Raw genomic sequence first — 451,434 nt, 5'->3', positions numbered from 1 at the left:
TTGGAGCGCTGCGAGGAGAGGTTTTCGGTGAGTCCGATCTTGGAGAAGATTTCGAAAGCATCGAGCGACGCGATTTCGGACGCCGTCTTGCCCGAATAGGTGGCGAGCACGATGGCGACGAGGCCGCGCACGATATGTGCATCGGAATCGCCTTCGAATGTCATGACCGGATCGTCGGGATTGCCTGACGTATGCGTCACCAGCCATACTTGGCTGGCGCAGCCCATCACCTTGTTCTCGGAAGTCTTCTTCTCGTCTGCCAAATCAGGCAGCGCCTTGCCGAGTTCGATGACGTATCGGTAGCGGTCTTCCCAATCGTCCAGGAAGGAGAAGTCGTCGATGATCTGGTCGAGGGTCGCCATGCTGTCAGGCCTTTCACTGTTACTGGATGATATAGGTGAAACGACCGCAGATTTGAACCATTAAAAAGAAACGCCGTGAGGGATGGGCATCCTCACGGCGCAGCAAAGTGCTGAAATAAACAGGGCAGGCACGTCAGGCATGGGGCATCTCCGCGTCATGCGGACCACCGATGCAAGCTTGGGTACGGGCGGATGCCCGCGAAATTCGTCAGATCGCCGGTTTCGGCGTCGGCAGCGGGATCGCGCCAGGCGGAATGGTGCCAGCCGAGATAGTGCCAGTTACGACCTGTTCGGCCGAGGCGCCGTCATCGACCGGCGGGCGGTAGGGCTGCGGCAGGTGCGGCATCGGCTGGTTCAGTGCGGCCTGCGCCTCACGTACCATGTTGCCAACGGCATCCAGGGAGGGAGCGGCGACTGCCACAGTCGCCGGCGGCACAGCCGTCTTTGCGGAAGCCATTTTGGAGCTGTCATCCCTGAACTGGCTATCGAGCAGCTCATAAGCGACACGGGCGCCTTCGCGGGCCCGGTAGCCGAGAGCCGTCAGGGTTTCCCCACCCTTGCTGCAGACCTCGGGCTTTTCGGAGCACATGCCGGTCATATAGTCATAGGCGCCGCTTGCCGCGGTGAAGGCGTCGGAAAGCTGCAATTGCGGGTGGCCGGCATTGTCGGAGCTCTCCGAGCTGAAAACGGAGAGAGCGACGAGCACAAGGCCAAACCAGAATGATCCTTTGATCAGAAACCACATTGTCTTGCCCATCCTGTTTTCCCGTCCGGTCTTGTCGCCGAATCGGGCCGGTTGTCCGGTATGTCTGCACCTTACTGCCGAGTTGCGAATGCAGCTTTTCGAAACTCATTGGCATTTGCGGCAAATTTGTCTCAAATTTTAATGATCGGTATTTTCGGGGCATTTCAGTCAAATTCTACCAGATGTCGTTAAGCATGGTGGCAGCCGCCGCCTGCAATTGCTGGGTTTTTGCCCCGCCGCTCTGCCACAAGAGTTAACGCAATGCTGAAATATGAGGAAAATCCGTCGCTTACCTGCTATTAACCACAAAATTCAAAGAGCCACGCAGATGGCCCAAAACGGGACTTTTAGCATTTTTGGGCTGTGGAAGGCGACTTTGCCTTATCCTTTCCTTAAGCCGCGGGGGCCTATTGTCCGGGTCAATGAAAGGCCTTTTCGGGCAGGTATTGCGTGCGTGTATTGAGTGACATTGGCGGTCGGGCGACAGCCCTCGTGGACCGGGCAGCTGCAAGCTGGCTCTCCCGCACGAGCGGCGGCGAAGCTGTGCGCCAGAGTGAGCTCACCATTCTGCGCCGCCTGGTATTCCTCTCCTCTGCCGCTCTTGTCGCCGCTCCGGTCGGCCTCTCCATCGTCACCAGCCCCGCAGTTGCGCTGCCGGCCGGCGTTGCCACGGTCTGCGCCGCCTTTCTTTTTTCCGCCGTCGGCAGCATCGCGCTCGCCCGCCAGGCTATTCCCCAGCACGCAGCCGCAGCCAGTGCCGACGATCTCTTCCTTGAGATGAGCCCGGGCCTCGTACTCTTCCTCGACCCGCATGGCAGCGTGACGATGACGGGCGGCCGCGACAAGCGCGACTATCTCGCCTGGATGCGCGACCTGAAAGGCCGTGGCTTCTTCGAACAGGTGCATGTTTCCGATCGCATCCTTTTCCTCCAGGCGCTGGATGCGCTACGCCAGGGCGAGGAAAAGGCGATCGTCGATCTGAGATTGGAGCGTCCCTCCGTCTCGCGCGATAACAGGCAGTTCGCTTACCTGCGCATGGACATGACCGCGCGGCGTGATGTCGACGGCGTGCTTTCGGCCGTCATCGCCCAGCTGCATGATGTTTCGGTGGAACAGCGGCTTCGCGCCGAGGCGCAGACGCGCGCGGCCGATGCGGAATCGGCCAACGATGCCAAATCCCGTTTCCTTGCCGCTGTCAGCCACGAGCTGCGCACGCCGTTGAATGCCATCCTCGGCTTTTCGGATATCCTCATCGGCGAATATTTCGGCAAGTTCGAGAACGAGCGCCAACGTGAATATGTCGGCCTGATCCGTGATTCCGGCGCGCATCTGCTTTCCGTCGTCAACACGATGCTGGATATGAGCAAGATCGAGGCCGGCCGCTACGAGCTGATGCTCGAAGCTTTCGATATCGGCGCGTCGATCCGCTCCTGCGAATCGATGCTGGCCCTGCAAGCGAAAAGCAAGGGCGTGACGCTCACGAGCCGTGTCCAGCGTGGTATCGGTGAGGTCGTGGCCGATCAGCGCGCACTGCAGCAGATCCTCATCAATCTCGTCGGCAATGCTGTAAAATTCACCGAAGCCGGCGGCGTGGTGACCGTCGATGCGGCCATGCGCGACGGTATTCTCAAGCTGACGGTCAGCGATACCGGCATCGGCATTCCCGCCGACAGGCTCGCCACACTCGGCCAACCTTTCGTCCAGATCCAGAATGATTATACCCGCCGATTCGAGGGCACGGGTCTTGGCCTCTCGCTGGTCAAGGGCCTGGTCGCCCTGCATGGCGGTCATTTCGCCATCGCCAGCCAGCCGGGCGAAGGCACGATCATCACCATCGAGATCGCCGCGGATGGTTCCGGCGCCTGCACCGGCGAGGATACCGGCCAGACGGGGACCGTCGAGTTTCCGCCGCGGCTGAAGAGTGCGGTGGATGCCGCAGAACTGGGGGAGGGGCTCTTCGATGGCCGCGCGCAAGCGAAAATCGCCTAAGGGCAGGAAAGGGCGGCAGCAGCCGGGCCTTTTGATGACCGGTGTGGCGGCGCTCGGCGGTGTGGGCCTGCAGGGCGCGACCGCGCTGGGTGGTCTCGGTCTCCAAGGGGCTGGCGCCCTCGGCGGCGTCATCGGCCGCAACCCTTCCATTGCCGGCGGCACGATCGCTTTCGTCGTCATCTTCTCTTTCGTCGCCGCCAATGCGCTCTGGTATCAGCCGGGCGCGCACCCGCATCCGATCTTCCGCACGCGCGATCCGGGCGCGCCAACCGCTATCGGCTTTCGTCCTCAGGCCGAGCAGCAAGGCGATGTCACCACGTTCCGCATCGAGCGGCCGGACGATGCCACCGCGACGACCCAGACCACGCCGCCACCTGCTGTTGCCGGCCAGCAGCCGAACCAGCTCGTGATGGATATCCAGAAGGAGCTGATCCGCCGCGGTCTCTATAACGGCAATGCAGACGGCGTCATCGGCCCACGCACCAGTGCCGCCATCCTCTTCTTCGAGGAAACGGTCGGCATGGCGCAGAGCGGCGATCCGACGCCTGAAGTGCTTGCCGCGCTCAAAACCGATGCCGCCGGTCCCTCGACCGTCCCTCCCGAGAAGCCTCGGGAAGATGTGACGTCGAAGGCGACGGAGGAAGACCCGGTCGCAGCTGCCATCCGCAGCGCCGAAAAGACCGTCAAGACGGCGCCATCGGCGCCGAAGCAGGTTCCGTTATCGGGCGTTTCCAATGTCGATATGGTGCTGAAGATTCAGAAGGGCCTGGTCAACATGGCCTACGCCAATGTCGGCGTCGACGGCGTCGCCGGTGACCAGACTCGCGCCGCTATCCGGCACTTCCAGAAGCACTATAATCTTCCGGAAAATGGCGAGCCGAGCGAAGCCGTGCTGAAGAAGCTCAAGGAAATCGGCGCGCTCTGAGCAATACCGGACTGAAATCAGCCCTGCCGCGACAGGGCTGACGGCTGACCCGCCAGCCGAAGGAGCCGGTAGTCCACCGTCTGCACTCGCCCCTCGACATCGACCACCTCTTCGATTGGTCCGATATTAATGGCAGCCGAGGTCCGGTAGCGCTTCGGCGCAATGCCGGTCACGCGCTTGAACGCATTGCTGAAGGCGCTTTCGGAGGTATAGCCGAGTGAAAGCGCCAGCGAGGAGACGGGCATCGAGCCCTCGCGAAGCGCGCGCTCGGCAAGGCGCATGCGCCAGGCGGTAAGATAGGTGAGCGGGGCGACGCCCGCGATCGTCTTGAAGCGCAATGCGAAGCTGGTGCGCGACATGCCGGCGGATTTCGCGAGTTCTCCAAGCTGCCAGTTATGCGCCGGGTCCGAATGCATCAGCCGCAGCGCCGGCGCGATCTTCTCGTCGCCGAAGGCACGCAACCAGCCGACCGTCAGCGGCTCCGATGTCATGATATGGACGCGCAGCACCTGCACGAAGATGAGCTGCGAAAGCTGCGCCGAGGCAAGCAGTGCGCCCGGTTTGCCCGCGGCCATTTCCCGCACCAGCTGGTCCAGCAGCCAGCGCAACACGCCGGCCTCAGCAAGGGTCGCCCGCACATGGATGACCGGCGGCAGCATGTCGAGCAGCAACGCCATGCCGGTCGGTCCAAGTGCGATATGCCCGCCGATATAGAGGAAATCCTCGCCGACGCCATGCCGCGCCATGCCATTGACCTTCTTTCCCTTGAAGGTCGTGACGGCATCGGCGGGCTCCAACGCAAGATCGGTTGCCAGCATGAAGGAATGCTTGCCGTTGAGCAGAACGACGTCGCCGGCTTCGAGCAGGATAGGCTCGCTGCCATTGTCGAGCACCAGCCAGCAGCGGCCTTTGGCCACCGCGCTGATCTTGATGCGGTTCGGCTGCGGAAAGGCAATCGCCCAGAGGCCGCCGGCAATCAGGCCGCCGGCCATCAGGCAGCGGGCATCGAGCAGGCTGAGTATTTCGGAGAGGGGATCGCTTCTCATCTTTGTACGATGGCGCAAGAAATCGGGATTTACAAGCATTCAGAATCCCGTCTGCCGGACATAGATACTTCCCGACCAGAGCAATTCCAGCAGGCGTGCGCAGCAGTTCTTGCGTCTCGAATTGCATAAAAACAAAGAGATAGAGCATTACCGTCACCCGTAGGGACGGAATCCTCTGGAAAGGAGACATTTCATGTCCACTCCCCAAGCTCCCATTGGTTCACGTTTCGGCGCAGCGTCCACGGCGCAAGAGGTGATTGCCGGCCATGACCTCACCGGCAAGGTGGCGATCGTCACCGGCGGTTATGCCGGTCTCGGCCTCGAAACCGCCCGCGTACTGGCGGCGGCCGGCGCCAAGGTGATCGTGCCCGCCCGCAATATCGAGAAGGCGAGGGCCGCTGGCGAAAGCGTGCCCGGCCTGATATTCGCCTATATGGACCTGATGGATCCTGATACGATCGACGAGTTCGCCGATCGTTTTCTCGAAGACGACAAGCCGCTGCATTTCCTCATCAACAATGCCGCCGTCATGGCCAACCCGCTGACGCGCGACAATCGCGGTTATGAATCGCAATTCTCCACCAACCATCTCGGCCACTTCCAGCTCGCCGCTCGCCTCTGGCCGGCGCTGGTAAAGGCGGAGGGCGCCCGTGTTGTTGCGGTCTCCTCGCGCGGCCATGTCCGCTCTGGCGTCGATTTCGACGATCCGATGTTCGAGAACCGCGAATATCAGCCCTATGTCGCCTATGGCCAGTCGAAGACCGCCAATGCGCTATTTGCCGTTTCGCTGGACGCTTTGGGCGCAAGAGAGGGCGTGAGGGCCTTCTCGCTTCATCCGGGCGGCATCGTCACGACCGATCTCATCCGCCACCAATCGCGCGAATATCTGCTGGCGAGTGGTTATGTGGATGCCGATGGCAACCCGGTCATCGACCCTGAAAACAACAAGAAGACCATTGCCCAGGGTGCGGCAACGACTGTCTGGTGCGCTGTCAGCGATGAGCTAAACGGTATGGGCGGCGTCTATTGCGAGAACTGCGATATCGCCAGGGCAGTGCCTGCCGACTCCGAGGAACTGCTCGGCGTGCGCCCCTGGGCGACCGATCCCGAGCTTGCCGAGCGCCTCTGGCAGATGAGTGAAAGACTGACGGGTCTGACGCAGAGCTGAAGGCATCGGAACGGTCTAAGACCTAAGTATAAGCGCCGCTATTCTTAGCCAGTTGTTAACCATGTTGTTTGAAGCTTCCCTAATGTAGCTTGGGGGAGCTCGATCATGCAGGCGTTGAAGGCGGTAGGGGAGAATGCCGTAAGCCCGGCCTATGAGCCGGATGGACCGGATCGCGACGCGCTGCGCCATATCCTCTCGCGCCTTGCCGAAGAGGCCTCCACGCTCGGCGTCGACCTCGTCGATATAGCCGGCGCCATCCAGGACATGGCGGCGATGTCCGCCCGCCATGCCGCGGCCTTTGATGACGTTACCCGCACAGCCCTTTCCATCGCCGAGACCAACCGCTCCGTCGCCGTTTCGTTGCGCGAGACGGACAGGACCGCCACGCAAGCGCGCCACATGCTGAAGGAATCGGCCGATCGTCTGTCCGGCTCGGTCTCGGAAATCCGTCACATGGTCCAGTCCTCGGAAGAGATCAGCACGGAAATCTCCGGCTTCTCCCGCTCGCTGACCGACGTGGACAAGGTGGCCGCCGAAATCAGCACCATCGCCCGCCAGACCAACCTTCTGGCACTCAATGCGGCAATCGAGGCCGCCCGCGCCGGCGAGGCTGGCAAGGGCTTTGCCGTCGTCGCCTCTGAGATCCGCGCCTTGTCGCTGCAGACCTCCAAGGCGACAGGTTCCATCCAGGAAACGCTGGAGCAGCTTCGGCTCAAGATCGACCGTCTCTCGGCTGTCGGCGGGGGCGCGCGCAAGAGTGCTTCTGGCGTCAGCGAAAAGTCCGAAGCGATGCGCGGCGCCTTCGAAAGCATGGAGCATGTCATCACCCGCATCCTCGATTCATCCGCGGTCATGGCCAACACGACCGAGGCCGTGGATCGCGATTGTGCCGGCTTCGTCGCCAAGCTCGGCGAAATGTCGGCCGAGGTGCTTGATTCCAACGGCCGGCTCCAGCAGGCGGCAAAACGCGTCGACAGCGTCGTCGGTCTGTCGGAAACGTTGATCCAGCTGACCGCGAGCGCCGGCGTGGAAACCGCCGACCGCCACTGGATCGAACAGGCCCAATCCATCGCCGGCCAGATATCGCATGCTCTGGAGCGTGCCGTCGCTGAAGGTGTAATCGGCATGGAGAGCCTGTTCAACCGGCAGTACCGGCCGATATCAGGCACCGATCCGATGCAGATGATGGCCCCTTTCACCGAACTCACCGACCGCCTCCTGCCGCCGATCCAGGAGCCGGTTGCCGGCTCCGACCAGCGCATCGCCTTCTGCGCCGCCGTCGATGAAAACGGCTACCTGCCAACCCATAATCGCAAATTCTCCGAGCCGCAGCGGCCGGGCGATGTCGTCTGGAATACGGCCAACTGCCGCAATCGCCGCATCTTCAACGATCGCGTCGGACTTGCTGCCGGCAGAAGTACTGCGCCCTTCCTCGTCCAGACTTACCGGCGGGACATGGGCGGCGGCAACTTCGTCATGATGAAAGATATTTCCGCCCCAATCTCCGTCCGCGGCAGGCATTGGGGTGGTTTGCGGTTGGCGGTAAAAGTATAGCGTTGCCGCCATCTGCCATCCAGTCTATGTCCCGCCCATGAGATTGCGCGCCGATATCTACGTTTCCGCTCTCGTCCGCAGGGTTTTCTCCGCCGGCGATTTTGCTGCCGTGGAGAAGAAGGGTGCGGAGGAAGCCGGCGCGATCTTCATTCGCCAGCGCTTCCGCGACGGGCTCGAAACCCTCTATGCGCCGGCCCCGCAGAGCTTCTTCGATGAGGAGAGCAGCGGCGACCGCCTGTTCGAAGTCAGGCTGGAACGCGCGGAGCCGGACAGGGTGCGGGAGATGCTGGAGCGCGAGCGCAAGTTCGACCCCGATCTCTGGATCGTCGAGCTGGAGGCAGACGAGATCTCGGAGCTCATCCCGATGGCCGGCTGATGGCTTGCCTTGAATTTACGGCAATTCCCGCCTAGTTTACCGCCATCCGCAATACCAACAGGATGTGTGCTCAATGGATATGAACCTGATCGCAACGCCAATTCGCCTTGCCATCGGGGATTTCTATGCCTGCATCCATTACACTTTCCAATCTTTCGTGGTCCACGCCTGACGGCTGGCCGCTTTTTTCCAATATCGATCTGAGCTTCAACGCTGAGCGCGCCGGCCTCGTCGGTCGCAACGGCGTCGGCAAGACAACGCTTCTGAAGCTGGTCGCCGGCGAACTGCAGCCACAGACCGGCTCCGTTGCCGTATCCGGCACCATAGGCATACTGCGCCAGAGTGTGCAGGTCGGGCCGGATGAAACGGTCGCCGATCTCTTCGGTGCAACGCAGGCACTTGCCATTCTCCGCCGCGCTGAAGGCGGCGAAGCGAGCGGCGATGAACTCGCTTCCGCTGACTGGGCGCTCGAAGCGCGCATGGAAGCCGCACTGGAACGTGCCGGTCTCATCGCCGTGCCGCAGACGCTGCTGGCAGCGCTCTCCGGCGGCCAGCGCACCCGCGCGGCACTCGCCGCCCTGATCTTCGAAGATCCGGATTTCCTCATCCTCGACGAGCCGACCAACAATCTGGACCGGGATGGGCGAGAAGCGGTGATTTCGCTTCTCGGCGGCTGGCGCCACGGCGCCCTGATCGTCAGCCATGACCGCGAACTGCTGGAGACGATGGATGCCATTGTCGAGCTGACGACTTTGGGCGCCACCCGCTACGGCGGAAACTGGAGCGATTACCGCGCCCGCAAGGCGCTTGATCTTGCTGCCGCCGAACACGATCTGGCGGACGCCAAAAAACGTGTGGCGGAGGTCGCCCGCAGCGCGCAGGAAACGGCTGAGCGCAAGGCTCGCAAGGACAGCGCCGGCAAGAAGAAAGCGGCCAAGGGTGATATGCCGCGCATCGTTGCCGGCGGCCTGAAGCGGCAGGCGGAGAATACCAGTGGCGAGAATGCCCGCCTCGCCGAACGGCGTCACACGCAGGCGCTTGCGGATGCCGAGGAGGCGCGCAGGCGCATCGAGATCCTGCAGCCGCTCTCTGTCAAGCTGCCCTCGACCGGCCTGCCGCCAGGCAGATCGGTGCTGAGGATCGATGCCGTCACTGCCGGCTACGAGGCGGAGAAGCCCATCATCCGCAAACAGTCCTTTGAGGTCACCGGCCCCGAACGTATTGCCGTCACCGGCCCGAACGGCTCGGGCAAGACGACGTTGCTTGCGTTGATTTCAGGTGATCTCCAGCCGTGGGAAGGAACGGTCCGCGTGCTGACCTCCGTCTCGATGCTCGACCAGCGCGTCAGCCTGCTCGACCCCAAGACCTCGATCCGCGACAATTTCCGGCGGCTGAACCCGCAATCGGACGAGAATGCCTGCCGCGCAGCACTCGCCCGCTTCATGTTCCGGGCGGACGCGGCGCTGCAGATCGTCTCTACTTTGTCGGGAGGCCAGCTTTTGCGCGCCGGCCTAGCCTGCGTTCTCGGCGGTGCGACGCCGCCGTCGCTGCTGATCCTCGACGAGCCGACCAACCACCTCGACATCGATTCCATCGCTGCCGTCGAAGCAGGCCTCAGAGCCTATGACGGCGCGCTGCTGATTGTCAGCCATGACGAGGTGTTTCTGGAGATGGTCGGCATCACGCGTCGGCTCGAGTTGCCGGCGCGCTGAAGCCCTCACCAAAGATGCTCTGACTCGTTGAATCGACGCGTCAGGTTTTCCGATACCGTGGGTCGTAAACGCTTCTTTAGCGCGCCCGGTTGACGCTCTTGAGGTCGCGCAGCGGCGCCTGCCGGATGAATCGATAGGCGGGAGCCTGCGTCTGGGCTGCGGGAGCCGGCTCAGCAGCGGCCGGACGGTCCCGATTGTAGGTGTAGCTGTCGGCCCGCCGCCAGGCCTCGACGCGGGAATGGCACTCTTCCGGGTCCAACGCATCGAGGACGAGGAAGGCGCGGCTGACATTGTGCTGCACTTCGGCAAGATGTGGATAGAGTTTTTCCAGCACGAAGACGGAATCGAGGAAGTCCATGCCGAGGCTCGTCAAGGTGGTGGCGAGCTGCTGGCCCGAGAGATCGAGCATGATGCGCTCGGCAAGCCATCGGCTGGCCGACAGTGCATCGGCAAGTGCGGTGGCGAAATGCGTGGCTTCCCGTGAGCGGGCAAAGCGCACCAGCAGCGCCTCCTGGATATCGGACAGTGAGCGAAGGCCGAGCCGGTCCTCATCATTGCGGCCGAGATGGCCGGCAAGGCCGCGGATGCGCTCGCGCAGCGCCTCTTCATTGGCAAGACGCTGTGTTTCCTCCTGGTCCGCTTCGGTTGCAGCAGGCATCGGCGAAAGCGGCATGGCCGGCTGTTCGGCAGGTGTGGCGGCGGATGAGCGGGGCTCGGCCTGGCGCAGCGCCACCAGCGCATCGATCACCTTGGGTGACAGGGAATCACGGCTGACGATCGCCTTCACATGCGCAGCACCATGGGTGCGGGCAATAGTGATCAGCGTGTCGTCGCTGATTGCCTTGGAGGAGGTGAGGAAAGGAGCGGCGACTTCGATCGGCTGGTTGCCGATGAAGAGTGCGACTGCTGCCGGCATATTCGCGCACTGGGAAAGGGCGGCTACGGCCTGACGCCTTGCCTCTTCGGAAGAGGCCTGGAAAAGCGGCATGAAGAGTTCGGCAAACTGGCGCAGTTCGGAGCGTGTCGGATGCGACAGGTTCTCGAAACTGCTGACAGTCGCCATTAACACCACGTCCTTCTTCCTGATGGCCAAAGGGCCCTCTAGGTCTCGAAACCGGTCACGCACAAGCACACCCTGAAAACGCAGAACAAGCGGGAGACCGTGGACCGACAAACGCTGGCGGGACGCATGTCAGACATACGGTTATGAACAAATCCTACACCGGCACGGTTAATGGATGCTGAAGATTCTATTAAAATGCAACAGAAAAATACACGTTTCGCGTGTCGTTGATTGGTGAGCCGGCAAAATAAAATTGAACGCCCCGGAAGCGGGCCGATTTTCAGTTTTTAAAGATGTAGATAAATAGCCGGCAAATAATCTAAAGGACCTTACGGCCTCTGAGTGCAGACAGCAGTTTGTCGTGATCGTCGTGGCCCGACTGGTAAAGGTCGAGCGCGGTCGAAGCAGCGAACTGCGCTTCGACACTTCTGATGTCGATATGCTTTTCCGCGCACCACGCATCCAGCGCACCGCGCAGCACATCCAAATCTTCTGAGGTGAAGGCGGAGTTATACAGAAAGGACATGGCTGCTCTCCGCATTACGGCAAGAGCACGTATAATCTCCCAGGCGGCCATCGCCTTAAAACTCTTGGCCGATAGGATCAGGATACACCCATCCACCCTTGTCGCAATTAATATTTTTGTGACGCATATTTGCAACACCTGCGGACCAACGGACGCTTCAGCGGAGAAGAACTGTTAACTATGTGAATTATCTCTAATTTTATCGAGCGGCTTTCAGCCCGTCTTTTCTTTTCCGCGACTGAAACCAAACAACCATTCTGCGCGTTATCTCAACGTCGAGCAGACTGCTGAGAGCAGTGGCTGAATATTAGTAATCTGTTAACGGTCGTGTGTCTCAATTCGGACAGGAACGACGCGATTTGGGGAATACGGATCGTGGAAGCTCCGCAACATCACGGTATTTCGATCAGGTGCCGTGAGAAAGGCGCGAATGCCCTCGGTCCGGTTCATCCGGCGCTTGAGGACGCGCTGGCCCGCAGCATGGCGGGCAGGGTGAAATCCATCGCAAGTTCATCCGTCTCGGGCAGTGCATGGAGACGAGAATGGCAATTGTAGTCGCATTGGCGGACCGGTTGCGCGAGGCGCCGCGCCGCACGGGCAGGGAGCCCGGCGAAGCAAAAATCCTCTGGTTCACCGGCGTCCGTTACGAACGGATTGTCGAAACCCCGAAGAAAAATCCGGCGCATTCTGCGCCGCGCGTCAAGAATAAGTAACCGACGAAAACAACCTTAAAGTGTGTTGTCGCGATCTTCCAGATCCGCTCACCACTCTTTAAGTCCTTGTTTGACGCATGTCGTTATCGCAAAACTGCTGCACACTTTTGCGCGACATGCTTTAGCGGGCGTCGATCTCGTCGCAGCCCGCTTCTGTCAGGAAGGCGCGCGCAGCTTCGTCAAAGCTTGCCTGCGGCGCCAGCGTGCGCAGCACTGCATAGCCCTCGGGATGCGCCATCTCCACCATGATCGTCTGCTGCAGTTCTTGCGGCAGGTTCTTGCGGAGGTCCGTCAATTGGATCGGGCTTGCCGCGACAACATCGAGCGCACCGCCGACGGAGGTGCGGTCGTTCATACTGAAGACCTCGTTTGAGGCGCTGTCATAGATCGCCATCGACCAGAAGGGCACGTTGCCCTTGGCGGTGAAGTGCACCGGCGCCTCGCTCACATCGAAGGAGCAGACGGCGGTGCGCATGAAGGGATCGCCATTGGCAAGCCCTGCCTCGTCATAGCGCCCGGTCAACAGATAGAAATTGTTCGGATCGCCCTCCGCCTCCACACGCGTCGCCGCATCGCGACCCGTGAAGTGCGGCAGCGCGAGAATGATGACGAGGTGCAGAAGTGCTGCACCGAAAAGCCCGGCGAGGAGAGCGAAGAACACCCTAAGCATTGCCGCACCCGATCTTGGTGAGCTTCGGCATGGAGAGGTCGATCACCCCGGAGCTGCCGGCTGTCGGCGTGTCGAACAGCGTCAGTACCAGCCGGAACGTGCCGGCCTGCGGGAGCGCCAGCCAGTTGCCGGGCCGGGCATGTGATGAGATGTCGATGGTGAAGCTGCTGTCCGGCTGGCGCAGCACCGTCCATGAATTCAGCGCCGCCGGCAGGGACTGCTGCAGCGAGGCGGGGTTGCCGGCATTGTCGGCGGTAAACAGCGTCCACAGCCGCGCCGGCGGCGTCTGGCCGATGATGCGGTAGTGGCAGGCGGCATTCAGCCGCTCGCCGTTATCGTCGACACTTGCTGTAAAGGTCAGACCTTCGGCGCTGCCATAGAGCAGCTTTCCGGCGCGCGCGCGGTGCGATTTCGCATAGGGGTCGGCGTCGACGGTCTGGAGTTCCGGAAAGGCCTCCCACGCCCCGAGCTTGATCGCCCCAAATCCCTGCGTCGCATCCAGCGCATAAAGCGAAATCACAATGCCGCCGCCGAAGGCGACGATCAGCGTGATCAGGATGAAAAGGGGAAACCGAAACACCTTGCGCCCTTGAAGATCAAATCAGTTGAAAGGGTTACCACTGATTCTGGCAGGGTGGAATGCCGTGAGGCGATGTGTCCCCCAAGTCTTGGCAAACCGGATGTTGGTTTGACTAAAATAGCGGAAGCATCACTCTGCGCTCGCCACCTTCTGCACTTCAAGCGGTGCAGCATCCTTCAGCTTTTCGCCGATGCCCTTGAGAATGGTTGTCGATTGCACCGAGAGCATACGCGGGCGAATGAGGGTCGGGACGCCGTCCTTCGGCTTGCTAGCCTGGGCCTTGGCGACATCCTCTTCGGATGGCAGCGGGTTTTCGATGCCCGGAATGGCCCTCAGCGTGACGCCCTGATGGGCATAGTCCATGGCGCGCTTGAACGTCATGGCGGGCAGCGAACCGCCGGTCATGTTGTTGGTCGACGTGTAGTCGTCGTTCCCGAACCAGACGGCGCAGGTATAGTTGCCGGTAAAGCCCACGAACCAGGCATCGCGATAGGCCTGCGTCGTCCCCGTCTTGCCGGCGGTAACGACGCCGTTGTCGAGGGCTGCCTTTCGCGCTGTACCCACATAGGGCACCCGCGACAGCATCTGGTTCATGTAGCTGTCCGCCTGTTCGGAAAGCACCCGTTGGGCGGGTGGTTCGTCGCGATCGAAATCGTAGAGAACGTCGCCATCGTAATCGAGGATCTGCGTGATGCCATGACGGCGGGACTGGTAGCCGCCGGTCGGGAACACCGCATAGGCCGTTGCCTGATCAAGCACCGTCACCTCGGACGTGCCGATCGGGATCGTCACGTCGTCGCGGATCGGCGTTTCGACGCCCATGGCCTTGGCCATGGCGCGGATCGGCTGAATGCCGAGCTTTTCCTTGGCAAGGCGCACCGGAATGGTATTGATCGACTGGGCGACCGCGGTTTCCAGCGTGATACGCCCGGCATAGCGGTTTGCGTAATTGTGCGGGCTCCAGTTGCCCCAGGAGATGGGCGCGTCGATGATCGTCGTCTTCGGCGTCATCCCGCTCTCCATGGCCACCGAATAGGTATAGACCTTGAAGGAGGAGCCCGGCTGGCGCAGCGCCTTGGTGGCGCGGTTGAACTGGCTCTCGCCATAGTCGCGTCCACCGACCATGGCGCGCACGGCACCGCCGTTTTCGATCATCACCATCGCGCCCTGTTTGGCGTGATAGGCCTCGCCATATTCGCGCAGCGACGTCTCGACGGAATCGTCCGCCGCCTGCTGGATGCCCATGTCGATCGTGGTGCGCACGATCAGCGAGCGCTGATGGAAGCGCGGTGACAGGCGCTGCACCTCGTCGAAGGCCCAATCGAGGAAGAAGTCCGGCGATTCCACCTCGTTGCGGTCGACGACGGTGGCGGGATTACGCCGCGCCGCAATCACCTGTCCCTCGGTCATCAGCCCGCTCTGGACGAGGTTGGTCAGCACCTCGTTGGCGCGGGCACGCGCCGCCGGCAGGTTCACATGCGGGGCATATTTTGCCGGTGCTTTGAAGAGGCCGGCGAGCATGGCGGATTCGGCCAGATTCACGTCGGTGATGTTCTTGCCGAAATAGAATTGCGCCGCAGCCGCGGCCCCGAATGTGCCGCCGCCCATATAGGCGCGGTCGAGATAGGTCGCGAGGATCTCTTTCTTGGAGAGATTGGCTTCGAGCCACAGCGCCAGGAAAGCCTCGGTGATCTTGCGGTCGATCGAGCGCTCGTTGGAGAGGAACAGGTTCTTGGCGAGCTGCTGCGTCAGCGTCGAACCACCCTGGACGACTTCGCCGGCCTGGGCATTGGTGACCATGGCGCGAAAGAGGCCGACGACGTCGATGCCGAAATGGTCGAAGAAGCGGCGGTCTTCGGTCGCGAGGACGGATTTGATCAGCGAATCCGGCAGCTCGTCGATCGGCACGGAATTCTGATGGATCACGCCGCGATGGCCGATGACATTGCCGTAGCGGTCGAGAAAGGTGACGGCGAAATCGCCGCGGTTGCGCCAGTCTTCCTTGGTAGCTTCGAAAGCCGGCTGGGCGAGTGCCAGCATCAGCACCATGCCGACGGCGCCGAGCGTCAATCCTTCGCCGGCGAGTTCGAACACCGCGCGTTTCCAGCCGCGAACGCGGAAGCGGCGGAAGAAGATGGTGGTGTCTTCCCAGATTTCGGCGGCGCGGAAGCCAGCATTCCAGATGGTCGAGTCGATCCACGAATCGATACGCAGCAACAGGTGTCGGTTTTTCGACTGCTGCTTCTGAGGCTTCCTGCCTTGCCCTTTTTCGGGTTCGTCTGGCCCATTATCTGGGTTGTCCGGATCCTGCACGTCCTATATTCCCGCCTGAGCACGCTCGGCGACCGTGAACCCGGACGCCGAGCGGGGCCTGAAAGGGGCCACAACTCTCCGGATAGCCGGAGCAAGTTGAATGATTGGTTGATTTTGCGCACAAGAACAAGAGAGTTGAATGGTCGTCACGCGAATTTGCGGGCGGCTGTTGCAAGAAACGAGTGATGAACGATCTGCCCTTCTGGAAGCGCAAGACGCTTGCCGAAATGAATGCCGAAGAGTGGGAAAGCCTCTGCGACGGCTGCGGCCTCTGTTGCCTCAACAAGCTCGAGGAATGGGATAGCGGCGACGTCTATTTCACTTCGGTCCGCTGCAAGCTGCTCGACAGCGAGAGCTGTCAATGTTCCAGCTATCCGAACCGCTGGGATTTCGTGCCTGACTGCGTACAGCTCACCAAGGAGAATGTCTCCGAGATCGCATGGCTGCCGCCGACCTGCGGCTATCGCCTCGTCAATGAGGGCCGCGATCTCTACTGGTGGCACCCGCTGGTATCAGGGGATCCGGAAACCGTCCACGCTGCCGGCATCTCGGCCCGCGGCCGCACCATCAGCGAAAACGACGTAGATGTCGATGATTTCGAGGATTATGTCGTCGACTGGCCGCTGACGGTCGGAGAGGACGCCGAAAAAAACCGGGAAGCCCAGGAAAAGGCCGGCTGACCGCTACGGCCAGGTGCCATGGGGGATCTGGAACAGATGCCGGATGCGCGTCGTCAGCGTGGTCGGATGGCTGGCTTCAGCCGATACGCCCGCGCTGAAGTGATGTTTCTCGGATTCGATCCGCCGCGACAGCAGCAGACCCAGTTCTTCGGCAAGCGCCGGCCGCTCCTGCATGATCGCGGCGAGGTGATCCTTGGCGATCTCGTAGACCACGACCGATGTGAGCGCACGGATATTGGCCGGCTCCAGCGCCCCCATCAGCACACCGCGTTCCCCGAACAGGTCGCCCGGCGCAATTCTGGCAAGCTCGATAACCTCGCTGCCCTCGTGCCGCTCGACGATGGCAACGCCGCGCCGCACGATCATCAGGGAAGTCAGTGATGTATCCTGCGTCGCAATCAGGGCGTCCTTGCGGAAGTTCAGCCGCTTCATGTCAGCGGCAAGCGACTCCTTCTCGTCTTCCGTCAGCGTCGAGAAAAGCGGGATGGCATTGAGCAGGCGCCAGGCCGAGTTCGGATGTTTTCCGGCCTCTTCCTGCGGATCGGCAACGGGAATTGCCGGCGAACCCGCGGGTGCGGCAAGCTGCAGGCCTGCCGCCTTGGTATGGCGATAGACGAGATCGTAGACTTCGTTCCGGGCGGCGGTCGCTTCGCCCAGTCCGGAGACGCGGAAGGAGAGTTCGAATTCGATGGCGTTGCCGTCCAGCCCCGTGATGCTGACGACGGGGGCTGGGGATTTCAGGATGGCGTTGCTGCTGAGCAGCACCGTGCGCATCGTCTCTTCGATAGTCGCCGGTGGGATCGAGGGAACAACCCGGATCTTCAGCGAGACGCCATGGGCTTCTTCGGGGCTCGTCAGGTTCGTCAGCCGCGCCTTGGCAAGCGCGCTGTTGGGAACGATGACGAGGTCGTTGGTGCCGTTCAGAAGATGGGTCGAACGCCAGTTCGTCTCCACCACGCGGCCCTGCACGCCGTCGTCGAGGACGATCCAGTCGCCGACGCTGTAATGTCGGCCGAGATTGAGCGCGATGCCAGAGAAGACGTCGTTCAGCGTGCTCTGTAGCGCAAGGCCGAGCACGATGGCGAAGACGCCCGATGTCGCAATCAGAGGGCCGATCTGGGCGCCGAAGACATAGGTTACGACTGAAAGTGCTGCGCCGACATAGATGATGGCGACAATGAGGTCCTGCAGCAGACGCGCCTCGCGCGGCTTGCGCTCGAAGATCAGGAAGAGCCGCACCGAACTTGCCAGCACCATCGCCCCGCCGATCCACCAGACCGCCTTGGCGACCCCGACGAAAATGCGCCGGAAAAGATCCGTCGCTTTGCCCATGTCTGACGTATAGGGCGCAATCTCGTTCTCAATGAGCAGCAGCGTCAGCAGTGCAAAGAAGACGAAATTGGCGATCAGCCGGAAGGTCGGGTTTCGTCCGAAGATGAACCGTGCCACGGCGCTGAGCAGAACGAGAGCGATAAACTGATACAGCGGATCGTCCAGCATAGTCCATGACATGCATTGCATCCTGGTTGGGGCGTTCGACCCTATATCACGGATGAAGAAGTCCTGTCCTCTGACACGAATGGATAGGGTATCGCCACCGGTGACGTCGGCCGGCCGCAACCGCTGCTGCGACCGGCCGACGTGGCGGCTATTTCGCGGCGTATGCCTCGAGTGCCTGGACGAGCTTCAGTCCTGCTTCGGCGCGTGCGGCATTCGGATAGTTCCGGTTCGCCAGCATCGTCAGCCCGATATGCGCCTTCGGCACCAGCACGACATAAGCGCCGAAGCCGTTCGTCGATCCGGTCTTGTTCATCAGCACTGATGTCTGCGGCGCAAGCGGCTTCGCCCGCTGTTTGACCGGCTGGCTTTCCAAACTCATCTTGGCCGAGTTGCCGTCGAGGAGCTTCTTGAGCGCCACGGGCCAGGCATATTGCTCCCAGACCATGTCCTGCGTGTAATAGGCCGTATCGAAATAGCCCGTATGCGTCTTCTCGATCGCCGCCTTGAATTCAGGTGCCAGAGCATCCGGCTTCAAATTCAGCTCCAGCAGATGCACCATGTCGCGGGCTGTGGTCTTGATGCCGTAGGCTTCGTCGTCAAGGACGCCGGGTCCGACGCGGACCGGCTTGTTGGCTTTGGAATAACCGAAGGCGTAACGATCCATGGCACCAGGCGGAACCGCGATGAAGGTGCTCTTGAGACCGAGGGCAGGGAACAGCTCGCCTTCGGCCGCCTGCCTGTAAGTGCCGCCAAGACGCTCACCGGAGATCCGCCCGAGAAGGCCGATGCTGACATTGGAATAGGAGCGCATGGTGCCCGCCTTGTAGGCCGGCTTCCAGCTTTTCAGATAGGTCATCAGCCCGGCATCGTCAGTCACGCTGTCCGGCACCTGCAGCGGCAGGCCGCCGGACGTATGGGTGGCGAGATTGACCAAGGTGATCCTGTCGAAGGCGCTGCCCTTGAGCTCCGGCAGATAGGTCGAAACCGGCTGCTCCATCGACAACAGACCGCGCTGTTCGGCAAGTGCGGCAAGCGTGACATTAAAAATTTTGCTGACGGAGCCGAGCTCGAAAATCGTGTCGCTGGTGACGGGCGCTTTGGTCTCGCGCGAGGCTTCACCATAGGTGTAATAGAATTCCGAGCCATTGATCGTCACGCCGACGGCCAGTCCGGGGATGTCGTATTCCCTGATCACCGGCTGAAAAACGCGATCGACTATCTCCTGGAACGCGTTGTCCGTCATGTCTGCTGCATGGAGCGGGCTCGCCGACAAGGCGAGGGCGATGAGGCAGTGTCTCATATTCACGAGCGGTTCCTCTCTGTGCATCCGGCAATATGGCCGATACACGGTCGATAGCGTGGCCCTTTGTCCCTCCACAAACGATAAGAACTCGCAGGAGACCCTAGTTTAATTTGGGCTCGAGGGCGGCAAGAAAGAGCCGCAGTTCCCGCTCCACGTAATCGGCCACAGCTCCCTCGGACGAGAAGCCCCACCAGAGCAGCGATCCTTGCCATTGCGAGAGCATCAGCCGGGCAATGGTCTGCGCTTGCCTCTGTCCCTCGAAACGCTCGGCAAGCGCTGCCGTCAGCGCAGCACCCCAGGCCCCGCCACGGGCGCGCAGCACCGGATCGCGGAAATCCTCGCGCAGCAGAAGCAGGCCTTCTGCATAGGAGGCGGGATTATCGCCATAGTCTTGGGAAAGACCGGTCAGCAGCGCGATCGCCCCATCCGCGGTCTTCGGCAGCGTATCGGCGAGCCGCGCCGTTTCCGCATCCAGCCGGTCCCAGGCGTAGAGCAGGGCGGCGCGCAGCATGCCGGCTTTGGTAGCGAAGCGCTGCACCAGCGTCGAGCCGGAAAGGCCGCTCGCCTTCGAGACCGCCGCAAAGGTCGCCGCATCCGGCCCCTCGGACTGGATCACATCGAAAACCATCGAAAGCAGCTGTTCATCTGAAAGCGTACGCGGACGCGGCATGAAATTTCCTCTTGCGTTCGCCATATTTATGAACGAACGTTCGTTTATATACAAGTAGGTCGACGAGGCCGGTTAGTTATTTCTAGCGGGGAGGACAGTGAAGTGACAGCGAACTTGAAGGGAAAGGTGGCGCTTGTTGCCGGCGGAACGCGCGGTGCGGGCCGCGGCATTGCGGTGGAACTGGGCGCGGCAGGCGCGACCGTCTATGTGACTGGCCGCACGACCCGCACGCAGCAATCCGAATATGGCCGGCCTGAGACCATCGAGGAGACCGCCGAACTGGTGAGCGCGGCGGGTGGGCGCGGCATCGCCGTGCAGGTGGATCATCTGTTTCAGGAGCAGGTCGAAGCGCTGGTTGCCCGCATCCGCGCGGAGGAGGGCAGGCTCGATATCCTCGTCAACGATATCTGGGGCGGCGAGCATCTGACGGAGTGGAACAAGCCGGTCTGGGAACATTCCCTCGACAAGGGCCTGCGCATGCTGCGGCTTGCCATCGACACCCATTTCATCACCGCCCATTACGCGCTGGCGCTGATGATCGAGCGGCCGGGTGGATTGCTGGTGGAGGTGACCGATGGCACGGCAGAGTACAACGCCACACATTACAGACTCTGCCCCTATTACGATCTGGTGAAAACGGGCACGAACCGCATGGCCTGGGCGCACGCCAAGGATCTCGCACCCCATGGCGCGACCGCCGTCTCACTTTCGCCCGGCTGGATGCGCTCGGAAATGATGCTGGAAATCTATGGCGTGACGGAAGCCAATTGGCGCGACGGCACAAAAGTCCAACCGCATTTCGTCATCTCGGAAACGCCGCGTTTCACCGGGCGGGCGGTCACCGCACTCGCCGCCGATCCCGACCGCAACAGATGGAATGGTCAGTCGCTCTCAAGCTTCCAGCTGGCCGACGCCTACGGCTTCACCGATCTCGACGGCACGCGGCCGGACTGCTGGCGTTACCTCGCCGAGGTGCAGGAACCCGGCAAGCCGGCGGATGACACCGGATATCGCTGATCGGACGCTGCCGCCGAGGGATCGATCCCCATGCGAATCTGCTAGTCTCCTGGCGAAGAGGGAGCTCGCATGGCTTTGCGGATCGTTTCATTGAATGCCTGGGGCGGCAGCATCCACGCGCCGCTGATCGACTATCTGGCAAATGTGGACGCTGACGTCTTCTGCCTGCAGGAAGTGGTCCGGTCCGCAGCCGATACGCCGGGATGGCTGGAATATCGCGACGGCGGCGTCGTGCTGCCGCAGCGCGCCCATCTCTATGACGAGATCGCCGCCGTTTTCCCCGGCCATGACGGCTTCTTCTGCCCCTTCGCGCGGGGCGATCTCTTTCACGGTGAGGCGGTCTTCCCGACCGAATTCGGCATCGCCACCTTCGTGCGTAAGTCGCATGCGATAATCGGCCAGGCGGTGGACTTCATCCATGGCGGTTTCTCGTCCAATGGCTGGGGTGAACATCCGCGTTCGCGTAATGCCCATTGCATCCGCCTGTTCGATCATGCCGGCGGCTTTTCCCTCACCATCGCCCAGCTTCACGGCCTGCGCGATCCCGCCGGCAAGGGCGATATTCCGGCCCGGCATGCCCAGGCGGATGCACTCGTCGAGCTGATCGAACGCGTCTGGCCGGGTGATGAGCGCCTCGTCGTTTGCGGCGATTTCAACGTGCTGCCTGACAGCATAACCTTCGAAAAGCTTGGCCGTCTCGGCCTCAACGATCTCGTCACCGGCAGGGGTTTTACCGATACCCGCACCTCACTCTATCCGAAGGATGGGCGCTTTGCCGATTATATGCTGGTGACGCCGGAGGTGGTGGTGGAGCGCTTCGAGGTAGTGGAGCAGCCCGAGGTTTCCGATCACCGGGCTCTTCTGATCGAACTGGCCTAACGCAGCTTGAAGTGCTTCTCCAGGTCGGCGATCTGCTCGCTATTGAGCTGTCGCACCTTCATGCCGCGCGTGATGATCGAAAGCTTCGCCGCCTCTTCCAGCTCTTCGATCGCGAAGACGGCGGAATCGAGCGTGGTGGCCGAAACGATCGGCCCGTGGTTTTCCAGAAGCACCGCGCTGTGCTCACCGGCGATTTCGGCAATCAGCGGCTTCACATCGGTCGAGCCCGGCCGCGTATAGGGCACGACAGGCACCTTGCCGACGCGCATCACCACATAGGGCGTCAATGGCGGAATAGCGTCCTTGGGATCGGTGTCGGCAAGGCAGGAAAGGGCAGTCGCATAGGTAGAATGCAGATGTACCACCGCGCCCGTCTGCGGCCGCTTCTCATAGAAGGAGAAGTGCAGCGGCAGTTCCTTGGTCGGTGCATCGCCCGAGAGGTGATTGCCGTCGCTGTCGAGCTTCGACAGCCGCTCAGGATCGAGGAAGCCCAGGCAGGAATTGGTCGGTGTTGCGAGATAGAAGTCCGTGGTCTTTACAGAGATATTGCCCGAGGAGCCGGCCGTAAGCCCGCGCTCGAAAAGCGATTTTCCCCAGCGGACGATGGCTTCGCGCAACGCTGCCTCATTCATGGCCTGCAATCCTGTCCAGAGCCTTGGCGAAAAAGTCGGGCGAGCCGAAATTGCCGCTCTTCAGCGCGAGTCCGATCGGCCGCGCCGGCCGGCCGCGTTCGGACACCAGAACCGGCACGCCGGGATCGATCTCCGCACCAATGGTCATATGCTTGAGACCGAGTGCCTCAACGACCGCACCAGAGGTCTCCCCGCCGCCGACAACGATCTGGCACGTGCCGGAATCGGCGAGCCGCTTGGCAAGGCCGCCGAAGAAATCCTCAAGGATCTTTGCCGATTCCTCGCGGCCGAAGCGCTGCTGCACGAAGCTCACGACATCCGGCGAGGTGGTGGAGTAAACAATCGGATTGTCGGCCGCATTGGCAGTGACCCAGCTGGCTGCGCGCTCCACCGACATGGTGCCACGCACGATGGCTGCCGGATCGATCGAGAGGCCTGGATGGTTCTGCAGATGGCAAGCGACCTGGTTCTGCGAGGCGAGCGAACAGGAGCCGCAGAGGACGACGCCGAGGCCAGTAACGATGGGCACTTCGGCGGGAACACCGGAAAGCTTGCCGCGCTTGGCGAAATTGCGCACCAGCCCCTGCGCCAGTCCCGATCCGCCGGTCACCAGCGCATGGTCGGCGACGGCTTCACCGATGGTTATCAGATCGGCATCCTCGATGGCATCGACGACGACGAGGCGGTTGCCATCGGTCAGCTCGTCGCGCAGGCGGCTTCGAATGGCGCCGGAACCTTCGCGCACCGTATCGAGCGTGATGCTGCCGACACCGCCGCGCGTCTGGTACCGCAGCCAACGGCGGATATCGGGATCGGTCATCGGCGTCAGCGGATGGTTCTCCATTCCGGATTCGCTGAGCAGCTTGTCCTTGACGAAGAGATGGCCCATGAAGACCCGCCTTCCGGTCGCCGGAAAGGCCGGGCAGAAGACGGTGACATCGGCGCCCGTCAACCGCTGCAGGGCCTCGGCCACTGGGCCGATATTGCCTTCACGCGTGGAATCGAAGGTCGAGCAATACTTGAAGAAGATCTGCTCGCAACCCTGATCCAGCAGCCAGCGCGCCGCATCCATGGATTGCAACACCGCATCCTCGACTGGGATCGAGCGCGTCTTCAGCGCCACCACACCGGCTTCGCAATTCACCTTGCCGCGGCCGGGGCCGACGAACTGCATGGTCGACATGCCGCCGCGGGCAAGGGTATTGGCCAGATCGCTGGCGCCGGTGAAATCGTCGGCAATGGCTCCAAGCAGCATGTCAGGCAGGCTCCGGCAGTCTGTTGTTCAAAGGATGTCTCGGCTGTGAAACCGGACGAAAGAGTGCGGCTGGCATCGAAACTCTGCGCCGATCACAAGGATTTTCATTTGAAACGGTCCTCCGACCGATGAAGTGAACGCAAACCGAAAACGCGCCGCCGCCTGAGTCGGCAGGCACGGTGCCTTTGTAGTTAAGACCAGCCGGGCAAAGCTGTCACGCAATTTCGGGCGGAGGACGGACCTTGCTTCGAAATCGGTTTCGCGGCAACAAGCATGGCATGAGCATCCCGACAGACTATCCTTTCGACTTCGATCCCACCTACGGCATGACGCTTGCCGATCTGCGAGCGATCCGCCCGCCGGAGTCGCCTGAGGGATTCGATGCCTTCTGGCAGAAGCGCTATGCCAGGGCGTTGACAGTCAAGCCTGAGCCGCGCCTGAGCCCAAGCAAGGATACCCATCCGGACTGGCAGGTGAGCGATATCGTCTACACCTCCACGGATGATACCAGCATCGGCGGCTGGTTGCTCACGCCCCGCAAGGGCGAGGTCAAGCGTGGTCTCGTCGTCGGCCACGGTTATGGGGGCAGGGACCAACCTGAATTCGATATTCCGGTCGAGGAGACCGCGATCCTCTTTCCCTGCTTCCGCGGCATGTCGCGCAGCGCCCATCCGCCGATTTCACCCGACGCCCCCGGGCATGTGCTGCATGACATCGATGATCCCGACCATTACGTGATCGGCGGCTGCGTCGAGGATCTCTGGGTAGCGGTATCGGCGCTGCTCTCCCTTTATCCTTCACTCGACGGTCATATCGGCTATAGCGGCATCAGCTTCGGCGGCGGTATCGGAGCGCTCGGCATTCCCTTCGATAGCAGGATCAAGCGCGGCCATCTGACGGTACCGACCTTCGGAAACCGCAAGCTCTGGCTGACATTGCCGACGGTCGGCAGCGCCCATTCGGTACAGGAATACGCAAGGACCCACTCGGGTATTTTCGAAAAGCTGCGCCTTTACGATGCCGCAACGGCTGCGACCCGCATCAGCGTTCCGATGCTGGCCGCCGTGGCGCTTTTCGATCCGGCCGTTGCGCCGCCCTGTCAGTTCGCGGTCGCAAACGCTCTGCCGAAATCAAAATTTAATGAAATCTTCATCCTGGATGCCGGGCATTTCGACTATGCTGATAGTGCAGTGCAGCAAGCTGCGCTGCGCGAACGAGTCGGGCGGCTTTTCAGGGGTCTATGAACCGAGAATATCTGCGCTGGTACAGCGATCGGCTCCATCGTGACATGGAGCTTCTGGTGTTCGGGCATGCCGGCGCCAAAGTCTTGATGTTCCCAACGCGGGAAGGGCGCTTTTGGGAATATGAACATCTCGGAATCGTCGCCAGCCTCGCTGACAAGCTTGAGGCCGGCCATCTGCAACTCTTCTGTATCGAGGGTCTGGCGGGCGAGACCTTCTACGATTTCGGCCGTCACCCGGCCGATCGTATCCGTCGCCATATCGCTTTCGAGGAATATGTGCTGAACGAGGTTCTGCCGCTGATGGAGAGCCGCAACGGCCACGAATGCACCATCGTTCACGGCTGCAGTCTCGGCGCCTTCCAGGCAGCCAGCCTCGTTTTCCGCCACCCGCATCTCTTCCGCAAGCTGGTGGCCTTTTCCGGCCGCTACGACCTGACGATGAGGGTCGAATCCTTTTCCGATCTCTTCGACGGCTATTACGACGAGACGGTCTATTTCCACATGCCGACGCATTTTCTGCCGGGCCTTGCCTCTGACTGGAGGCTGGAAAAACTGCGGCAGGTCGAGATCGTGCTGACGATCGGCAACGAGGATCCGTTTCTCGATAACAATCGCCATCTCAGCCGCCTGCTCGCTGACAAGGGTGTCGGCCATCGGCTGCATTTCTGGGATGGCAGGGCGCATCGCGCCGGAGCCTGGCGCCGGATGGCGCCGCTTTATATCTAAACGCTGCCGGATGGCGCCACTCTATATCTGATTACTGCATCAGCGGCTTCTTGAGGAAACTGTTGCGGTCAGCGGATTTGATCCGCAGCCAGGCCTCACGGCCGTTCCGCAGCACACGCATGGGAATTTCCGCCCCCGCCGGACCGCTCTTCCAGACCTTGCGGTAGAAATCGGCAAGCCCGTCCACTTCGCTGTCGCGGATTTCCGAGATGACATCGCCCTGCTGCAGACCCGCCTGTGCCGCAGGACTACCCTTGGCAACGCTCATGACCACGACTTCGCCGTTGCTTTCAGCCGAAAAGGCGCCGAGCCAGGGGCGCGGCGGCCTGTCGATCTGGCCGCGGTTAAGCAGGTCGTCGAGGATTGGCGGAAGAAGGTTGATCGGCACGGCCATGTTGATATCGGCGACTTCTTCGTCCTGCACCATCTGCAGGCGCAGCGAACCGATGCCAAGCAGCTTGCCCTCGTCGCTTACGAGCGCAGCACCGCCCCAGGAGGGGTGGGCTGGCGCGATGAATATCGCCTCGTCGAGCAGATATTCCCAGTAGCCCGCAAATTCCTGTTTGGCGACGATGTTGGCCCGCACGAATTCGCCGAGACCGTCGGCAAGGATCACGGCATCGCCGACCGTCGTTTTGACCTTGTCGCCGATGTCGATGGCCGGCAGGTCGAGAGGCGCCAGCGACTGGATGAGGCCGAAGCCGGTTTCCTGGTCATAGGCCAGAGCATGGCCGGGTACGACCTTGCCGTCATGGCGCGTCAGCCAGATTTCGTCTGCTTCGGTGATCAGGTAGCCGATGGTGAGCACCAGCCCGTTTTCCCTGATGACGACGCCGCTTCCTTCCCGGCGGGTGCCCAGCGTGTTCGCGGTGAAGGCATCTTCGGGGATGGAGGCGCGAACGGCCACAACTGACCGCAAGATCCTGTCGATATTCATGGTTTCATCCTCGTAAGGCGGGCACAAAGGCTCGGAATGTAGCGAGGGTCGGCAAGGGCCGGACGCATACCATTCCTTCTATAGGTATGAAACGACAGTCGTTTCTGCAAGAGCTGTGGCCTGTGGTCTTTTACCCCGCTGCTTCCCGGCTGTATTGCCGCGGCGAGCGCGCCATCACCCGCTTGAAGGCGGTGCTGAAGGCGCTTTCGGAATCATAGCCGAGCGAAAGCGCAATCTTACCGATCGGTTCGCTGCTGTTGGAGAGCCGCTCGCCTGCCAGCATCATACGCCAGCGTGTGAGATAGTCCATCGGCGCGGCTCCGACCTTTTCCTTGAAGCGTTCGGCAAATGAAGAGCGTGACATGCCGGTCATCGCAGCAAGTTGCTGCAGCGTCCAGCGCCGCGCCGGCTCGGCATGCATGGCGCCGATCGCCATACCGATCTGCCGGTCGGCAAGTGCGAAGAGCCAGCCGGTACCCTCGGTATCCGGTGCAGAGAGATAGAGCCGAAGGATCTGCATCAGCATGATATGTGCCAGATGCTCGGTCATCAGGAAGCCGCCAGGATGCTGGCCGCGCAGTTCCCGCGCCATCTGGTCGATAGCAAAGCGCAGCACCGAAGCCTGATCCGAATGCTCGCTGACATGAACGACCGGCGGCAATATGCCGACGATCAGATTGGCGCCTGCGCCGGAAAAGCCGAAGCGGCTGCCGACGAGGAAGAAGGTGCCGCCGCCATTGCAGATCGCGACACCATCCTTCGCATGCGCATAGATGTCATTGGCGGGGATCGTCGGCAGGCTGCGGTCGCTCATCATCCGGAAGGGTCGGTTCTGCGTCAGCAGAAAACAATCGCCTTCCTCCAGCCGGATAGGCTCGACGCCATCAACCTCTAGCCAGCAGCCGCCCGAGAGAACGGCATTGAACTTGATGCCCTGCGGCGGCGGAAAATCGATCGCCCAGTCGGGTCCGGCATCGAGCCCGAGCGAGACGTAGCTCTTCGGCTTCAAAAGCGCCAGCACATCGGAGAGCGGATCCATGGAAACGGAACTCATGTGGAAATCCGGACGATCGCAAACATATCATGGACTTTAACGCATAGATCGTATGGCCGCCACCGCATTAGTCTCCGGGCGAAAGTAGAGAAGGAGACATCCATGGAAAACGCACAACACCCCATCGGTTCCGGTTTTGGCGCTCGCTCGACGGCCGATGACGTGCTCGCGGGCATCGACCTCACGGGCAGACTGGCAATCGTCACCGGCGGCCATTCCGGCCTCGGACTGGAGACGACGAAGGCGCTGTCGCGCGCCGGCGCGCATGTGCTGATCGGCGCGCGTCAGCCTGATGCCGCCGCAGCATCGCTTGCAAACATCGCCAATGTCGAAGTCGACAGGCTCGATCTCGCCGACCTCGAAAGCGTACGCCGCTTCGCCGAGCGCTTTGTCGCCTCTGGACGTAGGGCCGATATCATCATCAACAGCGCCGGCATCATGGCCTGCCCGGAAACGCGGGTAGGGCCGGGCTGGGAGGCGCAGTTCGCCACCAACCATCTCGGCCATTTCGCGCTCGTTAATCGCCTCTGGCTGGCGATAGCGAGGGGAGCCCGTGTAGTTGCCGTCTCCTCCGGTGCCCATGGCATCACGCCGATCCGATGGGACGATATCCAATTCGACAACGGCTATGACAGATGGCAGGCCTACGGGCAGGCAAAGACGGCAAATGCGCTCTTCGCCGTACATCTCGACCGCTTGGGCCGCGAGACCGGCGTGCGCGCCTTCTCGCTGCATCCCGGCAAGATCCTGACGCCGCTGCAGCGGCATCTGGAGAAGGACGACATGGTCGCCGCCGGCTGGATCGACGCTGAGGGCAATGCCATCGACCCGAGTTTCAAGACGCCCGAGCAGGGTGCCGCGACGCAGGTCTGGGCCGCAACCTCGCCGCAACTGGAAGGACTCGGCGGCCTCTATTGTGCCAATTGCGATATCGCATCCATCTCCGACGACGGGGCGGAGACCAGTGTGCGCGCCTACGCCGTCAATCCCGACGAGGCGGCCCGTCTCTGGGCGCTCTCGGCGGAACTGACCGGCGTCGACGCCTTCACGCGCTCTTAAGCGTGAATGCCGGGCGCCTCGTAGCCGGTGCGCTCGACATACTCGGTATAGCCACCGCCATACTGGTGGATGCCATCAGGCGTCAGTTCCAGCACGCGGTTGGACAATGCCGCAAGGAAGTGCCGGTCGTGCGAGACGAAGAGCATCGTGCCCTCGAAATCGGCGAGCGCCTTGATCAGCATTTCCTTGGTGTCGAGGTCGAGGTGGTTGGTTGGCTCGTCGAGCACGAGGAAGTTCGGCGGGTCGAACAGCATGTGGGCCATGACAAGGCGGGCCTTCTCGCCGCCGGACAGCACGCGGCAGCGCTTGTCGACATCGTCGCCCGAAAAGCCGAAGCAGCCGGCCAGCGCTCTGAGTGGCGCCTGGCCGGCAAGCGGGAAGGAATCTTCCAGCCATTCCAGTACCGTGCGCTCGCCGTCGAGTAGGTCCATGGCGTGCTGGGCGAAATAGCCGAGCTTGACGCTGGCGCCGAGCGCCACGCTGCCTGCATCCGGTTCAGCCATACCGGTCACCAGCTTCAGGAGCGTCGATTTGCCGGCGCCATTGATGCCCATGATGCACCAGCGCTCCTTGCGGCGGACCATGAAGTCCAGTCCTTCATAGATGGTGCGGCTGCCGTATTTCTTGTGCACGTTCTTGAGGTTGACGACATCTTCGCCCGAGCGCGGCGCCGGCTGGAATTCGAAGGCCACCGTCTGGCGGCGCTTCGGCGGTTCCACGCGCTCGATCTTTTCCAGCTTCTTGACGCGGCTCTGCACCTGCGAAGCATGGCTGGCGCGCGCCTTGAAGCGCTCGATGAACTTGATTTCCTTGGCAAGCATCGCCTGCTGGCGCTCGAATTGAGCCTGCTGCTGCTTTTCGTTCTGGGCCCGCTGCTGCTCGTAGAAGCCGTAATCGCCCGAATAGCTGTTGAGCGAGCCGGCATCGATCTCGATGATCTTGGTGACGATACGGTTCATGAACTCGCGGTCGTGCGAGGTCATCAGCAGTGCGCCCTCGTAGGTCTTCAGAAATTCTTCCAGCCAGATCAGGCTTTCGAGATCCAGATGGTTGCTCGGTTCGTCGAGCAGCATCACGTCCGGCCGCATCAGCAGGATGCGGCCGAGCGCCACGCGCATCTTCCAGCCGCCCGAAAGCGCGCCGACATCGCCGTCCATCATTTCCTGGCTGAAGCTCAGGCCGTCCAGAACCTCACGGGCGCGGCCTTCCAGCGCATAGCCGTCCAGTTCTTCGTAGCGTGCCTGCACCTCGCCATAGCGCTCGATGATCTCTTCCATCTCGTCCATGCGATCAGGATCGGACATGGCCGCTTCCAGCTCGCGCAGTTCGGCGGCGACGACGCTGACAGGGCCGGCGCCCTCCATCACCTCGGCAACCGCGCTGCGGCCGGACATTTCGCCGACATCCTGGTTGAAATAGCCGATGGTGACGTGCTTCTCGACAGAGACCTGGCCTTCATCCGGCAGCTCTTCGCCGTTGATCATGCGGAAAAGCGTCGTCTTGCCGGCACCGTTCGGGCCGACGAGACCGATCTTTTCACCGCGGTTGAGAGCGGCTGTGGCTTCGATGAAGAGGATGCGGTGGCTGTTCTGCTTGCTGATATTTTCGATACGGATCATGTCTTGCGCGGGAGCTAGGGAGAATTTTGGCGCCCTTATGCCACGGGTTTGCCGCCGTGTCGCAGGTTTTCCGCGTCATGAAGCTGTGATCTTTGCAGCCTGTGTCCATTCAGCACGACTGGAAATCGCGGGATGCTTCCTTATTATCCCCAAGGGGGAGGAGCCCATGGCCAACAAAACATCCAGCAAGCCGGCAAAACCGGCAGAGCCCAAGCTGCTATCCGGCGGCAATCCGCAGATCGCCAAAGGCGAGGGCGATGGCCCGGTGCAGGCCTATATCGCGGCCATGCCCGGCTGGAAAAGCGATGTCGGTCGCCGCCTCGACGCGTTGATTATGCAAACCGTTCCCGATGCCCATAAGGCCGTCAAATGGAACTCGCCGCTCTACGGCATGAAGGGCGACGGCTGGTTCCTCGGCATCCATTGCTTCAACAAATACATCAAGCTGGCCTTCTTTCGCGGCGGGGCCTTGCAGCCCATGCCGCCTGAAGAATCCAGGACCGCGGAAACGCGCTATTTCCACATCCATGAGAACGACCCGATCGACGAGGCGCAGCTCGCCGACTGGATCAGGCAGGCAAGCCTGCTGCCCGGCGAGAAAATGTAAGGAGAGAGACCATGAAGAAAGCGGCGACGACGAAAAAGGAACCGGAACCGAAGGAAATCTCTCCCTCCGAACGCATCGATGCCAAGATCAGGGAATTGGGCGACTGGCGGGGCGAAACGCTCGCCCGTGTCCGAGCGATCATCCGCGAAGCTGATCCGCAAGTGGAGGAGACGTGGAAATGGCGCGGCGTTCCGGTCTGGGAACACGCCGGTATCATCTGCACCGGCGAAACCTACAAGACCGTCGTCAAGCTCACCTTCGCCAAGGGCGCTTCCGTGGAAGATCCGTCCAACCTCTTCAACTCCAGCCTTGAGGGCAATACGCGCCGCGCGATCGATATTCATGAAGGGGAAAAAATCGACGAGGCAGCTCTGAGGGCGCTGGTGCAGGCCGCGGTGGCGCTGAACACGGCGGGCAAACCGGCATCGAAGAAAGCGAGCGCCTAGAGCAATTCCAGCAAAAGTGCGCAGCGGTTTTGCGTCCGGAATTGCGCGAAAACAAAGAGATGGAGCATTTCCGTGACTCGGAGAAAAACGGAGATGCTCCATTTCGGCGGGCGAAAGGGATCCGGGGGCCAACCGGTCATTGCCGATACCGCGGAGCGTCCTATGTGGAACCTTGCGAGCTCATTTTGATTGATAAGACGGAGGCTCTCTTGAAGGGTTACCTTCCCTATCTGGCCGGCGCATTGGCGGGAATGCTCGTCGCCATTCTCCTGTCCGGCCTTTTGACGCTGACAGGAACGCCACAGCTGATCCTTTTCGCCCTGCTGCCCGTAATCGGTGGTGCCGTCGCCGAGCGTGTTTCTCAGCGCCGTTCCGGCAATTCGTGATTGACCATGGGACGGCTCAAGGAAATCGTCATCGATTGCGATGTTCCCTCCCGCGTCGCCGGATTCTGGGCCGAAGCGCTCGATGGTTATGCGGTGCTGCCTTACGACGATGATGAAATCGCGCGTCTGGCAGCGCTCGGCCTGACACCCGAAACCGATCCGGTGGTGATGGTCGAAGGGCCTGGCACGCGCCTTTGCTTCCATCTTCGTAAGGGAGAGCGTCCGGCCCGCAACCGCGTTCATCTCGATATTGCCGCTGATGACCGCGAAAGGGAGGTCGCGCGCCTGTTATCCCTGGGCGCGACCTTCGTGCGTGAGACGGCAGACTACACCGTGCTGAACGATCCCGAAGGCAACAATTTCTGCGTCACCTCCGATTAACCTGCGTCAGACCGACTTCACCTCGCCGCCATCCATGCGCAGCGTCGTGCCGGTCATCCAGTGTGCCGCCGGCGAGACGAGGAAGGCCATGAGTTCGGCGATCTCTTCCGGCTCGCCGTAGCGGGCAATGCCGGCCTCCTTCGGAAATCTGGCCGTCGCCTCTTCCACCGTCATGTTATGCAGCGGCGCCCAGTGTTCCAGATAGCTGCGGCGGCGGCCGGTCATGACGGGGCCGGGCAGTACGCTGTTGACCTGTATGCCATCCTCGATGCCGCGGTCGGAAAAGGCCTTGGCGAGCGCAGATATCGCCGCATTGATCGTGCCGACGGCAGCATAGGCGGCCTTTGGAAAGACCGCCGAGTTACCGGACATCAGCACGACCGAGCCCTTCGTTTCCTTCAGCGCCGGCCAGGCGGCGATGGTTAGCCGTCGTGCCCCATGCAGCTTCAACGCCATGCCGTCATCCCACTGCCGGTCGGTCATCTCGAAGACGTCGATCTGCGGTACGGCGCCGGCAATGTTGAGCAGCGCATCGATCCGCCCGAAGGCGGCCAGCGTCTTGTCGACGACGGCCTGTGCCGCGGCCGGCTCGGCAAGGTCGGCATCGATGACGAGCGTCTTGGCACCCGCCGCTTCGACGGCCTTGGCAGTCTCTGCAAGATTGGCCTTGTTGCGGGCAACGAGCACAAGTTTCGAAAAATCCTCTGCGAGGCGGATGGCCGTTGCCTGGCCGATGCCCTGGCTGGCACCGGTAATGATGGCGACTTTATCGGACATGATGTCTCTCCTCTTTCGCGGACCTATCAGCCAAGGAAATCACGGATTGCAGCGGCAATTTCATCCGCATGCGTCTCGAGCGCGAAGTGGCCAGTGTCGAAGAATTTGATCACGGCATCAGGAATATCGCGGGCGAAGGCTTCTGCGCCCGGCGGAAGGAAGAAGGGGTCGTTCTTGCCCCAGACCGCGAGAAAGCGCGGCTTGTGGGTGCGGAAGTAATTCTGGAAGGTCGGGTAGAGTGCCACGTTGCTCTTGTAGTCGCCCATGAGATCGAGTTGCACATCTTCAGCACCCGGACGCGAGAGATAGAAATTGTCGAGCGAATAGCCGTCGGGCGAAACCGTGGTCGGATCGGCAACGCCATGCGTATATTGCCAGATCGTCGTCTCCGGACCCAGAAACGCCTTCAGCACAGCCCGGTTTTCTGCGCTCGCATCCTGCCAATAGGCCTGCACCGGGTTCCACGCATCGCTGAGGCCATCGACATAGGCGTTGCCATTCTGCGAAATGATGCCGGTGATCCGCTCCGGATGCTTGACCGCCAGGCGGAAACCGGTCGGCGCGCCATAGTCGAAGACATAGACGGCATAGCGATCGAAGCCGACGATCTCGGTGAAACGGTCGATCGTGTCTGCAATGCTGTCGAAGCTGTTGATCGCGGGATCGTCCGACTGGCCGAAGCCCGGAAGGTCGGGCGCGATGATATGGTGGCGATCGGCCAGCAGCGGGATCAGATCGCGGAACATGTGGCCGGAGGTCGGGAAGCCATGCAGCAGCAGGAGCTTCGGCGCGCCTTTGCGACCGGCCTCACGATAGGCGATCTTGATGCCGTCGACGGTGATGTTGCGGTAGCTGATCTTGGTCATGGTGATGTTTCCTTCAGTTGAGATGAATGGCGATATTTCCGGAGATATGTCGGTCGTTCAGGCTGCGGTCACAGCTGCCGCCGCCTCGCGGACGACCTGCAGCACCGCCTCAGGTGCCGTCACCATCGGCGTATGATCGACAGCGAAGGGCCGTTGCCTCGCCTGCATGCGCTCGGCCATGAAGCGCTGATTGGCGGCTGCAATCATCCGGTCGTCTTCGGCAACCAGGTACCAGGTAGGGCGATCCTTCCAGAGCGGCCGCCCGACCGTTACAGTGATGCAGGCAGGCGAGATCGGCCGCTGTACGGCGGAAAGCACCGCCAGTTCTTCATTCGTGGCATTCTGCGCATAGGCTGCGGCAAAGGCCTCGCGCGGATAATAGATCAGTCCATTCTCGTCGGGCGCTAGCTGCGGCGCCCGCGGATCGGGCTCAGTGCGATAGAAGACATCGGCGACCGTCTCTCCCTCGTCCGGGGCCAGCGCAGCAACATAGACCAGTGCCTTCACATTCTCGTTCCGCACACCGGCGATAACCGCTCCGGCATAGGCATGGCCAGCAAGAACGACCGGCCCGTCCACACGGGAAAGCGCCTGCTCAAGAGCTTTGACGTCATCGGCATAGGAGGTCAGCGGCAGCGGCGCGGCAGTCACCGCAAAACCCTCGGCGGCAAGCGGTGCAATGACCTTGGCCCAGCCGGAGCCGTCGGCCCAGGCGCCATGGACGAGCACGATATGCGTAGTCTGCCGATCTATCGACTGCGGTGACATCTGCTTTCTCCTTCTTTCAATGAGTAACTGTTTAAAATGATATAGAACGGTTACGCTTGAAGAAGGTAACTTGTCAACCGCATTTTGACAGGTTACATGTGAATCGCGTTTTTAAGTGAGCTGCCCTGCGGATTTGGCCGGCACAGGAATAGGACTTGCAATGGATAACCACTCTCCCGCCCTTTTTCTGGGCGATGCACTGGCACTGGATTTCCTGAATTCGGTGGCGACGCCCGTCGACACGCCCGTTGATTGGATAGAAGACGGGGAGGGATTGCTGCGCTGGCTCGAACAGGCAAAGCTGGTTCCGCGCGAAACGCTTGAAAGCATGCGCGCCCAGGCTTTGCCGGGCGAACTGGACAAGGTTGCCGATCAGGCGAGGAACCTGCGCGAATGGTTCCGGACTTTTGTCCGCGAGCACAAGGGAAAGCCGTTGAAGCCCGAGGCATTGGCCGAGCTGGAACCGCTGAACCGCCTGCTCGAGCGTGACGAAGGTTTCAGCCGCATCGTGGCGCGCCGGACGGATGAAGGCGAGGTTTTCGAATTCCAGCCGATGCGCAAGTGGCGCTCCCCGGAAGCATTGCTGCTACCAGTCGGCGAGGCGCTTGGCCGCTTCGTCTGTACCGAGGATTTTTCGAATGTGAAGGCTTGCGAGGGGCCGGTCTGCACCCTCCTATTTGCCGACCACACCCGCGGTCACCGCCGGCGCTGGTGCAGCATGGCGATGTGCGGCAACCGCGCCAAGCAGGCCGCGCATCGCCACCGCGTCAGGCAGGCGTAGCCGCCATCTCTTCGATGAGCCGGTCGAAGCCGATGCCGGTGCCGCTCTCTCTGGTATCGCCATCCTTGGCATCTCCAAAGACAGCCTGCTCCGTGAAGGTCATCAGCGTCGTGTCGCCACTCCGGGTAAACTCGACGGTCACCAACGAGGAGGAGATGCTCCGGCCTGCCGTCAGCATCGTATAGGCATAGACAATGCGTTCGCGCGGGCGGATTTCGAGATAGTAAGCGCGCATCGCCTGCTCGGTCCCATCAGGCATGCGCCATGTCATGCGCTCGCTCCCGCCGATCTCGAAGGCGAATTGATCCTCCATCACCCGCCAGTCGGGATGGCAGGCGGTCCATCGCCGCTTCAGCGCATGGTCCGACCAGAAGCGGAAGGCATGCGCCACGCTGCCGGGCAGGTCGCGCTCGATGACGAAGGTGCGGTGATTGACGCTGACACCCATCAGTGATCCTTTTCCTCAGGAGTTTCCGCCATCAGCAGAGCAAGGCGGTCGAAGGCGGCATGCATTTCGGCCTGACGCTGTTCGATCCACTGGTTGATGGCGCCGAACGCCTGCTGTTGCATGCGGTAGGTGCGTACGCGCCCCACCTTTTCCGAAATGACGATACCGCTTTCTTCCAGAATGCGCAGATGCTTCAGCACGGCCGGCAGGCCGACATCTGCGGGCTCGGCCAGTTCCGTGACGGAGGCCGGCCCCCTGGCAAGCTGCTCCACGAAGCCGCGCCGATAGGGATCGGCGAGCGCCTGAAACATCCGGTCGAATTCGGCTGGCGCCGTTTCTGCCATTCCATTGCCTCAAGATATCGCGGCTTCAAGATAACGCGCGGGCATCGCCTCCCGATAGGGAAACATCGAAAAATAGGGCTGCGCTTCGATAAGCACGCGTTTGACGGAAGGACGTTGTAACAGACGCTCCAGATAGGAGGAAAGCGCCTGCTGTTCCCCGGTGAACGGATGCACGATGGAAGCAAAGAACAGCCCCGGCAGAGCCGCACAATCGGCCATGGTGAAATCATCGCCCGTCGCCCAGAGCCTCTGCTGCATATGCGCCTCGATCATCCTGTAGGCCTGATCGAGCATTGCCCTTGCTTCGGCGACGCCGTGCGGATCATGGGTGTCTGCCGGCCGGATCCGGTCGGTGACGATCTTTTGCACCTGCACGTTGACATAGAGGTCGTAGAACCGGTCCCAGAGCCGCACCTGCAGCAGCGCCTCCGGATCATCAGGCAGAAGCCGCACCGGCCCCGGATAATGGGCCTGCAGGTATTCGACGATGATGCTCGTCTCCGGGACCGTATGTCCGGTCGCCTCATCATGCAGGATCGGAATCTTTCCGACCGGCCATTTGTCGAACAGGGCCGCGGCCGAATCCGCATCGGCAAAATTGACGATCTTGCTCTCGAACGCCGTTTCGTTCTCATAAAGCGCGATCAGCACCTTGTGGCAGAAGGAGGCAAGCGGATGCATGTAAAGGGTCAGCGTCATAAGGCACCTATAGTTTCCAGTTTTGGAAACTATATCTTTGACGAGGCTGCGGTGCAAGATGCTTTCCAATCATGGAAAGTTTTGGGGCTAAGCGTAAGTGACCCATCCCCTGAAGCTGAAGGCGGCGTAGAACAGACTGACATCTGAAAAGCCTGCCGCGCGCAGCATGGCCTCCTCTTCGTCGGGGGCGAGGATATGCAACCTTTCCCGTATCGCCTTGCGTGCATTCTCCTGCCGGGAAGGGGCTGTTCCGTCAGGCGCGCCATAGGCGATATGGCGATCGATCCACATCGATCGCTCCGGCTCGCCCTGCGGGAAACTCATGTGTGCAACAACAAACGGGGCGCCGGCTTTCAGTCGCCGGCGGATTTGCCGAAGTGTTTCAAGCCGTTGCTCGACGGGGATGTGGTGAAAGGTCAGCAGGCAAACGGCGGCATCGAAGGGACCTTCGGGCGCGATGTCGATCCTGCCTTCGTGAAAACCGATGCGACCGCCATGCTCTCCGGCGACCTGCCGCGCCAGTTGCAGCATGTCGGCGGAGGGATCGACGCCATCAAAAGTCCAGCCCGCGCGCGCTTCGGCAAAGGCCTTGAGTTCCAGTCCGCCGCCGGCGCCGAGCACGAGCACGCGGCCATTGTCGGGCGTCCGCTCCGCCATCAGCATCGTCGCCATCCGGTGCAGGCTTGAAAAGCCGGGAACCTGCCGCGGTGGGCCTTCGATATAGGATTTGACGGCATCGCCGGTAAAGGCAGATGCCGTCTTGGGAGGTGTGGGCAGGCTCGGGTAATCATGATCTCGCATCATGCAACTTTAATTATTACATGATGCCCGAGCTGTCAATTTTCGACCTATTTCGCAAACTTCCGTGCCCCGGCCACGCAGAGAATGACAGCGACGGTCACCGCAAGCATGGACCAGCTTACCGTCTCGCGCAGCAGTGTCGCGGCAAGCGCCAGGCCAAAGAAGGGCTGCAGAAGTTGCAACTGGCCAACGGCGGCAATACCGCCCTGTGCCAGGCCGCGATACCAGAAGATGAAGCCGATCAGCATGCTGAAGAGTGAGACATAGGCGAGCCCAAGCATGGCCGGCGCCTGGATCTCGGCAAAGTTCGGGGGCCGGTGGGCAATAGCTAGAACGATCATTACCGGCAACGACACCACCAAGGCCCAGGAAATCACCTGCCAGCCGCCGAGCCGGCGCGAAAGCCGAGCACCCTCGGCATAACCGAGCCCGCAGACGATGACTGCGGCCAGCATCAGCGCATCGCCAACAGGCGAGGCGGTCAGCCCCTGCGCCAGCGCAAAGCCCGCTACCAATGCGCTGCCGAGCAGCGAGAAGAGCCAGAAGGCCGGCTTCGGCCGTTCGCCACCCCTGATGACCCCGAAGATTGCGGTCGCCAGCGGCAGCAGGCCGATGAAGACAATGGAATGCGCCGAGGTCACATGCTGCAGCGCCAGCGCCGTCAACAGCGGAAAGCCGACGACAACGCCAAGCGCGATGACGATGAGCGAGATGAGATCGTGCCGCGAAGGCCATTTCTCACGGAAGATAATCAGCAGGCAAAGCGCCAGGATGCCGGCAATCGCCGCTCGCGCCACCGTCAGGAAAACCGGATCGAGCTGCATGACGGCCACGCGGGTGGCCGGCAGCGATCCGCTGAAGATGAGCACGCCGATAAAACCATTGATCCATCCGGTCGCTGTGCGATCCATGTAGGCGCTCCTTTGTTTGCCCCATGCTTATCGGCGGTTTGCGCTGGCGCTGCCAGCCACAGTTCGATACAGTTTGCGCAAACTGTTATGGTGAAGGAGCCAGTACGGATGGACGAGCAGATACAGGCAGGCAGCCGGGTCGGCATGGTCATGGCGACGATCCGCCAGCGCATTGCCGGCCGCAGCCTCACGCCCGGCGCCAAGCTGCCCTCGATCCGCAGCCTTTCGGGAAGCTTGAAAGTCTCGGCCTCGACCGTGGTCGATGCCTATGAGCGGCTGGTCGCCGAAGGCGCGATCCTCTCCCGCCCCGGTTCCGGCTTCTATGTCGCCAGCCAGACGGCACCGCTCTCACTCGCCGATATCGGCCCGAAGCTCGATCGCGCCGTCGATCCCTTCTGGGTATCGCGGCAATCGCTGGAGGCGCAGGAAAGCGACCTCAAACCCGGCTGCGGCTGGCTGCCGCCCGCATGGCTTCCCGAAGACGCGATCCGCCGGACATTGCGATCCCTGTCGCGCGCCGATGCCGCAAGCCTTTCCGATTACGGCTCGCCCCTCGGCCTCAAGCCGCTGCGCCAGCTGATTGCACGCCGCGCGGCCGAGCGCGGCATTGAGGCATCGCCGGATCAGGTCATGCTCACCGAATCCGGCACACAGGCGATCGATTTTCTTTGCCGTTTCCTCATCGAGCCGGGCGATACCGTGCTGGTCGACGATCCCTGTTACTTCAACTTCCATGCATTGCTCAGAGCCCACCGCGCCAAGGTCGTCAGCGTCCCCTATACGCCTTCAGGCCCCGATATCGAGCTCTTCGCCGCAGCGCTTACCGAGCATCGGCCGCACCTCTACATCACCAATTCGGCTATCCACAATCCAACCGGGGCCATGCTCTCGCCGGTCACGGCCCACCGGCTGCTCAAGCTTGCCGAGCAACACGGCCTCACCATCATCGAGGACGATATCTTCGCCGATTTCGAACTGACGCCGGCTCCGCGCCTTGCCGCCTTCGACGGCCTCGATCGCGTCATCCATATCGGCAGCTTTTCGAAAACGCTCTCAGCCGCCGCACGCTGCGGCTTCATTGCTGCGCGGCCGGAATGGATCGAAGGCCTGATCGACCTCAAGATCGCCACCTCCTTCGGCGGAGCCCGGTTGAATGCCGAACTGGTACTGAGCGTGCTCAGCGACGGCAGTTACCGCAAACATGCCGAGGGCCTGCGCAGCCGTCTTGCCAAGGCGATGTTCGAAGTGACGGCTCGCCTGAAGCCTCTGGGCATTCGCCCCTGGCTGGAGCCGCAGGCCGGCATGTTCCTCTGGTGCCATTTGCCGGATGGTCTGGATGCCGCGGCGGTCGCGCGCGCAGCACTCGCGCAGAATGTTGTCCTCGCCCCGGGCAACGCCTTCAGCCTGTCGCAATCTGCCACCGGCTTCATGCGCTTCAACGTCTCCCAGACGCTGGACAACAGGGTGTTTGATGTGCTGCGGGATGCACTTAAGCAGGCGTCCACTACTCGGCCTGCCACTCCATAAAGGCCTTGCCGATCACCTTGCCATCTTCTTCCCGCCGCAGTCGGCAGAAAGACCGCCGCCGGTCGGGCGAAAGCCCCATCAACTCCACCCGCACGGCTTCGCCGGCCCGGATATTGCCGGAAAAGAAGATCTCTCGCCGAGACACCTGCGAAAGCTCAGGAAACCATCGCCCGAAGGCACGATCGATGAGTGCCTGGAATTCCGCGAAGTAGAACAGCCCGGCTCCATTGAATTCCTGCGACGCATCCGGCTCGAAGCGAAAGCCGCGCAACGCCTTGACCGGATTGGCCGGCAGGCCGAAATGCGTTTTCAGCGTGCCGGCGCGCAGCAGGGCCGCCGTCCTTGCCAACGCACTATCCTCAACCACAGCCGCCACACTGGGCAGGGGAACACGGGCGATCGAGTAATTGTCGCCCTCCCGCATGCGGCAGACGAATGTGGAAATCAGCTCCACCTCGCCGATCAGGCCGCCGCGCACGAAAAGCCGGTGACGGGTCGAAACCTGTGTGCGCGAGACGGGCGAGAGCGAGGAGCGGATTGTCAGCACATCATTGGCCCGAACGGCACCGAAATTCGCATGTTGCAGCGATGTCGCGCAGATCGCGGCATAGGCCTCGCCGCCATCGGGCGTGCGGAAATCGGCATTCTCCATGCCGAGATGGCGCGCGAGCATCAGCCAGTGGCGGTGCCCGAGCTCTTTCATCGCCCAGGTTTCCGACAGGCCTGATGGCGTCAAGTGCGGCATGCCGACGAGCATATGCGGTGCGAGCGCCTGCTCCATCAGCTCGCGCGCTGACGGCTCGGATTCCGAAAATGTGGGCGGATGAAAATCGAGGATCGCGACATTCATGTTCAAGCGCTGGCCGCCTGTTTCAGGACCGGACGGGCGGCTTCCAGATGGCCGGCGAGGTGGTTTACCACATGCTCGGCATCCTTGCCGACGGCAAGGAAGCGGCCGGAACCCCAGGTCCAGAGCCAGGGCAGGCCGAGCACATAGACCCCGTCGATACCCGTCACGCCGCGCCGCTGCACCGGGTAGCCGGTGCCGTCGAAAATCGGCAGGCCGACATAGGACCAGTCGGGCGAAAAGCCGGTTGCCCAGATCACCGAAGTGACACCCTCCGCCCTGAGATCGAGTTCTACCGGTTCGCTTTCCGGCTCCCAGAGCGGTGTGTAGACGCTGGCCGGCGGCGCTTCGATACCCTTCTCGGCAATATGCCGGTCGATCAGCGCATTGATGCCGTTATAGACCCGGTCGGCATTGTCGAGATTGGCTTTGAGGTTCTCCTCGAACAGCATCCGTCCGCTGGATACGTTTTCCATGCGGCCATAGAGCGACATGCCCTCCAGCGCGAATTTGCGCAGGTCGATATCGCGCCCGCCGTCACGGCCGGTGAGATAATGATTGGTGTCGTGCTTCTTCTTGGTCATGCCGTCATGCTCGACGGTGATGTCGTACTGGCCGACATCGGCGAGCCAGTCGACCACATCGCGGCCACGATAAAAGCGGGCGCAGCGTGGCGCATTGCCGGTGACCATATGCACCTTGCGGCCGGCAAGATGCAGGTCTTCGGCGATCTGGCAGCCGGACTGGCCGGAACCGACGACGACAACGGCGCCATCAGGCAATTGCCCGGGATTTCGGTAGTCAGCCGTGTGGATCTGCAGGACATTGTCAGGCAGACGCTCGGCGGCGCGCGGAATGGCCGGCGCGCTGTAGAGGCTGGTGGCGATGATGACGCTGTCTGCGGTCAGCGCCCCTGCCGAAGTCGAGAGCCTGAAGAGGTCCCCGGCTTTTTCGAGAGAGGTGACAGTCGTGCCTTCGAGAACAGGTGCATTCACCTTTTTTACGAAGCGGTCGACATAGGCGATGATCTCGTCCTTGACCATGAAGCCATGCGGCTCATCGCCGTCATAGGGGTGGTCCGGCAGCTGGCACTGCCAGTTCGGCGTCACCAGGCAGAACGCATCCCAGCGCTCGTTCTTCCATTTATGCGCTACGGTCTTCTTCTCGAAGACGACATGGTCGATGCCGTGCTTCTTGAGATAGTGGCTGGCCGAAAGCCCGGCCTGGCCGCCGCCGATGACGACGGCGCTGTAATGCGGCTTGAGGGAAAAGGTCATGGGTCGGGTTCCTTTCAGAGAATGAAACTTTCGCAGCGCACGCGGGCATCGGCATCGGCAAGAAAGAGGGAGCTCGCCTCCTCGATGCGGGCAAGCTGGCCGCGGGCGAGCGAACAGGGATAGCCGTATTTCGCTTCAACCCGGTCGCTGGCGATGGTCAGCGCCTTGCGGCTGCGGTCGAGAAAATCGCGGATCGGATAGGTCTGGCCTTCCTCGAAGAAGTCCCGGATGACGAGGGAGGGAGAATAACAGGTCTCCTCGCGGCCATCGGGCCAGGCGATGACGAAGCGCATTTCAGGCATGGGCAGGCTCCTTCAATGTCTCGTAGGCTTGGAGATGGGCGGCAGCCGTGCGCTGCCAGCTGTGATGGGCGGCAAGATCAAGCCCGTGCGGGATAAGCCCGGCGCGCACCGGCGGCATAAGCGAGATCGCCATGGCTTCGGCAATCGAGGCGGAATTCTGCGGATCGCACCAGACGACATCCTCGGCGCCGAGATATTCGGTGAAAGGTGCGATGGAGGAGACGACGACGGGCACGCCACTCGCCATCGCTTCCAATACCACGAGGCCGAAGCCTTCCTTGACCGAGGCGAAGACCAGCGTATCTGCAAGCCGGTAAAGTGCCGGCATATCCTCGTCGGCAACGGTGCCGAGGATATGGACGGCGGCCGCATGCTCGCCGAGCGAGGCGAGCACCGCACGGAACTCGCGCTGATAGCCGTGATGATCGAGCAGCGAAGCACCACCGGCAATGACGAATTGCGCATCCGGGCGGATGGCGCGCACTTGGCCGAAGGCTTCCAGCATGGCGATCGTATTCTTGCGCGCCTCGATGCCGCCGACGGCAAGGAAGATCGGGCCGTCCGGCAGGGCGAGTTTGCCGCGCAGCGCGCTGGCGTCGATGGCGGGGGAGAAGCGCCCGGTATCGACGCCGTTGCCGACGACGGTGGAGCGGATGCCGCGCGTTTCCTCAAGCGTCTTGCGCCACATCGAACTGACGGTGAAGAACAGGTCGGCCCGCTCGATGGACCGATCCTGCAGCGCCATCAGCTTGGGATCTGCGAACTGGTCGATATGATGGACGGTGCGGACGAACGCGGGGATCAGCCCGCGCTCCTTCAAGGTTGCCAGCGCATTGCCGGAAATGCCGTCATGGGCGTGGTAGATATCGAATCCGCGGGCGGCGGGGTTTTCGAAGTGATTGATGTAATCGGCAATCCGTTGCTCGACCATGGCGGTCATCCCTCCCTTCTCCCCAGCGGGGGTCCGAAGGACGGGTTGAGACCCGTGGCTCAACCCCGGTTGGTGGCCCGAAGGGTCGGATGAGGGGGCCGCACCCGCAAATTCTGCATCTCGCTTGCCGCTCGTTGCGTCGCTCCGCTCCACCCCCTCATCTGTCCTGCGGACATCTCCCCGTTGGGGAGAAGGGGGAGCAACCTGCTTAACCGGTACCAACACCGCACCGCAGGCCGGCTCACGGAAAAATCCCGTCCCCTTGGCATCCGGCGCATGCAGCACGACGTCGTGGCCAAGAGCAGTCAAAGCCTCGGAAAGCTGCATGGCATGCACCACGCCGCCGCGCGGGTTGGTGGAATGGGAGAGCATGGCGATGCGCAACGGCCGGCTCATGCGGCATCCTCCTGCCGACTGAGCTGCAGCAGTGGCGTCTCGGCATAGTCGCGGATCACAATACGATCGGCGCCGTCCGTTATCGCCACTGCGTTGCCGGCTTTGACAGTGCCGATCACCGCCGCGCTGATCTTGCGGGAGGCAAAGTGCCGGATCACCGCATCGGCCTTTTCCGGTGCGGTGGAGATCAGGTAGCCGAAGCTTGGAAAGGTCGCGAGCCAGCGCTCGATCGCCACGCCATCCGGCAGCGGAATTGCGCGGACATCGATATCGATACCGACGCCGGAACATTCCGCCAGCATGATCGCCGTGCCGATAATGCCACCCTGGCTGATATCCTTGGCAGCGAGTGCGAGTCCGGCTTCTGCGATGTCGGGCAGGATCTCCAGATCGCCGCGCAGCCGCGCGGGCGGGGCATCGGTTGCCGCCTCCCAGTTGTTGAAAGGTTCGCGATAACGGCCGCGATGATCGATCGCCGCGATCAGCACATCCCCCGCTTGGGCATCGAAGCTGGTCAGCAGCTTCTTCGCCTTGCCGAGGATGGCGACCGAAAGCTGGCCGCGATCGGTGCGGATATTCGTATGGCCACCAACGATCGGCACGCCGAAGGCTCTGGCCGCCGCCCGCATCCCTTCGAGCACGGGTGCTGCCCCTGCCTCTCCATTCGCCCAGACGGCATCGACGACGGCGACCGGCCGGCCGCCCATCGCGGCGACATCGGAAATATTGACCATCACCCCGCACCAGCCGGCAAACCATGGGTCGGCTGCGACGAACTCGTTGATGAAGCCCTCGATGGCAAAGAGCAGGTATCCGTCGCCATCGGGCAAGGCGGCGCAATCGTCACCCACCGCCACCGGCTGGCCGGCCAGGCCGAGGCTTGCGGCAACTGAGCCGATATCCGCCTTGGCAGCAATGCCGGAGGAGGAGGAAAGCTTGGCGGCAAGCGCCTTGAAGTCGATCCGCTCGCCCATCACGCCGCCTTCCTGGCGAGCGCCACCAGCCCGGTTTCCGGCGTCGGGCAGGGCGGGTACCAGGCAAGGTCCGCCTTCATCCTGAGATGCGGCTTGCCGTAGACCTCGAATTCCTCGATCACGTCCCAGTGCAGCCGGCGGAAGAGCAGACCGTTCTGCACCTGCACATTGGCAAGGAACGTGTGGCAGCCCATCGCATTGGCGGAGGAGACGGCAAGCCGGATCAGCGTTGCGCCAAGCGCGCCGATCTTGCGGAAATCCTCGTGCACGGCGAGCCGCGACCCCCACCAGAGTCCCGGCTCCTCCTGATGGATGCGCACCGTGCCGACCAGCCGGTCGGCGGCAACCCCCATCATCGACAGCGCCACGATCGGGATCGCATGCTCGTCGATCACATCGCGGTCGTCGTTCTCGAAGATCTTCTGCTCCTCGCAGAAGACGGCGCGGCGCAGCGCATGTGCTTCCTGCCGCTCCCATTCCGAAGTGGAAAACTTCACCTGGAATTCGCTGGCGCGATAGGGCGAGAAGGGCTCCAGCATCATTTGGTCAGCATCCTTTCATAGGAGGAAAGGGCAGAGCAGGCGCCGCATTTGCCGCAGCCGGCCTTGATGTCGACGGCCTTCAAGCCGCTATCGACCAGCATTTTCGAGAGCGGGCCGAGGATCGAATGCATGAAATCAGGCTTCGGCGCCGGATGGCTTTCGAGCGGCGTTCCCGAAATCGGCACGAAGGGCACGACGAAGGGATAGACGCCGATCGCGACCAGCTTCTCGCAAATATCGAGGATCGCCTCGCGCGTGTCGCCAAGGCCGGCGAGGATATAGGTCGAGACCTGGCCGCGCCCGAAGACTTCGACTGCCGCCTTGAAGGAGGTCATGTATTTCGAAATCGGTACCTGCGCCTTGCCGGGCATGATGCGTTCGCGCAGCTCAGGCGTCACGACTTCCAGATGCATGCCGAGCGCATCGACGCCGGCTTCCTTCATGATCGAGAACCAGATGTCGTCTTCCGGCGGCTCGCACTGCGCCTGGATCGGCAGGTCGACGGCCGCCTTGATGGCACGGGCGCTGTCGGCAAGGATCGAAGCACCGCGATCCGGTCCCTTCGGCGTGCCCGTCGTCATCACCATATGCTTGACGCCATCGAGTTCGACAGCGGCCTTGGCGACTTCCGCCAGCTGCTCCGGCGTCTTGTGGGCAACGGTGCGGCCGGCCGCCAGCGACTGGCCGATGGCGCAGAACTGACAGGTCTTGGTGCGGCTTTGATAGCGGATGCAGGTCTGCAGCACCGTGGTCGCCAGCACATCCCGGCCATGCAGCACGGCAATCTGCGAGTAAGGAATGCCGTCGGCGGTGCTGCGCTCGTAGAAGCGCGGGCGCAGCGGGAAGGACACTTCGCCGAGCACGCGCCCGTCGCGGCTGATCCGGCTCTTGCCGGCCTCGTCGGGCTTCTCCACCAGATAGGGGCTCTCGAAGGCCGGCGCCGTGTGAACCGGCACCATCACGGTCATGCCATCGATGGTCAGCGCCTTGTGGTCGGATGGGCCGGCGCCGCCGCGGCGGCTCTCATGGCCGGCCTTGGGATCAACGAGCCTGGCTCCGAAGGACTGCAACTCGTTGATCAGCGTCTCGGTCGGCAGAAACGTCGTATTGTCCATCGCTCTTGGTCCCTGTGTTTGCTTCGAAGGAATGTGCGGAGCCGACCATCGGCTGGGTGGCGCGGCCGTCCATGACGAGATGCAGCAGCTCGGGGCGGGCATAGTGGCCGACCGAATCCATCATCCGCTTGCGCTTGGTGATCAGGCTCATGTCGAGATCGGCGATCAGGATGCCTTCGCCCTCAGTGATCGGCGGCGCCAGGTGCTTGCCCTCGGGCGAGATGATCGCAGTCATGCAGCCGCCGCGCAGCGCCTTCTGCAATCCTTGGTCGGGTGTGATGGAATTGATCTGCTCCTCGGTCAGCCATCCCGTGGCGTTGACGACGAAGCAGCCGCTTTCGAGCGCATGATGGCGGATCGTCACTTCCATCTGCTCGGCGAAGATTGGCCCGACCATCGAACCCGGAAACTGGGCGATGTGGATTTCCTCGTGCTGGGCCATCAGCGCATAGCGGGCGAGGGGATTGTAATGCTCCCAGCAGGCAAGGGCGCCGAGCCGCCCGATGCTGCTGTCGACCACCGTCAGCCCCGAGGCATCGCCCTGGCCCCAGATCATCCGCTCATGATAGGTCGGCGTGATCTTGCGGCGCTTGAGGATAAGCCTGCCGTCGGCATCGAAGAGGAGCTGGGTATTGTAGAGCGAGCCATGATCGCGCTCGTTGACGCCGAGCGCCACGACGACGCCATGTTCGCGGGCCGCCGCCGCAACGGCATCGGTTGCCGCACTCGGAACGGTGACAGCCTCTTCATAGAGGCGCAGATGCTCGCGGCCCGATAGAACCGGCGGCAGCACGAAGGAGAAATAGGGGTACCAGGGAACGAAGGTCTCCGGAAAGACGATGATCTCGGCACCCTTGGCAGCCGCCTCGGCAATTGTCTCCAGCACGCGCGCCAGCGTCTTTTCGCGCGAGGTCAGATCCGGCGCGATCTGCGCGGCTGCCGCCCGGACGGTCATTTTCTTTTCCATGGCGAAATCCTTCCTTGGTTTCCGCTTCTCCCCAGTGGGGGTCCGAAGGACGGGTTGAGACCAGTGGCTCAACCCCGGTCGATGTCCGTCGGGACAGATGAGGGGTGAGCGACGAAGGAGCGAACGTCTGAGCCACCGGCGAAGACGACATGTGCCGCGCGGCCCCTCATCCGGCCCTTCGGGCCACCTTCTCCCCGTCGGGGAGAAGGGTTCAGTCCCCAGGTCAGAGCGTCCAGGTATCGAGGATGAAGGCGCCGTCGCGGCGGTGGATGAGAATCATGTCCAGCACGTCGAGCGGACTGATCGGGCGGATGCCGGGGATCAGCGACTGCTCGCCATGGCCATAGAGCGCCTGCAGCGCGAAGCGGCAGGCATAGACCTTGCCGCCTTCTTCCATGAAACCCTTGATCTGATTGTTGAAGTTCAAATGGCCGGGGAAGGCTTCCGCGCCGAGCTTGGGAAAGCCGCGCTGCACCCCGAGCGTCACGCCGGGACCATAGAGCAGAACGGAGGTTTCGAAGCCCTTGCGCTTCAGGCGCTTGGCCTGCAGCAGGTTCACGAGGCCGATCGATCCTTCGAAGGCGACGGTGTGGAAGGTGATGAGGGCTTTCTCACCCTCCTTGGCCTGGACGTCTTCAAAGACCTTCTCTTCGTAATCGACGAGGAAGTCTCCATCTGCGTGGGCCGGTGCGGTAACTGCGGGCATGAATGGCTCCTGTGTTTGAAGTCAGGCCCCTCTCACGGGGTACAGCCATTGAATTGCAAGCACCATGCCAATTTGACTTTGCACAAATAGCAGTCAATTCGCGCCAAAAAGCATTCAATTATGCATTCAATTTTGAGGAGGATTGAATCTGACGCCAATTAGGCGGGCATTTATGTGCAAAAAATGAATGCAAGTAAGATCGAAATGAATGCAGTCAAGATACAATCAATATATCGATGCAGTGCGTAATCCCGATTATATCATGCTCGCATGCTGCATTCGGTCGTCCGGCGCGAGGAGGAGCGACGCCGTTTTTGCGTGACAGGCGAAATATGCAACAATATACGGTCAATGTCGACGAGAATCCCCGTCAGCGTCGATCACGAATTGCGGAAGATGAAATGAAAGACTGGCATCCCGATCTCACCCGCTCCTCGAGCCCCCGTTACATGGCAATTGCCGATCTGATCGAAATGGATCTGAGAAGCGGCGTGCTGGCGGTTGGAGACCGGCTGCCGCCGCAGCGCGAGCTCGCAAAGCGCCTCAGCATCGATTTCACCACGGTGGCGCGCGGTTATGTCGAGGCGCAGAAGCGCGGCCTGGTGGATTCGCATGTCGGCCGCGGCACCTTCGTCACCGGCGGGCAGGACCGCGAGCGCCGTGGCTTCGCCTCCGATGCAGCGCCCGATCCGCGCCGCGCCTCCGTCGTCGATTTCTCGATGAACCTGCCGCCGGAGCCGGATGATCAGGAGCTGATCGCCCGCATGCGCGAGGGCATGTCGGCGGTCGCGACCAATCTCATTCCGCTGCTGCGCTACCAGGGTTTTGGCGGTTCGGGCATGGACAAGGAGGCGGCTGCCGCCTGGCTCAGCCGTCGCGGTCTTGTGCCCTCGCAGGAGCGCATCTTCGTCACGCCCGGTGCCCACCCTGCGCTGTTGGCGATCTTCGGCCTGCTGGCAAAGCCCGGCGAGACCGTGCTGTCGGAAAACATCACCTATCCCGGCATGCGCTCGATCGCTGCCCAGCTGCGGCTCAATCTTTCCGGTCTGCCGATGGATGAAGAGGGCATCTTGCCCGATGCCTTTGCAGAAGCCTGCGAGCGCTTGAAGCCGAAGGCGCTTTATCTCAATCCAACCTTGCAGAACCCCCTGACGCTGACGATTCCGGAAAAGCGCCGCGAGGAAATTGCCGCTGTCGCTCGCAAATATCACGTGCCCGTTGTCGAGGACGACGCCTATGGCTTCATCCCGCTGCACGGCCCGCCGCCGCTGGCCGCAATCGCGCCTGATCTGACCTGGCATATCGGCGGCCTCGCCAAATGCATCGGCGCCGGCCTGCGGCTGGCCTATGTGGTCGCCCCGGACACCAAGGCGATCTGGCCCTTCGTCAGCGCCATGCGCGCCAACAATGTCATGGCCTCGCCGATATCAGTGGCGCTTGCGACCCGCTGGATCGAGGATGGCACGGCAGATACGATCCTGCGCTTCATTCGTGCGGAGGCGGGTGCCCGCCAACAGATGGTGGCGCATATCCTTCCCGAGGGCAGCTACAAGGCCGATCCGATCAGCTTCAACATCTGGCTGCCGCTCACCAACGGCTGGACCCGCTCCACCTTCGGCAGCCACATGCGCTCCTCGGGCATCGGCGTGGTGGCAAGCGACGCATTCACCGTGGAAGGTGCCGCCCCCGAAGCCGTGCGCGTCTGCCTCGGCGGGCCGATCGGCCGCGACAGGCTGAAAGTCGCGCTGGACTTCATGGCTCATGCGCTTGAAGGGCCGCCGGAAATGTCGGCTTCGTTCTTCTGAGTTGCGGCCTTTCTGAGTGCTGCCTCTTGCCGACTCATTCGAGCCGGCTGGCGGTGTCCCACAACATGCGCTCCCTCTTTTGCCGCGAGAGAGCCGAGCCGCTCGCGTCTCACCCTTTCATCTAGAAAACCCAGCCCAAAAAGCCTCTGCGTCATTCTGACGAATAGACTGGCAATCCGCTTTCAATGTAATTATATTGTATGCATACATTATGGGGCATTGAATGGATTTGTCGATGCCTCGCAACGCTGAAAGCGAGATCGCCATGGATACCGAATATCCTCCTCTCCCTCCGATGCAGACCGGCATCAGGGGCCGCTGCCCGCGCTGCGGACAGGGACATATGTTCAAGGGCTTCCTCACGCTGAAGAAGGAATGCGAAGTCTGCGGGCTCGACTATTCCTTCGCCGATCCGGCCGACGGCCCGGCCTTCTTCGTGATCTGCTTTGCCTGCGTGCCGAGCGTGCTGCTTGGTGTGTGGCTGGAAGTTGCCTTCTCCGCACCGCTCTGGGTGCAGTTGCTGGTCACCGGCCCCTTCATGTTCGCCACCTGTATTCCGCCATTGAGACCGCTGAAGGGATGGCTGGTCGCAAGCCAATATTTCTATAAGGCCGAAGAGGGCAAGCTCGCCTGATCTCGGAGAGCCGAGGATCGCGTACCTGTCAGGCGCACTGACGCCACCCTGTAAAAGGCCGTTCGGAACGTCGAGCGGCCTTTTTGCCGTCCGGGCGTCGTCGGATTTTCCCGAAGCCAAAATGCCGCAGGAACCCGATATTCAAGTCTGTTGCGTTTAATGTACTGATCAGTACAATATATAACGAAAGGTACATATCAATCAAGGAGACCCAATATGCCTGCACCGCTTCCTCCCTTCACCCATGAAACCGCAACCCAGAAGGTTCGCCTTGCCGAAGACGGCTGGAACAGCCGTGATCCGCAGCGCGTCTCACTCGTCTACACGCCCGACAGCCAGTGGCGGAACCGCGCCGAATTCGTGACCGGCCGTGCCGAGATCGTCGCGTTCCTGACACGCAAGTGGGCAAAGGAGCTGGACTATCGGCTGATCAAGGAACTCTGGGCTTTCACCGGTAGCCGCATCGCTGTGCGCTTTGCCTATGAATGGCATGATGACAGCGGCAACTGGTTCCGTTCCTATGGCAATGAGAACTGGGAATTCGATGCGGAGGGCTTGATGCAGCGCCGTTTCGCCTGCATCAACGATTTGCCGATCAAGGAATCGGATCGCAAGTTCCACTGGCCGCTCGGCCGGCGGCCCGATGAGCATCCGGGCCTTTCCGACCTCGGTCTTTGAGGCCTTAAGGTGACGTGTGAAGACCGTTTATGAACGTGCCGATGTTGTGCCGCTGCTCGCAGAGATCTTCCGCGAGTTCGGCTACGAGGGCACGACATTGAGCCGCATTACCGAGCGCACCGGCATCGGCAAGGGCAGCCTCTATCACTTCTTCCCAGGGGGCAAGGAGGAGATGGCGGCTGCCGTCCTTGCCGATGTCGACGGCTGGTTCGAACGCGCTATCTACGAGCCGTTACGACGTGACGATGCCAGCGCGGCGATCGATGCGATGTGGGCGAATGTGATGGATTACTTCCGCTCCGGCAGCCGCGTCTGCCTCGTCGGCGCCTTTGCGCTGGACGAGACGCGCCAGCGCTTTTCGCCTGTCATCCGGGATTATTTCGTCCGCTGGATCGAGGCGTTGCGCCAGGCGCTGGTTCGCGCCGGCTACGGCGGGGATGTCGCCCTTGCCGCGGCCGAGGAGGCCGTTTCCGGCATTCAGGGCGCGCTGGTGCTCTCGCGGGCGCTGGATGACAAGGATATGTTCCGCAGAACCCTGGACCGGCTAGCCGGCAGGCTGGCTGCGACGAAATATGGAGAATAGGCGGTGGCCGCTGCCTTGGCAGCAGCAAAAATGCCGGAAAAGCAGGGCGCAGCGGGTGAGGGGTTCAGGGCGGCCTCACCCGTCAGGATTGTGTTTAAGCGTCGTTCTGGGAGGGCAGGCGCGCCGGGCGCGGATTCTCGCGTTGCGTGCGTATCTGGCGCCACTCGTTTTCCATCTGGTCGACGACGTGCTGGGGGATCTTGGTCGGAGTTTCTGCGGTGGTCTGCATCATATGCCTCTCTTCCTCAGCAAGGATGTGCTTATGGATCGATGCATCGCACATCAAAAAACGGGTGTAAATCTACCTCGGTCACACTTGAAACGATTAAAAAAATTTCAATCGATTAAGCGGACGTTAATCACAGCAGGCCTCGGAGAAGCGTATAATGACAGTCTCACTCGATCGGCAATTCTTCTTCGGCACCGTACAGCACGCGCTGTTCAACGGCAGTCTAGCCCCTGCCCAGATCGAAGGCATGAATGCGATCCTCGACTACTGGGACGCGAATTTGGCTACCGCTGATCGGCGCTGGCTGGCCTATATATTGGCCACCGCCTTTCATGAGACTGCTTACACGATGCAGCCTGTGCGCGAGACGCTGGCGACGAGTGATTCGCGCGCCGTCGAAATCCTCGAGACCGCTTTCGCGTCGGGCCGGCTCTCCTGGGTGAAGTCGCCTTACTGGCGGCCGGATGAGGACGGTAAATGCTGGCTCGGCCGCGGGCTGGTGCAGCTCACCCACAAGAGAAACTACGAGGCGATGAGCGAAGTGACCGGCATCGATCTTGTCGCTCATCCCGACCGCGCCATGGAAATGACGCCGGCTGTGACGATCCTGATCGAAGGCATGCTATGCGGCAGCTTTACCAGCCATCGGCTTTGCGATCACCTCAATGAAGAGAAGGAAGACTGGGTCAACGCGCGCCGCATCGTCAACGGCACCGACAGGGCGGAAAAGCTTGCCGAGTATGGACGGGCCTTCCTCACGGCGATCCGCCCAGAGCACTGCAGTTCGTCGGGTTGCTGATTTCCATCTCCCGGCCAGCACACTATCGCGACGATGCAGCTGACATTGCTCTGCCATCAGTTTTCAGCGATAAAATGAATGCCGAGGTATTGTCGTGAAAGCTCTGAAGCAAAGTCGTGGGCCACTGTTTGTTCCGCTTCAGCTGCCTTGCGGTTTGACCCTTGGTAGTCGAATTGCAAAATCAGCGATGTCGGATTCACTAGGCGACGGAACCGGGCATCCAACCGCTGCGCAGATGAGGCTCTATCAACGTTGGGCCGAAGGTGGATTGGCCGTATCCATAATCGGAGAGGTCCAGCTTACCTCAGGCTACGCCGAGAACCCCGGCAACCTGGTGCTCAACGAAGCATCGGACCTCGAACGGTTCAAAAAACTTGCTCTGCACGGCAGCGAAAACGGCACCGGGCTTTGGCTGCAACTCGGCCATGCCGGAGCCCTTGCCTATGCACCGACAAGCATCCCGAAGGGTCCCAGTGCTTTCGACTTGCAAGGTCTGCGTTGTGCGGAAATCACATCAGAGGAACTGCGCCAACTGCCCTCGCAATTTGCAACGACAGCCCGGTTGGCGCAGCAGGCCGGGTTTGGCGGCGTGCAGATTCATGCGGCACATGGATTTCTGCTTAGCCAGTTTCTTTCGCCACTGTTCAACAGGCGCCGTGATGATTACGGAGGGGAGATCGCCAATCGTATGCGGATTCTGCTGGAAGCTGTCGAAGCAACCCGCCTCGCTGTCGGACCGACTTTCCCGATCGCCGTAAAGCTGAATTCCACAGACGAACTCGTAGGAGGGTTCGACGAGGATGACGCGCTCCAAGTGGTGGCAGCGCTGGACCGAACTTCGATCGACCTGATCGACATCAGCGGCGGGACTTACTTTCCCGGCGCAAAATCAGCCTCCGATAGGGCGGGCCGCGGCCCCTACTTCCTCGAATTCGCGAAACGCGCACGCGCCGTCACAGCCAAGCCTCTTATGTTGACGGGCGGTTTCAAGACACGCGGACAGGCTGAAGACGCCGTGGCATGCGGTGCGGTTGACATCGTGGGTCTTGCGCGCGCACTCGCCCTTGAGCCTTCTCTTCCCAATCTTTGGAAAGAAGACCAGAAATCGGAGCCGTCCTTTCCCAGGTTTCCGAATGCGCCGGAGGGTGGGGTGACCGCATGGTACACGATGCGGCTCGCCGAGATCGGTGTTGACAACGACCCGACGGGCTCCGGCGACCTGGAACAGGCCGTCCGCGATTATGCGGAACGGGACAAGCATCGAACAAAAGTCTGGTTGGCTCATTTTGCCAAGGAGGCAGTCGGAAGCGTCTGAAGCCGACGACGTCAGCCTTATTTCCAACCTCCGCCTGAGCGGTCGATCAGCCGGCATGTCAATGATAACAAGACCAATGGCCTCTCGCGCAGAATTCAAGGCGCGGACATACCTGCTAAAATCTGGCGGATATAGCGTATCGGTTCCCGACTAGTCGCGTTCCATCGTTGCGAGAATAGCCGTCGCCATCCGTTTCGCCTGGCGGCCGGGCTCCGCTGAGCGAACCACTTGAGCCACGGCCGTCGCTCCCTCATGGAGAATATTGATTTCGTCCGCCACGCGCCTTGGATCATGGAACCGTGCAGCATGAGCAAGTTCTTCGAAGTAGGCGAGCGCCAGACGCTTGTGCATGCTGGCGGCACGAAACACGGGATCGACGATATCCTTGTGTTCTCCCGCAGCAGCCATAAAGCTGCAGCCTCTGAAGTCCTTGTCCTTGAACCAGAGTTGTAGAAAATCGAACGTCAGCAAAATCCGCTCTACCGGATCACTTGCACGCTTTTCCACAAACTCGCGCATTTGACGGCGATCCTCCTCGTCGCGCCGCTCCAGCGCGGCGACGATCAGGTCCTCCTTAGTTTCGAAGTGCCGATACAACGTCGTTTTCGCGATGCCGCTTTCCGCGATAATCAAATCAACGCCTGTTGCCTGGTACCCTTTCTCGTTGAACAGACGGAGGGCCGTTTCGAGAAGATGGTCCCTGATCTCTGATCGCCGCATTTTCACTCCTAAAGAAAACTGATCTGTAGCGACAGTTAGGTGTTCCAGCAACCATTAGCAATGCGCACCGAAAAATTCCTTTAAACGCATCTTCCTGGAGGTTGAACTCACATTTCCTCTGCAGTGACGATCGCGCTTTCGTGATTTGGAAACGATACAGGTCTGTATTATTCCATTAACAGCGATACAGGTCGGTATCGTTTCTCTTGAGGGCGGGAAGCCTTTGAAGATCAATTCAATGGGAGAAGGAAATGACCCAAGCTATCAATCATATCGGCAAGCAGCCGAAGTCCAGGAGCGCCTTCGGCATTTTGCATCTGGCGGATACCTATGGCCACGTGGCGACAACCGCCGGCCTCTACGTTTCGATCACTGTAATTTATGCCTGGTTTGGCGGCATGAAATTTACAGCCTACGAGGCGCAAGGGCTGGTCGATCTGGTCAGTAACAGCCCTCTTGTAAGCTGGATGTATGCGATCTTCAGTGTTCGAGGCTTTTCGAGCTTTCTCGGCGTCCTGGAACTGAGTATCGGCGCACTGATCGCAGCAAGGTTTATTAGCCCGGTCTACTCGTTGCTGGGAGGCGTCCTGTCTTCCGGACTATTCGTCACCACCATCAGCTTCATGGTTACGACCCCTGGCGTGATTGTTCCCGAGCTCGGGTTCCCTGCCATTTCGGTCGCTCCTGGTCAATTCTTACTCAAGGATGTTGGGCTTCTGGCCCTATCGCTTTGGATTGCAATGGACTCCTTTCTCGCGATCCGGTCCGCCAGAGCTTAAATCCGAAAGCTCGGCAGTTAGCCTTTGGTGTGAACGCCCTGATCCGGCTCGGATCGGGGCGTTCGCCATTCACTGGAAGCGAAACTCGTGCCATTCTGCGAAGCGCGATCTTCTTTTCTGAACGGAGGATTGGTGCGGTGGACGGATTGCCCGGCGGTGCGGAGCCAGCAGGTTTCGAGACATGGGCGGGTTTCAGCGTTATCGGTGCGCTGAGCTTCGTACTCGGCTTCGCGACGAACTACGGTTCGATCTGCACCTTCATCGCTACGACCGAGTTGGTTTCCGAGCGCCGACCCGCACGATTTCTTGCTTTGGCCGAATGCGCGGTATGGGCTGCCGTCGGATATATTGTCCTCGATACGCTGCCGACCATGCATGCTGGATGGTCTCCTTTGCTTCCTATGGTCAGCGCAGCCATCCTCTTTGGCGTCGGCGTATATGTGAACGGTGCCTGCGTCTTTGGATCGGTTGGGCACTTTGGCAACGGGGACTTGGAGTTCGGCTTCACGTTCCTCGGTATTCTGATCATCCTCTCCCTCGACTTAGTGCTCGAACTCCGCCCGGAACCGATGCCAATCAGCGCCGCGCCGCCGCTTGCGCTGGGAGCTCTGCTAGTGGTTCTGCCCGCATTTCTATTTCTAAGACTGGGCGTCTCTTTCAAATCCGAGACGAACTTTCGGCGGCTAACGCTAGCAATGGGTACGATCGGCATAACTTCGGCCACCTTGTCAGAGTTTGCGCCCCGCTTCTCGATCACCACCTCGATTGGATCGATGCTTTCGATCCCAGTGACGAGTTCGCTCATTTTTGTCTGCATGTTCGGAGGCAGTCTCGTTTCGGCGAGAATTCGCCGACATCGTTTTTCGTTAACCTGGCCGACATGGGGAAGTGTGTCGCGAAGGATAACGGGCGGGATGCTGATGGGCTTTGGGGCGCTCCTTATCCCTGGTGGAAACGACACCCTGCTGCTCGTCGGCCTCCCGATGGGAGCGTGGCAGGCCTTTCTCGCTTACCTTCTTATGGTAGCGGCGCTTGCCGCGCTGATCGTTAGATTTGGTTCAGCAGCGCGATCTTGGTCGTAACATTCGGCTGGCCCGCGTGGCTCAAGCTCTGTTCGTCACTGACGCGGCATTGTGGCTCGGTTGAAGGCCTGGGCGGCGCGTGTTATCGCCCGGTTGCCAGCCCAGAGCCCAGGCTCAGAGAATTGCCACAGGAGTGTTCCGCGTGATCCGCCATATCGTCTTCTTCACCGTGCCGGAGGAAAACCGCGAAGCGGTGCGCAAGGGGCTCTCGATATTGACGGGCATTCCACATGCGCTGAAGTTGGAGATCGGCGAAAACGTCAAGACGGACCAGTGGGGCAACGCGGTCGATTTCGTCGTCTATGGCGAATTTGAAAGCGAGGAAGCGCTCGCGGCCTACAAGGCCCATCCCAACTATGACCTTTCCACTCGCACGGTGAAGCCGCTCCGCGATACCAGGGTTGCGGCAGATTTCGACAGCGCCAAGGCCGTCATCCGGCCCCTGCGGGACTGACGATGACGACTGCCTGCTTCAGGTGGCGATCTATCCCTTTGAAAATGAACAAGTATTTCCCGATGCTGGCCCATTTGGCCAAGATGTATCGGCTAAGTCATTGATTCTGTTTAAGTGACGTATCAATGGCAAAAAGTCTTTTAAAGAATCGGTCTCGGCAAAGGCTGCTTCTGATTTTGAAATTCCTTATGCGAAATTTTGAGGTTAAGTGGATCACTTATTCAGAATCAATGACTTAGCCCAAAAAATGCTGCACTAAAGGCTCATTCTGAAAATTCTTATTCAGTTTCAAGTAGATAGGGATGGATTGGAAGCGATACCGGTTGCAGATGAATCAATCTGTAAAGGGCCGGAAGCAGCTCTTGAGAAAAAAGCCGTAAATGATTCAGAAGCTTAACGGCTTGGCAGTTCCTGATGCTGTATGACAGGAGCCTCCTCTGCCGCAGGCACGGTACTGGTTCTCAGTTTTGTCGCCGCGGGTCAGGCCGGCTGTACGCCCGGCCTTGCGCTGCGCACCAATGCCATCAACATCAGCACGAAGACCAATGCGATGGCCGCAAGCACCGCGCAGGTGATGATCGTCGGACCGGCGCCGGCGCGATCAAGAATAGCGGTGAAGATGACGGGTGCGACGGCATTGGCAAGGTTCTGCGGCATCGACAGGCGCGCCGCCTGCAGCCCATATTCCTTGGCCGAGAAGAGGGCGAGCGGCAGCAGCGCGCGGGCGACTGCCAGCACGCCGGAGCCGAAACCGTAGAGCAGCACGAAGGTGACGAGCAACGGCGTCGATGGCGGCACGATGAAAAGCATCAGGAAACTGAACAGCATCAGGCTGACGCCCATGACCGATGTCAGGATCGGATTGCCGCGCTTGCCGAGCAGCATGTCGAGCGCGCGCGCCGAAATGCCGATGACGCCGCGGGCCGAGCCGAGTTGCAGCGCGAGGGCTGACGATGCGCCGGACTGGCGGAAGATTTCGAGCAGGGAGGGCGATACACCGAAGGTTATGAACGTGCCGAGCGTCGTCGAGATGGCAATCAGCAGGAAAGCCTTGCGCCGGTCGGCAGGCGTCAGCTCCACGGGCGGCGTTTCGGCGGCAGCGCCCTGTGTGTGGCTTGCAACCGGCTTCGGCAGGGCGAAGAGATGCAGCGGCAGGCAGACGAAGAATTGCAGACAGGCGCTGACGACGAAGGTGACGCGCCAGCCGAAACTCTCGTTGAGCAGCGTCAGGATCGGCCAGAAGATGGTGGCCGATAGGCCCGTGAACAGCATCAGGATGGCAATGACGCGTTTGCCGTTCGCACCCTCGCGTTCGACAACGGCGGTATAGCACGGCGCCGAGAGGCCGAGCGCGCCGCCAAGCCCGATGACGACCCAGGCAAGGCCATAGACGGCGATACTGGTGGCCGCGGCAAGCAGCAGCAGGCCGATCGCAAAGGTGAGCGACGAGGCGGCCAGCACTTTGGCGGCACCATAGCGGCCGAGCCAGCGCCCGGTGGCCGGACCGGCAAGGGCACTGATGACCATCATCACCGTCAGACCGGCAAAGATCACCTCATTCGGCAGCCCGAGCGATGGCGCGATGACGCGGCCCATGACGCCGAGCATATCGAAAGTCGTGCCCCAGCCGATAAGCTGGGTGACGGCGAGCACGCCAACCGTCTGCGCCGTACGAAGCGAAAGTGATTTTTGCATGGATTCGGAAATGGAATGGATGAAGGCGACCGAGCGATAGCAGTTTCAACCAGATGGTGAAAGGCTTGATCGAACAAATCCAGTACAGATTTGCCTTGTGTCGGGATTTACGCAGTGGCAGAAGGTGTTAGCGGCATCATTCAGAAATCAGATATATTTCGCGTAATAGTCGAGAATTGTTCTAAAAAACCTGCGTTATCGTGCATTCATTTGCCATTCAGGTCGCGTGAGTACATATTTGAGGCACGTTGGCATTACATTGAAAGCACAGCACATGGCCTCTCCTCTGAGCGTCGCAGCATTGGCCGCCGGCCTGGCGGTTTCGGCGCCCTCACCGGACGATACGCACACGCTTGTCCTGCGTGTGGCGGGCGATTGCAGCGCCGCAGCCCAGCAGGTCGTGGAAGAGACGGGCGGCCAGCTTCTTTCCGTGCAGCCGGTGGGCAATGCCTGCATCATCACCGTTCTCGTTCAGGGCAATGGCCAGCGTCCGCGCAAGGTGACGGTAAAGGTTCCGATGTAGGCGGAATCGGCTTATTCATGACATCAGTGATTTGCAGCGGATGAAGGCGAAACGATGCGCATTCTGGTAGTCGAAGATGACGTCAATCTGAACCGGCAGCTAAGCGACACGCTGAAAGAGGCGGGTTATGTCGTCGATCAGGCGTTCGATGGCGAGGAAGGCCATTTCCTCGGCGATACCGAACCCTATGACGCCATCATTCTTGATATCGGCCTGCCCGAACTGGACGGCGTGACCGTTCTGGAAAAATGGCGCGGCGCCGGCCGCACCGTGCCGGTGCTCATCCTGACCGCCCGTGACCGCTGGAGCGACAAGGTGGCCGGCATCGATGCGGGCGCCGACGACTATGTGACCAAGCCTTTCCATGTCGAGGAAGTGCTCGCCCGCATCCGCGCGCTGATCCGCCGCGCGGCCGGCCATGCCTCCTCGGAAATCGTCTGCGGCCCGGTGCGGCTCGATACCAAGACCTCCAAGGCGATCGTCAATGGCGTGGCACTGAAGCTCACCTCGCATGAGTACCGGCTGCTTGCCTATCTCATGCATCACATGGGCGAGGTAGTGTCGCGCACGGAACTGGTCGAACATATGTACGATCAGGATTTCGACCGCGATTCCAATACGATCGAGGTCTTCGTCGGCCGCCTGCGCAAGAAGATGGGCGTCGATCTGATCGAAACGGTGCGCGGTCTCGGCTACCGTATTCAAGCGCCGACCAATGCGAATTAAGTCGCTCACCGCACGCGTCCTGCTTCTGACCACGGTCTGGTCGACGGTGGCGCTGGTGGTGATCGGCCTGTTGATTTCGACACTCTACAGACGCAGCGCCGAGCGCGGCTTTCAGGACCTGCTGCGTGCGCAGCTCTATAATGTCATCAATTCCGTGACGATCGGCGATCAGGGCGCCCTGTCGGGCAGCCCGCAACTCGGCGACCTGCGCTTCGCCCAGCCGAAGACCGGCTGGTACTGGGTGGTCGAACCGCTCGGCACCTATACGACCGCGCCGCTCGTCTCGCCGTCGCTGGGGTCAGCGACCATTCCCGTGCTGTCGGTCGTGGAAGCGCCCTTCGACAAGAACTACGAGCGTTATTATCAGGTGACGGATGCCTCCGGGAACCGCGTGCAGGTGGCTGAAACCGAAGTGGTGCTCGACACTGACGGCCGCGCCGCCCGTTTCCGCGTGACCGGCAATGTCGATGTCGTTGAAGAGGACGTCCGCAACTTCTCCCACCGACTCTACCTGGCGCTCGCCGGCTTCGGCGTCGGCAGTCTCATCGTCAATGCGCTCGCCATTCTCTACGGCCTCAAGCCGCTGGATAAGGCGCGCGCCGCATTGGAGCGCATCCGCGCCGGCGAAAGCGAGCAGTTGAAGGGCGATTTCCCCCGCGAAATTCTGCCGCTTGCCAATGAGGTCAATGCACTGATCGACAGCAACCGCCGCATCGTCGAGCGGGCCCGCATGCAGGTCGGCAATCTCGCCCATTCCCTGAAAACGCCGATCGCCGTGCTGCTCAACGAGGCGCGTGTGCTGGAGCGGTCGCATGGCGATCTCGTGCGCAATCAGGCCGAGGCCATGCAGGGGCAGGTGCAATCCTATCTCAACCGCGCCCGTATTGCCGCCCAGCGCGAATCCGTGCTTGCGCGTACCGATGCCGAACCGGCGCTGGAGCGGCTGGTGCGCGTCATGCGCCGCCTGAATGTCGAGACCGAATTCGAGTTGATCGTCCAGCCGCCGCATCTGGCCGTCGCCATGGAGCAGCAGGATCTCGAGGAGACGGTCGGTAACCTCCTGGAAAACGCCGCGCGTTTTGCCAAGAGCAAGGTGCGCCTCTCGGCGGTCGAAGCCGGCGATGACGTGAAGGGAACGGAAGCCAGCGCCAGAAAACATTGGGTGGAGCTTGCCGTGGAGGATGACGGGCCGGGCCTGGAGCCTGACCAGATCCGCGAAGCGCTGAAGCGCGGCCGGCGGCTGGATGAGAGCAAGCCCGGAACCGGCCTTGGCCTCTCGATCGTCACCGAAATTTCCAACGAGTACCAGGGCCGCCTGGAACTCACGCGCGGGGAGTGGGGCGGACTGAAAGCCAAGCTTATCCTGCCAGGTGTGACAAAGGATGTTGCATGAGCAACTGCTTGATGTCACAAAGATACTGGCAAATGTATAGCATGCTTTGCCTTAATGCTGACACGGGGACGCTGCACTTCGATCGGCTCTTTTTGACACCCCTGATCGTGGTTCGATTGCAATGACTCTACGTTCGCAAGGCATGATCGTTTCTTCCCTTCTCGTCGCCGTTGCGCTCTCTGGCTGCACGACGACGAAGGGAGCCACAACACGTGGTCTTTTTGGCGGCAAGCCACCGGCTTCGGCTGCTTTCATCTCTGCCTTGCAGGGTGGCATCGTCGCGCGCACCGGCGTAGAACTCGATGACAGCGACAAGCAGCGGGCGCTGGAAGCCGAATACCGCGCGCTGGAAGGGGCCGCCGTCGGCCAGCCGGTCACCTGGACTGGCAGTGATGCTAAGGGCAGCGTCGTGGCAGCCGCCCCCTATCAGGTCGGTTCGCAGAACTGCCGCCAGTACACCCACACCGTCACGGTCGATGGCAAGGATACGCTGGCGCGCGGTGCGGCCTGTCGCAATGAAAACGGCACCTGGTCGCCGCTCGGCTGAGCTCGCTTTCCCGTTATCCTTGCGGCCAAAAGCCTCAAATCTTCGTCATTCCGGCATTGGCAGTTGGAATGAGCGCGCGCTTCAAGTAATTGGGCCAATATGCTGTTCTGGATTCTCGTGGCTGTCCTGACGGCGGCCGTTGCCGCCATTCTGCTTTACCCTCTTTTGCGTGGAGCGAAGGCGGCCGAGGATACGCGCGCCGGCGAGGCTGCCGTCTATCGCGACCAGTTGCGCGAACTCGACAGGGATCTCTCGGGCGGCCTGATTAGCGCTGACGAGGCCGATTACGCCCGCGCCGAGATCGGCCGCCGGCTGATCGCCGTTTCCAGCACCGTTACGGCCGAAGCCCGCAAGCCCGCAAGGCATCACCGCCTGACCGAAGCCTTCATCGTGCTGCTCCTGCCGGTCATCGGCCTCTGTCTTTACATGAATACCGGCAGCCCTGGCCTGCCGTCCCAGCCGCTGGAGGCACGGCTTGCCAACCCCGGCAATGACATGGCCGTTCTCGTCGCCAAGGCGGAGCGGCATCTGGCGCAGAACCCTGACGACGGCAAGGGCTGGGATGTGCTGGCGCCGATCTATTTCAGCACCATGCGCATTTCCGATGCCGAGACCGCCTATCGCAACGCCATCCGCCTGCTTGGCCCAAGCCCCGCGCGCCTCGATGGTCTTGCTGAGACGCTGATGGCGACCGCCGAAGGTGTGGTGACGGAAGATGCGCGCAAGGTGCTGGAGCAGTCGTTGGCGCTCGAGCCGAACAACCCGCGTGCACGCTTCTACATTGCGCTGAGCCTTGAGCAGGCGGGCCAACCGGATCAGGCGCGCACCGCCTTCGAGGCGTTGGCGAAACAATCGCCGGCCGATGCGCCCTGGCTGGCGCTGGTCAACGAGCATATCGCCAAAAACGGCGGCACGGCGGTTGCGCCTGCTGCCGAGCCTGCCGCACAGCCGCCCGCTCTGGGCGGCCCGACCGAGCAGGATGTGGCGACGGCCGAGACGATGAGCAGCGGCGACCGCCAGCAAATGATCCGGGGCATGGTGGAAAGCCTGGATGCCAAACTGTCGGCCGACCCTGATAATTTCGAGGGCTGGATGCGTCTCGTCCGCTCTTACGCCGTATTGAACGACAAGGATCGTGCGGCGGATGCCTTGAAGCGCGGGCTTGCCGCCTTCCCGGCATCGGGTGAGCAGGGCAGGCAGCTTTTGGCTTTGGCAAAAGAACTCGGCATCGCCACGGAAGGATCGGTTGAATGACGCGCAAGCAGAAACGCCTGGCGGTGATTGCCGGCGGCATGAGCTTCATCCTTGTCGCGGTGCTGCTCGTGATGTTCGCCTTCAGCCAGTCGGTTGCCTATTTCTATATGCCGGGCGATCTCGTCAGCAACCCGGTCGCACCGGGCACCCGCATCCGCCTCGGCGGCCTCGTCGGCGAGGGCAGCGTCCTGCGCGGTGAGGGTTCGGTGGTGCGCTTTGCGGTGACCGATCCGAGCGGTCAGATCGTCAATGTCCGCTACCAGGGCATATTGCCTGACCTGTTTCGCGAAGGGCAGGGGGTGGTGACCGAAGGAAGTTTCGAGACGGGCAGCAACGTCTTCACCGCCGATACCGTGCTTGCCAAGCATGACGAGACCTATATGCCGAAGGACGTGGCCGACAGGCTGAAGGCTCAGGGCCTCTGGGAAGAGGGCAAGGGAGCAGCACCGCAAGGTCAGCAAGCCAGAGCCCAGGAAACCAAGGCTGAGGAAACGAAGGCGACGCCATGATCATCGAGATCGGCCACTATGCGCTGGTTCTGGCGCTCGCAACCGCGATCGTCCTGTCGCTCGTACCGGTGATCGGTGCAAGGCGCGGCGATCAGGCGATGATGGATGTGGCGCCCTTGGGCTCCATCCTGCTCTTTGCCCTCGTCGCCTTCTCCTTCGGCGTGCTCACCTATGCCCATGTCGTTTCCGACTTCTCGGTGCAGAACGTCTGGGAGAATTCGCATTCACTGGTGCCGCTGATCTACAAATATTCCGGCGTCTGGGGCAATCACGAGGGATCGATGATGCTCTGGCTGCTGATCCTTGCGCTGTTCAGCGCCTTGGTCGCGATCTTCGGCCGCAATCTGCCCGATACGCTGAAGGCCAATGTGCTCTCCGTCCAGGCCTGGATCTCGGTCGCCTTCATCCTCTTCATCCTGTTGACCTCCAATCCCTTCGTCCGCCTCGATCCGGCCCCTGCCGAGGGCCGCGACCTGAACCCGGTGCTGCAGGATATCGGCCTCGCCATCCATCCGCCGCTGCTCTACCTCGGTTATGTCGGCTTCTCGGTCTGCTTCTCCTTTGCCGTTGCCGCCCTTCTCGACGGCCGCATCGATGCCGCCTGGGCGCGCTGGGTGCGGCCCTGGACGCTCGCAGCCTGGACCTTCCTGACACTTGGCATCGCCATGGGTTCCTACTGGGCCTATTACGAGCTCGGCTGGGGCGGCTGGTGGTTCTGGGATCCGGTGGAGAACGCCTCCTTCATGCCCTGGCTGGCCGGCACGGCACTCTTGCACTCGGCGCTCGTCATGGAAAAGCGCGAGGCGCTGAAGATCTGGACGGTGCTGCTTGCCATCCTCACCTTCTCGCTGTCGCTGATGGGCACCTTCCTGGTGCGCTCCGGTGTCCTGACCTCGGTCCATGCTTTCGCCAGCGACCCGAGCCGCGGCGTCTTCATTCTCTGCATTCTCCTGATCTTCATCGGCGGAGCGCTGTCGCTCTTTGCCTTCCGTGCGCCGCTGCTCTCGGCCGGCGGGCTGTTTGCGCCGATCTCGCGTGAGGGCGCGCTCGTCGTCAACAACCTGATCCTGACGGTTGCCTGCGGCACGGTTCTGACAGGCACGCTCTATCCGCTGGTCCTGGAAACCTTGACCGGCGACAAGATCTCCGTCGGCCCGCCCTTCTTCAACCTGACCTTCGGCCTGCTGATGGCGCCGCTCCTGATCGTCGTGCCCTTCGGGCCGCTGCTCGCCTGGAAGCGCGGCGATCTGCTCGGCGCAATGCAGCGGCTCTATGTCGTGGCCGCTCTCGCTTTCGTCGCGGCCCTGATCTTCTTCTATCTCCAGCATGGCGGCCCGGTCATGGCCGTGCTCGGCCTTGCCGCCGGCCTGTTCCTGATCCTGGGCGCGGCGGCCGATCTCTGGTATCGCGCCGGCATCGGCAAGGTGAAGGTCGATATCGCCTGGCGCCGGCTGACCGGCCTGCCGCGCTCGGCCTTCGGCACCGCACTTGCCCATGCCGGGCTTGGCGTGACCGTGCTCGGCATCGTTGCCGTCACCACGTTCCAGAGCGAGCATGTGGTCGAGATGAAGCAGGGCCAGTCGACGGATGCCGGCGGTTACAGCATCCTCTTCGACGGCATGCAGCCGGCAACCGGCCCGAACTATACCGAGGACCGCGGCCACTTCTCGATCCGCCGCGGCGGCGCAGAGGTTGCCGATGTCTGGTCGGCCAAGCGGCTCTATACCGCCCGGCAGATGCCGACGACCGAAGCCGGCATCCTGACCTTCGGCCTCAGCCAGCTCTATGTGTCGCTTGGCGATGCCACCCATGACGGCGGCATCGTCGTGCGCATCTGGTGGAAACCCTTCATCCTCTGCATCTGGGGCGGGACGCTGATCATGGCTTTCGGCGGCTTCGTCTCGCTGACCGACCGCCGCCTGCGTGTCGGTGCCCCGAGCAGGAAGGCGAAGGCAAAGCCAGCCAAGCCGGCAGCACCCGCCATGGAGCCGGCGGAATGATGGGCGCGCACTTTTCTCCCCCTTCGCCCCAGCGGGGAGAAGATGCCCGAAGGGCAGATGAGGGGGCCGAGTGGCGCAGCCGCGAGGAGCTTGAGCGCAAGCGAAAGGTGGCCGCTGCTGCGGAGCGTGGCCCCCTCATCCGCCCTGCCGGGCACCTTCTCCCCGAGGGGAGAAGGGGAGTGCGGCTTCTGCCTCGGCTCCTTATAATCCTGTTCGTTATCTTCGCGCCGCTCCCCGCCTTCGCCGTCAATCCGGACGAAATGCTCTCCGACCCGGCGCTGGAAGCCCGGGCGCGTACACTGTCGGCGGAACTGCGCTGCATGGTCTGTCAGAACCAGTCGATCGACGATTCCAATGCCGACCTCGCCAAGGACCTGCGCCTGCTGGTGCGCGAGCGCATCACCGACGGCGACAGCGACGATGAGGTGCTGAACTACATCGTCTCGCGCTACGGCGAGTTCGTGCTGCTGAAGCCGCGCTTCAGTGTCAGAACGCTGCTGCTCTGGGGTGCGCCCGTGCTGCTGATCCTCGCAGGCGGCATCGCGCTCATCGTCTTCGCCCGCAAGCGGGCCGGCAAACCCACCGGCAGCAAACTCACGGAAGATGAGAAGGCAAGGCTCGCCGAGCTGCTGGAAAAATAAGGAGCCATTCCGCCGCGACAAACGACGGCGGAATGGTTGATCCTCAAGCCTTCCGATACGGAAAGAGCGCCCGCACGGTGGGATCGCGCAGCCACAACCCACCCCACATGAACAGCCCGAGATAGATGCTGAACAGGATGTGACTGAAGAGCGGACTTCCGGCCCGGATCTGCGTCGCCATGGCACCCCCGAGCAGCCCCATCATCAGCACCGCACCGAAAACGCTCGTTTGCGGGATGAGGTAGAGCACGAGGCAGGTCAGCTCGATCAGGCCGATCATCAGCACATATCCATTAGGCCATCCGAGTTGGGTCATCGTTTCCTCGGCGATCGGCAGTCCCAGAAGCTTGGGGGCGATTGATGCGCCGAGCATGAAGAGCGCGAAAAGCCCGGTCAGTACGCGACCGGTCCAGATCATGGCCTTATCGTTCATCGCTGATCCCTAGGAATAGTATTGACCATCCAGGGCGTGCCGAAGCGATCGGTAAACATGCCGAAGCCCGGCGACCAAAAGGTCGCGTTGAAGGGCATGGTCACTTTACCGCCTTCCGAGAGCGCCTCGAAGACGCGCTTCGTTTCCGCCGCATCCTCGCTGTGATAGGTGGCGCTGAAGCCGCCCATGTCCTCCTGATATCCGGGAGGGGCGTCGCAGCCCATCAGGGACTGGTCGCCGACATCGAGCCAGGCATGCATGATCTTGTCCTTGTAGGACGGATCGATGGGCATGTCGCCGGGCGCTTCTGCGAATGTGAACATGCCGTTCAGCTTACCGCCGAGCACTTTGGCGTAGAATTCGAAGGCCTGCCGGCATTCGCCTTTGAAGACGAGATTCGTTACGAGTTTCATGGTCCTCACTCCCTTTGATTTCCCTGAGTTGCAATCCAGCTTTCCAGCCTGCCGAAGGTGCTCTCCCAGCCATGTCTGTGTCCGGCAAGGCTCTCTTCGGATTTCAGGTCCGCATGGATGAAATCCATCCGCGTGCGGCCGTCGGCCAGTTCCTCGAAGACGACGGTCACGAGTGTCACGACCGGTTCGCCATCCTCATGCGATCCCTCCCACTGGAAGGTGAAGGAGAGACGCGACGGCTCCTCGATTTCCCTGTAGACGCCGCTCTGCCACAGCAGGCTGCCATCCCCCGTATTCTTCAGGCATGCCCTGTATGCGCCGCCGACGCGCAGATCCTGCACAACGCTCACCGCCGGCCATTCGACAGGGCCGAGCCACGCGACGACCATTTCCGGCCGGGTCCAGGCGGCCCATAAGAGGCCACGCGGTGCATTGAATGTCCGCTGCATATGCAATGTGGGGCGCGATAGCTGATCGGCCATGATATTCCCCTATCGTGATTGAAAAATGTGGGGGTCGACGGTCAATTGCGGGGGCCGCTGTCGTCCGCTCTCTGGATCTTTTGAAGATAGCCATCCAGCCGGTCGAAGCTCGATTCCCAGAAGCGCCGGTATTGCTCCAGCCAGTCGGCAATACTCTTCATCGCCATCGGTTCGAGCCTGGCCGGCCGCCATTGCGCCTCCTTGCCGCGGCTGATGAGCCCCGCCTTTTCCAGCACCTTCAGATGTTTCGAAACCGCCGGAAGGCTCATGTCGAAGGGAGCGGCGAGTTCATTGACCGTAGCCTCGCCTTCGGCCAGCCGCGCGATGATCGCCCGGCGCGTGGGGTCTGCGAGGGCTGCGAAAGCTGCGCTCAGAGTGTCGGTCTGCATGATGGGCCTCGTATGTAACTATATGGTTAAATACAGGGCGCGATCTCGATTGTCAACCGATCGGTTAAATACGGTCTGGTGAATTAATCTCGCCCTTCGGCATGCAACCAAAAGAATATTGGTACATTACGAATTTTTCATGGGCTGGACAGTTCGTAGTAAGGTGCGGCGTCCTATATCTCGGTCCATCACTGGTCCGGCACCGCCGGAACGAGGGTCTGAAAAAAAGTGAAGGAGCTCTTATGCTGAAAAATTTCCGCGGACGTCCGTCCCTTAAAACGGTGCTTCAGGCATCCACCGTTGCAGGTCTGGCAGCCGCCGTGCTCGCAACCGGTATCCCTGTCGAGATATCCCGTTCCTATGCCGAGGCTGTCAATGTCCAGTCCCCCTCGGTTCCGAGCTTTGCAAATGTCGTTGACGCCGTTTCTCCGGCTGTCGTTTCCGTCCGTGTCGAAAGCCGCATCAAGCCGGCCTCCGATGATGGCGACGGCTTCTCCTTCGATTTCAACGGCCGCGGCTTTGACGATCTGCCCGACGCCCTGAAGCCATTCTTCCGTCAGTTCGGCGAACAGGGCCACCAGGGCCAGAACCAGCAGCGCCGCTTCGGCCAGCCGGGCGGCCCGGGCCGTCTGCGTCCGGTCGCTCAAGGGTCGGGCTTCTTCATTAGCGAAGACGGCTATATCGTCACCAACAACCACGTCGTTTCCGATGGCTCCGCCTTCGTCGCTGTCATGAACGACGGCACCGAGCTCGATGCCAAGCTGATCGGCAAGGACCCGCGCACCGACCTCGCCGTGCTGAAGGTCGATGGCAAAGGCCGCAAGTTCACCTACGTGAACTGGGCCGATGACAACAAGGTCCGCGTCGGTGACTGGGTCGTTGCCGTTGGCAACCCCTTCGGTCTCGGCGGCACGGTCACGGCCGGCATCGTTTCGGCCCGCGGCCGCGATATCGGCTCCGGCCCCTATGACGATTACCTGCAGGTCGATGCGGCCGTGAACCGCGGTAACTCGGGTGGCCCGACCTTCAACCTCAATGGCCAGGTCGTCGGCATCAACACCGCGATCTTCTCGCCGTCGGGCGGCAGCGTCGGCATCGCCTTCGCAATCCCGGCCTCCACCGCCAAGGACGTCGTCGCGGACCTGATGAAGGACGGTACGGTTTCGCGCGGTTACCTCGGCGTGCAGATCCAGCCGGTCACCAAGGATATCGCCGACTCTCTCGGTCTTTCCGAAGCAAGCGGCGCTCTTGTCGTCTCCGCTCAGGAAGGCACGCCCGGCCAGAAGGCCGGCATGAAGACGGGTGACGTCGTCACCGCCGTCAACGGCGAGCCGGTCAAGGATGCCCGCGATCTCAGCCGCCGCATCGGTGCGATGACGCCGGGCAGCAAGGTCGAACTTTCGGTATGGCGTTCCGGCAAGGCCCAGTCCGTAACCGTCGAGCTCGGCACGCTGCCGGCCGATCAGCAGGCTTCCGCTGGTGACGACAACGACCAGCAGGAGCAGGCCCAGCCGCCGGCTTCCGAGAAGGCGCTTGCCGATCTCGGCCTGACGGTCGGTCCGTCGGATGACGGCAAGGGCCTCGCCATCACCGGCATAGATCCGAATTCGGATGCTGCCGACAAGGGCATCAAGGAAGGCGAGACGATCACTTCGGTCAACAACCAGGAAGTCTCCAGCGCCGACGATGTCGTCCGCGTCATCAACCAGGCCAAGAAGGACGGCCGCACCCGCGCGCTGTTCCAGATCCAGTCGAAGGACGGCAGCCGCTTCGTCGCCCTTCCTATCAATGGCCAGGGCTGATCTTCTAGCCTTGGAAGACCGGAGCCGCGCAGGCGCAAATGCCGCGCGGCTCCAACCCTCAAGTCTGCCGAATTCTTCATAGCTGCCAAATTCTTCAAGTCTGCCGAATTCTTCAATTATGCCAAATTCTTCAATTACGAAGGACGCCCGCAATGACCTCCCCCCAACAGGAAGACGCTTTGAGCCTTGCCGAAAAGCAACCGGCGGGTAATGTCGGCCGCATGAAGATTCTCATCATCGAAGACGATCTCGAAGCGGCGGTTTATCTCACGAAAGCCTTTCGTGAGGCGGGGATCGTCGCCGACCATGCAAGCGACGGCGAAAGCGGTCTCTTCATGGGATCGGAAAATACCTACGACGTCATTGTCATCGACCGCATGCTGCCACGCCGCGATGGTCTCTCCGTCATCAGCGAGTTGCGCCGCAAGGGTATCCACACGCCCGTTCTTATTCTTTCTGCTCTCGGCCAGGTCGACGACCGCGTCACCGGCCTGCGCGCCGGCGGCGACGATTATCTGCCGAAGCCCTATGCTTTCAGCGAGTTGCTTGCCCGCGTCGAAGTGCTCGGCCGCCGCAAGGGCACGCCGGATCAGGATGTCGTCTATCGTGTCGGCGATCTCGAACTCGACCGCCTTTCCCATGAGGTCCGCCGCGGCGGCAAGGAAATCCCGCTGCAGCCGCGCGAATTCCGCCTGCTGGAATATCTCATGAAGAATGCCGGCCAGGTGGTGACCCGCACCATGCTGCTGGAGAATGTCTGGGATTACCACTTCGATCCGCAGACCAATGTCATCGACGTGCATGTCTCGCGCCTGCGCTCCAAGATCGAGAAAGACTTCAGCCAGCCGCTGTTGAAGACGATCCGAGGTGCGGGGTACATGATCAAGGATGAGGGATGAGCCGTTTCCGGGTTCTCTTCAAGTCCACTGCAGTCCGCCTTTCGGCACTTTATATCCTGCTCTTTGCCATCTGCGCCGCGACGCTCGTCTTCTATGTGACGGCGATGTCCGAGCGGCTGCTGACCGGCCAGATCCGCGATGCGGTCGCCCAGGAGGTGACTCAGGTCCAGCGCGCCTATGATGCCGGCGGCATGAACCTGCTTCTGCGCACGATGGAGCGCCGCGCCCGTCAGCCGGGCGCCAATCTCTATCTCATTGCAGGCCCCTCGGGCGATATCCTCGCCGGCAACGTCGCCTCCGTGCAGCCGGGCGTCTTCGAGGAGCAGGGCTGGACCTCGGTGCCCTTCATGTATCAGCGCTATACCGATAGCGGTGTGGTGCGGCATACGGCGATTGCCAACATCTTCGTTCTCGATAACGGCCTGCGGGTGCTGATCGGCCGCGACCTAGGCGAGCCGGAACGCTTCCGCGTGCTGGTGCGCCAGGCGCTGATGATCGCGCTCGCCATCATGGGTCTCGGCGCCATCATCATCTGGTTCGGCATCGGCCGCAACGCGCTGAAACGCATCGACCGCATGTCGGATGCCGGCAAGAAGATCATGGCCGGCGATCTCTCGCAGCGCCTGCCGGTCGCCGGCTCGGGCGACGAATTCGACCGACTTTCCGTTTCGCTGAACAACATGCTGGAACGCATCGAGAAGCTGAACGAGGGCTTGCGGCAGGTCTCCGACAATATAGCCCATGACCTGAAGACGCCGCTGACGCGCCTGCGCAACAAGGCCGCCGACGCGCTCGACATCGAGGACGGCGGGGTGCGCCGCAGCGCGCTGGAGGGCATCATCTCCGAATCCGACCAGCTCATCCGCACCTTCAATGCGCTTTTGATGATTTCCCGCGTGGAAGCCGGTTCCGTCGCCGCCGAAATGTCGCCGATCGAACTGTCAGCCATCGTCACCGACAGCGCCGAGCTCTATGAGCCCGTCGCCGACGAGGCAGGTATGGCGCTGACCTCCGAGATCGAATCCGGCATCGAGATCCAGGGCAATCGCGAACTGATCGGCCAGGCGATTTTCAATCTGCTCGATAACGCAATCAAATATTCCGCCGATACCGAAGGAGCAGGCTCCGTCTCGGTGAAGCTCGGCCGCTGCCCCGACGGCGTCTGCCTATCGGTCGCCGACCACGGCCCGGGCGTCCCGCCCGACCGGCGCGAGGACGTAGTGAAGCGCTTCGTGCGCCTGGATGAAAGCCGCTCCAAGCCGGGCACCGGCCTTGGCCTCTCGCTGGTCGAAGCAATCATGGAGCTTCATGGCGGCACGCTGGAACTGTCCGACACCGAGCCCGGCCATACCGAACGCCCCGGCCTCACCGTCAGTATGGTTTTCCCCGCTAAGGCAGCCTGATTTTCCTGATCATTTTCATATTGGCGCTTTCGTTTCGACACCCTAGTTTAAAGTCGCATTGCGGCATGGCAGGGAGAGCAAATGCTGACGAAATCGAACCACGGCTTGAAGGATGTCGCTGAAGGACTCCTGCGGCCGCTGAGCCAGACGGAACTGAAATCGGCGCTTGCCGACCTGCAGGATATCGGCAAGAGCGAGCCTGTCGTCGCCGAGATGCTGAAGGCCGAGGGGGCGCTCCGCGACTTTATCGCCGCTGTCCTGACGCTTTCTCCCTATCTGCGCGAAATCGCCAATCTCGATCCGGCAATCCTTGCCTCTGCCATCACCGACCCGCTGGAGCCGCAGATCGAGGCGTTGATTGCAGAAGCGCGCGCCTGCTGGAAACCGGACAGCGAAGGAAGTACGCCCGGCGAGAGCCAGGTGATGAGCAGGCTGCGCATCGTCAAGCGCAGGGTGGCCTTCCTCGTCGCCCTTGCCGATCTCGCCCGTATCTTCGACGGCCGCGCAACAACCGGCTGGCTCAGCGAACTTGCCGAGGCCTCGGTTACGGCCGCCATCGATCACCTGCTGCTGTCGACGCATAAAAGCGGCAAGCTCAAGCTGAAGAATGTCGCCGCTCCCAGCGAAGGCTCCGGCGTAATCGTTCTCGGCATGGGCAAGCTCGGTGCCTCGGAACTCAACTATTCCTCCGATATCGACCTCGTCGTCTTCTTCGACGAAGAGGCCGGCATCGTGCCCGATCCCGATGACGCGATCGAGATTTTCCCGCGCATGATGCGGCGGCTGGTGCGCATCCTGCAGGAGCGCACGGCGGATGGTTACGTCTTCCGCACCGATCTCAGGCTGCGGCCGGACCCCGGCTCCACGCCGCTCGCAATCCCCGTCGATGCCGCCATGATCTATTACGAGGGCAGGGGGCAGAACTGGGAGCGGGCCGCCTTCATCAAGGCTCGCCCGGTGGCCGGCGATCTGGCGGCGGGCGAGCAGTTCCTGCGCGGCCTCGTTCCCTTCGTCTTCCGTAAATATCTCGATTATGCGGCAATATCGGATATCCACTCCATCAAGCGGCAGATCCACGCCCATAAGGGCCATGGCGCCATCGCCGTGAAAGGCCACAACGTCAAGCTCGGCCGCGGCGGCATCCGCGAGATCGAATTCTTCGTGCAGACCCAGCAGCTGATCGCCGGCGGGCGCATGCCGGCTCTGCGTTCCCGCGTCACCGAGGAGACGCTAACTGAACTCACAAGGGCAAAATGGATCGACGCGGAAACCCGCGACGAGCTGACGGAGGCCTACTGGTTCCTGCGCGATGTCGAGCACCGCATCCAGATGGTGCGCGACGAGCAGACCCACCTCCTGCCGGAAACCGATGCCGAGCTGAAGCGCATCGCCTTCCTGATGGGTTTCAACGATACGCCGAGCTTTTCCGAGCGGCTGGTGGAGGTGCTGAAGGCGGTCGAGCGGCGTTATGCCGACCTCTTCGAGCAGGAAACCAAGCTCTCCGTCGGGACAGGCAATCTCGTCTTCACCGGCCAGGGCGACGATCCCGATACGCTGGAAACGCTGAGGAAACTCGGCTTCGAACGGCCATCGGATATTTCCCGCATCATCCGCACCTGGCATTACGGGCGGTACCGCGCCACGCAATCGGTCGAGGCGCGCGAGCGGCTGACGGAGCTGACGCCCGAGCTTCTGCGCGTCTTCGGCGAAAGCAAGCGGGCGGACGAGGCGCTGCTGCGCTTCGACAGCTTCATTTCCGGCCTGCCGTCGGGCATCCAGCTCTTCTCGCTGCTCGGCAGCAACCCGGCGCTGCTCTCCCTCATCGTGAACATCATGTCCTCGGCGCCGAAGCTCGCGGAAGTCATCGCCGCCCGCCCGCATGTCTTCGATGGCATGCTCGATCCCGGCCTGATGGCCGAGCTGCCGACGCGTGACTATCTCGGCGAGCGGCTGAAGGCCTCGCTTGTCCAGGCACGGCACTATGAGGAAGTGCTGGACCGGCTACGCATCTTCGCGTCAGAACAGCGCTTCCTGATCGGTATCCGCCTGCTGACTGGCGCAATCAACGGCGACATGGCCGCGCGCGCCTTCACCCATCTCGCCGATCTCATCATCGAAGCCGCCCTCGACGCGGTCATGAACGAGATCCGCGTCGCACACGGAAATTATCCTGGCGGGCGGATTGCGATTGCCGGCATGGGCAAGCTCGGCAGCTTCGAACTGACGGCAGGCTCCGATATCGACCTCATCCTGCTCTACGACTACGACGATGCCGCCATCGAATCCGACGGCGCAAAACCGCTCGATGCGACGCGATACTTCACCCGCATCACCCAGCGCCTGATTGCCGCCCTCTCGGCCCCCACGGCTGAAGGTGTTCTCTATGAAGTCGACATGCGGCTCCGTCCCTCCGGCAACAAGGGGCCGGTCGCCACCCGCATCAATTCCTTCGGCAAATACCAGCGCGAGGAGGCCTGGACCTGGGAGCATATGGCGCTGTCGCGCGCCCGGCTGATTTGCGGCGACCAAAGCCTTGTCGGTGAGGCGGAAAGCATCATTGCCGACGTACTCTCGGTAAAGCGCGATGTCGCCAAGGTGACCCATGACGTCGCCGAGATGCGCGAGTTGATCGAAAAGGAGAAGGCACCGGAGAATGGCTGGGATCTGAAACTGATTGCGGGCGGCGTGATCGATATCGAATTCATCGCCCAATATCTGGCCCTGATCGCGCCGGCAAAGGGCGTCGAGATCAAGATCAACGGCCTGACAACGGGTGCGGCCCTGAAGGTGCTGGGCGAGAAGCTGATGGGCGCGGCAGACCTTGATACCTGCCTTGAAGCTTTTACCCTCTATACCGAGCTTTCGCAGCTCATCCGCCTTTGCATCGATGGGATGTTCGATCCGAAGGAGGCGCCCGCGGGCCTGACCGAACTCGTCTGCCGGGCCGGAGATTGCCCTGACATCAAGACTTTGGAGGGTGAGGTGAAGCGGCTGTCCAAGGCTGTCCGCAAGGTCTTCCAGACAGTGGTAAAGGCCTGAGCCTTTCCGCGTCAGCCGTGATCGGGAATGCGCAGCGAGATGACCGTTCCGACCGACTCGCGCGAGCGGATCTTCATGCTGCCGCCGTGCAGGCTTGTCAGCGATCGGGAGATGGCGAGGCCGAGGCCGGAGCCGCCCTTGCTCTTGGCATATTGGCTCTGCACCTGCTCGAAGGGCTGGCCGATCTTGATGAGTGCTGCGCGCGGAATGCCGATGCCGGTATCGGCGATGGTGACCATGACGCCATTGGCGACGCGGCGGGTGCGAACCGCAATGCGCCCGCCTTCATTGGTGAATTTCACGGCGTTGGAGAGCAGGTTCAGCAGTACCTGTTTCATGGCGCGACGATCGGCCATCAGCGTCATGCCGGACGAGATGCGCTGCTCGATAACGATGTTCTTTTCAGCGGCCGGAATGGCGGTGAAGCGCAGGCTTTCCTCGATCAGCGGTGCAAGGTCGGTGAGCTCGCGCGACAGCAGCATATGGCCTGCCTCGATCTTCGACATGTCGAGAATATCGTTGATGACATTAAGGAGATGCTTGCCGCTGTCATGGATATCGCGGGCATATTCATTGTACTTGGCTGAACCGAGCGGCCCGAACATCTGGTTCTGCAGGATCTCCGAGAAGCCGAGGATGGCGTTGAGCGGCGTGCGCAGCTCATGCGACATGTTGGCGAGGAATTCCGACTTCGCCTTGTTGGCCGCTTCCGCGCGTTCCTTCTCCACCAGATAGTTGGAGTTGGCCGTCGAAAGCTCGGCCTTCTGTGTTTCCAGCGTCTGGCGCGAGGCCGAGAGATCGTTGATCGTTGCCATCAGCCGGCGCTCGGAATCGCGCAGGCGATCCTGGTGTCGCTTCAAGGGCGTGATGTCGGTGCCGACAGATACGCGGCCGCCGTCGCGGGTGCGCCGTTCGTTGATCTGCAGCCAGCGTTCGTCGGCAAGCTGCACTTCCGTCGTGCGCGAGTAGCCGGAGCCGTCTGCATCGGCGATACGCCGCTCGATGACGGGGCGTGCCGCAGCGGCATGGACGACCGTGCGCTCGGTGCCGGGCACCAGCACGCTGTCGGGAAGCCCGTAGGCCTGCTGGAAATGCGCGTTGCACATGACGAGCCGGTCGTTCTTGTCCCACAGTACGAAGGCCTCCGAGGTGCACTCGATTGCATCGGCCAGACGCTGGTCTGCTTCGGCGTAGCGCTGAGCAAGCCGATGCTGTTCGGTCACGTCCATGGCGATGCCGATCATGTGCACTCGGCCGGAATGGCCGCGGATCACCTGGGCGCGGGCGCGCATCCAGACGTAGTGACCGCTCGCATGGCGCATGCGGAAGATCTGGTCGACCTGGCCGGAATCGCCCTTGGCGACGGCGCGGGCGATCTCGTGCAACCCGTTATCCTCCGGGTGCATGAGCCGTGCCGCATCGGCAAAGCCCATCGTCTTGTCGGACCCGGCAAGCCCGAGCATGTCATACATCGAGCGCGACCAGAAGAATTCGCGATTGTGGAAATCGAAATCCCAGAGGCCGCAGCGGCCGCGCGACAGCGCCGTCTCGACCCTGAGATTGGATTCCAGGAAGATGTCGTCGGCATCGCGCGCCCGCTTCACCTGCATGTAATAGGCGTAGAGGATGACGAGCAGGATGGAGGAGATGCCGGCAAACAGCGTGACGTTGAGGGTCAGTTCCTCGCGCCAGAGACGGTTGATCTCTTTCAGCGACGTGGCGGAAACGATATAGCCGCCGGCTGTGCCCATCAGGGAGATCTCGGCGTAATGCAGCTCGCCGCCGATGCTCGTTTCAATGACATCAGTACGGTCGCCGAAGCGGCGGATCGCGGAGATCTCAGGGAAGAGGGCCGAGACATCGGCGCCGACATAGGCGGCACCGGCCGTCGTTGCCGCAAACACCTTGCCGCTCGCCTCCACCAGCAGCACGAAGGCGCCGTTTTCCAGCCGGTCTTGCGGCAGGAATTTCACAAGGCGCGCCTGCGCCTCTGCCGCGCTGCCGCCATCGAAGAGATCGGTCGCATCGGCAAAGACAGCGGCCGCGGTTGCAGCCGAAAGCGCCGTCGCATGCCGCGCAGAGGCCTCCATACGGCTATATTCGCTGACCATGCCGAAGAAATGCGAGGCGGCCACGACGGCAAGGAAGGCGACGATCAGAACGGGGATCGTGCGCTTCAGGAGAAGCTCTGCCTTCGGCAGGTGGCGCAGCAATGGCTCAGGAGTTTTTGCAGCATTTCCGGACAGGCTGTCGCGCCAGGCTTTGAGCCCGCCAAAATCGACACGCAGCCGTCCTTCGGCCGCGGTTGCCCGCCGCACGTCCATCATCTCTGAACCTGATCCCTCGTGTGATTCGCGCGCCGCTCGCTCGAACTACACCTAGAGAATCATGCGTGATTCGCCTTGTCCAGAGCCGATGGTAAAAATTTATTAACCATTTGTGATTGCTGGTTTTTCAGAGGGATTCGCTGATGGCGGCCTAGCTGTCCGTAGGGTGGAAGACAGCTAGGCGGCAAATCATCTGCGGGAAATCAGCCCTTGAGAGTGCGCTCGACGATGTCGCGTACATCGGTCGAAAGGCTGTCGGCCTTTTCGATTTCCATCAACGCCGAACGCGCGTGATCGGCGCGGGCCGATTCCAGCGAGCGCCAGGAACGCATGGAGGTCAGCAGGCGCGCAGCAAGCTGCGGGTTGCGCTGGTCGATGTCGAGGATCTGGCTGGCGAGGAAACGGTAGCCTTCACCATCAGCACGGCCGAAGCCGGTCGGGTTGCCGAAGGCGAACGTCCCGACCAGCGAGCGCATGCGGTTCGGGTTGGTGCGCTTGAAGAGCGGGTTTTCCATCAGCGCCTTGACGCGATCGAGCGCGCCCGGCCCGGGAATGCCGGCCTGGATCGCAAACCACTTGTCGACGACGAGCGCATTGTCCTGGAAACGGCTGCGGAACGTTTCGAGCGCGGCCTTCGCCTCTGCACTGTCGGGGAAGCGATGAGCGAGGATCGTCAGCGCATGGCTGAGATCGGTCATGTTGTTGGCGCCGTCGAAGGCGGCCTTGGCACGAGCCGGGCTGCTCTCGGCATAGGAGAGATAGGTAAGGGCGGTGTTGCGCAGCGCACGGCGGCCGGCGCTTTTGGCATCCGGGCTGAATTCGCCCGGTGTGGTCATCGCGTCGTAGAGGGCCGCGAAGGTCGCTTTGCCGGCTTCGGCAATCTGTTTCATGATCGCCTGACGGCCCGCATGAACGGCATCGGGATCGATATTGCTGCCGAGCTCGCGGGCGATGTCGGATTCGCTCGGCAAGGCGAGCGCCTGGGCGCGGAAGGCGGGCTCGAGGCTTTCATCGGCGGCCGCTGCAATCAGCGTATCGACGAAGGTCTGTTCGCAGACGATCGGCGCTCCCTCGCGGGCATCGCGGGCGGCCTTCAAGAGGTTCGGCAGTGCCAGATCGGTCAGCGCCTGCCAGCGGGCGAAATGATCCGTCTCGTAGCGGGCGAGCAGTGCCAGATCGGCCGGGCTCTGGTCGAAATGCAGGTTGATCGGTGCGGAGAAGCTGCGGTTGATCGAAACAACAGGACGCGAGGCAACGCCATGGAAGACGGCCGTCTGTGTCCGCGCCGTCAAATGCAGCACCTCGCCGGCATATTCGGCGCCATCGACGGAGGCAGGCTCGAACTTCGAACCGTCTTCGGCAAAGAGCGCCAGGCTCAGAGGAATATGCATCGGCTCCTTGGTCGGTTGACCGGGAGTGGCAGGCGTCATCTGTTCCAGCGACAGGCTGAAGCTCTTGGCGCCTGCGTCATAGCTGCCGGAGGCGGTGACCAGCGGCGTGCCGGCCTGGTGGTACCAGAGCGAAAACTGCGCGAGGTCGCGGCCGCTCGCATCTTCGAAGCATTTGACGAAATCCTCGATCGTGACGGCCTGGCCGTCATGGCGGTCGAAATAGAGGCCCATGCCCTTCTTGAAGGTCTCGCGGCCGAGCAGGGTCGCGATCATGCGTGTGACTTCGCTGCCCTTCTCGTACACCGTCGTGGTATAGAAGTTGTTGATCTCGCGATACTTGGTCGGGCGCACCGGATGGGCGAGCGGTCCGCCGTCTTCCGGGAACTGCTCGGACTTCAGGTGGCGCACCTCGGCGATGCGCTTGACCGGGCGCGAGCGCTGGTCCGACGAGAATTCGTGGTCGCGATAAACAGTCAGGCCTTCCTTGAGGCAGAGCTGGAACCAGTCGCGGCAGGTGATGCGGTTGCCGGTCCAGTTGTGGAAGTATTCATGCGCGATGATCGCTTCGATATTGGCGTAATCGGCATCGGTCGCCGTTTCAGGGTCGGCGAGCACGTATTTGTCGTTGAAGATGTTGAGGCCCTTGTTCTCCATGGCCCCCATGTTGAAGTCGGAGACGGCAACGATCATGAAGATGTCGAGATCGTATTCGCGACCGAACACTTCCTCGTCCCACTTCATCGACCGCTTCAGCGCGTCCATGGCATAGGCCGCGCGCGGCTCCTTGCCATGTTCGACATAGATCTTCAGCACGACCTCGCGGCCGGACATCGTGGTGAACGTGTCTTCGACGACGCCGAGATCGCCGGCGACCAGCGCGAAGAGATAGCTCGGCTTCGGATGCGGATCGAACCAGGCGGCGAAATGCTTGCCCGGGCCGTAACCTGCGCCGCCGAGGAAGTTGCCGTTCGACAGGAGCAGCGGATTGGCATCCTTGTCTGCGATGATGTTGACCGTATAGGGCGCCAGCACATCCGGCCGGTCGGGGAAATAGGTGATGCGGCGGAAGCCTTCGGCCTCGCACTGCGTGCAATAGATGCCGCTGGTGCGGTAAAGACCCATCAGCTGGGTATTGGCTTCCGGATTGATGATCGTGGTGACGGTCACTTCGAAAGGCACCGTTTCCGGCAGGTCGCGGATAACAAGGCTTTCGGGCGTTACCGTGTAGCGTTCCGGCGCCAGTTCGTTCTGGTCGAAGAGAAGGCTGGAAAGATTGAGCTCGTCGCCATCGAGGATGAGGGGCGCGGAAGGATCGACGCCTTCGCGGCGATGGAAAATCAGCCGCGCTTCCACCTTTGTTTCAGTCGGATCCAGTTCAAAAGTCAGGTCGACGCGTTCCAGCACGAAATCTGTTGGGCGGTAATCTGCCAGATTGATGACCTGACCGGTATCTGTTCGCATGTTGCCTGAAGACCCTTATTAGACAATGGCCGAATACAGAGGCGGGCGCGCTCTGCTGAAATTGGCGGCCATGATTACATTAAAGTCTGAACTAAAGTTAAAGCAATTTGGCTGTGAACGCGAAGTTCACAGCCAAATTATTATGGTCAAATTGTCGTGCATATGCAGCCGAAAGGGGAAGATTGCTATTTGAGATTGAGGGCGATCTTGATCTCGGCGTCGCTTTCCGTCTGCTGGATGACAACGCCATACCAGCCGAGCCCGTCATAATCCTCGTAGCCGAGCGTGCGCGCAAAGGCGACGATCGAGCCGTTATTATCGTAATAACTGCCCTTGGGCTGGCCCGTCTGGTTGGCGAGCGCGAAATGGGTGAAGAGCATGGCCGGATTGGTGCTGGCGATCACCCGGCTTGCGCCGTCGAGCAGCATGACGGTGGTCTTTTCCGCAAGCTGCGGCGGCAGGTTCGCTTCCTTCTCGACGATTGCCTGGCCCTGGTTCTGCCAGTCGAAATAGACGCCGAGCGTGCCCAGGAGTTTGCCGTCGAGCTTGCCGCCTTCACGGATGCCGGTCGCGTAGACAAGCGCATGCCGCTGGTCGTGCAGAACGCTCGGCTTGACTTCATCGACGATATAGTCGTCGCCGGACGCGCAGCTCGCCGCTGCCCGGAACCATGGATCGCCGGTAACGGATGAACCGGATATCTTACGCTGGAAGGTCGGGTTGGCGGACGCGATCACCCGGCCGGAGAGATCGGTCATGACAAGGTCGAGATAGACGGTATAAAAGCGGTTGATGGTGCCGAGCCGTTCGGCTGCGAAGGCGACCCGGTCCTTTTCCGGCTCCTGCAATGCCTGCCAGAGCGCCGGATCCGTCGCCCACCAGCGCACGTCGGCGGTGCGTTCGAAGAGGTTGCGCACGATGAGCTGAACCAATGTCTGCGCGAGATCGGTCAACCGCACGCCTTCCATCTCGGTGACGAGCGAATCCGCCATCGCACGGCTCAGCCCGATGCGTCCCAGCACATTGCTCTCGAACTTGCTGGTGATCTCGGTGGCGATCTGCGCCAGCCGCTGCACTTCATTGGCGACGACCGCAAAGCCCTTGCCGGTTTCGCCGGCGCGGGCCGCCTCGATCAACGCATTGATGGCAAGCAGCTTGATCTGCTTGACGATGCTGGTGTTGTCGGCGCTGAAGCGCTCCAGATCGGTGCTGATGCCATCGGTGACGACACGCATCGAGCGGGGCGTTGCGTTCTGCGACTGGGAAACGATCTCTGCGCTGAGCGGCTTCATCAAAAAGATCCTGAAAATAAGCTGACGCGACTGGCTGCGTACGAATGCGATTCTTTTGTATGATTAATTAACTGCGAACGATGCGGGGGCATGGTTTGCAACAGGTTAACGCAAAGGGTCCGGATGCGAACATTTTCGGGTGAATAAGCGTAAAACGAGAAGTTTTTTCATCAAAAAACGAAGTTGCACAGAAAAGCGGCAGGTTAAAAGCAGGCAAATACTTGCTGCCTGCAGCATCCGCCCGAGAATCAGAATCGATTTTCGGAAAGCCTGATGCGTAGATTCCAGGAGTTGGAGCGTGCGAATGCACGCACGGCGTTTGGTGCGCGCAGATTTTTTCCCACCGGTGCATTTCTTCGGTTACGATGAGAAAATCGTCCGCTGCGTTCGAGTCGAACGCGTCTCCCCCGCTCGGCATGCCCGCACAAGAGCCTGGATCATGGAATCGGTTCTCAGAAACCCGATGAGAGGCATTGCGCTGAAAGTCTCGTCGGTCGTGGTCTTCCTGGCCATGCAGACATTCATCAAGCTGGCAGGATCGGATATCCCGCCGGGGCAGGTGACTTTCTGCCGCTCCTTCTTTGCGCTGTTTCCGATCATGGCCTATCTCGGCTATCGGCATCAGCTGCGCTCGGCCTTCTACACCGCCAATCCGATCGGTCATCTGAAGCGCGGCACGCTCGGCATCATCTCGATGGGGCTCGGCTTCTACGGGCTTTTGCATCTGCCGCTGCCGGAGGCGATCGCGCTCGGTTATGCCACGCCCCTCGTTGCCGTCATTTTCGCTGCGGTTTTCCTGGGAGAGACGGTGCGCGTCTATCGCTGGAGCGCTGTCTGCTTCGGCATCATCGGTGTCGCCATCATCTCCTGGCCGAAGCTCACGCTGTTCCGGGACGGCGGCATGGCGGCCGAACAGGCGGTCGGCGCACTCTGCGTGCTGCTGTCGGCCGTGCTTGGCGGCATGGCGATGATCCAGGTTCGCCGCCTTGTCGAGGAAGAGAAGACGGCGACGATCGTGCTCTACTTCTCGATCACTGCTTCGGTCTTCTCTCTGGTGACTGTCCCCTTCGGCTGGCTTCTGCTCGACTGGTCCTCGGCTCTTTTCCTCATCGCTGCCGGTTTCTGCGGCGGTGTGGCACAGATCCTCCTGACCGAGAGTTACCGGCACGCGGATGTTTCCACCATCGCTCCCTTCGAATACAGCTCGATCCTGCTTGGCGGCATCGTCGCTTACTATGTCTTCGGCGACGTTCCGAGCAGTACGATGCTTTTCGGCACGATCATTGTCATTGCCGCCGGCATCTTCATCATCTACCGCGAGCATCAGCTTGGTCTCGAGCGCCGCGAAGCGCGAAAAGCCGGTGCGCCGCAATCCTGAGCGGCTGAAACTATATCACAAGGCGAATTTCATAGCGCGCTGATTGAAAAATCACGACACACACCCCTCAAAAGAGAATGGGATGGCGAAATCTTGGGATATCGCTTTTGGCAAAAATATGGTTATGAAAGTGAATTACTTTCATTTATTCAAAGCTGTGCATAATCGATAGGCCATGGATGCCGGGGGAGTTTCGGTATCGCTGCTCCGAACGCTGGCTTGCGAGCGAGGGTTGAGGAAAAGCATCATGGCGTTCACGGCAGAAGAACTGGCGCAGAACCCTTCTTTCGTAGTGAGCATTCGCTTCCTGGCCGGGCAAATGCGCGGCATGTTTGATGCGGGGCCGCGGCTGGCGCGCCTGCTGGCCTCGCATCAACGCTGGCTGCTGACGCAGACGGCCTATGCGCTGCATCTCGAATATGATCCGCGGGACGCGACCTCGGGTTTCACCGCCGTCCGGCTGACCGGCAAGATCACGGCGCACAAGATCGCCAGCCGCAACACGGTGCTTGCGTTCATCGAAGAGCTCTTCACCTACCGCTTCATCACCCACACACCCGGTGACGAACGCCGTCGTCCGCGCCATTTTGAGCCGGCCGAAGTCAGCCACCAGGCAATGTTCGGCTGGTTGCACTCCAACCTCGGCGCGCTCGATCTTATCGATGGTGGAAGCCGGGCGGCCTTCCTGCAGGAAAATCCCCTGCTTTTCCGCCAGATCCAGCCACGTGTCGCCTATAATTGCCTCGAAGATATCAACTGGCGCGAACCGCCTGAACAAGTGGCGCTGTTCCTCTGGACGGAAGCTGGCGGTATGGTCATCGATCATTTCATGTCCCGGCTCGATCTCGAAGGAACCGATCCGGCGCGGCTGTCGATCGGCAAGGTGGAAACCCGCCCGCTTGCCGGTGACTTCATGATGTCGCGCACGCATCTCCAGCGGCTGCTCGCAAAGGGCGCGCAGCGCGGCTGTCTCGGCTGGTACGACGAGCCGAAGAAATCGCAACTGTGGCTGTCGCGCGATTTCCTGAAGGAATATGTCGGCTGGCAGGCGATCAAGTTCGCCTATGTGGACGAAGCCTTCGAATCCGCAAGGGAAGGGTTCGAGAGCGCAGGCGGCTAACGCAATTCCAGCAAAAGTGTGCCGCGGTTTTTGCGTCCGGAATTGCGCGAAAATACCTTCAGAATGCGATGGCGGCAGCCGGGGTCTCGATCTCGGCTGAGGCGTCGCAAAGCTCGCGGCGATATTCGTGCGCGGCGCAGACGGCAGCACGGATATGCTCGAAAGAGTCGAGGTGACGCAGCAGTGAAATCAGAATTGTTGACATCGATCGTTACTTCTTGAAATGCGAAAAGGCAGGCGAACCGCCTGCCGGATCATCATTCCGGAATCTTCAATATTCCTGGAAATCCGAGAAGATCATTGTCGGACGCGACGTACGGCTGTTAATGCCGGTACCGCGGGCGATCATCTGTTCGTTTGTGGCAAAGCCGAAACGGCTGTAGCCCTGTGTGGTGCGAACCTGATCGCTTGCTTGGCGCAGGGTTTCAAACCCGCAATGTATAGGACGAAAACGCTTGCTCATGGCCTTGGTTCCTGTTCATTCCTCCCAAGACACGCCTTCTATATTGCAGTGCAGCATTGATTCTTCAATGCACCCTTGCAGGATGCAGCCATGCGTATATTGCATGGACAAATTCATAATATTTTCAAACTTGGCTAATTTGTAAGCAGAGAGAGCTCTTTAAGTCTAGCCTGGAAGGCCAATAGATCGCTCCAGGCAAGCCGCTTATTGACCGGCGCGGTTAACAGGTCTTGCGGATGCAGGCTGGCAATGGCCGGAATGACCTGATCTGCGACAGCGATCTCCTTCCACCGGCCGCGAAGCCCGTGGATCGTGTCATTTTCACCGAAGAAGAACCGCGCCGTGTAGTTGCCGAGCAGCAGAATGGCACGCGGTTCGGCAAGCGCGATCTGCCGCTCGATGAAGGGACGGCAAATCTCCGTCTCGGCCGCGGACGGCATGCGGTTGCCGGGCGGACGCCAGGGTATGATCTGCGTCAGGAGAATGGCTGACCGCTCGAGGCCGATCGAGGCCAGCATCCGGTCCAGCAACTGGCCCTGCCTGCCGGCAAAGGCCGCTCCCTCGCGCTCGTCATCGGCGCCTGGCGCCGGGCCGATCACCATGATGCCGCTTGCCGGATCGCCGCTTGCGAAAATGGTCGAGCGGGCGCTGTTTTTCAGATTGCAGCCATTGAAGGCTTCGAGCGCCGTCTTGAGTTCTGTAAGCGAGCGGGCGCTCTCGGCCGCGAACCGCGCCTGCTGCACTGCTTCACCGTCGGGAATTGCAGGCTGTGACCGCGAGGCAGGAGCCGAGGCTGCTGCGTTCTGCTGCGGCGCGGGCGGGGCGGGGCGGGAGGGCGCCTGCCTGTCCTGTGGTGCCTGTCTTTCCGGCTGCGGTTGCGCTGCCGGAGCCGCCGAACGGCGCGCAGCTTTCATCGCCTCGAACTCGGCGAAACGGTCGACCGGCTCGTCCTCCAGCAGCCAGTCCACACCTGCCTCCGCATGGAAATGCAGAAGTGCTGCAAGTTCGGCCGGACTCAGGTCGTTGGCGGAGATCATGGACAGACCCTAGCGGAGCGAAAACGGCAATGAAAGGGCGGGCAGAGTCACACGCGCCCTTTCGCCCGTTATTGCACAGTCCATTGGTCGATATCGTCGCGTTCGCCGATCAGCGCCAGACCGTGGGCGATCGAGAGCAGTTCGCCGCCGGTCTCGATCTTGTCCCGGTCGAAGCGCTCGTTGAAGATGCGCCGCACCGCCGGCACGAAGGATGTGCCGCCCGTCAGGAACACCTTGTCGATGCCGGATGCATCCGTATTGGTCTTTTCCAGCACCTCGTCGAGCGCGCCTTCGATGCGGGCGAGGTCGTCGACGATCCAGCTTTCGAAATCGCTGCGCTTGATCGTGCGGTGGCCGCCGCGCCCAAGCGGGGCAAAATCGAAGGGGGCTTCCTCCGCGGAGGAAAGCGCCATCTTCGTTGCCGAGACCGCCTGATAGAGCGGATAGCCTTCGTCATGGTCGATGAGATCGACAAAAGTTTCCAACTTCTCCGGTTCCAGCGCCGTGCGCACCAGCTTCTTCAGATCCTCGAATTCCCTGGAGGTCTTGAAGATTGACAGCTGGTTCCAGCGGCTGAAGCTCGCATAGTAGTTCGAGGGAACCTCAAGGATTTTGTCAAAGCTCTTGAAATGGCTGCCCTTGCCGATCAGCGGCGCGACGATATTGTCGATCATGCGCGCGTCGAAATGATCGCCGGCGACGCCGACACCGGAATGGCCGATCGGCGTTGCCGTCAGTTTGCCGGCCTTGGTCTCGAAGCGGATCAGCGAATAGTCCGTCGTACCGCCGCCAAAGTCGGCGACGAGCACGGTCGCATCGGCCTTCAGGTTCTGCGCGAAGTAGAAAGCGGCCGCGACCGGTTCGTAGACATAGTGAATTTCCGGAAAGCCGAAGCGCGTCAGCGCCTCGTTGTAGCGCTGCACCGCCAGCACCGGGTCCGGACTGGCGCCGGCAAAATGCACCGGGCGGCCGGCGATGATGCGGCCGGTATCATCGGGCCAGTTCTCGCCTGCGTAATGGCGAAGACGCCGGATGAAGATTTCCATCAGGTCTTCGAAGCTCTGCCGCTTGCCGAAGATGATCGTGCCCTGGAAGAGGGCGCTTGCAGCGAAGGTCTTGATCGACTGCAGGAAACGACAATCGCCGGGATTGTCGATGAACTGCTGGATCGCCGCGTGCCCGGCCTCCACCTTCAGCGCCGAAGCACCTAGCTGCGGATCCTTCATGAAGGAGAGCGCGGTGCGCATGCTGTCGGCCGTGCCGGCGCTGCTGGTAAGCGATATGGAATGCGTGTCTGCGCCGCCGTCTGCCAGCGCCAGAACAGTATTGGTCGTGCCGAAGTCAAGCCCGAGCGCCCGTGCCATGGCCGTGCTCCCTATCAAATATGTCGAAAATCATTGAACCGGGGCAGGTGCCCCGAAATGCGAAAGGGCGCCTTATTGTGCGCCCCAGGATGTTGTGAGAGGCGCGTGATCGCACAGGAGAGGCCGGAAGGCAACCCGTTCCTGTCAGTTTTGGAGTTGCGCGCGCGTCTCCTCGGCCATCTTGCTGATCCACTTGCGAAACATCTCCATGGCAGGCGTGACGGAGCGGGATTTGAGCCGCATCAGCCAGTAACTGCCCTTGGAAATCCAGATCGGGAAGGGCTGCTCCAACTCCCCCGCTGCAAGCTGGCGGGAGAACATCAAGGGCGGCGCCAGCGCCACGCCCGCACCCTGCAGCGCCGCCTCGATCATCAGCACGGAGGAATCGAAGACCATGCCCCGGATCGGCGGCGGTGTGACGCCCGCCGTCTCGAACCAACCAGGCCATTCGTCGGCGCGGTAGGAGCGCAGCAATGTCTGATGCGCGACATCTTCAGGGGCGGAAAGCTGGCGGGCGATGGAGGGAGTGCAGAGCACCGAAAGCGGCGCTTCGAACAGGGGTTCGGCCTCTATGTCGTGCCAGGCGCCGTTGCCGAACTTGATCGTATAGTCGAGCCCTTCGGCGGCAATATCGACGCGATTGTTGTTGGTCGAAAGCCTGAGATCGATGAAGGGATATTGCTCGCGGAAATCGGCAAGTCGCGGCAGGAGCCAGCCGACGGCGAGCGTGCCGACGGTGCCGAGCTTCAGCACCTCGCGCACATGGCCGCCCTCGAAACGTTCCAGCATGTCGGCCATGCGGTCGAAGGAATCCTGCAGGGCGGGCAGCAGTGCCAGTCCTTCCTCCGTGATCATCAGGCCACGGGGCAGGCGGCGAAACAGGCTGACGCCGAGCCGCTGCTCCAGGAGCTTGACCTGATGGCTGACGGCGGCTTGCGTGACACAGAGTTCGATCGCCGCCCGGGTGAAGGAGAGATGCCGCGCCGCCGCCTCGAAGGCGCGCAGCGAGTTCAGCGGCAAATATGGTCGAACCATGGCAATGGCCTAATCTGATTTATGCCTGACCGGAAATATCATCGTTTGATCGGGCCTTCCAGACCGGCCTAGAAAGCTGAGGTCGAACCATATGGAGAACGAAAGTGGCTTTCGAAAGACTTCTTCTTCTGGCATTTTCCATAAGTATTACAGCATTTTCCATGAATGTATCGCCGGCCGATGCCGCTGATCCGATCCGCTGCACCGTCATCATCGATGAGAAGACCGGCGAGACGATTTACCGTCAGGGCAATTGCGATCAGGGCTTCTACCCGCAATCGACCTTCAAACTGCCTTTGGCCATGATGGGCTATGATGCCGGCATTTTGGTCGACGAGCACAATCCGCTCTGGACATATGATCCGAAGCTCAAGCGACCGCAGCGCGAGCAGAAGGATACCGATCCGACCATCTGGGAGCGGGATTCCATCGTCTGGTTCTCACAGGCGCTGACCCGCAAGCTCGGCAAGCGCGCCTTTGCCGATTACGTCCAACGCTTCGGCTACGGCAACCAGGACGTTTCGGGTGGACCTGGCAATACGGATGGGCTGACCGAATCCTGGCTGATGTCGTCGCTCAAGATCTCCGCCGAGGATCAGGTGCGGTTCCTCCGCCGTTTCCGCACCGGCAGCCTGCCGATCTCGGAGCGTGCGCGGCAGATGACGGAGGCGATCGTCCCGCATTTCCAGGCTGCCGATGGTTGGGATATCCAGGGCAAGACGGGCGCCGGCTGGCTGCGCAACACGGCCGGCAAGACCAACTATGAACGCCCGCTCGGCTGGTTTGTCGGCTGGGCGACGAGGGGTGACCGGCGGCTGATCTTTGCAAGGCTCTATATCGCCAATCACCGCTACAGTGACAATCCCATCAGTTTCGAGACACGGGATTCACTGGTTACGGATTTGCCAAAGCTGGTCGAAGGCCGCTGATGCGAAAAGGGCACCGGAAGGCGCCCTTTTGTCTGTTTACTCCGCGGCCATCGCCTGCGTTTCCGCTGCCACATGCTCTTCCTTCTTCTCGCGGCTGAGCATGCGGTGGAGGAAATTCCCGAAGCGGTCCATCTCGACGAAGATGACAGGCGTGATGAACAGCGTCAGAAGCTGCGACACGATGAGGCCGCCGACGACGGCGATACCGAGCGGCTGGCGCAGTTCCGAGCTCGCACCCGTGCCGAGTGCGATCGGCAGGGCGCCGAGCAGGGCGCAGAAGGTCGTCATCATGATCGGGCGGAAGCGTCGCACGCAGGCTTCGTGGATCGCCGCCGTCGCCTTCTCTCCCGTCGTGCGCATGGTCTCCACCGCCACGTCGATCATCATGATCGCGTTCTTCTTGACGATGCCGATCAGCATCAGGAGGCCGATGAGCGCGATGATCGACAGGTCGAAGCCCATGATCTTCAGCGCCAGCAACGCTCCGAAGGCTGCGGCCGGCAGGCCGGAGAGGATCGTCAGCGGGTGGATGAAGCTTTCATAGAGCACGCCGAGCACGACATAGATGGTCAGCACGGCCGCCAGGATCAGATAGGGCGTATTGCCCTGCGACTGCTGGAAGATCTCTGCCGTACCGCCATAGGACGTGAAGACGTCGGCCGGCATGTCGAGGTCTTTCTTGATCTGGTCTATCCTCGCCGTCGCGTCGCTGAGCGATACGCCTTCCGGCAGGTTGAAGGAAACGGTGGTCGAGACGAGTTGGCCCGTCTGGTTGATGGTAACAGGTCCGACCGTGCGCTCGACATGCGCAAAGTTCGACAGCGGCACCAGGCTGCCATTGGAAGAAGCGACCCGGATTTCCGAGAGCTTCTGGTCGTCCCAGGGCTTGCTCGTGTCATATTCGACGATGACGTCGTAGCTGTCGCCCGTCGACTGGATCTCCGCGGCCGCAAAGCCGCTGAAGGATTCCTGCAGCGTCGTGCGCAGCGTGTCGTTGTCGATCCCGTAGGCTGCTGCCCGCTCGGTATCGATGACGATGCTCGCCTGCAGCGCATTGTTCTGCGCATCCGAGGTCACGTCCGTGAACAGGCGGTCGGCGCGCATCGCCTGCTGGATCTTGCCGGCCCATAGGTTGGTCTGGTCGGCGTTCAGCGCCTGGATGACCAGCTGATATTGGCTGGCGGTCTGGCGGCCGCCGAAGCGCAGGCTCTGGTTCGGCGTCACGAAGGCCTGCAGGCCGGGGATCTTGTTGATCGCCGTGCGCAGCTCGCGCAGCGTCTGGTCAAGCGGTTCACGCTGATCCTTGTCCTTGAGTTCGACGAACATCGAGCCGTTGTTCTGTGGCTTGTTGGGGTTGCCGCCGATGGTCGACATCACGTGGTTGACGGCCGGGTTCGCCTTGACGACGGCGGCCGCCTGCTGCTGCAGGGCCTCCATCGCCGAATAGGAAATATCCTGTCGCGCCTGCGTGCTGATCGTCAGCCGCCCGATATCTTCCTGCGGGAAGAAGCTCGTCGGCAGCGTCATGAAGAAATAGACGGTCAGCGCGACGGAAGCGAGGAAGATCCCGAGGATGAACGGCCGGTGGCGAAGGCACCATCCGACTGCATTGTCATAACCGCGCAGCGTCCGCTCGAAACCGGCATCGAAGATGCGGATGAGCAGTGGCGGACGGCTGTGGTTGCTGGAAAGACGCGAGCCGAGCATCGGCGTCACCGTCAGCGACACGATCGCCGAGGCGATGATGGCGATCGCCACCACCATGCCGAATTCGTTGAACACGCGGCCGACGACACCGCCCATCAAGAGGATCGGGATGAAGACCGCAATCAGCGACACCGACATGGAGATGATGGTGTAGCTGACTTCACCCGCACCCTTGATCGCCGCCTCCCGCACCGGCATGCCTTCCTCGACATGCCGCAGGATGTTTTCCAGCATGACGATCGCGTCGTCCACCACAAGGCCCACCGCGAGCGTCAAACCCAGCAGCGAGATATTGTCGATGCTGTAGCCCAGCACATACATCATGCCGAAGGTCGAGATCAGCGACAGCGGAACGGCAAGGCCCGGAATGATCGTAGCCGTTGCATGGCCGGTGAAGAGATAGATGACAAGAACGACGAGGCCGATCGTCAAGAGCAGCGTGAACTTCACGTCGGCGATGGCATCGCGGATCGGCTTTGCGGCATCGTTCATGATGACCGTGTTGACCGAGGGCGGGATTTCCGCGTGAAGCTGCGGCAGCTTGGCGTTGATCGCATCGACGACGTCGACCGTATTGGCGTCCGGCTGGCGCTGGATGGCGAGGATGATGCCGCGCTGGCCGTCATACCAGCTGCCCGTATATTGGTTCTCGACGCTGTCCTGGACATCGGCGATATCGCCGAGATGGACCGGCGCACCGTTCGGATTGGCGATGACCAGCGAACGGAATTGCTCGGCATTGGTGCGTTGCGTATTCGCCGTGATCGTCATGGCCTGCGAATTGTTCTGCAGCGTGCCCACTGGCTGTTGGCTGTTGGCGGCGGCAAGCGCCTTGTTGACGGTGTCGATGCCGATGCCGCGGGTGAGCAGCTTGTTGGGATCGACCTCGACGCGCACGGCATAGGTCTGCGCACCGAAGACGCTGACCTGGGCAACGCCTGGAAGCGTTGACAGCGACGGCGAAATGATGTCCTCGGCGATCTCGTCGAGCTTGCTGCGCGGCATGGTGTTGCTTTGCACCGAAAGCAGCATGATCGGCGCATCGGCCGGGTTGGTCTTCCGGTAGCTCGGCGGTGTCGTCATGTTGTCGGGTAGCTGCCGCGTCGCATGCGAAATGGCCGCCTGCACGTCGGCGGCGGCCGCATCGATATCGCGGTTCAGGTCGAATTGCAGCACGATACTGGTGCTGCCGAGCGAACTCGACGCGCTGATCTCGCTGATGCCGGGGATCGTCTCGAACTGCTTGATCAGCGGTGTGGCGACCGAAGTGGCCATCGTCTGCGGCGAGGCGCCGCTCAGCTGCGCCGAGACGTTGATGGTCGGGAAGTCGACCTGTGGCAGGGCCGCGACCGGCACGAGCCGGTAGCCCGCAAGACCCGCCAGAATGACGCCGATCGCAAGCAGCGTCGTTGCGACCGGGCGCTGAATACAGAAATTCGGGATCATTGCTCAGCCCTCACCGCGATCGTTTCGGCCTGCGGCTGCTGCTGAGGCGCGTCGGCGGAGGCGACATTGAGCGTCTTGTCGTCGAATTGCTCGCTGATGGCCTGCTGGTCGTTGAGTTGGCCCTGGCCTTCGACAACCACATGGTCACCCTCCGAAAGGCCTGACGCGATGGCCGTGAAACCGCCATTGGCGCGGGCGACGGTAACGGGCGTCAGGTGCGACTTGCCATCCTTGGCTACGAAGGCAAAGAAACCGTCCGGGCCGGGGCTGACGGCAACCGTCGGCACGACCACCTGTTGTTCGTCATTGTTGAAATGGACGACGATATTGACCGACTGGCCGGGCCAGAGGGCGCCTGAGGCGTTTTCGAACTTCGCCTTGGCAAGGATCGTGCCCGATGCCGTGTCGACTGTGTTGTCGTAGAAGCTGATCTCGCCTTTGCGCACTTGCCCTTTGGTGGAATTGGGCGCCGTGCTGACCTCGACCGGACCGGAGGCCAGCGCCTTTTTCAGGACACGCAGATAGCGCTCCTGCAGATGGAACTTCACATAGATCGGATCGTATTTGGCGATGGTGACGATGGCCGCACCGGCATTGACGAAGGCACCCTTGCTGAGGGTGATATCGCCGAGCCTGCCGTCGAAAGGCGCACGAATGTCGGTATGCTCGAGCGTGACCTGGTCCGAAGCGAGCGTGGCCTTGTCGGCTTCGACGGTTGCGGCGGCGGTATCGCGGGCTGCCTGGGCCTGATCGAGGCTCTGCTGGGTGCCGGCCTTCTGGTTGAAGAGGTCCTGTGCACGGGTCAGCGCCGTCTCGGATTCTGCGAGCGTCGCCGTATCGCGCACGATCATCGCATTGTCCTTGTCGACGGCTGCCTTGGCCGTCCGGTCGTCCAGTTTGGCGATCAGGTCGCCTTCCTTCACGGTAGCGCCGTCTTCGGCTTCGATGCTGACGACGAGGCCCTGTTCCTGTGCGGCGATGGTCGTATTATCCTCGGCATCGGCCCAGCCGGTCGCCGTCACGTCCATGGGCAGAGCCGCTTTCACGGCTGCCACGGTCTTGACCATGGTCGGACCGTTTGCACCGCGCCTGCGCCCGCCGCCCTGTTGTTGACCACCCTGCTGCGCGCCGCCGCTCTGGGCCTGATCGGCCTGCGCCCGCTGATAGCCGTTGTTTTGCCCGCCCTCAGGCTTGTTGATGAACTGTGACAGATAAGGAATATCGGAAGCATAGGGGATCTTGTCCCCGAACTGCCGGAAGCCAACCGCGGCCACGGCTATAATACTGACGGTGATCCAAAATTTCTTCATAAGCGAGACCGGTTTTGTTGGGCAGATTGCGTAATTTTCTGCGGTGATTGAGCCGCCTATATTGCGGCGCAAAAAAGACATAATCACCCCGGCGATGATCACTAAGCGGTTATAATGGCTTAAATTTTCGTAATGAACATCCTGTAATATTCAGGCTATTCTAATATATAATCGGGTGGGCAGCGCCGTCCGCTTTGGTGAGCTGCCAGCACAGGCTGTATTGGCGAAGATTATTTGATCCGAGTTGCAGGTCTTGTGCGCGGGATAGAACCTGGAAACGCAGAGGCAGAGAGCCATGGCCGAGTTGAATACCGGTGAATTTCGCTCACTCATTATTAATATTTTTCCGGAGCTTACGGCCTCCGTTTTCACGCTCGCGACGAAGGGCTGGGATTCGATAGCCATCGATGTGGATGACAGGCTGATCTTCAAGTTTCCGCGCGATCCGGCAGCGGAGAGGGCGCTGGTCAAAGAGGTGGCCCTTCTCGGCATTATCAGGCCGTCGCTGTCGATGGCGGTTCCCGATATGCGCATCCATGACGGCCCGCCGATCTTCTCAAGCCATGCCAAGATCCGCGGCGAACATCTCATCGCCGGCGATTACGAGGCCTTGCCGGAAGCGGCCCGCCAGCATCTCGGCGACGATCTTGCCCGCTTCTATGCCGAACTGCATGCTCTCGATGCCGACCGCCTGCGCGCGCTCGGCGCCGGACCGATCCTGCCATGGCAATCGCCTGACACGGTGCGGGAAAAGGCGCTGCCGCTGCTGTCATCAGAAATGGCAAGTTATGCAGAGAGGATTATCTGGGATTTCAAGGCCTTGCCGCCAGATCCTTACGGGATCATTTATGGCTTCTTCGACGGTCATGGCTGGAATATGGCGTTCGACCATGCTGAGGGCAGGCTGAACGGTCTCTATGATTTCGCCGATTCAGGCTTTGGCCCGCTGCATCAGGAATTCATCTATTCGAATTTCATCTCGCCCGATCTGACATCACGCATAGTCTCGGCCTACGAGACGCTGACCGGCCGCCGGCTCGACCGCCGACGCATCACGATCCTCACCGGCTTCCACCGCTTGTCAGAACTCGCAGAATTTGCAGACGATCCTGCCTATGCAGGCCAGATGATCGACAGCGTCAGAGCATGGGTCGCTGTTTCGGCCGATGCAGGATGACGCTGTTGCTCAGACGGAGCGCGCAGCACCCCCGTCGCAACGGATCAGCGAACCGGTGATGTAGCTCGCCGGCTGGCTGCAGAGGAAGGCCGCCGCTGCGGCGAATTCCTCGACCTTGCCATAGCGCCCGACCGGAATACGCGCTTCCTTCTCGGTGCGGATATCTTCGACGCTCTTTCCGGTCCGTTTGGCGGCAGCACCATCGAGATCGTCTAGCCGTGCGGTGAGAATGCTGCCGGGCAGAAGCATGTTGGTTGTGATGCCATGGCCGGCCACTTCCGATGCCAGCGTCTTGCTCCAGCCGGCAAGGGCAGGGCGCAGCGTATTCGACAGCGCTAGATTGGCGATCGGCTCGATCACCCCTGACGAGGCGATTGTCAGGATGCGGCCCCAGCCCTGCGCCTTCATGCCGGGCAGCAGAGCATTGGTGAGCGTGATGACACGCGCGACCATGGAGAGAAAGTAGGTTTCGAGCTTCTCGGGCGTCATGTCCTCGGTCGTGCCGGGCGTCGGGCCGCCGCTATTGTTGACGAGGATATCGAGCCCGCCGAATTTCTCCTGCACGGCACCCGTAACGGTCTGGACGAAATTGTCATCCGAAAGGTCGGCCCAGATCCAGTCGGCCTTGCCATTGCCTTGCGCATTGATCGCCTTGCAGTTGGTTTCCAGCTGCTCGCCGCTGCGCCCGCAGAGAAGAACATTTGCACCCTCCTGCGCCAGCGCCTTCGCAATGCCGAGCCCGAGGCCGCGTGAGGAAGCCAGTATGAGCGCGCGTTTGCCCTTGATGCCGAGATCCATGATTTCCTCCATTTCCTGTGCCCTTTCTATAGGGCGCAAGTCCGGTCAAAGAAAAGCACGAAGAGCGCTTTCGCGGTACTCCCTTAATTGACGTTAACGTAAGCGTTATATAATCTTCTGTGCGGAGGAACATCATTGTGCGAATTGGAGGATTGGCTGTCGCTTCCCGGCTCGACAATGTTTTCCGGTTTTGACAAGAGAATACCTCTAGAATGGGGATGAACGGCCTTGAGAAGGCCGAGCGGAGACGGATGGATGACCGAAATGACTGAGCTGCCGGAACGCGAGAGCATGGAATTCGACGTGGTGATCGTCGGGGCCGGTCCGGCCGGCCTTTCGGCCGCCATCCGCCTGAAACAGGTCAATCCGGAATTGTCGGTCGTCGTGTTGGAGAAGGGTTCCGAAGTCGGCGCGCATATCCTCTCTGGCGCCGTCGTCGATCCCATCGGCATCGACCGGCTGCTGCCCGGCTGGCGTCAGGAACCCGACCATCCCTTCAAGACCGAGGTCAAGGACGACCACTTCCTGCTGCTCGGCCCCGCCGGCTCCATCCGCCTGCCGAACATCATGATGCCGCCGCTGATGAGCAATCACGGCAATTACATCGTGTCGCTCGGAAATGTCTGTCGCTGGCTGGCGACGAAGGCCGAAGAACTCGGCGTCGAGATCTATCCGGGCTTTGCCGCGACCGAAGTGCTCTACAACGATGAGGGTGCGGTCATCGGCGTCGCCACCGGTGATATGGGCATCGAGAAGAACGGCGAACCCGGCCCGAACTATGCGCGCGGCATGGCGCTGATGGGCAAATATGTGCTTGTTGGAGAGGGCGTGCGCGGTTCGCTCGCCAAGCAGCTGATCGCCAAGTTCGACTTGCAGAAGGATCGCCAGCCGCAGAAATTCGGCATCGGCCTCAAGGAGCTCTGGCAGGTCAAGCCGGAGAACCACAAGCAGGGCCTCGTGCAGCACTCCTTCGGCTGGCCGCTCGGCATGTCGACCGGTGGCGGCTCGTTCCTCTATCACCTGGAAGACAATCTCGTGGCCGTCGGCTTCGTCGTCCACCTGAATTACAAGAACCCCTATCTCTACCCCTTCGAGGAATTCCAGCGCTTCAAGACGCATCCGGCCATCCGCAGCACCTTCGAGGGCGGCAAGCGCCTCTCCTATGGCGCTCGCGCCATCACCGAGGGCGGCTACCAGTCAGTGCCGAAGCTCTCCTTCCCCGGCGGCGCGCTGATCGGCTGTTCGGCGGGCTTCGTCAACGTGCCGCGCATCAAGGGCAGCCACAATGCCGTGCTCTCGGGCATGATGGCCGCCGACCGCATCGCCGCGGCGATTGCGTCAGGCCGCGCCAATGACGAGGTAGCCGAGATCGAGACCGACTGGCGCAAGAGCGATATCGGCAAGGATCTGAAGCGCGTGCGCAACGTCAAGCCGCTCTGGTCGAAGTTCGGCACGGCCCTCGGTGTCGCACTCGGCGGTCTCGATATGTGGACCAACCAGCTCTTCGGCTTCTCGTTTTTCGGCACGCTCGGTCACGGCAAGACCGATGCCGCCTCGCTGGAGCCGGCCTCCCAGCACAAGAAGATCGACTATCCGAAGCCGGATGGCGTCCTGACCTTCGATCGCCTGTCTTCCGTCTTCCTGTCGAATACCAACCACGAGGAGGACCAGCCGGTCCATCTGCAGGTGAAGGACATGGCGCTGCAGAAATCGTCCGAGCTCGGCATTTATGCCGGCCCGTCGACCCGCTACTGTCCGGCCGGGGTCTATGAATGGGTGGAAAAGGACGGCGAAGAAACCTTCGTCATCAACGCCCAGAACTGCGTCCACTGCAAGACCTGCGACATCAAGGATCCTAACCAGAACATCAACTGGGTCCCCCCGCAAGGCGGCGAGGGGCCGGTCTATCCGAATATGTAAGGTCGGGTGGTTTTCGGCGCCGTAAATCCGGCGCCGAAACGGCGATGAGAATTTGTCTGCGCTGTCGTGTAATTCTCAGGCAATCGTCGAGTAACGCGCTGCTTATACCTGATAACGCATTCGTTATCTCTGATTACCGCGTCGGTTTAGCATTTCATTAACCATAATCTCCTTAGCTTGCGATATCTTCTTGACGCGCTAAGGACACATTCATGACGATCTCGCGCCGGGGCTTCCTGATCGCTCTGCCCCTTTTTGCCGCCGGTTGCTCTTCGACCACTCTGAACAGCCAGACCAATTATGCCGCACTTCCGGATGAAGAATTTCCGCTGAAGCAAGTGCCGATCGACCAAATCAAGCCGGAGCTGCGCCGCACGGAAGTGGTCTATCAAAACGGTTATGCGCCGGGCACGATCGTCATCGATACGCCGGCGCGGCGCGCCTATTACATACTCGGTGACGGCAGGGCGATGCGTTACGGCGTCGGAGTCGGCCGTGAGGGTCTCGCCTTTGCCGGCAATGCCTATGTCGGCCGCAAGGCGGAATGGCCGAGCTGGACGCCGACGGAAAACATGCAGCGCCGCGAGGAGCGTTATCGCAGGCTCGCCGGCGGCATGCCGGGCGGCCCGAACAATCCGCTCGGTGCGCGCGCCATATATCTCTATCGCGGCGGCAACGATACGCATTTCCGCATTCACGGCACCAACCAGCCGCAATCGATCGGCCTTGCCATGTCGAGCGGCTGCATTCGCATGATGAACCACGATGTGATCGACCTCTACAGCCGCGTCGAAGTCGGCGCCAGGGTCGTCGTCATCCAGGCGACAGCCTGAAGCTTAGGACAAACTACAGGTATACAAAAAGCCGCCGCAGCGGATCGCTGTCGGCGGCTTTTGTTTTGGGCGAATGCTCAGCGGCGCTTGGCAGCGATGCCGGTCGAAAGCGCGACACCGATGCCGGTGATCACGGCGGCACTGATTTCGGCAAGGCCCATCTGCTCGCCGAGCAGGAAGCCGCCGCCGAGCGTGGCCAGCACCGGCGTCAGTGCTGTAAAGGCGGCAGCCTGCGTTCCGCCCAGGGTGCGCACCGCCGTGCCATAGGCGACCATGGCAACGAGACCGGAAAGAATGCCCTGGCTCAGAATCTGCAGGCCGATTTCCGGAAGCGGAGCCTGCGGCAGCGAGATGCCGAAGACCAGCGCAAGGGCAGCCATGATCAGGAAGGACCAGATGGCGATCAGCGCGCTGGCCTGGATGGCAGTCAGGCCCGAGCGGCGGAAGGCATGCGTATAGCCTGCCCAGAGAACGGCGCCTGATGGCAGCAGCACGAAGCTCGTCCAGGGCAGGGAAGCATCGGCAAGGCTGCGAACGAGCAGGATCAGCACACCGGCGACGATCGCCACCAGCCCGGCAATGCGTGTTGCATCCGGTCGTTCGCGAAACAGCAGAATCCCGATCAGTGCGGTGGCAAGCGGCATGGAGCCGCCGAGCAGGATACCTGACGAGGCCGCCGGTGTGGAGTGAATGGCAAGCGTGGTCACCAGGAAGAAGATCGCACCGCAGCCGGCGACCATGATCGCCAGCAGATGAAGCGGAACGCCCTTTGGCAAGAGCCCGGTGCGCAGCCAGACCGGTGAGAGAACGAGCGCCGGAATGCCGAAGCGGATGAGCCCGATATCGATCGAACCGAGCGGCGTTGCGGCGCTGTGGCGCGTCGCCAGAAACCATGTCGACCAGATCAGCACGGTCACTGTACCGGCGGCATAACCCAGGCCTTGCGAAGGCGATTTCTCGTTTGAAAATGCGATCGTGCTCATCGTCCGGTCCTTTCTTCCGTCCGGATGTCGTCCGGTTGAAAGAACATTAGCGCGAATGGCCGAGGCATGTCCTTGCTATCTATGGCTCAGAAAACGTGCTATGCGCAATGATCTGCCAATTCATGCCGATGGATTTCGCAATTATGCCAAATCTCGATAAATTCGATATTGCCATCCTGAAATGCCTGCAGGAGGACGCGCGCGCCACCAATGTCGAGATCGCCGAGAAGGTGAACCTCTCGCCGTCACCCTGTCTGCGCCGCATCCGCAATCTCGAAAAGCTCGGCGTCATCCGCCGCTACACAGCCGATATCGATCGCAAGGAAGTCGGACTCGGTCTTACCGTCTTCGTGGAATTCAAGGTCGCCCATCACAGCCGGGAGAATTCCGAGGCGCAGCAGGCGGCACTGCTTGCCATTCCCGAAATCGTCTCTTGCTTCCTGATTTCAGGCACAGCCGATTTCCTGGCGGAAGTCGTAGTCGAAGATCTCTCGGCCTATGAGCGGCTATTGACGGAGACGCTGCTGACCCTGCCGAATGTCACCGATATCCGTTCGAATTTCGCCATCCGAAGCATCAAGACGCATGGACCGCTGAAGCTGCCCGAGCGCAACTGATGCACCTCTCGACGAGGTGCCCAATAAGGTGATTGTTTTTGTAAACTTTACTTGAAAAATTCACTTCACTTCTGTAGCGGGTGTCTCATCCGGTGTGAGGGCCGGTGATCATTTCAGTATGAGGACATTTGCCGTGAGCGTTTTTGATATTCCGCTGTCGCGCCGCCAGTTCGGCCTGTTGTTCTCGGCTGGTGCGGTTGCTGCCGTACCGAGCCTTGCCTTTGCCGATGATGGCAAGCGCACGATCAAACACGAGCTCGGCACCACCGAAATCTCCGGCAAGCCGCAGCGTGTCGTCGCTCTCGAATTCTCCTTCGTGCAGGCGCTGAATGCGATCGATGTCGTGCCGGTTGGCATTACCGACGACAACCAGCCGAAGCGTATCGAACAGCTTCTCGGCAAGAAGATCGACTACGGCTCGGTCGGCACGCGGCTGGAGCCCAATCTGGAGCTCGTCGCTGCGCTGACGCCCGATCTCATCATTGCCGATGAACTGCGCCATTCGGCGATCTACGAACAATTGAGTGCCATCGCACCGACCATCGTGCTGAACAGCTGGGAAGGCAGCTACGAGGTGATCAAGTCTTCGGTCGTGACCATCGCAGATGCCTTGGGCGAAAAGGAGAAGGGTGAACAGGCGCTTGCCACGCATGAGGCCATCATTACCGGACTGGTCGCAAAGATCCCGGCCGGGGAGAAACGTCGCTTCCTGCTCGCCGTCGCCAATCCGGATTCCATGAGCCTGCATAGCTCCTCCTCCTTCACCGGCTCTGTTTTCAAGGCCATGGGTCTGACGCCGGCGATCGATTCCAGCGATGCGGTGGAAAGCGGGGCAGGGATCGAGCGCCTCGTTGCCATCAATCCGGACGTATTTTTGGTTGCGACCGATACCGGCGCGACCGTGTTCGACCAGTGGAAGAGCAACGCCGCCTTCAACAACATTGCTGCGGTGAAGACCGGCATGGTCTTTCAGGTCGACCGCAACCAGTTTTCCCGTTTCCGCGGGTTAACGACGGCAGAGATGATCGCTCGCGAAATCCTCGCCAAGGTCTATCAGGCCGGATAAGCGCTAATGACGGCAAAAGGCGGTGCAGCCATGCGGCATGAAACCGGCAGTCCCGTGCTGCTGGCATTCTGCCTGTTGCTGGCGCTCGCCATAGTTATTCTGGCCGGCATTTCCTTCGGCGTCTCCGGATTGCCGGTCGACCGCGCGCTTCATCTGCTCTTCGCACCCGATAGTTCGCCGGACAGCGCCCTGGTCTGGGACGTGCGCCTGCCGCGAGCAATGCTCGCCATGCTCGTCGGCGCAAATCTCGCCGTTGCCGGCGTGCTGATCCAGACGCTGACCCGCAATTCACTCGCTTCGCCCCAGACCTTCGGCATCAACGCAGGGGCCTCGCTGGTCATCGTTGTCAGCCTGATCGCCATGCCGGGCCTGAGTGCCGGCGGCACGGTATGGCCGGCCTTCATTGGTGCTGCCGCCGTAGGCCTCGCCATGTGGGCACTGTCGGTGTCCGGTGCGATGAACGAGATGAAGCTGGCACTTGCCGGCATTTCCATCCAGCTCGTCCTCGCTGCTCTCGTGCAGGCAATCCTGATTGCCAACAATGCCGGCCAGGATATCGTCTATTGGCTTGCCGGCTCGATCAATGGCGCGCAATGGAGCAAGGTCTGGATCATACTGCCTTTCACGCTTCTCGGTGGCGGAATCGCCCTGGTCGCCGGTCGTCATTTCGGCGTGCTGGCGCTCGATGAGACCACCGGGGTTTCGCTTGGCCAGAATGCCCGGCGCGTCGGTGGTCTTGCCGCCACTCTCATCGTCGTCCTCGCCGGTTCCGCCGTCGCCGTCAGCGGACCGATCGGCTTCATCGGCTTGCTGGTGCCGCATATCGTGCGGCGCCTCACCGGCAACGACCAGCTGACGGTGATTGTCCTGAGCGCCATCACCGGCCCCTTGCTGCTGACTGCCGCCGATCTCCTGGGCCGCGTCGCTGCTTTCCCGGCCGAAACCCCTGTCGGCATCGTAACGGCTCTGATCGGCGCGCCGGCTTTCGTCGCTATCCTCTGGCGGCAGAGGGCAAAATGACGAGTGTGGCCCTGCCATCGAAGAGCCTGCGTGCGGCAAGCGTCTGCCTCGTCGTCGCTATTCTCATCCTCGTCATTGCCGTGCTCGGCATGACGATCGGCGCTGTCACGCTGTCGGTCGGCCAGGTGCTGGATGGTATCGCCGGCGGCAAGAACGCCTTCATCGTCATGCAGTACCGCGCCCCGCGCGTCATCGTTTCCATCCTCGCCGGGGCCTCGCTCGGCATTGCCGGCACCTTTTTGCAAGGCGCGCTGCGCAATCCGCTCGCCTCGCCCGATGTCGTCGGCATCACCAAATGGGCCGGCCTCGGCGCCTTCCTCGCCGGCCTCTTCACCCCGCCTGCCTGGGCCGCCTGGGCCATTCCATCAGGCGTTATCGTTGGTGCGGTTGCCGGCGCATGCGTGCTGCTCGCGATTGGCCGCAGCTTCGGTGGCGGCATAGCGGCATTAGCGCTCGTGGGCGTCGCGCTCGGCATGCTGGCCCAGGCGCTGATGCAATATGTCATGGTGCTCGTCCCGACCCGCGCCGACCAGTCGATGGTCTGGCTTGCCGGCAGCGTCTATGGCTCGACGATGACCGATGTGGTCGCTCTCTCGCTCTGGCTCGGCGCCTGCCTGCCTTTCGTGCTGATCGCCGCCATCCGGCTCGATGCCGGCGGTTTCGGCGACGATACGTTGACGAGCCTCGGCATTTCGCCCGGTCTCTTGCGCGGTGGCCTCATCGTCGTCTCAGTGCTGCTCTGCGCCGGCAGCGTCGCCGCTGTCGGCAGCATGGGCTTCCTCGGCCTGCTATCGCCGCATGCCGCCCGCCTGCTCGTCGGTCCGCGTGCCCGGCATATGGTGCCAGTGAGCGCCCTGATCGGCGCCCTGACGCTGTCCGCTGCCGACCTGATCGGCCGGCTGGTGGCCCTGCCGAACGAGATCCCGGCGGGCATCGTCGCTGCCGTGATCGGCGGTCCCTATCTCATCTTCCTGCTGATCAAGGAGGCAGGCCGCCATGACTGATGCAGGCAAGACTGATGCCGCCCATTCGCGCCTGTCCGCTCAGGATCTGACGCTCGGCTATGCCGCCATCAAGGTGCTCGATCATGTCGACCTCGCCATTCCCGATGGAAAGATCACGGCGCTGATCGGCGCCAATGGCTCCGGTAAGTCGACGCTGCTGCGCGCACTCGGCCGCATCATCCAGCCGCTCGGCGGCACCGTGACGCTGGACGGCAAGGCGATCGCTTCCATGTCCGGCAAGGCGATTGCCCAGACACTGGCGCTCTTACCGCAAAGCCCGGTTTCACCCGATGGGCTGACGGTGCGCCAGCTCTGCCGCTTCGGCCGCCATCCGCACAAGGGCATGCTGTCGCGCACGACGCGTCATGACGAGCAGATCGTCGAGGCATCGCTGGCCGCAACCGGCCTGATCGATCTCGCCGAACGCCCGCTCGACCGCCTTTCCGGCGGCCAGCGCCAGCGTGCCTGGATCGCCATGGCGCTGGCGCAGGAAACGCCGATCCTGCTGCTCGACGAGCCGACCACTTATCTCGATATCGCCCATCAGCTGGAAGTTCTGGAACTGCTGAAGGAATTGAACGAGAAAAGTGGACGCACCATCGTCATGGTCGTCCACGATCTCAACCACGCCGCCCAATATGCCGACCACATTATCGCGGTCGCCGATGGCGGCATCCATGCGACGGGCAGCCCTGTCGATATTCTGAAGCCGGAGCTCATCCGCGCCGTCTTCGGCATCGATGCGGTCGTGATATCCCATCCCGTTGATGGGACGCCACTCTGCCTGCCCTTCGTCGAACGTTAGATCATCCCAGCAAAAACGCGCAACGGATCTGCGTTGAAGTAACGGGATGGAGCTGTTCTTACACAGAACGAACCAGATCATTGGCACAGTGCATAGGATGCATGAGTTGCATAGGGTTTTTTATAGATCGCGTGAGAAATGTCAGACGATGACCTGACAGGCATTGAATCTGACAATTCCTATAGAGCGTATAAAACTGCCTATGCGTTCCATGCATCCTATGCAGGTACGAAGGGCCGTGCCTGGAACTACATCAAAACAAAGCTCTGGATGCGGAGGATTTCAGGCCGATCGGCCTGAAATCTAGAGCAGCGTCCCGCTGAGGATCAGCAGCGCCACCGAGAAGTAGATGACGAGCCCGGTGACGTCGACCAGCGTGGCGACGAACGGAGCTGATGCCGTTGCCGGATCGAGCCGCAGTTTCTGCAGCAGGAAGGGCAGCATCGAACCCGACATGGAGCCGAAGGTGACGATGCCAACGAGTGCGGCAAACACCGTCAGGCCGACCAGCTGCCAGTGCGGGCCGTAATCATAGAGCCCGGCCGTCTGCCAGAAGATCACGCGCAGGAGGCCGACAAGCCCAAGGATGGCGCCGAGCACGATGCCCGTCGGCAGTTCGCGCAGCAGCACCCGCCACCAGTCGCTCAGCTTCAACTCGCCGACGGCGAGCGCCCGGATGATGAGCGAGGTTGCCTGCGAACCGGAATTGCCGCCGGAGCTCATGATCAGTGGAATGAAGAGCGTCAGCACGACGGCCTTTTCCAGCTCGCCTTCGAAATGCTGCATGGCGCTTGCCGTCAGCATTTCGCCGAGGAAGAGGGCGCAAAGCCAGCCCGCACGCTTGCGGATCATGCTGCCGAAGCCGATCTTCATATAGGGCTTGCCGAGCGCTTCCATACCGCCGAATTTCTGGGCGGCTTCCGTCGTATCCGCGATCATCGTGTCGATGACGTCATCGACGGTGACGATGCCGAGGATCTGGCCATGATCGTCGATCACCGGCAGCGCCAGCAGGTCGTGCTTGCGGATCAGCCGTGCGACATCCTCCTGCTTCATCAGCGCATTGGCCGAAACCGGCATGCCCTTCTGGGCAACGGACAGGATCGAGGCATCGGGCTCGCCGGTGATGAGGCGGCGCAGCGTAACGACATGCATCAGCGCGCCTGAATTGTGATCCAGCACATAGATGGCATAGACGGTTTCCCGCGAGCGTTCGACCTGCCGGACATGGTCCAGCGTCTGGGCGACAGTCCAGTCGTCGGGCACGCTGACGAATTCCGTCGTCATGATGCTGCCGGCAGTGCGCGGCGGATAGCCCATCAGATGCTGGATGGCGACGCGGACGGGTTCTTCCAGGCTGGAGAACAGGCGCACGCGATCATCGACGTCGAGTTCCAGCAGAACGTCGGCGACGCGGTCGTTCGACATGCCGTGCAGCAGCCGGGCCGAATCCGCACTGTCCATCAGCGCCAGAATGGCCGGCGCGTTGCGCAGTTCCGGACGGTCGAGAATGTTGACGGCATAGTCCTGCGGCATCCGAGAGAGGATGCGGCCGGCTTCAGCCGGTGCGAGCCCATTCAGCGATTCCACGCGCTCGGCAATGGTCGCAACACGGCTGTTATTCATGAAGGCACGGGCGGCATAGCCGGCCCGCAGGGGGAAGCGATTGATATTCATTGGCTCGCCTTTCCGTCGATCCGCCGTAGCGTCCGAACGGGCGAGCCTGGAGCGTCCAGGTCAGCGCACGACGGCCGCGTACGGCAAAGGCAATCGACTGCTACTGTCGCTTGGCATCGTGATGATGGCTCCGTTGATATCCGTGCACGGCATATGTCATGCACGTGTCGCACTAGGTGGTCTCGAATGCGGAAAAAGTCAAGCTGCTTAGATGTTTAACGCCAGAATGCCGCACCCTCTGCGCGGCATTATACGTCAGCATCCTTTACGCAATATTTCGAGCGTCGGAAAAGGCTGATTTTCGACCTCGAAAACCTCAGAATCCGGCGAGAACGACCTTGCCCTTCATCCTGCCGCTTTCGACCATGGCATGCGCCTTTTTCAGGTTCACGGCATTGATCGCACCCACGGTTTCCGACAGCGTCGTGCGGATCTTGCCGGCATCGACGAGTTCGGAAATCCTGTTGAGGATCTTGTGCTGCTCGATCATGTCAGGCGTGCCGAAGAGTGGGCGGGTGAACATCAGCTCCCAGTGAACCGAAGCGGCCTTCCGCTTGAAGGGGACGACATCGAAAGTCTTGGGATCATCGATCAGCGCGAAACGACCCTGCGGCGCGAGCGCCTCGACGATATCGGCAACATGCTTGTCCGTATTCGTGGTCGAGAAGATGAAACCCGGCGCTCCGATGCCGAGCGCTGCTATTTGCGGCGCAATGGGCTTGGAATGGTCGATCACGTGATGGGCGCCGAGTTCCTTCACCCAATCCTGTGTCTCCGGGCGTGAGGCGGTCGCTATTACGGCAAGGTCTGTCAGCGTGCGGGCGATCTGGATGGCGATCGAGCCGACGCCGCCCGCACCGCCGATGATAAGCACGGCAGGGGCCGCACCCGGAACGGGATCGGTGACGCGCAGCCGGTCGAACAAGGCTTCGTAAGCGGTGATGGATGTCAGCGGCAGGGCGGCGGCAGCGGCGAAGTCGAGAGTCTTCGGCTTCTTACCGACAATGCGCTCGTCGACGAGCTGGAATTCGGCATTGGAGCCGGGGCGATTGATGACGCCCGAATAGAAGACCTCGTCGCCCGGCTTGAACAGCGTGACATCCGAACCGACAACTTTGACGATGCCGGCCGCATCATAGCCGAGCACTTTCAGCTCATCGGCAGGCGGTGCCATGTTGGCCCGCACCTTCACGTCGACGGGATTGACGGAGACGGCCTTGATCTCGACGAGCAGGTCGTGGCCCTTGGCCTCCGGCGTCGGCAGCTCGACATCGATCAGCGAGGTTTCGGCGGCGATTGGCTGTGGGGTCTTGTAGGCGACGGCGCGCATCTTGGGAAACTCCTGTGTTCATTGCACGAGAGCTAGATGCGACCTATGTTCCGATAACGCAAGAATGCACAAATTCTGTACGTAGTACCAAAAAGGATACTGTAAATGTCGCTGCCGCGCGCCAAACTGGTCACGAATTTTCCCGGTTGCCCGGTCGAGGCGACGCTGAGTTATCTCGATGGAAAGTGGAAGGGCGTGATCCTTTTCCACCTGATGGACAAGACTTTACGCTTCAACGAGCTGAGACGCCATCTGCCAGCGATCACCCAGCGCATGCTGACGAAGCAGCTGCGGGAGCTCGAAAAATCCGGCCTGATCTCACGAACAGTTTACCCGGTCGTCCCCCCGCGCGTCGAATATGCGCTGACACCACTCGGCTCCACGCTGAAGCCTGTCATCCGGGTGCTCGCCGCCTGGGGCGATGAATTCGTCTTCTGCAGCCCGGAAGGGCGAGAACTGCGTATCTCGAAGGCGTTAAGCGCTCCGGCTGCGGAGCTCCAACCGTAGCGACGCGGCAAAGACGAAGAGGCCGAGGAAAGACAGGACGGCGCCGACATAGCCGGTCGCTGCAAAACCGTAGCCCCAGGCGATGACGAGACCGCCGAGCCATGCACCCAGCGCGTTGGCGATGTTGAAGGCCGAATGGTTGGAGGCGGCAGCCAGTGTCTGCGCATCGGCGGCGACATCCATCAGCCGCGTCTGCAGCGCCGGGCCTGCCGCAAAACCGCAGCCGACGAGGAAGACGCAGAGGCCGAGCATATAGGGGCTGGAGGCGGTCAGAGAGAACATCGTCAGCACGACGATATTATAGACCAGCGAACCGCCGATCGTGCCGAGCAGCGACTTGTCGGCAAGCCATGAGCCGATGACATTGCCGGCATTCATGCCGACGCCGAACAGCACGAGCATGAGCGCAACGGCCGTTTCCGGCAGCATCGCCACCTGTGTCGTGGTCGAAGCGATATAGCTGAACATGGCGAACATGCCGCCATAGCCGACCGCGGCGATGGCAAGCGTCAGCAGGATTTGCGGACGGCGGAAGGCGCTGAGTTCGCGCAGCGCGCTTGCCCCTTCCGAGACCTTGTCGTGCGGCACATAGAACCAGATGAGGGCAACCGTCACGAGGCCGATGATGCCGACTGTCAGGAAGGCTACCTGCCAGTCGAGCGCCTGGCCGAAGAAGGTCGTCAGCGGTGTGCCGAGCAGGGTCGCGACCGTCAGGCCAAGCATGACACGGCCGACGGCCCGCGCGCGGCGATGCACCGGCACCATGGAAGCGGCGACGAGCGCGGCGACACCGAAATAGGCACCGTGCGGCAGGCCGGTAATGAAGCGCAGCACTGTGAAGCTTTCGAAGCTCGGCGCAACGGCGCTCAGGATGTTGCCGACCGCAAAGAGCAGCATGAGGCAAAGCAGCAGCGTGCGCCGCGCCATCTTGGCGGCAAGCACGGCAATGACGGGGGCGCCGATGACGACGCCGAGCGCATAGGCGCTGATGACATAACCTGCCTGCGGGGTCGTGACCGAGAAAGTGTCGGCCACATTCGGCAGCAGGCCCATGATGGCGAATTCACCGGTACCGATGCCGAAGCCGCCGGCGGCAAGTGCGAGTTGGACCAGGGCAACGGTCATGGCCGAAGGAAGCGTTGCCTCCGGCCCAGAGTCGATGGAACCATCGATGGAATCGTTGACGGCAACCTGGCTCACGGGCGGTCCTTAGAGGATCTGTGCTTGGTGACGGCCGCTGGCGGGACACGCAGTGCCGGTCATTTGCAATTGGCGGGCAGAAATGGCGGGAGATGGAGATATGACCTCCAGTACCCCATCTATTGAACGGGAGGCCGGAAGCGTCGAGTGCTTTTTTTGCAGTGCAGCGTCCTGCTATCTGCATACGTCCATTGCAATATTTGCGTTTCGGCGATGTGGCGGGGCAAACCGTCCGGCTTGAAATCGCAGGTGCGCCAACCATTTCTTGAGGGCAGGATAGATAGGAACAGGCACTTCATGAAGCTCGTCGGCTTTTTCAATCGCGACGGCGGTACTTTCAGAACGACAGACATGCAGGCTTATGAGAAGCGCGCAGAGGAGGTCTTCCGCGACGCCGGGCATGATTTCGAAGCGATCGTCTTTTCCGGCAGCGAGATCGTTCCCGCCATGGAGCGTGCCGCACGCCGCGACGATATAGATGGCATCGTCGCCGGCGGCGGAGACGGCACCATTTCAGCAGCAGCATCGATCGCCTGGAAGAACGGTATGGCGCTCGGCGTCGTGCCGGCTGGCACCATGAATCTCTTCGCCCGCTCGCTGAAAGTACCGCTCGATATCTGGCAGGCGCTCGATGTGCTGGCTTTCGGCGAACTCGACAATGTCGATATCGCCAGCGCCAACGGAAGGCCGTTCATCCATCAGTTCTCCGCCGGCCTGCATGCGCGCATGGTGCGCTACCGCAACTCCTACAGCTATCGCTCCCGCCTCGGAAAGATAGGCGCCAGCACTCGCGCGGCCTTCGGCGTCGTCTTCAACCCGCCGGAATTCGAGGTCGAGGTCGAGGCGGCGGGCATGAAGGAGACCCGGCGCGTCTCGGCCATCTCCGTCTCCAACAATCCCTTCGGCGAAAACGCGCTGCTCTATGCCGACAATCTGCGCAGCGGCGAACTTGGTTTCTACACGGCAAAACCGCTGAAGCCGCTCGGCGTCGCACGGTTGGCGATCGACATGCTGCGCGGCAAGTTCCGCGAAAACGATGCGGTCATGGTCCTGCATCCGGCCGAGGTGCATTTGCACTTCCCGAAGCTGCGCGCCAAGGCGAACTGCGTGATGGATGGCGAGCTTCTGCCGCTGGAGCGTGATGTCACCGTCAAGCTGCATCCGGGCGAATTGAAGGTGCTGGTCAGGCAGGGATTGGCTGTCCAGGAAGGCGAGGGCGAGCGGCGCGAGCCGGCAGCCTGATGCTCAGAGCGAAGCGGCACGCCTGGCCCTGAAAGGAATGAGGGCGCTTTTGACGATATCCCGGTCCGCCTCGTCGCCGAATACACAGGTGCGATTGCGTCCTTTCTTCTTGGCGCAGTAAAGCGCCTCGTCGGCCGATGCGATGAGCTGGCGCCACCCGCTTGCACCGCACGCACCGGAGGTGACGCCGATGCTTACTGTGATAGAGAGATCAATACCGGTTTCAGCGTCACGGATGACATGCGCCTGAATGCGGCTGCGAAGTTCTTCGGCAAAATCCAGGGTGTTCGAAAGATCCGATGTGGAAACGAGAACGGCGAATTCCTCGCCGCCATAGCGCGCGACGATGTCAGTCGAGCGCATCGCGCCCTGCAGCAGGGTGGCGATTTCGATGAGCACGGCATCGCCGGTCAGATGGCCATAGTTATCGTTCACCGCCTTGAAGTGATCGATATCGATCAGCATCAGGCAGACATCTTCCCCGCGCTCCGAAGGGGCATTGCCGAAGCCTTCCAGCGCCCGGCGGTTCCAGACACCGGTCAGCCCATCCTTCTCGGCCTGCATCTTCAGGCGGGCCTCGTATTCGGCCCGTTCGTCCAGCTTGCCGCGCAGCAATTCCAGCGCCTCGAACAGGCTGCGCATCTCCGGTGCCTTGGAGATCGTCTCCAGGTCGGTCACGGGACTGCCGTCTGCGAGCGCAATGATCTGGCGTCGTGCCGTCAGCAGCGGACCGAGCATGTGAAGGCGGATGGAGCGGAAGAGCGTAAACAGCACCGCAAGAGCGGAGGCCGTGATCACAGCGATGACCGCCAGGCGATAGGAGGCGGCGTAGTGCTGGGTCCGGTAGCGCTTCACCACATCGTCTAGAAAGACCGTGCGCAGCCGTTCGAGCGGCTGCAGCGTCGGAACGTAGTCGCGCGTCAGGTCAACGGCGGAAACCGAATAGTCCCCCGAGATCTTGCCTTGCTCGATCAATATCTTAACAAGTTCGAGGCCAGATCCGAAAAAGATCGTATCGACATCCTTCATGAGCTGCTGGGACAGCGCATCGCGATCGCTGACGATTTTCTGGCCCTGCATCAGCTTGCGCAGCTCGAGAAGCCGGCCAATGGTGCGGCTTGCATCGGTGATATGACTGTCGCGCAGGGGCTGGCGCGTGGCAATCGGACCCATGATCTGCGAGGCAGCCCGGCCGCCATATTCACGCATGTCGCTGATCATCCGCCCTGTCAGGAATGGTGCAGTCAGTTCCGATCGCTGGGTGGTGAAGGCGGCGATGTGCCAGTCCACGACATGCTGGAATGTTTCGATCACCTCGATCATTTCGCGGATGGCGTTCTGCACATCGTCTGGGTCGCGGTCGGCGAGCGGTGTTGCGGCAACGCGGTCGACGGTTTGGCGAGCCCTGCGAAGCTGCGCTCGTGTCTCGGCGAGCGCCGCCTGGAGATCGGGAAGGGAGGAGGATACATCGACTTCGGGCGGCTCATCGAGCGCCTCGAGCGAGAGATCGCTGATGCGCCGGAAGACCTTCAAACGCTCTGTTGCGGGCGCGCTGCTATTTGGCTCGATCGCCATGATGTCGTTGGCCGGTCCGCGTTCCGCCGACATGCGGCTCGCCGCTTCCAGAACCTGGCGGAAGCGCTCTACAGCCAGCAGATTGTCATTGGTGGAGCGGTAGCTTTCATAAGTCGGAATGAGAGCGCTGGCTGTCAGAATGAGAGTCAGAAACGCCACGATGACGGTTGCAAACAGCAGCTTTCCCTCAAGAGTGATGCGGTTCATCAAACCGGATCCCTTTCAACGCGTCATCCAATCCGGCCCCGTTGCCGGCTTACTGAATATGCTGATACCGGGCATATATTACCGATTTCGAGTATAGGGCATCGATAATGCCAACAGGGTTAAGAAAAGCGTGAAGTGAAAGTTATGTGACGGGCTCTATTAACTAGAGGCGCGCCAGATAGGTGCGATAGTCGAAATCCGACACCGTGCGCAGGTGCGCTATTGCTTCCTTGTACTTCGTAGCGCCATACAACTTTCGATACTTGTCGCCGAAGATATTGGCGATGAAGGCCGACTGCCGGAAGGTCTCGACCGCCGTCAGGAAATCATGCGTTAGACGCTTCACGCCCTGTGGCGTATAGGCAGGCGTCGTTTCCTCGCCCGGATCGAGATCTCCGTCGATGCCGAGCAGCATGCCGCCGAGAATGGCCGCCAGCAGCAGATAGGGATTGGCATCCGCACCCGCCACGCGATGCTCGATGCGCGCCGCCGGCCCGTTGCTGTCAGGAATGCGGATTGCCGTGCCGCGATGCCCGCTGCCCCAGGTAAGGTCGGTCGGCGCGAAGGAACCCGGCTGGAAGCGGCGATAGGAATTGGCAAAGGGAGCGAAGATGAGCTGCGCCTCCTGCATGGTCTGCAGCAGGCCCGCGGTCACCGATTTCAAAAGCCTGGGTTCGCTGCCCTTCGCATCGAGAATATTGTTGCCATCCCTGTCGATGATGCTCGCATGCACATGCAGCCCTGATCCGGCATGGTCCGAATAGGGTTTGGCCATGCAGGTCGATTTCAGCCCGTGCTTGCGCGCCGCCTGCTCGGCAATCCGCTTCAGGTAGAGGCAGTCGTCAGCCGCAGCCAGCGCATCGGGCCGGTGCAACAGGTTCACCTCGAACTGGCCGGGCCCGAATTCCGCCGTCGTCGCCTCCGCCGGCAGGTTCATCGCCTTGGCATAGGCGCGCAGCGTCTGGAGATAGCTATCGAGTGCATCGACAGCGCTCATGTCATAGAGCTGGAAGCCGTTCGGATCGCCGCGATAGGTAAGGCTTGCAGGCGGGGAGGGAATGCCCGTCTCGCGCCAGTTCTCCTCGACCAGATAGAATTCCAGCTCGGTCGCCACCACAGGCGTCAGCCCGCGCTCGGCATAGCGTTCAAGCACGGAAGCGAGAATGCCGCGCGGATCCATGAAGCTGCGGCTGCCGTCGAACTCGTGCATGGTGGCCAGCACCTGCATGGATCCCTCGGGCGCCCAGGGCATCGGCGTCAGGCTGCGCTTATCGGGAATGACGTTGCCGTCGGGGTCGCCGATCGTCAGCGACAGGCCCGTAATATCGTCATTGTCGTCGCCCCAGATATCGAGCGACTGCGTGGAGGTCGGCAGGCGGACATCGCCGGCCCAGATCTTCTTTTCGGCCGAAAGCGGCAGTTGCTTGCCGCGCAGATCGCCATTCATACCGACAACCAGGATCTCGAAACGCGGATCGCCCTCTCCAGCCTCTTTGCCCTTGCTCGCCATGACCTTGAAAATCCTCTCGCAGAAGGCCAAGGTCGTAAACCATCACCGAAAGCCTTTCAATCCGAAGGTCCAATCATGTCCGATACTTATCCGCTGTCGAACCTCGCCGCGATCGATGCCGCCCATCACCTGCATCCCTTTTCCGACATGAAGAAACTGAATGCCGACGGCACGCGCATCATCCAGCGCGGCGAGGGCGTGCATATCTTCGATAGCCACGGCAAAAAGTATCTCGATGGCTTCGCCGGCCTCTGGTGCGTCAATATCGGCTATGGCCGCAAGGAAATTGCCGATGCCGTTGCCAAGCAGATGAACGAGCTTCCCTATTACAACACCTTCTTCGGCACGACCTCGTCGCCGACCACGCTGCTTGCCGAAAAGGTGACATCGAAAGCAGGGCCACGCTTCAACCACATCTTTTTCACCGGCTCAGGCTCGGAGGCGAACGACACCTGGTTCCGCATGGCTCGCGTCTATTGGGCAGCCGTCGGCAAGCCCCAGAAGAAGACGGTTATCGCCCGGCGCAATGGCTATCACGGCTCGACGGTCGCCGGCGCCAGCCTCGGCGGCATGAAATATATGCATGAGCAGGGCGATCTGCCGATCCCGGGCATCGTCCATATTGGCCAGCCCTACTGGTATGGGGAGGGAGGGGATCTTACGCCAGCCGAATTCGGGCTGAAGGTCGCCCGCGAGCTGGAAGCCAAGATCGATGAACTCGGTGAGGAGAACGTCGCCGCCTTCGTGGCCGAGCCGATCCAGGGGGCAGCCGGCGTCATCATCCCGCCGGAGACCTACTGGCCGGAGATCGACCGCATCTGCAAGGCACGCAACATCCTGCTCGTCACCGACGAGGTCATTTGCGGCTTCGGTCGCCTCGGTGAATGGTTCGGCCATCAATATTTCGGCGTCGAGCCGGATTTTGCACCGATTGCCAAGGGGCTCTCGTCGGGCTATCTGCCGATCGGCGGCGTGCTCGTCAGCGATCGCATTGCCGACGTGCTGATTAATGAGGTCGGCGATTTCAATCACGGCTTCACCTATTCCGGCCACCCGGTCTGTGCTGCCGCAGCCCTCGAAAACCTGCGCATCATCGAGGAGGAGAAGCTGGTCGAGCGCGTGCGCGACGACATCGGCCTCTATTTCGCCAAGAAATGGGGCGCCCTTGCCGAGCATGATTTCGTCGGCGAGGCTGAAAGCATCGGCCTGATGGGTGGCCTGCAGCTCGCCGCCGACAAGAAGACCCGCACCCGCTTCGAAAAGCCCGATCCGATCGGCTCACTGGTGCGCAATCATGCTCTCGCAAACGGCCTCGTTCTGCGCGCCACCGGCGACCGCATGCTGGCCTCACCGCCGCTCGTCATCCGTCACGAGGAAGTCGACGAGATGGCGCGCATCGCCAAACTCGCCCTGGATGCCGCCTGGAAGGAATTGCGCGCTTAAGCGCGAAGCGGCAGCAGAAATCCGCTGCCGTTTTTCGCCAGGTATGGTCTAGCCTCTCCAAACAGAAACAATCCGCTGGCTGGTGGGGTCAAGCTCGATATTTGCTCTGTCGCGCACATAGTCCTGCGTAAGCATGTCGCCCGTATGATATACGCGCAGCTTCATGCCTACCAAATCATGCGCTCCATGGTTCGTCGGTATTAGTTCTGCGAAACGAAGTGGAAACGGGAGATCGCCACCGCCAGCCTTCGTCACTGCACGCCAAGGAAATGGCCAGGGGAGAGGCAGGCCTTCTGCCATGGGAGCCATCTCCTGCTTCTCCTCGAGCGGCACCTCGATGTCGTTTTTGCGAGCATGGATGCGTACCCCTTTGAGCGGCTTGCCCTCGCCCCAGTAATTGTCGACGTCCAGCCGCGCGGTAGCCTCCGCTACTATCGGCAGTACGACCGGCAAGGAGATCCCCGTCGGAGGGGTTGCGTAAAAGTCAAAGTCCTGGACGCCGTCGCTCGGCGCGACGATGTAAAACCAGGGCGATAATTGTGCGTCCGTCCATCCGCTCGATGGAACCATGCCCACGACATGAATCACCAACGTGCTGGGCTTCTTGCCGAAGTAGATTGCTGTACCTGATACAACTTCCATAACTTGTTCCATAAGGTGCCTCCCGCGCTTGCCATTGAGCAAGCAACTCCTCTGAATTTTGCTAGGATTGGACTGGTATTTACTGCGCGTTTTACAACGAAAGCGCTGCCTGAACCTCTTGAGTACAGAGCCTCAAGACATTGTCACTTAAAATACATAATTTACACATTGCTAATATATTGGTTGAGCGAAGTCAACCAGATGTTGTGGGTGTAAAAAGTACAATTCTGTGTCTCGAGGCTACGCCAATATGCGGAGCCTGCTAATTTCTTCGGCGAGGCACAAAGAGTGTCATAGTGCCTATCTGGCGGGCCGCAACAATCCGGCTCTCAGGGGTAGGCGACAGCATAAGCGAATTGATAGGTGTCACCCGGCTGGCCATAGATATAAGGCAGGGCAACGATATGCGTCTCCGGCTGCTTCAAGCCGTTTTGCGCAATGACATCCTTGAAATAGTAATCCGGCCAGGCCGGCGGCGCCCCGCCCTTATCATCGCGCCAGACGAAAACGACGGGATGTTTCGCATCCAGCTGGAACTTCGGCTTGAAGTCCGGGTAGAAATAGGACTGTACCGGGACGTCAGGCATTTGCAGGCGCATATTGCCGTCGAGATGCGGATCATAGCCGACGATCAGCCCGGGCTCGCCGCCTATATCCCTGCGGATGGTCTCGGCAAAACTGTCATAGGGAATGTTCAGGCGCTGATAATCGCCGATGAGCGGCCCCCAATAGGCGCGCATGGCAAGCACGGCCAGCACCACACCCATGATGACACCACTGACAGCGAGCGATTTCCGCAAGGGCGCTCCTGCATCGACCTCGGCACTGTCGGCCTTCATGCAGATATAGAGCGGCAGGATGAGAAAGAGTGGCGTCAGCCATCGATCGGCGACGTTGTCGACGCCGGCAAGCAGGATCATCAGCGCAATGGCGCCGATCTCTATCAGCAGGATGCGTCCGGCAATTCGTGTCCAGCGGCTGGAAGCGCGCCGCATTGCCCGCAGCGATTTGGCGAAGAGCACCAGAAAAATGACGATCGAGACGCCGGCTATGCCGACCATCGCCGAGATGAAGCGGAAAAAGCCGGTCGCTACCTGCGCCAGAAAGCCTTCGCCCGCACCGGTCATCTTGTGCAGCGTGCGATCAACCGCAAGGTCGAAATGCTGCAGGAACCACAGCGCGTGCGGCAACACGATAGCGATCGACAGGACGATCGTCAGCGCAAGCCGCCAGTCGAAAATCCGCTTGCGGAAATCGGTGTCGATGAGGGCGGCGACCAGAGCGGCGGCAGGGAGAAGCGCGAAATTATATTTCGATATCACGCCAATGCCGGTCGCAATGCCGACGATGGCGTAGGAGATTGCCGAAGGCGTCCTCAGCGTGCGGAAAAAGCCGTAGAGGAACAGCGAGCCGGAAAAGATCGTCGCGACCGAATGCGTCAGATCCCGCTGCGCCTCGAAGACGATCTGCGGCACGGTGAGCAGGCCGAGCGTCGCCACCACCACCAATCCGCTGTTCTTCAGGATCAGCCGTGCCGTCAGCCAATAGAAGACGTAGGATAGGAACAGCATGCTGCATTTGAGGAGTGACAGCGAAAACATCGACACGCCTATGAGCGATGTCACGCCGTATTGCAGCCAGTTGTAGAAGGGCGGCTGCGAATTATAGCCGAAGGCGAACCACTGCGAGAGCAGCATCTGCTCCGCCTCGTCCAGCTCCAGCGCATTGGGAATACTGAGCCGCACGATCAGGTGGAGCAGAAAATAGGTTCCGAGCACCACCAGGATCAGGTGTGGCCGGCGGCTGAAAAGGCTCTTCACGTCAGCTTTCTCGGGAGAAGATCTGCCGCACGATATAATTCGGCGAAGCGTCGTCGCGATAGTAGGTTCGAGCGATCATCTCCGCCAGGATGCCGGTCGTGATCATCTGCACAGAAGACAGCAGCAGCACGACACCGACCATCAGCATCGGTCGCGTGCCGATATCGTTGCCCATGATGAACTTGTCGAAGCCGAGATAGATGAGGATCAGCGCTGCAAGGCCGCCGAGGCCGAGGCCGAGCGAGCCGAAGAAATGACCCGGACGCGCCTTGTAGCGCATGAAGAACATTACAGACAGCAGGTCGAGGATCACGCGGAAGGTGCGCGAGATGCCATATTTCGATGTGCCGTGCTGGCGTGCGTGATGGGTAACAGCCATTTCGCCGATCCGGGAGCTCGGCACCACTCCGGCAACCCAGGCCGGGATGAAGCGGTGCATCTCGCCCATCAGCTTCACCTGCTTGATGATCGAGGCACGGTAGATCTTCAGGCTGCAGCCATAGTCGTGCAGCTTGACGCCGGTGATGCGGCCGATGAGGTAATTCGCGCACCAGGAGGGGATTTTGCGCAGCAGCAGCCCGTCCTGGCGGTTCTTGCGCCAGCCGACGAGCAGATCGAGTTCGCGCCGTTCCAGCTCCGAGACCATCGAAGGGATATCCTTCGGATCGTTCTGCAGGTCGCCGTCCATGGTGGCGATCAGCCGGCCTTGCGCCGTATCGATGCCGGCCTGCATGGCGGCGGTCTGGCCGAAATTGCGTTGCAGCTCGACGATGCGCAGCGTCAGCCCTTCGCGGCTGACGAACTTGCGGGCATTGACGAGCGTCGCGTCCGTGCTGCCGTCGTCGACGAGGATCAGTTCCCAGCGATGCGGATAGTCGGCCATCGCCGCGACGATGCGCTCGACGAGCGGACCGATGCTTTCTTCCTCGTTGAAAACAGGAACGACCAGCGACAGCTCGAGCGGTTGCACCTGATCATTCGCACCGCGAATGGACTCTACCGTTGTCTGCAACTTTCATTTCTCCTAAAAGGCGCGGCAATGGAAGACCGATGAAAACCAGCCGCCGCAGCCAAACTTAGGAAGCCTGATACATGAAGACCCCGAGTGTTGAAAGCGGGCAATCCTGGTTTCTGCGCAATCGCATGAGCCTGCTGACGGTCGCAATCGTCGCAGCCTATGCACTTTTCATCGAATGGTTCTGGGGCTGGTCGGTCATACTGGAACAGTGGGCCGCCGTCGGTCCACGCCCGGTCATCGGCGCACTGATACTCCTGACCAGCACCTATTTCCTGCGTACATGGCGCATCTACGATTATTTTCCACGGGAGACGGCAGGCCGTTTCGCGACGCTCTTCCGCGTCACCCAGATCCATAACCTTCTGAACATCATGCTGCCTTTCCGCGCCGGTGAAACCAGCTTTCCGGTGCTGATGCGCACGGAATTCGGCATTCCCCTGACACGCGGCACCTCCGCCCTGCTGGTCATGCGGCTGTTGGACCTGCATGCACTGCTGGCCGCAGCCGGCCTCGGCTTTGCCGTGGCCGCTCCGAATGCAGCCCTTGCGTGGCTTGTCTGGGTCATCTTCCTGTTCCTGCCCGTCTTTGCCTTTGCAGCCCGCAAGCCGCTGCTGCGTCTCGGTGCAAAACTTCTGCCGCGCAAGGCGCAGGCGCTACTTCATGAAATCGAGAATGGACTGCCTTTCGATGCCGTCGCCTTTGGCCGCGCCTGGGCTATGACGATCGTCAACTGGCTGGTGAAGGTGCTGGTGCTCGCCTGGGCGCTTGGCCTCATGGGCGTGATGCCGATGGCCGCAAGCTTCGGCGGTGCGCTGGGCGGTGAGCTTTCCTCCGTCCTTCCGGTCCACGCGCCCGGTGGCGTCGGCACCTATCCCGCCGGGATTACTGCCGGTGCGGTCGCCTTCGGCGCATCGAGCGAACGCGCAGCACTGGATGCGCTGGCCCAGGCAAGCGTCAACGCCCACCTGCTCATCATCGTCTCGGCCTTGACCGGGACTGCCATCTCGCTTCCGCTCGGCCGTCGTGGTCAGGTTAGATCGTAAGCCGTTAGGTCTTAAGCTCCAGAATGCGCTTGCGCAGAAAGACCTGTTCCGGTTCCTGCCGGCAGAATGTCAGCGCCGTCTCGTAAGCTTCAATCGCTTCGGCCCTGCGTCCGAGCCGACGCAGGAAATCCGCCCGCGCCGAATGGGCGAGGTGATAGGTCGAAAGTTGCCCCTTGCCGATGACGGCGTCGACGAGCGCCAGCCCCTGTTCCGGTCCCTCGGACATGGCGACCGCCACCGCGCGGTTGAGCTCGGCAACATCAGAGGGATGGGCGGCAATCAGCAGGTCGTAATAGAAGGCAATGCGGCGCCAGTCCGTTTCCTCGACGCTGCCGGTCTTCGCGTGCTCCGCGGCGATAGCCGCCTGCACCGTATAGATGCCAATGTCAGGTACGCTCATCGCGCTAGCCAGCAGCGAAAGCCCCTCGGAAATCTTGTTCCGGTCCCAACGCGAACGATCCTGATCGGCAAGCAGCACCAGCATGCCGTCGCCATCCTGCCGGGTAGCACGGCGTGACTCCTGCAGGAGCAGCAGCGACAGCAGGCCGGAGACATCCGGATGCGGCAGCAGGGTCGCCAGCAGCCGCGCTAGTCGGATCGCCTCGGCCGTCAGGTCGGCGCGGACGATCGTGTTGCCTGACGATGCCGAATAGCCTTCGTTGAAGACGAGGTAGATGACGTGCAGCACCCGATCCAGACGCTCCGGCAGCTCCGCCCCGACAGGCACTTCATAGGGGATTTTTTCCGTCCTGATCCGGTTCTTGGCACGCACGATACGCTGCGCGACGGTCGGCGCCGGCACCAGGAAGGCATGCGCAATCTCTTCCGTCGTCAAGCCGCAGACCTCGCGCAATGCCATCGCGGCCTGTGCATCGGCGGCAAGCGCCGGATGGCAGCAGATGAAGATCAATCGCAGCATGTCGTCCTCGATCGGTTCCATGTCGCGGATCTCCATTTCCGTGCCATCGGGGTAGAGCCCGTCCTCGATGTGCTGTAGCGAGGCGTTGAAGCGGGCCCGCCGCCTGAGGTGGTCGATCGCCTTGAAGCGGCCGGTCGAGACCAGCCAGGCGACGGGATTGTTGGGCATGCCGTCGATCGGCCAGGTCCGCGCCGCCGCCGCAAAGGCGTCGTGCAGCGCCTCTTCCGCCCGGTCAAAATCGCCGAGCAGGCGGATCAGCGTCGCGAGCACGCGGCGCGAATGCTGCCGGTAGATATCCTCGATTACCTGTTCCCCGATCACCTGTTTCAAGGGCAATCCTCACTGCGGCAGGGTGAGCAGCCTCACCGGGCGCAATTCAATCGACCCGACCCGGACGCTTGGAATGCCTGCAACGACCTTGCGCGCCTCTTCGAGATCGGCCGCCTCGATGATGTAAATGCCGGCCAGATGTTCCTTGGTCTCGACATAAGGGCCGTCGGTCGAGGACAAAATGCCATGGCGCACTCTCATGACCGAGGCGCTTTCGGGACCTTCCAATGCATCGGAATGGATCATGATGCCTTTGCGCTGAAGCTCCTCGTCATACTGGAAATGCGCCCTCACGAGCTCGTCGCCCTCGGCCTGGCTGAGTGTGCCGTCCGTATCGGCGGGATTATAGATGAGGCAGACGAAGCGCATGGCTATCTTCCATCCTTGATCGAATAGCCCGGCCTGATTTCGATCGATGCATATTTGAGGATCGGGAAGGTGGAGATGATCGACTGCGCTTCCGCCATATCCCTGGCCTCGATCACCACGAAGCCGCCGAGATGCTCCTTGATTTCGGAGAAGGGACCGTCCGTCGCAGCAACGGTGCCGTTGCGAACCCTGAGCGTCACGGCCTGCTCAGGCTCATAGAGCGCTAGCGCGCTCAGCATATGGCCGCTCTCGCGCCATTGGTCGTCGCTGACGATGCATTCCTGCGTGACATCAGCCCATTCTTCCTCAGTAACGCGTTTGCTCTTTTCGGTATCGAACCAGATCTGACCTAGAAATTTCATGGCATGACTCCTCAGCCGAATTCGTGGATGGGGCGAACCTCGATCGCGCCGAGCTTCGCCAGCGGAATGCCGGCTGCAACCCGGATCGCATCATTGAGGTCCTTGGCGTCGATCAAAATGAAGCCTCCGAGCGCTTCCTTCGTCTCGATGAAGGGGCCATCGGTGACCGACATTTCGCCGCCGCGCACCCTGACAGTGACCGCCGATTGCGGCGACTGCAGCGCCTGGGCAACGATCATATGACCGCTGTCGGCAAGATCGCGGTCATAGGCGAGCGAATCCCGGCCGAGCTTGTTCTTCTCTTCCTGCGACAAGGCCGACAGCACCCTGCCGTCGAACCAAACCTGGCAAAGATACTTCATTGCTTATCCTCCATGCTGTGCTTTCACAGCCCTTAGAGCGCCGTGCGTCCATTCGGACGCACAAAGGACGCTCTAAATCTTTGAATCTACGCATCGGGCTTTCCGAAAATCTATCTCGATTTTCGGGCCGATGCTTAGAGACGAACAGCCTAGGCGCTTTTCGACAGGGAAGAAAAATATCTTTTAAGCGGTTTGCGTGTCGAAACATCGAGACGGCGCTCGACAAAGCTTCATCCGACAATATCGAGGAGATGGAGCAATGAGCATGCTTGAATTCGGAATAGCACATCTGATCGTCACACGCGGCGTACGCAAGATGCCGCCGCTGGAGAATGCCGACCTGATAAGGCTAATGGTGAGGGCGGTGATTGCGTTGGCGACATTTGCCGGCCTTATCGCAGCGCTGCAGATGTCAGCAGGCACCTGAAACATTGCGCAGCGCGGCCAACGGGACGGGCTGCGTCTGATATGTTACTGAAACGCCGTCTCAAAGAAGCTGCGCAGCTTGCGCGAATGCAGGGCTTCCGGCGGCATGGCGGCAAGCTTCTGGATTGCTCTTATGCCGATCTGCAGATGCTGGTTCACCTGCGTGCGGTAGAAGGCGGTCGCCATGCCCGGCAGCTTCAATTCGCCATGCAGCGGCTTGTCGGAAACGCAGAGCAGCGTCCCGTAAGGCACGCGGAAGCGGAAGCCGTTGGCGGCGATCGTTGCCGATTCCATGTCGAGTGCGATGGCGCGAGCCTGCGACAGGCGCTTCACCGGGCCTGCCTGGTCGCGCAGTTCCCAGTTGCGGTTATCGATCGTGCCGACCGTGCCGGTGCGCATGATGCGTTTCAGCTCGAAGCCTTCGTAACCTGTGATCTCGGCAACGGCAGCCTCGAGCGCCACCTGCACTTCGGCAAGTGCCGGGATCGGCACCCAGACCGGCAGGTCGTCATCCAGCACATGATCTTCGCGCATATAGGCATGCGCCAGAACATAGTCGCCGAGGCGCTGGCTGTTGCGCAGGCCGGCGCAGTGACCGAGCATCAGCCAGGCATGCGGGCGAAGCACGGCCACATGGTCGGTGATCGTCTTGGCGTTGGAAGGACCGACGCCGATATTGATCATCGTGATCCCGGCATGGCCCTTCTTCTTGAGGTGGTAGGCCGGCATCTGCGGCAGGCGGGAAAGCACGGCATCCGTTTCCGGAACGCTCGATCCTGCCAGCGTGACGATATTGCCGGGCTCCACGAAGGCCGTATAGCCTTCGCCGCCTTCTGCCATCAGTTTGCGTGCCCAGGAGCAGAACTCGTCGATATAGAACTGGTAGTTCGTAAACAGCACGAAGTTCTGGAAGTGCTCGGCACCGGTCGCCGTATAGTGCGACAGGCGGGCCAGCGAATAGTCGATGCGCTGTGCGGTAAAGGGTGCCAGCGGTGAGGGCTCGCCCGGTGGCGGCAGATACTCGCCGTTGGCGATCTCGTCATCCGTCGTGTTGAGGTCGGGCGTATCGAAGAGATCGCGTAGCGGAATATCGACGAAGGCCGCAGCCGACGCTTCCACATGCGCGCCCTCGCCGAAAGCGAAATGCAGCGGGATCGGCGTCGAGGATTCCGAGACGACGACAGGCACATTGTGGCTTTTCATCAGGAGCAGCAGCTGCTCCTTCAGATAATGTTTGAAAAGCTTCGGCCGGGTGACCGTCGTCGTATAGACGCCCGGTGCAGTCACATGACCATAGGAGAGGCGGGAGTCGACATGGCCGAAGCTCGCCGTCTCGATGCTGACCTGCGGGTAGAAAGCGCGGTAGCGGGAGGTAACCGGCGCCCCTTGCGCGAGCTTCGTGAAGCTGTCGATCAGGAACGATGTGTTGCGCTCATAGAGTTCCGTCAAAACTTCGACGGCTCTTGCCGGATCATCGAAGGCTTGCGGCTCGAAAGGGGGAGGGGACGAAATGTCGAAAGCGGACAGGGGATAGATTCGTTTGCTCATGAGGCATTATAGAGAGTCGTTTTTAACAAGCAAACGACGCTCAAAGGCTGAGACCCAGATTTTTCCCGGGTCTCAGCGGATGGCAGTGCAGTAACCGCCGCTGCTTTTCAGGCAGGTATAGTTCGCACCGAAATGCGACTGCTGCGCGCCGCCGCCGCCGGTGTGCACGACGACTGCCGAAAAAGAGATCGCGAAGATCGCCGCAAACAGCGTTATGATTGTAAACCGTCTCGCCAGAATGAACACGTCCACGTCCTTACCCCGATATGCGCCCTTCATGGTGCTGTTTTGCCATGATGTGGCTGAACGGGTGCTGAGATGGCGGTTCATTTTGCGTTCAGTTTCTGAGGCCGGCTAAGCTTCTCAGAACCTGCCTGAGCGTTTCAGAGACGGGTCTCAAAGGCGAGTCCATGTCTGCGTTTTGCAGAAGACCTGCATCACGCAGCCCTGCATTTTGAGCGAGCCGCCGGAGATGCTGCCCGAGCCGCTATAGGTCTTGTCGTCGGCAGGATCGGTGATCTCACCGCTATAGCTGCCGCCGGTGCCGGACAGTCTGCCGATCTTCTTGCCGGCATATTTGCCGGTCTTCAACGTGATGCAATATGCGCCGCCGCAGGGCGCAATCACCGCCGTATCGCCGGCGCGGGTCTTCCAGTTGCCGACGATCGGCTCATCCGCCTGTGCAAGGCCCGCAATAAGTACCAGTGCGCCGGCAAGAACGAGGGTACGGATCATCTCTTCCTCCATGAGATATGAAATGGCGCGAAAATAACTGACGCGAACGTAAAGGTAAATACGTTGTGGGAAGCGCCAAAAATCCGGCCTCCGGGCGAGGTTTTTTCTGCTGATGGCCAGATCGATGCTGATTTCATAGTGAACAAATCCTCAATTTCCAAATCTGAATTTTTCGTAAAAGGCGCTGGAAAATCCTTAATTCGCAGGGATTCCGATGTTTAACAAAAACCCAAGTTTACCAAGCATTTGCACTTTGTTTGCGTCAAATTAATCATGCATTTTAGGCGTTTTTTGAAAGCCGTTCGGCATAGTGAACCCATCAAACGAGCGGGGCAAACCCGCCGGACCGGAGAGGCCGCAAGCCGCAGAAGATGGCAAGGCCCAAAGGTAAAACAGGGTACGTCTTAACAGGCTAAACAGGGATAGAACCGATGGCACGCTTTGAAATGCACAATGCTGAAATGGCCACCATGGGTGGCGAAAACAACAGCGCCGATGTCTTCTGCGAAATGGGTCTGATGTATGCGACCGGTCGTGGTTGCCAGATCGATCTCGTCTCCGCTCACAAGTGGCTGAACATCGCCGCAATCAAGGGCAACGACCGCGCCGCCGAGCTGCGCGCCGATGTGGCCGCTTCTATGAGCAAGATGCAGCTTGCCGAAGCGCTCCGCGCCGCCCGCGAATGGATGACGATCCACTAAGGAACGTCTCCAATAGAAGTTCTACAAAATAACAACCTCAAAAGAGGGAACTGGCGGGGCGCTTTGGACGGGGCCGACGCCGGAGAAGGAAACCGCGACCGGCGCCCTCCCGCCGGCCGCGGTTTACCCGTTTGGGTTTCCCATTGTCAGGCGAGTTTTTTCAAGACCAGCGGGAGCGCCTCTTCAAGCCGCGCCATGTCGGCTTCCGGCCCGACGCTGACGCGTATGCAGCGGTTGAGCGGCGCGACACCCGGCATGCGAATGAAGACGCCGTGCTCCATCAATCCGTCGACGATGGCCCGTGCGTGAGCGCCGTCGCGCCCGGCATCCACAGCCACGAAATTGGTGGCTGATACCAGCGGCTGCAGGCCGTTCGCTCTGGCAATATCAGCGATCCTGTTGCGCGCGGCATGGATTTTCCCGATCACTTCGGAAAGATAGGCCTGATCCTTGAGGGCTGCGAGGGCTGCGACCGTCGCAAGCCGGTTCATCCCGAAATGGTTGCGGATCTTGTCGAAGGCCTGCGCCGTGCCCGGCGTCGAGATGACATAGCCGACGCGGGCGCCGGCAAGACCGTAGGCCTTGGAGAAGGTGCGGGTGCGCACGATGTTCGGCAGATCGATGAGCGACTCTATCGACGGCAGGGCGGAGGCTGGGCCGGTCTCGCTATAGGCTTCGTCGAGGATCATCAGGCAGGTTTCCGGCAGGGCGCGCGCAAAGGCGACAATCTTGTCGGCATCCCACCAGCTACCCATCGGATTGTCAGGGTTCGCGAAATAGACAAGCGGCGCGTTCTCACGCTTGACTGCATCAAGCAGCGCGTCGAGATCTTCCCGGTCGCCGGCATAGGGAGCCGTGACCAGCCGGCCGCCGAAACCGTTCACATGGAAGTTGAAGGTCGGATAGGCACCGAAGGAGGTCACGACGGTACCGCCGGGTTCGATCACCAGCCGTACGATCTGCCCGAGCAACTCGTCTATGCCGCCACCGACGGCGATATTGGCCGGAGTCACGCCGAGATGGGTGGCGAGCGCCTCCCGCAGCGCGTAGTTTTCCGGATCGTTGTATTTCCAGATGTCGCCGGCCTGCTCGCGCATGGCGGCAATGACCGAGGGAGCCGGGCCGAAACCGTTTTCATTGGCGCCGATGCGCGCTTCAACCTTCAGACCGCGCTGGCGCTCGATAGCCTCGGGGCCAACGAAAGGAACGGTGGAGGGCAGGGCGCTGGCAAGCGGCGTGAAGCGCGAGAAGGCAGACATGCGAGGGCAATTTCCCGGAACTATTGAAAAAGCCGCGCAACAATAGGCTCTCGCTTTGCCAAGGCAAGCAAGATTATTTCACGCTCGCGACGGCTCAGACGCGGCTGCCGTTCCGGCGCGCGTCGATCGCTTCCGTGTTGCCGATCATGAAGTCGGCGCGCACTACCTTGCGTAGAACGTCCGGCTCGATCAGGTTGATGAAACGAACGCCGATGCGCTCGTTATGGCGATAGACCTCGGCGCAGCCGATGCGATAGGCGAGCCCAAGAATATTCAGATAATAATGCTTGGGCAGGCCGGCCGTGGTCGACACGACGAAGGTCGCGCCGCCCTGGGAAATGTCGAGAATTTCGGCGCTGCGCATCGAAATCCCGGTCAGGCAGGGGCGAACGGCCACAATACGAGCCGGCCGCTTGACGTTGAACTCCTCCCAGCGAATATCGTAGACAGCCGACTTCACCGTGGCGAGGTGCGTTGCGCGGAGCATTTCCATTTCGCATTCTCCGTCAGGCAGTTCAAAATTTGAGGCAGTTCAAATTTCAGGCTGTTCAATAGCGAGGCTCACACGAATGTTTTTCACATTCGTCAAATATAAAACTACAATTTTAACGAGTTTGAAATTTGTGCGTTAGCGGCACATCTATTGTGCCCTCTTGGGAATAAACTTGTCGTCGCTCAGGCTAGGAATCTTGCCGCGCAATAACCCCCGGCAGCGCTAAGTGCCGTCAGAAAGGTTCCCCAGGCCATATCTACCAGGCTCATGGCGAGCGGCCAGTTCTTCAGTGTCGACAGATTAGTGATGTCGTACGTGCCGTAAGCCGCCAGTCCCAAAATGGCACCATAGAGAAGCGCCGTGCCGATCGATCCGCTGGAAAGCCCGGGCAAAACCGTAAGTATGACGACCGCAACCGTGAAGAGCAGATAGAAAAGCGCTGCGATGCCAAGGTTCGGCGAGGGAAGCATCAGTTCGCCCAACTGATCGCGATAGAAGGTGCGGGCGACGATGCCGAGCCATATGGCGTCAACAACGGCAAGGGTAAGAAGGCAACCGGCATAGGCGACAAGCGCTGTCTTCATCGTCTTTGGTCTCCGCTTTGTCCCTTCTACGCCATGGCCTGCCTTGCGGATCGCCGTTGATTCTCTTTGCTCAGATTTTTCCCGAACTCTTTCAATTGCCGGACGTTTTCTCCTAAGCATCTGCCCGAAAATCGGAATCGATTTTCGGTAAGCACGATGTGTAGATTCAAGAAGTTAGAGCGTCCTTTGTGCGTCCGAATGGACGCACGGCGCTCTAGGCGGTGCGCTGCTTCCAATAATGAAAGCGAGGAAACTGAAATGACAGATGTCAAAGTTCCCTGGGAATCCTGGGTCGTCGTGTGCGATGGGGCAAAAGCCCTGATCCTGCAGAATGCCGGTGACGCCGAGCTGATGAACCTCCAGGTCCGTGAAACTCTTACGCAGCCCAACCAGCCGACGCGCGAACTCGGCACCGACAAGCCGGGCCGCGCCTACGCCCCGGATGGGCTCAGCGGCAGCGCCATGGAAGAGACCAATTGGCAGGACCAGGCCGAAGCCGACTTCCTGAAGGAAGTTGCCGTAAAGCTTGACGAGCTCGTGCATGAGAAGGAGGCAAGCCGCATCGTTCTGGTGGCGCCTCCGCGCGCGCTCGGCACGCTGCGGCCCAATCTCAGCGCCGATGCGCAGGCAGCGATCTCGGCGGAAGTGGCGAAGGATTACACCAATCTTCCCGTCGACCAGATCGAGCGGCATCTCGCCGCCTGATCGCCACAAGCCATCGCTCTTTGAAACGCGGGTCACATGGCCCGCGTTCTTAGATTAGGGAATCAGAGGCTGGTTTCGAAGCTCAACCGCAGCACGTGATGCAGGAATTCGGGGTTCAGCAGCATGTTGAAGCTGATGGTCACGAACTCGTCTTCGCGCTTGACCACGGTCGCGCCGATCTCGTCATGGATGCCGAGGATTTCCAGGAAGAAATTCTGCGGCATTTCCAGGCTGGGGCTGACTTCCAGCAGCGCGCCGGCGAGCGTGATGGTGCGGATCAGGCAGCGGACTTGCGTGCCGGTGCTGAGGTGATGGCCGACAAAGATGATGTTGCCCGGCCGATCGAGGTTGAATTCTCTGTAAGCCTGTTCGGGCTTGGGATGTTCTGTATCGAGGTGCATCTGAAAGGCCATGTCAGCCTCCGCTTGTTGTATGATCGGACTTTAACGCAGGATTGCTCACATCTGCTGAACAATATCTTTAAAATTGAAAGCTTGTGCAAAATCTAACGGCATAACGCGTTTATCGTCGGCAATATTGTCCAGAATCTGCCCATTTTTTCACCGGATGTGTGCCGATCTTGACTTGGCATCCGTCGTCGCGCATAGAGAAACCGGTTCGAGGCACCGGCCGCTCGCGGATGAAGATCCATGGTGAAGCCCTCGCAATCATGGTCACAGCCACTGTGCATGCTGACTGACGGCAATGCGAGCCCCCCTGACAGTCGAATGGCATGCCTTTGAAAGGCTGACTCCATGACTCGTACCACCATGACTATAACCTATCCGCCGGTTGATGAACTGAAGGCCCAGGCAAAGCGCCTGCGCCAGGCCATGACCGAGCGCGGCAGCGAGATCACCCATGCTGCCGCTCTCGAGCTGATTGCCCGCCAATATGGCGCCCGCGACTGGAATACGCTCTCGGCCCTTGCTGCCAAGCCCAATGACAAGCCTGCGTCGCCGATCTTCGTCGGCGCCCATATCCGCGGGCGGTACTTGAACCAGCCTTTCACCGGCAAGGTTCTCGCATTGTCGGCTGTCCCGGGCAGCGAGTTCTACAGGATCACCATCCATTTCGATGAGCCCGTCGATGTCGTGACCTTCGAGAGCTTCTCGGCTTTCCGCCAGCGCGTCCATGCCCAGATCGACGAGAATGGCGTCTCGCCGCGCAAGACCTCGAACGGTCTGCCGCATCTCGTTCTCGATATCTGACAGCCTGATCGTTGCCCGCAACACCCGGATTCCGTCCATGACTTCAAATTCGCAAACAAATGCATTCCTGACTGGCTCGTTGCCTTCGGTCTTTGCCCGCACGGCGCTGCCAATCATCCTGATCACCACCATCAACGGCCTCTTTGCCGTGGTGGATGCCTATTTCCTTGGCGCCTATGTCGGGGCCGGCGCGCTCTCCGCCGTCACCCTGATCTTTCCCGGCCTGATGATGCTGGTGGCCCTGCAGTCGCTCGTCTCGAACGGCATGGCAAGCATCCTTGCCCGTGAACTCGGGGCCGGCAATCGCGATGCCGCCCGGCGCACCTTTGCGGCCGCCCATGTGCTGGCGATCGCCGTCGTGCTTGTCATCAACGCGATCTACTGGACCATCGGCTGGCGCATCGTCGACAATGCCGCCGCAGCCGACCTCGCCGTTGCCGAAAATGCCCGCACCTTCATCGGCATCATGGTCGGTGCCGCGCCCATCGCCTTCTTCCTGTCGCTCAATATCGATGCCCTACGCAGCGAAGGCCGGATCGGCTTCATGACCATGGTGATGCTCGCCGCCACGGCACTCAACATCGTCGCCAACTGGTTCTTCATGGCAATCCTGCAATGGGGTGTCGCCGGCTCGGCGCTGGGCTCCGTGCTGGCACAGGCGATCTGCCTTGTTGCCGTGCTGATCTACCGTTGGCGCAACGAACGCGCACTGCGCCCGGCAACCCGCTTTCCGCTTGCGGAGTGGCAGCCGATCCTGGCGCTCGGCGCCCCGATGAGCCTCGGCTTCATCGGCATCTCGCTCTGCTCGGCCGCCGTCATCTTCAATCTGTCGATCTGGGGCGAGGGCGATTATGTCGCGACCGTCGGCGCTTACGGCATCATCACCCGTGTCATGACGGTTGCCTACCTGCCGCTGCTCGGCCTCAACATCGCCTTCCAGACGATCTGCGGCAACAATTATGGCGCCGGCCTTTCCGAGCGTGTCGGCCGCAGCCTGCAGATCGCGCTGGTCGCGGCGCTCGTCTACTGCACCGGCGTCGAGATCACGGTCGAACTATTGGCAAGCCGCCTCGGCCATGTCTTCGTCGCCGACCCCGTCGTCATCGCCGAGGTCTCGCGCATTCTGCCCTGGACGGTCGGCGCCTATTTCCTGTTCGGCCAGATGATGGTGCTGTCGGGCTATTTCCAGGCGATCGGCGATGCCAGGCGCGCGGCGATCTTCGGCCTGTCGCGCGCCTATCTCTTCACGCTGCCGCTGACATTCCTGCTGCCGCATGCTTTCGGGGAGATGGGTATCTGGATGGTACCGGTCTTTGCGGAAGCCTGCATGTTCCTGCTGGCCTTCACGGTGCTTGCGCGCAATGCCAGGCGGCTCGGCTGGCGTTACGGGCTGTTGCCAGCCTGAGCGAAAAAGGCCGCGCCTCTGTGGGCGCGTCCTTGTTTTCAATCCTTGGCGGCTGCGGGCGCGGATGCCGTGGCAGCCTCCGCTTCCCCGAGCGCCTGCGCGCATTCCTCGCAGCAGACCTCGACGGTCTTGCCGCCGAGCTTGACGCTGATCGCGTCAGGTCCGAGTTCGCAGTCGCAGGCAGCGCATGTGGTCTTCTTCATCTTGTCATCCTCCGGTTGGCTCCCCGTCTGGGGCAGGATCATAAGACCACCGGTGGTCCTTTCGTCGCTGTCGAATTCTTTAGCGACTTTATGCCCGCAGCCGCGTGGCGCGCTGGAACTCCGCCGGCGTCTGGCCATAGGCCTGGCGGAAGGATGCGGTGAAATGGCTGTGGCTGGAAAAGCCGAGATCGAGGCCGAGCGCTGTCAGATCCTCATATTCGCCGAGAAGATCGAGCGCGCGGGCAAGGCGAAGCCGAAGCTGATAGCGGTAAAGCGGGGTTGCCTCCACCTGCTGGAAAACCTGCGTCAGATAGATAGGCGAAACGCCGACTTCCGTTGCGATCTCGGCAAGCGTCCAGCGCCGCGCGAGATCGGAGGAGAGCACGAGTTTTGCCCGGTCGACAAGCTTCTGCCGACCGGCACTCGCACCCGCCGCATGCGAGGTGCGCTCGCCGAGCGAACGGCGCACAAGCGTAAGCGCCAGCGTTTCCGCCTCCAATGTCTCGGCAACACCCCGGCGCAACCCGTGGCGAAGAAGCGCAACAAGCGCCTGCGCGCGCGGATCGATGCGCCGGCGCTGACGCTTGAAACCGAACAGCTCGCCGGCCTGCACCTGATCCCTGGGCGCAAGCTCGGCCAAAAGGGATTCGTCGATGGAAAGATCGATGCAGGCATCGCCGCCCTCGACAGGATGGCTGATGCGATAGCCTTGTCCGGCATTGAAGAAGAGCATCTGATTGGCTTCCGCCACCGTATCGGTGCGCCCGACATGACGCATGAAGACGCCGCGATAGGGATAGACGAGGCTCGTCTTGTGGGCGCATTCCTCGTCGCTCTTGTGGCGGCATTCCCCATTGCAGACGATGTCGCGGATCGCGACGGTTTTCGTCTTCAAGAGCAATGCGGTCGAAAATTGCGACATCGGTCGTTCCGGATTTTTGCGCGGCGAGCGGTGCCCGCTGCAGCACCCTATCACAATCCTTTGTTGCTCCAGTAGTGGCTCGAGATATGCACGTCGCTGTCGATCTGGCCTCGGGAAAGGCCGATATCCTTGAGCTGATCGTCGGACAACTCCATAACGGCACTGCGACTGCGCCGTTCGGCGAGCTTGCGTGCTATCAAGCGAAAACCAGTGACGAGACTTGCAAGAAGCCGGGACTGTCCGGTTTCCGTGCGTCGGGTGGTCTGGGCATAAATTGTAAGGCTAGAGCCGCGCATGGTGTTCCTCCATCCATTGCGTTTGAATGGAAGGATTGAACCATCTGCGCGGCTCGCCCGCTGTCAGATTATTTAGCGATCTGCAGCCGGATCAGGCTTTCAGCAGCCACTCATGTTCCGGCGCATTGTAGAACTTCCAGACACGCTTCGGTCCCGCCATGACATTGAGATAATAGAGGTCGTAGCCATGCGTCGCCGCACAGGGGTGGTAGCCCTTCGGCACCAGCGTCACGTCGCCGTCTTCGATGGCCATCGCCTCATCCAGTGAGCGGTCGTCCGTATAGACGCGCTGGAAGCCGAAGCCCTGGGGCGGGTTGAGGCGGTGATAATAGGTCTCTTCCAGCATGCTTTCATGCGGAAGATTGTCCTGATCATGCTTGTGCGGTGGATAGGACGAGGTGTGCCCGCCGGGCGTGATGACCTCGACGACGAGCAGCGAGTGCGCGGAACTGTCGTCTTCAGGCATGATATTGTTGACGTAGCGCACATTCGTGCCCTTGCCGCGCGTCAGCGGCGGATGCGTGCCGGGCGGAATGGCCTTCGCCTCATAGGTGCCGCCGCCGGGAGCAGAGCAGACGGCAAGCTCCAGATCCGTCTCGGCCGTCACCGACCATGCCGATTCCATCGGAATATAAAGAGCGTGCGGCGCGCCGTCGAAGGGGCTCATGCGCTCGCCGAGCGTGCCGAAATCCCTGGTGCCGGCCGAAGCCTTGCCCTTGCCGCTCACCCAGACGAGGCAGACCTCGCGTTCGCCGGTCTCGCCCGAGGCCGTCTCGCCGGGCTTCAGACGGTACATGTCGAAGCCGACATAGGTCCAGCCGGCGCTTTCTGGGGTCACGTGCGTGACGCGGCCGGTCTTGCCTGACGGTTTTACCTTGAGGTTTGGCATTGGTGTTTCTCCTCCTGAATTGGTGAGTGCGGCCCCCTCATCCGGCTGCCGCCACCTTCTCCCCGCTGGGGAGAAGGCATATGCCGCGCCCGCCTCTTTTTCCCTTCTCCCCCAGGGGAGAAGGTGCCCGAAGGGCGGATGAGGGGGCTCCGGGCTCCAGCAGTTTTGTAGTTACCCTTTCGGGAAACCTTCGGTCTCCACCGTATAACCAGCAGCCGTCATGACCCGCATCAGCTCGGCATGACCGATCTCGGCCATTTTCTGCGGCGGCGCCTTGCGCGGATCCTGCTCGGCTTCAACCACAAACCAGCCTTCATAACCATAATCGGCGAAACGCTTGACGATCGCGCCGAAATCGAGCGAACCGTCGCCCGGCACGGTAAAGGCGCCGAGCGCCACCGCGTCGAGGAAGGATTGCTTGCTGCGATCCAGGCCATCGACGACGGCCTTGCGGATATCTTTGACGTGCACATGGTTGATACGGGCGTGGTGATTGTCGATCGCGCGCAGCACGTCGCCGCCGGCAAAGGCCAGATGCCCGGCATCGAGCAGCAGCGGAATGCCCGCGCCCGAATTCTTCATGAAGGCATCGAGCTCCGGCTCGGTCTCGACGACAGCTGCCATATGATGGTGGTAGGAAAGCGGCATGCCCTGCTCGGCGCACCATTCGCCGAATTCGGTCACACGGCGCGCATAGGCCTTCATCTCGTCATCTCCAAGACGCGGCTTGGTCGCGAGCGGCTTGGAGCGATCACCCTGGATCGAGCGGCCGACTTCGCCATAGACGATGCAGGGGGCATTGACCGCTTTGAACAGCTCGATCATCGGCGCGATACGGTCCTTGTTGGCCGCAAGCTCCTCGTTGACCAGCGTGCCCGAAAACCAGCCGCCGCAGAGCGTCACGTCGGCGGCGCGCAGAATGGGCAGCATCTCTTGCGGATTGCTCGGGAAACGGCGGCCCTGCTCCATGCCGGTAAAGCCGGCGGTGCGGGACTGGCGCAGGCATTCCTCGAGAGAAACGTCGTCGCTGAGTTCGGGAAGGTCGTCATTCCACCATGCGATGGGCGACATGCCGAGTTTGGCCTTCATGAATGGTCTCCTTGGAAATGGCGCGGAGGAGCGCTGCCGCTCCTCCAGAAAATTGAGAATGATCTATCAGCCGACACGCTGGGCGGCGCGTGCCTTGACATAGGCCTCATGCGCCTTGTTGACCTCGCCGCGCGGGCTGACTTCCGGCACCGCCACATCCCACCAGTGACCACCGGCATCCGTCGTGATCAACGGGTCGGTATCGATGACGAAGACCGAGGTGCGGTCATTCTTCTTCGAATCGGCGATCGCCTGTTCCAGTTCGGCGATGGAGGAAACCTTGACCGCGATCGCTCCCATCGCTTCGGCATGCGCCCGGAAATCGATCTCGGGCATGATCTCGTGATAGGCGTCCTTCAAGAGATTGTTGAAGTTCGCGCCACCGGTGGCCATCTGCAGGCGGTTGATGCAGCCATAGCCGCGGTTATCGAGCAGAACGATGTTGAGTTTGAGACCCAGCATGACCGAGGTCGCAAGCTCGGAATTCATCATCATATAGGAGCCGTCGCCGACCATAACGACGACGTCCTTTTCCGGATGCGCCATCTTGGCGCCGAGACCGCCGGCGATTTCATAGCCCATGCAGGAGAAGCCGTATTCCATGTGGTAGCTGCCGGGAACAGTCGCCGGCCATAGCTTGTGCAACTCACCCGGCAGCCCGCCGGCGGCGCAAAGCAGCACCGTCTTCTCGCCGCCGATCGACCGGGCGACCGCGCCGATAACCTGCGCATCGGAGGGCAGGGCGGCATTGGTGGTGCCCATCGCCTTGGCGGCGGCTTCCATCCAGACGTTCTTTTCCTTCGTTGCCTTTTCGGCAAGGGCAGCCGGTGCCTTCCAGCCGGAGAGCTCAGCCGAGAGTGCCTTCAGTCCCTCGCGGGCATCGGCAACCAGCGGATGGCTGTCATGCTTGAGCGCATCATAGGCCGCGATATTCAGGCTGAGCAGCTTGAAGTTCTCATTCTTGAAGAGCGCCCAGGAGCCTGTCGTGAAATCCTGGCAACGCGTGCCGACGGCAATCACCAGGTCGGTTTCCTCGGCAATCGCATTGGCAGCCGAGGTGCCGGTCACGCCGACGGAGCCGAGCGCCAGCGGATGACGCTCATCGATTGCCGACTTGCCGGCCTGGGTGACGACGACGGGAACGCCATGCGCTTCCGCGAAAGCCACAAGCTCCCTGGTTGCCTGCGAATAGAGAATGCCGCCGCCCGCAACGATAACTGGCTTCTGCGAAGCCTTGATCAGCGCAATGGCATTGGCAAGCTCGTCGGCATCCGGCTGCGGACGGCGCACCGTCCAGACCTTTTCCTCAAACAGGCTCTCCGGATAATCGAAGGCCTCCGCCTGAACGTCCTGGCAGAGCGACAGCGTCACGGGGCCGCAATCGAGCGGATCGGTCAGGACCTGCATGGCGCGCTTCAGCGCGGTGATGATCTGTTCCGGCCGGGTGATACGGTCGAAATAGCGCGAGACCGGGCGGAAAGCATCATTGGCAGAGACCGTGCCGTCGCCGAAATCCTCGATCTGCTGCAGTACCGGATCGGGGGCGCGGTTGGCGAAGATATCGCCGGGCAGGAAGAGCACCGGGATGCGGTTGACATGCGCCACGCCTGCGGCCGTCATCATGTTCAGCGCGCCAGGGCCGATCGAGGTCGTGCAGGCCATGAAGCGCTGGCGGAAGCTCGCCTTGGCATAGGCGATGGCTGCGTGGGCCATGCCCTGTTCGTTATGGGCGCGATAGGTCGGCAGTTCATGGCGCACCTGATAGAGCGCTTCGCCCATGCCGGCGACATTGCCGTGGCCGAAGATCGCCCAGACGCCGCCGAAGATCGGCACTTTCTTGCCGTCGACGATGGTCATCTGCTTTTTGAGGAAATGCGCGACGGCCTGCGCCATCGTCAATCTTACCGTCTTGCCCATCGGGCGCCTCCCAAATTCACTCTACTTAATTGAGACCGCGCGTTTTCAGCCAAGCCTCTGTCAATTGCTTGAAGCGGCCGGCCATATCGGCGATCGCTTCCTCGTCGTTGATCTTGCCCGAAAGCCATCCGCGCGCGGCATCGGCAAAGATCGTGCGGCCAACCGCAAAGCCCTTGACCGAGGGTGCAGCCAATGTCGCCTCGAAACCCTTCACCAGTTCGTCGGCAGGAGCCTCGAGCCCCAAAAGCACGATACCGCGGCACCATGGATCATTTTTGGCAATGACGGCATCGATCTTTTTCCAGGCGCCGGTTGAGGCCTGCGGCTCCAGCTTCCACCAGTCCGGCTTGATGCCGAGCGCGTAGAGCTCTTCCAGTGCCGTCGACACCGTATCGTCGGTCAGCGGCCCGTTCTTGCTGGAGATGATCTCCACCAGCAGCTCGCGACCGACCTTGCGCGCGGCTTCGAAGAGCGTGCGCAGCTTCTCCTGCTGTTCCTTCTTCAACTCTGCCGGATCGTCGGGATGATAGAAGCACAGGCACTTGATGCAATGGTCGAGCGGCCATTCCACTAGCTGCGAGCCGATATCCTGGCTGAATTCGAAACGCAGCGGCTTGGAGCCCGGAAGCTCGACCGGCCGGCCAATCCAGGTGAAATCCTTCTTGGCCGCGTCGAAGAAGGCATCGCGACCGAAGCGCTCGTCGATCAGCATGCCGTAGCCCGTCCGGCCATCGGCAACGCGGGCAGCGGCTTCCACCGCCAGTCGCTTGAAGGCGACGATCTGCTTGTAATCGATGCTGAGCTCGTCGCAGACAGCGGTTAGCTGCGAACGATGGTCGATGGCGAGTGCCATCAGAAGCGGGATATCGCCCTTGCGGGTCGAGGCCCAATGGATGTGGTTGATCGCCTCGTCCTTGCGCAGCGCGCGATGTTTGCTGCCGTTCTTCAGGAAGAAGTCGAGTTCCGCCCAGGTCGGATATTCCGGCGAGCAGAGCAGGCGGGAAACGGCAAAGGCGCCGCAGGCATTCGCCCAGGTGGCGCAGGTCTTCAGCGGTTCATCCTTCAGCCAGCCACGCAGCAGGCCGGACATGAACGCATCGCCCGCGCCGAGCACGTTGAACACCTCGATCGGAAAGCCTTGGCCGACAATGCCGTCTTCCAGATTGTCGCTGATCGGGCCGTCATAGACGATACAGCCCATGGCCCCGCGCTTCAGAACGATGGTGGCAGGCGAGAGGCGTCTGATCTCCTTCAACGCACCGAGAACGTCATCGGCACCCGATGCAATCAGGATCTCTTCTTCCGTACCGACGATCAGATCGCAATCCGGCAGCGTCTCCTTCATCTTCGATGAGACGCGGTCCGATTTCACATAACGCTCGAAGCCCTCGGCATGGCCGGCAAGGCCCCAGAGGTTCGGCCGGTAGTCGATATCGAAAATCACCTTGCGGCCGTTCGCCTTGGCAAGGCGGATCGCCTTGCGCTGCGCGGCCTCCGTATTCGGGCGGGAGAAGTGCGTACCCGAGACGAGCACTGCGCGTGAGGACTTGATGAAATCTTCGTCGATATCGCCTTCGTCGAGCGCCATGTCGGCGCAGTCGGAACGATAGAAGATCATCGGCGAGACGCCCTCGGCCTCCACTGCCAGCAGCACAAGCGCCGTCAGCCGATCCTTGTCGGTCTTGATGCCTTTCGTCTCGACGCCTTCGCGCGCCGACTGTTCGATGATGAAGCGCCCCATCTGCTCGTCGCCGACGCGGGTGATCAATGCCGATTTCAGCCCGAGCCGCGCCGTGCCGATGGCGATATTGGCAGGGCAGCCGCCGACAGACTTGGCGAACGAGCCGATATCTTCCAGCCGCGAACCGATTTGCTGACCGTAAAGGTCGACGGACGAGCGGCCAATGGTGATCACGTCGAGTGTCGGCTCCGGCTGTGAGCCCGGATTCGATTGTACCATGATGTCCTCCCGCTAGATTTTTACGCGGCCTGGACCGTCCGCGAATTTTGAATAATGAAACATTGGTTCCGTCTCTTTGTCAATTCGGAATGTTTATTCCATTTTGGTCTTCACGGGTTTTGCGTGCTGTAATTTGCGTCGTCGCTCGGCAATGGCAACAGGCAGCGCCATGGTGAGCGCCATGGAGGCAGAGAGTGACCGGAAGCCGCCGAAATCGGCCTCTGCTACTTCGAACCAGTGCGTGGCGCAGGCAGCCAGCGGCGAGAAGGCCGAATCGGTGATCGCAATGACTGGCACGCCGCGATCGGCAAGTTCCTGGCTCTGATTGAGGCTGTCAGCCGCATAGGGCGAAAAGCTCGCCGCAATCGCGGCATCGCGCGGCGTGGCAAATTGCACCATCTCCGGATCGACACCGTTTGGCGAGGCGACGATCTGATGGCGGATGTTCAGCTTGGAAAAGGCGTAGGTCATGTGCGCCGTCAGCGGATAGGAGCGCCGCTTGGCGATAAGGTAGATGGTCTCCGCCGCAGCCAGAATATCGACCGCCTTGGCAAAAGTATCGGTCTGTACCGTCGCGGCAAGCCGGTTCACGGACTGGCTGGCCGCCGAAATGAAGCCGGAAAGCAGCGTCGCATCCTCGTCATCCCCGCCGGACTGTTCCAGCGTGACGAGGCGTTCCTCATAGCTCAGCGTCCGGTCGCGCAACCGCTCGCGAAAAATGCTCTGGAGATCGGAGAAGCCCTCATAGCCGAGGTGATGGGCGAGGCGCACCAGCGTGGACGGCTGCACATCCGATGCTGCTGCAATGCTCGCCGTCGTGCCGAAGGCGATTTCATCAGGGTTGCCGAGTGCAAAGGCGGCGACCTGCGCCAGGCGCTTCGGCATGTTCGCCTTGCGCTCGATGATCGTACTGCGCAAGCTTTCGAAATCGCGCGGCACACGCGCTCTCTGGGGATCACTATCCATGCTGACGGCTCGGGAGATGAAACAAATATTCCATATTTCGGAGCATAAACGATTTCAGTGAAGGCGCCTAATTGTTTTTAATAGGCTGAAAATCAAGGGTTTTGGACAGTTTCGAGAGGTCTAGGACGAAATGATGCACTAGGACCTGCTTGTCAAAATGATCCAAATATTCCAAAAATTCCCGCGGATTTGAGGAGGAGACCCTGAAATGAAGCCACTCGGCATCGGTTTGATCGGCACCGGTTATATGGGCAAGTGCCATGCGCTGGCATGGAATGCGGTGAAGACGGTCTTCGGCGATGTCGAGCGGCCGCGTCTCGTGCATCTTGCAGAGGCGAATGCAGAGCTCGCAAGTGCCCGCGCTGCCGAATTCGGCTTCGAGAAGGCGACGGCCGATTGGCGTGCGTTGATTGCCGATCCCGATGTCGATGTCGTCTCCGTCACTACGCCCAACCAGTTCCATGCCGAAATGGCGATCGCCGCCCTTGAGGCCGGCAAGCATGTCTGGTGTGAAAAGCCGATGGCGCCCGCTTATGCCGATGCCGAGCGCATGCTGCAGATCGCCAGACAATCCGGCAAGGTCGCCGTGCTCGGCTACAATTATATCCAGAACCCGATCATGCGGCATATCAAGGCGCTGATCGGCGAGGGCGCGATCGGCTCCGTCAATCATATCCGCGTCGAAATGGATGAGGATTTCATGGCGGATCCGGACGGACTCTTCTATTGGAAAAGTGAGTTATCGGCCGGTTACGGCGCACTCGACGATTTCGCCGTCCATCCGCTGTCGCTGCTCTGGTATCTCTTCGGCCATGTTGAGGCCGTCACCACGGATATGGTCAAACCCTATGCTGACCGTCCTCTGAAGGACGGCGGCCGCCGCGCGGTCGAGAATCACGATGCGGCCAATGTCTTGATGCGCCTCGGCGGCGGTATCTCTGCTGTGCTGATGGCAAACCGCGCCGCCTGGGGCCGCAAGGGCCGTATCGCGCTGCAGATCTACGGCTCGAAGGGTTCGATCCTCTATGATCAGGAGCGCATGAACGAATTTGAGCTCTATCAGGCCGAAGGACGAGGCTCCGAGCAGGGCTTCCGCAAAATACTGGCGGCACCCGCCCATCAGCCCTATGATCGCTTCATTCCGGCGCCCGGCCACGGCCTCGGCTTCAACGATCTCAAGATCATCGAATGCCGCGAACTGATCCGGGCAATTTCCGGAGAGCCGGCGTCTATCGTGACATTCGAAGACGGTCTCAGGATAGAGAAGTCGGTTCATGCCATGGCACAGTCCTTCCATGAGCGCCGCTGGATCGAGATCGGCTGAGGCAAAATCCTCGCTTCCGTTGACGGCGTTTGGGGCAGGGGATAGGCCTTGTCTCTGTTGAAGGACTGATATTCGGGAGTGGTATCGTGACGGACAGACTGGTGATCATCGGCGCGGGGCAGGCAGGCTTCGCATTGGCAGCCAAGCTGCGTGCGCTGAAGGATGAGCGTCCGATCACGCTGATTGGCGCCGAAGACGTGCTTCCTTACCAGCGCCCGCCGCTGTCGAAGAAATATCTGCTCGGTGAGATGGCCTTCGACCGCCTGCTGTTCCGTCCCGAGCACTGGTACCCAGACAATAATGTCGAGATCCGCCTGTCGACCTGGGCCGAGCAGATCAACCGCGAGACCAAGCAAGTCTTTCTCCAGGACGGCTCCGTCCTCGATTACGGCACCCTGGCACTCGTGACGGGATCAACGCCCCGCCGCCTGCCTGCAGCGATCGGCGGCGATCTGGAAGGCGTCTATGTCGCCCGCGACAAGCGCGATGCGGACCTGCTTGCCGGAGAAATGCGGCCCGGCCGCCGTGTGCTCATCATTGGCGGCGGCTACATTGGCCTTGAGGCTGCGGCCGTCGCCCGCCATCTCGGCCTGGAGGTCACCGTCATCGAAATGGCCGACCGGATTCTGCAGCGCGTCGCGGCGAAGGAAACCGCCGATATTATGCGCGCGATCCATAAGAGCCATGATGTGGCGATTCGTGAAAAGACCGGCCTGAAGCATCTGATCGGCAAGGATGGCCGTGTGACCGGTGCCGAACTTTCCGACGGCAGCACCATCGAAGTGGATTTCGTCATTGTCGGCATCGGCGTTGTGCCGACCGACCTTCTGGCGAAGGAGGCAGGGCTTGAGGTTGGCAATGGAATCATCGTCGACGAATTCGCCCGCACATCCGATCCGTCGATCTTTGCGGCCGGCGATTGCGCCAGCCTGCCCTGGCAGGGCGGCCGCATCCGGCTCGAATCGGTGCAGAACGCCGTCGATCAGGCGGACGCCGCCGCCGCCGTCATTGCCGGCGGCGATGAACCCTATGACCCGAAACCCTGGTTCTGGTCGGATCAGTACGATGTGAAGCTGCAGATTGCCGGGTTCAATATGGGCTATGATGACACGCTGCTGCGCCCCGGCGCCCGCGAAGGAGCGAGTTCCGTCTGGTATTTCCGCGAGGGCAGGCTGATTGCTGTCGATGCCATCAACGATGCAAAAGCCTATGTGACGGGCAAGAAGATGCTGGAATCAGGCATCAATCCGGATCGAGCGATCCTGGCCGATCCTGCGGCCGACCTGAAACAGCTCTTGGCATGAGCGATACGGCGGTTGATCGCCTCTGCGGTCGATTCAGTTTTGAACTGTCATCGTCGCATTTGCGATCTGCGTAAGGGCGTGTGAAAAACTTCAAAAAAAGCTTGATCGTACCGGTGAATACCCATATCAGGGCTCCCACCGGAGAGGTGGCCGAGTGGTCGAAGGCGCTCCCCTGCTAAGGGAGTATACCAGAAATGGTATCGTGGGTTCGAATCCCATCTTCTCCGCCATCTATCTTTTCATGAATGGAGTCAGATAGATGGCAGCGGGTATCAATCCAGCCATAACATTTGCCACGGCACGATTTTCGCTTGCCTCAATCGGGCCGGGTGACGGCCGTTGAATGCTGCACCCTGCGATATGGCGGACAAGTGTCGCCGGTTAGAACCGAAAATACAAAGTCACTCCTGACCGCGGACGGTAGCCGTAATAATCGCCGTAGCCGTAATAATCGCGATCGTAATATCGCGGGTATCTATAACCGTAGCGCGGATATCTGTAGCATCTGCCATAATATCTGCAGGAACGGTAGGCGTACCGGTGGTTCCAGTGGCGATCCGCACGCCAATGCCGATGGCCCCGATGTCTGACCTGCTCGACATTGCCGATCTGCACTTGCTCTGCTCTCGGCACGAGAATCGGAGCCGCGTTTAGCGGCGGGGCGAAAGATGCAGCCAGGACGACGGCTGCGAGTGCTGATAATAGCTTCCTCATCGACGTATCCTCTCAGGTTTTCAGCTTGAGCCATCAGGCGTGAACCTCCGATGAACGGCTTCATCGATCGAGCGGCCTGGAATCGCCGGCCAACCGACCGCCGTGTTGGAGGGCCAATTTCCGTCATTGATAATGTTATCGTCTTTTGCGCGCGGCTCCTGTTTCCACCGTCTATTTCCTTCGCTCGAAATTCTCCCTGTCGCATGCCTCGTTCCAGAATCGCGATGGTTGCCGGGCGAATCGCATACGGAATCAATCGCCTCTGTCGGCTAAAGCTGAAATCGGTTTCGATTTTCGCATTGGCGACTACGCACCAATCGTTAGCCGGTTATCTCAAAAAGCCGATTCTGGCGGGAAAATGGTGCCGATTTGGCACAGCGGGACGCGCTGCGCCTTTTATAAAGCCCAATAAATACCGGGAAAATAAGCACTTTCTTAATAAAGCTTAAACAAACGGCAGGCCCGTTGCCCAATTTGTGGCCTTTCAGCAACAGGGTTTCGGTAAGGCTTTCGTAAACCCCTCTCGAACACAAGTTGGTGATTGCGTGACAGCCGCCGTCTTGTATTTTCAGCCTCGGAAGCAAGGGCTTGACCGCCCGACTTCTTCAAACACCGGGGGTAGGGCAGGGAAACGCCGTAAGGCGTGATCTTACCTCCGATCGAAACTTGAATTGGAGGTCATTATGAACATCAAGAGCCTTCTTCTTGGCTCTGCTGCCGCTTTGGCAGTAGTTTCCGGCGCTCAGGCTGCTGACGCTATCGTTGCAGCCGAGCCGGAACCGGTTGAATACGTCCGCGTCTGCGACGCTTACGGCACCGGCTATTTCTACATCCCGGGCACGGAAACCTGCCTCAAGATCAACGGCTACATCCGTTTCCAGGTTGATGCTGGTCCGAGCGCTAGCTCGATCAGCGCCAGCGGCGGTGGTTTCGTTGATAACGACTCGAGCTGGGACGCCCGTACGCGTGGTCAGGTTCAGTTCACGGCCAAGAGCGACACCGAATACGGCCCGCTCACCGGCGTGATCGTTATCCAGGCGAACGCCGACAACGCTACGAACCAGAAGACGCAGCTTGACTCTGCTTACCTCGACATCGCTGGCTTCCGCGCTGGTCTGTTCTACTCCTGGTGGGACGATGGTCTCTCCGGCGAAACGGACGACATCGGCTCCCCGGTTACCCTGCATAACTCCATCCGTTATCAGTACGAAACCGGCGACTTCTACGCTGGCATCAGCGTCGACGAACTGGAAGATGGTCCGTTCTACAATGGCGAAGAACCTAACAACTTCGGTGTAGCTGTTGGCCTCGGTGGCAAGGCTGGTGCCTTCACCTACCAGATCACTGCTGGTTACGACACCGACAATGAAGAAGGCGCTGTTCGCGCTATGGGTACGGTTGCTGTTGGCCCGGGCACGCTTGGCCTCGCAGCTGTCTACTCCAGCGGCCCGAACGCCTACTACAACAAGTCTGAATGGGCTGTTGCAGCTGAATACGCCATCAAGGCTACTGACAAGCTGAAGATCACCCCCGGTGTTCAGTACTACGGCAACTACGGCGTAGTTAACGCCGCGACCGACGCTGACTTCTCGGACAACAATGCCTGGAAGGCTGGCGTAACGATCGATTACCAGATCGTCGACAACTTCTCTGCCAAGGTTTCGGTTCAGTACCTCGATCCGGAAAATGCTGATGACGTTACCTCGGGCTACTTCCGCCTGCAGCGTGCATTCTAATCTGATCTGACTTCGGTCATTCAGAGAAGCCCGGCTTTCGAGCCGGGCTTTTTCGTTTATGTCGGAAGGCCGATGCATATGGACAACCTGGAAGTCGCTGAAAACTGAACCGGAGAGCTGGGGCAGAATTAGCCGAGTTCCCTGATAAACATTCGGATCATCGCCGAAATGTCCCCGAGATGCAGAAGAGGCGCGTGGCCTTGGCCTTTCGCCGTGATCTCCACCATCCCTGGATGCCGTTTCGCCATTTCATCCATCGTCTCCCGCGATAGCAGATTGGAATTCTCTCCCCTGACAACCAGCAGCGGCATGGAGCCCAGGCTTTCGAATTGCGACCAGAGGTCGGGGAGGGGATTGTTGAAATCGATTGTTTTCAGCTGCTCGGCAATGGCCGGGTCATAGTCGGCGACGGGTATGCCATTCTGTTCCCGATAGATGGCGTGCGCCATGCCCTCCCAGTCGGTGAGACCGAGTGCGGTAAAGGCTGCACCGTGATTCTCCTTGAGGATATCGACCGCCTCACTCCAGCTTTGAGGTCTGCGGTCACGGTTGAGATAGTCCCTGATCGCCATAAGCCCGGCTACTTCGATGACTGGGCCGATATCGTTCAGGATGACGCCTGCAAGCAGCTCCGGCTTTATTGCTGCCAGCAGATGCAGGATCAGCCCGCCGCGCGAGGTCCCAACGAAGATGGCGCGGTCGATGCCGAACGTAGCGCAGGCGGCAATCACATCGCCGCATTCGACAGCCAGATTGTAATTCGCCTTGTTATCATCCCGATCAGACAGGCCGCGTCCCCGATAGTCCAATGCCATGACACGCCGTGGGAAAGTTGCGTCGCGCGACAGAATCAATGCGAGCTCGTGGAAATCGCGGGCATTGCGCGTAAGGCCCGGCAGGCAGACGACCGGCAACCGGTCGGCGTCTCCGCCGGTGGGCTGATAATTGCGGGCATAAAGCCTCAGCCCATCGGTCGACCCAAAGAATTTTTCGGTAAACCCGTTCGCGACTGCGTCAGCCATAACATCTCCATCCCGTCTGCCGGAACGAGATGTAGCGTGCTTTCGGCAAGTCTGCCAATCGGCCTCAGGTCGCGCCGCGGCCCCCGATGAGGTCGCGCTCGATGTCAGGCGTCTGTCCGAGGCGCGCCTTGTACACCTCATAATTCTCCATCACCCGCTGTACGTAATTGCGTGTCTCGGGGAAGGGGATGCGCTCGATCCAGTCGACGATCTCGTCGACCGGCTTGCCGCGCGGATCGCCATAGCGGCCGATCCATTCCGGCACGCGCTTCGGTCCGGCATTATAGGCGATGAAGGTCAGGATATAGGAGCCGCCGAAGGCGTCGATCTGCTCGCCGAGATAATGCGCACCGAGCGTCGCGTTGTAGCCGGCATCCGCCGTCAGCTTGTCCTTGGAATAAGTGATGTTGTGTCGTTTGGCGACGCCCTGCGCCGTGCCCGGCAGGAGCTGCAGCAGACCGCGGGCATTGGCGGCAGAAACGGCGGCCGGATTGAAGGCGCTTTCCTGGCGAGCAATCGCGTAGGCGAGCGCCTTGCCCGAGCCGGATATATTGGCGTTGGCCGGAATGACGCCGACCGGGAAGGCCAGCGCCGCGACGTCGATGCCGCGCCCGTACGCGATCTTGCCGATCTGCAGCGAGAGATGATGGTCGCCCGCTTGCTCGGCCTTGGCCGTCAGGATTGCGAGCTCGCCGGGGCTCTGGAGCTGGTCGGCAAGCGCAAGGTAGATGGCTGCCGCACGCCAGCCATGACCTGCGGCCTCCAGCCGTCCGATCGCCTGCACCGCCTCGCGCTGCTGGAGATTCTGACGGTCGCCAGCCGTCGGGGACGGATAGGTGACGTTAAGCGTCTTTCGTCCGAGCCTCTCGGCGGCAAGCTGGCCGTAGAAGGTTCCCGGAAAATTCGCGGCTTTGGCAAAAAATTCGCTGGCCTTGCCCGGCCCGCCGGCTTCTGCCGATCGCCCGAGCCAATACCAGGCACGGGAAACGGAAAGCGGGCCGTTTGAAACCTGCAGGATTTTGCGGAAATGCGTCTCGGCCGTTGTCGGATCCTGCAGTCCGCGCAACGCATACCAGCCGGCATGGAATTGTGCTTCGACGATATCCGTCGGTACCGTTGCAACGGAGGCGGCGACGATCTGGTAGGCCGCCTTGAACTGTCCTTGGTCGACGAGGCCGCGGCTGATGATCCGCTGCTCGTTCCACCATTCGCCTGAGTTCATCAGCTCGGTTCGGTCGCGGGGTATTTGCTGCAGCAGCTTGGCGGCGTCGAGATATTTGTCCTGCTTGCGCAGATATTCGATGCGGGCGAAGAGAAAGCCCGGATCGCTGCGCCATTTCGCATCGACCGCATTCAGCAATGCGCCTGCGTTACCCGCATTGTTGCCGACGGCAGCCCAGGCCTTGTAGAGTGACTGTGCCTGGCCCATGTCGCCGAAGCGCTTGGCCTGCGCCACGCGACCGCGATACATCAGGTAGTCCATCCGCGTCTTGTGATCGGCGGCGGTCAGCAGGCCGGAAAATTCAGCGAGGATCTTGTCTTCGGTTGCCTTGTCGAGCGCCTGTCCGCGCCAGATCTTGCAGATATATTTCGCTGCCTGCGCAGACTTGCCGGTTGCGACGAGTGCGCGCGACATGATTATCGCGCCCTGCCACGTCTCGGGCGCCGTATCGCCGAAGGCGTTCAGCACGGCAGCAGGGGCTGGGTCCTCGTCATAAAGCGCACGCTCGGAATTGCCGCGCAGACGTTCCAGACCTGGCCAGCCATTCAGCTCGTCCGAAGCACTGGCGATCTCATAGGAGGGAACGCCTTTCAGGCCGGAGGTCGCGATTGCCCAAGTCAGGATATGGCGGTCGAGTGTACCTGCCGCCATCGTATTGCGGATGGCGAGTGCCTGTTGCGGATCCTTGTTGGAGAGCGCATCGAGACCGGCCTTCAGATCGCTGTTGACGGGGGCAATCGCTGCATTGCGCGGAATGGAGCCGGTCGTGATCGCCTCGGGGAAAGACGCGGTTTCCGGCACAAAACCCAGCGGCTTGACGGCCGGCGCAGGGGTGCCCTCGCCGGGGAGCGGCGATGCAACACTGCTCCATGCCGCGGCGACCAGGCCGAAGACGGACAGGATCAGAACGGCTCTCTTCATCCGGATGACTCGCAACGAAACCATGCCCCTCCATTTGGCTGGAGGCATCTTAATGAAACCTTACCGTCTCGGGTAAAATTCATTCACATTTGCTATCGGAATTTGCCCTAACCGACCTATGCGCGCTTGTCGCAGCCTTTTTGCCGCTCTATGGTGCGCAACTCTTATTCATGGAATGCGGCTGAAGCAAGGATATCGGCCGTGAGGAGCTTTGCATGTTCAATGGGTCCATCCCCGCCCTCGTAACCCCCTTCACCGATGCCGGCCTGATCGACGAAGACAGCTTCGCCGCCCATGTCGCCTGGCAGATCGGGGAGGGCAGCAGCGGCCTCGTTCCGGTCGGCACGACCGGCGAGTCGCCGACGCTGTCGCATGCCGAGCACAAACGGGTGGTGGAACTCTGCATCGAAATCGCGGCCAAGCGCGTACCCGTCATGGCCGGCGCCGGCTCGAACAACACGCGTGAAGCGATCGAACTTGCCCAGCATGCGCAAAAGGTCGGCGCGGACGCGGTTCTGGTCGTCACGCCCTATTACAACAAGCCGACGCAGAAGGGCCTGATCGCTCACTATTCGGCGATCGCCGAAGCCGTTGATCTGCCGATCTATATCTACAACATCCCCGGCCGTTCAGTCGTCGACATGACGCCGGAGACGATGGGCGCGCTCGCCAAGGCGCACAGGAACATCGTCGGCGTCAAGGATGCGACCGGCAAGATCGAGCGCGTCTCCGAGCAGCGCATCACCTGCGGCAAGGAGTTCCAGCAGCTTTCCGGCGAGGACGCGACGGCTCTCGGCTTCAACGCCCATGGCGGCGTCGGCTGCATATCGGTGACGGCCAACATCGCCCCACGCCTCTGTGCTGAATTCCAGGCCGCGACTGCCGCAGGCAACTACGCCAAGGCGCTGGAGTTGCAGGACCGGCTGATGCCGCTGCACAAGGCAGTCTTCATGGAGCCCGGCGTCTGTGGCGCGAAATACGGCCTCGCAAAGCTTGGCCGCATGAGCCGCACGGTCCGTTCGCCACTCATGTCCTCGCTGGAGCCTTCGACGGAAGCGGCAATCGACGCCGCCATGCGTCACGCTGGCTTGCTCAACTGAGGCTGCAAACCGGCCCTGTGTCTTCACAAGATCGGGCCGTTCTCTTACATAGATGACAGGAAGTAAGGGCGCGGCATTCGCGCCCCTGGAATGGAATTATCGTCATGGCCCCCAAAGGCAGCCAGCGTATCGTGAAGAAGGTCGTCGCGGAAAATCGCAAGGCCCGCTTCAACTACGAGATCATCGATACCTATGAAGCGGGCTTGGTGCTGATGGGCACCGAGGTCAAGTCATTGCGCGAAGGCAAGGCCAATATCGCCGAATCCTACGCCTCCGATGAGGATGGCGAGATCTGGCTGATCAATTCCTATCTGCCGGAATATCTGCAGGCGAACCGCTTCAACCATGAGCCGCGTCGCCGCCGCAAGCTGCTCTTGTCCGGGCGTGAGATTAACCGTCTGCGTGCGGGTATCAATCGCGAAGGCATGACGCTGATCCCGATGAAGATCTACTTCAACGATCAGGGCCGCGCCAAGCTAGAGCTGGCACTCGCGAAGGGCAAGAAGCTGCATGACAAGCGCGAATCCGAGAAGGAACGCGATTGGAACAGGCAGAAGAGCCGTCTGTTGAAAGGCAACGGCTGACCATTTGCCTATGGCGTCAGGCTATTCGTGAATGAAGGCTTAAAGCATGTCGCGCAAAAGGGTGCAGCGGTTTTGCGAAAACAAAAGTCTAAAGCGTGGCAAGCGAATCCTTGAGATTGCGACGCTTTAGTCTTCGAAATCGCTGGCCGGCGCCACTTCGGCGGGACGCGGCGGACGTTCGGAAGGATCCCGGCCAATCTCGGCTTTCAGCGACAGAAGATCGATGAAGTGATCGGCCTGGCGGCGAAGATCGTCGGCGATCATCGGCGGTTGGGTCGACATGGTCGAAATGACCGAAACCTTGCGTCCCTTGCGTTGCAGCGCTTCGACCAGATTGGTGAAATCGCCGTCGCCGGAGAAGATGACGAGATGGTCGACCGTTTCGGACTGTTCCATGGCATCGATTGCGAGCTCGATATCCATATTGCCCTTGATCTTGCGCCGCCCCATGGAGTCGGTAAACTCCTTGGCGGGCTTCGTCACGACCTTGTACCCATTATAATCGAGCCAGTCGATGAGCGGACGGATCGAGGAATATTCCTGGTCTTCGATAAGCGCGGTATAGTAGTATGCGCGCAGCAGATATCCACGTTTCTGAAATGCTTTCAAGAGCTTGCGGTAATCGATATCAAAGCCCAGACTCTTGGATGCAGCGTAAAGGTTGGCGCCGTCTATGAATAGTGCAATTTTTTCGCGTGGGTCAAACATCGCTTACCAATCCAAAGAGAGTAATCGAAATCCATAAGCCACTAAGCCCAATAAAAACAGCGGCTTGCGGGTGTGGCGTCGAGCTGTTCCGTACTTTATGAATTATTCATATATGAAAGATTTAGGGCACGATTCGGGATATTCCAAGCAACCCCCGGTGGAAATGTCATATTGTGCATGGAAATTTAGATCGGCTGCGGATAAAGGCGAGGGGACCCTAACGAAAAACTTGAATTTGCCCGGTTTTAATTGTATCGGGCGTGTTAATCCCGAAAAGACGACCGCAAAGGACAGGCAATGGCCCGTGTCACAGTAGAAGATTGCATTGACAAGGTAGAGAACCGCTTCGAGCTGGTTCTACTCGCCAGCCATCGCGCCCGGCTGATTTCTCAGGGTGCGTCGATCACCATCGACCGCGACAACGACAAGAACCCGGTTGTGGCTCTGCGCGAAATCGCCGATGAGACCCTGTCTCCCGACGATCTGAAGGAAGATCTGATCCACTCGCTGCAGAAGCATGTGGAAGTGGACGAGCCCGAGCCCGATCCGGCAAGCCTGATCGCCGCAGGTGCAACGGCTAATGCCGACAGCGAAGAGCAGGACGACCTGCCGGAAACGATCACCTTTGACCAGATGTCGGAAGAAGAGCTTCTGGCCGGTATCGAGGGTCTCGTCCCGCCGGAAAAGAGCGACGATTACTAAGCGCATCCCTGGCCTTCGAACGGCCGGGGCTTCCTGCGCGGCAAAAGATCGACGATTACCAATCATCAATCTTGCGCCTGTAAAGCTTAGGCATAATATTGCCCATGTGTGCGCCAATCTGCGATTGGCGCGCTTTTATTTTATTGGAGTGGCTTTGGAATGATGCGGCAGTACGAGCTCGTGGAGCGGGTTCAGAAATACAAGCCCGATGCCAACGAAGCTCTGCTGAACAAAGCCTATGTCTACGCCATGCAGAAGCATGGGCAGCAGAAGCGGGCGAGCGGCGACCCTTACATCTCGCACCCGCTCGAAGTGGCCGCAATCCTGACCGACATGCATCTTGATGAATCGACGATTGCTGTCGCCCTTCTGCATGACACGATCGAGGATACGACGGCAACCCGCGCCGAGATCGACGAACTCTTCGGCGAGGATATCGGCCGCCTGGTCGAGGGCCTGACGAAGATCAAGAAGCTCGACCTCGTCACCAAGAAGGCCAAGCAGGCGGAAAATCTGCGTAAGCTGCTGCTTGCCATTTCCGATGACGTCCGCGTTCTGCTGGTCAAGCTTGCCGATCGTCTCCACAACATGCGCACTCTCGACCATATGTCGCAGGAAAAGCGCGCGCGCATTTCCGAAGAGACGATGGAAATCTATGCGCCGCTCGCCGGCCGCATGGGTATGCAGGACATGCGCGAGGAGCTGGAGGAGCTTTCCTTCCGGCACATGAATCCGGAAGCCTACGAGACTGTCACCAAGCGCCTCGAGGAACTGTCGAAGCGCAATGAAGGTCTGGTCAAGAAGATTGAGGCCGAACTGCGCGACCTGCTGATCGCCAATGGATTGACGACCGCCTACGTTAAAGGCCGCCAGAAAAAGCCCTATTCGGTGTTCCGCAAGATGCAGTCGAAGTCGCTCTCCTTCGAGCAGCTTTCCGATGTCTATGGTTTCCGTCTTATCGTCGAGGATATTCCGTCCTGCTACCGTGCGCTCGGTATCGTCCATACGCGCTGGCGCGTCGTGCCCGGCCGCTTCAAGGACTATATCTCGACGCCGAAGCAGAACGACTACCGGTCGCTGCACACCACCATCGTCGGTCCGTCGATGCAGCGCATCGAGCTGCAGATCCGCACCAAGCGCATGCATGAGATCGCCGAATTCGGTATCGCCGCTCATACGCTCTACAAGGACGGCGCCACAAATGCCGATGGCGATATCCTCTCGCGCGAAAGCAATGCCTATTCCTGGCTCCGGCACACGATCGAGGCGCTCGCCGAAGGTGATAGCCCCGAAGAGTTCCTCGAGCACACCAAGCTCGAGCTATTTCAGGATCAGGTCTTCTGTTTCACGCCGAAGGGCAAGCTGATTGCCCTGCCACGCGGTGCGACACCGATCGACTTTGCCTATGCCGTTCATACCAATATCGGCGACACGACCGTCGGCGCCAAGATCAATGGCCGCATCATGCCGTTGGTGACCCGCCTCAACAATGGCGACGAAGTGGAGATCATCCGCTCCGGCGTGCAGGTGCCGCCGGCCGCCTGGGAAGAGATCGTCGTGACAGGCAAGGCGCGCGCCGCCATCCGCCGCGCGACGCGCATGGCGATCCGCAAGCAATATGCCGGTCTCGGCCACCGCATCCTGGAGCGCACCTTCGAGCGCGCCGGCAAGATCTTCTCGCGCGACGCCATGAAGCCGGCCCTCCACCGCCTGGGGCAGAAGGACGTGGAAGATGCGATCGCGGCTGTCGGCCGTGGCGAAATGTCTTCGCTCGACGTGCTGCGCGCCGTCTACCCCGATCATCAGGACGAGCGCGTCACGGTCAAGCCGGCCGGCGACGAGGGCTGGTTCAATGTCCGCAGCGCTGCGGGCATGATCTTCAAGATCCCCGGCAAGACCAAGGCCGATCTCGACGGCGAGCGCGCCTCCACCGAGAGCGATCCCGATATCGTGCCGATCCGCGGCCTCTCCGGCAATGTCGACGTCAAGTTCTCGCCGACTGGCGCCGTGCCCGGCGATCGCATCGTCGGCATCATGGAAAAGGGCAAGGGCATCACGATCTATCCCATCCAGTCGCCATCGCTGCAGCGCTTTGATGACCAGCCGGATCGCTGGATCGACGTACGCTGGGATCTCGATGAGGCCAACAAGTCCCGCTTCATGGCCCGCATCATGGTCAACGCGCTGAACGAGCCCGGCACGCTGGCCAAGGTGGCGCAGACGGTCGCAAGCCTCGACGTCAATATCCGCATGCTGAACACGGTGCGTGTGGCCGCAGATTTCACCGAAATGGTGCTGGAAGTGGAGGTCTGGGACCTGCGTCAGCTCAACCAGCTTCTCTCTCAGCTCAAGGACCTGGACTGCATCGCAACGGTCCGGCGCCTCTACGAGTAGGATTTTATTAAAGTTTTGCGGATCTCAAAATTGCGTTTTGCATATTTTGTGATCATTTAATGGCTGAATTGGCATGTAGAAAAGGCAAGCCATGCGCTTCATGCATGGCTGTGCTCAGGTTACAGCGGTGGTAATTAACCGTTGCCGCGACTATCTTCTGGTCATCAGAAAATGAAACGAAGATGAGGCAAAGCAATGTTTGAACCGATCAGGAAGTTCGCCCGCGCCCTTCGCGCTCCGACCGCTCAGGAACGTGAAATGGCATATCTCAACGGCTCGCATGACCGTATTGATCTTGAATATCGTCAGCGTCAGGTCGATCGCGGCATCTTCCGCAATCGCTAATCGCCGAGATATACTTGAAGTAAGGAAGGGGGCGTTATGCATGGTCCACGCCCCTTGGAAGAAAAGAAGAATAGACGGCCTGTTTGTTAAGCGGTTCCATTTGCCGCTCTTGTCATGGCGGTGTGCACTGCACTAAATACGCGCCATGTTGTTTCGCCGTCGCAAACCCGCGGGATTTAAGGAAAAGCTGCGAGAGCTCGTATGGCCTCGCAAGGGTTTTCTGCGCCCGCCAAAATATCTGATGATGCGCGTCCTGCGCCTGACTGCCTCGCCGCATGCCGTTGCGGTGGGCGTCGCTGCGGGTGTCTTCGTGTCGTGGACCCCCTTTATCGGCGTGCATTTCGTCATGGCCTTCGTCATCACCTATTTGCTCTCGGGCAATATGGTGGCGGCGGCGCTTGGCTGCGCGGCCTTCGGCAATCCGCTGACCTATCCGTTCATCTGGGGCATCACCTGGGAAGTTGGTCACCTGCTGCTCAGCCGGCAGGACCAGATGGCCGGGCAGACGATCGATCTCGCCGAGCTCTTCCACAAGCTGCATTTCACGGAGCTCTGGAAACCGGTGCTGGAGCCGATGCTGATCGGTGCGATCCCGCCAGCGGCCATCACCTCGGTTGCTCTTTATGTACTGACATTCTACACCGTGAGGGGCTTTCAGGTACGTCGCCGCGCCCGGCTGATGGAGCGTGCGCGCCTCAGGCTCGCCGATCCCGCCGTCGAGATGCCGACCGTCTGAGCCGAAGCAGTGTTATCCTGAAAGGCCTCTCGCATGATCATCGGAATTGGCAGCGACCTCATCGATATCAGACGCGTCGAAAAATCGATCGAACGCTTCGGTGATCGTTTCACGCATCGCTGTTTCACCGAGATCGAGCGCGCCCGCTCGGATCGCCGCGCCAACCGCGCCGAATCCTATGCGAAGCGCTTCGCCGCCAAGGAAGCCTGCTCCAAGGCGCTCGGCACCGGCCTCTCGCAGGGCGTCTTCTGGAAGGATATGGGCGTCGTCAATCTGCCAAGCGGCAAACCGACGATGCAGTTGACGGGCGGTGCCGCGGTCGTTCTCCAGGCCATGCTGCCGGCGGGCCACAAGGCCGCCATTCATTTGACAATAACCGATGATTATCCGTTGGCTCAGGCTTTTGTGATCATCGAAGCGCTGCCGAATGCCGTATGATAGCGACCTCTCGTCGCTTTTAATGCCGTCGTTATTGCCGCCAACGGCCGAAGCCGCTAGAGAGAACATCAGAAAGAAATGCGCCTTCATGGCGTCTTGAAGGAATAAGACTGCGTGTCCGAAAAAGTCGAAGCCAAGCCGAATGCCCTCTGGGAAAATATCAAGGTCATTATCCAGGCTCTCGTCCTGGCGATGATTATCAGGACTGTCCTGTTCCAGCCCTTTACCATTCCTTCGGGTTCGATGATGCCGACGCTGCTCGTCGGCGACTATATCTTCGTCAACAAGTTCGCTTACGGCTATTCGAAATATTCGCTGCCGTTCTCGCCAAATATCTTCAGTGGTCGCATTTTTGGCTCCGATCCGGCGCGTGGCGATATCGTCGTTTTCCGTTTCCCGCCGAATCCTGATGTCGATTACATCAAGCGCGTCGTCGGCCTGCCGGGCGATCATATCCAGGTTACCGACGGTATTCTTTACATCAACGGCAAGCCGGTTCCGAAGGTGCCTGATGGTACTTTCAATTCCGACTACAAGCTCGATCCGGGCCAGGACGTACCGGTATTCCGTGAGACGCTGGACGATGGCAAGACCTATGACACGCTCGACCAGTCGCCGGTTTCGCGCGGCGACAACACCCGCGAGTTCATCGTTCCGGAAGGCCATTACTTCATGATGGGCGACAACCGCGACAATTCGCTCGACAGCCGCTTCGATGTCGGCTTTGTCCCGGCGGAAAACCTTGTCGGCCGTGCCAGCGTCATCTTCTTCTCGCTCGGCAACGACACGTCCTTCCGCGAAATCTGGAAATGGCCGACCAACATGCGCTGGGATCGCCTCTTCAAGGTTGTTGAATGAGCAAGGCGCAGGCGCTCTCGGCGGCGGACCGCGCAAAGCTTGAAACCCTGATCGGGCATGAATTTACCGAGAAGGAACGTCTGGACCGCGCGCTGACCCATGCCAGCGCACGCACCGACAAGGGCAATTACGAGCGGCTTGAATTTCTCGGCGACAGGGTTCTCGGGCTCTGTATCGCCGAGTTGCTGTTTCGCACCTTCGGTGCCGCGACCGAAGGCGAGCTTTCGGTACGCCTGAACCAGCTTGTCAGCGCCGAAACCTGCGCTGCCGTTGCCGACGAACTCAATCTCCACCTCTATATCCGCACCGGCGCCGATGTGAAGAAACTCACTGGCAAGCGCATGATGAACGTGCGCGCCGATGTCGTCGAAAGCCTGATCGCCGCGCTCTATCTCGATGGCGGCCTGGAAGTCGCCCGCCGTTTCATTCTGCGCTATTGGGAGGGCAGGGCGGTACGCGCCGATGGCGCCCGCCGTGATGCGAAGACCGAGTTGCAGGAATGGTCGCATGCCAAATATGGCGTTACACCCGTCTACCGGGTTGAAGAACGCAGCGGACCGGATCATGATCCGCGCTTCAAGGTGACTGTAGAAGTCGCTGGCGTTGCACCGGAAACAGGCATAGAGCGCTCCAAGCGCGCCGCAGAACAGGTTGCCGCGACGAGAATGCTCGAGCGCGAAGGCATTTGGCAGTCGACATCTGCCGGAAATTGACGGGATCAATGACAGAAGAAAACGAAATGGCGGCCGAAAGCGCTGCTGAAAGCAATCCGACGCATTCCGGCTTCGTCGCCTTGATCGGCCCGACCAATGCCGGCAAGTCGACGCTGGTCAACCGCCTCGTCGGTGCCAAGGTGTCTATCGTCAGCCATAAGGTGCAGACGACGCGCGCCATCGTGCGCGGCATTGCCATTCATAACAATGCGCAGATCGTCTTCATGGACACGCCCGGCATCTTCAAGCCGCGCCGCCGTCTTGATCGCGCCATGGTCACATCCGCCTGGGGCGGCGCCAAGGATGCAGATCTCATCATGCTGCTGATCGACAGCGAACGCGGTCTGCGCGGTGATGCCGAAGCCATCCTCGAAGGCCTCAAGGACGTTCCCCAGAGAAAGATTCTGGTTCTCAACAAGATCGACCGCGTCAATCGCGAGCTGCTTCTGGCAATCGCCGCAACCGCAAACCAGAAGGTTGAGTTCGACCAGACCTTCATGATCTCGGCGGAGAATGGCTCGGGCTGCGACGATGTGATGGATTATCTGGCAAAGACCCTGCCGGAAGGCCCTTGGTACTATCCGGAAGACCAGATCTCCGATCTGCCCATGCGCCAGCTGGCCGCCGAGATCACCCGCGAAAAACTCTTCCTGCGCCTGCATCAGGAGCTTCCTTATTCCTCGCATGTCGAGACGGAAAAATGGGAAGAGCGCAAGGATGGCTCCGTACGCATCGAACAGGTCATCTATGTCGAGCGCGACAGCCAGAAGAAGATCGCGCTCGGCAAGGGCGGAGAAACGATCAAGGCGATCTCCTCGGCGTCGCGCCGCGAACTGTCCGAAATCCTTGAACAGCCCGTCCACCTCTTCCTGTTCGTCAAGGTGCGTGAGAACTGGGGCGATGATCCCGAGCGCTTCCGTGAAATGGGCCTCGAATTTCCGCGCTGAGGCATGTCGTGCAGCGGTTTTGCAATAACGACATTCGAAAACAAGAACCTAAAGCGCGACAAGCGAATCTGAAAGATCGCGACGCGCTTTAGTTTGACAAGAAAATTGACAAGGGGTGCTCAGCCCTTTGTTTTTTTATAAAAATCGCTGTCTGTTCCAAGGAACAAATCGGCCTGCCTGCGCATTGATCTGAGAACGGCGCTGCACCCTGCAGCGCCGGTTTTTGCGACAGCAGGACAAGATGGCGACGGCAAAACCCACCCATTCCTTCAAGACGCCCTGCGAGCAGTGTCCGTTGCGGCCATTGCCGCATTTCCGGGAATTCAGCAGCGACGAGCTGGAATTCGTGTCGAAATTCAAAAGGGGCGAACTGGCCGTCGATGCCGGTGCGACCATCCTGGTCGAAGGTGCCCACAGCGCCCATCTCTTTACAGTGCTCTCAGGCTGGGGTTTCCGCTACAAGATGCTGGAGGATGGTCGCCGGCAGATCCTGAACTACATCATGCCGGGCGATCTGATCGGCCTGCAGGGCACGATCATGGGCGAGATGCAGCATTCGGTGGAGGCCCTGTCGCCGGTAACGCTCTGCGTCTTCGAACGGGACAAGCTGATGTCCCTTTATAACAAGCACCCTTCGCTTGCCTTCGATATTACCTGGATCGCGGCGCAGGAGGAGCGCATTCTCGACGAACACCTGTTGAGCATCGGCCGTCGTACGGCGCTCGAAAGAGCCGCCTATCTCATCGCCTTCCTGTTTGAACGCGCAAGGAAACTCAGCCTTTTCAACGGCCGCAATGTCATCCCGATCACGCAGCAGCATATCGCCGACACACTTGGTCTTTCGATCGTTCACACCAACAAGACGCTGAAAAAGCTTGCAGGACGGAACCTGATCCGTTGGCAGGATCGCGGCTGCGACGTGCTGGACGGGGAGGGGCTGATGCAGGTGGCCGGCTGGGAAGGGTTGCGCGAAGGAAAGCGCCCTTTCATCTAAAGCATGTCGCGCAAAGCTGTGCAGCGGTTTTGCGACAACGACATGCGTAGACAACGACGTAAAGCGTGGGAAGCGGATCTGAGAGATCGCAACCCGCTGCAGAATCTCTCCTTGTCGAATTGGTCAGCCTTGATGTCTTTTTTAAATGCAAATTGGCGTCAGGGAAAATAGAGTCGTGTCATCTTTCCTCCGACTTTCGTTTTTATCGACCGGAGACGAAAATGTGGCTATTCAATTATGGTGGGCAACCACCGTCAAAGGTCCAGGCGGGGCACCGACGGAATGATGTTTGCAAAAAGGCCGAAGCGCTGCAATGTTTGCGCTTCACGAGGGGCATGGAGATCATGAACGCAAGAACCCGTGTTCTGGTCCTGGAAGACAGTCTGATCATCGCCATGGAGGCGGAGGATATCCTGCGTCTCGTTGGTGCTGATACCATCGATATTGCCAATAGCCTCGATCAGGCCAGGGACGCAATTCAGGTCGCAGATTACGATTTCGCGCTTCTCGACGTGAATCTCGGAGAGGCAATGAGCTTCGATTTCGCGCGTGATCTGTCGCTCGCCAATATTCCGTTCGGCTTCGTCAGCGGCTATTCCGACACGCAGGATTTCCCGACCGACCTTCAGGATGTGCCTCTTCTCGTCAAGCCTTTCGACGAGAATGCGATGCGCGACTTCCTCCAGAAGCTTTTCCCTACACCGGCCGAATGACAGAGCCCTAGCCTTGCTCTAAAATGAATCGGCAGGCTGAAGGACGGTTTTCCGATGCAATGGCAGGACCAGGCGATCATTCTTGGCGTCAAGCGCCACGGCGAGACGAGCGTCATCGCCGAGGTGATGACGCGTGAACGCGGCCGTCATCTCGGTCTCGTTCGCTCCGGCCGTTCGCGCACCATGCAGCCGGTGCTGCAGCCCGGCAATGAGGTGGAAGTCACCTGGCGTGCCCGGCTGGATGAACATCTCGGTGAATTCCGCCTCGAACCGGTAAAGCTGCGCGCCGCACGGCTGATGGAGACGGCGACCGCCGTTTACGGCGTGCAGGCCATGGGCGCGCTGCTGCGCCTGCTGCCGGAGCGCGATCCGCATCCGCATCTCTTCGAGGCTTTGGAAGTCATCCTCGATCATCTCCACAATCCCACCGATGCCGGTGAGCTTTTCGTACGCTTCGAGCTTGCGGTGCTGAACGACCTCGGCTTCGGGCTTGACCTCTCGGAATGTGCCGCGACTGGGACCCGCGCCGATCTCGCCTATGTCTCGCCGAAATCCGGCCGCGCCGTGAGTCGCGGCGCCGGAGAGCCCTGGGCCGACAAGATGCTGCTTTTGCCGGCGTTCCTGAGTGCGCAGGAAAACCAGGCGGCCGATTTCGAAAGCCTGACGGCAGCATTCCGTCTGACTGGATTCTTTCTGCATCGTCATGTCTATGAACCGCGTGGTCTGGAAGCTTCGGCAGCGCGTGAGGGCTTCGTTCAGGCGGCGCTCAAGGCGCTCAACCCGGCTGCCAAGACGCTTTTGCGGCCGAATGAACTTTCCGCCTGACCGCTTTTCATTCCTGCAAAACATCTTTCAGTTTTGGCGGTTTACCGCCGTTAGTCACACCCCTATCTCTCCTTCGACTGCACGCTCAAGGAGGAAGCCATGCTGACCAAGCCCGATACATCGACCACCATCACGCTCTGGAATGGGCAGGAGGTTCCCCGCTTCGGCATGGGCTGCTGGGCGATTGGCGGTCCGTTCTTTGCGGGTGATACGCCGCTCGGCTGGGGCGAGGTGGACGATAATGAATCCATCGCCGCGATCAACCGCGCGATCGACCTTGGCATTCGCTTTTTCGATACGGCCTCGAATTACGGTGCCGGTCACTCGGAAGAGGTTCTGGGACAGGCAATCGGCAATCGCGCCGATATCGTCATCGCCACCAAGTTCGGTTTTGCCACCAATCCGGAGACCAAACAGGCGACCGGCGCCTTTGCCGATCCGGCCTTCATCCGCCAGTCCGTCGAGACCTCGCTGCGCCGGCTGAAGCGGGAGCGCCTCGATCTCCTGCAATTCCACATCAATGATTTTCCGCTGGAGCAGTCCGACGAGGTCTTCGATACGCTGCAGGCCCTGCGGGCGGAGGGCAAGATCGATGCCTTCGGCTGGAGCACAGATTTCCCTGATCGTGCCGCCCGCCATGCCGGTCGGCCGGGCTTCGTATCGATCCAGCATACGATGAACGTCTTCGAGCCCGTGCCCCAGATGATCGATGTCGTCGAGAAGAACGGTCTCATCTCCATTAATCGCGGTCCGCTTGCCATGGGTCTGCTGACAGGCAAGTTCACGCCGGACAAGGCCGTAGGCGCCAAGGACGTGCGCGGTGCGGCACTCGAATGGATGGTTTATTTCAAGGATGGCCGTATCGCGCCGGAATTTGCAGCAAGGCTCGATGCCGTACGCAGCCTGCTCACATCCGATGGGCGCACGCTGACGCAGGGCGCGCTCGCCTGGCTCTGGGCGCGCTCGCCGCGCACCTTGCCCATTCCCGGTTTTCGGACGGTGGCCCAGGTCGAAGAAAATGCCGGCGCACTGGAAAAGGGTCCGTTGCCGGCAGATGTGATGGCGGAGATCGACGCGGCGCTGGCCCGCGTCTGAGGTTTTAGGCTCGGGCGCGAACCTTGAAGGCCCAGCCTTCCGGCCGTGCTTCGATGATCTTCACCTCATCTCCGATCGTGACCCTGCCGGTGCCGCGCGGGGTCACGTTCCAGCCGAAAAGCGGGCCGGGAACACGCCGATCACCCGACATGCGGATGCGGCCCATGGCAGGCATGGGGTTTGCCACCTCGCGCGAACCCGTCAATTGGTCCTGCGTCGTCATGATGCAGCGGGCGCAGGGCTTGACGAGGTCAAAGCGAATGCCGGCGATCTCGATCGCAGCCCAGCGGTCCTCCGCCCAGGCCTCGTCCGTGTCTATGACGATATTCGGCCGGAAGCGCTCCATCCCGACGTCGCCTTCGGCATGGGTCGAGAGATCGGCATTGAGCGCCTTCAGCGATCCCGTCGTGGTCACCAGGATCTGGTAGCCGTCAGAAAATGTCACTGGCGTGCCTTCGCCCGCCCATTCGGCATTGGCCGTTCGTCTGGCAGCACCGTCAAAGAAGACGAGCTTCACCTCGCGGCCGAGCCATTCCGAAAGTCTGCCGTTGCTCTCATCGTCGGCAACGGCAGCGCTGACGACCGATTTCCAGACCGTGACATCGAGCCGCCGGTCCGGATGCGGTGGCGGCACGGCGATGTCTGCTTTGCCCTGCATCAGCAGCCGGAAGGCGCCGGCTTCGGGCCGTACGTCGATGCGGGCAAGGGCTTGGAGCTCGCGTTGCGTGATAAAATGTCCGTCCGCGTCCGTCACCATGGCGCGCCGGTCGCCGGGCAGGCCATAGGCATCGATCTCGGTAGAGGGCAGGGCGATGCCGCGGGCACTCTTGAGCGGATAGATGAAGAGATCGCTGACACGCATCATAGGCTCCTAGATTTCGTCCATAAATGCCGCGAGGAAGTCGCGCAGGCTCTTGTCGCGGGCGGTTGCCAGTTCGCGGCCGGTCCGGGTCTGGAAACCATCCGCCAGTTTGAACAGCTTCGTCTGGAAATGGTCAATCGCATAACGCTTGTCATCGAGCGGCCGATCCTCGGCGGCAGGATCGAAAGGATCGTAGAGGCCCGATCCGAGCCGCGCTGCTATATAGAAGCAGCGCGCCACGCCCACCATGCCGATGGCATCCAGCCGGTCAGCATCCTGCAGGATTTTCGCCTCCAGCGTTTCTGGTGGCACGTTCGCCGAAAAGCTGTGCGCGGTCACCGCATGGGCGACATCTGCGATATCCTCATCGCCCCATCCAAGCTCTCTCAATATCCGCGAAGCCTTCTCGGCAGCGAGCGCCGATGCCTGGGCGCGCAGCGGCGAATTCTTCTCGACGGCGACGCAATCATGCAGCAGCACGGCCGCGGCCAGCACGTGGGCCTTGCCGCCTTCCGCGGCGTGGATGCGCATGGCACTACGGAAGACACGCAGGATATGGGCGAGGTCGTGAGACCCGTCGTCACCCTCGGTCGCATGTGGAATAAGCTCCGCAGCCAGAGACTCGTGGGGAGAGAAGGCTTCGGCCTTGAACATCATCGTCACCGGTTTTCAAAGGGTTCGTATCCCAGCGATAACGGCTTGGTCGGTGAGTCGCAACGTGCCGAGATCAGCGCCGGAGTTTGGCGAATGGCGCAACGCTGTCATTCTTTTTCGGTGGCATGCAAAGCATGAGGGCGACGTCACCGAAGGGTTTTGGGGGGCTGATATAATAGCCCTGGATCTCACCGCATGCCTCACGTTCGAGCAGTGCCATCTGCTCTGCGGTTTCCACGCCCTCCACGGTCACGCGCATGCCGAGCGCATCGCCAAGTAGAATGATCGCACGCATGATCGCATGCGCTTCCTTGTTCGCGACGATGTCGTTCACGAAGGACTTGTCGATCTTGATCTTGTCGAAGGGGAAGCTCGAGAGATAGCTCAGCGACGAATAGCCGGTTCCGAAATCGTCCATGGAAATGCGGATGCCGCGCTCCTTGAGTGCATGCAGGATCGGTAATGCCTCGTCGCGATTTTCCATCAGCACGCTTTCAGTGATCTCCAGTTCGAGACGCGAAGGCGAAAGTTCTGCTCCCGCAAGCGCCTCACCGACATCCTTCGGCAGGTCGCTGCTCGAGAACTGGATGGCCGAGACATTGACGGCGATCTTGATATCTTCGGGCCATTGCGCTGCATCGTTGCAGGCCTGGCGCAAAACCCAGCGGCCGATATCGACGACAAGGCCGACCTCTTCGGCAAGCGGAATGAATTCCATCGGCGAGACTCGCCCACGCACCGGATGATTCCAGCGGATCAGCGCCTCGAAGCCGCAGATGCGATGCTGCGCGAGGTCGTAAAGCGGCTGGTAGTGAAGCTCGAATTCCTCGTTCTGCACGGCAGCGCGCAGATCGGCCTCCAGTGCATGGCGAGCCTGCATCTTCTCGTCCATCTCGACGGTGAAGAAGCGCTCGTGCCGGCGCCCGTCCGCCTTGGCATGGGAAAGAGCGACCGCCGCATTGCGCAGCAGCTTGTCGGTCTCGACTGCATCGTCAGGGGCGATCGAAATGCCCATGGAAACGCTGAGCTCCACCTGCTTGTCGCCACGGAAGAAGGGTTCGCTGAGCTCTCGGCGGATCTGATCGGCAAGTGCCGTGATGTTCCACGGCTGCTGGCGGCGCGTCTGCAGGATTGCGAATTCGTCCGAGCCGAGACGGGCAAGAATGTTTTCCGAGCCGGCCGAGGCGCGGATGCGCTCTGCGACCTGCTGGAGGATCTTGTCGCCGGCTGAAACACCCAGCGTATTGTTGATCGACTTGAACCCGTCAAGATTGAGATGCACGAGCGCGATCTGTTCGTCTTCCTTGCGCTCGGCAAGGGCCGCATCGAGCTGCTCGCGGAAGCGAATGCGGTTCGGCAGGCCGGTCAGCGGATCGTGATGGGCGAGATAGGTAATGCGCTCGGCGGCCTTGCGGTCTTCGGTAATGTCGGCATGAATGGCGATATTGCTGCCGTCGGCAAGGATGGTGACGACGCTCTGGATGATGCGGCCGTCATCCATCAGCCATTCGCGCCGGCGGATGCGCCCCGCCTTCGAGGAGGCTTCCTGGCCTTCCTTCCTGCTGCGTGTCCTGGCACCGCTCTGCTCGGTACCGCGCGTCTTGTGCATCAGGTGGGCAATTGCCGTGCCGGGTGTGACATCTCCGTCGCTAAAGCCGAAGAGCTGGCGGAAGCGCAGGTTGGAGAGGGTCAACCGCTGGTCCGCATCGAACACGCTGAGGCCGAGCGGCAGGTTGTTCAGGACGATTTCGAAGAGCTGGCGCTGTTCTGCAAGGGCCTGCGTGGTGGAACCGATCGTCTTTCGCAGTTCCCGGTTTTCGATAAGCAGCGTCTCGGCGCTGCGCTCGATTTCATTATATTCGCTTTCATGGCTGCGATAGGTCGCGATGACGAGCTCCATCAGATGCTCTGCATCGATCGATCCGTCCTCATCGACGGCCTGCGTGCACTGTTGCCAGAAAAGCGTCTCAGCTTTCATGCGCACGAGTCCCCTCATGGGACGGTTGCGATGGAAGCATGGCAAAAGGCGAAGGCGTCTTCGATTGGCAAAGGTGCCATATCGCGCCGGGCATAAAAAAGACCTTTCTAAAATGAATGCAAGAATCACTTTTTGTAAGCAGCAAGTGGCCATTTCCAGCAACTCGCAAGCGCATCTTCTACCGCCCCGATTAATAATCGGTTGCAACCGGGCGGCGCTTTATCGCTAGCCGGCAATTTGTTTGTATCTCGCAAACTACTGAAATACCGAGGAAACCTGGTTTCCCGAGGCAGCCGGAAAGCACGGCGGAAATGGGTCGTTACACTTTGTCAACTATGGTTAATCGGGAGTTAACAGCTTATTGACCGAAGCCGCAAATCAGTTTAGTCAAAAATCCAGTCTTTGATATTTTCCACCCGTGTATTGCGTACAGACTCTCACCGGAAGAAGCGGTGAACGGAGGTTTGTATGACTGTTCTTTCATCAGTTTCAGACATCTCTTATGCATATTTGGCAACGCTCTCACGGCTTGATACCAATGGTGACGGCGTGTTGAGCCGCACGGAACGCGCGGCAGATCAAAAGCCCGGCATCATCAGAGAGTTTCTCCAAGAGGGTGATGCTGACAATACGCAGCCGAAATATCCGAGCAGCCTCGTCGCGCTCATGATGGAATACGGCGACAATGGCTCGGCAACCGGCACGACCGTTCCCTATGCGCTGCAGCAGGTTGTCGCTGGTGCCGATGACCAGGCGATGCAGATCTATCGCAACACCTATGGCGAATTCGATCTCGGTATCGCCGCCTGAGCTTTGGTCGCTGCCGGCAGTTGAGCCGGCCTCATGGCCGGCTTTTCCTTGCCTTTTGTGCAGTCAGGAACACCTTCCTTTGTGAGGCGTTGGGACATAGCCCCGAAACGGAAGGAAACCCGATGAAAATCATATGCACCATCGCTGCCCTCGGGCTGCTTGCGGCGGGGTCCCAAGGCTTTGCTCAGGACAAGCAGACGGCGACGGCAAATTTTATCGGTCCTGACGGCAAGGAGGCCGGCCGTGCTACGCTGACCGCTGCGGCCAATGGTGGTGTCTTCATCGAGGCGGAAATCTCCGGCTTGCCCGTCAATAAATGGGTTGCCTTCCACATCCACGAAACCGGCCGCTGCGATGCGGCGACCCATCATGAATCGGCAGGCGGTCATTTCAATCCGACCAAGGCGGAGCATGGCTTCCTGGCGGCGAAGGGACCGCATGCCGGCGATATGCCGAACCAGTATGTCGGTCAGGACGGCATCCTGCGCGTGCAGGTCTTCGACACGATGATCTCGCTCGACGGCAAGGAGGATGGTGTGCGTGGCCGCGCGCTGATGGTGCATGCCGATTCCGATGATTATCGAACCCAGCCTTCGGGCGGCGCCGGCGACAGGATTGCCTGCGGGGTGATCAAATAGCTTATGGCTGCGTCTGCGGGGACGCCTTCGGTGTCCTCTTGCGGGCCGAAACCCTGACCTGCGCCTCCTCTGGTGCCGGTTCGGGAGCTCTCGAAACCTCCGCCGGGGCGGCGCCAACCTCGCCCCTCTTGTCAAAGGCAAGCTTGACGCGCTTGATCATGTCGCGACTCAGGCCCCACCAGTCGCTGGTCGATGCCCAGTAGCGCAACGTCACGCTGACCGCACTGTCGCTGAAACTATCGATGAAGACACTCGGCGCCGGCGTCTTGAGGACGCGCTTGTCGGCGGTTGCAAGCTTCATCAGCGTCTCCATGGCGAGATCGAGATCCTCCTGATGCGTAATGTTGATCTTCACTTCGTTCTGCCGCGTCGGCTGGCGGCTGTAGTTGGTGATCGGCGTGTTCCAGAGCGTTGAATTGGGCGCCAACCGGTAGAGGCCGTCTCCGGTTCTAAGCTCGGTGGCAAACAGGCCGATCTCAAGAACCGTTCCCGAGACACTGCTCGTCTCAATATATTCCCCGACGCGCAACGGGCGCAGCACGAGCAGCATGATGCCGGCCGCGATATTCTGCAACGTGCCCTGCAGCGCCAGACCGACGGCAAGGCCGGCGGCGCCGAGAGTGGCGATAATCGATGCCGTCTGCACGCCGAACTGCGCGAGAACGGTGACAAAGACCAGCACCAGCAACGCGTAACGCACGACGTTGGTGAAGAAACGGGCGAGCGTCTCGTCGATGCCGCGCACGCGCGAGATGCCCTCATAGGCCCAGCGGCTGATGAGGCTCGCCGCCACCCAGCCGACGATGAGCAGGATGATCGCCCCGAGGATGGAGAAGGAATATTGTACGGCAAGCGCGCTCGCCTGATCGAGTGCTGAGCGGGTTGCGATGATAAGGTCGGTGGCCTGCTGTTCCATCAGGTGCTCCTCGAATGCCGCGTCGAGGGCTAGATGGAGCAGGGGTGATGTGCGTCAACCGTTCGAATTGTCCCTGACGGGCAATACGAAGGGTGCGTTGCCGTCGGCATCGGCACCACGGCCAATGGCCTTCACGGCATCGACGAGCCGGCCGCGCCGATCAAGCAGCGCATCGCCGATTTCGACGATTCGAGCATTCGGCGTCGCATGGGGTGAGACAGTTCGCAGCCGCCGGGCAAGCGCCATATCCTCCTGCTCCGGCGCGAGCGAGAGAGCCGCTATCAGCGCCGCGGCTGGCGAGCGCGATACACCCATCCAGCAATGAACAAGCAACGGTGCTCCCTGCTGCCAGTCGGCAGCAAAATCGATGATCGCCCGCACGTGCTTTTCGTCAGGCGCGACGAGATCACCCGTGCCCTTGAAGGCAATATCGTTCATGTTGAGCAGCAGATGCCGGTCAGCCTGTATGACGCCTGGCCGGTGAAAGGCCTGCTCCTTCGCCATCAGGCTGATCATCTCGCGAGCCTTGTGCCGCACGGCCATTTCGGCGATGCGCGCCAGGGGAGAAACCAAGATCACGGTCACGATGCTCCGCTCCGCTCTGCTTCGATCTCCGCGAAACGCTCGCAGAAGAGCCGCTGGGCTTCGAGCGCCGGGACGGGATCGATCGAGAGCATGTCCCGGGTGATGCCGCGCGGCTGACCGAAGAATTTCTGCGCCTCCGCGGGCGTGAAGCCGGCAAGAACAGTCGCCTCAAAATAGGCGGCGATCGTATCGGCCTTCTTGATCTTGTCCTTGAGCTCGCGGGAGGGGTGTGGCGGCAGGCCGAAACGCAGATGAACGGCCGCTTCCAGCCGCTTCTCGACGGTCTTGTATCCGCCGCCGACGACCGCCTTGAAGGGGGAGATCATGTCGCCGATCACATATTCCGGTGCATCATGCAGCAGCGCCATCAGGCAATCGGCGGGGGTGGCCTCATTGAAATGCCGGAAGATGAATTCGACGACAAGGCAGTGCTGCGCCACGGAAAAGGCGTGGTCACCCGCCGTCTGACCGTTCCAGCGGGCGACGCGTGCAAGTCCGTGGGCGATATCGCTTAATTCGACGTCGAGCGGCGAGGGGTCGAGCAGATCGAGCCGCCGGCCGGACAGCATGCGTTGCCAGGCACGCGGAGCCTTCGCAGTCGTCACGCGCTGACCTCGTCTGAGGAGGTCGGAAAGCTGAGCCCGGACCAGGCAGGCAGGCTGAGCGTCACGGAGACATCGCCGGCAAGCAGCGGCGTGCCGGATGCCATGGCTTCGCCGGCGCGGTCGATGCGCACGATCGCCAGTCCGCTCGTCCCCTCGACGGAGCCGAGTGTTCCGACCGGCTTGCCGTTGGCGGTGATTTCCGTGCCGCTGGCAGGCAGTGCGGCGCGTGCCGAAACGGTCACGACACGGCGCCGCGCCGTACCGCGATGCTGCATGCGGGACACCACTTCCTGACCGACATAGCAGCCCTTCTTGAAGGAGAGGCCGCCGTTGAAATCCATCAGCACGTCATGCGGGAAGGCGTCCTGAAGCGCATAGTCAGGTCCTGACGTGACGATCCCATTCTCGATTCGCAGCGCGTCGTAGAGCGCCGCGTCATCGCTGCCATGATGACCGGAACGACGCAGAACAATGACATTGGCCTTGGCAAAGCGACTGTCCTTGACGCCATCTTTGGCATCCTCGCCCCAGGAAACGGTAACGCCATCCTCGGCAACTGGCGTCAGCGTCACCGGTGCGCGCAGGCGATACATGATCAGCCGTTTCAGCAGGGCTTCTCGCTGGATCGCATCTGTTTCGATGATGAAGCTGTCACCGTCGCGCCAGATGACGAAGTCGAACAGGATCTTGCCCTGCGGCGTTAGCAATGCGCCCGGCCGCGCCTCGTCCGCACCGAGCGAGACGATGTCGGTGGTGATCAGATTCTGCAGGAAGGATTCTGCTTCCACGCCGCCGACGGCAATGAGCGAGCGGTCTTTCAGGAATACGGCTGGCATGGCGAAACCTGTCGCGTTGGTGATCGCTCAGAGGTAAGTCTTTGAAGCGGATGGTGCAAGCGCTCTACAGCATCGGCCCGAAAATCGGAATCGATTTTCGGAAGGCCCGATACGTAGATTCAAGGAGTTAGTGCGTCCAAATAGGTGTACGGCGCTTCAGCATCAGTCGCCGGCCGTGAAGAACTTCCATTTGCCGTCAGGCGCGATGCCGACGCGATAGAAGTTATAGCCGCCGAATTCCTGCATGTCGGAGAGATCGCCTGCCGTGACGATGCGCAGCAGTTCCACGCGTTCCGGCGGCGTCAGCGATTTCAGGTCTTTTTCGGCAAAATAGGGCCAGACATACATTTCCTCCGGCGTGCCCTGGCCAACATGCACGAAGCCGGTCGAGATGACGTCGAGCATGATCGCGAGGATCTCGTCGCCATCAGGGTCGCCGGAGAGATCTTTCAACGTGCCGATCGGGTCATCCGTGGGTTCGCCGACCGTCACCTGTGTCTGGTCGGCACCGGTCCCCATCAGCGGACGCAGGCGTTCCAGATCGCCTGATGCCGCCGCCTCGACGATCTGTTCGCGCATCTTGCGCACCGGTTCCGGTGCCTTGCTGATGTCGTAGATCACTTCGACGGGCTTGGAATCGTCGGACGCGCCCGGCGTCTTGTCGACGCTCTGGCCGCTGTCTTTGTTGACGAGCGGATCGGGCTGGGGAATGCCGGGCGAACCGGTCTGTGGTGCAGTCGGCTGCTGTGGGCTCTGCTGCGCCGTAGCAGGCGCATCGGGTTGGCCCGGGATCTTCTGAAGTTCGGAAAGTGCGTAGGCGGAAGAGGCGGACAGCATGCTGCCGGCGGCAATGCCGACGGCGAGCAGGACCGGCGCGAGCGGAATTCGCGAGGAAATATCTTTACCGGTACGCATGAAACTCTCTGTATTGCCCTTATTGCAGGGTCCTGTTGGTGGAAAACTCACCTGCCAGCATGCGGTCACGCAGCGAGTCCAGCAAGGCCTCGGCGCTGCTTTCTCCATGCAATCTGATCGTCTCGCGCAGTGCATGTGCAATTGCAGCATCGGCAATGATTTCAGGCTCGATGCCGTCGGCCATGCCGTCGGCCCAAGCCTCGTTCTGGTATTCCAGAGCCGCCTGCATCTTTTCGTGGACGATCATGTCGTCGATGTCGTTGAGGCTTGGTTCCATTATCTTTTCCTCAGAACTTCTCATGTCTTACCGCTACGTTAACAACACTAACAGCCTTTTCCCAAAACGACACGTGCGCATGCGAAAACAGGTTAATTAAACGTTAATTTCCAAAGCGCGAGGTAATTTCTGTGGCGAGTGTTGCACCTTCGTTACGGTAGCGCTCCTCTGCCACGATGGCCGCTTGCGTGCAATCCGTGTAAACAGAGGCGAATGCTCGGTATCCGCGATTGAAGGCTGCGGTCAGTTTTTCCTTGCGCTGCGGCTCTCCATTCGTTTCAGAATCAAGCAGTTGCTGCATGTCGGCCCGCCACTCGTCCGCACCCGGCGCCTTGCAGAGCGTGCGCAGATAATGCACCGAACCCAGGACCTCGGCCAGCCGCGCCAGCTTGTCGTCATAGGGTACGATCGCAACCTGCGGCACGACCTCTTCTGGCGGCGGAGCCGCGTTCTTGCCGCCCTGCGCCCCACCTTGTGCCCCGCCTTGCGCCATTGTGGGACCGGCCCAGACGAGGCCGCCAAAGAGAAGGGATGACAAGACAACGCGTCGAACGGGAATCATGCTCCCAGTTGATACAGGGAGCGTGACAGGAACAAGGCAGATGCGGCAGTTTCCACTTCTATTCTCGTGAAGGCCTCATTCACCGGCCGCCAGCCGCTCGGCGCATTCGAGCACGCTTTGCGGCACCGGCATGCGCCGGATCTCCTCCACGCTGTACCAGCCGATCGCTGCCGCATCGTCAGCGGCTTCGGCCACTAGGTGGCGATCCGCCTCGACGCGGAAGACGGAGAGGAAGAAATGGCTGTTGATGCTGCCATCGGGCGCATGCGTCTTCAGGTCATAGGTGGAAAACAGGCGCGGATTCCGTGCCTGAATTCCGGTCTCTTCGAGAAATTCGCGCAGTGCCGTCTCCTCGGGCGTCTCGCCGGGTTCGCCTCGTCCACCGGGAAAGGCATACATATCGGCCGAAGGCGGGTTTCGCCTGAGCACGAGAAGGAACCGGCCATCACGTTCAAGGATGGCGGAAGAGGCAGGTTTGGCCTGGGAGGTCATTGCTTCGTACGCTTTGCTGTGATGCCGCCTTATCCCACGGTCAGAGCACCTTGCGCAACCGTCGGCATTGCGTGGAATATGGCGCCACGATTCCCGCGAGATGCCCTTGACCTACCTCATCTACGCCCTTGCCGCCCTCTTCGAAATTGCCGGCTGCTTCGCCTTCTGGGCCTGGCTGCGCCTGGCAAAGCCCGTCTGGTGGTTGGTGCCGGGTATGGTATCGCTTGCCTTGTTCGCCTGGCTGCTGACTCTGGTGCCGAGCGACGCGGCCGGGCGCACTTTCGCGGCCTATGGTGGTATCTACATCATCGCCGCGCTGCTATGGCTATGGCTCGCGGAAAGCCGCGTTCCCGACCGCTGGGACATCGGCGGCGCGCTGGTCTGCCTCGCCGGCACGGCGATCATCCTCTTTGCGCCGCGCAGCTGAAGCCTTTCCGCGAAAGATGTGCAGCGCCTTCCCATTCGGATTGCTTGAGGGCAAACCGCCTTGACCGATGCCGGGCACGGTGCAAGAAACCCTTATGTGTGGACGTTTTGCCCTGACAGAAGTGGTCAAGGATATCGCCGAAGCTTTCAGCCTTGCCGAGCTGGAAGGCTTTCCGGCGCGTTACAATATTGCGCCGACGCAGCCGATCCTCGTCGTCATCGCGGGCGAGGGACAGGAACCGGGCAGCAACCTGCCGGATCGCCGCGCGCTTCTTGTGCGCTGGGGCTTCACGCCTGGCTGGGTCAAGGATCCCAAGGAATTTCCGCTGCTGATCAATGCGCGCTCGGAAACGGCAATTGGAAAAGCCTCCTTCCGCGCCGCCATGCGTCATCGCCGCATCCTGATCCCCACTTCCGGCTTCTATGAATGGCATCGTCCTTCGAAGGAAAGCGGCGAGAAGGCACAGGCCTATTGGATCCGGCCGCGCCGCGGTGGAGTTATCGCCTTTGCCGGCCTCATGGAGACATGGTCCTCGGCCGATGGTTCGGAGGTCGACACCGGCGCCATCCTGACGACCAGGGCCAACGGTACGATCTCTTCGATCCATGACCGTATGCCCGTCGTCATCCAGCCGGAGGATTTTTCCCGCTGGCTGGACTGCAAGACACAGGAGCCGCGCGAGGTCGTTGACCTGATGCGGCCGGTTCAGGAGGATTTCTTCGAGGCGATTCCGGTTTCCGACAAGGTCAACAAGGTCGCCAATATGGGGCCGGATCTTCAGGATCCGGTACCGCTCGAAAAGGTGCCGAAGCCTCCGCAGAAGAAAACGCCCGACAATGGGCAGCTCAGCTTCTTTTGAAGCCCGAACCGGCTATCCGCTGAATGGAAAGTCCGGTGATCTTTGTTGGCATGGTTCCGGCCAAGGGCGCATTTCTTGCCGCCCATTATTGCCAAACCCGCCGCATGGCGGGCTCCGAATGCCAATATCCGGCATCGTTATGAGCCTGCTGGCAATCAGCCTGCTCGTACGCTTCTTCGCGCCCGCTTAGGCGAGCTTCTTGACCGGTGCCGGCTTTGCCATCATCGAGGCTGCTGCCACGGCCTTGAGGCCGAGCGGGCGGTAGTTGGTCGCGAGATCCGGCTTGGCTGCCTGCTGCTGTTCCGACTTCTTCGAGGTCACGATACTCTCCTTACGTGTTTCTCTAGAATTTTATCTATCTCGTTCTTTTGTCTTTAATAGCGACAAAAGAGAGGCATCGCCTATCAGGAAATGTAAACACAGACCATAATTCGCGAGGCTTAACCGAAGCCTGCGTTCGTTAATACTTACTTAATAAAGTAATTGCTCAGATGTGGCGACCGATGTCGTCCTCGCCGATACCGGGTTCCTCGATGGTCAGCGTGCCATATTTGCGCTTCCACTTTCGCGCGCCGAAGGGCAGCGAAATGAGGTAGGCGCAGACCGTGAAGACCATCACTTCCCAGGTAAAGCTCATCAACATCGCGACGTAGATCACGACACCGAGCATGGCAGGCAGCACGAGATCGCGCCGCATCCGGCTCTCGGATTTACCGGACCAGACAGGCAGGCGGCTGATGAGCAGGAAGGCGATGAGGACCGTGTAACCCGAGGAGAGAAAGGCGAAGGTCCGGTCGGCGGTAAGGCCGAGAAAACCGAGATACACAGGCAGAAGCACCAACATTGCGCCGGCAGGCGCCGGCACGCCGACGAAATATTCCGATTGCCAGGGCGCGCGGTTCTCGCGCTCCGACATTACATTGAAGCGCGCCAGTCTGAGGCCGGCGGCGATCGTGTAAATGAGCGCGGCAATCCAGCCCAGTGAGCGCGCCTCGTCGAGCGCATAGACATAGACCACGAGAGCAGGGGCGACACCGAAATTGACGATGTCGGCAAGCGAATCCATCTGCGCGCCGAATTTCGATGTGGCCTTCATCAGCCGCGCCACACGGCCGTCAATGCCGTCGAGGAAGGCGGCGACGAGTACCATGGCGACGGCCAGCTCATAACGACCTTCGAAGGCAAGCCGGATGCCGGTCAGACCGGCGCAGATGGCAAGGATGGTAATGAGGTTCGGAACGACGAGCCGGATCGGAATCTCGCGCAGACGCGGCCCGCGGGCCGAATCGTCGTTCGGGCCGTTCGGTTCGAAGGGCGGAAAGGGTGTTTCCATATCGCGCTCTCCTGAAAATTAGCTGCGGCGGCTGATGACCGGGCCCTTTGCCGAGGCGAATTCGGCAATGACCGTCTCGCCGGCAACCGCCGTCTGACCGAGCGAGACGCGCGGCGCGGCACCCGCCGGCAGGAAGACATCGAGGCGCGAGCCGAAGCGAATGAGGCCGAAACGTTCGCCGGCATCGACGGGTTCGTTGACGTGCGAGAAGCAGAGGATGCGCCGTGCCACGAGGCCGGCAATCTGCACGACGCCGATCTGGCCGTGGCGGGTCTCGATCACGAGGCCGTTGCGCTCGTTCTCTTCGCTCGCCTTGTCGAGTTCGGCATTCACGAAGGTGCCGGGGCGGTAATTGATGCTGACGATGCGGCCACGCATCGGCGCGCGGTTCACATGGCAGTTGAAGACGTTCATGAAGACGGAGATGCGCAGCATCGGCTCAACGCCGAGGTTCAGCTCAGCGGGCGGCGTGACCATCTGGATCGAAGAGACCTTGCCGTCGGCCGGCGAAATGACGAGATCATCGTCCTGCGGCGTGACGCGCTCCGGATCACGGAAGAAATACGCGCACCAGAGCGTCAGGATGAGGCCGATCCAGAAGAGCGGCTTGAAGATCCAGCCCAATACGAGCGACGCGACGAAGAAGGCGGCAACGAAGGGGTATCCTTCCTTGTGCACCGGTACGATCGTGTTGCGAACCGTATCGAACAAGCTCATGAATGCCGGTCTCCTGTCGTTTTTCGTATCCGCTGGTTACAGAAAAACGACCTGATGAGCAATGGCGCGGATCTCAGGCCGCCTTCGATGTATCGGTTCTAAACAATAAAACAGAAGTTCCGCCTGTCGGCAGCACTAGCTTGCCGGCGCCAGCCGGTTGACGATGCCGAGCTCGTCGCTCTCGCGAACCTGCTTGAGATGCTCCTCGGCCTGTGTAGCCTCGCGCTGGCGGTTCCACATCGACGCGTAGAGGCCGTTCTGTTCGAGAAGGGCGGCATGCGTGCCGCGCTCGGCGATCTCGCCGCTCTTCAACACGATGATCTCGTCGGCACTGATCACGGTAGACAGGCGGTGGGCGATGACGAGCGTCGTGCGGTTCTTGGAAACGACATCAAGTGCCGTCTGGATTTCCCGCTCCGTCGTCGTGTCGAGCGCCGAAGTCGCCTCGTCGAGGATCAGGATCGGCGGGGCTTTCAGGATGGTGCGGGCGATGGCCACGCGCTGCTTCTCGCCACCGGAAAGCTTCAGTCCGCGTTCGCCGACCTTGGTTTCGAACCCCTCCGGCAGCATTTCGATGAAATGCCCGATCTGGGCGATTTCAGCCGCCTGCTTCACCTCGGCCTCGCTGGCCGAAGGCCGGCCGTAGCGGATGTTATAGGCGACGGTATCGTTGAACAGCACCGTATCTTGAGGCACCATGCCGATCACCGAGCGCAGGCTCTTCTGCGTGATGCCGCGGATATCTTGCCCGTCGACGGTGATTGAGCCGCTCTGGATATCGTAGAAGCGATAGAGCAGGCGCGAGAGTGTCGATTTGCCGGCACCCGAGGGGCCGACGACGGCAACCGTTTTGCCCGCAGGCACCTCGAAGGAAATGCCTTTCAGGATCGGCCGGGCCGGATCATAGGCGAAATGCACATCCTTAAAGGAGATGGCGCCCTGGCCGATGGCAAGATCCTTCGCGTCAGGCGCGTCCAGCACTTCGGCCTTCACTTCCAGAAGATCGAACATCTGCTCGATATCGATCAAGCCCTGGCGGATTTCACGGTAGACGAAGCCGATAAAGTTCAGCGGCACTGAAAGCTGCAGCAGCATGGAATTGACGAAGACGAAATCGCCGATCGTGTGCTCGCCACGCTGAACCGACCAGGCCGAGAGGACGAGCATGATCGTCGTGCCGATGCCGAAGATCACGCCCTGGCCGAAGTTCAGCCAACCGAGCGAGGTCCACACATCGGTCGCAGCCTTCTCATAACGCTCCATCGACTTGTCGAAGCGCTTGGCCTCCATCTCTTCATTGCCGAAATATTTGACGGTTTCGAAGTTGAGGAGGGAGTCGATCGCCTTGGTATTGGCATCCGTATCGCTGTCGTTCATCGCCCGGCGGATGGAGATACGCCAGTCGGAGGCGCGGATGGTGAACCAGATATAGGCCCAGACGGTGAAGGCGGTAACAGCGAGATAGGAGAAGCCATAGCCCCACCAGAAGATCGCCGCCGTCAGCAGGAATTCGATGACTGTCGGGATCGAGTTCAGGATCGTGAAACGCACGATTGTTTCGATACCCTTGGTCCCGCGCTCGATGATGCGCGAAAGTCCGCCCGTCTTGCGCTCGAGGTGAAAGCGCAGGGAAAGCTCGTGCATGTGCACGAAGGTGCGGTAGGCAAGCTGGCGCACCGCATATTGACCGACGCTGGCAAAGAGTGAGTCCCTGAGCTGGTTGAGACCGAGCTGGATGAGACGCGTCAGGTTATAGGCGATAACGAGGGCTGTGGCGCCGATCAGCAGCGGCGGCAGCGTGCCCTGCAGGTCCATCCTGCCGTTCAGCGCATCGGTGGACCACTTGAAGAAATAGGGCACCAGCAGCAGCACGAATTTCGAGATCAGCAGGTAAACCGAGGCCCAGACGACCCGCATCCTGAGATCCGGCCGGTCCTTCGGCCACATATAGGGCCAGAGATTGTAGAGCGTTCCCAACAGATTGGAGTCTGAAACTGTCTTGCCGTTTGCCATGCTTTTCTCCAGCCCGGCGGGCCGCTATCGCCGCGGCTTGTCGCCGCTCCCGCGAGATATGCCACCGGCTGGCGGATTACAACATTGGCAGGGATTTTATAGGCGAGGTGTTGCGCGTCGGTCCTAACGAAAACGGCGGCCGATGGGCCGCCGTTTTTTGATTTAGAGATGCCCGCCCGAGAGCCGCTTGCGGTGCAGCTCCTCGGCATTCGGAAGCGCATCCTTCGGCAGGCCGAAGACCTGGCCCGGACGGATGCGGTCCGGATTGAGGATCTTGTCCTCGTTGGCGATGTAGATCGTCGTATAGCGCACACCGAGGCCATAGGTACGCCGGGAGATTTGCCAGAGCGTATCGCCGCGGCGGATGATGACCGCGTTGTTGTTTGCCGTCAGCGGCGCCTGCTCGATCGTCTTTGGCTGGCTGGCGTCCGATACCTGGTTTGAGGGGATCGGCGCGACATTGGCACCGGGAACCGTCAGTTCGGCGATGATCGCGCCGAGCTTGTCGAGTGCTGCGCCGACCGACTTGGCATCCTTCGGCAGGCTCTGCAGCACTGTCAGCGCATTCGCCGCAACCTGTGAGGCGGAAGCCGATGCCTGCTTGAAGGCGTCTGTCGCATCGATGCCTGGACGGAAGTCGACCAGAGAGCGCAGCGCGAACTCGGTGGCCGAGCGGGCTGCCGCAAGCTGCTCGGCACCCGGCACCTTGCCGTCGGCGAACAGGCCCTTCAGCAGGCCGAAGGCTTTCGTCGCATCGCCCTTGAGCTTGCCGAGCTTGCCCTCGTCGAGCGGCACCGTCGCCTGATTGGCATTGGCATTGCTGCCGGACTGCGCGGCAACCGTTACCTGATCGCCTTCCGGACGGTTGAAATTGACGGTCGCGCGAATGAGGACTTTGCCCGTGCCATCGACGACATCGACACGGATCTTGTGATCACCGACCGGGAGGTTCATCGCGCCGCTGATAACGAAGTGACCATCCGGCTCCGCCGTATCCTGGCCGATCAGCGCATCATCGGCGTAACCGATAACCTTGGCATTGGCGCGCGCGGTGCCCGCCACGAAGATCTTGTTGCCTTCGATCTCCACGGCAGTGATCACCACATCGGCAACAGCCTCGGTGCCCTGCTGAGTGCCGGGAAGAGCAGGTGCCGTATTGCCCGCATCACCAGATGCCACGGGCATATTCGGCGTCTGCATTGCAACCTCGTTGCTCGGAGCGCCATTAGAGGCAGGCTGCGCGTTGTCGGCGGCCGGCGGCTGGGCGTTTGCGACCTCAGCCTTCGGTGCGGTGATGATGCGGCTTGCCGTGCCCGGCTTGGAAACCATGGCGAGCAACTCGCTGCCGCTGCCATCCTTCGGCACGGAAACGGTCGCAACTTCTTCAGACAGCGTGGTCTTTCCGTCCTTGCCGGTTACTTTCAGCACGAGCTGGTGGTCGCCGGCCGGAAGCGGGTTGTCGAGAACGGCGGCAAAATCACCGGTACCGTCGACATCGGTCGTCACGACCACCTTGTCGCCGTCAAGCACTTCCAGCTTGCCATGCGGCTCGGCCGAACCGGCAATGACGGTCGAACCGTCTGGCTCGACACGCAGCACGTCGAAAGCCGGAATCTTCGGGCCGGCGTTGGCAGCGGTATTGGCTGCGGCCGGCTGGCCGGCTGGCTCGGGCGCACCGGTCAGAGCGGCTTCGGCCCGTGCGAGCGCGGCCAATGCATCTGCAGCGTTTTCAGGGAGATTCTGGATGATATCGCGCGCTTTGCCCGCACCATCCTTGGCCCTGGAGACGAGGCTTGCGGTGGTCGTGTCGAGACCATCAGGGACAGCGAAATCGGCGATGGCGGTCAGCGTATTCACGGCGGCAGTCTTGGCGCCTGCAAGCGCATCGGCAGCGGGAACCTTGCCATCGGTAAACAACGCCTTCAGGCCGGAGAGTGATCGGACGGCATCGGCAGTGAGACTGCCGATCTTCTGGGCGGCCGCTGCAGCATCCGCGGCAGCGGAGCGGGAAGTCTTAGACGCTTCGTTAACCGTGTTGTTGACCTCGGTGCCCGCCTGGTTGATGGCGTCACCAACCTTCGCCACATCAGAGCCGAGCCGTGGCATGACGAAAAACACCATCAGTATGATTGCGATTACGAGCACTGCGAGGGCCAGCAAGCCGGCACGGTTTTTCATCATTGCGTCTCCAAAGGCGGCAAATTGCCGTAGTATTCAGAAATTGCTAGCGATTCCCGTTGCTTTGCACAAGCATTCAAAGCAAATAGGCAAGCTCTGGACGCCGCTTTTCAGTCAATTTTCTTGACTGCATTGAAATGGAATAGTTGTTTTTCCCTTATGACCGAACAATCTGTACCGATTCGATCCATTTGCGTATACTGCGGCTCTCGGCCGGGACGCGATCCTTCCCATATGGCTGCCGGCCGCGCGCTCGGAAAAGAGATCGCGGAATATGGCCTGCGCCTGATCTACGGCGGCGGCACAAAGGGCATCATGGGCGCTGTGGCCAGCGGGACCCTATCCAACGGCGGTCAGGTGACGGGCATCATTCCCGAGTTCCTGATCGACATGGAGGCGACTCGCCATTCGCTCGGCCAGCTCAACGAGCTTATTGTAACCCCTGACATGCATGCGCGCAAACACACGATGTTCGAGCGCTCGGATGCCTTCGTGGCCTTGCCGGGCGGTATCGGCACGCTGGAAGAGATCGTCGAGATCATGACCTGGGCGCAGCTCGGCCGTCACGAAAAGCCGATGGTCTTCGCCAACATCAACGGCTTCTGGGATCCGATGATGGAGCTTCTGCACCATATGACGGGCGAGGGCTTCCTGCACACCGCCCATCGCGTGCAGCCGCTGGTCATCGACGAGATCTCGGGCATCATCCCTGCCATCATGGCGCAGGCGGCAGAGCTTGCCGCCGACCGTGACGGCGAGGACGACGTGATCTCAAAGATGTAAGTTCTCACGCAATTCCAGCTGCGCGGCGGAATTGCGTGAAACGGGTGCGGGCTTAGCGCCCGCGGCTCGTCCGCAGCATCGACCAGCTATAGAAGAAGAGGCCCGCCCAGATCAGCGGGAAGGCGATCATACGCGCCGTGTCGAGCTCCTCCCCGAAGCCGAAAATCGCAATGATGAAGATCATTGTCGGGGCGATATATTGCATGATGCCGATGGTCGAGAGTTTCAGCAGCTTGGCGCCGTTAGCATAGATCATCAACGGTACCGCGGTGATGAGCCCGCAGCCGAGCAACAGGGCTGTATCGGAAAGGCCCGTCCGGTAGAGGTGGCCTTCGCCGCTGACGAATTCCAGGTAGAGGATGTAGATGAGGGCCGGCAGGCTGAGGATCAGTACTTCCAGGAAGAAGCCCTGGTTCGGCCCGAGCGGCAGCGTCTTGCGAAACAGCGCATAGAAGCCCCAGCTGATGGCCAGCGTCAGCGCCACCCAAGGGATGCCGCCGCTGTCGAAGGCGAGCACGACGACCGCAAGGCCGGCAAGGCAGATCGCCGCGATCTGCATCGGCTGCAGCTTTTCCTTCAGCAGCACGGCGCCGAGGAAGATGCTGAAGAGCGGATTGATGAAATAGCCCATGGCCGCATCGAGTGAATGGCCGGCGCCGATCGCCCAGACATAGGTGCCCCAGTTCACGGTGATCAGCGCCGCGGTCATCATTGCCATGGCGAGCATGCGCGGTGAACGCAGCGCAATGGCGATATCCTGCGTGCGTCCCAGCACCAAAAGCACGATGCCGGCGAGCGGCAGCGACCATAAAATTCGATGGGCGATGACTTCGGCAGGTGAAATATGCGCCAGAGCCTTCATGTAGATCGGCAGAAAGCCCCACAGAAGATAGGCCGTCAGCGCGAAGGCAAAGCCGCGTGGACTGTCTTCGTTCTTGATGAGGGGGGCGCTTGCATCGGCAGACATTGGGTGTTTCCGTATTTGTTCTGTTTCTGATCCGCATTAACTTAAGCGGCGTGAATAGGCCAATTCATTTCATTGAATGGAACCGAACCTGCAGGGTCACGAAGAGAGGCAAGCATGGACGAAACCGAACTGACGATCTGCCGCCAAGCCTATGCAACCCAAATGCTGGCGAAGATGGGCATCGTGGACGACGAGCGGCTGCGGCAGGCCTTTGCCACCGTGCCGAGGGAAGATTTCCTGGACCCGCCGCCGTGGCGCATGGCAAGCGGGACCGGCTATCAGGACATGCCGTCGACCGATCCCGTCATCCTCTATCAGGATGTTCTGATCGCGCTGCAGGAGGGAAAGCAGGTCAACAATGGCAGCCCCTCGCTTCATGCGCTCGGCCTCCATTGGCTGGCGCCCCAACCCGGCGAGACAGCCTGCCACATCGGCGCCGGGGGCGGCTACTATACTGCCATGCTGTCGCACCTGGTCGGAAGCGGCGGCCATGTCGCGGCGATCGAATATGACCGGGATCTCGCCGCCCGCGCCGTCGCCAACCTGGCTCCCTATGGCAATGTCGAGGTTGTCTGCGGCAACGGTCTGGAATGGCCGCAATCGCCGACCGACGCCATCTACGTCAATTTCGCGGTCCATAAGCCGGCCGAAACCTGGATCGACAATCTCGCCATCGGCGGCAGGCTGATCCTTCCGCTCTCTGCTCCCTCGCGTGACGGCAACGACAATCTGCGGCCGCGCAGTGCCCGCGGCGGCTTCTTTCTGATCCAGCACACGCCCGAGCATTATCGCGCCCGTTATTTAAGCCCCACCGTCTTCGTCTGGGGCCATGGCGCGAGCGGCACGATCGAGACCTACAGAGTGCTGGAGTCCGCCTTCCGGCAGGGCGGCATGGGAAAGGTCACGCGGCTGCGCTGGAAAGAGCCGAAGCAGGAGGACGAATGGTATTCGGAGGAGGACTGGGGCCTTCTCTGAACCTCACTCGGCCGCGATCTTACCGGCAAGTTGCCGGTTCTTCATCAGCTTGTAGATGACCGAATCCATCAGCGCCTGGAACGAGGCGTCGATGATGTTGTCGGAAACGCCGACCGTCCACCAGCGCACGCCGCTGGAATCGGTGGATTCGATCAGAACGCGGGTAACGGCGTCAGTACCGCCATTGAGGATACGCACCTTGAAGTCGGCGAGCACGAGATCGTCGATCTCATGCTGATACTTGCCGAAGTCCTTGCGCAGCGCAAGGTCGAGCGCATTGACCGGTCCCTCGGCTTCCGCGACCGACATCAGCGTCTGGCCGTCGATGGCGATCTTCACCACGGCTTCGGAGACGATCTTGATGCGGCCGTGAGAATCGAAGCGCCGTTCGATCATCACCCGGAAGCCGTCGATCGAGAAGAAATCCGGAATGGTGCCCATGGTACGGCGCGCCAGAAGCTCGAAGCTCGCATCCGCACCTTCATAAGCGTAGCCGGATGCCTCGCGCTCCTTGACGATCGAGATCAGGAGATCGAGCTTCGGATCGTCCTTGGCGACATCGATGCCGCGACGCCTCAGTGCATTGATGAAATTCGCCTTGCCGCCCTGATCCGAGACCATGACCTTACGGAAATTGCCCACACTTTCCGGCGGCACGTGCTCGTAGGTGCGCGGATCCTTCAAAAGGGCCGAGGCATGAATGCCGGCCTTGGTTGCGAAGGCAGAGGCGCCGACATAGGGCATCTGATGATCCGGCGAGCGGTTGAGCAACTCGTCGAAGGCGTGCGACAGACGGGTAAGATTGGTCAGCCGCTCGGCATCGATCGCCGTTTCGAAACGCGTATTATAGGCGCTCTTCAGCGCCAGCGTCGGGATCAGCGTCACCAGATTGGCATTGCCGCAACGTTCGCCGACGCCATTCAGCGTACCCTGTATCTGGCGAACGCCCGCTTCGACGGCGACAAGCGAATTGGCGACCGCCTGGCCGGTATCGTTATGCGCATGGATGCCGAGACAGTGCCCCGGCACGCCGAAGGCAATCACCGCCTCGACGATGGCGCGCACTTCCGGCGGCTGCGTGCCGCCATTGGTGTCGCAGAGCACCACCCAGCGTGCGCCGTTTTCATAGGCGGTCTTCGCACAGGCCAGCGCATATTCCGGATTGGCCTTGTAGCCGTCGAAGAAATGCTCGCAGTCGACCATCGCTTCCTTGCCGGCGGCAACGGCGGCTTTGACGCTTTCGGCGATGCATTCGAGGTTTTCCTCATTGGTGCAGCCGAGCGCTACTTGCACATGGTAGTCCCAGCTCTTGGCAACGAAACAGATGGCGTCACTGCGCGCCTGCAGAAGGCCGGCAAGGCCCGGATCGTTGGAGGCGGAAACACCGGGGCGTTTCGTCATGCCGAAGGCGACGAAGGCGGCCAGATTCGTACGCTTCTCTGCGAAGAAGGCAGTATCGGTCGGGTTCGCGCCCGGATAACCGCCCTCGACATAGTCGAGCCCGAACTCGTCCAACATGCCTGCAATCGCAATCTTGTCCTCGACGGAAAAGTCGATGCCGGGCGTCTGCTGCCCGTCCCGAAGCGTCGTGTCGAAGAGGTAGATTCTTTCGCGTGCCATAGTGGTGTTTCCTGTCGCCGCTTGCGGCTTTTATTGTTTGCCTGCGAACCGGTCCGTCGCCCGGATCAGCTGGTCGAGAATGCCGGGTTCCGAAAAGGCATGGCCCGCCCCCTCGATCAGGTGGAACTCGGCCTTTGGCCATGCCTTGTGCAGCAGCCAGGCATATTTGGCCGGGCAGGGCATGTCATAACGCCCGTGGACGATGACGCCAGGAATATCCCTCAGCTTGTAGGCATCGCGCAGCAGCTGGCCTTCATCCATCCAGCCGGCATGAACGAAGAAATGGTTCTCGATGCGGGCAAAGGCATAGGCGAACTCGGCTTCCTCGAACTTGCCGCTGGTCGATTTCTCCGGCAGCAGCGTGATCGTTTCACCCTCCCAGATGCTCCAGGCTTGCGCGGCTTCGAGAGCCACGGCGCGGTCCGAGCCGGTCAGGCGCCGATTATAGGCGAGCATCATCTCATGGCGTTCTTCAGGCGGGATGGGTGCGACAAAGCGCTCCCACTTGTCCGGGAACATCTCGGAGACGCCGAACTGATAGTACCAGTCGAGTTCGGCCCGCGTCAGCGTGTAAATGCCGCGCACGACGAGTTCGGAGACCCGTTCCGGATGCTTCTGGGCATAGGCAAGCGCCAGCGTCGAACCCCAGGAGCCGCCAAAGACCTGCCATTTGTCGACGCCGGCCATCTCGCGCAGCTGCTCGATATCGGCAACGAGGTGCCAGGTCGTGTTGGCCTCGAGGCTCGCATGCGGGGTAGACTTGCCGCAGCCGCGCTGGTCGAAGAGCATGACGTCATAAAGCTTGGGGTCGAACACCCGGCGATGCGCGGGCGAAATGCCGCCGCCCGGGCCCCCATGCAGGAAGACCGCGGGCTTTGCGCCCGGCGTGCCGCAGCGCTCCCAATAGATCACATGGCCGTCGCCGACCTCGAGATGGCCGGAAGCATAGGGTTCGATTTCCGGATAGAGCGTGCGCAGCACTTCGGTCATATCTTCACGCCTTTTGCGGGCCAGACAGCGGTATCGTGGTCGGGATGCTGGAAGGAAATGATCGCCTCCTGCCGGGAATAGAAATCCGGGTCCTTATGAACCGGCGCCTCGAAGATCGTCTCGACCCAGGGCAGGCGAGCATCGTAGTTGACCTGGATCTGTGGCGCGAGGTCGCTCCGGTCGTCGAAAGTACCGATCGCAAGCTCCAGCCCGCCCGGATGACGATAGGTCATCGGCGTGCCGCAATCCCGGCAGAAGCCGCGCTCGATATTGACCGAGGACTGGAAATAGGCCGGTTCACCGCGCGACCATTCCATGCCCTCTTCCGGTGCCGTCACCAGAGCTGAGAAGAAGCCGCCGAACTGCTTCTGGCACATGCGGCAATGGCAGATGGACGGGCGCCCGAGCTTGCCTGTTATGCGGAAGCGTACGGCGCCGCACTGGCAGCCGCCTGTTCTCGTCGTCTCTGTCATGGATGAACTCCTGAAGGCCAGTGGGATGTATCGTGGTCGGGATGCTGGTGATTGCTCGCCGCAATCCCGTCCTCGCGATCGGTTGTTTCCGGTTCCGGCTCGACAGGCAAGCCATCGAGCGCATGAAACCAGACCATTTTACTGTCGAGATTGGATTGCATGACCGGTTTCACCGCCTGCGGATCGTCGAGCGAGCCGAGCGTGATGTTGATGGAGTCGGCATCGGGAATGTCGTAGAAAAGCGGCGTGCCGCAATCGCCGCAGAAGCCGCGCCGCACGAGGCCGGAGGAGTGGAACCATTTCGGCTCGCCACGCGTCAGCTCGAAATCCACCCGCATCACCCCTGCAAGCGGCAGGAAATAATTGCCGGCCGCCTTCTGGCACATGCGGCAATGGCAGACATGCGGATAGCCAAGCTCGCCGCGCGCCCGGTAACGAACCGCGCCGCATTGGCATCCGCCGCTCTGTTCCGCCTTTGCCGTCATGCGTGATCCTCCGGCGGCCACACCGGCGTATCATGGTCGGGGTGCTGATAGGACACGATCTGATGGAGGAAGGAACCGGCAGCGAGGTCCGCTTCGGTTCGTTCTCCCGGCAGTTCGTGCAGATGATCGACGAAGCCGATCTTGCCTTCCACCCCCCACTGAATGGTCGGCGGCAGCAAAGACGGGTCGTCGAACGCGCCGGCCGCAACCGCCATGCCGTCGGGCGCCTCATAGGTCAGCGGCGTGCCGCAATCGCCGCAGAAGCCGCGGTTGACGAAATTCGAAGACCGGAAGGTCTTGCGCTGCCCTCTGGTCCATTCGAATTCCATTCCGCGTACGGAAACCAGCGGCGCATAATAGGCGCCGAACGCCTTCTGGCACATGCGGCAGTGACAGATCGAGGAATCCTGCGGCGTACCCCGCGCCCGGAACCGGATCGCTCCGCATTGGCAGCCGCCGGTGTAGGTGTTGGTCATGGCAGATCCTTTCCGATGGTGCGGATGATGTGGCTGCATACGTTGTCGATATCTTTGAGAATATCGTCATTCCAGAAGCGCAGGACGGTCCAGCCGTCGAGTTGCAGGCGCTGAGTGCGGGCGTTGTCGTAGGAGCTGTTCTCCGTAAGCCCATGCTGCGAGCCATCTACTTCGACAATCAGGCGATGGGTTGGGCAGGCGAAATCAACGATATAGCCGGCAATCGGCAATTGCCTGCGGAAGCCGAGACCCATCAGACGGTGGGCACGAAGTTCGTTCCAGAGCTTCAGTTCGGCATCGGTCATAGCTTTGCGCATCCGCCGGGCGTTCGCCCGCCGCTGCGGGGGAACCGGTGTATGTGACATGTCCAGTCTCTCGCTCTCGGCTACACCCCCCTCTGCCCTGCCGGGCATCTCCCCCACAAGGGGGGAGATTGGCAAGACGCGACAGCGTCGCCAAATCTCGCGGGTGTACCGAGCAGTTGTCGCCAAACGATAGGGATGATTAGGGCGAGTGGGCGCACCCAGCCAATCTCCCCCCTTGTGGGGGAGATGCCCGGCAGGGCAGAGGGGGGTATGTCTTGCCACCCAAACCATTCTAACGCTTGAGCTCCCATGTCGTCACCCGTTCACCCGTCGCCGGATCCTTGCCGTCCTTGAGCTGGATGCCCTCGGCGGCAAGCGTGTCGCGGATCTTGTCGGCCTCCGCGAAGTTCTTCGCCTTGAGCAATTCCAACCGCGCTTTGACCCGCGCATCGATTTCCGCCGCCACAGCCTCATCGATCTCGGTCTTCTTCGGCAGCACGCCGAGCAGGGCGGCACTGGCGGCAAAGACGGCGGGCTCGCCGGATTGTGCCAGCGCATGCAATGCCTGGACGGCCGCGACCGTATTGAGGTCGTCGGCCAGTGCATTCAATACGGTCTCGTCCGGCTTGGCATTGCCGGGCTCGGCGGCCGGCCATTTGGCAAGCAGCCGCTCGGCTTCCTCCAGCCGCTTGACCGAGAAGTCGATCGGCTCGCGGTAATGCGTCATCAGCATCGCAAGGCGCAGCACTTCGCCCGGCCACTGGCGGCCTGCGAACGTCTCCGTGTGCAGCAGCTCGTAGATGGTGACGAAATTGCCTTCTGACTTTGACATCTTGCGGCCTTCGACCTGCAGGAAGCCGTTATGCATCCAGACATTCGCCATCACGGCGGTGCCATGGGCGCAACGCGACTGGGCGATCTCGTTCTCATGGTGCGGGAAGATCAGGTCCAGCCCGCCGCCGTGGATGTCGAAGACGTCGCCGAGATAGCGCCCGCTCATCGCCGAGCACTCGATATGCCAGCCCGGACGGCCGCGGCCCCACGGGCTTTCCCAGCCGGGCTCGTTCTCGTCGGACAATTTCCAGAGTACGAAATCGCCCGGGTTTTTCTTGTGCGCATCGACAGCGACGCGCGCGCCCGCCTGCTGTTCGTCGAGGTTGCGCTTGGAAAGCTGACCGTAATCGGCCATCGACTTCGTATCGAACAGCACTTCGCCTGACGCCTGATAGGCATGGCCGCGCGAAATCAACCGCTCGATGATCTCGATCATCTCAGCGATATTGTCGGTGGCGCGCGGCTGCACTGTCGGCTCGAGCGAGCCGAGTGCCACGGCATCGTCGAGGAACTGCTTCTCGGTCTTTTCCGTGACCGCCCGGATCGCTGCATTCAGCGCCAGGCCCGGATAGTCGCGCAGCGCCCGCGCGTTGATCTTGTCATCGACATCGGTGATGTTGCGCGCATAGGTGACGTGGTTTTCGCCGTAGACATGGCGCAACAGGCGGAACAGCACGTCGAAGACGATGACCGGTCGCGCATTGCCGATATGGGCGTAATCATAGACCGTCGGGCCGCACACATACATGCGGACGTTTTCGGCATCGATCGGCTTGAAGACCGATTTCTCCCGCGTCAGCGTATTGTACAGCTTCAGTTCTGGCGTGCCGCCCATTTCACTCTCCTAAAATGCATATGCAGAAAATACCACCACCGGCAGGCCGGGGCGTTTCGCATCTTGGACATTTGGGAGACGAAAACGGCCAGGCCAGCTTTGGGCTAGCGAATAATCTTCCGGCAAATAATGCAGGTAACCGTTTTCATGACGCGTTTTATGGCGCGGGATCGGAGTTTGGTCAAGAGGGGCGAGGGGCCATCCGGCGGCAGTTCGGCTGAGGCATCCAATGCGTGGGCCGAAAGGACGAGGGGCCGGCAAAGATACGGTGCATACGCTGAGGCTTCCGCCATTTTGGCGGCGCAAATCGCGTCTAACAGCGGACACCGTCAAAAATTACTGGGGGAGCGGGGGATGGTCCGGTGGGCGACAGGAGCGACCGCAATTCTGATGGTCGCATTCGCTGCATATTTCGCATACGATTTTGGAATGCTTCGCTTCAACAACCCGTCCCTGACCCGTTATCCGATCCAAGGCATCGATGTCAGTCATCACCAGGGTGCCATTGATTGGAGGACCGTGGCCGCGCAGCCGAACGTGCGTTTCGCGATCATGAAGGCGACCGAAGGCGGCGATCATAGGGATTCCCGGTTCGCCGAGAACTGGCAGCGTGCCGGAGATGCGGGGCTGGTCAGGGGCGCCTACCATTTTTTCACCTTCTGCCGCCCAGGCAGGGATCAGGCGCAGAATGTCCTCGCGACCGTGCCAAAGGCGACGGGAGCTCTGCCCATCGCCGTCGATCTGGAGTTTGTCGGCAATTGCAACAAGGTACCGACGCTCGAGGAAATGGCGACGGAAGTGAACGCCTTCGTCACCGAGCTGAAAGGCAGTTTTCCCGAAAAGCCGATTTTTTACGTCACGCCGGAATTTTATGATCAATATCTGAAGGGTAACGAAGCCCGCTTTCCCGATCATTACCTCTGGCTGCGAAGCGTGTTCAAGGAGCCTGCGCAGGAAGGTTGCCGTCGTTGGTCAATCTGGCAATTTGCCGATAACGGCACATTGGACGGCATTCAGGGGCCAGTGGACCTCAATGCACTATGCCCATCAGAAACGGGCTTCGAACATCTCTTCCCAACCGTTGCTGCAAACTGAGAACTCCGCCTATCCCGGCAGATGATAATCCACCAGCTTGTTCTCTCGCACGATGAACAGCTTGCCCGTCTCGGTCACACCAGGCCCGACCAGCGGCAGGATCGCCTTTGCCACTTCGGAGGGGTGCGGCAGGCTCATCGGATCTTCGCCGGGAACTGCCTGAGCCCGCATCGCCGTGCGCGTGGCACCCGGGTCAACGCTGGTAATACGCAGCGGCGTCGTCTGCGTCTCCCCGGCCCAGGTGCGGGCAAGCGCCTCGACGGCGGCCTTGGAGGCGGAATAGGCGCCCCAGAAGGGACGGCACTTGTGGGCTGCACCCGAGGACATGATGACGGCGCGGCCGGCATCCGAGCGGGTCAGCAGCGGATCGACCGAACGGATCAGCCGCCAGGTTGCATTCACATTGATGTTCATAACCCTCTCGAAGACCTTCGCCTCGATATGGCCGATCGGCGAGATGACGCCGAGCACACCGGCATTGGCAACGAGAATGTCGAGCTTGCCCCAGCGCTCGAAGATCGAGCCGCCGAGACGATCGATTGCCTCCATATCGGCGAGATCGAAGGGCACGAGGGTGGCGGAACCGCCGACAGCCTTGATGGCATCGTCGAGCTCTTCCAGGCCGCCAACGGTGCGGGCGCAGGCAATCACATGCGCGCCGGCCTTGGCGAGTTCGAGGGCGGTGAAATAGCCGATGCCGCGTGATGCGCCCGTCACCAGCGCGATCCTGCCTTCAAGATTGATGTTCATCTGCCCCGGCTCCGGATGTGCTTGAAAAGATAAGGGGCGCAATAAGCGCCCCAGATAGGAAAGTCAAAGCGGAAGCGGCTCAGCCGTTGCTGGCAAGCATGGAAATCTTGTTACCCATGGACTCGCCGTTCTTGTCGAGCAGGCGGGTCGGATAATCGCCGGTGAAATAATGGTCGGTGAACTGCGGGCGGGCCGGGTTGCGGTCTTCACCGCCGACGGCACGATAGAGGCCGTTGATCGACAGGAAGGCGAGCGAATCGGCACCGATATACTTCGCCATGGCTTCGACATCGGCATACTGGTTTGCGAGCAGCTTGTCGGCGTCGGGCGTGTCGATGCCGTAGAAATCCGGGAAGAAGATCATCGGGCTGGCCACACGGATATGCACTTCCTTGGCGCCGGCTTCACGGATCATCTGGACGATCTTCAGCGAAGTCGTGCCGCGAACGATGGAATCGTCCACCAGCACCACGCGCTTGCCTTCGATCATCGCGCGGTTGGCGGAATGCTTCAGCTTCACGCCGAAGGCGCGGATCTGCTGGGTCGGCTCGATGAAGGTGCGGCCGACATAGTGGTTGCGGATGATGCCGTATTCGAAGGGAATGCCGCTTTCCTGCGCATAGCCGAGCGCAGCCGGCGTGCCGCCATCGGGAACAGGCACGATGACGTCGGCATCGACGGGCGATTCCTTGGCGAGGTTCATGCCCATGTTTTTGCGCGTCGTATAGACGTTGCGGCCACCGACGACCGAATCCGGACGGGCGAAATAGACATATTCGAACAGGCAGAGGCGTTCCGGCTGGGGCTTGCTGGGCTTGCGCGCATCAATGCTGATCGAACCATCAGGCTGGATTTCGCATATGACGACTTCACCATTCTCCACGTCGCGGATGAACTTCGCGCCTATGATATCGAGCGCGCAGGTTTCCGAGCAAAAGATCGGCTTGCCGTCGAGTTCGCCCATGACCAGCGGGCGGATGCCGGTGGGGTCGCGCGCCGCGATCAGTTTGGTGCGCGTCATGGCGAGCATCGAATAGCCGCCTTCCATCTGGCGGATGGCATCGATGAAGCGATCAGCGGTGGACGTATGGCGGGAGCGGGCGATGAGGTGAAGGACGACTTCGGTATCTGAGGTCGACTGACAGATGGCGCCGGTTGCGATGATCTGGCGGCGCAGCGTCAGGCCGTTGGTGAAGTTGCCGTTATGGGCAATGGCGATACCGCCTTCTTCCAGTTCGGCAAAGAGCGGCTGCACGTTGCGCATCGCCACTTCGCCGGTCGTGGAGTAACGCGTATGGCCCATCGAAATGCTGCCGGGCAGGCGGGCAAGCGTCATCGGATTGGTATAATGGTCGCCGACGAGGCCCATATGGCGTTCCTGATGGAAGCGCTTGCCGTCGAAGGAGACGATACCGGCCGCTTCCTGCCCGCGATGCTGCAGGGCGTGGAGGCCGAGCGCCGTCAGCGCCGCAGCATCGTCATGTCCCAGAATTCCGAAAACGCCGCATTCTTCATGCAGCGTATCTCCGTCGAGCGGATCGTCAATCGGGAAGGAATGGGACTGGTTCATTTCTGCGGGCCTCTGCTCTCACAAGAATGGATCGGCTTTTCCAGGTGCATGATACCGGAAATCTCTGAGCTTTCCGATAGGTTCATGCTGAACGTTACTGCCTCAAAACCCGCTTGCGGGCTCTGAAACGGCTGAGGCCCGGCAGAGCGGAATGCCCGGCCAGACCTTTGGTCTTACGTCCCGCTCAAATGGCAATTGCCAGGCCGCGGGTCAAGCGAGTGAACACTGCGTCAATTAGATGGCTGCTGTGCGCCATTGGTAGGCGCGGGTGCTGCGTCTTCCGCCGGAGCCTGATCGCTGGCCGGCGCATTTTCTTCCGTCGGCTTCGCGCCGCCAAGCTTCTCGGTGATGCTCTTCTGGATCATCTGGGCGAATTCATCCGGCAGGACTGCCTGCAGGCGAACGACGAGAGAATCCAGGAACGGCTTCGATTTGGCATTGTTGACCCATGCCGGGCGGTGATCGGCATCGACCAGCCAGTTCCAGAAGGCAACGGCGACGACGAGCAGAAGTATGCCGCGCGCAGCACCGAAGAGGAAGCCCAAAGTACGGTCGAGCGCGCCGATGCGGCTGTCGATAATGAAATCGGCGATCTTCATCGTGATGAAGGAGATGACGATCAGCGCGATCAGGAAGACGACGGCCGCCGACCCGACGATGGCAATGCGGTCATCGTCCGTATACTTCTTCGCGTAAGGCACGAGATAAGGGTAGAGATAGTAGGCGGCAGCTGCAGATCCGCCCCAGCTCGCGATCGAAAGGACTTCGCGCGAAAAGCCGCGGACCATTGCCAGAACGGCGGAGAAGAGCACGACGCCGATGACAATACCGTCGAAAATCGTAATGGGCATATAAATTCCACTCCAGACTGCCGCCTTGCGGGCCGCGTCGCGCCTTGTTTGGCAGATCCTATAGCATCCCCGCTATCAGTGATGAAGGATCAAACGTCTTCTTCCACACGCTGCAACGCCCCTTTCGAGCCGGCAATGCGCGCTACCAGATCCGGCAGGCTCTCAATCTCGCTCCAGCGACCGCTGCCCTTTGGCAGTTCGGCGGAGCCCGATGGCAGAAGAGCCGCTGAAAACCCTAGCTTTTCGGCTTCTTTAAGGCGCTGGGCGGTTTGCGCAACCGGCCGGACGGCGCCCGACAGACTGACTTCGCCGAAATAGACGCAATCAGCCGGAAGGGCAATACCGGCCAGCGATGAAACGAGGGCCGATGCTACGGCAAGATCGGCGGCCGGCTCGGAGATGCGGAAGCCGCCGGCAATGTTGAGATAGACGTCATGCTGGCCGAGCCGCACGCCGCAATGGGCCTCCAGAACCGCAAGGATCATCGACAGGCGCGCAGAGTCCCAGCCAACGACCGCGCGCCGCGGCGTGCCGAGCGAAGTCGGGGCTACTAGTGCCTGCACCTCGACAAGCACGGGCCGCGTGCCTTCCATGCCGGCAAAGACGGCGGCACCCGGCGATTTCTCGTTGCGCTCGCCGAGGAAGAGTTCGGAGGGGTTGGCGACTTCGCGCAGTCCCTTGTCCGACATTTCGAAGACGCCGATTTCATCGGTCGGCCCGAAGCGGTTCTTGACCGTGCGCAGGATGCGATAGTGATGGCCGCGGTCACCCTCGAAATAGAGCACGGCATCGACCATGTGCTCGACCACGCGCGGGCCGGCGATCTGGCCGTCCTTGGTCACATGGCCGACGAGCACCATGGCCGCGCCCGTCTGCTTGGCAAAACGGATCATCGACTGCACGCCGGTGCGCACCTGCGTGACCGTACCCGGCGCGGATTCTGCGAGCTCGCTCCAGAGCGTCTGGATGGAGTCGATGATGACGAGATCAGCGCGTTTGCCCTCGGCCAGTGTTGCCAGAATATCTTCGACATTGGTCTCTGCCGCCAGCATCACATCCGTGTCGGCCGCATTCAGTCGCTGGGCGCGCAGTCGCACCTGCGCCACAGCCTCTTCGCCCGAAACGTAGATGATCTTGTGCCCGCGCCGGGAAAGGGCGGCCGCCCCTTGCATGAGCAGCGTCGACTTGCCAATGCCGGGATCGCCGCCAACGAGCACGGCCGAACCGCGCACGAAGCCGCCGCCCGTGACGCGGTCGAGCTCGGAGATGCCGGTATGGATGCGCGGCGCTTCCTCGATCTCGCCGGACAGGGCGGTCAGTGCGACCGGCCGGCCCTTCTTCGGCGTCTTGGCCGGTCCGCCGCCGATGCCGCCCATCGGGTCTTCCTCGACGATGGTATTCCACTCGCCGCAATTGTCGCATTTGCCGGCCCAGCGGTTATGCACCGCGCCGCAGCTCTGGCAGATGAATTGTGTTCTGGCCTTGGCCATCAATGACTGCTTTCACGTGGAGCCGCCTGGCGGCCGAATCGGTTTCGCCCTAGATAATGGCTTCCTGCACCGATCAAAACTAATGATTTTCCTATCAGTGGCCGGACTGGCAGCATCAGCAGGCTCTCAAAGGGTAGGCCATGCTCGATTATTCGCTCGCTCACTGGATCGGTTTTTTGACCGCGGCGGTTCTTTTGAACATCTCGCCCGGTCCGGACATGGCCTTCATCCTCGGCCATACGGTGAAGAGTGGCACGCGCGCCGGCTTCGCTGCCGTCTTCGGCATCTGGACGGGCGCCTGCATCCATGTGCTTCTTGCCGCTTTCGGCCTGTCGGCGATCCTTGCCGCCTCAGCAATCGCCTTCTCCACCGTCAAATGGGTGGGCGCGATCTATCTCGTCTGGCTCGGCATTCAGGCGCTACGCTCGAGAGGCGAGGGCGGCTTCGTGCGCGCGGCGGGCGAAACGCTCGCCTGGCAGCGCATCTATCGACAGGGCGTGCTTGTCTCGCTGCTCAATCCGAAAGTAGCGATCTTCTTCCTCGCCTTCCTGCCGCAATTCGTTGTGGAGGGCGCTGGCCCTGCATGGCTGCAACTTGCCGTTCACGGCGGCCTGATCATTGTGGTGGCCTTTTTCATCGAGCCGCCGTTGATCCTTGCGGGAGGGCGGCTTGCCGATCTCTTCAGGCGCAATGCCAGGATCGGCCTCTGGCTTGACCGTGGCCTTGGTGCACTGTTCGTGGCGCTTGGCGTGCGCCTCGCGCTCACCACTCGCTAGAGACTATTCCTCGTCCATCTCGTACTTGCGCTCGTGGCGCAGGCCGATGCTGGTCAGCATCTCGTAGCCGATCGTACCCGCAGCCTTGGCCGCGTCGTCCACGAGGATATTCTTGCCGAAGAGCTCGATATAGTCGCCGGCACGAACTGCATTTTCCGGCAGGTCGGTTACGTCGAAGATCGTCTGGTCCATCGTGATGCGGCCGGCGACCGGTACCTTACGGCCGGCAACGAAGCCCTGTCCGCCCTGCGGCACGGCCTGGCGCAACGGCACGCCGTCGCTCGACTGGCTGCGCATATAGCCATCGGCATAACCGGCCGAAACGATCGCCAGCCGGCTGTCGCGCGTCAGCTGCAGCGCCCGCCCATAGCTGACGGATTCACCGGCCTTGACCGTGCGGATCTGGATGATGCGCGCCTCGGCGGTCGCCACCGGACGCATCGGGTTTGCCATGCCGTTGACGGCCTGCCCGCCATAGAGCGCGATGCCCGGCCGGGTGAGATCGAAGTGATAGTCATCCCCGAGGAAGATGCCGCCGGACGCCGCAAGGCTTGAATCGATACCTTCATAGGCGGCGCTAACCGTCCGGAATGATTCAAGCTGCTGCTTGTTCATGTCAGAGGAATGATCGTCGCCGCAGGCAAGATGGCTCATGACGAGAACGGGAGCGAAACTCGCCGGCCGCGACACGTCGTTAGCGAGCGCAATCGCCTCGTCCATCGTTAGGCCAAGCCTGTTGAAGCCGGTATCGACATGCAAAGCGCATGGATAATCGCCATAGTCGGCAAGCACGGCCATCCAGAACGCAAGCTGCTCTTCCGAAGAGATGATCGGCACGAGATCGTTTTCGAAAAAGCGCCGCTCGGTGCCCGGCCAAATGCCGGCAAGAACGAAGATGCGTGCCTCAGGTGCAAACATGCGCAATGTCACACCCTCATCGACGGTCGCCACGAAGAAATCCCGGGCGCCGGCAAGATAGAGCGCTTCTCCGGCATCCTCGATCCCCATCCCGTAGGCATCCGCCTTGACGACAGCGGCCGTGCGCGCCTTTCCGGAGCGGCGCGCCATATCCCGCCAGTTGTCGGCCAGCGCCGTCAGATCGACGGTCAGCCGCAGGCCGGCAGAAGCGAAAAGGTCGTCGTCTTCGAAGGGGATGGAAAAATCTGTCATGAATCGCCGTACTGAAAGGGAAAGGAAAATGCTGCCAATACTCTAGAGGCCATTGTGGCAAAGAGAAAGCACGGGCGGCGAGATACCCGCCTTTCCCACATACGATCACTTTTGTTCAAGACGTAGGGCGGTTGGCGCGCTAATCTGCCTGGATGCAGAACGTTTCGCAGAAAGAGGCGGCAGACGCCATGCCACTCGCCAAGGTGGAATCGGCCCGCTTCTGGCGGGATAGCCGTTTTCGCGACATGGAGTGCCTGAGCGCCAGTTTTCTCACGCACGAATACGCGCCGCACGCCCACGATACATTCAGCATCGGCGCGATCGAAAGCGGCAGCCAGATCGCGACCCTGAGCGGAAGGCGGGAAGAAACCGGACCGGGAGACCTCTATCTGATCGATCCCGGTGTCGTGCATGACGGCGCTCCGGGCGGTGAGGGTTATCGCTACCGGATGATCTACCCGGATACGAAACTGTTCATCGATATTCTGGAGGACGTCACCGGCAAGGCCTTCAACGCGACGCCGTCCTTTGCCAGGGCGCTGCCGTGTGATCCGCAGCTTGCCAAAGCCTTTCACAACGCGCACCGCACGCTTGAAAGTGGAGCGGGCGCACTGGAATCCGATGAAAGCATGTTCTCGGTGCTGGCTGCGATCTTCGCCCGCTACGGCAGCACGATCGTCCTGCCTATCGATACCAAGGAACGCAGCGCCGTCGCCCGTGCCCGCGATTACCTGATCGAGAATTTCGACTGCGATGTCGGTCTCGAGGAACTGGCCACAGTGGCGGGGCTAAGCCGCGCCCATCTGATCCGCGCTTTCCGCAGGGAATATCACATCACCCCACACGCCTTCCTGACGGACCGGCGCGTGCTCGTCGCCCGTCGGTTGCTGAGGGAGGGCCGCATGCCGGCCGATGTCGCCGTTGAATGCGGCTTTGCCGATCAGGCGCATTTCACCCGCCATTTCAAATCGCGCACCGGCGTCACCCCCGGCCAGTTCCGCGTCGGCTAATCACTTTCGTTCAATACAGGCTTCCATGGCTCCGCTACTTCTCCGCCCATCTTGATGTGGAGATTGCCAATGTTGCAGCAAAACCGGCCAGCCGGCGAATTTCTTGCCGGAATGCGAGCCATTTTCCCATTGATCATCGCGGTCCTGCCGATCGGACTCGTCTTCGGCGCAGTCTCGGCGACCAAGGGTCTCTCGGCCGTGGAAACGACGTTGATGAGCGCGCTCGTCTTTGCCGGCGGCTCGCAATTCGTGGCGATGGATATCTGGACGCATCCGGCAAGCTGGATCGGCGTCGGCTTTGCCGCCTTGCTCGTCAATATCCGCCACGTGCTGATGAGCGCCTCGATTGGCACGAAGATGCAATCCTTCTCCGGCATCAAGCGCTATATCGCCATGCTGTTCCTCGCCGATGAGCTCTGGGCCATGGCGGAATTCCGCGCCGGCAGCACGCGTCTGACCCCGACCTGGTATGCAGGCATCGTCATGCCCTTCTACCTCACCTGGGTCGGCTCATCGCTTGCAGGTGCGCTGCTCGGCGCCTTTCTCGGCGATCCCGCCATCATCGGGCTCGACTTCGCCTTTCCGGCCGTCTTCATCGTGCTGGTCATGGGCTTCTGGAAGGGACCGGAAACCGGCGCGGTGCTTGCCGCAAGCGGGATTGCGGCCGTTGCCGTCCACCAGTTTGTGCCAGGTGTCTGGTATATCGCAGCCGGGGCGCTGGCGGGGCTGGCAATGGCCCTCTGGAGAGGCAGGGCGCGGGAGCAGGCGGCATGACGCTCGATCTCAACACACTGCTTGCCATCCTCGCCATGGCTGCCGCGACGATCTTCACCCGCATCAGTGGCCTTGTGCTGATCCGCTATGTGGAAATTGATGAGAACAGGCGAACGGCAATCGAAGCCATTCCACCGGCCGTGCTGATGGCTGTCATTGCCCCGACAGCCTTTGCTACCGGCTGGGCGGAGACGCTGGCATGTGCGGTCACTGCAATTGCTGCGCGCCGCCTGCCGATGCTCGCAAGCGTTGTTGTCGGCGTCGCGACAGCGGCCTTGTCGCGGGCAGCAGGCTTCTGAAAGAAATTGACGCGGAAAGCCCGCGTCAATGTTCCTCATACTGGGTAAAGGATGGGTCGGCGAGATCGGCGAAGCGCGTGAATTCCGACTGGAAGGCGAGCTTCACCGTGCCGGTCGGTCCGTGGCGCTGCTTGGCGATGATGACATCTGCCGTGCCCTTCACCTTGTCGAACAGCGCTTCCCATTCCGGATATTTCGGATCGTGGATATCGCGCGGTTCCATGTTCTTCACGTAATATTCTTCGCGGAACACGAAGAGCACGACGTCGGCGTCCTGCTCGATCGAGCCCGATTCACGAAGGTCGGAAAGCTGCGGGCGCTTGTCTTCGCGGCTTTCGACGGCACGCGAGAGCTGGGACAGCGCGATGATTGGCACGTTCAGTTCCTTGCCGAGCGCCTTGAGGCCCGTGGTGATCTGGGTGATTTCCTGAACGCGGTTTTCGTTGGATTTGCCGGAGCCGGTCATCAGCTGCACGTAGTCGACGACGAGCACGTCGAGACCGCGCTGGCGCTTGAGACGGCGGGCACGCGCCGAGAGCTGGGCGATCGAGATACCGCCGGTCTGGTCGATGAACAGCGGCACTTTCTGCATCATCATCGAGCAGGCGACGAGTTTTTCAAAATCGGCATCGTTGATGTCGCCGCGGCGGATCTTCGAGGAGGAGACTTCCGTCTGCTCGGAGATGATACGCGTGGCGAGCTGTTCGGACGACATTTCGAGCGAGTAGAAGCCGACGACGCCGCCGTTCTTGGCCTTCATGCTGCCATCGGACTGCACTTCGCCTTCGTAGGCCGCCGCGATGTTGTAGGCGATGTTGGTCGCAAGCGAGGTCTTGCCCATACCCGGACGGCCGGCGAGCACGATCAAGTCCGACCGCTGCAGGCCACCCATCTTGGAATCGAGCGAATGGATGCCGGTGGAAATGCCGGAGAGGCCGCCGTCGCGTTCCTTGGCAACGGCCGCCATGTCGATGGCGAGCGCTACGGCATCGTTGAACGCCTGGAAGCCGCCATCGTAGCGGCCGTTTTCGGCAAGTTCGAAAAGACGGCGCTCGGTATCTTCGATCTGCGCCTGCGGCGGCATGTCGAGCGGCGCGTCGTAGGCGATATTGACGACATCCTCGCCAATGGTGATCAGCGCGCGGCGGATCGCCAGGTCATAGATCGCCCGACCATAGTCTTCGGCATTGATGATCGTCACGGCGCCGGTGACGAGACTGGCGAGATATTGCGAAACGGTGATGTCGCCGACCTTTTCGTCAGCCGGCAGAAAGGTCTTGACCGTAACCGGGTTGGCGATTTTGCCCATGCGGATGATGTCGCCGGCGACTTCGAAGATCTTTCGGTGCAGCGGTTCGTAAAGATGCGTGGGCTTGAGGAAGTCCGACACCCGGTAATAGGCGTCGTTATTCATCAGGATGGCGCCGAGCAGCGCCTGTTCGGCCTCGATGTTGTTCGGCGCTTCGCGATAGTGCTGCTCTGCAGGAGCAACGGCGGCAATCTTTCGTGCAGCTTCGTTCATCGTCATCCGTACTGTCTTTTTTCCAAAACCCGGATTTGCAGGGCCAACTAGGCAAAATCAAGTGTCTGACTGCAACAGGTCCCAAGCGGACATCAAATTGGCCGCACTGTACACAGTGTTCGACTTCTCCACAGTCGGCGGACCGGCCAAGAAGAAATACCCGGAGTGTCACCTGCAGGACACGCCGCCGTCGCGACTCACTTCGCCATCCCGCATCTGATCATCTTAGCGCCGCCGATTGAACGGCGCAGCAAAAAAGCCGGGCAACGAACAGCTTGCAAAAAAGCTTCTCTTGGAATATAAGCATATATATAATTAGTGCACTAATCAATTGGTGGAAACGTGTCGAATAAAGTTCTCGGACGTGAACTCATTGAAGATATTTCCGCTTTTGGCCGTAAGCTGAGGGCAGTTTTCGATGGGCTGGTGAAAGAGCGAAGCATGACGCTTCCGCGCATCCGCGTCTTCATCATGCTGATCAGGAAGGATGGGATCAGTCAGAAGGAGCTTGCCGACAAGTTGGAGCTTGAGACGCCCACACTGGTGCGCATCCTCGATACGATGGAAGGGCAGGGCTTCGTAGTGCGCAGAGTGGCGGGATCCGACCGTCGCGCCAAGGAGATCCACCTGACGGAAACCGGCAGGCAGGCGGCCGAAGAGTTCGAAGATTTCGCCTGGGATATCCGCAATCAGATTCTGGCCGGAATCTCCGAGGCCGACCTCAGAACCGCACTCGCTGTTGTCAGGCAGATGCAGGCCAACCTGCAGACCGTGCGCGCCAGCTGAAGAGTGTAGAATGAGCGTGGCACGGACAATTCAGGAAACGGCAAACGACAATGCTGCCCAGGCTGCGCCGGCGCAGGAGCAGACTGCCGCCGCGCCTCAACCAACCCCGCCGCCAGTGTCGCAGCCAATGCCGGCCTGGAAGATGGCGCTCTACATGGCCTCTTCGGTACTGTTCTTCCTGACGCAGGGCCTTGGCATGAACCTCGTCACGGCCAATATCTACCAGTTGCAGGGGTCCTTCTCGGCCACGACGACGGAGATCTCCTGGCTTTCCGCCGCTTATATGGCGCCTTATGCCAGCTTCGCGATCGCGCTCTTCAAGATCCGCACGCAATATGGCCTGCGCCGCTTCGCCGAATTCTCGATCATCTGTTTCGTCATCGCCTCGATCCTCAATCTGCTGGTAACAGATCTGCATTCGGCGATCGTCATCCGCGCCGTCAGCGGCATGGCGGCCGCACCGCTCTCCACCATAGGTTTCCTTTATATGCTGGAGGCCTTTCCGCCAGCGAAAAAGCTGTCTCTTGGTTTGAGCCTTGCGCTGATGAGCACGCTTTTTTCGGCACCGCTTGCGCGCATCATTTCGCCGTCATTGATCGATCTCGGTGGTTGGAGCGCGCTCTACACCTTCGAAATGGCGCTGGCGCTGATCGCGCTGCCGGTCATCTACATCCTGCCGCTAACGGCCCCGCCGCGCGCCAAGGTGATCCAGTCGCTCGATATTCTGAGCTATCTCCTGTTGGCAATCGGCTTCGGTTGCCTTGCTGTTTTTCTGACCCTCGGCCGGCTTTACTGGTGGCTGGAGGTACCCTGGCTCGGCCTCGTGCTGGCTGTCGCCATCGGCGCGCTGACGCTCATGTGCCTCATAGAGATTCCGCGCAAAAACCCGATGATTGATCTCGCGTGGATGTTGTCAGGCCCTAACCTGCGTATGGCAGGCGTCCTGCTGCTCTTCCGTTTCGTCTCGTCGGAACAGTCGACGACATCAGCCAATTTCTATCAGCAGCTTGGGCTTCTCAACGATCAGACCGTTCACCTCTATGGGATCATCCTGCTGGCGTCGCTCGCCGGCGGACTTTTCTGTTCTTTCCTGATGCTGACTAAATATGTCGAGACGGCGCATTTCCTGGCGCTGGTGCTGATCGCATCAGGCGCCTGGCTCGATAGCCAGGCGACAAGCCTGACGCGGCCCGAGCAGATGTATTTCAGCCAGGCGATGGTGGCTGCAGGCGCCGCCATGTTCCTCCCGCCCGTCATGTCGAAAGGCTTTGGCGCTGTGCTCGCCAAAGGCATGCAATATGTCGTGAATTTTCTCGTCATCTTCCTCTTCACGCAGAGCATCGGTTCGCTCTTCGCCTCCGCCGTGCTCGGCACCTTCGTGACGATCCGCGAGAAGTTTCATTCCAATGCGCTGGTCGAGCACATCCTGCTGACAAACCCGATCGTCGCCCAGCGCGTCCAGCAGCTTGCTGGCGCCTATGGCAAGGTCATCACCGACAAGACGCTGCTCAATGCAGAGGGGCTTTCACTCCTGTCGCAGCAAGTGACGCGCGAAGCCTATATCCTCGCCTATAACGACGCTTTTTACGTCATCTTCATCGCCTCGCTGATCGGCCTGGCGATCCTTCTTCTCCATCAGGCCTTTGACAGGCTGATCCGGCCGCTTCTGCCGGAGCCGGAGCCGGCCATGCAATCCTGACATTCGACAGAGTGATAGCCATGTTCAAATTTCTTCGCTCCCCGGCAATAACAGTCACGCTCCTTGCAGGTGCAGCCGGCATCCTGCTCGTCCTTTATGCCTGGCGCCTGCCGCCCTTCGCCACATCGGTCGAGACGACCGACAACGCCTATGTGCGCGGTTACGTGACGTTGATGAGCCCGCAAGTCAGCGGCTATGTCGTCGACGTGCCGGTCAAGGATTACCAACAGGTCAAGCAGGGTGCGGTGCTCGCAAAGATCGATGACCGGATCTATGCGCAGAAGGTGGCGCAGGCGCGTGCAGCGCTCGATGCCCAGAAAGCCTCACTTGCCAATTCGCATCAACAGGAGCTTTCGGCCAACGCCAACATCAACTCGGCCGAGGCGCAGATCGACAGCGCCAATGCTGCCCTGAAGCGGGCAGAGCTTGCCTCCAACCGCATACAGAACCTCGGCGATCGCGGTATTGCCTCGACCAGCGAAACTGAACAGGCGCAATCGACGCTGGATCAGGCAAAAGCGTCCGTTCATCAGGCTGAAGCAGCGCTCGAAGTCGCCAAGCAGAGTCTCGCCGCCATAATCGTCAACCGGGCCTCGCTGGAGGCCAATGTCGTCGGCGCCGAAGCCGCCGTCCATCTCGCAGAAATCGACCTGCAGAATACCGCGATTACCGCGCCGCGAGACGGCCATCTCGGTGAAGTCGGTGTTCGCATCGGCCAGTATGTCGCTGCCGGCACACAATTGATGGCCGTTGTTCCCGATGATGTCTGGGTGGTCGCCAATTTCAAGGAAACCCAGCTTGGCGGCATGAAGGTCGGCCAGCCTGTGGTAATCTCTGTCGATGCGCTGAACCGGCGTGAGCTCAAGGGGCATATCGAGCGTTTCTCGCCTGCCGCTGGCTCCGAATTCGCAGTTATCAAGCCTGACAATGCGACGGGCAATTTCACCAAGATCGCTCAACGCGTCGGCGTCAGGATCGGCATTGACGATGATCAGCAGATCGCCGAGCTCGCACCCGGCCTCTCTGTCGTTGTCCATGTCGACAAGAGTGCTGAACCGCTGCGCCAGACGTCAGAGAATTAGACAAAAAAAGCCCGGCGGGAGGCCGGGCTTTCCGTTCCGTCTGAAGACAGAAATTATGCTTCGTCTTCGTCGAGGCCGTCGGCTTCCGGATCGAAGAAGTCTTCCGGACGCAGCGCGTCTTCGTCAACGCCGTAGATGGCATCGACAGAGGTAAGCTCTTCGCCCTTGGACTGACGCTCGGCTTCCTCGGTGGAGCGGGCAACGTTCAGCTCAACATTGATTTCAACTTCGGCATGAAGCTGAAGCTCGACCTTGTGCAGGCCGATCGCCTTGATCGGCGTGTTGAGGTGAACCTGGTTGCGGGCGATGTTGAAGCCTTCGGCAGCCAGAATGTCGACGACGTCACGGGCAGCGACGGAGCCGTAGAGCTGGCCGGTTTCGCCGGCAGAGCGGACGACGATGAAGGACTTGCCGTCGAGAACGTCGGCTACCTTCTGAGCTTCGGACTTGCGCTCGAGGTTACGGGCTTCGAGCGTTGCGCGCTCGGATTCGAAACGGGCCTTGTTGGCAGCGTTGGCGCGCAGTGCCTTGCCGAGCGGCAGGAGGTAGTTGCGTGCGAAGCCGTCGCGAACCTTTACGGTTTCGCCCATCTGGCCGAGCTTGGAGATGCGTTCGAGGAGGATGACGTCCATGGTGTTTTTCCTTTCTTGTTCTCAGATTTCGCTATCGGGTTGTTTGGGGGCGTCGGCATCCTTGGTCGGGGTCAGGGCGATCGCCTTGCGGGTATCGGCGAGACCAAGCACGAGGATGAAAAGGGCTGGCAGCATCATGGTGCATGCCAGGTAGCTCAGGATGAGGGCCGGCAAGCGCCAGTCCTTGCCGCGCGTGCGGAAATGCAGGGCGGCGAAGCCGGACATCAGGAAGCCGGCGCCGAAGGCTCCGACGACCGTGGCGCCGATCATCGCCGGAATGCCGCCCATGAAGGTGGCGGCAAGACCGGCGAGGAAGATGAAGATCGAATTGCGGTTCATGCGCAGCGACGAGGGGATATCCTCGCGCGGGCGCAGGCTTTTACCGGAAGCGACAACGATGCGCGTCGCGATGTAGTAGGCGGCAAACAGCATCACCACCCAGATGCCGCCCTGTATTGCAGGCAACATCAGAACGACGAGCGACTTCGTCTGCGCGGTCGCGACCGGATCCGGAACGAATGTCGGCTGCTGCTCCTGCAGCGAGGCCATCAGCACATCGACCATCTGGTCGGTGATCTCAGGCCCGTAGCCGATCATGATGCCGGTCACGATGACGGCGAAGGTGACGAGACCGCAGAGATGCAGCAGGATATCGGACAGCGGATACCAGGCGAGCAGATTGTCGGGGCCGCCGAGTTCGGAGGCCGGGCGCGCAAGGTTCGCAAGGTGGCTCAGCCAGCCTGCCGGCAGCAGCGTCACCAGCGTCATGACGAGCGCAAACGATGGGGAGATGAAGATCGCGCCGAGTGCTGCGGCGGTGACAACGGCCGAAATCGCGGCCGCATTGCCCCAGCCGAGGCCGACGAGCAGGATGGGAAGCGCGGAAGCGGCGTAAAGCACCGCACTGAACGACGGCTGCATGCTCGCGCCAAGCACCAGCAAGGCGGCGGTCAATCCGGCGAGTGCGCCGATCGCAAGCGTTTTCGGGTTCAGTTTTGTCACTTCGCTGTCCTGCTTCATCAAGCAGTTAGAGGGTTTCCCTGAATCGATCCGGGAGATGCCTCAACATGGGTTTTAAGGTTCCGATCCGCGCCCATCGCGGAAGGGAGGAAGCCCCGGATCAGAATCCGGGGCTTCGATATCAAATTAGGCTACGACGTACGGCAGCAGGCCGAGGAAGCGTGCGCGCTTGATCGCCTGGGCGAGTTCGCGCTGCTTCTTCTGGGAAACGGCCGTGATGCGGGACGGAACGATCTTGCCGCGCTCGGAAATGTAGCGCTGCAGGAGACGGACGTCCTTGTAGTCGATGCGCGGAGCGTTTGCACCGGAGAACGGGCAGGTCTTGCGACGACGATGGAACGGACGACGGACCGGAGCGGAGGAAGATTCAGACATTCTTATTTCTCCTTATGCACGGTCTTCGCGGGGAGCGCGGTCAGGGCGCGGGCCACGCTGGAAGTCGCCGTCACGGCGCGGCGGACGATCGCCGAATTCGCGGCGCGGGCCACGGTCGCCGCCTTCACGCGGGCCACGGTCGTCGCGGTCGCGCTTCTGCATCATGGCAGACGGGCCGTCTTCGTGCTTTTCAACAGCGATGGTCATGTAGCGAAGAACGTCTTCGCTGATGCGCATCTGGCGTTCCATTTCCTGGATCGCAGCTGCCGGTGCATCAATGTCCATCAGGGCGTAGTGAGCCTTGCGGTTCTTCTTGATGCGGTAGGTGAGGGACTTGAGACCCCAGTTTTCGATACGCCCGACTTTACCGCCGTTTGCTTCGATCACGCCCTTGTACTGTTCTACGAGGGCATCGACCTGCTGCGACGTGATATCCTGTCGGGCAAGGAATACATGTTCATAAAGAGCCATGACAGCTTTGCCTTTCTTGCGTTGATCAGAACCCGGCATTCGGCGGCTAAGCCTCAACGACTGCTCCTGAGAGGCGATAAGCGCCAAGCAAGAAAAGCGTTTCCGAGACGGTCGAGAGCGGAGACACGGGAGGCTGGAACGCTTCCGTTCCGAACGGCTCGCATGAAGCAAACCGGCCCTCCGTTCAGCCACCAGCCAGAAGACCGGGTTAACGAACAGGCGCGCTTATACGGATTTTTGCGCGAAAGGCAAGCGCATATGGCAGAAAAGCCAGTCACATGCGCTTGCGAGGCTCTTATCTCAGGCTGTCACAGGCTGAGGAGGGGCCGGTTGAGCAACGAAGAAAAGCGAGCCATCAAAGGGCAGACCGGACATCCTGACAATGGCCGGAAGCCCCCATTCGGGATTGCCCTTGTTCCCACCGTCTTCATTGAACGGCTGGCCTTTCAGCAGTGGATCTTCATCCGGTTCCCACAGGGGCTGCTGGTTGAACCAGGATAACGGATCGCCTTTCAATATGCCGGCGAATGTAGCGCAGACGATAATCGAGCCGACATCTCCCAGGTGGTTGCCGCCCGCCTGTTCGGCTTCCTTCAGTATATAATACCAGAGTGTAGCCGGTTCTTTGTCGGTCAGGGGTATGACGGGCACGCCAAGATGGCGGGCGACATCAGCACCGGCCGGCAGCTTCATGCGCACACCGCGTGTCAGGTTGCGGGCAGCCAGGACATTCAGAACCTTGGTGGGATCCGCCGGCGATTGTGGATCTTCCGACAGGAACATCAGTGCATTCGAAAGCTTCGTGTCGATCTTGCGGGCGCGCTGCGGAAAGTTCTGCACGGAACTGTTCATTTGCAGGAACCAGTCCCACTGCAGAACGCGCCGGACTTCAAGTGGTCTGCCGCTGATAAGATCGCCTGAATGATCCTTGTTGAAGATTGGGAAGAAGGTGCCGACGCCCGCCGGCGGCTTGCGGACGTTCGTCTGATAGGCGTTGCGGACCATCGAATGGCCGAAGCGGTAAGCCGCAACGGAAAATTCGAGCGGCATGAAGGGCTGGTTTTTCCAGGAATAGACGTCGTCATATCCTGCTTTCCAGATATGCCGGCCGTCGGGCTGTTTCTTGCGGGAGAGCGCGGCATTGTGCACGCCCTTGTCGGTGATGCGCATCAGGAAATCATTCCACACGATCCATTGATACAGCCAGCGCAATGTCTTGCGTGCCTGATTGAAGGCTTCCACTTTTGAGATCGATGGCGTCTTGGAAATGGCGATGTCCACAAGCTTGTTGTGGGCGAGGGCAAAGGCGAGATGGATTTGTGCGACGATGGAGTTCTCGTCGTTTCGAGGGTCACCGATCAGGGCCTTGCCCTCGCTGTTGCGCTGTAGGTCGAAGAGTTTTCCGTCCAGCGCACCAAGATCGGCACCTGTTATCTGTGTGACGAGCAGCTTGCCGGTAAAAGCCCCTGTCGTACTGTCGTGTTGATAGAGGTGCGGCTGGGCATCCGGGCCCAGCCCGTAAAGACAGTCGAGGTCGAGTCTCGGCGTACGGAAATTATGGAGACGGTTGGGGTCGAGCTCGGCGTCGCTGAGCGGTGTCACATCGAGTGTCAGATCGTGATCGATGAACTGGCCAAAATAGACATAGCCGGATGGCATGGCTGAATTCAGCGGCGCGTTCGGGTTGCCTGCGTCGGGCGTGGTGTCGTTGGAGATGATCTCTTCCGGCCGCTTGCCCGGAAATTCGACCATGTTATCGGATGCGAATTTCAGGAAATGCTCTTCAAGCTGGTGATCGGGTATGCCTTCCGGCGCCCAGGGATCGAGGTCCGCAAATATGCGGCCGAAGCCGCCTTGATAGAAGCGCGAGCGGGGCGCTGTCACTTCGAAGTTCTTGCTTCCGTGATGCATGATATCCCCCATGAAAGAGACACAATACCTGTGCCCGGCGGCGGGGAGTATGTATTTAAACAATATATAATTCAACTATAAATTAATATTATTAAATAAATACAATTTTATGTTTATTCCGACTTACCATTGCTTATGAACGGTTAGATTGTACGAACATTAAAAAAGGGCGCTGAGGCGCCCTTCTGATTTGTATGTGCCGAATGCTCTCAGAGCGGCATCGGATACTGGCGATGAACCTTCTCGATTTCATCAAGTACATCGCTGCTGAGCTCCACGTTCGCCGAGCCGATATCCGTCCTCAATTGTGCCATCGAAGTTGCGCCGATGATGGCGGAAGTCATGAAACGGCGGGTCAGGCAGAAGGCGAGCGCCATCTGGGCCGGGTCGAGGCCATGGCGGGCGGCGATGTCGAGATAGGCCTTCGTCGGCGCTTCCTGCAGCGGCTGCAGGCGGCCGCCGAGATCACTGTTGATCGAGGCGCGTGTGCCCGCCGGCTTCTGGCCGTTGATGTACTTGCCGGTCAGGATGCCGGCGGCAAGCGGCGAATAGGCGAGCAGGCCGACATCCTCGTGATGGGAGAGTTCCGCCAGGTCGAGATCGAAATGGCGGTAGAGGAGATTGTATTCGTTCTGGACGCTGGCGACGCGCGGCAGGTTCATTTGCTCGGACAGCGTCAAATATTTCTGGATACCCCAGGTCGTTTCGTTGGACAGGCCGAAGGCGCGGATCTTGCCCGCCTTCACCAACTCGCCCATCGTCTCCAGAATGTCGGTCATGTTGGCGACGGCTTTGGTGCGGTCCTGCTTGAAGGGATCGTAATGCCAGCTCTGGCGAAAATGGAAATGGCCGCGGTTCGGCCAGTGGATTTGGTAGAGATCAACATAGTCTGTCTTCAGCCGCTTCAGGCTGGCCTCAAGCGCCATGCGGATATTCTTGGCGTCGGCTCCTTCGCCGTCACGCAGGTAGGAACGGCCGGTACCGGCAACCTTGGTTGCCAGGATGACGTCCTTGCGCTTGCGGGTCTTTTCGAACCAGCTGCCGATATAGTCTTCCGTGCGGCCCTGCGTTTCGGCCGAAACGGGCGTGGTCGGATAAAGCTCGGCAGTATCGAAGAAATTGATACCTTCCTGGACAGCGTAGTCCATCTGTTCATGGGCTTCCGCCTCGCTGTTCTGCGTGCCCCAGGTCATGGTGCCGAGGCAAATCTCGGAAACGGAAATATCTGTGCGGCCTAATTTATTGTATTTCATTGGAAACCTTGGGCGTGGTCTGGGAAAGGAAGAGCTTGGGAAGAACCGCGCAAATCTAGGCCGGATTTGGTGAAGCGCAAGAGGAAAAACCGGGTATTCCCGCTGGGGCGAAAGGCTTTGGAGAGAATCTGCCGCCACTTGACTCTGAAAGAAAGAATGTCAATTGGAGGCGAAATGGCCCGATGGGCGCTATCGAGGGACTGAAAAATGACCATTGCTTTCACTTTTCCCGGCCAGGGCAGCCAGGCCGTCGGCATGGGCAAGGATCTCGCCGAGAATTTTGCGGAAGCCCGCGCCGTTTTCGAAGAGGTCGATGAAGCGCTCGGTGAAAAGCTTTCCGATGTCATGTTCAACGGTCCTGAGGACAAGTTGACGCTGACGGCAAACGCCCAGCCGGCGCTGATGGCCGTCTCCCTGGCCGTCATCCGCGTGCTCGAAGCCAAGGGTCTCGACCTGAAAGCGAAGGTCGTTTACGTCGCTGGCCATTCGCTCGGCGAATATTCCGCCCTCTGTGCCGCCGGCACCTTCTCTATCGCCGATACGGCGCGACTTCTGCGCATCCGCGGCAATGCCATGCAGGCTGCCGTGCCTGTTGGCGTCGGCGCCATGGCCGCCATCATTGGCCTGGAGCATGCAGATGTGCAGGCCGTCTGCGAGGAGGCTGCAGCGACCGGCTCCTGTCAGATCGCCAATGACAATGGCGGCGGCCAACTCGTTATATCAGGCGAGAAGTCGGCCGTCGAAAAGGCCGCCGGCCTTGCGACGGACAAGGGCGCCAAGCGTGCCATCCTGTTGCCGGTTTCCGCTCCCTTCCATTCCAAGCTGATGGCCCCGGCAGCCGACGCCATGCGCGAGGCGCTCGCCGGCGTGAAGAAGGCCAACCCGGTCGTGCCTGTCATCGCCAATGTCCGTGCCGCTCCGGTCACTGACGCTGAGGAGATCGCAGCCCTTCTCGTCGAGCAGGTCACGGGACAGGTCCGCTGGCGCGAAACGGTGGAATGGTTTGCCGCAAATGGCGTCACCACGCTCTATGAACTCGGTGCCGGCAAGGTGCTGACCGGCCTTGCGCGCCGCATCGACAAGAATATTAATGGCGTCTCGGTCAACGGCCCTGCCGATATCGACGCTGCCATTGCCGCTCTCACGGCCTGATTGCCCCACTTCATATAAGGAACGTTCCCATGTTCGATCTTTCCGGCCGCAAGGCTCTCGTCACCGGCGCATCGGGCGGCATCGGCGAGGAAATCGCCCGCCTTCTCCACAAGCAGGGCGCCATCGTCGGCCTGCACGGCACTCGTGTCGAAAAGCTCGAGGCTTTGGCAAATGAGCTCGGCGACCGCGTGAAGATCTTCCCGGCGAACCTGTCGGATCGCGATGAGGTGAAGGCTCTCGGCCAGAAGGCGGAAGCCGATCTCGAAGGCGTCGATATCCTGGTCAATAACGCCGGCATCACCAAGGACGGCCTCTTCGTGCGCATGAGCGACGAGGACTGGGATGCCGTTCTCGAAGTGAACCTGACGGCGACCTTCCGCCTGACACGCGAACTCACCCATCCGATGATGCGCCGCCGCTATGGCCGCATCATCAACATCACTTCGATCGTCGGTGTGACCGGCAATCCGGGACAGGCCAACTACTGCGCCTCCAAGGCAGGCATGATCGGCTTCTCGAAGTCTTTGGCCCAGGAAATCGCGACCCGCAATGTGACGGTCAACTGCGTCGCTCCGGGCTTCATCGAAAGCGCCATGACCGGCAAGCTGAATGAAAAGCAGAAGGAAACGATCATGGGCGCGATCCCCATGAAGCGCATGGGAACCGGCGCCGAAGTGGCGTCTGCCGTCGTCTATCTCGCCTCCTCGGAAGCGGCCTATATGACGGGTCAGACCCTGCACGTAAACGGCGGCATGGCCATGATCTGAAACGATTAGCTGCCGCAGCCGCCGATTTCAGCCAATAGCGTGTTGAGCAATCACGAACGGTTGATTTTCTGGCTTTGCGGCAGACTTAAAGCATGTTAAGCGGGCCATGACTGTCAACAGTCGTCCCGAAAAAAGCAGACGTACCGGCGGGCTTTTCGCAAGCCTGGGACTTCTCTAAAGCCGGGTAAACGAGTTTGCCGAGGATGTCTGAAAGCATCGCAGGCTGAAACAGGGTAGGGGTGTCAGAATGATGCTCCGATCAGGACATAAGGTCGAGGAAACCGACATGAGCGATATCGCAGAACGCGTAAAGAAAATTGTTATTGATCATCTTGGCGTCGATGCCGACAAGGTCGTCGAGAGCGCCAGCTTTATCGACGATCTGGGCGCAGACTCGCTCGACACGGTCGAACTGGTCATGGCCTTCGAAGAAGAATTCGGCGTTGAAATCCCCGATGATGCCGCTGACTCGATCCTGACGGTTGGCGATGCCGTGAAGTTTATTGAAAAGGCTCAGGCCTGATTCTGCGCATTCGAGAAAGGGCGGGCCAAGAGTCCGCCCTTTTCTTTTGAGCATGTTTCTCCATAAAACATAACAGACGGGGGAAAGCAGTCGATGAGAAGGGTCGTCATAACAGGTACCGGCATGGTATCGCCCTTGGGATGCGGAGCAGAAATTACCTGGTCCCGCCTGCGTGCGGGAGCAAACGGCGCTCGTCTAGTGACCGAATTCGAGGTCGATGATCTCCCTGCCAAGATTGCCTGCCGCATTCCCGTTGGCGATGGTTCCGACGGCACCTTCAATGCCGACGACTGGATGGAGCCGAAGGAACAGCGCAAGGTAGACCCCTTCATTATCTACGGCATGGCCGCCGCCGACATGGCGCTCAAGGATGCCGACTGGCATCCCGAAACCGATGAGGACCAGATCGCGACAGGTGTGCTGATCGGTTCCGGCATCGGCGGCATCGAAGGCATTGTCGAAGCCGGCTATACGCTGCGCGACAAGGGCCCGCGCCGCATCTCTCCTTTCTTCATTCCAGGCCGACTGATCAACCTCGTCTCCGGCCAGGTTTCCATTCGCCACAAGCTGCGCGGCCCGAACCATTCGGTCGTCACCGCCTGCTCCACCGGTGCGCATGCCATTGGCGATGCTGCCCGCCTTATCGCGCTCGGCGACGCCGATGTCATGGTTGCCGGCGGCACGGAATCCCCGGTCAGCCGCATTTCGCTTGCCGGCTTTGCCGCCTGCAAGGCGCTGTCGACACAGCACAACGACGACCCGCAGAAGGCATCGCGCCCCTATGACAAGGACCGCGATGGTTTCGTCATGGGCGAGGGCGCCGGTATCGTGGTTCTCGAAGAGCTGGACCATGCGCTGGCACGCGGCGCCAAGATCTATGCCGAAGTGGTCGGTTACGGGCTTTCCGGCGATGCCTTCCACATCACGGCTCCGTCGGAAGACGGCGACGGTGCGTTCCGCTGCATGACCATGGCGCTGAAGCGCGCCGGCCTGACGCCTGCCGATATCGACTACATCAACGCCCACGGCACCTCAACCATGGCCGATACGATCGAGCTTGGTGCCGTCGAGCGCCTCGTCGGCAATGCAGCGTCGAAGATCTCGATGTCGTCGACCAAATCCGCGACCGGCCACCTGCTCGGTGCTGCCGGCGCCATCGAGGCGATCTTCACGACCCTCGCAATTCGGGATAACGTCGCCCCTCCGACGCTCAATCTCGACAATCCCGAGCGTGAGACCGCAATCGATCTTGTTCCGCACAAGGCTCGTGAGCGAGAAATCAACGTGGCGCTATCCAACTCGTTCGGATTCGGCGGCACGAATGCATCGCTCGTGTTGCGCCGCTACGTCGTGTAACAGGCGGTTCACGAGCACAGGCGAACGTCAAACGGCGTCATGAAGCGCGGCAGAACCTGTTTTTGCCGCATTACTTCGCGAAATAGCGAAGCGGGGGCCAAGTTTTAGAGGATTGCCGGTGAGCGATACGACCAACCAGAGCAGCGACAACGGCCAGCCGGCGCAGAAGGGACCGATCATCCCGAAATCGCCGAGCGAAGCCCTGCGCCCGGAACGTGTTCCCGAGCCGCCGAAGCGCTCCAGGAATGCCCGCAGCCAGGTCGTCCTCTTCCTGAATTTCGTAATGACCATGGCGGTGGTCGTCTGCATCGCCGGGCTCATCGGCTTCTACTACGCCATCACCGCCTATCAGAACCCCGGCCCGCTGCAGACAAATACCAATTTCATCGTCCGCAATGGCGCAGGCCTCGCAGAAATCGCCACAAACCTCGAACGCAACCTGATCATCTCGGATGCCCGCGTCTTCCGCTATCTGACAGCAACTCATCTCAATGATGGCGAGAGCCTCAAGGCCGGCGAATACGAGATCAAGGCGCATGCTTCCATGAACGAGATCATGGAGCTCCTGAAATCAGGCAAGTCGATCCTCTATTCCGTCTCCTTCCCCGAAGGGTTGACGGTACGGCAGATGTTCGACCGCATGCTGGACGATCCGGTGCTCGAAGGCGACCTGCCGGCCGCCCTGCCGGCGGAAGGCAGCTTGCGGCCCGATACCTACAAGTTCTCGCGCGGTACCAAGCGGTCTGAGATCATCGACCAGATGGCTGCCGCCCAGCAGAAGTTGGTCGACCAGATCTGGGATCGGCGTGATCCGTCTCTGCTTTTGAAGAGCAAGGAAGAGTTTGTCACGCTCGCCTCCATCGTCGAAAAGGAGACGGGAGTGCCTGACGAGCGCGCTCATGTCGCCTCCGTCTTCCTGAACCGTCTCGGTAAGGGCATGCGTCTGCAGTCCGATCCGACCATTATCTACGGTCTCTTCGGTGGCGATGGTAAACCCGCAGACCGGCCGATTTATCAGTCGGACCTGAAGAAAGAGACGCCCTTCAACACCTACGTCATCAAGGGCCTGCCGCCGACGCCGATCGCCAATCCCGGCAAAGACGCGCTGGAGGCTGTCGCCAATCCCTGGAAGACGCAGGACCTCTATTTCGTTGCCGATGGTACCGGCGGTCACGTCTTTGCGGCAACGCTCGAAGACCACAATGCCAACGTCAAACGCTGGCGCAAGCTGGAAGCCGACAAGGGTGCCGATCCCGAAATTGTCGTCGACGGACAGCCGGAAGACCAGCCTGCGGACAATACATCCGCGGTTCCGCCGAAGAAAAAGAAGATCAACTGATATCGGGAGGCCTTTGATGGCATTGCAGTCCATGACTGGTTTTGCGCGGCGCGAGGGAACGACCGGCCGCTGGCGCTGGGCATGGGAACTGCGTTCGGTCAACGGCAAGGGCCTCGATCTTCGCCTCCGTCTGCCGCCCGGTCTGGAGCGCCTCGAAACGGATGTTCGCCGTATTGCCGGCGAGAATTTCAGCCGCGGCAACCTGCAGGCCACGTTGTCCCTGACGACAGGCGAAAGCCAGCTTGAAGCCGTGCTCAATCAGGACGCCTTCGCTGCCGTTCTCGCCATGCGCGACAAGCTGGAAGGTCTTATCGATCCGGCGCCGCTGAGGCTCGATACCCTGCTTTCCATCCGCGGCCTCGTCGATTTCCGCGAAACGCAGGACAGCGAAGAGACGGTCGCCGCCCGCGATGCCGAGATCCTGTCGGGACTGAAGGCAGCGCTGTCCGACCTCAGGATCATGCGTGAGCAGGAGGGAGCGGCACTGGCGCGTGTGCTTCTCGGCCATGTCGCGACGGTCGAAGCGCTGACAAGCACGATCGAGGCCGATCCCTCTCGCTCGCCGCATGAGATAGCGGCGAGGCTCTCCGCGCAGGTTGCGCTCCTCATGGACGGAACCGGCGCTCTCGACCGTGACCGGCTGCACGCCGAAGCAGCACTGCTCGCCACCAAGGCGGATCTGCGCGAAGAGATAGATCGGCTGAAAGCCCATGTCGCCGCCGCCCGCGACCTCGTGACAAAAGGTGGCCCGGTTGGCCGAAAGCTCGATTTCCTTGCACAGGAATTTAACCGAGAATCGAATACGATATGCTCGAAGTCGAACGCATCGGCCGTCACCGCAGCCGGGATCGAGCTGAAGGTGGTGATCGATCAGTTCCGTGAGCAGGTCCAGAATTTGGAGTAGGACATGAGCCCGGCGAAAATCTCGTCCATCCAGATCGCCCGTCGCGGTCTGATGCTGGTCATCTCGTCGCCCTCGGGTGCGGGCAAATCCACCATCGCGCGTACGCTTTTGGAAACGGACAAACAGATCGGCCTTTCCGTCAGCGTCACGACACGCCAGCGCCGGCCGAGCGAAGTGGAAGGCGTCCACTATCATTTCAAGACCGTGCGGGAGTTCGAGCGGCTGCGCGATTCCGATTCTCTGCTCGAATGGGCCGAGGTTCACGGCAATTTCTACGGCACGCCTCGCGAGCCGGTTGAGCAGGCCATGTCCGAAGGCCGCGACATGCTGTTCGATATCGACTGGCAGGGCGCTCAACAATTGCAGCAGAAGATGCAGGCCGATGTGGTCTCGATCTTCGTCCTGCCGCCGACCATGACCGAGCTGCAGTCCCGTCTGCATCGCCGTGCGGAGGATTCTGAGGAAGTCATCCAGACGCGCCTGGCAAATTCCCGTGCCGAGATCGCTCACTGGCGCGAATATGACTATGTCATTATCAATGATGACCTGAATGCCGCCTTCGACGCCGTGCAGTCGATCGTCAAGGCCGAGCGCCTGCGCCGCGACCGCCGCCACGGCATGTTCGATTTCGTCCGCGAATTGCTTGAGGAAACGCCAATACTCTAAAGGCTGTTCGCCAGCCGGCAGAATTCCTCCACCGACAGCGTCTCCGCGCGTCTGGCCGGATCTATGCCTGCTTTGACGAGCAGGCTTTCCCCGCCGATCGGCTTCAGGCTCTGGCGTAGCATCTTGCGACGCTGGCCGAAGGCGGCCTGCGTCACCTTCTCCAGATTGGCGACGGAGCAGGGGATCGGGTTTTCGTTCGGCGTCAGGTGGACCACCGTCGAGGTCACTTTCGGCGGCGGCGTGAAAGCCTGTGGCGGAATATCGAATGCCATGCGGGAGTGGGTGCGCCATCCCGTGAGCACACCGAGACGGCCATAGTGATCGTCGTCTTCGGAGGCGACGATCCGCTCGCCGACTTCCTTCTGGAACATCAGCGTCAGAGATTGCCAGAAGGGTGGCCACGCCTTTGGCAGCAGCCAGTTCACCAGAAGCTGGGTGCCGACATTATAGGGCAGGTTGGCGATGATTTTGATCGGGCCTTTCAGCGCCATCGCTTCGAAATCGATCTTCAGCGCATCACCCTCGATGACCTCCAGCCGTCCGGGATAATGGTCGGCGATCTCGGCGAGAGCCGGCAGGCAGCGCGCATCGCGCTCGACCGCGATGACCTTCTTCGCGCCGAGCGCCAGGATGGCCCGCGTCAAGCCGCCGGGACCCGGACCGACTTCAAAGACGGTCGCGCCATCAAGCGCGCCGGCCGTGCGGGCAACTTTCTGCGTCAGGTTGAGATCGAGCAGGAAGTTCTGCCCGAGCGCCTTGCGCGCATCGAGCCCATGACACTGGATAACCTCGCGAAGCGGCGGCAGACCGTCGAGTGCAGCCATTAACGATGGCTTTCCGCAGTCCGGCCAAGCTGCGCGCCGAGCTTCAGCGCGGCAACCAGGCTCGTTTCGCGGGCAAGTCCCTTGCCGGCTATGCCGAAGGCGGTGCCATGATCGGGGGAGGTCCGCACGAAAGGAAGGCCGAGCGTCACATTGACGGAATCGTCGAAACCGAGCGCCTTGGCCGGGATCAGCGCCTGATCGTGATACATGCAGACGGCCACGTCATAACGTGCGCGCGCTTCGTCATGGAACATCGTGTCGGCGGGGAGGGGGCCGATAGCATCGATGCCCTCGTCGCGAAGGACCTGCACCGCCGGATGGATGATGGTTTCATCCTCCTTGCCGATCGCGCCGCCTTCGCCCGCGTGCGGATTGAGCCCTGCAATGGCCAGGCGCGGGGAGTCGATCCCGAATCGCTGCTTCAGATCTCTGTCTGCGATTCGGCAGGTTTCGACGATCAGGCCGAGCGTCAATGCCTGCGGTACATCCCTGAGCGGAATGTGGATGGTGACAGGAATGGCGCGCAGTTTCGGTCCCGCAAGCATCATGACAGGCATGACCGACTGACCGGTCGCATGCATGGCAAGATCGGCAAGGAATTCCGTATGGCCTGGAAATTTGAATCCTGCTTCGTAGAGCACGGACTTGGCGATCGGATTGGTTACGACCGCAAGCGCTTCGCCCCGCATGACGAGCGCTACCGCCGTCTCGATCGAGGCGATCGTACCTTTCACCGTCGCGACATGCGGCTCTCCCGCCGCAACATCGACGCCTGCGGGTATCGCCAGGACAGGCAACGTGTCCGCAAAGATACCGAGGCTGTCGGCTGCATTGCCGATACTGCGCAGGGGAACATCAAGGCCGAGCTGTCGTGCCCGTACCGCAAGCACACCGGGATCGCCGATCAGGAAGAATGGTGGCAGCCCAAGCTCGCGTCTGCGAAGCCAGGCCATGAGGGTGATATCAGGCCCAACGCCGGCGGGGTCGCCCTGCGTCAGCGCAAGCGGTCGCGAAAACGGTGTCGCCATGGAAAAATCAGCGATAGATGATCTGCGCGTGTTTGCGCAGTTCATCCAGATATTTGGTGCTGTTTTCGTTTTCCGGCGGTGCGGACTTGTCGGCTTTGGACTTGTCGAGATCTTCCTGACGGAACACCATTTCAGCCGCCTGGTCGTCAGACACCTGGCGCTGGCTGCAGATCGCCAGATATTCCACGCCCTTGTCGGTCACGCGTGTTGCAGTCGTGTTGCCCTTGGCCTGCGCGACGAGGTCCTTCCATTCCGCGGGAATTTCCGGAGCCAGCATACGGCCGAGATCGCGGATCGAAACGTCTCGCATCGTCGCAGCGAAAGTCTTGGCCTGATCGCAGCCCGGATATTTGGAGCGGGATGCCTCTGCCTCGCCCTTGCGCTTGGCCGTAATCGCATTTCGCTTGGCTGGCGGGACCACGAAGATGACCTGCTGCAGCATGTATTCTGTCGTCACCGGCTTCTGCTTGTTATTCTGCATCATGCGGTTGACCAGATCGTAATTCGAGATCCGTGCGCTGGAGCCGTAGCGCGCATTGACAATACGCGGCCAGCTCATCTGCACGGCAATGAAGTTCTTGAAATGATCGACTCCGACGCCGGCGCGGTCGAGGATCTGCCCCATCTGCTCGACGGAAAGCTTGTTGCTGGCGGCGAAACGAGCGAAGGAGGCGTTGACGTCATCCTGCGAGACGGACATCCGCACGCGAGAGATTTCCTGCCGTTTCAACGTCTCGTCGACAAGCTGTTCTTCGGCAACCTTGGCGTCGGGTTTCAAGCGCTGCAAGCGCATGAAGGCCTGTCGCTTTGCAACGTCGCCGCTGGTAATCGCGGTACCATTTACCACCGCCTTGACTTCGCTTGCGGCGAAGACGGGGGTACTGAAGGCAGCAAGCATGAAGGCTGCGCCTGCAATAAGCGTGGTTACGGTTTTCTTCGCGTCAATCATCTGTTGACCTCCCGATAGCGCCGCACGATCCAGCGCGCGGCGTTCTTACCATACACTGAGACAAGCGGAAATCGCCTCTCTTGCTCTGCGACACCCTATGTCTGACATAACGACTGGTCGCAATGTCCTGCACAGGGTTACGGCGAAAGAATGGCCCGGCCGGAGATTTCCGGCCGGCCATCCGTCGTCAGAGGCTATTTGCAGCGTCACCCGTGCCCAACCGGATATCGCCGAGCGTGCGGAAGGTCAGGCGGGCGGCTATCGTCCAGTCGCTTGCCGTCTGATCCGTCGTATCCCGCCTATCCACATAGGCGATGGTGAAGATGGTGCACTCGTCCTGATAGGAAATGCCGAGCGAACGCCTGACAACGACGTCATTGTTCAGATCCCAAGCGATACCACCGAAGATCGACCAGTAGTCCTTGAACCTGACGCTGCTGCTCGCCTGAATCTCGTCTTGGTCTTCAGCAAAGCCGTATGCCGGCTGGGCACTCACGTGCGTATAGGTGACCTGGCCCGAGAAGGTATCGTTCTGATAGGCCGTCGTCAGGTCGCCGCGATTGAAGGAGAAATCCTTCTCGTCCAGCCGGTAGGATGCTGCCACGGAGAGGCCGAAAGGCATTTCGATGCCGCCGAGGCCAACATAGTCGGAACGGTCGGTTTCAAGGCCGGAATCGGCGCCGACATTCACGAGGTCGTCGGTCGCAAACGAATTCTGACCGGCGAGCTGGTAGGACTGTCCGAAGATGCCGTGCAGCTTATAGCCGCTGTCGAAGGTACCTGTATACTGGAAGCCGAGGTTTGCGCGCGTGCCACCCTCGATACGGTCGTAGCCGGAGAACCTGTCACGATCGAAAAGGTTGGTCGCGTCGAAGACGAAGCTCTGTGCGTCTTCGTTCGGCAGCCGGCCTGCGAGTGGCTCGTCGGGTCGGGCATAGATCTGGGCGATCGGCTCCAGAACATGCGTGCTGTTGCTGGTCGTAAACAGGATGGGATAGCGCATCTCCAAACCAGCAGTGAGCATTCCGCGCGTTGCCGCACTATCGTTGAGATAGTTGCCGGCATATGGAATGCCGTTAGCGTCGACGGGACTGTCCATGTTGAGCGCGAAAGCATCGCCACGTGCTGCCAGCAACGGTGTGATCACCAGGCCGGTCGACGTCACGAAAGTGCGCTTCCACTGCACTTCCGTGCTCAAGCGGGTCGTCTGACCCTCCAGGCCGCGGAAGCGGTCGAAACCTGCGACATTATAAAAATCGTCGTGGGTGCGCGAAATATTGGTGAGATTGACATCTGCCGAAAGCTCACCGCCTGCCAGCGGCTGCGGCGCGACATAGTGATAGTCAAGCGTCGGATAGACGATCGCCTGCTGTTTTTCCGCGGTGTTGTTGCGGTCGGCGTCCTGTACGTCGAAATAGAAAGAGCGCAGGTCGAAGTAATTCCGCTTGCCGAGACCCGTCAGATAGACGGTGTTGGCATGCGGCGTGTTGTCGTAACCATCGATCTTGTAGGTGCGCGAGAAGTTGTTGTCGCTCTGCACCATCACATCCCAGCCGAAGGTCCAGCGGGGATTGATCCTGAAATCCCCTTTCGACGCGACCATGCCGCGCTGTTCAGCTTCGGCATCGCTTGTACCCGCGCTGAAATTGCCAGGGTTCATCTGATCGATGCCGGCAATATGCATCGTCACCGTGCCATTTTCAAAGCGACGGCGATATTCGCCCTCGAGCATGAAGCCCTGGGAGGTATAGCCGGTGCCCGTGACGGTGAAATCCGAACTCGGCGAGATGACGTAGTAATAGGGAACGGAAAGACCGTAGCCGAGATTTTGCGAAACGCTCATCGACGGGAACAGGAAACCCGATTTGCGCTTCACGGTATTATCGGGGACTTCGATCCACGGCAGATATGCGATCGAACGGCCAAGTAGCTGAAACCGGGCGTGCTCAAGCCGGATCGTGTGCTTCTGGTTATCCTGAATCACACGCTGCGCCTTGACCTGCCAGAAAGGCGCGCGCTCGGGCTTCTCGGCGCAGGGCAAGCAGGCCGTGTAGACGCCTTTATTGAGAATCATCTGCGTGCCGCCCACTCGCTGGCCGGTTTCGGCAACGAGGCGGGTATTGTCGCTTGTCTCAATCCGCAGTGCATTCATGAAGCCGTCTGCGAAATTGTCGGTCACATCGAGGTGGTCGGCATAGATACGGTTGCCGTCGGGCGTCACCATTTCGATGTTGCCGGTCGCCATCATGCGTCCGGTCTTCTGGTTATAGTCGACCTTCTGGGCGACCAGCTTGTAGCCGCCGTAATTGATCTGCACGCCGCCGATCACAGAGACCAGTTCCTGGTCCTTGTTATAGACAAGCTCGTTTGCGGACAGCATCAGTTTTGCGTCCGGCGAGATATTCTGGCCGATCGCAGGCATGCCTGTAGTGTTCTCCTGGGCATAGGCAACAGGAGCACTCTCAAAATAGGAACACAGAGCTGCACCTAAGAGCAGGGCAACCAACTGTTTACTAAAATACTTGCGGTCGCCTACCGCCACTAGCCATCCTCCTGATGAAGCAGAATCGTTGCGCCTAAAGCGAGCGCCACGATCACTGGTATCCAAGTCGCCACAAACGGCGGCACGACACCGCTGCTTCCGAATGCTTTCACAAGCACGGTGACGACATAAAGCATGAAGCCTGAAAGGATTCCACCTAGAATCACAGAGCGTGACTGGTTGAACCGGCTAAATTTTAGAGACACTGTTGCAGCAATGAGAGTCATGGCCACCAAGAGCAGCGGCTGCGACAGCAGAGAGTTGAATTGAGTCTCAAGCGCCTTCGTGGAGATTCCGAAGGATTTGGCGGCAGCGATACGGTTGGAAAGGTCAAAGAAACCAATTGTTTCCGGCGCTGTCAGCCGCTCCTTGATAAAGTCTTGCTTCAGATTGGTACGAAGCTGCTCCGTAGCCTTACGCACCGGGATTTCCCCAGGCTTGCGTTCGACGACATTGTTAAGCTGCCAGTAACCATCTTCCAATTTGGCGGATGAGGCATCCTGCCTCAAAATGACCTGACCGGCGGAATCGAAGTGGACAAGCACTGCGTCCATAAGCAGCGTGCCGTTCTCCAGCACGGTCTTGGCGCCGATGATGACGTCGTCCCGGCCGCTGATCTGGCGCAGCCACGGAACCTGCAGCGCCCTGATCATGGCATTGTCCTGACCGCGCCAGGCCGTCTCGAATTGCGTTGCCTGCCTCTGGCCCCAGGCGGCTAGCGGGTTGAGCGCCACCACCGTCAGAACGCCGAGAATCAGAGATCCGGCGATGAAAGGCAGCATGAACTGCCAGACGGAAATGCCAGCCGCACGAGTGACGACAAGTTCATATTTCCGGTTGAGGCCGATCAGCACGGTGATGCCGACGAACAGCGCCACGAAGGGAATCGTCTGCTGCAGGATCAGCGGCAGTCGAACGGCGGTGAGCAGCACAGCGCCACCCAGCGTATAGCCGGGAAAGCTGGAGATGCGGCTTGCCGTCTCGCTGAAATCGAGCAGAAAGGTGATGGCGCTCATGCCGAGCAGGAACCACATCGTGGTAACGACATACCGGCGGAAGAAATACCGCGACAACGTCCCGAAAATCATCGCGCAGCGCCTCCGCCGGTCCGACCCGTCGCGGCAAGTACCCGCTTCTGCGCGCGCTTCCAGATCGTCGAGGTGCGATTTCTGACGGCAAGCGGCATGGCGAGCCGCTTATGCATATTCAGGAAGATAATCGAAACCAGGCTGGTCACGATCGGGATCCCATAGAGGATCGGGATATAGATCGCGCTTTTGTCGATCTGGTTGGCAACGTAGAACGCCGCCCAGCGCAATGCGAACGCGAGGCCCAGTGCTCCGATCATCGGATGCATGCGTGCCTCGCGATGCGATCGCGCATCCCCGGCTATGGCAAGCGAGAAAAGCGCGAAAACGAAGGGAAGCATCCAGTCGGTCAGACGGCGATGCAACTCGGCGGTATAGCTGCCGGGCTTGGCGATATAGTCGGGGTCTTTCGGATCGGGATTGAGCAGAAAGCCAAGATCGCGGTCGCTCGCGCGCAGCGTCGCCTGTCCGTTGTTTTCCGTCATGTCCGAAAGATCGAAGGAATAGGAATCGAACTTGATGACCGAGACGTTTCCATCGGGCGTTTTGCGATGGACTTCGCCGTCATGCATGATCAGCGACGTGCCGACATCATCCACGGCGCCCTCACGCGCATAGTAGATGAGCTCGTAGTTCGGGTCGCGCTCGTCTGCAACGAAGAGGCCCTTGAGCGTGCGGCCGGCGAGTCGCTGCGAGATTTGAACATAGAGGCCTTCGTCGATCTTGCGGAAGGTCTTTTCCTCGATCACGGACGAAAGAAGGTCGGCATAGGTGGCCGCGATCATCTGCCGCACGACCGTCTTCGCGCGCGGCTCGACGACATTGTCGACGAAGAACGAGAAAACGCTGACAAGGATCGCGAGCAGCAGGATCGGCCGCGCCAGGATGCTGCGGCGGGCGCCGGCGGCATCGATCACGGTCAGTTCGGAATCGTTGTTCATCGTCGTCAGCGTCTGGGTAATGCCGATGACGAGCGCAAAGGGCAGCACGACGGGAATGATCGACGGCAGGATCAGCGTCGCAAGCATGGCGAAGGAGCCGATCGACTGGCCGCTGTCGGTCACCAGGTTGATGCGCTGCAGGACCTGGGTGGTCCAGATGATCGCGAGCACCGGGAGCAGGGCCACGAGAAACATCTGGCCAACACGCCGCAATATATATGTCTCGAGTAGTTTCATGCTCGCCCTTGAACGCGCCTGCAGGTCGATATGATCAGCAGGAGATTCCCTCTACGCTGTTTGTCTCGGTTTTGCGACAAGTCAGTGTCAAAAATTCATTCAAATTTCAGAATTTTTTTGTTGCCGTGGCGACTCAGCAAGTGCCATCAGCGCCGCGAATATGACGACCGAGGACAGCCATCCCAGCACGACGTCGGATAGATAATGTGCGCCGAAGGAAAGCCGCATCGCGGGTGTCAGGATGGAAACGGCGGCAACAGGTGCGACAAGCGCGTAACGCACCGACCTTGGAACGAAGATCAGCAGGCAGAACAGCCAGCCCGCGCTCGCCGCCTCTCCGGAAATGAAGGAGCAGTTCGAGACACATTTGCCTGCCAATGAACCGGCCTCGGCGAAATGCAGCGTGCCGCCGAAGAAATCCGTCTGGACCGGGCGCGGTCGACCCCAATATTCCTTGAGGATCACGTTGACGAGAAGGACGGGACCGATCAGCAGCGTGCCGAGCGCAACCTTCAGATCGCGGGCGCGCGGCGCGTTGAATGTCGCGCCATGCTGCTGATAGCACTCGACCAGTTTCCACAGCATCACCGCGGTCACGACATAGGGAACGTAGAAGAAGAGTGTGCGTAAGAGACCGAGGATCGCTTCGCTCCGATAGGGGAATGAGCCGCAGATCTGGGTTGCCGGGGCCGACGCGTCACAGGCTGCCTGCACGAAAAAAAGCTGGGAAAAATAAATATCTATCCCGGGAAAGGCGCGAAACAGGGCAAGCAGCAGCCACCACACCCAGAAGAGCAGTACAAAGACGCCGAATGCCGTTTGCGGCAGGCGAATTGCCGGACCCCGCCATCGATATTTCGAAAAAACTGTCAACGCAAACATCTACGAAACTGACGAAAACCTTTTGGCCGGGCGGCCGCGCGGAACATAACAACTGTCGACGGCCATTGACAGACCCGTCAAACGCGAAATTATCCCCTGGCACGGATTTCATGAATCCCATCGGAGAAGACATGTCTGCAAAATTCGAAATTTCATTCTCAAAATCGGCAAAACTCGGCGGCGGCCTCGCGATCCTCCTGAAGACATCAGAGGCAGACACGGCGGCTGGGGCCGATATTGCCGATCCGGCGGGAGTGATCGCCAAGGCGTCGAAGATTGCGCGCTTCTCGGCAAAATCGTTGGCTGCCCTCGACCTGGTGGCGCCGGAGGGTGCGCCTGTCGATCGCATCATCGTCCTTGGCCTCGGCAAACCGGCAGACCTCACCGTCCACGACTGGCTGAAGGCCGGCGGTAGCGCTGCCTCGCGAATTAAGAATACCGAGAAGGCGACGGTCTTCATTGATGCGCCCGGCGCAGACGTCAGCGCCAAGGCTGCGGTCGATTTCGCCCTCGGCATGCTGCTCCGCGCCTACAGTTTCGACATCTACAAGACGAAAAAGAATGACGACGAGGAGAAACAGGCGAAGTCGGTCAAGGTAACGATCGTCACGGCCGATGCGGCTGCCGCCAAGAAGGCCTTCGCCGATGCCGAAGCGGTTGCCGACGGTGTCAATCTCGCCCGCGATCTGGTCAACGAGCCGCCGAATGCGCTCGGCCCGGTGGAATTTGCCGCCAAGGCAAAGGAACTCGAGAAGCTTGGCGTCGAGGTGGAAATCCTCACCGAGCGCGAAATGCGCCGTCTCGGTATGGGCGCTCTGCTCGGCGTTGCCCAGGGTTCCGTCCGTCCCCCGCGGCTTGCGGTCATGCAATGGAAGGGCGGAAAGGGCAAGGACCGGCCGATCGCCTTCATCGGTAAGGGCGTCGTCTTCGACACCGGCGGCATCTCGATCAAGCCGGCTGCCAACATGGAAGACATGAAGGGCGATATGGGCGGTGCGGCTGCCGTCACCGGCCTCATGCACACACTTGCCGCCCGCAGGGCGCCGGTCAATGTCGTGGGCATCATCGGCCTTGTGGAAAACATGCCTGATGGCAACGCTCAGCGTCCGGGCGACATCGTCACCTCCATGTCCGGCCAGACGATCGAGATCATCAACACGGACGCGGAAGGCCGTCTCGTGCTCTGCGATGCGCTCTGGTATTGCAACGACCGCTTCAAGCCGCAGTTCATGATCAATCTTGCAACACTGACAGGCGCCATCATGGTCGCGCTCGGCAATAGTCATGCCGGTCTCTTCTCGAATGACGATCCCCTGTCTGCGCAGCTGACGACCGCCGGTCTCGTCACGAACGAGAAACTGTGGCGCATGCCGCTCGGCAAGGAATATGACAAGATGATCGACAGCAAGTTCGCCGACATGAAGAATACCGGCGGCCGCCTCGCCGGTTCCATCACTGCGGCCCATTTCCTCAAGCGCTTCGTGCAGGATACGCCCTGGGCGCATCTCGATATCGCAGGCACGGCCATGGGCTCGGTGCAGGACGAGATCAACCAGTCTTGGGGCTCCGGTTTCGGCGTGCGCCTGCTCGATGAACTGGTCCGCTCGAATTACGAAACACGATGACGGAAATCCTCTTCTACCACCTGACGGAATCGAAGCTGGAAGACGCGCTTCCGCCGTTGCTCGACAAGAGTATTGAGCGCGGCTGGCGCGTCGCCGTCCAGATGAAGGAGGCTGCGCGGCGCGATGCGCTGGATCAGCATCTGTGGACCTATCGAGAGGACAGCTTTCTGCCGCATGGCACGGATGAGGGAGATTTCGCCGCGGATCAGCCCGTTCTCCTGACCGTTTCGCCTGACAATGCCAATGCTGCGACCGTCCGCTTCATCGTCGATGGCGCCGAGCCGCCGACCGTCGCGGATTATGAGAGGATCGTCTTCATGTTCGACGGTTATGATCAGGAGCAGCTTGAGGGCGCGCGCGCCCAATGGAAGAAGCTGAAAGGCGAGGGGCACAATCTCACCTATTGGCAGCAGACGCCGGAGGGACGGTGGGATAAGAAGGCCTGACGGGAACGTCAGGCCAGACCGGCCTCGGCCAGAACCCTGTCGATGAAATCCTTCTTCGCGCCGGTATAGGCCGCACGACTCTCGGCATATTTTTCCGCGAGGCCGATCTTCAGTTCTTCATAGGCCAGCGCAAGGGCTGGATCGCCTTGCAGCCTGTCGCGGAAGAAGATGTTCCGCCTCCAGTTGAAGCCCTGATATTCGACGACATGTGCGAGATGAGTGCGTGTCTCGCCCGTGACACCGCGGCCGAAGAGATGGTCGTCGGGCACGATGTCGGCACCGGCATAGTCGTAGCCGATCGCTTCCATGGGCTTGATGCAGGCAAGTCCGTCATCAAGGCGGCGAACGCCGATCAGGATATCGATGATCGGTTTCGCCTTGATGCCTGGAATGGCGGTGCTGCCGAAGTGCTGTATGTCGATTGCCAGAGGGCCAAGCGCGCCACGGATCCTGGCCTCTTCCAGCAGATAGGCCTCCCGCCACTTGGCATTTGGGTCGGCGAGCCTCACCGCCAGATGCGGGACGCCCAATCCAAACGATTCATCCTGCTCCTGCTGCATGGAAAACGTCCCTCACGTTTCGTTTTCCTATTCTAGCATTCTGCAGGCGCAATGGCATCTGTCCGCGCGGCCGATCAGTCGTAGAACGCCTCGACGAATTTGCGCTTGCCGAGCATGAAGGCATCGGCGACATGGCGCAGCGGCGCCAGATCGACATCCGACTTGCCGGCCTTGATGAGCTCGGCAAAGCGGCGATAGAGCGACGGATATTCGGCCTCCGGGGCCGAGAACTTCAGCTCGCCGCCGACCGAGAGCTTCGAGCCACCTTCAGAGAGAACCATCTGGCCGGCAGCCGTTTCGGCGATGATGTCCCAGCTCTGCTTGCCCGTCTGGCGCCAGTCGAATTCTGCGTGAACGGGAACGTAGTCGACATTGCGGAAATGCAGGTCGGCAGCGATCGGCGAGTCGCGGTTTTCAGGGAATTCCAGCGTGCCGGCGCTGAGGAACATCGCCTTCGGCAGGATATGCGTCACGATTGAAAGCGCGTTGATGCCCGGATCGAAAACGCCGAGACCGCCGGCCTGCCAGATCCATTCCTGGTTCGGATGCCAGTGGCGCACGTCTTCCTTCCAGATGACGTGCATGCTCTTCATTTCGGTCGAGGAAAGAAACGATTTGGCGGCTTCGACGGCTGCCGCATAGCGCGAATGCCAGCTTGCAAACAGCGTCGCACCCTGCTTGTTGGCGAGATCTTCCAGATCTTCCACTTCGCTCAGCGTCGCACCCGGTGGTTTTTCAAGGAAAACGTGCTTGCCGGCGGCCAGCGCCTTGTAAGCCGCTTCATAGCGATACTGCGGCGGCATGCAGAGCGAAACGGCATCGATCGATGGTTCGGCGTCGAGCATGTCGTCGATCGACGTATAGGCGGTAACGCCGTCGACCGTGCCGTGGCGGCTTGCCGTCGCCACCAGCTTGAAATCGGCATTGGCGGCGATGGAGGGGAGGTGCTGGTCGCGGACGATCTTGCCGACGCCGACGATGGCGAGGTTGATGGCTGACATTGTAAAGCTCGCGTTCGGTGTTTCGCTAAAAGTATGACTTATTGCGCGCCGTTTTATCAGAAAGCGGTCCGCGGGCAAGTCTGGTCTGTAAGAACAGACGACGCGATTTTTGGGCAATTGTCTAGCTCTTGACGACTGCGATGGCTCTTACACCGCGGCAAAGTATCCCCTGACAGTTACTTACACTGGCGGCGCCTCAGCTCGCCATGGCTCCCTCATATTCAGCGGAGAGTTCCAGCCATTGCTCTTCGGCGGCAGCGAGTTTGGCTGCTGCTTCGCCACGCTGCTTGGCTTTGTCAGCGGCCTTGGCGGGCGCCTTTTCATAGAGCGCAGGATCCGCAAGTTCCGCATCAAGTGCCTGAATCAATTTCTCCAGCTTGCCCGTCAAGGATTCGATTTCGTTGATCTTTTTCTTGAGGGGGGCGAGCGAGGCGCGCTTGTCGGCATTGAGTTTGCGCTGGTCGGCCTTCGATGCCTGGTCTTCAGACTGCTTCTGCTTTTCGTCGTCTTTTTTTTTGCCGGAAGCAACGATCAGGTCGCGATATTCATCCATATCGCCTTCGAAACTCGTCACCGTGCCGTTGTTGACCAGCCAGAGGCGGTCGACGGTCGCTTCGATCAGATGCCGGTCGTGCGAGATCAGGATGACGGCCCCGTCATAATCGTTCAGCGCCTCGATCAGCGCGCGGCGGCTGTCGATGTCGAGATGGTTGGTCGGTTCGTCGAGGATCAAGAGGTTGGGTGCATGGAAGGCGGCAAGCCCCATCAGCAGGCGTGCCTTTTCCCCACCTGAAAGATCTTTCGCGGCCGTCGCCATCTTTTCGGTCGCAAGGCCCATCTGCGCCACGCGGGAGCGCACCTTTGCTTCGGGTTCTGTCGGCATCAGCCGCCGCACATGCTCGACGGGTGTCTCGTTCGGCACGAGATCGTCGAGCTGATGCTGGGCGAAAAAGCCGATCTTCAGGCTGGGCGCCAGGCGCAGATCGCCGCTTTCCGGCGCCAGCCGCCCCGAAATGAATTTCGCGAAGGTCGATTTGCCGTTGCCGTTCGAGCCGAGCAGCGCGATGCGGTCATCATTGTCGATGCGCAGATTGAGCCCCTTGAGGATCGGCTTGCCTGGCTCGTAGCCGACGGCGCCGCCGCTGATCGCGACGATCGGCGAGGCGGGCTGCTTTTCCGGCTCCGGGAAGGTGATCGGCTGAACGTGATCCTCGATCACGGACGCGACCGTGCCCATGCGCTCCAGCGCCTTGACGCGGGATTGGGCCTGCTTTGCCTTGGAGGCCTTGGCCTTGAAGCGGTCGATGAAGCTCTGCAGATGCTTGCGCGCCGCATCGTTCTTCGCCTTGGCCTTCATCTGCAACTCGTCGGCTTCCGCCTTCTGCCGCTCGAACTGGTCGTAATTGCCGCGATAGAAGGTGAGCTTCTTCTGATCGAGATGCACGATGGAATTGACCGCGTTGTTCAGCAGGTCACGGTCATGACTAATGATGATGACCGTGTGCGGATAGCGGCGGATATAATCCTCCAGCCACATCGTGCCTTCGAGGTCGAGATAGTTGGTCGGCTCGTCGAGCAGCAGCAGGTCCGGCTCCGTAAAGAGCACGGAGGCGAGCGCCACGCGCATGCGCCAGCCGCCCGAGAAGGAGGATGCGGGCCGGGCCTGCGCTTCCTGATCGAAGCCGAGGCCAGAGAGGATGCTGGCGGCGCGCGCTTCCGCCGAATGGGCGTCGATATCGACGAGGCGCATCTGAATTTCGGCGATACGATGCGGATCGGTTGCGGTCTCTGCCTCGGCAAGCAGCGCCGCGCGCTCCTTGTCGGCGGAAAGCACGATCGTGATCAGCGAATCCTCGGTGCCCGGCGCTTCCTGCTTCACCTGACCCATGCGCGCATTCTTGGGGATTGATATTGTCCCGCTTTCGGCTCCCAGATCACCGGTTATAACGCGGAAGAGGGTGGATTTGCCGGCGCCGTTACGTCCCACGAGCCCGGCCTTCGTGCCTGACGGCAGCGAGACGCTGGCATGGTCGAGAAGCAGACGGCCGGCGATGCGGGCGGAAATATCTGATATCGTGATCATGCGCGCGGTTTTGGCCGAAAGCCGCCGCCAAGGCAAGATGGCTCAGCGGCGTGTTTGCCACTGTTTGCCATCAATAGCTCATAGCCGGACGCCTTGGCGGCCGAAGGCTTGCACCGGCACGCGCGGATTGGACTGGGCGGCAAGCAGCGCTACGCGGGCATTGGCCTGAAGCTGACCCGACGTGGCCGCATCGCCGCTCAGTGCCACACCGACCGAAATCGTCAGGCCGCTTGCTTCGGACCTATCGGAGGCGGCGAAAACGAGATTGTCCTCGACGGAACTGCGCAGCCGCTCGGCGATCGCCAGCGCATCCTGCATGCCGACATTGGCAAAGAGGAGGGCGAATTCGTCGGCCTCCAGGCGCGCAACGAAATCGTTCTTCTTCACCGTCTTGCGGAAGAGGCCGGCAAGCTTCTTCAAAAGCTTGTTGCCGGTCTGCGCGCCGTATCGGGCGGTAAGCTCCTTGAAATCATCGATGTCGATCATGATCAGCGCGCTGCCGGCCGCACCCTCTTCCTGACAGTAGAGATCGTCGAGCGCACGATTGAGCCCGATACGGTTCGGCAGGCCGGTGATCTTGTCGGTGATAGCGGCAGCCTGCACGGTGGAAATGCCCCGCTCCAGCGCCGTCAACCGCTCGATTTCCTCTTCCAGCCTCGTGCCGATCGTCCGTTCCGCTGCGAGAACGGCTGAAAGGGAAGCGGCGAGATACTCGACCTCGGCCATGAAATCGGCAAGGCTCTGCTGGTCCTGCTGGCCCGAGACGGATTTGAGGATTGTCTCGCAAGCGCGTGTGAATGCCTGGTGATGCAGGCGACCTTCGGCGAGCCGCTCCGCCGTCTCCTTAAGCACGCGGCTCGTTTCGTTGCGCGAGCGGTCGTCCGCCAGCCCATAATGGCCGACGAGCCTGTAGCGCAGGCCGAGTTCGTCCAGAGCTTCCTGATGCGGATGCGGGCCGAGGGCAGCGATATCCTGTGCCAGCCCGGCATTCAGGCCGATCAGTGCCTCATGGAACAGTTCATAGTTGCGCGGCAGGCCTGCCACGTTCAGCCGCATCATGTGCTGAGCGACTTTCTGCACGTCGGTTGCCGGCGCCGGCCGGGTCGCCTCGCGCGTATTCAATGCATTTGCAGCGGCAGTCGGCATGACGATCCCCTCATTGCCATTGGTTCTCTTGGGCCATCGGCTCTTCTGCTTCCGCTATGCAGGCAAGCTTTTAAGAGACATTGAATTTGCAAGGTTTGCGGGGCGGGAAGCCGCAAAACCGGTTAATGCACCCTTGCCGCGTCCCGATCGGGAATGGCCGTATCCGTTTCAGCAGCAGCCGTGATGACGCCATGAAAATTCCTGATTTGATCGCGCCGGCTTTCTGGCGTGGAATGAACCGTTGCGATTGCGAAAGGACGACCATGACGAGAGCTCTCTACTCCCTATGCGGCGCCGATGAGCGTCACTTCTTCTCGCCGCATTGCTGGAAAGCGGTGATGGCGCTCGCCCATAAGGGGCTCGACTTCGAAGAGGTTCCGACGACCTACAGCCGCATTGTCGATATCGGCGGTGGCTTCTCCAAGACCGTGCCGGTCCTAGATGACAATGGCCGGCTGATATCAGACAGTTTCGATATCGCCCTTTACCTGGAAGATACCTATCCGGACCGTCCGTCGCTATTTGGTGGCGAGGGCGGCAAGGCCCTGTCGCGTTTGGTCGAGGGTTATTCGCAGATGATGATCCATCCGGCGATCATGCGGATCGCGCTCCTCGATATTCATTCCATTCTCGATGAGGGCGACAAGGCCTATTTCCGCGCCAGCCGCGAAAGCCGTCTCGGCAAGCCGCTGGAGGATTTCGCCGCCGGACGCGAGGCGGAGAGGGAAGCCTTTGCCGCCAAGCTGGAGCCGATGCGCCACATGCTGCGCTTCCAGCCGTTCATCGGCGGCGAGAGCCCGCTCTTTGCCGACTACATCGTCTTTGGTGCGCTGCAATGGCTGCGCATCGCCGCCGGCCTTGCCATGCTGGCCCCTGACGATCCGGTCATGGCCTGGTTCGAACGCTGCCTCGATCTTCATGAAAGCCGGGGCCGGACTGTGACAGCGGCGTGAAATTGCCGGAGCCCCCTTGTTTTCGGGCGGTGAGGCGGGTAAAGACCGCCCACTTTTCCCTGAGTATGAGGATCCGAATTATGGCGATTGAACGCACCTTCTCGATGATCAAGCCGGACGCAACGAAGCGCAACCTGACGGGCGCTATCACCAAGATGCTCGAAGATGCCGGCCTGCGCGTCGTCGCCTCCAAGCGCGTCTGGATGAGCAAGCGCGAAGCCGAAGGCTTCTACGCCGTTCACAAGGAACGTCCGTTCTTCGGCGAACTCGTCGAAGGCATGACCTCCGGCCCGACCATCGTTCAGGTTCTGGAAGGCGAAGGCGCCATCCTGAAGAACCGCGAAATCATGGGCGCAACCAACCCGGCAAACGCTGACGAAGGCACGATTCGCAAGGTTCATGCTCTGTCGATCGGCGAAAACTCGGTTCACGGTTCCGACGCTCCGGAAACGGCTGCCCAGGAAATCAAGTACTGGTTCTCCGATACCGAGATCGTCGGCTGATTCAGCCTGCGAGCATTCCGTGGGAGTGCATTGAATTGACTCACAAAAGCCGGGCTCGTTCCGGCTTTCTTGTTTTCAGGCCGGGCACTTGTCGGTGTTCGAAAAATCCGTCGTCCCATCAGGCTTGAAAACCTCCGGGTTCTTCTCATAGCCGGCACCTAATACCAGCGGCTTGCTCGGCAGCACGGTCTGATCGAGGTCGGACTTGAACTGCGTTTTCAGCTCCTGCAAGAGCTTGCTATCCTTGTCGACCAGCCTGACGGTCACCGAATAGGGCCGGTCCTTGCGCACGCAATGCAGGTTCTCGCTCTGGACGGAAATCTTGTCGTCCATCGGGAAGACCTTCTGGTTCAACACAAGCGGCGTGCCGCCTTGAGGGTTCTCGAACTCGGCAACGATGGTCGAGCCGTCGGGAATGGGCGCCGTCTTCTTCATTGTCAGCAGATAGGTGGCGCTGGCGTTTCGATAGTTGAACACGAACAGATGACCCGTCACTTCCAGCATGGTTTCGGCCTGGCGCTGGCAGGCGGCAAGCATGATCCCCGCTGCTACAATTGTCGTGATGACTAAACGCCGCTTCATGGCGTCTCCTCCTTCTTTTTCCTCCGATAATGCCTGATGGCCTTGGCGCGGTTGCCGCAGACGGCCATATCGCACCAGGCCCGGCTCTTGTTTTTGCTGCGGTCGATGAACAGCCAGCCGCAATTGCCGCAGATCTTCATTCGCTCCGAATCTGGCATGGCGATCAGCCGCAAGACCGAATGCGCCGTTGCCGCATCGAGACCCTTTTCCGCAGCCCCCCGCAGTGTGTGCGCCAGTGCCTCCAACAACTCGGCAAGAAGCTGGTCGTCACTGCCCTCGAGCACGCGCCGGCGGAAATAGCGGTCCGTCGCTTCGCGCAGTTCGATGAAGTTCGCCCTATTCTGCGCTCCGACCGGCATTATGTCGCCGAAAAGTGCCCGTTCGGCGCAAAATTCCTGTGCCGCCTCAGGGAAACGCTCCATTTGCCCTTCGGCCTCGAAGCGGTCGATACGGCGCGCAGTATCGTGACGCAGGATGACGCTGTTGGCGACATCGAGCGCCAATGCGCCACCAGAAAAACGGTGAGGGGTCCAGGAGAAGCTCATGGGAAAAATATAACTGGTAAAATGCGTTTTGCCAGTTATTATTTTAAGTCGATCTGGAGTGTTGAAATGGCCTATCTTCTGCAGCAACTGGCGAATGCGGTGCCGCTCGCAGCGCTCTACGCCACGCTTGCCTTCGGCTATTCGATCGCTTTCGGTGTCACCAAACGCGCCGACATCACCTATGGGGCGATCATCGCCTTTGCCGGCCAGATTCTGCTGCTGTTCACGGACATGGCCTATAACCGCCTCTGGCTGGTACTGCCGGCGGCGATCGCGGTCGGCGTCTGCGCCTCACTGATCTATTCGGTGGGGGCAGGGATCTGGATTGGCCGCTTCGTCATGCAACCGCTTGCCAGCAAATCGCCGAACACGGTCATCGTCGCCGCGCTCGGCATGATGATCGTGCTGATGGAGACGGCGCGCCTTGCCTCCAATACCCGCGCCATCTGGCTGCCGCCGCTCTTGAACGACAACGTGACCTTCTGGAGCGATGGCACCTTCAAGGTGACACTCACCTATATCCAGCTTCTGGATACGGTCCTGATGTGTGCAATCATCGCGATCGGTGCGCTGATCCTGAAGCGCACGGTATGGGGCCGCCTATGGCGCGCCGTCATCGACGATCCGCTTGCCGCCGAACTCTGTGGCACCAGCGCCAGTCGTGTCTTCCTGGTGTCCTATGGGGCGGCGGCGCTCGTCGCTACCTGCTGCGGCATCCTTGCGACCTTCTATTACGGATCGATGGATTTCGGCGCCGGGCTGATGTTCGGCCTCAAGGTGCTGCTGATCGCAGCCGTCGGCGGCTATTCCGATCCGCTGCGCTCGGCGGGTGGTGCCGCCGGCCTGGCGCTCGTCGAGACGCTCTGGGGCGCCTACGGTTCCTTCATCTGGCGTGACCTCGCCATCTTCTCGCTGCTGGTTTTCCTGCTGGTTTTAAGCAAGCGCGAGCGCGTCGTGCTCTGATTATTTCCAGCGGTCACGCGCTGTGTCGTCTGCGTCCTTTGCCGCGATCCAGTCGCCGGCATGCCCACCCTTGTGATGCTCCTTCTTCCAGAAGGGGGCGGATGTTTTGAGGAAATCCATGACGAAGTTCGCACCATCGAAGGCCGCCTGCCGATGCGGCGCGGCAGCGACGACCAGCACTATATTCTCGCCGGCTACGATTTTGCCGTAGCGATGGATGGCGGTGAGACCCTTGAGCCCGAACCGTTCTATGGCGAGTTCGCCGATACGGGTCATCTCCGCCTCGGCCATGCCCGGATAATGTTCGAGTTCGAGCGCAGAAAGTGTGCCGCCCTCATCGCGGCAGAGGCCGGAGAAGGTCACGACCGCGCCGATGTCGGGCTTACCCTTGGAGAGCCGGTCGACTTCCGCCTGCAGATCGAAATCCTCGCGCTGGACGCGGATGGTCGGGATGATGGTCATGACAACATCCCCAACTGCTTTGATGCGGTAGCGGAGGCTATGGAGAGCGCGTGCCGCGCCAACCCCCCTCTGCCCTGCCGGACATCTCCCCCACAAGGAGGGAGATTACGAGCGGCTTGACCATCGTGCCCATCTACAGTTTTGCCGGGCTGCGACGCTGATTGCTTGGGGAAGTTCGTGCTCCCAGCCAATCTCCCTCCTTGTGGGGGAGATGTCCGGCAGGACAGAGGGGGGTAGCCGCACGGCACCACTATCACTGTCTCAGCCACCTGTCATCGGCGGGAAAATACCGATCTCCCGCGCTCCGCCGATCGGCTCGTCATGCTCCACATGCTCCTGGTCAATCGCCACCCGGATCACATCGTGATATTGAAGGGCCATCTCATATTCTTCGCCCAGGCCCTTCAAATGATTCAGAAGATCGGCAACGCTGACGACGGAAGCGGGGAGATCAATCTCCTCCTCACCTTTGCCGATGCGTTCGCGCACCCAGGCGAAATAGACAAGCCGTGTCATTCTTCGTCATCCACCACATGTTTCAACCCGGCGCGGAAATAATCGTAGCCGGTATAGATCGTCAGAAGTGCGGCGATCCAGAGGAGCGCGATCCCCGTCCAGGTCGTATAGGGGAAGATGGTGTCGCCCGCGGGCCCGGCAAGCAGGAAGGCGATGGCGACGAGTTGCAGCGTCGTCTTCCATTTGGCAATGCGCGTTACCGGGACGCTGACCTTCAGCGCGGCCAGATATTCGCGCAGCCCCGAAACCAGGATTTCGCGGCAGAGAATGATGATTGCCGCCCAGAGCGACCAGCCGGCGATCGTGCCATCGGCTGCGACCAGAAGCAGGATGGCGGAAACCAGCAGTTTGTCGGCAATCGGGTCCAGCATGCGGCCGATATTCGAGGTCTGGTTCCAGATTCGCGCGAGGTAGCCGTCGAGGAAATCGGTGATCGAGGCGATGATGAAAATCCAGAGTGCCACCCAGCGCGCCGTGTCGCTGCTGCTGAGCCGTCCCTCGATGAAGAAGCAGACGACGATCAGCGGCACCGCCAGGATGCGGCCGTAGGTGAGGAGATTGGGGATGTTATACGCACGCGATGCCATGAGCGGTTCTCTTTGATAATGCGGCGGTAGATGACGGCTTTGGCCCTCGACCGTCAACATTCTTTCTGTTTTTTCGCTGCCTTTGCGTGGAATTTGCGACCGGCGCCGCTTATTTCGCGGCGTCGTCGTGAAAATGATTGTAGACCTGCTTTGCGACGGTCTCCGAAATTCCTTCCACCGCCATGAGATCGGAAAGGGCAGCGCGCGACACCGCCTTCGCCGTTCCGAAATGCTGCAGCAATGCTCTTTTGCGTGAAGGCCCGATGCCGCCGATCTCGTCGAGCGGGTTCTTGACCATTTCCTTCTTGCGCCGTGCCCGATGCGAGCCGATCGCGAAACGGTGCGCCTCGTCGCGCATGCGCTGGATGAAATAGAGAACCGGATCGCGTGGCGGCAGTGTGAAGCTTCCCTTGCCGGGTGCGAAGAAACGCTCGCGGCCGGCCTCGCGGTCCACACCCTTTGCCACGCCGATGGCGATCACGCTGTCGGTAATGCCGAGTTCGTCCAGAATGGCGCGCACAGCCGTCATCTGTCCCTGACCTCCGTCGATCAGGATCACGTCCGGCCAAGCGGGGAAGGGCATGTCGGCGACATCGGCAGCCGAAATCTGCGCGCTGCGATCCGGAATGCCTTCTTCTTTCAGCAGACGCGAGAAACGCCGGGTCATCACTTCGCGCATCATGCCGAAGTCGTCGCCCGGCGTGATCTCGGTCGATTTGATGTTGAACTTGCGATACTGGTTTTTCACGAAGCCTTCCGGCCCGGCGACCACCATGCCGCCGACCGCATTCGTGCCCATGATATGCGAGTTGTCGTAGATCTCGACGCGCTGCGGGACATAGGGCAGGCCGAACGTGTCCTTGAAGCCTTCCAGCAGCCGTGATTGCGAAGCCGTTTCAGCAAGCTTGCGGCCATGCGCCTCGCGGGCATTGGCGATGACATGCTCGACGAGGTCGCGCTTTTCACCGCGCTGCGGAATGAGGATCGAAACCTTGTGCCCGGCCTTTTCGCCCAAGGCGGCAGCCAGCAGTTCCAGTTCCTCGACCGTTTCCGACAGCATGATCTGCCGCGGCACCGGCTTGTCGTCGTAGAATTGCGCGAGGAAGGCGTTCAGCACCTCGGCGCCTGACAGTTGCGGATCGGCCTTCGGGAAATAGGCGCGGTTGCCCCAGTTCTGTCCCGTGCGGAAGAAGAACACCTGGATGCAGGAAATCCCGCCTTCGTGATGGATGGCAAAGACATCGGCCTCCTCGACGCCCGCCGGGTTGATGCCCTGGTGGCTCTGCACATGCGAGAGCGCGGCAAGACGGTCGCGATAGATCGCGGCGCGCTCGAAATCCAGGTCCTCGGCGGCAGCGTTCATCGCCTCCGCCATGTGCTCCTTCACCTTCTGGCTCTTGCCGGAAAGAAAGTCCTTGGCCTCCTGCACGAGCTCCGCATAGCCCTCGTCGCTGACCTCATGCGTGCAGGGCCCGGAACAGCGCTTGATCTGGTAGAGCAGGCAGGGCCGGGTGCGTGTCTCGAAGACGCTGTCGGTACAGGTGCGGATCAGGAAGGCGCGTTGCAGCGAATTGATCGTGCGGCCAACGGCACCGGCTGAGGCGAAGGGACCGAAATAGTCGCCCTTGCGGGCGCGCGCACCGCGATGCTTGAAGATGGCGGGGGCGCGGTGATCGCCTGTTATCAGGATATAGGGAAACGACTTGTCGTCGCGCAGCAGCACGTTAAAGCGCGGCCGCAAGCGCTTGATCAGATTCGCTTCCAAGAGCAGCGCCTCGGTCTCCGTCCGCGTCGTGACGAATTCCATGTTGGCGGTCTGACGCACCATCTGGGCGATGCGGTTGGAATGCACGCGACCCATCGCGTAGTTGCCGACGCGCTTCTTCAGGCTGCGGGCCTTGCCGACATAGAGCACGTCACCTGCCTCGTTGAACATGCGGTAGACACCGGGGCTGTTCGGCAAGCGCTTGACGAATTCGGCGATCAGATCGGCGCCGACAAGGCCGGTTTCGTTGACGCTGCCGGCATTCCAGTCGACCGCTGCAGAAATCGGCGAAGCGGAAGCATCACCTTCCACCTCGATGATATCGTCGTCGTTTTCGTCGGTCTCATCATAAAGAACACCGCCATCGGGCAGCTTCTTGGCATTCATTCCTTGATCTCCAGCACATCAGGCGTCTGCCACGCGAGATGCTGGCCGCCGTCGAGTGCAATCATCTGACCCGTGATCGAAGGGGTCTCGAACAGAAAACGAATCGTTCTGCCAAATTCCTTGAGCTCAGGTCCTCGCTTCAAGATAAGGGCTGAAACCTGCGCTTGGAAGTCTTCCTGCAATTGCCGCTCGCTCGGAATCGACGGGCCGGGACCGATTGCGTTGACGCGGATGCGTGGCGCGAGCGCCTGCGCCATCGTCTGCGTCGCCGTCCACAGCGCCGATTTAGACAGGGTATAGGAATAGAAGCTCGGCCGCAGTGCCCAGACACGCTGGTCGATAATGTTGACGACGAGCCCCTCGGCCGTTTCCGGCAACTGTTCGGCGAATTTGGCGGCGAGTATCGAAGGCGCGCGGACATGGACGGCGAAATGCTCGTCCCACACCTGCGCATCGAATTTGCGGAGCGAATCCTCGAGAAAAATCGACGCATTGTTGACGAGAAGATCGATCGGGCCGAGCGTCTCGCAAGCCTTCCCGACAAGCCCTTCGGTCTCATCGATTTTGGCGAGATCGGCCTTGATCGCAACCGCCTTATGGCCCCTTTGCCGCAATTCCGCCACAAAATCCTCAGCCTCGGCGAGCGAGCCGTTGGCATGGATTGCGACCGAAAATCCATCAGCAACAAGGTCTTCGGCAATCGCCCGGCCTATTCTTTTGGCGGCACCCGTCACAAGCGCCGCACGAAGTCTTTTCTGGGTCAAGATGCTGCCTTCTGGTCCTGCGAGTCCGTTTGCTGACTATATAAGGGCAGGCTCTGATTATATAAATAGGCCGAAAGCATTGCCTGTGCGGTCCAGATATTCTATGTATTATTTGCAATCGCGATTTATTAAAATAAGTATTGTAAGTTTAACTGATTATTATCCTTAATAAACGGTATGTTGCAACCAAGCAACATCGAATTTCTGCCGCCGCGGAGCCACAATGATATCACAATTTGGCTCTTTCAAATCCGCATTTGCATTCCAATTTCACTCTCGAACCGGAAGGGACATTTAGTAATCCCCCGTGGATGCTTCGCCGAATTTGAGTTGACGGGCGCGCGGGACTGAAAGGAGACAAGTATGCGTATACTCTTTGCTGGCCTCATGGCTTCCGCTCTTGCCGTTGGCGGTTTCTCGGTCGCACAGGCAGCTGATGCCGTGGACCAGGTCCCGCAGGCACCGGTCGCTGAGGAAACCCCGGCTCCGGTCAACAACTGGCAGGGCTTCTACCTCGGTGGCGCCGCGACCTACAATGCGGGCAGCTTCGGTTCCAACCGCGACACCTATGATTGGGGCGGTCAGCTCTTCACCGGCTACAATTTCCAGCAGGGCCAGATCGTTTACGGTGCTGAAGCCGATCTCGGTTACGGCGATGCGGACGTCACTCAGGACGGCATCAAGAACAAGACCGGCTGGAATGGCTCCGTCCGCGGCCGCGTCGGTTATGACCTGAACCCCTTCCTGCTTTATGGTACGGCAGGTCTGGCGCTCGCCAACACCAAGGTTTCCGACGGCACGTCTTCCGACAGCAAGACCGCTTACGGCTATACGGTCGGCGCCGGTGTCGAAGCCTTCGTGACCAACAACATCACGACGCGTCTCGAATACCGCTACACCGACTATCAGGACAAGGACTACAACCTCGATTCCGGTAGCGTTTCGCGCGGCTTCGACGAAAACAGCGTCAAGGTCGGTATCGGCGTCAAGTTCTGATCCGAATTGCAGCGAACATGAGAAAAGCCGGGCTTCGTGCCCGGCTTTTTTGTTGTCTTCACCAGTTTCAAATCGCTCAGATTTGCGGCTTCAACTGCTCGTAGCCGTCAAACTTCTTCTCGAATTCCCGCAGCCAGCCGATCAACTCGGCATGGTCTTCTTCCCACTGGCCCTTGAAGCGCAGGTCGAGATAGCCGATCGTGGCGGCGAGCGCGAAATGCCCGCCATGCAGCTTCTTGCCGAGCTTCGGTGTATTGGCGGCCAGATAGTTCAGCGCGGTCTCGACCTTCTTCCACTGCCGGTCGATCCAGGGCTGATGCACCTTTTCTTCGTCGCGGAAACGGCGTTCGTAGACGATCGCCAGCAGGCAGTCGCAAACGCCGTCGCACAGCGCTTCCAGCACTTCGGCGTCGGTACGCTTGCCCTTCTTGGAAGGATAGAGCGCGCCCTTCTTGAGCCGGTCGAAATAATGCATGATGGCGATGCTGTCGAATATGGAAACACCATCGTCCGTCAGCAGCGTCGGGATCTTGCCGAGCGGGTTGTTGTCCACGAGGATCGCCGGTCCCGCATTCGTATCGACCCGGATTTCCGTTGTCTCCAGGCCGAGATGGCGCGAAGCCATGCGCACCTTGCTGGAGAAAGGGGAGGTCGGGGAGCAGAGAAGCTTCATGGGGCACCTTTTGGATATGCTGATGGCGCCGGACTATCCCCGAGCACCGAGAGTCGGTCAATCGGCCTTGGCGGGCTTGGTCTCACCGCGCAGCCAGAAAGCCTTTTGCGAGGCGAAACGGTCCTGCGCCAGATGGTCTTTCAGCGCCGGCAGCAATTGGTGCAGCTCGTCCTTCAGCGTGAAGGGCGGATTGACGATGACGAGGCCGGAGCCCGTCAGTCCCGTCGTCTCGCGGTCGCTGCGCACGGCAAGCTCGGCGCAGAGCATCTTCGGGATTTCCGTCGCCTGCAGCGCGTCGTGAAATTCCTTGATCGGTGCGCCCTTCTTCAACGGATACCAGAGGCAGTAAGTGCCACCAGGAAAACGCCGGTAGGCCTTGGCAAGACCATCCACCAGGCGCTCATATTCGCCGTCTTCCTCGAAGGGCGGATCGACGAGCACGATGCCGCGCTTTTCCTTGGGCGGCAGATGCGCGCCGAGCGCCAGCCAGCCGTCGAGCTCGGTGATGCGCGCATGGTGATCGCCTTCGAAGACGCGGTGCAGCCGGATAAAATCCTCCGGATGCAGTTCCATCGCCGAAAGCCGGTCCTGTGGGCGGAAGAGCATGCGGGCCAGTTTGGGCGAGCCGGGATAGAAGCGCAGGCCGCCCTGCGGGTTCAGCTCGCGGATGGCGGTGAGATAGGGCTCCAGAAGCTCCGAGACCTGCGGCCCGAGATCGGTTTCCAGGAGCTTGCCGATACCATCATGCCATTCCCCGGTCTTCTGCGCTTCCTCGGAGGAAAGATCATAGAGGCCGATGCCGGCATGCGTGTCGAGTACGCGGAAACCCGCATCCTTCTTCTGCATGTAACGGACCAGCCGAGCCAGCACCGCATGCTTCAGGACATCGGCGAAATTGCCGGCATGATAGATGTGGCGATAGTTCATTTTCGCTGATGCCTGCTATGAATTCGGATCATTGGGAGTTTTTGTGCCTTTTGGGCGGTCGAGCCTTGGCATATAGAAATCGCATGAACATTGCGACCCCCATCCATGCCAAATCCCGGATCGGCCATACGGCCTGTCCGCATGACTGTCCCTCCACCTGCGCGTTGGAGGTGGATATTACGGAAGACGGCCGTATCGGTCGTGTCCGGGGCGCGAACGACCATTCCTACACGTCGGGCGTCATCTGCGCCAAGGTCGCCCGTTATGCCGAGCGCCTCTATCATCCGGACCGTCTCATGCACCCGCTGCGCCGCACCGGCGCCAAGGGGGAAGGGCAGTGGCAGCAGATTTCCTGGGATGACGCGCTGGACGAAATTGCCGAAGCCTTCGTGAAGGCCGAGGCCAAGGATGGCAGTGAGGCGATCTGGCCCTATTTCTACGCCGGCACCATGGGCTGGGTACAGCGCGACTCGATCGAGCGCCTGCGCCATGCCAAGCGTTATTCCGGCTTCTTCTCCTCGATCTGCACCAATCCCGCCTGGACCGGCTTTACGATGGCGACCGGCATGCTGCGCGGCCCCGATCCGCGCGAGATGGCGCGCACCGATTGCGTCGTCATCTGGGGCACCAATGCTGTTGCCACCCAGGTCAATGTGATGACCCACGCGATCAAGTCGCGCAAGGAGCGCGGCGCCAAGATCGTCGTCATCGACATCTACGACAATCCGACGATGAAGCAGGCTGACATGGCGCTCATCGTCAAGCCCGGTACCGATGCGGCCCTTGCCTGCGCCGTCATGCACATCGCCTTCCGAGACGGTTATGCCGACCGCGACTATATGGCTGAATATGCCGACGATCCCTCGGGTCTCGAAGCGCATCTGAAGACAAAGACGCCGGGATGGGCGGCCGCAATAACCGGTCTTTCAGTCGAAGAGATCGAAGCCTTCGCCAAGCTCGTCGGCACCACCAAGAAGACCTTCTTCCGCCTCGGCTATGGCTTCACGCGCCAGCGCAACGGCGCGGTCGCCATGCACGCGGCAGCCTCGATCGCCACCGTGCTTGGCTCCTGGCAATATGAGGGTGGTGGCGCCTTCCATTCCAACAGCGACATTTTTCGCATGAACAATGCGGAGCTGACCGGCAAGTCGATGAAGAATGCCGACATCCGCATGATCGACCAGTCACAGATCGGCCGGGCACTGACCGGCGATGCCGTGGCGCTGCGCGATCGCGGCCCTGTTGCGGCCATGCTGATCCAGAACACCAATCCGGTGAATATCGCCCCGGAACAGCGGCTGGTGAAACAAGGCTTTGCGCGAGGCGACCTCTTCGTAGCCGTGCATGAGCAGTTCATGACCGAGACGGCCGAAATGGCCGATATCGTCATTCCCGCCACCATGTTCGTCGAGCATGACGATATCTATCGCGCCGGCGGCCAGAACCACATTCTGCTTGGGCCCAAACTCGTTGAGCCGCCACCGACCGTGCGCACCAACCTCTTCGTCATCGAGGAATTGGCAAAACGCCTTGGCGTCGCCGATCGCCCCGGCTTCGGCTTCACGGCCCGCGAAATGGTCGATCGCGTTCTGGCCGCTAGCAACCTGCCGGACTACGACCATTTCCTCGAGCACAAATGGTTCGACCGCCAGCCAGCCTTCGATGAAGCGCATTATCTCGATGGTTTCGCCCATGCCGACGGCAAGTTCCACTTTCGGCCGGACTGGGTGAACGGCGCCTCACCGAACAAGCCGCCCGCATCCGTCGGTGCACTCGGTCCCTATGCCGAACTGCCGCCGTTCCCGGATCAGGTCGACGTCATCGAACTTGCCGACCCCGAACATCCCTTCCGCCTGGCGACCTCGCCGGCGCGCAACTTTCTGAATTCGAGTTTCTCGGAAACCAAGACGTCGCGCCAGAAGGAAGGCCGCCCGGAAGTGATGATCAATCCTGTTGATGCCGAGGCCAATGGCGTCGACAATGGCGATCTCGTCCGCATTGGAAACGTGCGCGGTGATTTGCGCATCCACGCCCGCGTGACGACCGACGTCAAACCCGGCGTGCTGATTGCCGAGGGTCTCTGGCCCAACAAGGCGCATGTCGATGGTGAAGGCATCAACGTACTCACCGGCGCCGATCCCGTGGCGCCCTATGGCGGTGCAGCCGTCCATGACAACAAGGTCTGGCTTCGCAAGGAAGCCGCCAAGGACACCATATGACGCAATCGAAAGCGAAAGTAGAAATCGTCGGCAAGGAAATCCTGTCCGACGGCTGGACGGAGCTGACCGGTTACCGGATCGATTATACCGATCGGAATGGCGTGACCCATCGCCTGCCGCGCGAGGTCTATCACCGCACGCCCGCCGCCTGCATTCTGCTTTACGATCCCCGGCGCGATGTGGTCGTGCTGGTGAAGCAGTTCCGCCTGCCGGCATATGTAAACGGCGACCCCGCCTGGATGATCGAAGTCCCGGCCGGCCTGCTCGACGGTGATGAGCCCGAGGTCGCAATCCGCCGCGAGGCGATGGAAGAGACCGGCTATACCGTCCGCGACGTCAGCTTCCTTTTCAAGTCTTATCCGGCTCCGGGCTCCATTACCGAAGTCGTGCATTTCTTCGCGGCGACGATCGATACAGCCGATCGCACCTCCGACGGCGGCGGCCTTGAGGAAGAGCACGAGGATATCGAGGTGCTGGAAGTGTCATTGCAGCAAGCCCTCGCAATGGTGGAAAACGGAGAGATCATCGATCTCAAGACGATCACGCTGCTTCAATGGGCCTTGTTGAACAAGGGCAAACTTCGATAGCGGTAAGGCGGTTGACGTTCGATCCCTCAAGTTGCCGCTTGCGGGGTCGACATCCCGCGGCGATCTCAATTTTCCCCGCGAACGCGCATCATCTGCCGAAAGGCGCGCCGCTTGAGTGCAGGTATTGCGTTGATGGTGCGCATGACGCCGCGCGTGAGACCGAGCTGAAACCTGCCGACAATCGGCCGATGGGCCAGATCGCCAGCATCCATCTGCTTTCTCGATTCCTGGACTGCTTCTTTACTGTAGCGAAGCATCTCGATTTCGTAGGCTTGTATGGCTTCGAGGAGGGGCTTTCGGCCCTGGTTCGCTTCGACCAACATGCGTCCGAGCAGAGCGGCATCGCGAAGCGCCGTATTGGCGCCTGCGCCTCGTCCCGGTGTCATCGTGTGGACGGCGTCGCCGAGCAGAGTGACATTCGAACTCGTCCAAGGCGTCAGCGGTACCGAGGTCCTCATCTTGACATCATGGATCGTCGTGGGTTCCGTCATCCGGATGATCGCTTGCAGGTGCGGATGCCAGTCCCGAGCGATCTCCAAGCCAAGCTCTCGCAATTGTTCGCCACTCAGGCCGGCCGGATCCTGCGGGAAGTTCTGCCGAGCGCCCCATAAGCCCCAGCCGATACTATCCTCGTCGAGCGCTTCGACGAAATCCGGCCAACGGGCAGAAAAATCAGGGTCGTTTCTGCTGTCGGCGAACTCGAGCGAGTGAATGATGGCGCCAAAGCCCATCGGCGCCATAATCAGTGACATGCCCTTGAACATTTTGTCCGACAGCAGAGCCTTCGTTTCCGCCGTCATCGGAATCTTACCCCCGAGCGAGACGATCCCCGTGTCTTCGAGGTGCGCTTCCGGCAGACGTTGCTTGCGCAAAGTCGAACTTGTGCCGTCCGCCCCCACAAGGACATCACCTGTCGCGAGGCTTCCATCCTGAAAACGAGCGGTAATCGATCCGTCGGCATTATTTGTGTAGGCTTGAAACGTCTTCCCGAAGAATACCTCTGCTTCAAGTCCCCTGAGCAGAACCCGCCTCAGCGTCTTTCGAATGACGTTCCGTTCACCATCGAGAGCGTTCGGGCTTGCGTCAGCAATATCGAAGCTCAGCACTTCGCCGAACTGTTCGGTAAGCATGTTGAAATAGCGCGGCGACCTGGCACAGGTCGCGACATAGAGGTCGTAGAGTTCGCCGGGAACACAGGCTTTCAGCGCGCGGCTTCCAGCCGGGCTGATGCCGACGCGATACCCGCCGGTGTCGGCGTTCGGCGCGCGGTCGCGCTCATAGACCGCAACGCTGATGCCGGCCCCTTTAAGAAGATGAGCGAGTGCCAGACCGCCAGTCCCGGCGCCGATAATCAAAACCTTCATGGGATTAATCCTGGTCGAGTTTAGGGTCGATGGTGAATTTCGCGGCGATCTGCCTCAGCCACTCTTCCGTCCAGGTGATGCGCTGGGCGCGCAGATCCGCGACAACGCTGTTGACCCAGGACAATTCGGTTGCGTGAAGCGCTCGGAGATATTCCATCTCAAGCAGGAAGAGCCTTGGAACAGCCTGCGCTTCGTGCAGAGCTTCGTCGATCCGGCAAAGCTCCGCCTCCATGGCTTTTGCTCTGAGCTCGAGATGGCTCGCCACATCATCGGGTGAAAGCAGCGGAAGAAATGATATGGCTGCGGGGAATTCCGGATATTCCCGCGTTGGGGTCGACAATATCGCCCGCATCCAGTCCAGCGCGACGCTACGGCCTTTCTCGGTTATCTCGTACACAGTCCGCTCGGGACGCTTGTCATCCCGGATTGTTTTTCGTGGGGTGATCAAAGCCTCGCGTTCAAGCCGCTGGATCGTCTGATAAAGGCTCGCCCTCTGCGTGACATTGATCACCTCGTCCTTGCCGCGCTCCTTGATGAGCTGCTGCATTCGGTAAGGATGCAGCGGCTCTTCCATGAGCATTGCGAGGATGGCGAGGGCGATGGGAGAGCGTTTGATCAATGTCATGGTCATAATACTACTAGTAAGATTATGACTAGTCAATGAGATGGCCGGCCCCCGACTCCGATGCAAATACTGGGGCCGGATCGGTGACCATGATTCTGTCGGCGAGGCAGGTGAGCGAAGGTTCTGTGCGGATTGAGAACGGTCAGACTGTCGGAAATGGTGGGGAGCGTCTTTCCGCTGCCGTGGCGATGGCCACGTCGAATGCCGCCGTTCTGCCGGTTTGATGGATGGCGGTGAGATTGCCATCGGCCAGCACGCCGATATGGTTCGTGGTCGAACCGAGCGATGTGCATCGCATCCGCGCCATACTCGCTTAAGGCCCTTGCGGCCTGAAGGCAGAGCACCTCCGTTCTCTCCGAGCGACGGAACTGCCCTGGCTACGTGTTTTCACGCAATTGCGGACGGAAAACCGTTGAGCACTTTTGCTGGAATTGCTTCAGTCGCCGATCAACGAAATAAGCTGGGATTTCGGGGCGGTGGCGGAAGCTGTCGCCCCAACCGCTTTCCCGCCTTCCATTTTCACCTTGCCCTCCGCAAAGAGACGGAGAGCCTGCGGGTAAAGCTGGTGTTCGATGGTCAGCACGCGTCCCGCCAGCGACTCCGCCGTATCGCCCGCCAGTACCGGCACGGCGGCCTGACCAATGGCCGGGCCTTCATCCATGCCTTCGGTGACGAAATGCACCGTGCAGCCGGCAATCCGCATACCTGCGTCAATCGCACGCTGATGCGTGTGCAGCCCAGGAAAGAGTGGCAGCAGGGAGGGGTGGATATTGATGATACGGCCTTCGTGGCGCTGGATGAAGGCGCTCGAAAGCAGCCGCATATAGCCGGCAAGGCAGATGATATCGGGCGCAAGCTCATCGAGAGCGGCGAGGATCGCCGCTTCGTGCTCGTCTTTGCTCGCATAATCCTTGCGCACGAACGCGAAGGTCGCAATGCCCTCTGCCGCCGCCTTGGCAAGCCCGCCGGCATCCGCCTTGTCGGAGATCACGCCGACGATCTCGGCCGGGTAATCGGCCGATTTCGCCGCTTGCACCAGCGCCATCATGTTGGAGCCGCCGCCGGAAATGAAGACGACCGTGCGTTTACGCGCCGAACTCATAGAGCGAGCGTGCCCTTGTAGATCGTGCCGGCTTCGCCTTCGGCGCGGGCGACCATGCGGCCGAGTATGACGACGTTCTCGCCTTCAGCTTCAAGCACCTTGGAGACGGCGGCTACATTCTCTTCAGCGACGACGACGATCATGCCGATGCCGCAGTTGAAGGTACGCAGCATTTCCTTGGCCTCGACGCCGCCAGTCTTGGCAAGCCAAGAGAAGACCGGCGGCACCTTGACGGCCACGAGATCGATCTCGGCGGCGAGGTGCTTCGGCAGAACACGCGGAATATTTTCAGGGAAACCACCGCCTGTGATATGGGCAAGCGCCTTCAGCGCGCCTGTCTCGCGGATCGCCTTCAGGAGTGGCTTCACGTAGATACGCGTCGGTGTCAGCAACGCTTCGCCGAGCTTCTTGCCTTCGGCAAAGGGTGCCGGCGCATCCCAGCCGAGGCCGGAAAGCGAAACGATCTTACGCACCAGCGAGAAGCCGTTGGAGTGAACGCCTGAGGAGGAGAGGCCGAGAATGACGTCGCCTTCGGCAATGTCGCCCGACGGCAGCAGTTTGCCGCGCTCGGCGGCGCCAACAGCAAAACCGGCGAGATCATAATCGCCCGAGGAATACATGCCCGGCATTTCGGCCGTCTCACCACCGATCAGCGCGCAGCCCGCATCGCGGCAGCCGGCAGCGATACCGCCGACGATCGCTGCACCCTGATCCGGGTCGAGCTTGCCGGTGGCGAAATAATCGAGGAAGAAGAGCGGCTCCGCGCCCTGCACGACGAGGTCGTTGACGCACATGGCGACGAGATCGATGCCGACGGTCTCGTGATAGTCCGCGTCGATCGCGATCTTCAGTTTGGTGCCGACGCCGTCATTGGCGGCAACGAGTACCGGATCGGTGAAACCTGCGGCCTTCAGGTCGAAGAGACCGCCGAAGCCGCCGATCTCGCCATCTGCGCCCGGACGGCGCGTGGAGCGCACGGCCGGCTTGATCTTCTCCACCATCAGGTTTCCGGCATCGATGTCGACGCCTGCATCGCTATAGGTCAGGCCGTTTTTTCCAGACTGGCTCATGCTGATCTCCGGAGGATTTAAAGCTGCGGACAATGGACCGCGTCACATGCCGGTCGCAATTGCATGAGAGTGCGCTTTATGCAAGCGTTGCAAGGGAAAAGCCCCCATTTTCCAGCTAATCCCTGTGCGCTTTCCGGATTTGGTGCAACAGGGTTGACCATCTTTGCGCCTCCATCCTATGTGCTTAAGCGGCCACGGTCGTTCTAAAGCGGCAAGGGCAGGGCGAGCGATCAGCGGGGAAGCGATGCCACAACAGGTCAGCGGAACGATATTGAAGCGCCAGATCATCTTCTGGGTGGCGGTTCTGCTCATTTTTATCGCCTTCCTCTATATTTTCAGCTCGATCCTGCTGCCCTTCATTGCCGGCATGTCGATCGCCTATTTCCTCGATCCGGTGGCCGACAGACTGGAGCGACTGGGCTTGAATCGCTTGATGGCGACCATCGTCATCCTGGTGGCCTTCGTCATCGTCTTCGCGCTGGCGCTGGTGATCCTGATCCCCGTTCTCATCAACCAGTTCAACGATTTTGCCCAGCGCGTGCCGGGCTATATCAGCCAGCTGCAGCAGTTCATCGCCAACTACCAGGATTCCATGCTGCCCGGCTGGATCAGAAGCCAGCTGGGGACCATCAAGGATAATTTCTCCGGGATCCTGTCGGAAGGCATGGGCTTCCTGACGGGCCTCTTTTCGCAGATCTGGAATTCCGGCAAGGCGATCGTCGATGTCATCTCGCTGCTCGTCGTCACCCCGGTCGTCGCCTTCTACATCCTGCTCGATTGGGATCGCATGGTCGCCAAGGTCGACCAGTGGGTGCCGCGCGACTACGTGAGCGACGTGCGCCAGATCGCCAGGGAAGTGGATCAGGCGATTGCCGGCTTCATCCGCGGGCAGGGTTCGCTCTGCCTCATCCTCGGCATCTATTACGCCCTGGGGCTCTCGATCGTCGGGCTGAACTTCGGCCTGCTCATCGGGCTTTTCGCCGGCATGATCAGCTTCATTCCCTATGTCGGCTCGCTGGTCGGCCTCGTCCTTGCCATTGGCGTGGCGATCGTCCAGTTCTGGCCGGATTATATCTGGATTATCGCCGTTCTGGCGGTCTTCTTCTCCGGCCAGTTCCTGGAGGGCAATATCCTGCAGCCGAAGCTCGTCGGCTCCAGTGTCGGCCTGCACCCCGTCTGGCTGATGTTTGCGCTCTTTGCCTTCGGCGCACTCTTCGGTTTCGTCGGCCTGCTGGTCGCAGTGCCGGCTGCCGCCGCCGTCGGCGTCCTTGTCCGCTTTGCGCTTTCGCGCTACCTTCAAAGCGATCTCTACTATGGCGGGTCGCCGGGCGGCCGGGCCAGTAAGACGAAATCTGTTTCCGATGAATGACGTAAAGAACGCTGATCCGAAGCGTAAGGCCGGAGAACAGCTTCCCCTGGCCTTTTCGCATGACGCCGCGACCGGGCGCGATGACCTCCTGGTCTCGGAGCGGCTGGCCGCTGCCGTTTCGATTGTCGATGCCTGGCCGAACTGGCCATCGCCGGTCGTCATCCTTGCCGGTCCCGTCGGCTCCGGAAAATCGCATCTCGCCGGCATCTGGAAGGAACTGAGCGGGGCGGAAATCATTCATCCCGTGGCCGGTTCCGATGCAGCGGTTGTGGCCGCCAACGGCCCCGTGTTGTTCGAGGACGTTGACCGGACAGGCTTCGATGACGCCTCGCTCTTCCATGTCATCAACAGCGTGCGGGAAAACGGCACCAGCCTGCTAATGACCAGCCGCCTCTGGCCCATGTCCTGGCCGGTCACGCTGCCTGATCTGCGTTCCCGCCTGAAGGCCGCGACGGTCGTGGAGATCGGCGAACCCGACGAGGAACTGCTGTCGCAAGTCATCGTCAAGCTCTTTGCCGACCGGCAGCTTTATATAGATGACAAACTCGTCCTTTATATCGTCAATCGCATGGAGCGATCGCTCAACGCGGCCCAGACGATTGTCGAAAGGCTCGACCGGCTGGCGCTTTCCAGAGGCACAGGCATTACCCGTTCGCTTGCCGCTGAAGTATTGAATGAATTGGGCAATTCCGGCTCGGGCGATTGACTGTCACAGTTCCGTCGTGAAACTGATATATTCGCCGAAGCGGATAAGAGCAGGGTGAGTGGACCATGGATAGTGCATATCAGGAACATCAGGAATCCACCCCGGACAACAGTGCAGACCTGCCGCCGCTGGAGCAGCTGCTGTCGAGCCCCGAGCGCTTCATCAACCGCGAATTCTCCTGGCTGCAGTTCAACCGCCGTGTCCTCGAGGAGACGCTGAACACCGAGCATCCGTTGCTGGAACGCGTACGCTTCCTGTCGATCTCGGCCGCCAACCTCGACGAATTCTTCATGGTACGTGTCGCCGGCCTCGAAGGCCAGGTGCGCCAGAGCATCGTGGTCAAAAGCCCGGATGGCCGCACACCCGCCGAGCAGCTCGATTCGATCCTGAGCGAGATCGATCATCTGCAGATGGAGCAGCAGGCCTCGCTTGCCGTCCTGCAGCAGTACCTCGCCAAGGAAGACATCCTGATCGTACGCCCAGGTGCGTTGAGCGATGCCGATCGCCAGTGGCTGGCAAACGAGTTCGAGCAGTCGATCTTCCCGGTGCTGACGCCGCTGTCCATCGATCCCGCCCATCCGTTCCCGTTCATTCCGAACCTCGGCTTCTCGATCGGCCTGCAGCTCGTGAGCCGCAATGGCCGCGAACCGATGACTGCATTGCTGCGGCTGCCGCCGGCACTCGACCGTTTCATCCGCCTGCCTGACGACCGCAACACGATCCGCTACATCACGCTGGAAGATGTCGCCAACATCTTCATTCACCGACTTTATCCGGGCTACGAGGTGCAGGGCTCGGGTACGTTCCGCGTCATCAGAGACAGTGATATCGAAGTCGAGGAAGAGGCCGAGGATCTCGTGCGCTTCTTCGAAACGGCGCTGAAGCGCCGCCGCCGCGGCAAGGTCATCCGCATCGAGACGGATTCCGAAATGCCGGCCTCGCTGCGCCAGTTCGTGGTTCAGGCGTTGAGCATCCCGGATAATCGCGTTGCCGTTCTGCCCGGCCTGCTGGCGCTCAACACGCTCTCCGAGATCACCAAGGCGCCGCGCGACGACCTGCGCTTTCCGCCCTACAATGCGCGATTTCCAGAACGTGTCCGTGAACACGCCGGTGATTGCTTTGCCGCCATCAGGGAAAAGGACATGGTGGTTCATCACCCCTACGAGTCCTTCGACGTGGTCGTACAGTTCCTTCTCCAGGCTGCGCGCGATCCTGATGTTCTGGCGATAAAGCAGACGCTCTACCGCACCTCCAACGACAGCCCGATCGTGCGCGCCCTGGTCGACGCCGCCGAAGCCGGCAAATCGGTGACGGCGCTGGTCGAACTCAAGGCCCGCTTCGACGAAGAGGCCAATATCCGCTGGGCGCGAGACCTGGAGCGCGCCGGCGTGCAGGTCGTCTTCGGCTTCATCGAGCTCAAGACCCATGCCAAGATGTCGCTCGTCGTCCGGCGTGAGGAAGGCAAGCTGCGCACCTACTGCCATCTCGGCACCGGCAACTACCATCCGATCACCGCGAAGATCTATACGGATCTGTCCTTCTTCACCTGCAACCCTGTGATCGCCCACGACATGGCGAACATCTTCAACTTCATCACCGGATATGGTGAGCCGGAAGAGGGGATGCAGCTCGCCGTTTCGCCTTACACGCTCCGCTCTCGCATCCTTCGCCACATAAACGAAGAGATCGAGCACGCTCGCAGCGGCCGCCCGGCAGCGATCTGGATGAAGATGAATTCGCTGGTCGACCCGGATATCATCGACGCGCTCTATACGGCGAGCCGCGCCGGCGTCGAGATCGATCTCGTCGTGCGCGGCATTTGCTGCCTGCGTCCTCAGGTCCCGGGCCTTTCCGACAATATCCGTGTCAAATCGATCGTTGGCCGCTTCCTGGAACACAGCCGCATCTTCTGCTTCGGCAATGGTTACGGCCTGCCGTCCGACAAGGCGCTTGTCTATATCGGCTCCGCCGACATGATGCCGAGAAACCTCGATCGCCGCGTCGAAACGCTCGTTCCCCTGACAAATCCGACCGTCCACGAGCAGGTTTTGTCACAGATTATGCTCGGCAACGTGATTGACAATCAACAAAGCTACGAGATATTGCCCGACGGTACGTCACGGCGCATGGAAGTGCGCAAGGGCGAGGAACCGTTCAATGCGCAGCAATATTTCATGACCAATCCCAGCCTGTCGGGCCGCGGTGAAGCTCTGAAATCGAGTGCGCCGAAGCTGATCGCCGGTCTGCTTGCCGGCCGGAACAACAAGTAAACTGGACCTAATGGTTGAATCTGAAGCCCAGGGGCGACTTCCGGGTATCGCCCCGGTCTCCGTTGTCGATATCGGATCGAATTCTATCCGTCTGGTCGTCTACGAAGGCTTGTCGCGTTCGCCCACCATCCTCTTCAACGAAAAGGTTCTCTGCGGCCTCGGCAAGGGCATAGCCCTGACCGGCAAGATGGACGAGGAAAGCGTCGCACGCGCGCTTCAGGCACTTCATCGTTTCAAGGCTCTCTCCGATCAGGCGCGCGCGGCCACCATGTATGTGCTGGCCACGGCCGCTGCGCGCGAGGCAAGCAACGGTCCCGATTTCATCCATCAGGCCGAGACGATCCTGCAGCGGCACGTCCGTATATTGTCGGGTGAGGAAGAGGCACGCTTTGCCTCGCTCGGCATCATCAGCGGCTTCTACAATCCCGACGGCATCGCCGGCGACCTCGGCGGCGGTTCTCTGGAACTGATCGATATCAGGGGCAAGGATGTCAGTGGCGGTATTACCCTGCCGCTCGGCGGTCTGCGCCTCTCCGAATATGCCGGCGGATCGCTCGCCAAGGCGCGCGCCTTTGCCCGCAAGCAGGTCAAGACCGCCAAGCTTCTCTCCAAGGGGGAAGGGCGCACCTTCTACGCCGTTGGCGGCACCTGGCGAAACATTGCCAAACTGCACATGGAGATCACCCGTTATCCGCTGCACATGATGCAGGGCTACGAGGTGTCTCTCGAAGGCATGACGCAGTTCCTGGATCAGGTCGTCACCGCCAAGGATTCCAAGGAGCCGGCTCTGCAGGCGGTTTCCAAGCATCGCCGTTCGCTGCTGCCTTTCGGCGCCATCGCCATGAAGGAAGTGCTGAACGCCATGAAGCCTTCGGTGATCTCCTTCTCCGCGCAAGGCGTGCGCGAAGGTTATCTCTTTTCGCTGCTGTCCGAATCCGAACGCCGCGCCGATCCGCTGCTGGCTGCCGCCGGCGAGCTTGCGATCCTGCGTGCCCGCTCGCCGGAACATGCCCGCGAACTGGCCGATTGGACCGGCCGCATGATGCCGTATTTCGGCGTTCAGGAAACCGACGAGGAAAGCCGGTATCGCCAGGCCGCCTGCCTGCTGGCCGATATCAGCTGGCGCGCCCATCCTGATTATCGCGGCGCTCAGGCGCTGAACGTGATTGCTCACTCCTCATTCGTCGGCATCAGCCATCCCGGCCGTGCCTTCATCGCGTTGACCAACTACTACCGCTTCGAAGGCCTGCACGACGACGGCTCCACGGCACCGCTTGCGACGATCGCCGGTCCCGCCTTCATCGACCGCGCCAAGCTGCTCGGCGGCATGCTGCGCGTCGTCTATCTCTTCTCGGCCTCGATGCCGGGCATCGTACGCGACCTCACCTTCCGCAAGTCCTCGTCCCCGGATCTCGATCTGGAATTCGTGGTCCCGCATGAATACCGCGATTTCGCCGGAGAACGACTGGACGGCCGCCTGCAGCAATTGTCGCGGCTGACCAACAAGCGGCTGGCGTTCCGGTTCGAGTAGACAGGTCCGGCAGGGCTGCCCGACCTTCACCTCCAGACACCAATGGCCAAGCAAAAGGGCGGCACTTTCGCGCCGCCCTCTCAATCTCACGCTAATTGCGGATTACTTCGCGTTCAGGAACTCGCCGACTTCGAGGATGCTGAACTCGTTATTGTCGGCCTTGTCGACAGCGCGGCCGGCTGAGAAGGGCAGGTTGTTGTCGTTGCCGATGATGATGTGGGTCGCGTCGACGCGGTCGACGTTTTCGATCGTCACGAAGGGCATGTTGTAAACGCCGGGGATATCGCCGGCCTTCTTCTTGTTGTCAGGATCCTGGATGTTCAGGAGATCGATATAGCCGATCTTGCGGACAGCCTTGCCGACGTTGGCATCATTGAACTCGATCTTGTAGACACGCTTCAGCTCGGCAGGAGCTTCGAAGCAGTCCGGCTTCGGCTGCTTGGGATCGGCGCAAGCCTTGTCCTTCGTGCCGGCGCCATTGTCGCGCTCGATGACGAGAGCGGTGGTCTCGTCAAGCATGTTGAAGTCGCCGATCGAAGCACCCTTGTCTTCGAACGGATAGAGCCAGCTGCGGCCGGTCCACTTCTTGGAAGCGACATCGAATTCGATGACGCGGATGGCGGTGTGGCCGTCAACAGTTTCCACCTGGCCGTCAACATAGATGGCGCCTTCCAGCAGGCCGTAGAGCTTTGAGCCGTCCTTCGACATGGCGAGGCCCTCGAAGCCGCCGGAGCGCTTCAGGTTGAAGGCCGGCATCTTGGCGGCCGGGTTGGCTGGCAGCTGGATCAGCGGGTTGTCGGGGGACAGGACCGGCTTGCCGTCGAGCGTGGTGGGGATGACGTCCGTCAGGCGGCCTTCGGTGTCGATCTTCAAGAGGTAGGGGCCGAATTCGTCGCCGAGCCAGAAGCCGTCGGCAACCGGCTGTACGGATTCGATGTCGAAATCAGCGCCGGTCAGGTAACGCGTGTCAGAGGCTTCCGTGACGATCGGGAACGGCGCAATCTTGTTCGGATCGGACAGGAAGAGGTTCTTGACGACGTCGACCTTGTTGGCGTTCCAGTCGAATTTCAGCTGATGCAGGAACAGCATGGAGTCGGACGAGGTGAACTTCGAGCCGAAACCGTTGTCGGAGAGCGTCCAGAAGGTGCCGTCGGGCATGGTCTTGATGCCGGAGAAGCCCTGGATCGGCTGGCCGTCGAGCGGCAGCTTGACGTCGGTGACGCGGGCGCCGTCCTTGCCGTCGATGGTGCCGAGCTTTTCGGTGCGCTTGCGGTCCGGGGTGGTGAACTTGCCGGAGGTCTTGAGAAAGGCCGGCGCATCGGCCGGGGCCGGAGTCAGCGTGTTGGCAGGCAGGATGGCCTGGCTCGTGAGCTTTGCCGGGAAGAGCTGCTGGTCGGCCGAGGCGGAGCCTGCGACGAGCATGAAAAGTGATACGGAAGCAAAAAGAACGTTCTTCATGATGTCCCCATAGAACGGAGTGCAAAAGCGCCATCCGCTTAGCAGGGCATTCATGTCGGCACATTGACGATTGAGTGAAGCTTTGGTGACGGGCGGATAAAGCTCCGTCTCAACCGCGCCTGAGCGTAGCAGGCTGTTTGAGGACGGTCACCGCGCGCGAGGAAAGTGCGACGACATCCAGCCCCTGGCCACGGCCGCGCACAGCGTGATTGCCGAGGTTCTCGCCGACAATCTCCTCCGGCAACGTCATGCGCTTGGCAAGCTCGGCGGAGATCAGCACCGGCCGGTTCAATGTCCGGCAGAGCGATTCCAGCCGCGAAGTGGTATTCACCGTATCACCGAAGAAGCTGATCTTGTGATGGTCGACGCCGACTTCGGCCGTAATGACGCTGCCGCCGTGAAGGGCGGCCCTCAGTTTCGGCACATGGCCGTAGCTCTTCTTCCAGCTTGCGGCATTGGCTTCGATATCGGCGAGGATATCGAAAAGGCAGCGCACGCAGCGCGCATCTTTGACGCCGCGCGCCAGAGGCCAAGTGATGATCGCCGCATCGCCGACATAGTCGTTGATCAGGCCTTTGTGACGCCGCACCGGCTCGGCGAAGGCGGCAAACAGCGAACTCAGAAGCTGCTGTGCACGCAGGTCACCATGCTTCTCCGCAAAGGCGGTGGACTCTGCGAGATCGATGAACAGGAAGACCCGCTCTTCCTTCATCGGCCTGCGGTAGCGGCTTATCAGCATGCTGATGAAGACCTCGCGTCCCAATAGTTCACGTACCCTGAGCAGAAAGATCAATGTGGCGCAGACCGCGAGCGCATAGAGGAAGATATCGAACGGCATGATCAGCACGTCGATCATTTTCGGCGGCTTCAGCGCACCAAGCAATGCGAGAAGGAAACCGGCCGCCGCAAAGCCGATGCTCATCAGGATTTCGTAGATCACGAGTTCGGAGATGATGAAAAGCAGGGTCGGCAATCTCTGAATGCGTCGGTAGAGGCCGCGCAACAGTACCTTGCGCTCGAAGGCGAGAATCGGCATGCCGATGAAGAGCGCGAAGATCGCTCCGATGATGGGCGTCTGGCCTGTAAAGAAGTACAGATCATAGACCACGCCGCTGAGCGCCAGCACGAGCGCAATCAGAATCCAGTTCTGCGTCGGGGATATCTCTCTCATGCCGCCCTTTCGCCGAAGCACTTCATTCGGCTATTGTTTCCGGTGCAGTGCTATGGTCAAGATATTTCGAATTTAAGGCAGCTCGCGCAAAGGTGCGAAGCGATTTTTGCGCTCACGACACGCGTCAAACAACGACTTGAAACGCGACAGCCGGACCGAAGGCTCGCGCCGCGATCTAAGCTGGGAGTGCGACGGTTTCGACCTTGCGGCCAACGAAGCGTAGAGCAATTTCGCCGCGGATGAGCTGCAGAGCCGGCTCGCCGAACAGATCGCGCCGCCAGCCATGCATGGCCGCGACATCTGCCGTTTCGCCCTCAGCCGCTATCCTGTCCAGGTCGTCGCTGTTGGCGATTACCTTCGGCGCCACGCCGTGCTTTTCGGAAATCAGCTTGAGCAGCACCTTGAGAAGCTCGACGGCCGCCGCCGCACCTTCCGGCGGCTGTGCCTGGCGCGGCACATGCGGCATTTCGGAACGTGGCAGCGCAAGCGCTGTATTGACCGCTTCGAGCACCGCAGCACCCGTGGCCGAGCGCTCCCAGCCCTTCGGAATGGTGCGCAGGCGCCCGAGCGCTTCGGCGTCCTTCGGCTGCTGCTGGGCGATCTCATAGATCGCGTCGTCCTTCAGCACGCGCGAGCGAGGTACGTTGCGCGCCCGTGCCTCGCGCTCCCGCCAGGCGGCGACATATTTCAGGATCGCCAGTTCCTGCGGCTTGCGCAAGCGCAGCTTCAGTCGCTGCCAGGCATCGTCAGGGTGGATATCGTAGGTCTCGCGCGATTCCAGAATGTCCATTTCTTCGCGCAGCCAGGAGGCGCGGCCTTCGCGCTCCAGTTCGGCCTTGAGGTAGAGATAGGCGTCGCGCAGATGGGTGACGTCGGCCAGTGCATATTCGAGTTGCTTGTCCGACAGCGGCCGGCGGCTCCAGTCGGTGAAGCGCGAGGACTTGTCGATGTGGACGTTCTTGGTGCGGCTGATCAGCTGATCGTAGGACACGCTGTCGCCGAAACCACAGACCATGGCGGCGACCTGGGTGTCGAAAATCGGGTGAGGGATCAGGTTGCCGCGATTGAAAATGATTTCAATATCCTGCCGTGCCGCGTGAAATACCTTCAGCACGTTTGGATTGGCCATCAGCTCGAAGAAGGGCGAAAGATCGATGTCTTTCGCCAGAGGATCGACCAGCACCTCTACCGTCGGGCTCGCCATCTGGATCAGGCATAATTCCGGCCAGAAGGTCGTCTCACGCAGGAATTCAGTATCGATGGTAATGAAATCGGACTTGGCCAGCTCTTTGCAGGCGGCCGCCAGATCGGCGGTGGTTTCGATCATATCAATTCATTCGCAAGGAAGAGGTCAGTTAAACCTTCCTTCCCCTTTCGAAGAGATATGTCAATATGGTCAGCGGGCTTCACCTTTATGAAGTCTTATTCGCTGTGATGCAGGCGATGTTTTCTGCGGCTGCTGTGTCGCCGGGGCGATAATCGCGGCACAATATCAGACAACACGAAGATAGCTCGTCATGCCCGTCTTCTGATGCTCGATGATATGGCAATGCAGCAGCCAGTCACCCGGATTGTCGGCGACGAAGGCGAGCTGCACCTTTTCGTCCGGCTGAATGAGATAGGTGTCTGACACGAGCGGTATCACCTCGCGCGTCGAGGACGAGATGACTGTGAAGCTCATGCCGTGCAGATGGATCGGATGCGTGTGGGGTGTGACGTTTTCCAGATTAAAGACGTAGCTCTTGCCGAGTTTCAGTTCAGCGAGCGGTGCGGTCGGATCGGGCGTGTCGCCTGGCCACGGCACCTTGTTGATGGCCCAGAAGCTGTAGCCGAGCGTGCCGCAGATGCTTTCGACAGCCGCATTCTCCGCTGTGGCGGAAAGCACAAGTGGGATTGTTTCTGCCGAAGAGAGATCAGCCTTCGGCACCGGGTTTTCCGCGAGCGCGCCGAGATCGCCGATATTGCGCTTCAGTGACTGCCCGGTGGCGCGCAAGCTCGCGATCACCTTCGGCGTCGTGCCCCTGATATCTTCAAGCGTCGCGACTGCGCCCTCGCTATCAGGCATTCGAACCGCGAGGTCGAGCCTCTGGCCCGGTCCGATCTGCAAGAGATCCAGTGGGAAGCGTTTTGGCACCGGATTGCCGTCGATCGCGATAACAATCGCATCAGCGCCTTCCATCCTCAGCTGGAAGATGCGGGTGACATCGGTGACGGCGATGCGCAGACGGATCAGCCCGCCGGCTGGCGCATCATACTTCGGCTCCTGATGCCAGTTCGCGGTGCGTATCGTTCCGTACGTGCCGGCCTTGGCCGCATCGCGAGGCCGGAAGGGGGCGATGAACTGCCCGTCGCCGCCAAGCCGCCAGTCGCGCAGGTTGAGCACGACCTCCGCATCGAAGACCGGATCATCAGGATCTTCCACTACAAGCACGCCCGTCATGCCGTGGCCCATCTGGGTCAGTGTGTTGCAGTGGGGGTGATACCAGAAGGTGCCGGCATCCGGCGGCGTGAAGAGATAGTCGAAGCTGTCATTGGTATAGACGTAGGGCTGCGTCATGAAGGGCACCCCGTCCATCTTGTTGTCGATGCGCAGCCCATGCCAGTGGATCGTCGTCGGTTCGTCGAGGCTGTTCGTCAGTCGCGCCGCATAGGCTTTGCCGCGCGGCATGCGCAGCACCGGCGGCAGTCCCTCGTCGCCCCATGTCATGATATCCCGCGTCGGTGCGGCATCCATGATCTGTGCCACGGTCCTGCGTGCCGTCAGGATCCGCGGCTCAGGTGCGGCCTCCGCCAGCCCGAACCGCCCGGCAATCGCCATGCCCGCGCCATAGGCGCCTGCGACGGCGGAAGCCTTGAGCAGATTGCGGCGGGTGAGGAGGGGCATTGGCAGGTTCCGTCTTGAATGATGCCTCCTTTTAAAGTTGACTATCCTTTTCATCAATATGCAGCCTTCAGCCAAACTGCCGCAGCGCAAGTGCCCGGGCTCCTTCGGAAACGCGGGGGCAAACGGCCCGCCAGCCGCGCCAAGCCTTGACAAATCAGAGCGTCCATGCGCTTGTCCGCCCGATTTTCTTGTCGGCGCTGCAGGTCTTCGGCCATGCCGCCGTCTTAAGCCAAATGCCAGGATTTGAGATCATGCACCGCTACCGCAGCCACACATGTGCCGCTCTTCGCAAGTCGGACGTCGGCTCGACTGTCCGTATTTCCGGCTGGGTCCATCGTGTCCGAGATCATGGCGGCGTGCTGTTCATCGACCTTCGCGACCATTACGGCACGACGCAGATCGTTGCCGACCCGGATTCGCCGGCCTTCAAGCAGGCAGAGACCGTTCGCGGCGAATGGGTCATCCGCGTCGACGGTCTCGTCAAGGCGCGGACTGAAGACACCGTCAACAAGAACATGCCGACCGGCGAGATCGAACTCTACGCGCAGGAGATCGAAGTTCTCTCTGCTGCCAAGGAACTGCCGCTGCCCGTCTTCGGCGAGCCGGACTATCCGGAAGACGTTCGCCTCAAGTATCGCTTCCTCGATCTGCGCCGCGAAACGCTGCACAAGAACATCGTCAAGCGCACGCAGGTGATCTCCGCCATGCGCCGCGAAATGGGCAATGTCGGCTTTACCGAATATACGACGCCGATCCTGACGGCCTCTTCGCCGGAAGGCGCGCGCGACTTCCTCGTGCCGAGCCGTATTCATCCCGGCACTTTCTACGCGCTGCCGCAGGCGCCGCAGCAGTACAAGCAACTGCTGATGGTCGCCGGCTTCGACCGCTACTTCCAGATCGCGCCCTGCTTCCGCGACGAAGACCCGCGCGCCGACCGCCTGCCGGGCGAATTCTACCAGCTCGACCTCGAAATGAGCTTCGTGACCCAGGAAGACGTCTGGAACACGATGGGCCCGCTGATGAGCGGCATTTTCGAGGAATTCGCTGAAGGCAAGCCGGTCACCAAGGAATGGCCGCGCATCCCCTATGACGAAGCGATCCGCAAATATGGCTCCGACAAGCCGGATCTGCGCAACCCGATCGTCATGGAGGCCGTGACAGACCACTTCGCCGGCTCCGGCTTCAAGGTCTTCGCCAACATGATCGCTTCGAACCCGAAGGTTCAGGTCTGGGCGATCCCGGCCAAGACCGGCGGTTCCCGTGCCTTCTGCGATCGTATGAACGCCTGGGCGCAGTCGACCGGCCAGCCAGGCCTCGGCTACATCTTCTGGCGCAAGGAAGGCGAAAAGCTCGAAGGCGCAGGTCCGCTTGCCAAGAATATTGGCGAGGAGCGCACCGACGCGATCCGCACGCAGCTCGGCCTCGATGACGGCGACGCCTGCTTCTTCGTTGCCGGCGATCCCGCCAAGTTCTACAAGTTCGCCGGTGAAGCCCGCACCAAGGCGGGTGAGGAACTGAACCTTGTCGACCGCGACCGCTTCGAACTGTGCTGGATCGTCGACTTCCCGTTCTTCGAATGGAACGAAGAAGAAAAGAAGGTCGACTTCGCCCACAATCCGTTCTCGATGCCGCAGGGCGGCCTCGATGCGCTGCAGAACCAGGATCCGTTGACGATCAAGGCGTTCCAATACGACGCCGTCTGCAACGGCTTCGAAATCGCCTCGGGTTCGATCCGTAACCAGTCGCCGGAAACCATGGTCGCCGCCTTCGAAAAGGTGGGCTTGAGCCAGCAGGACGTCGAGGATCGTTTCGGCGGCCTCTACCGTGCCTTCCAGTACGGTGCGCCTCCGCATGGTGGTGCTGCCTTCGGTATCGACCGTATCGTCATGTTGCTCGTCGGCGCCAAGAACCTGCGCGAAATCTCGCTCTTCCCGATGAACCAGCAGGCTCAGGACCTCTTGATGGGCGCGCCGACCCCGGCAACGCCCGCCCAACTGCGCGAACTGGCGATCCGTCCGATCCCGCCGCAGAAGAAAGACTGAGGCAGATTTCACACAACAAAAAAGCCCGGCGAAGATATCGCCGGGCTTTTTTTGTTGAATCGAAACGAACTCAATCGTTGGCCGAAACCTTCACGCCGAGCATCTGCGGCACCGTGTTCGGTGCACCCATAGCAGCGCCGACAATCATCGGGAAGGCGACCGGCTTGTCGGGCGTGGCCTTGATGGTCAGGCTCTTCGGATTGTCGAGGAAGGTGCTGACGGCAGCCGAAATCGCATTCTGCAGTTCCGGAATATTGAGCTGTGCCAGCATGATCGGCGTCATGGCCTTCAGCGAATCCGCCATCTGCTGGCCGGAAACATTCTGCTTCGAACCGGCATAGTCGAGTGCGCGCTTGGTGATCGACGCATCCTCGAAGCGGATCTGCGCGGAATCGAATGTCAGCTGCTGGGCAAGTCCGAGCATGGCGAGGCCGAGCGCCTGCTGTGCTTCTTCCTTGTTGGGGTTGGCTTCCGACTGCTCGAACGCTTGTGCCATCGATTTTCCGAAAGCCAACGTATAGCCGGACATTTTTAAACCGAATTGCAATTTGCCGACATTGGTGAAGTCGAAGGAAATGTCTGAAAGGTCGATCGTGCCAGGCTCGAGATCCCAAGATCCCTTCAAGCTGACGTCACCCTGAATGTGCTGAAGCGCCAGCTTCTCGATTGCTTCTTTGGTCTGCGGGTCGCTGGCTTTGCTGAGGTCGAACTTCATCCCCTTAAATGCGCCGTCAAAGTCGAAGCCGGATTCGTCCTCGCGGAGCGTGCTATTCACATCGCCCTCGAGCATCGAGAAGACTTCCGCACCGTCCTTAACCACCTTGAGGGCGCCGGTATGGAGATTTTCGGCCCAGAGCATGGTGTCTGGGCTGTCATCACCCGGTTTGGCGGGTACGGTGATGCCGCCGAGACTCAGGTCTTTTGCGGTCACCGTCACACCATCTGCGGTGCTATCGACATCTTCAAAAGTGGTCCCTTCAATATAATAGCTGCCGTCGTCCTGTTCTTCAACGCCAGAGAGTGTGATATCGCCGACAGGAAAAGGTTTAGCACCTTTTGGCGTGTAGCTGACGCTTTTGAGTGTGACGGTCGTGCCGTCGATATCGATGCTGCTGGGCGAAATCGTTCCGGTCTGCTGGCTGGAGGCGGCATTGATCTTCGTCAGGAGATCCTGGCCGTCCAGCGCGAACGCAGAACCAGCGAACGATAGAATGGCTGCGCTCGACAGCATCAGCCGCGTTGTGCGGTAAAAGGTCATGAGAAAGTCCCCTGGATGGCAAGTGCCGTTGACTATTACAAAGAAGCTACTGCGGAACGGACCGGCTTTATATTTGCAGACCCCTAAATTTTTATTGAGAGGATCGGCAAACAGAGTCCAAATTCGGCTGTCACCTTTTACAGCTTTCGTGTCAGCATGAAGACGTCATCCACAGCCGGAACGCCCGGATTCCTTGCCCCACAGGGGTTTCTGAGTTAGTCAGGGTTCCATGGGACAAGAGATTTTACCGCCTTCCGGCGGAGACGGCGACAATATTCAACCGGTCGACCTGAAGGCGGCGCTCGAAGAGCGCTATCTTCGGTATGCGCTGTCGACCATCATGCACCGCGCCCTGCCTGATGTGCGTGACGGCCTGAAACCGGTCCATCGCCGCATCGTCTATGCGATGAACGACATGGGCCTGCGGCCGAATGCGGCCTTCAGGAAATGCGCGAAGATCGTCGGCGAAGTGATGGGTAACTATCACCCGCATGGCGACCAGTCGATCTATGACGCGCTGGCGCGTCTGGCGCAGGATTTCTCGCAGCGCTATACGCTGGTGAACGGCCAGGGCAATTTCGGCAATATCGACGGCGACAGTCCCGCCGCCATGCGATACACCGAATCGAAGATGACCGCGGTCTCCGAGCTGCTGCTCGAAGGCATCGACCAGGATGCCGTCGATTTCCGCGACACCTACGACGAATCCAATTCCGAACCGATCGTTCTTCCCGGTGCCTTCCCGAACCTTCTCGCGAACGGCTCATCGGGTATCGCCGTCGGCATGGCGACGTCCATTCCTTCGCACAATGTGCACGAGATCTGCGACGCAGCACTGCACCTGATCAAGCATCCCGATGCCACGGTCGAAAAGCTCGTCGAATTCATCCCCGGCCCGGATTTCCCGACCGGTGGCATCATCATCGATAACAAAGAAAGCATCATCGAGAGCTACCGCACCGGCCGCGGCGGTTTTCGTGTGCGTGCGAAATGGGAGACGGAAGATCTCGGCCGCGGCGGCTACCAGATCATCGTCACCGAAATTCCGTTCCAGGTGCAGAAGTCGCGCCTGATCGAAAAGATCGCCGAGCTCCTGATCGCCCGCAAGCTGCCGCTGCTGGAAGATATCAGGGACGAGTCGGCGGAGGATATCCGTATCGTACTGGTGCCGAAGAGCCGCACCGTCGATCCGACCATCCTCATGGAATCCATGTTCAAGCTGACGGAGCTCGAAAGCCGCTTCCCGCTGAACATGAACGTGCTGTCGATGGGCGTCATCCCGCGCGTCATGGCGCTGAACGAAGTGCTGAAGGAGTGGCTGCAGCATCGCCGTGAGGTCCTGCAGCGCCGATCGCGCTTCCGCCTTGCTGCTATCGACAGGCGCCTCGAAATCCTCGGCGGCCTGCTCGTTGCCTATCTCAATATCGATGAGGTGATCCGTATCATCCGCGAAGAGGATGAGCCGAAGCCTGTCATGATGAAACGCTGGGACCTGACCGACGTTCAGGTCGAAGCGATCCTCAATATGCGGCTGCGCGCGTTGCGCAAGCTCGAAGAATTCGAGATCCGCAAGGAGCACGACGAGCTCACCAAGGAAAAGGCTGATATCGAGGCGCTGCTCGCTTCCGACGAGAAGCAGTGGCAGACGGTCTCCTGGGAAATCGGCGAGGTGAAGAAGAAATTCGCCAAGGCGACCGAGATCGGCCGCCGCCGTACACAATTCGCCGAAGCGCCCGAGGCCGATGAAGAAGCCATCCAGCACGCGATGATCGAGAAGGAACCGATCACCGTCGTGGTCTCCGAAAAGGGCTGGATCCGCGCTCTGAAGGGCCACATTTCCGATACTTCGACGCTGGCCTTCAAGGAAGGCGATGGCCTGAAGGTGGCCTTCCCGGCGCAGACGACCGACAAGATCCTGATCGTCACGACCGGCGGCAAGGCCTTCACGCTCGGTGGCGACAAGCTGCCCGGCGGCCGCGGCCATGGCGAGCCGCTGCGCATCATGATCGATATGGAAAACGATCAGGACGTGCTGACTGCCTTCGTTCATGATGCGGCGCGCAAGATGCTGATCGTCTCGACTGTGGGCAACGGCTTCGTGGTTCCGGAAGTGGAAATGGTCGCCAATACCCGCAAGGGCAAGCAGATCATGAACGTCTCCATGCCTGATGAGACCAAGCTTCTCGTGCCCGTGACCGGCGATCACATCGCCGTCGTCGGTGAGAACCGCAAGATGCTGGTCTTCCCGCTCAGCCAGGTGCCGGAAATGACGCGCGGCAAGGGCGTGCGCCTGCAGCGCTACAAGGATGGCGGCATTTCCGACGTTCGCTGCTTTGCCATTGCCGACGGCCTGAGTTGGGAAGACAGTGCCGGCCGCACCTTCACCAAGAACAAGGACGAGCTTGCCGAGTGGCTGGCCGACCGCGCCACCGCCGGCCGCACTGTGCCGAAGGGCTTCCCGCGCAGCGGTAAATTCGCCGGCTGATCCCGGAATTTTGAGGCTCCGCTCTTGGCGGGCGGAGCAATTCCTCTATCTCAGTCCTGTCACCAAAAAGAAGGGCCAACAAGAAGGGCAGTGTCGTTCCGCGGGCGGGCGGGATGGCCATAAGCCGTGCGCTTTGTAGCGCGCGCGAACAATGGAGGCCCCGGCAACGGAGGCCCGCCAACGGAGGAATGCCGATGCCCGCCAATACCATCAAACTGCATGTCGCCCACAGCTACAGCGCGCCGCCTGCTACGATTTACGATGCCTGGCTCAATCCCGAAATCGCCCGCCGCTTTTTATTCGCGACCGATGACGGCCATGTCATCCGCGCCGATATCGATCCGCGAGTCGGCGGCCGCTTCATCATCGTCGACCGCCGCCCGACCGGCGATGCCTTTCATCATGGCGTCTTCCTGGAATTGAAACGCCCTAGACGCATTGTCTTCTGCTTCTCAGTCGAGGAGCACGACCACAATTGCGATCGCGTGGAAATCGATATCGAACCACTCGGCAGCGGCAGCCGCCTGACCCTCACGCACGAGATGTGCGCGGAATGGGCGGAATATGAGGAAAAGACCCGCCAGGGCTGGACGCATATCGTCGAAGCGCTGGATCGGGAACTGGAGCTTTCCGCTGGTTCGAAACGATCGAATCCCGAAGCAGGCCACTCCGCCGGCGCTATGGCGTGAGCGGGATGGCGTGATCGCGCAGGAAGCGCGTGGCGCCATCCTCGTCGATTTCTCCTGCCGCGACACCCATAACGAAGGTATAGAGGCGGGCGTCTGTCGTTTCTATCGAATAGCCATGCCGAAGCAGGAAGACACCGCAGCTAACGATGGCTATCCGCTTGTTGCCGTCAAGAAAGGCGCGATTGCGTGCAAGGCCGAAGAGATATGCGGCGGCAAGTTCAACGATGTCGTCGCAGCCATAATTTGCCTTGTTGACTGGACGCCCCAATGCCGATTCCAGCGAACCTTCGTCCCGAAGGCCGGCGAGCCCGCCAAACCGGTCGATTTGCATCGCATGCAGCTGCTCGACCAGCCGCCGGCTTAGAAATTTGAACGCCATTATTCCGCAAGCTTCTTGAGCGCGACCTTATACTTATCCATGAAGAAACGGGCTGCATCCAGTTCTTCGGAGATATCTTCCTCAACAGGCTGCATATAAAAACGCCCGTCCTCGGTATGAAGCTCAAGGGAGTCCCCAGCTTTGAGGCCAAAACGGTCCAACACTTCCTTCGGAATAATCACGCCTTCCGAATTGCCGATTTTGCGGATAGTGACGTTCATAAACGCCTCCTGTGATAACAAGGTTATAACAGAAAATAGGTCATAATCACTCGCCGATCAAGCGGGCTGAGCGCCCTTGCCGTTCGCCATCCAGACGGAATGGGCGGCGATCGCCGCAACCAGTATCGCACCGCCGACGAGCGTCATGGTGGCTGGCGTTTCGGCGAAGATAAGCCAGACCCAGATCGGCGCGAGCACCGTTTCCAGCAGGTAGAACATCCCGACTTCAGGCGCTGACAGGTATCGCGGTCCCGTCGCAAGACACCAGAAGGCGACCGGCATTATGATGGCGCCGTTGAAGACGATCCAGCCGGGGTGAGCGATTGAAAGTCCGGAAGGCAGGATCTGCGCCAGACCGAGTACCGCCGGCAGGATTGCGGCAAGCAGCGGAACGAAACCCATCTCCCGGCGCGAGGCTCGTCCGACAGTGATGGCGGCGGCAAGCACCAGTGCGCTCAAAAGCGCCATGGCATCGCCGAAGACGTGGCCGCTCGAAAGCCCTTCGCGCACGATCAGCCCGACGCCGAAGACCATGAACAGCATGGCGATCAAAGTTACCGGCTGCGGCTTCTCTTTGAGAAACAGCCAGGATAGCAGCGCCCCAAACATCGGGTTGAAGGCGACGATGAAGACAACATTGGCGGTGGCCGTGTTGAAGACTGCCAGTACGAAGGTCACGGAAGAGAGGCCGTAGAGCAGCCCGGCCAGCAGGCCGGGACGACCAGGAACGAGCAGCGGCCACCTGCCGGAGAAAAGGCGCATCGCAATCAGGATGACCAACGTGGCAACAACCGTCGCCACGCTTCGCACACTGAGGATCGACCAGATATCGCCATCGGCAAGGCGAACCAGCGGAATATCCATGGAAAGTGCCAGTCCGCCGATCGCTGTCAGCAGCAGGCCCTTCCGATGATCGGAAAGGTGGGGAAGGGGCATCAGTCCTGCGGATCGTCCTCGAGAGAAGAGGGATCGAAACGTTCCCAGCCGCGCGGCGTCAGATGTTCCTGCGGCTGGAAGCGCGTCTTGTAATCCATCTTCCGCGATCCTTGAACCCAGTAGCCGAGATAGACATGCGGCAGGCCGAGCGCTCTCGTGCGGCGCACATGATCGAGGATCATGAAAGTGCCGAGCGAGCGCCGGTCGAGATCCGGATTGAAGTAGGAATAGACCATGGAGAGACCGTCGCTCATCGTATCGGTCAGTGCGGCGGCGAGCAGTTCGCCCTTCGGCCGCGTTTCCAGCCCGGAGCCTTCCTCGCGCCGGCGGTATTCGATGATTTTGGTGTTCACATGCGTATCTTCCACCATGATCGCATAATCGAGCACGGTCATATCGGACATGCCGCCCTGCTGGTGACGATAGTCGAGGTAACGACGGAAGAGGGAATATTGCTCGCTTGACGGCTGGGCCGGAAATTCCGTGGCGATGATATCGGAATTGCTCGCCAGCACCCGCTTCATCGATTTGGTGGGTTCGAACTCCTGCGCCAGGATGCGCACGGAAACGCAGGCGCGGCAGGCCTCGCAGGCGGGACGGTAGGCGATGTTCTGCGAACGGCGGAAGCCACCCTGGGTCAGGATATCGTTCATCTCCGCTGCCCGTGGCCCGACGAGATGGGTGAAAACCTTGCGCTCCATCTCATGCGGCAGATACGGACAGGTAGCCGGAGCCGTCAGATAAAACTGAGGGGATGGCGTGGTCTGCGTATTCATCTCTTGCGGAGATTTCCTTTCGGGGCGCCTGTCATTCCAGACAGCATGACGCAAGAATAAAAAACGTCAACAGCGCGGCATTCAGTGCCGCGCAATCGAATATTCGATTTCTTGGATATGGCGCCCTTTTGTGGCCGGCAAAGGGCGGGCGGAGACTTTATTTCGTCCTCGCCGGGAGGGAATCAGCCGATGCGGATCGTAGCCGTGCCGACGAGGAAATCGTGCAGCAGGCGCGAGCGTTCCGTGAACAGGCCGACCAGCAGAATCAGCGGCGTCAACACCGAGTTCAGGATCCAGAACAGCGCCAGATGCGCGATCGCCAGGATGAAGTCCATTGGCCGTCCGTCGACACGCACGATCGCGATGCCCATCGCGCGCATGCCCAGCGAAGCCTGCGAAGGGCCGCCGACGGTCATGCCGAAATAGAGGCCGGCGACGATGACGAACAGCGCCGGATAAAGAATGAAGCCGAGCCCGAGCGTCACGATCCCCAGGAAAAACACCACGATCGCCGCCGGAATGCAGAGCAGGGCCACGATGACATAGTCGAGGATGAATGCGAAGACACGACGGCTGAGCACACCACTATAGGCGCGCCAGTCTTCCGGTGCGGCATAAAGCGGATTGGGGTTGTAGCTCATCCATATCTCCCTTCGAAAGACGATGCCGCTGATATGGTATCGTCAGGGGGAAATACAATAATTCGCCCGAAAATCACCTTTTTGCGAGGATTCTCGCCACTTCCGGCGCAAAATAGGTGAGGATGCCGTCGCAGCCGGCACGCTTGAACGCCAGCAGCGTCTCCATCATGATCCGCTCGCCGTCGATCCAGCCGTTCATCGCCGCGGCCTTGATCTGCGAATATTCGCCGGAAACCTGATAGGCGAAAGTCGGCAGGCCGAAAGCCTCCTTCACGCGCCAGCAGATGTCGATATAGGCAAGCCCCGGCTTGATCATCAGCATGTCTGCGCCTTCCTCGACATCGAGGGCGGCATCGCGGATCGCTTCCGTGCCGTTCGCCGGATTGATGTAATAGCTGTTCTTGTCGCCCTTCAGCAGGCCCTTGGTATTGATCGCCTCGCGATAAGGCCCGTAGAAGCCGGAAGAAAACTTCGTTGCGTAGGACATGATGCCGACATTCTGATGCCCGGCGGCATCGAGCCCACGACGGATCGCGCCGATGCGACCGTCCATCATTTCCGAGGGAGCAATGATGTCGGCGCCGGCATCGGCCTGCAGGATCGCCGCCTTGACGATCTGGTCGACCGTCTCGTCATTGACGATCTCGCCGTCGCGCAGGATGCCGTCATGCCCATGGCTGGTGAAGGGGTCGAGCGCCACATCGGTAATAATGCCGATATTGGGCACTGCCTTTTTGATGGCTGCCGTTGTCTGATTGATGAGGTTATTGGCAACAAGACTGTTCGACCCTGTCTCATCGCGCAATTCCATCTCTATATCGGGGAAGGTGGCGATGGCGGGGATACCAAGATCGGCGGCTTCCTTCGCCGCCTCGACCGCCTTGTCGACGCTCATGCGGTTGACACCGGGCATGGCGGCGATCGGATCGACGATGCCGGTTCCCGGGACGATGAAGATCGGCCAGATCAAATCGTCGACCGTCAGGCGGTTTTCCTGTACCAGCCGGCGCGTCCAGTCCGCCTTGCGGTTGCGCCGCATGCGGCGGTGACCGGTGATTTCATCGACGAGATGCGTCTTGTCCTGCATGATATCTGTCCCTGGGCCATTCCATTTATCGAAGCGGTCATTATCATGCGCCCCGGAAAATCCAAACCGGACGATTGGCCGCGGCGGATGAAAGCCGAATAACTGAAGCCGCAACTCGAGTGTGATGTCCTGCCATGGAAACCGATTCTCCGACGATACCGAAACGGACACTGACGGATATCCTCTTCATCTTCTTCCTGCGGCTCGTTGCCGTCTCCTGCTTCTGGTTCGGCCTGCAATATTGGGCGATGCTCGTCGGCTATTCGCTGGTTGGCGCCGGCCGCTTCGATCTCCTGAGCCTGCCGTGGAAGGTCGCGAGCACCAGCCTTGCCGTTCTTTTCCCGGTCGCCTCGCTCGGCCTCTGGCTCACTGTTTCCTGGGGACCGGTCATCTGGGTGCTGGCAGCCGGCGGCCAGATCCTCATGTACGGCCTGCTTCCGCAGATCTTCGGACCCAACCACCTGATCATCCTGCTGCATGTGATCGTGGCCGTCATCTACTGGATTTTCAGGCTTTCCCTGTGGCTGGAGCGGCGCCGGCAGCGCCGTCAGGTAAGCGTTGATTTACCCTGATACATCAAGGGGATTTCGTAAGCCTCTGTTAAGCCTGCGGTTTAAGTCGAATTTTATATGTATTCGATAGGGTCTCACTCAAGGCGGGAAGAAAACGACACCGCCAAACAAAACAGTGAGGCAGTCAAATGAACACGAAAATCAAGCCGCAGGCGGCATCGACTTTCCATGCACACGAACAGGGCATCCGTGATCTTTACATGGAATCCCTTCATCTTGTTGAACGTCTTCACCGTCGTCTTCTCGACGTCATCAAGGACGAGTTCGACCGTCAGGGCCGCAGCGACGTCAACGCCATCCAGGCGCTTCTGCTCTTCAACATCGGCAACTCCGAACTGACCGCCGGCGAGCTGCGTTCGCGCGGCTACTATCTCGGCTCGAACGTTTCCTACAACGTCAAGAAACTGGTCGACCTCGGCTTCATCAACCACCAGCGCTCGCGCATCGACCGCCGCTCGGTCCGTATCAGCCTGACCGAAACCGGCCAGGACATCGCCGAAACGGTGGCCCGGCTCTACGAACGCCACATCGCCTCGATCGACAAGGTCGGCGGTATCGGCACCGACGAGTTTACGCAGATGAACAAGCTGCTGCAGCGCCTCGATCGCTTCTGGAACGATCAGATTCTGTATCGGTTGTAATAACTTAGCTCCGTACCACTGCTTCCATATTAGGGCGCACTAACGCTCGCGGCAATGCACGAAACGGCATTGAATTGCACAAGGTGGCACAGGGTTCCGTGCCGCCGGAAAGCCGACCTCCAACGGCGATCAAGGCGCTTCACGGCTTTCCCTCCGTGGGCGCCTTTGCCGTGTATGACGCATAGCAATCTTCAGTTGATAACTTCGCGTGCGTAAATCAGGTCTGGCGCGAATCGTATATATTCCGGATGTCTAATGGAGAACCGGAATGAGCGCTGGGAAAATTAGAATTGGTGATGATCTGGAAGTTGAGGTCGTTGATCCTAACAGCATCCAGCCCGTCTACGCTGACCTAGTGACAGAGTTGCGCGTCAATGACGGCGTGCTTTACATCTCGCTTGCGAACGTCATTGTAGACGGAGAGAGCCATGCACTCTCACGTAAAGCACAGGTGTGCGCACGTCTCAGGATCGCTGGTCGTACGGCGGAGTTTATCAAATCCGTACTTAGTCAGCCCGAGCCAGAGCAGGCGCCTACTGGCCAGAAGCTGAATTAGGTTTCACAGCCATTCACGGAGACTAGCGGGCACCCTGGTCTCTGCTCGTCCTGCGCCCGGATGGCGGGGGTGGGCGGGGCCTAAGGCCGGGTGCGGTTAATCTGATAGTCGGTACCAGTAGTTGTTCAACAATTCATTGGCAGCCACTGACGAAAGCTCCATGCCGGTTACAAGCCATCCACTATCGGCGCCAGTCAAGGTGGTCCTTATGCGGTGATCGGCTTCGGCCTTATTCGGGTTCGACATTTGAAGGACTGTCCCAAGTACATCCTTGCGCGGCCCGTCTCGGCCGGTTCTCATGAGGTCCATATTCATCTTCCCGAATGAGAACCCGAGGAATATGACCCTTTCCGCTTCGCTCAAGTAATCCCGCATGGCTGACAGCATGTCATCGTCGTCCACGCGCTCGGTAAAAGTGCGGATTTGCGATGAGATCTGGCGAATATTGTATTCAGTCGGTGGCTCCCCGAACCTAACTCCAGACCCGCTCGTGGTCTGCCATGGGAGAAGGCCGACTTGGCCATAGGGATGAAAAATCGGGAGCCTTTTGCAGATTTCGGCCGCCTCCCCGTACGGAATCCTCATATACTTGATGAGCCACGTCAGCAGGTAATGCTCGATACAGCGGTCATAGTTGAAAGTGATAATGGCGACATTCTCGAAGACGGTTTCCAGATCTCCAAGGCGAACGTTTTCCGTAAGCATTTTGCAAAATGTATTGTGCCAGGAGTCCGGAATGTTAGCGAAGTCCATGTTGTAGGCTGCATCGTATTCGCGCAGCGTGCTGTTAGCCTCTGCATCCAAGATGCACGCCGTAATCCCGAATTTTCCCATCATCACGACGTCCGAATCATGCGAATGGGTGTTGAGATAGTTGTCGATTGAGATCGCCAAGGGCATAGCGCCCCGAATTGCTTGCGCTGCGCCGACCAGTCGATTTACAGCGCCGCCGAATGAACTCGTTTCCTTCGCTGCAGACGCTACGGCTCGGACGATGGCAGGGTTTCCTTCGAACGACCCTGACGCTCGTACATCAAGCTTTTCAGCAATTCGGGTTTTGAGCGTGCTACCGACTGGCAAGCCAACCTCGAAACTTCCGCCTGCGCCGACAACAAAAACCGTCTTTTTCGTAAACATGCGCCGCCTCGAAACAGTGACGAAGTTGTACCATCGGCCGTGTCAAGCGAGGAGATCGCTGCAGCGAAACCCACAAAGAAAAAGCCCTGGTACGTATAAACGAACCGGGGCGGTCAACCGCCAACTTGGGGAGGAGGGCAAGCGGCGGAAAGCCGTGTCGACCTTTCGTGTGGCCCGGCACCTCAAGTATGCCGAACACGTCCCGCTCGCCCCTGCGTGGCATCTTTGCAACGTACGCCAGACAAGCGCAAAGCCCAGTATTCAAGCCGTTTTTTAGTCGTTATTAACCGGCACGGTTTACCCGTCATATGGTTCGTTGCATGCGGTCTCCGGCAACCGGCAGTCTGTCTTCCGGCCCGGCAACACGAATTGGCCATATTGATGTGACAGCGGAATATTCGACAGCCGGCGCTTTGATGGACCATCGGGAACGTCTGAGTTTGCTCCTCGCAATCTTGTGATGGGACTGGCGGAATTTCCAGGTGCGCCGGAAGAACGAACGGATAGGGATCTGCGTTAAAACGCAGGATATCGCAAATGGCCGCGCTTCCTCCATCGCGGCATTGAGTGGTTGGGACGAATGTCTAAGAAGAACGGAATTGAAGCTCTCTCGCGCCGCGCCTTCTTGGCGTCGGCGGCAACGGTCGGTGCCGGCGCGCTTGCTGGCCCCGTATTCGCGCAATCGGCGCTCGATGGGCTCCTGAATGCCCCCAAACGCGGCAACTGGGACGACCAGTTCGACGCCAAGGCTGCCTCGCGCACGGCGACTGCCGTTCTCTCCAATACCCCGATCCTCAGCCCGCAGTCGGTGCCGAGCACGCAGCAGGCGATCATGCAGTATCAGCAGATCGCGTCCGCTGGCGGCTGGCCTGAGGTCAATCCGGGCGACCAGCGCCTGCAGCTCGGTGTCAGTTCCCCCACCGTCCAGGCCCTGCGCCAGCGTCTGGCGATCACCGGCGACCTGCCGCGTGAGGCCGGCCTTTCCAACGCCTTCGATTCCTACGTCGATGGCGCCGTCAAGCGCTTCCAGGCCCGTCACGGCCTGCCGGCCGATGGCGTGCTCGGCGAATTCACACTGAAGGCGATGAACATTCCGGCTGACGTGCGCCTGCAGCAGCTGAACACCAACCTGATCCGCATCCAGACCTTCCCGGAAGACATGGGCCGCCGTCACCTGATGGTCAACATCCCGGCCGCCTACGTGGAAGCCGTTGAAGACGGCAGCGTTGCGACGCGCCATACCGCGGTTGTCGGCCGGCTGAGCCGCCCGACGCATATCGTCAATTCGAAGGTCTACGAAGTCATCCTCAACCCGTACTGGACGGCACCCCGCTCGATCGTCGAGAAGGACATCATGCCGCTGATGCGCAAGGATCCGACCTATCTCGAGAAGAACGCCATCCGCCTGATCGACGGCAAAGGCAACGAAGTTGCCCCAGAGACGGTCGACTGGAACGGCGAGGCGCCGAACCTGATGTTCCGTCAGGACCCCGGCAAGATCAACGCCATGGCGTCCACGAAGATCAACTTCTACAACAAGAACGGCGAGTACATGCACGACACGCCGCAGCAGGGCCTGTTCAACAAGCTCATGCGCTTCGAATCGTCGGGCTGTGTGCGCGTCCAGAACGTGCGCGACCTCACAACCTGGCTGCTGCGCGAGACCCCCGGCTGGAGCCGCCAGCAGATGGAACAGGTGATCGCCAGCGGCACCAACACGCCGATCAAGCTCGCGACCGAAGTACCTGTTTACTTCGTTTACATCTCGGCCTGGGGCATGCCCGATGGCGTCGTCCAGTTCCGCGACGACATCTACGAGATGGACGGCAATGCCGAACTGGCGCTCGACACCACTTCGGGCATGGAGCAGCCGGTACAGTAAGTCCGGCTTATGGAATTCATGGAAAGCCGCGCCATGTGCGCGGCTTTTTTCATTCCAGCCGGGGATATCAGACGCAAAATGTTCGGCCCGCGCGCTTAGCCCAGCAAATGTCGTTCTTCGTATTGCCCTCGCATCGACGGAAGGCTAATACCTTGCCGCATTCCAGTGAAGGAGCCAGCCCATGACCAATGCTTCCACCGAATCCTTCTTCAATCGCTCGCTTGCGGACGTCGATCCGGAAATCTTTGGCGCGATCGGAAAGGAACTCGGTCGTCAACGGCATGAGATCGAACTGATCGCATCCGAGAACATCGTTTCCCGCGCCGTTCTGGAAGCCCAGGGCTCCATCATGACCAACAAGTACGCCGAGGGTTATCCGGGCAAGCGCTACTACGGTGGCTGCCAGTTCGTCGATATCGCCGAGGAACTGGCCATCGAGCGCGCCAAGAAGCTCTTCGGCGTCAACTTCGCCAACGTTCAGCCGAACTCCGGTTCGCAGATGAACCAGGCCGTGTTCCTTGCGCTGCTGCAGCCGGGCGACACGTTCATGGGTCTCGACCTGAATTCCGGCGGTCACCTGACGCATGGTTCGCCGGTCAACATGTCCGGCAAGTGGTTCAACGTCGTGTCCTACGGCGTGCGCGAGGGCGATAACCTGCTCGACATGGATGAAGTCGAGCGCAAGGCCCAGGAACACAAGCCGAAGCTGATCATCGCCGGCGGTACGGCCTATTCCCGCATCTGGGACTGGAAGCGTTTCCGCGAGATCGCCGACTCGGTTGGCGCCTACCTGATGGTTGACATGGCCCACATTGCCGGTCTCGTTGCCGGCGGCGTGCATCCCTCGCCGTTCCCGCACTGCCATGTTGCGACCACCACGACCCACAAGTCGCTCCGCGGCCCGCGCGGTGGCGTCATCCTGACGAATGACGAGGATCTGGCCAAGAAGTTCAACTCGGCCGTCTTCCCCGGTCTCCAGGGTGGTCCGCTGATGCACATCATAGCCGCCAAGGCCGTTGCCTTCGGGGAAGCCCTGCAGCCGGAATTCAAGGAATACGCCGCCCAGGTCGTCAAGAACGCCAAGGCGCTGGCCGAAACGCTTGTCGCCGGCGGCCTCGATGTCGTCTCCGGCGGCACCGACAACCACCTGATGCTGGTCGACCTGCGCAAGAAGAATGCCACCGGCAAGCGTGCAGAAGCCGCACTCGGCCGCGCCTACATCACCTGCAACAAGAACGGTATTCCCTTCGATCCCGAAAAGCCTTTCGTCACTTCGGGTGTTCGCCTTGGCGCCCCGGCCGGCACGACGCGCGGCTTCAAGGAAGCGGAATTCCGCGAAATCGGTAACCTTATCGTCGAAGTTCTCGACGGCCTGAAGGTCGCCAATTCCGACGAGGGCAATGCTGCCGTCGAAGCTGCCGTCCGCGGCAAAGTGGTGAATCTCACCGATCGCTTCCCCATGTATGACTACATGGGCTAAGGAGTAGGCATGCGCTGCCCCTATTGCGGTTCGGAAGACACGCAGGTCAAGGATTCCCGCCCGGCGGAGGATAATACCTCCATCCGCCGGCGCCGCATCTGTCCGGACTGCGGCGGCCGCTTCACGACCTTCGAGCGTGTGCAACTGCGTGAGCTGATGGTCACCAAGAAGACCGGCCGCAAGGTTCCCTTCGATCGTGACAAGCTCGTCCGGTCCTTTGATGTGGCATTGCGCAAGCGCCCTGTCGATCGTGATCGCATCGAGCGCGCTGTATCCGGCATCGTACGCCGGCTGGAAAGCTCGGGCGAGACGGAGATTTCCTCTGAGCAGATTGGCCTGCAGGTTCTGGAAGCATTGAAGGGCCTCGACGATGTCGGCTTCGTGCGCTACGCCTCGGTCTACCGTGATTTCTCGCATGCCGAGGATTTCGAAAAGCTGATCGCCGAGCTCAACGCCAAGATCGCCCGCGATCCACTGGACGTCTGACGATGGGGATCGTGCAGCCTGAGGACGAACGCTTCATGGCAGCTGCGATCCGCTTGGCGCGATGGCACACGGGCCAGACCTCCACCAATCCATCCGTCGGCTGCCTCATCGTTCGCGATGGCGCAATCGTCGGCCGCGCCGTGACCGCACTCGGCGGTCGCCCGCATGCCGAGCCGCAGGCGCTTGCCGAAGCCGGTGAACTTGCCCGCAGTGCGACGGCCTATGTCACGCTCGAACCCTGCTCCCATCACGGCAAGACGCCGCCCTGTGCCGAGGCTCTGATTGCCTATGGCGTCGGCCGCGTCGTCATCAGCGTGACCGATCCTGATGTCAGAGTGTCCGGTCGCGGCATTGCCATGCTGCGCGATGCCGGCATCGAGGTCACGACAGGCGTGCTGGAGGAAGAAGGACGGCAATCGCTCGCTGGATACCTCACCCGCCAGACGAAGAACCGTCCCTATGTGACTCTCAAACTTGCCGTTTCCGCCGATGGTATGATCGGCCGCGAGGGAGTAGGGCAGGTGGCGATCACTGGCCCCGAAGCACGTGCTCAGGTTCAGGCGCTGCGGGCAGAAACCGATGCCATCCTTGTTGGTATCGGCACTGCGATATCGGATGATCCACTGCTGACGGTGCGGACACCTGGCCTTGAAGCGCAGTCGCCTGTTCGGATCGTGCTCGATCCCGCCCTGGCATTGCCGTTGACGAGCAAGCTCGTTGAAACGGCGCGGGAGGTGCCTGTCATCGTTGTGGCGAGTGAAGAGGTTTCACCGCTAGGGGCGGAGGAAGGGTTACCCCCCTCTGCCCTGCCGGGCATCTCCCCCACAAGGGGGGAGATCGGCAAGAGGCCTACTCCGAGTTCCCCATCTTCGGATAGCAAGGTTCCCGCTTCAGCGAATTTAGGGCAGGGAGCCGGCCCCCAGCCAATCTCCCCCCTGGTGGGGGAGATGTCCGGCAGGACAGAGGGGGGTAACACACCCACCGAACCCGCCGAGATCGACTCCCGCCACACCGCTCTCGAAGCCGCCGGCGTCGAAGTTCTCTACTGCAATCCCTATCACCCGGAAGTCCTGCTACCGGCGCTTGCCACACGTGGCATCTCCTCGCTCCTGGTCGAAGGCGGCGCAAAGACCGCAAAGCTTTTCCTCGAAACCGGTCTCGTTGATCGCATCCAGCTTTATCAGGCGCCTGTCGTCATCGGCGAGGGCGGTATTGAATCCCCGCTGCAGGCAACCGACATACCATCCGGTTTCGCCCACAGGGGCACTTACATATTCGGCGCGGATCGCCTGGACGAATACGAAAGAGAGAATTGATGTTCACCGGAATTGTTACTGATGTCGGTACGATCGAATCCGTTTCGCCGTTGAAGGAGGGCATCAAGCTTCGTGTCGCGACGAATTACGACCCCGCGACCATCGATATGGGCGCTTCCATCTCTCATTCCGGCATCTGCCTTACCGTGACCGGCCTGCCGCAGGAGGGCAGCAATGGCCGTTGGTTCGAGGTCGAGGCATGGGAAGAGGCGCTGCGCCTGACCACCGTTTCCGCCTGGCAGGCTGGCAGCCACATCAATCTCGAGCGCTCGCTGAAGATCGGCGACGAGCTTGGCGGCCACATCGTCTCCGGCCATGTCGATGGCAAGGCCGAGATCCTGTCGGTGACTGAGGAGGGCGATGCGACTCGCTTCCGCCTGCGTGCGCCGACCCATCTTGCAAAATTCGTGGCACCCAAGGGCTCCATCGCACTCGACGGCACGTCGCTGACCGTCAATGCTGTCGATGGCACGGATTTCGACGTGCTCTTGATCCGCCATACGCTGGAAGTCACGACCTGGGGCGAACGCAAGGCGGGTGATTTCGTCAACTTTGAAGTCGACACGATGGCGCGTTATGCCGCCCGCCTTGCCGAATTTCCTACCGCAAAAACTGAATGATCGGGCCGGTATAGTCCGTCCGTGCCGTTTCCTTGAAGCCGAGCTTCTCGGCGACCTTCAGCGATGGCCCATTGTCCGGGCTGATGATGCAGGTCATCGATCGCCCCGGAAACTGCGTTTCACCCCAACCGATGATCGCCGTCAGCGCCTCGGTGGCGTAGCCTTTGCCGTGGGCTGACGGCATCAGCGCCCAGCCCACCTCCATGGTCCCTTCGATCGAAGGCTGCATGTCGCGCTTGGCCTCCAGGAAGCCCGCTTCGCCGATGAAGTGGCCGCTTTCCTTTTCCTCGATCGCGAAGAAGCCGAATCCCATGTGGTGCCACATGCCGGCAATCCGCAGCAGCCGCGCCCAGCTCTGCTCGCGGGTGGAAGGCAGGCCGCTAATGAAGCGCACGACGTTCTCGTCGCGCCAGAGCTCGAAATGCGCATCGAAATCGTCGAGCCGATGCGCACGCAGAATGAGCCGTCCGGTTTCCAGTGTCGGAATATCGATCATGAAAATACAGTTCTGAACTCTGTTGCGATGATGAAGCGGATGTCAGAAGCCCGGCTCGCCGTCCCAATAGTCGAGGGTATTTTCGCCCCGGCCGATATGGTCGAAGGAGCTGCCGTCGCGATTGGTCTTGGCGAGAAACTTGCCGGAATCGGGATATTCGCAGATCTCGGTCTTCGCCTTGGTCGATAGGCCCAGATAGATGAGCGGCGTTGATCCGGTATTGATGATCTGATGAGCCGTTTCCGGCCCGCCCGAGGGCGCGCCCAGCACATCGCCCTTCTTGATCGGATAGCGCTGGTCGCCGAAGCGATATTCGCCCGTGCCCTCGATGATGTAGAAGAGTTCGTCTTCCACATGATGATTGTGGAAGGGGCAGCCGGATTTGCCTGATGGTACTTCGCTGTAGCTGATGCCAAGATTGGCAAGCCCGAGATCTTTTCCGAAAGACGTATCGCGGCTTTCGAAGAGGCTTCCCCTCGTCCAGTGTTCGAGGGACAGATCGGCCGTGTTGATGACCGGTTTTGCGTTCGTCGCCATAGGGTCCTCCGCTTTGGCGAGAAGACAACCCTATCCGGCGGAAAATGCAACAGCGATTTCGGGAAAAGGCGGGTGAGCGGTGAGGAGACCAACCGCCTATACCCGCCTTCCCATTCGGCAGCCTCAGCGAACGTAGAACGTAATGCTGCCGTCGGCTGCCTGTTCTGCATTCACGACATTGCGGATATTGATGCCGTCATTGTTGAGCTTGTGTGCCAGCGACTTGTTGGCGTCAATGGAGGCCTGGATGGCATAGACGGCGCTTTGCGGGCGCTGAATGACGGAGCGCGGGCCGGTCATTTCGTCGTCGAGATTGTGCCAGTTGTAGACCGGCTGGATGTCGAAGTCGCCCTGGAAGGTACGAAGCGTCCGCTCGATACCCTGTGCAGTATTCATGTCGAGGCTTTCAGCGCGGCTGACGCCGGCAAATGCAAGGGAGGAGAAAGCGGCGGCAATGGCAATTTTAGCAACGCGATTCATCTTGTTATCCTTTCGTCTGCTGTGACGGTCGGCTGTCCATGCAGGGGATCGTCTGCGCTACGACTGGGATTTGGCGCTGCAGCATCGGCCTTTCAATGGCGTAAGTCACTGAAAACAAATTAAAAATTGTTCACGAAATCTGCCTTGGTTTTGCCATTTTTCCGCCGCTCGGCTAACCATGCTTTTTGTGTCTTAGCCCCTGACAATCACAGGCCTCGCTATCCCATTGCAGATATTTTGTCTTTCCTTCAGAGCGCCACCCGAATTTGCTTGCCATTCGCTCGAAGGCATGTTTTGACCGCGGCCTGCCCGAGTGGAAAATGCCCTCCAGCCGAAGGTGAACCATGCCGAAAGAGACCGCTCCCCATATTTTGATCGTCGAAGCGCGCTTCTATGACGACATGGCAGATGCTCTTCTGGAGGGCGCGACCTTCGCCCTGGAAGAGGCGAGCGCCACTTACGATGTTGTCACCGTGCCTGGTGCGCTGGAAATTCCGGCGGCGATTGCCATGGCGCTCGATGGCGCGGATAATGATGGCACGCAGTATGACGGTTTCGTCGCGCTAGGCATGGTCATCCGCGGCGAGACCTATCATTTCGACATCGTGTCGAACGAGTCCTCGCGCGCGCTCATGGATCTCGCCGTCAGCGAGTCCCTTGCCATCGGCAACGGCATCCTGACCGTCGAGAACGATGAACAGGCATGGGCTCGCGCGCGCCGTTCGGATAAGGACAAGGGCGGTTTTGCCGCCCGTGCAGCTCTGACCATGATCGGGCTGAAGAAGAAGCTGGGTGCATAAAGAATGACTGACGAAAATACCGAACGACCGGTCAAGGCAGCCAATCAGCGGGGTGCAGCGCGCCTCGCGGCTGTGCAGGCGCTTTATCAGATGGATATCGGCGGCACCGGCGTTCTGGAAATCGTGGCGGAATACGAGGCACATCGCCTCGGCCAGGAACTTGACGGCGAAACCTATCTGAAGGCTGATGCCGGCTGGTTCCGCTCGATCGTCTCAGGCGTCGTGCGCGACCAGCTTCGCCTCGATCCGTTGATCGCTTCTGCCCTGCAGGACGATTGGGCGCTGTCGCGTCTCGACAGCACCGTACGCGCCATCCTGCGCGCCGGCGTTTTCGAACTCGTCGACCGCAAGGACGTGCCTGTCGCCGTCATCGTTACCGAATATGTCGAGATCGCTCGTGCCTTCTTCGACGACGATGAGCCCAAGCTCGTCAATGCCGTTCTGGACCGCATCGCAAAGCAGGTGCGCGGCGACCAGAAGAAGTAGGCACTTAGCCGCCAAATAACCCCTCCCGTTCTTTCTGCGGTACTGCAAGGCTTTTGAAGTTTTGCAGTCTTGACGCGACGTTATCGACCACGCAATCTCCGCTCGCCTGTTGAGCGTTTCTGTGGAGAGGAGTCGATTCAGCAGCATTCGTCGCCGGAGAAGGAGTGAGTTCCGGCTTATGGGAGGAAAGAGCGAATGACCATTCTTTTATTGGTAATCGCATGTGGCCTGCTCTCGGTGGTCTACGCCATCTGGGCAACCCGGTCGGTGCTTGCAGCCGATCAGGGCAACAGCCGCATGCAGGAGATCGCGGGCTATATCCGCGAGGGCGCCCAGGCCTATCTGACGCGTCAGTACAGAACCATTGCCATCGTAGGCATTGTTGTTTTCATTGCAGCATGGCTGCTCCTTTCCGCCACGGCCGCGATCGGGTTCCTGATTGGCGCCGTCCTCTCGGGTGCTGCCGGCTTCATCGGCATGCATGTTTCCGTCCGCGCCAACGTGCGCACCGCCCAGGCAGCATCCGCCAGCCTCAAGGCCGGCCTGGACATTGCCTTCAAGTCGGGCGCGATCACCGGCATGCTGGTTGCCGGCCTCGCACTGCTCGGCGTCTCCATCTATTATTACGTGCTGACCATCGTGCTCGGACACGAGGCTGGCTCGCGTGAGGTCATCGACTCCCTCGTGGCGCTCGGCTTCGGCGCATCGCTGATCTCGATCTTCGCCCGTCTCGGCGGCGGCATCTTTACGAAGGGTGCCGATGTCGGCGGCGATCTCGTCGGCAAGGTAGAGGCCGGCATTCCGGAAGACGATCCGCGCAACCCGGCAACCATTGCCGACAACGTCGGCGACAATGTGGGCGATTGCGCCGGCATGGCAGCAGACCTTTTTGAAACCTACGCGGTGTCCGTCGTCGCAACGATGGTTCTGGCGGCAATCTTCTTTGCCGGCGCGCCCATCCTGCAGTCGGCGATGATCTATCCGCTGGCAATCTGCGGTGCCTGCATCATCACCTCGATCATCGGCACCTTCTTCGTCAAGCTCGGCGCAAACGGCTCGATCATGGGCGCCCTCTACAAGGGCCTCATTGTGACAGGTCTTCTGTCGATCATCGGTCTCGGTGCTGCGACCTCGCTGACGGTCGGCTGGGGTTCGCTCGGCCAGGTCGCCGGCTTTGAGGTGACGGGCACGAAGCTCTTCGTGTGCGGTCTCGTCGGTCTCGTCGTCACCGCGCTGATCGTCGTGATCACCGAATATTATACCGGCACGGGCAAGCGCCCGGTCGTCTCGATCGCCCAGGCATCGGTGACCGGCCACGGTACCAACGTCATCCAGGGCCTCGCGGTATCCCTGGAATCGACGGCGCTGCCGGCAATCGTCATCGTCGGCGGGATTCTTGCCACCTATCAGCTCGGCGGCCTGTTCGGCACCGGCATCGCGGTCACCGCCATGCTCGGCCTCGCCGGCATGATCGTGGCGCTCGATGCCTTCGGCCCGGTTACGGACAATGCCGGCGGCATCGCGGAAATGTCCCATCTGCCGCCGGAAGTGCGCAAGTCCACCGACGCGCTCGATGCCGTCGGCAACACGACGAAGGCCGTCACCAAGGGCTATGCGATCGGCTCGGCCGGCCTCGGTGCCCTGGTGCTCTTTGCGGCCTATGCGAACGACCTGCAATATTTTGCTGCGCATCCGGATCAGTATCCGTATTTCCAGGATATCGGCTCGATCTCCTTCGATCTGTCGAACCCCTATGTCGTCGCCGGTCTCTTGTTCGGCGGCCTGATTCCCTATCTTTTCGGCGGCATCGCCATGACCGCTGTCGGCCGTGCGGCCGGCGCGATCGTCGAGGAAGTGCGTAAGCAGTTCCGTGAAAAGCCGGGCATCATGCAGGGCACGGAAAAGCCTGATTACGGTCGCGCCGTGGATCTTCTGACCAAGGCCGCGATCCGCGAAATGATCATTCCGTCGCTGCTGCCGGTGTTGGCGCCTGTCGTTGTCTATTTCGGCGTGCTCGTCATCTCCGGTTCCAAGGCGTCTGCCTTTGCGGCACTTGGCGCATCGCTGCTCGGCGTCATCATCAATGGCCTCTTCGTTGCTATCTCGATGACCTCGGGCGGCGGTGCATGGGATAATGCCAAGAAGAGCTTCGAAGATGGCTTCGTCGACAAGGATGGTGTCCGTCACATGAAGGGTTCGGATGCGCACAAGGCATCGGTGACGGGTGATACCGTCGGCGACCCCTACAAGGATACGGCCGGTCCCGCGGTCAACCCGGCGATCAAGATCACTAACATCGTGGCGTTGCTGCTGCTGGCGATTCTCGCGCATTAAGATGCGCTGGCCGACAATACGAAAAACCCGCCGGATCGCTCCGGCGGGTTTTTCCGTATGAGAAACAGCTTGCCTTAACGCAAGCTGGACGGGTTCTGCGGCGTGCCGCCGGCACCGCCACCGAACAGGCTGCGGGCCGCATTCGCCGCGCTGCCGCCAGACAGCATCTGCTGCAGGAAGGTGAGTTCGCGGCCGCCGGTGGGCGTAACGCGCGAAATCGTGTCGAATACCTTGCCGTCCTGCAGGGTATAGTTGGCACGTCGGGTCACGACGCCGTCCTTGTCGAAATAGATGGCGAGAATGCTCTGGTCGGTGACGCGCAGCTTCTGGTAGGCCATCGAGCGCTGGCGGCGCTGCGATATGTAATAGAAGACTTCGCCGTCGAAGGTTGCCGTCGTGGACGGTGTGCCGAGCGACAGCAGCACCTGTTCGCGGCTGGAACCCTCAGGCACCAGCGCCAGCGACTGCTGGTCAACGATATAACCGCCGTTCAGCACGGTGCTCGTCTGGCAGCCTGAAAGGGCGGTGGTGGAGGCGATTATGATGGCAATGGCCGCATTGCTGAAGAATTTCATGTCTGACTTGAAATACCGTTTCTTCAACGACATCTACTCCCTTGAGTATCGATAGCAGCCATTCCAAATACTGCGTGCTTCCTCCTGCAAAACCATTGTGGCCATTCCGGGGTCAAATTCTCCCGATCCGCCTCGTTGTGCACCGGAGCGCACCTGTCCCGAAACCGGCCACGAACAGCATTGCAATTCGCGCCTGCTTCGGTAAACCAGCTTTCGAAATCATGCAACAAGGCCCGGTGTCGCTCGGCGCCAAGAATGTGGCATTTCCGGAAAAAACAAATGATCTTCGGGCTCTTCGGTAAGAGAAACAGCAATCAGACCATCGTCGAGCGGCAATATGCGGCTCTTACGGCCGCTGCTCGCATGCCGGAGCTCTATGAGCGCCTTGACGTGCCCGATACCGTCATGGGCCGCTTCGAGATGCTGTCGATCGCCATGATCTTGTTTTTCCGCCGCACCCGCACCTCCGGGACCAGCGGCAAGGAGATCGCCCAGGAAATCGTCGATGCCTTCTTTCAGGATATCGACTATTCGATTCGCGAACTCGGCATCGGCGACAACAGCGTGCCGAAGCGCATGAAGAAGCTCGCGGGCATGTTCTATGGCCGGTTGGAAGCCTATTCGAAGGCTATGGATGCCGGTGATGCCGCTGCTCTTTCCGCAGCACTTCAGCGCAATATCTATCCCGAAACCGCCGGAGCCGCCGACATGAGCGGCCTCGCGCAATGGATGATGGCGGCGGAAGCCCACTTGTCGGCCATTCCCGAAGAGGTGCTCGCCACCGGTTCGGCGACGATTCCCGAGGTCGCCTGAGGAGAAGATCATGAAGAAAGATCTGAGCGAGATTCCGTTTTCCTATCCGGTCAAGGTCGGACACATCTCCGCCAATCCGGTCGAGGTCCGCATGAGCGCCGACAAGGATGAGCTGAAGGCACTGGCCGAAAGCTGGAACGTCGTGTCGGTGGACAATCTCCATGCCGATCTGCAGATCAACAGGTGGAAGCGCGACGGTATCCGCGTCAAAGGGCGGGTGCAGGCGAAGATCGTCCAGTCCTGCATCATCACCCTCGAGCCTGTGGAATCCGAGATCGACGAGAGCTTCGAGCAGATCTTCGTGCCTGAAAATTCCAAGCTCGCCCGCCATCCGGCTAATGATACCGGTGAAATGGTGCTGGATCCCGACGGTCCGGACCTGCCGGAAGTCTTTGCCGGCGATACGATCGATGCCGGTGAGGTCGTCGCAGAATTCGCAGCACTTGCCATCGATCCCTATCCGCGCAAGGAAGGCGTGGAGTTTGAGGCCCATATCGAGGATACGGGGGAAAATGACCGGAAGCCCTCTGCCTTTGCCGCGCTCAAGGACTGGAAAAAGGACTGAAGCATCACCGGCATTTGCCATAATTCAGTTGTAAGCGACGCCAAAACCGGTATTTTGGCCGAAATTTCGTCCTTGAGGCGAAAGAGAAGGATCAGGGACGCGTGATCAGAATATCTCTCGACCTCATGGGTGGCGACTTTGGTCCCCAGGTTGTCATCCCCGGTGCTGCCAAGGCGCTGGACAGGCATCCGGATATTTCCTTCGTCTTTTACGGCATCAAGGAACAGTGCGACCCGGTTCTGGCGAAGTTTCCCAAGCTTAGGGAAAAGTCGACCTTTCACGATTGCGAACTTGCCGTCAGCATGGAAGAGAAGCCGAGCCAGGCGCTGCGCCGCGGCCGCTATGTCTCCACCATGTGGCGCACCATCGAAGCGGTGAAGTCGGGCGAGGCCGATGTCGCCGTTTCCGCCGGCAACACCGGCGCGCTCATGGCAATGGCCAAGTTTTGTCTGCGCACGATGGCCAATATCGAACGCCCGGCGATCGCCGCCATCTGGCCGACGATGAAGGGTGAAAGCATCGTCCTCGATGTCGGCGCCACGATCGGCGCCGATTCGCAGCAGCTCATGGATTTTGCTCTCATGGGCGGCGCGATGGCGCGAGCCTTGTTCGAGGTGGAGCGCCCGACCGTTGGTCTGCTGAATGTCGGCGTCGAGGAAATCAAGGGCCAGGAAGAGGTCAAGGAGGCTGGTCGCCTGCTGCGCGAGGCCAATCTCGATTCGCTCGAATATTCCGGCTTCGTCGAAGGCGACGATCTCGGCAAGGGCACGGTCGATGTGGTGGTGACGGAAGGCTTTTCCGGCAATATCGCGCTGAAGGCGGCCGAAGGCACGGCCCGGCAGATCGCCGGCTATCTGCGCGCCGCTATGTCGCGCACCCTGCTTGCCCGCATCGGCTATCTCTTCGCCAAGAGCGCCTTCGACATGCTGCGTGAGAAGCTCGATCCGAGCAAGGTCAATGGCGGCGTGTTTCTCGGCCTGAACGGCATCGTCATCAAGAGCCATGGCGGTGCGAATGCCGAAGGCATAGCCGCGGCCATCGAAGTCGGTTATGACATGGCCAAGAATGGCCTGACCCAGAAAATAGAAAACGATCTCAAAAAATATCATGCCAAGCGGCTGCCCCCGATGGGGCCGGAAGCCGCGTGAGCGACGGGGTTCAAGCAATATGATCCGATCAGTGGTTCGTGGCTTCGGAGCAGCACTTCCGAAACGCGTGATGACCAACCGCGAAATGGAAGGTGTCGTCGATACGTCGGACGAATGGATCGTCCAGCGTACCGGCATCCGGCAGCGTTACATTGCCGGCGATGACGAAACGACGTCGTCGCTCGGCGAGGCGGCAGCGCGTGCCGCGCTCGCAAATGGCGGCCTGACGCCTGATGACATCGATCTCATCATCTGTGCCACCTCGACGCCTGACAACACCTTCCCGGCGACATCCGTCAACATCCAGAATCGTCTCGGCATGGCGCACGGCTTCGCCTTCGACGTTCAGGCCGTCTGCACCGGTTTCGTCTATGCAGTGACGACGGCTGACGCCTATATTCGGGGTGGCCTTGCAAAGCGTGTACTCGTCATCGGCGCCGAGACCTTCTCCCGCATCCTCGACTGGAATGACCGTACCACGTGCGTGCTTTTCGGTGACGGCGCCGGCGCGATTGTGCTGGAAGCAGCCGAAGGCGAGGGCACGACCGCAGATCGCGGCGTGCTGACCGCACATCTGCGCTCCGACGGTTCGCACAAGGAAAAGCTCTATGTCGACGGCGGTCCGTCCTCGACGGGTACGGTCGGCAAGCTGCGCATGGAAGGTCGCGAGGTCTTCAAATATGCCGTCGGCATGATTACCGACGTCATCCAGGCCGCTTTCGATTCGACTGGGACGACTTCCGATGATCTCGACTGGCTGGTCCCCCACCAGGCCAATCGCCGCATTATCGACGGTTCGGCCAAGAAGCTGAACATTGCTCCGGAAAAGGTCGTCATTACCGTCGATCTGCACGGCAATACGTCTGCTGCCTCCATTCCGCTGGCACTTGCGACGGCTGCAGGTGATGGACGCATCAAGAAGGGCGACCTCGTGATGCTGGAAGCCATGGGCGGCGGCTTCACCTGGGGCGCGGTTTTGCTGCGCTGGTAGGCACAAATCCTAAAAAACTGGCGGCGAACAAGAGCTTGACCGTGAGGCACAAGACAAATAATCTTCGTCCACTTTCACAAAATATTTTCTATTGGGCGGGGAAACCATGACCGGAAAGACAGTTACGCGAGCAGACCTGGCGGAATCCGTTTTTCGGAAGGTCGGTCTCTCCCGGACCGAATCTGCTGAGCTTGTCGAAACGGTCATCGACGAGATCTGCAATGCCATCGTGCGCGGCGAGACCGTCAAACTCTCCTCCTTCGCAACCTTCCAGGTGCGCGACAAGAACGAGCGTATTGGCCGCAACCCGAAGACCGGCGAGGAAGTTCCAATCTCCCCCCGTCGCGTCATGACGTTCAAGGCATCGAATGTGCTCAAGACGCGCATTCTCAAGTCCCATGTCGCCCGGAAGGGCAAAACGAAGCCGCAAAATCCGGCTGCCTGATCATCTTTTTCTCCGCTGAACGGAAAATTTTTTTGCTGCTTAGCTCCTCCGGCTGTGCGCAACGCCAAGACGTGACTTGAATTCGCGGCTCCAAACCGTTGAAATATGATGAGTCGCCGTTTGGATCGATCCGCGAGGTCGCGTAGCAGTATGACGTTGGACAAGAGCCCGGATGCCTTTCGCACCATCAGCGAAGTTGCTGATGATCTCGACCTGCCGCAGCATGTGTTGCGCTTTTGGGAAACCCGCTTTCCGCAGATAAAGCCGATGAAGCGGGGTGGTGGCCGGCGTTATTACCGGCCGGAGGATGTCGACCTTTTGAAAGGTATCCGCCATCTGCTCTACGATCACGGTTATACGATCAAGGGCGTGCAGAAGCTCCTGAAGACAAACGGCAACAAGTTTGTCGTCGCGGTCGGTCACGGTGATCTTGCAAGCGTCGAAGCGCTCTCGGGCAACGTGAACGATACGGTCGCAGGTGAACCGCGCGTCGCTATGGCGGAAGAGGATCAGATCGTCGGCCGCGCAAAGCCGCCGATCACGCGCCGCTTCTTCAATTTCGTCAGCGGCGAGGATGATCAGCCGGAGATTTCGGTCGGCAAGTCGAGTGTTGGCAAAGAGGATCGAGCGCTTCTCCAGGAAGCACTTTACGATCTCCTGGAATGCAAGCGTCTGCTCGATCAGGTGCGCTAAAGCACGTCGTGCAAACGAGCGTAGCGGTTGCAGTAACGACATGCGTGAGACAAGAATTTAAAGCGCGGCGGACGAATCTGAAAGATCGCGAGTCGCTTCAGGCCTGCATGCCCTTCAGCGCTTTTTCGAGATCGGAGAGCTGGAACGGTTTTCTGAGGATAGGCTGGCTTGAACTGCTGCCTTCGGGTGCGCTGCCATATCCCGTTGCAAAGACATAGGGCTTGCCGAGCGCCTCAAGCAGCTTTGCGACCGGCAGCGAACTCTTTCCAGCCAATGATACGTCGAGAATAGCCGCGTCGAACTCCTTGTGCTGGGCTGCGTCGAGCGCCTGCTCCAGATCCGGAACATTCGCACTGACGCGATAACCGAGATCCTCGAGCATCTCCTCAAGCAACATGGCGATCAGCGCATCGTCTTCGACGATGAATATGTCTTTCATGGTTTTGTCCACCCTTTACCCTTGCGCAGACCATGCCAGGCCCTTTGCCGGGTATCACGGGGCTTATCTGTCCCGAGCCGGCTGCTCGTCAAGGCTGGATCGCCATAGTACGAGAAACGGCATATTGCCCGGCCGGATTCGATATGCAAAAGCTGGAGGGCCCGTTTTCGTAACGGAAGGGAAGAGGCTGGGAAATGGATTTGTTGAGCGCCACGGACTGGCTGCGTCATAGGCCGGGTTTGACCTATCCGTTCGCTGTCGCCGCTGTCGTATTCACCTTCCTGCTGCGCGTTGCTGCCGGCGATTATCTCTCCGGCTTTCCCTTTCTGAGCTTCTTGCCCGCCGTCCTTATCGCAAGCTTCATCGGCGGTGCCGGGCCAGGGGTAGTCGCCGCCATTCTGTCGGGTTTCGTCGTCCAGCAGTTCTTCGTAGAGCCGCACGATATCTTCTGGCCCGTCACCTTCGGTCAATGGATCGGCCTGTCGACCTTCGTCGTCAACGCATTCATCATCGTCGGATTGATGCAGGCGATCGTGATCTCGCACGGCCGGCAGGCGCATCTGCGCGGAGAGCTCAACGATTTCAACAGGAAACTGGAAGAGACGGTTGCGCAGCGCACCGGCGAACTGAAACGCGAGATGGCGGAACATGCGAGCGCCCAGGCGCAGGTGCGCCAGTTGCAGAAGATGGAAACCATCGGCCAGCTGACCGGCGGCGTCGCTCACGACTTCAACAACATGCTGGCGATCATCGTCGGCAGCCTCGATCTTGCCCAGAGGCGGCTGAACGGTAAGGAGGATCCACGCCTCCTGAACTCGATCCAGAGTGCCAGGGACGGTGCGCAGCGCGCGGCGGTGCTGACCGCGCGCCTGCTCGCCTTTTCACGCCAGCAGCCGTTGGCGCCGGAAATCATAGATGCAAACAAGCTGGTCGGCGGTATGTCGGAACTGCTGCGCCGGATGCTGGGTGAGCAGATCAGGATCGAAGCAGTTCTGGCGGGTGGCCTCTGGCCGACCTTCGCCGATTTGAGCCAGCTTGAAAATGCCATCCTCAACCTCTCGGTCAATGCGCGCGACGCCATGCCCGACGGCGGGCATCTGACCATCGAGACGGCCAATACCGAACTGGACGACCGTTATGCGCGTATGCACCAGGAGGTGGAGGCCGGCCAATATGTGATGATCAGCATCACCGATACCGGCATCGGCATGTCACCCGAGGTTCTGGAACGCGCCTTCGATCCTTTCTATACCACGAAAGGTCCCGGCAAGGGCACGGGCCTCGGCCTCAGCCAGGTTTACGGCTACGTCAAGCAGAGCAGGGGACACATCAAGATCTATTCCGAGATCGATCGTGGCACGACCGTAAAGATCTATCTCCCGCGCCATGTCGGTTCGGGCGACGCCCGTTTTTCGGCGCCGTCGATGACACCGATCCCGCAGGGAAGCATCGAAGATACCATTCTCGTGGTGGAGGATGACGAGAGTGTGCGGGAAATGACGGCCGAAAGCCTGCGCGAACTCGGCTATAGCGTGCTGCAGGCCGCAGGCGGTCCTGAGGCGCTGGACATTCTGCAGAACGAGCGCGTCGATCTCATCTTCACCGATATCGTCATGCCGCAGATGAATGGCCGCCAGCTTGCTGATGCGGTCATGGATAAGTGGCCGGAAATCCGGATACTATACACGACAGGCTACACACGTAATGCCATCGTTCACAATGGTGTGCTGGATCACGGCGTCTCGCTGCTTGCCAAGCCCTTCAGCCTGGAACAGCTCGCCCACAAGGTCCGGGAAGTGCTGAACAGCAAGCCTCCCGCGGAGCAGGGGTGAGGCCCGGGACGAGCCTCATTGCCATGCCGAGGACCTATTCCAGAACCTGAATGATGCGGTGCGTCTGCGGCTCGACGATTACGCGGCGCTCGTTGATCACGGTATAGCCATACCCGTTCACATTGGGAACGGTGTGGATTTCCACGGTGTCGGGAAGCGTCGCACCGACGGCGATATCGCCGTCATAGACAACGGAGGGAACGCTCTGTTCCATCACATAGGTGCGGACTTCCCCTGGAAGTACGACAGTCGAACCGGTCGGCGCCGGATCGGTTATGATGACGCTGCTCTGCGCGAAGGCAGCGGAGCTTACGGTCAGCATGAGGGCGGCCGCGGCCAGCATGGTCTTGCGCATGGATATTCTCCTTTTCCTACCCAGCCATCGGGAAAACGTCAGCCATGCTTCATGGTTCCGCCGGCGCGAAGCAGGAGCCGGGCAAGGTTGAGAACCTCCGTGCGTCCCTTGTTAGATACCCTTCGGTTCCTTTCACGTGGCTGCGCCCGCGAAGGTGGAGCGGCCGCCAACTTTACCCGGTACAACTGCTGAGACGTTGACCATTTGTTAACCATAAGCATCGTTTATTCCTAATGAACGACATAGGGTTGTTGATTCGGAAATTCGTCGCGCTTTGTCCCCTCAGGCAAAGATTAAAAATACGATAGCAACGGCCAGGACATGCATTTTCCGAAGACGATATCGGTAGTGGCCGTTGCGGCCATGATAGCCGGCTGCACGTCGACAGGTGGAGTGCGTCAGCTTGCCGGGCCTGAGGCCGTAGCGCCGGAAAAGGCGCTTGTCCTGCCGCCCCCCGGTGGTCCGTCGATTGTCAGCGTCGTAGAACAAAAGCGCGGAAATGGTGTGGAGCAGACGATATCGCTCTTCACCTCCTCATCTGTTCAGGGCCAGAATTTCCTGAAAGCGCAATTCCTTGGCGCGTCCGGCGCCAATCCAGGGACTGGTAGCACCTCCTACAGGATGATCCGGGAAGGGGATATCGCCCGCGAGATGGCGCGCTCCGTTCCCGCCGTTCCGATGGCGACATCAGCTACTTTCCTGCAGAACAGCTACGGTCCCTTCGGCTATGCCTCGGGCCACAGCCGCGCCGGCGATACCTGTATTTATGCCTGGCAGCAGATCCGCTCCAGCCAGTCCGCGCACACGCAGGCGCGCAACTTCGGCATGATCCAGATCCGCCTGCGCCTTTGCGATGCCCGTGCTACTGAGCGCCAGCTTCTCGGCATCGTCTACGGCTACACCGTCACCGGCACTTTCGACGGCGATATCTGGAATCCCTATGGCGCTCCGCCGCCGGCCAATCCGACGCTCGGCCAGACCGGCGCGCCGATCTATCCGGACGAGGGCGGCTATCGTCCGACCACGATGCCGATCGGTTACGAGCCCGCTCCGGCCGCTATCCGCCAACCACGGACCGTGACCGTGCGACGGGCGCAGCCGCAGCCCGCACCTGTCGCGCCGGTCCTGCAGCCGCCTGTCGGTCCTCGCGTGCCGCTGCCGAATGACGACACGCAGACGAATGCGATAGAGCCGCCGGCAGAGGCGCCGGCGACGATCCAACAAACGGCAAGGCCGATCGGTGTGACCGTGCCTTCGCCTGACTGCATAGGCGATGCGGCCATGACGGCCGGCTGCCAGAAATAGCAAATATGCCCAATGCGCCGATGCGCAGCGGTTGAGCCATTTCGAAGGAACGTTCATGCGCAAGGCTGGCAGTGTTGTCATATGGGCTGTAGTGTCGCTTTGCGTGATCGCCCTGATCACGCTGCCCGTCAATCTGCAGACCCAGCTCATTGCCAGCATCACCGTCGTCACGGTCATGGCGCTCATCAAGGTGCTGAAAGGCGAGGGTACATGGCGTCTTGTGGCGCTCGCCTTCGGTACGTCCATCGTGCTGCGCTATGTCTATTGGCGCACGACCAATACGCTGCCGCCGGTTAACCAGCTCGAAAACTTCATTCCTGGCCTGCTGCTCTATCTCGCTGAAATGTATAGCGTGATGATGCTGGCGCTATCGCTCTTCATTGTCGCGACCCCGCTGCCGCCGCGCCCTTCGCGTGCCGGCAAGCTCGAGCGCTTCCCTCATGTCGATGTCTTCGTGCCGTCCTATAACGAAGATGCCGGCCTGCTTGCCAATACGCTCGCCGCCGCCAAGGCGATGGATTATCCGGCCGACAAACTGCACGTCTGGCTGCTGGACGATGGCGGCACGTTGCAGAAACGCAATTCCGGCAAGCTGATCGAGGCGCAGGCTGCCGCCGCCCGCCACGCCGAACTCAAGCAGCTCTGCGTCGATCTCGATGTCAATTACCTGACGCGCGATCGCAACGAACATGCCAAGGCTGGCAACCTCAACAACGGCATGCAGCATTCGAGCGGCGAACTGATCGCCGTTTTCGATGCCGACCATGCGCCGGCGCGCGACTTCCTTCTGGAGACGGTCGGCTATTTCGACGACGACCCGAAGCTTTTCCTTGTCCAGACACCGCACTTCTTCATCAATCCGGACCCGCTGGAGCGCAATCTGCGCACCTTCGAAAAGATGCCGAGCGAGAACGAAATGTTCTACGGCATCATCCAGCGCGGCCTCGACAAATGGAACGCCGCCTTCTTCTGCGGTTCGGCAGCGGTGCTGAGCCGCCGCGCGCTCCAATCCGCCAACGGCTTCAGCGGTGTCAGCATTACCGAGGATTGCGAGACCGCGCTTGCTCTTCACGGCGCCGGCTGGAACAGCATCTATCTCGACAAGCCGTTGATCGCCGGCTTGCAGCCGGCCACCTTCGCAAGCTTCATCGGCCAGCGCAGCCGCTGGGCGCAGGGCATGATGCAGATCCTGCGTTTCCGCTTTCCGCTGCTCAAGCGCGGCCTCACACTGCCGCAGCGTCTCTGTTACATGTCCTCGTCGCTGTTCTGGCTGTTCCCGTTCCCGCGCACGATCTTCCTCTTCGCGCCGCTCTTCTATCTCTTCTTCGACCTGGAAATCTTCACGGCTTCCGGCGGCGAGTTCCTAGCCTATACGCTCGCCTACATGGTCGTGAACCTGATGATGCAGAACTATCTCTACGGATCGTTCCGCTGGCCGTGGATTTCCGAACTCTATGAATATGTGCAGACGGTGCACCTGTTGCCGGCTGTCGTTTCGGTCATGCTCAATCCGCGCAAGCCGACCTTCAAGGTCACCGCCAAGGATGAATCCATCTCCGTCAGCCGCCTGTCGGAAATCAGCAGGCCCTTCTTCGTGATCTTCGCGGTGCAGATCATCGCCGTCGCGATCACCATCTACAAGATTTATGCCGAACCCTATAAGGCGGATGTCACCCTCGTCGTCGGCGGCTGGAATATCATCAACCTCATCCTTGCCGGCTGTGCGCTCGGCGTCGTCTCCGAGCGCGGGGAGAGGGCATCCTCCCGCCGTGTGCGCGTCAACCGCCGCTGCGAATTCTGCATCGGCGATCAGTGGTACACGGCCTCTATCGAGGATGTCTCCGTCCACGGCGCGCGCCTGCACATCTTCAGCAAGCATTTCGATGCAGTGCAGGTCGGGGCGCTCGGCGAAATCCGCTTCCGGCCCTATAGCGGCGCCGATCTCGAAACCCTGCCGCTCATCGTCCGCAATATCGAGCCGTCGGGCGATATTACCAATGTCGGCTGCCAGTATCAGCCGAAGAGCGCGCTGGATCACCGCCTGATCGCCGACCTGATCTTCGCCAATTCCGATCAATGGAGCCAGTTCCAGGCTTCGCGTCGCCGCAATCCCGGTCTCATCAGGGGTACCGTCTGGTTCCTCGGCCTATCGCTCTATCAGACGAGCCGTGGCCTGGTGTATTTCTTCCGCAGCATGCGGCCGGAGCGCGAGGCGCATCGACAGCAGCAGGCCGCAAAGGTGAACGCCGGATGAGAAAGCTCTTCGCCGCTTCCCTTCTCCTGGTCGGTACATCGGTTTTCGCTCATGCGCAGATCAGCCCTTTTGACATGTCCGGCGAGCGTCCGGCGGGTGCGCCGGTTGCTCCACGCCTGAGACTGCCCGCCCAGCCCGCGCCGGCTCCTGCTCCCGTCGTGCCGCAGACGGTTGCCCCGCAGCCGGTGCCGCCTCCCGCACCGGCGCCGGCAGCGCCTTCTGCCCCGGCACAGGCTCAGCCACAGCCGGCGGCCACGCAGCCTGCCGTCCGTCCCGTCGCGGTCGCTCCGCAGACCGGTGATGTCAGGCGCTACATCGTGCCCTTCTCCGAACTTGGCCTCAGTGGTGAATATGACCGCAGGTCATGGTCGATCTATCTGACGACCGAGCAGGCGGCGGCGAAAGCGCGGTTCACTTTCACCTATCAGAACGCCGTCGTCGTCGCTCCCGAAGTGTCGCAGCTGACCGTGTTCATCAACAACCGTGCCATCGGCCAGCAGCAGGTTGGTTCGCCCGATAGCCCATCGGCGGTCAGCTTCGACGTTCCTCCGGGTCTTTTGCAACCCGGTGCTAACCTCATCACCTTCGAAGCCAATCAGCGCCACCGCACGGATTGCAGCATCGACTCCACCTATGAGCTCTGGTCGAACATCGATCCGGCCGGCACCTATCTGAGTTTTGCCGGCCGCGATGCCGGCCAGCTTTCCGGCACGGATGCGATCCGCGCCATCGGCGTCGATGGCACCGGCAAGACGGAATTCGATCTGGTCGTTCCGGCGATGGAACAACCCGGCACCACCAAGCCACTTCTGCGTCTGGCGCAGGGCCTGTCGCTCCTGAGCGGCATGCCGAACCAGGTCTTCGGCTTCAGTACCGGCGCGCTTCCGGCAGGTGGTCCTGGCAAGATGGCGGTGCTCGTCGGTACCGCCGCCGAACTGCGGCCTATCTTCCCTAGCCTTCCCCAGGGCGCTGAAAGCGCACCGCTTGCCGCCTTTGTCACTGATCCGCGCAGTGGTTCGCCCGTCCTGCTGATCAGTGGTCCGTCCTGGCAGGCGGTTTCGACCGCGATCGATACTATCGTGTCTCCGACGGACCGCACCCCCGAAACACGCCGCGACGTGCTGACCACGCAGCGCTGGACGGCGCCCGACGCGCCGCTTCTCTTTGCCGATACGCGCATCCCGCTTTCGCAGCTCGGCATACGCACCGTCGACTTCTCCGGCCGCCGCTTTCGCACCGGCTTCAATGTCGCCGTGCCGGCCGATTTCTATGCCAATGCCTATGGCGAGGCGAAAATCCTGCTCGATGCCGCCTATTCCAGCAAAGTGCTCCCTGGCAGCCATATCGACGTCTACGTGAACGGCAATATCGCCTCCACCGTGCCGATCGCGACGAGCAACGGCGGTATTTTCCACCAGCTTCCGATCCGCGTGACAATGCGGCACTTCAAGCCTGGCCTGAATTCGATCGCCATCGAGGCAGTTCTGATGACCGAGGACGACGCGGCCTGCGTCCCCGGCGCGACGGCCTCGCAGGCGCCGCGCTTTGCACTTTTTGACACGTCCGAATTTCATATGCCGGATTTCGCCCGCGTCGGGCAGCGTCCGAACCTCGCGGCCATGGCCGGCACTTCCTATCCCTATGGACGCAATCCTGATCCGACGCCGCTGTTCATCGACCGTACCGATGCCGATACGCTCTCGGCCGCTGCGACCCTGCTTGGTCAGCTCGCCATCATGGCCGGTCATCCGATCGCAATCGAAACCGTCGCCTCGCCGGGTGTGATCGGTGACCGCAACGCCATTTTCATCGGCTCGATTTCGCAGATGCCGGCAACGGCGCTTACCCAGGTCAATGTCGCAACTGCCAGCCAGGCTTCCTGGCGACCGGTGACGGATTCACAGCCGACGGAAATCGATAATCGAGAGGCGCTGGAGCAATGGCGCTCGCGCATCGCCGGAGGCGCACTTCAGGGTCGCATAGAGGCGTTCCGCGAATGGCTGCGCCGCAACTTCGACATCACTGCCAGCTCGCTGCAATTCGTCCCAAATGCCGAACAGGTCTTCACGCCGTCGAATGCGGCGACCTTGATGATCGCTCAGGGCAAGAGCCCAGATGGCGGCGGTACCTGGACGGTCGTGACGTCGCCCTCGGCCAAGGACCTGCGCGAGGGGCTGAATGCACTCACCGCCCAGATGAACTGGCCGCAGATATCGGGCCATATCACCACCTATTCCAGCCGCACCGGCAAGATCGAGAGCGTTCCGGTCACGCGCTTCGATTTCGTGCCTACTGGCGGCTTGTCGATCGCCAACTATCGCCTGATCGCTGCCAACTGGCTGTCGACGAATATTCTCTCCTATTCCTTCCTTTTGGTCGTGTTGTCGTTGCTGATCGGTCTGGTCACTTCCAGAATGCTTTCAAGGCTCGGCAGGTCGAAATGAGGGGATGGGTCGCCACACTGCTCGCAGGCACGATGATGCTGGCGCTCGCCAGTGAGCCGGCCTCTGCCCAGCAGCCGCGGATCAGCAGCGAGGCATGGGCTGCCTACAAGGCGAAATTCCTCGATCCGAGCGGCCGCATCGTCGATAACGGCAACGGCAATATCAGCCACAGCGAAGGGCAGGGCTATGGCCTGCTGCTCGCCTATCTCGCGGCAAGCCCGGCCGATTTCGAGCAGATTTGGTATTTCACCCGCACCGAACTGCTGTTGCGCAATGACGGCCTTGCCGTCTGGAAATGGGATCCATCTGCCACCCCGCATGCGACCGATGCCAACAATGCTTCCGATGGCGACATATTGATCGCCTATGCGCTTGCGCTGGCGGGCTCCGCCTGGAACCGAACCGAATATATCACCGCGGCCACCCGCATGGCGCAGTCGACGCTGTCGGAAACCATAGTCGAATTTGCCGGCCGCACCCTGCTGATGCCCGGTGCGGATGGCTTCTCCGGCGCGGATCGCGACGATGGCCCTGTCATCAACCCATCCTACTGGGTCTATGAAGCGCTTCCCGTCATGGCGGCACTTGCACCGTCCGATCGGTGGCAGAAACTCGCGGATGACGGCCTCTCGCTGCTCAAGGCCATGCAGTTCGGCCCGCGTAAGCTGCCTGCCGAATGGGTAAGCCTGAAGCGCCAGCCGCAGCCGGCCGAAGGTTTCGACATTGAGTTCGGCTACAATGCGATCCGTATCCCGCTCTATCTGGCGCGAGGCGGTGTGACTGACAGGGCGTTGCTGGCGCGTCTCAAAGAAGGCATGACCGCAAATGGCGTGCCCGCCACCATCGATCTGACGACCGGGCAGCCGAAGACCGAGCTTTCCGACCCTGGTTATGAAATTGTTAACCACGTTGTGGCCTGTGTACTAGACGGAACCAAACTTCCTGCCGAAGCGCTGCAATTTGCGCCCGCCTATTATTATCCATCAACGCTTCAGCTTCTGGGGCTGGCCTATGTCGGGGAGAAGCATCCAGAGTGTCTGTGAAATCTTCTCTTGTGGCGATCACGGCATCAGTCCTGGTGGCGACTCTCATCGCCGGGCTGAAGGACCGTGAAGCGTTGCAGGAGCGTTTCGGCTTCGGTAGCAGGGCCCCCGAACTCATGATGATGGGCCGCATCAAGGGGCCGGATACTCCCTCCAACCAGCCGATCGACGTGCAGACCGTGGCGGAACGAATCCAGGCCGCGACACAGGATAATTCCCAGACGAATCTGGCCCAGACAAGCCAACCCCAGACAAGCCAAGCCCAGACAAATCAGGCCCCGCAGCCGGCTCCGGTCGTCCCGCAGACCACACCATCAGCGGCTCCTGCCGGTGCCGCCACCGCGCCGGCCAATCCGCCTGCAGGCACGGCAGCAGGCCAGCAGCCGGTCGTTGATCTAAGCGCCCTTCGTTATTTCGCAAGCCGCGGCGACAAGCTTCGCCTGCAGGCGGAGATCTCCCGCCTGCAGGCGCTCTATCCGAATTGGGTGCCGCCTGCCGATCCACTCGCCATTCCACAGAACGGCGATAGGCAACTCGAAAACATGTGGCGGCTTTATTCGGAGGGCCGTTATGCCGAGCTGCGCAAGGCGATCGCCGATCGTCAGGCCGCCGAAAGCTGGCAACCGCCAGCCGACCTGCTCGACCGCCTGGACGTCGCCGAATCCCGAACCCGGCTCATCAATGCCTCCGATCTCAAGCAATATGCGACGGTCATCGATATCGCAGCCGAAACGCCGAGCCTGCTGACCTGCGCCGAGATAGATGTGCTCTGGCGCGTCGCCGAGGCATTCGTTGAGACGAACAGGCAGCAGCGCGGGCAGGATGCCTACACCTACATCCTGAAGAATTGTACCGAGCCTGCCGAACGTGTGGCGACGATCCAGAAGGCTGCCGCTCTTCTGCCGTATGGTTCGATGCAGGCGCTGCTTTCCCTCGAAAAACCTGCCGATGCCAATGGTATCAGGGAATTCGACAGCCTACGCGACGATCTTGCCCGCCGCTTTGTTGCTGCTGGCAACGACGATGCCAAGCTCGAAGTCGCTCCCGATTATATCTCTCGCGTCGAGAGGCTTGCCAAAGAGCAGGGGCTACCCTCGGACGCGCTGCTGCTCGGCTGGTATCAGCTTCGCCGCAACAACGAGGCGGATGCCGAAAGGTGGTTCCGCATCGCCCATGACAAGCAGGATTCCGCTGTTGCCTCGCAGGGCCTGGCGCTGGCGCTGATTGCCCGAAAGTCGCCGCAGGAGGCGGAGGACGTCATGTATAAATGGCGTGGCGATTCCAAGGATGCGACCGCCACCTATCTTGCCGCGACCGCCAATCTGATGGCCTTGCAGCCGCCGGCGGATCTGAGCGAGGAGGTGCTCGGCCGTATCGCCGCTGCGATCATCGAGCAGAAATACGTGCCGACGGCCCAGCAGTTCGGCTGGTATGCCCGTTCGTTGAACCAGTTCCAGACGGCGGCCCGCTGGTTCGAGACGGCACTGCGGTGGAAGCCGGACGATGAACCTTCAGCCTATGGCCTTGCAGTTACCCGCCAGCAGTTGAACGACCGTGCCGGGGTTGCCGAGATCCAGCGTCTCTGGGCCGGTCGTTCGGCCCGCATTGCCACGTTGAACGATACGTCTGCGGCTTCCCGAGCCAACGCTCCATTGCCGGCCCCCGGCTCTGCGGCCGAGCCGCAACCCGCAGCACCGCAAGTCCAGTCTGCGCCGACCGAACCTAGTGCGGCCTTCCAGCCGGAGCCGCAGTCCCTCGCGCAATTCCAATCCCAGCAGGCGCAAGTGCAGCCCCAGTCCGTTGTGCCGGCCCAGTCCGTTGTGCCGGCAAAGCCCGCGCGGGTCATGCAGACGGTTGCAGTCGAGCGTGGCCCGCGCCAGCTGCGCGGGTGCTCCACGACCATTGATCCCGCCCGCCTCAGCCCTGGTGATGCGCTGACACGCGGCTGGTGCCTGATGGACATCAACAGGCCCATGGAAGCGGTGAAGGCTTTCGAGGCGGCGCTTGCAAGTCCTGTGCGCAAGGAGCGTGAGGATGCCGCCTACGGCCAGAGCCTTGCCTTTCTGCGGGCCGGCCTTTCCAACAATGCTGCAGTCGCGGCTACCAGGGCACCGCAGAGCCGCGACCGCGCCTCCGAACTGCAGGTGGCGATCCTTGCCGATCGCGCGCTAGCCGCCTTCGAAGGCCGCCGCTATCGCGAAGCGCTCATTTTTCTCGACCAGCGCGCCCAGCTGCAGCAGGAGCGCGTCGATCTCATGGTGCTGCGTGGCTACAGCTACATGAACCTGAAAATGTTTGGTGACGCGACCCGAGTTTTCGAGGCTGCGGCCGCTACCGGCAATCGCGATGCCACACGCGGCCTCGCGGATGTCAAGAGCATCACCCATCCCGAGGTAAACAACTAAAGCGTGGCGCGGTCATTCAGATCGCTTGCGACGCCTTGGGTGCTTGTTTGACTCACCGCTGCACAGTTTTGCGCGACATGCTTTCGGTTGACGTCGCTCCTGTGCTCGGTTAGTCGCTGAAGGCCCGACGGCTTTCCGCTTCGCAAGGACCCTTCCTGTGCCTGCTTCCCATCGCGTTCTCGACAAGACCTACGATGCCTTCCTCTTCGATATGGACGGCACGGTGCTGAACTCCATCGCCGTCGTCGAGCGCGTCTGGAGCGAGTGGGGGCTCCGCCATGGTTTCGAGCCTGAGGTTCTTCTGAAGACCATCCATGGGGTTCGGGCATCCGACAGCATTCGCCAGCTCGGCCTTCCCGGTGTCGATCCGATTGCTGAGGCAAAGCTGCTTCTGAAGGAGGAGATGGAGGATTTCGAGGGCATCGTCGAGATTCCAGGCTCCATCCGCTTCCTCAATGCACTGCCCGCGGATCGCTGGGGGATCGTTACTTCGGCGCCGATCGAGCTCGCCCTCCGCCGCATGGCGGCCGCAGGCATTCCCATGCCGAAAATGATCGTCAGCGGCGAGGAAGTCTCGTCAGGCAAGCCAAGCCCGGAATGCTATCTGCTCGGCGCGAGCCGCCTCGGGGTCGATCCCGCCCGCTGCCTGGTATTCGAGGATGCGGTAGCTGGCATTCTCGCCGGTGAGGGTGCGGGTGCTGATGTCACTGTCATCACTGAAACCCATGCGACGCCCTTCGAGACGCCGCATTTCACCATCGCCAACTATGCTGCATGGCAGCCGCGTCTGATGGCGGACGGCAAGCTCGCGCTCTCCGCCGCATAATCCGGCGGCCAGAATAGTCTGAAGGCAGGAAGCTTCAGAATTTGTAGCCCACGCCAATCATCACGACATGCTGGTCGATATCGCCGTCGAGCCCGAGAAGATCGGCGCTGCCATAATCATTGTAGCGATATTCCAGCCGGCCGAAGACGTTATTGGTGAAGGCATAATCGACGCCCGCGCCGATCGTCCAGCCCGATAGCGTATCCCTGTCGTTGCCGGCGGGACCGTCGATATGGACCTGTGCGCCTGTCCAGCCTGCCGCGCCATAGATCAGAGCGCGATCGATCGCATAGCCGAGCCGGGCGCGAACGGAGCCGGCAGTTTCGAGGCCAACTTCAAACGGGCCGACATCGGCCTTGTCCCAATTATAGGAAACGTCACCTTCGATACCGAAGACGAAATTGTTGTCGAGCTGCCAGTTATAGCCGACGAAGCCGGTGATCAGGCCACCATTCATGTCTTCGGAAAAGACGTCAAAATCGCCATTGGCCCAGGTCGGCCCGCCGCCAAGACCGGCATAGAAACCCGTCCATGTGAAGACCGGCGTGATCTCGGCTGCCGGTGCGGCCGGCACCTCTTCGATGGCATCGGCCGCCATGGCTGAGCCGGCGACAAGGCCGGTGATGAGGAAGCTGGCGACTGCGGCGGATACGAAGCGACGTTTCATGATTTCCCCCTTGCCGGAAAGAGCCCGGCTGAAAACTCGTTTGAGATCCGACTGTCTCGGACAGAAACCGCATCGGCGCACAGCACACGCGGCTGCGGGCAAGCGACCCGCAAAAGCATGCGTTTCCAACGCGGTCTTTGGGGAAAGGTTCCGGGGAAGGGGATTACAGCCCGACTGGATGGTCTGGCCCGATCGGCAGGGCAGAAGCCGGCGAGGCTTAGAGCTTGATGCGATTACCCTTGTTGTCGATCATCTGCAGCACGTTGCCGTCCGTCTTGATCGAAATGCAGTCAGTCTGCTTGTTGGGGAAAAGAACGCAGATCTGACCGTCTGAAATTTTGTAGCCGTTCTTATTGCCTTGACGATATTCATAACCGTTCGAGGCTTTCCGCAAGTCGCTGGCGCCCTTCAGAAGCTGACGGATTTCGTTTTCCTTGGCGTTCCGGAATTTGACGTTTTCTGCCAATGCGATATGCGAGGTGGCCAGCGTCACGATCACGCCGATGAGAAGTGAGCGGCTTGGCAGCATGTGGTAAACTCCAGGCAGTGGTCTGCAGGAAATTGAAGAGAGTGAAATGATCAGGATCGTTCTTGCCCTAGCTTTAGCAATGCTTGCCGGTAATGCAATGGCTGTCGATCCGAGAAATCCGCGTGTCAACGAGCAAAACTACCAGGATTGCCGCCGCTTTCCCGAGCGCTGCGCCGGTGACGACCGTAACCGCAATCGCCGCGATTACTACCGCGACAACACCCGCCAGGGCTCGGGCAAGTACATCTACCGCGGCGAGCGCCGCATATGGACGGATGAATCACGCTGAGGACGCGCCGCGCCCTCACTCTTGCGAGATGCGGAAAGACTGAGATTTCAAGGGATTAAATGGTCGGGGCGACTGGACTCGAACCAGCGACCCCTTGACCCCCAGTCAAGTGCGCTACCGGGCTGCGCTACGCCCCGACCTGCCGAAACGGCTTGCTTCTGTTAGACTTTTCGGTTTTTGGACGCAAGGGAAAAATGCCGTCACAATCATAAAACGGAACTTGTCCAAGGGAATGTCTGCTAAGGAGCTTTCGGTCTGCCTCTTCGGTACCGTCCAGAGGCCTCACAACTCGCCAATGACCGCCGAAAAAAGCCCGGATAAAGCGGCAAAAATCCTTGCATGCGATGGCGCAGCATGGAAAATCCTCCCACCCCTTAGCAAAACAGCGCAGAGCTGTGCCGACGTTTATCGGAATAATATAGAGTCTCAGTTGTAATTTTTAAGGCGGTAAATTTTCGGTAAACTATTTCTTTAATATTTCTGTTAAATATTCCCTATTTTAGGAAGGTGATTTATTTTATTTTGGTCGAAATCTATCTGTGATTGAGGCTACTGTGTGTGATATTCCTAATTTTGGATTGTTTGAAATTGAAATTTATTCGCAATTTTGTTGTTGGTGGTATAAAGAAGAGAAATCGTAGAAAAGCATAGTTTCGGGCTTATGACGATCAACAGTAACAGACAGGATTGCCGGCAGACGCTTACCGCTGCATTCAAGGCTCTCTCCGATGAAGCAGTGAAAGCCGGCTGGCCGGAAGGGGAGGTTGCCCTTGCGCTCGTGGAGCTTGCTGAGGAGCATGTGGCCGAAGTCGGAGCCAAGGTAATCGTTGAAGGCTTTTACCAGTCGCAGGCTTTAAGCCCGCGAGCGGCTGGCTGAAATTCTGTCAATCCTCATAGCAGCAGCCCGGCTGTCCTGGCAGCCATCGCGAAAGACACCTGTGCCGCGCGTGGGCTCCTCAGCCCGTCCATTGCGTCGAGGCAGTGCTGGAGTGCTATGCGATATTCGCGGCCGCGCTTGGCCGGCCAGCGCTTGAGATGTTCGAGAGCTTCCCAGGCAGTTGAAATGACGAAGCTGCTGCTTGGAGATTTGACCCTCACGGGCGAGGGGAAGCGTTTTTCGCTCACGGCTCTCTCATTCCATATGAATTCCAAACGGCCCACCAACGCGCGAGACAAGAGATTGTTCCCGACGATTTGATTTGCGCAGTTGCTAAAGTTTTGGGCCACGCGCATACTAAGAATATGGCTGGCAGGGAGGGCGTCGGCTGCGCAGAATGATGCGTTACTGCCCTCTGAGGGAAATGCAGCGCGATGTTGAAATCGTCAGTTCATCCCCAGGATTTACCGCTCTTTTCGGAAGATATCGACCTGTTGTCGCAGGTTCTAAACCAGGTTTGCGATGACAGCGGCATCGCTCCCCGCACGCCGGAAGCCGACAGGATCGGCGCTGCCCTCATCCAGCTTTACAAGCAAGGTGTGAAGGACAGCGACAAGCTGACCATTCTCGCCAAGACCTATCTCTAGGGCGTCCTGGTAAGAATGCCTCAAGCTGAGCAGAAGGGCTTCACGCTCAGTTCTGCTCGATCGAGACACCGTCCTTGCCGATGGTCATCTCGATGCCCTCAGGCTTGCTCTCCTCGTGATAGATGTAGGCGCCGAGGCCGACGACCATGACGACGAGCGCGCCGATGACAAGATAAAGACCGCTATTGCGATTCAAGACAGGCTACCCCCCAACACGTTGATAGGACAGCCGAAACGCCTGAGGAGGTGCTTGGTTCCGTCAATCGTCGTTGGCAGCGTTTAGGTTTTCCGGCCGGATGCCATCATCGTTGGAGCTGCGGGCGCGCAGGCGTATGCCGGGGCCGCCCTCATCCTGATTGCCGCTGGCGATGAAAATGATGCCGTGGGCTTCCAGCGTATTGCGCACGTCGATCGTTGCGCGCGTCTCGCCGGCCCATTCGCCATTTTCCAGCGCCTGGACTGTTTCGACGGAAAGTCCGGCATGAGCTGCCAGCTCCTCAATGCTCATACCGATCATGGCGCGTGCGCCGCGTATCTGTGTCCCTGTAATCATGCCGGAAATCTAGCGCCTTTGCCGAACTTCTCAAGTGTTTGTGAGCGGGTCGAGCGCTTGTGGCGAACTTCCAGTGCCGCGCAGCCCCAGACGATGCCGAACAGCAGATAAACGTGGCGCCAGTGATCGATATCGATGACGTTGCCGATCGCCGCGTGGCCGAGAACGGAGATCCACGCGACCATGAGGTAAGGCTGCCATGGCCTGTCGAGCAGCATGTTGCGGAAGCCGAGATAGAGCGTCCAGCACAGCATGCCGACATAGCTGACGAAACCCAGCCAGCCGTAGGTGGTCAGCGACTTCAGCCAGATATTGTGCTCGTCTTCCGGAAACATGGTGCCGAAGACCAGCGGCCCGATACCGAGCGGTCGTTCCATCATCATCTGGAAGCCGATGCGATGGCGGTCGAAACGGCCGAGGTGCTCACCGTCATATTGCTGCACGAGCTGGGCGCGGGCGGAGAAGAGCTCGCTGACTTTGGGAACCTGCAGCGCGACGAGCAGCGAGGCCACCATCAGGATGATCGCGCCTAGCGACAGGATCAGCACCCTGAGCCGGAAGGCGCCGCTGCGCTCCTTCAAGAGCATGATGAAGATCAGCACTACCACGACAAAAGCGAAGAGGCCCCAGGCGGCACGCGAGAAGGAAAGGAAGATGCCGAGCGCCAGGATGAGCAGCGCTCCCGCCTTGATCGGTGACGTCTTGAGATTCCCGGCCAGGATGCCGTGGACGAGGTAAAGCGCCGGCGGCACGAGGAAGGGGCCGAAGACGTTCGGATCCTGGAAGGCGCCCTTGGCGCGGTCGTAAAGCGTGAAGACTTGCGAGCCCGGAAAGGCATGGAAATAGCCGAGGATGCCGAGCAGGGAAGTGATAACAGCCGCAAAGCTCCAGGCATTGAAGATCAGCGGCAGCCGCTTGTGGCTGTCCTCTATGATCGCGGCATAGAAGATCGAGGTCAGCGCCAGGAAGGTGGAGACGGCGATATACATCGGGCCGGTCGCCAAATCCCGCATCTGGGTGAGCGACAGCATGCCGCCGATGTTGAAGGTCAGGAGCAGCGCCAGAAGCGGCGCCGTGGTTCGGGATATCTTCAGGCCGAGGATGAACCAGAGACCGATCAACCCCGCCATCCAGAGCTCGTAGGGCGCCGGCTCGTCAATGACGAAGCCCGAGAGAAAGACACCGAAGGCGACCGCTACCGAACCGATGAGCCGCAGCGTCAGCCTTTGCGGCTGCGCCACGCGCGCAGGGGAGGCGTCGATCGCGCTCAATAGGCGTTTTCCGTGTTGAGCAGCCGGACCGGCGTCAGGAACAGGATCTTGAGATCGAACCAGAGCGACCAGTTCTCGATATAGTAGAGATCATAGGCCGTGCGGAACTTGATCTTGTCGTCATTGTCCACTTCGCCGCGCCAGCCATTGATCTGAGCCCAGCCGGTAACACCTGGCTTGACGCGATGGCGCGCAAAATAGCCATCGACGATATCGGCGAATGCGCGGTCATGCGCTTGCGCGAGCACGGCATGCGGCCGAGGGCCGACGAGCGAAAGTTCGCCCTTCAGCACGTTGAAGAGCTGCGGCAATTCATCGATCGAGGTTTTGCGAATGAAGCGGCCGACGCGGGTGACGCGTGGATCACCCTTGGTCACGGCAGCTTTCGCACTCGGGTCGCTCATGTTGGTGTACATGGAGCGAAACTTGAAGACATTGATGACTTCATTGTTGAAGCCATGGCGCTTTTGCATGAAGAAAACAGGTCCTTCTGAAGTCACCTTCACGGCAATCGCTGTCGCCACCATGACGGGCCAGAGCAGGCAGAGAGCGATGATGGCAAAGAAGATATCGAAGGCGCGCTTGGCGACGGAGTCCCAGTCGCGGATCGGTTTCTTGAAGATGTCGAGCATCGGCACCGCGCCGACATGCGAATAGGCACGCGGGCGGAAGCGCAGGCGATTGGCGTGTGCGGCAAGGCGGATGTCGACCGGCAGCACCCAAAGCTTTTTCAAAAGCTGGAAAATACGCGCCTCGGCAGACAGCGGCAGCGCAATGATCAGCATGTCGATGCGCGTCATCCGCACGAATTCGACGAGCTCGCTCACCGTGCCGAGCTTCGGATAGCCGGCGACCATGATCGGCGAGCGCTTCTCACCGCGGTCGTCGAAGATACCGCAGATGCGGATGTCGTTATCCGCCTGCTGCTCCAGCATACGGATCAGTTCCTTGGCCGGCTCGCCGCCGCCCACAATGACGGCGCGACGCTCCATGATGCCGTTGCGCGCCCAGTTGCGCACGCCCTGTGCCACGAGGAAGCGCTCGATAACCAGGAAGAACGCACCGGCAGCAAACCAGATGGCGTAGGATTCCGCAGTCTCAGCGCTGAGACCGCGGAAGAGCGAGAAAGCGCCTGTTATCAGCACGAAGACGATGGCGAATGCCGCAAAGGCACGCGGCAGATAGCGCACGCGGGCTCGGAGAGCCGGAATGGAATAGGTATCGGCAAGCTGAAGCGCTACGACGGTCAATGCCGAAACGATCGCCGCCATGACGGCCCGCATCAGGATGCTGTCGCTGCCGTCGCCAGGTGCGAAATAGAAGGCGGCAAGGCCGATGGCGAACTGTGTCAGAAATTCCAGCAGCCGCAGCTGGCCGATGATGATGACAGGAGAATAGGTTCCGTCACGAAACTGCTCGGCAATCTGACGTGCATAGGGATTGATACCAGGCGTCTCGCCGGCTGCATGCGTGGAGACATCGCTGCGCGTCTCCGTATCAGAGACCTGCTTGCGCAGGGCTTCCACGTCGAACTGTCCGCTCTTTTCCAGCTTGTTCATGGGGCTTCATCGCTCGTTGATGTGAGCGGGATAACAGAAAGCCCCTAAGAAACATTTACGAGGCGGCCGGGATCGCCTGTGCCGCAGCGGGATTGACGAGTTCGCCGTAGAGTTTCAGCACTTCGCCTGCCATGACCGACGCGGAAAAGATCGATTTGACCGCGTCAGGGGAGGGCATGACCTTGTCGTGCCAGCCGGGCACCGTCAGCGCCTCCGCCATCACCCGCGCCAGATCGTCGGAATCTCCAGGTGTCACCAGGGCGGGACTGTTCGCCCCAAGTACTTCGGGAATGCCGCCGACGCGCGAGGCGATGACGGTCTTGCCGGCGCCGAGGCCCTCCAGCACGATGTAGGGCATGGCTTCGGCGCGGGAGGGGACGACGAGGTTCTGCGCCATGGAGAAGGCGTCTTTCACGCGCATGGCCGGCAGCATGCCGATGCGCTTGCCGAGGCCGCGTTCCACCATCATCTCGCGATAGCGATCGCGTTCCGGCCCGTCGCCGATCATCAGCGCCGAAAGCGGCCGGCCGAGCAGGCGCTCGGTCTTGGCGAAGGCATCGATGAAGAGATCCGGCCCCTTGAGGTCGCGCAGCATGCCGACATAAATGAAGTGCACGGCATCCGAGCGCGTCGGAATATCGGAAAAGTCCCGCGCGCCGATACCGTTATAGATCAGACGGTTGGTGACCCGCGGACGGCCCACCTTGGTCGCATAGGTCTGGCGTTCGTATTCGCAGATGAAAACCAGCGCATCGGTAAAATATTCCTGCAGCCGCTCCATGCGCAGCACGAACTGGCCGAGCATGGAGGCGCGGGAATAATGCAGGCTTCCGCCATGCGCGGTATAGAGGCGGGCTACGCGATACCTGTTGACCCGCAGGGCTGAGCCGGCAAGCCGCGCGAGCACGCCGCCCTTGGCGCCGTGCCCATGCAGCACATCCGGCCGCAAGCTCCTGATTTCCTTGAATGTGTTCCAGAGTACCTTGGCATCAGCCGGACTGATAGAGCGCCGGATCGGAATGCGCGTCAGGCCAAGCGAGAGATAAGGACGGATATCGTCGAAGAGGCGGTCCTCATATTCGCCGCCGGTCGAACTGTCGCAGATGATGCCGATTTCGTGACCCGCCCGGCTGTGTTCCTCCACCAGGTCGCGGACATGGCGGAAAATTCCGCCGACCGGCGACCGGAAGCAGTGAAGAATGCGAAGGGGCCTCTGTTCTTCCATCAGCTAGAAGAGCCGTTCACGAACATAGATCGTGTCACCGGCAATGATCGGGCCGGAAATATTGACGCGGCCCGTGAGCACCTGTCCGTTGATCTTGCGTGTGACGTCGACCATGCTCTGGTTGGCGCGGCTGGTGAAGCCGCCGGCAACTGCGATGGCGTTCTGCACGGTCATGCCTGGCACATAGGCATATTGGCCGGGCTGGCCGACTTCGCCCATGATGTAGACGGAGCGATACCGGTCGACATCGATTGTGACGTCGGGGTCGCGAAGATAGCCCTGCTGCAGCTTCTGCGCGATCTGGCCGGAAAGCTGCTGCAGGGTGCGGCCGCGGGCAGGGACCTGGCCGATGAGGGGGAATGCGATATAGCCGGCCTGATCCACCGTATAGGTATTGGTCAGCGTTGCCTGATCGAAGACGGTGATGCGCAGGCGGTCGCCGCTATCGAGTGAGTAGGGCTGAATCGTCGCCTCGTTGAAGGCCTTCGGCGCGGGCCGATAGGTGGTGCAACCGCCCAATGCAGCCATCATGGCGGCGAGGCTCATAGCCATCAAGGTCTTGGGCTGGACGAAGGGCATCCGCTTGCTCACAGGAAGATAATTCGGTCGAGCCGTTATCGATCTATTAGGGTTAATGCCCGGTAAAAAATCCGCCGATTTCCGCAAATCCTTTGTCAGATGCGCCTGGTTTGCGAGGGAATTGCCATTAACCGTTGAGTTACCATGGTCGTTTACGCTTGCGGCAGTTCGTATTGGAGTAATGAGTATGTCCCGCGTAGCGAGTGATCAGGATGTGGACATCGACCTCGGCCAGCTTGTGCGCGCGGTCTGGGCCCGTCGTCTGAGAATATTGACGATCACCGCATTGGGTGCGGCTGTTGCCTTTGCCGGCGCCAAGATAGTTTCGCCGCAATATCGCAGCGAGACGCGCGTCCTCATCGAGCCGCGCGCTCCCGCATTCGCCAATACACAGACGAATGACGCCAGTGCCGGACCACTGCTCGACGAGTTGAATATCTCGAGCCAGGTGCAGATCCTGCAGTCGGCGGACCTCATCAAGCAGGTCATCAACAATCTGAAGCTCTATAATCTGCCGGAATTCGATGCCGCTGCGAACGGGTCCGCGCTCGCCGATATACTCGTAGCGCTGCACCTGAAGAAAAACCCGCTGGAAAATCCGCCGGAAGAGCGTGTTATCGACGCCTTCACGCAGCGCCTGCAGGTCTATCAGGTACCAGGCTCGCGCGTCATCGGCATCACCTTCACCTCCAAGGATCCGAAGCTCGCCGCCAGCATTCCGAACGCCATGGCGCAGGTCTATCTGGCAATCCAGAGCGGCGCCAAGCTCGCTTCCAACACGGAAGCCACCCGTTGGCTTGAGCCGGAGATCGACAACCTGCGCCAGAAGGTGAGCGAGGCCGAGAAGAAGGTCGCCGATTACCGTACCACCCACGGCCTGCTGCAGACCAACGGCACCACGACCTTTACCGCGCAGCAGCTCAACGACATCTCCGTCGAGCTGACCCGCGTGCGCACCGACAGGGCGAATGCCGAGGCGAGGGCGCAGGCTGTGCGCAATGCGCTGTCTTCAGGCGAAGCCTCCGATACGTTAGGTGACATCATGTCGTCGCAGTCGATCCAGCGGCTGAAGGCAACCGAATCCGGCCTGCAATCGCAGATATCAGACCTGCAGACGAGCCTGCTCAACAATCATCCGCGGCTGAAGAGCCTGCGTGCCCAGCTTGCCGATATCCGCACGCAGATCCGCCAGGAAACACAGAAGATTCTCGCCAGCATCGAGAACGAAACGAAGGTCGCCGATCTGCGTGCTAAGGAGCTGGAGCAGCAATCCGATACGCTGCAGGCCAACAGCGCCAGGGCGGGCGAGGACGCAGTGGGTCTCAACGCACTGGAACGGGAGGCGAATGCCCAGCGCCAGCTTCTCGAAACCTACCTCGTTCGTTACCGCGAGGCCGCTTCCCGTGCCGACCGCAATTCCAGCCCGGCGGACGCGCGCATTGTTTCGAAGGCGATCGAACAGGTCGATCCTTATTTCCCGAAAGTCGTGCCGATCGTCGTGGTCGCTGCCGTCGCGACGCTCATCATGAGTGCGATCGTCATCATGCTCACCGAGCTGTTCAGCGGCCGCGCGCTGCGCCCAGTGGAAGCCTCCGATGTCGAGGACAAGGTGGAGGAGGAAAGGCAGGGCGATGCAGCGCCCGTTCCCGCTCCGAAGCTCGCCAAGCCAAGCATGCTGACGGCTGCCATGGATAACGATGAAGAGCCGGAAGCCGAGTCGGTAAAGGAAGCGCCTGCCGACGACAACGAATTTTCCGTTTCGTCCGTCGCGAGTTATCTCACCGACTGCCGCGCTCCGCTTGCCGTCTCCATATCTCCAAGCGGTGACAATGGCTCGGCCGCAACCGTTGCCCTGGCGCGCGTGCTTGCCGATACCGGACGCCGCGTGATCCTGATCGACATGACCGGCAGCGGCTATCCGAGCGAACTGATGGCGGAAAATCCCGAAGCACTGGGCGTTACCGATCTTCTCTGCGGTGAGGCTGCCTTCGGCGAGACGATCCATGGCGACCGGATGTCCGATGCGCATCTGATCCCGCAGGGTGTCAGCGATGTGCGCCAGGCCATGCGGGGCGTCGACAGGCTGTCGCTGCTGCTCGATGCGCTGACTTCAGCTTACGATATCGTCATCGTCGAATGCGGTGCAGCTGATGTCGCCGGCGTTTCTCGGCTGACGCGCAGCAAGGAAATCGAAATCATCCTGTCGCTGCCCGAAATCGATGAGGCAGCTTTCGTCGGCCTGATGCAGGATTTCCAGAGTGCCGGTTACGAGCGCGTCGTCCTGATGTCGGGCGGCGAAGAGGCTGCGATGCGCAGCCCCGCGCGCCACGCCGCCTGATCTTCAGCCGAGCTTTGCCCGGATGTTCTGGGCGAATTTATAGAGACCGGGGCGGGCCTTGATGAAGGCCTTGCCACGGGTGATCGCCCGGTGCACCGTGCCGGCTGCGATGCCGATGCCGGAGATCGGCAGAACCACATCGTGATGGTCGGTTTCGACCGGTGCCCAGGAGCGCTTGTAGGTCTGATCGCCGAGGCCGAAATCGAAGAGTGCCACTCCTTTGCCGTGCAGGCTCGATATCATTTGCCAGAAGAGGAATTCGCCGGGGCTCATATCGACAGCCAGATCCTCGTCGATCGCGCCGAACTGGCAGATGACGTGGTCGCCCTTGCGGGAAATCCCCGACAGGGCGGCAATGCGTCCCTCATAATCGCCCTTCAGGCGTAAGGCGCGCATCTGCAGGCCGAAATTATCGCCATTCCGCTTGTCGATCAGTCCGTGCAGGAAGGCCTTGGTTTGCGTATCAGCAAAGACATCGGGCAGACCGAGTGAGGCGAAGCGGGCGCTTTTCAGGCGGAAGAACGTGTCGAGCAGTTTGTGTTGCTCCGAGGACGCTTCCGGTACGATATAGTCGAAGCCGCCAACCGCCTCCAGCCGCCGGCTCTGCACGCGGAATTTCTTGCGCCGGCTTTTGGCGTTCAACTGCTGTAACGTTTTGTCGAACGTGTCGAAGAGCGGAAGCTGATAAGCGTGGTTCTGGTTCTGCACCATGGGCAGGCCGGCGAGCATGTTGCGACGGTCTCGCCATTCCAGTGGAATATTCTGCAAAAGAAGCAGGTCGGCCTTGCCGGCGAGTGCTGCACGAAGGCGGGCGGCAAGGTGATGGCCGTCCAGTGAATCGCTGTCTTCGGCAAAGGCTTGCGAGAAGAGGCCGGTGTTGATGTTGCTGTGATCGGCGCCGATGAATTTGGCGATCCGCATGCCGCGGGACCTGATGATCTCCACCGGAAGGATGAAGGCGGTATGAGTGCCGCATCTGCCGCGCAAGATGGTGAGCGGCCGGCGGAAGGCTGCCACCCAGGCGCTGCACCAATCATAGCTCTGATGCAACGAGGAAAGATCATCGCGTTCCAGTCTGCGCCATTCTTCCTCGAGAGGCTCCATCACATCGAAAAGCTCGATCTCGAGTTCGGCCATCGCGAGTTTCACGCTCAATTGTCGCAGCCGCGAAATACCGGCTTCGGCCTGCGCTACAGCGTCGAACGGTTGCTCAGGAATGTCGTGCCTCTGCGTCTGCACGGGTCTTCTCCAGTCAGGAAGTTGCTGGAGGGAAGCTAGAGCGCCAAAGACATATAATTGGTTTAACTACCGCCGGCGGTCGGGGTTTTCCGCAGATCAGGGTTATTCTGCCGTTAATCGGCTATTGCTGCTTCGGGCCGGCCATCCACTTGATGATGACCATGGCCGGCAGCACCCAGAGCAGGCCGGTGAGCGCGAAGTAAAGCAGATGACCCCACCAGGGCGCGTTGCCGAGTGTGGCGACCGCGATTGTATTCGCCACGATCGCATAGAAAAGCACGAGGACGATGATCAGGATCGTGCCGATGAATTTGCGAAGGCGGACGGGCATCGTATAACTTTCGAACGGATGAAACTGAACCGGCGCGACGGCATGCCGCAAAGGTTCGGGGCTTGTTTTGCATCAGCCGGTGGGGCAAATCAACTGCCGGATAAAAGGAGACATCATGGCCGTCGCGAACCTGAGCCCGGAGCAGGCGATCCGCACTGAAGTGCGCAGGCAGGACAACAACCGCCGCGCCGTGCGCATCTGGCTTGGCTTCGTGCTCTTGGCGCTCTTCTGTCTCGTGCTCGTGGGCGGCGCGACGCGGCTCACCAATTCCGGCCTATCCATCACCGAATGGAAGCCTATCCATGGCGTCATCCCGCCGCTGAATGCTGCCGAATGGGAAGAGGAATTCAAGCTCTACCAGCGCATTCCCGAGTTCCAGCAGTTGAACAGCGACATGACGGTCGATCAGTTCAAGAGCATCTTCTGGTGGGAATGGGCGCACCGGCTGATCGCGCGTGGTATCGGCGTCATCTTCGCACTGCCGCTGGTTTTTTTCTGGGCGACCGGCAGGATCGAGAGGCGCCTGCGCTGGCCGCTTGCCTGCATCCTGGCGCTTGGCGGCTTGCAGGGTTTCATCGGCTGGTGGATGGTCTCCTCCGGCCTGTCTGTGCGCACGGATGTCAGCCAGTACCGGCTTGCCACGCATCTCGTCATGGCCTGCCTGATCTTCGCCTCCTGCATGTGGATCATGCGCGGGCTCTCACCGCATTCCGACGATCCGGCCCCGACGAAGAATTCCCACCGCTGGGCGGCGGCCATCGCGATCTTCTCGCTCTTCCAGATCTATCTCGGTGCGCTGGTCGCCGGCCTCGATGCCGGATTCACCTATAATACCTGGCCTCTGATGGATGGCGCTGTCGTGCCTGGCGATCTCTTCATCCAGCAGCCCTTCTGGATCAACCTCTTCGAGAACCCGAAGACGGTGCAGTTCGTCCATCGCCTCGGCGCTTACACGCTCTTTGCAATCACGCTCATCAATATGGTGATCGCACTGCGCGCCGCCGCCTCGACCACCCATGCGCGCCGGGCTGTGGTGCTCTTCGCGCTCGTCACGATCCAGGCGGCGATCGGCATCACTACGCTGTTGCTCGAGGTGCCGTTGCACTGGGGCCTGCTGCATCAGGCAGGTGCGTTGGCGGTCTTCGGTTTCGCCGTCGCCAACTGGCGCGGCTATTATGGCGAATATCCTCGCGCAACTGTTATCGCCGAACGCGACTGAGAGACGTTCTTATCCCCTGGCTCGCGGAAGAGTGAATGGGATCAATGCGATGCTCCTCGCATGGATTTGCCGTGACATGCTAGATTGTCGGCTTGGCGCATGGGCGATCCTATGAAGGGGGATGTTCACATGAACAGATTTCGCACATTCGTAATGGCAGGCGCTCTGATCACGCTTTCCGCAATCGCTTCGAGCTGCACATCAACGGGGAGGTACGACTATGGCGAGGATACATCCCTGAACCCGGCCTGCGCCGGCGGTTTTCGTCCAAGCGACAATCGCCCCTGCTCTTATTGAGCTGACGGGCTTACCAGGTCCCCATAAAGGCCGAGGCTGCCAGCAATAGCCCGGTCAGGATATTTGCCAGGAACAGGCGGTAATTCACTTCCGGCCTTGCAAGGTCGATCCGCCAGGTCTGCCAGACAAGGTGCGCTGCGATGACGAGCATTCCAAACGCATAGGGCAGGGACATGCCCGACAGCCAGCCGCCGAGAGACCATGCAGCGACCGTCAAAGCGTAGAACAGGCTAATCATGAGCTTGCCATGCCGGCCGAACAGGATCGCAGTCGATTTCAGGCCGAGGCTTCTGTCGTCCTTCACGTCGACATAGGCATAGACGGTATCGTAGCCAATCTGCCACGCGATAGCTCCAGCCCACATGAGCACGGCTCCGGCCGGAATATGGCCGGCAATTTCGGCCCAGGCCATGAGCATGCCCCAGTTGAACGCTGCGCCCAGCACGGCCTGCGGCCAATGGGTGAAGCGCTTGCAGAGCGGATAGACGAAGACAAGCGGCAAGACGCACAGGGCGACCAGCCGTGTATAAGGCGTCAGAAACAACAGGAGGGATGCCGCCAGCGCGAGCTCGATGGCCAGAAAGGCTAACGCCTGACTGACTCCGATCTGCCTGCTCGCCAGTGGCCGAAAACGGGTTCGCTCGACATGGCCGTCAAATTTCCGGTCCGCGATATCGTTGATCGTGGAGCCGGCGCTTCGCATCAGCAGGGCGCCGAGCGTGAAGACAGCCAGCTGCCGGATATCGGGCAGGCCATGAGCTGCCTGAAACAGCGCCGCCCAGCATGGAAACAGCGTCAGCCATATTCCGACGGGACGATCGAGCCGCGCAAGCCTCGTGTAAGGTCGCCATGTGCCCGGCAACAGCCGGTCCACCCAGTCACCTTGATGAATATCGCTCAAGTCCGGGCGGTTCAATGTATTCATGGTGTGATCCGGCTATCCTCGAAAATTCTCAATGAAAGCAGTTATTTCGTGTCTCGCACGGGCTGTCGCAGAATAGAGGCTTTCGCAGTCATTGCAATGATCCTCCCTGCGTCTGACGGAGCCGATTAGCCTGCGTGAGCAAGGATATTCAGCAGCTTGCCGGTGGGGTCACGGATAAAGAAGCGCCGCACGCCCCAGGGCTCGTCGGCCGGCCCGTAGACGATCTGGTGTCCGCCTGTCACGGCGCGCTGATGCACTTCGTCCACATCATCGACCTCGATCGAAATGTCGGGCACTGCGGTTCCCGATCCGCCCTCCGTTGCAATGCCGATCTGGGCGATTGCTCGCCTGTCGGACGCGAGGGTGACGATCCAGCCATGATCCATCACGATGTCGAGATCGAACAGCTCGGAATAGAAGTTGCGCACTTCTTCAATGGAAGCGGCGGCTACGTTCGGAACGATGCGCAGCACTGTCATGGTGTTCCTCCTTAGAGCGCCGTGCGTCCCTTCGGACGCACAAAGGACGCTCTAACTCTTTGAATCTACGCATCAGGCTTTCCGAAAATCGATTCCGATTTTCGGACCGATGCTGTAGGCGTGAAGAGAAATAGCATTTGGTCGATCTGGGGAACAGTTCAGGCCCTGTCGGCCGAACTGTTCCGCATGTCGCAGTCATGGGACCTCAGATGCTCGCCTGCAGCCCATAGAGATTGGCATAAATACCGCCGCTCTCCATCAGCCTATCATGATTGCCTTCTTCGACGATACCGTCGCCGGTGAGCACCAGAATACGGTCGGCGTGGCGGATCGTTGAAAGGCGATGGGCGATCACGAGTGTGGTGCGCCCCTTGGCAAGCGTCAGGAATGCCTGCTGCACAGCGCGCTCGCTTTCATTGTCGAGCGCACTCGTCGCCTCATCGAAGATCAGGATGGCAGGGTTCTTGAGGAAGGCGCGAGCGATCGTCAGCCGCTGGCGCTGCCCGCCCGACAGCTTTACGCCGCGCTGGCCGATATCGGTCTGATAGCCCTGCGGCAATGCCATGATGAAATCATGCGCATGGGCAGCGCGGGCTGCGGCTTCCACCTCTTCGTCCGTCGCATCCGGCCGACCGTAGCGCAGATTGTCCGCCACGGTGCCGGCGAAGAGATAGACATCCTGCTGCACCACGCCGAGGTGGCTGCGCAGCGAGGCGAGCGTCACATCGCGGATATCGGTTCCATCGATTTCGATCGAGCCGCCAGTGACGTCATAAAAGCGGGGAAGCAGCGCGCAGAGTGTGCTCTTCCCGACACCCGAGGGGCCGACGAGGGCTACGAATTCGCCTGGCCGGATGGTCAGCGACAAATTACTGAGCACCTCCGCCCCGTCATCATAGCTGAAATCGACATTCGAGAGCCTGATCTCTCCCTTCGGCATATGCAACGCGCGGGCCGAGGGACGATCCACCACGTCAGGATCGATCTCCAGGATCTCCATCGCCCGCACGAAGCCCGTGTAACCTTCCTGCCAGAGCCGCGCGAGGTTGGCCATCCGCTTGATCGGATCGACGAGGACACCGACGCAGAGCAGGAAGGTCAGAAGATCGGCAATGGTGAGTTCCGCCGCAAGGATGCGCAATCCGCCGAGGATGACGACCAGAAGCGTGATGATCTGAGCGAAGGTTTCGGCGCCGGCGGAAAACCAGGCCTCGCTGCGGTAGCCATCGGCGCGGCTTTCGAGGAAGCGCCTGTTCAGGGCGGCAAAGCGTTTCCGCTCCAGGTCTTCGTTGGCGAAGGACTGGACGACGCGGATGCCGGCAAGCGCATCCTCGACCCTCTCGTTGACGGCGGCGATCTCCTGCTTGCTCGCCTCGAGGGCGCGATTCATGCGCCTGTTGAAGTGCAGCGCATAAGCCACCGCAAAAGGCGTCAGCAGGAGGATCAGAAAGGCAAGCTGCGGATCGATGAAGAACAGGACTGCCATCGCCCCGCTATATTTGAGAATGGCAATCAGCAGGTCTTCCGGCCCGTGATGGAAAAGTTCTCCCAGCCAGAACGAATCGCCGACGATGCGGCTCATCAATTGGCCGGTGCGGTGCCGGTCGTAGAAGCCGAAGGAGAGTTTCTGGCAGTGATCGAACAGTTCCTGCCGGATATTCGCCTCGATATGCGCACCCATCATGTGGCCGCGATAATCGACGAAGAAGATCGCAGCCGTCTCGACTGCCACGATGGCCAGCATGACGCCGCCCATGCCGAGGATCTGCCAATAGGCCGAAGCCGTATCAGTGAGCGCGATCAGATGGCTCATGACGATATTGGCGCAAAGCGGCAAAGCTACCGCGGCGGCAGCAACGACGACAGCACAGGCAATATCGGCCGCGAGCAGCGGAAGATGCGGCCGGAAATAGGACAGGAATTTGCGCAGGCGCAGCTGGCGCCTGTTGTGGGTTTGCGATGCGGTGGAGAGGCTGTGGTTAGGACGTCGCGGGTTTTTCCTCGCGCGTGAAAGCAAACTGGACATGAAGACGGATATCCTGAGTGTTGATCTTGTTTTTCTGGTTGCTCAGGATCGTTTTCATCAGTGCCTCCCATCGGCGTGAAACAGGGGCTGTGCGCCTTTCAAGCGGCACGGCCTTGCTGACAGCGTGCCGCTTTTACCGCAAAACGCTGTGAAAGGCGACAGTCTTTTGTTCTGGCACGTGACAGCGACGGGCTTGGGCGAAGTCTTCGAGCGATCTCCACTTACGGATCAGGCCCGCTGATTTCCTCCTGCAAGCGCTCGAAAGCCGTCGGAAACAGCGTCGCGGGTGGGCTGTACGGATTGGAGAAGGCGTAGATGAAGAAAAGGATGATGCCGGTAAAGACGCCGAAGATCGACAGCAGCAGCAGGTTGCGGCCATCGGGCGCGTAGGGGTAGTAGCCGATGGCGGTGAAGATCACGCCCGAAACCGCGGCAAACCAGAAGATCAGGCTGATCGAGTCGGTGCCGCTGTTTTCCCGTCGGTCGCGGGATTCCGAAATCATATGTATTTCTGCGAGCATGTGGCTGCGCAGGCTCTCCTGCTTGGCATTGGCAGGTACCAGTTCGAGAATCCTGAGATAGGCGGTGTTCCATTGATCCCAGGCAGCTGAAGAGAGTTCGCCGGTGCGCCCAAGTTCGCCCCATTCCTGCTCGATGACGATCCGGACATAGTCTTTCAGCGCCTTCTGGATCGGTGCCTGCGCCTCCGGCCCAAAACGCTCGGCATCATAGAAGACATCGCCGACCGCATTGCTTTCCACCGTGCTTTCTGTTCGCAGGGCCTGGTATTCGATCATTTCCTGCGCAAAAACGAGGGCGAGGATGAGTGCATGCAAGCTGGCGATGCGGGTGATGACCGAACTGGCCAGTTCCCTGTCCCGTCCGCCTGGGTCACCGCCCATAACCAGATGCATGATGTAATAGGCCGCAAGCACCGTTGCGGTCGTGCCTCCAATGATGGCAATGCCGATAAGAACCGACGCCATTTAGCTCCCCTCACATGGGAGAGTTTAAGGCTTTCATAGCAGGCGGGCAATCGTATCGGGTACTACCGAAGCAGACTGTCAAAGACAGGCATGCCGCAAGTGCCTGACATCAGGCAATTGCCAGGCGTTATACGCCCAGCATCAGATCCATGTTCTGCACGGCGGCACCGGAAGCACCCTTGCCGAGATTGTCATAGACGGCGACGAGCAGCGCCTGCGCGATATCGTCATTGGCAAAGACGTGCAGGCGCATACGGTTGGTGTTGTTATAGATTTCCGGGTTGAGCTCCGGCGTGCGCTCCGACGCCTCTAAGGGGGCGGCTTCCACGAAACCCTTGATGCCGGCATAATAGTCGGCGATCGCGGCATGCAGGTCAGCACCCTTCGGCACCTTGGGCAGATGCGAGAGCTGCAGCGGTACGGTCACGACCATGCCCTGTGCAAAATTGCCGACGACCGGCTGGAAGAAGGGCACGCGCCCAAGCTTGGCGTAGCGCTGCAGCTCAGGAAGGTGCTTGTGCTTGAAGCTCAGGCCATAGGGCATGTATTCGGGCGCATCCTCGCCCTTGGCGACGTAATCCTCGATCATCGTGCGGCCGCCGCCGGTATAACCGGAAATACCATTGACCGTGACCGGGAAATCGGCCGGTACGAGGCCGGCTTCGATCAGCGGGCGCAGCATCGCGATCGGGCCTTGCGGCCAGCAGCCGGGATTAGCGACGCGCTTGGCAGAGGCAATGATGCCCGCCTGCTCCCTGCTCATTTCCGGGAAGCCATAGGCCCAGCCTTCGGCGACGCGATGCGCAGTCGAAGCGTCGATCACTTTCGTGCTGTCATTCTCGATCAGGCTGACGCTTTCCTTGGCGGCATCGTCAGGCAGGCAGAGGATGGCAATATCGGCCTCGTTGAGCAGCGCTGCGCGCACCGCCTTGTCCTTGCGGCTCTCGGTCGGGATCGACAGCAGCTCAAGATCGCGGCGCTCCGCCAGACGCTCGCGGATCTGCAGACCCGTCGTTCCAGCCTCGCCATCGATGAAGATCTTTGCTGCCATGATTATCCTGCACTTTCAGTGGGTTCGGATTGTTTCCGGAATCAGTTTGCCATGAAGTTGAATCAATTTGATAACAGCAGTCATCCCGCCGTCGCGCGCCGTTCGGCGTGGAGGCCCAGCATATACATTGCGACCGTCGCCCCCGCAATGGCGGTGATGTCGGCATGGTCATAGGGCGGAGAGACTTCGACGACGTCGGCGCCTCTGACATCGAGCTGCTTCAGCCGCTGCAGCACGGAGAGGATCTTCGCACTGGAAGGACCGCCGGCAACCGGGGTGCCGGTGCCGGGCGCAAAGGCCGGGTCCAGACAGTCGATATCGAAGGTCAGATAGGCGGGCGAACCCTTCGTATGCGCAATGATCATCGACGCGATGTCCGCCGCACTCATTTCCTCGACCTGATGGCCGTAGAGAAGATGGATGCCGAAATCCTCTGGCGCATGAGTACGGATGCCGATCTGGATCGAGCGGTCGGGATCGATAAGGCCGGCGCGGGCCGCACGGGCCACGAAGGAGCCGTGGTCGATGCGGCGCTCGTCGTCCAGCCAGGTGTCCTGATGCGCGTCGAACTGCACGAGCGCCAGCGGGCCGTAGCGATCGACATGCGCTTTCAACAGCGGCCAGGTGACATAGTGGTCGCCGCCGAGGGTCAGCAGGAAGGCGCCGCTGTCGAGAATGGCGCTCGCCTGCCGCTCGATGGCTGCGGGTGTGTCCTGATGGTTGCCGTAGTCGAGCAGGCAATCGCCGTAGTCGATGACGGCCATCTCGGCGAAGAGATGGCGCTGGAACGGATATTGCGGATCATTGTCGAAGATCGCCGATGCCCGGCGGATCGCCTGCGGTCCGAAACGCGTGCCCGGCCGGTTGGAGGTCGCGGCATCGAAAGGAATGCCCCAGACGACGGCATCGGCTCCGGTCAGATCCTTGGTGAAGCGGCGGCGCATGAAGGAAAGCGCGCCGGCAAAGGTCGGGTCGGAGGCAGCCGATGTCAGGCTCTGTGCCGTGAAGGCATGGTCGATGGTCTTATTCGCCATGGGAGGCTCCTTCCTCTGCGATAAATTCGTAAGCGCGTTCTACCCGCGCAATGCGAACCTTATATTGCTTGTACCAGCGCTGACGGCCGAGCTGCTGGGCGGCGAGGTGGTTTGCCACCTGTTTCCAGGCCTTCAGGCTTTCCTCGTCGGCCCAGTAGGAATTGGTGATGCCGAAGCCATCGGCATCCCGCGCGCTTTCGGCCCCGAGACAGCCCGGCTGCTGAAGCGCCAGTTCCGCCATTCGGTCGGCCATGGCTCCGTAACCGTTGTCGCCCTCGGTGCGAACAGAGGAGAAGGTCACGACGTAATAGGGCGGTTCGGGCGTGGTGGCGAAGGGCGAGGGCTGGGTGGAGGACATGCTCGGATTCCTTGTCTCTATAGGAAGGGGTAGGCGAGCTTCCGCCAGATTTCAAGGAATCACATTTCAAGCTAGGGCGGCGGATCTTCTCCGCCGCCGCGGTCTCAGCCGCGAGCGCGGATACGGCGCAACGCAAGTAGGGTGACGATAGCCATCACCGCGCAATAGCCGGCGAGCGGCCAGGCCGTATCGCCGTCCAGCAGCAGCACGAAGAGCGTGCCGATGCAGCCGACAACAAGGCTTTCGACGCAGAAATAGAGCGCAACCGCCGTTCCGGCTGTCTGGCCAAAGGCTGCCAGCGCACCGTTTGCTGTGACTGCTGTTGTCAGCACGATACCGACGGCAATCACCCACATTGGCAGGACAAAGCTGGTGAACGAGGGAGCAAGAAACACTTCGCCGATACCGAGGAGCAATGCGCCCACGAGAAGCAGGCCCATGCCGCGGGCAAGGCTGCCGGCCATTCCCCATCGCGCGACGAAGCGGCCGGCGAAGCGCGCGGATATGATCATTACCGCTGCCGCCGTGGCGAAGGAAAGGCTGAAAGCGAGACCCGAAAAGCCGGCATGACCGATCAGCACACGAGGTGCGGTGGAAAAGAACACGAAGAAGGCTCCCATCGCCGCGCTGAACCCCATCGTGTAGGTCCAGAAATGCGCATTCGCCAGGATTGCATACACGCTGATCGTTGCATCGGCGGATGCCGCAGGTCTCGTTTCGTGCCAGCCTCTAAATGCATTGAGGGTCGCCGTAAGCATCAGTCCGCCGAGCAGCAGGAAGATGGCACGCCACCCGGCATGATCGGCAATCAATGCACCGGCGATCGGTCCGAGCGCCGGCACGAAGGAGAGGATCGCGCCAAGCAGACTGTAGATGACGGCGCCTTCCGGCCTCACGGCATAAACATCGCGTACCGTTGCAAAGGTCGCCACAAGTGCCGCTGAAGCGCCAGCCGCCTGCAGCAGACGCAGCATGACGAACAATGCGGCCGACGAAGTGGCTGCAAGCAGCAGCGAAGAGGCCGCAAACAGCAGCGCGCCGCCAAGCAGAACCGGGCGCCGGCCGATCCGGTCCGACAGAGGGCCGAAGAGCATCTGTCCGGCCCCGAGGATCAGCATGTAGAGGCTCAGCGTCAGTTGAACGATTGTTGCCGATGTGCCGAGTGCTTCAGGCATCGTCGGAACGATTGGGAGATAGATGTCCATGGCAAGCGAGGCCAGGATATCGAAGGGTGCCAGAAGCAGCAGTGCTGCCGGCAGGGAGCAAGTCCAGTTCGTGTTTTGGGAAGGCATAGGTATTCATCCGCTCGAATGAGTTCATTCGGCGGCGATCTGCCTTCTCATCGCAGTCTGATTGATCGGACAGATGCCGCAACAACTTCAAAAGGTTGCTGCGGCCTATCTGTCTGCGGACGGGGTGGCTCCCATGTCAGGTCCTGTCTTGTCCGGTTTGAAACCCGATGTGGCTTTAGCAGCCGGCAGTACCGGCGACAATAGGTGCGTGTGGCGCGTTGACTTCGTAAACCGCTTCCAAGAAGCTGTTCCGACCCAACCAGGAAGGAGCGACAGGCAATGTTCGATCATATTTCGATCGGGGTCAAAAGCCTCGATAGATCGCGCCAATTCTATGATGCGGCGCTGGCGGCACTCGGTTACGAGCGGCTATCCAATTTTGACGGAACGATGGGATATGGCGCTGAACGGCCTGGCTTCTGGGTCAGCGAAGTCGAGCGCCCGGTGCCGGCCGATCGCGGCTCGGGGCTGCATTTCTGCTTCGTCGCCACGAGCGAAGAGGCCGTCAATGCCTTCTATGCTGCAGCACTTGCCAATGGCGGCGAGGATAATGGCGCGCCGGGCATCCGCCTGGACTACAGCCAGTTCTATTATGCCGCCTTCGTCATCGATCCCGACGGCTATCGGCTTGAGGCTTTCTTCAATAAGCCCGAATAAACGAAAAGGCCGGGCGAAAACCCGGCCTTTCCATGAAAGCATATCCAGAAAGCGATTAGCGCTTCGAGAACTGGAACGAACGGCGGGCCTTGGCCTTACCGTACTTCTTACGTTCGACGACGCGGCTGTCGCGGGTCAGGAAGCCACCCTTCTTCAGGACCGAGCGCAGGCCCGGTTCGAAGTAGGTGAGAGCCTTGGACAGACCGTGGCGAACGGCGCCGGCCTGGCCGGAAAGACCGCCGCCGGCAACGGTCGCAACGATGTCGAACTGGCCGTCGCGGGCAGCAGCAACGATCGGCTGGCGCAGGATCATCTGCAGAACCGGACGTGCGAAATATTCCGCGAATTCCTTGCCGTTGACGATGATCTTGCCGGAGCCCGGCTTGACCCATACGCGGGCAACGGCGTTCTTGCGCTTGCCGGTCGCGTAGGAGCGGCCAAGCGAGTCGACCTTGCGGACGTGAGCCGGAGCAGCAGCAGCTACTTCAGACGACGTGCCGAGATCCTTCAGGGAAGAGAGGTCAGCCACTATCAGGCGCTCCTTACGTTCTTCTTGTTCAGCGAGGCGACGTCGAGGACGGACGGCTGCTGGGCTTCATGGGGATGGTTCGGGCCGGCGTAAACACGCAGGTTCTTCATCTGGCGACGGCCGAGCGGGCCGCGCGGAACCATGCGCTCAACAGCCTTCTCGAGGACGCGCTCCGGGAAGCGGCCTTCGATGATCTGGCGAGCGGTACGCTCCTTGATGCCGCCGGCATAACCGGTGTGCCAGTAGTAAACCTTGTCGGAATACTTCTTGCCGGTGAAAACGACCTTGTCAGCGTTGATGACGATAACATTGTCGCCGTCGTCAACGTGAGGCGTGAAAGTTGCCTTGTGCTTGCCGCGCAGACGCATAGCGATAACGGAAGCGAGACGGCCAACGACGAGCCCTTCGGCGTCGATGACGACCCACTTCTTCTCCACCTCTGCAGGCTTCTGGGAGAAGGTTGCCATAATTGTTACTCTCTCTTGGATCCCCATGCCCGAAGGCGAGGGGCGTTTCTTGTTGCTTGGTTGGGCTGGCTGTAAAGACAGACCAAAAAGAAAAACAGCCCCGAAAGGCTGCATTTCCGGCGCGGCTTATAACGGCAATCGGTTAGTCGGTCAATATAAGCCATTTCCGCGTCCGTAAAAATAGAGTAGAGAAAACAATAACTTAGATATGAGGTATGTGGATACCTCATTTTACTTTGCCGGAAATGACCAAAGATTCGCATTTCGAGGTCGCGCAGCTGCCGTATCAGGCTCGAAATCGCCTAACCCTTGTGGCAGAAGACGAGGATAGAGACAGCGCACAGGAACATGCCATGGCCGAGATCGTATCCTTCCGCAAGGACAACAACAATTCGGGCGAGGGCGCCCTCGTGCTCCGCCAGCTTTCCGGCGGCATATTGCGGCTGACGCTCAACAATCTGCCGGCCAATGCCCTGTCCATATCGCTCATGGAAACGCTGATGGGCGAGCTGCAGGGTGCGGCCAAGGATGAGGATGTTAGCATCGTCGTCATCGCTTCGACGGGAAATGTTTTTTCCGCCGGCCATGACCTCAAGGAACTGACCGCTCATCGCGCCGACGAGGACGATGGCGTCGCTTTCTTCGAAGAGACTTTTGCGCTGGCGGCCGACCTGATGCTGGAGATCAGCCGCCTGCCGAAGCCGGTCATCGCCGAAATCGATGGGCTCGCGACCGCAGCAGGCTGCCAGCTCGTCGCAAGCTGCGATCTAGCGATCTGCACGGACACGTCCACCTTCTGCACGCCAGGCGTCAATATCGGGCTTTTCTGCTCGACGCCGGCTGTCGCTGTTTCGCGCGCCGCCCACCGCAAGCAGGCGATGGAGATGTTGCTGACGGGCGAGACGATCGACGCCTCGACTGCAAAGGATTTCGGCCTGGTCAACCGTATCGTGCCGAAGCAGTACCTCACGCAGGTGGTCAGCAAATACGCTTCCGTTATTGCCTCGAAGTCGCCGCAGGCGCTGAGGATCGGTAAGGAAGCCTTCTACAAGCAGCTCGAAATGCCCGTCGCGGAAGCCTATGATTATGCCGCAAGCGTGATGGTCGACAGCATGCTGACCGATGATGCGCAAGAGGGCATCGGCGCCTTCCTCGGCAAGCGTACGCCCGAATGGAAGGGCGAGTGATCAGGCAAGTTTCAGGATCAGCCCGCCGAGCGCGATGATGATGCCGGCGAGGTAACGCCAGGCGCTGGCCTTTTCCTTCAGCACCACAACCGAGATGACAAGCGCAAACAGGATGGCGGTTTCCCTGAGCGCCGCCACCGTCGCAACCGGGGCCTTCGTCATCGCCCAGAGCGCCAGCCCGTAGGAAGCGATCGAGCCCGCGCCGCCGATCAGCCCGCGCCACCAGTTGCGCCTGACGTGAGTGGCGACAGTTACGAGACCGCGCTGCGAAACCGCCCAGGCAAAGAGCAGAACCGGCGGCAGAAGCGACATCCACAGCGTGTAGGAAACCGCGTTTCCGGAAAGCCGGGCGCCGACGCCGTCCACATAGGTATAGGTGGCGATGACGCAGGCGTTGATAAGCGCCAGCATGATCGCGTGGCGGCTGCCGTGGCGCGCTTCGAAGGCGAGCGTGAATATGCCGACGCAGATCGTCATGGTTCCGGCAAGCGCACCGCCCGTCAGATGCTCTCCCAGGATGAAGCCGCTGGTGGCGACGATGAGCATGGGGGCGGCGCCACGCATCAGCGGATAGACCAAGCCGATATCGCCGGCCCTGTAGGCGGCGGCGACCAGCTGGAAATAGGCAAATTGCAGGATGGCGGAAGCGCCGATGAAAGGCCAGGCCTGCGGCTGTGGTAGGGGGAGCAACGGCAGGAAGGGCAGCGAGGCGACCGCGCCGCCCGCAGAGATCAGCGCCGCATCAAGCGACTTGTCCTTGCCGGCTTTGATGATGGCATTCCATGTCGCATGCAGAAGAGCACCGAAAAGGACAAGAAGGAGAACATCGAGGGGCAAGGCGGATGGTCCAGGAGCAGTGCAACAAGATACGGGAAAACATCACAGCTTTCCCGCTTGAACCTGCCTTGAAATAACAACCTGGGTTTGCGTGATTTGCCCCGGAAGGTGTACTCCGCACGGTCAAATTTTCAATAGCATGGATTGATCAGGTGAACAATTGCCTATCGTTGTAGCAATTTGTGCGTGCGCTCGAAATGCGTTCAATTACGCTTGGCTCACACAACTATGAGATGTTTCTAATGAACACGCGAACATATCATGATCAAATTATGTATGAAAGGTGAAATTCTTCTTTGGAAGGAGAGTGTCGACAATCCTATGATGCTGAAATATAGACATTATTCTATAACTTTGAAATGATTATAAATTAGCAACCATAGGATGTTCTGGCTGCAATTTGTGGCCTCAGATTGACGGCCAGGTCCTCTCGCAGGTGCGAAAGGACCAATGATATTCATAGTTCCGAATGAATGCCGAGTTAGAGACTATAGTGTGGAATGAGTAGCATCCCGTCCAGGTTGTCTATATTCTGGCAGTTCAGCACCCGGCACCTGGGATTGTCCTTGGAGGGAATGCTCGTCCATTCCGCATAATCGGTCGCGTCGCAATAGTTGCTGTTGCGGACATAGCGGTCGTAGAGAGGAAGGCCGCGCGGTGAAGTGTAGCGAAAGATGACTGCGCCTTCGTTATGGATCGCTGCCCGCACGCTCTGGCAGCTCATCGCAAGCGGATTGTAGCGTGAGATAGCAAGCGCCGGCGAGGCTGACAGCACGAGCGCAAGCGCAAGGACTAGTTTTTTCATGGCACAATTTCTCCCTGATATTTTCCGGCACCTATATATACGTTGAAGCAAGCCGCCCGGTTTCAATGAATCGGACTGTCAAAATCTTCCTCCTGAAGACACCTGACCGGAGACACAAGATATGAACCATGATGCTTACGCCGACGACTATCTCTCGGGCATTCTCAAATCCGTCAGAACCATCGCGTTGACGGGGGCTTCGCCCAATCCGGCCCGGCCGAGCAACGGCGTCATGGGTTATCTCCTGTCGCGCGGCTACAAGGTCATTCCCGTCAATCCGGGACAGGCAGGCAAGCAGATTCAGGGCCAGACCGTTTATGCCCGTCTCGCCGACATCCCCGAACCAGTCGACATGGTCGATGTCTTCCGCGCATCCGAATATCTTGATGGCGTGGTGGATGAGGCGCTGGCACTCGATCCCCGCCCGCAGGTTGTGTGGGCGCAGCTCGGCGTAAGCGACAACGCGGCCGCCGCCAAGGCTGAAGCCGGTGGCATCAAGGTCGTCATGAACCGCTGCCCGGCGATCGAGTATCCGCGTCTTTTCGGCTGACGCCGTCAGGCAGAACGGATTTTCTCCGGAGCGCGCCGCGGTTGAAAAAGATCGCGGTTAACTTTCGAATTCGAGCGGCTATGATCGCGCCCGTCAACAACAGTACGGGAGGACGAAATGGCCAAAAACGATCCGGGATTCAACACGCTGGCAATTCATGCGGGCGCGCAGCCCGATCCGGCGACCGGCGCGCGGATTACACCGATCTACCAGACGACGGCCTTCGTCTTCAACGATTCCGACCATGCTGCAGCCCTCTTCGGCCTGCAGCAATTCGGCAATATCTACACCCGCATCATGAACCCGACACAGGCGGTTCTGGAAGAACGCGTCGCGGCCCTTGAAGGCGGCACGGCAGCGCTCGCCGTCGCCTCCGGCCATGCGGCGCAGATGATCGTCTTCCATACGCTGATGCGTCCGGGCGAGAATTTCGTCGCCGCCCGCCGCCTCTATGGCGGCTCGATCAACCAGTTCGGCCATGCCTTCGAGAATTTCGGCTGGCAGGTGCGCTGGGCTGACCCTGAGAGCCCCAGTGATTTCGAGAGCAGGATCGACGACAAGACCCGGGCGATCTTCATCGAGAGCCTTGCCAATCCCGGCGGCACTTTTGTCGATATCGCTGCGATCGCCGAAATCGCCCACCGTCACGACTTGCCGCTGATCGTCGACAACACCATGGCGACCCCCTATCTCATCCGGCCGATCGAGCACGGTGCCGATATCGTCGTGCATTCGCTGACCAAGTTCCTCGGTGGTCACGGCAATTCCATGGGCGGTATCATCGTCGATGGCGGCACCTTCGATTGGTCGAAGACCGGCAACTATCCGATGCTCTCCACCCCGCGGCCGGAATATAACGGCGTCGTGCTGCACCAGACATTCGGCAATTTTGCCTTCGCGATCGCCTGCCGCGTGCTCGGCCTGCGCGACCTCGGTCCCGCGATCTCGCCCTTCAACGCCTTCCTGATCCTGACCGGCATCGAGACGCTGCCGCTGCGCATGCAGCGCCATAGCGACAACGCGATTGACGTCGCCAAATGGCTGAAGGCCCATTCCAAGATCGCCTGGGTCAATTATGCCGGCCTGGAGGACGACCTGAACCACGCCCTGCAGCAGCGCTATTCGCCCAAGGGCGCCGGCTCGGTCTTCACCTTCGGCGTCAAGGGCGGCTACGAGGCTGGCAAGGCGCTGGTCGAGGGGTTGGAACTCTTCTCGCATCTTGCCAATATCGGCGATACGCGTTCCCTGGTGATCCATCCGGCCTCCACCACGCACCGGCAGTTGACCGACGAGCAGAGGATCGCCGCCGGCGCCGGGCCGGACGTGGTGCGCCTCTCTGTTGGCATCGAGGATGTGAAGGACATCATCGCCGATCTCGAACAGTCGCTGTCTCAGATCTGAGCGTCCCTCGCAGCAACGCTTGTATTTTCGCAGACTACCTTTGTCGGGATACAACCATGGGATCAGCGTCCGAGTGGAATAGACTCGGGCGCGGCTTTCGTCCGATCGGACGAAAATAGCGGACAAAAAAATTCAACATTGCCCGTCCTCTGCCAGAACTTATCGCAAGGCGGCGATAGACTTTGCTTAACTGGGCCATTTAGAGCCCGAAGCCAAACTGGTTCGGCTGCGAAAAGTCTTTTATTCCGACTCTCGGCCAATCGCATTTCCTGTCGAACTGGAGTTTAGAGACGGTGCGGTGGCAAGTCGGGTCTGTCCTGAACGCATAACCTGGAAGGGAGATGTAGCGACTTGCCGACGTGCCGAACACCAGGCAAATCGTCAATGCGACACAAAAAGGCTTCATGGATGCCTCCCTTGTGGTGTTAGGGGACGCATTTTCACATAGAGCAACGCCCTCGGACATATATCAATTTGTGCTAATACTGCATCTAGCCCGCATCGCGACTTCGAAATGGCCGTCGCTGTCTTCGCTGCAACTAAGGTACGGGGCCGACCCGCCGGGCGCACGCCTCTGTCAGGTATCGGTGATACTAAGAATTTTTGATTGCCGCGATGGTCGGCGAGTTTTGACTCTGCCGATGTCGTTCTTTTTGTGTTTAATCTCTGCCGCGAAGGACACTGAGGGAAAGGGTGACCATGGCAAACACGATCTCCTTCGATATCGACGGCGTCGAACCGGAAGTCGGCGCTCCCGCCGCCGAGCGCATCATTTCCGGCAATCCGCAATTTCGCACCTGGAATCTCGAGGAGGCCGACGGCGGTCTCTATGCCGGTATCTGGGAGGCAACGCCCGGCAAGTGGCGGATCATCTATGAGGAGTGGGAATATTTCAGCCTGCTTTCCGGCCATTCGATCGTGACCGAGGATGGCGGTGAGCCGGTCCATCTCAGGGCTGGCGATCGCCTTATCCTCAGGCCGGGCTTTAAGGGAACCTGGGAAGTCGTTGAAACGACTCGCAAGGACTACGTGATCAAGGTCTGAGCGCCGGCCCGGATAGACGGTTTTTGATCGTTCTCATTAAGAGTGTCTACATCATCAAATGCTAAACCTCATCTGCAGCGCATTGCGGACATGATGTCTCCTGCCGTCACCAAAGACATGCCCTTGCAATTCATCTTTTCGGGATTGGCATGTCGTCGAATCTTGCGGGTAGACACGTTCGGACCCAAGCGTCTTCCATCATTGCGACAACCATTTTCTTCCTCGTCGTCGCCCTCGTGCTGACGGGCCTCACGGCCCATGTCGTCGCCACGATGACCCGATCTGCAAACGAGATCGATGATGCCAGGGCCACGCGCGCCGCCCGTGCGGCCATTGCAGCCTTTAGCAGTCGCTTGAGTGCGACAACCACGGACAACGCCGCATGGGATGACGCCTATAACGCGATCTCATCCGCCGCCGCCGCGGATTGGGCCTATGAGAACTGGGGAAAAACCAGCGCGGATTATCCGCTCTACGACGGCGCCGTCGTGATCGGCCCCGACCGCTCTTCGGTCGTTTCCGCGTATGCCAAAGGCAAGCCCATCCAGCCGAGCGTTTTTTTCGGTCAAGGCTTTTACCAGCAGATCAACAAAGCCGCCGAATCCAGACAGGCACCGGTGGTCAATTTCATCCGGACCGAAACGGGAATCGCGCTCATCGTGTCGCAGGCAATCCAGCCTTTCACCGTGGAAGGCGAGCTTCCGAAGCTGAGTGTGCTGAGTCTCTACAAGGATCTCACGTCGGAAGTTCTCGGCACCTTTTCGGACGAGCACGAACTCGAAGGGCTGCGTCTTGCCGCCGTGCCTGAGGCGGGCCTGCTGAACACACCGATCTCGGACATAGGAGGTGGCGTCATCGGCCACCTTGTCTGGCCCAGCAAAGCGCCCGGAACCGCCGTGTTTCACCAGGTCTATCCTTACGTTGCGGCCGCTGTCATCATCCTTCTGATGTTCCTGGGGGGCGTTCTGCTGGTAGGCGCATCCGAGGCGCGCCGCCTGCGCCAATTGGCCCAAGCGGCGATTTTCGAGGCGAACCACGATAGCCTGAGCGGCCTGTTGAACAGGCATGGGCTTCTCGCACTGCTGGAAGAGCTGGAAGACACTCATGTTGCGCCACCCCGGCTCTATCTGGTCGATCTCGATGGCTTCAAGGCAGTCAATGACGCCTGGGGGCACGCGGTAGGGGATGATCTGATCCGGATCGTCTCGAACGCCCTGATCGCCTGTCACCCTGAAGTCGTTGCGGCCGCCCGACTGGGAGGCGACGAGTTTGCGCTGGTGCAGATTGGAACCGCCGCGCGTGGGGAGATAGAAGAGACTATTCTGGCGCTGTTCACCGAACCCTTCAAAATCGAAGGGCGAACGATCGAAGTCGGCGCAAGCATCGGAGCTGCCGCACGTGACGGAGACGTACCGCCTTTGGAGCTCCTCCGCAGGGCGGATATGGCGCTCTATCGGGCCAAGGCAAACGGCAGAGGCCGGGCGATCGAATACGACCCGGAGCTGGATCGGGAACGCCAGAGGGTCGCCGAAATGGAAGCTCTGTTGAAGAGCGCCATCAGCAATGGTGCGATCGAAGCTTTTTTCCAGCCTCTCGTCTCCGCTGCGACAGGCGCTGTTACTGGTCTTGAAGCACTGGCGCGTTGGCGAACTCCAGCGGGAAACATAAGCCCTGAGATTTTCATCCCGCTCGCCGAAAGGTGCGGCCTCATCGATGCACTCGGCACTCACATGTTGAAAACATCCATCGGGCACGCCAAGAACTGGCCTGGCCTGGCATTGTCGGTGAACGTTTCGCCGGTCCAACTCTGCAACCCGGAATTCGCCGCCGAAGTGATCTCGCTTCTGCAGGAGCTCGATTTCGATCCTAAGCGCCTGACATTGGAGATCACCGAAGGCGTCCTGATGACAAACCCGGAACAGGCCCGTCGGTCGATAGATCACCTCAAACAGGTCGGTATAAAATTCGCGCTTGATGACTTTGGCTGCGGCTATGCAAGCATCGGCGCATTGCGGCAGTTCGGGTTTGATCGCATGAAGATCGACCGTTCGCTCGTGTCCGCTCTCGACCAAGCCTCGAATGGCGCCGACGTTCTGAGGGCCACGATCTCCCTGGCGACCGCTCTGCAGATTCCCGTGACAGCCGAAGGTATCGAGAATACGCGCCAGGCGGCGATCCTGCGTGAGGCCGGCTGCGACCAGCTCCAGGGCTATCTGATCGGCAAACCTATGTCGGCACTCGAAATATCCAGCAAGCTTCAAGAGCATGCCGCGTAGATTGCGGTAGCACACGCGGGCGGTCGTCAGGTCCTCGGAGCGTTTTGGCGTCTGAAAACGACATTTTCACACATTGCTGCGGCAATCGACCGCAGCCCTGCGGCAATAGGGCCACACCTCATTCGCCAAGGCATTGTCAGCGCGCGATTCATCAGGAAAGTCAGTGACTTCAGCGACTTATGCACAGCTTTGCATTTCATGTCGCCCATCACAAACTGTCATCAAACTGTAATAATGGGCGCCTAGCCGCGTTCCCGTGATGAGGAAATTCAGCGCTCTCGACAATGGACACCCCCTCCATGGCGCCGGACCTCGTCGTCCTCTAGTTCCATCAGGGAAGAGTCGCAAATGCTCACCAAGAAACTTCTTTCGGCCTGCCTCGGCGCCGGCCTGGTTGCCGCTCTGGCAGTCTCGGCCTCCGCTGCCGATATTACCGGCGCTGGCTCCACCTTCGTCTATCCGGTTCTTTCGAAATGGTCCGCAGACTACAACAAGGAAACCGGCGACAAGCTGAACTACCAGTCGATCGGTTCGGGTGGCGGTATCGCACAGATCAAGGCTGCAACGGTTGACTTCGGCGCTTCCGACGCCCCGCTCAAGCCGGAAGATCTGACGGCTGGCGGCTTCGGCCAGTTCCCGCTCGTCGTTGGCGGCATCGTTCCCGTCATCAACGTCAAGGGCATCAAATCAGGCGAACTGAAGCTCTCCGGCAAGGTTCTCGCTGACATCTACCTCGGCAACGTCACCAAGTGGAACGACAAGGCCATCGCCGATCTGAACCCGGGCCTGAAGCTGCCCGACAGCCAGATCGCCGTTGTTCACCGTTCTGACGGCTCCGGTACCTCCTTCAACTGGACGAACTTCTTCTCGAAGGTAAACCCGGACTGGAAGTCCAAGGTTGGTGAAGGCACCGCCGTCAACTGGCCTGTTGGTATCGGCGGCAAGGGCAACGAAGGCGTTGCTGCTTATGTAACCCGCGTCAAGGATTCGATCGGCTACGTCGAATACGCCTACGCTCTGCAGAACAAGCTGCCCTTCGTTCTGGTTCAGAACGCTGCCGGCCAGTATCCGAAGCCGAATGCCGAGAGCTTTTCGGCTGCCGCTGCAAGCGCAGAATGGGGCAAGGCTCAGGACTTCTACCTGATCATGACCAACGCGCCGGGCGAAAAGGCCTGGCCGATCACGGCAACCACCTGGGCGATCATGTACAAGGAGCCGAAGGACGCTGAACGCTCCAAGGCTGCTTTCTCTTTCTTCAAGTGGGCTCTCGAAAAGGGCCAGAAGGAAGCCTCCTCGCTCGACTACGTTCCGCTTCCGGATACGCTCGTGAAGCAGATCGAAGATTACTGGACGGCCTCTTTCAAGAGCTGATCCTGACGAAACTGCGGTCGGGGCGGGAAGCTTGGCTTTCCGCCCCTGATGCCTTTGACACCCCCTCAAAGCAGCAGAGCGTACGGATATGAGCGAAGCACTGGCATCGCTGCCCGCCGACACCGCGGGCGTGAAGCGCCGCGACGGCGCTGCAGGCGATCGTATTTTTTACTGGATAGTTTTGGGCTGCGGCCTGTTTGTTCTTGCCGTCCTGCTGGCAGCGGCGATCTCCATGGCCATGGGCGGGCTTCTCGCGTTCCGGACCTTCGGCTTCGGCTTCCTGACCGGCACGGAATGGGATCCGGTGGCTGAACAATTCGCCGGCCTCGTGCCGATCTACGGTACGCTTGTCACCTCGGCGCTTGCCATGATCATCGGCGTTCCCGTCAGCCTTGGCATCGCGGTTTTCATCACCGAAGTTGCGCCGCGCTCCATTCGCGGGCCGATCGGCGGCGCGGTCGAGCTTCTCGCCGGTATCCCCTCGATCATTTACGGCATGTGGGGTCTCTTCACCTTCGCGCCCTTCATGTCGGATTATATCCAGCCGGTGCTGATCGACTGGCTGGGTCCGATCCCGCTGATCGGCGCGCTGTTTTCGGGAGCTCCGCTCGGTATCGGCATGCTGACATCGGGCATCGTACTGGCGATCATGATCATCCCCTTCATTTCCTCGGTCATGCGCGACGTCTTCCTCGTCGTCCCCGCGCAGCTGAAGGAATCGGCCTATGCGCTAGGCTCGACCAAGTGGGAAGTGGTGCGCGATATCGTCATCCCGCATACCCGCACAGCCGTCGTCGGCGGTATCTTCCTGGGTCTCGGCCGCGCACTCGGCGAGACCATGGCGGTGACCTTCGTCCTCGGCAACACCCATAACATCGCGGTGTCGCTGATGGAGCCCGGCACCTCGATTGCCGCAACGCTCGCCAATGAATTTGCCGAGGCTTCGGACGACCTCTACAGGTCGTCGCTCGCAGCACTTGGTCTCATCCTCTTCGTCGTCACCTTCATCGTTCTGGCGGCCGCCAAGCTCATGCTGGTGCGCATGGCAAAGCAGAGGGGGGAATAATCATGGCTACCTATTCGGGCTCCCTTTACCGCCGCCGCCAGATCGGCAGCGCAATCGCGTTGACGCTTTGCGGTATCGCGACCGTACTCGGCCTGGTCTTTCTGGTGTGGATCCTCTGGACGACGCTGATCCACGGCCTGTCTGCGCTGAGCCCCAGCCTTCTCACGGAAATGACACCGCCGCCCGGCGAAGACGGCGGCGGTCTCGCCAACGCCTTCATGGGCAGCCTGTTGATGGTCGTGCTGGCTGTCATCATCGGCACGCCGATCGGTGTGCTCGCCGGCACCTATCTGTCGGAATTTGCCCGCGGCAAGAAGATCGGCGAGGCAATCCGCTTCGTCAACGACATCCTGCTCTCGGCGCCGTCGATCATCATTGGCCTGTTCGTCTATGAAGTGGTCGTTCGCCCGACCTCACGCTTTTCCGGCTTTGCCGGCGGCATCGCGCTCGCCTTCATCTTCCTGCCGGTCGTGGTGCGCACCACCGACGAGATGCTGCGGCTGGTTCCCGATGTCATGCGCGAGGCAGCGCTTTCGCTCGGCATCCCGCGCTGGAAGGTCACGCTCAACGTCCTCTATCGCGCCGCGTCGACAGGCATCCTTACCGGTATCCTTCTAGCGATCGCCCGCATTTCCGGCGAGACCGCGCCGCTGCTGTTCACAGCTCTGAACAACCAGTATTGGAGCCTGGATATGTCGCAGCCGATGGCAAACATTCCCGTCGTGATCTTCCAGTTCGCCATGAGCCCCTATGAGCAATGGCAGAATCTTGCGTGGGCCGGTGCCTTCGTGATGACGGCCGTCGTCCTGATCCTGAGCGTCGTATCGCGCTCCGTCCTGAACCGAAAAGGTGGGAAATGATGCTTCAGTCTGCAGACACTTTCGAGACGACCAGCAAGTCGGAAAAGCCGACGGCCAAAGACAAGATCGCCCTCGAGAAAGTCAATTTCTATTACGGCGACGCCCACGCGATCAAGGATGTGAGCCTGAGCTTTCCGGAACGCCAGGTCTCGGCTCTGATCGGCCCCTCCGGCTGTGGCAAGTCCACCCTGCTGCGCATCCTGAACCGCATCTACATGCTATATCCGAAGATGCGCGCTACCGGCTCGATCAAGCTCGACGGCAAGAACATCCTCGATCCGGGCTTCTCGATGAACGAGCTGCGCGCCCGCGTCGGCATGGTCTTCCAGAAGCCGGTGCCGTTCCCGATGTCGATCTATGACAACATCGCCTACGGCATCCGCCACCACGAGCGCCTCAACAAGGCCGACATGGATGTCCGCGTCGAGCAGGCGCTGCGTCAGGCCGCCCTCTGGGATGAGGTGAAGGACAAGCTGAAGGGGAGCGGTCTTGGCCTTTCCGGCGGCCAGCAGCAGCGTCTCTGTATTGCCCGCGGCGTGGCGCTGCGCCCGGAAGTCCTGCTTCTCGACGAGCCGACCTCGGCCCTCGACCCGATCTCGACCGCCAAGGTCGAAGAGCTGGTCGCGCAGTTGAAAGGCGAGTTCACGATCGTCATCGTCACCCACAACATGCAGCAGGCAAGCCGCATCTCCGACAATACCGCTTTCATGTATCTCGGCGAGCTGATCGAATACGGTCCGACCGCGCAGATCTTCCAGTCGCCGAAGGTCAAGCGCACGGAAGACTACATCACCGGCCGTTACGGCTGATGAGACTTTCCCTCTCGGGACAAAAAACGGCCGGCACGCGATGAGCATGCCGGCCGTTTTCGGTATAGAATATCGGAAAGATGGCTTACCAGACGAGATCCAGGCGATCGAGGCCGTGGAAGTGATAGACGTCCTTGACGACGGGCGTCTTCGCCAGTTTCAGCCCCGGCAGCCGCTTGAACAGGATCGGCAGGACGACGTTGAGCTCCAGCCGCGCCAGCGGCGCGCCGATGCAGAAATGGATACCGGCGCCGAAGGAGAGGTTGGGCGCCTCGTTGCGGTCGGGCTTGAAGGCGAGGGGATCGCTGAATTTCGCCGGATCGAGATTGGCTGCGGCCAGGATCATGCTCACCTTGTCGCCGCGCTTGAACTCTATGCCGTCGATCTCGGCGGGCTCGAGCGCCCAGCGCTGGAAGATGTGGACGGGCGCGCAGATGCGCAGTGACTCCTCGACGGTGCGCTCGGTGGCGGTTTCGTCGCGGAAAAGCTCAGCCGGATCGTAGCCGCTGTCCAGAATGATGCGCACCGAATTGCCGATCTGGTGGACCGTTGCTTCATGGCCGGCATTGAGCAGCACGATGGTCGTCGAGACGAGCTCGTCTTCCGTCAGGTACTGGCCCTTGTGTTCGGTATGGATCATATGCGTCAGCAGGTCGTCGCGCGGTTCGGCCCGGCGCTCTGCAATGACCGTCTTCACATAGTCAGAAAATTCCTGTGCCGCCCGCTCCGCAGCATCTTCGTCCGCGCGGGTGCGCCCGAACATGTACATGCGCACATAGGCATGCGACCACTTGAGGAGCTGCGGCCCCATGTCTTCGGGAATGCCGATCATACGGGCGATCATCGTCACCGGGATGACATCGGCAAAGGCCGAGAGCAGCTCGACCTCGCCCTTGTCGGCAAAGCCATCGATCAGCCTGTTGGCAAGTTCCTCCAGTTCCGGCTTCATCTTCTCGACATGGCGCGAGACGAAGGCGCGGTTGACGAGCGTGCGCAGCCGCGTGTGTTCCGGCGGCTCCAACTCCAGCAGAGAATAGCGCTCGGCGAGATCGAAGGCGGCGATATGCGGCTCGGGCTCGGGAAGGCCGAGTTCCTCGCGGCTGGCAATATGCAGGATCTGCCGGCCGAAGCGACGGTCGCGCAGCAGCCCGTTCACATGATCGTAGTTGGTTACGAACCACTGCTTCTGCTGCTCCCAATAGAAGGTGGGACAATGCGCGTGAAGCGCGGCATAAACCGCGTTCGGATTGCCATAGAAGGCCGGGTCGCTGCCGTCGAGCGACACGTGGCGGGTTGCGGGATCGATCTTGAGAAAGGGCGGTATCATCATGGGCAGAGGCTTAGCGGATTTGCGGTGCCTCGGAAAGATGGGCGCTTGGAGCTACTCCAGCAAAGGTGTGCAGCGGTTTTGCGCCCGGAATTGCGTAAAACAAATGTTCTAGCCTGCGCGGGAGAGCACGCCCATGCGGCGCAGCGCTTCCACCTGATCGTCGACCGTCGGCACGAGTTCGCCGGCATGAGAGTTGGGCTCGCCAGGCGCGGGTGCCGCCGCTTCTTCCTCGCCGAAGACGACCGTGCAGTTGCGGCCGGCAGCCTTCGCCGAATAGAGCGCCCGGTCGGCGGCCGACACCAGCCGGTCGATATTGGCCTCGATCGCCGAGGAGAGTGCGATGCCGACGCTGACCGTGGCGGGGATCAGCGCCTCGCCGGTGCTGACTGGCAGGCGGCAGAATTCGGCGCGGATCGATTCCGCCAACGCTTCCGCTTCCGTCTGGTCGCGGACGGTCACGAAGGCCGCGAATTCCTCGCCGCCCATGCGGCCGAAGATATTGTTCGGGATATACTGACGGGCAAGGCGGGCGAAAGCGGTGAGAACGGCATCGCCCGACTGATGGCCGAAGCGATCGTTGACGCGCTTGAAATGGTCGAGATCGAAGAGGATGACACCGACCTGATGCTGCTCGTCATGCGCCTTTTCCTGGATTTTATCGAAATAGCCGAGCAGGCCGCGGCGGTTCAGCACGCCGGTCAGCGTATCCGTCAGTGTCAGCACGCGCAGATGTCGTTCCGACCGTTCCATGATGAGGCGGCAGGTGAGCGCGAAGGCGATGGTGAGCAGGAAGGCGCTCGCCATGGCAGCCGCGCCGCTGAAATTCGTCGCCTGAGCATCCGAAGGCAGGATCAGCGCCATTGTGATGGCCACGCCGAAGCAGAGGAAGGCCTGCAGCACGAAGACGGCCATCAGGAAGACGCGCGTGCGCTCCCGGCGGATATCGCCGGCGGCGACCGCCATGCCGAGCGCAGTGGCGCCGGTCGCCGAAGCGAGATTGTAAAGAATGACCCGGTTGGAATAATCCTCGTTGATCCACGGCAGGAAGACGCCTGCAAGCCAGATCGCCGGCGGCAGCAGTGCCCACCATTCCATCCTCTTGCGGTCGAGCGCCAGGAAGCCGGCGACCCAGGCGCTCTGTCCGAGCAGGGCGATGGCATTGCCAATCTCGATGGAAAGCAGGTCGGGGATTTCACCGCGGACCGCAGCCAGCGCAAAGCCGATGCCGCTGAACAGGAAGCCGAGCCCCCAATAAAGGTAGGCGCCGCTCTTCTGGTTGTGGCGCCAGGCCACGAACAGAACCAGAGCCAGCGTAAGGGCTTCGGAACACCAGATGGACAGACCTGTAGTGACATTGAACACGGCGGCAACCCCTTGAGAATTGGCCGCATCCTTGCCGAAGAAGCTCGCTGTTTGATTAATGGCACAAATCTGCGGCCGGCAATTTCGTCAATATCTGCCGGTAAGCTTTCCGTCAGGTAAATACCCGTGACATCCGCAGGGCGCGGTAAGCCTTCCTTCATCCTGTCGCAGAGAAAAACTGTGAGAGCCAAAGGTCTGGCCTCGCCGTTAACAGGCGCTTGAGAGAAACGGGATAGGGAAATGCCAAAGCCATATGTCGCGCCCGCTTCTTAACGTTATCCTTATGCGTGTCTTGAAGAGGGGGGCTGGGACACTCTATGTAGGGACAAGGCATTTTTCTTTGATTCCCGGCATTCGCCGGAAAGACGTTAAAAGGACGCACATGAGAAACCCAGTCGATACCGCTATGGCACTCGTGCCGATGGTTGTGGAACAGACCAATCGCGGTGAACGCTCCTACGACATCTATTCCCGCCTGCTCAAGGAACGCATCATCTTCCTGACAGGCCCCGTCGAGGACCATATGGCGACACTCGTCTGCGCCCAGCTTCTCTTCCTCGAGGCCGAAAACCCGAAGAAGGAAATCGCGCTCTACATCAATTCGCCTGGTGGCGTCGTTACCGCCGGCATGGCCATCTACGATACGATGCAGTTCATCAAGCCGGCCGTTTCGACGCTTTGCATCGGTCAGGCTGCTTCCATGGGCTCGCTGCTTCTGGCTGCCGGCCACAAGGACATGCGTTTCGCCACGCCGAACTCCCGCATCATGGTTCACCAGCCTTCGGGCGGTTTCCAGGGCCAGGCATCGGACATCGAGCGTCACGCCCGCGACATCCTGAAGATGAAGCGCCGCCTCAACGAGGTCTATGTGAAGCACACGGGCCGTACCTACGAGGAAGTCGAAAAGACCCTTGATCGCGATCATTTCATGGATGCGGACGAGGCTCAGACCTGGGGCGTGATCGACAAGGTTCTGACTTCGCGCATCGAAATGGAAGGCGATCAGGCCTAGTAATTAATAGGGATGGTATTTTCGCCGCCACAGTTCTATCCCATTTGTGATTGAACAAGGGGTTTCATCTGGCGGCGGAGACGCTAATAGTAGCTATTAATGCTATGTTGAATTTTTATGACATAGCATTCGGCATTCGAAGGGGAATTCGTTGCCGCCGGTACCCGGACATGTTGATTGGGCCCGGTTCGTACCCCCTGAAGCCCTTGTCGGCAGGAACTCCGGGTAGGGAGTCTGCCAGGGAGCTGATTGAGTGGACCGTGATTTCGCGTTCGAAATGCGGCGTGCTGGAAGGAAAGTGATATGAGCAAGGTCAGCGGCAGCAACGGCGGCGACAGTAAGAACACCCTCTATTGTTCTTTCTGCGGAAAGAGCCAGCATGAAGTCCGGAAGCTTATTGCCGGACCGACCGTGTTCATCTGCGATGAATGCGTCGAATTGTGCATGGACATCATCCGCGAGGAGAACAAGTCCTCGATGGTCAAGTCCCGTGACGGCGTCCCCACGCCCCAGGACATCATCAAGGTCCTCGACGAATATGTCATCGGCCAGCGCCAGGCGAAGAAGATCCTGTCGGTTGCTGTACACAACCACTACAAGCGTCTCGCGCACGCCTCCAAGAACGGCGATGTCGAACTGGCGAAGTCGAACATCATGCTGGTCGGCCCGACGGGCTGCGGCAAGACCTATCTTGCCCAGACGCTCGCCCGCATCATCGACGTTCCCTTCACGATGGCTGATGCGACCACGCTGACGGAAGCCGGCTATGTCGGTGAAGACGTCGAAAACATCATCCTGAAGCTTCTGCAGGCTGCCGACTACAATGTCGAGCGCGCCCAGCGCGGCATCGTCTACATCGACGAAGTCGACAAGATCTCCCGCAAGTCCGACAACCCGTCCATCACCCGCGACGTGTCGGGCGAGGGCGTGCAGCAGGCGCTTCTGAAGATCATGGAAGGCACGGTTGCCTCTGTACCGCCGCAGGGCGGCCGCAAGCATCCGCAGCAGGAATTCCTGCAGGTCGACACGACGAACATCCTGTTCATCTGCGGCGGCGCCTTTGCAGGCCTCGACAAGATCATCTCCGCCCGCGGCGAGAAGACCTCGATCGGCTTCGGCGCGTCCGTCAAGGCGCCGGACGACCGCCGCGTCGGCGAAGTGCTGCGCGAACTGGAGCCGGAAGATCTGGTCAAGTTCGGCCTCATCCCGGAATTCATCGGGCGTCTGCCGGTTCTGGCGACGCTGGAAGACCTTGATGAGGATGCGCTGATCCAGATCCTGTCCGAGCCGAAGAATGCGCTGATCAAGCAGTATCAGCGCCTGTTCGAGATGGAAGACGTGGAACTGTCCTTCCACGAGGATGCGCTGCGCGAAATCGCCCGCAAGGCGATCATCCGCAAGACCGGTGCCCGCGGCCTGCGTTCGATCATGGAGAAGATCCTGCTCGACACGATGTTCGAACTGCCGGCGCTGGAAGGCGTTCGTGAAGTCGTCATCTCCGAAGAGGTCGCACGCGGTTCGGCCCGTCCGCTGTATATCTACGCCGACCGCCAGGACGAGAAGGCAAATGTTTCGGCCTGAAGCTTGAGCTGAGAACCGTTATTTTAAGGGGCTTGCCTTGTGCAGGCCCCTTTCTATTTGAAAACAGGTGCCGGGCGCTGATAATAGTTGCGGGCAAGGTTGAAAACAGCCTTCACCGATATTGCGCAAAGGATGACCCTTGGCAATGATGCTGTGATTCCGTAGCGTGTTGCTGGCGTTGTTATTTTAGGCGGTTCGGAAATGGTAAGCGTCGCTCCAGATAGGCGCTTCATTGTGTTGGCGTTCCATGTAATAAAGCTGTCACAACCGTGGAACGCGGGCGTTAACGTGGCTTGAAAAGCGTAGTCAGAACCTCCACTTGTAACAGCAAGTGAGAGTGCCGGCCGGTTCCCAAGCGGCCGCGCCAAAGAGCCCGGTAACGGGACGATGGAAAGGAATAAAAATGACGAAGAAAACGTCTGTAGCGAGCACCAGCACCGCCTATCCTGTTCTCCCCCTGCGCGACATCGTGGTATTCCCCCATATGATCGTCCCGCTGTTCGTTGGGCGGGAAAAGTCGATCCGTGCGCTCGAAGAGGTCATGGGTTCCGACAAGCAGATCATGCTGGTCACCCAGATCAACGCTAGCGACGATGACCCGGACCCGTCTGCGATCCATCGCGTCGGTACGGTCGCAAATGTGCTGCAGCTCCTGAAGCTGCCTGACGGTACCGTAAAGGTTCTGGTCGAAGGCCGTGCCCGCGCCGAGATCGATACTTACACGAGCCGCGAGGATTTCTACGAAGCCCTCGGCCATGTGCTCGAGGAGCCGCATGACGATCCGGTCGAGTTGGAAGCTTTGTCGCGTTCCGTCGTGTCGGAATTCGAGAGCTACGTGAAGCTCAACAAGAAGATTTCGCCCGAGGTTGTCGGTGCGGCCAGCCAGATCGACGACTATTCCAAGCTCGCCGATACGGTCGCCTCGCACCTGTCGATCAAGATTACCGAAAAGCAGGAGATGCTGGAGACCACCAGCGTCAAGGCCCGCCTCGAAAAGGCACTCGGCTTCATGGAAGGCGAGATCTCGGTCCTGCAGGTAGAAAAGCGCATCCGCTCGCGCGTCAAGCGCCAGATGGAGAAGACCCAGCGCGAATACTACCTGAATGAACAGATGAAGGCGATCCAGAAGGAACTCGGCGACGGCGAAGAAGGCCGCGACGAGATGAGCGAACTGGAAGAGCGCATCGCCAAGACCAAGCTGTCAAAGGAAGCCCGTGAAAAGGCTGACGCGGAGCTGAAGAAGCTGCGCCAGATGAGCCCGATGTCGGCTGAAGCCACCGTCGTGCGCAACTATCTGGACTGGCTGCTCGGTATCCCGTGGGGCAAGAAGTCGAAGATCAAGGCCGATCTCAACAATGCCGAGAAGATCCTCGAAGCCGATCACTTCGGTCTCGAAAAGGTCAAGGAGCGCATCGTCGAGTATCTGGCGGTCCAAGCTCGCGCCACCAAGATCAAGGGTCCCATCCTGTGCCTCGTCGGCCCTCCGGGCGTCGGCAAGACCTCGCTCGCCCAGTCGATCGCCAAGGCAACCGGCCGTGAATATGTCCGTATGGCTCTCGGCGGCGTCCGTGACGAAGCCGAAATCCGTGGCCACCGCCGCACCTATATCGGTTCGATGCCCGGCAAGGTCATCCAGTCGATGAAGAAGGCGAAGAAGTCCAACCCGCTCTTCCTGCTCGATGAAATCGACAAGCTCGGCCAGGACTATCGCGGCGATCCGTCTTCGGCTCTGCTGGAAGTGCTCGACCCTGCTCAGAACTCGACCTTCATGGACCACTACCTGGAAGTCGAATACGACCTGTCGGACGTGATGTTCATCACGACGGCGAATACGCTGAACATCCCGGCTCCGCTGATGGACCGCATGGAAATCATCCGTATCGCCGGCTACACCGAAGACGAAAAGCGCGAGATCGCCAAGCGGCACCTGCTGCCGAAGGCTATCAAGGAACATGCGCTACAGCCGAGTGAATTCTCGGTCAGCGACGATGCTCTGATGGCGATCAGCCAGCAGTATACCCGCGAAGCCGGTGTCCGTAACTTCGAACGCGAACTGATGAAACTCGCCCGCAAGGCGGTCACCGAGATCATCAAGGGCAAGACGAAGTCGGTTCACGTAACGGCAGCGAACATCGACGATTATCTGGGCGTTCCACGCTTCCGCCACGGCGAAGCGGAACGTGAAGATCAGGTCGGCGTGGTGACAGGCCTTGCCTGGACGGAAGTCGGCGGCGAGCTGCTGACGATCGAAGGCGTCATGATGCCCGGCAAGGGCCGCATGACCGTCACCGGCAACCTGAAGGAAGTGATGAAGGAATCGATCTCGGCAGCGGCCTCCTATGTCCGCTCGCGTGCCGTCGATTTCGGCATCGAGCCGCCGCGCTTCGACAAGAGCGACATCCACGTGCATGTGCCGGAAGGCGCAACGCCGAAGGATGGTCCCTCGGCCGGTGTCGCCATGGCAACCGCGATCGTCTCGATCATGACCGGCATTCCGGTCAACAAGGATGTGGCAATGACGGGTGAAATCACCCTGCGCGGCCGTGTCCTGCCGATCGGTGGCCTGAAGGAAAAGCTGCTTGCTGCACTGCGCGGCGGCATCAAGAAGGTGCTGATTCCGGAAGAAAATGCCAAGGATCTGGCAGAGATTCCTGACAACGTGAAGAACAACATGGAGATCATTCCGGTCTCCCGTATGGGCGAAGTGATCAAGCATGCACTGGTCCGTCGTCCCGAGCCGATCGAGTGGGATGGCACGGTTGAAACGCCCGTCATCGCGACCGTTGAAGGGCTCGATGATGCAGGTGTAGCCATCGCTCATTGAGCTTTGGCGGCCACATTTATGCCCAATTGTTGCAAATCGTGAAAAAGGCCGGCGGAAACGCCGGCCTTTTTTTGTGAAAACGTCATGTAGACGCTTGCTTTTCCTTGATTTGCAGGGCTTTTGGGTTCTCGGCGGGCCTGATGAAAGCGATTTCTGCGCCTAGCTTCCAGATTGAGTTGTTTCAAACCATTTAGAAAGGGGTGGAAACATGAACAAGAATGAACTCGTGTCCGCAGTAGCCGAAAAGGCTGGACTGACGAAGTCTGACGCAGCATCTGCCGTCGACGCAGTTTTTGATGTTGTGCAGGCTGAGCTGAAGAACAAGGGCGACATCCGTCTCGCCGGCTTCGGCAGCTTCACGGTTTCTCATCGCGCTGCCACGAAGGGCCGCAACCCGTCGACCGGCGCCGAAGTCGACATTCCGGCACGCAATGTGCCGAAGTTCACGCCCGGCAAGGGCCTGAAGGACGCCGTCAACGGCTGATACGAGATTGTCCGCCGGCTGTAAACGAGAACGGCCGCGCAGGATTTTGAGGGGGTTCGGCATCGCCGGACCCCTTTTTGTTTTCGCCGCTTGCGGCATGCAGCGCTTTGTCTTACGACGGTGATGTTCTCAGGGCGGGGTGAAAGTCCCCACCGGCGGTAAGGGCTGCGGCCTGAGCCCGCGAGCGCCTTCTCAAGCTTTGGCTTGGGAAGGGTCAGCAGATCCGGTGTGATTCCGGAGCCGACGGTTAAAGTCCGGATGAAAGAGAATGAGCATGGCCGTGCGCGGGCAGGGATCTGTTGGCGTCTGCGTGTCGTCGCCTCATGCGTCCTGATTTATGTTTGGTCCCTATTCCGGATGGAAGACATGAATCAGAATTCCCTTGCAGTCTGGCATTCCCGCGCCTTTGCCGGTGCAGCCTTCATGGTGCTTGGAGGCGTCGTCTTCTCGCTCCTCAATGTCGTCACCCAGTGGCTCACGATGACGCTTGCCTTCCCGGCGACGTCCGCAGCGTTCTGGCAATATGGCTTCGCCTTCCTCTTTTCCTTGCCTTTCCTGCGCAAGGCCGGGCTCTCGGCGATGCGCACCGGCTATCCCTGGCGGCATGTCGTGCGTGTCGTCTTTGCCGCGCTCGGCGTCGAGGCCTGGGTTTCCGGCCTTGCCTCGGTGCCGATCTGGCAGGCGATCGCGCTCGTCATGACCTCGCCCTTCTTCATCATTCTCGGCGCGCGCCTGTTCCTCGGTGAGCGTGTCGGACCTGCTCGCTGGACAGCGACGGGTGTCGGCTTTGCCGGCGCGATGATCATCCTCCAGCCGTGGTCGGACAGCTTCACCTGGGCGGCACTTTTGCCTGTTATCTCGGCCCCGCTTTGGGGTGCCTCTTCGCTCATCACCAAGAGCCTGACCGGCATCGAGAAGCCGGAGACTATTACCGTCTGGCTGCTGGTGCTGCTGACGCCGATCAATGGCGGCCTGGCGCTCGCGGCGGGCTTTGCAGTGCCGGCGGGCGCAACGCTTGCGCTCTTCCTTCTGGCGGGGCTCCTGACGGTCGTGGCGCAATATTTGCTGACGCTCGCCTATGCGAGCGCCGATGCCGCCTATGTGCAGCCCTTCGATGACCTGAAACTGCCGTTGAACGTGCTCGCCGGCTGGCTTTTCTTCGGCTATGCACCGGCTGGTTATCTGTGGCTCGGCGCTACGCTTATCCTCGCCGCGTCGCTCTTCATCATGCGCAGCGAGATGCGCCGCGAACAGCAGGTGGCCTGACGCAAACCGTACAAAATGTCGCAGGCTGTCATGTGTCTGTCATGGCAGTCCCGCAAAAAACCTCTGCTCGATTTTTTCGACATTGGGGGATTTTCAATGACATTGTCTGCGCGCAAGGCGGCGCTCGCTGCCGCGCTTTTTGCATCCGTTGCCTTCCCGGCAGCGGCCGAGCCGGTTTTCAACCGCATCGCCTCTTTCCCGGTTGCGACCAACCTGCCGGCTGACAAGGACAAGCTTTCGGCCACTTCGGCCGAGATCATCACCGCCTCGCAGGATGGCAACACGCTGATCTACAGCGACAGCCCGCTCGGCGCGATCGGCTTCATCGACATCACCGATGCCAAGGCACCCAAGGCCGGCGGCGCGCTGATGATGGACGGTGAGCCGACCTCGGTCACGACAGCAGCCGGCAAGGCGCTCGTCGCCGTCAACACCGGCGAAAGCAAGCAGAAGCCGTCCGGCCGTCTGGCGATCGTCGATATCGCTTCGAAGAAGATCGACGCGACCTGCGATCTCGGCGGCCAGCCCGATTCGATCGCCCTCAACAAGGACAGGACGCTCGGCACCATCGCGATCGAAAACGAACGCGATGAAGAAGTTGACGACGGCAAGATCCCGCAGATGCCGGCAGGCGACCTCGTCGTCTTCCAGGTCAAGACCGACGGAACCGTCGATTGCGGCACGATCAAGCACGTCGCCCTGACCGGCCTTGCTGGCGTTGCCCCTGAAGATCCGGAGCCGGAATTCGTGGCGTTCAACAGCCAGAACGAAATCGCCCTGACCCTGCAGGAAAACAACGAGATCATCATTCTCGACGGCGCGACCGGCACGGTGAAGACGCACTTCTCCGCGGGCAGCGTCGACCTCACCGGTATCGATGCCAAGCGCGACGGCGCCCTGAAGTTCACGGGCGAGAAGAAGGGCGTTAAGCGCGAGCCCGACGCCGTGAAGTGGCTGGACGACAACCGTCTCGTCGTCGCCAACGAAGGCGATTATGAGGGCGGCTCGCGCGGCTTCACTATCTTCGACAAGAGCGGCAAGGTCCTCTTCGAATCCGGCAGCTCCTTCGAGCGTGCTGTCGCCGCTCTCGGCCACTATCCGGAAAGCCGCTCTTCGTCGAAGGGCGTCGAGCCGGAAGGTCTCGAAGCGGCCAAGTTTGGCAACGACAACCTGTTCTTCCTGCTCGCCGAGCGCGCTTCGGTCGTCGGCGTCTACAAGGATACGGGCGCCGATCCGGAACTGCTGCAGGTCCTGCCGTCGGGTATTTCTCCGGAAGGCGCGATCGCCATTCCGCAGCGTAACCTGCTTGCGACCGCCAACGAACTCGACCTCGGCAAAGACGGCGGTGCGCGTTCGCACGTGATGATCTACGAGCGTGGCGAAGGCGAAAAGGCCTATCCGCACATTGTCTCCGCCGACAAGGACGGCAACCCGATCGGCTTTGCAGCTCTTTCGGGTCTTACCGCCGTTCCGGGTAAGCCGGGCATGCTCTTCGCCGTGAGCGACAGTGTCCTCGGCTCGCAGCCGACGATTTACACGATCGACGCCACCAAGAAGCCGGCCGTCATCACCGACGCGCTGGTCGTCAAGCGTGACGGCGCTCCGGCCCAGAAGCTTGACATCGAAGGCATCGCTGTTGCCGCCGACGGCTCCTTCTGGCTGGCTTCGGAAGGTTATACCGAGCGCCTGGTGCCGCATGCGCTCTATAACGTCACAGCCAAGGGCGACATCAAGGCCGAGATCGCCCTGCCGAAGGAACTGCTTGCCAACGAAATCCGCTACGGTTTCGAAGGTGTGACGATCATCGGTACCGGCGACGATACAACGCTGTGGATGGCCGTGCAGCGCGAGTGGAACGATGACGAGAAGGGTTTTGTGAAGCTCGTCTCCTATAACCCGAAGAAGAAGGAATGGGGCGGCGTACGCTACCCGCTCGACAAGAGCGAGAGCGGCTGGGTCGGTCTTTCCGAAATCACTGCTCAGGGCGACAGCGTCTATATCATCGAGCGCGACAACCTCGTCGGCGATGCGGCCAAGCTGAAGAAGCTCTACAAGGTCGCAATCTCCGACCTGAAGCCCGGCAAGCTCGGCGGCGAACTGCCTGTCGTCAAGAAGACGGAAGCCCATGATTTCATCGGCGACCTGAAGTCGGCCACCAACGGCTATGTCCTCGACAAGCTGGAAGGCTTCGCCTTCGACGCATCGGGCAAGGCCTACGCCGTGACCGACAATGACGGTGTGAGCGACTCCTCGGGCGAAACCCTGTTCTTCCCGGTCAACCTGACCGCCACGAATTGAGTTGGCATTCCCGCGAAATGGAAAGGCCGGGTTTTTGCCCGGCCTTTTTCTTTGGCTCGATCACGCTGACGGCCCGACTAACCTAAACCATAAATTTGGGCAGCGCGGCCGCCAATGCGTCGACGGCAAGACGGATCCTGAGCGGCAGGTGCGGTGTCTGCAGCCATAGCGCATGGCAGTCATAGAGAAACTCCGGCTGACCCGGCAGCAACACCTCGAGCGCTCCAGCCTGCACGCGGTCGCGAATGAGCCAGTAGGGCAGCCAGGCAAGCCCCATGCCGGCCGTTGCCGCATCTGCAATCGCATCGAGATCATCGAGTCGCAATCGGCTGTTCGGCCGAACTTCCACCGGAGGCTGGTCGCCATGCGGGAAGAGCCATGGGCTGAAGCGGGCAGAGCGCGCGTAGATGATCGCATTGTGCCTGCCGATATCTTCGATCTGCTCCGGTCTACCATGCGCATCGAGATAGCTCGCTGACGCGCAGACCACCATGCGCTGGCGCGCGACGCGTCGCGCGATAATGCCTGACCTGTCCGCCAGTTCGCCGGTACGGATCGCGAGATCGTAACCGTCATCGGCGAGATCGGTAATGGGATCGCTGAGCGACAGATCGAGTTCGACGTTCGGATATCGCTTTGCAAGCTCGAGCAGAACCGGAAGCACGCAATGCCGCCCAAAATGCACGGGCATGGTGACCCGCAGCTTTCCGCATGGTTCGGAAAGATGATCGATCGCGAGTGCATCCGCGGCCTCCGTCTCGGCAAGGATCATCCGGCAGCGCTCATAATAGGCGCGTCCGAAATCCGTCAGGCTCTGGCGCCGCGTCGTCCGGGTGATAAGGCTGACCCCCAATCGCTCCTCAAGAAAGCGGATGTGCTTGCCGACCATTGGCCCGGATAGGTCGAGTGCTGCCGCCGCTGCCGCAAACGAGCCCAGGTCCACGGCCTTCACGAAGACGGTCATGCTGGTGAGACGATCCATATTGCAAACTCATGGTTTCTTCTGTCTTGCCTTTGGGCCAATTTATCTTCCTCGTCCCAATTGTCATAGCTCATTCGGTTCAATTGTTTTGGAGTTGATGGGAATGGCACGCATAGTCCGCTTTCACGAATTCGGTGGTGCTGAAGTTTTGCGCATTGAGGATATGGATATTCCTGCGCCCAGGCCGGGGCAGGTTCAGATCCGCGTCAAGGCTCTTGGGATCAATCGGGCGGAGGCTCTGCTACGATCCGGCACCTATATCGAAACCGCGCCGCTGCCGTCGGGTCTCGGTCTTGAGGCGGCAGGCATCATCGAGGCGGTAGGCCAAGGCGTAAACGGCTTTGCGCCCGGCGACGCTGTCAGCATCATCCCGCCGATCTCAATGGTGCGCTCGCCGGCTTATGGTGAACTGGTCACCTTTCCCGCCGGATCTATTGTCAGGCATCCGCCTGCCCTTTCCTGGGAGGAAGCCGCCGCTGTCTGGATGCCATATCTGACTGCCTACGGCGCCCTTATCGATATCGCTCGACTTTCAAAAGGGGAGTTTGTCGCGATCACCGCTGCATCGAGCAGTGTGGGTCTCGCTGCAATCCAGATCGCCAACGGGATCGGCGCCACACCGATTGCGATCACGAGAACGTCTTCGAAGCGCCAGGCATTGTATGAGGCCGGTGCTGCGCATGTCATCGCATCGCAGGAGGAAGACTTGGAACCACGACTAAAGGAAATCACGGGGCACGGGGGCGTTCGTGTCGTCCTCGACGCGGTAGCCGGATCTATCTTCGAACCGCTGACGGCGGCGATGTCGTCAGGCGGCATTCTCATCGAATACGGTGGATTAAGCCCGCAGCCAACACCGTTTCCTTTGCCTGCCGTGCTCGGCAGATGCCTGATGCTCCGTGGCTATCTCGTCCATGAGATCATCCGCGATCCGGCGCGGCTGCAAGCCGCAAAGACCTTTATTTTCGAAGGGCTGGCCTCCGGCACGCTGAAGCCTGTCATATCAAGGACATTCCCCTTCGAGCAGATCGTCGAGGCGCACCGCTTCCTGGAATCGAACGAGCAGTTCGGCAAGATTGTCGTGACGGTCTGATCTGGTCCTTCTTATGATGATAAAGCCCGGCCAACTGACCAGCCGGGCTTGAATGGCAGTCAGGGCTTACCAGCGCTGATGCACATGCGGCGCGATCAGACGCTCATAGATCTCGCGAGTGGCGGCCATGACGTCGGCAGGGAGCGGCGCAAGATCGGCGGCGGCTGCATTCGCCTTGGCCTGTTCGGCATTGCGTGCACCGGGAATGACGACAGTGACGGCATCCGCCATCAGGATCCACCGCAATGCAAAAGCGGCCATGCTGGCATCAGCCGGAACGAGCTTGCGCACTTCCTCGACCGCCTGCAGACCGACCTCGAAGGGCACGCCTGCGAAGGTCTCGCCAACATCGAAGGCTTCGCCATGGCGATTGAAGTTGCGGTGGTCGTCGCTTGCGAACTTCGTGTCGCGGCTGATCTTGCCGGAGAGCAGGCCGCTGGCAAGCGGCACGCGCGCGATGATTGCCACATTCTTGCGGCGGGCCTCAGCGAAGAACAGATGGTCGGGACGCTGGCGGAAGATGTTGTAGATGATCTGGATGCTGACGACGCCGGGATATTCGATCGCCTTCAGCGCTTCCTCGACCTTCTCGACGCTGACGCCGTAGCCCTTGATCTTGCCGGCCTTCTGCAACTCGTCCAGAGCCGCGAAGACCTCGGGGCGATAGAGCACCTCCGTCGGCGGGCAGTGAAGCTGCACGAGATCGAGGCTGTCCACCTGCAGGTTTTTCAGGCTGCGGTCGATGAAGCCTTCCAGATTGGCCTTGGTGTAGCCGTCGGCGACATGCGGGTTCAGACGGCGGCCGGCCTTGGTCGCGACCATCGGGCGTTCGCCGCCGCGTGCCTTCAGCACATCGGCGATGATCTTTTCGGAGCGGCCGTCGCCATAGACGTCGGCGGTATCGATGAAGGTCATGCCGGCATCGAGCGCGGCATTCAAGGCAGCACGGCCATCCGCTTCGCTGACATCGCCCCAGGAGCCGCCGATCTGCCAGGCACCGAAGCCGACATCGGTGACGGTAAAGGGGAGGCGGCCAAAAGCATGATGTTTCATGGAAATCCTCTGTTCGTGATGAAAGGCCTTCGCAGTAGCAGGCGCCAGGTAGAGCGGCAATCGACGATGGAGCTTGGATCGCCTGCTGCGATCAAATATCCTTGTCCACGACGGCTTCAACCGCAGATGACGGAAGAACAGGAAAGATCATGGATATCAAGACTGCAGGCTCGCGCCCCTCCACGAAGGGCCAGGCCGATTATTTCACCGGCTCCGTCCGTCTCGATCCGCTCGTCGAGGCGCCGGAGCCGGCGCGCGTGCGGGGCGCTCACGTGACCTTCGAGCCGGGCGCGCGCACCGCCTGGCATACGCATCCCTTGGGCCAGACGCTGATCGTTACGTCAGGCAGCGGCCTCGCTCAGGCATGGGGCGGGGAAATCAGGGAAATCCGCCCGGGTGATGTCGTGTGGTTCCCACCGGGCGAGAAGCACTGGCATGGAGCAAGCCCCGAGACCGCCATGAGCCATATCGCCATTCAGGAAGCATTGAACGGCAGCGTCGCGGACTGGCTGGAGCAGGTCAGCGACGAACAATATGCCGGCAGGGCCTGAGGCGGCTGCAAGGAACTTCAGGCTCTGAGGGGGCGCATGCGATTCGAGCTTCCATTGGGAAGCTCTGTTGCGGGCAGGGGCGTTTCAGACATCCCCGCGACATCCGTGAGGGGCTGCTTGTGGAAAACCTGACGCAACGGATACGAGGTCCGCAGATAAAGCAGAATCGCCGATTTGCCGGGGGGATCGAGAAAGCCTTCCGAAACAATTTCAGGACTGTCATGGTTTTGTCTCCAAACCTGCTTGACACTAAAAGGCGAACCCCTTAGTTAGCCGCTCATCCCAACGGCCAGCCCGTTTGGAGAAGGTGCCCAGGCACCGGATTGCTTGAAAGAATGCGGGTGTAGCTCAGTCGGTTAGAGTGCCGGCCTGTCACGCCGGAGGTCGCGGGTTCGAGCCCCGTCACTCGCGCCATTTCAAGCAGGCGTCAAATTGACGCTATCCGTCCGGTTTCGTGGTATCCTCACGGCCCGAAAGGTCCGATGCGCGGGTGTAGCTCAGTCGGTTAGAGTGCCGGCCTGTCACGCCGGAGGTCGCGGGTTCGAGCCCCGTCACTCGCGCCACTTATCTCCAAAAAGCCATGCAGTTTCTGAGGGTCAGCCATGCGGCCTTCCACGACATTTGCGGATTTGTCGCGACATCGTTGCATCTGCTTGATAATGTCCGTCTCACGCTGTTCGAATAGCTTCTGTAAAAGTCTTGCGCCGGGGCTCCGGCTGCGCTAACCACGGCTTGTTGCAACGCACGTTCGCTTGCCGGGCATTTGCCCAGTTGCGCCGCCCGGCGCCGCCCGCAAGCAGGGATGAACATGATGACTGAACTGCTCAGTTCCTATATTCCGATCGCTATTTTCATCGGCATCGCGCTCGTTATCGGCCTGGCGCTTCTCATTGCGCCGTTTGCCGTTGCCTTCAAGGCGCCCGATTCGGAAAAGCTCTCGGCTTACGAATGCGGCTTCAATGCATTCGACGACGCCCGTATGAAGTTCGATATCCGCTTCTACCTCGTGTCGATTCTCTTCATCATCTTCGACCTCGAAGTCGCCTTCCTGTTTCCGTGGGCCGTTTCCTTCGGCGCCATCGGCTGGTTCGGCTTCTGGTCCATGATGGTCTTCCTTCTGGTGCTGACCATCGGCTTTATCTATGAATGGAAGAAGGGAGCCCTGGAATGGGAGTAGCCCCCGCTAGCAATCAGACGCTCGTAGCGCAGCAGCCGAAGGGGATCATCGATCCCTCCACCGGCAAGCCGATCGGCAGCAACGACGCGTTCTTCGGCGAGATCAACAACGAGCTCGCCGACAAGGGTTTCCTCGTCACCTCGACCGATGAGCTGATCAACTGGGCCCGTACCGGCTCGCTGATGTGGATGACCTTCGGTCTTGCCTGCTGCGCCGTCGAAATGATGCAGCTCTCCATGCCGCGTTACGACGTCGAGCGTTTCGGCTTCGCGCCGCGCGCCTCGCCGCGCCAGTCCGACGTCATGATCGTCGCCGGAACGCTGACCAACAAGATGGCGCCTGCGCTTCGCAAGGTCTACGACCAGATGCCTGAGCCGCGTTACGTCATCTCGATGGGTTCCTGCGCCAATGGCGGCGGCTACTACCACTATTCCTATTCGGTCGTCCGTGGTTGCGACCGCGTTGTGCCGATCGACATCTACGTGCCGGGCTGTCCCCCCACAGCCGAAGCGCTGCTTTACGGCGTGCTTCTGCTGCAGAAGAAGATCCGCCGCACCGGCACGATCGAACGCTAAGGGCAAGGACTGGACATTATGAGCGAAGCCCTCATTGAGCTTTCGTCGTACCTTTCGGAGGCGCGCGGCAATCTGATTGCTGCCTCGCAGCTCAAATATGACGAGCTGACGCTGACGACGACTGGCGATAACCTGATTCCGCTGCTGACCTTCCTGCGCGACGACGCCAAATGCGGCTTCGTCAACCTGACGGATATTTGCGGCGTCGACTGGCCGCAGCGCGAGCTGCGCTTCGATGTCGTCTATCATATTCTGTCTCCGAAGCAGAACCTGCGCATCCGGGTGAAGGTGGCGACCGACGAGGATACGCCGGTTCCGTCCGCCTGCGCCGTTTATCCGGGCGCTGACTGGTTCGAGCGCGAGACCTGGGACATGTACGGCGTTCTCTTCACCGGCCACCCGGACCTGCGCCGGATCCTGACCGACTACGGTTTCGAAGGTCATCCGCTGCGCAAGGACTTCCCGACGACCGGTTTCGTCGAGGTTCGCTACGACGATGCGGCAAAGCGCGTCGTTTACGAACCTGTCGAACTGAAGCAGGAATTCCGCAATTTCGATTTCTTGTCCCCTTGGGAAGGCACGGAATATGTGCTGCCGGGCGACGAAAAGGCGAAGCAGTAAGTTTAAGGCGTGTGGCGGGCCGAAAGCCCGCCGTTCACTGACTACCTGAAAAAGCGAGCCCATCGCCATGACCGAACATAACGTCCGTAACTTCAACATCAATTTCGGGCCGCAGCATCCGGCAGCGCACGGCGTTCTGCGTCTTGTGCTTGAGCTTGACGGCGAAATCGTGGAGCGCGTCGATCCGCATATCGGCCTGCTGCACCGCGGTACCGAAAAGCTGATCGAGACCAAGACCTATCTGCAGGCCGTTCCTTACTTCGACCGCCTCGACTACGTGGCGCCGATGAACCAGGAACACGCCTATGCGCTGGCGGTCGAAAAGCTGCTCGGCATCGAGATCCCGATTCGCGGCCAGTTGATCCGCGTCCTCTACTCGGAAATCGGCCGTATTCTGTCGCATCTGCTGAACGTTACGACGCAGGCCATGGACGTCGGAGCGCTGACGCCGCCGCTCTGGGGCTTCGAAGAGCGCGAAAAGCTGATGGTCTTCTATGAGCGCGCCAGCGGCTCCCGCATGCATGCCGCTTACTTCCGTCCGGGCGGCGTTCACCAGGATCTGCCGGAACAGCTCGTCCAGGATATCGGCAAGTGGTGCGACGAATTTCCTGGCAAGCTCGACGATATCGACGATCTTCTGACCGGCAACCGCATTTTCAAGCAGCGTAACGTCGATATCGGCGTCGTCTCGCTGGAAGATTGCTGGGCCTGGGGCTTCTCGGGCGTCATGGTGCGCGGTTCGGGCGCTGCCTGGGACCTGCGCCGCGCGCAGCCCTATGAATGCTATTCGGATCTTGAGTTCGACATTCCGATCGGCAAGAACGGCGATAACTATGATCGTTACCTGATCCGCATGATCGAGATGCGCGAATCCGTGAAGATCATGAAGCAGTGCGTGAACCGCCTGCTCGGTGATGCGAAGACGGGACCGTTCTCCTCGATCGACGGCAAGGTCGTTCCGCCGAAGCGCGGCGAGATGAAGCGTTCGATGGAAGCGCTGATCCACCACTTCAAACTCTATACCGAAGGCTATCACGTTCCGGCCGGTGAAGTTTATGCCGCCGTCGAAGCGCCGAAGGGCGAATTCGGCGTCTACCTCGTCTCCGACGGCACCAATAAGCCCTATCGCTGCAAGATCCGTGCTCCGGGTTATGCGCATCTGCAGGCGATGGATTTCATGTGTCGTGGCCACCAGCTTGCCGACGTCGCGGCTGTTCTCGGCTCGCTCGACATCGTGTTCGGCGAGGTGGACCGGTAATGCAGGCTCTGTCGCTTGCAGCAGCACTCCTTCTTTCGGCTTCCGCTGCCTTTGCGCAGGAAGCTGGAAAGCTCGGCACGCCGCTGGGCCACGAGGAAGCGCAGCCGGCGGCAGAGCAATCGTCCATGGGCGACCTTTTGTCCAAGGGCTATCAAATCAAGGCCGCCGTGCCGAATGGCGGCAAGTTCGTGGTATTTATGCAAAAAGACCAGTCGGCCTATGCCTGTGAAATGCAGTCTTTGACTGCTTCGCGGTGTGGAACGCTAAACTGACAAGGCGTGAGGAAGAATGTCCGTTCGTCGATTAGCCGAAGATCAATTCCAGCCGGCCGCATTCGCTTTCAGCGATGAAAATGCGGTTTGGGCGGAAAAGACGATTCAGAAATATCCCGCAGGCCGTCAGCAGTCCGCGGTCATTCCGCTGTTGATGCGGGCACAGGAACAAGATGGTTGGGTCACCCGCCCGGCGATCGAAAAGATCGCCGACATGCTGGACATGGCCTATATCCGCGTTCTCGAAGTCGCGACCTTCTACACCCAGTTCCAGCTTCATCCGGTTGGCACTCGCGCTCACGTGCAGGTCTGCGGCACGACGCCCTGCATGCTGCGCGGCTCGGAAAAGCTGATGGGCGTCTGCCGCAGCAAGATCCACCAGCACCCGTTCGAGCGCAATGCCGAGGGCACGCTCTCGTGGGAAGAGGTCGAATGTCTCGGGGCCTGCGTCAACGCACCCATGGTGATGATCGGCAAGGATACCTATGAGGATCTGACGCCCGAGCGCCTCGAAGAAATCATCGATACGTTTGCAGCCGGCAATGGCGCGAGCGTCAAGGTCGGCCCGCAGATCGACCGTCACCTGTCCTCGCCCGAAGGTGGTCCGACGACCCTGCTGGGCGACGTTGCTGTCACCCGCACTTGGGTTGACAAGGCCCCAACGACTGCATCGGCAGACGGCGCTACCGTTCCGCCCTCCGAGGCTGCACGTCCGAAGAGCACCGATGCCGAGACCAATGCGGCGCTGAAGACGCCGGCAACGGCACCGAAGGCATCCGCCAAGAATGCCAAGGCTGCCGAAGTTCAGCCGCTGTCCGGCACAGCCGCTTCCGAGCCCGCGCCGAAACCTGTCGCTGAAGCCGCTGTGAAGCCGTTGCTGACCGACAAGAATCGCCCGGCCGGCATCGAAAAGCCTGCCGCTCCCGATGATCTCAAGATGATCTCCGGCGTTGGTCCGAAGATCGAAGCAACGTTGCATGAAATCGGCATCTTCACCTTCGCTCAGATTGCAGGCTGGAAGAAGGCCGAGCGCGAATGGGTCGATGGTTTCCTGAATTTCCGCGGCCGTATCGAGCGTGACGACTGGGTCAAGCAGGCCAAGGCGCTCGCCAAGGGCGGCGAAGCGGAATATATCAAGGTCTTCGGCAAGAAGCCGCGGTAAGAGGTGTGAAGCATGTTAGAAGATAAAGACCGCATCTTTACCAACATCTACGGCCTCAAGGACAAATCCCTGAAGGGCGCGATGAGCCGCGGCCACTGGGATGGCACCAAACAGATCCTCGAAAAGGGCCGTGACTGGATCATCGAGGAGATGAAGGCTTCCGGCCTTCGCGGCCGTGGTGGCGCAGGCTTCCCGACGGGTCTCAAGTGGTCGTTCATGCCCAAGCAGAGCGATGGGCGTCCGCACTACCTCGTCGTCAATGCCGACGAATCGGAACCCGGTACCTGCAAGGACCGCGACATCATGCGCAACGATCCGCATACGCTGATCGAAGGCTGTGTCGTCGCGAGCTTCGCCATGGGCGCCAATGCCGCCTATATCTATGTGCGCGGCGAATATATCCGCGAGCGTGAGGCCCTGCAGGCGGCAATCGACGAATGTTATGATGCCGGGCTTCTCGGCAAGAACAACAAGCTCGGCTGGGACATGGACATCTATGTCCATCATGGCGCCGGTGCTTATATCTGCGGCGAAGAAACTGCGCTGCTCGAAAGCCTTGAAGGCAAGAAGGGCCAGCCGCGCCTGAAGCCGCCATTCCCTGCCAATATGGGTCTCTACGGCTGCCCGACAACGGTCAACAACGTTGAATCGATCGCTGTTGCCCCGACCATTCTGCGCCGCGGCGCCGGCTGGTTCTCGTCCTTCGGCCGCCCGAACAATGTCGGCACCAAGCTCTTCATGCTCTCCGGTCACGTCAACAAGCCGTGCACGGTCGAAGAGAGCATGGGCATCACCTTCCGCGAATTGGTGGATAAGCATGCCGGCGGTATCCGCGGCGGCTGGGACAATCTGCTGGCCGTTATTCCAGGCGGCGCATCGTGCCCGATCGTTCCGGCCAAGGACATCATCGACTGCCCGATGGACTTCGACGGCCTGCGCGCCGTCGGCTCCTCCTTCGGTACGGCCGCCTCGATCGTCATGGACAAGTCCACAGACGTCATCAAGGCGATCGCCCGTATCTCCGCCTTCTTCAAGCATGAGAGCTGCGGCCAGTGCACGCCGTGCCGCGAAGGCACCGGCTGGATGTGGCGCGTGATGGAACGCATGGCGCGCGGCAACGCCCAGAAGCGCGAAATCGACATGCTCTTCCAGGTCACCAAGCAGATCGAAGGCCACACCATCTGTGCGCTTGGCGACGCCGCCGCATGGCCGGTGCAGGGTCTGATCCGTAACTTCCGTCCGGAGATCGAAGCTCGCATCGACCAGTATACGGCCAATGCGCTCGATCACGGTGCGGTTCTGGAGGCGGCTGAGTAAGCGCATGACGACCAAGGCATCCGACAGCAAGGTGGGAGAAAGGGCATCCGATTTCGCGGCTGACTTTGGCCGTCTTGCTGCCGGCATGCTGGAAAATGCGCGCGCGATGCCCGTTCATCCGCTGATGGCGCATCCAGCTGCGGCATTTGCCGCAGCCACGGCGATCGGTTTTGGCATTTCCACGCAGATGGCCGGCGTTTTCTTCGGCGCGCTGCAGGGCGCGTTCGAGACGGCGAACATGGCCGCCGCAGCGCTCGATGAAACGCCGCCGGACGAAGAAACACCCGAGATGGATATCCGTCCGGAAAATATTCGCCCGGCTGAAACGGTTGCGCCGGTTCGTAAGGCGGCAAAGCCGAAGCTGACGGTGGTTTCCAGCAAGGCCCCGGCAGCGGAAGCCGCGAAGCCTACGGTTGCCAAGGCGAAGCCCGCCGCAAGGTCCAGGAAGGCTGACGACCTGAAGCTGATCGCCGGCATCGGTCCGAAGCTGGAGCAGGTGTTGAACAAAAGAGGCATCCGCACCTTTGCTGATATCGCGGCATGGAGCGACGCCGACGTTGTGAGCCTGGACGCCGAACTTGGCTTCGACGGTCGCATCCTGCGTGACGACTGGGTTGGTCAGGCCAAGGTGCTGGCGACACGGGGCCGCAGGAAGAAGTAGGTTTCCGGCCGCAGGCCATGGCCGGAGGAATGGCATATCGATCAACGGGGCAGGGGCTCCGGGTTGTGGTGCCGATGGCGGGTTTCGGATCTCGGAACCAGCGAAAGAGAATTTGGGCAATTCCGCGCCAGGACGGACGAAAGGTCTGTCTTGGCAATATGGATGTTGCAAAAATAGGTTTGTTTGCCGGTGCCCGGCGAATGGGAAACAGGACTGAGTGACGATGGCAAAACTGAAGATTGACGGTAACGAGATCGAAGTTCCGGATCATTACACGCTGATTCAGGCGTGCGAAGAGGCCGGTGCTGAAGTTCCGCGCTTCTGCTTCCATGAGCGTCTGTCGGTTGCCGGCAATTGCCGTATGTGCCTCGTCGAGGTCAAGGGCGGTCCGCCGAAACCGCAAGCTTCTTGCGCCATGGGTGTGCGCGATATTCGCGGCGGCCCGAACGGTGAACTGCCTGAAGTCTTCACCAACACGCCGATGGTCAAGAAGGCCCGCGAAGGCGTGATGGAATTCCTGCTGATCAACCATCCGCTGGATTGCCCGATCTGCGACCAGGGCGGCGAATGCGACCTGCAGGACCAGGCGATGGCATTCGGTATCGACACATCGCGCTATCAGGAAGACAAGCGCGCCGTCGAAGACAAGTATATCGGCCCGCTCGTCAAGACGGTGATGAACCGCTGCATTCACTGCACGCGCTGCGTCCGCTTCACGACGGAAGTCGCCGGTATTTCCGAACTCGGCCTGATCGGCCGCGGCGAAGATGCTGAAATCACCACCTATCTCGAGCAGGCCATGACCTCCGAGCTGCAGGGCAACGTCGTTGACCTCTGCCCGGTCGGCGCTCTGACCTCCAAGCCCTTCGCCTTCACGGCTCGGCCTTGGGAACTGAACAAGACCGAATCGATCGACGTCATGGACGCTGTCGGTTCGGCAATCCGCGTCGATACCCGCGGCCGCGAAGTCATGCGCATCCTGCCGCGTGTCAACGAAGCCGTGAACGAAGAGTGGATCTCCGACAAGACCCGTCACGTCTGGGACGGACTGAAGACGCAACGCCTCGACCGCCCTTACGTCCGCAAGGACGGCCGCCTGCAGCCGGCGAGCTGGGGCGAAGCTTTCGGCGCCATCAAGGCTGCCGTATCGGCAACGTCGGGCGACAAGATCGGCGCAATTGCCGGCGACCTCGCTTCGGTCGAAGAAATGTATGCGCTTTCCGAACTGGTAAAGTCGCTGGGTTCCGAGAACCTCGACTGTCGCCAGGATGGGGCGGCACTTGATCCGTCGCTCGGCCGCGCAAGCTACCTCTTCAACCCGACCATATCAGGCATCGAACAGGCCGACGCGCTGCTCATCGTCGGCGCCAACCCGCGCTTCGAAGCAGCCATTCTCAATGCTCGCATCCGCAAGCGTTACCGTCGCGGCGGCTTCCCGATCGGTGTGATCGGTGAGGGCGGCGAGATGCGCTACAAGTATGATTATCTCGGCGCAGGTCCGGATACGCTGAAGGACATCCTCGATGGCGGCCACGCCTTCGCCGAAGTCCTCTCCAAGGCTTCCAAGCCGATGATCATCATCGGCCAGGGTGCGCTGACCCGCACGGATGGCGCAGGCGTTCTCGCAACCGCCGCCAAGCTCGCCGTCAATGTCGGCGCAATCGCTGAAGGCTGGAACGGCTTTGCCGTGCTGCACACTGCAGCCTCCCGCGTCGGCGGCCTCGACCTTGGCTTCGTGCCGGGCGCCAAGGGGGGCAATGCAGCCGAGATGCTGAAGACGATGGACGTGCTCTTCCTGCTCGGTGCTGATGAATTTGACGTCTCGGCAAAGGCTGCAAAATTCACAGTCTATATCGGCTCGCATGGCGACAACGGTGCGCATGGCGCCGATGTCATCCTGCCGGCTGCCGCCTATACGGAAAAGTCCGGCACCTGGGTCAACACCGAAGGCCGCGTCCAGATGGGGAACCGCGCCGGTTTTGCGCCGGGCGACGCCCGCGAAGACTGGGCGATCATCCGCGCCCTTTCCGATGTGCTCGGCAAGAAGCTTCCCTTTGATTCTCTCGGCGAATTGCGCGGCAAACTCTATGCGGCATTCCCGCATTTTGCGGCCGTGGATGAGATCGCCGAAGGCGATAGCGCCCAAATTGCCGCACTGGCGAAAAAAGCCGGTAAGATGAACAAATCCGGGTTTGCGTCGTCGGTCAAAGACTTCTATTTGACGAACCCGATAGCGCGCGCCTCGGCTGTCATGGCCGAGTGCTCGGCGTTGGCCCGCAACAATTTCAAAGTCGCGGCAGAGTAAGGGCAGGAACTCATGGATTCTTTCTTCTCGACCTATGTCTGGCCGGCGATCATCATGATCGGTCAGTCACTGCTGCTGCTCGTCTGCCTGCTGGTCTTCATCGCTTACGTCCTTCTGGCCGACCGCAAGATATGGGCTGCCGTCCAGCTGCGCCGCGGTCCGAACGTCGTCGGCCCCTTCGGCCTGTTCCAGTCCTTCGCGGACCTTCTGAAGTTCGTCTTCAAGGAGCCGGTCATTCCGGCTGGCGCCAACAAGGCCGTCTTCCTGCTTGCTCCGCTCGTGACAGTGCTTCTGGCGCTGTCGACCTGGGCGGTCGTGCCGCTCGCTGACGGCTGGGTGGTTGCCAACATCAATGTCGGCATCCTCTATATCTTTGCGATCTCTTCGCTCGAAGTCTACGGCATCATCATGGGCGGCTGGGCTTCGAACTCGAAGTATCCGTTCCTCGGCGCGCTGCGCTCCGCAGCGCAGATGGTGTCCTACGAAGTCTCGATCGGCTTCGTCATCGTCACCGTCCTTCTCTGCGTCGGCTCGCTGAACCTGACTGACATCGTCAACGCTCAGCGCACCGGTCTCGGCACGATGATCGGCCTGCCGAACTCGTTCCTCGACTGGCACTGGCTGGCGCTGTTCCCGATGTTCATCGTCTTCTTCATCTCCGCACTTGCCGAGACGAACCGCCCGCCCTTCGACCTTCCGGAAGCAGAATCCGAACTCGTCGCTGGCTTCATGGTCGAATACGGTTCAGCTCCGTACATGATGTTCATGCTCGGTGAATATGCAGCCGTCGTACTGATGTGCTCGCTGACGACGATCCTCTTCCTGGGAGGCTGGCTGCCGCCGGTCGATTTCTGGCTCATCAACTGGGTGCCGGGCATCATCTGGTTCATGCTGAAGGCGTGCCTGGTGTTCTTCATGTTCGCCATGGTCAAGGCTTTCGTGCCCCGTTACCGCTACGACCAGCTCATGCGTCTCGGCTGGAAGGTCTTCCTTCCGCTGTCGCTCGCTATGGTCATCATCGTTGCATTCGTCCTGAAACTGACGGGATGGGCCGGCTGATGTCCAACCTCGTTTCCGGCAAAATTGGAGAATAAGATGGGAAGCCTGTCCGCCTCCATCAACTCGCTCTTCCTGAAGGAATTCGTCGGCGCTTTTTTCCTGTCGATGCGGTACTTCTTCAAGCAGAAGGCGACGATCAACTACCCCTTCGAAAAGGGTCCGGTCAGTCCGCGCTTCCGCGGCGAACATGCACTGCGCCGCTATCCGAACGGCGAAGAGCGCTGCATCGCCTGCAAGCTGTGCGAAGCGATCTGTCCCGCTCAGGCGATCACCATCGAAGCCGGCCCGCGCCGCAATGACGGCACGCGCCGTACGGTGCGTTACGACATCGACATGGTGAAGTGCATCTATTGCGGCTTCTGCCAGGAGGCATGCCCGGTCGATGCGATCGTCGAAGGCCCGAATTTCGAATTCGCCACCGAGACCCGCGAAGAGCTTTACTTCGACAAGCAGAAGCTGCTCGACAACGGTGACCGGTGGGAGCGTGAAATCGCCCGCAACATGGCGATGGATGCGCCGTATCGTTGATTGAAATTTGAAATGCCGCTGATGGGGCGCTCTCGTCCACTGCGGTCAACATGCACCGGGCTTTGCCGGCGGAAGCTGCGCGAAGCCCTATCGGGCAGGGAAACTCCCGGCTGCCCGGGGGAAGATGAAAAAGGCACCAACATGGGTCTGCAGGCTCTATTTTTCTATCTTTTCGCCTTTGTCGCGATAGCGTCGGCGTTCATGGTCATCTGGGCGAAGAACCCGGTTCACTCGGTTCTGTTCCTGATCCTGGTGTTCTTCAATGCCGCGGGCCTCTTCCTGCTGCTGGGTGCCGAATTCCTGGCGATGATCCTGCTTGTCGTCTATGTGGGTGCGGTCGCGGTTCTCTTCCTCTTCGTGGTGATGATGCTCGACATCGACTTCACCGAGCTTCGCGCCGGTGTTCTCGAATATGCGCCGATCGGCGCGCTGATCGGTCTCATCCTCGCGGCCGAACTCATCGTCGTCATCGGCGGCAGCGCGATCTCGCCCGAGATTGCCAAGACGGTCGCCATGCCGATCCCGGCGCTTACCGAACGCACCAATACGGCTGCTCTCGGCGACGTGCTCTACACGAATTACGTCTACTTCTTCCAGATCGCCGGCCTGGTCCTGCTGGTCGCCATGATCGGCGCGATCGTGCTGACGCTGAAGCATCGCACCAATATCAAGCGGCAGAATATTTCCCGCCAGGTTGCCCGCACGCCCGCGACCGCCGTCGAGGTGATCAAGGTCAAGCCGGGCCAGGGCGTGAACTGAACCGAGAGGTCAAGGAACAAAGAACATGGTCATCGGACTTTCCCACTATCTCACGGTCAGCGCCATCCTCTTCACGATCGGCATCTTCGGCATCTTCCTGAACCGGAAGAACATCATCGTCATCCTGATGTCGGTCGAATTGATCCTGTTGTCGGTCAACATCAACATGGTCGCCTTCTCGTCGTTCCTCAACGACATCGTCGGCCAGGTGTTCGCACTGTTCATTCTGACTGTTGCTGCTGCTGAAGCGGCGATCGGTCTTGCAATTCTCGTTGTCTTCTACCGCAACCGCGGTTCGATCGCGGTCGAAGACGTCAATATGATGAAGGGCTGAGCGGCTCATGTTCCTCTATAAGGCTATCGTCTTCCTTCCCCTGATCGGCGCGATCATTGCCGGCCTCTTCGGCCGTGCGATCGGTGCCAAGGCGTCGGAATATGTCACCAGCGGCCTGATGATCATCGCCGCCATCCTGTCCTGGGTCGTCTTCTTCACGGTTGCACTCGGTCATCCCGAGGGCGCCATCAAGGTCGAGGTTCTGCGCTGGATCCAGTCCGGCGGCATCGACGTCTCCTGGTCGCTGCGTGTCGATACGCTGACCTCGGTCATGCTGATCGTCGTCAATACGGTCTCGACCCTGGTGCACGTCTACTCGATCGGCTACATGCACACCGATCCGCATCGCCCGCGCTTCTTCGCCTATCTCTCGCTCTTCACCTTCGCCATGCTCATGCTGGTGACCTCCGACAATCTCGCCCAGATGTTCTTCGGCTGGGAAGGCGTGGGTCTGGCCTCGTATTTGCTGATCGGCTTCTGGTATAAGAAGCCCTCGGCATCGGCGGCTGCAATAAAGGCCTTCATCGTCAACCGCGTCGGCGACTTCGGCTTCGTGCTTGGCATCGCCAGCGTCTTCGTGCTGTTCGGCTCGATCAATCTCGATACGATCTTCGCCAATGCTTCGACCTTCGCTCCGGCGGAAGGCGGCGGTGAAGCCGGCGAAGTGGTCCTGAACCTCTTCGGCATGCATCTCGACAAGGCGCATGCGCTGACCGGCGCCTGCCTGCTGCTCTTCATGGGCGCGATGGGTAAGTCGGCGCAGTTCCTGCTGCACACCTGGCTGCCGGACGCCATGGAAGGTCCAACCCCGGTATCGGCACTCATCCATGCCGCAACCATGGTGACCGCCGGTGTCTTCCTCGTCGCCCGTATGTCGCCGATCTTCGAACTCTCGCATGATGCGCTCGTCGTCGTGACGATCATCGGCGCGATCACCGCCTTCTTCGCGGCGACAGTCGGCCTCGTGCAGAACGACATCAAGCGCGTCATCGCCTACTCGACCTGCTCTCAGCTCGGCTACATGTTCGTCGCCCTCGGCGTCGGCGCCTATGGCGCGGCAATCTTCCACCTCTTCACGCACGCCTTCTTCAAGGCTCTGCTCTTCCTCTGCGCCGGTTCGGTCATCCACGCCGTCGATGGCGAGCAGGACATGCGCTACATGGGCGGCCTGCGTCCGCACATCAAGATGACGTTCTGGATGATGTTCATCGGTACACTGGCCATCACCGGTGTCGGCATCCCCTTCACATCCTTCGGCCTTGCTGGCTTCTTCTCGAAGGACGTCATCATCGAGGCTGCCTATGCGTCGCATTCGCCGGTTGCGGGCTTCGCCTTTACACTGCTGGTCATTGCCGCTCTCTTCACGAGCTTCTATTCCTGGCGCCTGATGTTCATGACGTTCTTCGGCAAGCCGCGGGCTTCGCACGAGGTCATGCATCACGTCCATGAATCGCCGCAGGTCATGCTGGTGCCTCTTTATCTCCTCGCGGTTGGCGCAGTTTTTGCTGGTTGGCTTTTTGAGGGCCGTTTCTACGGCGAGGAATATGCCGAGTTCTGGAAGGGTGCTCTCTTCACCGGCGCCGAGAACGAACTGGTGGAAGAATTCCATCATGTTCCGGCATGGGTCGGCCTCAGCCCCTTCATCGCCATGCTGCTCGGCTTCGTGACCGCTTGGTACATGTACATCCGGTCGCCCTCGACGCCGCGCAAGCTCGCTCAGCAGCACCGCGTTCTGTACCAGTTCCTGCTCAACAAGTGGTACTTCGACGAACTCTACGACTTCCTCTTCGTCCGCAGCGCCAAGGCACTCGGCAACTTCCTCTGGAAGAAGGGTGACGTCGGCGTCATCGATACCTACGGTCCGAACGGTATTGCTGCCCGTGTGGTCAATGTAACCGACCGCGTCGTGCGCTTGCAGACCGGCTACCTCTATCACTATGCCTTCGCGATGCTGATCGGCGTTGCGGCGCTCGTTACCTGGATGATGCTCGGGAGTTCCCTCTGATGACCGATTGGCCTATTCTTTCAACGGTCACATTCCTGCCGCTCGTCGGCGTGGTGCTCCTGTTGCTGATGAACGGCGAAACCGAGAACGGCCGCAAGAACGTGCTGTGGATCTCCTTGATCACCACGGTCTTCACCTTCATCCTCTCGCTCTTCATCTGGATCGGCTTCGACAACGCCAATCCGGGCTTCCAGATGATCGAGCAGCATAGCTGGCTCGGCACCGGCATCGGCTATCATGTCGGTGTCGACGGCATCTCCATGCTGTTCATCATCCTCACGACCTTCCTGATGCCTTTCTGCGTGCTCGCAAGCTGGCTCTCGATCGAGAAGCGCGTGAAGGAATACATGATTGCCTTCCTCATCCTCGAAGTGATGATGGTCGGTGTCTTCGTCTCGCTCGATATCGTTCTCTTCTACGTCTTCTTCGAAGGCGGCCTCATTCCGATGTTCCTCATCATCGGTGTCTGGGGTGGTGCGAGCCGCGTCTATGCGAGCTACAAGTTCTTCCTATATACGCTGCTCGGCTCGGTGCTGATGCTGCTCGCCATCATGGCCATGTACTGGCAGGCCGGGACGACTGATATCGCCCAGCTTCTGAACTACAAGTTCCCGCCAGCGATGCAGACCTGGCTGTGGCTGGCCTTCTTTGCCTCCTTCGCGGTGAAGATGCCGATGTGGCCGGTCCACACTTGGCTCCCGGATGCGCACGTCCAGGCGCCGACGGCCGGTTCCGTCATCCTGGCAGGCGTGCTCCTGAAGCTCGGCGGCTACGGTCTCATTCGTTTCTCGCTCGGCATGTTCCCGGTCGCATCGGACTATTTCGCGCCGCTGGTCTTCGCGATGTCCGTCATCGCCATCATCTACACCTCGTTGGTCGCGATGATGCAGGACGACATGAAGAAGCTGATCGCCTATTCCTCGGTCGCTCATATGGGCTACGTGACGATGGGCGTCTTCGCGGCCAATGCACAGGGTCTGCAGGGTTCGATCTTCCAGATGCTGTCGCACGGTATCGTCTCGGCCGCTCTCTTCCTCTGCGTCGGTGTTATCTATGATCGCACCCACACCCGCGAGATCGCGGCCTATGGCGGCCTGGTCAACAACATGCCGAAATATGCGGTTGCCTTCATGGTCTTCACCATGGCGAACGTCGGCCTGCCGGGCACTTCGGGCTTCATCGGCGAATTCCTGACGCTGATCGGCGTCTTCCGCGCCAATACCTGGGTTGCGCTCTTTGCCGCTACCGGCGTCATCCTCTCGGCCGCCTATGCGCTCTGGCTCTATCGCCGGGTGATCTTCGGCGCGCTGGAGAAGGAAAAGCTGAAGGCTTTGCTCGACCTTTCGCCGCGTGAACAGATCATCCTCTACCCGATGATCGCGCTCACCATCTTCTTCGGTGTCTATCCGGCTCCGGTCTTCGATGCGACCGCAGCTTCCGTAGACCATCTGATCAACAGCTATTCGGCCGCAGTGCAGGCAGCGCAGAATGTTGCGCTGTCGATGAAATGACGGGACTTTAGGACATGACTGCTGAAACAATCTCCCTGAGCCTGTACCTGTCCGCGCCGGAAATCATCCTCGCGATCGGTGCTCTCGTCCTGCTCATGATCGGCGTCTTTGCGGGTGAGCGGTCCGGTCCGCTCGTCAGCACGCTGGCGATGATCGTGATTGCCGTCTCCGGCCTCTGGCTGATCTTCGTCCCTGGCGACGGGCTTGCCTATGGCGGTGTTTATCTTGCAGACGGCTTCGCACGCTTCATGAAGGTTCTCGCGTTGATCGGCTCCTTCGTTGCGTTGTTCATGTCGGTGGGGCTCGCCAGAGAAAACCAGCTCGACAAGTTCGAGTTCCCGGTTCTTCTGGTGCTGTGCACGCTCGGCATCATGCTGATGATCTCGGCAAACGACCTGATCGCGCTCTATCTCGGCCTCGAGTTGCAGTCTCTGGCGATCTACGTCATCGCTGCGATCAACCGCGACAGCCTTAAGTCGACGGAAGCCGGCTTGAAGTATTTTGTACTCGGCGCGCTCTCCTCAGGCATGCTGCTCTACGGCATGTCGCTGGTCTACGGCTTTACCGGCCATACGCACTTTGCCGATGTCGCCCAGGCGCTGACGGTCGAAGGCGCGCGTTCGCTCGGTCTGATCTTCGGCCTCGTCTTCATCCTCGCCGGCATCGCCTTCAAGATCTCGGCCGTTCCGTTCCATATGTGGACGCCGGACGTTTATGAAGGCGCGCCGACCCCGGTCACTGCCTTCCTGGCGAGCGCACCGAAGGTCGCTGCCATGGCGATGATGACCCGTATTGTCATCACCGCCTTCGAGCCAGTGCTGACGGACTGGCAGCAGGTCATCGTCTTCATTTCGATCGCCTCCATGCTGCTCGGTTCGTTTGCGGCCATCGGCCAGAAGAACATCAAGCGACTGATGGCCTATTCCTCGATCGGTCACATGGGCTACGCGCTGGTCGGCCTCGCAGCCGGCAACCAGACGGGCGTCACCGGCGTCATGCTTTACATGGCGATCTACATGGTCATGACCCTCGGCTCCTTCGCGATCATCATGTCGATGCGCCGCAAGGATGGCACGGTTGTCGAAAACGTCAGCGATCTCGCCGGCCTGTCGACGACGAACCCCTTCATGGCCGTGGTGCTGACCGCACTGATGTTCTCGCTTGCCGGTATCCCACCGCTTGCAGGCTTCTTCGCGAAGTACTTCGTCTTCGTCGCCGCCATTGAGGCCAAGCTCTATGCGCTTGCTGTCATCGGTGTTCTCGCCTCGGTGGTTGGTGCTTACTACTACCTGCGCGTTATCAAGCTGATGTGGTTCGATGAGGCGACCGGCGAATTCGCCCGTGTCTCCGGCTCGCTGCGCCTCGTCTTCGGTCTCTCCGGCCTCTTTGTAGCCGCCTATGTTCTCATCGGCGGTCCGATCGGCGGCGCGGCTGAGCTCGCTGCGGCAACGCTGTTCTGATGGCTTCCGACAAGCGGCGCCGGATATCGCTCGGCGATATCAGGCACGAGGCCTTGTCGGATACATCGTCGACCAACACGGAATGCCTTGCCCGGGCTCGGGCAGGGGACAGCGGTCTACTCTGGGTGACTGCCGAACGACAGACCGGCGGCCGGGGCCGCCGGGGTCGTCCCTGGGCTTCAGAGCGCGGCAATCTCTATGCCTCGCTTCTCCTCATCGATCCGGCGCCGATGGAGCGCCTTGCCTCCCTGCCGCTGGCAATCGCGGTTGCCGTGCACCAGGCGATCCGCAGCGTCTTGCCGCTAGGTGCGGAGCCGCTGGAGGTGAAGTGGCCGAATGATATCCTCATCGGACGCAAGAAGACCTGCGGCATCCTCGTGGAAGGCGAACGATTGGCTGATGGCCGCCATGCTGTCGTGATCGGCATCGGCATCAATGTATCCGTGATGCCCGACAATCCCATCTATCCTGTCACCTGCCTGCGCGATCAGGGAAGTGCGGCTTCGCCTGAGGAGCTCTTCGCCCATCTCTTTGCATCGATGGCCGAGACGCTTGACATCTGGGACGAAGGGCAAGGTATTGCCGAGGTCACGACGCGATGGCGCGCTGTCGCCTGTGGTATTGGCGAAAAGATAACCGTGAATCTGCCCGACAGGTCGATTTCAGGATATTTCGCCGGAATAGATGATAATGGCCTGTTGATGCTCGATACCGGCACAGGCAGGATAATGCCGATTGCGGCCGGCGATGTATTCTTTGGATAGTGGAAAAAACAAACATTATGGCGAAACAGGACGAACTGGTATTTCTGCCCCTGGGCGGCGTCGGCGAGATCGGCATGAATCTCGCGCTATACGGTTACGGCCCGGCGGATCATCGCCAGTGGATCATGGTAGATTGCGGTGTCACCTTTCCGGGACCGGATCTGCCGGGTGTTGATCTCGTCCTTCCGGATATCCGGTTTCTCGCCAATGAGCGCAAGAACCTCAAGGCGATCATCATCACGCACGCCCATGAGGATCACTACGGCGCGCTCGCCGATCTCTGGCCGGGGCTCAACGTGCCGGTCTACGCGTCTCCCTTCACGGCCGGCCTGCTGGAAGCCAAGCGCAATTTCGAGAAGGACGCGATCGGCGAAGTGCCGGTGACGATCTTCAAGGCCGGCGACAGGATCAATGTCGGTCCCTTCAGCATCGAGGGTATTGCCGTCAATCACTCGATCCCCGAGCCCATGTCGCTGGTGATCCGCACGCCGCTCGGCAACGTCATCCACACCGGCGACTGGAAGATCGACCACGAGCCGTCGCTCGGGCCTCTGACCGACGAGGCGCGCTTCCGTCAGCTCGGCGATGAGGGCGTGCTGGCATTGCTCTGCGATTCCACCAATGCGCTGCGCGATGGCGTTTCGCCCTCCGAGAAGGATGTCTCGGAGAGCCTGCGCAAGATCATCGAGAATGCCGAGGGACGTGTGGCGATCACCACCTTCTCTTCGAATGTCGGCCGTATCCGCACCGTCGCCGAAGCTGCTGAAGCTGCGGGCCGCGAGGTGCTGCTGCTGGGAAGTTCGCTCAAGCGTGTGTGCGATGTTGCCCAGGATATAGGCCTGATGGAGGGTATAAAGCCGTTCATCTCCGAGGAGGATTACGGCTTCATCCCGCGTGACAAGGTCGTCGTCATCCTCACAGGCAGCCAGGGTGAGCCGCGCGCTGCCCTTGCCAAGCTTTCCCGCGACGAGATGCGCAATGTGGCCTTTGCCGCCGGCGATATCGTCGTCTTCTCCTCGCGCGCCATCCCCGGCAATGAGAAGGCGATCCAGGACATCAAGAACGGTCTCGTCGAGCAGGGGGTCCATATCATCACCGACACAGAAGCGCTGGTGCATGTGTCCGGCCATCCGCGCCGCAACGAGTTGCAGAAGATGTACGAGTGGACGCGGCCGAAGATCGTCGTGCCCGTGCATGGCGAGGCGACGCATCTGACGGCGCATAAGGAGCTTGCAGAACAGTCGGGCATTCCGACAGTGCCGCGCGTGCGCAACGGCGATTTGCTGCGGCTTGCGCCGGGACCGGTCGAGGTGATCGACGAAGCGCCGCATGGCCGCATCTACAAGGATGGGTCACTGATCGGCGACTTCGACGAAATGGGCATAGGCGAGCGCAAGAAGCTTGCTTATGTCGGCCATGTCGCCGTCAGCATTGTGCTCGACAGTCGCTACGACATCATCGGCGAGCCCGATCTCGTGGCAATCGGCCTGCCTGCCTATGACGACGAGGGCGAGGATATGGAGGATACTCTGTTCGATGCCGCAATCAGCGCGATCGAGAGTATTCCACGCGCCCGCCGCAAGGATATCGACATGATGCAGGAGGCTGCGCGCCGCGCCGTGCGCGCCGCCGCCAACAATGCCTGGGGCAAGAAGCCTGTCGTCACCGTCTTCATCACCAGGGTCTGAGTGATGCTCGGCCGGGTGAACCATATCGCCATCGCCGTGCCAGACCTGAAGGCTGCCTCTGCGAGCTATCGTGACACGCTGGGCGCCGTGGTCTCCGAGCCACAGTCCCTGCCGGAGCATGGCGTCACGGTCGTTTTCGTGGAGCTGCCGAACACCAAGGTGGAACTGCTGCAGCCGCTCGGTGAAGCCTCGCCCATTGCGGCCTTCCTCGAGAAGAACCCGTCCGGCGGCATGCATCACATCTGCTACGAGGTCGACGATATCCTGGCCGCGCGCGACCAGCTGACGGCATCGGGGGCGAGGGTGCTTGGCAATGGCGAGCCGAAGATCGGCGCTCATGGCAAGCCGGTGCTTTTCCTCCACCCGAAGGACTTTTTCGGTACATTGATCGAGCTGGAACAGGTCTGACGCTCTGCGTCAGAGTGACCTAAACACTCTGCTCCCTTTGAACTGGCCGCCATTCCGGCTTATAAGCAGCCAAAACCTGCCGCCAAGGCACCATATCGACGGGAACCAAGATGTTTCAGGCCTTCCTCCAGGGATTCGCAGTTTATTTCATCATCTGGTGGATCACGCTTTTCGCCGTGCTGCCGATCGGCCTGCGCACCCAGGCGGATGATAATGATGTTGTGCTGGGCACCGTGCCGAGCGCGCCGACCCGTTTCCGCCCGGTCTTCGTCTTTTCGCTGACGACGCTCGTTTCAGGTGCAATTTACGGCTTCTGGTATATCTGTTCGACCTATTTCGGGCTTGGCTTCGACGCACTTCCACAAATAGGGCCTAGCTTCTATTAGGAGTAGCTTTTGCTCAATCTTTGAGCAGATGTAAATGCAACCGCGAAAAACCTGTCATACGCACGTCATGCAAGTGAGGCAAAGAGCTTGCGTAACGGAAGGGGAGCTTACCTAACGAAAGGCAGGCTTGATTTTCCTGGAGTGCGGGAAGTCGAAAAAGCAAAAAAAACAAGGCTAAAAGCCTTGTTTTAATTATCGCGTGATCCTTAACCGTTACCGGGGCAGCGACAAGCGCGCCTAAGATCTGATCCTCCCAAGACTTGACCGCGAGTTCGGCAAGAATTTAACCTTCCTGCCTGTTTTGTGAGCTAAAGCTAGCTCAAAGATTGTGCTTTGTCATTAGCTTTTTTTGCATTTTTGCTACACTCACGCAAAATTTTTCTGTTGACAAGATTTACCTTCAAACCCTTATAAATACGCGCTTTTTCACGCCTGCTGAATTTGTGGGCGCTAACATGTGTCTGCGGGAGGCAGCTCGCGTCGGTCGCGGGTTTCTTTCCTGCCGCGAAGCGGCTATGAACGCTCCCATCTTTAACAAAGACCGTCGATTCCGCTTGGCTAAGCGGCGTCTCAACTGTACCGGAATCCGCCATGCGTCTGTCCCGCTTCTTCGTACCCATCCTCAAGGAAAATCCCAAGGAGGCGGAAATCGTCTCCCATCGGCTGATGTTGCGCGCCGGCATGATCCGCCAGCAGTCGCAGGGCATCTATTCTTGGCTGCCGCTGGGCAAGAAGGTGCTGGACAAGGTCAACAACATCATCCGCGAAGAGCAGAACCGCGCCGGCGCCATCGAGCTTTCAATGCCGACGCTGCAGTCGGCCGAGCTCTGGCAGGAAAGCGGCCGTTACGACGCCTATGGCAAGGAGATGCTGCGCATCAAGGACCGTCAGGATCGTCCCATGCTCTACGGGCCGACCAACGAAGAAATGGTCACGGATATCTTCCGTTCCTCGGTCAAGTCCTACAAGGATCTGCCGCTCAATCTCTATCACATCCAGCTGAAATTCCGTGACGAGATCCGTCCGCGCTTCGGCACCATGCGCTCGCGCGAATTTATGATGAAGGACGCCTATTCCTTCGACCTGACGCGCGAAGGTGCGGAACATTCCTACAACAAGATGTTCACCGCCTACCTGCGGACCTTCGATCGTCTCGGCCTGCGCGCCATTCCGATGCGCGCCGATACCGGCCCGATCGGCGGCAATCTCAGCCACGAGTTCATCATCCTGGCCGATACGGGCGAGTCCGAAGTCTTCTGCCACAAGGATTTCGTCAATTTCGACATCCCTGTCGAAAACACGGATTTCGATAGTGTCGACGGCCTGAAGGGGATTTTCGACAAGTGGACGTCGCTCTATGCCGCGACTTCGGAAATGCACGACGAGGCGGCCTTCAACGCCATTCCGGAAGGCGAGCGTCTTTCTGCGCGCGGTATCGAAGTCGGTCATATTTTCTACTTCGGTACCAAGTATTCCGAGCCGATGGGTGCAAAGGTGCAGGGTCCTGACGGCAAGGAACATTTCGTTCACATGGGTTCCTACGGCATTGGCCCGACACGCCTTGTTCCCGCCATCATCGAAGCATCGCATGATGAGAACGGGATCATCTGGCCGGAGTCGGTCGCGCCCTTCGATGTCGTGGTCATCAACATGAAGGCCGGCGACGAGGCCTGCGACGGTACCTGCGAGCTGATCTATGCAGCGCTGACCAAGGCAGGCAAGGACGTGCTTTATGACGACACGGACGATCGTGCCGGCACCAAGTTTGCGACCGCCGACCTGATCGGCGTGCCGTACCAGATTATTGCCGGCCCGCGCGCGGTCGCGAACGGCGAAGTGGAAGTGAAGGACCGCAAGACCGGCGCCCGCGAAACGATGACCATCGAAGCGGCGATCAACAGGTTCGTGGCTTAGGAAAGACGGAGGCGAAATGGCAGAGGCAGCAGTGGACCGGAGTTCCAAATCCGGCTTGGGTCCGGCTGGCAAGCCATTCTCCACCTTCGAACGCCTTGTGGCGTGGCGCTATCTGCGCGCCCGCCGCAAGGAGGCGTTCATCTCGGTCATTGCCGGCTTCTCCTTCGTCGGCATCATGCTGGGCGTTGCGACGCTGATCATCGTCATGGCCGTCATGAACGGGTTCCGCACGGAACTGGTCTCCCGCATTCTCGGCATTAACGGCCATATGATCATCCAGCCTGTCGATGGTCCCTTCACCGACTACGCCGATCTCGTCAAGAAATTCGAAGCCGTACCCGGCGTCAAGATGGCACTGCCATTGGTGGAAGGCCAGGTGCTGGCCTCCTCGCAGACCGGCGGCAGCACAGGCGCGCTGGTGCGTGGCACGCGGGCTGAAGACCTGAGCAAGCTGAAGACGGTTTCTGACAACATCAAGTCCGGCGACATGGTCGGATTTGCCGCTGGCGATGGCGTTCTCGTCGGAAGCCGTATGGCCGATCAGCTCGGACTGCGCGTCGGAGACCTGATTACGCTCACGTCACCGGAAGGTGACGTGACGCCGATGGGCGTCAATCCGCGCATCAAATCCTACAAGATTTCCGGGCTCTTCGAGATCGGCATGTCGGAGTACGATGCTTCGATCATCTACATGCCGCTCGAGGAATCGCAGCTTTATTTCAATGCCGACGGGCTGGTGCAGTCGATCGAGCTCTTCGTCAACAACCCCGATGATATCGACAATCTGAGGCCGAAAGTCGAGGAGGCAGCCGGCCGGCAGATCGCCATCACCGACTGGCGCCAGCGCAACCAGACCTTCTTCTCCGCCTTGCAGGTGGAGCGAAACGTCATGTTCATGATCCTGACGCTGATCGTGCTCGTCGCTGCGCTCAACATCATCTCCGGTCTCATCATGCTGGTGAAGGACAAGGGCAGCGATATCGCGATCCTGCGCACCATGGGCGCAAGTTCAGGCGCCATCATGCGCATCTTCTTCATGACGGGGGCTGCGATCGGCATTGTCGGCACGATCGCCGGCGTGCTGCTCGGCGTGTTCGTCTGCATCAACATCGAGTCCATCCGTCAGTTCTTCTCCTGGGTGTCAGGCACGGTGCTCTTCGATCCGCAGCTCTATTTCCTCAGCCAGCTGCCGGCGGAAATGGATCTGAGCGAAACGGTTTCTGTCGTGATCATGGCACTGACACTCTCCTTCATCGCGACGATCTTCCCCGCCTGGCGCGCCTCCCGCCTCGACCCCGTCCAGGCCCTCCGTTACGAATAGGCCGGGACCCAAGGTCATGCATGATCCAAGGCCAAATCCAAGGAATGCCGCATTCATGAAACGCAACGTCGTTCTCAAGCTTTCGGGCGTCGAGCGCCATTACGGGCAGGGCGAAACGCTGCTGACCATCCTCAAGGGGGCGGATTTCTCGCTGACGAGCGGTGAAATGGTGGCGCTGGTTGCACCTTCAGGCACAGGCAAATCGACGCTTTTGCATGTGGCGGGCTTGCTGGAACATCCCGATGGCGGCGAGGTAACGGTCAACGGCCGCCCCTGTGATGGCCTTTCCGATGACAAGCGCACGGCGATCCGTCGCGGCGAGATCGGCTTTGTGTATCAGTTCCATCACCTGTTGCCGGAGTTCTCGGCGCAGGAGAACATCATGATGCCGCAACTTATCGCCGGCCTCTCGTGGAAGGAAGCGAGCGAGCGGGCAAAGATGCTTCTGGATTACATGCGCATCGGCCACCGCGGTGCGCATCGCCCGGGCGAGCTTTCCGGCGGCGAGCAGCAGCGTGTGGCGATCGCGCGCGCCGTTGCCAATGCACCGAGCCTGCTTCTGGCCGACGAGCCGACCGGCAATCTCGACCCGGAAACCGCCAGCTACGTCTTCGACGCTCTGGAGGCCCTGGTGCGCCAGTCCGGCCTTGCCGCGCTGATCGCCACGCACAATCACGAGCTTGCCCGGCGCATGGACCGGCGCGTAACGATCTCCGACGGCAAGGTCGTGGATTTCTGATTATCAGGGGATAATCAGCCCGCCGCGATAATCGAGCTCATAGGCTTTTTGACCATCTACGAGAATGAATTCGTGACCACGGAAATGCGTGCAGTCGCCTTCGCTCGTATCGACATAGCGCCCCAGCGAATGATCGAAGACCATGCCGCCGAGGAAGCGGCCCTGCTTGTAGAGCTGTGACAGCGCGGCGCTAATGATCGTGCCGGCGACAGTTCCGTCGATGATCCCGGGCTCGATGATCCGCCCGAAATAATTCATCGCCCAGACCGGCTTTTCCTCCAGCCACACCACTTCCTGACCGGCAAAATCCGTACCGCCGAAATAGCTGTCGAGATAGCGCCAGATGCCGCGCTTGTAGCCGAGGTCATGGGCACCGATCCGGTAGGAGGGCTGCGCCTGGGCGCCGGCAACATATGTCTGCGATTTGGCTTCGACAATGAAGCCGTTGAGTTCCTGCGTGTCCATCGTCCCACTGCTCCGATGTTAACCATGTCCCGCAGAAGCGGGGGGTAAACCTGTTGACAACGGAACATACATGGAACAAATTAAAAACATAAGAGCAAAGGAGAGCCAAATGACTGACATGATCCGTGATATCGCAGCATTCACCTCCATCGCAATGTTCATTGCCAGCTTCTCGCTGATCGTCATAGCAATGTAAGAATTCAGGGATCGCATGGCAGCCATGCGATCCCGAAGCGGGACTTTTTCTGGACAGAATCGCCTTCAATGCCGACAATGCGCGCTCTTCATTGAGGTGGTTGGAAGGGCATATCATGGCGGATGCGGAACAGAGTGCGATCGGCGGAAAGCCGGGTTTCGTCCATCTGAGGGTTCACTCCGCCTATTCGCTGCTCGAAGGCGCGCTGCCGCTCAAGAAGATCCTCTACAAGGCAGCGGGCGACAGCCAGCCTGCCATTGCGATCACCGATACCAACAATCTCTTCGTCGCTCTGGAATTTTCCCAGAAGGCGCTGGACGACGGTCTGCAGCCGATCATCGGCTGCCAGGTGTCGATCGATATGGAAGACGGCCTCGAAACAGAAAAGCGGGGCGGTCAGCAGGCGCTGGTCAAGCTGCCGTCCATCGTGCTTCTGTCCGCTACCGATGCGGGTTATGAGCGGCTGGTTGATCTTGTCAGCCGCGCCTATCTCGGCGGCGAAGGTAACTCGACCGTCCATATCCGTTCCTCCTGGCTGGAGGAGATCGGCACGGAGGGGCTGATCGCCCTGACAGGTGCTGCGACCGGCCCGATCGACATGCCGCTCAAGGACGGCCATGCCGCCCCGGCAGAGACGCGGCTGCTGACGCTGAAGCGCATCTTCGGCGACCGGCTCTATGTTGAGTTGCAGCGCCACGGTACCTATGACAAGCGCCATGAGCAGAAGGTCATCGGCCTTGCCTACAAGCACGATCTGCCGCTGGTTGCGACCAACGAGGCCTTTTTCCCGACGCGCGACGACTACGATGCCCACGACGCGCTGATGGCGGTCGCCCACAATGCCATCGTCTCCGATGACAGCCGCTTCCGCCTCTCGCCGGATCATTATCTGAAGAGCCGTGCGGAGATGGAAAAGCTCTTTGCCGATTTGCCTGAAGCGCTCGATAATACCATCGAGATCGCACGGCGCTGCTCTTTCATTCTGAAGACCCGCAAGCCGATCCTGCCGCGTTTCACCGGCGCGACCGACGATCCCGAGGAAGCAGAACGCGCAGAATCGCTCGAACTTCGCCGACAGGCGGAGGAAGGGTTGGACATGCGCCTTGCCGAGCTTGGAATGTCGGCAGGTTACGAAGAGAAGGATTACCGCGAGCGGCTGGAATTCGAACTCAGCGTCATCGAGCGCATGAAGTTCCCCGGCTACTTCCTGATCGTTGCCGATTTCATCAAATGGGCCAAGCAGCATGACATTCCCGTCGGCCCGGGCCGTGGCTCGGGTGCAGGCTCGCTGGTCGCCTATGCGCTGACGATCACCGACGTCGATCCGCTGCGTTTCTCGCTGCTCTTCGAACGCTTCCTTAATCCGGAACGCGTGTCGATGCCGGACTTCGATATCGACTTCTGCCAGGATCGCCGCGAAGAGGTGATCCGTTACGTGCAGCAGAAATATGGTCGCGAACAGGTGGCGCAGATCATCACCTTTGGTTCGCTGCAGGCGCGCGCCGCACTGCGCGACGTCGGCCGCGTCTTGGAAATGCCCTACGGTCAGGTCGACAAGATCTGCAAGCTGGTACCGAACAACCCGGCAAACCCGACACCGCTTTCCAAGGCGATCGAGGAAGAGCCGAAGCTGCAGGAAGAGGCCGCCAAGGAGCCGGTCGTCGCCCGCCTTCTGGATATTGCTCAGAAGATCGAGGGCCTTTATCGCCACGCCTCGACCCACGCCGCCGGTATCGTCATCGGCGACCGTCCGCTGTCGAAGCTCGTGCCGATGTATCGCGATCCGCGCTCCGACATGCCGGTCACCCAGTTCAACATGAAGTGGGTCGAGCAGGCCGGTCTCGTGAAGTTCGACTTCCTCGGCCTGAAGACACTGACCGTGCTCAAGGTCGCCGTCGACTTCTGCAGGAAGCGCGGCATCGAGGTCGATCTTCCGAAGATCCCGCTCGACGACAAAAAGACCTACGAGATGCTTTCACGCGGCGAAACGGTCGGCGTGTTCCAGGTTGAAAGTGCCGGCATGCGCAAGGCGCTGATCGGCATGAAGCCGGACTGCATCGAAGACATCATCGCGCTGGTCGCCCTCTATCGCCCGGGTCCGATGGAAAACATCCCGACCTACAACGCCCGCAAGCATGGCGATGAGGAGCTGGAATCGATCCATCCGATGATCGACCATCTGCTCAAGGAAACGCAGGGCGTTATCGTCTACCAGGAGCAGGTAATGCAGATCGCCCAGGTCCTGTCGGGCTATTCGCTTGGCGAAGCCGATCTTCTGCGCCGCGCCATGGGCAAGAAGATCAAGGCGGAAATGGACCAGCAGCGCGAGCGCTTCGTCGTTGGCGCGGTCAAGAACGGCGTGTCGAAGCCGCAGGCCGACAACATCTTCGAACTCTTGGCAAAGTTCGCAAACTACGGCTTCAACAAGTCGCATGCTGCCGCCTACGCCATCGTCTCCTACCAGACGGCCTATATGAAGGCGCATTATCCGGTCGAGTTTCTGGCCGCCTCGATGACGCTCGATATGTCCAACACCGAAAAGGTCAACGATTTCCGCCAGGATGCCAAGCGTCTCGGCATCGAGGTCATCGCGCCCTCAGTCCAGACCTCTTTCCGCCATTTCCAAACTGGCGAGAACAGGATCTATTACGCGCTTGCGGCTCTGAAGGGTGTCGGCGAATCCGCTGTCGATCACATCGTCGAGATGCGCGGCGACAAGCCCTTTGCCAGTATCGAGGATTTCTGCCTGCGCATCGATCCGCGTCAGGTGAACCGCCGCGTGCTGGAAAGTCTGATCTATGCCGGCGCCTTCGATTGCTTCAACTTGGATCGCGCCCAGCTTTCCGCCGGTCTCGACCGCGTGCTCGGCTATGCGCAGCGCGCCCAGGAAAACAAGCTCAGCGGCCAGTCGGATATTTTTGGCGGCGCGCTGTCCTCAGGTCCAGAAAAGATCGCCCTGCCGCCATTCTCGCCCTGGCTTGCCTCCGAGCGGCTGCTCAAGGAATTCCAGGTCCTCGGCTTCTACCTGACCGCCCATCCGCTCGACAGCTACAACAACATCCTCCAGAAGATGCGCGTCCAGACCTTCGCCGATTTCTCCACCGCGGTGAAGCAGGGTGCCGCGAACGGGCGACTGGCAGGCACGGTCATTTCCAAGCAGGAGCGCAAGACGCGCACCGGCAACAAGATGGGTATCATCGTCTTCTCGGATTCCTCCGGCCAATACGAGGCCGTGCTCTTCTCCGAAATGCTGAACCAGTATCGTGACATACTGGAGCCCGGAAAATCCTTCGTCATCACCGCTATCGGCGAAGAGCGGCCGGAAGGTGTCAGCCTGCGTCTGCAGACCATCCAGTCGCTGGAGGAAAAGTCGCTGCAGATGCAGAAGGCGCTGCGCGTCTATGTGCGCGACTCCGGCCCGCTACGCGCCGTTGCCGCACATCTGAACGCCAAGGGCGACGGCCTCGTCTCCTTCATCGTCATCAAGGAGGAGGGCAAACGCGAGGTCGAAGTGGTGCTTTCTGACAAGTATCGTATCACGCCGGAAATCGCAGCCGCTTTGCGGGCAGCTCCTGGTGTCGTGGACGTCGAACTCGTCTGAACGAAGAGAGCGACCGGCAGTGCGCCGATCGCCTGTTTTTCAGCTGGCCTGCAGTCGGCAGGATGCATCCGCACAGCGGCCTCTGCTAAAGCCCATGATGGCCATGCCGATCACCGTTGCTGCGACCGGTACCAGCAAGGCGGCGCGCAGCGCTTCCAGGCGTTCGGACGGGCTGTCTCCATCGCCGAGAGCAAGTGTGCCGACGGCGCTGACGGCGGAGAGACCGAGTGCTGCGCCGAACTGGAACGATGTATTCACCAGCCCGCTTGCCAGTCCCTGTTCGTTTTCGGCAATACCTTCAGTCGCAATGATCGTCAGCGGGCCGTAGCCGAGCGAGAAGGCCAGGCCGAGCAGGATCGTCGACGGCAGCATTGCCGCATAGGTCCAGTCGAGCCCCATACCAAGGAAGAACGCGTAGCCCGCGACGGCAAAAGCAAAGCCGCCAAGCACCACGCGTCCATTGCCGAAGCGCTCAACAAGCAGGGGCGTCAGCAGCGGCGCCAGAATGGCGTCCATGCCGATGACGATGAGGGCTAGGCTGGTTTCGAAGGAGGACCAGCCGAGCAGTTCCTGCAGGTAGAGCGAGACGATGAACTGGAAGCCGAAGAAGGCGCCGGTGAAGAGCATCGCTCCGAGGTTGGATCGCACCAGGGAAGCAGACCGGAAGATCCCGAGCCGCACCAGCGGCGCCCGTGAATAGCGTTCGATGAGGATGAAGGCGAGCCAGAGCACTGCGCTCGCGCCCGCTATCGCAATTGTCCAGATTAGTTCACTGGTCGCATGTTCCAGCCGCGTCAGCGTATAGGCGGCAAGCAGCATGGCGCCGGTCAGGGTTACCGCACCGGCAATGTCGAATCTCTGGCGTGGGCCGGTCTCTTGCCTGTCTTCCACGATCAGCTTCATACCGGCAACGAGCAGGATGGCGGAGAAGATGACCGGTGCGAAGAACACCCACCGCCAGCCGACGGCGGACAGAAGTCCGCCAATGACGAGGCCGAGGGAGAAGCCGGCCGATGCCGTGCCGGCATAGATCAGCACCGCCCGGTTGCGCTGCGGTCCCACGGGAAAGCTGCCATTGATAAGCGCAAGCCCGGCGGGCGTCATGAAGGCGGCCGCTGCACCCGTCACGAAGCGAGCCGTCAGCAGCATCCAGCCCTCGGTCGCAAAGCCGCCGAGGCCGGAGAACAGCAGGAAAACGGTCAGCGCCGTCAGGAAGACCTTGCGCTTGCCGTACATGTCGGCGACGCGCCCGCCAAGCAGCATCAGCCCGGCATAGGCAAGCACATAGGCCGAAACCACAGCGCTCAGCGTGGTGGTCGAAAGACCGAGTTCGGCCCGGATCGAGGGAAGCGCGATATTGAGCATGGCCGCATCGACGCCTTCGAGAAAGATTGCGCCGCAGAGCACGGCGAGCATGCCGGCGGCACCGGCGCTCATTCTTCCACTCTCCGCTGTCAGGTGAGGACTTGTAGACATCATGATTTCCTTGTCCGTGAAGCAGGGAAGAGCGAGAATGGTTACATATTGATCCTCGGTTCCCTATTGTAACCAAGGCTGACATAAGGCATAAGTTCGAACCCATGGAAGAAGGCACTTCAAACTCACCGAGTGACTGCTGCAGCACCGGCCGCGATTACGACGTCCATCAATGGGATGCGAGGTGCGCCAGATTCTGGATCGCATTGCCGATAAATGGTCGCTGCTGGTTATCGCCCTGTTGGAAAAGCGCACTTTGCGCTTTACCGAATTGCGCAAGAGCATCGACGGAATCAGCCAGCGCATGTTGACAACGACATTGCGTCAGCTCGAGCGTGACGGGCTGATCGAGCGGACAGTTTATCCCGTCGTTCCGCCAAGGGTTGATTACGCGCTCACGGAGCTCGGCTGCACGCTGCACGACACGATCAAGGCGCTTGTCGTCTGGACGGAGACAAACCAGGCTAAGATCATCGCTGCCCGCCGAAGCTACGACGAACGCGCCAATGAGAAGCTTTGGTAGGCCTTAGCTCTCGCGGGTGATGGTGATGAATCCCGTGCCTTTTCCGGTTTCGGATCCGAGGCCGGTATCTGATATTGTCAGCGTCGAGCCGGGCGAGATCAGTGCATCGATCCGGTGACGGGTTTCTTCAGACATTGAGATGCGGCTGAGTGCTCTGGCGATTGGCCGGCCGCTGATGATGGAACTTTCCTGATTGACGATGCCGAGCCGCTTCACCGTCTCGCGGGACAGGTTGTTTTCCAGCGTTACGCCCAGCCAATCCGCCGTGCCGGCCGCATCATCGACCGAGTGCAGTGAGAAAAAGTGCGTGCCGAGAGCAAGGCCCGGATCGGCAATGCTAATGGGCGCCTCGAAGAGCGGCTTGAAATCCTGCCGCACCATGATGACGCCATTCGGAGGTTCGCCTTTGCCTGCCGCAGCGTAAACTTCCCTGAGGAGAGTATCCGTGATCAGGCCCTTGTCACGGGCAAATTCCGTTGGCCGCAGCGCCTTGAACGCATTGATGGCCTGAACGGTTGCAGGGCCGGCGAGCCCGTCAGGTTCGCCCGCGGCAAAGCCGAGCTGGTTCAGCAGGGTTTGGATATCGATGACGTTTTCACGCAGCGTCCGGCGCGTCATCAGCATGCTGATCGGCGCGGTATCCGCAGCGGGCGCCTGCAGCTGGAACTGCGGCATCGGCAGGGCAGCCGTCGTCTCGTTCATGGCGACCTGCACCTGCGTCTTCGTGTCACCTATGGCGGGCCGCAGTTCCACGTCCGATAGTAGTGGTGCCGGCTCGGGCCGATCGGGGCGGAATAGGGTCGGATGATCTATCGGCTCAGGCGTCAGCTCACTATCCGTGATGATGACGGGCACGCCCATCTCGGTCATCTTGTAGAGCGATTTGGCAAATTCGCCCGGCATGCGCACGCAGCCATGCGAGGCCGGATAGCGCGGCACGGAATTAGACTCGTGCAGCGCGATGCCGGACCATGTCAGCCGCTGCATGAAGGGCATCGGCGCGTTCGAATAGATGTTGGATTCGTGGTACTTCTGCTTCTCGATGACGGAGAAGATGCCGCTCGGCGTCGTGTGCCCGTCCTTGCCGCTCGAGATCTTGGAGGTCGCCACGACCTCCGCACCGTCATAGACGGCCAGCGACTGCTTATCCTTGGACACGAAAATCTGCAGCGTGCGCGAGTCTGCTGCAAAAGCCGGATGGACAAGAGCGGTTGCCGACAGCAACCCGATAAGAACGCTCACACGCACAGACATGACGCAATACACCACATGCACAAAAAACGACGCGAGTTAAGCACGCGAAGTTTAACGAAGGCTTGAATACACGGCGGCGCTTTGATCACGAGATTGTGGGATATTCAATTTTATGCAAATCTAAAATACTGGAAGTCTTGGGGGAGACTTGGAAATGCATGTCGATATTGTTTCTGCGTTCGATGATCTGCATGCCCTGAAAGATAATTGGAACGAGGTATACGCTGCCGATCCGGAGGGGAACTACTTCCTCTCCTGGCACTGGATCGCCAAGTGGCTGGAGCGACGCGCCTCGTGGTTCGTTCTCGCAGTCAAGCGGCAGGAGGAGGATGAGCGATATGTCGCCTTTCTGTCTGTCCAGCTGCATGTCGAATTCGAGGAAGGGCAGGGCCTCGTCAATATCCTGCGGCTCGGCGGCACGCCCTATGCCGGCTATAACGGTCTCCTGACACGTCTGGAAGATGCCGAAGCGGCGCTCAGCGCCTTTGCCGATTGCCTGCAGACCTTCAACTGGAAACATCTCGATCTCGACGATGTCTACATCTCCAAGGAGAGGCTGAAAGCGCTCCTCGAAGCCTTTCCTGTTTCCGAATTTTCAAAGAGAAAGGTCGCTCGCCGGCCGCATATCACCTCGGTCGGTGAAAACATTGACCACGACGTCTATGTCTATGTCCCGCTCGGCGACGATTTCGAAACCTTTGTCGATGAGCGTTTCGGCTCGAAGACCCGGCGCAATGCGCGAAAGGCACTGCGCGATCTCGTCGCACCGCAAAACGAGCTGCGCATCACTCACGTCACGCCCGAGACGATGGAGCGCGATCTGGGGCTCTTTTACGAGATGTGGAACCTGCAATGGGGCGAGCGCCAGCCGCGCTACGGAAAGTTCATTCTCGACAGCAGCCGTCATATGCTGCCGGCCTGCATCGAGCATGGCACGGTCTTCATGCCGATCCTCTGGCATCAGGACAAGCCGGTCGGTACCTTCATCATCTTCCTGGATCCCTACCGCAAGTCGATGATGTGTTTCCTCGGAAGCCGCGACCTGACCTTCCGCCACTCGATCAGCCCCGGCTTCATGCTCCACTGCTACAATCTGCGCTGGGCGATCGAGAATGGCTACCGCATCTACGACATGGGCACCGGCAATTACAGCTATAAGGATCTACTCGGGTCGGAGCATCATATCGTCGAGAAGCTGCAGATCTCCACGCTCACCGGCCGCAATATCGGCGACCGTCTCGATCCGCACTCGCTTGGTATCGCCATGCATCAGGCGATGCATTTCTTCGGGAATGGAAACCCGACCGCCGCTGAACTCTGCTGCCGGCAAATCCTGGCCGTCGACGAGAAACATGCACAAGCCACCTCATTGCTCGCGAAAATCGAGGCGGAGCAGCGGCCGAGGCTGACCGGTGATCCCGAAGCCCATTTCAGTGCCGCCGCCGGCCGTCATCGGGCCGGCGATCTTGCTGCTGCGGAAGCTGGCTATCGCGACGTGATCTCAGTCGTGCCAGATCATTTCGATGCTCTGCAGCATCTGGCATTGCTGCTCTTGCAGAAGGGCGATCTGCGTGGCGCAGCAGTCTGCGTCGACAAGGCGATCGAGGCGAAACCAACATCTGCCTCGGCCTATTGCAATCGCGGCAATATCCAAGCGCGGCTTTCGAATTTCGATCAGGCGCTTGCAAGCTACGATCGGGCAATCGCTCTCGATGCCCGCCACGCCATCGCCCTCAACAATCGCGGCAATGTCTTACGGCGATTGGGGCGCCACGATGAGGCGTTGGAAAGCTATGATCGTGCCATCGCGATCGAACCCGGTTATGCGCAGGCTGCGAAGAACAGGGAGGCGGCGCTGCAGGAAATGGTAACGGTGCCGGCCTAGAGCACCATGTGTCCATTCGGACGCACAAAGGACGCTCTAACTCTTTGAATCTACGCATCAGGCTTTTCGAAAATCGATTCTGATTTTCGGGCCGATGCTGTAGGCTAGCGGCTCCCCTTGCCGCCAAAAGTATAGCCGGTTTCGACCGTGCCCTTGCCGAACTTGTCGCGCAACTTGTCCATGGCAGCTTCCGCCGCCGCGCGCCTGCCGGATTGCTGGTCGATGAGATCGGGCGGGTCGGCGCGGCCGGCATCGCCGAGATCGGTAACGCCAATGCCGATCAGGCGGAATTTCGTGCCGTCCGTTTCCTTCTCCAGAAGGTCGAGCCCTGTGCGGAAGATCTTGTCGGCCAGTTGTGTCGGGTCTTCAAGGCGCCGGTTGCGGGTGCGTGATTTGAAATCGGCCGTCTTCATCTTCAGCACGACCGTCTGGCCGGCGATGCCGCTCTTCTTCAGCCGCCAGGAGACCTTTTCCGAGAGATTGCGCAGGATCGGCACCAGATCGTCATGACGCGAAATATCTTCGAAAAAGGTGGTTTCGGCCGAAACGCTCTTGGCGGCATCGTTGATATGCACCTCGCGGTCGTCGATGCCGCGTGATAGGCGGGAAAGCCGCTGGCCGATGCTGCCATACCGGCGCATCAGGTCGTTCTCCTCCATTTGCTGCAACTGGCCGATCGTGCGGATGCCGTCTGCCTCAAGCGTCGCGGCAAGAGCCTTGCCGACGCCCCAGATGGTCGTCACCGGGCGAGGGGCCAGAAACTCGACTGCTTCCTCTTGCCCGATGACGGAAAAACCACGCGGCTTCTGCAGGTCGGAGGCGACCTTGGCGAGGAATTTGCAATAGGAAAGACCAACCGAGACGGTAATGCCGATTTCCTTCTCGACGCGGCGGGCAAACTTCGCCAGCGTGCGGGCCGGCGGATCGTGATGCAGCCGTTCCGTGCCGCCGAGTTCCAGGAAGGCCTCATCGATGGAGAGCGGCTGCACAAGCGGCGTCAGCTCTTGCATCAACGCACGGACCTGCCGCCCGACCTTAACATATTTCTCCATGTCCGGGCGGATAACGACCGCCTGCGGGCAGGCTTCCAGCGCCTTGAACATCGGCATGGCCGAGCGTACGCCGTGGATGCGGGCGATATAACAGGCAGTTGAGACGACACCACGCTTGCCGCCGCCGATGATCACGGGCTTGTCGGCAAGCTCAGGATTGTCGCGTTTTTCCACAGCGGCATAAAAAGCGTCGCAGTCGATATGCGCGAGTGTCAGATCATAGAGTTCTTTGTGGCGCACAAGGCGCGGGCTGCCGCAGGCATGGCAGCGGCGCGCGTCTCCCCTCTGCTCGGCAAGGCAGTCGCGACAGAAGCCGGGTGTCTTGTCAGATGCAGGCGCCATGGTGAGAACAAAGGTTGAACATTGCAACATTACGCCCTAAGCTTTCGAGTCTCAAGAGAGGGAGGAGAGCTTGGCCGTGGATATCGATCTTCGTTTCGAGCCTGTCACGGCCGAGCGCTGGGGCGATTTCGAAAAGCTGTTCGGCCCGCAGGGCGCCTTCTATCATTGCTGGTGCGTGGCGCTGCGTCTTCCGCATGCCGTCCGCACGAAGATGGAGCCTTCGGAGCGCAAAGCCCATATACAGGACCGCATTGCGTCGGGACCGCCGCCGGGCATTCTCTGTTATATCGAGGGCGAGCCTGTGGCCTGGGTTCAGGTGGGGCCGCGCCACGACGTGCCGCAGTTCAATTCGCCGCGAACGGTCTCGCGGCCGCTCGAGGAGGGTGACGCTCATGATCCCGCGATCTGGGCAGTCAGTTGCTTCTTCCTGTTGCCGAAGCTGCGCGGAAAAGGCTTGAGCCACAGATTGCTTGCTGGCGCCATCGATTATGCCCGCGGCCAGGGCGCGCGGCTGCTGGAAGCCTGTCCTATCGACTATGTGAAGCAGTCGAAATCTGTCACGCTTTGCATCGGCTCGACGGCGATTTTCGATACGGCCGGTTTCGAGACGATCGCGCGGCGCAAGGATGGCCGGCCGCTCATGCGGCTGGATTTGCACGCCTGATCGCGTGTGCCGCAAGATGTTGGTCGATGAGCTCGGCGGCATGAGACCAGTCTCTTGCCCGCGCGATATCCTCGGCGGCGGCTGGCGCGAAACGGTGAACGGGTGTGTCAGGCATGAGATGGATGAGCAGGCAATCTGCCACATGCTCCTTCACGGAATGCAGGTTGCGCGCCATATCATCGATAAAGATGACTGGAAGATCGCGACCGCCATGCAGCGCCTGCACGATCGGTCCCTTTGGCTGTTCGCTGGCAAGCAACGGGAAGGTGAGGCCCGCGCTGTCGAGAAGGCGACGACGATGGGCGGAAAACTGCGGTGGCATCGCGGTGAGGAACAGGACGTCGGCATCATCAGACAAGCGTTCGAGCGTCGAAACGACGGGATCGATAGGCGTCTGCCAGCTTTCCTGGGCCTCGAAGAATTCCAGGATCAGCCGACTGACATGCTGATCCTCAAGCGCAAGCCCGTCGGCCAGGGAGACGATGTTGCCGTGAAGGCGGAAGGAGCGCGGCAGAAATTCGTGGCCGAGACTTTTGAGATACAGCTGAAAAGGATCGATGAATTGCAGCACCACATCATCGACATCGCAGACGATGAGCGGCCTGTCGCCAAGACGGATATGCGAAATGTCGAATTCGGCGCTGTTGCTCACGATCAGTATTCCCCGGAGTCGAGGCCGGGCGGCGAGAAGTGGCGCCACGCCGCGGTCAGCGCTTCCGGTGTCGTGTTCGTCGCCTCGCAGAAGGCGATCGCCGTCGGCTCATGGTTCATAAGGAAATCCAGCATACCGGCGAGAAAGCCGGGATCGTTGATGGCATTGCGCACTTGCTGCGGTTCCACCCCTGTCAATGCCAGGAAGCGACCGAAGAGATCCGGGTCGTTCGCAAGCCAGCCAAGGACGGCGATGGCCGTTTCTTGCGGATCTGCTGTCGCCGCAAGTTGTTTCGAAGTCTTGAAATTGCTTTGCATTGCGGTGGTCGAGTTACCTTTTCTTCAACCAAATACCGGTAGCTTGCACTATCGGTTTCATGGAGCCATTTGTCAGCTAATGTCTTTATCATGGACATTTGGCTTCAAGAGCGGACGTAGGGACAGCTGATCATGCCCAAACAGGTGATGATTGTAGAAGATAACGAGCTCAACATGAAGCTCTTTCGCGACCTCATCGAGGCCTCAGGCTATACCACGATCCAGACCCGCAATGGCATGGAAGCGCTTGATCTTGCGCGCAAACATCGTCCCGATCTTATTCTTATGGATATTCAGCTTCCGGAAGTTTCAGGCCTCGAAGTCACCAAGTGGCTGAAGGAAGATGATGAACTGCATGTGATCCCGGTCATCGCCGTCACGGCCTTTGCCATGAAGGGCGACGAGGAGCGGATCAGACAGGGTGGCTGCGAGGCCTATGTCTCGAAGCCGATCTCCGTTCCGAAATTCATTGAGACGATCAAGACTTATTTGGGCGACGCCTGAGGCATCGGAAAAAAGATTCATGACTGCGCGAATATTGGTTGTTGATGATATTCCGGCAAATGTGAAGCTGCTCGAAGCGCGGCTGCTGGCCGAATATTTCGACGTGCTGACTGCGGCCGACGGCTACGAGGCACTGGCGATCTGCGACCGCAACCAGGTCGATCTCATCCTGCTAGACATCATGATGCCCGGCATTGACGGTTTCGAAGTCTGCGAGCGGCTGAAGGCCAATCCGAAGACCGCCCATATTCCCGTCGTCATGGTCACCGCGCTCGACCAGTCGGCCGACCGCGTGCGTGGCCTGAAGGCCGGTGCCGACGACTTCCTGACGAAGCCCGTCAACGACCTGCAGCTCATCTCCCGCGTAAAAAGCCTGCTGCGCCTGAAGACACTGAGTGACGAACTGCGCGTGCGCGCCGAGACCGCCCATACGATGGGTATGGACGAGTTGATGCGCACCGGCGACGGACGCGCCGACGAGACGGGACAAGTGTTGCTGGTCGACGGCCGTGCCAACTCGCAGGAACGCATCATCAAAACGCTGAAGCCTGTTGCAGACGTGGTCGCCATCTCCGATCCACAGGCCGCTCTTTTCGAAGCTGCCGAGAGCGCCTTCGAACTCGTCATCGTCAACGCCAATTTCGATGAATACGATCCGCTGCGTCTCTGCTCGCAATTCCGCTCGCTGGAGCGGACCCGTTTCCTGCCGATCCTGATCGTCACGGAGCAGGGCGCCGACGAGATGGTCATCCGTGCGCTCGATCTCGGCGTCAATGACTATATCGTGCGCCCTGTCGATCCGAACGAGCTGGTCGCCCGCAGCCTGACGCAGATCCGCCGCAAGCGCTATAACGACCGCCTGCGCGCCAGCGTCAAGCAGACGATCGAACTCGCTGTCACCGATCCGCTGACCGGTCTCAATAACCGCCGTTATCTCGACAACCATCTCAACGTGCTCTTCAATCGTTCGATGGCTCGCGGCCGGCCGCTCTCGGTACTGATCACCGATATCGACCGCTTCAAGCAGGTCAACGACACCTATGGCCATGATGGCGGCGACCAGGTGCTGAAGGAATTCGCAAATCGCGTGCGTTCGACCGTCCGCGGCGCTGATCTTGCCTGCCGTTACGGCGGGGAGGAGTTCGTCGTCGTGATGCCGGACACCTCGCCGGAAGTTGCCGCAGCCGTTGCCGAACGCCTGCGCGCAGCCATCGAAAGCACGCCGTTCCTGCTGAAGTCGTCGGGTGAAACGCTGAATATTACGGCCTCCTTCGGCATATCCTCGCGCATATCCTCGGTCATAACGCCCGGCCAGCTCATGAAGCAGGCAGACCTTGCGCTCTATGAGGCCAAGAATACCGGGCGCAATCGCGTCGTGGCCTCGGCCGCCTGACAACATGGCGTTCCGTAACGCGCCGCTTTCGGTTATCCACTGGGAGCAGCTGTACCTTACGAATATTTAATATTGTTGGCTGCAACGAAGGAGCCGGTTTTTCAACCCGATAGCCCAAAAATGGACTTTAAAGCGTGTTTCTTCCGATAACACGTATCGCCTGCTCCCGGAAGCTAGAGGTGGCGAACGCGACAAGAAGAGCGGACTATAGTTGCATCCGGATTGTCTGGCCTGTGTAAATCGTATTTCGCAAAACGTAACGCCGGTACCTTACGTAAGGGAAGGATCTGAGGTATTATTGTAATATATTTCTGAAATTCTTGCTGATATCAAATATTGTCCTTTTGGTAAAAGAGACTTGGTTGCGTCTTTACACGTGCCAAAACTGGACTTTTAACCATAGAATCATACTCGAAAATTTTACCATTAAGAATTTGTTGATTTTCTTTCATTTTTGCGCAAATTATCGGCTCAGAACAGAAAACGCTCCCATGGAGGAGCTGTCGATACCCCATGATGCTCAGGTCCGCCGCATCTCCTGGGTCGTGGGGTCGGTCGGCTGGTACGCAATCTTAAACGGTTCCTCGTGCCGTTTTGCATGCTGGCCGACCCCCTTTTCGTAAAAACGCCGTCACTTCCCGAAGATGGAAGGGCGGCGTTTTTCTTTGTTTGCGCTAACATTGTGGTTAGCTCCAGTGCAAACAAAAAGCGCGCAACCCGGAGGCGCGCGCTTTTTGAAAGAGCCATGAGATCAGGTAATTACTTGATCTTGGTTTCCTTGAACTCGACGTGCTTCTTGGCAATCGGGTCGTACTTGGTCTTCGTCATCTTGTCCGTCATCGTACGGCTGTTCTTCGTCGTGACGTAGAAGAAACCGGTGTCGGCCGTCGACAGAAGCTTGATCTTGATAGTGGTAGCCTTGGCCATGGTCGTCCTGCCTTTAAGAAAATGAAAGCCGTGGAAAGCCGGATAGGCTCCACGGCAAATTCTGGCGCGAAACTACGAATCTAGCCCGAAAAGTCAAGCCCGCTTTCCGAGGAAAAGCAGTCTTATGCCGGCGAGCAAGGCATAAAGCCCGAAGAAACCGGCAATTGCATAGGCAAAACCGTTATTTCCGGCAACATCGATGGCAGCACCGATCACCTGGGGGCCCGCAACGGTGCCGACGGCATAACAGAAAACGAAGGCCGCATTGGCCGCCGCAAGGTCCGAGCCTGTCAGTCGCGAGCCAAGATGGCTGAGGCCGACCGTGTAGAGGCCGGAGACGCAGCCGCCCCAGAAAAGCAGAAGTCCGGCCATGAGAATCCAGTTATTGACGAGGACCGGGAGCATCATCGTTCCGACGAAACCGGTCAGTGCCATCAGCGCCAGCAGGGGACGTTTGTCCTTGATGCGATCCGAAAGCAATCCGAGCGGGATCTGGAAGATGACGTTACCGACACCCATCATGGTGAGCAGCAGGGCTGCCTGCGATTCGGTGAAATGCGCGCGCACCGCAAAGATCGGAAAGAGCGAGAGACCGCCGGCTTCCACCGCGCCGAAGATGAACACGGCAGCCGTGGCGGTCGGCACCAGGAAGACGTAACGCATGAAGTGCAGTTCCGGCTTTTCATCCAGAACAGGGCTTTCATAGCGGGCGATGAAGATGGGGATGGCGGCAAGCAGGATCGCGCCGGCGCCGACCAGGAAGGGCAGGATCCCGTCGCTGCCGAGGAGGGAGAAGATCAGCGGGCCGGCAGCAAAGCCGAGTGAGAGGACCGTCGCGTAGATGCCGAGCACGAAGCCGCGTTTGGCCGGCGGTGAGGCCGCATTGATCCAGAATTCAGAGAGGATGAAGAGTGTGGTCGTCGCGCCGTGGAAGGCGAAACGCAGCGGAAACCACATCCAGAAGTCCTGCGCATAGTAGAAGCCGAGCGCGCTGAGCGCCGAGATCAGCACCGCCCACATCATCGTAGGCGCCACACCGTATTTATGCGCGAGCTTGGTGGTGATCGGCGCTGCCACCATCGCCGCGATACCGGCCATCGCGGTATTGAGGCCGATGAGGGTGGAGGAAATGCCGCGCTTTTCGAGGATAATGCTGAGCAGAGGAAGTCCCAGGCCAATCGCGATACCGACGGCGGAGATCGACGAGACGGCTGCCACCAGAGAAGGCCAATGGATTTCCTCGACATCGCCCGGTGTGCCGTTCCTCGGCTGAGACATTTATCCATCCTTAGAGAAGTATGCGGACGAATCGTCCGTCTGGAGCCACATAGAAAGACATAGGCATGCCAAATCCTAGTGACGGGCAGGGTTTCACAATAGTTCTGGCATCCGCCGGCGATTTCTTGAGTATAAGCTTTCCCCGTACAAGAAATGATGAGCGTATCGTTCCTCTGCAGATAGTCGGCTATCGGCCATGGCGCTCTGGCCGCTGCCACTACACGCGAAATATGTCTGGAAGGTGAAGGTGTTCAAGCTTGCCGACCGGGTACGTCGTAATCATCAGGTTCGTCATCATGGCCGCCGAAACCATGCATCTTCAGCGCCCACTGCAAGCCTATGACGCCGCCCTTGATCGGCTGGATCGAGACGAGCGCCGTGATGATGGTGATCGGTGTCCAGATGGCGAGATGCACCCAGACCGGCAGCACGAAGGTCATGTCTGTCAGCATGAACCCACCGACGACGACATGGCCGAGTACGAGGATGACGAGATAGGGCGGCAGGTCGTCGGCGCGCTGGTGATACATCGCCTCGCCACAGGCGGCGCAATGATCGACCGGCTTTAGAAAAGCGCGAAACAGTTTGCCGCTGCCGCAGGCCGGGCACCGGTTCAGCATGCCGCGCATGATGGAGCGTCCGAGCGGGCGCTCGACATCGGGCGTATCCCCGTAGCGGACGACCTCGTCTGTCGGTGTGCTCATCGATCTTCCTCTTCCCGGAACCGGAGCCTTTCCATTTTTCTTCGAAATATGGAAAGGCTCCGTCTCTTTCTCTTCACGCAATTCCGAACGCAAAACCGCTGCGCACTTTTGCTGGAATTGCTTCAGCGCCGCCCGCGCGGCGGCCTCGTTCCGATCTTCTTGCGGGCGCGGCTTGCATCGCGTCGCCCCGCCTTGTGGAAGGAGCGCACAGCCGTCGGCATCTTGCGTCCCTCGCTCAGCATCTCGAAGCGCAGTGCGCCGGCAAGCGGGATCGCCTCTGCCAGCCGCACCGTCACATCGTCGCCGAGGCGATAGCCGAGACCCGTCTTTTCGCCCGATAGCGCCTGATGCGCTTCGTCATAGATGAAATAGTCAGTGCCGAGCGTAGATATAGGGATGAAACCGTCTGCGCCATAGTCCGGCAGCAGGATAAACAGGCCGGATTTGGTAACGCCTGAAACGCGTCCTTCAAATTCCTGGCCGACACGACCGGCAAGGTGATGAGCGATGAGGCGATCGACGGTCTCGCGCTCTGCGGCCATCGCCCGGCGCTCGAAAGTGGAGATTTCGGCGGCGATATCGTCGAGCGTCGCTTCCTCGTCCGGCGTGATGCCGCCTTCGCCGAAGCCGAGCGAGCTTACCAGCGCACGATGCACGATAAGGTCGGCATAACGGCGGATCGGCGAAGTGAAGTGCGCATACTTCATGAGGTTCAGGCCGAAATGGCCGATATTTTCAGGACTGTAGATCGCCTGGCTCTGCGAGCGCAGTACCATCTCGTTGACCATTGTCTGGTGTGGCGTGTTGTCAGCCTTGGCGAGGATACCGTTGAAGCTATTGGCGCGCATGTTGCCGCCTTTGGCAAGCGAGATGCCGAGGGTAGCGAGGAACTCGCGCAGCACCTCCTGTTTGGCAAGCGTTGGCGTATCGTGGATACGGTAAATCAGCGGCTGGCGCTTTTTCTCCAGCGTCTCGGCAGCCGCGACGTTCGCCTGGATCATCATTTCTTCGATCAGCTTATGCGCATCGAGACGTGGCGGCACGAAGACCCGGTCGACTGTGCCATCGGGCTTCAGCAGGATCTTGCGCTCGGGCATGTCGAGCTCGAGCGGCTGGCGCCGGTCGCGGCCGCGTTTCATCGTCTCGTAGGCGTGCCAGAGCGGCTTGAGGATCGGCCCCAGCATCGGCCCGGTCTTGTCGTCGGGCTTGCCGTCGATTGCCGCCTGTGCCTGCTGGTAGGAGAGCTTGGCCGCGCTCTTCATCATGATGCGATGGAAGGTATGCCCGATCTTGCGGCCGTCCTTCGAGAAGACCATGCGCACCGCAAGGGCAGGGCGGTCCACGCCTTCCTTCAGCGAGCAGAGATCGTTGGAAATCCGTTCCGGCAGCATCGGCACGACCCGATCCGGGAAATAGACCGAGTTGCCACGCTTTAACGCTTCCCGGTCGAGCGGCGAATTCGGCCGCACATACCAGGAAACGTCGGCGATTGCGACAGTGACGATCACGCCGCCCGCATTGTCCTCGGACGGATCCTCCTCGGCATAGACGGCGTCGTCATGGTCTTTGGCGTCGGCAGGATCGATGGTGATCAGCGGCATGTCGCGCCAGTCTTCCCGATGAGACATGGTGGCAGGCTTGGCGTCATCGGCTTCTGCGACTGCGGCCGGTAAGAAGACATGCGGAATGCCATGCGCATGGATGGCGATCATCGAGATCGCCTTTTCCGAAGCGACGGAGCCGATGACCGAAAGCACCTTGGCACGAGCCAGGCCGAAACGGCCGAGACGCGCAATTTCCACCTCGACCAGATCGCCATCCTTGGCATCGCCCTTGTAGTCGGGGTCGATCAGCATTTCCTCGCCGCGCCTGTCGATGGGCAGCAGGCGTCCGGCGCCACCCGGCGCATCCTTGAAGACGCCCATGCTGGCGCCACGGCGCTTGTCGATCACCTTGATGATGCGGGCGGTATAGGCCGGGCCGCCGCGGTCGACAGCCGGGAATATCTTGGCAAGGATACGGTCACCCATGCCAGCAACCGGCGCCTTGCCCTTGCCCTGACGGCCCGCTGGCGATTGCTGGCGAATGGCAACGGCAGGGGCCACACCCTGATCCTCCGGCCATTCGGCCGGGCGGCCGATCAACTCGCCATCCTTGTCGCGCGTGGTGATGTCGAGCACGGTGACGGGCGGCAGCGCACCAGGCCGGATCAGCGACTTGCGGGTCTTCTGCAACATGCCTTCCTGCTCCAATTCTTGCAGCAGGCGCTTGAGCTCGACGCGGCTTTCGCCTTTCAGCCCGAAGGCCTTGGCGAGCTCGCGCTTGGAGGCTTTCTGCGGATGTTCTGCGATGAAGCGCAGAATGACTTCGCGCGGCGGCAGTATGCCGTGCACGATGTTCAGCGGCTCAGGCGCAGGTTCCCTGCTCGCGCGTCCGAATTTTCCCGGGCGCTTGCCCATGGCTCTCGTAGTCTCGCGCGGTTCTCTCGCCACTCTCAGCTCTTTTTCGTTTTCGCCGGCGCTTTTGCCTTGGTTGCCTTCGGCTTTGCGGCGGTCTTCGTCGTCTTGGCCTCGGCTGCGGCAGTTTTCGGCTTCGCTGCCGACTTCGGCTTTGCTGCCGACTTGGCCTTGGTCTTGCCGGCCGGAGCCTTGCCTGCCTTTTCCGCAATCAGCACCAGCGCCTCTTCGACGGTGATGGCCTGCGGATCCTTGCCCTTCGGCAGCGTCGCATTGACCTTGCCCCAGTTGACATAGGGGCCATAGCGGCCATCGCGAACGGTGATCGCACCACCGTCAGGATGATCGCCGAGTTCCTTGAGGGCTGCTGGCGTGCCGCGGCCTCCGCCCGGCGCCTTGGCCTGTTTTTCGGCAATCAGCGTCACAGCGCGGTTGAGGCCGACCGAGAAGACGTCCTCGATGCTTTCCAGATTGGCATAGGTGCCGTCATGCAGCAGGAACGGCCCGTAGCGACCGAGCCCGGATGAGATCATCTTGCCGCTTTCCGGATGTTTGCCGATATCGCGCGGCAAAGAGATCAGCGCCATCGCCTTCTCGTAGTCGATATCTTCCGGCTTCCAGCCCTTGGGGAGCGACGAGCGCTTGGCATCCTTGCCGTCGCCACGCTGGATATAAGGTCCGAAACGGCCCGAACGCAGCGTCAGTTCCTCGCCGGTGGTCGGGTCGGTGCCGAGGCTCTTCGGCTCGTTCAGCGCCGCGCCTTCAGCCTCGCCGCCGTTTTCGGAGGAGAGCTGGCGGGTATAGTTGCATTCCGGGTAGTTCGAGCAACCGACGAAGGCGCCGTACTTGCCGAGCTTCAGCGACAGGTTGCCGGTGCCACAGACCTGGCAGATGCGCGGATCACTGCCGTCTTCGCGTTTGGGGAAGACGAGCGGAGCCAGCGCCTCGTTGAGCGAATCCAGAACGTTGGTGACGCGCAGTTCCTTGGTGTCTTCGATCTGCGAGAAGAAATCCTTCCAGAAGTCACGAAGAACTTGCTTCCAGTTCAGTTCGCCGGCCGAAATCCGGTCGAGCTTCTCTTCGAGGTCGGCCGTGAAATCATATTCGACATACTTGGTGAAGAAGCTTTCGAGGAAGGCGGTAACGAGACGCCCCTTCGCCTGCGGGATCAGCTTGCGCTTGTCGATCGTCACATAGTCGCGGTCGCGCAGCGTCGCCAGCGTCGCGGCATAGGTGGATGGGCGACCGATGCCGAGCTCTTCCATTTTCTTGATGAGCGAGGCTTCAGAATAACGCGGCGGCGGCTCGGTGAAGTGCTGCGTGGAATTGATCTTCTGCTTGGCGAGGTTCTCGCGCGCATTGATCTCCGGCAAGCGGCCATCCTCGTCATCAGCGTCGTCGCTCTGCTCGCCATCCTCCTTCTGGTCGGTGTAGGCGGCGATGAAGCCGTCGAAGCGGATGACGGAGCCGACGGCGCGCAGGCCAGCCTTCTGGCCGTTGTTGTCGGCAATGATTTCAGCCGTCGTACGCTCGATTTCGGCCGATGCCATCTGGCTGGCGATACCGCGCTTCCAGATCAGGTCATAAAGACGGATCTGGTCGGCATCCAGGAACTTGCGCACACGATCGGGCGAGCGGTTAAAATCGGTTGGGCGGATCGCTTCGTGTGCTTCCTGAGCGTTCTTCGCCTTGGTGGAGTAGAAGCGTGCCTTTTCCGGCAGGTAGCGGTCACCGAACTGCTCGCCGATGGCGCGTCGTGCCGCATCGATCGCTTCAGGTGCCATCTGAACGCCGTCCGTACGCATATAGGTGATGAGACCAACGGTCTCGCCGCCGATATCCACACCCTCATAAAGCTTCTGCGCAATCTGCATGGTGCGCGATGCCGAGAAGCCGAGCTTGGAGGAGGCGGCCTGCTGCAAAGTTGAAGTCGTAAACGGCGGGGCCGGGTTGCGCTTGACCGGCTTTGCCTCGACGCTTTCGACGACATAGCTTGCGCCTTCCAGCAGCGCCTTCAGCTTGCCGGCTTCCTCGCCATTGCCGATCGAGCGCGGCTGCAGCCGCTTGCCATTGGCGGCAACGAGCCTTGCTTCGAACTCGTCTCCGCGCGGTGTCTTCAAGAGCGCCGAAAGATTCCAGTATTCCTCGGAGATGAAACGTTCGATCTCGGATTCACGGTCGCAGACGAGGCGCAGCGCAACCGACTGCACGCGGCCGGCCGAACGTGCGCCGGGCAGCTTGCGCCAGAGAACTGGCGAGAGATTGAAGCCGACGAGATAATCGAGTGCGCGGCGTGCCAGATAGGCATCGACCAGCGGGACATCGATATCGCGCGGATCGGCCATCGCGTCGAGCACGGCCTTCTTGGTAATGGCGTTGAAGACGACGCGCTTGACCGGCTTGCCGTTAATGACCCGCTTCTTGTTCAGAAGATCGAGCACATGCCAGGAGATCGCTTCACCTTCGCGATCAGGGTCGGTCGCAAGGAACAGGGCATCGGAAGATTTCACCGCGTCGGCAATATCCTTCATGCGCTTGGAAGAGGCGCCATCCACTTCCCACAGCATTTCGAAATCCTGATCCGGAAGAACTGATCCATCCTTGGCAGGCAGATCGCGCACATGGCCGAAGGAGGCGAGCACTTTGTATCCTGGACCCAGATACTTATTGATCGTCTTGGCCTTGGCAGGCGATTCCACCACTACAACATTCATGATGATTCTCTAAAAAAGATGCCGATCCGGCGAAGAAGCAGGCGCAACACGCACTGCAACATGAATGCCGGCCCTCCGACATGGACAGGGAATTCGCTCCGGTCAAGAGGTTTGCTTTAATTTTACCTCTTTGGCGCATGTCGCAACCATTGCGAGATTTTGAATCTATTGCAATTCAGGATGATTAAGCTATCGTTTTTGAAGTGTGGTCCGGGCTCCCTGGTAAAGCAGCCCTCTCCAATTTCATAGAGACAATTATGGCCCCCAAGGTTGCAGAAAAGAACACCGATCTCAAAGCATCGCGTGAGAACGTTGCCTTCATCCGGCAGATGCTCGGAGAACTGCACCAGATGGCGGAACGCGAAAATGCGGAGATGCTCTGTTATCTCATCGAAATGGCCTGTGTCGAAGCCGGAGACCTGCAGTCACGCATCGATGGCGGCTCAGTCGGCCATGGAAATTGAAACCTGTCCGCCGGCATGGCGGTGGAGACGCCCGGCCATATCCAGCTCCAGAAGAACGAGATAGACGGCGGAAGCCGAGAGACCGGTATGACGAATGATGTCGTCGATCTCCGCCGGCGTCGGACCCAGCGCATCGATGACGAGCGTGCGATCCGTTTCGTCGGGCGGAAGCGACATCCTGCCACCTTCGCGCTTCGGTTCTTCGGCTGATGGCAGCGAGAAGAGATCGGGCTGGGAGAGCGGCGCAAGCGCTTCCACGACATCCTCCGGTGAAGTGACGATCATCGCTCCGTCCTTCAGAAGGCCGTTCGTGCCGTGGCAGCGTGGATCGAGCGGCGAACCTGGCACGGCAAAGACCAGCCGCCCGAATTCGCCGGCCATCCGCGCCGTGATAAGCGAACCGGAGCGAACGGCTGCCTCCACGACCGCGACGCCGAGCGAAATGCCCGCAATCAGCCGGTTGCGGCGGGGGAAATCGCGTGCACGCGGCTCCCAGCCGAAAGGCATCTCGCTGACGGCAAGCCCGTTGCCATTCCATATCTCCTCCAGCAGTCCGACGTTTTCAGGCGGGTAGGGCTGGTCCAGCCCTCCGGCCATTGCGGCAATGGTGCCGGTATCAAGGCTCGCCCTATGGGCGGCCGTATCGATGCCGCGGGCAAGACCGGAGACGACCGCATAGCCGGCCCGGCCGCAGTCTCGGGCGATCATCGCCGCGAACTTCGCGCCGCTGATGGAAGCATTGCGCGAACCGACGATGCCGACCGCCGGTCTATTCAGCACGGAAAGATCGCCCTTGACCATCAGCAGCGGCGGCGCGGCGTCGATCTGGCGCAGCGCCTGCGGATAATCGGGCTCGCCGATGCCGACGAAGCGGGCGCCGAAGCGTTGCGCCGCCTCAAGCTCGCGATATGCTTCAGCCTCGGAGGCAATACGGATCGAGCGCGTCGCGCCGCCACGTGCCGACAGTTCCGGCAACATGGAAAGCGCGGCTTCCGCCGAACCAAAATGATTGATGAGATCGCGAAAGGTCGCAGGCCCGACATTGTCGGAACGGATCAGCCGCAGCCAGGCGATCCTCTGTCTCTCCGTCAGCGCAATTCCTTTTGGCTTTGCGCTGAGCGCGTCCATTACCCCTTAGCCCCGATCTTGCTTTCCGTCCCGCTCATCAGACGGGAGATATTGGCCTTGTGTTTCCAGTAGGAGATGACGCTCATGATGGCCATGATTGCCGCAACCTTTTCGTCGCCCAATATCCACAATGCAACCGGAATGACAAGCATCGCAACGAGAGCGGAAAGCGAGGAATAGCGACTGATAAAGGCAGTCCCCAGCCAAACGGCTGCAAAGAGCAGAACCATGAGCGGTGCGACGCCGAGCAGCGTGCCGATATAGGTGGCAACACCCTTGCCGCCCTTGAAGCCGATCCAGACCGGGAACAGGTGGCCGATGAAGGCGAAGAAACCGGCGATGATGCCCGCTTCCTCACCCGCGAAATAGGCCATGATCCAGGCGGCGGCAGCGGCTTTCAGCGCATCGAGCAGCAGGGTTGCGGCAGCGAGCTTCTTGTTGCCAGTGCGTAGGACGTTGGTCGCGCCGATATTGCCGGAGCCGATGCTGCGCACGTCGCCAAGGCCGGCGGCGCGTGTCAGGATGAGACCGAACGGGATAGAGCCGAGCAGGTAGCCGACCACGACGGCGGCAAGGGCCAGAGGCAGAGTAATCTGCCAGGTGACAAGATCAGATATCATTTTTGTTCCCCAAGTCTTTTGCCGAGAGAAGGCCCGAAGGGCAGGGCAGTCCTCCTCAGTCCTGCAATGCGTGAACCAGCTTGCCCCCGACATAGGTCGCAACGGCTCGCCCGCTGAAGCGCGCATCCTCGAACGGCGTGTTCTTCGAGCGGGAGAGAAGCATGTCCTTGGAGACAAGCCAAGGTTCTTCGAGATCGATCAGCGCGATATCGGCCTTGGCGCCGGGCTTCAACGTGCCGGCATCGAGGCCGAAGATCTGCGCCGGCCGCGTGGACATGGCATCGATCAGCCGCATCAGGCTGACCTGCTCGCTGTGATAAAGCCGTAGCGCTGCCGCAAGCATCGTCTCCAGTCCGACCGCACCATCTTCGGCCTCGGCGAACGGCAAGCGCTTCGTATCGACATCCTGCGGGTCATGCGAGGAGACGATGATATCGATCGCGCCTTTTGCCAGCGCATCCACCATTGCAACCCGGTCGTCTTCGGAGCGCAATGGCGGATAGAGCTTGAAGAAAGTGCGGTATTCGCCGATGTCGTTCTCGTTCAGCGCCAGATTGTTGATCGAGACGCCACAGGTGACCTTCACGCCGCGCGAGCGGGCAAGCTCGATCGCCTCGACCGATTCCGGCACCGAGATCATCGCCGCATGGTAATTGCCGTGCGTCAGCTGGGCGATGCGCAGATCGCGTTCGAGCGGGATCAGTTCCGCTTCCTTCGGAATGCCGGAGAGGCCGAGCCAGCTTGCAAGCAGGCCTTCATGCATGACGCCATTGGCGCCAAGATATTTGTCACGCGTGGCACAGGAAATGACGGCGCCGAATTCGCGTGCATAGGTCATCACTCGGCGCAGCACTTGCGTATCGGAGATGCTGGAATGCGCGTCGGTGAAGGCGACGGAGCCCGCCTGCATCAAGAGGCCGATTTCTGTCATCTCCTCGCCGGCAAGGCCCTTGGTAATGGCCGCTGCCGGGTAGACGTTGACGACGGCCGTATCTCGTGCCGTCTTCTTGACGAACTCGACGAGCGCGATGTCGTCGATGACGGGATGCGTATCCGGCATCATGATGATGGAGGTCACGCCGCCCGCTGCCGCAGCCCGGCTTGCCGAAGCGATGGTTTCGCGGTGCTCGCCGCCCGGTTCGCCGATATGGACGCGGGCGTCGACGAGGCCAGGCGTTGCGATGAGGCCGGTGCAATCACGCACGGCAGCCCCTGCGGGGGTACCCTGGTTCTGCGCTTCCTTGCCGGCCGCGACAATCAGGCCGTCCTTGACGATGATGGTGCCGACTTCATCGAGATTGCGGGAAGGATCGATGATGCGAACGTTCTTGAGGACGAGATTGCTCATGCGCCCACTCCATCGGTGCGGGGTCCCTGATTCTGGGAAACGAGCAGCGTCTCCATGACAGCCATGCGCACCGCGACCCCCATTTCCACCTGTTCCGCAATCACGCTCTGCGGGCCGTCAGCAACTTCGGAGGCAATTTCCACGCCGCGGTTCATTGGCCCCGGATGCATGACGAGCGCATCTTCCTTCGCCGCCTTCAGCGTTTCCGCATCGAGGCCGTAGAAATGGTAATATTCGCGCACCGACGGCACGAAGGCGCCGGACATGCGTTCACGCTGCAGCCGTAGCATCATCACCACATCCGCGTCCTTCAGCCCTTCCTTCATCGAATGGAAGACCTCGACGCCCATTTCGGCAATGCCGGCCGGCAGCAGCGTGGCAGGAGCGACGACGCGCACCCTGGCGCCCATGGCGTTCAGAAGAAGGATGTTGGAGCGCGCGACGCGCGAATGCAGGACGTCGCCGCAGATCGCCACGATGATGCGCGACAGCCGACCCTTGGCGCGGCGGATCGTCAGCGCGTCGAGCAGCGCCTGCGTCGGGTGTTCATGCTGGCCGTCGCCGGCATTGACGACGGAGCAGGAGACCTTCTGGGCTAGAAGTGCCGCGGCGCCGGCGCTGGAGTGGCGGATGATCAAGACGTCGGGCCGCATCGCGTTCAGCGTCATCGCCGTGTCGATCAGCGTCTCGCCCTTCTTTACCGAGGAATTGCCGACCGACATGTTCATCACGTCGGCGCCGAGACGCTTGCCGGCAAGTTCGAAGGAGGCTTGCGTCCGTGTCGATGCCTCGAAGAAGAGGTTGATCTGTGTCAGTCCCCGAAGGGTCGACGTCTTCTTCTCTCTCTGTCGGCTGATCTTGACGGCTTCGTCAGCCTTGTCGAGAAGATAGGTAATATCCTGCTCGGTGAGGCCCTTGATGCCAATGAGGTGGCGGTGGGGGAAAAAGACCATGACCCTGCCTCTTATTGTCTTCGCGGGGTCTATAAAGAGTGTAGGGGGAAGGGGCAAGCTTGCACTGTGAGCAAATCCCTATGTCCCCATGCATTTTCCGTCGAATCCCGCTAGAGCAGAAATCTGCGAATCACGAACTTCCGGTTTACCTTTGCCGGGTCCATGAAATAGAAGCGAACTATGACCTCCGCAAACCGGACTGAAGACAAACTCGCCGAACTCAACCAGCCGAGCCTCTGGTCGGGAATCAATGCCTATCGATCCGATCCGCTGATCGTCGATCTGACTGCCACGCTGCCGCGCACCATCCGTGAAGACCTTGAAAACATGGGCCGCTTCGTCACCTCGCCGGAAGCGCAGGAACTGGCGCGCATGGCAAACCAAGGCACGCCGCAGCTGCGCACCCATGGCCCGCGCGGCGAACGTCTTGATATCGTCGAATTCCACCCCGCCTGGCACGCGCTTATGCGCCGTTCCATGGCGTCCGGCTTGCATTCCTCCGTCTGGGATCCGCAGGCCGATACGGAGGCCAAGGATCAGGCCCACCATGTTCGCGCGGCCCGCTTCTATCTGACGGCGCAACTGGAATCCGGCCATCTTTGCCCGTTGACGATGACGAGCGCATCCGTTGCCGCTCTCTCGGCCTCGCCGGCCGTGCAGAAGGACTGGGCGCCGAAGATCCTGTCGCGCAAATATGATTCATCCAATCGTCCGGCCATGCAGAAGTCGGCCGTGACGATCGGCATGGGCATGACGGAAAAACAGGGCGGCACCGATGTCCGCGCCAACAAGACCGCTGCCGAAAAGGTCAGCGAAGGCATTTACCGGCTGTCCGGCCACAAGTGGTTCATGTCCGCGCCGATGAGCGACGCCTTCATCATGCTGGCACAGACCAAGGAGGGCATGGGCTGCTTCCTGGTGCCGCGCCTGCTCGAGGATGGTTCTGCCAATGGCCTGCAATTCCAGCGCCTGAAGGACAAAGTCGGCAACCGATCGAATGCTTCGTCCGAAGTGGAATTCACCGATACGTTCGGCTTCTTGCTCGGCGGTCCCGATGCCGGCATCCGCACCATTCTCGATATGGTGACGCTGACGCGGCTCGATTGTGCGCTCGCCTCTTCGGGCATTATGCGCGCATCGCTCGCCGAGGCCGTGCACCACACCCGCGGTCGCAGCGTTTTCGGAAAGATGCTGGTCAACCAGCCAATCATGACGCGCGTGCTCGCCGACATGGCGCTCGATGTTGCCGCCGCCACGGCTCTCTCCTTCCGCCTGGCCGATGCCTTCGACAAGGCGCGTGGCAATGCCGAAGACGCCGCCTATGCCCGCGTCATGACGCCGGTCGCCAAATACTGGTGCTGCAAGATCGCCCCGTCGCTGATCTACGAGGCGATGGAATGTATCGGCGGCAGCGGTTACATCGAAGAGCGCCCGATCGCCCGCCACTATCGCGAGGCGCCGGTCAATGCGATCTGGGAAGGGTCGGGCAACGTCATGGCGCTCGATGTGCTGCGTGTGCTGAACCGCGGCAAGGATCTGTTCGAGACGGTGTTTGCAGGTTTTGCGCGCGATCTGGGGCCGGCCGGAAAGAAGACGATCGACGTGCTGCGCGCCGCGATCGCGCTTTGCGAACAGGATGAGGGCGCTGCCCGCCTGCTCGTCGAGCAACTGGCGCTCGTTGCCGGTGCCGCCGAGCTCTACCGGCTCGGGGCAGGGCGCATTGCCGATGCTTTCATCGAGACCCGTCTGGCGGGCGGCTGGCGCTCGACTTACGGCATGCTCGATTCCCGTTTCGATGCGAGCTACATCGTCGATCTGCTTTACCCGCCAGCTGCCTGATGCAGGTGTTTCGGAACGCACGGCGGGACGATCTCGATCAGATCTACGGCATTTCGCTTGCGACCGGCGATGGCGGTCAGAATGCGAGCCACCTCTACAGTGATGGCCGCCTGGTCGGCCATATCTATTCCGCGCCCTATGTCGTGCTCAACCCGGAAACGACCTTTGTGGCGGAGGATGAGCTGGGCATCGCCGGCTACATCGTCGGCGCCTACGATACCGTCGCCTTCGAAACGCGGCTTGAACGCGAATGGTGGCCCGCTCTGCGCGATCAATATGCCGATCCGTCCGGCGATCCCTCTGGATGGACGGCCGACGAGCGCCGCAGCTTTGCGATCCATCATCCGCACACCATGTGGGCCGAGATCGTCGAGGCTTATCCGGCCCATATCCACATGAACCTGATGCCACGCCTGCAGGGGCAGGGTGTTGGAAGCCGTCTTCTGGAGCATTGGATATCTGAAGCGCGTCAGGCAGGTGTGCCCGGCATTCACCTCGGCGTCAATGCCGACAACCAGGGTGGCCTGCGCTTCTGGTCTTCCCGTGGTTTCGAGCGCCTGCTCCCGCCACTCGTCCCGGCATCGGAAGCCTCCGTCTGGTTCGGCCGCACGCTCTAACCGAGCTCTGTTTGCCACAGGGTAAGCATTCCATCATTTGATGGCGCAAAAAAATCCGGCCGCGTTGCCGCAGCCGGATCATGTCATTTATCGCCGAAAATCAGCTTTCAGAAGAAGCCACGACGCTGCCACCAGCCAGCCTTCTTCGGCTTGCCTTCGCCCTCGGCTTCCGCGCCCTCGGTGCGGGTGGAGGTGACCGTCGGTTCAGAGGACGAGATATTGGAGCCGCGGTTGGCGCGAACAGGCTTTGCCTCTTCCTGTGCCGGCGTCGCGAGATCCGCAGAAGCTTCCGCCGCTTCCGGTTCTGCCTCGACGACAGGCGCCTCAGCGACGGGCACTTCAATCACGGGCTCTTCGACGGGCGAGGGTGCTGCGGCCTTGCGGCGACCACGGCCGCGGGCCGGTTTGACCTCCTCGGCTACGCTTTCGCTGCCTTCGATCGCAGCCATCGCAGACTGGCTCTCGACGGTTTCAGCCGCGATGACTTCGATCACGTCTGCTTCCGTTTCGGGCGCTTCGTCGCCGGCTCTATCATCGCCTTCATCCGCCTCACCGTCTTCCGCGGCTGCACTGGTCTCAGCGCCTTCATCACCACGGTTGCGGCGACCGCCACGCTTGCCACGACGGCGGCGCTTACGGCGCTGGGAGTCATCGCTGTCGGCACGGGCTTCGGCCGGTGCCTCGGCGGCATCGCTATCACCTTCGCTTCCGTCGTCCTCGACCTCATCGCCGTCATCGGCCTCGCCGGAAACGGCGTCGGCAGCAACCTGCTGCTCGGCGCCACCGTTGCGACCGCGACGACGGCGACGGCGCTTGCGCTTGCGTCCACCTTCGCCTTCACCCTCTGCACGGGCAGCAGGACGCTCGGCGGCAACAGGCTTTTCTTCCAGCTCTTCGTCTTCCTCCTCGTCATGCTCGATGACGACATCGTCGTCATCGTCATCGGGGATGGCTGCGAAGTTGAAGAGGCTTTCGATCTTGACCGGGTTTTCGACCGGCTCGCCGCGATCGATCGCGAAATGCTGCGCGCCGACCGAGCCATCCGCATCGATGATGATCGCCACGCCGAAGCGGGCTTCATAATCGACGATCGTCTGGCGCTTATGGTTGAGCAGGTAGAGCGCGATATCGGGCGTCGTGCGCACGGTGATATTGTGCGTGGTGTTCTTGAGCAGATATTCCTCGACGCCGCGCAGCACATGCAGGGCGACGGAGGACTGCGAACGGACATGGCCGGTGCCGCCGCAATGCGAGCAGACCTGCGTCGTCGATTCGAGAACGGAAGCGCGGATGCGCTGGCGCGACATTTCCAGAAGGCCGAAATGCGAGATGCGGCCAACCTGGATGCGGGCGCGGTCGTTCTTCAGGCATTCCTTCAGCTTCTTCTCGACAGCGCGGTTGTTGCGCTTCTCTTCCATGTCGATGAAGTCGATGACGATAAGGCCGGCAAGGTCGCGCAGGCGAAGCTGGCGGGCGATTTCTTCCGCCGCCTCGAGGTTCGTCTGGAGCGCCGTATCCTCGATCGAGTGCTCGCGGGTCGAACGGCCGGAGTTGACGTCGATCGAAACCAGCGCTTCCGTCTGGTTCATGATCAGATAGCCGCCGGACTTCAGCGTCACCTGCGGCTGAAGCATGCGGTCGAGCTGTGCTTCGATGCCGGAACGCGAGAAGATCGGGTGGATGTCGCGATAGGGCTGAACCACCTTGGCATGGCTCGGCATCAGCATCTTCATGAAGTCTTTCGCTTCACGATAGCCTTCTTCGCCGGCAACGATGATCTCGCCGATATCCTTGTTGTAGAGGTCGCGGATCGAACGCTTGATGAGCGAGCCTTCTTCGTAGACGAGGCAGGGAGCGGTGGAAGCGAGCGTCAGCGTGCGGACGTTTTCCCACAGGCGCATCAGATATTCGAAGTCGCGCTTAACCTCGACCTTGGTGCGGTTTGCGCCAGCCGTGCGCAGGATCACGCCCATGCCTTGCGGCACCTCGAGCATGCGGGCGATTTCCTTCAGCCGCTTGCGGTCCTGCGGGTTGGTGATCTTGCGGGAAATGCCGCCACCGCGCGCCGTGTTCGGCATCAGAACCGAGTAGCGACCTGCGAGCGAGAGATAGGTGGTGAGAGCAGCGCCCTTGTTGCCGCGCTCTTCCTTGGCGACCTGTACCAGCAGGATCTGGCGGCGCTTGATGACTTCCTGGATGCGGTACTGCTTGCGCGGCTTGCGCTGCACGCGGTCCGGAACCTCTTCCATCGCGTCTTCGGCGCCGACGGATTCGATAACCTCCTCTTCGCCGTGGTCGTCGTCATCATCGTCGTCGTCCTGACGGCGCTTTGAAACGTCGACATCCTCGGAAATGGAGTCCGTTTCGACCATCGCGGCCATCTCGCCGCCGGTCGAACCTTCGTCATCGTTGTCGGCGACCGATGCTTCCGGTGCGGCGGTCTCTTCGGCAACCGGCTCGGCTGCCTTCTTGCGGCTGCGGCGGGCGCGGGGCTTCTTGGCTGGCGCTTCTTCAGCGACGGGTGCGGCCTCTTCGGCGGGTGCTGCTACTTCTTCTGCAGCAATTGCCTCCGGCTGTTCCACCGGAACGATGCCGATATCGGGCTGATCCTGCGTGGAGAGATCGACGAGCGGCGCGGTCTCGACATGCTCGACGTCCTCGTCGCGGCGATGCTCCTCGGCTTCGGCGCGAAGCAGAGCCTGACGGTCGGCAAGCGGAATCTGGTAATAGTCGGGATGGATTTCGGCAAAGGCCAGGAAGCCGTGCCGGTTGCCGCCGTAATCGACGAAGGCGGCCTGCAGCGAGGGTTCGACCCTCGTTACTTTTGCAAGATAGATGTTGCCGCGAATCTGCTTCTTGTGCTGCGACTCGAAGTCAAATTCTTCTATGCGGTTCCCGCGAACGACAACGACGCGCGTCTCTTCCTCGTGAGACGCATCGATAAGCATTTTGTCTGCCATGTAAGCTGAGCTCCTCGGCGAGGCCGCGAGAGCGCATTCCCGACTGCTGTTGACACAGAAAGAATGCGGTCCGCCGTGGCCGCGCCGGATAATAAAAGTCGCGATTGGTGCGAGGGAGAAGGCAGCAGCCAGACCGCAGCCGGAACCATTTCGTTCCGGGGCCTGTACACTTCAGATAAAACCTGCTGCGAAACCATCAACAACCAAGCGTGATCGACAATGACGAAGACCCGTTTCGGGTCCGATGAGTTTGCTCCCTGAGAGCGTGGTGGCTGATCCACCAATGAAATCCCAGCATGAAGCCGGAAAATCAGGATCCAGTTCTCGGGTGGAAATGCATTAGACGGCGGACGATTACCGGTTGTAGCGCCAGGTCCGGGGGTCGGCTGGCTGCCTCGCGGCGACTCTATCCCGTCAACACTTCTACCCTAAAATTCGTTGTATGTTTTCTCTGTCACAATAGCAAGGGAAAAGCCAAATGTGCCATAATATTGATGGATTTCGCATCGCATAAACTTCTCGGGGATAAGCGATCCTGATTCGAGGGTCGGTGCGTATGCGCTCGCCTCTAGCGGGCGACAGCAGGGGCGATGTAGGGTCCATCGCAGAAAAAATAGGGTGTGGCGGGCTATTGTTTAAGAGGTTTCGGATCGCGGCGGAGTTGTCCGCAGGGCGAAAACTGGGTTTTGCGGCGTGGCTTTTCGCCTTCGCAGCGCTTTGCGCGGTTCCGGGCAGCGCAGCCGGTGCAAAGAACCCCTTGTTGGCTTACGGAGCGCGTATCGTCGGCGACGACGCCAGAACCCGTATCGTCATCGATTTCGACCGTGAGCCTCGTTTTTCCGTCCACTACATCGCCAATCCCGAGCGCATCGTCGTCGACCTGCCGGCAACGGCTTTCGGCTTTCCGGCCAAAGACCTTGAGGCGCGGGGCCTCTTCAAGGACATCCGTTATGGCGCCATGGACGAAGGAAGCGCCCGCATCGTGTTGACGGCGGCGCGCCCGGTTCAGCTCGCCCTTGCCAAGGTGCAGACGGATGAGAGCGGTAATGGCCACCGGCTGGTGCTCGATGCCGAGATGATCGACAAGCAGAAGTTCGCCGAACTTGTGAAGACCCAGTCTTGGACCGACAAGACGGATGCGGCTGAGATGACGAGTGCCATTCCCCAGCCGGAAAAGGCAGCACCCGGAGATTTCGTCATTGCCATCGATGCCGGCCATGGCGGTATCGACACAGGCGCCATCGGCGTCGATACGAAGACCGAGGAAAAGCAGGTGACGCTCGCCTTCGCCAAGGCGCTGGCCGATCGCCTGAACAAGGAGCCGGGCATCAAGGCCTTCCTGACGCGCGACGACGACGAATTCCTGTCGCTCTCGCAGCGGGTGCTGATCGCCCGGCAGAACCATGCCGGCCTCTTCATTTCCCTGCATGCCGATACGCTGAAGCAGAAAGATATTCGCGGCGCGACGGTTTACACGATTTCCGACAAAGCCTCGGACAAGCTCGCCGCCGATCTTGCCGAACGCGAAAACCTGTCGGACCAGATCGCCGGCAAGGAAACGGTCGCCGAGCCGCCTGAGGTCGCCGATATCCTTCTTGACCTGACGCGGCGAGAGACGCAGGCCTTTTCGATCTCGCTTGCCGAAAGCGTACTCGCTTCGTTCAAGGATCAGGTCGGCACGATCAACAATCCGCACCGTCACGCGGGCTTCCGTGTGCTGCAGGCGCCGGACGTCCCGTCTATCCTGCTCGAGCTCGGCTTCCTCTCCAATGTCGAGGACGAAAAGCGTCTGCTTGACGATGTCTGGCGGTTGAAGATGGCGGATCTCCTGACCGATGCGGTGAAACGGTACCGCACGAGCCTGATGGCAAACGGCGGCTAGCCTGGGCGTTGCCCGGAAGTGACACCCGCGCCTAAACCGGGACCTCTTGCCGACTGGGAAGGAGAAAGTAGCGGGACGGGCCCTATTTTGCTCACATTCGCGCCGTTACTCCGATCTATATGTTTCGAACATGTAAGACGGAATCGGCTTGTGGCGCCAACGCGCATGGAGTAAGCCGCGCAACGTGCAAAGAGACATGATCTGTGCGATTGTGGCGGCTGCGCCGATCTAATGATTAGAAATACCGGTAGCTGAAAAATATGGTTAGACTTCTTGGATATTTCTTCGGGATAGCATGCGTCCTGTTCCTGGGCGCTGCGGCTGTTATTGCCGTCTATCTTGCTAATGTCGCGAAGGATCTTCCTGACTATGCGGTGCTCAACAGCTATGCGCCGCCGGTTACCACCCGCGTTCACGCCGGTAACGGTGCGCTCATGGCCGAGTACGCCAAGGAAAAGCGCCTGTTCCTGCCGATCCAGGCTATCCCGGACCGCGTCAAGGCTGCTTTCCTTTCGGCCGAGGACAAGAATTTCTACAACCATCCCGGCGTCGATCTGACCGGCCTTGGCCGCGCCATCCTCGTCAATCTTCAGAATTTCGGCTCCGGCCGCCGCCCTGTCGGTGCATCGACGATCACCCAGCAGGTGGCGAAGAATTTTCTTCTGACCTCCGACCAGACGATCGACCGCAAGATCAAGGAAGCAATCCTGTCCTTCCGCATCGAGCAGGCCTACAGCAAGGACAAGATCCTCGAGCTTTATCTCAACGAGATCTTTTTCGGCCTGAACTCCTACGGCATCGGCAGCGCCTCGCTGACCTATTTCAACAAGTCGGTTACCGAGCTGACGATTGCTGAATCTGCTTATCTCGCATCGCTGCCGAAGGGCCCGGCCAACTACCATCCCTTCCGCCATCCGGACGCCGCGCTCGAACGCCGCAACTGGGTCATCGACCGCATGGTCGAGAACGGATACGTGAGCCAGAGCGACGGCGAGGATGCCAAGAAGCAGCCGCTCGGCGTCACCGCCCGCAACAGCGGACCGTCTCTTTTTGCTTCCGATTACTTCGCCGAGGCCGTCCGTCGCCAGCTCATCGATCAGTATGGTGAGAAGTCACTTTATGAAGGCGGCCTTTCGGTGCGCACCTCGCTCGATCCGCAGATGCAGCTCTTTGCGCGCAAGGCGCTGCAGGATGGCCTGACCAATTACGACGAGCGCCGTGGTTTCCACGGACCGATCAAGCAGATCAGCACGTCTGGCGACTGGGGTCCGTCGCTCGCCGAAGTACCCGCTCTCTCGGACGTGCCGGAATGGCGACTGGCGGTCGTGCTCGCCGTTTCCAGTGACAGCGTCGATATCGGCCTCCAGCCGCCCAAGGATGGAGGCGGCAAGGTCGCAGCCGAACGCGAGCGTGGTTCGATTGCAGCCAAGGACATGCAGTGGGCATTCCGCTCCGCCGCCGGCGACCGCAAGACGACGAAGTCGCCGGTCGGCGCCGTCTCGGCCGGAGATGTCGTCTACGTCGAGCGTCTCGGCGGCGACAATTCGACCTCCTATCGCTTGCGTCAGCCGCCGAAGGTACAGGGTGGTCTCGTCGCCATGGACCCGAAGACGGGCCGCGTTCTCGCCATGGTCGGGGGCTTCTCCTATGCCCAGTCGGAATTCAATCGCGCCACGCAGGCCATGCGCCAGCCGGGTTCCTCCTTCAAGCCCTTCGTTTACGCCGCTGCCATGGACAACGGCTATACGCCCGCCTCGGTCATCATGGACGCGCCGATCGAGATCGTTTCGGGCGGTCAGGTCTGGAAGCCGGAAAACTACGGCGGCGAAGTCGGCGGCCCCTCGACGCTGCGCTCCGGTATCGAGAATTCGCGCAACCTGATGACGGTGCGCCTCGCCAATGACCTCGGCATGAATATTGTTGCCGAATACGCTGAACGCTTCGGCGTCTACGACAAGATGCCGCCGCTGCTCGCCATGTCGCTCGGTTCGGGCGAAACGACGGTGCTGCGCATGGTTTCGGCATATTCAGTCATCGCTAACGGCGGCAAGCAGATCAAGCCGACGCTGGTTGACCGCATCCAGGACCGTTACGGCAAGACGATTTTCAGGCATGAGGAACGTCTCTGCGAAGGCTGCAATGCCGGCGACTGGCAGAACCAGGAAGAACCCAACATCGTCGACAACCGCGAGCAGGTTCTCGATCCGATGACCTCCTACCAGATCACCTCGATGATGCAGGGCGTCATCCAGCGCGGTACGGCTGCCGGCAAGGTCGATCTTTCGGGCCGTGACGTTGCTGGCAAGACCGGTACGACCAACGATGAAAAGGACGCCTGGTTCGTCGGCTTCACGCCGGACCTGGTTGCCGGCCTCTACCTGGGCTTCGATACGCCGGCCCCGCTTGGCCGCGGCGGTACAGGTGGCGTTCTCTCAGCGCCAATCTTCAATGAATTCATGCAGGCGGCCGTCAAGGACATGCCAGAATCCAAATTCGTGGTCCCGGCCGGCATGAACATGATCGCGATCAACCGCAAGACCGGCATGGCTGCTGTAGACGGCGAGCCGGGCACCATCATCGAAGCCTTCAAACCGGGCACTGGCCCGGCTGACAGTTTCTCCGTCATCGGCATGGACGGCACGATGGCGCCGGAAGAAATCCTGCGCACGTCGCCGCAAGCAAACCAGGCGGTCCAGACCAACACGCCCGGCCTGTTCTGATCGAGACCGATTTCCTTTGCACCCGCCACGGCTCTTTACATCCGCGGCGGGCGTCTCTATGTCACGAGCTTTGCAGAATACCCCGGCACTCACAGAATACCGAAGCAAAGAAGCAGGAAAATGCGAGCGGAAATCCAGAACGTAGTCGATGAAACCAAGCAGGCTATCACCCTGCTGAGGAGGCATCTTTGACTGGGACCAGGCGGTAAGACGACTGGACTGGTTGAACAACAAGGCAGAGGACCCCAACCTCTGGAACGATGCGCAGGAAGCCCAGAAGCTGATGCGCGAGCGCCAGCAGCTCGATGACGGCATCAACGGCGTCAAGGCACTGGAGCAGCAGCTTTCCGACAATATCGAGCTTGTCGAACTCGGCGAGGAAGAAGGCGACGAGGGCATCGTCAAGGAAGCCGAAGACGCGCTGAAAGGCCTGCAGGCCGAGGCTGCCCGCAGGCAGGTCGAAGCCATGCTGTCGGGTGAAGCCGACGGCAACGACACCTATCTGGAAGTTCATTCCGGTGCCGGCGGTACGGAGAGCCAGGACTGGGCGAACATGCTTCTGCGCATGTACACCCGCTGGGCCGAGCGCCAGCGCTTCAAGGTCGAACTGATGGAAGTGCATGACGGCGAAGAAGCCGGCATCAAGTCCGCGACCCTGCTGGTCAAGGGCCACAATGCCTATGGCTGGCTGAAGACGGAATCAGGCGTGCATCGCCTCGTGCGCATCTCGCCCTATGACAGCAACGCGCGCCGCCATACATCCTTCTCGTCGATCTGGGTCTATCCGGTTGTTGACGACTCGATCAACATCGAGATCAACGAAAGCGATTGCCGCATCGATACCTACCGTTCGTCGGGCGCCGGCGGTCAGCACGTCAACACGACGGACTCGGCCGTGCGTATCACCCATATCCCGACCGGCATCGTCGTCGCCTGCCAGCAGGAACGCTCGCAGCACAAGAACCGCGCTAAGGCGTGGGAAATGTTGCGTGCCCGCATGTATGAAGCCGAGTTGAAGAAGCGCGAAGAGGCGGCCAACGCCGAAGCCGCTTCCAAGACGGATATCGGCTGGGGCCACCAGATCCGCTCCTACGTTCTGCAGCCCTACCAGCTCGTGAAGGACCTGCGTACCGGCGTTGCGAGCACTGCTCCCGATGACGTACTCGATGGCGACCTGAACGAGTTCATGGAAGCGGCACTTGCTCACCGCATCAGTGGCGCAGCCGATGCTGTCGTCGACGACGTCGACTGAGCGGTAAGGACAGATTGAGACAGAAAGCCCTGGAAACGGGGCTTTTTCTTTTTCAAACGTCCGCTGGAATGTCTATTCCGTGAAAGAATACACCCGATCGCTCGGCGATCTCATCGTGGACAGCCGCACGCTCGATGCCGGCAGGATCGACAAAGAGATGCTCTGCAAAGGCAAGGCCCAACGGACTGCCCTCGGGCAGAAAGACATAGTGCCCAAGCCCGCCCGGAAGCATTCGGAAGGTGCTTCGATCGAGCCGCGCATGCAGCCATTTCGAACATTCTTCGACCGGGGCGGTGTTGTCGGCATCGCCGACCAGAATGAGGGCAGGCTTATTGATGGCTTCCAGGCTCTCTTCGCTGAAGCCGCGGATAGATCGACCTGGCGCGCAGACCAGCGCGGCCCTGATCCTGTCGTCGCGATAGGATTGCGACATCCGCGACCATGAATCGCGAAATGCCGTGCTCGTGCCAAGCAGCGACCGAATATGATCGGCGAGGTCAGGAAATTCCCTCGGGCCGCGCGGCCCCCCAGGCTTCAATCTGGATTGTTCGAACTGCGAAAATTGCGCGACCGCGCCGAGAAGCAGCATTACCGTATAGGCTCCTGCTGAAAAGCCGGCGGCGAATACGCTCTTGATATCGATATGCCCGGCAAGATCACCCTGCCAGTCTTTTCGGCGATCGAGCATGAGGCTCAGATCGGGCGCGCGCTCCCAAAGGCAGGCAAAGCCCTCGGCGCGATAGGCTTCGCCGCCGGTATTGCCGTGGTGGTCGACGCCGAGCGCGATAAATCCACGATCGACCAGGCGGCGGGCGAGCCATTCCAGCCCTGCAGCCGAGCCACCGGTGCCATGCGACAGCAGTACCAGCGGGTAGGGCTTCGTCGCCGGCTGAACGGGCGCATCGCTGGCGACAGCGGCCCTTCTGAACCAGCTTCGTCCCGGGATTTCGGATTCGATCGATTCGTCGATTGCCGGATACCATAGGGACCAGCGGACAGGTCTTGGACCGGTCTCGTCCCAGTCCGGCCGCGTCTCGTCGTGGAGAACGCCTTCGCGAAAGCCGAGTTTCATGGCTTAGTCCCGATGAATAGCCTGCGACGCTCAGTTGGTCGCTTTCTCCACGGTAATGTCCCCAAACTCGTCTATCAGCACCGTCCAGCCATCGGATTCGGCGGCTGGATCGGTCTTCAGATAGACCGTGGCGAAAAGGCCCGGTTCCTTGATGAAACCGGTAGAGTTTTCGGGTCGGATGTCGGTAACATAGGGCTTGAGATCGCTGATTTCCTGCAGTTCGACCGTTGAAATGATGGCAGGTCCGGCGTCTCTCTGCGCGATCTGTTGCAGAAAGACCTTGGAGGTCTTGTCCGGCTGGCGCACGGCGAAAAGCTTGTAATAGCCGTGCCGCTGCTTGGCATCCCCCTCGCTCACATTTTGGGTGCTGACGCTTTGCGTGGTTGTCGGGGCACGCTCGACCGGCAGCGAATTGCCGTCGTCTTCCCAATAGCCGGTGCTGGTCGCGAAGATGACCGAGGCCGGCAGGATATCGTCATGAACGGTCTGCGCCTCGGCGGCGATCGCCCAGCCGGAAACGAGGAGCGCCGTCATGAATGCTTGCCGCATCGCCATCATTTCAATCCTCGAACTGTTCTGCCAGAATCCTGTCCGACCAGGAGCGGTCGGGATCGGAAAGAATGCGTGCGGTCATGTCCTCGGACTGGGCGATGCGCACATGCAGTATGGATTTGATCTCAGTATTGTCGGCGACCGCATTCACGGGCCGCTTCTCGGCTTCCAATATATGGATGTCGACGGTCACCCGGTTGGGAAGCAGCGCTCCGCGCCAGCGCCGCGGCCGGAAGGCGCTGACCGGCGTCATGGCGAGGAGGGGCGCGTCAAGCGGCAGGATCGGGCCGTGGGCCGAAAGATTGTAGGCGGTCGAGCCTGCAGGTGTTGCCACCATCAAGCCATCGCAGATCAATTCCTCCAGCCGCACGTGTCCGTCGATTTCCACCCTGAGTTTCGCTGCCTGATAGGATTGCCGGAAAAGATAGACCTCGTTGATCGCAAGCGCCGAGGAACTGCTGCCGTCGGCATTGGATGTCGTCATCTTCAGTGGATGAAACGCGTTCTCGACGGCGGCACAGATGCGGTCCTGCAGGTCGGCGGTCTTGTAATCGTTCATCAGAAAGCCGACCGAGCCGCAATTCATCCCGTAGACGAGCTTGCCGCTGTTCATCGTGCTGTGCAGCGTCTGAAGCATGAATCCGTCGCCGCCGAGCGCGACGATGACATCGGCCTCATTTGCAGGCACATCGCCGTAAAGGCGAATCAGTTCATCCCGCGCGGCGAGTGCCTCGGTGGTCGGCGAGGCGATAAAAGAAAGCGTCTGAAATGACCGGCCCATGCAATGCCCTTTGTTATGCTGCTCTAGCTAAAGGATAAAGGGCCTGTACGACAAGACGTTTTGCGTTGCGGGTGAAGTTCCAATCATAGCGTTGATCGACATCCCGCTGTGGATAGCGTTGCCGAGCTGCCGAAAAGGGCAAATTTTCTTTACAAAAGATCAGAATCTGCTACTTCGCAGCCATTGCCCTTGTAGCTCAGTTGGTAGAGCACCTGATTTGTAATCAGGGGGTCGCGGGTTCGAACCCTGCCGGGGGCACCAGTTTTCCGCGCCATTCCATTACATGAACAGAGACTGAAGGGTCGATTCAGCGGCGATTCAGGAGCATCAGGTCATTTTCGCTTCATCAGAAACGAGGAAGTGAGCCATGAGGATCTCCAGTTTTCTCCTAGCAGCCGCCCTTTCGGCCGGTACTTTGTTTTCCGCCGTTGCTCCGGCTGCGGCCATCCCTCTCGACCGTCCGGCAGCCTCACAACAGAGCGATGTGATCCAGGTCCGCGGCGGTGATCGAGATTGGGGTGATCGAGATCGGGGCGACCGTGATTGGGGTGATCGCCGCGACTGGCGCGAGCGTCGCCATTGGCGCGAACGTCGCTACTGGCGTCCGGCCTGGGGTTATGAACGCCGCTGGAGCCCGTGGCAGGAAGAGCGTTGGCGTGAGCGTCATTATTGGCGTCGCCATCATGACGGACCCTATTGGCGCTACCGCAGCTGATTGCTGACCGAGGCAAGCTATTTTCCAACTCCTAATAAAAACCCGTCGCAACCTTCGAGTTTGCGGCGGGATTTTTATTTGATCCATATTCACACACTTGAAGCCTTATTGACTGACCGACAGTCAATAATTTAAGAGATTATCATCAGTTACCGCGATGGAGTTCGCCATGTCTGCAAAAACACTCCTGACCTCTCTCTTTCAATATAAGGCCAGCGTCGATGAGGAACTTCTGACCGCGCTTGCTGCTTTTCCCGAAAACAATCCATCGGAAAACCTCCAGTCCGCTTTTCGTGTTCTCAATCACGCTCAACTTGTAGACAGGATTTTCGCTGCCAACCTGCAGAAGGAGCCGCATGGCTATACGGCGAGTTGGACCGGCGAGCCGCCAGCTTTTGGGGATCTCGCTTCCGCGATCAGGAAAACCGACAGGTGGTATCTGGACTATATGGTGCAGGTGACGCCTGAGGAGCTCGAAGAGACGATCGACTTCACTTTTACCGATGGCGGGCAGGGCCACATGTCGCGGGAGGAGATGCTGGCCCATGTCATCACCCATAGCGGTTATCATCGCGGGGAGATCGGCCGTCTTTTGCCCGACATTGAAAACACTGCTATGCGTGACGTATTCGCAGGCTACCTGCACCGGGCGGAGCCTCAGCGGCGCGGGCATTGACGGACTTTCCGATGACATCACGCGTCGCCGGCAGGCCAAGAACCAAACCAGCCGAGGAAAGGCGGGACGATCTTATGCTCGTGGCCGAACGCCTATTCCTCGACAAGGGGGTGGAGCATACGACGATCGAGGAGATCACCCAGGGCGCTGCCGTCTCGAAGGGCGCCTTTTACCTTCATTTCTCCTCGAAGGCGGATGTCATCGAAGCATTGCGGACCCGCTTCGTTCAGAAGCTTCTGAACGGCATCGTGGAAGAAGTAGGTAAACAGCATAAGGGCGACTGGAACGGCAAGTTGACGGCTTGGGCAAAAGCCTGTGCCGTGGGCTATTTGGACGCGGCGCGCCTGCACAATCTCGTCTTTGCTGCTGCTCCGCCTCCCAGCCGCGAGGGCCTGACGAGCAACATCCTGATCGATAGTCTCCAGCAATTGCTTGCAGCAGGATGCCGTGAGGGAGCTTGGTCACTAAGGGAGCCGGCATTCACCGCCATATTCCTATTCAACGCTTTGCACGGTGTCGTAAATCAGAATGCCATCGGCGACGATGCTGCCGAGCGAACAAAACTGCTTCGCAATATCGAGGAAAGTGTTCTGCGCTTCGTCCGGTGAGACGATTTGCAGTCACTTCCAGGTCGGCTCGTTCACGCTCGATCGGCTATTGCACGGATGGAGGTGGATTTGATGGGGTCGTCGACGGTGCCAGGGGATCCGGCTGGCGGATCGGGTGAGACTTGTCCACCCAGGTGATGCTCAAAATGACCATGACGAGGACCGCGATGAACAGCACGCCGAAGATCAGCGGTCGAAATGCCATAATGCGGATTTCCTTTTGCCGGCGCCCCAAAGATGAGTGCATTGCCGATGATAGTGACCGGCAAGCTCTTTCCAAGTTGGAATATGGACCAGGGGCGAGGGGGGTCAACCGCGACGGCGGTCATCATTCCCACTCTCCGCGACATATCAATAGTGATCTGCCGACTGTGGCCTACGCCTTCAGGTGCAGCCCTGCTGCATAAAGGGCAATCGCCGCAGCATTCGATACGTTCAGCGATTTGATGGCGCCTGGCATATCGAGCCGGGCGAGCGCGCTGACGGTCTCCCGCGTCTTCTGGCGCAGACCCTTGCCTTCGGAGCCGAGCACCAGCGCGATTCGACCGCCTGAGAACGTGCCTTCCAGCGGCGCCGGTCCTTCCGAATCGAGCCCGATTGTGAAGAAGCCGAGCTTGTGTAATTCGCCGAGCGCATCCGAGAGATTGGTGATCTGTATATAAGGTATGAGTTCCAACGCGCCGGAAGCCGATTTGGCAAGCACGCCCGATTCGGTCGGGCTATGTCTCTGCGTGGTGATAACGGCGCCCGCGTTGAAGGCGACGGCCGATCGCATGATGGCGCCGACATTGTGCGGATCGGTTACCTGGTCGAGCACGAGAAGCAATGGGCTATCCTTCAGTGCTTCCAGCCGCCGGACGGGCAGGGGGCGTGTTTCCAGCATCACGCCCTGATGGATCGCTTCCGGGCCGAGCACCTTGTCGATATCCTGCGGCGAAACCATATCGACAGGAATGCCGATCGTACCAGGATCGATCTCCAATCGCGCAAGCGCGTTCTGCGTCACCGATAGCCTGATGTTTTTGCGTTCAGGATTTTCAAGCGCGGCACGAACGGTATGAAGGCCGTAGAGGAAAACCTGGTCGGGGGCGAGTGCCGGCGGCTTCCAGTCGTCTCCGCCACGCTTGCGTTTCTGTGGCGCGGGTGTCGGGATTTCACCGCGTTCGCGCTTGGCGTCGCGGTGCGCGCGCCTCAACGTTGCGTAATGCGTGTCCTTCGCGGACTTGTCGGTAACGGGCGTGCCGCCGGATTTCTTATCTTTGCTCATGCGGCTTTATAACGATGGCGCCTGTTGCCGCATAGGCTTTCTTTCATGTGCCGGCTTTCAACAGGCGATGAAATTTTTCCTGTCTTTTCCATTGTCATCGTGTTGACAGACTGAAATCGTCCGGTCATATACGCGGCGCAGACGACGGGGCGGCAACGCTTCAAAGTCTGACGAACTTGGTCTTTACGATCCGGACGAAAACTGGAGAGATGCCCGAGTGGTTAAAGGGGACGGACTGTAAATCCGTTGGCTCAGCCTACGTTGGTTCAAATCCAACTCTCTCCACCATTCGTCATTGGATCGGACCAACCCCGCGGGTATAGCTCAATGGTAGAGCAGCAGCCTTCCAAGCTGAATACGCGGGTTCGATTCCCGCTACCCGCTCCATCTCCCTTTCGCCATCGACAATATGCGGCAGTTTCAGAGCACGGAAACGAAGCTCATGATATTGCCGATCAGCCAATAGCCGAGCACCCCGACGGCTATACCTGCGATGAACAGCGAAGATCTGCCTTTGATCTTGCCGGCGCTCTCATCCGCCTCATCATCGCTGCGATAGCCGAATGTGCGGTGGTCTTCTGCAAAAGCCGAATAGTAGTTGTTGTAATCTGATTGCATCGAGTGCTCCTCCCTATATTAGATATCTATCATGCAAACTTTCCTCATCCGTGAAATCAATTAGTAAAATGTAATGTAATCCGATCGGAAGGTTTTGCGCCGATACCATGGTGCGGCGATCTGCGGATAACCGCAAAAATTGCAGCCGCCACTGGCTCGCGGTTTGGCAATTGCCGGCCCTCTTCCGATTTTGACTTAGATTTCAAATGTTTTGGGGAGGGGAAGAGCGAATCACCTTGCGAGTTGCGAATCGTCCACCATATGCCGTGACACGCCAAGAATGGCGTCTGCAATTAAGTCTTGCGCAATTTCGCCGAAAGCCTTAAACGGCGGCACTAAACCGGTTCGCCGGGGTCACCCATTTACGTCCACAGGAAGCATTCAAATGGCAAAGAGTAAGTTTGAGCGCAACAAGCCGCACGTCAACATTGGCACGATCGGCCACGTTGACCACGGCAAGACGTCTCTGACGGCAGCGATCACGAAGTACTTCGGTGAGTTCAAGGCGTATGACCAGATCGACGCGGCGCCGGAAGAAAAGGCACGCGGTATCACCATTTCGACGGCCCACGTCGAGTATGAGACGCCGAACCGTCACTATGCGCACGTCGACTGCCCCGGCCACGCCGACTATGTGAAGAACATGATCACCGGTGCCGCGCAGATGGACGGCGCGATCCTGGTTTGCTCTGCAGCTGACGGCCCGATGCCGCAGACGCGCGAGCACATCCTGCTCGCCCGCCAGGTTGGCGTTCCGGCAATCGTGGTGTTCCTCAACAAGGTCGACCAGGTTGACGACGCCGAGCTTCTCGAGCTCGTCGAACTGGAAGTTCGCGAACTTCTGTCGTCCTACGACTTCCCGGGCGACGACATCCCGGTCGTCAAGGGTTCGGCGCTTGCTGCTCTTGAAGATTCTGACAAGAAGATCGGCGAAGACGCGATCCGCGAGCTGATGGCTCAGGTTGACGCCTATATCCCGACGCCTGAGCGTCCGATCGACCAGCCGTTCCTGATGCCGATCGAAGACGTGTTCTCGATCTCCGGCCGTGGTACGGTTGTGACGGGCCGCGTCGAGCGCGGTATCGTCAAGGTTGGTGAAGAAGTCGAAATCGTCGGCATTCGTCCGACCTCGAAGACGACGGTGACCGGCGTTGAAATGTTCCGCAAGCTGCTCGACCAGGGCCAGGCCGGCGACAACATCGGCGCTCTGGTTCGCGGTGTGAACCGTGACGGCGTCGAGCGTGGTCAGATCCTGTGCAAGCCGGGCTCTGTCAAGCCGCACAAGAAGTTCAAGGCAGAAGCCTACATCCTGACGAAGGAAGAGGGCGGCCGTCATACGCCGTTCTTCACGAACTACCGTCCGCAGTTCTACTTCCGCACGACGGATGTGACGGGCATCGTGACGCTTCCGGAAGGCACGGAAATGGTTATGCCTGGCGACAACGTCACCGTTGACGTCGAGCTGATCGTTCCGATCGCGATGGAAGAAAAGCTTCGCTTCGCGATCCGCGAAGGCGGCCGCACCGTCGGTGCAGGCATCGTCGCTTCCATCATCGAGTAATCGGATTTATGCCCGATTTTAGGAAGGACCCCGCTGGAAACGGCGGGGTTTTTTCGTTTCTAATAGCCCTCCGGCCGTTCATGAGATGTTGTAAAAATATCGTTAAGATTGGCTCATTCAGCATTTTATTCATCTCACGTTCAGAAAGCGTTTTGCGATCCGAGCTTTTTGGTTCAGACTCTCTTCTGTAGAAAGGAGAGTAGGATGATTCACAAAGCTACATTCGTTGCGACGATTTTCGCGATGTATGTTTTCACGATGTTTTTCATCGCTGCAATTCCGCAAGAAGTTGTTCAGGCAGCTGGCGTGCAGATCGACGAAGTAAGCGTCGTCAAATAATTGCGTAGCAAGCCGCCGGAGCGTCCGGCGGTGATTGAAAATGGCAGGGCAGGCGCTTCCAGTTGGAAGCCCCTGGCCGGAGTAGGTTTGAACCTGCTGATGAGACGCTCGCTTGCTCTTCGCGCGGAAGAGTTTATCTATGCCTCCGATTTCATGACGCGGAGGATTTTCCATGAAAAAGCGCATTCTCTTCACCGGCGGTTCGGGCAAGGCGGGGCGTCATGCCGTGCCGTGGCTCGTCAATGCTGGATATGAGGTCCATAATGTCGATCTCGTGCCGCTCGAAAGCCCAGGCGTCACCAATCTCATTGCCGACATCACCGATAGCGGCCAGATGTTCAACGTACTTTCCATGCATCGGGATTTTCCAGATCTGGATGCGGGCAAGGGCGTACAGCCTTTCGACGCCGTCGTGCATTTCGCGGCAGTGCCGCGTATCCTGATCAAGCCTGATAACGAGACCTTCCGAATCAACACGATGGGCACCTACAATGTCATCGAGGCGGCGGTGAAGCTCGGCATCCGGAAAATCATCGTCGCGTCGAGCGAGACGACCTACGGCGTCTGCTTCGCCGAAGGCCATCGCGATTTCCACCAGTTCCCGCTGGATGAGGACTACGATGTCAATCCGATGGATTCCTACGGCCTCTCCAAGGTCCTGAACGAGAAGACGGCGCGCGCTTTTGCCGAGCGCTCGGGCTTCGATATTTACGCGTTGCGCATCGGCAATGTCATCGAGCCTCATGAATACGAGAAGTTTCCGACCTATTTCGCCAATCCGGAAATGCGCAAGCGGATCGCCTGGAGCTATATCGATGCGCGCGATCTCGGCCAGATCGTCCACCGCTGCATTGAGAAGGACGGGTTGGGTTTCCAGGTCTTCAATGCCGCCAATGACACGGTCTCGGCCAATACGCCGTCTCGAGAGCTCGCCAAGCGTTTCTACCCGAACGTGCCGTTCACCCGTGAGATCGGCGAATATGAGGGCCTGCTTTCCAACAGGAAGATTCGCGAGGTGCTCGGCTTCAAGGAAGAGCACGACTGGCGGAAATACGTGAAAGTGTGAGATTCACTGTAGAAAACCCGCGGCCGGGTGCGTTCAATTTCGCGTCCGGCTGTCAAATGCCCCGCTGCTGGCGGCTTCTTTCGATTGCCTGCGGAGAATGATTCCGAAAATCGAAAATCGCTCTTGCATATCCCGAGCCGCCGCCTTAAAGGGAGCGCCATGCTTTTCATCGGCTCATGATCGCAAGGTCAACAGGCTGAATGCAAAGCGTAAAGGGGTATAGCTCAGTTGGTAGAGCGGCGGTCTCCAAAACCGCAGGTCGGGGGTTCGAGCCCCTCTGCCCCTGCCATTTTCCTTGAACGGACAGCGCGGACGTATCGCAGCGTTCCGGCGAGGATTGAGCGTGTGGCGACAAATTTCGTTAAACACCGGTTTCCCTCTTGTGTATTCGGAAATCGATGTTTATTTAGGGTTCAACAGACACGCGGTGCGTGGGGCTGATAGTTTCAGCTTTACGCGCCGTAATTGCGTGGGCAGTCGATGGCATCCAAATCCAATCCATTCGCGTTTCTGCAGCAGGTCCGCACGGAGACGTCTAAAGTTACCTGGCCGTCGCGCCGCGAGACGATGATCTCGACGGTCATGGTGCTGTTTATGGTTGTTTTTGCTGCGCTGTTTTTCTTTGCCGCCGACCAGCTCATTGGCTGGGCGCTGAGCTTTGTGCTCAATACCGGCAACTGATACGGGTGGAGATGAAAATGGCGGCACGTTGGTACATCGTCCACGCATATTCCAATTTTGAAAAGAAGGTGGCTGAGGACATCGAGAACAAGGCTCGCCAGAAGGGGCTTGAGCACCTGTTCGAGAAGATCCTCGTGCCGACCGAAAAGGTGGTGGAAGTGCGTCGCGGCCGCAAGGTCGATTCTGAGCGCAAGTTCTTCCCGGGCTATGTCATGGTTCGTGCCAACCTGACGGATGAGGCCTATCACCTGATCAAGAATACGCCGAAGGTCACGGGCTTCCTTGGCTCGGACAATAAGCCGGTTCCTATCCCGGATTCTGAGGCCGAGCGCATCCTCGGTCAGGTTCAGGAAGGTGTCGAACGGCCGAAGGCTTCCGTTACCTTCGAAATCGGCGAGCAGGTTCGTGTTTCCGATGGTCCGTTCGCCTCGTTCAACGGCACGGTGCAGGATGTGGATGAAGAGCGTTCGCGCCTGAAGGTGGAAGTGTCGATCTTCGGTCGCGCGACCCCGGTCGAACTGGAATACGCTCAGGTCGAGAAGGTCTGATTTTTGAGATCGAGGCTCAGTCGCTTGTGGCTGATCCTCGTGCGGCGAATGCCGCATCGCGTGGAAGGTGAGGGGTCTTAGCCGGGCCTCAAGGATCCGAACCACGCAACCGCAGCCGCCGGAGCAATCCGGCATCAGGGCCGGGTGACCGGCCGTCAGTGAAAGGCAGAGAGATATGGCTAAGAAAGTTGCAGGCCAGCTCAAGCTGCAGGTCAAGGCAGGATCGGCAAACCCGTCCCCGCCAATCGGCCCGGCGCTTGGTCAGCGTGGCATTAACATCATGGAATTCTGCAAGTCGTTCAACGCGGCTACGCAGGAAATGGAAAAGGGTATGCCGATTCCGGTCGTCATTACCTACTACCAGGACAAATCCTTCACCTTCGTCATGAAGCAGCCGCCGGTCAGCTACTTCCTGAAGAAGGAAGCCAAGATCCAGTCCGGTTCCAAGACCCCGGGCAAGGGCGCAAAGGCTGGCTCCCTCACCAAGGCTCAGATCAAGACGATCGCTGAAGCCAAGATGAAGGACCTGAACGCAGCAGATATCGAAGGTGCAATGGCGATGATCGAGGGCTCTGCCCGCGCCATGGGCCTGGAAGTGGTGGGTTAAGACCATGGCAGGCAAGCGCACTCAGAAGATCAACGAAGGTGTTGATCCGACCAAGCTCTACGCTCTGACGACCGCCATCGGCATGGTCAAGGAACGTGCCGTTGCGAAGTTCGACGAAACCGTCGAAATCTCGATGAACCTCGGTGTTGACCCGCGTCACGCAGACCAGATGGTCCGCGGCGTCGTCAACCTGCCGAACGGCACCGGCCGTACGGTTCGCGTTGCTGTTTTCGCCCGTGGCGCCAAGGCTGACGAAGCCAAGGCTGCAGGCGCAGACGTCGTTGGCGCAGAAGAGCTCGTTGAAATCGTCCAGGGCGGCAAGATCGATTTCGATCGTTGCATCGCAACCCCGGACATGATGCCGCTCGTCGGCCGCCTCGGTAAGGTTCTCGGCCCGCGTGGCATGATGCCGAACCCGAAGGTCGGTACGGTTACGATGGATGTCGCTGGTGCCGTCAAGGCTTCCAAGGGCGGCGCTGTCGAGTTCCGCGTCGAGAAGGCTGGTATCGTTCACGCCGGCATCGGCAAGGCATCCTTCGATGCCAAGGCTCTGGAAGAAAACATCCGTGCCTTCGCTGACGCCGTCATCAAGGCGAAGCCTGCTGGCGCCAAGGGCAACTACGTCAAGCGCGTAGCGCTCTCCTCGACCATGGGTCCGGGCGTCAAGATCGAAGTGGCCTCGGTCACCGCAGCTCCGGCTGCTTAAGTTTCATCGGGCTCCGGCCCGATAGCAAGAATTCCGGCCTCGCAAGGGGCCGGGATATTCCGGAGAAATCCGGAATCCTGTCCGAGATTGCAGGTGGTTTTCCCTTAATCACTGTTGCCTGCATGAGACGGGTAAGACCCGAATTGCATGAAGTTCTGCTTCTAGGAAATCGGTTCGAGCCTTGGATGCCTTGTGCCTCCTTTGCCTTTAGTGGCGCGGAGCGCGAGGGGACAGGATCCTCAAGCGTCGCTTGGGATCTCTTCTGATCCCAGGAGGCAAAGGCAACCCGGTGGGTCCGTTCTAACGGTCCCGCCAACTGGAGATAGGCAGTGGAAAGAGCGGAAAAGCGCGAATTCGTCACGGAACTGAACGATGTCTTCAAGGCATCGGGCTCGGTTGTCGTGGCCCACTATGCTGGTGCTACAGTCGCACAGATGAACGATTTTCGTTCGAAGATGCGCGCTGCTGGCGGCACCGTCAAAGTCGCGAAGAACCGCCTGGCCAAAATTGCCCTTCAGGGTACGGAAGCGGAAGGGATTTCCAATCTCTTCAAGGGTCAGACCCTCATTGCTTACAGCAATGATCCGATCACCGCTCCGAAGGTCGTCATGGATTTCGCCAAGACCAACGACAAGATCGTGGTCCTCGGCGGCGCCATGGGCACGACAACGCTGAACGCCGAAGGTGTCAAGTCGCTTGCGACCCTGCCTTCGCTGGACGAACTGCGTGCGAAGCTGCTGGGCATGATCCAGACTCCGGCTACCCGCATCGCAGGCGTTGTTGCAGCACCGGCAAGTCAGCTTGCTCGCGTGTTCTCGGCCTACGCCAAGAAGGACGAAGCCGCTTAAGGCGGTTTTTCGCTGTACATACTCAACAGTTCGAACCGAACAAAAGGAACTAGAAAAATGGCTGATCTCGCAAAGATCGTTGAAGACCTCTCCTCGCTGACCGTCCTGGAAGCCGCTGAGCTTTCCAAGCTGCTCGAAGAAAAGTGGGGCGTTTCCGCCGCTGCTCCGGTAGCTGTTGCTGCCGTTGCTGGTGGTGCAGGCGGTGCAGCTGCTCCGGCTGAAGAAGAAAAGACCGAGTTCGACGTCATCCTCACGGATGCCGGCGCAAACAAGATCAACGTCATCAAGGAAGTCCGCGCCATCACCGGTCTCGGCCTCAAGGAAGCCAAGGACCTCGTCGAAGGCGCTCCGAAGGCTGTCAAGGAAGGCGTTTCCAAGGCTGAAGCTGCTGACATCAAGAAGAAGCTTGAAGACGCTGGCGCAAAGGCCGACGTCAAGTAATCTTGAACTGCTTTTGGGAGGCGGTGTTTGCCGTCTCCCATTTGCCGTTTTTTTGAACGAATTACCCAAAAGCCGCGTGAAAACGGCTTTTGGGTAATGGGTTCTTCAAGAGCATGGTCTCGAACCGAGGCGCCAAGGCAATCCGGCCTGGCTGTTTCGGGAGGTGGGACGAGGTTGAACTACTCATTGGTTGACGGGATCGACTGGCCATCGGTTCCCGTCCGTTGCAGGCCCGGATGCAATTTTTGAAGGAGCGACGATGGCTCAGACCCTTTCGTTCAATGGTCGCAGGCGCGTACGCAAGTTTTTTGGTAAAATCCCCGAAGTCGCAGAAATGCCGAACCTCATCGAGGTTCAGAAGGCGTCCTACGACCAGTTTCTGATGGTTGAAGAGCCCAAGGGCGGTCGTCCCGACGAAGGCCTCCAGGCTGTCTTCAAGTCTGTTTTCCCGATCACCGATTTCTCCGGCGCTTCCATGCTGGAGTTCGTGTCCTATGAATTCGAGCCGCCGAAGTTCGACGTCGATGAATGCCGCCAGCGCGACCTGACCTATGCCGCGCCGCTGAAGGTTACTCTCCGTCTCATCGTGTTCGATATCGACGAGGATACCGGCGCGAAGTCGATCAAGGACATCAAGGAACAGTCCGTCTACATGGGCGACATGCCGCTCATGACGAACAACGGTACGTTCATCGTCAACGGTACCGAACGCGTGATCGTGTCCCAGATGCACCGCTCGCCGGGCGTCTTCTTCGACCACGACAAGGGCAAGAGCCATTCTTCCGGCAAGCTGCTCTTTGCTGCTCGCGTGATCCCGTATCGCGGTTCCTGGCTCGATATCGAATTCGACGCCAAGGACATCGTCTATGCCCGCATCGACCGCCGCCGCAAGATTCCGGTGACGTCGCTGCTGATGGCCCTCGGCATGGACGGCGAGGAAATCCTCGATACCTTCTACACGAAGTCGCTCTACAAGCGCGACGGCGAAGGCTGGCGCATTCCCTTCAAGCCGGAAACGCTGAAGGGTGCGAAGGCGATCACCGACATGATCGATGCCGATAGCGGCGAAGTCGTCGTCGAAGCCGGCAAGAAGCTGACTCCGCGTCTGCTCCGCCAGCTCTCCGACAAGGGCCTGAAGGCTCTCAAGGCGACGGATGACGACCTCTATGGCAACTATCTTGCCGAAGACATCGTCAACTACTCGACGGGTGAGATTTATCTCGAAGCCGGCGACGAAATCGACGAGAAGACGCTCGGCATCATCCTTGCCAACCACTTCGACGAGATCCCGGTTCTCGGCATCGACCACATCAATGTCGGCGCCTACATTCGCAACACGCTCTCAGCAGACAAGAACGAGAACCGTCAGGACGCTCTGTTCGACATCTACCGCGTCATGCGTCCGGGTGAACCGCCGACCATGGAATCGGCCGAAGCCATGTTCAACTCGCTGTTCTTCGATGCGGAGCGTTACGACCTCTCCGCCGTCGGCCGCGTGAAGATGAACATGCGTCTCGATTTGAGCGTCGAAGACACCGTCCGCATCCTGCGCAAGGACGACATCCTGGCCGTGGTCAAGATGCTTGTCGAGCTGCGCGACGGCAAGGGCGAGATCGACGATATCGACAACCTCGGTAACCGCCGCGTCCGCTCGGTCGGCGAGTTGATGGAGAACCAGTACCGTCTCGGCTTGCTGCGCATGGAGCGCGCGATCAAGGAACGCATGTCCTCGATCGAAATCGATACGGTCATGCCGCAGGATCTGATCAACGCAAAGCCGGCTGCTGCAGCCGTCCGCGAATTCTTCGGTTCCTCGCAGCTCTCGCAGTTCATGGACCAGGTCAACCCGCTGTCGGAAATCACCCACAAGCGCCGTCTCTCGGCACTTGGCCCTGGTGGTCTGACCCGCGAGCGCGCCGGCTTCGAAGTCCGCGACGTTCATCCGACGCACTACGGCCGTATTTGCCCGATCGAAACGCCGGAAGGCCCGAACATCGGTCTCATCAACTCGCTGGCAACCTTCGCTCGAGTCAATAAGTACGGCTTCATCGAAAGCCCGTATCGCCGCATCGTCGATGGCAAGGTGACCAATGACGTGCTTTACCTCTCCGCCATGGAAGAGGCGAAGTACTACGTCGCCCAGGCCAACGCCGAACTGACGTCGGACGGCTCCTTCGTCGATGAATTCGTCGTCTGCCGTCATGCCGGCGAAGTTATGCTCGCTCCGCGCGACAGCATGAACCTGATGGACGTCTCGCCGAAGCAGGTCGTTTCGGTCGCAGCTGCTCTCATCCCGTTCCTGGAAAACGACGACGCCAACCGCGCTCTCATGGGCTCGAACATGCAGCGTCAGGCCGTTCCGCTTCTGCGCGCTGAAGCGCCGTTCGTCGGCACCGGCATGGAACCGGTTGTCGCCCGCGACTCCGGTGCTGCCATCGGCGCACGCCGCGGTGGTGTGGTCGACCAGGTTGACGCGACGCGTATCGTTATCCGCGCCACGGAAGACCTCGAAGCCGGCAAGTCCGGCGTCGATATCTACCGCCTGCAGAAGTTCCAGCGTTCGAACCAGAACACCTGCGTCAACCAGCGCCCGCTGGTCACCGTCGGTGACGTGGTCAACCGCGGCGATATTCTCGCCGACGGCCCGTCGACCGATCTCGGCGATCTGGCTCTCGGCCGCAACGCGCTCGTCGCGTTTATGCCCTGGAACGGTTACAACTACGAAGACTCGATCCTGCTCTCCGAGCGTATCGTTGCCGACGACGTGTTCACCTCCATCCACATCGAAGAATTCGAAGTGATGGCGCGTGACACCAAGCTTGGTCCGGAAGAAATCACGCGCGACATTCCGAACGTTTCGGAAGAAGCGCTGAAGAACCTCGATGAAGCCGGTATCGTCTACATCGGTGCCGAAGTTCAGCCGGGCGATATCCTCGTCGGCAAGATCACGCCGAAGGGCGAAAGCCCGATGACGCCGGAAGAAAAGCTCCTGCGCGCCATCTTCGGTGAAAAGGCCTCCGACGTGCGCGACACGTCCATGCGCATGCCGCCCGGCACCTACGGCACGATCGTCGAAGTGCGCGTCTTCAATCGCCATGGCGTTGAGAAGGACGAGCGCGCGATGGCAATCGAGCGCGAAGAGATCGAGCGTCTGGCAAAGGACCGCGACGACGAGCAGGCGATCCTCGACCGTAACGTCTACGGCCGTCTGATCGACATGCTGCGCGGCCAGTCCTCCATTGCAGGCCCGAAGGGCTTCAAGAAGGGCACCGAGCTGTCGAACGCCGTCGTCTCCGAATATCCCCGCTCGCAGTGGTGGATGTTCGCCGTCGAAGACGAAAAGGTCCAGAGCGAGCTCGAAGCACTCCGCGGCCAGTACGATGAATCCAAGTCGCGCCTTGAACAGCGCTTCATGGACAAGGTCGAAAAGGTCCAGCGCGGCGACGAAATGCCTCCGGGTGTCATGAAGATGGTCAAGGTCTTCGTCGCTGTGAAGCGCAAGATCCAGCCGGGCGATAAAATGGCTGGCCGTCATGGCAACAAGGGTGTCGTCTCGCGCATCGTACCTGTCGAAGACATGCCGTTCCTCGAAGACGGCACGCATGTCGACGTCGTTCTGAACCCGCTTGGCGTGCCCTCGCGCATGAACGTCGGCCAGATCCTCGAGACGCACCTCGGCTGGGCTTGCGCCGGCATGGGTCGTCAGATCGGCGAGATGCTGGAGGCCTACAAGGCCGGCGGCAATATCGAGCCGCTCCGCAAGACGATCGGCGACGTTGTCGGTGACGGTCCGAAGGCCGAACAGGTCAAGGATTTCGACGATGACTCGGTGCTGCGTCTGGCCGATCAGTGGAAGCGTGGCGTGTCCATCGCGACCCCGGTCTTCGACGGTGCGAACGAAGAGAACGTCAACGAGATGCTGCGCCTGGCAGGTCTCAAGGACACTGGTCAGTCGACGCTGTATGACGGCCGTACCGGCGAGCAGTTCGACCGCCAGGTCACGGTTGGCTACATCTACATGCTGAAGCTCAATCACCTGGTCGACGACAAGATCCACGCTCGTTCGATCGGTCCGTACTCGCTCGTCACTCAGCAGCCGCTGGGCGGTAAGGCGCAGTTCGGCGGCCAGCGCTTCGGCGAAATGGAAGTCTGGGCTCTCGAAGCTTACGGCGCAGCCTATACGCTGCAGGAAATGCTGACGGTGAAGTCGGACGACGTTGCCGGCCGCACCAAGGTCTACGAAGCGATCGTCCGTGGCGACGACACTTTCGAGGCCGGTATTCCGGAAAGCTTCAACGTTCTCGTCAAGGAAATGCGCTCGCTGGGTCTCTCGGTCGAGCTCGAAAATTCCAAGGTCGAGGACCTGCAGGCTGCAAGCCAGCTGCCGGATGCTGCCGAGTAACCACTTGATAGGGTGTGCGCCTTAATAGGGCGCACACTGTTCCCGCCGAGGCCCCGTAACGTGTTGGCCGGGCAGGGACGCTTTCGCCGCATTCTGCGGTTATTGTCGTTTAAGCGCTGGTGCGGCTCCCGGGATTTGCCGCCAACCTCGCAAGCTAAGGGCGCTTTCGCCCATGAAGGAGACAGGCATGAACCAAGAGGTCATGAATCTTTTCAATCCGCAGGTGCCTGCACAGAACTTCGATTCCATCCGGATTTCGATCGCTTCTCCGGAGAAGATTCTTTCCTGGTCCTACGGCGAGATCAAGAAGCCGGAAACCATCAACTACCGCACGTTCAAGCCGGAACGCGACGGTCTCTTCTGCGCGCGCATCTTCGGGCCGATCAAGGACTACGAGTGCCTGTGCGGCAAGTACAAGCGCATGAAGTACAAGGGCATCATCTGCGAAAAGTGCGGCGTCGAAGTCACGCTGTCGCGCGTTCGCCGTGAGCGCATGGGCCATATCGAGCTCGCCGCTCCCGTCGCCCACATCTGGTTCCTGAAGTCGCTGCCGAGCCGCATTTCCACGCTGCTCGACATGACGCTGAAGGATGTCGAGCGCGTCCTCTACTTCGAAAACTACATCGTCACCGAGCCGGGCCTGACCGCGCTCAAGGAGCACCAGCTCCTGACGGAAGAAGAGTACATGCTCGCCGTCGACGAATACGGCGAAGACCAGTTCACGGCCATGATCGGTGCCGAAGCCATCTATGAGATGCTGGCATCGATGAACCTCGAAAAGATCGCTGGCGATCTGCGCTCCGAGCTTGCCGACACCACGTCGGACCTCAAGCAGAAGAAGCTGATGAAGCGCCTGAAGATCGTCGAGAACTTCATGGAATCCGGCAACCGTCCGGAATGGATGATCATGAAGGTCGTTCCGGTCATACCGCCGGACCTGCGCCCGCTGGTTCCGCTCGATGGCGGCCGTTTCGCAACGTCGGATCTGAACGATCTCTACCGTCGCGTCATCAACCGCAACAACCGTTTGAAGCGCCTTATCGAACTGCGCGCACCGGGCATTATCATCCGCAACGAAAAGCGCATGCTGCAGGAATCTGTTGACGCGCTCTTCGACAATGGCCGCCGTGGCCGCGTCATCACCGGCGCCAACAAGCGTCCGCTGAAGTCGCTGTCCGACATGCTCAAGGGCAAGCAGGGCCGCTTCCGCCAGAACCTGCTCGGCAAGCGCGTCGACTATTCCGGCCGTTCGGTCATCGTGACCGGTCCGGAACTGAAGCTGCATCAGTGCGGTCTTCCGAAGAAGATGGCGCTCGAGCTCTTCAAGCCGTTCATCTACGCCCGCCTCGACGCCAAGGGTTATTCTTCCACCGTCAAGCAGGCCAAGAAGCTGGTCGAAAAGGAAAAGCCGGAAGTTTGGGATATCCTCGACGAGGTCATCCGCGAGCATCCGGTTCTCTTGAACCGCGCACCGACGCTGCACCGCCTGGGCATCCAGGCCTTCGAACCTACCCTGGTCGAAGGCAAGGCCATCCAGCTGCACCCGCTCGTCTGCACGGCCTTCAACGCCGACTTCGACGGTGACCAGATGGCCGTTCACGTGCCGCTGTCGCTCGAAGCCCAGCTCGAAGCCCGTGTTCTGATGATGTCGACGAACAACATCCTGCATCCGGCAAACGGTGCACCGATCATCGTTCCGTCGCAGGACATGGTTCTCGGCCTCTACTACTTGTCGATCATGAACCAGAACGAGCCGGGCGAAGGCATGGCCTTCTCCGATCTCGGCGAGCTGCACCATGCTCTCGAAAACAAGGTCGTGACGCTCCACACCAAGATCCGTGGTCGCTTCAAGTCGATCGGCGAGGACGGCAAGCCGTACTCGAAGATCTATGAAACGACGCCGGGCCGCCTGCTAATCGGCGAACTCCTGCCGAAGAACGGCAAGGTGACCTTCGATATCTGCAACCAGGAAATGACCAAGAAGAACATCTCCAGGATGATCGATGCGGTCTACCGCCATTGCGGCCAGAAGGACACGGTCATTTTCTGCGACCGCATCATGCAGCTCGGCTTCAGCCATGCCTGCCGCGCCGGCATTTCGTTCGGCAAGGACGACATGGTCATCCCGAGCACGAAGGCGAAGATCGTCAACGACACGGAAAATCTGGTCAAGGAATACGAGCAGCAGTACAACGACGGTCTCATCACCCAGGGCGAAAAGTACAACAAGGTTGTCGACGCCTGGGGTAAGGCTACCGAAAAGGTCGCCGAAGAGATGATGGCCCGTATTAAGGCTGTCGAATTCGATCCGGCGACCGGCCGTCAGAAGCCGATGAATTCGATCTACATGATGTCCCACTCGGGCGCCCGCGGTTCTCCGAATCAGATGCGTCAGCTGGGCGGCATGCGCGGCCTCATGGCCAAGCCGTCGGGTGAAATCATCGAGACGCCGATCATCTCGAACTTCAAGGAAGGCCTGACCGTCAACGAGTACTTCAACTCGACGCACGGCGCCCGTAAGGGTCTGGCAGACACCGCTCTGAAGACTGCAAACTCCGGCTACCTGACCCGCCGTCTCGTCGACGTCGCGCAGGACTGCATCGTCACGCACGTCGATTGCGGCACCGAAACCGGCCTCACCATGACCGCCATCGTCGATGCCGGTCAGGTCGTTGCTTCGCTCGGCGCCCGCATCCTCGGCCGTACGGCGCTCGATCACATCGACCATCCGATCACCGGCGAGCGTATCGTCGATGCCGGCAAGATGATCCTCGAGCCAGACGTAGCCGAGATCGAGAAGGCTGGTATCCAGTCGATCCGTATCCGCTCGGCACTGACCTGCGAAATCCAGACGGGCGTCTGCTCGGTCTGCTACGGCCGAGATCTTGCTCGCGGTACGCCTGTTAACATGGGCGAAGCCGTCGGCGTTATCGCGGCTCAGTCGATCGGCGAGCCGGGCACGCAGCTCACCATGCGTACGTTCCACCTTGGTGGCACGGCAACGGTGGTCGACCAGTCGTTCCTGGAAGCCTCGTATGAAGGTACGGTGCAGATCAAGAACCGCAACATCCTGCGCAACTCCGATGGCAACCTCGTTGCCATGGGCCGCAACATGACCGTCCAGATCCTGGACGAGCGTGGCGTGGAGCGTTCCTCGCAGCGTGTCGCCTACGGTTCGAAGCTGCATGTCGACGAAGGCGACAAGGTCAAGCGCGGTCAGCGTCTGGCAGAGTGGGACCCCTACACCCGTCCGATGATGACGGAAGTAGCCGGTACGGTTCAGTTCGAAGATGTCGTCGACGGCCTCTCCGTTCTCGAAGCGACCGACGAATCCACTGGTATCACCAAGCGTCAGGTTATCGACTGGCGTTCGACCCCGCGCGGTTCGGACCTGAAGCCTGCCATCGTCATCAAGGATGCAAGCGGCAACGTCGCGAAGCTCTCCCGTGGTGGCGAAGCCCGCTTCCTGCTTTCGGTCGATGCGATCCTGTCGGTCGAGCCGGGCACGAAGGTCTCCCAGGGTGATGTTCTTGCCCGTTCGCCGCTGGAAAGCGCCAAGACCAAGGACATCACCGGTGGTCTGCCGCGCGTCGCAGAACTGTTCGAAGCCCGTCGTCCGAAGGACCACGCCATCATCGCAGAGATCGATGGTACGATCCGCCTCGGCCGCGACTATAAGAACAAGCGCCGCGTCATCATCGAGCCGGCGGAAGACGGTGTCGAGCCTGTCGAATACCTGATCCCGAAGGGCAAGCCCTTCCACCTTCAGGAAGGCGACTATATCGAAAAGGGTGACTACATCCTCGACGGTAACCCGGCTCCGCACGACATCCTGGCGATCAAGGGCGTGGAAGCCTTGGCTTCCTACCTCGTCAACGAAATCCAGGAAGTCTATCGTCTGCAGGGCGTTGTCATCAACGACAAGCACATCGAAGTGATTGTCCGTCAGATGCTGCAGAAGGTGGAAATCACCGATGCAGGCGACTCGACCTATATCGTCGGCGACAACGTCGACCGTATCGAGCTCGAAGACGTCAACGACCAGCTCATCGAGGAAGGTAAGAAGCCTGCCAGCGGTGATCCGGTTCTGCTCGGCATCACCAAGGCGTCGCTGCAGACCCCGTCCTTCATCTCAGCCGCTTCCTTCCAGGAAACGACCAAGGTGCTGACGGAAGCCGCGATCGCCGGCAAGACCGACGGCCTGCAGGGTCTGAAGGAAAACGTCATCGTCGGCCGCCTGATCCCGGCCGGTACGGGTGGCACCATGACCCAGATCCGCCGCATCGCGACGGCTCGCGACGACCTGATCCTGGAAGAGCGCCGCAAGGGCTCCGGGGCAGGGGCCGCAACGCCGATGCTGCAGGACCTGGCGAACGAAAGCGCTCCGGCTGCCGAGTAATCGGCAGTTTGAGACATCCAGAATGCAAAGCCGCCCGGAGAAATCCGGGCGGTTTTTCTTTGTCCAGAAGGTCACTGGAGATCATTGTCGCGCTGCTGTCCCAAGGCGGCGGGGCCGATGCCTCCATTATCCCCGCGTTGCTCAGCGGGGGGTGCTGACGATCGCAATGGGGTCGGAAATTCGGACCGTCGGAACTTTCGGTCTCGCAAATCAGGGCCGGGAAGATTGGTGCCGGCAAACGAAGCCGCCGGTATCTCAAGCAGCGGTAGATATCGATCTGCGATGCCCGAACGCCGACGAATTGCTGCTGCGGTGTGCAGTTTCAGGTGCGCAATAAGAGGGATGTCGGACTTGCCGGGCCGTTGGCGACGCTATCGCGGCACGCCGGTGCTCGCTGCTCTCGTTGATATCGGCCAAAATGGAAAAGGTGAGAGCGAGGAGGGCTGAGCCTGCATCGGCGCAGGCTCTATTCTTTGTATATAGGCTTAGCTGAAGCGGATGATCGAGACTTCGCCGTCGAGGGCTCCCTGATAGGCAGAGGCATGCGGCTCTTCGGAGGGCACTTCGGTCAACATGCCGATCTGGTCGAGATCAGCTTCGATGAAACCTTCCTCTGCAAGCGCGTTCAGGGCTTCGCGCACGGCGCTGTCGTCATCGGCGGCCTTCAGCATGACGTGCAGGTCCACGCCCTCGCTCGTGTCGGATTCGTAGCCCTTGCCGATGATGATGAAGATCATCGGTCCGTCGAAATTATTGTCATTGTCCGGTGTCCCGATCATCCTTTTTGTCCTTCGGCTCTATGAGAATCGCAATATGCAGACCCCATACAAGGGCTTGATGTCTGCAAATACTGATTCCTATCTGTTTTTGCTGCAATGCCCAAGTTTATCTTGCCGGGTATCCTTAATCGCCCTAAAGAGCCTGTAAACAGCGCGCGCACAGGGCTTTTCAAGCCGTTGGGACGGAGATTATTTCTTAACCGGCCTTGACGAACAGAGTGGAAACCAGTAGTACGCCCGCCATCAGATCCCATGTGAGGTTTGGCTGTTTGGGGCGACGCGCCCTGAAGATCGCCTCAAACAAGGTTCTATACGCACGTTGAAGTCATGATGCTGCACGCATGACGCATCTCTTTTGCGTCCTCTGCTCTATGTGGTCCATCTGCGGAAGCGGATCGGGCCATATTTTGCGCATTGAGGGAAATATGTGTGGCAATGCCGGAAACGGCGAAGTTCGAGCCCGCAAGGGTACTGAGACAAACGTAAGGGATGGTTGAATGCCTACCGTAAACCAGCTGATCCGCAAGCCTCGCCAGGCGAACGTAAAGCGTAACAAGGTTCCCGCTCTTCAGGAGAACCCGCAGAAGCGCGGCGTTTGCACCCGCGTCTACACCACGACGCCGAAGAAGCCGAACTCGGCTCTGCGTAAGGTCGCAAAGATCCGCCTCACCAACGGCTTCGAAGTCATTGGTTACATTCCCGGCGAAGGTCACAACCTTCAGGAACACTCTGTCGTCATGATCCGTGGCGGCCGCGTCAAGGACCTTCCGGGTGTCCGTTACCACATCATCCGCGGCGTTCTCGATACCCAGGGTGTCAAGAACCGCAAGCAGCGCCGTTCCAAGTACGGTGCGAAGCGTCCGAAGTAATTTCGCCCCGGGCGATACCGCCCGGAAAGGCTTGAAAGTGAAATCCCCGGCGCTGCGCGAAGTCCTCCGCGTGGTAGAGCGCCTTAACAGTTAAAGAGACGAGAAGTATGTCCAGACGCCATAAAGCAGAAAAGCGCGAGATCAATCCGGACCCGAAGTTCGGTGATCTCGTTGTTACGAAGTTCATGAATGCCATCATGCTGGACGGCAAGAAGTCCGTCGCTGAAAGCATCGTATACGGCGCATTTGACTCCGTGCAGAACAAGTCGAAGCAGGAGCCGCTGACGGTTTTCCATTCCGCGCTCGACAACATTGCTCCGCACGTTGAAGTCCGCTCGCGCCGCGTCGGTGGTGCGACCTACCAGGTTCCGGTCGATGTTCGTCCGGAGCGCCGCCAGGCTCTTGCCATCCGCTGGCTGATCGCTGCCGCTCGCAAGCGCAACGAGACCACCATGATCGATCGTCTTTCGGGCGAACTTCTCGATGCTTCCAACAACCGCGGTTCTGCAGTCAAGAAGCGCGAAGACACGCACAAGATGGCTGATGCCAACCGCGCGTTCTCGCATTATCGCTGGTAATCCCGAACGATATCGAAAGGCAGTCCATTATGGCTCGCGAATATAAGATCGAAGACTACCGCAATTTCGGTATCATGGCGCACATCGACGCCGGCAAGACCACGACGACCGAGCGTATTCTTTATTACACCGGCAAGTCGCATAAGATCGGCGAAGTCCACGATGGCGCAGCCACGATGGACTGGATGGAGCAGGAGCAGGAGCGTGGCATCACGATCACGTCCGCTGCTACCACGACCTTCTGGAAGGGCCGTGACGGCAAGATGCGCCGCTTCAATATCATCGACACTCCAGGCCACGTCGACTTCACCATCGAAGTCGAGCGTTCGCTTCGCGTTCTCGACGGCGCCATTGCGCTGCTCGACGCCAACGCCGGTGTTGAGCCGCAGACGGAAACCGTCTGGCGTCAGGCCGAGAAGTACAACGTTCCGCGTATGATCTTCTGCAACAAGATGGACAAGACCGGCGCGGACTTCTACCGCTCGGTCGAGATGATCAAGACCCGCCTGGGTGCGATCGCTGTCGTCATGCAGCTGCCGATCGGCGCTGAAAGCGACTTCAAGGGCGTTATCGACCTGGTCGAGATGAACGCTCTCATCTGGCGCGACGAATCGCTCGGCGCCCAGTGGGACGTCGTTGAGATCCCGGAAGACATGAAGGCCAAGGCTGAAGAATATCGCGAAAAGCTGATCGAGACCGTTGTCGAGATCGACGAAGCCGCGATGGAAGCCTACCTCGAAGGCAACATGCCCGACAACGACAAGATCCGCGAACTCGTTCGTCGCGGCACGATCGACGTCAAGTTCCACCCGATGTTCTGCGGCACTGCGTTCAAGAACAAGGGCGTTCAGCCGCTGCTCGACGCCGTTGTCGACTACCTCCCGTCGCCGCTCGACATTCCGGCGATCAAGGGTATCGACTTCAAGACGGAAGCCGAAATCGAGCGTCATGCAGACGATGCCGAGCCGCTTTCCATGCTCGCGTTCAAGATCATGAACGACCCCTTCGTCGGTTCGCTCACCTTCGCCCGTATCTATTCCGGCAAGCTGGAAAAGGGCTCGTCGGTCATGAACACGGTCAAGGACAAGCGCGAGCGCGTCGGCCGCATGCTGCAGATGCACTCCAACTCGCGTGAAGACATCGAAGAAGCCTTTGCCGGCGACATCGTTGCTCTCGCAGGTCTCAAGGAGACCACGACGGGTGACACGCTCTGCGACCCGCTGAAGCCGGTTATCCTCGAGCGCATGGAATTCCCTGAACCGGTCATCCAGATCGCCATCGAGCCGAAGTCCAAGGGCGACCAGGAAAAGATGGGCCTCGCGCTCAACCGCCTGGCAGCAGAAGATCCGTCCTTCCGCGTGAAGACGGACCAGGAATCTGGCCAGACGATTATTGCCGGCATGGGCGAACTGCATCTCGACATCATCGTCGACCGCATGCGCCGTGAGTTCAAGGTTGAAGCAAATGTCGGCGCGCCGCAGGTTGCTTACCGCGAAACCATCACGCGCCAGCACGAAGAAGACTACACGCACAAGAAGCAGTCGGGTGGTACCGGCCAGTTCGCGCGCGTCAAGATCGTCTTCGAACCGAACCCTGAAGGCGACGACTTCAAGTTCGAATCCAAGATCGTCGGCGGTGCTGTTCCGAAGGAATACATCCCGGGCGTTCAGAAGGGTATCGAAAGCGTTCTGTCTTCCGGCCCGCTGGCAGGCTTCCCGATGCTGGGCGTCAAGGCGACCCTCATCGACGGCGCCTTCCACGACGTCGACTCCTCGGTCCTGGCGTTCGAAATCGCTTCCCGCGCTTGCTTCCGTGAAGCAGCGAAGAAGGCCGGCGCTCAGCTCCTCGAGCCAATGATGAAGGTCGAAGTCGTTACTCCGGAAGATTACGTCGGCGACGTTATCGGCGATCTCAACTCTCGCCGTGGTCAGATCCAGGGTCAGGAGAGCCGTGGTGTGGCCGTTGTCATCAACGCCAACGTTCCGCTGGCCAACATGTTCAAGTACGTCGATAACCTGCGCTCCATGTCGCAGGGCCGTGCACAGTACACGATGACCTTCGATCACTACTCGCCGGTCCCGTCGAACGTCGCAACCGAAATCCAGGCAAAGTATTCCGGTCAGAAGTGACCGGAATACCAATTGACCGAGAACAAGAATTAGCGCCCCTCGGGGCCAAAGAATGGAGAGCCGAAAATGGCAAAGAGTAAGTTTGAGCGCAACAAGCCGCACGTCAACATTGGCACGATCGGCCACGTTGACCACGGCAAGACGTCTCTGACGGCAGCGATCACGAAGTACTTCGGTGAGTTCAAGGCGTATGACCAGATCGACGCAGCGCCGGAAGAAAAGGCACGCGGCATCACCATTTCGACGGCCCACGTCGAGTATGAGACGCCGAACCGTCACTATGCGCACGTCGACTGCCCCGGCCACGCCGACTATGTGAAGAACATGATCACGGGTGCCGCGCAGATGGACGGCGCGATCCTGGTCTGCTCTGCAGCCGACGGCCCGATGCCGCAGACGCGCGAGCACATCCTGCTCGCCCGCCAGGTTGGCGTTCCGGCAATCGTCGTGTTCCTCAACAAGGTCGACCAGGTTGACGACGCCGAGCTTCTCGAACTCGTCGAACTGGAAGTTCGCGAACTTCTGTCGTCCTACGACTTCCCGGGCGACGACATCCCGGTCGTCAAGGGTTCGGCGCTTGCTGCTCTTGAAGATTCTGACAAGAAGATCGGCGAAGACGCGATCCGCGAGCTGATGGCTCAGGTTGACGCCTATATCCCGACGCCTGAGCGTCCGATCGACCAGCCGTTCCTGATGCCGATCGAAGACGTGTTCTCGATCTCCGGCCGTGGTACGGTTGTGACCGGCCGCGTCGAGCGCGGTATCGTCAAGGTTGGTGAAGAAGTCGAAATCGTCGGCATTCGTCCGACCTCGAAGACGACGGTGACCGGCGTTGAAATGTTCCGCAAGCTGCTCGACCAGGGCCAGGCCGGCGACAACATCGGCGCTCTGGTTCGCGGTGTGAACCGTGACGGCGTCGAGCGTGGTCAGATCCTGTGCAAGCCGGGCTCTGTCAAGCCGCACAAGAAGTTCAAGGCAGAAGCCTACATCCTGACGAAGGAAGAGGGCGGCCGTCATACGCCGTTCTTCACGAACTACCGTCCGCAGTTCTACTTCCGCACGACGGATGTGACGGGCATCGTGACGCTTCCGGAAGGCACGGAAATGGTTATGCCTGGCGACAACGTCACCGTTGACGTCGAGCTGATCGTTCCGATCGCGATGGAAGAAAAGCTTCGCTTCGCGATCCGCGAAGGCGGCCGCACCGTCGGTGCAGGCATCGTCGCTTCCATCATCGAATAATTCCTTCGGCTGCTCCGGTGGGGCAGCCGATTCGATGACATTATTATGATGCAGGCGGCGCAAGCCGCTTGCTTATTACACAGAAATGTTGCAAATGGCGCGCGAGCGCGATTTGCGTAACGCTTTGGATGACGAAGCGGCGACTAAACAAACAATAAGGTGGGTCAAAAGGCCCTGAAGAGTGGATAGGGGTGCCGTAACAGGCGTCTCTCTCGATCTTTGAAACCGGTGGTCCGCCTTAGGAAGAAAGAACAACCCGTGTCTTGCCCAAAGACATGTGGAAAAACAAACACAAGGATAACGTCGAATGAACGGCCAAAATATCCGCATTCGCCTGAAGGCGTTCGATCACCGGATTCTCGATGCTTCCACGCGCGAGATCGTGTCGACGGCGAAGCGCACCGGTGCAAGCGTCCGGGGCCCCGTTCCGCTTCCGACCCGCATCGAGAAGTTTACGGTCAACCGGTCCCCGCACATCGACAAGAAGAGCCGCGAACAGTTCGAGATGCGCACGCATAAGCGCCTGCTCGACATCGTAGACCCGACCCCGCAGACGGTAGACGCGCTGATGAAGCTCGATCTCGCCGCCGGTGTCGATGTTGAGATCAAGCTCTGAGCTTGCTCGAGCTGAGTTGGAAGGATTGAACCGATGCGTTCAGGTGTGATTGCACAGAAGGTGGGAATGACCCGCGTCTACAACGACGCCGGCGAGCATGTCCCTGTAACGGTACTGCGTTTGGATGGCTGCCAGGTTGTGGCCCAGCGCACCGTAGAAAAGAATGGCTATACCGCGCTTCAGCTCGGTGCTGGCCAGGCCAAGGTAAAGAACACGTCCAAGGCCATGCGCGGCAATTTCGCCGTTGCTAACGTTGAGCCGAAGGCCAAGCTGCAGGAATTCCGGGTTTCGGAAGACAACCTGCTCGACATTGGCACCGAGCTCAAGGCTGGTCACTTTGCTGCTGGTCAGCTCGTCGATGTCACCGGCACGACGATTGGTAAGGGCTTTGCCGGCGCCATGAAGCGCCACGGCTTCGGCGGTCTTCGCGCTACGCACGGTGTGTCTGTTTCGCACCGTTCGCATGGCTCGACGGGTTCGCGTCAGGATCCGGGCAAGGTTTTCAAGAACAAGAAGATGGCTGGTCACATGGGCCAGACGCGCGTGACGACGCAGAACCTTGAAGTCGTTTCGACCGATGAAGATCGCGGTCTGATCCTGATCAAGGGTGCAGTACCCGGTTCCAAGGGTGCCTGGATCATCGTGCGCGACGCCGTCAAGTCGGCAGCGAAGTAAGGGAGCCAGACCAATGGAATTGAACGTCAAGACCCTCGAGGGCAAAGACGCTGGGAAGGTTTCCCTTTCTGATGCGATTTTCGGTCTCGAGCCCCGCGAAGACATCCTCGCCCGCGTCATCCGCTGGCAGCTTGCCAAGAAGCAGCAGGGCACTCACCAGGCAAAGGGCCGCGCGGACGTTTCGCGCACCGGCGCCAAGATGTACAAGCAGAAGGGTACGGGCCGCGCTCGTCACCATTCGGCTCGTGCTCCGCAGTTCCGCGGCGGTGGTAAGGCTCACGGCCCGGTCGCTCGCAGCCATGAGCACGACCTTCCCAAGAAGGTTCGCGCACTTGGCCTGCGTCACGCCCTGTCCGCCAAGATCAAGGCTGACGAGCTGATCGTCATCGACGATCTCGTTGCTACAGAAGCAAAGACCAAGGCTCTTGCCGGTGTATTCGCATCGCTCGGCCTGACCAACGCTCTCTTCATCGGCGGTGCCGAGCTCGACGGTAACTTCAAGCTCGCTGCCCAGAACATCCCGAACGTCGATGTTCTGCCGATCCAGGGCATCAATGTTTACGACATCGTCCGCCGCGGCAAGCTCGTGCTTTCCAAGGCTGCCGTTGAAGCGCTAGAGGAGCGATTCAAGTGACCGATCTTCGCCACTACGATGTGATCGTTTCTCCTGCGATCACCGAAAAGTCCACGCTGGTATCGGAAAACAACCAGGTTGTTTTCAATGTCGCCAAGAAGGCGACGAAGCCGGAAATCAAGGCTGCAGTCGAGGCGCTCTTCGGCGTCAAGGTTACGGCTGTCAACACTCTGCTGCGCAAGGGCAAGACCCGCCGTTTCCGCGGTTTTGTCGGCAAGCAGCAGGACGTGAAGAAGGCTGTCGTGACGTTGGCTGAAGGCCAGACGATCGACGTCTCCACCGGTCTCTGAGGAATAAAAAGATGGCATTGAAAACTTTCAATCCGACGACCCCGAGCCAGCGCCAGCTGGTCATCGTCGACCGTTCGGGCCTCTACAAGGGCAAGCCGGTCAAGGCGCTGACGGAAGGTCTGACCAAGAGCGGCGGTCGTAACAACCTCGGTCGCATCACTGCCCGCTTTATCGGCGGCGGTCACAAGCGCAGCTACCGTCTGGTGGACTTCAAGCGTCGTAAATTCGATGTCGAAGGCACCGTCGAGCGTATCGAATACGATCCGAACCGCACGGCTTTCATCGCGCTCGTCACCTACACCGACGGCGAACAGGCCTACATCATCGCTCCGCAGCGCCTTGCTGCCGGCGACAAGGTCATCGCTTCGGACAAGGCCGTTGACGTCAAACCCGGCAACACGATGCCGCTGCAGTACATCCCGGTCGGCTCCATCATCCACAACGTGGAAATGAAGCCGGGCAAGGGCGGTCAGATCGCCCGCTCCGCCGGTTCCTACGCACAGCTCGTTGGTCGCGACCAGGGCATGGCGATCCTGCGTCTGAACTCGGGTGAACAGCGCCTGGTGCACGGTACATGCCTTGCTTCGATCGGTGCTGTATCGAACCCTGACCATGCCAACATCAACGACGGCAAGGCCGGTCGTACCGTTTGGCGCGGCAAGCGTCCGCATAACCGCGGCGTCGTCATGAACCCGGTCGACCATCCGCACGGTGGTGGTGAAGGCCGCACCTCTGGTGGTCGCCATCCGGTGACGCCGTGGGGCAAGCCGACTAAAGGCAAGCGCACTCGCTCTAACAAGGCGACCGACAAGTTCATTATGCGCTCGCGTCATCAGCGCAAGAAGTAAGAGAGGAAGTCCTCAATGGCTCGTTCAGTATGGAAAGGTCCGTTTGTTGACGGCTATCTTCTCAAGAAGGCTGAGAAGGTTCGTGAAGGCGGACGTGCAGAAGTAATCAAGATCTGGAGCCGTCGCTCTACGATCCTGCCGCAGTTCGTTGGTCTCACCTTCGGCGTCTACAACGGCAGCAAGCATGTTCCGGTCAGCGTCAATGAAGACATGGTCGGTCACAAATTCGGTGAATTCTCTCCGACCCGTACCTATTACGGTCACGGCGCGGACAAGAAGGCAAAGAGGAAGTAACGATGGGTAAGGCTAAAGCCGAACGCCGGCTGAAGGACAACGAGGCGCAAGCAGTCGCCCGTACGCTCCGCGTCAGCCCACAGAAGCTCAACCTGGTTGCTGCGGCTATCCGCGGCAAGAAGGTCGAACGCGCACTCGCTGAGCTGGAATTCTCCCGCAAGCGTATCGCAGGCGCCGTCAAGAAGACGCTCGAATCTGCGATCGCCAACGCCGAGAACAACCATGACCTCGACGTCGACGCTCTCGTCGTCGCCGAGGCCTATGTCGGCAAGTCGATCGTCATGAAGCGCTTCCACGCTCGTGGCCGCGGCCGCGCATCGCGTATCGAACGTCCGTTCGCTCACCTGACGATCGTCGTTCGTGAAGTGCAGGCACAAGAGGAGGCCGCATAATGGGTCAGAAAATCAATCCGATTGGTTTCCGTCTTGGCATCAACCGTACTTGGGATAGCCGCTGGTTCGCGGACAATGCCGAATACGGTCAGCTCCTGCACGAAGACCTGAAGATGCGGAAGTTCGTCATGAGCGAACTGAAGCAGGCCGGTATCTCCAAGGTGGTCATCGAGCGTCCGCACAAGAAGTGCCGCGTCACGATCCACTCGGCCCGTCCGGGCCTGATCATCGGCCGCAAGGGCGCCGATATCGACAAGCTCCGCAAGAAGCTGTCGGACATGACGAACTCCGAAACGCACCTCAACATCGTTGAAGTGCGCAAGCCGGAAATCGACGCAACGCTCGTTGCTCAGTCGATCGCCCAGCAGCTCGAGCGCCGCGTGGCTTTCCGCCGCGCCATGAAGCGCGCCGTTCAGTCTGCGATGCGTCTCGGTGCCGAAGGCATCAAGATCACCTGCGCCGGCCGTCTCGGCGGTGCAGAAATCGCTCGTACGGAATGGTACCGCGAAGGCCGCGTTCCGCTGCACACCCTGCGCGCCGACATCGATTACGGTACGGCTGAAGCCGAAACCGCATTCGGCATCTGCGGCATCAAGGTCTGGATCTTCAAGGGCGAAATCCTTGAGCACGATCCGATGGCTTCCGAACGCCGCGCGCTGGAAGGCGACGCACAGGGCCCGGCAAGCCGCGAACGCGACCGTGGCGATCGTCGCCGCGAACGCGACAACGCGTAATTAGCGCTGGCGAAAGATAAGCTCGGAGAAGTAAGAAAATGTTGCAGCCAAAGCGTACTAAGTACCGCAAGCAGTTCAAGGGCCGCATCAAGGGCGTTGCCAAGGGCGGTTCCGACCTTGCCTTCGGCGAATTCGGCCTGAAGGCCCAGGAGCCGAACCGCGTTAACGCACGTGAGATCGAAGCGGCCCGCCGCGCGATCACGCGTTACATGAAGCGCGCCGGCCGTGTTTGGATCCGCGTGTTCCCGGACGTTCCGGTAACTGCAAAGCCTACCGAAGTCCGTATGGGTAAGGGTAAGGGTTCCGTGGAATACTGGGCATGCAAGGTCAAGCCCGGTCGTATGATGTTCGAGATCGACGGTGTCTCCGAGGAAATCGCGCGTGAAGCGCTTCGCCTCGGCTCGGCCAAGCTCTCGGTCAAGACGCGCTTCGTACAGCGCATCGCAGAGTAAGGAGAAGGCACGATGAAAGCCGAAGAAGTACGCGGCCTCACGGCCGACCAGCTCAAGGACAAGCTTGCCGACCTGAAGAAGGAGCAGTTCAACCTGCGCTTCCAGAAGGCGACCGGCCAGCTCGAGAAGTCCTCGCGCATCAACGAAGTCCGCAAGGACATCGCCCGCGTCAAAACCATTGCCCGCCAGAAGGCGGCAGAAGCAAAGGCGTAAAGGAAGAAAAACATGCCGAAGCGCATTCTGCAGGGCGTCGTCGTTGGCGACAAGAACGAGAAGACTGTCGTAGTTCGCGTTGAGCGTCGTTTCGCTCACCCGCTGCTCCAGAAGACCGTTCGTCGTTCCAAGAAGTACAAGGCCCACGACGAAAACAACCAGTACAAGATCGGCGATATCGTCTCCATCGAGGAGTGCGCACCGATCTCCAAGGACAAGCGCTGGACGGTCGTAGCCGCCCAGGCCAAGTAAGAATTTCACGCGGGGCCTTGCGTCCCGCGGAAATTTCTGTATGAAGCAGCGTCGGAACGCTCGAATGCCGGGCGTTCTTTTGCTTTAAGCGCACGGAAGGTCCCATCTGGGAAACCACCCTGGCAACGATCTATTCCGCGCTATTCAAGCTATTGCCGTGTTTTCGCCGTCTTCGTGACGGGCGGCCGGCAGACATTTTTCATAAGCCGGAAGAGGGGGTTTTGCCCAACCATTCCGGTAAGAACAAGAAGGCGACCTGATATGATTCAGATGCAAACAAACCTCGACGTCGCGGATAATTCCGGCGCCCGTCGTGTCATGTGCATCAAGGTGCTGGGCGGCTCGAAGCGCAAGTATGCCTCGATCGGCGACGTCATCGTCGTTTCGATCAAGGAAGCTATTCCGCGCGGCCGTGTGAAGAAGGGTGACGTGATGAAGGCGGTTGTCGTTCGCACCGCCAAGGATATCCGTCGTCCGGATGGCTCTGTCATCCGCTTCGACACCAACGCAGCAGTCCTCATCGACAACAAAAAAGAGCCGATCGGCACCCGTATCTTCGGACCGGTTCCGCGCGAACTCCGCGCCAAGAACCACATGAAGATCATCTCGCTGGCTCCCGAAGTACTGTAAGGAGCGGGAACGATGCAGAAGATTCGTAAGGGCGACAAGGTCGTCATGCTCGCAGGTAAGGACAAGGGCCGCACTGGCGAAGTCATCCAGGTCCTGCCGAAGGAAGATCGCGCCGTGGTTCGCGGCGTTAACGTCGTAAAGCGCCACCAGCGTCAGACGCAGACCCAGGAAGCCGGGATCATTTCCAAGGAAGCTTCGGTCCACCTGTCCAACGTCGCCATCGTCGACAAGGACGGCAAGCCGACCCGCGTCGGCTTCAAGGTTGTTGACGGCAAGAAGGTCCGCGTGGCTAAGCGTTCGGGAGAAGTAATCGATGGCTGAGGCAAAGTACGAGCCGCGGCTCAAGAAGGAATATGTCGAGCGGATCCGTAAGGCGATGCAGGAGAAGTTCTCCTACGCCAACGAGATGATGATCCCGAAGCTCGACAAGATCGTTATCAACATGGGTGTGGGCGAAGCCACGGCTGATTCCAAGAAGCCGACCGTTGCTGCTGCCGACCTGGCTGCCATCGCCGGTCAGAAGCCGGTCATCACCCGCGCACGTAACTCTATCGCTGGCTTCAAGGTCCGCGAAAACATGCCGATCGGCGCGAAGGTCACCCTGCGCGGCGCCCGCATGTACGAGTTCCTGGATCGTCTGGTCAACATCGCGCTTCCGCGCGTTCGCGACTTCCGCGGCCTGAACCCGAAGAGCTTTGACGGCCGTGGCAACTTCGCCATGGGCATCAAGGAGCACATTGTGTTCCCAGAAATCAACTACGACAAGGTTGATCAGATGTGGGGCATGGACATCATCGTTTGCACGACGGCAACGACCGACGACGAAGCTCGCGCGCTCCTCACGGAGTTCAGCTTCCCGTTCCGTCAGTAACCGTAACGACGAGCGTAGAAAAGGAACCTGACATGGCGAAGACAAGCGCAGTTGAAAAGAACAAGCGCCGCCGTAATACGGTCGCAAACCAGGCTGGCAAGCGTGCTGCCCTGAAGGCGATCATCATGAACCAGGCTCTTCCGATCGAAGAGCGGTTCAAGGCCTCGATCAAGCTGGCATCCCTGCCGCGCGACGGATCGAAGACCCGCATTCGCAATCGTTGCGAAGTGTCCGGTCGTCCGCGCGCTTATTACCGTAAACTGCGTATGTCGCGTATCGCGCTGCGCGAACTGGGCAATCTCGGCAAGGTGCCGGGCATCGTCAAGTCGAGCTGGTAAGGAGCAGGTTAGATGACAATGACTGATCCGTTGGGCGATATGCTCACCCGTATCCGCAACGGCGCTTCGCGTCGCAAGTCGTCGGTTTCGACGCCTGCTTCCAAGCTCCGTGCACGTGTTCTCGATGTCCTCCAGTCTGAAGGCTACATCCGTGGCTATTCCGTCGTCGATTTCGGCAACGGCAAGTCCGAACTGAACATCGAACTGAAGTACTATGAAGGCGCATCGGTGATCCGTGAGATCGGCCGTGTGTCCAAGCCGGGCCGCCGGGTTTATGTCTCGGTCAAGTCCATTCCGCAGGTCGCGAACGGCCTCGGCATCACCATCCTTTCGACCCCGAAGGGCGTGATGGCCGATCACCAGGCTCGCGAACAGAACGTTGGTGGCGAGGTTCTCTGCTCGGTCTTCTAAGACTGCGCAGGGTCTCCATAGCGAACAGACAGGATAGAAACATGTCTCGTATCGGTAAGAAGCCCGTTCAGGTGCCTGCTGGGATCACGGCTACGGTCGATGGCCAGAAGGTTTCCGCTAAGGGCCCGAAGGGCGAGCTGTTTTTCGTCGCGAATGATGAAATCAGCGTCAAGCTCGAAAACAATGCGGTCGTCGTAACACCGCTTTCCCAGACGAAGGACGCTCGGTCGAAGTGGGGTATGTCCCGCACGATGATCGAGAACATCTTCAAGGGCGTTAAGGACGGCTTCGAGCGCAAGCTCGAAATCAACGGCGTTGGTTACCGTGCATCCCTGCAGGGCAAGAACCTGCAGCTGGCGCTCGGTTTCAGCCACGACGTGGTCTACGAACCGCCGCAGGGCATCACGATCGCTGTACCGAAGCCGACGGAAATCGTCGTCACCGGCATCAACAAGCAGCAGGTCGGCCAGGTCGCCGCCGAGATCCGCGAATACCGCGGTCCGGAGCCCTACAAGGGCAAGGGCGTCAAGTATGCCGAAGAGCGGATTGTCCGCAAAGAAGGCAAGAAGAAGTAAGGATCACGCGAAATGGCTAGCAGGAAAGAAGCACTTGCACGTCGTGCCAACCGCGTGCGCCGTCACCTCAAGTCGGTGGCCAATGGCCGTCCGCGCCTGTCGGTTCATCGCTCGTCGAAGAACATCTACGCACAGATCATCGACGATGTCGCTGGCAAGACGCTTGCCGCTGCATCGACCCTCGATAAGGATCTGCGCGGTTCTCTGAAGACCGGTGCCGATACTGCAGCAGCTGCCCTCGTCGGCAAGCTCGTTGCTGAGCGCGCCTCGAAGGCAGGCGTCACTGAGGTCGTATTCGACCGTGGCGCCTTCATCTATCACGGCCGCATTAAGGCCCTGGCAGATGCAGCCCGCGAAGGCGGTCTGACCTTCTAATCAGTTTCCGGCCGAAGGCTTTCGAGCTTCGGCCGGATTTCACCGGACCGCAGATCGTTCCCTACGGAAGCTGATGCGGTCCTCGTTTTGTTTGCCGATTGCACCCGGAAAAGAAAAAGGAAGAGGACAATGGCACAGGAAAGAAGGCCGCAGCGGGAAGACCGCCAGAGCCGCGAAGAGCGCGATAGCGAATTCGTCGACAAGCTTGTCGCGATCAACCGCGTCGCCAAGGTCGTCAAGGGCGGCCGTCGTTTTGGTTTCGCAGCACTCGTCGTCGTCGGCGACCAGAAGGGCCGCGTTGGCTTTGGCCATGGCAAGGCACGCGAAGTGCCGGAAGCCATCCGCAAGGCAACCGAAGCAGCCAAGCGCGAACTGATCTTCGTACCGCTGCGTGACGGCCGTACGCTGCATCATGACGTCCATGGCCGTCACGGCGCCGGCAAGGTTCTGCTGCGCTCGGCCAAGGTCGGTACCGGTATCATCGCCGGTGGTCCGATGCGCGCCGTTTTCGAAACGCTCGGCGTCCACGACGTCGTCGCCAAGTCGACCGGTTCCTCGAACCCCTACAACATGGTTCGCGCCACCTTCGACGCTCTGAAGCACCAGGTTCACCCGAAGGACATCGCAGCTCAGCGCGGCATCAAGTATGCTACGCTCCAGGCTCGCCGTGCCGCTTCTGGCAACGCCTCTGAAGAATAAGAGGAGCTGACCAATGGCCAAGGCTACCAAGAAGGCTGAAGCGAAGACTGTTACGATCGAACAGATCGGCAGCCCGATTCGCCGTCCGGACGTCCAGCAGCGCACGCTGATCGGTCTCGGACTGAACAAGATGCACCGTCGCCGCACGCTGGAAGACACTCCAGCCGTTCGTGGCATGATCCGTGCAGTCCAGCATCTCGTTCGCGTTGTCGACGAGAAGTGAGTCCGGAGTAACGCTCATGAAACT

General features: G+C 60.3%; 444 protein-coding genes, 8 tRNA genes, 3 pseudogenes and 1 riboswitch (2 of these 456 running past the window's edge). Of the genes and pseudogenes, 241 read left to right on the top strand and 214 right to left on the bottom strand.

Translation table 11 applies throughout. The annotated features are described in order from the left end of the window. Together H4W29_RS03990 and H4W29_RS03985 are read right to left on the bottom strand one after the other, a co-directional pair. Positions 1-362: the 5' portion of a SufE family protein gene (locus tag H4W29_RS03990; protein WP_192727768.1), read on the bottom strand. Its footprint begins 61 nt before the window's first position; only the first 362 of its 423 coding nucleotides appear in the window; it begins with the start codon at positions 360-362; its stop codon lies beyond the left edge, outside the window. 208 nt (positions 363-570) lie between these two features. After that, positions 571-1,107 (bottom strand): DUF5330 domain-containing protein, encoded by a 537-nt coding sequence (locus tag H4W29_RS03985; protein WP_192730667.1) that lies wholly within the window; start codon positions 1,105-1,107, stop codon positions 571-573. Positions 1,108-1,557: 450 nt separating this feature from the next. On the opposite strand from H4W29_RS03985, the gene H4W29_RS03980 reads away from it, so the two are divergent. Both H4W29_RS03980 and H4W29_RS03975 read left to right on the top strand, forming a co-directional pair. Further along, positions 1,558-3,096 (top strand): sensor histidine kinase, encoded by a 1,539-nt coding sequence (locus tag H4W29_RS03980; protein ID WP_192727767.1) that lies wholly within the window; start codon positions 1,558-1,560, stop codon positions 3,094-3,096. Further along, positions 3,068-4,021, top strand: coding sequence for a peptidoglycan-binding domain-containing protein (locus H4W29_RS03975; RefSeq protein ID WP_192727766.1), 954 nt, complete (start codon positions 3,068-3,070; stop codon positions 4,019-4,021). The genes H4W29_RS03980 and H4W29_RS03975 overlap by 29 nt, the downstream gene beginning before the upstream one ends. A 17-nt stretch (positions 4,022-4,038) precedes the next feature. On the opposite strand, the gene H4W29_RS03970 is transcribed toward H4W29_RS03975, so the two are convergent. Then, positions 4,039-5,106 (bottom strand): AraC family transcriptional regulator, encoded by a 1,068-nt coding sequence (locus H4W29_RS03970; protein ID WP_192727765.1) that lies wholly within the window; start codon positions 5,104-5,106, stop codon positions 4,039-4,041. A 154-nt stretch (positions 5,107-5,260) separates the two neighbouring features. Here H4W29_RS03970 and H4W29_RS03965 point away from each other — a divergent pair, with 154 nt between their 5' ends. The 4 genes from H4W29_RS03965 to H4W29_RS03950 all read left to right on the top strand — a co-directional run bounded on the left by H4W29_RS03965 (position 5,261) and on the right by H4W29_RS03950 (position 9,877). Continuing rightward, positions 5,261-6,235 carry an oxidoreductase gene (locus H4W29_RS03965; RefSeq protein ID WP_192727764.1) on the top strand — a complete coding sequence of 325 codons (975 nt, stop codon included), beginning with the start codon at positions 5,261-5,263 and terminating at the stop codon, positions 6,233-6,235. Positions 6,236-6,340: 105 nt separating this feature from the next. Beyond that, entirely contained in the window at positions 6,341-7,789 is a 1,449-nt protein-coding gene (locus tag H4W29_RS03960; protein ID WP_192727763.1) for a methyl-accepting chemotaxis protein, read from the top strand. Positions 7,790-7,826: 37 nt separating this feature from the next. Beyond that, positions 7,827-8,165 (top strand): DUF1491 family protein, encoded by a 339-nt coding sequence (locus tag H4W29_RS03955; RefSeq protein ID WP_192727762.1) that lies wholly within the window; start codon positions 7,827-7,829, stop codon positions 8,163-8,165. Between the two features lie 125 nt (positions 8,166-8,290). Further along, positions 8,291-9,877, top strand: coding sequence for an ABC-F family ATP-binding cassette domain-containing protein (locus H4W29_RS03950; RefSeq protein ID WP_192727761.1), 1,587 nt, complete (start codon positions 8,291-8,293; stop codon positions 9,875-9,877). A 76-nt stretch (positions 9,878-9,953) separates the two neighbouring features. Here the strand turns inward: H4W29_RS03950 and H4W29_RS03945 are convergent, their stop codons facing one another. Both H4W29_RS03945 and H4W29_RS03940 read right to left on the bottom strand, forming a co-directional pair. Beyond that, positions 9,954-11,003, bottom strand: a complete 1,050-nt coding sequence (locus H4W29_RS03945; RefSeq protein ID WP_192727760.1) for a DUF2336 domain-containing protein — start codon at positions 11,001-11,003, stop codon at positions 9,954-9,956. Positions 11,004-11,259: 256 nt separating this feature from the next. Beyond that, positions 11,260-11,466 (bottom strand): hypothetical protein, encoded by a 207-nt coding sequence (locus tag H4W29_RS03940; RefSeq protein WP_192727759.1) that lies wholly within the window; start codon positions 11,464-11,466, stop codon positions 11,260-11,262. Between the two features lie 542 nt (positions 11,467-12,008). Between H4W29_RS03940 and H4W29_RS03935 the strand changes: the two genes are divergently transcribed. After that, entirely contained in the window at positions 12,009-12,179 is a 171-nt protein-coding gene (locus tag H4W29_RS03935) for a hypothetical protein (RefSeq protein WP_192727758.1), read from the top strand. A gap of 121 nt (positions 12,180-12,300) precedes the next feature. Here the strand turns inward: H4W29_RS03935 and H4W29_RS03930 are convergent, their stop codons facing one another. From H4W29_RS03930 to H4W29_RS03920, 3 genes are all read right to left on the bottom strand, one after another. Beyond that, positions 12,301-12,849 carry a DUF1254 domain-containing protein gene (locus H4W29_RS03930; protein WP_192727757.1) on the bottom strand — a complete coding sequence of 183 codons (549 nt, stop codon included), beginning with the start codon at positions 12,847-12,849 and terminating at the stop codon, positions 12,301-12,303. Next, a complete protein-coding gene (locus H4W29_RS03925) occupies positions 12,842-13,429 on the bottom strand; it encodes a DUF1214 domain-containing protein (RefSeq protein WP_192727756.1) in 588 nt (195 codons plus the stop codon). Before H4W29_RS03925 ends, H4W29_RS03930 begins: the two co-directional genes overlap by 8 nt. 129 nt (positions 13,430-13,558) lie before the next feature. Beyond that, entirely contained in the window at positions 13,559-15,742 is a 2,184-nt protein-coding gene (locus tag H4W29_RS03920) for a transglycosylase domain-containing protein (protein ID WP_192727755.1), read from the bottom strand. 185 nt (positions 15,743-15,927) lie between these two features. On the opposite strand from H4W29_RS03920, the gene H4W29_RS03915 reads away from it, so the two are divergent. Next, positions 15,928-16,422 carry a YcgN family cysteine cluster protein gene (locus tag H4W29_RS03915; protein WP_192727754.1) on the top strand — a complete coding sequence of 165 codons (495 nt, stop codon included), beginning with the start codon at positions 15,928-15,930 and terminating at the stop codon, positions 16,420-16,422. A gap of 3 nt (positions 16,423-16,425) precedes the next feature. On the opposite strand, the gene H4W29_RS03910 is transcribed toward H4W29_RS03915, so the two are convergent. The 3 genes from H4W29_RS03910 to H4W29_RS03900 all read right to left on the bottom strand — a co-directional run bounded on the left by H4W29_RS03910 (position 16,426) and on the right by H4W29_RS03900 (position 19,895). Continuing rightward, positions 16,426-17,934, bottom strand: a complete 1,509-nt coding sequence (locus H4W29_RS03910; protein WP_192727753.1) for a mechanosensitive ion channel family protein — start codon at positions 17,932-17,934, stop codon at positions 16,426-16,428. Between the two features lie 136 nt (positions 17,935-18,070). Continuing rightward, entirely contained in the window at positions 18,071-19,222 is a 1,152-nt protein-coding gene (gene ampC / locus H4W29_RS03905; protein WP_210332238.1) for a class C beta-lactamase, read from the bottom strand. A 103-nt stretch (positions 19,223-19,325) separates the two neighbouring features. After that, positions 19,326-19,895 (bottom strand): TetR/AcrR family transcriptional regulator, encoded by a 570-nt coding sequence (locus H4W29_RS03900; RefSeq protein WP_192727751.1) that lies wholly within the window; start codon positions 19,893-19,895, stop codon positions 19,326-19,328. Between the two features lie 102 nt (positions 19,896-19,997). Between H4W29_RS03900 and H4W29_RS03895 the strand changes: the two genes are divergently transcribed. Next, positions 19,998-20,912, top strand: coding sequence for an SDR family oxidoreductase (locus H4W29_RS03895; RefSeq protein ID WP_192727750.1), 915 nt, complete (start codon positions 19,998-20,000; stop codon positions 20,910-20,912). A 69-nt stretch (positions 20,913-20,981) separates the two neighbouring features. Further along, on the top strand, positions 20,982-21,791 hold the full coding sequence (locus H4W29_RS03890) for an endonuclease/exonuclease/phosphatase family protein (protein WP_192727749.1): 810 nt from the start codon (positions 20,982-20,984) through the stop codon (positions 21,789-21,791). On the opposite strand, the gene otnC is transcribed toward H4W29_RS03890, so the two are convergent. Next, a complete protein-coding gene (gene otnC, locus H4W29_RS03885) occupies positions 21,788-22,423 on the bottom strand; it encodes a 3-oxo-tetronate 4-phosphate decarboxylase (RefSeq protein WP_192727748.1) in 636 nt (211 codons plus the stop codon). The genes H4W29_RS03890 and otnC overlap by 4 nt on opposite strands. Next, positions 22,416-23,678: a 3-oxo-tetronate kinase gene (gene otnK, locus H4W29_RS03880; protein ID WP_192727747.1), complete on the bottom strand. Its 1,263-nt coding sequence runs from the start codon at positions 23,676-23,678 to the stop codon at positions 22,416-22,418. The genes otnC and otnK overlap by 8 nt, the downstream gene beginning before the upstream one ends. Positions 23,679-23,956: 278 nt before the next feature. On the opposite strand from otnK, the gene H4W29_RS03875 reads away from it, so the two are divergent. After that, positions 23,957-24,922, top strand: a complete 966-nt coding sequence (locus H4W29_RS03875) for an acetylxylan esterase (protein WP_192727746.1) — start codon at positions 23,957-23,959, stop codon at positions 24,920-24,922. Then, positions 24,919-25,647, top strand: coding sequence for an esterase family protein (locus H4W29_RS03870; RefSeq protein WP_192727745.1), 729 nt, complete (start codon positions 24,919-24,921; stop codon positions 25,645-25,647). Before H4W29_RS03875 ends, H4W29_RS03870 begins: the two co-directional genes overlap by 4 nt. A 31-nt stretch (positions 25,648-25,678) precedes the next feature. Here the strand turns inward: H4W29_RS03870 and H4W29_RS03865 are convergent, their stop codons facing one another. Beyond that, the gene (locus tag H4W29_RS03865; RefSeq protein ID WP_192727744.1) at positions 25,679-26,584 is read right to left on the bottom strand and encodes a S1C family serine protease; all 906 of its coding nucleotides are present in this window, start codon (positions 26,582-26,584) and stop codon (positions 25,679-25,681) included. A 130-nt stretch (positions 26,585-26,714) separates the two neighbouring features. Then, on the bottom strand, positions 26,715-27,623 hold the full coding sequence (locus H4W29_RS03860; protein WP_192730666.1) for an AraC family transcriptional regulator: 909 nt from the start codon (positions 27,621-27,623) through the stop codon (positions 26,715-26,717). 117 nt (positions 27,624-27,740) lie between these two features. On the opposite strand from H4W29_RS03860, the gene H4W29_RS03855 reads away from it, so the two are divergent. After that, positions 27,741-28,697 (top strand): SDR family NAD(P)-dependent oxidoreductase, encoded by a 957-nt coding sequence (locus tag H4W29_RS03855; RefSeq protein ID WP_192727743.1) that lies wholly within the window; start codon positions 27,741-27,743, stop codon positions 28,695-28,697. On the opposite strand, the gene H4W29_RS03850 is transcribed toward H4W29_RS03855, so the two are convergent. Next, entirely contained in the window at positions 28,694-30,316 is a 1,623-nt protein-coding gene (locus tag H4W29_RS03850; protein ID WP_192727742.1) for an ABC-F family ATP-binding cassette domain-containing protein, read from the bottom strand. The two genes, H4W29_RS03855 and H4W29_RS03850, sit on opposite strands and share 4 nt — an antisense overlap. Before the next feature lie 166 nt (positions 30,317-30,482). Here H4W29_RS03850 and H4W29_RS03845 point away from each other — a divergent pair, with 166 nt between their 5' ends. The 4 genes from H4W29_RS03845 (at position 30,483) to H4W29_RS03830 (ending at position 32,136) form a co-directional block, all read left to right on the top strand. Next, positions 30,483-30,923 (top strand): DUF1801 domain-containing protein, encoded by a 441-nt coding sequence (locus H4W29_RS03845; RefSeq protein ID WP_192727741.1) that lies wholly within the window; start codon positions 30,483-30,485, stop codon positions 30,921-30,923. An 11-nt stretch (positions 30,924-30,934) separates the two neighbouring features. Continuing rightward, on the top strand, positions 30,935-31,369 hold the full coding sequence (locus H4W29_RS03840; RefSeq protein WP_192727740.1) for a DUF1801 domain-containing protein: 435 nt from the start codon (positions 30,935-30,937) through the stop codon (positions 31,367-31,369). 209 nt (positions 31,370-31,578) lie between these two features. After that, on the top strand, positions 31,579-31,755 hold the full coding sequence (locus H4W29_RS03835) for a hypothetical protein (RefSeq protein ID WP_192727739.1): 177 nt from the start codon (positions 31,579-31,581) through the stop codon (positions 31,753-31,755). Positions 31,756-31,761: 6 nt separating this feature from the next. Further along, a complete protein-coding gene (locus tag H4W29_RS03830; RefSeq protein ID WP_192727738.1) occupies positions 31,762-32,136 on the top strand; it encodes a VOC family protein in 375 nt (124 codons plus the stop codon). A gap of 6 nt (positions 32,137-32,142) precedes the next feature. Here H4W29_RS03830 and H4W29_RS03825 read toward each other — a convergent pair whose 3' ends face one another. The 3 genes from H4W29_RS03825 to H4W29_RS03815 are packed head-to-tail and all read right to left on the bottom strand — an operon-like array spanning position 32,143 to position 34,547. Then, positions 32,143-32,913 carry an SDR family oxidoreductase gene (locus tag H4W29_RS03825; RefSeq protein ID WP_192727737.1) on the bottom strand — a complete coding sequence of 257 codons (771 nt, stop codon included), beginning with the start codon at positions 32,911-32,913 and terminating at the stop codon, positions 32,143-32,145. A gap of 26 nt (positions 32,914-32,939) precedes the next feature. Beyond that, entirely contained in the window at positions 32,940-33,779 is an 840-nt protein-coding gene (locus H4W29_RS03820; RefSeq protein WP_192727736.1) for an alpha/beta fold hydrolase, read from the bottom strand. Positions 33,780-33,836: 57 nt separating this feature from the next. Beyond that, on the bottom strand, positions 33,837-34,547 hold the full coding sequence (locus tag H4W29_RS03815) for an alpha/beta fold hydrolase (RefSeq protein WP_192727735.1): 711 nt from the start codon (positions 34,545-34,547) through the stop codon (positions 33,837-33,839). A 160-nt stretch (positions 34,548-34,707) separates the two neighbouring features. Here H4W29_RS03815 and H4W29_RS03810 point away from each other — a divergent pair, with 160 nt between their 5' ends. Then, entirely contained in the window at positions 34,708-35,328 is a 621-nt protein-coding gene (locus tag H4W29_RS03810) for a CGNR zinc finger domain-containing protein (RefSeq protein WP_192727734.1), read from the top strand. Here H4W29_RS03810 and H4W29_RS03805 read toward each other — a convergent pair. The 5 genes from H4W29_RS03805 to H4W29_RS03785 all read right to left on the bottom strand — a co-directional run bounded on the left by H4W29_RS03805 (position 35,315) and on the right by H4W29_RS03785 (position 38,531). Continuing rightward, positions 35,315-35,776: an SRPBCC domain-containing protein gene (locus tag H4W29_RS03805; protein WP_192727733.1), complete on the bottom strand. Its 462-nt coding sequence runs from the start codon at positions 35,774-35,776 to the stop codon at positions 35,315-35,317. The genes H4W29_RS03810 and H4W29_RS03805 overlap by 14 nt on opposite strands. Continuing rightward, positions 35,776-36,120, bottom strand: a complete 345-nt coding sequence (locus H4W29_RS03800) for an ArsR/SmtB family transcription factor (protein ID WP_192727732.1) — start codon at positions 36,118-36,120, stop codon at positions 35,776-35,778. Before H4W29_RS03800 ends, H4W29_RS03805 begins: the two co-directional genes overlap by 1 nt. A gap of 9 nt (positions 36,121-36,129) precedes the next feature. Next, a complete protein-coding gene (locus H4W29_RS03795) occupies positions 36,130-36,819 on the bottom strand; it encodes a glutathione S-transferase family protein (RefSeq protein WP_192727731.1) in 690 nt (229 codons plus the stop codon). A gap of 87 nt (positions 36,820-36,906) precedes the next feature. Next, positions 36,907-37,623 carry a class I SAM-dependent methyltransferase gene (locus H4W29_RS03790; RefSeq protein WP_246517109.1) on the bottom strand — a complete coding sequence of 239 codons (717 nt, stop codon included), beginning with the start codon at positions 37,621-37,623 and terminating at the stop codon, positions 36,907-36,909. Between the two features lie 44 nt (positions 37,624-37,667). After that, positions 37,668-38,531 carry a DMT family transporter gene (locus H4W29_RS03785; protein ID WP_192727730.1) on the bottom strand — a complete coding sequence of 288 codons (864 nt, stop codon included), beginning with the start codon at positions 38,529-38,531 and terminating at the stop codon, positions 37,668-37,670. 108 nt (positions 38,532-38,639) lie between these two features. On the opposite strand from H4W29_RS03785, the gene H4W29_RS03780 reads away from it, so the two are divergent. Further along, on the top strand, positions 38,640-40,058 hold the full coding sequence (locus tag H4W29_RS03780; RefSeq protein WP_376776541.1) for an aminotransferase-like domain-containing protein: 1,419 nt from the start codon (positions 38,640-38,642) through the stop codon (positions 40,056-40,058). Here the strand turns inward: H4W29_RS03780 and H4W29_RS03775 are convergent. The 9 genes from H4W29_RS03775 to H4W29_RS03730 form a co-directional block, all read right to left on the bottom strand. Beyond that, complete coding sequence (locus H4W29_RS03775; protein WP_192730664.1) at positions 40,036-40,908, bottom strand: Pnap_2097 family protein; 873 nt, start codon at positions 40,906-40,908, stop codon at positions 40,036-40,038. The two genes, H4W29_RS03780 and H4W29_RS03775, sit on opposite strands and share 23 nt — an antisense overlap. A 2-nt stretch (positions 40,909-40,910) precedes the next feature. Beyond that, positions 40,911-42,182 carry an MSMEG_0569 family flavin-dependent oxidoreductase gene (locus H4W29_RS03770; RefSeq protein ID WP_192727728.1) on the bottom strand — a complete coding sequence of 424 codons (1,272 nt, stop codon included), beginning with the start codon at positions 42,180-42,182 and terminating at the stop codon, positions 40,911-40,913. Between the two features lie 14 nt (positions 42,183-42,196). Further along, positions 42,197-42,484, bottom strand: a complete 288-nt coding sequence (locus tag H4W29_RS03765) for an MSMEG_0570 family nitrogen starvation response protein (RefSeq protein ID WP_192727727.1) — start codon at positions 42,482-42,484, stop codon at positions 42,197-42,199. Next, a complete protein-coding gene (locus H4W29_RS03760; RefSeq protein ID WP_246517107.1) occupies positions 42,477-43,811 on the bottom strand; it encodes an MSMEG_0565 family glycosyltransferase in 1,335 nt (444 codons plus the stop codon). Before H4W29_RS03760 ends, H4W29_RS03765 begins: the two co-directional genes overlap by 8 nt. After that, positions 43,808-44,785: a sll0787 family AIR synthase-like protein gene (locus tag H4W29_RS03750; protein ID WP_192727726.1), complete on the bottom strand. Its 978-nt coding sequence runs from the start codon at positions 44,783-44,785 to the stop codon at positions 43,808-43,810. Before H4W29_RS03750 ends, H4W29_RS03760 begins: the two co-directional genes overlap by 4 nt. Then, positions 44,785-45,327, bottom strand: coding sequence for an MSMEG_0567/Sll0786 family nitrogen starvation N-acetyltransferase (locus H4W29_RS03745; RefSeq protein WP_183735741.1), 543 nt, complete (start codon positions 45,325-45,327; stop codon positions 44,785-44,787). Before H4W29_RS03745 ends, H4W29_RS03750 begins: the two co-directional genes overlap by 1 nt. Then, entirely contained in the window at positions 45,324-46,442 is a 1,119-nt protein-coding gene (locus H4W29_RS03740) for an MSMEG_0568 family radical SAM protein (protein WP_192727725.1), read from the bottom strand. Before H4W29_RS03740 ends, H4W29_RS03745 begins: the two co-directional genes overlap by 4 nt. Then, positions 46,369-47,409 (bottom strand): Nit6803 family nitrilase, encoded by a 1,041-nt coding sequence (locus H4W29_RS03735; protein WP_192727724.1) that lies wholly within the window; start codon positions 47,407-47,409, stop codon positions 46,369-46,371. The genes H4W29_RS03740 and H4W29_RS03735 overlap by 74 nt, the downstream gene beginning before the upstream one ends. 223 nt (positions 47,410-47,632) lie before the next feature. Further along, positions 47,633-48,115, bottom strand: coding sequence for an MSMEG_0572/Sll0783 family nitrogen starvation response protein (locus tag H4W29_RS03730; protein WP_192727723.1), 483 nt, complete (start codon positions 48,113-48,115; stop codon positions 47,633-47,635). Between the two features lie 401 nt (positions 48,116-48,516). Here H4W29_RS03730 and H4W29_RS03725 point away from each other — a divergent pair, with 401 nt between their 5' ends. The 4 genes from H4W29_RS03725 to H4W29_RS03710 all read left to right on the top strand — a co-directional run bounded on the left by H4W29_RS03725 (position 48,517) and on the right by H4W29_RS03710 (position 51,815). Further along, positions 48,517-49,920, top strand: a complete 1,404-nt coding sequence (locus H4W29_RS03725) for an aminotransferase-like domain-containing protein (RefSeq protein ID WP_192727722.1) — start codon at positions 48,517-48,519, stop codon at positions 49,918-49,920. Positions 49,921-50,185: 265 nt separating this feature from the next. Next, positions 50,186-50,554 (top strand): DUF983 domain-containing protein, encoded by a 369-nt coding sequence (locus H4W29_RS03720; RefSeq protein ID WP_037105104.1) that lies wholly within the window; start codon positions 50,186-50,188, stop codon positions 50,552-50,554. Positions 50,555-50,770: 216 nt separating this feature from the next. Further along, positions 50,771-51,232 (top strand): nuclear transport factor 2 family protein, encoded by a 462-nt coding sequence (locus H4W29_RS03715; protein WP_192727721.1) that lies wholly within the window; start codon positions 50,771-50,773, stop codon positions 51,230-51,232. Positions 51,233-51,248: 16 nt separating this feature from the next. Further along, on the top strand, positions 51,249-51,815 hold the full coding sequence (locus H4W29_RS03710) for a TetR/AcrR family transcriptional regulator (protein WP_192727720.1): 567 nt from the start codon (positions 51,249-51,251) through the stop codon (positions 51,813-51,815). Positions 51,816-51,909: 94 nt separating this feature from the next. Here the strand turns inward: H4W29_RS03710 and H4W29_RS03705 are convergent, their stop codons facing one another. Then, on the bottom strand, positions 51,910-52,047 hold the full coding sequence (locus H4W29_RS03705; protein ID WP_192730816.1) for a hypothetical protein: 138 nt from the start codon (positions 52,045-52,047) through the stop codon (positions 51,910-51,912). Between the two features lie 154 nt (positions 52,048-52,201). On the opposite strand from H4W29_RS03705, the gene H4W29_RS03700 reads away from it, so the two are divergent. Both H4W29_RS03700 and H4W29_RS03695 read left to right on the top strand, forming a co-directional pair. Then, positions 52,202-52,843, top strand: coding sequence for a hypothetical protein (locus H4W29_RS03700; protein WP_192727719.1), 642 nt, complete (start codon positions 52,202-52,204; stop codon positions 52,841-52,843). A 94-nt stretch (positions 52,844-52,937) separates the two neighbouring features. Continuing rightward, a complete protein-coding gene (locus tag H4W29_RS03695) occupies positions 52,938-54,158 on the top strand; it encodes an NADH:flavin oxidoreductase/NADH oxidase family protein (protein WP_192727718.1) in 1,221 nt (406 codons plus the stop codon). Between the two features lie 150 nt (positions 54,159-54,308). Here H4W29_RS03695 and H4W29_RS03690 read toward each other — a convergent pair whose 3' ends face one another. Continuing rightward, the gene (locus H4W29_RS03690) at positions 54,309-54,878 is read right to left on the bottom strand and encodes a TetR/AcrR family transcriptional regulator (protein WP_192727717.1); all 570 of its coding nucleotides are present in this window, start codon (positions 54,876-54,878) and stop codon (positions 54,309-54,311) included. Positions 54,879-55,129: 251 nt separating this feature from the next. On the opposite strand from H4W29_RS03690, the gene H4W29_RS03685 reads away from it, so the two are divergent. The 3 genes from H4W29_RS03685 (at position 55,130) to H4W29_RS03675 (ending at position 57,193) form a co-directional block, all read left to right on the top strand. Then, the gene (locus tag H4W29_RS03685) at positions 55,130-55,657 is read left to right on the top strand and encodes a YkgB family protein (protein WP_192727716.1); all 528 of its coding nucleotides are present in this window, start codon (positions 55,130-55,132) and stop codon (positions 55,655-55,657) included. A gap of 137 nt (positions 55,658-55,794) precedes the next feature. After that, positions 55,795-56,739: a YeeE/YedE thiosulfate transporter family protein gene (locus H4W29_RS03680; RefSeq protein ID WP_312872278.1), complete on the top strand. Its 945-nt coding sequence runs from the start codon at positions 55,795-55,797 to the stop codon at positions 56,737-56,739. A 142-nt stretch (positions 56,740-56,881) separates the two neighbouring features. Then, complete coding sequence (locus H4W29_RS03675; protein WP_192727715.1) at positions 56,882-57,193, top strand: Dabb family protein; 312 nt, start codon at positions 56,882-56,884, stop codon at positions 57,191-57,193. A gap of 480 nt (positions 57,194-57,673) precedes the next feature. Here H4W29_RS03675 and H4W29_RS03670 read toward each other — a convergent pair whose 3' ends face one another. After that, entirely contained in the window at positions 57,674-58,888 is a 1,215-nt protein-coding gene (locus tag H4W29_RS03670; protein WP_192727714.1) for an MFS transporter, read from the bottom strand. A 274-nt stretch (positions 58,889-59,162) separates the two neighbouring features. On the opposite strand from H4W29_RS03670, the gene H4W29_RS03665 reads away from it, so the two are divergent. From H4W29_RS03665 to H4W29_RS03630, 8 genes are all read left to right on the top strand, one after another. Next, positions 59,163-59,411: a hypothetical protein gene (locus H4W29_RS03665; RefSeq protein ID WP_113324137.1), complete on the top strand. Its 249-nt coding sequence runs from the start codon at positions 59,163-59,165 to the stop codon at positions 59,409-59,411. Positions 59,412-59,465: 54 nt separating this feature from the next. Then, on the top strand, positions 59,466-60,137 hold the full coding sequence (locus H4W29_RS03660; protein ID WP_007818507.1) for a response regulator transcription factor: 672 nt from the start codon (positions 59,466-59,468) through the stop codon (positions 60,135-60,137). Continuing rightward, positions 60,127-61,530, top strand: a complete 1,404-nt coding sequence (locus tag H4W29_RS03655; protein WP_192727713.1) for an ATP-binding protein — start codon at positions 60,127-60,129, stop codon at positions 61,528-61,530. The genes H4W29_RS03660 and H4W29_RS03655 overlap by 11 nt, the downstream gene beginning before the upstream one ends. 121 nt (positions 61,531-61,651) lie before the next feature. After that, the gene (locus tag H4W29_RS03650) at positions 61,652-62,077 is read left to right on the top strand and encodes an RT0821/Lpp0805 family surface protein (protein ID WP_192727712.1); all 426 of its coding nucleotides are present in this window, start codon (positions 61,652-61,654) and stop codon (positions 62,075-62,077) included. A gap of 99 nt (positions 62,078-62,176) precedes the next feature. Beyond that, complete coding sequence (ccmI, locus tag H4W29_RS03645; protein WP_192727711.1) at positions 62,177-63,331, top strand: c-type cytochrome biogenesis protein CcmI; 1,155 nt, start codon at positions 62,177-62,179, stop codon at positions 63,329-63,331. Next, complete coding sequence (gene ccmE / locus H4W29_RS03640) at positions 63,328-63,840, top strand: cytochrome c maturation protein CcmE (protein WP_192727710.1); 513 nt, start codon at positions 63,328-63,330, stop codon at positions 63,838-63,840. Before ccmI ends, ccmE begins: the two co-directional genes overlap by 4 nt. Continuing rightward, complete coding sequence (locus H4W29_RS03635) at positions 63,837-65,840, top strand: heme lyase CcmF/NrfE family subunit (protein ID WP_192727709.1); 2,004 nt, start codon at positions 63,837-63,839, stop codon at positions 65,838-65,840. The genes ccmE and H4W29_RS03635 overlap by 4 nt, the downstream gene beginning before the upstream one ends. A 179-nt stretch (positions 65,841-66,019) precedes the next feature. Beyond that, positions 66,020-66,481, top strand: coding sequence for a cytochrome c-type biogenesis protein (locus H4W29_RS03630; protein ID WP_192727708.1), 462 nt, complete (start codon positions 66,020-66,022; stop codon positions 66,479-66,481). Positions 66,482-66,524: 43 nt separating this feature from the next. Here H4W29_RS03630 and H4W29_RS03625 read toward each other — a convergent pair whose 3' ends face one another. From H4W29_RS03625 to H4W29_RS03610, 4 genes are read right to left on the bottom strand one after another with little or no spacing between them, the layout of a single operon-like run. Then, positions 66,525-66,914 (bottom strand): DoxX family protein, encoded by a 390-nt coding sequence (locus H4W29_RS03625; protein WP_192727707.1) that lies wholly within the window; start codon positions 66,912-66,914, stop codon positions 66,525-66,527. After that, positions 66,911-67,327, bottom strand: coding sequence for a VOC family protein (locus tag H4W29_RS03620; RefSeq protein ID WP_192727706.1), 417 nt, complete (start codon positions 67,325-67,327; stop codon positions 66,911-66,913). The genes H4W29_RS03625 and H4W29_RS03620 overlap by 4 nt, the downstream gene beginning before the upstream one ends. Before the next feature lie 5 nt (positions 67,328-67,332). Further along, positions 67,333-67,809: an SRPBCC family protein gene (locus tag H4W29_RS03615; RefSeq protein WP_192727705.1), complete on the bottom strand. Its 477-nt coding sequence runs from the start codon at positions 67,807-67,809 to the stop codon at positions 67,333-67,335. 41 nt (positions 67,810-67,850) lie between these two features. Then, entirely contained in the window at positions 67,851-68,198 is a 348-nt protein-coding gene (locus tag H4W29_RS03610) for an ArsR/SmtB family transcription factor (protein WP_192727704.1), read from the bottom strand. Between the two features lie 242 nt (positions 68,199-68,440). Here H4W29_RS03610 and H4W29_RS03605 point away from each other — a divergent pair, with 242 nt between their 5' ends. The 4 genes from H4W29_RS03605 to H4W29_RS03590 all read left to right on the top strand — a co-directional run bounded on the left by H4W29_RS03605 (position 68,441) and on the right by H4W29_RS03590 (position 75,341). Beyond that, positions 68,441-70,000, top strand: coding sequence for a Do family serine endopeptidase (locus H4W29_RS03605; RefSeq protein ID WP_192727703.1), 1,560 nt, complete (start codon positions 68,441-68,443; stop codon positions 69,998-70,000). Positions 70,001-70,152: 152 nt separating this feature from the next. Next, a complete protein-coding gene (locus H4W29_RS03600) occupies positions 70,153-70,899 on the top strand; it encodes a response regulator transcription factor (RefSeq protein ID WP_029616368.1) in 747 nt (248 codons plus the stop codon). After that, on the top strand, positions 70,896-72,302 hold the full coding sequence (locus H4W29_RS03595; RefSeq protein ID WP_192727702.1) for a sensor histidine kinase: 1,407 nt from the start codon (positions 70,896-70,898) through the stop codon (positions 72,300-72,302). Before H4W29_RS03600 ends, H4W29_RS03595 begins: the two co-directional genes overlap by 4 nt. An 81-nt stretch (positions 72,303-72,383) precedes the next feature. Then, entirely contained in the window at positions 72,384-75,341 is a 2,958-nt protein-coding gene (locus H4W29_RS03590) for a bifunctional [glutamine synthetase] adenylyltransferase/[glutamine synthetase]-adenylyl-L-tyrosine phosphorylase (RefSeq protein ID WP_192727701.1), read from the top strand. Positions 75,342-75,352: 11 nt separating this feature from the next. Here H4W29_RS03590 and H4W29_RS03585 read toward each other — a convergent pair whose 3' ends face one another. The 3 genes from H4W29_RS03585 to H4W29_RS34640 form a co-directional block, all read right to left on the bottom strand. After that, positions 75,353-77,668: a PAS domain-containing sensor histidine kinase gene (locus H4W29_RS03585; protein ID WP_192727700.1), complete on the bottom strand. Its 2,316-nt coding sequence runs from the start codon at positions 77,666-77,668 to the stop codon at positions 75,353-75,355. 203 nt (positions 77,669-77,871) lie between these two features. Next, a complete protein-coding gene (pepN, locus tag H4W29_RS03580) occupies positions 77,872-80,520 on the bottom strand; it encodes an aminopeptidase N (RefSeq protein WP_192727699.1) in 2,649 nt (882 codons plus the stop codon). 185 nt (positions 80,521-80,705) lie between these two features. After that, positions 80,706-81,812, bottom strand: coding sequence for a methyl-accepting chemotaxis protein (locus H4W29_RS34640; protein ID WP_192727698.1), 1,107 nt, complete (start codon positions 81,810-81,812; stop codon positions 80,706-80,708). A 439-nt stretch (positions 81,813-82,251) separates the two neighbouring features. Between H4W29_RS34640 and H4W29_RS03570 the strand changes: the two genes are divergently transcribed. After that, a complete protein-coding gene (locus tag H4W29_RS03570; RefSeq protein WP_192727697.1) occupies positions 82,252-83,190 on the top strand; it encodes a DMT family transporter in 939 nt (312 codons plus the stop codon). Positions 83,191-83,437: 247 nt separating this feature from the next. Then, positions 83,438-84,310, top strand: a complete 873-nt coding sequence (locus H4W29_RS03565) for a hypothetical protein (protein WP_192727696.1) — start codon at positions 83,438-83,440, stop codon at positions 84,308-84,310. A gap of 58 nt (positions 84,311-84,368) precedes the next feature. Here H4W29_RS03565 and H4W29_RS03560 read toward each other — a convergent pair whose 3' ends face one another. The 5 genes from H4W29_RS03560 to H4W29_RS03540 form a co-directional block, all read right to left on the bottom strand. Next, on the bottom strand, positions 84,369-84,515 hold the full coding sequence (locus H4W29_RS03560) for a hypothetical protein (RefSeq protein WP_192727695.1): 147 nt from the start codon (positions 84,513-84,515) through the stop codon (positions 84,369-84,371). A gap of 66 nt (positions 84,516-84,581) precedes the next feature. Next, positions 84,582-84,773 (bottom strand): hypothetical protein, encoded by a 192-nt coding sequence (locus tag H4W29_RS03555; protein ID WP_192727694.1) that lies wholly within the window; start codon positions 84,771-84,773, stop codon positions 84,582-84,584. A gap of 134 nt (positions 84,774-84,907) precedes the next feature. Beyond that, positions 84,908-85,810, bottom strand: coding sequence for a uracil-DNA glycosylase (locus H4W29_RS03550; protein ID WP_192727693.1), 903 nt, complete (start codon positions 85,808-85,810; stop codon positions 84,908-84,910). A 68-nt stretch (positions 85,811-85,878) separates the two neighbouring features. After that, complete coding sequence (locus H4W29_RS03545) at positions 85,879-87,174, bottom strand: Hsp70 family protein (RefSeq protein WP_192727692.1); 1,296 nt, start codon at positions 87,172-87,174, stop codon at positions 85,879-85,881. Between the two features lie 144 nt (positions 87,175-87,318). Next, positions 87,319-88,209 (bottom strand): LysR family transcriptional regulator, encoded by an 891-nt coding sequence (locus tag H4W29_RS03540; RefSeq protein ID WP_192727691.1) that lies wholly within the window; start codon positions 88,207-88,209, stop codon positions 87,319-87,321. A 104-nt stretch (positions 88,210-88,313) separates the two neighbouring features. Here H4W29_RS03540 and blaOXA point away from each other — a divergent pair, with 104 nt between their 5' ends. Further along, positions 88,314-89,138, top strand: a complete 825-nt coding sequence (gene blaOXA, locus H4W29_RS03535; protein ID WP_192727690.1) for a class D beta-lactamase — start codon at positions 88,314-88,316, stop codon at positions 89,136-89,138. 36 nt (positions 89,139-89,174) lie between these two features. On the opposite strand, the gene H4W29_RS03530 is transcribed toward blaOXA, so the two are convergent. Beyond that, complete coding sequence (locus H4W29_RS03530; RefSeq protein WP_192727689.1) at positions 89,175-92,291, bottom strand: efflux RND transporter permease subunit; 3,117 nt, start codon at positions 92,289-92,291, stop codon at positions 89,175-89,177. Beyond that, on the bottom strand, positions 92,288-93,601 hold the full coding sequence (locus H4W29_RS03525; RefSeq protein ID WP_192727688.1) for an efflux RND transporter periplasmic adaptor subunit: 1,314 nt from the start codon (positions 93,599-93,601) through the stop codon (positions 92,288-92,290). The genes H4W29_RS03530 and H4W29_RS03525 overlap by 4 nt, the downstream gene beginning before the upstream one ends. A gap of 295 nt (positions 93,602-93,896) precedes the next feature. Here H4W29_RS03525 and H4W29_RS03520 point away from each other — a divergent pair, with 295 nt between their 5' ends. Beyond that, a complete protein-coding gene (locus H4W29_RS03520) occupies positions 93,897-94,778 on the top strand; it encodes a phosphotransferase family protein (protein ID WP_192727687.1) in 882 nt (293 codons plus the stop codon). Between the two features lie 9 nt (positions 94,779-94,787). Here the strand turns inward: H4W29_RS03520 and H4W29_RS03515 are convergent, their stop codons facing one another. Next, complete coding sequence (locus tag H4W29_RS03515) at positions 94,788-95,576, bottom strand: SDR family oxidoreductase (protein WP_192727686.1); 789 nt, start codon at positions 95,574-95,576, stop codon at positions 94,788-94,790. Between the two features lie 255 nt (positions 95,577-95,831). Here H4W29_RS03515 and H4W29_RS03510 point away from each other — a divergent pair, with 255 nt between their 5' ends. Next, a complete protein-coding gene (locus tag H4W29_RS03510; RefSeq protein WP_192727685.1) occupies positions 95,832-97,496 on the top strand; it encodes an electron transfer flavoprotein-ubiquinone oxidoreductase in 1,665 nt (554 codons plus the stop codon). A gap of 212 nt (positions 97,497-97,708) precedes the next feature. After that, the gene (locus H4W29_RS03505) at positions 97,709-98,329 is read left to right on the top strand and encodes a L,D-transpeptidase (RefSeq protein WP_192727684.1); all 621 of its coding nucleotides are present in this window, start codon (positions 97,709-97,711) and stop codon (positions 98,327-98,329) included. 77 nt (positions 98,330-98,406) lie between these two features. On the opposite strand, the gene H4W29_RS03500 is transcribed toward H4W29_RS03505, so the two are convergent. Continuing rightward, positions 98,407-99,312, bottom strand: a complete 906-nt coding sequence (locus H4W29_RS03500) for a DMT family transporter (RefSeq protein WP_192727683.1) — start codon at positions 99,310-99,312, stop codon at positions 98,407-98,409. A gap of 143 nt (positions 99,313-99,455) precedes the next feature. Here H4W29_RS03500 and H4W29_RS03495 point away from each other — a divergent pair, with 143 nt between their 5' ends. The 5 genes from H4W29_RS03495 (at position 99,456) to H4W29_RS03475 (ending at position 103,824) form a co-directional block, all read left to right on the top strand. Further along, positions 99,456-99,929 carry an Lrp/AsnC family transcriptional regulator gene (locus H4W29_RS03495; protein WP_113014089.1) on the top strand — a complete coding sequence of 158 codons (474 nt, stop codon included), beginning with the start codon at positions 99,456-99,458 and terminating at the stop codon, positions 99,927-99,929. Positions 99,930-100,062: 133 nt separating this feature from the next. Next, positions 100,063-100,995, top strand: a complete 933-nt coding sequence (locus tag H4W29_RS03490; RefSeq protein ID WP_192727682.1) for an ABC transporter substrate-binding protein — start codon at positions 100,063-100,065, stop codon at positions 100,993-100,995. A 6-nt stretch (positions 100,996-101,001) separates the two neighbouring features. Next, entirely contained in the window at positions 101,002-102,015 is a 1,014-nt protein-coding gene (locus H4W29_RS03485; protein ID WP_192727681.1) for a FecCD family ABC transporter permease, read from the top strand. Next, positions 102,012-103,019, top strand: coding sequence for a FecCD family ABC transporter permease (locus H4W29_RS03480; RefSeq protein ID WP_192727680.1), 1,008 nt, complete (start codon positions 102,012-102,014; stop codon positions 103,017-103,019). The genes H4W29_RS03485 and H4W29_RS03480 overlap by 4 nt, the downstream gene beginning before the upstream one ends. Next, on the top strand, positions 103,012-103,824 hold the full coding sequence (locus H4W29_RS03475) for an ABC transporter ATP-binding protein (RefSeq protein ID WP_192727679.1): 813 nt from the start codon (positions 103,012-103,014) through the stop codon (positions 103,822-103,824). Before H4W29_RS03480 ends, H4W29_RS03475 begins: the two co-directional genes overlap by 8 nt. A 303-nt stretch (positions 103,825-104,127) precedes the next feature. Here H4W29_RS03475 and mgtE read toward each other — a convergent pair whose 3' ends face one another. Both mgtE and H4W29_RS03465 read right to left on the bottom strand, forming a co-directional pair. Continuing rightward, positions 104,128-105,501: a magnesium transporter gene (mgtE, locus tag H4W29_RS03470; RefSeq protein ID WP_192727678.1), complete on the bottom strand. Its 1,374-nt coding sequence runs from the start codon at positions 105,499-105,501 to the stop codon at positions 104,128-104,130. 316 nt (positions 105,502-105,817) lie between these two features. Further along, complete coding sequence (locus H4W29_RS03465) at positions 105,818-106,831, bottom strand: zinc-binding alcohol dehydrogenase family protein (RefSeq protein ID WP_192727677.1); 1,014 nt, start codon at positions 106,829-106,831, stop codon at positions 105,818-105,820. 105 nt (positions 106,832-106,936) lie between these two features. On the opposite strand from H4W29_RS03465, the gene H4W29_RS03460 reads away from it, so the two are divergent. Further along, positions 106,937-107,338 (top strand): winged helix-turn-helix transcriptional regulator, encoded by a 402-nt coding sequence (locus H4W29_RS03460; RefSeq protein WP_192727676.1) that lies wholly within the window; start codon positions 106,937-106,939, stop codon positions 107,336-107,338. Here H4W29_RS03460 and H4W29_RS03455 read toward each other — a convergent pair. Continuing rightward, on the bottom strand, positions 107,306-108,538 hold the full coding sequence (locus tag H4W29_RS03455; protein ID WP_192727675.1) for an MFS transporter: 1,233 nt from the start codon (positions 108,536-108,538) through the stop codon (positions 107,306-107,308). The two genes, H4W29_RS03460 and H4W29_RS03455, sit on opposite strands and share 33 nt — an antisense overlap. Positions 108,539-108,835: 297 nt before the next feature. On the opposite strand from H4W29_RS03455, the gene H4W29_RS03450 reads away from it, so the two are divergent. Then, positions 108,836-109,780, top strand: coding sequence for a diacylglycerol/lipid kinase family protein (locus H4W29_RS03450; protein WP_192727674.1), 945 nt, complete (start codon positions 108,836-108,838; stop codon positions 109,778-109,780). Positions 109,781-109,783: 3 nt separating this feature from the next. Here H4W29_RS03450 and H4W29_RS03445 read toward each other — a convergent pair whose 3' ends face one another. Together H4W29_RS03445 and H4W29_RS03440 are read right to left on the bottom strand one after the other, a co-directional pair. Beyond that, a complete protein-coding gene (locus tag H4W29_RS03445; RefSeq protein WP_192727673.1) occupies positions 109,784-111,562 on the bottom strand; it encodes a GGDEF domain-containing protein in 1,779 nt (592 codons plus the stop codon). A gap of 163 nt (positions 111,563-111,725) precedes the next feature. Next, positions 111,726-113,102, bottom strand: coding sequence for a glutamine synthetase family protein (locus H4W29_RS03440; protein ID WP_376776540.1), 1,377 nt, complete (start codon positions 113,100-113,102; stop codon positions 111,726-111,728). Positions 113,103-113,147: 45 nt separating this feature from the next. Here H4W29_RS03440 and H4W29_RS03435 point away from each other — a divergent pair, with 45 nt between their 5' ends. Then, positions 113,148-114,515 carry an aspartate aminotransferase family protein gene (locus tag H4W29_RS03435; RefSeq protein WP_192727671.1) on the top strand — a complete coding sequence of 456 codons (1,368 nt, stop codon included), beginning with the start codon at positions 113,148-113,150 and terminating at the stop codon, positions 114,513-114,515. A gap of 48 nt (positions 114,516-114,563) precedes the next feature. Here the strand turns inward: H4W29_RS03435 and H4W29_RS03430 are convergent, their stop codons facing one another. The 3 genes from H4W29_RS03430 to H4W29_RS03420 all read right to left on the bottom strand — a co-directional run bounded on the left by H4W29_RS03430 (position 114,564) and on the right by H4W29_RS03420 (position 117,989). After that, entirely contained in the window at positions 114,564-115,169 is a 606-nt protein-coding gene (locus tag H4W29_RS03430; RefSeq protein WP_192727670.1) for a hypothetical protein, read from the bottom strand. 317 nt (positions 115,170-115,486) lie between these two features. After that, the gene (locus H4W29_RS03425; RefSeq protein ID WP_192727669.1) at positions 115,487-116,977 is read right to left on the bottom strand and encodes an ArnT family glycosyltransferase; all 1,491 of its coding nucleotides are present in this window, start codon (positions 116,975-116,977) and stop codon (positions 115,487-115,489) included. A gap of 1 nt (position 116,978) precedes the next feature. Next, on the bottom strand, positions 116,979-117,989 hold the full coding sequence (locus H4W29_RS03420; RefSeq protein WP_192727668.1) for a glycosyltransferase family 2 protein: 1,011 nt from the start codon (positions 117,987-117,989) through the stop codon (positions 116,979-116,981). An 80-nt stretch (positions 117,990-118,069) separates the two neighbouring features. On the opposite strand from H4W29_RS03420, the gene H4W29_RS03415 reads away from it, so the two are divergent. Next, on the top strand, positions 118,070-119,038 hold the full coding sequence (locus tag H4W29_RS03415) for a lysylphosphatidylglycerol synthase domain-containing protein (RefSeq protein WP_192727667.1): 969 nt from the start codon (positions 118,070-118,072) through the stop codon (positions 119,036-119,038). A gap of 4 nt (positions 119,039-119,042) precedes the next feature. Here H4W29_RS03415 and H4W29_RS03410 read toward each other — a convergent pair whose 3' ends face one another. Genes H4W29_RS03410 through H4W29_RS03395 form a run of 4 tightly spaced genes read right to left on the bottom strand, consistent with a single transcriptional unit; the run spans position 119,043 to position 121,380 of the window. Beyond that, on the bottom strand, positions 119,043-120,278 hold the full coding sequence (locus tag H4W29_RS03410; RefSeq protein ID WP_192730660.1) for an RNA polymerase sigma factor: 1,236 nt from the start codon (positions 120,276-120,278) through the stop codon (positions 119,043-119,045). Between the two features lie 18 nt (positions 120,279-120,296). After that, positions 120,297-120,656, bottom strand: coding sequence for a YciI family protein (locus tag H4W29_RS03405; protein WP_192727666.1), 360 nt, complete (start codon positions 120,654-120,656; stop codon positions 120,297-120,299). 2 nt (positions 120,657-120,658) lie between these two features. Then, on the bottom strand, positions 120,659-121,018 hold the full coding sequence (locus tag H4W29_RS03400; protein WP_192727665.1) for a YciI family protein: 360 nt from the start codon (positions 121,016-121,018) through the stop codon (positions 120,659-120,661). Between the two features lie 11 nt (positions 121,019-121,029). After that, the gene (locus tag H4W29_RS03395; RefSeq protein ID WP_192727664.1) at positions 121,030-121,380 is read right to left on the bottom strand and encodes a YciI family protein; all 351 of its coding nucleotides are present in this window, start codon (positions 121,378-121,380) and stop codon (positions 121,030-121,032) included. A gap of 259 nt (positions 121,381-121,639) precedes the next feature. Between H4W29_RS03395 and H4W29_RS03390 the strand changes: the two genes are divergently transcribed. Then, positions 121,640-121,807, top strand: a complete 168-nt coding sequence (locus tag H4W29_RS03390; RefSeq protein WP_192727663.1) for a hypothetical protein — start codon at positions 121,640-121,642, stop codon at positions 121,805-121,807. A gap of 44 nt (positions 121,808-121,851) precedes the next feature. Here the strand turns inward: H4W29_RS03390 and amn are convergent, their stop codons facing one another. The 3 genes from amn to H4W29_RS03375 all read right to left on the bottom strand — a co-directional run bounded on the left by amn (position 121,852) and on the right by H4W29_RS03375 (position 124,089). After that, a complete protein-coding gene (gene amn / locus H4W29_RS03385) occupies positions 121,852-123,354 on the bottom strand; it encodes an AMP nucleosidase (protein ID WP_192727662.1) in 1,503 nt (500 codons plus the stop codon). Positions 123,355-123,426: 72 nt separating this feature from the next. Next, a complete protein-coding gene (locus H4W29_RS03380; protein ID WP_192730659.1) occupies positions 123,427-123,606 on the bottom strand; it encodes a hypothetical protein in 180 nt (59 codons plus the stop codon). A gap of 144 nt (positions 123,607-123,750) precedes the next feature. Continuing rightward, positions 123,751-124,089, bottom strand: coding sequence for a DUF2147 domain-containing protein (locus H4W29_RS03375; RefSeq protein ID WP_192727661.1), 339 nt, complete (start codon positions 124,087-124,089; stop codon positions 123,751-123,753). Positions 124,090-124,520: 431 nt separating this feature from the next. Here H4W29_RS03375 and H4W29_RS03370 point away from each other — a divergent pair, with 431 nt between their 5' ends. Beyond that, positions 124,521-124,790 (top strand): sel1 repeat family protein, encoded by a 270-nt coding sequence (locus H4W29_RS03370; protein WP_192727660.1) that lies wholly within the window; start codon positions 124,521-124,523, stop codon positions 124,788-124,790. Positions 124,791-124,936: 146 nt separating this feature from the next. Here the strand turns inward: H4W29_RS03370 and H4W29_RS03365 are convergent, their stop codons facing one another. From H4W29_RS03365 to H4W29_RS03355, 3 genes are all read right to left on the bottom strand, one after another. Next, complete coding sequence (locus H4W29_RS03365) at positions 124,937-126,049, bottom strand: pyridoxal phosphate-dependent aminotransferase (protein WP_192727659.1); 1,113 nt, start codon at positions 126,047-126,049, stop codon at positions 124,937-124,939. A 94-nt stretch (positions 126,050-126,143) separates the two neighbouring features. After that, positions 126,144-126,542, bottom strand: a complete 399-nt coding sequence (locus tag H4W29_RS03360) for a PilZ domain-containing protein (protein ID WP_192727658.1) — start codon at positions 126,540-126,542, stop codon at positions 126,144-126,146. 182 nt (positions 126,543-126,724) lie between these two features. Next, positions 126,725-127,126: a DUF2177 family protein gene (locus H4W29_RS03355; RefSeq protein WP_192727657.1), complete on the bottom strand. Its 402-nt coding sequence runs from the start codon at positions 127,124-127,126 to the stop codon at positions 126,725-126,727. A gap of 258 nt (positions 127,127-127,384) precedes the next feature. On the opposite strand from H4W29_RS03355, the gene H4W29_RS03350 reads away from it, so the two are divergent. Further along, positions 127,385-127,831, top strand: a complete 447-nt coding sequence (locus H4W29_RS03350) for a baeRF12 domain-containing protein (RefSeq protein WP_192727656.1) — start codon at positions 127,385-127,387, stop codon at positions 127,829-127,831. A 62-nt stretch (positions 127,832-127,893) separates the two neighbouring features. Here the strand turns inward: H4W29_RS03350 and H4W29_RS03345 are convergent, their stop codons facing one another. Continuing rightward, entirely contained in the window at positions 127,894-128,232 is a 339-nt protein-coding gene (locus tag H4W29_RS03345) for a hypothetical protein (RefSeq protein ID WP_112544807.1), read from the bottom strand. A 369-nt stretch (positions 128,233-128,601) separates the two neighbouring features. On the opposite strand from H4W29_RS03345, the gene H4W29_RS03340 reads away from it, so the two are divergent. Further along, positions 128,602-129,042 carry a glyoxalase superfamily protein gene (locus H4W29_RS03340; RefSeq protein ID WP_192730658.1) on the top strand — a complete coding sequence of 147 codons (441 nt, stop codon included), beginning with the start codon at positions 128,602-128,604 and terminating at the stop codon, positions 129,040-129,042. Between the two features lie 37 nt (positions 129,043-129,079). Further along, a complete protein-coding gene (locus tag H4W29_RS03335) occupies positions 129,080-130,447 on the top strand; it encodes an MATE family efflux transporter (RefSeq protein ID WP_192727655.1) in 1,368 nt (455 codons plus the stop codon). A gap of 38 nt (positions 130,448-130,485) precedes the next feature. Here the strand turns inward: H4W29_RS03335 and H4W29_RS03330 are convergent, their stop codons facing one another. From H4W29_RS03330 to iolB, 4 genes are all read right to left on the bottom strand, one after another. Further along, positions 130,486-130,650 carry a hypothetical protein gene (locus H4W29_RS03330; RefSeq protein WP_192727654.1) on the bottom strand — a complete coding sequence of 55 codons (165 nt, stop codon included), beginning with the start codon at positions 130,648-130,650 and terminating at the stop codon, positions 130,486-130,488. Positions 130,651-130,738: 88 nt separating this feature from the next. Further along, entirely contained in the window at positions 130,739-131,572 is an 834-nt protein-coding gene (locus H4W29_RS03325; protein ID WP_192727653.1) for a helix-turn-helix transcriptional regulator, read from the bottom strand. A 50-nt stretch (positions 131,573-131,622) separates the two neighbouring features. Continuing rightward, positions 131,623-131,868, bottom strand: a complete 246-nt coding sequence (locus tag H4W29_RS03320) for a DUF1127 domain-containing protein (protein WP_192727652.1) — start codon at positions 131,866-131,868, stop codon at positions 131,623-131,625. Positions 131,869-131,959: 91 nt separating this feature from the next. Next, entirely contained in the window at positions 131,960-132,757 is a 798-nt protein-coding gene (iolB, locus tag H4W29_RS03315; protein WP_192727651.1) for a 5-deoxy-glucuronate isomerase, read from the bottom strand. Between the two features lie 19 nt (positions 132,758-132,776). On the opposite strand from iolB, the pseudogene H4W29_RS34900 reads away from it, so the two are divergent. Then, positions 132,777-132,927, top strand: a pseudogene (locus H4W29_RS34900) (endonuclease domain-containing protein); the annotation flags it as partial. 1 nt (position 132,928) lies between these two features. Here H4W29_RS34900 and iolE read toward each other — a convergent pair. The 4 genes from iolE to H4W29_RS03295 all read right to left on the bottom strand — a co-directional run bounded on the left by iolE (position 132,929) and on the right by H4W29_RS03295 (position 138,689). Beyond that, positions 132,929-133,846, bottom strand: a complete 918-nt coding sequence (gene iolE, locus H4W29_RS03310; protein WP_112967937.1) for a myo-inosose-2 dehydratase — start codon at positions 133,844-133,846, stop codon at positions 132,929-132,931. A 66-nt stretch (positions 133,847-133,912) separates the two neighbouring features. Continuing rightward, a complete protein-coding gene (gene iolD, locus H4W29_RS03305) occupies positions 133,913-135,763 on the bottom strand; it encodes a 3D-(3,5/4)-trihydroxycyclohexane-1,2-dione acylhydrolase (decyclizing) (RefSeq protein ID WP_192727650.1) in 1,851 nt (616 codons plus the stop codon). A gap of 25 nt (positions 135,764-135,788) precedes the next feature. Next, entirely contained in the window at positions 135,789-137,723 is a 1,935-nt protein-coding gene (locus H4W29_RS03300; RefSeq protein ID WP_192727649.1) for a bifunctional 5-dehydro-2-deoxygluconokinase/5-dehydro-2-deoxyphosphogluconate aldolase, read from the bottom strand. Positions 137,724-137,816: 93 nt separating this feature from the next. Beyond that, positions 137,817-138,689 (bottom strand): MurR/RpiR family transcriptional regulator, encoded by an 873-nt coding sequence (locus tag H4W29_RS03295; RefSeq protein ID WP_192727648.1) that lies wholly within the window; start codon positions 138,687-138,689, stop codon positions 137,817-137,819. Positions 138,690-138,897: 208 nt separating this feature from the next. Here H4W29_RS03295 and H4W29_RS03290 point away from each other — a divergent pair, with 208 nt between their 5' ends. From H4W29_RS03290 to H4W29_RS03280, 3 genes are all read left to right on the top strand, one after another. After that, a complete protein-coding gene (locus H4W29_RS03290; RefSeq protein ID WP_192727647.1) occupies positions 138,898-140,013 on the top strand; it encodes a Gfo/Idh/MocA family protein in 1,116 nt (371 codons plus the stop codon). 86 nt (positions 140,014-140,099) lie between these two features. Next, complete coding sequence (locus H4W29_RS03285) at positions 140,100-141,317, top strand: NAD(P)/FAD-dependent oxidoreductase (RefSeq protein ID WP_192727646.1); 1,218 nt, start codon at positions 140,100-140,102, stop codon at positions 141,315-141,317. A gap of 140 nt (positions 141,318-141,457) precedes the next feature. Further along, positions 141,458-141,547: transfer RNA gene (locus tag H4W29_RS03280), tRNA-Ser, on the top strand. A 151-nt stretch (positions 141,548-141,698) separates the two neighbouring features. Here H4W29_RS03280 and H4W29_RS34275 read toward each other — a convergent pair. Beyond that, the gene (locus H4W29_RS34275; RefSeq protein ID WP_246517105.1) at positions 141,699-142,031 is read right to left on the bottom strand and encodes a hypothetical protein; all 333 of its coding nucleotides are present in this window, start codon (positions 142,029-142,031) and stop codon (positions 141,699-141,701) included. Between the two features lie 683 nt (positions 142,032-142,714). On the opposite strand from H4W29_RS34275, the gene H4W29_RS03275 reads away from it, so the two are divergent. Beyond that, positions 142,715-143,767 carry a porin gene (locus H4W29_RS03275; protein ID WP_192727645.1) on the top strand — a complete coding sequence of 351 codons (1,053 nt, stop codon included), beginning with the start codon at positions 142,715-142,717 and terminating at the stop codon, positions 143,765-143,767. Positions 143,768-143,895: 128 nt separating this feature from the next. Here H4W29_RS03275 and H4W29_RS03270 read toward each other — a convergent pair whose 3' ends face one another. Continuing rightward, positions 143,896-144,789, bottom strand: coding sequence for an alpha/beta fold hydrolase (locus H4W29_RS03270; RefSeq protein WP_192727644.1), 894 nt, complete (start codon positions 144,787-144,789; stop codon positions 143,896-143,898). 64 nt (positions 144,790-144,853) lie between these two features. Continuing rightward, positions 144,854-146,932 carry a lytic transglycosylase domain-containing protein gene (locus tag H4W29_RS03265; protein WP_192727643.1) on the bottom strand — a complete coding sequence of 693 codons (2,079 nt, stop codon included), beginning with the start codon at positions 146,930-146,932 and terminating at the stop codon, positions 144,854-144,856. A gap of 215 nt (positions 146,933-147,147) precedes the next feature. Between H4W29_RS03265 and dapA the strand changes: the two genes are divergently transcribed. Both dapA and smpB read left to right on the top strand, forming a co-directional pair. Continuing rightward, complete coding sequence (gene dapA, locus H4W29_RS03260) at positions 147,148-148,032, top strand: 4-hydroxy-tetrahydrodipicolinate synthase (protein WP_192727642.1); 885 nt, start codon at positions 147,148-147,150, stop codon at positions 148,030-148,032. Positions 148,033-148,136: 104 nt separating this feature from the next. Next, the gene (smpB, locus tag H4W29_RS03255) at positions 148,137-148,616 is read left to right on the top strand and encodes an SsrA-binding protein SmpB (protein ID WP_018115602.1); all 480 of its coding nucleotides are present in this window, start codon (positions 148,137-148,139) and stop codon (positions 148,614-148,616) included. Positions 148,617-148,742: 126 nt separating this feature from the next. Here the strand turns inward: smpB and H4W29_RS03250 are convergent, their stop codons facing one another. Further along, positions 148,743-149,324, bottom strand: coding sequence for a LabA-like NYN domain-containing protein (locus tag H4W29_RS03250; RefSeq protein ID WP_007820126.1), 582 nt, complete (start codon positions 149,322-149,324; stop codon positions 148,743-148,745). Positions 149,325-149,621: 297 nt separating this feature from the next. Between H4W29_RS03250 and rpoZ the strand changes: the two genes are divergently transcribed. From rpoZ to H4W29_RS03190, 12 genes are all read left to right on the top strand, one after another. Then, a complete protein-coding gene (rpoZ, locus tag H4W29_RS03245; RefSeq protein WP_007820129.1) occupies positions 149,622-150,026 on the top strand; it encodes a DNA-directed RNA polymerase subunit omega in 405 nt (134 codons plus the stop codon). A gap of 159 nt (positions 150,027-150,185) precedes the next feature. Next, a complete protein-coding gene (locus tag H4W29_RS03240; protein WP_007820131.1) occupies positions 150,186-152,420 on the top strand; it encodes a RelA/SpoT family protein in 2,235 nt (744 codons plus the stop codon). A gap of 195 nt (positions 152,421-152,615) precedes the next feature. Then, positions 152,616-152,765 (top strand): DUF3563 family protein, encoded by a 150-nt coding sequence (locus tag H4W29_RS03235; RefSeq protein ID WP_018115599.1) that lies wholly within the window; start codon positions 152,616-152,618, stop codon positions 152,763-152,765. Positions 152,766-152,910: 145 nt separating this feature from the next. After that, positions 152,911-153,501, top strand: coding sequence for a DUF2062 domain-containing protein (locus tag H4W29_RS03230; RefSeq protein WP_192727641.1), 591 nt, complete (start codon positions 152,911-152,913; stop codon positions 153,499-153,501). Between the two features lie 33 nt (positions 153,502-153,534). Then, positions 153,535-153,939, top strand: coding sequence for a holo-ACP synthase (acpS, locus tag H4W29_RS03225; RefSeq protein ID WP_037095761.1), 405 nt, complete (start codon positions 153,535-153,537; stop codon positions 153,937-153,939). Between the two features lie 114 nt (positions 153,940-154,053). Further along, positions 154,054-154,797 carry a signal peptidase I gene (gene lepB / locus H4W29_RS03220; protein ID WP_192727640.1) on the top strand — a complete coding sequence of 248 codons (744 nt, stop codon included), beginning with the start codon at positions 154,054-154,056 and terminating at the stop codon, positions 154,795-154,797. After that, positions 154,794-155,510, top strand: a complete 717-nt coding sequence (rnc, locus tag H4W29_RS03215) for a ribonuclease III (RefSeq protein ID WP_192727639.1) — start codon at positions 154,794-154,796, stop codon at positions 155,508-155,510. Before lepB ends, rnc begins: the two co-directional genes overlap by 4 nt. Positions 155,511-155,518: 8 nt before the next feature. Continuing rightward, the gene (era, locus tag H4W29_RS03210; RefSeq protein ID WP_192727638.1) at positions 155,519-156,457 is read left to right on the top strand and encodes a GTPase Era; all 939 of its coding nucleotides are present in this window, start codon (positions 155,519-155,521) and stop codon (positions 156,455-156,457) included. Between the two features lie 241 nt (positions 156,458-156,698). Further along, entirely contained in the window at positions 156,699-157,451 is a 753-nt protein-coding gene (locus tag H4W29_RS03205; protein ID WP_192727637.1) for a Crp/Fnr family transcriptional regulator, read from the top strand. Positions 157,452-157,672: 221 nt separating this feature from the next. Next, the gene (locus tag H4W29_RS03200; RefSeq protein ID WP_246517103.1) at positions 157,673-158,164 is read left to right on the top strand and encodes a response regulator; all 492 of its coding nucleotides are present in this window, start codon (positions 157,673-157,675) and stop codon (positions 158,162-158,164) included. Positions 158,165-158,218: 54 nt separating this feature from the next. Further along, on the top strand, positions 158,219-158,989 hold the full coding sequence (gene recO / locus H4W29_RS03195; protein ID WP_192727635.1) for a DNA repair protein RecO: 771 nt from the start codon (positions 158,219-158,221) through the stop codon (positions 158,987-158,989). A gap of 99 nt (positions 158,990-159,088) precedes the next feature. Next, entirely contained in the window at positions 159,089-160,084 is a 996-nt protein-coding gene (locus tag H4W29_RS03190) for an aldo/keto reductase (RefSeq protein ID WP_192727634.1), read from the top strand. A gap of 4 nt (positions 160,085-160,088) precedes the next feature. Here H4W29_RS03190 and H4W29_RS03185 read toward each other — a convergent pair whose 3' ends face one another. From H4W29_RS03185 to H4W29_RS03175, 3 genes are all read right to left on the bottom strand, one after another. Further along, positions 160,089-160,946, bottom strand: a complete 858-nt coding sequence (locus H4W29_RS03185) for an MOSC domain-containing protein (protein WP_192727633.1) — start codon at positions 160,944-160,946, stop codon at positions 160,089-160,091. Positions 160,947-160,955: 9 nt separating this feature from the next. Continuing rightward, positions 160,956-161,600, bottom strand: a complete 645-nt coding sequence (locus H4W29_RS03180) for an HD domain-containing protein (protein WP_192730657.1) — start codon at positions 161,598-161,600, stop codon at positions 160,956-160,958. 73 nt (positions 161,601-161,673) lie between these two features. Next, positions 161,674-163,578 (bottom strand): putative bifunctional diguanylate cyclase/phosphodiesterase, encoded by a 1,905-nt coding sequence (locus H4W29_RS03175; protein WP_192727632.1) that lies wholly within the window; start codon positions 163,576-163,578, stop codon positions 161,674-161,676. 468 nt (positions 163,579-164,046) lie between these two features. Here H4W29_RS03175 and H4W29_RS03170 point away from each other — a divergent pair, with 468 nt between their 5' ends. Together H4W29_RS03170 and H4W29_RS03165 are read left to right on the top strand one after the other, a co-directional pair. Continuing rightward, positions 164,047-164,388, top strand: a complete 342-nt coding sequence (locus H4W29_RS03170; RefSeq protein WP_192727631.1) for a hypothetical protein — start codon at positions 164,047-164,049, stop codon at positions 164,386-164,388. A 122-nt stretch (positions 164,389-164,510) separates the two neighbouring features. Then, the gene (locus tag H4W29_RS03165) at positions 164,511-165,026 is read left to right on the top strand and encodes a superoxide dismutase family protein (protein ID WP_192727630.1); all 516 of its coding nucleotides are present in this window, start codon (positions 164,511-164,513) and stop codon (positions 165,024-165,026) included. Between the two features lies 1 nt (position 165,027). Here the strand turns inward: H4W29_RS03165 and H4W29_RS03160 are convergent, their stop codons facing one another. The 8 genes from H4W29_RS03160 to H4W29_RS03125 all read right to left on the bottom strand — a co-directional run bounded on the left by H4W29_RS03160 (position 165,028) and on the right by H4W29_RS03125 (position 170,214). Continuing rightward, on the bottom strand, positions 165,028-165,942 hold the full coding sequence (locus tag H4W29_RS03160; RefSeq protein ID WP_192727629.1) for a mechanosensitive ion channel family protein: 915 nt from the start codon (positions 165,940-165,942) through the stop codon (positions 165,028-165,030). Positions 165,943-165,996: 54 nt separating this feature from the next. Beyond that, entirely contained in the window at positions 165,997-166,527 is a 531-nt protein-coding gene (locus H4W29_RS03155) for a tyrosine phosphatase family protein (RefSeq protein WP_192727628.1), read from the bottom strand. After that, complete coding sequence (locus tag H4W29_RS03150) at positions 166,524-167,132, bottom strand: YfbR-like 5'-deoxynucleotidase (protein WP_192727627.1); 609 nt, start codon at positions 167,130-167,132, stop codon at positions 166,524-166,526. Before H4W29_RS03150 ends, H4W29_RS03155 begins: the two co-directional genes overlap by 4 nt. Further along, positions 167,129-167,968: a CAF17-like 4Fe-4S cluster assembly/insertion protein YgfZ gene (gene ygfZ / locus H4W29_RS03145; RefSeq protein ID WP_192727626.1), complete on the bottom strand. Its 840-nt coding sequence runs from the start codon at positions 167,966-167,968 to the stop codon at positions 167,129-167,131. The genes H4W29_RS03150 and ygfZ overlap by 4 nt, the downstream gene beginning before the upstream one ends. A gap of 162 nt (positions 167,969-168,130) precedes the next feature. Then, on the bottom strand, positions 168,131-168,883 hold the full coding sequence (locus H4W29_RS03140) for a hypothetical protein (protein ID WP_192727625.1): 753 nt from the start codon (positions 168,881-168,883) through the stop codon (positions 168,131-168,133). Between the two features lie 19 nt (positions 168,884-168,902). Then, positions 168,903-169,160 (bottom strand): hypothetical protein, encoded by a 258-nt coding sequence (locus H4W29_RS03135; RefSeq protein ID WP_113184571.1) that lies wholly within the window; start codon positions 169,158-169,160, stop codon positions 168,903-168,905. 103 nt (positions 169,161-169,263) lie between these two features. Then, complete coding sequence (locus H4W29_RS03130; RefSeq protein WP_192727624.1) at positions 169,264-169,722, bottom strand: TIGR02301 family protein; 459 nt, start codon at positions 169,720-169,722, stop codon at positions 169,264-169,266. Between the two features lie 75 nt (positions 169,723-169,797). Beyond that, positions 169,798-170,214, bottom strand: coding sequence for an NUDIX hydrolase (locus H4W29_RS03125; protein ID WP_007820182.1), 417 nt, complete (start codon positions 170,212-170,214; stop codon positions 169,798-169,800). A 106-nt stretch (positions 170,215-170,320) separates the two neighbouring features. Here H4W29_RS03125 and H4W29_RS03120 point away from each other — a divergent pair, with 106 nt between their 5' ends. Further along, positions 170,321-170,641: a YnfA family protein gene (locus H4W29_RS03120; protein ID WP_192727623.1), complete on the top strand. Its 321-nt coding sequence runs from the start codon at positions 170,321-170,323 to the stop codon at positions 170,639-170,641. Between the two features lie 94 nt (positions 170,642-170,735). Further along, positions 170,736-171,500, top strand: coding sequence for an SOS response-associated peptidase (locus tag H4W29_RS03115; protein ID WP_192727622.1), 765 nt, complete (start codon positions 170,736-170,738; stop codon positions 171,498-171,500). A gap of 186 nt (positions 171,501-171,686) precedes the next feature. On the opposite strand, the gene H4W29_RS34635 is transcribed toward H4W29_RS03115, so the two are convergent. The 5 genes and pseudogenes from H4W29_RS34635 to H4W29_RS03095 form a co-directional block, all read right to left on the bottom strand. Beyond that, positions 171,687-171,821 carry a hypothetical protein gene (locus H4W29_RS34635; RefSeq protein WP_018115574.1) on the bottom strand — a complete coding sequence of 45 codons (135 nt, stop codon included), beginning with the start codon at positions 171,819-171,821 and terminating at the stop codon, positions 171,687-171,689. A gap of 166 nt (positions 171,822-171,987) precedes the next feature. Next, positions 171,988-172,833, bottom strand: coding sequence for a CDP-diacylglycerol--serine O-phosphatidyltransferase (gene pssA, locus H4W29_RS03110; RefSeq protein WP_192727621.1), 846 nt, complete (start codon positions 172,831-172,833; stop codon positions 171,988-171,990). An 18-nt stretch (positions 172,834-172,851) separates the two neighbouring features. Further along, positions 172,852-173,553: pseudogene (locus H4W29_RS03105) on the bottom strand (phosphatidylserine decarboxylase); the annotation flags it as partial. Positions 173,554-173,685: 132 nt separating this feature from the next. After that, entirely contained in the window at positions 173,686-175,563 is a 1,878-nt protein-coding gene (locus tag H4W29_RS03100; protein ID WP_192727619.1) for an ABCB family ABC transporter ATP-binding protein/permease, read from the bottom strand. Between the two features lie 162 nt (positions 175,564-175,725). Beyond that, positions 175,726-177,744: a LysM peptidoglycan-binding domain-containing protein gene (locus H4W29_RS03095; RefSeq protein WP_192727618.1), complete on the bottom strand. Its 2,019-nt coding sequence runs from the start codon at positions 177,742-177,744 to the stop codon at positions 175,726-175,728. A gap of 156 nt (positions 177,745-177,900) precedes the next feature. Between H4W29_RS03095 and H4W29_RS03090 the strand changes: the two genes are divergently transcribed. Then, positions 177,901-178,524, top strand: coding sequence for an LOG family protein (locus H4W29_RS03090; protein ID WP_192727617.1), 624 nt, complete (start codon positions 177,901-177,903; stop codon positions 178,522-178,524). 52 nt (positions 178,525-178,576) lie between these two features. On the opposite strand, the gene rarD is transcribed toward H4W29_RS03090, so the two are convergent. Next, the gene (rarD, locus tag H4W29_RS03085; RefSeq protein WP_192727616.1) at positions 178,577-179,491 is read right to left on the bottom strand and encodes an EamA family transporter RarD; all 915 of its coding nucleotides are present in this window, start codon (positions 179,489-179,491) and stop codon (positions 178,577-178,579) included. 114 nt (positions 179,492-179,605) lie between these two features. Between rarD and H4W29_RS03080 the strand changes: the two genes are divergently transcribed. After that, positions 179,606-180,466: a protein-L-isoaspartate O-methyltransferase family protein gene (locus H4W29_RS03080; protein ID WP_192727615.1), complete on the top strand. Its 861-nt coding sequence runs from the start codon at positions 179,606-179,608 to the stop codon at positions 180,464-180,466. 3 nt (positions 180,467-180,469) lie between these two features. Here the strand turns inward: H4W29_RS03080 and cimA are convergent, their stop codons facing one another. The 7 genes from cimA to cysS all read right to left on the bottom strand — a co-directional run bounded on the left by cimA (position 180,470) and on the right by cysS (position 186,484). Then, positions 180,470-182,086: a citramalate synthase gene (gene cimA / locus H4W29_RS03075; protein ID WP_192727614.1), complete on the bottom strand. Its 1,617-nt coding sequence runs from the start codon at positions 182,084-182,086 to the stop codon at positions 180,470-180,472. Positions 182,087-182,116: 30 nt separating this feature from the next. Next, positions 182,117-183,076, bottom strand: coding sequence for a prolyl aminopeptidase (gene pip, locus H4W29_RS03070; protein ID WP_192727613.1), 960 nt, complete (start codon positions 183,074-183,076; stop codon positions 182,117-182,119). Next, a complete protein-coding gene (locus tag H4W29_RS03065) occupies positions 183,073-183,549 on the bottom strand; it encodes a GFA family protein (RefSeq protein ID WP_192727612.1) in 477 nt (158 codons plus the stop codon). The genes pip and H4W29_RS03065 overlap by 4 nt, the downstream gene beginning before the upstream one ends. Next, on the bottom strand, positions 183,546-184,034 hold the full coding sequence (locus tag H4W29_RS03060) for a GFA family protein (RefSeq protein WP_192727611.1): 489 nt from the start codon (positions 184,032-184,034) through the stop codon (positions 183,546-183,548). Before H4W29_RS03060 ends, H4W29_RS03065 begins: the two co-directional genes overlap by 4 nt. Then, on the bottom strand, positions 184,031-184,510 hold the full coding sequence (locus H4W29_RS03055) for a GFA family protein (protein ID WP_192727610.1): 480 nt from the start codon (positions 184,508-184,510) through the stop codon (positions 184,031-184,033). Before H4W29_RS03055 ends, H4W29_RS03060 begins: the two co-directional genes overlap by 4 nt. After that, complete coding sequence (locus tag H4W29_RS03050) at positions 184,507-184,875, bottom strand: endonuclease domain-containing protein (RefSeq protein ID WP_192727609.1); 369 nt, start codon at positions 184,873-184,875, stop codon at positions 184,507-184,509. The genes H4W29_RS03055 and H4W29_RS03050 overlap by 4 nt, the downstream gene beginning before the upstream one ends. A 232-nt stretch (positions 184,876-185,107) precedes the next feature. After that, positions 185,108-186,484, bottom strand: a complete 1,377-nt coding sequence (gene cysS / locus H4W29_RS03045) for a cysteine--tRNA ligase (RefSeq protein WP_192727608.1) — start codon at positions 186,482-186,484, stop codon at positions 185,108-185,110. A 354-nt stretch (positions 186,485-186,838) separates the two neighbouring features. Here cysS and H4W29_RS03040 point away from each other — a divergent pair, with 354 nt between their 5' ends. Further along, on the top strand, positions 186,839-187,579 hold the full coding sequence (locus tag H4W29_RS03040) for a glycoside hydrolase family 25 protein (RefSeq protein WP_192727607.1): 741 nt from the start codon (positions 186,839-186,841) through the stop codon (positions 187,577-187,579). Positions 187,580-187,588: 9 nt separating this feature from the next. Here H4W29_RS03040 and H4W29_RS03035 read toward each other — a convergent pair whose 3' ends face one another. The 4 genes from H4W29_RS03035 to radA form a co-directional block, all read right to left on the bottom strand. Then, positions 187,589-188,329 (bottom strand): SDR family NAD(P)-dependent oxidoreductase, encoded by a 741-nt coding sequence (locus H4W29_RS03035; RefSeq protein WP_192727606.1) that lies wholly within the window; start codon positions 188,327-188,329, stop codon positions 187,589-187,591. A gap of 79 nt (positions 188,330-188,408) precedes the next feature. Then, on the bottom strand, positions 188,409-189,899 hold the full coding sequence (purF, locus tag H4W29_RS03030; RefSeq protein WP_192727605.1) for an amidophosphoribosyltransferase: 1,491 nt from the start codon (positions 189,897-189,899) through the stop codon (positions 188,409-188,411). 230 nt (positions 189,900-190,129) lie between these two features. Then, entirely contained in the window at positions 190,130-190,750 is a 621-nt protein-coding gene (locus tag H4W29_RS03025; protein WP_192727604.1) for a CvpA family protein, read from the bottom strand. 89 nt (positions 190,751-190,839) lie between these two features. Beyond that, positions 190,840-192,240, bottom strand: coding sequence for a DNA repair protein RadA (radA, locus tag H4W29_RS03020; protein WP_192727603.1), 1,401 nt, complete (start codon positions 192,238-192,240; stop codon positions 190,840-190,842). 140 nt (positions 192,241-192,380) lie between these two features. On the opposite strand from radA, the gene H4W29_RS03015 reads away from it, so the two are divergent. Continuing rightward, a complete protein-coding gene (locus H4W29_RS03015) occupies positions 192,381-193,016 on the top strand; it encodes a LysE family translocator (RefSeq protein ID WP_192727602.1) in 636 nt (211 codons plus the stop codon). Between the two features lie 3 nt (positions 193,017-193,019). Here H4W29_RS03015 and alr read toward each other — a convergent pair whose 3' ends face one another. Further along, positions 193,020-194,186, bottom strand: coding sequence for an alanine racemase (gene alr / locus H4W29_RS03010; RefSeq protein ID WP_192727601.1), 1,167 nt, complete (start codon positions 194,184-194,186; stop codon positions 193,020-193,022). Positions 194,187-194,374: 188 nt separating this feature from the next. Here alr and H4W29_RS03005 point away from each other — a divergent pair, with 188 nt between their 5' ends. The 3 genes from H4W29_RS03005 to H4W29_RS02995 all read left to right on the top strand — a co-directional run bounded on the left by H4W29_RS03005 (position 194,375) and on the right by H4W29_RS02995 (position 196,269). Then, positions 194,375-195,196 carry an AraC family transcriptional regulator gene (locus H4W29_RS03005; protein ID WP_192730656.1) on the top strand — a complete coding sequence of 274 codons (822 nt, stop codon included), beginning with the start codon at positions 194,375-194,377 and terminating at the stop codon, positions 195,194-195,196. A 69-nt stretch (positions 195,197-195,265) separates the two neighbouring features. Next, positions 195,266-195,970 carry an AzlC family ABC transporter permease gene (locus H4W29_RS03000; protein WP_192727600.1) on the top strand — a complete coding sequence of 235 codons (705 nt, stop codon included), beginning with the start codon at positions 195,266-195,268 and terminating at the stop codon, positions 195,968-195,970. Then, positions 195,967-196,269, top strand: a complete 303-nt coding sequence (locus tag H4W29_RS02995) for a branched-chain amino acid transport AzlD family protein (RefSeq protein WP_192727599.1) — start codon at positions 195,967-195,969, stop codon at positions 196,267-196,269. The genes H4W29_RS03000 and H4W29_RS02995 overlap by 4 nt, the downstream gene beginning before the upstream one ends. A gap of 25 nt (positions 196,270-196,294) precedes the next feature. Here H4W29_RS02995 and H4W29_RS02990 read toward each other — a convergent pair whose 3' ends face one another. Then, entirely contained in the window at positions 196,295-197,791 is a 1,497-nt protein-coding gene (locus tag H4W29_RS02990; protein ID WP_007820234.1) for a replicative DNA helicase, read from the bottom strand. 342 nt (positions 197,792-198,133) lie between these two features. Between H4W29_RS02990 and H4W29_RS02985 the strand changes: the two genes are divergently transcribed. The 3 genes from H4W29_RS02985 to H4W29_RS02975 are packed head-to-tail and all read left to right on the top strand — an operon-like array spanning position 198,134 to position 201,358. Then, positions 198,134-198,577 carry a MarR family winged helix-turn-helix transcriptional regulator gene (locus tag H4W29_RS02985; protein ID WP_192727598.1) on the top strand — a complete coding sequence of 148 codons (444 nt, stop codon included), beginning with the start codon at positions 198,134-198,136 and terminating at the stop codon, positions 198,575-198,577. Between the two features lie 10 nt (positions 198,578-198,587). Continuing rightward, on the top strand, positions 198,588-200,276 hold the full coding sequence (locus H4W29_RS02980; protein WP_192727597.1) for an MFS transporter: 1,689 nt from the start codon (positions 198,588-198,590) through the stop codon (positions 200,274-200,276). A 20-nt stretch (positions 200,277-200,296) separates the two neighbouring features. Further along, complete coding sequence (locus H4W29_RS02975; RefSeq protein WP_192727596.1) at positions 200,297-201,358, top strand: HlyD family secretion protein; 1,062 nt, start codon at positions 200,297-200,299, stop codon at positions 201,356-201,358. Positions 201,359-201,411: 53 nt separating this feature from the next. On the opposite strand, the gene rplI is transcribed toward H4W29_RS02975, so the two are convergent. The 6 genes from rplI to H4W29_RS02945 form a co-directional block, all read right to left on the bottom strand. Next, a complete protein-coding gene (rplI, locus tag H4W29_RS02970; RefSeq protein ID WP_192727595.1) occupies positions 201,412-201,990 on the bottom strand; it encodes a 50S ribosomal protein L9 in 579 nt (192 codons plus the stop codon). A 21-nt stretch (positions 201,991-202,011) separates the two neighbouring features. Continuing rightward, positions 202,012-203,010: a DUF2232 domain-containing protein gene (locus H4W29_RS02965; protein WP_210332228.1), complete on the bottom strand. Its 999-nt coding sequence runs from the start codon at positions 203,008-203,010 to the stop codon at positions 202,012-202,014. Positions 203,011-203,136: 126 nt separating this feature from the next. Beyond that, positions 203,137-203,385: a 30S ribosomal protein S18 gene (rpsR, locus tag H4W29_RS02960; RefSeq protein WP_007531286.1), complete on the bottom strand. Its 249-nt coding sequence runs from the start codon at positions 203,383-203,385 to the stop codon at positions 203,137-203,139. A gap of 12 nt (positions 203,386-203,397) precedes the next feature. Beyond that, on the bottom strand, positions 203,398-203,856 hold the full coding sequence (gene rpsF, locus H4W29_RS02955; protein ID WP_007820237.1) for a 30S ribosomal protein S6: 459 nt from the start codon (positions 203,854-203,856) through the stop codon (positions 203,398-203,400). 300 nt (positions 203,857-204,156) lie between these two features. Then, positions 204,157-205,767, bottom strand: a complete 1,611-nt coding sequence (locus H4W29_RS02950; protein WP_192727593.1) for a peroxidase family protein — start codon at positions 205,765-205,767, stop codon at positions 204,157-204,159. A 209-nt stretch (positions 205,768-205,976) separates the two neighbouring features. Then, positions 205,977-207,020 (bottom strand): aldo/keto reductase, encoded by a 1,044-nt coding sequence (locus H4W29_RS02945; RefSeq protein ID WP_192727592.1) that lies wholly within the window; start codon positions 207,018-207,020, stop codon positions 205,977-205,979. Positions 207,021-207,227: 207 nt separating this feature from the next. Between H4W29_RS02945 and fabD the strand changes: the two genes are divergently transcribed. The 7 genes from fabD (at position 207,228) to gmk (ending at position 213,727) form a co-directional block, all read left to right on the top strand. Then, entirely contained in the window at positions 207,228-208,172 is a 945-nt protein-coding gene (fabD, locus tag H4W29_RS02940; RefSeq protein WP_192727591.1) for an ACP S-malonyltransferase, read from the top strand. A gap of 29 nt (positions 208,173-208,201) precedes the next feature. Beyond that, complete coding sequence (fabG, locus tag H4W29_RS02935; RefSeq protein ID WP_007820098.1) at positions 208,202-208,939, top strand: 3-oxoacyl-[acyl-carrier-protein] reductase; 738 nt, start codon at positions 208,202-208,204, stop codon at positions 208,937-208,939. Positions 208,940-209,225: 286 nt separating this feature from the next. Beyond that, complete coding sequence (locus H4W29_RS02930) at positions 209,226-209,462, top strand: acyl carrier protein (RefSeq protein ID WP_003547058.1); 237 nt, start codon at positions 209,226-209,228, stop codon at positions 209,460-209,462. 93 nt (positions 209,463-209,555) lie between these two features. After that, a complete protein-coding gene (gene fabF, locus H4W29_RS02925; RefSeq protein WP_192727590.1) occupies positions 209,556-210,818 on the top strand; it encodes a beta-ketoacyl-ACP synthase II in 1,263 nt (420 codons plus the stop codon). A gap of 118 nt (positions 210,819-210,936) precedes the next feature. Then, on the top strand, positions 210,937-212,157 hold the full coding sequence (gene mltG / locus H4W29_RS02920; RefSeq protein ID WP_192727589.1) for an endolytic transglycosylase MltG: 1,221 nt from the start codon (positions 210,937-210,939) through the stop codon (positions 212,155-212,157). 16 nt (positions 212,158-212,173) lie between these two features. Next, a complete protein-coding gene (locus H4W29_RS02915) occupies positions 212,174-213,061 on the top strand; it encodes a YicC/YloC family endoribonuclease (protein WP_192727588.1) in 888 nt (295 codons plus the stop codon). 3 nt (positions 213,062-213,064) lie between these two features. Then, positions 213,065-213,727, top strand: a complete 663-nt coding sequence (gmk, locus tag H4W29_RS02910; protein WP_192727587.1) for a guanylate kinase — start codon at positions 213,065-213,067, stop codon at positions 213,725-213,727. On the opposite strand, the gene rsmA is transcribed toward gmk, so the two are convergent. The 7 genes from rsmA to H4W29_RS02875 form a co-directional block, all read right to left on the bottom strand. Further along, on the bottom strand, positions 213,724-214,551 hold the full coding sequence (gene rsmA / locus H4W29_RS02905) for a 16S rRNA (adenine(1518)-N(6)/adenine(1519)-N(6))-dimethyltransferase RsmA (RefSeq protein ID WP_192727586.1): 828 nt from the start codon (positions 214,549-214,551) through the stop codon (positions 213,724-213,726). The two genes, gmk and rsmA, sit on opposite strands and share 4 nt — an antisense overlap. Next, positions 214,551-215,579, bottom strand: a complete 1,029-nt coding sequence (gene pdxA / locus H4W29_RS02900; RefSeq protein ID WP_192727585.1) for a 4-hydroxythreonine-4-phosphate dehydrogenase PdxA — start codon at positions 215,577-215,579, stop codon at positions 214,551-214,553. The genes rsmA and pdxA overlap by 1 nt, the downstream gene beginning before the upstream one ends. 7 nt (positions 215,580-215,586) lie before the next feature. Next, complete coding sequence (locus H4W29_RS02895) at positions 215,587-216,528, bottom strand: SurA N-terminal domain-containing protein (RefSeq protein WP_192727584.1); 942 nt, start codon at positions 216,526-216,528, stop codon at positions 215,587-215,589. Positions 216,529-216,715: 187 nt separating this feature from the next. After that, positions 216,716-219,070, bottom strand: a complete 2,355-nt coding sequence (locus H4W29_RS02890) for an LPS-assembly protein LptD (protein ID WP_192727583.1) — start codon at positions 219,068-219,070, stop codon at positions 216,716-216,718. Further along, positions 219,070-220,158, bottom strand: coding sequence for an LPS export ABC transporter permease LptG (gene lptG, locus H4W29_RS02885; protein WP_192727582.1), 1,089 nt, complete (start codon positions 220,156-220,158; stop codon positions 219,070-219,072). The genes H4W29_RS02890 and lptG overlap by 1 nt, the downstream gene beginning before the upstream one ends. Continuing rightward, positions 220,155-221,336, bottom strand: coding sequence for an LptF/LptG family permease (locus H4W29_RS02880; protein ID WP_192727581.1), 1,182 nt, complete (start codon positions 221,334-221,336; stop codon positions 220,155-220,157). The genes lptG and H4W29_RS02880 overlap by 4 nt, the downstream gene beginning before the upstream one ends. Before the next feature lie 99 nt (positions 221,337-221,435). Next, on the bottom strand, positions 221,436-222,209 hold the full coding sequence (locus H4W29_RS02875) for a phosphatase PAP2 family protein (protein WP_192727580.1): 774 nt from the start codon (positions 222,207-222,209) through the stop codon (positions 221,436-221,438). Positions 222,210-222,349: 140 nt separating this feature from the next. Here H4W29_RS02875 and H4W29_RS02870 point away from each other — a divergent pair, with 140 nt between their 5' ends. Beyond that, complete coding sequence (locus H4W29_RS02870; protein ID WP_192727579.1) at positions 222,350-223,843, top strand: leucyl aminopeptidase; 1,494 nt, start codon at positions 222,350-222,352, stop codon at positions 223,841-223,843. Further along, positions 223,840-224,289, top strand: a complete 450-nt coding sequence (locus H4W29_RS02865) for a DNA polymerase III subunit chi (protein ID WP_192727578.1) — start codon at positions 223,840-223,842, stop codon at positions 224,287-224,289. Before H4W29_RS02870 ends, H4W29_RS02865 begins: the two co-directional genes overlap by 4 nt. Positions 224,290-224,297: 8 nt before the next feature. Here the strand turns inward: H4W29_RS02865 and H4W29_RS02860 are convergent, their stop codons facing one another. From H4W29_RS02860 to H4W29_RS02845, 4 genes are all read right to left on the bottom strand, one after another. After that, positions 224,298-224,849 (bottom strand): GrpB family protein, encoded by a 552-nt coding sequence (locus H4W29_RS02860; RefSeq protein WP_192727577.1) that lies wholly within the window; start codon positions 224,847-224,849, stop codon positions 224,298-224,300. 74 nt (positions 224,850-224,923) lie between these two features. Then, positions 224,924-225,850, bottom strand: coding sequence for a Gfo/Idh/MocA family protein (locus H4W29_RS02855; RefSeq protein ID WP_192727576.1), 927 nt, complete (start codon positions 225,848-225,850; stop codon positions 224,924-224,926). A gap of 196 nt (positions 225,851-226,046) precedes the next feature. After that, a complete protein-coding gene (locus tag H4W29_RS02850) occupies positions 226,047-227,933 on the bottom strand; it encodes an ABC-F family ATP-binding cassette domain-containing protein (RefSeq protein WP_029616520.1) in 1,887 nt (628 codons plus the stop codon). A 78-nt stretch (positions 227,934-228,011) separates the two neighbouring features. Further along, positions 228,012-229,079, bottom strand: a complete 1,068-nt coding sequence (locus H4W29_RS02845) for a GGDEF domain-containing protein (protein ID WP_192727575.1) — start codon at positions 229,077-229,079, stop codon at positions 228,012-228,014. A gap of 263 nt (positions 229,080-229,342) precedes the next feature. Here H4W29_RS02845 and H4W29_RS02840 point away from each other — a divergent pair, with 263 nt between their 5' ends. Together H4W29_RS02840 and ndk are read left to right on the top strand one after the other, a co-directional pair. After that, positions 229,343-230,032, top strand: a complete 690-nt coding sequence (locus H4W29_RS02840; RefSeq protein WP_192727574.1) for a glutathione S-transferase family protein — start codon at positions 229,343-229,345, stop codon at positions 230,030-230,032. Positions 230,033-230,112: 80 nt separating this feature from the next. After that, a complete protein-coding gene (gene ndk, locus H4W29_RS02835) occupies positions 230,113-230,535 on the top strand; it encodes a nucleoside-diphosphate kinase (protein WP_016553456.1) in 423 nt (140 codons plus the stop codon). Positions 230,536-230,610: 75 nt separating this feature from the next. Here the strand turns inward: ndk and H4W29_RS02830 are convergent, their stop codons facing one another. Beyond that, positions 230,611-231,117, bottom strand: a complete 507-nt coding sequence (locus H4W29_RS02830) for a hypothetical protein (protein WP_192727573.1) — start codon at positions 231,115-231,117, stop codon at positions 230,611-230,613. Continuing rightward, on the bottom strand, positions 231,114-231,662 hold the full coding sequence (locus H4W29_RS02825; RefSeq protein WP_192727572.1) for a CGNR zinc finger domain-containing protein: 549 nt from the start codon (positions 231,660-231,662) through the stop codon (positions 231,114-231,116). The genes H4W29_RS02830 and H4W29_RS02825 overlap by 4 nt, the downstream gene beginning before the upstream one ends. 66 nt (positions 231,663-231,728) lie before the next feature. Here H4W29_RS02825 and H4W29_RS02820 point away from each other — a divergent pair, with 66 nt between their 5' ends. After that, positions 231,729-232,625: a branched-chain amino acid ABC transporter permease gene (locus H4W29_RS02820; protein ID WP_192727571.1), complete on the top strand. Its 897-nt coding sequence runs from the start codon at positions 231,729-231,731 to the stop codon at positions 232,623-232,625. On the opposite strand, the gene H4W29_RS02815 is transcribed toward H4W29_RS02820, so the two are convergent. From H4W29_RS02815 to H4W29_RS02795, 5 genes are all read right to left on the bottom strand, one after another. Continuing rightward, positions 232,626-233,087 carry a molybdenum cofactor biosynthesis protein MoaE gene (locus H4W29_RS02815; RefSeq protein ID WP_192727570.1) on the bottom strand — a complete coding sequence of 154 codons (462 nt, stop codon included), beginning with the start codon at positions 233,085-233,087 and terminating at the stop codon, positions 232,626-232,628. It abuts the gene before it with no gap. 261 nt (positions 233,088-233,348) lie between these two features. Beyond that, complete coding sequence (gene moaD, locus H4W29_RS02810) at positions 233,349-233,603, bottom strand: molybdopterin converting factor subunit 1 (protein ID WP_192727569.1); 255 nt, start codon at positions 233,601-233,603, stop codon at positions 233,349-233,351. Continuing rightward, positions 233,600-234,190 (bottom strand): CDP-diacylglycerol--glycerol-3-phosphate 3-phosphatidyltransferase, encoded by a 591-nt coding sequence (pgsA, locus tag H4W29_RS02805; RefSeq protein ID WP_192727568.1) that lies wholly within the window; start codon positions 234,188-234,190, stop codon positions 233,600-233,602. Before pgsA ends, moaD begins: the two co-directional genes overlap by 4 nt. A 109-nt stretch (positions 234,191-234,299) precedes the next feature. After that, positions 234,300-236,342, bottom strand: a complete 2,043-nt coding sequence (uvrC, locus tag H4W29_RS02800) for an excinuclease ABC subunit UvrC (RefSeq protein ID WP_192727567.1) — start codon at positions 236,340-236,342, stop codon at positions 234,300-234,302. Then, a complete protein-coding gene (locus H4W29_RS02795) occupies positions 236,339-237,106 on the bottom strand; it encodes an SDR family oxidoreductase (protein WP_192727566.1) in 768 nt (255 codons plus the stop codon). The genes uvrC and H4W29_RS02795 overlap by 4 nt, the downstream gene beginning before the upstream one ends. 363 nt (positions 237,107-237,469) lie before the next feature. Between H4W29_RS02795 and H4W29_RS02790 the strand changes: the two genes are divergently transcribed. Then, positions 237,470-238,102 (top strand): outer membrane protein, encoded by a 633-nt coding sequence (locus H4W29_RS02790; protein ID WP_192727565.1) that lies wholly within the window; start codon positions 237,470-237,472, stop codon positions 238,100-238,102. 76 nt (positions 238,103-238,178) lie between these two features. Here H4W29_RS02790 and H4W29_RS02785 read toward each other — a convergent pair whose 3' ends face one another. Beyond that, entirely contained in the window at positions 238,179-238,775 is a 597-nt protein-coding gene (locus tag H4W29_RS02785) for a glutathione S-transferase (protein WP_192727564.1), read from the bottom strand. A 57-nt stretch (positions 238,776-238,832) separates the two neighbouring features. Continuing rightward, entirely contained in the window at positions 238,833-239,702 is an 870-nt protein-coding gene (locus tag H4W29_RS02780) for a 23S rRNA (adenine(2030)-N(6))-methyltransferase RlmJ (protein WP_192727563.1), read from the bottom strand. Positions 239,703-239,719: 17 nt separating this feature from the next. On the opposite strand from H4W29_RS02780, the gene H4W29_RS02775 reads away from it, so the two are divergent. Continuing rightward, on the top strand, positions 239,720-241,921 hold the full coding sequence (locus tag H4W29_RS02775; RefSeq protein ID WP_192727562.1) for a molybdopterin-containing oxidoreductase family protein: 2,202 nt from the start codon (positions 239,720-239,722) through the stop codon (positions 241,919-241,921). Continuing rightward, positions 241,918-242,508, top strand: a complete 591-nt coding sequence (locus H4W29_RS02770; RefSeq protein ID WP_192727561.1) for an NUDIX domain-containing protein — start codon at positions 241,918-241,920, stop codon at positions 242,506-242,508. Before H4W29_RS02775 ends, H4W29_RS02770 begins: the two co-directional genes overlap by 4 nt. Before the next feature lie 65 nt (positions 242,509-242,573). Here the strand turns inward: H4W29_RS02770 and H4W29_RS02765 are convergent, their stop codons facing one another. The 4 genes from H4W29_RS02765 to purM all read right to left on the bottom strand — a co-directional run bounded on the left by H4W29_RS02765 (position 242,574) and on the right by purM (position 246,669). Then, complete coding sequence (locus tag H4W29_RS02765) at positions 242,574-243,872, bottom strand: FAD-dependent oxidoreductase (protein ID WP_192727560.1); 1,299 nt, start codon at positions 243,870-243,872, stop codon at positions 242,574-242,576. A 4-nt stretch (positions 243,873-243,876) separates the two neighbouring features. Beyond that, on the bottom strand, positions 243,877-244,497 hold the full coding sequence (locus H4W29_RS02760; protein ID WP_192727559.1) for a PadR family transcriptional regulator: 621 nt from the start codon (positions 244,495-244,497) through the stop codon (positions 243,877-243,879). Between the two features lie 436 nt (positions 244,498-244,933). Continuing rightward, positions 244,934-245,599, bottom strand: a complete 666-nt coding sequence (gene purN, locus H4W29_RS02755) for a phosphoribosylglycinamide formyltransferase (protein WP_192727558.1) — start codon at positions 245,597-245,599, stop codon at positions 244,934-244,936. Continuing rightward, positions 245,596-246,669: a phosphoribosylformylglycinamidine cyclo-ligase gene (gene purM / locus H4W29_RS02750; RefSeq protein ID WP_192727557.1), complete on the bottom strand. Its 1,074-nt coding sequence runs from the start codon at positions 246,667-246,669 to the stop codon at positions 245,596-245,598. The genes purN and purM overlap by 4 nt, the downstream gene beginning before the upstream one ends. A gap of 244 nt (positions 246,670-246,913) precedes the next feature. Here purM and H4W29_RS02745 point away from each other — a divergent pair, with 244 nt between their 5' ends. The 4 genes from H4W29_RS02745 (at position 246,914) to ppx (ending at position 252,545) form a co-directional block, all read left to right on the top strand. Then, positions 246,914-248,038 carry an AI-2E family transporter gene (locus H4W29_RS02745; protein WP_192727556.1) on the top strand — a complete coding sequence of 375 codons (1,125 nt, stop codon included), beginning with the start codon at positions 246,914-246,916 and terminating at the stop codon, positions 248,036-248,038. After that, positions 248,031-248,744 (top strand): DnaA regulatory inactivator HdaA, encoded by a 714-nt coding sequence (hdaA, locus tag H4W29_RS02740; protein ID WP_192727555.1) that lies wholly within the window; start codon positions 248,031-248,033, stop codon positions 248,742-248,744. Before H4W29_RS02745 ends, hdaA begins: the two co-directional genes overlap by 8 nt. A 65-nt stretch (positions 248,745-248,809) precedes the next feature. Next, a complete protein-coding gene (locus H4W29_RS02735) occupies positions 248,810-251,014 on the top strand; it encodes an RNA degradosome polyphosphate kinase (protein ID WP_192727554.1) in 2,205 nt (734 codons plus the stop codon). A gap of 10 nt (positions 251,015-251,024) precedes the next feature. Then, positions 251,025-252,545 (top strand): exopolyphosphatase, encoded by a 1,521-nt coding sequence (ppx, locus tag H4W29_RS02730; RefSeq protein ID WP_192727553.1) that lies wholly within the window; start codon positions 251,025-251,027, stop codon positions 252,543-252,545. A 102-nt stretch (positions 252,546-252,647) separates the two neighbouring features. Here the strand turns inward: ppx and H4W29_RS02725 are convergent, their stop codons facing one another. From H4W29_RS02725 to H4W29_RS02710, 4 genes are all read right to left on the bottom strand, one after another. Beyond that, the gene (locus H4W29_RS02725) at positions 252,648-254,003 is read right to left on the bottom strand and encodes an esterase-like activity of phytase family protein (RefSeq protein WP_192727552.1); all 1,356 of its coding nucleotides are present in this window, start codon (positions 254,001-254,003) and stop codon (positions 252,648-252,650) included. A 109-nt stretch (positions 254,004-254,112) separates the two neighbouring features. Continuing rightward, complete coding sequence (locus H4W29_RS34195; RefSeq protein WP_210332133.1) at positions 254,113-255,174, bottom strand: adenylate/guanylate cyclase domain-containing protein; 1,062 nt, start codon at positions 255,172-255,174, stop codon at positions 254,113-254,115. 175 nt (positions 255,175-255,349) lie between these two features. Next, entirely contained in the window at positions 255,350-256,501 is a 1,152-nt protein-coding gene (gene rnd / locus H4W29_RS02715; protein WP_192727551.1) for a ribonuclease D, read from the bottom strand. Between the two features lie 165 nt (positions 256,502-256,666). Continuing rightward, positions 256,667-258,058 carry a multicopper oxidase family protein gene (locus H4W29_RS02710; protein ID WP_192727550.1) on the bottom strand — a complete coding sequence of 464 codons (1,392 nt, stop codon included), beginning with the start codon at positions 258,056-258,058 and terminating at the stop codon, positions 256,667-256,669. Positions 258,059-258,309: 251 nt separating this feature from the next. Between H4W29_RS02710 and aspS the strand changes: the two genes are divergently transcribed. Next, positions 258,310-260,100 carry an aspartate--tRNA ligase gene (gene aspS / locus H4W29_RS02705; RefSeq protein WP_192727549.1) on the top strand — a complete coding sequence of 597 codons (1,791 nt, stop codon included), beginning with the start codon at positions 258,310-258,312 and terminating at the stop codon, positions 260,098-260,100. A 70-nt stretch (positions 260,101-260,170) separates the two neighbouring features. Here aspS and H4W29_RS02700 read toward each other — a convergent pair whose 3' ends face one another. Next, positions 260,171-261,358, bottom strand: coding sequence for an aq_1923 C-terminal domain (locus H4W29_RS02700; RefSeq protein WP_192727548.1), 1,188 nt, complete (start codon positions 261,356-261,358; stop codon positions 260,171-260,173). A gap of 229 nt (positions 261,359-261,587) precedes the next feature. Here H4W29_RS02700 and parC point away from each other — a divergent pair, with 229 nt between their 5' ends. Both parC and H4W29_RS02690 read left to right on the top strand, forming a co-directional pair. Then, complete coding sequence (parC, locus tag H4W29_RS02695) at positions 261,588-263,843, top strand: DNA topoisomerase IV subunit A (RefSeq protein WP_192727547.1); 2,256 nt, start codon at positions 261,588-261,590, stop codon at positions 263,841-263,843. A 194-nt stretch (positions 263,844-264,037) separates the two neighbouring features. Further along, positions 264,038-264,532: an SRPBCC family protein gene (locus H4W29_RS02690; protein ID WP_192727546.1), complete on the top strand. Its 495-nt coding sequence runs from the start codon at positions 264,038-264,040 to the stop codon at positions 264,530-264,532. On the opposite strand, the gene H4W29_RS02685 is transcribed toward H4W29_RS02690, so the two are convergent. The 6 genes from H4W29_RS02685 to hemB form a co-directional block, all read right to left on the bottom strand. Continuing rightward, on the bottom strand, positions 264,522-264,911 hold the full coding sequence (locus H4W29_RS02685) for a type II toxin-antitoxin system death-on-curing family toxin (protein ID WP_192727545.1): 390 nt from the start codon (positions 264,909-264,911) through the stop codon (positions 264,522-264,524). The two genes, H4W29_RS02690 and H4W29_RS02685, sit on opposite strands and share 11 nt — an antisense overlap. Beyond that, a complete protein-coding gene (locus H4W29_RS02680; RefSeq protein WP_192727544.1) occupies positions 264,911-265,132 on the bottom strand; it encodes an AbrB/MazE/SpoVT family DNA-binding domain-containing protein in 222 nt (73 codons plus the stop codon). Before H4W29_RS02680 ends, H4W29_RS02685 begins: the two co-directional genes overlap by 1 nt. 57 nt (positions 265,133-265,189) lie before the next feature. Continuing rightward, positions 265,190-266,068 (bottom strand): DMT family transporter, encoded by an 879-nt coding sequence (locus H4W29_RS02675; RefSeq protein ID WP_192727543.1) that lies wholly within the window; start codon positions 266,066-266,068, stop codon positions 265,190-265,192. Then, complete coding sequence (locus H4W29_RS02670) at positions 266,068-266,844, bottom strand: arginyltransferase (RefSeq protein ID WP_192727542.1); 777 nt, start codon at positions 266,842-266,844, stop codon at positions 266,068-266,070. The genes H4W29_RS02675 and H4W29_RS02670 overlap by 1 nt, the downstream gene beginning before the upstream one ends. Before the next feature lie 182 nt (positions 266,845-267,026). After that, complete coding sequence (locus H4W29_RS02665) at positions 267,027-267,485, bottom strand: RDD family protein (RefSeq protein WP_192727541.1); 459 nt, start codon at positions 267,483-267,485, stop codon at positions 267,027-267,029. A gap of 73 nt (positions 267,486-267,558) precedes the next feature. Continuing rightward, a complete protein-coding gene (hemB, locus tag H4W29_RS02660) occupies positions 267,559-268,572 on the bottom strand; it encodes a porphobilinogen synthase (protein WP_192727540.1) in 1,014 nt (337 codons plus the stop codon). Positions 268,573-268,706: 134 nt separating this feature from the next. Between hemB and H4W29_RS02655 the strand changes: the two genes are divergently transcribed. From H4W29_RS02655 to H4W29_RS02645, 3 genes are all read left to right on the top strand, one after another. After that, positions 268,707-269,144, top strand: coding sequence for a DUF6163 family protein (locus H4W29_RS02655; RefSeq protein WP_183744097.1), 438 nt, complete (start codon positions 268,707-268,709; stop codon positions 269,142-269,144). Positions 269,145-269,272: 128 nt separating this feature from the next. Then, complete coding sequence (gene ldtR / locus H4W29_RS02650) at positions 269,273-269,785, top strand: transcriptional regulator LdtR (protein WP_112544669.1); 513 nt, start codon at positions 269,273-269,275, stop codon at positions 269,783-269,785. Positions 269,786-270,053: 268 nt separating this feature from the next. Continuing rightward, on the top strand, positions 270,054-270,341 hold the full coding sequence (locus tag H4W29_RS02645) for a hypothetical protein (RefSeq protein ID WP_192727539.1): 288 nt from the start codon (positions 270,054-270,056) through the stop codon (positions 270,339-270,341). Between the two features lie 96 nt (positions 270,342-270,437). Here the strand turns inward: H4W29_RS02645 and H4W29_RS02640 are convergent, their stop codons facing one another. After that, complete coding sequence (locus tag H4W29_RS02640) at positions 270,438-271,478, bottom strand: hypothetical protein (protein ID WP_192727538.1); 1,041 nt, start codon at positions 271,476-271,478, stop codon at positions 270,438-270,440. 580 nt (positions 271,479-272,058) lie between these two features. Between H4W29_RS02640 and H4W29_RS02635 the strand changes: the two genes are divergently transcribed. From H4W29_RS02635 to H4W29_RS02615, 5 genes are all read left to right on the top strand, one after another. Beyond that, positions 272,059-273,360 (top strand): L,D-transpeptidase family protein, encoded by a 1,302-nt coding sequence (locus tag H4W29_RS02635; RefSeq protein WP_192727537.1) that lies wholly within the window; start codon positions 272,059-272,061, stop codon positions 273,358-273,360. A 181-nt stretch (positions 273,361-273,541) separates the two neighbouring features. Further along, positions 273,542-274,840: a serine hydroxymethyltransferase gene (gene glyA / locus H4W29_RS02630; RefSeq protein ID WP_192727536.1), complete on the top strand. Its 1,299-nt coding sequence runs from the start codon at positions 273,542-273,544 to the stop codon at positions 274,838-274,840. 9 nt (positions 274,841-274,849) lie between these two features. Further along, entirely contained in the window at positions 274,850-275,326 is a 477-nt protein-coding gene (gene nrdR, locus H4W29_RS02625) for a transcriptional regulator NrdR (RefSeq protein ID WP_192727535.1), read from the top strand. A gap of 2 nt (positions 275,327-275,328) precedes the next feature. Next, entirely contained in the window at positions 275,329-276,642 is a 1,314-nt protein-coding gene (ribD, locus tag H4W29_RS02620) for a bifunctional diaminohydroxyphosphoribosylaminopyrimidine deaminase/5-amino-6-(5-phosphoribosylamino)uracil reductase RibD (RefSeq protein ID WP_192727534.1), read from the top strand. Continuing rightward, positions 276,642-277,262 (top strand): riboflavin synthase, encoded by a 621-nt coding sequence (locus H4W29_RS02615; protein ID WP_192727533.1) that lies wholly within the window; start codon positions 276,642-276,644, stop codon positions 277,260-277,262. The genes ribD and H4W29_RS02615 overlap by 1 nt, the downstream gene beginning before the upstream one ends. Here the strand turns inward: H4W29_RS02615 and H4W29_RS02610 are convergent. The 3 genes from H4W29_RS02610 to H4W29_RS02600 form a co-directional block, all read right to left on the bottom strand. Continuing rightward, on the bottom strand, positions 277,243-277,758 hold the full coding sequence (locus H4W29_RS02610) for a GNAT family N-acetyltransferase (RefSeq protein ID WP_192727532.1): 516 nt from the start codon (positions 277,756-277,758) through the stop codon (positions 277,243-277,245). The two genes, H4W29_RS02615 and H4W29_RS02610, sit on opposite strands and share 20 nt — an antisense overlap. A gap of 42 nt (positions 277,759-277,800) precedes the next feature. Then, positions 277,801-278,295 carry a cupin domain-containing protein gene (locus H4W29_RS02605; protein WP_192727531.1) on the bottom strand — a complete coding sequence of 165 codons (495 nt, stop codon included), beginning with the start codon at positions 278,293-278,295 and terminating at the stop codon, positions 277,801-277,803. A gap of 123 nt (positions 278,296-278,418) precedes the next feature. Continuing rightward, positions 278,419-278,775 (bottom strand): hypothetical protein, encoded by a 357-nt coding sequence (locus H4W29_RS02600; RefSeq protein WP_192727530.1) that lies wholly within the window; start codon positions 278,773-278,775, stop codon positions 278,419-278,421. Between the two features lie 344 nt (positions 278,776-279,119). Between H4W29_RS02600 and ribH the strand changes: the two genes are divergently transcribed. The 3 genes from ribH to H4W29_RS02585 all read left to right on the top strand — a co-directional run bounded on the left by ribH (position 279,120) and on the right by H4W29_RS02585 (position 282,395). Beyond that, a complete protein-coding gene (gene ribH / locus H4W29_RS02595; RefSeq protein WP_192727529.1) occupies positions 279,120-279,575 on the top strand; it encodes a 6,7-dimethyl-8-ribityllumazine synthase in 456 nt (151 codons plus the stop codon). Between the two features lie 3 nt (positions 279,576-279,578). Then, complete coding sequence (gene nusB / locus H4W29_RS02590) at positions 279,579-280,061, top strand: transcription antitermination factor NusB (protein ID WP_007819976.1); 483 nt, start codon at positions 279,579-279,581, stop codon at positions 280,059-280,061. 195 nt (positions 280,062-280,256) lie between these two features. Continuing rightward, positions 280,257-282,395: a sodium-translocating pyrophosphatase gene (locus H4W29_RS02585; protein WP_192727528.1), complete on the top strand. Its 2,139-nt coding sequence runs from the start codon at positions 280,257-280,259 to the stop codon at positions 282,393-282,395. A gap of 74 nt (positions 282,396-282,469) precedes the next feature. Here the strand turns inward: H4W29_RS02585 and H4W29_RS02580 are convergent, their stop codons facing one another. Continuing rightward, complete coding sequence (locus H4W29_RS02580; RefSeq protein WP_183744058.1) at positions 282,470-283,003, bottom strand: outer membrane protein assembly factor BamE; 534 nt, start codon at positions 283,001-283,003, stop codon at positions 282,470-282,472. Between the two features lie 188 nt (positions 283,004-283,191). On the opposite strand from H4W29_RS02580, the pseudogene H4W29_RS02575 reads away from it, so the two are divergent. The 6 genes and pseudogenes from H4W29_RS02575 (at position 283,192) to H4W29_RS02550 (ending at position 287,625) form a co-directional block, all read left to right on the top strand. After that, a pseudogene (locus tag H4W29_RS02575) lies at positions 283,192-283,783 on the top strand (ubiquinol-cytochrome C chaperone family protein). A 10-nt stretch (positions 283,784-283,793) separates the two neighbouring features. Beyond that, complete coding sequence (locus H4W29_RS02570) at positions 283,794-284,348, top strand: YceD family protein (RefSeq protein WP_192727526.1); 555 nt, start codon at positions 283,794-283,796, stop codon at positions 284,346-284,348. Between the two features lie 101 nt (positions 284,349-284,449). Beyond that, positions 284,450-285,496 carry a phosphate acyltransferase PlsX gene (gene plsX, locus H4W29_RS02565; protein ID WP_192727525.1) on the top strand — a complete coding sequence of 349 codons (1,047 nt, stop codon included), beginning with the start codon at positions 284,450-284,452 and terminating at the stop codon, positions 285,494-285,496. 19 nt (positions 285,497-285,515) lie between these two features. After that, a complete protein-coding gene (locus H4W29_RS02560; RefSeq protein ID WP_192727524.1) occupies positions 285,516-286,487 on the top strand; it encodes a beta-ketoacyl-ACP synthase III in 972 nt (323 codons plus the stop codon). 106 nt (positions 286,488-286,593) lie between these two features. Continuing rightward, positions 286,594-286,932 (top strand): integration host factor subunit alpha, encoded by a 339-nt coding sequence (locus H4W29_RS02555; RefSeq protein ID WP_007819963.1) that lies wholly within the window; start codon positions 286,594-286,596, stop codon positions 286,930-286,932. Between the two features lie 150 nt (positions 286,933-287,082). Continuing rightward, positions 287,083-287,625 carry a MerR family transcriptional regulator gene (locus H4W29_RS02550; protein WP_192727523.1) on the top strand — a complete coding sequence of 181 codons (543 nt, stop codon included), beginning with the start codon at positions 287,083-287,085 and terminating at the stop codon, positions 287,623-287,625. Positions 287,626-287,722: 97 nt separating this feature from the next. Here H4W29_RS02550 and H4W29_RS02545 read toward each other — a convergent pair whose 3' ends face one another. Beyond that, the gene (locus tag H4W29_RS02545; protein WP_192727522.1) at positions 287,723-288,064 is read right to left on the bottom strand and encodes a response regulator; all 342 of its coding nucleotides are present in this window, start codon (positions 288,062-288,064) and stop codon (positions 287,723-287,725) included. A gap of 194 nt (positions 288,065-288,258) precedes the next feature. Between H4W29_RS02545 and H4W29_RS02540 the strand changes: the two genes are divergently transcribed. Further along, positions 288,259-289,896, top strand: a complete 1,638-nt coding sequence (locus tag H4W29_RS02540) for a response regulator (protein WP_192727521.1) — start codon at positions 288,259-288,261, stop codon at positions 289,894-289,896. A gap of 34 nt (positions 289,897-289,930) precedes the next feature. Here H4W29_RS02540 and H4W29_RS02535 read toward each other — a convergent pair whose 3' ends face one another. Next, complete coding sequence (locus tag H4W29_RS02535) at positions 289,931-290,251, bottom strand: DUF1236 domain-containing protein (RefSeq protein ID WP_192727520.1); 321 nt, start codon at positions 290,249-290,251, stop codon at positions 289,931-289,933. A 321-nt stretch (positions 290,252-290,572) separates the two neighbouring features. Between H4W29_RS02535 and bcsN the strand changes: the two genes are divergently transcribed. The 6 genes from bcsN (at position 290,573) to H4W29_RS02505 (ending at position 300,528) form a co-directional block, all read left to right on the top strand. Continuing rightward, the gene (gene bcsN / locus H4W29_RS02530; RefSeq protein ID WP_192727519.1) at positions 290,573-291,556 is read left to right on the top strand and encodes a cellulose biosynthesis protein BcsN; all 984 of its coding nucleotides are present in this window, start codon (positions 290,573-290,575) and stop codon (positions 291,554-291,556) included. A gap of 55 nt (positions 291,557-291,611) precedes the next feature. Then, positions 291,612-293,810 carry a UDP-forming cellulose synthase catalytic subunit gene (gene bcsA, locus H4W29_RS02525; RefSeq protein ID WP_192727518.1) on the top strand — a complete coding sequence of 733 codons (2,199 nt, stop codon included), beginning with the start codon at positions 291,612-291,614 and terminating at the stop codon, positions 293,808-293,810. Then, positions 293,807-296,254 (top strand): cellulose biosynthesis cyclic di-GMP-binding regulatory protein BcsB, encoded by a 2,448-nt coding sequence (locus tag H4W29_RS02520; protein ID WP_192727517.1) that lies wholly within the window; start codon positions 293,807-293,809, stop codon positions 296,252-296,254. The genes bcsA and H4W29_RS02520 overlap by 4 nt, the downstream gene beginning before the upstream one ends. Further along, positions 296,251-297,297: a family 8 glycosyl hydrolase gene (locus H4W29_RS02515; RefSeq protein ID WP_192727516.1), complete on the top strand. Its 1,047-nt coding sequence runs from the start codon at positions 296,251-296,253 to the stop codon at positions 297,295-297,297. Before H4W29_RS02520 ends, H4W29_RS02515 begins: the two co-directional genes overlap by 4 nt. After that, positions 297,294-299,702: a cellulose synthase gene (locus H4W29_RS02510; RefSeq protein ID WP_192727515.1), complete on the top strand. Its 2,409-nt coding sequence runs from the start codon at positions 297,294-297,296 to the stop codon at positions 299,700-299,702. The genes H4W29_RS02515 and H4W29_RS02510 overlap by 4 nt, the downstream gene beginning before the upstream one ends. 157 nt (positions 299,703-299,859) lie before the next feature. Continuing rightward, a complete protein-coding gene (locus H4W29_RS02505; protein WP_192727514.1) occupies positions 299,860-300,528 on the top strand; it encodes an HAD family hydrolase in 669 nt (222 codons plus the stop codon). Between the two features lie 34 nt (positions 300,529-300,562). On the opposite strand, the gene H4W29_RS02500 is transcribed toward H4W29_RS02505, so the two are convergent. Both H4W29_RS02500 and H4W29_RS02495 read right to left on the bottom strand, forming a co-directional pair. Next, positions 300,563-301,195, bottom strand: a complete 633-nt coding sequence (locus tag H4W29_RS02500; protein WP_192727513.1) for an outer membrane protein — start codon at positions 301,193-301,195, stop codon at positions 300,563-300,565. A gap of 217 nt (positions 301,196-301,412) precedes the next feature. After that, entirely contained in the window at positions 301,413-301,724 is a 312-nt protein-coding gene (locus tag H4W29_RS02495; RefSeq protein WP_192727512.1) for a hypothetical protein, read from the bottom strand. A gap of 46 nt (positions 301,725-301,770) precedes the next feature. Between H4W29_RS02495 and H4W29_RS02490 the strand changes: the two genes are divergently transcribed. After that, the gene (locus H4W29_RS02490; protein ID WP_192727511.1) at positions 301,771-302,013 is read left to right on the top strand and encodes a hypothetical protein; all 243 of its coding nucleotides are present in this window, start codon (positions 301,771-301,773) and stop codon (positions 302,011-302,013) included. Between the two features lie 60 nt (positions 302,014-302,073). Here H4W29_RS02490 and H4W29_RS02485 read toward each other — a convergent pair. After that, positions 302,074-302,150 (bottom strand) — tRNA-Pro (locus tag H4W29_RS02485). A 524-nt stretch (positions 302,151-302,674) separates the two neighbouring features. Between H4W29_RS02485 and H4W29_RS02480 the strand changes: the two genes are divergently transcribed. Beyond that, complete coding sequence (locus H4W29_RS02480) at positions 302,675-302,890, top strand: hypothetical protein (RefSeq protein ID WP_192727510.1); 216 nt, start codon at positions 302,675-302,677, stop codon at positions 302,888-302,890. Between the two features lie 14 nt (positions 302,891-302,904). On the opposite strand, the gene H4W29_RS02475 is transcribed toward H4W29_RS02480, so the two are convergent. After that, a complete protein-coding gene (locus H4W29_RS02475) occupies positions 302,905-303,138 on the bottom strand; it encodes a DUF982 domain-containing protein (protein WP_192727509.1) in 234 nt (77 codons plus the stop codon). 186 nt (positions 303,139-303,324) lie between these two features. Here H4W29_RS02475 and H4W29_RS02470 point away from each other — a divergent pair, with 186 nt between their 5' ends. After that, a complete protein-coding gene (locus H4W29_RS02470; protein ID WP_192727508.1) occupies positions 303,325-303,537 on the top strand; it encodes a hypothetical protein in 213 nt (70 codons plus the stop codon). Between the two features lie 46 nt (positions 303,538-303,583). Here the strand turns inward: H4W29_RS02470 and H4W29_RS02465 are convergent, their stop codons facing one another. From H4W29_RS02465 to H4W29_RS02440, 6 genes are all read right to left on the bottom strand, one after another. Next, on the bottom strand, positions 303,584-303,733 hold the full coding sequence (locus tag H4W29_RS02465) for a hypothetical protein (protein WP_192727507.1): 150 nt from the start codon (positions 303,731-303,733) through the stop codon (positions 303,584-303,586). 63 nt (positions 303,734-303,796) lie between these two features. After that, a complete protein-coding gene (locus H4W29_RS02460) occupies positions 303,797-304,090 on the bottom strand; it encodes a helix-turn-helix domain-containing protein (protein ID WP_037096153.1) in 294 nt (97 codons plus the stop codon). Further along, the gene (locus H4W29_RS02455) at positions 304,087-305,361 is read right to left on the bottom strand and encodes an O-antigen ligase family protein (RefSeq protein WP_192727506.1); all 1,275 of its coding nucleotides are present in this window, start codon (positions 305,359-305,361) and stop codon (positions 304,087-304,089) included. The genes H4W29_RS02460 and H4W29_RS02455 overlap by 4 nt, the downstream gene beginning before the upstream one ends. Then, positions 305,358-306,920 carry an undecaprenyl-phosphate glucose phosphotransferase gene (locus H4W29_RS02450; protein WP_192727505.1) on the bottom strand — a complete coding sequence of 521 codons (1,563 nt, stop codon included), beginning with the start codon at positions 306,918-306,920 and terminating at the stop codon, positions 305,358-305,360. Before H4W29_RS02450 ends, H4W29_RS02455 begins: the two co-directional genes overlap by 4 nt. Positions 306,921-306,975: 55 nt before the next feature. After that, positions 306,976-308,145, bottom strand: coding sequence for a glycosyltransferase (locus tag H4W29_RS02445; protein ID WP_192727504.1), 1,170 nt, complete (start codon positions 308,143-308,145; stop codon positions 306,976-306,978). A gap of 3 nt (positions 308,146-308,148) precedes the next feature. Further along, on the bottom strand, positions 308,149-308,724 hold the full coding sequence (locus tag H4W29_RS02440) for a polysaccharide biosynthesis/export family protein (protein ID WP_192730654.1): 576 nt from the start codon (positions 308,722-308,724) through the stop codon (positions 308,149-308,151). 187 nt (positions 308,725-308,911) lie between these two features. On the opposite strand from H4W29_RS02440, the gene H4W29_RS02435 reads away from it, so the two are divergent. Continuing rightward, positions 308,912-311,062, top strand: a complete 2,151-nt coding sequence (locus H4W29_RS02435) for a GumC family protein (protein WP_192727503.1) — start codon at positions 308,912-308,914, stop codon at positions 311,060-311,062. Positions 311,063-311,065: 3 nt separating this feature from the next. Here the strand turns inward: H4W29_RS02435 and H4W29_RS02430 are convergent, their stop codons facing one another. Together H4W29_RS02430 and H4W29_RS02425 are read right to left on the bottom strand one after the other, a co-directional pair. Further along, positions 311,066-312,301, bottom strand: a complete 1,236-nt coding sequence (locus tag H4W29_RS02430; protein WP_192727502.1) for a GNAT family N-acetyltransferase — start codon at positions 312,299-312,301, stop codon at positions 311,066-311,068. A gap of 121 nt (positions 312,302-312,422) precedes the next feature. Next, a complete protein-coding gene (locus tag H4W29_RS02425; RefSeq protein ID WP_192727501.1) occupies positions 312,423-312,632 on the bottom strand; it encodes a DUF2842 domain-containing protein in 210 nt (69 codons plus the stop codon). Between the two features lie 115 nt (positions 312,633-312,747). Here H4W29_RS02425 and H4W29_RS02420 point away from each other — a divergent pair, with 115 nt between their 5' ends. Next, complete coding sequence (locus H4W29_RS02420) at positions 312,748-313,851, top strand: COX15/CtaA family protein (protein WP_192727500.1); 1,104 nt, start codon at positions 312,748-312,750, stop codon at positions 313,849-313,851. A gap of 307 nt (positions 313,852-314,158) precedes the next feature. Here the strand turns inward: H4W29_RS02420 and ubiA are convergent, their stop codons facing one another. The 8 genes from ubiA to cml form a co-directional block, all read right to left on the bottom strand. Then, a complete protein-coding gene (gene ubiA, locus H4W29_RS02415; RefSeq protein WP_192727499.1) occupies positions 314,159-315,073 on the bottom strand; it encodes a 4-hydroxybenzoate octaprenyltransferase in 915 nt (304 codons plus the stop codon). A gap of 125 nt (positions 315,074-315,198) precedes the next feature. Continuing rightward, positions 315,199-315,552 (bottom strand): VOC family protein, encoded by a 354-nt coding sequence (locus H4W29_RS02410; RefSeq protein WP_192727498.1) that lies wholly within the window; start codon positions 315,550-315,552, stop codon positions 315,199-315,201. A gap of 205 nt (positions 315,553-315,757) precedes the next feature. Continuing rightward, positions 315,758-317,578: an ABC transporter ATP-binding protein gene (locus H4W29_RS02405; RefSeq protein ID WP_192727497.1), complete on the bottom strand. Its 1,821-nt coding sequence runs from the start codon at positions 317,576-317,578 to the stop codon at positions 315,758-315,760. Positions 317,579-317,799: 221 nt separating this feature from the next. Continuing rightward, positions 317,800-318,564: a bestrophin-like domain gene (locus H4W29_RS02400; protein WP_192727496.1), complete on the bottom strand. Its 765-nt coding sequence runs from the start codon at positions 318,562-318,564 to the stop codon at positions 317,800-317,802. Positions 318,565-318,691: 127 nt separating this feature from the next. Next, the gene (gene argC / locus H4W29_RS02395) at positions 318,692-319,615 is read right to left on the bottom strand and encodes an N-acetyl-gamma-glutamyl-phosphate reductase (protein ID WP_192727495.1); all 924 of its coding nucleotides are present in this window, start codon (positions 319,613-319,615) and stop codon (positions 318,692-318,694) included. 80 nt (positions 319,616-319,695) lie between these two features. Continuing rightward, positions 319,696-320,649 carry an agmatinase gene (speB, locus tag H4W29_RS02390; RefSeq protein WP_192727494.1) on the bottom strand — a complete coding sequence of 318 codons (954 nt, stop codon included), beginning with the start codon at positions 320,647-320,649 and terminating at the stop codon, positions 319,696-319,698. Next, positions 320,639-321,007, bottom strand: a complete 369-nt coding sequence (locus H4W29_RS02385) for an antibiotic biosynthesis monooxygenase family protein (RefSeq protein ID WP_192727493.1) — start codon at positions 321,005-321,007, stop codon at positions 320,639-320,641. Before H4W29_RS02385 ends, speB begins: the two co-directional genes overlap by 11 nt. 104 nt (positions 321,008-321,111) lie before the next feature. Further along, complete coding sequence (gene cml, locus H4W29_RS02380; RefSeq protein ID WP_192727492.1) at positions 321,112-322,299, bottom strand: CmlA/FloR family chloramphenicol efflux MFS transporter; 1,188 nt, start codon at positions 322,297-322,299, stop codon at positions 321,112-321,114. Between the two features lie 279 nt (positions 322,300-322,578). Here cml and H4W29_RS02375 point away from each other — a divergent pair, with 279 nt between their 5' ends. After that, a complete protein-coding gene (locus H4W29_RS02375) occupies positions 322,579-322,956 on the top strand; it encodes a VOC family protein (protein ID WP_192727491.1) in 378 nt (125 codons plus the stop codon). Between the two features lie 55 nt (positions 322,957-323,011). Here H4W29_RS02375 and rpsI read toward each other — a convergent pair whose 3' ends face one another. Both rpsI and rplM read right to left on the bottom strand, forming a co-directional pair. Further along, the gene (gene rpsI / locus H4W29_RS02370; RefSeq protein ID WP_007819867.1) at positions 323,012-323,485 is read right to left on the bottom strand and encodes a 30S ribosomal protein S9; all 474 of its coding nucleotides are present in this window, start codon (positions 323,483-323,485) and stop codon (positions 323,012-323,014) included. A 2-nt stretch (positions 323,486-323,487) separates the two neighbouring features. Next, on the bottom strand, positions 323,488-323,952 hold the full coding sequence (gene rplM / locus H4W29_RS02365) for a 50S ribosomal protein L13 (RefSeq protein ID WP_018114579.1): 465 nt from the start codon (positions 323,950-323,952) through the stop codon (positions 323,488-323,490). Positions 323,953-324,305: 353 nt separating this feature from the next. On the opposite strand from rplM, the gene H4W29_RS02360 reads away from it, so the two are divergent. Next, complete coding sequence (locus H4W29_RS02360) at positions 324,306-325,139, top strand: enoyl-CoA hydratase (protein ID WP_192727490.1); 834 nt, start codon at positions 324,306-324,308, stop codon at positions 325,137-325,139. Here H4W29_RS02360 and H4W29_RS02355 read toward each other — a convergent pair whose 3' ends face one another. Further along, entirely contained in the window at positions 325,140-325,976 is an 837-nt protein-coding gene (locus H4W29_RS02355) for an EamA family transporter (protein ID WP_192727489.1), read from the bottom strand. 481 nt (positions 325,977-326,457) lie between these two features. After that, positions 326,458-326,781, bottom strand: coding sequence for a hypothetical protein (locus tag H4W29_RS02350; protein ID WP_192727488.1), 324 nt, complete (start codon positions 326,779-326,781; stop codon positions 326,458-326,460). 121 nt (positions 326,782-326,902) lie between these two features. Here H4W29_RS02350 and H4W29_RS02345 point away from each other — a divergent pair, with 121 nt between their 5' ends. From H4W29_RS02345 to pstB, 8 genes are all read left to right on the top strand, one after another. Further along, complete coding sequence (locus tag H4W29_RS02345) at positions 326,903-327,331, top strand: CoA-binding protein (RefSeq protein ID WP_192727487.1); 429 nt, start codon at positions 326,903-326,905, stop codon at positions 327,329-327,331. 117 nt (positions 327,332-327,448) lie between these two features. After that, entirely contained in the window at positions 327,449-328,732 is a 1,284-nt protein-coding gene (locus H4W29_RS02340; RefSeq protein WP_192727486.1) for an O-acetylhomoserine aminocarboxypropyltransferase, read from the top strand. A 699-nt stretch (positions 328,733-329,431) separates the two neighbouring features. After that, the gene (locus H4W29_RS02335) at positions 329,432-329,776 is read left to right on the top strand and encodes a cupin domain-containing protein (protein WP_192727485.1); all 345 of its coding nucleotides are present in this window, start codon (positions 329,432-329,434) and stop codon (positions 329,774-329,776) included. A 149-nt stretch (positions 329,777-329,925) separates the two neighbouring features. Next, positions 329,926-332,052 (top strand): bifunctional diguanylate cyclase/phosphodiesterase, encoded by a 2,127-nt coding sequence (locus H4W29_RS02330; RefSeq protein ID WP_192727484.1) that lies wholly within the window; start codon positions 329,926-329,928, stop codon positions 332,050-332,052. Between the two features lie 348 nt (positions 332,053-332,400). Beyond that, complete coding sequence (pstS, locus tag H4W29_RS02325; protein ID WP_018114587.1) at positions 332,401-333,423, top strand: phosphate ABC transporter substrate-binding protein PstS; 1,023 nt, start codon at positions 332,401-332,403, stop codon at positions 333,421-333,423. A gap of 88 nt (positions 333,424-333,511) precedes the next feature. After that, a complete protein-coding gene (pstC, locus tag H4W29_RS02320; protein WP_192727483.1) occupies positions 333,512-334,489 on the top strand; it encodes a phosphate ABC transporter permease subunit PstC in 978 nt (325 codons plus the stop codon). Between the two features lie 2 nt (positions 334,490-334,491). Next, positions 334,492-335,349 carry a phosphate ABC transporter permease PstA gene (gene pstA, locus H4W29_RS02315; protein ID WP_192727482.1) on the top strand — a complete coding sequence of 286 codons (858 nt, stop codon included), beginning with the start codon at positions 334,492-334,494 and terminating at the stop codon, positions 335,347-335,349. Next, the gene (pstB, locus tag H4W29_RS02310; RefSeq protein ID WP_376776577.1) at positions 335,349-336,158 is read left to right on the top strand and encodes a phosphate ABC transporter ATP-binding protein PstB; all 810 of its coding nucleotides are present in this window, start codon (positions 335,349-335,351) and stop codon (positions 336,156-336,158) included. Before pstA ends, pstB begins: the two co-directional genes overlap by 1 nt. An 85-nt stretch (positions 336,159-336,243) precedes the next feature. Here the strand turns inward: pstB and H4W29_RS02305 are convergent, their stop codons facing one another. Next, complete coding sequence (locus H4W29_RS02305) at positions 336,244-337,488, bottom strand: cytochrome P450 (protein WP_192727480.1); 1,245 nt, start codon at positions 337,486-337,488, stop codon at positions 336,244-336,246. 108 nt (positions 337,489-337,596) lie between these two features. Next, positions 337,597-338,850, bottom strand: coding sequence for a GGDEF domain-containing protein (locus tag H4W29_RS02300; RefSeq protein ID WP_192727479.1), 1,254 nt, complete (start codon positions 338,848-338,850; stop codon positions 337,597-337,599). A gap of 382 nt (positions 338,851-339,232) precedes the next feature. Between H4W29_RS02300 and clpP the strand changes: the two genes are divergently transcribed. The 6 genes from clpP to H4W29_RS02270 all read left to right on the top strand — a co-directional run bounded on the left by clpP (position 339,233) and on the right by H4W29_RS02270 (position 348,315). Beyond that, the gene (clpP, locus tag H4W29_RS02295; protein ID WP_007819825.1) at positions 339,233-339,862 is read left to right on the top strand and encodes an ATP-dependent Clp endopeptidase proteolytic subunit ClpP; all 630 of its coding nucleotides are present in this window, start codon (positions 339,233-339,235) and stop codon (positions 339,860-339,862) included. Between the two features lie 303 nt (positions 339,863-340,165). Beyond that, on the top strand, positions 340,166-341,443 hold the full coding sequence (gene clpX, locus H4W29_RS02290) for an ATP-dependent Clp protease ATP-binding subunit ClpX (RefSeq protein WP_192727478.1): 1,278 nt from the start codon (positions 340,166-340,168) through the stop codon (positions 341,441-341,443). A gap of 403 nt (positions 341,444-341,846) precedes the next feature. After that, positions 341,847-344,267, top strand: a complete 2,421-nt coding sequence (gene lon, locus H4W29_RS02285; RefSeq protein ID WP_192727477.1) for an endopeptidase La — start codon at positions 341,847-341,849, stop codon at positions 344,265-344,267. 208 nt (positions 344,268-344,475) lie between these two features. After that, entirely contained in the window at positions 344,476-344,751 is a 276-nt protein-coding gene (hupB, locus tag H4W29_RS02280) for a DNA-binding protein HupB (RefSeq protein WP_003558438.1), read from the top strand. Positions 344,752-344,872: 121 nt separating this feature from the next. Beyond that, a riboswitch (FMN riboswitch) is annotated at positions 344,873-345,025 on the top strand. An 83-nt stretch (positions 345,026-345,108) separates the two neighbouring features. Further along, a complete protein-coding gene (locus H4W29_RS02275; RefSeq protein ID WP_425566533.1) occupies positions 345,109-346,017 on the top strand; it encodes a DMT family transporter in 909 nt (302 codons plus the stop codon). A gap of 96 nt (positions 346,018-346,113) precedes the next feature. Next, entirely contained in the window at positions 346,114-348,315 is a 2,202-nt protein-coding gene (locus H4W29_RS02270; RefSeq protein ID WP_210332131.1) for an esterase-like activity of phytase family protein, read from the top strand. Between the two features lie 82 nt (positions 348,316-348,397). On the opposite strand, the gene H4W29_RS02265 is transcribed toward H4W29_RS02270, so the two are convergent. Then, entirely contained in the window at positions 348,398-349,297 is a 900-nt protein-coding gene (locus H4W29_RS02265; RefSeq protein ID WP_192727475.1) for a LysR family transcriptional regulator, read from the bottom strand. Between the two features lie 103 nt (positions 349,298-349,400). On the opposite strand from H4W29_RS02265, the gene H4W29_RS02260 reads away from it, so the two are divergent. Then, positions 349,401-350,390 carry a zinc-dependent alcohol dehydrogenase family protein gene (locus H4W29_RS02260; RefSeq protein ID WP_192727474.1) on the top strand — a complete coding sequence of 330 codons (990 nt, stop codon included), beginning with the start codon at positions 349,401-349,403 and terminating at the stop codon, positions 350,388-350,390. A gap of 66 nt (positions 350,391-350,456) precedes the next feature. Here the strand turns inward: H4W29_RS02260 and H4W29_RS02255 are convergent, their stop codons facing one another. Continuing rightward, on the bottom strand, positions 350,457-351,443 hold the full coding sequence (locus tag H4W29_RS02255) for an aldo/keto reductase (RefSeq protein ID WP_192727473.1): 987 nt from the start codon (positions 351,441-351,443) through the stop codon (positions 350,457-350,459). A 149-nt stretch (positions 351,444-351,592) separates the two neighbouring features. Here H4W29_RS02255 and H4W29_RS02250 point away from each other — a divergent pair, with 149 nt between their 5' ends. The 23 genes from H4W29_RS02250 (at position 351,593) to H4W29_RS02140 (ending at position 372,244) form a co-directional block, all read left to right on the top strand. After that, positions 351,593-351,994 carry a (R)-mandelonitrile lyase gene (locus tag H4W29_RS02250; protein ID WP_192727472.1) on the top strand — a complete coding sequence of 134 codons (402 nt, stop codon included), beginning with the start codon at positions 351,593-351,595 and terminating at the stop codon, positions 351,992-351,994. Between the two features lie 337 nt (positions 351,995-352,331). Beyond that, a tRNA-Asp gene (locus H4W29_RS02245) sits at positions 352,332-352,408 on the top strand. Positions 352,409-352,480: 72 nt separating this feature from the next. Next, positions 352,481-352,557, top strand: a tRNA-Asp gene (locus tag H4W29_RS02240). A gap of 248 nt (positions 352,558-352,805) precedes the next feature. After that, complete coding sequence (locus tag H4W29_RS02235; RefSeq protein WP_008521906.1) at positions 352,806-353,171, top strand: NADH-quinone oxidoreductase subunit A; 366 nt, start codon at positions 352,806-352,808, stop codon at positions 353,169-353,171. Next, the gene (locus H4W29_RS02230; protein ID WP_037096229.1) at positions 353,162-353,746 is read left to right on the top strand and encodes a NuoB/complex I 20 kDa subunit family protein; all 585 of its coding nucleotides are present in this window, start codon (positions 353,162-353,164) and stop codon (positions 353,744-353,746) included. Before H4W29_RS02235 ends, H4W29_RS02230 begins: the two co-directional genes overlap by 10 nt. A gap of 18 nt (positions 353,747-353,764) precedes the next feature. Continuing rightward, positions 353,765-354,367 carry an NADH-quinone oxidoreductase subunit C gene (locus H4W29_RS02225; protein WP_192727471.1) on the top strand — a complete coding sequence of 201 codons (603 nt, stop codon included), beginning with the start codon at positions 353,765-353,767 and terminating at the stop codon, positions 354,365-354,367. A 67-nt stretch (positions 354,368-354,434) separates the two neighbouring features. Beyond that, complete coding sequence (locus tag H4W29_RS02220) at positions 354,435-355,625, top strand: NADH-quinone oxidoreductase subunit D (RefSeq protein ID WP_192727470.1); 1,191 nt, start codon at positions 354,435-354,437, stop codon at positions 355,623-355,625. Next, the gene (locus H4W29_RS02215) at positions 355,625-355,897 is read left to right on the top strand and encodes a hypothetical protein (protein ID WP_192727469.1); all 273 of its coding nucleotides are present in this window, start codon (positions 355,625-355,627) and stop codon (positions 355,895-355,897) included. Before H4W29_RS02220 ends, H4W29_RS02215 begins: the two co-directional genes overlap by 1 nt. Positions 355,898-355,913: 16 nt before the next feature. After that, complete coding sequence (locus tag H4W29_RS02210) at positions 355,914-357,059, top strand: NADH-quinone oxidoreductase subunit E (protein ID WP_192727468.1); 1,146 nt, start codon at positions 355,914-355,916, stop codon at positions 357,057-357,059. A 12-nt stretch (positions 357,060-357,071) separates the two neighbouring features. Next, entirely contained in the window at positions 357,072-358,376 is a 1,305-nt protein-coding gene (gene nuoF, locus H4W29_RS02205) for an NADH-quinone oxidoreductase subunit NuoF (RefSeq protein WP_192727467.1), read from the top strand. Positions 358,377-358,380: 4 nt separating this feature from the next. Next, positions 358,381-359,037: a helix-hairpin-helix domain-containing protein gene (locus tag H4W29_RS02200; protein ID WP_192727466.1), complete on the top strand. Its 657-nt coding sequence runs from the start codon at positions 358,381-358,383 to the stop codon at positions 359,035-359,037. A 223-nt stretch (positions 359,038-359,260) separates the two neighbouring features. After that, positions 359,261-361,342 carry an NADH-quinone oxidoreductase subunit NuoG gene (gene nuoG / locus H4W29_RS02195; protein WP_192727465.1) on the top strand — a complete coding sequence of 694 codons (2,082 nt, stop codon included), beginning with the start codon at positions 359,261-359,263 and terminating at the stop codon, positions 361,340-361,342. A 12-nt stretch (positions 361,343-361,354) separates the two neighbouring features. Beyond that, positions 361,355-362,401 carry an NADH-quinone oxidoreductase subunit NuoH gene (nuoH, locus tag H4W29_RS02190; RefSeq protein ID WP_192727464.1) on the top strand — a complete coding sequence of 349 codons (1,047 nt, stop codon included), beginning with the start codon at positions 361,355-361,357 and terminating at the stop codon, positions 362,399-362,401. A gap of 36 nt (positions 362,402-362,437) precedes the next feature. Further along, positions 362,438-362,929, top strand: coding sequence for an NADH-quinone oxidoreductase subunit NuoI (gene nuoI, locus H4W29_RS02185; protein ID WP_192727463.1), 492 nt, complete (start codon positions 362,438-362,440; stop codon positions 362,927-362,929). Positions 362,930-363,070: 141 nt separating this feature from the next. Then, entirely contained in the window at positions 363,071-363,688 is a 618-nt protein-coding gene (locus H4W29_RS02180; RefSeq protein WP_192727462.1) for an NADH-quinone oxidoreductase subunit J, read from the top strand. 25 nt (positions 363,689-363,713) lie between these two features. After that, positions 363,714-364,022, top strand: coding sequence for an NADH-quinone oxidoreductase subunit NuoK (nuoK, locus tag H4W29_RS02175; protein WP_007823900.1), 309 nt, complete (start codon positions 363,714-363,716; stop codon positions 364,020-364,022). Between the two features lie 7 nt (positions 364,023-364,029). After that, entirely contained in the window at positions 364,030-366,027 is a 1,998-nt protein-coding gene (gene nuoL / locus H4W29_RS02170) for an NADH-quinone oxidoreductase subunit L (protein WP_192727461.1), read from the top strand. After that, a complete protein-coding gene (locus H4W29_RS02165) occupies positions 366,027-367,538 on the top strand; it encodes an NADH-quinone oxidoreductase subunit M (protein ID WP_192727460.1) in 1,512 nt (503 codons plus the stop codon). The genes nuoL and H4W29_RS02165 overlap by 1 nt, the downstream gene beginning before the upstream one ends. A 14-nt stretch (positions 367,539-367,552) precedes the next feature. Then, positions 367,553-368,998, top strand: a complete 1,446-nt coding sequence (gene nuoN, locus H4W29_RS02160) for an NADH-quinone oxidoreductase subunit NuoN (RefSeq protein WP_192727459.1) — start codon at positions 367,553-367,555, stop codon at positions 368,996-368,998. Beyond that, a complete protein-coding gene (locus H4W29_RS02155; protein WP_192727458.1) occupies positions 368,998-369,762 on the top strand; it encodes a biotin--[acetyl-CoA-carboxylase] ligase in 765 nt (254 codons plus the stop codon). Before nuoN ends, H4W29_RS02155 begins: the two co-directional genes overlap by 1 nt. Positions 369,763-369,779: 17 nt before the next feature. Further along, positions 369,780-371,450 carry a ribonuclease J gene (locus H4W29_RS02150; RefSeq protein ID WP_192727457.1) on the top strand — a complete coding sequence of 557 codons (1,671 nt, stop codon included), beginning with the start codon at positions 369,780-369,782 and terminating at the stop codon, positions 371,448-371,450. A gap of 3 nt (positions 371,451-371,453) precedes the next feature. Continuing rightward, a complete protein-coding gene (gene mce / locus H4W29_RS02145) occupies positions 371,454-371,858 on the top strand; it encodes a methylmalonyl-CoA epimerase (protein WP_192727456.1) in 405 nt (134 codons plus the stop codon). Between the two features lie 110 nt (positions 371,859-371,968). Beyond that, entirely contained in the window at positions 371,969-372,244 is a 276-nt protein-coding gene (locus H4W29_RS02140; RefSeq protein ID WP_192727455.1) for a DUF1467 family protein, read from the top strand. Positions 372,245-372,558: 314 nt separating this feature from the next. On the opposite strand, the gene H4W29_RS02135 is transcribed toward H4W29_RS02140, so the two are convergent. After that, positions 372,559-372,837 carry a hypothetical protein gene (locus H4W29_RS02135; protein WP_246517096.1) on the bottom strand — a complete coding sequence of 93 codons (279 nt, stop codon included), beginning with the start codon at positions 372,835-372,837 and terminating at the stop codon, positions 372,559-372,561. Here H4W29_RS02135 and proS point away from each other — a divergent pair. From proS to H4W29_RS02120, 3 genes are read left to right on the top strand one after another with little or no spacing between them, the layout of a single operon-like run. Beyond that, complete coding sequence (proS, locus tag H4W29_RS02130) at positions 372,836-374,158, top strand: proline--tRNA ligase (protein ID WP_192727454.1); 1,323 nt, start codon at positions 372,836-372,838, stop codon at positions 374,156-374,158. The two genes, H4W29_RS02135 and proS, sit on opposite strands and share 2 nt — an antisense overlap. A 16-nt stretch (positions 374,159-374,174) precedes the next feature. Beyond that, entirely contained in the window at positions 374,175-375,479 is a 1,305-nt protein-coding gene (locus tag H4W29_RS02125; protein ID WP_192727453.1) for a lipoprotein-releasing ABC transporter permease subunit, read from the top strand. A 55-nt stretch (positions 375,480-375,534) separates the two neighbouring features. Continuing rightward, entirely contained in the window at positions 375,535-376,218 is a 684-nt protein-coding gene (locus H4W29_RS02120) for an ABC transporter ATP-binding protein (protein ID WP_192727452.1), read from the top strand. 3 nt (positions 376,219-376,221) lie between these two features. Here H4W29_RS02120 and H4W29_RS02115 read toward each other — a convergent pair whose 3' ends face one another. Continuing rightward, positions 376,222-376,683: a DUF5680 domain-containing protein gene (locus H4W29_RS02115; RefSeq protein ID WP_192727451.1), complete on the bottom strand. Its 462-nt coding sequence runs from the start codon at positions 376,681-376,683 to the stop codon at positions 376,222-376,224. Positions 376,684-376,994: 311 nt separating this feature from the next. Here H4W29_RS02115 and dnaE point away from each other — a divergent pair, with 311 nt between their 5' ends. Beyond that, positions 376,995-380,480: a DNA polymerase III subunit alpha gene (gene dnaE, locus H4W29_RS02110; protein WP_192727450.1), complete on the top strand. Its 3,486-nt coding sequence runs from the start codon at positions 376,995-376,997 to the stop codon at positions 380,478-380,480. 39 nt (positions 380,481-380,519) lie between these two features. Here the strand turns inward: dnaE and H4W29_RS02105 are convergent, their stop codons facing one another. Beyond that, entirely contained in the window at positions 380,520-381,917 is a 1,398-nt protein-coding gene (locus H4W29_RS02105) for an MFS transporter (RefSeq protein ID WP_246517094.1), read from the bottom strand. A gap of 211 nt (positions 381,918-382,128) precedes the next feature. Here H4W29_RS02105 and H4W29_RS02100 point away from each other — a divergent pair, with 211 nt between their 5' ends. Then, positions 382,129-382,479: a winged helix-turn-helix transcriptional regulator gene (locus H4W29_RS02100; RefSeq protein ID WP_210332130.1), complete on the top strand. Its 351-nt coding sequence runs from the start codon at positions 382,129-382,131 to the stop codon at positions 382,477-382,479. A 3-nt stretch (positions 382,480-382,482) separates the two neighbouring features. On the opposite strand, the gene H4W29_RS02095 is transcribed toward H4W29_RS02100, so the two are convergent. After that, complete coding sequence (locus tag H4W29_RS02095; protein WP_192727448.1) at positions 382,483-383,733, bottom strand: L,D-transpeptidase family protein; 1,251 nt, start codon at positions 383,731-383,733, stop codon at positions 382,483-382,485. Positions 383,734-383,887: 154 nt separating this feature from the next. Between H4W29_RS02095 and H4W29_RS02090 the strand changes: the two genes are divergently transcribed. Further along, the gene (locus H4W29_RS02090) at positions 383,888-385,618 is read left to right on the top strand and encodes a GNAT family N-acetyltransferase (protein ID WP_192727447.1); all 1,731 of its coding nucleotides are present in this window, start codon (positions 383,888-383,890) and stop codon (positions 385,616-385,618) included. Positions 385,619-385,722: 104 nt separating this feature from the next. Here H4W29_RS02090 and H4W29_RS02085 read toward each other — a convergent pair whose 3' ends face one another. Next, complete coding sequence (locus H4W29_RS02085; protein ID WP_192727446.1) at positions 385,723-387,012, bottom strand: DNA polymerase IV; 1,290 nt, start codon at positions 387,010-387,012, stop codon at positions 385,723-385,725. Positions 387,013-387,088: 76 nt separating this feature from the next. Here H4W29_RS02085 and H4W29_RS02080 point away from each other — a divergent pair, with 76 nt between their 5' ends. Continuing rightward, positions 387,089-387,676 carry a GNAT family N-acetyltransferase gene (locus tag H4W29_RS02080; protein ID WP_192727445.1) on the top strand — a complete coding sequence of 196 codons (588 nt, stop codon included), beginning with the start codon at positions 387,089-387,091 and terminating at the stop codon, positions 387,674-387,676. Here the strand turns inward: H4W29_RS02080 and H4W29_RS02075 are convergent. Next, on the bottom strand, positions 387,651-388,328 hold the full coding sequence (locus tag H4W29_RS02075) for a hypothetical protein (protein ID WP_192727444.1): 678 nt from the start codon (positions 388,326-388,328) through the stop codon (positions 387,651-387,653). The two genes, H4W29_RS02080 and H4W29_RS02075, sit on opposite strands and share 26 nt — an antisense overlap. Positions 388,329-388,330: 2 nt before the next feature. Continuing rightward, on the bottom strand, positions 388,331-388,645 hold the full coding sequence (locus H4W29_RS02070; protein WP_183743842.1) for a DUF3572 domain-containing protein: 315 nt from the start codon (positions 388,643-388,645) through the stop codon (positions 388,331-388,333). A 132-nt stretch (positions 388,646-388,777) separates the two neighbouring features. Between H4W29_RS02070 and H4W29_RS02065 the strand changes: the two genes are divergently transcribed. Further along, positions 388,778-389,149 carry a response regulator gene (locus H4W29_RS02065; protein ID WP_003547430.1) on the top strand — a complete coding sequence of 124 codons (372 nt, stop codon included), beginning with the start codon at positions 388,778-388,780 and terminating at the stop codon, positions 389,147-389,149. A gap of 19 nt (positions 389,150-389,168) precedes the next feature. Continuing rightward, a complete protein-coding gene (locus H4W29_RS02060; RefSeq protein ID WP_192727443.1) occupies positions 389,169-390,542 on the top strand; it encodes a PleD family two-component system response regulator in 1,374 nt (457 codons plus the stop codon). Positions 390,543-391,301: 759 nt separating this feature from the next. Here the strand turns inward: H4W29_RS02060 and rpmG are convergent. The 5 genes from rpmG to topA all read right to left on the bottom strand — a co-directional run bounded on the left by rpmG (position 391,302) and on the right by topA (position 398,621). Further along, complete coding sequence (rpmG, locus tag H4W29_RS02055; RefSeq protein ID WP_003587245.1) at positions 391,302-391,469, bottom strand: 50S ribosomal protein L33; 168 nt, start codon at positions 391,467-391,469, stop codon at positions 391,302-391,304. Positions 391,470-391,562: 93 nt separating this feature from the next. Continuing rightward, the gene (locus H4W29_RS02050; protein ID WP_192727442.1) at positions 391,563-392,747 is read right to left on the bottom strand and encodes an MFS transporter; all 1,185 of its coding nucleotides are present in this window, start codon (positions 392,745-392,747) and stop codon (positions 391,563-391,565) included. A 251-nt stretch (positions 392,748-392,998) separates the two neighbouring features. Continuing rightward, the gene (locus H4W29_RS02045) at positions 392,999-393,451 is read right to left on the bottom strand and encodes a DUF983 domain-containing protein (protein ID WP_192727441.1); all 453 of its coding nucleotides are present in this window, start codon (positions 393,449-393,451) and stop codon (positions 392,999-393,001) included. A gap of 122 nt (positions 393,452-393,573) precedes the next feature. Beyond that, entirely contained in the window at positions 393,574-395,943 is a 2,370-nt protein-coding gene (rnr, locus tag H4W29_RS02040) for a ribonuclease R (protein ID WP_192727440.1), read from the bottom strand. A 2-nt stretch (positions 395,944-395,945) separates the two neighbouring features. Further along, on the bottom strand, positions 395,946-398,621 hold the full coding sequence (gene topA, locus H4W29_RS02035) for a type I DNA topoisomerase (protein WP_192727439.1): 2,676 nt from the start codon (positions 398,619-398,621) through the stop codon (positions 395,946-395,948). Positions 398,622-398,878: 257 nt separating this feature from the next. On the opposite strand from topA, the gene H4W29_RS02030 reads away from it, so the two are divergent. Further along, positions 398,879-399,085, top strand: a complete 207-nt coding sequence (locus tag H4W29_RS02030; protein WP_192727438.1) for a hypothetical protein — start codon at positions 398,879-398,881, stop codon at positions 399,083-399,085. Here the strand turns inward: H4W29_RS02030 and dprA are convergent. From dprA to H4W29_RS02010, 4 genes are read right to left on the bottom strand one after another with little or no spacing between them, the layout of a single operon-like run. Further along, entirely contained in the window at positions 399,065-400,213 is a 1,149-nt protein-coding gene (dprA, locus tag H4W29_RS02025; RefSeq protein ID WP_192727437.1) for a DNA-processing protein DprA, read from the bottom strand. The genes H4W29_RS02030 and dprA overlap by 21 nt on opposite strands. Continuing rightward, a complete protein-coding gene (gene plsY / locus H4W29_RS02020; RefSeq protein ID WP_192727436.1) occupies positions 400,213-400,833 on the bottom strand; it encodes a glycerol-3-phosphate 1-O-acyltransferase PlsY in 621 nt (206 codons plus the stop codon). The genes dprA and plsY overlap by 1 nt, the downstream gene beginning before the upstream one ends. 55 nt (positions 400,834-400,888) lie before the next feature. Further along, positions 400,889-402,181 carry a dihydroorotase gene (locus H4W29_RS02015; protein ID WP_192727435.1) on the bottom strand — a complete coding sequence of 431 codons (1,293 nt, stop codon included), beginning with the start codon at positions 402,179-402,181 and terminating at the stop codon, positions 400,889-400,891. After that, the gene (locus tag H4W29_RS02010; protein WP_007823958.1) at positions 402,178-403,134 is read right to left on the bottom strand and encodes an aspartate carbamoyltransferase catalytic subunit; all 957 of its coding nucleotides are present in this window, start codon (positions 403,132-403,134) and stop codon (positions 402,178-402,180) included. Before H4W29_RS02010 ends, H4W29_RS02015 begins: the two co-directional genes overlap by 4 nt. 180 nt (positions 403,135-403,314) lie before the next feature. Between H4W29_RS02010 and H4W29_RS02005 the strand changes: the two genes are divergently transcribed. Beyond that, on the top strand, positions 403,315-404,973 hold the full coding sequence (locus tag H4W29_RS02005) for an acyl-CoA dehydrogenase family protein (protein WP_192727434.1): 1,659 nt from the start codon (positions 403,315-403,317) through the stop codon (positions 404,971-404,973). Further along, complete coding sequence (locus H4W29_RS02000; protein ID WP_192727433.1) at positions 404,973-405,590, top strand: GNAT family N-acetyltransferase; 618 nt, start codon at positions 404,973-404,975, stop codon at positions 405,588-405,590. The genes H4W29_RS02005 and H4W29_RS02000 overlap by 1 nt, the downstream gene beginning before the upstream one ends. 107 nt (positions 405,591-405,697) lie before the next feature. On the opposite strand, the gene H4W29_RS01995 is transcribed toward H4W29_RS02000, so the two are convergent. Beyond that, positions 405,698-408,550, bottom strand: coding sequence for an Rne/Rng family ribonuclease (locus H4W29_RS01995; protein WP_192727432.1), 2,853 nt, complete (start codon positions 408,548-408,550; stop codon positions 405,698-405,700). A gap of 631 nt (positions 408,551-409,181) precedes the next feature. Between H4W29_RS01995 and H4W29_RS01990 the strand changes: the two genes are divergently transcribed. From H4W29_RS01990 to prfB, 3 genes are all read left to right on the top strand, one after another. Next, on the top strand, positions 409,182-410,432 hold the full coding sequence (locus tag H4W29_RS01990; RefSeq protein ID WP_192727431.1) for an N-acetylmuramoyl-L-alanine amidase: 1,251 nt from the start codon (positions 409,182-409,184) through the stop codon (positions 410,430-410,432). A 260-nt stretch (positions 410,433-410,692) separates the two neighbouring features. Further along, positions 410,693-413,152, top strand: a complete 2,460-nt coding sequence (locus H4W29_RS01985; protein WP_192727430.1) for a penicillin-binding protein 1A — start codon at positions 410,693-410,695, stop codon at positions 413,150-413,152. A 120-nt stretch (positions 413,153-413,272) separates the two neighbouring features. After that, a protein-coding gene (prfB, locus tag H4W29_RS01980; protein ID WP_192727429.1) for a peptide chain release factor 2 occupies positions 413,273-414,404 on the top strand; the annotation gives its coding sequence in 2 pieces (ribosomal slippage) (positions 413,273-413,341 and positions 413,343-414,404; 1,131 coding nt in all). A gap of 52 nt (positions 414,405-414,456) precedes the next feature. Here prfB and H4W29_RS01975 read toward each other — a convergent pair. From H4W29_RS01975 to H4W29_RS01965, 3 genes are read right to left on the bottom strand one after another with little or no spacing between them, the layout of a single operon-like run. Beyond that, entirely contained in the window at positions 414,457-415,476 is a 1,020-nt protein-coding gene (locus H4W29_RS01975) for an alpha/beta hydrolase family protein (protein ID WP_192727428.1), read from the bottom strand. Positions 415,477-415,506: 30 nt separating this feature from the next. Beyond that, positions 415,507-416,031 carry a hypothetical protein gene (locus H4W29_RS01970; protein WP_192727427.1) on the bottom strand — a complete coding sequence of 175 codons (525 nt, stop codon included), beginning with the start codon at positions 416,029-416,031 and terminating at the stop codon, positions 415,507-415,509. A gap of 4 nt (positions 416,032-416,035) precedes the next feature. Continuing rightward, positions 416,036-416,809: an NAD kinase gene (locus H4W29_RS01965; RefSeq protein ID WP_192727426.1), complete on the bottom strand. Its 774-nt coding sequence runs from the start codon at positions 416,807-416,809 to the stop codon at positions 416,036-416,038. A gap of 185 nt (positions 416,810-416,994) precedes the next feature. On the opposite strand from H4W29_RS01965, the gene H4W29_RS01960 reads away from it, so the two are divergent. The 4 genes from H4W29_RS01960 (at position 416,995) to H4W29_RS01945 (ending at position 418,808) form a co-directional block, all read left to right on the top strand. Then, positions 416,995-417,070: transfer RNA gene (locus H4W29_RS01960), tRNA-Thr, on the top strand. A gap of 106 nt (positions 417,071-417,176) precedes the next feature. Next, the gene (locus H4W29_RS01955; RefSeq protein WP_192727425.1) at positions 417,177-417,524 is read left to right on the top strand and encodes a hypothetical protein; all 348 of its coding nucleotides are present in this window, start codon (positions 417,177-417,179) and stop codon (positions 417,522-417,524) included. Positions 417,525-417,693: 169 nt separating this feature from the next. Beyond that, positions 417,694-418,200, top strand: coding sequence for a DinB family protein (locus H4W29_RS01950; RefSeq protein ID WP_192727424.1), 507 nt, complete (start codon positions 417,694-417,696; stop codon positions 418,198-418,200). A gap of 11 nt (positions 418,201-418,211) precedes the next feature. Beyond that, positions 418,212-418,808: a TetR/AcrR family transcriptional regulator gene (locus H4W29_RS01945; protein ID WP_192727423.1), complete on the top strand. Its 597-nt coding sequence runs from the start codon at positions 418,212-418,214 to the stop codon at positions 418,806-418,808. 46 nt (positions 418,809-418,854) lie between these two features. On the opposite strand, the gene H4W29_RS01940 is transcribed toward H4W29_RS01945, so the two are convergent. Together H4W29_RS01940 and H4W29_RS01935 are read right to left on the bottom strand one after the other, a co-directional pair. After that, positions 418,855-419,013, bottom strand: a complete 159-nt coding sequence (locus H4W29_RS01940) for a hypothetical protein (RefSeq protein ID WP_007823983.1) — start codon at positions 419,011-419,013, stop codon at positions 418,855-418,857. Between the two features lie 171 nt (positions 419,014-419,184). After that, positions 419,185-420,075, bottom strand: coding sequence for a TrmH family RNA methyltransferase (locus H4W29_RS01935; RefSeq protein ID WP_192727422.1), 891 nt, complete (start codon positions 420,073-420,075; stop codon positions 419,185-419,187). A 203-nt stretch (positions 420,076-420,278) separates the two neighbouring features. Here H4W29_RS01935 and H4W29_RS01930 point away from each other — a divergent pair. Further along, positions 420,279-420,363: transfer RNA gene (locus H4W29_RS01930), tRNA-Tyr, on the top strand. Positions 420,364-420,388: 25 nt separating this feature from the next. Next, positions 420,389-420,462: transfer RNA gene (locus H4W29_RS01925), tRNA-Gly, on the top strand. Positions 420,463-420,495: 33 nt separating this feature from the next. Here H4W29_RS01925 and H4W29_RS01920 read toward each other — a convergent pair. Beyond that, positions 420,496-420,693, bottom strand: coding sequence for a hypothetical protein (locus tag H4W29_RS01920; RefSeq protein WP_183743792.1), 198 nt, complete (start codon positions 420,691-420,693; stop codon positions 420,496-420,498). A 385-nt stretch (positions 420,694-421,078) separates the two neighbouring features. On the opposite strand from H4W29_RS01920, the gene tuf (H4W29_RS01915) reads away from it, so the two are divergent. Then, positions 421,079-422,254 (top strand): elongation factor Tu, encoded by a 1,176-nt coding sequence (gene tuf / locus H4W29_RS01915; protein ID WP_183743778.1) that lies wholly within the window; start codon positions 421,079-421,081, stop codon positions 422,252-422,254. A 129-nt stretch (positions 422,255-422,383) separates the two neighbouring features. Here tuf (H4W29_RS01915) and H4W29_RS01910 read toward each other — a convergent pair whose 3' ends face one another. Beyond that, positions 422,384-422,779 carry a hypothetical protein gene (locus H4W29_RS01910; RefSeq protein WP_192730815.1) on the bottom strand — a complete coding sequence of 132 codons (396 nt, stop codon included), beginning with the start codon at positions 422,777-422,779 and terminating at the stop codon, positions 422,384-422,386. Between H4W29_RS01910 and H4W29_RS01905 the strand changes: the two genes are divergently transcribed. From H4W29_RS01905 to rpoC, 10 genes are all read left to right on the top strand, one after another. Continuing rightward, the gene (locus H4W29_RS01905; protein WP_192727421.1) at positions 422,766-423,659 is read left to right on the top strand and encodes an NAD-dependent epimerase/dehydratase family protein; all 894 of its coding nucleotides are present in this window, start codon (positions 422,766-422,768) and stop codon (positions 423,657-423,659) included. The two genes, H4W29_RS01910 and H4W29_RS01905, sit on opposite strands and share 14 nt — an antisense overlap. A 213-nt stretch (positions 423,660-423,872) precedes the next feature. Further along, positions 423,873-423,948 (top strand) — tRNA-Trp (locus tag H4W29_RS01900). Positions 423,949-424,139: 191 nt separating this feature from the next. After that, positions 424,140-424,340 carry a preprotein translocase subunit SecE gene (gene secE / locus H4W29_RS01895; protein ID WP_007817110.1) on the top strand — a complete coding sequence of 67 codons (201 nt, stop codon included), beginning with the start codon at positions 424,140-424,142 and terminating at the stop codon, positions 424,338-424,340. Between the two features lie 17 nt (positions 424,341-424,357). Beyond that, on the top strand, positions 424,358-424,888 hold the full coding sequence (nusG, locus tag H4W29_RS01890) for a transcription termination/antitermination protein NusG (protein ID WP_007817111.1): 531 nt from the start codon (positions 424,358-424,360) through the stop codon (positions 424,886-424,888). A gap of 175 nt (positions 424,889-425,063) precedes the next feature. Then, positions 425,064-425,495, top strand: a complete 432-nt coding sequence (gene rplK / locus H4W29_RS01885; RefSeq protein WP_037110089.1) for a 50S ribosomal protein L11 — start codon at positions 425,064-425,066, stop codon at positions 425,493-425,495. 4 nt (positions 425,496-425,499) lie between these two features. Further along, positions 425,500-426,201, top strand: a complete 702-nt coding sequence (gene rplA, locus H4W29_RS01880) for a 50S ribosomal protein L1 (protein WP_192727420.1) — start codon at positions 425,500-425,502, stop codon at positions 426,199-426,201. A 329-nt stretch (positions 426,202-426,530) separates the two neighbouring features. After that, on the top strand, positions 426,531-427,049 hold the full coding sequence (gene rplJ / locus H4W29_RS01875; RefSeq protein WP_183730074.1) for a 50S ribosomal protein L10: 519 nt from the start codon (positions 426,531-426,533) through the stop codon (positions 427,047-427,049). Between the two features lie 57 nt (positions 427,050-427,106). Further along, positions 427,107-427,490, top strand: coding sequence for a 50S ribosomal protein L7/L12 (gene rplL / locus H4W29_RS01870; protein ID WP_004669074.1), 384 nt, complete (start codon positions 427,107-427,109; stop codon positions 427,488-427,490). Positions 427,491-427,749: 259 nt separating this feature from the next. Then, complete coding sequence (gene rpoB, locus H4W29_RS01865) at positions 427,750-431,892, top strand: DNA-directed RNA polymerase subunit beta (protein WP_192727419.1); 4,143 nt, start codon at positions 427,750-427,752, stop codon at positions 431,890-431,892. 187 nt (positions 431,893-432,079) lie between these two features. Next, entirely contained in the window at positions 432,080-436,291 is a 4,212-nt protein-coding gene (gene rpoC / locus H4W29_RS01860) for a DNA-directed RNA polymerase subunit beta' (RefSeq protein ID WP_192727418.1), read from the top strand. Between the two features lie 485 nt (positions 436,292-436,776). Here rpoC and H4W29_RS01855 read toward each other — a convergent pair whose 3' ends face one another. Beyond that, complete coding sequence (locus H4W29_RS01855) at positions 436,777-437,070, bottom strand: transcriptional regulator (protein WP_112547859.1); 294 nt, start codon at positions 437,068-437,070, stop codon at positions 436,777-436,779. A gap of 497 nt (positions 437,071-437,567) precedes the next feature. Here H4W29_RS01855 and rpsL point away from each other — a divergent pair, with 497 nt between their 5' ends. From rpsL to rplO, 25 genes are all read left to right on the top strand, one after another. After that, on the top strand, positions 437,568-437,939 hold the full coding sequence (gene rpsL, locus H4W29_RS01850; protein WP_003547537.1) for a 30S ribosomal protein S12: 372 nt from the start codon (positions 437,568-437,570) through the stop codon (positions 437,937-437,939). Positions 437,940-438,046: 107 nt separating this feature from the next. Then, positions 438,047-438,517: a 30S ribosomal protein S7 gene (gene rpsG, locus H4W29_RS01845; protein WP_112571934.1), complete on the top strand. Its 471-nt coding sequence runs from the start codon at positions 438,047-438,049 to the stop codon at positions 438,515-438,517. Positions 438,518-438,546: 29 nt separating this feature from the next. After that, positions 438,547-440,646 carry an elongation factor G gene (gene fusA, locus H4W29_RS01840; protein WP_038688280.1) on the top strand — a complete coding sequence of 700 codons (2,100 nt, stop codon included), beginning with the start codon at positions 438,547-438,549 and terminating at the stop codon, positions 440,644-440,646. Between the two features lie 66 nt (positions 440,647-440,712). Beyond that, positions 440,713-441,888 (top strand): elongation factor Tu, encoded by a 1,176-nt coding sequence (tuf, locus tag H4W29_RS01835; protein WP_183743778.1) that lies wholly within the window; start codon positions 440,713-440,715, stop codon positions 441,886-441,888. 307 nt (positions 441,889-442,195) lie between these two features. Then, positions 442,196-442,504 carry a 30S ribosomal protein S10 gene (rpsJ, locus tag H4W29_RS01830; protein WP_003547547.1) on the top strand — a complete coding sequence of 103 codons (309 nt, stop codon included), beginning with the start codon at positions 442,196-442,198 and terminating at the stop codon, positions 442,502-442,504. Between the two features lie 33 nt (positions 442,505-442,537). Next, positions 442,538-443,179 (top strand): 50S ribosomal protein L3, encoded by a 642-nt coding sequence (rplC, locus tag H4W29_RS01825; RefSeq protein ID WP_132651235.1) that lies wholly within the window; start codon positions 442,538-442,540, stop codon positions 443,177-443,179. Between the two features lie 13 nt (positions 443,180-443,192). Beyond that, positions 443,193-443,813, top strand: a complete 621-nt coding sequence (rplD, locus tag H4W29_RS01820; RefSeq protein ID WP_192727417.1) for a 50S ribosomal protein L4 — start codon at positions 443,193-443,195, stop codon at positions 443,811-443,813. Next, on the top strand, positions 443,810-444,103 hold the full coding sequence (locus tag H4W29_RS01815; protein WP_007812862.1) for a 50S ribosomal protein L23: 294 nt from the start codon (positions 443,810-443,812) through the stop codon (positions 444,101-444,103). The genes rplD and H4W29_RS01815 overlap by 4 nt, the downstream gene beginning before the upstream one ends. 11 nt (positions 444,104-444,114) lie before the next feature. Next, a complete protein-coding gene (rplB, locus tag H4W29_RS01810; protein ID WP_192727416.1) occupies positions 444,115-444,951 on the top strand; it encodes a 50S ribosomal protein L2 in 837 nt (278 codons plus the stop codon). Positions 444,952-444,966: 15 nt separating this feature from the next. After that, positions 444,967-445,245 carry a 30S ribosomal protein S19 gene (rpsS, locus tag H4W29_RS01805; protein ID WP_007531666.1) on the top strand — a complete coding sequence of 93 codons (279 nt, stop codon included), beginning with the start codon at positions 444,967-444,969 and terminating at the stop codon, positions 445,243-445,245. Between the two features lie 2 nt (positions 445,246-445,247). Beyond that, on the top strand, positions 445,248-445,637 hold the full coding sequence (gene rplV, locus H4W29_RS01800) for a 50S ribosomal protein L22 (RefSeq protein WP_007812866.1): 390 nt from the start codon (positions 445,248-445,250) through the stop codon (positions 445,635-445,637). Beyond that, the gene (gene rpsC, locus H4W29_RS01795) at positions 445,637-446,371 is read left to right on the top strand and encodes a 30S ribosomal protein S3 (RefSeq protein ID WP_112572305.1); all 735 of its coding nucleotides are present in this window, start codon (positions 445,637-445,639) and stop codon (positions 446,369-446,371) included. The genes rplV and rpsC overlap by 1 nt, the downstream gene beginning before the upstream one ends. A gap of 38 nt (positions 446,372-446,409) precedes the next feature. Next, positions 446,410-446,823: a 50S ribosomal protein L16 gene (gene rplP / locus H4W29_RS01790; RefSeq protein ID WP_003573792.1), complete on the top strand. Its 414-nt coding sequence runs from the start codon at positions 446,410-446,412 to the stop codon at positions 446,821-446,823. A gap of 12 nt (positions 446,824-446,835) precedes the next feature. Continuing rightward, positions 446,836-447,036 carry a 50S ribosomal protein L29 gene (gene rpmC, locus H4W29_RS01785; protein ID WP_007531673.1) on the top strand — a complete coding sequence of 67 codons (201 nt, stop codon included), beginning with the start codon at positions 446,836-446,838 and terminating at the stop codon, positions 447,034-447,036. 12 nt (positions 447,037-447,048) lie between these two features. Further along, entirely contained in the window at positions 447,049-447,288 is a 240-nt protein-coding gene (gene rpsQ / locus H4W29_RS01780) for a 30S ribosomal protein S17 (RefSeq protein ID WP_018115517.1), read from the top strand. A 261-nt stretch (positions 447,289-447,549) separates the two neighbouring features. Further along, the gene (rplN, locus tag H4W29_RS01775) at positions 447,550-447,918 is read left to right on the top strand and encodes a 50S ribosomal protein L14 (RefSeq protein ID WP_003573790.1); all 369 of its coding nucleotides are present in this window, start codon (positions 447,550-447,552) and stop codon (positions 447,916-447,918) included. 12 nt (positions 447,919-447,930) lie between these two features. After that, entirely contained in the window at positions 447,931-448,239 is a 309-nt protein-coding gene (rplX, locus tag H4W29_RS01770) for a 50S ribosomal protein L24 (protein WP_037106636.1), read from the top strand. Further along, complete coding sequence (gene rplE / locus H4W29_RS01765; protein ID WP_007812878.1) at positions 448,232-448,789, top strand: 50S ribosomal protein L5; 558 nt, start codon at positions 448,232-448,234, stop codon at positions 448,787-448,789. The genes rplX and rplE overlap by 8 nt, the downstream gene beginning before the upstream one ends. A gap of 32 nt (positions 448,790-448,821) precedes the next feature. After that, the gene (gene rpsN / locus H4W29_RS01760) at positions 448,822-449,127 is read left to right on the top strand and encodes a 30S ribosomal protein S14 (protein ID WP_007812880.1); all 306 of its coding nucleotides are present in this window, start codon (positions 448,822-448,824) and stop codon (positions 449,125-449,127) included. Between the two features lie 12 nt (positions 449,128-449,139). Next, a complete protein-coding gene (gene rpsH / locus H4W29_RS01755; RefSeq protein WP_004674934.1) occupies positions 449,140-449,538 on the top strand; it encodes a 30S ribosomal protein S8 in 399 nt (132 codons plus the stop codon). A 41-nt stretch (positions 449,539-449,579) separates the two neighbouring features. After that, positions 449,580-450,113 carry a 50S ribosomal protein L6 gene (gene rplF, locus H4W29_RS01750; protein WP_192727415.1) on the top strand — a complete coding sequence of 178 codons (534 nt, stop codon included), beginning with the start codon at positions 449,580-449,582 and terminating at the stop codon, positions 450,111-450,113. Positions 450,114-450,125: 12 nt separating this feature from the next. After that, complete coding sequence (gene rplR, locus H4W29_RS01745) at positions 450,126-450,488, top strand: 50S ribosomal protein L18 (RefSeq protein WP_097593488.1); 363 nt, start codon at positions 450,126-450,128, stop codon at positions 450,486-450,488. Positions 450,489-450,617: 129 nt separating this feature from the next. Next, entirely contained in the window at positions 450,618-451,187 is a 570-nt protein-coding gene (gene rpsE / locus H4W29_RS01740; RefSeq protein WP_007812885.1) for a 30S ribosomal protein S5, read from the top strand. A 13-nt stretch (positions 451,188-451,200) separates the two neighbouring features. Then, a complete protein-coding gene (gene rpmD / locus H4W29_RS01735) occupies positions 451,201-451,410 on the top strand; it encodes a 50S ribosomal protein L30 (RefSeq protein ID WP_007812887.1) in 210 nt (69 codons plus the stop codon). Between the two features lie 16 nt (positions 451,411-451,426). Then, on the top strand, positions 451,427-451,434 hold the beginning of the coding sequence (rplO, locus tag H4W29_RS01730; RefSeq protein ID WP_112572293.1) for a 50S ribosomal protein L15. It continues 466 nt past the right edge of the window; only the first 8 of its 474 coding nucleotides appear in the window; it begins with the start codon at positions 451,427-451,429; the stop codon falls past the right edge of the window.

Source organism: Rhizobium viscosum (assembly GCF_014873945.1).
Taxonomy (GTDB): Bacteria; Pseudomonadota; Alphaproteobacteria; order Rhizobiales; family Rhizobiaceae; genus Rhizobium; species Rhizobium viscosum.
The sequence above is the reverse complement of the archived record's forward strand: the minus strand, read 5'-3'. Positions and strand labels throughout refer to the sequence as shown.

Coding starts and splice junctions, on each gene's coding strand:
- H4W29_RS03985 (WP_192730667.1), bottom strand. CDS start 1,107: ATGTGGTTTCTGATCAAAGGATCATTCTGGTTTGGCCTTGTGCTCGTC.
- H4W29_RS03975 (WP_192727766.1), top strand. CDS start 3,068: ATGGCCGCGCGCAAGCGAAAATCGCCTAAGGGCAGGAAAGGGCGGCAG.
- H4W29_RS03970 (WP_192727765.1), bottom strand. CDS start 5,106: ATGCTTGTAAATCCCGATTTCTTGCGCCATCGTACAAAGATGAGAAGC.
- H4W29_RS03965 (WP_192727764.1), top strand. CDS start 5,261: ATGTCCACTCCCCAAGCTCCCATTGGTTCACGTTTCGGCGCAGCGTCC.
- H4W29_RS03960 (WP_192727763.1), top strand. CDS start 6,341: ATGCAGGCGTTGAAGGCGGTAGGGGAGAATGCCGTAAGCCCGGCCTAT.
- H4W29_RS03955 (WP_192727762.1), top strand. CDS start 7,827: ATGAGATTGCGCGCCGATATCTACGTTTCCGCTCTCGTCCGCAGGGTT.
- H4W29_RS03950 (WP_192727761.1), top strand. CDS start 8,291: ATGCCTGCATCCATTACACTTTCCAATCTTTCGTGGTCCACGCCTGAC.
- H4W29_RS03940 (WP_192727759.1), bottom strand. CDS start 11,466: ATGTCCTTTCTGTATAACTCCGCCTTCACCTCAGAAGATTTGGATGTG.
- H4W29_RS03935 (WP_192727758.1), top strand. CDS start 12,009: ATGGCAATTGTAGTCGCATTGGCGGACCGGTTGCGCGAGGCGCCGCGC.
- H4W29_RS03930 (WP_192727757.1), bottom strand. CDS start 12,849: ATGCTTAGGGTGTTCTTCGCTCTCCTCGCCGGGCTTTTCGGTGCAGCA.
- H4W29_RS03915 (WP_192727754.1), top strand. CDS start 15,928: ATGAACGATCTGCCCTTCTGGAAGCGCAAGACGCTTGCCGAAATGAAT.
- H4W29_RS03910 (WP_192727753.1), bottom strand. CDS start 17,934: ATGTCATGGACTATGCTGGACGATCCGCTGTATCAGTTTATCGCTCTC.
- ampC (WP_210332238.1), bottom strand. CDS start 19,222: ATGAGACACTGCCTCATCGCCCTCGCCTTGTCGGCGAGCCCGCTCCAT.
- H4W29_RS03900 (WP_192727751.1), bottom strand. CDS start 19,895: ATGCCGCGTCCGCGTACGCTTTCAGATGAACAGCTGCTTTCGATGGTT.
- H4W29_RS03890 (WP_192727749.1), top strand. CDS start 20,982: ATGGCTTTGCGGATCGTTTCATTGAATGCCTGGGGCGGCAGCATCCAC.
- otnC (WP_192727748.1), bottom strand. CDS start 22,423: ATGAATGAGGCAGCGTTGCGCGAAGCCATCGTCCGCTGGGGAAAATCG.
- otnK (WP_192727747.1), bottom strand. CDS start 23,678: ATGCTGCTTGGAGCCATTGCCGACGATTTCACCGGCGCCAGCGATCTG.
- H4W29_RS03875 (WP_192727746.1), top strand. CDS start 23,957: ATGAGCATCCCGACAGACTATCCTTTCGACTTCGATCCCACCTACGGC.
- H4W29_RS03870 (WP_192727745.1), top strand. CDS start 24,919: ATGAACCGAGAATATCTGCGCTGGTACAGCGATCGGCTCCATCGTGAC.
- H4W29_RS03865 (WP_192727744.1), bottom strand. CDS start 26,584: ATGAATATCGACAGGATCTTGCGGTCAGTTGTGGCCGTTCGCGCCTCC.
- H4W29_RS03860 (WP_192730666.1), bottom strand. CDS start 27,623: ATGGATCCGCTCTCCGATGTGCTGGCGCTTTTGAAGCCGAAGAGCTAC.
- H4W29_RS03855 (WP_192727743.1), top strand. CDS start 27,741: ATGGAAAACGCACAACACCCCATCGGTTCCGGTTTTGGCGCTCGCTCG.
- H4W29_RS03850 (WP_192727742.1), bottom strand. CDS start 30,316: ATGATCCGTATCGAAAATATCAGCAAGCAGAACAGCCACCGCATCCTC.
- H4W29_RS03845 (WP_192727741.1), top strand. CDS start 30,483: ATGGCCAACAAAACATCCAGCAAGCCGGCAAAACCGGCAGAGCCCAAG.
- H4W29_RS03840 (WP_192727740.1), top strand. CDS start 30,935: ATGAAGAAAGCGGCGACGACGAAAAAGGAACCGGAACCGAAGGAAATC.
- H4W29_RS03830 (WP_192727738.1), top strand. CDS start 31,762: ATGGGACGGCTCAAGGAAATCGTCATCGATTGCGATGTTCCCTCCCGC.
- H4W29_RS03825 (WP_192727737.1), bottom strand. CDS start 32,913: ATGTCCGATAAAGTCGCCATCATTACCGGTGCCAGCCAGGGCATCGGC.
- H4W29_RS03820 (WP_192727736.1), bottom strand. CDS start 33,779: ATGACCAAGATCAGCTACCGCAACATCACCGTCGACGGCATCAAGATC.
- H4W29_RS03815 (WP_192727735.1), bottom strand. CDS start 34,547: ATGTCACCGCAGTCGATAGATCGGCAGACTACGCATATCGTGCTCGTC.
- H4W29_RS03810 (WP_192727734.1), top strand. CDS start 34,708: ATGGATAACCACTCTCCCGCCCTTTTTCTGGGCGATGCACTGGCACTG.
- H4W29_RS03805 (WP_192727733.1), bottom strand. CDS start 35,776: ATGGGTGTCAGCGTCAATCACCGCACCTTCGTCATCGAGCGCGACCTG.
- H4W29_RS03800 (WP_192727732.1), bottom strand. CDS start 36,120: ATGGCAGAAACGGCGCCAGCCGAATTCGACCGGATGTTTCAGGCGCTC.
- H4W29_RS03795 (WP_192727731.1), bottom strand. CDS start 36,819: ATGACGCTGACCCTTTACATGCATCCGCTTGCCTCCTTCTGCCACAAG.
- H4W29_RS03790 (WP_246517109.1), bottom strand. CDS start 37,623: ATGATGCGAGATCATGATTACCCGAGCCTGCCCACACCTCCCAAGACG.
- H4W29_RS03785 (WP_192727730.1), bottom strand. CDS start 38,531: ATGGATCGCACAGCGACCGGATGGATCAATGGTTTTATCGGCGTGCTC.
- H4W29_RS03780 (WP_376776541.1), top strand. CDS start 38,640: ATGGACGAGCAGATACAGGCAGGCAGCCGGGTCGGCATGGTCATGGCG.
- H4W29_RS03775 (WP_192730664.1), bottom strand. CDS start 40,908: ATGAATGTCGCGATCCTCGATTTTCATCCGCCCACATTTTCGGAATCC.
- H4W29_RS03770 (WP_192727728.1), bottom strand. CDS start 42,182: ATGACCTTTTCCCTCAAGCCGCATTACAGCGCCGTCGTCATCGGCGGC.
- H4W29_RS03765 (WP_192727727.1), bottom strand. CDS start 42,484: ATGCCTGAAATGCGCTTCGTCATCGCCTGGCCCGATGGCCGCGAGGAG.
- H4W29_RS03760 (WP_246517107.1), bottom strand. CDS start 43,811: ATGAGCCGGCCGTTGCGCATCGCCATGCTCTCCCATTCCACCAACCCG.
- H4W29_RS03750 (WP_192727726.1), bottom strand. CDS start 44,785: ATGGGCGAGCGGATCGACTTCAAGGCGCTTGCCGCCAAGCTTTCCTCC.
- H4W29_RS03745 (WP_183735741.1), bottom strand. CDS start 45,327: ATGATGCTGGAGCCCTTCTCGCCCTATCGCGCCAGCGAATTCCAGGTG.
- H4W29_RS03740 (WP_192727725.1), bottom strand. CDS start 46,442: ATGGACAATACGACGTTTCTGCCGACCGAGACGCTGATCAACGAGTTG.
- H4W29_RS03735 (WP_192727724.1), bottom strand. CDS start 47,409: ATGGAAAAGAAAATGACCGTCCGGGCGGCAGCCGCGCAGATCGCGCCG.
- H4W29_RS03730 (WP_192727723.1), bottom strand. CDS start 48,115: ATGCCCGCAGTTACCGCACCGGCCCACGCAGATGGAGACTTCCTCGTC.
- H4W29_RS03725 (WP_192727722.1), top strand. CDS start 48,517: ATGAAAGACTGGCATCCCGATCTCACCCGCTCCTCGAGCCCCCGTTAC.
- H4W29_RS03720 (WP_037105104.1), top strand. CDS start 50,186: ATGGATACCGAATATCCTCCTCTCCCTCCGATGCAGACCGGCATCAGG.
- H4W29_RS03715 (WP_192727721.1), top strand. CDS start 50,771: ATGCCTGCACCGCTTCCTCCCTTCACCCATGAAACCGCAACCCAGAAG.
- H4W29_RS03705 (WP_192730816.1), bottom strand. CDS start 52,047: ATGATGCAGACCACCGCAGAAACTCCGACCAAGATCCCCCAGCACGTC.
- H4W29_RS03700 (WP_192727719.1), top strand. CDS start 52,202: ATGACAGTCTCACTCGATCGGCAATTCTTCTTCGGCACCGTACAGCAC.
- H4W29_RS03690 (WP_192727717.1), bottom strand. CDS start 54,878: ATGCGGCGATCAGAGATCAGGGACCATCTTCTCGAAACGGCCCTCCGT.
- H4W29_RS03685 (WP_192727716.1), top strand. CDS start 55,130: ATGACCCAAGCTATCAATCATATCGGCAAGCAGCCGAAGTCCAGGAGC.
- H4W29_RS03670 (WP_192727714.1), bottom strand. CDS start 58,888: ATGCAAAAATCACTTTCGCTTCGTACGGCGCAGACGGTTGGCGTGCTC.
- H4W29_RS03665 (WP_113324137.1), top strand. CDS start 59,163: ATGGCCTCTCCTCTGAGCGTCGCAGCATTGGCCGCCGGCCTGGCGGTT.
- H4W29_RS03660 (WP_007818507.1), top strand. CDS start 59,466: ATGCGCATTCTGGTAGTCGAAGATGACGTCAATCTGAACCGGCAGCTA.
- H4W29_RS03655 (WP_192727713.1), top strand. CDS start 60,127: ATGCGAATTAAGTCGCTCACCGCACGCGTCCTGCTTCTGACCACGGTC.
- H4W29_RS03650 (WP_192727712.1), top strand. CDS start 61,652: ATGACTCTACGTTCGCAAGGCATGATCGTTTCTTCCCTTCTCGTCGCC.
- ccmI (WP_192727711.1), top strand. CDS start 62,177: ATGCTGTTCTGGATTCTCGTGGCTGTCCTGACGGCGGCCGTTGCCGCC.
- ccmE (WP_192727710.1), top strand. CDS start 63,328: ATGACGCGCAAGCAGAAACGCCTGGCGGTGATTGCCGGCGGCATGAGC.
- H4W29_RS03635 (WP_192727709.1), top strand. CDS start 63,837: ATGATCATCGAGATCGGCCACTATGCGCTGGTTCTGGCGCTCGCAACC.
- H4W29_RS03625 (WP_192727707.1), bottom strand. CDS start 66,914: ATGAACGATAAGGCCATGATCTGGACCGGTCGCGTACTGACCGGGCTT.
- H4W29_RS03620 (WP_192727706.1), bottom strand. CDS start 67,327: ATGAAACTCGTAACGAATCTCGTCTTCAAAGGCGAATGCCGGCAGGCC.
- H4W29_RS03615 (WP_192727705.1), bottom strand. CDS start 67,809: ATGGCCGATCAGCTATCGCGCCCCACATTGCATATGCAGCGGACATTC.
- H4W29_RS03610 (WP_192727704.1), bottom strand. CDS start 68,198: ATGCAGACCGACACTCTGAGCGCAGCTTTCGCAGCCCTCGCAGACCCC.
- H4W29_RS03605 (WP_192727703.1), top strand. CDS start 68,441: ATGCTGAAAAATTTCCGCGGACGTCCGTCCCTTAAAACGGTGCTTCAG.
- H4W29_RS03600 (WP_029616368.1), top strand. CDS start 70,153: ATGACCTCCCCCCAACAGGAAGACGCTTTGAGCCTTGCCGAAAAGCAA.
- H4W29_RS03595 (WP_192727702.1), top strand. CDS start 70,896: ATGAGCCGTTTCCGGGTTCTCTTCAAGTCCACTGCAGTCCGCCTTTCG.
- H4W29_RS03590 (WP_192727701.1), top strand. CDS start 72,384: ATGCTGACGAAATCGAACCACGGCTTGAAGGATGTCGCTGAAGGACTC.
- H4W29_RS03585 (WP_192727700.1), bottom strand. CDS start 77,668: ATGATGGACGTGCGGCGGGCAACCGCGGCCGAAGGACGGCTGCGTGTC.
- pepN (WP_192727699.1), bottom strand. CDS start 80,520: ATGCGAACAGATACCGGTCAGGTCATCAATCTGGCAGATTACCGCCCA.
- H4W29_RS34640 (WP_192727698.1), bottom strand. CDS start 81,812: ATGAAGCCGCTCAGCGCAGAGATCGTTTCCCAGTCGCAGAACGCAACG.
- H4W29_RS03570 (WP_192727697.1), top strand. CDS start 82,252: ATGGAATCGGTTCTCAGAAACCCGATGAGAGGCATTGCGCTGAAAGTC.
- H4W29_RS03565 (WP_192727696.1), top strand. CDS start 83,438: ATGGCGTTCACGGCAGAAGAACTGGCGCAGAACCCTTCTTTCGTAGTG.
- H4W29_RS03560 (WP_192727695.1), bottom strand. CDS start 84,515: ATGTCAACAATTCTGATTTCACTGCTGCGTCACCTCGACTCTTTCGAG.
- H4W29_RS03555 (WP_192727694.1), bottom strand. CDS start 84,773: ATGAGCAAGCGTTTTCGTCCTATACATTGCGGGTTTGAAACCCTGCGC.
- H4W29_RS03550 (WP_192727693.1), bottom strand. CDS start 85,810: ATGATCTCCGCCAACGACCTGAGTCCGGCCGAACTTGCAGCACTTCTG.
- H4W29_RS03545 (WP_192727692.1), bottom strand. CDS start 87,174: ATGGCACGGGCGCTCGGGCTTGACTTCGGCACGACCAATACTGTTCTG.
- H4W29_RS03540 (WP_192727691.1), bottom strand. CDS start 88,209: ATGGTTCGACCATATTTGCCGCTGAACTCGCTGCGCGCCTTCGAGGCG.
- H4W29_RS03530 (WP_192727689.1), bottom strand. CDS start 92,291: ATGATCCCGAATTTCTGTATTCAGCGCCCGGTCGCAACGACGCTGCTT.
- H4W29_RS03525 (WP_192727688.1), bottom strand. CDS start 93,601: ATGAAGAAATTTTGGATCACCGTCAGTATTATAGCCGTGGCCGCGGTT.
- H4W29_RS03520 (WP_192727687.1), top strand. CDS start 93,897: ATGGCCGAGTTGAATACCGGTGAATTTCGCTCACTCATTATTAATATT.
- H4W29_RS03515 (WP_192727686.1), bottom strand. CDS start 95,576: ATGGATCTCGGCATCAAGGGCAAACGCGCGCTCATACTGGCTTCCTCA.
- H4W29_RS03510 (WP_192727685.1), top strand. CDS start 95,832: ATGACCGAAATGACTGAGCTGCCGGAACGCGAGAGCATGGAATTCGAC.
- H4W29_RS03505 (WP_192727684.1), top strand. CDS start 97,709: ATGACGATCTCGCGCCGGGGCTTCCTGATCGCTCTGCCCCTTTTTGCC.
- H4W29_RS03500 (WP_192727683.1), bottom strand. CDS start 99,312: ATGAGCACGATCGCATTTTCAAACGAGAAATCGCCTTCGCAAGGCCTG.
- H4W29_RS03495 (WP_113014089.1), top strand. CDS start 99,456: ATGCCAAATCTCGATAAATTCGATATTGCCATCCTGAAATGCCTGCAG.
- H4W29_RS03485 (WP_192727681.1), top strand. CDS start 101,002: ATGACGGCAAAAGGCGGTGCAGCCATGCGGCATGAAACCGGCAGTCCC.
- H4W29_RS03480 (WP_192727680.1), top strand. CDS start 102,012: ATGACGAGTGTGGCCCTGCCATCGAAGAGCCTGCGTGCGGCAAGCGTC.
- H4W29_RS03475 (WP_192727679.1), top strand. CDS start 103,012: ATGACTGATGCAGGCAAGACTGATGCCGCCCATTCGCGCCTGTCCGCT.
- mgtE (WP_192727678.1), bottom strand. CDS start 105,501: ATGAATATCAATCGCTTCCCCCTGCGGGCCGGCTATGCCGCCCGTGCC.
- H4W29_RS03465 (WP_192727677.1), bottom strand. CDS start 106,831: ATGCGCGCCGTCGCCTACAAGACCCCACAGCCAATCGCCGCCGAAACC.
- H4W29_RS03460 (WP_192727676.1), top strand. CDS start 106,937: ATGTCGCTGCCGCGCGCCAAACTGGTCACGAATTTTCCCGGTTGCCCG.
- H4W29_RS03450 (WP_192727674.1), top strand. CDS start 108,836: ATGAAGCTCGTCGGCTTTTTCAATCGCGACGGCGGTACTTTCAGAACG.
- H4W29_RS03445 (WP_192727673.1), bottom strand. CDS start 111,562: ATGAACCGCATCACTCTTGAGGGAAAGCTGCTGTTTGCAACCGTCATC.
- H4W29_RS03435 (WP_192727671.1), top strand. CDS start 113,148: ATGTCCGATACTTATCCGCTGTCGAACCTCGCCGCGATCGATGCCGCC.
- H4W29_RS03430 (WP_192727670.1), bottom strand. CDS start 115,169: ATGGAACAAGTTATGGAAGTTGTATCAGGTACAGCAATCTACTTCGGC.
- H4W29_RS03415 (WP_192727667.1), top strand. CDS start 118,070: ATGAAGACCCCGAGTGTTGAAAGCGGGCAATCCTGGTTTCTGCGCAAT.
- H4W29_RS03405 (WP_192727666.1), bottom strand. CDS start 120,656: ATGCGCTTCGTCTGCCTCATCTATAATCCCGCCGATACGGACGGCACA.
- H4W29_RS03400 (WP_192727665.1), bottom strand. CDS start 121,018: ATGAAATTTCTAGGTCAGATCTGGTTCGATACCGAAAAGAGCAAACGC.
- H4W29_RS03395 (WP_192727664.1), bottom strand. CDS start 121,380: ATGAAGTATCTTTGCCAGGTTTGGTTCGACGGCAGGGTGCTGTCGGCC.
- H4W29_RS03390 (WP_192727663.1), top strand. CDS start 121,640: ATGAGCATGCTTGAATTCGGAATAGCACATCTGATCGTCACACGCGGC.
- amn (WP_192727662.1), bottom strand. CDS start 123,354: ATGAGCAAACGAATCTATCCCCTGTCCGCTTTCGACATTTCGTCCCCT.
- H4W29_RS03375 (WP_192727661.1), bottom strand. CDS start 124,089: ATGATCCGTACCCTCGTTCTTGCCGGCGCACTGGTACTTATTGCGGGC.
- H4W29_RS03370 (WP_192727660.1), top strand. CDS start 124,521: ATGGCACGCTTTGAAATGCACAATGCTGAAATGGCCACCATGGGTGGC.
- H4W29_RS03365 (WP_192727659.1), bottom strand. CDS start 126,049: ATGTCTGCCTTCTCGCGCTTCACGCCGCTTGCCAGCGCCCTGCCCTCC.
- H4W29_RS03360 (WP_192727658.1), bottom strand. CDS start 126,542: ATGGAAATGCTCCGCGCAACGCACCTCGCCACGGTGAAGTCGGCTGTC.
- H4W29_RS03355 (WP_192727657.1), bottom strand. CDS start 127,126: ATGAAGACAGCGCTTGTCGCCTATGCCGGTTGCCTTCTTACCCTTGCC.
- H4W29_RS03350 (WP_192727656.1), top strand. CDS start 127,385: ATGACAGATGTCAAAGTTCCCTGGGAATCCTGGGTCGTCGTGTGCGAT.
- H4W29_RS03345 (WP_112544807.1), bottom strand. CDS start 128,232: ATGCACCTCGATACAGAACATCCCAAGCCCGAACAGGCTTACAGAGAA.
- H4W29_RS03340 (WP_192730658.1), top strand. CDS start 128,602: ATGACTATAACCTATCCGCCGGTTGATGAACTGAAGGCCCAGGCAAAG.
- H4W29_RS03335 (WP_192727655.1), top strand. CDS start 129,080: ATGACTTCAAATTCGCAAACAAATGCATTCCTGACTGGCTCGTTGCCT.
- H4W29_RS03330 (WP_192727654.1), bottom strand. CDS start 130,650: ATGAAGAAGACCACATGCGCTGCCTGCGACTGCGAACTCGGACCTGAC.
- H4W29_RS03325 (WP_192727653.1), bottom strand. CDS start 131,572: ATGTCGCAATTTTCGACCGCATTGCTCTTGAAGACGAAAACCGTCGCG.
- H4W29_RS03320 (WP_192727652.1), bottom strand. CDS start 131,868: ATGCGCGGCTCTAGCCTTACAATTTATGCCCAGACCACCCGACGCACG.
- iolB (WP_192727651.1), bottom strand. CDS start 132,757: ATGCCAAACCTCAAGGTAAAACCGTCAGGCAAGACCGGCCGCGTCACG.
- iolE (WP_112967937.1), bottom strand. CDS start 133,846: ATGAAGGCCAAACTCGGCATGTCGCCCATCGCATGGTGGAATGACGAC.
- iolD (WP_192727650.1), bottom strand. CDS start 135,763: ATGGGCAAGACGGTAAGATTGACGATGGCGCAGGCCGTCGCGCATTTC.
- H4W29_RS03300 (WP_192727649.1), bottom strand. CDS start 137,723: ATGGTACAATCGAATCCGGGCTCACAGCCGGAGCCGACACTCGACGTG.
- H4W29_RS03295 (WP_192727648.1), bottom strand. CDS start 138,689: ATGGATAGTGATCCCCAGAGAGCGCGTGTGCCGCGCGATTTCGAAAGC.
- H4W29_RS03290 (WP_192727647.1), top strand. CDS start 138,898: ATGAAGCCACTCGGCATCGGTTTGATCGGCACCGGTTATATGGGCAAG.
- H4W29_RS34275 (WP_246517105.1), bottom strand. CDS start 142,031: ATGAGGAAGCTATTATCAGCACTCGCAGCCGTCGTCCTGGCTGCATCT.
- H4W29_RS03275 (WP_192727645.1), top strand. CDS start 142,715: ATGAACATCAAGAGCCTTCTTCTTGGCTCTGCTGCCGCTTTGGCAGTA.
- H4W29_RS03270 (WP_192727644.1), bottom strand. CDS start 144,789: ATGGCTGACGCAGTCGCGAACGGGTTTACCGAAAAATTCTTTGGGTCG.
- H4W29_RS03265 (WP_192727643.1), bottom strand. CDS start 146,932: ATGAAGAGAGCCGTTCTGATCCTGTCCGTCTTCGGCCTGGTCGCCGCG.
- dapA (WP_192727642.1), top strand. CDS start 147,148: ATGTTCAATGGGTCCATCCCCGCCCTCGTAACCCCCTTCACCGATGCC.
- smpB (WP_018115602.1), top strand. CDS start 148,137: ATGGCCCCCAAAGGCAGCCAGCGTATCGTGAAGAAGGTCGTCGCGGAA.
- H4W29_RS03250 (WP_007820126.1), bottom strand. CDS start 149,324: ATGTTTGACCCACGCGAAAAAATTGCACTATTCATAGACGGCGCCAAC.
- rpoZ (WP_007820129.1), top strand. CDS start 149,622: ATGGCCCGTGTCACAGTAGAAGATTGCATTGACAAGGTAGAGAACCGC.
- H4W29_RS03240 (WP_007820131.1), top strand. CDS start 150,186: ATGATGCGGCAGTACGAGCTCGTGGAGCGGGTTCAGAAATACAAGCCC.
- H4W29_RS03235 (WP_018115599.1), top strand. CDS start 152,616: ATGTTTGAACCGATCAGGAAGTTCGCCCGCGCCCTTCGCGCTCCGACC.
- H4W29_RS03230 (WP_192727641.1), top strand. CDS start 152,911: ATGTTGTTTCGCCGTCGCAAACCCGCGGGATTTAAGGAAAAGCTGCGA.
- acpS (WP_037095761.1), top strand. CDS start 153,535: ATGATCATCGGAATTGGCAGCGACCTCATCGATATCAGACGCGTCGAA.
- rnc (WP_192727639.1), top strand. CDS start 154,794: ATGAGCAAGGCGCAGGCGCTCTCGGCGGCGGACCGCGCAAAGCTTGAA.
- era (WP_192727638.1), top strand. CDS start 155,519: ATGACAGAAGAAAACGAAATGGCGGCCGAAAGCGCTGCTGAAAGCAAT.
- H4W29_RS03205 (WP_192727637.1), top strand. CDS start 156,699: ATGGCGACGGCAAAACCCACCCATTCCTTCAAGACGCCCTGCGAGCAG.
- H4W29_RS03200 (WP_246517103.1), top strand. CDS start 157,673: ATGTGGCTATTCAATTATGGTGGGCAACCACCGTCAAAGGTCCAGGCG.
- recO (WP_192727635.1), top strand. CDS start 158,219: ATGCAATGGCAGGACCAGGCGATCATTCTTGGCGTCAAGCGCCACGGC.
- H4W29_RS03190 (WP_192727634.1), top strand. CDS start 159,089: ATGCTGACCAAGCCCGATACATCGACCACCATCACGCTCTGGAATGGG.
- H4W29_RS03185 (WP_192727633.1), bottom strand. CDS start 160,946: ATGCGTGTCAGCGATCTCTTCATCTATCCGCTCAAGAGTGCCCGCGGC.
- H4W29_RS03180 (WP_192730657.1), bottom strand. CDS start 161,600: ATGTTCAAGGCCGAAGCCTTCTCTCCCCACGAGTCTCTGGCTGCGGAG.
- H4W29_RS03175 (WP_192727632.1), bottom strand. CDS start 163,578: ATGAAAGCTGAGACGCTTTTCTGGCAACAGTGCACGCAGGCCGTCGAT.
- H4W29_RS03170 (WP_192727631.1), top strand. CDS start 164,047: ATGACTGTTCTTTCATCAGTTTCAGACATCTCTTATGCATATTTGGCA.
- H4W29_RS03165 (WP_192727630.1), top strand. CDS start 164,511: ATGAAAATCATATGCACCATCGCTGCCCTCGGGCTGCTTGCGGCGGGG.
- H4W29_RS03160 (WP_192727629.1), bottom strand. CDS start 165,942: ATGGAACAGCAGGCCACCGACCTTATCATCGCAACCCGCTCAGCACTC.
- ygfZ (WP_192727626.1), bottom strand. CDS start 167,968: ATGCCAGCCGTATTCCTGAAAGACCGCTCGCTCATTGCCGTCGGCGGC.
- H4W29_RS03140 (WP_192727625.1), bottom strand. CDS start 168,883: ATGCGTACCGGTAAAGATATTTCCTCGCGAATTCCGCTCGCGCCGGTC.
- H4W29_RS03135 (WP_113184571.1), bottom strand. CDS start 169,160: ATGGAACCAAGCCTCAACGACATCGACGACATGATCGTCCACGAAAAG.
- H4W29_RS03130 (WP_192727624.1), bottom strand. CDS start 169,722: ATGATTCCCGTTCGACGCGTTGTCTTGTCATCCCTTCTCTTTGGCGGC.
- H4W29_RS03125 (WP_007820182.1), bottom strand. CDS start 170,214: ATGACCTCCCAGGCCAAACCTGCCTCTTCCGCCATCCTTGAACGTGAT.
- H4W29_RS03115 (WP_192727622.1), top strand. CDS start 170,736: ATGTGTGGACGTTTTGCCCTGACAGAAGTGGTCAAGGATATCGCCGAA.
- pssA (WP_192727621.1), bottom strand. CDS start 172,833: ATGGAAACACCCTTTCCGCCCTTCGAACCGAACGGCCCGAACGACGAT.
- H4W29_RS03100 (WP_192727619.1), bottom strand. CDS start 175,563: ATGGCAAACGGCAAGACAGTTTCAGACTCCAATCTGTTGGGAACGCTC.
- H4W29_RS03095 (WP_192727618.1), bottom strand. CDS start 177,744: ATGATGAAAAACCGTGCCGGCTTGCTGGCCCTCGCAGTGCTCGTAATC.
- H4W29_RS03090 (WP_192727617.1), top strand. CDS start 177,901: ATGACCGAACAATCTGTACCGATTCGATCCATTTGCGTATACTGCGGC.
- rarD (WP_192727616.1), bottom strand. CDS start 179,491: ATGTCTGCCGATGCAAGCGCCCCCCTCATCAAGAACGAAGACAGTCCA.
- H4W29_RS03080 (WP_192727615.1), top strand. CDS start 179,606: ATGGACGAAACCGAACTGACGATCTGCCGCCAAGCCTATGCAACCCAA.
- cimA (WP_192727614.1), bottom strand. CDS start 182,086: ATGGCACGCGAAAGAATCTACCTCTTCGACACGACGCTTCGGGACGGG.
- pip (WP_192727613.1), bottom strand. CDS start 183,076: ATGACCGAAGTGCTGCGCACGCTCTATCCGGAAATCGAACCCTATGCT.
- H4W29_RS03065 (WP_192727612.1), bottom strand. CDS start 183,549: ATGACAGAGACGACGAGAACAGGCGGCTGCCAGTGCGGCGCCGTACGC.
- H4W29_RS03060 (WP_192727611.1), bottom strand. CDS start 184,034: ATGACGGCAAAGGCGGAACAGAGCGGCGGATGCCAATGCGGCGCGGTT.
- H4W29_RS03055 (WP_192727610.1), bottom strand. CDS start 184,510: ATGACCAACACCTACACCGGCGGCTGCCAATGCGGAGCGATCCGGTTC.
- H4W29_RS03050 (WP_192727609.1), bottom strand. CDS start 184,875: ATGTCACATACACCGGTTCCCCCGCAGCGGCGGGCGAACGCCCGGCGG.
- cysS (WP_192727608.1), bottom strand. CDS start 186,484: ATGGGCGGCACGCCAGAACTGAAGCTGTACAATACGCTGACGCGGGAG.
- H4W29_RS03040 (WP_192727607.1), top strand. CDS start 186,839: ATGGTCCGGTGGGCGACAGGAGCGACCGCAATTCTGATGGTCGCATTC.
- H4W29_RS03035 (WP_192727606.1), bottom strand. CDS start 188,329: ATGAACATCAATCTTGAAGGCAGGATCGCGCTGGTGACGGGCGCATCA.
- purF (WP_192727605.1), bottom strand. CDS start 189,899: ATGAACCAGTCCCATTCCTTCCCGATTGACGATCCGCTCGACGGAGAT.
- H4W29_RS03025 (WP_192727604.1), bottom strand. CDS start 190,750: ATGCCCATTACGATTTTCGACGGTATTGTCATCGGCGTCGTGCTCTTC.
- radA (WP_192727603.1), bottom strand. CDS start 192,240: ATGGCCAAGGCCAGAACACAATTCATCTGCCAGAGCTGCGGCGCGGTG.
- H4W29_RS03015 (WP_192727602.1), top strand. CDS start 192,381: ATGCTCGATTATTCGCTCGCTCACTGGATCGGTTTTTTGACCGCGGCG.
- alr (WP_192727601.1), bottom strand. CDS start 194,186: ATGACAGATTTTTCCATCCCCTTCGAAGACGACGACCTTTTCGCTTCT.
- H4W29_RS03005 (WP_192730656.1), top strand. CDS start 194,375: ATGCCACTCGCCAAGGTGGAATCGGCCCGCTTCTGGCGGGATAGCCGT.
- H4W29_RS03000 (WP_192727600.1), top strand. CDS start 195,266: ATGTTGCAGCAAAACCGGCCAGCCGGCGAATTTCTTGCCGGAATGCGA.
- H4W29_RS02995 (WP_192727599.1), top strand. CDS start 195,967: ATGACGCTCGATCTCAACACACTGCTTGCCATCCTCGCCATGGCTGCC.
- H4W29_RS02990 (WP_007820234.1), bottom strand. CDS start 197,791: ATGAACGAAGCTGCACGAAAGATTGCCGCCGTTGCTCCTGCAGAGCAG.
- H4W29_RS02980 (WP_192727597.1), top strand. CDS start 198,588: ATGAGCGTGGCACGGACAATTCAGGAAACGGCAAACGACAATGCTGCC.
- H4W29_RS02975 (WP_192727596.1), top strand. CDS start 200,297: ATGTTCAAATTTCTTCGCTCCCCGGCAATAACAGTCACGCTCCTTGCA.
- rplI (WP_192727595.1), bottom strand. CDS start 201,990: ATGGACGTCATCCTCCTCGAACGCATCTCCAAGCTCGGCCAGATGGGC.
- H4W29_RS02965 (WP_210332228.1), bottom strand. CDS start 203,010: ATGAAGCAGGACAGCGAAGTGACAAAACTGAACCCGAAAACGCTTGCG.
- rpsR (WP_007531286.1), bottom strand. CDS start 203,385: ATGTCTGAATCTTCCTCCGCTCCGGTCCGTCGTCCGTTCCATCGTCGT.
- rpsF (WP_007820237.1), bottom strand. CDS start 203,856: ATGGCTCTTTATGAACATGTATTCCTTGCCCGACAGGATATCACGTCG.
- H4W29_RS02950 (WP_192727593.1), bottom strand. CDS start 205,767: ATGCATCACGGAAGCAAGAACTTCGAAGTGACAGCGCCCCGCTCGCGC.
- H4W29_RS02945 (WP_192727592.1), bottom strand. CDS start 207,020: ATGAAATACAATAAATTAGGCCGCACAGATATTTCCGTTTCCGAGATT.
- fabD (WP_192727591.1), top strand. CDS start 207,228: ATGACCATTGCTTTCACTTTTCCCGGCCAGGGCAGCCAGGCCGTCGGC.
- fabG (WP_007820098.1), top strand. CDS start 208,202: ATGTTCGATCTTTCCGGCCGCAAGGCTCTCGTCACCGGCGCATCGGGC.
- H4W29_RS02930 (WP_003547058.1), top strand. CDS start 209,226: ATGAGCGATATCGCAGAACGCGTAAAGAAAATTGTTATTGATCATCTT.
- fabF (WP_192727590.1), top strand. CDS start 209,556: ATGAGAAGGGTCGTCATAACAGGTACCGGCATGGTATCGCCCTTGGGA.
- H4W29_RS02915 (WP_192727588.1), top strand. CDS start 212,174: ATGGCATTGCAGTCCATGACTGGTTTTGCGCGGCGCGAGGGAACGACC.
- gmk (WP_192727587.1), top strand. CDS start 213,065: ATGAGCCCGGCGAAAATCTCGTCCATCCAGATCGCCCGTCGCGGTCTG.
- rsmA (WP_192727586.1), bottom strand. CDS start 214,551: ATGGCTGCACTCGACGGTCTGCCGCCGCTTCGCGAGGTTATCCAGTGT.
- pdxA (WP_192727585.1), bottom strand. CDS start 215,579: ATGGCGACACCGTTTTCGCGACCGCTTGCGCTGACGCAGGGCGACCCC.
- H4W29_RS02895 (WP_192727584.1), bottom strand. CDS start 216,528: ATGATTGACGCGAAGAAAACCGTAACCACGCTTATTGCAGGCGCAGCC.
- lptG (WP_192727582.1), bottom strand. CDS start 220,158: ATGATTTTCGGGACGTTGTCGCGGTATTTCTTCCGCCGGTATGTCGTT.
- H4W29_RS02880 (WP_192727581.1), bottom strand. CDS start 221,336: ATGAAACTACTCGAGACATATATATTGCGGCGTGTTGGCCAGATGTTT.
- H4W29_RS02870 (WP_192727579.1), top strand. CDS start 222,350: ATGTCTGCAAAATTCGAAATTTCATTCTCAAAATCGGCAAAACTCGGC.
- H4W29_RS02865 (WP_192727578.1), top strand. CDS start 223,840: ATGACGGAAATCCTCTTCTACCACCTGACGGAATCGAAGCTGGAAGAC.
- H4W29_RS02860 (WP_192727577.1), bottom strand. CDS start 224,849: ATGCAGCAGGAGCAGGATGAATCGTTTGGATTGGGCGTCCCGCATCTG.
- H4W29_RS02855 (WP_192727576.1), bottom strand. CDS start 225,850: ATGTCAGCCATCAACCTCGCCATCGTCGGCGTCGGCAAGATCGTCCGC.
- H4W29_RS02850 (WP_029616520.1), bottom strand. CDS start 227,933: ATGATCACGATATCAGATATTTCCGCCCGCATCGCCGGCCGTCTGCTT.
- H4W29_RS02845 (WP_192727575.1), bottom strand. CDS start 229,079: ATGCCGACTGCCGCTGCAAATGCATTGAATACGCGCGAGGCGACCCGG.
- H4W29_RS02840 (WP_192727574.1), top strand. CDS start 229,343: ATGACGAGAGCTCTCTACTCCCTATGCGGCGCCGATGAGCGTCACTTC.
- ndk (WP_016553456.1), top strand. CDS start 230,113: ATGGCGATTGAACGCACCTTCTCGATGATCAAGCCGGACGCAACGAAG.
- H4W29_RS02830 (WP_192727573.1), bottom strand. CDS start 231,117: ATGAAGCGGCGTTTAGTCATCACGACAATTGTAGCAGCGGGGATCATG.
- H4W29_RS02825 (WP_192727572.1), bottom strand. CDS start 231,662: ATGAGCTTCTCCTGGACCCCTCACCGTTTTTCTGGTGGCGCATTGGCG.
- H4W29_RS02820 (WP_192727571.1), top strand. CDS start 231,729: ATGGCCTATCTTCTGCAGCAACTGGCGAATGCGGTGCCGCTCGCAGCG.
- H4W29_RS02815 (WP_192727570.1), bottom strand. CDS start 233,087: ATGACCATCATCCCGACCATCCGCGTCCAGCGCGAGGATTTCGATCTG.
- moaD (WP_192727569.1), bottom strand. CDS start 233,603: ATGACACGGCTTGTCTATTTCGCCTGGGTGCGCGAACGCATCGGCAAA.
- pgsA (WP_192727568.1), bottom strand. CDS start 234,190: ATGGCATCGCGTGCGTATAACATCCCCAATCTCCTCACCTACGGCCGC.
- uvrC (WP_192727567.1), bottom strand. CDS start 236,342: ATGAATGCCAAGAAGCTGCCCGATGGCGGTGTTCTTTATGATGAGACC.
- H4W29_RS02790 (WP_192727565.1), top strand. CDS start 237,470: ATGCGTATACTCTTTGCTGGCCTCATGGCTTCCGCTCTTGCCGTTGGC.
- H4W29_RS02785 (WP_192727564.1), bottom strand. CDS start 238,775: ATGAAGCTTCTCTGCTCCCCGACCTCCCCTTTCTCCAGCAAGGTGCGC.
- H4W29_RS02780 (WP_192727563.1), bottom strand. CDS start 239,702: ATGAACTATCGCCACATCTATCATGCCGGCAATTTCGCCGATGTCCTG.
- H4W29_RS02775 (WP_192727562.1), top strand. CDS start 239,720: ATGAATTCGGATCATTGGGAGTTTTTGTGCCTTTTGGGCGGTCGAGCC.
- H4W29_RS02770 (WP_192727561.1), top strand. CDS start 241,918: ATGACGCAATCGAAAGCGAAAGTAGAAATCGTCGGCAAGGAAATCCTG.
- H4W29_RS02765 (WP_192727560.1), bottom strand. CDS start 243,872: ATGAAGGTTTTGATTATCGGCGCCGGGACTGGCGGTCTGGCACTCGCT.
- H4W29_RS02760 (WP_192727559.1), bottom strand. CDS start 244,497: ATGACATTGATCAAACGCTCTCCCATCGCCCTCGCCATCCTCGCAATG.
- purN (WP_192727558.1), bottom strand. CDS start 245,599: ATGAGTTCGGCGCGTAAACGCACGGTCGTCTTCATTTCCGGCGGCGGC.
- purM (WP_192727557.1), bottom strand. CDS start 246,669: ATGAGCCAGTCTGGAAAAAACGGCCTGACCTATAGCGATGCAGGCGTC.
- H4W29_RS02745 (WP_192727556.1), top strand. CDS start 246,914: ATGCCACAACAGGTCAGCGGAACGATATTGAAGCGCCAGATCATCTTC.
- hdaA (WP_192727555.1), top strand. CDS start 248,031: ATGAATGACGTAAAGAACGCTGATCCGAAGCGTAAGGCCGGAGAACAG.
- H4W29_RS02735 (WP_192727554.1), top strand. CDS start 248,810: ATGGATAGTGCATATCAGGAACATCAGGAATCCACCCCGGACAACAGT.
- ppx (WP_192727553.1), top strand. CDS start 251,025: ATGGTTGAATCTGAAGCCCAGGGGCGACTTCCGGGTATCGCCCCGGTC.
- H4W29_RS02725 (WP_192727552.1), bottom strand. CDS start 254,003: ATGAAGAACGTTCTTTTTGCTTCCGTATCACTTTTCATGCTCGTCGCA.
- H4W29_RS34195 (WP_210332133.1), bottom strand. CDS start 255,174: ATGAGAGAGATATCCCCGACGCAGAACTGGATTCTGATTGCGCTCGTG.
- rnd (WP_192727551.1), bottom strand. CDS start 256,501: ATGATCGAAACCACCGCCGATCTGGCGGCCGCCTGCAAAGAGCTGGCC.
- H4W29_RS02710 (WP_192727550.1), bottom strand. CDS start 258,058: ATGCCCCTCCTCACCCGCCGCAATCTGCTCAAGGCTTCCGCCGTCGCA.
- aspS (WP_192727549.1), top strand. CDS start 258,310: ATGCACCGCTACCGCAGCCACACATGTGCCGCTCTTCGCAAGTCGGAC.
- H4W29_RS02700 (WP_192727548.1), bottom strand. CDS start 261,358: ATGACCTTTTACCGCACAACGCGGCTGATGCTGTCGAGCGCAGCCATT.
- parC (WP_192727547.1), top strand. CDS start 261,588: ATGGGACAAGAGATTTTACCGCCTTCCGGCGGAGACGGCGACAATATT.
- H4W29_RS02690 (WP_192727546.1), top strand. CDS start 264,038: ATGCCCGCCAATACCATCAAACTGCATGTCGCCCACAGCTACAGCGCG.
- H4W29_RS02685 (WP_192727545.1), bottom strand. CDS start 264,911: ATGGCGTTCAAATTTCTAAGCCGGCGGCTGGTCGAGCAGCTGCATGCG.
- H4W29_RS02680 (WP_192727544.1), bottom strand. CDS start 265,132: ATGAACGTCACTATCCGCAAAATCGGCAATTCGGAAGGCGTGATTATT.
- H4W29_RS02675 (WP_192727543.1), bottom strand. CDS start 266,068: ATGCCCCTTCCCCACCTTTCCGATCATCGGAAGGGCCTGCTGCTGACA.
- H4W29_RS02670 (WP_192727542.1), bottom strand. CDS start 266,844: ATGAATACGCAGACCACGCCATCCCCTCAGTTTTATCTGACGGCTCCG.
- H4W29_RS02665 (WP_192727541.1), bottom strand. CDS start 267,485: ATGAGCTACAACCCCAATCCGCTTTATGCCGCACCGGAAGACTGGCGC.
- hemB (WP_192727540.1), bottom strand. CDS start 268,572: ATGCAGGACAAGACGCATCTCGTCGATGAAATCACCGGTCACCGCCGC.
- H4W29_RS02655 (WP_183744097.1), top strand. CDS start 268,707: ATGGAAACCGATTCTCCGACGATACCGAAACGGACACTGACGGATATC.
- ldtR (WP_112544669.1), top strand. CDS start 269,273: ATGAACACGAAAATCAAGCCGCAGGCGGCATCGACTTTCCATGCACAC.
- H4W29_RS02645 (WP_192727539.1), top strand. CDS start 270,054: ATGAGCGCTGGGAAAATTAGAATTGGTGATGATCTGGAAGTTGAGGTC.
- H4W29_RS02640 (WP_192727538.1), bottom strand. CDS start 271,478: ATGTTTACGAAAAAGACGGTTTTTGTTGTCGGCGCAGGCGGAAGTTTC.
- H4W29_RS02635 (WP_192727537.1), top strand. CDS start 272,059: ATGTCTAAGAAGAACGGAATTGAAGCTCTCTCGCGCCGCGCCTTCTTG.
- glyA (WP_192727536.1), top strand. CDS start 273,542: ATGACCAATGCTTCCACCGAATCCTTCTTCAATCGCTCGCTTGCGGAC.
- nrdR (WP_192727535.1), top strand. CDS start 274,850: ATGCGCTGCCCCTATTGCGGTTCGGAAGACACGCAGGTCAAGGATTCC.
- ribD (WP_192727534.1), top strand. CDS start 275,329: ATGGGGATCGTGCAGCCTGAGGACGAACGCTTCATGGCAGCTGCGATC.
- H4W29_RS02615 (WP_192727533.1), top strand. CDS start 276,642: ATGTTCACCGGAATTGTTACTGATGTCGGTACGATCGAATCCGTTTCG.
- H4W29_RS02610 (WP_192727532.1), bottom strand. CDS start 277,758: ATGATCGATATTCCGACACTGGAAACCGGACGGCTCATTCTGCGTGCG.
- H4W29_RS02605 (WP_192727531.1), bottom strand. CDS start 278,295: ATGGCGACGAACGCAAAACCGGTCATCAACACGGCCGATCTGTCCCTC.
- H4W29_RS02600 (WP_192727530.1), bottom strand. CDS start 278,775: ATGAATCGCGTTGCTAAAATTGCCATTGCCGCCGCTTTCTCCTCCCTT.
- ribH (WP_192727529.1), top strand. CDS start 279,120: ATGCCGAAAGAGACCGCTCCCCATATTTTGATCGTCGAAGCGCGCTTC.
- nusB (WP_007819976.1), top strand. CDS start 279,579: ATGACTGACGAAAATACCGAACGACCGGTCAAGGCAGCCAATCAGCGG.
- H4W29_RS02585 (WP_192727528.1), top strand. CDS start 280,257: ATGACCATTCTTTTATTGGTAATCGCATGTGGCCTGCTCTCGGTGGTC.
- H4W29_RS02580 (WP_183744058.1), bottom strand. CDS start 283,003: ATGTCGTTGAAGAAACGGTATTTCAAGTCAGACATGAAATTCTTCAGC.
- H4W29_RS02570 (WP_192727526.1), top strand. CDS start 283,794: ATGAAGAAAGATCTGAGCGAGATTCCGTTTTCCTATCCGGTCAAGGTC.
- H4W29_RS02560 (WP_192727524.1), top strand. CDS start 285,516: ATGATCCGATCAGTGGTTCGTGGCTTCGGAGCAGCACTTCCGAAACGC.
- H4W29_RS02555 (WP_007819963.1), top strand. CDS start 286,594: ATGACCGGAAAGACAGTTACGCGAGCAGACCTGGCGGAATCCGTTTTT.
- H4W29_RS02550 (WP_192727523.1), top strand. CDS start 287,083: ATGACGTTGGACAAGAGCCCGGATGCCTTTCGCACCATCAGCGAAGTT.
- H4W29_RS02545 (WP_192727522.1), bottom strand. CDS start 288,064: ATGAAAGACATATTCATCGTCGAAGACGATGCGCTGATCGCCATGTTG.
- H4W29_RS02540 (WP_192727521.1), top strand. CDS start 288,259: ATGGATTTGTTGAGCGCCACGGACTGGCTGCGTCATAGGCCGGGTTTG.
- H4W29_RS02535 (WP_192727520.1), bottom strand. CDS start 290,251: ATGCGCAAGACCATGCTGGCCGCGGCCGCCCTCATGCTGACCGTAAGC.
- bcsN (WP_192727519.1), top strand. CDS start 290,573: ATGCATTTTCCGAAGACGATATCGGTAGTGGCCGTTGCGGCCATGATA.
- bcsA (WP_192727518.1), top strand. CDS start 291,612: ATGCGCAAGGCTGGCAGTGTTGTCATATGGGCTGTAGTGTCGCTTTGC.
- H4W29_RS02520 (WP_192727517.1), top strand. CDS start 293,807: ATGAGAAAGCTCTTCGCCGCTTCCCTTCTCCTGGTCGGTACATCGGTT.
- H4W29_RS02515 (WP_192727516.1), top strand. CDS start 296,251: ATGAGGGGATGGGTCGCCACACTGCTCGCAGGCACGATGATGCTGGCG.
- H4W29_RS02500 (WP_192727513.1), bottom strand. CDS start 301,195: ATGAAACGTCGCTTCGTATCCGCCGCAGTCGCCAGCTTCCTCATCACC.
- H4W29_RS02495 (WP_192727512.1), bottom strand. CDS start 301,724: ATGCTGCCAAGCCGCTCACTTCTCATCGGCGTGATCGTGACGCTGGCC.
- H4W29_RS02490 (WP_192727511.1), top strand. CDS start 301,771: ATGATCAGGATCGTTCTTGCCCTAGCTTTAGCAATGCTTGCCGGTAAT.
- H4W29_RS02480 (WP_192727510.1), top strand. CDS start 302,675: ATGACGATCAACAGTAACAGACAGGATTGCCGGCAGACGCTTACCGCT.
- H4W29_RS02470 (WP_192727508.1), top strand. CDS start 303,325: ATGTTGAAATCGTCAGTTCATCCCCAGGATTTACCGCTCTTTTCGGAA.
- H4W29_RS02460 (WP_037096153.1), bottom strand. CDS start 304,090: ATGATTACAGGGACACAGATACGCGGCGCACGCGCCATGATCGGTATG.
- H4W29_RS02450 (WP_192727505.1), bottom strand. CDS start 306,920: ATGAACAAGCTGGAAAAGAGCGGACAGTTCGACGTGGAAGCCCTGCGC.
- H4W29_RS02445 (WP_192727504.1), bottom strand. CDS start 308,145: ATGGAAGAACAGAGGCCCCTTCGCATTCTTCACTGCTTCCGGTCGCCG.
- H4W29_RS02440 (WP_192730654.1), bottom strand. CDS start 308,724: ATGCCCTTCGTCCAGCCCAAGACCTTGATGGCTATGAGCCTCGCCGCC.
- H4W29_RS02435 (WP_192727503.1), top strand. CDS start 308,912: ATGTCCCGCGTAGCGAGTGATCAGGATGTGGACATCGACCTCGGCCAG.
- H4W29_RS02425 (WP_192727501.1), bottom strand. CDS start 312,632: ATGCCCGTCCGCCTTCGCAAATTCATCGGCACGATCCTGATCATCGTC.
- H4W29_RS02420 (WP_192727500.1), top strand. CDS start 312,748: ATGGCCGTCGCGAACCTGAGCCCGGAGCAGGCGATCCGCACTGAAGTG.
- ubiA (WP_192727499.1), bottom strand. CDS start 315,073: ATGAATACATTGAACCGCCCGGACTTGAGCGATATTCATCAAGGTGAC.
- H4W29_RS02410 (WP_192727498.1), bottom strand. CDS start 315,552: ATGACAGTGCTGCGCATCGTTCCGAACGTAGCCGCCGCTTCCATTGAA.
- H4W29_RS02405 (WP_192727497.1), bottom strand. CDS start 317,578: ATGTCCAGTTTGCTTTCACGCGCGAGGAAAAACCCGCGACGTCCTAAC.
- H4W29_RS02400 (WP_192727496.1), bottom strand. CDS start 318,564: ATGGCGTCGGTTCTTATCGGCATTGCCATCATTGGAGGCACGACCGCA.
- argC (WP_192727495.1), bottom strand. CDS start 319,615: ATGGCAGCAAAGATCTTCATCGATGGCGAGGCTGGAACGACGGGTCTG.
- speB (WP_192727494.1), bottom strand. CDS start 320,649: ATGGCGAATAAGACCATCGACCATGCCTTCACGGCACAGAGCCTGACA.
- H4W29_RS02385 (WP_192727493.1), bottom strand. CDS start 321,007: ATGTCCTCCACCCAGCCCTCGCCCTTCGCCACCACGCCCGAACCGCCC.
- cml (WP_192727492.1), bottom strand. CDS start 322,299: ATGCCTTCCCAAAACACGAACTGGACTTGCTCCCTGCCGGCAGCACTG.
- H4W29_RS02375 (WP_192727491.1), top strand. CDS start 322,579: ATGTTCGATCATATTTCGATCGGGGTCAAAAGCCTCGATAGATCGCGC.
- rplM (WP_018114579.1), bottom strand. CDS start 323,952: ATGGCAACCTTCTCCCAGAAGCCTGCAGAGGTGGAGAAGAAGTGGGTC.
- H4W29_RS02360 (WP_192727490.1), top strand. CDS start 324,306: ATGGCCGAGATCGTATCCTTCCGCAAGGACAACAACAATTCGGGCGAG.
- H4W29_RS02350 (WP_192727488.1), bottom strand. CDS start 326,781: ATGAAAAAACTAGTCCTTGCGCTTGCGCTCGTGCTGTCAGCCTCGCCG.
- H4W29_RS02345 (WP_192727487.1), top strand. CDS start 326,903: ATGAACCATGATGCTTACGCCGACGACTATCTCTCGGGCATTCTCAAA.
- H4W29_RS02340 (WP_192727486.1), top strand. CDS start 327,449: ATGGCCAAAAACGATCCGGGATTCAACACGCTGGCAATTCATGCGGGC.
- H4W29_RS02335 (WP_192727485.1), top strand. CDS start 329,432: ATGGCAAACACGATCTCCTTCGATATCGACGGCGTCGAACCGGAAGTC.
- H4W29_RS02330 (WP_192727484.1), top strand. CDS start 329,926: ATGTCGTCGAATCTTGCGGGTAGACACGTTCGGACCCAAGCGTCTTCC.
- pstS (WP_018114587.1), top strand. CDS start 332,401: ATGCTCACCAAGAAACTTCTTTCGGCCTGCCTCGGCGCCGGCCTGGTT.
- pstC (WP_192727483.1), top strand. CDS start 333,512: ATGAGCGAAGCACTGGCATCGCTGCCCGCCGACACCGCGGGCGTGAAG.
- pstA (WP_192727482.1), top strand. CDS start 334,492: ATGGCTACCTATTCGGGCTCCCTTTACCGCCGCCGCCAGATCGGCAGC.
- pstB (WP_376776577.1), top strand. CDS start 335,349: ATGCTTCAGTCTGCAGACACTTTCGAGACGACCAGCAAGTCGGAAAAG.
- H4W29_RS02305 (WP_192727480.1), bottom strand. CDS start 337,488: ATGATGATACCGCCCTTTCTCAAGATCGATCCCGCAACCCGCCACGTG.
- clpP (WP_007819825.1), top strand. CDS start 339,233: ATGAGAAACCCAGTCGATACCGCTATGGCACTCGTGCCGATGGTTGTG.
- clpX (WP_192727478.1), top strand. CDS start 340,166: ATGAGCAAGGTCAGCGGCAGCAACGGCGGCGACAGTAAGAACACCCTC.
- lon (WP_192727477.1), top strand. CDS start 341,847: ATGACGAAGAAAACGTCTGTAGCGAGCACCAGCACCGCCTATCCTGTT.
- hupB (WP_003558438.1), top strand. CDS start 344,476: ATGAACAAGAATGAACTCGTGTCCGCAGTAGCCGAAAAGGCTGGACTG.
- H4W29_RS02275 (WP_425566533.1), top strand. CDS start 345,109: ATGGAAGACATGAATCAGAATTCCCTTGCAGTCTGGCATTCCCGCGCC.
- H4W29_RS02270 (WP_210332131.1), top strand. CDS start 346,114: ATGACATTGTCTGCGCGCAAGGCGGCGCTCGCTGCCGCGCTTTTTGCA.
- H4W29_RS02265 (WP_192727475.1), bottom strand. CDS start 349,297: ATGGATCGTCTCACCAGCATGACCGTCTTCGTGAAGGCCGTGGACCTG.
- H4W29_RS02260 (WP_192727474.1), top strand. CDS start 349,401: ATGGCACGCATAGTCCGCTTTCACGAATTCGGTGGTGCTGAAGTTTTG.
- H4W29_RS02255 (WP_192727473.1), bottom strand. CDS start 351,443: ATGAAACATCATGCTTTTGGCCGCCTCCCCTTTACCGTCACCGATGTC.
- H4W29_RS02250 (WP_192727472.1), top strand. CDS start 351,593: ATGGATATCAAGACTGCAGGCTCGCGCCCCTCCACGAAGGGCCAGGCC.
- H4W29_RS02235 (WP_008521906.1), top strand. CDS start 352,806: ATGACTGAACTGCTCAGTTCCTATATTCCGATCGCTATTTTCATCGGC.
- H4W29_RS02230 (WP_037096229.1), top strand. CDS start 353,162: ATGGGAGTAGCCCCCGCTAGCAATCAGACGCTCGTAGCGCAGCAGCCG.
- H4W29_RS02225 (WP_192727471.1), top strand. CDS start 353,765: ATGAGCGAAGCCCTCATTGAGCTTTCGTCGTACCTTTCGGAGGCGCGC.
- H4W29_RS02220 (WP_192727470.1), top strand. CDS start 354,435: ATGACCGAACATAACGTCCGTAACTTCAACATCAATTTCGGGCCGCAG.
- H4W29_RS02215 (WP_192727469.1), top strand. CDS start 355,625: ATGCAGGCTCTGTCGCTTGCAGCAGCACTCCTTCTTTCGGCTTCCGCT.
- H4W29_RS02210 (WP_192727468.1), top strand. CDS start 355,914: ATGTCCGTTCGTCGATTAGCCGAAGATCAATTCCAGCCGGCCGCATTC.
- nuoF (WP_192727467.1), top strand. CDS start 357,072: ATGTTAGAAGATAAAGACCGCATCTTTACCAACATCTACGGCCTCAAG.
- H4W29_RS02200 (WP_192727466.1), top strand. CDS start 358,381: ATGACGACCAAGGCATCCGACAGCAAGGTGGGAGAAAGGGCATCCGAT.
- nuoG (WP_192727465.1), top strand. CDS start 359,261: ATGGCAAAACTGAAGATTGACGGTAACGAGATCGAAGTTCCGGATCAT.
- nuoH (WP_192727464.1), top strand. CDS start 361,355: ATGGATTCTTTCTTCTCGACCTATGTCTGGCCGGCGATCATCATGATC.
- nuoI (WP_192727463.1), top strand. CDS start 362,438: ATGGGAAGCCTGTCCGCCTCCATCAACTCGCTCTTCCTGAAGGAATTC.
- H4W29_RS02180 (WP_192727462.1), top strand. CDS start 363,071: ATGGGTCTGCAGGCTCTATTTTTCTATCTTTTCGCCTTTGTCGCGATA.
- nuoK (WP_007823900.1), top strand. CDS start 363,714: ATGGTCATCGGACTTTCCCACTATCTCACGGTCAGCGCCATCCTCTTC.
- nuoL (WP_192727461.1), top strand. CDS start 364,030: ATGTTCCTCTATAAGGCTATCGTCTTCCTTCCCCTGATCGGCGCGATC.
- H4W29_RS02165 (WP_192727460.1), top strand. CDS start 366,027: ATGACCGATTGGCCTATTCTTTCAACGGTCACATTCCTGCCGCTCGTC.
- nuoN (WP_192727459.1), top strand. CDS start 367,553: ATGACTGCTGAAACAATCTCCCTGAGCCTGTACCTGTCCGCGCCGGAA.
- H4W29_RS02155 (WP_192727458.1), top strand. CDS start 368,998: ATGGCTTCCGACAAGCGGCGCCGGATATCGCTCGGCGATATCAGGCAC.
- H4W29_RS02150 (WP_192727457.1), top strand. CDS start 369,780: ATGGCGAAACAGGACGAACTGGTATTTCTGCCCCTGGGCGGCGTCGGC.
- mce (WP_192727456.1), top strand. CDS start 371,454: ATGCTCGGCCGGGTGAACCATATCGCCATCGCCGTGCCAGACCTGAAG.
- H4W29_RS02140 (WP_192727455.1), top strand. CDS start 371,969: ATGTTTCAGGCCTTCCTCCAGGGATTCGCAGTTTATTTCATCATCTGG.
- proS (WP_192727454.1), top strand. CDS start 372,836: ATGCGTCTGTCCCGCTTCTTCGTACCCATCCTCAAGGAAAATCCCAAG.
- H4W29_RS02135 (WP_246517096.1), bottom strand. CDS start 372,837: ATGGCGGATTCCGGTACAGTTGAGACGCCGCTTAGCCAAGCGGAATCG.
- H4W29_RS02125 (WP_192727453.1), top strand. CDS start 374,175: ATGGCAGAGGCAGCAGTGGACCGGAGTTCCAAATCCGGCTTGGGTCCG.
- H4W29_RS02120 (WP_192727452.1), top strand. CDS start 375,535: ATGAAACGCAACGTCGTTCTCAAGCTTTCGGGCGTCGAGCGCCATTAC.
- H4W29_RS02115 (WP_192727451.1), bottom strand. CDS start 376,683: ATGGACACGCAGGAACTCAACGGCTTCATTGTCGAAGCCAAATCGCAG.
- dnaE (WP_192727450.1), top strand. CDS start 376,995: ATGGCGGATGCGGAACAGAGTGCGATCGGCGGAAAGCCGGGTTTCGTC.
- H4W29_RS02105 (WP_246517094.1), bottom strand. CDS start 381,917: ATGAGCGCCGGTGCCGCCGGCATGCTCGCCGTGCTCTGCGGCGCAATC.
- H4W29_RS02100 (WP_210332130.1), top strand. CDS start 382,129: ATGGGATGCGAGGTGCGCCAGATTCTGGATCGCATTGCCGATAAATGG.
- H4W29_RS02095 (WP_192727448.1), bottom strand. CDS start 383,733: ATGTCTGTGCGTGTGAGCGTTCTTATCGGGTTGCTGTCGGCAACCGCT.
- H4W29_RS02090 (WP_192727447.1), top strand. CDS start 383,888: ATGCATGTCGATATTGTTTCTGCGTTCGATGATCTGCATGCCCTGAAA.
- H4W29_RS02085 (WP_192727446.1), bottom strand. CDS start 387,012: ATGGCGCCTGCATCTGACAAGACACCCGGCTTCTGTCGCGACTGCCTT.
- H4W29_RS02070 (WP_183743842.1), bottom strand. CDS start 388,645: ATGCAAAGCAATTTCAAGACTTCGAAACAACTTGCGGCGACAGCAGAT.
- H4W29_RS02065 (WP_003547430.1), top strand. CDS start 388,778: ATGCCCAAACAGGTGATGATTGTAGAAGATAACGAGCTCAACATGAAG.
- H4W29_RS02060 (WP_192727443.1), top strand. CDS start 389,169: ATGACTGCGCGAATATTGGTTGTTGATGATATTCCGGCAAATGTGAAG.
- rpmG (WP_003587245.1), bottom strand. CDS start 391,469: ATGGCCAAGGCTACCACTATCAAGATCAAGCTTCTGTCGACGGCCGAC.
- H4W29_RS02050 (WP_192727442.1), bottom strand. CDS start 392,747: ATGTCTCAGCCGAGGAACGGCACACCGGGCGATGTCGAGGAAATCCAT.
- H4W29_RS02045 (WP_192727441.1), bottom strand. CDS start 393,451: ATGAGCACACCGACAGACGAGGTCGTCCGCTACGGGGATACGCCCGAT.
- topA (WP_192727439.1), bottom strand. CDS start 398,621: ATGAATGTTGTAGTGGTGGAATCGCCTGCCAAGGCCAAGACGATCAAT.
- H4W29_RS02030 (WP_192727438.1), top strand. CDS start 398,879: ATGGCCCCCAAGGTTGCAGAAAAGAACACCGATCTCAAAGCATCGCGT.
- dprA (WP_192727437.1), bottom strand. CDS start 400,213: ATGGACGCGCTCAGCGCAAAGCCAAAAGGAATTGCGCTGACGGAGAGA.
- plsY (WP_192727436.1), bottom strand. CDS start 400,833: ATGATATCTGATCTTGTCACCTGGCAGATTACTCTGCCTCTGGCCCTT.
- H4W29_RS02015 (WP_192727435.1), bottom strand. CDS start 402,181: ATGAGCAATCTCGTCCTCAAGAACGTTCGCATCATCGATCCTTCCCGC.
- H4W29_RS02010 (WP_007823958.1), bottom strand. CDS start 403,134: ATGGTCTTTTTCCCCCACCGCCACCTCATTGGCATCAAGGGCCTCACC.
- H4W29_RS02005 (WP_192727434.1), top strand. CDS start 403,315: ATGACCTCCGCAAACCGGACTGAAGACAAACTCGCCGAACTCAACCAG.
- H4W29_RS02000 (WP_192727433.1), top strand. CDS start 404,973: ATGCAGGTGTTTCGGAACGCACGGCGGGACGATCTCGATCAGATCTAC.
- H4W29_RS01995 (WP_192727432.1), bottom strand. CDS start 408,550: ATGGCAGACAAAATGCTTATCGATGCGTCTCACGAGGAAGAGACGCGC.
- H4W29_RS01985 (WP_192727430.1), top strand. CDS start 410,693: ATGGTTAGACTTCTTGGATATTTCTTCGGGATAGCATGCGTCCTGTTC.
- H4W29_RS01975 (WP_192727428.1), bottom strand. CDS start 415,476: ATGAAACTCGGCTTTCGCGAAGGCGTTCTCCACGACGAGACGCGGCCG.
- H4W29_RS01970 (WP_192727427.1), bottom strand. CDS start 416,031: ATGGCGATGCGGCAAGCATTCATGACGGCGCTCCTCGTTTCCGGCTGG.
- H4W29_RS01965 (WP_192727426.1), bottom strand. CDS start 416,809: ATGGGCCGGTCATTTCAGACGCTTTCTTTTATCGCCTCGCCGACCACC.
- H4W29_RS01955 (WP_192727425.1), top strand. CDS start 417,177: ATGAGGATCTCCAGTTTTCTCCTAGCAGCCGCCCTTTCGGCCGGTACT.
- H4W29_RS01950 (WP_192727424.1), top strand. CDS start 417,694: ATGTCTGCAAAAACACTCCTGACCTCTCTCTTTCAATATAAGGCCAGC.
- H4W29_RS01945 (WP_192727423.1), top strand. CDS start 418,212: ATGACATCACGCGTCGCCGGCAGGCCAAGAACCAAACCAGCCGAGGAA.
- H4W29_RS01940 (WP_007823983.1), bottom strand. CDS start 419,013: ATGGCATTTCGACCGCTGATCTTCGGCGTGCTGTTCATCGCGGTCCTC.
- H4W29_RS01935 (WP_192727422.1), bottom strand. CDS start 420,075: ATGAGCAAAGATAAGAAATCCGGCGGCACGCCCGTTACCGACAAGTCC.
- H4W29_RS01920 (WP_183743792.1), bottom strand. CDS start 420,693: ATGCAATCAGATTACAACAACTACTATTCGGCTTTTGCAGAAGACCAC.
- tuf (WP_183743778.1), top strand. CDS start 421,079: ATGGCAAAGAGTAAGTTTGAGCGCAACAAGCCGCACGTCAACATTGGC.
- H4W29_RS01905 (WP_192727421.1), top strand. CDS start 422,766: ATGAAAAAGCGCATTCTCTTCACCGGCGGTTCGGGCAAGGCGGGGCGT.
- H4W29_RS01910 (WP_192730815.1), bottom strand. CDS start 422,779: ATGCGCTTTTTCATGGAAAATCCTCCGCGTCATGAAATCGGAGGCATA.
- secE (WP_007817110.1), top strand. CDS start 424,140: ATGGCATCCAAATCCAATCCATTCGCGTTTCTGCAGCAGGTCCGCACG.
- nusG (WP_007817111.1), top strand. CDS start 424,358: ATGGCGGCACGTTGGTACATCGTCCACGCATATTCCAATTTTGAAAAG.
- rplK (WP_037110089.1), top strand. CDS start 425,064: ATGGCTAAGAAAGTTGCAGGCCAGCTCAAGCTGCAGGTCAAGGCAGGA.
- rplA (WP_192727420.1), top strand. CDS start 425,500: ATGGCAGGCAAGCGCACTCAGAAGATCAACGAAGGTGTTGATCCGACC.
- rplL (WP_004669074.1), top strand. CDS start 427,107: ATGGCTGATCTCGCAAAGATCGTTGAAGACCTCTCCTCGCTGACCGTC.
- rpoB (WP_192727419.1), top strand. CDS start 427,750: ATGGCTCAGACCCTTTCGTTCAATGGTCGCAGGCGCGTACGCAAGTTT.
- rpoC (WP_192727418.1), top strand. CDS start 432,080: ATGAACCAAGAGGTCATGAATCTTTTCAATCCGCAGGTGCCTGCACAG.
- H4W29_RS01855 (WP_112547859.1), bottom strand. CDS start 437,070: ATGATCGGGACACCGGACAATGACAATAATTTCGACGGACCGATGATC.
- rpsL (WP_003547537.1), top strand. CDS start 437,568: ATGCCTACCGTAAACCAGCTGATCCGCAAGCCTCGCCAGGCGAACGTA.
- rpsG (WP_112571934.1), top strand. CDS start 438,047: ATGTCCAGACGCCATAAAGCAGAAAAGCGCGAGATCAATCCGGACCCG.
- fusA (WP_038688280.1), top strand. CDS start 438,547: ATGGCTCGCGAATATAAGATCGAAGACTACCGCAATTTCGGTATCATG.
- tuf (WP_183743778.1), top strand. CDS start 440,713: ATGGCAAAGAGTAAGTTTGAGCGCAACAAGCCGCACGTCAACATTGGC.
- rpsJ (WP_003547547.1), top strand. CDS start 442,196: ATGAACGGCCAAAATATCCGCATTCGCCTGAAGGCGTTCGATCACCGG.
- rplC (WP_132651235.1), top strand. CDS start 442,538: ATGCGTTCAGGTGTGATTGCACAGAAGGTGGGAATGACCCGCGTCTAC.
- rplD (WP_192727417.1), top strand. CDS start 443,193: ATGGAATTGAACGTCAAGACCCTCGAGGGCAAAGACGCTGGGAAGGTT.
- rplB (WP_192727416.1), top strand. CDS start 444,115: ATGGCATTGAAAACTTTCAATCCGACGACCCCGAGCCAGCGCCAGCTG.
- rpsS (WP_007531666.1), top strand. CDS start 444,967: ATGGCTCGTTCAGTATGGAAAGGTCCGTTTGTTGACGGCTATCTTCTC.
- rplV (WP_007812866.1), top strand. CDS start 445,248: ATGGGTAAGGCTAAAGCCGAACGCCGGCTGAAGGACAACGAGGCGCAA.
- rpsC (WP_112572305.1), top strand. CDS start 445,637: ATGGGTCAGAAAATCAATCCGATTGGTTTCCGTCTTGGCATCAACCGT.
- rplP (WP_003573792.1), top strand. CDS start 446,410: ATGTTGCAGCCAAAGCGTACTAAGTACCGCAAGCAGTTCAAGGGCCGC.
- rpmC (WP_007531673.1), top strand. CDS start 446,836: ATGAAAGCCGAAGAAGTACGCGGCCTCACGGCCGACCAGCTCAAGGAC.
- rpsQ (WP_018115517.1), top strand. CDS start 447,049: ATGCCGAAGCGCATTCTGCAGGGCGTCGTCGTTGGCGACAAGAACGAG.
- rplN (WP_003573790.1), top strand. CDS start 447,550: ATGATTCAGATGCAAACAAACCTCGACGTCGCGGATAATTCCGGCGCC.
- rplX (WP_037106636.1), top strand. CDS start 447,931: ATGCAGAAGATTCGTAAGGGCGACAAGGTCGTCATGCTCGCAGGTAAG.
- rplE (WP_007812878.1), top strand. CDS start 448,232: ATGGCTGAGGCAAAGTACGAGCCGCGGCTCAAGAAGGAATATGTCGAG.
- rpsN (WP_007812880.1), top strand. CDS start 448,822: ATGGCGAAGACAAGCGCAGTTGAAAAGAACAAGCGCCGCCGTAATACG.
- rpsH (WP_004674934.1), top strand. CDS start 449,140: ATGACAATGACTGATCCGTTGGGCGATATGCTCACCCGTATCCGCAAC.
- rplF (WP_192727415.1), top strand. CDS start 449,580: ATGTCTCGTATCGGTAAGAAGCCCGTTCAGGTGCCTGCTGGGATCACG.
- rplR (WP_097593488.1), top strand. CDS start 450,126: ATGGCTAGCAGGAAAGAAGCACTTGCACGTCGTGCCAACCGCGTGCGC.
- rpsE (WP_007812885.1), top strand. CDS start 450,618: ATGGCACAGGAAAGAAGGCCGCAGCGGGAAGACCGCCAGAGCCGCGAA.
- rpmD (WP_007812887.1), top strand. CDS start 451,201: ATGGCCAAGGCTACCAAGAAGGCTGAAGCGAAGACTGTTACGATCGAA.